Below are 461373 nucleotides of genomic sequence, written 5' to 3'. Positions count from 1 at the left end.
GGACGTTCGGCGGCGGCGAGCGCGCCGCGCAGTCGATCTTCGAGTACGCGGTGCCGGCGAGCATCTTCCCGATCGAGGCGCACTACGTCGCCCTGGGCCACCTGCACCGCCGCCAGCGGATGGAGGCGCCGTGCCCCGTCCACTACTCCGGCGCGCCGCTCGCCGTCGACTTCGGGGAGCAGCAGAACCAGCCCGTCGTCTGCCTGGTCGAGGCCACCCCGTCGACGCCCGCGCGGATCACCGACATCCCGGTCACGTCGGGGCGCCGGCTGCGGACCGTGCGCGGCACCGTCGCGGAACTGTCGGTGCTGTCTGGCACGGTCGGGGACGACTGGTTGCGCGTGTGGGTCACCGAGCCCGCCCGCGCCGGGCTGCGGGAGGAGGTGACGGCGGTGCTGCCGAACGCGCTCGAGGTGCGCATCGACCCCGAGTTCGCCGCCGTGCCGGAGGCGTCGCGGCCGTCCGGGGGCGGGGCCGAGCGCAGCCCGTCGGAGCTGTTCACCGAGTACCTGGGCACGAAGGGCGTGGCCGACCCGCGCGTGGAGACGCTGTTCCGCACGCTGCACGACAAGGTGTCCGGGCACGACACCGTGTCCGGGCACGACCGGGGGTCCGGATGAAGCCCGTCCGCCTGGTCCTCGACGGCTTCGCGTCCTTCCGCGAGCGCACGGTCGTCGACTTCACCGGCGCCGAGTACTTCGCTCTCGTCGGGCCCACCGGCTCGGGCAAGTCCACGGTGATCGACGCGATCACGTTCGCCCTCTACGGGTCGGTGCCGCGGTGGGACAACCAGCGGACGGTGTCGCTGGCGCTCGCCCCGACGGCCGGGCGGGGCACCGTCACGCTCGTGTTCGACGTCGGCGGCGCGCGCTACGTCGCCGCGCGGGAGCTGCGGCGGGCGGCGTCGGGCGCGGTGTCGGTGCGGTCGGCACGGCTGGAGCGGCTGCGCGACCCGTCGGCCGAGGGCGGCGTCGACGACGAGACCGAGCCGCTGGCCGACGGCGCGGGCGGCGTCACCACGGCCGTCGAGGAGCTGCTCGGCCTGCCCTTCGGCGACTTCACGACGTGCGTCGTGCTGCCCCAGGGCGACTTCGCGGAATTCCTGCACACCGAGCCGCGCAAGCGCCAGGAGAAGCTGGTCCGGATCCTCGGGCTCGGGCTCTACGACCAGATCGCGCGCGAGGCCAACAGCGAGGCCTCCGCGGCGCGCCAGCGCGCCGACGTGCTCGGCGAGCAGCTCGCGGGCTACGCCGACGCCACCGCGGAGGCCGAGGCGGCCGCGCAGGAGCGGGTGGAGGCGCTGGTGGCGCTGGCGGGGCGGGTCGACGCGCTCGTGCCGCAGGTGGAGGCGGCCGCCGCCGCGCAGGCCGCGGCCGAGGCCGACGCCACCCGGATCCGCGCCGAGGGCACCGTGCTCGCGGCGCTCGTCGCGCCCGACGACCTGGCGGGCCTCGACGCCCGGCGCGCCGCGGCCGCCGCCGCGCTCACCACCGCCGCCACCGCCCACGCCGACGCCGAGGAGGCCGACACCGCCGCCCGCGACGCGCTCGCCGCCGCCCCCGAGCGCGGCCCGTTGGAGCTGGTGCGCGCGCGGCACGCCGAGCTCGCGTCGCTCACCGCCGACCTCCCCGGCCTGCGCGACCGGCACGCCAAGTCCCTCGCCGCCTACGACACCGCCGCCCGCGACGCCGCCGACGCCCGCACCGCGCTCGACACCGCCCGCGCGGTCCGCGACGCCGCCGCCACCGCCGCGGCGACGGCGGGGGAGACCGTCCGCCGGCTCGTCGGGGAGCGCGACGGGCTGCGCGCGCTCGCCGTCCCCGCGGGCCTCGACGCGCTGGGCCGACGCCGCAGCGCCGCGGTCGCCGCGCTGGCCGTCGCCGACACCGCGCTGGCCGCGGCCGAGGCCGCCGACACGCGCGCCCGCGACGCGCTCGACGCCGCTCCGGCCCGCGCCCCGCTGGAGCAGGCGCGGCGCGAGCACGCCGAGCGCGCGACGCTCCTGCGGGAGCAGGAGTCGGCCGCCGGGTCGCTCGCCGCCGCCGAGCGGGCCGCCGCCGAGGCGACCGGTCGGGTGCGCACGGCGCGGCACGCGCTCGAGCACGCCGAGGGCCGGCGCGCGGAGGTCCAGCGCGCCGACGTCGCCGCGACGCTGCGCCCCGCGCTGGCCGTGGGGGAGCCGTGCCCGGTGTGCGCGCAGGCGGTCGCGACGCTGCCGCCGCCCGGGGCGCCCGCCGACCCGGGGGCGGAGCAGGCCGTCGCCGACGCGGCGGCCGCGCACGACACGGCCCGCGCGCACGAGGCGGCGGCCGCCGCCGCGCTGGCCCGCGCCGCCGCCGAGCACGAGCGGCTCGACGCCGCGCTGGCCCGGCTGCGCCCCGAGCCCGACGCCGCCACCGTCGAGCGGGAGCTCGCCCGGCTCGACGAGGCCGAGCGCGCGGCGCGCGAGGCCGACACCGCCGTCCGCGCGGCGCGCCGCGAGCGGGAGGCCGAGGCGCGCGAGGTCGAGGCCGTGCGGGCCGACGCGGCGGGGGCGGCGGCCGCGCTGCGCACCGCCCGCGACCCGCTCGTCCCGTTCGGGGCGCCCGCCGTCGCCGACGACGACGTGCTCGCCGGCTGGACCGCGCTCGTCGCGTGGGCGGCGGAGCAGGCCGAGGCCCGGGACGCGTCGCTGGCGTCGGCGCGGGCCGCGGTGGCCGCCGCCGACGGGGAGTCCGACGCGGCCGGGCGCGCGCTGCACGCGGCCGACCGCGCCGCCACCGAGCGGCGCGCCGAGGAGACGGCGGCCGCGCGTGCCGAGCAGGAGGCGCGCGGGGCCGTCGACGGGGTGCAGGCGCGGCTCGCCGAGCTGCGCACCGCGCTCGACGGCGCGCCGTCCGACGCCGACGCCGCCCGCGACCTGGCCCGCCGCAGCGTCCTGGAGGACGCCGCCCGCACCTCCGACGCCGCGCTGCGCTCCGCCCGCACCGCCCTGCGCGCGGCCGAGCGCGACGCCGCACAGGTGGCCGACGAGGTCGCCGCGGCCTGGGCGGCGCTGCGCACGGCCCGCGACCCGCTCGTCCCGCTCGGGGCCCCGGCCGTCACCGGCGACGACCTGGGCGCCGCCTGGGGCACGCTGGTGGGCTGGGCGTCCGACGCGGTCGCCGACCGCCGCACCCGCTGGACCGCGGCCGACGGCGCCGCCCGCGCCGCGCGCGAGGCCCGCGAGGCCGCGGTGGCCGCGCTGGTGGACGACCTGGCGGCCCACGACCTCGTCCTCCCGCGCGCCGAACCGGGTCCTGCGCGGGCCCGGGAGGCCGCGGGAGCCGGGAACGCGCGCGGCGACGACGCCGACCCGGCGGCCGCGCGCAGCGTGGTCGCCGCGGCCGTCGAGCGGGCGCGGGGCGCGCACGCGCGGCTGGCCGAGCGGAAGGCCACCGCGGAGCGGATCGCGGCCGACCGCGACGCCGCCGAGGAGGCCCAGCAGGTCGCGAAGATGCTGGGCGGGCTGCTGCGCTCCGACGGCTTCCCGCGCTGGCTGGTCGCCTCCGCGCTCGACGCGCTGGTGGCCGACGCGTCCACCAGCCTCGCCGAGCTGTCGGGCGGGCAGTTCGCGCTCACCCACGACCACGGCGAGTTCCTGGTGATCGACCACGCCGACGCCGACGCGCGGCGGCCGGTCAAGACGCTGTCGGGCGGGGAGACGTTCCAGGCCAGCCTCGCGCTCGCCCTGGCCCTGTCCGCGCAGATGTCCGGGCTCGCCGCCCGCGGCGCCGCGCGGCTGGAGTCGATCTTCCTGGACGAGGGTTTCGGCACGCTCGACGAGGCCAACCTCGAGGTCGTCGCGAGCACGCTGGAGAACCTGGCGGCCCGCGGCGACCGGATGGTCGGGGTCGTCACGCACGTGCCGGCGCTGGCCGAGCGGGTGCCGGTGCGGTTCCGGGTGGGGCGCGACCAGCGCACGTCGTCGGTCACGCGGGAGGACCTGTGAGGGTGGCGCCATGAGGTTCTCCGTCGACCCGTGGGACCCGTCCTACGGCACCAGCGTCGGCACCGACCTGGAGCCCTCGCGGGTCGAGGCCGTGGTCGGGCTGGAGCGGCCGGCCGAGGAGTGGGGGCCGGTCGACCCGACGCCCGGCGTGCTCCCGCCCTCGCGGGTGCTGTTCGTCGACGGCGTGCGCCGCACCGACGCGCAGGTCTGGGTCGACGAGAGCGACGGCACCGCCTCGCCGGCGCTGTGCGCCTCCTACGCCGCGGGCGTCGTGTGCTGCTGCACCGACGACGGCGCGCACCTGGTGCGGGCCGAGGTGCGGCGCGGCCTGGTCACGAGCTCGCCCGACGGCGTCGACGTCACCACCCCGGCGGGCACCTACGCCTGCACCCGCGTCGAACCCGGTCGGGCGGGGGAGGACCCGGGCAAGGCGCTGAGCGTCGCGGTGCAGACGCGGATGCAGGAGACCGAGCTCCTCGTCGCCGCGGGCGCCCGCGACGAGCACGGCGCCGAGGACGACCTGATCGTCGTCGACGGCGCGCTCGGGCGCCTGCACCTGCCCCGCGCGCTCGGGCTGGTCAAGACCCACGCCCGCACCTACCTCCCGCCCGCGCTCAACGCGGTCGTGGCGCAGCTGGGCCCGGCGCAGCGCACGCCGGTGTTCCGCCTCGAGCAGCCCGAGAGCGACCGCGCCCTGCACCGCCACACCTGGTACCTGCGGCTGCCGTGCCCGCCGGGCGCCCCGTGGGCCGGGGTGGTGCGGGTGGAGTGCGGCGGCGAGCTGGCGCCGGAGCTGGTCGTCGCGCTCGCCGACGTCAGCCAGGCGACGATCCCGCGCTTCGCCTCCTCCGCCTACAAGGACTCCCGCGCGCCGCAGAACCTCTACCCGATCGCCGGGCTGGAGCGCGCCCTGCGCCGCCGCCTCGGCGACCCCGCGCTGATGTACCGGGCGCTGCGGCGGGCGGCGTTCGCGGCGGCCTGACCGGCCCGTCCGGTTCTCCGAAAGCGCCACGGGGCGCAGGGTCGGCCTGCCACCCTCCGCCGATGAGGATGATCACGATCATGACCGCGGTGCTGGCGACGGCCGGACTGGTGCTGTCCGGAGCAGGGTGCGCCCGGGGAGCGGGCGGGCCGGACCTCGCCGCAGTGGCCCCGTGCGACCTGCTCACCCCCGCGCAGCTCGCCACGGCCGGGCTCGGCGCCGGGCGGGCCGCCGACACGGGGCCGGCGCGGTCCTGCACGTGGACGCGGCGGGACGCGGGCTTCGCCGTGCCGGTGGCGACGCTGTTGGTGTTTCCCGGCGAGGACCTCGACGGCATCCGGTCCGCGCCGACGCCCTTCTCCGGTGGGTACACCGACGCCGAGGTCGGGGGCCTCGCTGCGCTGCGCACGTCGGGTCCGGGCTGCACGACCGTCGTCGACGTCGGCAGCGGGCTGCTCTCGATGGTCGAGCCGACCGGCTGCGCCGACCGCGGCACCATGATCGAGCTCGCGGTGGCGAACCTCCTGGCCTGACGCGGGCGGCGGTGCTGGTCCGGAGCGGTCGGGAGCGCCGGTGGGGTGCAGCGGTCAGGAGTCGAGCCGGTGCCGCAGCCCACTCGCCCGGGCGACCGGCCGCTCCACCGCCGCCCGCACGGCGTCGGCGGTGCCCACCACCCGCACGAAGTCCTTGGCGCGGGTGACCGCGGTGTAGAGGAGCTCGCGGGTGAGCAGGGGCGACTCGGCGGGCGGCAGGACCACGGTGACGCGCGTGAACTGGCTGCCCTGCCCGCGGTGCACGGTCATCGCGTGCACGCCGGTGACCTCCGACAGCCGCGACGGGGCGAACAGGGTGGGCGGGCCGCCGCGGGCGAAGGCCACGCGCAGGCCGTCGGGGGTGGTGACGGCGACGCCGGTGTCGCCGTTGAACAGGCCGGCGTCGTAGTCGTTGGTGGTGACCAGCACCGCGCGGCCGGGCCACCAGGGCTCGCGAGCGGCGCCGCCGTGGCCGAGCCAGCGGTCGACGTCGAGGGTCCAGCGCGCCACCCCGTACGGGCCGCGGCGGTGCGCGCACAGCACGCGGTGGGCGTCGAGACCGGCGACCGCGGCGTCGACGTCACCGGCGCGCGCGGCGTCGGCGAGCGCACGGCCGGCTGCGACGACGTCGGCCCGCGCTCCCTCGACGGCCGCCGGGCCGTCGTCGTCGGTGAACGCGAGCGCCGGATCGCCGCGGCGCAGGACGGCCAGCGCGCGCTCGGCGTCGCCCGCCTGCACCGCGCGGGCGAGCTCGGCGATGGCGCCGTCGAAGCGCCAGACGTGGTCGAGGGTGACGACGCCGTGCACCACGCCGGTGGGGACGGCGAGCGCGGCGAGCGCGCTGTCGAGGGCGGGCTCGGGGCGGCCCGCGGCGCGCGCGAGGTCGCCCAGCACCGCACCGGCCTCGACCGAGGCGAGCTGGTCGGGGTCGCCGACCAGCACGAGGCGGGCTTCGGGGCGCACCGCGTCGAGCAGCCGCGCCATCATCGTCAGCGACACCATCGACGTCTCGTCGACGACGACCACGTCGTAGGGCAGCCGGAGCGTGCGGTCGTGCCGGAACGCCCCGGAGCCGCCGCCGGGCCGCCAGCCCAGCAGCCGGTGCAGCGTGGAGGCCTCGGCAACCCGCTCGCGGTGCGCGGGGGACAGGCGCTCGGCGACCGCCTCCTGCAGCCGGGCCGCGGCCTTGCCGGTGGGTGCGGCCAGCGCGATGCGCGGCGACGGGCCGGGCTGGTCGAGCAGCAGCGTCAGCAGCGCCGCGACGGTGGTGGTCTTGCCGGTGCCCGGGCCGCCGGCGAGCACGGTGACGCGCCGCAGCGACGCCACGGCGGCGGCCTGGCGCTGGCGCAGCGCGAGCGGGTCGGGGAACAGCGCGTCGAGGCCGGCGCGCAGCGCGGCGAGGTCGTGCGCGGGCGGCGCGGCGGCGGCCCGCTCGCGCAGGGAGAGCCGCACGAGCTCCTCCTCGCGCCAGTAGCGCTCCAGGTAGAGCTGCCCGGCGACCATCCGCAGCGGGCGCCCGGCCGGGGCGTCGGCGCCGTCGGCCACCAGCGGCCCGGCCAGGCAGGCGGCGTGCCACGCGCCGGGCTCGGGCCAGGGCAGGGCCGAGACGTCGAGGAGCTCGTCGCCCTCGCCCAGGACGGTGCGGTCGGCCGCGGCGAGGTCGACGCAGACCGACCCCAGCCGCACCGCCCGCACGGCCAGCGCGACGGCGAGCAGCACCGCCTCGTCGGACTCGCCGCCGAGCCGCCCGACCCGCTGCGCGGTGTGGACGTCGGCGGCGTCGAGGACGCCGGCGGCGTTGAACACCGCGAGCAGGCCCGACCCCCCGAGCACCAGGCGGGCGTCGTGCGGGTCGGCCTCGGCGGGCGTGAGGACCGGGGCGGGCACGGGGGCGGCGGCGACGGGGACAGGGGCGGCGGGGACCGTCACGGTGCACCCCTCTCCAGCAGCGCGGACAGCTCGGCGACCAGCGCGGGCGGCGGGGCCCAGCTGAACACCCCGCACGGCACGCCGTCGACGACCGGGGTGTCGGGCCCGCACATCCCGCGCACGAACAGGTAGAGCACACCGCCGAGGTGGCGGGCGGGGTCGTAGGCGGGCAGGCGCCAGCGCAGGTAGCGGTGCAGCGCCACCCCGTAGAGCAGGGCCTGCAGCGGGTAGTGGGCGCCGCGCATGGCCTCGGCCAGGCGCCCCGGCGTGTAGTGCGCGGCGACGAGCGGCTCGACGCCGCCGGGCGGGCCGAGCCAGTTGGTCTTGTAGTCGACGATCGCGAAGCCGCCCGAGGGCAGGCGCAGCACCGCGTCGATGCTGCCGGTGAGGTACCCCCGCAGCGGCGACGGCCCGAGCGCGGCGAGGTCGTCGGCGTAGGCGTGCAGCGGGTCGGCCGGCCCGAGGTGCGTGCGCAGCAGCGGCACCAGCGCGTCGAGCGTGAGCGGCGGGCCGGACGCGTCGTCGCCCCCGGCCAGCGGCAGCTCGAAGTCGAGCTCGGCGAGGCGGTCGCGCGGGGCGACGTCGGCCAGGCGCAGCCCGTCCGCGAGCGGCCCCAGCGGCGTGCGCACCGACGGCAGCAGCGCCGCGGCCAGCGTCGGGGCGTCGAGCCCGGCCACCGGACGGAACGCCAACTGCTCGGCCGCGTGCGCGGTGAGCTCGGCGGCGAGGTCGGGCGCGGTGAGGTCGGCCGACTCGAGCACCGCGTGCACGAGCGTGCCGAACGCCGCCCCGAGCGGCAGCGCGCCCATCGGCGACGGCACCGCGAGGGCGCCGGGCACGGCCGGGTCGGCGGGGGTGCCGGGGTCGGACGGGTCGGGTGCCGGCTCGTCGTCGACGCGCGGCTCGTCGGGCTCGGTGAGCGCGGTCGGGGCGTGGTGCCCGGCGGTGGCCGTGAGCGCGGTGTAGGACGTGCGCCGCCAGTCGGTGTCGAGCACCCGGTCGAACGACGCGACCGCCGGCGCGACGGCCGCGGGCTCGCGCGGGGTGAACACCGGCTCGGCGGGCGGACCGACCGGCTCCACCGCCGTGGTCGAGGACGCCAGCCCGCGCAGCACGTCGAGCGCCGCGGGATCGGCGGGCACCTTGTAGGACTCGGCGAGCGCGCCGCCCGAGCCGCGCCCGAACAGCACCCGGTGCAGCGGCGAGGACGCGACGGTGGTGGCCGGCACCCACCACGTGACGACCTGGCTGCGGGCGCGGGTGAGTGCGACGTAGAGCAGCCGCAGGTCCTCCCCGGCCTCCTCGGCGCGGTGGCGGTCGCAGTGCTCGGCCCACGACTCGCCGGTCGGGCCGCCGACGTCGAGCACCCGCTCGCCGCGCGCGTCGTGCAGCAGCGGGAAGGCGGGGTCGCCGACGAAGCGGTCCCAGGCGAACGGCACGTGCACGACCGGGAACTCGAGGCCCTTGCTGCGGTGCACCGTGATGATCTGCACCGCGGCGGCGTCGGACTCCAGTCGCCTGCTGCGCTCGCTGCCCACGTCGGTGGCGGCGTCGGCGATGCGGTGGCGCAGCCAGTCGACCAGCGCGGACGGGCCGAGGTGCTGCGTGGTGGCCGCGTGGTGCAGGGACTGGGCGACGTGGCGCAGGTCGGTGAGCGTGCGCTCGCCGTCGGCGGTGCGCAGGATCCGCTCGGGCAGCCCCGCGCCGTCGGACGAGGGGCCGGTGACGGCCTCCAGCAGCGCCGCCACCCCGCGCCCGTGCAGGACCGCGGCCCAGTCGCGCAGCGTGCCGCCGAGGTGGTCGAGCAGGGCGTCGGCATCGGCGGAGCACAGCTGCGCCGCGGTGACCCCGACGAAGCAGGTGAGCGCCGCCGCCCGCACCCGGAACGCCCGCGGCTGCTCCAGCGCCTCCAGCATCGTGAGCCACTCCCGCGCGACCGGCGTGCCGAACACGCTCGCCGTGCCCGACGACACCGCCGGCACCCCGACGGCCGACAGCGCGGCCCGCACCACCGAGGCCTGCTCGTTGGTGCGCACCAGGACGGCGACGTCGCCGGGCTGCACCGGGCGCCCGTCGAGCTGCGCCGGGCTCGCGAGCAGCGCCGCGACCTCCGCGGCGCAGTCGCGCGCGACCCGCGCCCGAGCCGGCGGAGCGAGCGCGAGCTTGCGCCCGGACTGCGGCAGCCCGTCGCGGCCGAGCACCCGGATCCGGACGGGTGTGTCGACGGGCGCCCCGGACAGGCGCGGCACGGGGTGCGCGGCGTCGACGCGGTGCACGCGGATGCGCTCGTCGCCCAGGGCGGCGCCGTCGAACAGGACGTCGAGGGCGTCGAGCAGCGGGGCGTCGCTGCGCCAGTTGCGGGCCAGCGTGGCGTGCCGGTCGGCCGTGGTGGTGGCGTCGAGGTAGCTGACGACGTCGGCGCCGCGGAACGCGTAGATCGCCTGCTTGGGGTCGCCGATCAGGACCAGCGTCGTGTGCCCGTGGAACGCGGTGCGCAGGATGTGCCACTGCACCGGGTCGGTGTCCTGGAACTCGTCGACGAGCACGACGCGGTAGCGCTCGCGCAGCCGCCGCGCCGCGGTGCCGTCGGGGTCCTGCAGCGCCGCGGACAGGCGCGTGAGCATGTCGTCGTAGGTGTAGAGCCGCCGCTCGCGCTTGCGCTTCGCGACCTCGCCGCGCACCGCGCTCGCGAACCGGTGCCGCACCTGCGCGGGGGAGCCGTCGGGCGCGTGCGCCGGCTCGAGCCGGGCCTGCCCGTCGAGCACCGCGGCACGCGCCAGCTTGCCCGCCTCGACCCGCCCGAACGCCGGCGTGCCCGCCCCGCGCGCCCCGTACTTGCGCACGTAGAAGTCGTCGACGACCTCGGAGATCAGGTCGTCGATCGACTCCACGAACTCCGCGCCGGGATCGGTGTCGCCCGCCACCCCGAGCCCGGCGAGCATCTGCTGGCAGAACTGGTGGGTGGTGGCGATCGTGGCGGCGTCGAAGCCGGCCAGCGCGCGGGTGAGCCGCTCGCGCCGGGCCGCGATCTCGGCGTCTGGCGCGTCGGCCAGCAGGGCGAGGACGTCGTCGGACCCGGCGCGGGCGGCGACCGGGTCGGCCAGCCCGTCGGCCGCCGTGACCAGCCGCTCCCGCACCCGCTCCCGCAGCTCCGTGGTGGCCTCGCGGCCGAAGGTGACCAGCATCAGCTCGGGCAGCGCGGCCCGGCCCTCGGCCACGTACCGCGCGGCGAGCGCGGCGATCGTGAACGTCTTGCCGGTGCCGGCGCTGGCCTCCAGGACGGTGGTGCCGGTGGGCAGGGCGGCGCAGACGTCGAACGCGGCAGGGGCCAGGACGGCGCTCATGTCGCCTCCGCGGAGAAGAGTGCGTCGGCGGTGCTCACGGGAAGTCCACCGCCTCCTGGGCCAGCAGCGGCAGCCACAGCCGCATCGCCAGCTCGCCGAACCGGGTGGGCTCGCCCCCGGGTGGCCCGGGCTCCGCGGCCAGCTCGGCCCCGGCGCCCCACACGCGGACGTGGGCGTCGTCGGCGCCCTCGCCGATGGCGCCGGTCCAGTCGCGCAGGGCGTCGGTGAGCGCGATGTCGGGCGACGCCCCGCCCAGGCGGCGGTTGGCGTAGCCCGCGCCCGTCTGCGTGGCCAGCGGCAGCGGCGCGCACAGCCCTTCCCGGCGCAGCGCGACGAGGTCGGCCAGCAGCTCCCGCGCCCGCTCCGGCGCGACCGGCGCCAGCGTCGCCCGCGCGATCCCGTGCCGCGCGGCCCGCCCGAGGCTCACCGCGCGCCAGCTCTCCCCGGTGCCGGCCACCAGTGCGAGCAGCCGCACCCAGGCCCGCACCCGCTGCCCGGCCTTGAGCCGCGAGTACTCGACGCGCAGCAGCGTGCCGTCGTGCAGGCCGTCGAGCGTGCCGACGACGCGGGTGCCGTCGGCGAGCTCCACGTCGACGTCGCGCGAACCCGGCTCGCCCGCCGCGAGCCGCGCCGCCGCCCCGGCCAGCGGCTCCACCCCGTCGACGACGCGCGCGAGCAGGGCCTCGCCCAGCGGCCCCGGCGGCAGGTCGCCGCGGCGCCACTCCGCCGCCCGGCAGTGCGCGAGGTCCAGCCCGGCCAGCCGGTCGGCCAGCATCCGCTTCCCGATCGCGTACTGGGCCAGCCCGTCGAGCTCCACGGGCAGCGCGTCGTCGGGGTCGTCGTCGCGGGTGAACAGCGACAGCCCGACCCGCTGCCGCAGGAACGCCCGCACCGGGTGCTCGCAGAACGCCACCAGGTCGTCGAGCGCGACCACCGGCTCGTCGCGCACCGGTAGCGGCTCCGCCAGGAACGGCGCGGGCGGCGCCTTCGTGCCGACCGCGGCGCGGGCGCCGTCGAGCTCGGCGCGGTCGAAGCTGAACGGGCGGGCGACGCCGAGCGCGCCCGCGGCGAAGTTGCGGGCGTCGAACGGCTGGAGCGGGTGGCGCACCACCACCGACCGCCCGACGACGTCGAGCAGCTCCCCGAGCGGCACCGCGGGTGGGCGGCGGGCGCCGGTGCGCTCGTCGGCCCCGGAGTGCACGACGACGAGGTGCTCGGTGGCCGCGCACACGGCGTCGAGCAGGAGCTGGCGGTCCTCGCTGCGGGCGTCGCGCTCGCCGGCCAGCGGGGCGCGGGCCAGCACGTCGTCGCCGTCGGGGACCCCGGCGCGCGGGAACACACCGTCGTCGAGCCCGAGCAGGCACACCACGCGGTGCGGCACCGAGCGCATGGGCACGAGCGTGGCGACCGTGAGCGTGCCCGTGCGGAAGTTCGCCCGGCTCGGGCGCCCGCGCAGCCGCTCGTCGAGCAGGCCGCGGACGTCGGCCGGGCCCAGCTCGGTGACCGCGCCGTGCGGGCCCGCCGTGCGCAGCGCCTCGGCCAGCTCCCCGCGGGCCTGCCCGGCCTGCCACTCGTCGGCCGCGGTGGTGGCGGTGAGCGCGTCGAGCCCGGCCGTGAGCGCGTCGACCCACTCCGCCAGCGGCTGCGGGCGCCGCAGCCGGCCCAGCACCGCGCTGAGCCGGTGCACGAACTCGGCGAGGCGCCCGACGCGCTCGACGTCGCCCGACTCCACGTCCAGCGGCAGCGCCGTGCCCAGCCAGTCGCCCGACATCGTGACGCCGAGCAGCAGCCGGTCGAGCCCGGCCGCCCACGTGTTCTGGCCGAACCCGTCGAGGTGGAACGGGGCGCGGTGCGCGGCGTCGAGCCCCCACCGCACCCCCGAGGCGACGACGAGCTCGCGGATCCGCACGACGTCGTCGTCGTCGAGCCGGAAGCGCATCCGCACCGGCTCGGAGGCCAGCAGGTCGAGCAGCTGCGACGCCGTGAGCCGGGCCGAGGCCAGCTCCAGCAGCGCGCCGACCGTGTCGAGCAGCGGGTTGACCTGCCGCAGCGCACGGTCGGCGAGCCGCACCCGCAGGTGCTGGCCCGGGTGCACCGCCGTGCCCAGCTCGCCCAGCCCGAAGGCGGCCGAGATCAGCGGGGCGAAGGTCTCGATGTCGGGGCACATGACGAGCACGTCGCGCGGCTCCAGCGTGGGGTCGGCCGCGAGCAGCCCGACGACGACCTCGCGCAGCACCTCCACCTGCCGGTGCCCGCCGTGGCAGGCGTGGACCTGCACCGACCCGTCGGCCGGCCCGACGTCGGCGGCGCGGTCGTCGCGCAGCGCGCGCTGCAGCCGCCCGAGCTGGGTGTCGGGGGGCTCGGGCGCGGGGTGGTGGTGGTCGGAGAACCCCGGCGCCGCGCCGGTGAGCCGGACCTGCAGCTCCCGGACGTCGCGCCCGAGCGAGGACAGCAGGGGGTGGGCGACGGCCGCGGCCGTGGGGTCGGCCGCGCGCTCGGGCACCTCCGCGGGCGCCCGCCGCGCGACGGCGGCCCACAGCGCGGGGGAGGGGTGCGGCAGCCACAGGTGCACGTCGCGGTGGGTCGCGAGCGCGTCGAGGAGGAGCAGGTGCTCGGTGCTGAGCCGGGTGGGGCCGAACAGCGACAGGCGCTCGGGGAGCTCGGCCAGCGACGGGTCGGCCCGCAGCGCGTCGGCCGCGGTGCGCAGCCGCTCGGCCGGGCCGGGTGCGCCGATCCGCTCCCGGACGCGGCGCCACAGCTCCGACTGCCACGACAGGTCGCCCGGCGCGTCGGCCCCGGCGCGCCACGCGTCGAGCATGCCGGGGCGGTGCGCGGAGTACGTGGCGAACAGCTCCGCGATCCGGCGGGCGGTGGCCCAGCGCGGGTGGGCCCTCAGGTCGGGGCACCACGGCTCGCCCGCGGCGGCGTCGAGCACCTCCAGCAACGGCCACACCACCCGTTCCGGGCGCCAGGGGTCGTCCGACGGGTCGACGCCCGACGCGGCGTGCACGGCCGCGCCCAGCACCCGCCCGGGCGACGGGAACGCGACGCCCGCGCACACCCCGCCGCCGGTGGCCGTGCCGAGCCGGTGGGAGAGCCGCTGGGCCAGCCAGCGCTCGATCCCCTTGGCCGGCACCGCGACGACCTCGGTGGCGAACGGGTCGGGCAGCGGCGACGCCAGGACGTCGGCCAGGGCCTCCGCGAGTGCGTCGGCGCGCTCGGCGCGGTGGACGTGCAACACGGTGGCCCCCCTCCGGTCGGTAGGGGCCACACGCTAGAGCGGCGGTCCGACACTTCTCGACGCGGCTCCGGTGCGACCACCGAGCGTGACCGTTCGCCAGGATCGACACGATCGAGCGATCCCGCCGCCGAGCGGATAACGGCAGAGTGTCCCCAACGCGATCTGGTGGACGACGCACCACGACTTCGAGGAGGGCCGAGATGCACGCCGACATCCCCGGACGGACCGCGATCCCCGCCCAGCGCGGCCCCCGCTCCGTTCCGAGCCCCCGTGACATCCCGGCCCAGCGCGCCCCGCTGACGCCCGTCCGGCACACCCCGGTGCCGTTCGCGATCGTCGAGCCGACCACCGCGCAGGGCATCCGCGACGCCGCGCGCAGCGAGGTCCTGCACCGCCACGCCCGCCTGACGAAGGCCGGCCGCCCGGTGTTCTGCACGCCGAGCCAGGCCGAGATCGCCGGCGTCGTCACGCTGCGCCAGGGCCGGGGCACCGACGGCAAGGTCATCTACTCGACCCGCGAGGACGCCGAGAACGCCGCCCGCGAGCTCGAGGCGCTCGGCGCCCGCTCGCTGCGCTCCTACCTGTGCGGACGCTCGCGCAGCGGCCACTTCCACCTGGCCACCGACACGAGCCGCGCCCTCACCCCGGCCGAGGTCCACGCCCGCATCCCGCGCCAGCAGGGCTCCCTCTCCGCCTGACGCGCACGCGCCGCACCCCCGCCCCGCCGCGCCCCACCCCGCTCCCGCACGCCCCGCCCCACCCCGCACGCCCGCCCTCGTGACAGTGAAGTGGCTTCACTTGCACCCAGTGGCAGTAAAGCCACTCCACTGTCACTGGGAACGGGTGCCGGGGGGACGGGTGCCGGGGGACGGGTTCCGCCGCCCGCCCGCATGCCCCCCGGCCCGCCCGCTCCCCGCTCTCGTGACAGTGGAGTGGCTCTACTGGCGCCCAGTGGCAGTAAAGCCACTCCACTGTCACGCGCGGGGGCGGGCGCGGGCGGCGGGAGCGGGGGGCGGGTGGGGAGGGCGGGTGGGGGCAGCGCTCCGGCCCCGGACACGGCAGGCTGGCCCCACACCCGCCGCCCACCCGAGGAGAGCCCCGATGTCGACCCACCCCCGCGCCGGCACCCCCGCCACGCCCGAGGACCTCGTCGACGTCCCCGCCCTCCTCGCCGCCTACGCCGACCGCCGCCCCGACCCCGACGACCCCGCCCAGCGCGTGGCGTTCGGGACGTCCGGCCACCGCGGGTCGTCGCTGCTCACCACGTTCAACGACGACCACATCGCGGCCACCAGCCAGGCCATCTGCGAGTACCGCGCGGGCCAGGGCATCGACGGGCCGCTGTTCATCGGGCGCGACACCCACGCGCTGTCCGAGCCGGCGTGGATCACCGCGATCGAGGTGTTCGCGGCCAACGGCGTCCACGTCCTCGCCGACGGCGACGACGCCTTCACCCCCACGCCGTCGGTGTCGCACGCGATCCTCACCCACAACCGCGGCAAGGTGAGCGGGCTGGCCGACGGCGTCGTCGTCACGCCCTCGCACAACCCGCCCGCGGACGGTGGCTTCAAGTACAACCCCCCGCACGGCGGCCCGGCCGACTCCGACGCCACGAAGTGGATCGCCGACCGCGCCAACGCGCTGCTCGCCGAGAAGCTCAAGGGGGTCCAGCGGTCGCCGCTGGACCGCGGCGCGATCGGGCGCTACGACTTCCTCGGCGCCTACGTCGAGGACCTCCCGCAGGTCCTCGACCTCGACGCGATCCGCTCCGCGGGCGTCCGCATCGGCGCCGACCCGCTGGGCGGCGCCAGCGTCGCCTACTGGGGTGCGATCGCCGAGCGCCACGGGCTGGACCTGACGGTGGTCAACCCCGACGTCGACCCGCAGTTCGGGTTCATGACGCTGGACTGGGACGGCAAGATCCGCATGGACTGCTCGTCGCCGTACGCGATGGCGTCGCTGGTGGCGCAGCGCGACCGGTTCCAGATCTCCACCGGCAACGACGCCGACGCCGACCGCCACGGCATCGTCACCGCCGACGGCCTCATGAACCCCAACCACTTCCTCGCCGTCGCCATCGGCTACCTCTACGCCAACCGCCCCGGCTGGCCCGCCGACGCCGGGATCGGGAAGACGGCCGTCAGCTCGTCGATGATCGACCGCGTGGCCGCCGACCTCGGCCGGAAGCTGGTCGAGACCCCCGTCGGCTTCAAGTGGTTCGTGCCCGGCCTGATCGACGCCTCGTTCGGCTTCGGCGGCGAGGAGAGCGCGGGCGCCTCGTTCCTGCGCCGCGACGGCGGGGCCTGGACCACCGACAAGGACGGGATCATCCTCGCCCTGCTGGCCTCGGAGATCCTCGCCGTCACCGGGCAGACGCCCAGCGAGCGCTACCGCGACCTCACCGACCGCTTCGGCGCCCCCGAGTACGCCCGCATCGACGTCGCCACCACGCCCGAGGCGAAGGCGAAGCTGGGCAAGCTGTCGGCGTCGGACGTCAGCGCCACCGAGCTCGCCGGCGAGCCGATCACCGCGCGGCTCACCGAGGCGCCCGGCAACGGGGCACCGCTGGGCGGGCTCAAGGTCGTCACCGAGGGCGGCTGGTTCGCCGCGCGCCCGTCGGGCACCGAGGACGTCTACAAGATCTACGCGGAGAGCTTCCGCGGCGCCGAGCACCTCGCGGCGATCCAGGGCGAGGCCCAGGACGTGGTGGCCGCCGCACTAGGGTGAGCCCGTGGCGCAGGAGATGTTCGGGCCGTACCGGCTCGACGGACTGCTGGGCGAGGGCGGGATGGGCCGCGTCTACCGCGCGTTCGACACCGACCAGGACCGCCCCGTCGCGCTGAAGGTCCTGCCCGCCGCGCTGTCGGCCGACCCCGGCTACCGGCAGCGCTTCCGGCGCGAGGCCAAGGTCGCCTCGCAGCTCACCGACCCGCACGTGGTCCCGATCCACCGCCACGGCGAGATCGACGGGCAGCTGTTCCTCGACATGCGCCTGGTCGACGGCGACGACCTGTCGAAGGTGCTGCGCCGCGACGGGCAGCTCGACCCGGAGTCGGCCGTCCGCGTCGTCGAGCAGGTGGCGAGCGCGCTCGACGCCGCGCACGAGGCCGGGCTGGTGCACCGCGACGTCAAGCCCGCCAACGTGTTCCTCACCCGCGGGCGGTCCGGCGGCGCCCGCTTCGCCTACCTCGGCGACTTCGGGATCGCCCGCGACTCCTCCTCCTCGACGCTCACCGCCACCGGCACGACGCTGGGCACGCTCGACTACATGGCCCCCGAGCGGTTCCTGGGCCGCGAGGTCGACGCCCGCGCCGACGTCTACGCGCTGGCCTGCCTGCTGCACGAGGCGCTGACCGCGCGCAAGCCCTTCCCCGGCGACGAGCTGCCGTCGCTGATGCACGCGCACCTCAACCTCGCGCCGCCGCGGCCCTCGGAGCTGCGCCCGCTGCCGCACGGGCTCGACGCCGTCGTGGCGCGGGGCATGGCCAAGGAGCCCGCGCACCGGTTCGCGACGGCCGGGGCGCTGGCGCAGGCCGCGCGGGCCGCGCTGGCCGGGACCGCGCCCACGGTGAGCACCCCGCCGCCGCCGGCGCGCCTCCACAAGGCCCCGCAGGGCGACGGCACCGAGCCGCTGCGCCTGGACGTGCCCGAGGGCGTCGGGCAGGTGGAGCGCTGGCTGGTCCCGCCAGGGCAGGCCCACGTGGCCGGCTCCGCACTGCTCGTGGTCCGCCTGCGCGACGGCCGCAGCGCCCCGGTCGTCGACCCCCGCGCCGGGCTGCTGGTCGGCGCCGCCGCCGCGCCCGGCACCGTGGTCCGCACCGGCGACGTCCTGGGCACCGTCTTCCGCGTCGACGAGGCGCCCGCCGGGCTGTCCCGCCCGCTGCCGCGCGCGCAGCCCGGAGCCCGCCGCCCGCCGTCGACGCCCGCGATCATCGGGATCGGGGTCGGCGCGCTGCTGCACCTGCTCGTGCTCGCCTTCGTCGAGCTCGACGGGATCCTCGTGCTGACCTGGCTCTCGGGCATCGTGTTCGGCACGCTCGGCGTCTGGAACCGGCGCCCGGCGGCGTGGGGGCAGGGCCAGCGGATCGCGCTCCTGGTGGTCACGGCGCCGGTCGTGACGGCGCTGGTGTTCCTCGCGCTCGTCCTCGCCGCCCTGCCGACGGGCTACTCCAGCGACACCCCCGACAACCCCGCCGCCGGCATCGCGTTCACGGTCGTGGCGCTGGTGGTGTACGGCCTGTGGGCGGCGTCGCTGTGGTGGCGCCGGGCGGGTACCGGCTGACGGGTCGCGCGCGAGCGGCACCGGGCCGACCTGCAGCGCCGCGGGTAGGGTCCCGACGGGGCACGGTTCAGGGATGGAGGCCGCGTGGCGCCGGAGATGTTCGGGCCCTACCGGCTCGACGGGCTGCTGGGCCAGGGCGGCATGGGCCGGGTCTTCCGCGCGTTCGACACCGATCTCGCCCGCCCCGTCGCGCTCAAGGTCCTCACCGCGGAGCTGTCGGCCGACCCGGAGTACCGGCAGCGGTTCCGCCGCGAGGCGATGGTCGCCGCGCAGCTGTCCGACCCGCACGTCGTGCCGATCCACAAGCACGGCGAGATCGGCGGGCAGCTGTTCCTCGACATGCGCTTCGTCGACGGCGAGGACCTCGCCGCCGTCCTGTCCGGCAGCGGCCCGCTCGACCCCGCGGACGCCGTCGCGGTGATCGAGCAGGTGGCGAGCGCGCTGGACGCCGCGCACGAGGCCGGGCTGGTGCACCGCGACGTCAAGCCCGCCAACGTGTTCCTCACCCGCGACCGCCCGGGCACGGCCCGCTTCGCCTACCTCGGCGACTTCGGCATCGCCCGCGCCACGTCGGGCGCCTCGCTCACCGCGAGCGGCATGACGGTCGGCACACTCGACTACATGGCGCCCGAGCGCTTCCGGGGCGTCGACGTCGACGGCCGCGCCGACGTCTACGCCCTGGGCTGCCTGCTGCACGAGTCGCTCACCGGCCGCAAGCCCTACACCGGCGAGCCGGCCGCGCTGATGAACGCCCACGTGCACGCCGACCCGCCCCGGCCCTCGGAGCACGGCGCCCCCGTCGCGCTCGACGCGGTCGTGGCGAAGGCGATGGCCAAGGACCCGGCCGACCGGTTCCCCACGGCGGGGGAGCTCGCCGCGGCGGCCCGCGCGGCGTTGGAGCCTCCCGAGACCACGGAGCCCGTCGCGGCCCCCGAGCCCGCCGCGACCGAACGGCTGCGGGTGCCCGGCGGCCCGGGACCGGCCCCGTCCGCCCCCGCCCCGTCCCGATCCGCCTCGTCCGCCGCCGCCCCGTCCCGGCCCGCCCCGTCCGCATCCGCTCCGGCCCCGGCCGCTCCGGCCCCGTCCGCCCCGCGCGCCGCGGCCCCGCGTCCGGCCCCGCGTCCGGCCCCGCCGGCCGACGGCACCGAGCGGCCGCTGCGCTGGGACGTCCCCGGCGGCTCGGCCCAGGTCGTCGAGTGGCTGGTGGCGCCGGGGGAGGGCTACGCCGCGGGCGCCGGCCTCGTCGCGCTCCGCCTGCCCGACGGCACGCCGTGGCGCCTCGCGGACGACGTCGCCGGCACCCTCGTCGCCGCCCACGTCCCGCCCGGCGCGACGATCGGCTCCGGCGACGTCCTCGGCACGGCCCGCCGGGGCGCCGACCCCGGCGCCCGCCCCGCGCCCGCGCGCACCCGGGCCGGCCTCGCGGCCGCGCTGGTGCTCGGGGCGGTCGCGCACCTGCTCGCCCTGCAGAACCTGGCGCTGGAGGCGGGCCTGCTGTACTGGACGCTCGCGGGCACCCTGTTCGGCACGCTCGCCGCCGGCTCCCTGCGCCCGCGCCGGTGGGGCTCGGGCCGCACCATGACGCTCGTCGTCGTCACGCTGCCCGTGGTGTTCCTGACGGTGCTGCTCGTGGCGCTCGGGCTGGGCCTCGCCGGGTCGGGTGCCGCGGTGGTCGTGGCCACGCTCGGCGTCTACGGCCTCTGGGCGCTCACGTTCTGGCGGCGCCGGACGCGGCGGACCGCGTAGGGCGACCGCTCAGCGCCCGCGCGCCCGCGCGTCGCACTCCACCCGCGGCTGCGCCCCGCTCGACACCGGCCGGTGCGCGCGCCTGCTCCGCTCCCGGGCCGGCCCGCCGGTGCGGGCCAGCGCCCGCAGCGCCAGCTCGCGGTGCCGCCCCTCCACCGGGTCGTGCGCCTCCAGGCGCTCCAGGAAGCGCATCAGCTCCTGCGCGGCGACGCGGCCGGGCCGGGCGGCCACCCAGGCGGCCAGCTCGGCGTCGGCCACCTCGGGCCGGACGCGGGCCATCCGCACGCACACGTACTCGACGTCCTCGTCGGCCAGCTCGCCGACCAGCGGCGCGTGCACCCCGTCGTCCACCAGCACCTCGTGCACCGCCCACAGCCCGATCGGCGTGAGCGCCACCCAGGTCGGGTCCGGGTCGTCGCGGCCCGCGAGCGCGGCCAGCTCCTCGTGGTCGTCGGTGTCGAGGCTCTCCGAGAGGTGCACGGCGCCCAGCAGCTCCAGGGCGTCGAGCAGCGCGGTGACGTCGCGGCGCCACAGCCGCTGCTCCACGTCGCCCGCGAGGTCGTCGACGACGCAGCCCATCCGCCGGTTGACGGTGTCGCGCACGGCGCGGTGGAAGCGCTCCAGCGGGATCGCGTCACCGCCGGCGGCGTAGAGCTGCTGCAGCAGGATCGCCCACGCCTCGTCCAGGCTCATCCCGAACAGCGACGGCGCGCCGAACACGTTGCTGCCGCCGAAGCCCTCCCCGATCCGGCCGACGGCCTCGAACGCGCGGCGCCACATCTCGATCGGGCGGCTCAGCAGCGGGGCCGCGCTCTTGACCTGCACCAGGCGCCCGTTGACGACCCGGACGAACCGGGCCTCGCGCGCCCAGGTCATCAGCAGCGCGACCTCGGGGAGGTCGTCGCCGGCGCGGGCGCGGCCGAGGGAGAAGTGGTCGAGGTCGAGGGCCTCGGCGACGGCGCGGGCGTCACCGAGCCCGAGTCGTCCCTCGCGGGTGACCGCGCGCCCGGCCCGGACCCAGCGGGTGAACGCGCGCAGGCGCGCCAGCGCGGGCGACGAGTCGGCCGCGGCCAGCAGCTGCGCCGCCCCGGGCAGCAGCACCGGCGGCAGCGGCGGCTCCACGGGCTCGGCGGGCACCTGCTGGCGGCTGGTGATCTCGGCCAGCGCGGCGCGGTCGACCTCGAGCTCCCCGCGCTCGACCTGCTCCAGGAACCGCAGGACGGCCAGCGGGTCGCCGGTCCGGACGCCGTGGCGCAGCATCTGCACGGCCCAGAACGTGCCGAGGTCGCGGTTGCGCTCGTCGTCCAGCGCGTCGTGCAGGGCGGGCGTGGAGCCGTCGACCTGGGCGTGCAGCTCGGCGGCGGGGGCCGACCGCGGGTCGAGCCAGTCGTGCTCGTCGAGGAACCCGATCAGGGCGTGCAGCGCGGCCGGGACGGCGTCGCGGTCCTCGTCGCGCAGCGCCACCGTGCGGGGGAACCAGACGGCCAGCGCGTCGGCGACGTGGGCGCGGGTCCAGTGCCCGAGCCGGCCGTCGACGCCGTGCTTGTGGTCCAGCGCGGCGGCCACGAGCGCGGGCTCCACGTCGACGCCCCGGCGCCGGGCCCAGGCGACGATGTGCAGCCGCAGTCGGTCGCGGGCAGCGGCGTAGACCTCCATGTCCTCCGGGCCGAATACGAGACGCACTCGGCCCACCCTGGCAGCCCCCGCCGGGCCCGCAGAACGGGGGGTGGGGTGCTCACGCCCGGCGCGGCGTGCCTGCCCGGTGGACCACGGCGGGCGGCAGGTTCCACCAGACGACCGGCGTCGTGGACACCTCGGCGAAGCGCTCGCGCAGCGCCGCGAGCTGGCGGCGGGCGGGCGGCGCCCAGCGCGTCGCGGAGTAGGCGAACTGGGTCAGCACGCCGGTGGGGGACAGGGCGTCGGCGACGACGGGAAGCAGCGTCCCGTCGGCCCACGCGACCCACGGCAGCCCGCTGACGACGGCGTCGACGCGGGTGATCCCGCGCTCGGCGAGCAGCGCCGGGAGGGTGCGGGCGTCGGCCACGGCGACGTCGACGTCCGGGTGCCGCTGCGCGAGCAGGGCCGCCCACCGGGGGTTGAGCTCGACGGCCAGGTGCCGCGCGGGGGAGCGCCCCCGCAGCGCGCGGGTGAACGCGCCGGTCCCGGGACCGAGCTCCACGACCACCGCGCCCGGCGCGACGGGCTCGACCATCGCCGCGGCCAGGGCGGCCGAGCTGGGCGCCACGGCGGCGGTGCGCAGCGGGTCGCGGGCGAACTCGCGCAGGAACAGGGCGGTGTCGGCGAACGGACCGGTGTCGGCGGCGGCGGGCACGTCCGCGGACGGTAGGGGCCTTCCGTGAACAGCCGGGGCGATCTAGCGTCTGCTGTGTCCACGATCACAGCAGGGGGAAGTCCGTGCACCCACACCGCCTCGAGCAGCTCGTCGCCTCGGTCCCGGCCGGCATCACCGACGACCAGCGCTCCCGCCTCGACGCCCACGTCGAGACCGCCGACGGCTGCCGCGCCCGCATCGAGCGGGTGCGCGGCGACCTGCGCCGCGCCCTCGACGGTCAGGGCGGCGACGCCCTCGACCTGGCCTGCGAGCTCGACGGCCTGGAGCGCGTCCAGCAGCGCGTCGACGGCTGGCTCACCGCGCTCGTCGACGAGCTGAGCCGTGCCCGCCACTCCGCCCACTACGGCGACGGCGTCCCCGTCTGACCCGGCGCGCGGCACGCGCCCGTCCCGCGGGGCAGGATGGCCCCACCCGAGGACGAGGAGGACGCGCGTGCGCGCAGTGCAGGTGGTGCGGCTGGAGGGCCCGGCGGCGGTCGAGGTGCGGGACGTGCCCGAGCCCGACCGCGGGGCCGACCAGGTCCTGGTCGACGTGCGGGCGGCGGGCGTCAACTTCCCCGACGTCCTGCAGAGCAAGGGCCAGTACCAGTACAAGCCCGACCTCCCGTTCACGCTCGGCTCCGAGATCGCCGGCGTGGTGCGCGAGGCGCCCGAGGGCGCCGCGGTGCGCGCGGGTGACCGGGTCGCCGCGTTCACCACGGTCGGCGGGTTCGCCGAGGTCGTGGCGGCGCCGGCCGGGTACGTGTTCCCGCTGCCCGACGAGGTGTCCTTCGCCGCGGGCGCCTGCCTGCCGATGAACTACCTCACCGCGCAGTTCGCGCTGCGCCGCCGCGGGCACCTGGAGGCCGGGCAGCGCGTGCTCGTGCAGGGCGCGGCGGGCGGGGTCGGCACGGCCTGCGTGCAGCTCGCCGCGGCGCTGGGCGCCGAGGTGGTCGCCGTCGTCTCCACCGAGGAGAAGGCCGAGGTCGCGCGCCGGGCCGGGGCGGCGCACGCCGTGCTGGTCGAGGGCTTCCGCGACGCGGTCAAGGAGCTCGGCGGCGTCGACCTCGTCGTCGACCCCGTGGGCGGCGACCGCTTCACCGACTCGCTGCGCTGCCTGCGCCCCGAGGGCCGGCTGCTGGTCATCGGCTTCACCGCGGGCGACATCCCGACGGTGAAGGTCAACCGCCTGCTGCTCAACAACATCGACGTCGTCGGCGTCGGGTGGGGCGCGTTCGCGATGCCCCGCGACGGGTTCGTCGCCGAGCAGTGGGCCGACCTGCTGCCGCACCTGCGCTCCGGCGCGCTCGACCCGGTCGTCGGCGCCACCTACCCGCTCGCGGACGCGGCCGCGGCGCTCGCCGAGATCGACGAGCGCCGCGTCACGGGCAAGGTCGTGCTCGAGCCCTAGCTGTCCTTCATCTTCTTCACCGACAGGTGGAAGTCGTCACCGTAGTTCCGGGTGCCGTACTCCACGGCCTGCACCACGGCCTCCTGCGAGCGCACGTCGCGCCGCATCAGGGGGTCGTGGCGCAGGTCCTTGGTCAGGGCCACGCAGAGCGCGACCATCACCAGCGCGAACGGCGCCGCCATGATGATCGTGATGTTCTGGATGCCGGTGAGCGCCTCGCTGCCCGGGCTGACCAGCAGCATGATGATCGCGATGGCGCCCATCACGACGCCCCAGAAGATCACCACCCAGCGCGAGGGCTCGATCGAGCCGCGCGAGGACAGCGTGCCCATGACGACCGACGCGGCGTCGGCACCGGACACGAAGAAGATCGCGATGAGGACCATCGCCAGCACGCTGAGGATCGCGCCGCCGGGCATCGAGCCGAGCAGCCCGAACAGCTGGCCCTCGGTCGACTGCGACGCGAGGCCGGTGGCGCCGGTCGGGTCGACCGCGCGCTGCTGGTCGATCGCCGCGCCGCCGAAGATCGCGAACCAGACCAGCGACACGGCGCTCGGGATGAGGATGACGCCGGTGACGAACTGGCGGATGGAGCGCCCGCGGCTGATCCGCGCGATGAACATGCCGACGAACGGCGTCCACGAGATCCACCAGGCCCAGTAGAAGACGGTCCAGCCGGCCAGCCACTCGGCGGTGGCGTCGCCGCCGTTGGCCGCGGTGCGCGAGGCCATCTCCGACAGGTTGCCGGCGTAGTCACCGATCGCGGTGGGCAGCAGGTTGAGGATGAGGATGGTCGGCCCGCCGATGAACACGACGACGGCGAGCACGCCCGCCAGCACCATGTTGATGTTCGACAGCCACTGGATGCCCTTGGCGACGCCGGTGACCGCGGAGCAGACGAACGCGACCGTGAGCACGCTGATGATCAGGACCAGCAGCAGCTTGCCCTCGACCGGGACCCCGTTGAGCGACAGGCCCGCGCCGATCTGCAGGGCGCCGAGCCCGAGCGAGGCCGCCGACCCGAACAGCGTCGCGAAGATCGCGAGGATGTCGATGGCCTTGCCCAGCGGGCCGTCGGTGCGCTTCTCGCCGAGCAGCGGCGCGAACGCCGAGCTGATCAGCTGGCGGCGCCCGCGGCGGAACGTCGAGTAGGCGATGGCCAGGCCGACCACGGCGTAGATGGCCCACGGGTGCAGCGTCCAGTGGAACAGCGTGGTGGCCATGGCGATGTCGAGCGCGGCCGGGTCGCCCGCCGCGACGGTGCCGGGCGGCGGCGAGGTGAAGTGCGACAGCGGCTCGGAGACGCCGTAGAACATGAGCCCGATGCCCATCCCGGCGCTGAACATCATCGCGATCCAGGAGACGGTCCGGAACTCCGGGGCCTCGTCGTCGCGGCCGAGCGGGATCTTGCCGAAGCGGCTGAACGCGAGGTAGAGCGCGAACACCACGAAGCCGCTCGCGGCGAGCACGAAGGCCCAGCCGCCGGCGTTCATGATGCCGTTCAGGACCGATGTCGCGACGGTGCTCAGCGTCGCCGTGGAGGAGGCGCCCCACACGATGAACGCGAGCATGAGCACGGCGGCGACGCCGAAGACCGTGCGGTCGACGGGGTGGTGCTGGTCGGCGGCGGCCCGGCGCGGGATCTCGGTGGCGGGACCGTCGGAGACGGGTTCCTCGCTCCGCGGGCTCTCCTGGATGGTCATGTCGGCGGCTCCCTGCGGAGCCTCCCCCCTCACGGTCGGTGCTGCGCCCGCCCGGCGTCACCCGGGCGGTGGTGCGGACACCTTCCGTCGGCACTGCGCCCCCGTCAACTCCGGGAACGCGATCGCCGCACGGTCGCAACACGGTGTGCACGCGGCTCACCCACCGTCGACGATCCGCTCCAGCAGCGGACCGACCCGGTGCTCGACGAGGCGGCGCATGACCAGCGAGGTCGTCGTCCGCACGACCCCGTCGGTGGCCAGGAGCTGCCCCGCGATGCGGTAGAGGTCGTCGGCGTCGCGGGCGACGACCTGGCACAGCAGGTCGGCGTCGCCCGACATCCCCAGCACCTCGACGACCTCGGGCACCAGCGCCAGCGCCGCCGACACCTCCGCGAGCCGGCGCTGCACGAGCTGCACCGAGACGAACGCGGTGAGCGGGTAGCCCAGCGCGGCCGGGTCGATCCGCCGCTCGAAGGTGCCCAGCGCCCCGCGCGCCTCCAGCCCGGCCAGGCGCGCCTGCACGGTGTTGCGGGAGATGCCGAGGCGCTCGGCGAGCGCGAGCACCGAGGCGCGCGGGCTCTCGGTGAGGGCCTGCAGCAGCCGGGCGTCGGTCGCGTCCACGACGGGCATCCTGCACGAGATCGGGCTGTTCCGCAGCAGTCTGCACGGTGCAACCGACTGCGGTTGTGCAGACGGACCCCCGGTGGTGCAGTGGGCGGGCGACCTGGGAGGTAGACACCGTGAACGACGACGTCCTGCGCACCATCGAGCAGCGGGTGCTGTGGCTGGCCACCGCGATCGTGCACCACGCCAACCGCGTGCGCCCCAACCCCGGTGGGCTCAAGGTGGGCGGGCACCAGGCGTCGAGCGCGTCGATGGTCACGATCATGACGGCGCTCTGGTTCGAGCACCTGCGCCGCGAGGACCGCGTCTCGGTCAAGCCGCACGCCTCGCCCGTCCTGCACGCGATCAACCACCTCCTGGGCGAGCTCGACGCGCGCTACCTCACGACGCTGCGCGAGTTCGGCGGCCTGCAGAGCTACCCGAGCCGCTCGAAGGACCCCGACCCCGTCGACTACTCCACGGGCTCGGTCGGCATCGGCGCCACCGCCCCGATCTGGGGCGCGCTCGCCCGCCGCTACGTCAAGGCGGGCGGCGCCGATGCGCGTTCCGCTGACGCTCCACGCTGGGGTCGCCAGTACTCCCTGGTCGGCGACGCGGAGCTCGACGAGGGCGCCTGCTGGGAGGCGGTCCTCGACCCGATGGTCTCCGAGCTGGGGGAGGTCGTCTGGATCGTCGACCTGAACCGGCAGAGCCTCGACCGCGTCGTCCCCAACATCGGCGCGACGCGCCTGCAGGGCATGTTCGACGCCGCGGGCTGGCAGGTCCTCACCGTCAAGTACGGCGCCCTGCTGGAGGAGCTGTTCACCCGCCCCGGCGGCGACGCGCTGCGCACGCGCATCGACGAGATGCCCAACCCGGAGTACCAGCGGCTGCTGCGCTGCACCCCCGACCAGCTGCGCGAGCGCGTCCCCGACGGCGACGAGAAGCTGGCCGCCCTGATCGCCGACCTCGACGACGCGACGCTGCACGCGGCCATCCGCAACCTCGGCGGGCACGACCTCTCCGCGCTGCGCACCGCGTTCGCCGCCATCGACGACACGCGCCCGACCGTGGTCTTCGCCTACACCGTCAAGGGGCACGGGCTCGCCAGCGAGGGGCACCCGCAGAACCACTCGTCGCTGCTCACCGCCGAGCAGTTCGCCGAGCTGGCCGAGGCCGTCGGCACCGACCCGGACGCCCCGTGGGAGCCGCTGCCCGCGGGCCCGGCCGCGCAGCTGTGCGCGGAGGTCGCCGAGCGGCTGCACCGCGAGCCGGTGGCGGTCGCGGCGGTGCCGGACCTGCCCGCCGACATCGGCCGCACGCCGTCGGGCACGGCCACCACGCAGGCCGCGCTGGGCCGCGCGCTGCTCGACCTCACCCGCGCCGCCCCGGCGGCGGCGAAGCGGGTCGTCACCCTGTGCCCGGACGTGTCGAGCTCCACGAACCTCGGCGGCTGGGTCAACAAGGTCGGCGTGTGGGCCGCGCGCGAGCAGGTCGACTGGTTCGCCGACGATCCCGAGACGATCCTGCACTGGCGCGAGCGGCCCGACGGCCAGCACCTGGAGCTGGGCATCGCCGAGACCAACCTGGTCGGGCTGCTCGGCGAGCTGGGCGCCACCTGGAGCCGGTGGGGCGAGCCGCTGCTGCCGATCGGGGTGCTCTACGACCCGTTCGTCGAGCGCGCGCTGGAGCCGTGGTCGTTCGGGATGTACGCGGGCGGGCAGTCGATCCTGGTCGGCACGCCGTCCGGCGTCGCGCTCGCGCCCGAGGGCGGCGCGCACCAGTCGATCACCACGCCGTCGGTCGGGCTGGAGCAGCCGGGCTGCACCAGCTACGAGCCCGCGTTCGCCATCGACGTCGAGTGGTCGCTGCTGGCGTCGCTGGCGCAGCTCGGGCGCCCCGGCGGGCGGTCGGCGTACCTGCGGCTGTCCACGCGCCCGGTCGACCAGTCGCTGGCCGCGGTCCCCGCCGACCCCGCGGCCCGGGAGCGCCGGCGCCGCCAGGTCGTCGCGGGGGCGTACCCGCTGCGCCGCGCGGCCGGCGCGCCCGCCGTCACGATCGCCGTCATGGGGGCCGTGGTGCCCGAGGCGCTCGCCGCGGCGGAGCGGCTGGAGGCGCAGGGGCACGCGTGCGACGTCGTCTGCGTGACGAGCGCCGGGCTGGTGTTCGACGCGGTGCAGGCGCGCGCGGGGCGGCCTCCCGAGGTCTCGGGGGCGGCCGCCGACACCTGGGTCCTCGACGCCGCGTTCCCGGCGCGCCGCGCGGCGCCGCTGGTCACCGTGCTCGACGGGCACCCCCACACGCTGGCGTTCCTGGCCGGGATCAACCGGGTCCCGGCCGCGCACCTGGGCGTGTCGCGGTTCGGGCAGTCCGGCGACCTGGAGTCGGTGTTCCGCCACCACGGCCTCGACGCCGACAGCATCGTCGGCGCCGCGCTCGACGTCGTGGAGTAGTCGGGAGTCAAGCTGCTCCATACGGCCGAGTGAACCGCGGCGAACGGTGCTAACAGGCCGTGGCGGGCGCCCGACTCCCGGGGACAGGTCACCCACGCCTCGTCACCAGGAGCAGCGCCATGAAGCCGTCCCTCACCCGCACCGGACTCGTCGCCGCGTCCGTGGCGGTGTCCGCCCTCGCCCTCGCCCTCGTCCCGGCCACCGCGTCCGCCGCCCAGCCCGGAGGCACGACGGTCGTCGTCACGCCCGAGGACCTGCAGGGCTGGGTGGTCTCGCCCGCGCCCAACAGCACGACGACGGAGTTCCGGGCGGGGCCCGCCACCCTCGGCACGGGGGCGGTGCGGTTCGGGCCGATCGCCGCCACGCCCGCGGCGAGCAAGTTCGTGATCGGCCGGGCGACGAGCCTGCCCGCGGCCACCGCCGGGGTGGCGGTCGACTACTACATCGACCCGGCGGCGGCGAACAAGGCGCCCGAGCAGTACTACGTCAACGTCTACGCCGACAGCGCCGCCGACGGCACCCCGCCGGCGAACTTCTACGAGTGCCGCTACGACTACGTGGCGACGGTCGGCGGCGACGGCTGGCACACCCTGGCCGTCACGGCGGCGACGACGGCCATCGCCGTGAGCCCGCGCGAGGGGCTGGCCTGCGGCGACTCGCTGAACGACCTCCCGGCGGGCAGCACGGCGTTCCTGGTGGCGCTCAACGCGGGCGACACGTCGTCGAACGACGCGGGCATCACCGGCGGCTTCGACAACGCCCGGTTGAGCACCGGCGCCACGACGACCACCTACGACTTCGAGCCGGTGACGCCGCCGGCGTGCGAGAGCGCGCCGCGCCCGGGCCGCACCGGCACCGCGCGGGCCGACGTCGTCCGCGGCACGGCGGCGGGCGACCGCGTCGACCTGCTTGCCGGTGACGACGTCGCCGACCTGCTCGGCGGCGACGACTGCGTGCTGGGCGGCGCGGGCCGCGACACGCTGCGCACCGGCGACGGGCCCGACCAGGTCGCCGGCGGCGCCGACGCCGACACGATCGACAGCGGCGCGGGCGCCGACCTCGTCGACCCGGGGGCCGGGCGGGACGTCGTCTCCGCCGGGGCGGGCGACGACGAGGTGTCGGCCGCCGACGGCGAGGTCGACGTCGTCGACTGCGGGGCGGGCACCGACACGGTGATCGCCGACCGCACCGACGTCCTGCGGAACTGCGAGACGCGCCTCTGAGGAGGGCCGGTCAGGCCATCGGGCCCAGGTGCAGCGCGGAGACGCGGTCCCCGTCGAACGTCGCGACCGCCCGCCCGTAGGTGACCGGCCGGTCGTCACCGGCGGGCAGCTGCACCGTCCACGTCACCTCGTCGCCGGCGATCTGCTTGCGGTTGCTGTCGATCGTGATGGGGCCGTCGAACCAGCGGGCGACGTACCCGCGCAGGTCCGTGCTGGACCGGGGGAACGGGTAGCTGCTCACGAGCTCGGCGTCGTCGGTGAACATCGAGCCGACGGCGCCGAGGTCCCCGTCGCGCCACGCCTGCTCGAACCGCAGTGCGGCGAGGAAGCGGTCGGCCCGCTCCTCGCCGTGCGCGATCAGGCGGTCCAGGAACCGCGGGCTGCGGTCGGTCTTGGACGCCGAGCCCAGCCACCGCGGCAGGACCGAGCGGGACAGCTCGATCACCCGCACCGTCACCTTCTTGTAGCCGGCGCCGGGCGAGAGCGCTCCGCTCTCCAGCAGCTGGTCGACGCGCTCGATCGAGTTGAGCTCCTGGTACAGGGAGATGTTGCCGGCGAGCTCGTTGCGGCGGTCGCTGATGTCGAGGAGGGAGCGCGGCTCCCGGCTCTCGCTCGGGTTGATCTGGATGACCCACAGCTCGTCCGGCGCGGCCTCGAGCAGGTCGGCGGTGGGCGGGTTCTGCGAGAACAGCCCGTCCCAGTACACGCCGTCGTCGATGCGCACGGCCTTGAACAGCTGGGGGATCGCGGCGGAGGCCAGCACCATGTCGGCGGTGATCCGCTCGCGGCGGTTGCAGAAGGCGCGGAACCGGCCGGAGACGACGTCGACCGCGCCGAGGGCGAGCATCGGCTCGACGCCGTCGCGGTCGACACCCAGCGCGTCGAAGTCGATGTGCCGGCGCAGCAGTCGCCGGAAGGCCCCGGTCCCGTCGATCCACCGCGGGATCAGGTACGGGCTGACCGTGGGCAGCAGGCCCAGACTCTGCCACAGCGCCGTCGACACCATCGTGGCGTTGAGCAGCCTGTCCAGCGGCCACCGGGCGGAGTTGTCGGCCCAGAACGCCTTCAGCCGGGCGCCGGCCTCGTGCCGCCTGCCGTCGCGCAGCGCGGCCCACGCCACCGTCGCGCAGATCGCCCCGCCCGACGTGCCGCTGATCCCGACGACCTCCCGCCCGGCCAGCTCGGGCGAGCCCAGCAGCCGCGACAGCACTCCCGCGGTGAACGCGGTGTGGCTCCCGCCGCCCTGGCAGGCGATGGCGACCCGGATCGGCGGAGGTGTCATCCGTCCGTCCTACCGCCCACCCGCCGCGGCCGTACCGCCGGTGAGGCGCAGCTCCCCGGTGAGATTCGGCTCAGCGGGACCGGACTCAGCCGGGCGTGATCGGCCCCGGGCCCTCGCCGCCCTTCTCGTCGTCGCGGTCGGCGAGGAACTTCTCCACCTCGGCCGCGAGCTCGTCGGCGCTGGGCAGCTCACCGGACAGGCCCAGCCCGCCGCGGTCGCCGCGCCCGGACGACACCGTGTCGTACTGGCGCTCCAGCGCCTGCACGACCTGGGCCACCTCCTCGGAGCCCGCCACCTGCTCGGCGATCTCGGCCTCGGCGCGCTCGGCGGCCTGCGACAGCGACTCGGTGGGCAGGTAGAGCCCGGCGGCCAGCCCGACGTGGTCGAGCAGCACGCGCGCGGCCTGCGGGTACTCCGAGCGGGCGAGGTAGTGCGGCACGTGGACCGCGAAGCCCATGGCGTCGTGGCCCGCCTCGCCGAGGCGGAACTCCATCAGCGCGATGGCGCTGCCGGGGACCTCGGCCGTGGCGAACCAGGCCTCGTGGCCCTCGGTCAGCTCCGGGCGCGTGCCGTGCACCGTGACCCCGATGGGGCGGGTGTGCGGCACGGCCATCGGGATGGCGGTGAGGTTGATCACCAGGCGGACGCCGAGGCGCTGCACGAGCTGCTCGACGGCCGCGGCGAACCGCTCCCACTGCGTGTCCGGCTCCGGGCCCGACAGCAGCAGGTACTGCGTGTCGCCGGTGTCGGACAGCGCGACGATGTCCAGCTCGGGGCCGTGGTAGGCCGCCCAGCGGTCGGACTCGAAGCGCAGCGGGGGCCGCCGCGAGCGGTAGTCGACGAGCTGGTCGACGTCGAAGCGCACGACCGTCCTCGACTCGCTCCCACTGGTCTCCAGCGCCTCCAGCGCCAGCCGCGAGGCGTTCCCGGCGTCGACGAAGCCGTCGAGCGCCACGATCATCACGGGCTCCTCGAGCGCCGGAGCGTCGTCCACGATCTCGTACAGCTCGGCCGGTTCCTGCACCGCGCACCTCTTCCCATTCGACGGTCGTCCCGTCCGCACAACGTGAACCTGCCCGCACAGCATCCCGTTCCGCACGGGGATCGCGCACCATGGGTGGGTCATGGATGCCGCAGCCCTCTCCCCGACGACGCCGTCGACCACCTCCACCCGCCGGATCTGGGCGGTCTGGGCGGTGGCGCTCGCGGCCTACCTCGTCGGCGTCATGCACCGCACCTCGTTCGGCGTCGCCGGTCTGGAGGCGGCCGACCGCTTCGGCGCCGCGCCCGCCGTGCTCTCCGGTTTCGTCGTCCTCCAGCTCCTGGTCTACGCGAGCCTGCAGATCCCGGTCGGCGTGCTGCTCGACCGGTTCGGGGCGCAGCGGCTCGTCGTCGCGGGCGCGCTGACGATGGCCGCCGGGCAGGTGGTCCTGGCGCTCGCCACGTCGCTGCCACTGGCCATCGCCGCGCGCCTGCTCGTGGGCACCGGCGACGCGCTGACGTTCATCAGCGTGCTCGCCGTCGTCAACGCCTGGTTCCCGGCGCGGCGCGTGCCGCTGCTGACGCAGCTGACCGGCCTGCTCGGGCAGCTCGGGCAGGTGCTCTCGGCCCTGCCGCTCGCGGCGCTGCTCTACGGGCCGGGGTGGACGCCCGCGTTCCTGTCCGCCGCGGGGCTCGGGGTGTTCGTCGCGATCGCCGTGCTCGTCGTCGTCCGCAACCGGCCGCCGGGGGCCCCGCCGCCGCCCGCAGCGCCGTCGCCGCGCGAGATCGTCGACGGGCTGAAGAAGTCGTGGCGCGAGCCCGGCACGCGGCTGGGCCTGTGGACGCACATGGGCACGCAGTTCTCCGGCACGGTGTTCGCGCTGCTGTGGGGCGTGCCCTACCTCGTCGCCGGGCAGGGGTTCAGCTCCGGGCAGGCGAGCGCGCTGCTCACGGTGTTCGTCGGCGTCGGGATCCTCGCGGGCCCGCTGTTCGGCGAGTTCACCGCGCGGCACCCGCTGCGCCGCTCGTGGCTGGTGCTCACCGTCATCGGGCTCACGGCGGGCGCGTGGACGGTGGTGCTGCTCGTCCCGCCGCCCGCGCCGGGCTGGCTGCTCGTCGTCCTCGTGGTGGTGCTGGCGCTGGGCGGGCCCGGGTCGATGATCGGCTTCGACTACGCGCGCACGTTCAACCCCGGCCACCGGCAGGGCACCGCGGTCGGCATCGTCAACATCGGCGGGTTCCTGGCGTCGCTGCTGGTGGCGCAGGCGGTCGGGGTGGTGCTGGGGCTGAGCTCGGGCGGCTACTCGCCCGAGGCGTTCCGGCTGGCGTGGACGGTGCAGTACGTCGTCTGGGCGTTCGCGACCGCGGGGATCCTGGTCGCCCGCCGCCGCGCCCGGCGCAAGCTCGCCGCCGACGGCGTCGTGGTGCCGCCGCTGCGCGAGGTGCTGGCGCGCCGCCGCCGCTGATCATCATCGCGGGGCCCGGGTCGTCACCCGATAGTGACAACGCTTATCGTTTGCGCTTCCACAGGCGGATGAGGGGAGTCCGGGTGCGCATCGCGTTCGTCGGCAAGGGCGGCAGCGGGAAGACGACGGCGGCGGCGGTGTTCAGCCGCCACCTGGCCGAGCGGGGGCACCCGGTGCTCGCCGTCGACGCCGACATCAACCAGCACCTGGGCCAGGCGCTGGGCCACGACGGGCCGCCGCCGCGCGCGCTCGGCTCCGACCTCACCTGGCTCAAGGACCACCTGCGCGGCACCAACCCGCGCATCGCCTCGGCCGAGACGATGATCAAGACGACGCCGCCGGGGCCGGGCTCGCGGATGCTCGACCTCGACCCCGCGGGCGAGCTGCTCGCGCGGTACTCGATCGACGTCGGCGGCGTGCGGCACCTCGTCACCGGCGAGTTCGAGGAAGCCGACATCGGCGTCTCCTGCTACCACTCCAAGACCGGTGCGGTGGAGCTGTACCTCAACCACCTCCTCGACGGCCCCGGCGAGTACGTCGTCGTCGACATGACGGCGGGCGCCGACGCCTTCGCCTCCGGGCTGTTCACCCGCTTCGACCTGACGGTGCTGGTCAGCGAGCCGACCCGGCGCGGGGTCGGGGTGTTCCGGCAGTACGCCGACCACGCCGCCGGGCACGGCGTCGCGCTCGGGGTGCTGGGCAACAAGGTCGCCGACGACGCCGACGCCGCGTACCTGCGCGAGCAGGTCGGCGACGCGCTGCTCGGGCGCTTCGGGCAGTCGGCGTGGGTGCGGGCCGCCGAGCGCGGCGACCCCCGGCCCGTCGCGGAGCTGGAGCCGGAGAACCTCGCCGCCCTGGACGCCGTCGCGGCGGCCCTGGACGCCCAGCAGCGCGACTGGGCCGCCTACCACCGCGGCACCGTCGAGTTCCACCTGCGCAACGCCCGCGCCTGGGGCGACCGCGCCGTCGGCGTCGACCTCGCCGCCCAGATCGACCCGGACTTCGTGCCCGGGGCCCCTGTTCCCACCCACTAGTTCCGTCCCAGGAGGAGAGCCATGTCCCTCGACGTCCCCACCCCCGTCCTCGACGCCGCCGCGCGCGGCGAGATGGACGACGCCCAGTTCCTCGCCGTGGTGCGCGACTCGCTGCCCTACGCCTGGGCGACGATCTCGTCCGCGGTCGACGACCGGGCCCCCGGCAGGCCGTTCGGCGAGCACGAGGTGCCGCCGCCGAGCGAGCGCGAGCGCGGCGAGCTGCTGCGCGCGCTGGCCAGCAACGCCATCCGCGGCGCGCTGGAGCGGCACTTCGGCGTGGTGCTGGCCTTCCAGAACTGCCACCGGGTGGCGGCCTTCGCGCCGGCCGACGTGGACTCGGCGGTGTACCGGGAGTTCACCAGCCCGCGCGGTCAGGTGCTGAACCAGAGCCCGGAGCTGCGGGACTGCTGAGCGCCGCCCACCCCCTCGCTTATTGCAGGAAGGCCACCTTGTGGACGCTTATCGTCCTCAAGGTGGCCTTCCTGCAACTCCGGCGGGCGGGCGCTACTCCGCCAGCAGCCGGTAGATCGTCTTGCGCGCCTCGGTCAGCGCCGCGGTCGCCGCGGTCACCTGCTCCGGCGTGCCCGCCGCCATGACCTGCTGGGCGGCCGCGTGCAGCTGGCCGAGCTGCTCCCACAGCTCACCGGCCTCGCTGTCGGCCTCGGCGTCGACCTGCTCCCAGACCGCGTCGAGCTCGGCGCGGTGCTCGGCGACCCAGGCCGTGCCGGCCTCGGTCAGCGAGACGACGCGACGCCCGTCGGTCTTCTCGACCAGGGCCAGGCCCTCGTCCTCGAGCTGGGAGATGGTCGGGTAGACCGAGCCGGGGCTGGGGCGCCACGCGCCACCGGAGCGCTCGGCGATCTCCTGGATGATCTCGTAGCCGTGCCGCGGCTGCTCGGCGAGCAGGGCGAGGACGGCGGCGCGGATGTCGCCGCGCGAGGTGCGCCGCCCGCGGCGACCGCGCGGGGCGCCGGGGAAGGGGCCGCCGCGCATGCCGCCGCGGGGGCCGCCCGGGCCGAAGCCCGGACCGAATCGTGGGCCGCCATGGCGCCGCCCGAAGCGGGGGCCGTCAGGGCCCTGGCCGGAGAAGGGGTGGGCGCCGAAGCGGGGGTGGGGTGTGTCGAAAGGCGGGTTCATCGTGTGTCTCCTGGACGTGGCGAGCCTCCTGCTCCGATAGCATCGAGTAGCTCGTGTGCCATCACGATATATCGGGATCGCTCGCACGACACTGTGCTCTGCGTCACATGATGGTCTACTCGTTCCAGCGCGGCGACGTCGTCCGCGGCGGGGTCAGCCGCGCGGGCACCCGCACCAGGTGCGGGGCGCCGGACGCGACCGCCGTCGCCAGTGCCGGGGCCAGCCCGTCGACCGAGGCGACGTCCGTCGCGGCCAGCCCGAAGGCGGCGGCCAGCGCGGTGAAGTCGGGCGTCACGAGGTCGACGCCGCGTTCGGGGTGCCCGGCGCGCTGCTGGTCGTAGCGCAGCATCCCGTAGCCGCCGTCGTCGACGACGAGCACGGTGACCGGCAGCCGCTCCTGCACGAGCGTCGCGAGCTCGCCCAGCGCCATCACCAGCCCGCCGTCCCCGCACACGGCGAGCACCGGCCGCCCGGCCGCCGCGGCGCCCAGCGCGGCGGGCAGCCCGAAGCCCAGCGTGCCCCAGCCGACGGGGTAGGCGAGCCGGCGCGGGGCGCGCACCGCCGCGTAGCCGCCGACCCAGTAACCCGCCACGGCCATGTCGCAGACCAGCACCACGTCCCCGGCCCCCTCGACGGCGTCCAGCAGGGTGAGCGCGTCGGCCGTGGCCGGGTCGGCGCGCAGCCGGTCGAGCACCGTGCCGCGCAGGCCGGTCGGCGCCCAGGCCGGGGCGGGCGGGAGCAGCGCGCGCAGCCCGTCGAGGACGGGGCCGAGCGGGCCGGTCGCGGTGGCGTCGGCGGTCCACTCCGGCGGGTCGGCGGGCACCGCCGCGTCGACGACGACGAGGCGCGGCGGGCGCGGCATCGTCCAGTTGCGGGTGTTCATGCCGTCGAGGTCACCCCCGACGGCGAGCAGCACGTCGGCCGACGCGACCAGCGCGGCCGCCTCCGGCTCGTGCGGCGGCAGCCCGAGCGCCGACGGGTGCCCGGTCGGCACGGCGCCGCGCCCCCGGAAGCTCGTGACGACGGGTGCGCCGAGGTGCCCGGCCAGCGCGGCGAGGGCGTCGGGTGCGTCGAGGGCGTCACCGCCCGCCCACACCACCACACGGCGCCCGGCGAGGACCGCGGCGGCCTCCTCCAGCCCGGGCGGGGTGTCGACGACGGGCGCGACGGCCGGGGGCAGGGGAGCGGCCGGCTGCCCCAGCACGTCCGCCGGGACGTCGACGTACACCGGCCCGCGCGGGTGGCGCAGCGCCGTCGCCACCGCGTCCTGCACGACGTCGGCGACCTCGGCGGGCGTGCGCGGCGTGAACACCGCCTTCGCGAGCGGGGCGAACAGCGCCGCCTGGTCGCGCGACTCGTGCAGCACGCCGCGCACCCGCCCCTCGCGCCGCAGGGCCTGAGGGATCTCCGAGGCGACCAGCAGCACGGGGGAGTGCGCCGCGGCGGCCTCGCCGAACGCGGCCACGGCGTTCGCCGCACCCGGCCCGGTCGTGACCACGGCGGCGCCGAGGCGCCCGGTCGTGCGGGCCCAGCCGTCGGCGGCGTACACGGCGGCCTGCTCGTGGCGGACCACCACCGGCGCCGCGCCGGCGTTCCAGAACGCGAGGTTGTGCACGCCGGGGAGCCCGAACACGGGCCCGGCGCCGCCGCGCCGGGCGACGTCGAGGATCTGACCGGCCACCGAGGAGTCGTCCACGGGGCCAGGGTGTCAGCCCGCGGCGCCCGCCACGCAGTTCCGGGCGACGTAGTCGCGCACGCGCTGGTTGGCCGCGGCGTTCTCGGTGGTGTTGACCTGCGCGGTGAACTCGGGGTCGCGCGCCAGCGCCGCGCCGTCGCCGCCGTTGGCCACGAGCGCGTCGAGCTGCAGGTCGACGACCCGCACGTAGCGCTCGACGTCGGCGCGGATCTCCTCGGGCGCGGTGGTGAGCAGCTGCGCGGTGCCCGCGCGGACGGCGTCGGCGGTGTTGGTCAGCTGCTCGGCCGGCACGGCCTGTGCGGTCGTGGAGCTGAGCGGGGCGAGCGCGGTGTTGGTGGCCTGCACCGCGGCGCAGAACGGGCTGGCCGGGGCGGGGCGCTCGCGCGCGGGATCGGGGCGGTCGCGGTCGGCCACCGACCCGCCGCAGCCGGCCACGGCGAGGAGCAGCAGGGCGGCGACGAAGCCCTCGGCTGGCAGCAGTCGTGCGCGCTTCATGATGCGCGCAGCGTAGAGCGCGCGCCGTCAGGGGAACGTGTGGGTGCCCCGCGGCGTTGTGTCCGATGTGCCCACTCTCGGACCACGCCGCGTCGCCGCGTTCCGCGCGCTCTGGAACGCCGTCTCGTCGAGCCGTCGCCCCGGCGCGCCCGGCCTCGGCGACCGCCTCCGCGCGCTGCCCCGCCTGGCCACCGCCGCCGCCTCCGGGCGGTTCCCCGAGGCCCGCGGGCGGCTCGTGCTGCTGCTGCTCGCGCTGGCCTACCTCGTCTCGCCGGTCGACCTCGTGCCCGAGGCGTTCCTCGGTCTGCTCGGTCTGACCGACGACGCCGTCGTCGCGCTGTGGATCGGCGGCACGTTCCTCGCCGAGACCGACCGGTTCCTCTCCTGGGAGCGCACGGCGGCCCCGGGGCGCAGCCGACCGACCGTGATCGACCAGCCACCGCCGAACTGAGCCGATTGCGCCGATCGCAGCGGCGTCGGGCCGTCCGTCCTGGTAGGAACCGGCCGTGGAGACGATGCGCGCGATCACCCAGCACACGTTCGGGGGTCCGGAGGTCCTCGTGCTCGGCACGGCGCCGGTGCCCGAGCCGCTGCCGACCGAGGTCCGGGTGCGGGTGGCGGCCGCCGGGGTCAACCCGGTCGACTGGAAGACCCGCGCCGGGTCCGGGGCGGCCGCCGTCCTGGGGGCGCCGCCGTTCACGGTGGGCTGGGACGTCGCGGGCACCGTCGACGCCGTCGGCCCCGGCGTCACCCGCTTCGCCGTCGGCGACACCGTCTTCGGGATGCCCTGGTTCCCGCGCCAGGCCGCCGCGTACGCCGACTTCGTGACGGCGCCCTCGCGGCACTTCGCGCACCGGCCCGCGGGGCTGGGCGAGGTCGCCGCCGCCGCGCTGCCGCTGGCCGGGCTCACCGCCTGGCAGGGCCTCGTCGACATCGCCGCGGTGCAGCCCGGGCAGCGGGTGCTGGTGCACGCCGCCGCGGGCGGGGTCGGGCACCTCGCGGTGCAGATCGCGAAGTCGCGCGGCGCGTACGTGCTGGGCACGGCGTCGTCGGGCAAGCACGACCTGCTGCACGACCTCGGCATCGACGAGGCGATCGACTACCGGCGCGAGGCGTTCGAGCAGGTCGTGGAGCCCGTCGACCTCGTGTTCGACCTCATCGGCGGCGAGGTCTCCCTGCGCTCGCTCGACGTCCTGCACCCCGACGGCCTGATGATCTGCCTGCCCTCCGCGGCCGCGGCCGACGCGCTCACCGCCGCCCGGGAGCGGGGGCTGCGCGCCACCGGGATGATGGTCGAGCCCGACGGCGACGGCCTCGACGACCTCGCCGCGCTCGTCGACCAGCGGCGCCTGCGGGTCATCGTGGCCGAGACCTTCCCGCTGGAGCGCGCCTCGCACGCCCACCGCGCAGGGGAGCTGGGCCGGACCAGCGGCAAGCTCGTCCTGACGACCTGACCCGGAAATCCCGCGAGTCGGGCTCTGGTTGCGAGCGAGTCGGGGTCCGGTTGCCCGCGAGTCGGGCTCTGAGTGCGCGCGTGTCGCCACCCCGACACGGTCGCCACGAGACCCCGACTCGCGGGTCCTAGCGCCCCGCCCCCGCCCGCACCCGCTCCACGACCTGGCGCACGCGGTCGCGGATGCCACGGAGCTCGGTGAGGTAGAACCAGTAGTCGGGGTGCACGCCGTCGAGGCGGTCGACGGCGTTCTGCAGGCGCACCGACTGGGCGTCGAGGACGGGCCCGAACTCCGCGACCAGACCCCGGTCGACCACGAGCCGCTGGGCGTCGCGGACGACGAAACGGGTGTCGGCGGCCTGGCGGGCGGGGTCGGCGCGCACGTCGCGCAGCTCGGTGAGCCGGTCGGTGACCGCGTCGGCCCGCTCCTCGGCCCGGCCCAGCTCGGCGCGAGCGGCGGCGATCCGGTCGGCGGCGTCGTCCCACTCGCCTGCGGCCGCCAGGCGCTCGGCGTCGGCCACCGCGGCGTCGGCGGCCGAGAGCGCGGAGCGGGCGCGCGACTCGGCGTCGTCGAGGTCGCGGGAGCACTTCTCGGAGAACTCGCGGCGCAGCGACGACAGCGCGGGCGGGATCCGCTCGGTGCGGGTCTGCGCGGCGGCGCGGCGGGTCGCCACGCTCGACAGCGCGGTCCGCACCTGCGCGGCCGTGCGCGGGGCGTCGGCGGCCAGCGCCTGCGCCTCGCGCGCGAGCTCCAGGGTGCGGGCGACGGCGTCGCGGCGCTCCCTCAGGCCGGGCGAGTCGAGCCGGGCGGCGGTGCGCTCGGCGTCGGCCAGGCGCTCCTCGGCCCGCCGTGAGCGAACGTGCCCGGCGTCAGCCGGACCCGCGACGGCCGCACGCGCGTCGACCAGCGCCACCCGCGCCTCGTGCACGGCCCGCGGCAGGCCCGTGACCAGGTGCGCCGCCTCGTCGAGCACCCGCGCGTGCGACGCCCGGAACCGCCGGATCGCCTCGCGCGCCCGTTCGATCTCGGCGGTCGCCCGCTCGTCGGCGGTGGCGGTGCCGCGCCCGGGCGGCGTGTCGGTGGTGGCGCCGAGGTAGGCCTCGGTGGCGTGGTCGCCCAGCTCGGCCACCCGGCGCCAGGCGTCGACGAGGCGCCGCCCCGCCGCCCGGTCGGCCGCCCCCAGCTCCTCGGCCGCGTCGACGGCCGTGGCCGCGGCGCGCTGCTCGTCGTCCAGGGCCAGGAATGCCTGCGTGGCGGCGTTGCGGGCGGCGAGGGCGCGGTCGTCCGGAGCGGCGCCCGGGGTGCCCCGGTCGGACCATCGGAACAACCGCGGCTCCCCTTCCGTGCTCAGGACCCCACGCTACCCGCCGGCCGTGTCCTACTGCTCGAAGACCGGGGTGATCGTCGCGCGGGCCAGCGTGTGCCCGAACAGGTTGAAACCGAGGAACGCGGGGCTCGCGTCGGCCGGGACCTCGAGGGTCTCGACGTCGAGCGCGTGCACCACCGTGTAGTAGCGGTGCGGCCCGTGGCCGGCGGGCGGAGCGGCGCCGATGTAGCCGGCGAAGCCGCCGTCGTTGCGCAGCTGCACCGCGCCCCCGGGCAGGCCCGCGCCGCCCTCGGCGCCCGCTCCGGCGTCCAGCGAGGTGACGGACGCGGGCAGGTTGAACACGGCCCAGTGCCAGAAGCCGCTCGCGGTGGGCGCGTCGGGGTCGTAGACGGTGACGGCGAAGCTCTTCGTCCCCTCGGGGAAGCCCGACCAGCTCAGCTGGGGGGAGCGGTCCTCGCCGCCGGGCACGCCGAAGGCGCCGGAGGTGTGCGGTGCGGGGAGCGTCTTCCCGTCCTCGACGTCGGTGCTGGTGACGGTGAACGCGGGGACCTCGGGCAGGAAGCTGTAGGGGTCGGGGGGCGTGGCCATCGGGTGCTCCTTCTCGTTCCGGAACGGACGCGCCCCAAGCTAGTTGTGCCCACAACGGGCCGCAGCCCGGCCGCCGTTCCGTCCACCGGAACGTGGCGGTTCCCTCCGGGCGCCGCGCCGGACACCCTCGACGTCATGAGCTCCGGACCAGTCCCCGCCGCGATCGTCGGGCCGGGCAACATCGGCACCGACCTGCTGGCCAAACTGCAGCGCAGCGACGTCATCGACGTCCGGTACGTGGTGGGGGTCGTCGAGTCCGACGGCCTCGCCCGGGCGCGCGAGCAGGGCATCGACGCGAGCGCCGAGGGGGTCGACTGGCTGCTGCGCCAGGACCCGCTCCCGGCGATCGTCTTCGAGGCCACCTCCGCCGCGGCCCACATCGCCAACGCCCCGCGCTACGCCGAGGCCGGCATCCAGGCCGTCGACCTCACGCCCGCGCACCTGGGCCCGATGGTCTGCCCGCCGGTGAACCTGCGCGACCACATCGCCGCCCCCAACGTCTCGATGATCACCTGTGGTGGGCAGGCGACCATCCCGATGGTGCACGCCGTCTCCCGCGTCACGCCCGTGCCCTACGCCGAGATCGTGGCGTCGGTGTCGTCGCGGTCGGCCGGCCCCGGCACCCGCGCCAACATCGACGAGTTCACGCACACGACCTCCGGCGCGGTCAGCGAGGTCGGCGGCGCCGAGCGCGGCAAGGCGATCATCATCCTCAACCCCGTCGAGCCGCCGATGATCATGCGCGACACCGTGTTCTGCATGATCGGCCCCGACGCCGACCACGCCGCGATCACGCGCTCGGTCCACGAGATGGTCGCCGAGGTGCAGGAGTACGTGCCCGGCTACACGCTGCGCGCCGAGCCGCAGTTCGACGACCCCCGGGAGAGCTGGCGGGGCAACGGCCGCGTCGCGGTCTTCCTCGAGGTCAAGGGCAACGGCGACTACCTGCCGGAGTACGCCGGCAACCTCGACATCATGACGGCCGCCGCGGCCCGCGTCGGCGAGCTCATGGCACGCGCGAAGCAGGGAGAGAACGCATGAGCCGCCCCGACCTCCGCCACGACGTCCGCCTCGTCGACACGACGCTGCGCGACGGCTCCCACGCCATGGCGCACCAGTTCACCGAGCAGCAGGTCCGCGACACCGTCCGCGCGCTCGACCGCGCCGGCGTCGAGGTCATCGAGGTGACCCACGGCGACGGCCTCGGCGGCTCCAGCTTCAACTACGGCTTCTCCCACACCGACGAGATGACGCTCATCGCGGCCGCCCGCGAGGAGGCGAAGCAGGCCAGGATCGCGGTGCTGCTGGTGCCCGGCATCGGCACCGTCGACGACCTCAAGCGCGCCCGCGACGCCGGCGCCGACATGGTCCGGGTGGCCACGCACTGCACCGAGGCCGACGTGTCGCCGCAGCACTTCGCGGCCGCGCGCGACCTCGGCATGGAGACCGCCGGGTTCCTCATGATGGCCCACCGCACGTCGCCGGAGGACCTGGCGAAGCAGGCGCGGATCATGGTCGACTCCGGCTGCCAGGCCCCGTACTGCACCGACTCGGCGGGCGCGCTGCTCATGCACGAGGCGCGGGCGCGGTTCGAGGCGCTGCTCGCCGAGGTCGGCGACGAGGCCTGGGTCGGCTACCACGGCCATCAGAACCTCAGCTTCGGCATCGCCAACTCGGTGATCGCGCAGGAGGTCGGCGTCCGCTACATCGACGGGTCGCTGTGCGCGCTGGGCGCGGGCTCGGGCAACAGCCCGACCGAGGTGCTCGCCGCGGTGTTCGACCGGCTCGGCGTCTCCACCGGCGTCGACGTGATGGGCCTGCTCGACGCGGCCGAGGACGTCGTGCGCCCGTACCTGGACCGCTGGCCCAAGATGGACCGCAACGCGATCGTGCAGGGCTGGGCCGGGGTGTACTCCTCGTTCCTGCTGCACGCCGAGGCCGCGGCCGAGCGCTACAAGGTGCCCGCGCACGCGATCCTGCGCCGCTGCGGCGAGATCGGCCTGGTCGGCGGCCAGGAGGACATGATCATCGACGTGGCGCTGCAGCTCGCGGCCGAGGGGGAGCAGGGCTGATGGAGGACTTCGGGCACGTCATCGACGGCGAGGAGCGCCCCTCGCTCGACGGCGCCACGTTCGACTCGGTCGACCCGTGGACGCAGGAGCCGTGGGCGCGGGTCGCGCTGGGCGGGGCGCCGGAAGCCGACCTGGCCGTCACCGCCGCGCGCCGCGCGTTCGACGAGGGGCCGTGGCCGCGGATGGGCTTCGCCGAGCGCGGCGCCCTGATCCACCGCCTGGCCGACCTCGTCGGCGAGCACGCCGAGGAGCTGGCGATGGCCGACTCCCGCGACATGGGCAAGCCGATCGCCGACGCCCGCGGCAAGGACGTGCCGCGCACCGCGCAGAACTTCCGGTTCTTCGCCGACCACGCCCGGCTGGCGATGGCCGAGGCCCTGCCGATGGACACCGGGCACCACGCCTACACCCGCTACGAGCCGGCCGGCGTCGTCGCCGCGGTGGCGCCGTGGAACTTCCCGCTGATGCTGGAGTCCTGGAAGGTCGCGCCCGCGCTGGCCTGGGGCAACACCGTGGTGCTCAAGCCCGCGGAGGACACCCCGGCCTCGGCGACGATCCTGGCCCGGCTCGCGCTGGAGGCCGGCATCCCGCCGGGCGTGCTCAACGTCCTGCACGGCTACGGCCCCGACTCGGCGGGCTCCGCGCTCACCGAGGACCCCCGCGTCGACCGGATCACGTTCACCGGCGAGTCGGGCACCGGCCGGATCATCACCGGCGCGGCGGCGCGCAACCTCACCCCGGTCAGCCTGGAGCTGGGCGGCAAGGGCGCCAACCTGGTCTTCGCCGACGCCGACCTGGACAACGCCGTCGACTGGTCGATCAAGGCGATCTTCACCAACGCCGGGCAGGTGTGCCTCGCCGGGTCGCGGCTCTACGTGGAGCGACCCGTCCTGGACGAGTTCCTCGCGCGGTTCGTCGCGGCCGCGGAGGCGCTGGTGATCGGCGACCCCCGCGACCCGGCCACGCAGATCGGCCCGCTGGCCTCGCGCACGCACTACGAGAAGGTGCGCGGCTACGTCGAGAACAGCGCGGGCAAGGTCCTCACCGGCGGCCTGGGCGAGGGCTGGGTCGTCAGGCCCACGGTCGTCGTCGACGCCCCGGCCGACTCGGCGATCATGTGCGAGGAGGTGTTCGGGCCGGTCGTCACCGTGACGCCGTTCGACACCGAGGCGGAGGCCGTCGGCGCCGCCAACGACTCGCCCTACGGCCTCAACGCCATGGTGTTCACGGAGAACCTCTCGCGCGCGCACCGCGTCTCGGCACAGCTGCGGGCGGGCACGATCTGGACCAACTGCTTCTTCGTCCGGGACCTGCGCGCCCCGTTCGGCGGGTTCGCCGACTCCGGCTGGGGCCGCGAGGGCGGCAACTTCAGCCGGGAGTTCTTCACGGAACCCAAAGCCGTGGTGATGGCGATCCGCCCGTAGCGCCGTCCGGCCCAGCGCGACTGCGGCGTGTGGCGGAACGACTGCGCCTGGTGTCATGATCGTCGCCATGGACGGGCGGCCCGGTCACCGTGACCCGCTCGCGCTGGACCGGGCCGTGTTCGTCGGCCGGGACCGCGAGCTGGCGGTGCTGGCCGGGCACCTCGCGCAGGCCTGCGCGGGGCGCTCGCAGGTCGTCGTCGTCGAGGGGGAGCCCGGGACCGGCAAGACCGCCCTGGTCCAGGCGTTCCTCGACGGGCTCGAGCCGGGTGCCGCCGTGCTGCGGGCGAGCGGGGAGCAGGCCGAGGAGACCGTCTCCTACGGCATCGTCGAGCAGCTGGCGCGGGCCGTCGAACGGGTGGGCGGCGGTCCGGGCACCGTGGTCCACGCGGCCGACGAGCCGCCCGTCGCCGGGGCTGCGCTCGTCGCGCTGCTCGACCGGCTGCGCGGGCACGACGGTCCGGTCGTGATCAGCGTGGACGACGGGCACTGGGCGGACGTGCCGTCCCTGCAGGCGCTCGTGTTCGCGCTGCGCAGGCTCGGGTCCGACCGGGTGCTGACCGTCGTGGCCGTCCGCCCGCACGACGGCGGCCGCTCCGACCGGCTGCGCGCGCTGGCCACCGGCGACCGCGGGCGGACGCTGCGGCTGGGCGGCCTCGGCGTCGACGACCTGGTGGCGCTGGGGCGGGCCCTCGGGTCGGGGGAGCTGCCGCCGCCGGCCGCCCGGCGCCTGCACGCCCACACCGGCGGCGTCCCGCTGCACGTGCGGGCGCTGTTCGAGGAGGTCGACCCCGCCGCGCTCCGGTCGGCCGAGGGGCCCCTGCCCTCACCGGTCTCCTACTCCGTGCTGGTGCTGGGCCGGCTGTCGCAGTGCCCTCCCGGGGCGCGGGCGGTGGTGGCGGCCGCCGCGGTGCTCGGCGAGCACTGCCGGCTCGCCGACGCCGTCGAGCTCGCGGGGGAGTCCGGCGCCGAGGTCGTCGCCCCGGCGGTCACGGCGAAGCTGCTGACGACGTCCGCCGCGCCCGGCGGTCCCGTGCTGCGCTTCCCGCACGCGCTGGTCCGGGCGGCGGTCTACCACGACATGGACCTCGGGGTCCGGATGCGGCTGCACGCGCGCGCCGCCGGGATCGTCGGCACGCCCGACGACGTGCTGCGGCACCGCGTCGCCGCGGCGGGGGGCAGCGACCCCGCGCTCGCCGGCGACCTGCGCGCCCTGGCCGCGGCGCAGGTCGACCGGGGCGAGCGGTCGCGTGCGGCCGCCACGCTGGTCTCGGCGGCCGGCCTGTTCCCGGACGCCGCCGAGCGCTCCCGGTGCCTGCTCGACGCGGTCGAGCTGCTGGTGCTGGCGGGCGAGCGGTCCCGGGCCGCGGAGCTCGCCCGGGCGGTCCCGGGCGGGGGATCGGCCCACGAGAGCTTCGTGCGCGCGCTGCTGGCGTTCACCGCCGGGCGGACGGCCGAGGCGGAGCGGCTCCTGCTCGCCGCCTGGGCGGCCGCGGCCGACGCCGAGCCAGGCTTCCGGGCCGGGATCTGCGACGCGCTGTGCCACCTGTACTACCTGCAGCTCCGCGCCGCGGAGTCGGTCGAGTGGGGCAATCGGGCGCTGGCGGTCGACCCGGACCAGTCGGTCTCGCTCGTCACCAGCCTCGCCCTCGCCGGGCGCTCGCTGGCCCCCGCCGCGCAGCTGTCGACCGCGGTGGCGCGCGGGGCCCGGCTGCTCTGGACCGAGGACCACGCCGGCGCGGTCACGGAGCTGTCGGCGGCGGTCACGGCGCTGCGCGCGGGCGGGATGTTCGTGGCGAGCCTGCACGCCCAGGGGTACCTCGCGCTGGCCCGGCACCGGATGGGCGCCTTCGACGCGGCCGTCGCCGACGCGGAGGAGGCGGTCGCCCTCGCCGAGGACTCCGAGCAGGACTGGATGCTGGCCCGCCTGCACTCCTACGCCGCGATGCCGCACGCGGCGCGCGGCGACCGGGAGCGGGCCGACGCCCACGTCGCGGCGGCGACCGCGGCGGCCGCCGCCACCGGCCTGCCGCTGGACCGCGTCGGCGCCACCGTGGCCGCGGCGCACGTCGCCGACGCCCGCGGGGCGCACGCCCGGGTCGTGGAGCTGCTGGTCCCGCTGGCCGAGGCCGCCTCGGGACGGGCCGCCGAGCCCGGCGTGTCGAGCTGGCCGTGCATGCTCGCCGACGCGCTGGTGCACCTCGGGCGCCCCGACGAGGCCGAGCGGGTGCTCGGCCCCTTCGAGCGCCGGGCCGAGGAGCTCGGCCGCGGCGTCGCGCTGGCCGCGGCGTCCCGGGTCCGCGGGCGGTTGCAGGCCGCCCGCGGTGACGCCGCGGGGGCCGAGCGCGCCCTGCGGCGGGCGGCGGAGCACGCTCGCTCCGGCACCGAGCTCGACGTCGCGCTCACCGACCTCGCCCACGGCGCCCTGCTGCGGCGGGCCGGCCGGCGACGCGCCGCGGCCGACGCGCTGGGGTCGGCCCGGGCGGTGCTCGCCCGGCTCGGCGCCGGTCCCGCGCTGGCGCGGTGCGACGAGGAGCTCGCGGCGTGCGGGCTGCACCCGGTCCGGGGCACGGACCGGGCGCCCGGCGCGCTCACGCCGCGGGAGCTGCGCGTGGCCCGGCTCGCGGCGTCTGGGATGAGCAACCCGGAGGTCGCGGCGGAGCTGATCGTCAGCCTCAACACCGTGGAGTTCCACCTGCGCAACGTCTACGCGAAGCTCGGGATCCGCTCGCGCGCCCGGCTCGCCGACCGGCTCGACGCCCCGCACCGTGGGGCGCTCCGGGGGGCGGACGGCGGCTGAGCCGCCGCGTCCCACGGACCACCGTGGCGCGCGGGCGCCCGGGGGTCGCCACGATCGGTCCCGGCCGGGTCGTCCGGCGACCGAGGGGGCGGAGCGTTGTGGCGATGAGCTGGGGCTCGGCCGGGTCGCCGGATCCCGGCCACCTGCCCGACGGCGGCGGGCGCCTGCGCCGCCGCCGCGGCGGGCTCGCCATGGCCACCGGCCGCGAACCCGACACCGCCGCGGAGTTCGAGACCCTCGCGACGGCCGAGCTGGCGCGGCTGGTCCGCGCCGAGCGCGCGATGCTGCGGATCCGCTGGGGCGGCTTCGTGTTCGGCCTCGCCCAGGTCCTCACCTACTACCTGCCCTACCCGCCGGGGATGTTCGAGCTCGCGGTCGGCCTGCTGGCACTGCTGGCCGTGGGCAACCTGGTGATCTGGCCGCTGATCCCGCGCATGACGACGGTGCGCCGGGCGCGCCGCGTCGGCGTCGCCGCGCTCGTCCTCAACGGGACGGTGTTCCTCGGGCTGGTCTTCGTCTTCACCTTCGACACCGAGACCGCGATCTGGGCCGTGCTCTACGTGCTGCCGATGGAGGCCGCGGTCCGGTTCCAGCTGCGCGGGGCGATGGTGGCCATCGGGCTCCTCACCGTGGCCTACACGCTGCGCGAGGTGTTCGGCACGCTCGTCTACGGCCACCCGTTCCTGGTCGTCTCGATCACGTTCCGGATGGGGATCGGCCTGATCATCGCCGCGGTGGCCGGCGTGATCGCGCAGAGCCTGACCCGCGACCGCGAGCAGCTCGCCGCGCTCAGCGCGATCACCCGCACGGTCGCGACGGCGGTGTCGCTGCAGGACGTCCTCGACGGGGCGGCGCGGCGGCTCGCGGCGCTGTTCCGGGTGCGATGGGTCGCCGTCGCGCTCGTCGACGACGCCGGACGGCTGGTCGTCCGCGCCGACCACGCCGTCGGCGGGGAGGGTGCGCCCGCGCCCGGCGCCGGCCGGGCCGGGACGGAGCTGTCGACGACCGACGGCAGCCCCGTCGAACGGGCCGTGGTCCTGCGCCGCGCGGTCGCCGTCGGCGACCTCGACGCCGTGACGCTCGCGCCCGCGGTCCGCGCACGGCTCGGCCAGCGCGGCGTGTGCGCCTTCATGGCCGCCCCGCTCGTCGGTCGCGGCGGACGCGTGATCGGGCTGGTGCTGGCGGAGTCCGCCGGGCGCCGCCGGGTGTTCTCCCCGGCCGAGCTGGCGCTCGCCGAGACCGTCGGCGGGCAGCTCGCCGGCGCGATCGAGAGCGTCCGGCTGCACGAGCAGGCGCAGGAGGCCCGGGCCGCCGCCGACGCCGCGAACGCGGCCAAGAGCGCGTTCCTGGCCAACATGAGCCACGAGATCCGCACCCCGATGAACGCCGTCATCGGGATGACCGAGCTGCTGCTCACCACCGACCTCGACGGGGAGCAGCGCGAGCTGGCGCGGGTCATCGAGCAGAGCGGCGACGGCCTGCTGACGATCATCGACGACATCCTCGACTTCTCCAAGATCGAGGCGGGCCGCCTGGAGCTGGAGGCGGTGCCGCTCGACGTCCGCGACTGCGTCGAGGGTGCGCTGGACCTGCTGGCCCCGCGGGCGGCGGAGAAGGGCATCGAGCTCGTCTGCGCCGTCGACCCGGCCGTGCCCGACGCCGTGCTCGGCGACCCGACGCGCCTGCGCCAGATCCTGGTCAACCTCGTCGGGAACGCGGTGAAGTTCACCGCGCGCGGCGAGGTGGTGGTCGCGGTGCACGCGGGGCCCGGAGAGCTGTCGGTCGAGGTCACCGACACCGGTCCGGGGATCCCGGCCGACCGGCTCGACCGGCTGTTCCGGTCGTTCAGCCAGGTCGACGTCTCCACGACCCGCCGCCACGGCGGCACCGGCCTGGGGCTCGCCATCTCGCGGCGGCTCGCCGAGCTGATGGGCGGGCGGGTGTGGGTGCGCAGCGAGGTCGGCACGGGGACGACGTTCGGGTTCGCCGTGGCGGCGCCGCCCGCCGCCGTCCCGGGGCCGGTGGCGCCGGTGGCCCTGGCCGGGCGCCGCGTGCTGGTCGTCGACGACAACGCCGCGAACCGGCGGGTCCTCGTGGCGCACTGCAACGCGTGGGGCATGGCCGTCGACGACACCGGCTCGCCGCTCGACGCGCTGGACCGGGTGGCGCGCGGCGGGGTCCACGACGTCGCCCTGCTCGACCACGTCATGCCGGAGATGGACGGCGCCACCCTCGCCGCGCGGCTGCGCGAGCTCGGCGGCCCGCCTGCCGCCTGCCTGTCGTCACTGGGCGGCACCCGCGAGGGCACCGCGGTGCGTGCCTGGCTGACGAAGCCCGTCAAGCGGGCCCGGCTCGCCGAGGTGCTGGCGGAGCTGCTCGGTGAGCCGGCGCACCGTCCCGCGCCCCTGCCGGGCACCGCGCCGGCTCCGGCTCCGGACCTGCGGCTGCTGCTCGCCGAGGACAACCCGGTCAACCGGATGCTCGCGCTGGCGATGCTCGCGAAGCTCGGGCACCGCGCCGACGTCGCCACCACCGGTCAGGAGGTGCTCGACGCCGTCGCGGCCCGCACCTACGACGCCGTGCTGCTCGACGTCCAGATGCCGGTGCTGGACGGCCTCGAGGTGGCCCGCCGGATCCGGGCGGGCGCGACGCGGGGGCCGTGGCTCGTCGCCGTCACCGCCAACGCGATGGACGGCGACCGCGAGATGTGCCTGGCCGCGGGCATGGACGACTACCTCGCCAAGCCGATCCGGCTCGACGGGCTCGCCGAGGCGCTGCGACGCGTCCCCGTCGGGGAGGGGCCGGCCGCGGGGCCGGAGGTCGACCCCGGCGTGCTCGCCGAGCTGGCCCGCTCGTTCGGCCCGGACGGGGACGCGGTCGTCGCCGAGCTCGTGGCCGCCGCGACCGCCCACCTGCCCGAGCTGGTGGACCGCCTGCGGTCCGCGCTGGACCTCGGCGACGCCGCCGGGCTGCGGATGGCCGCGCACACCCTGCGCTCCAACGCCGCGACGCTCGGCGCGGCCCGGCTCGCCGACGCCTGCCGGGCGCTGGAGCACGGCGGTCCGGACGGGGCCGCGGCGCTGGTCGAGGAGATCGGCACCCGGGTCCCCGCGGTGCTGGGCGAGCTGCCGGCCGCCGAGCCGGTCGTCTGAGGAGGCGGGGCAGCGGTGGACGTGGACGCGGTCGTGGACGCGGTGGGCGAGCGGTTCGTCGTCGAGATCCGGCCGACCCCGGACGGGCGCGTGGTCGGCACCGTCGAGCGGCCCGGCTCCGCGGACCGCGTGCCCTTCTCCGGCTGGATGGACCTGCTGCGGCTGCTCGAGCCCCGCACTCCCGAGGCGGTGACCCGATGAGCGCCGCCGGGGTGCTGCGCGGGCGGGTGCTCGTCGTCGACGACGACCCGGTGAACCGCCTGCTGCTGCGCCGCGCGCTGGAGCGGGAGGGCCTGGACGTGGAGCTCGCCGTCGACGGCGGGCAGGGCTGGGAGCTCGTCTCGGGCGGCGGGTTCGACCTGGTGCTGCTCGACATCGTCATGCCCGTCCTCGACGGGTACGCGGTGCTCGCGCGGATGCGGGCCGACCCGGTGACGGCGGCGCTGCCGGTCGTCGTCATCTCCGGGTCCGACGACCGCGACGGCGTGGTGCGCTGCATCGAGCTCGGGGCCGACGACTTCCTGCCCAAGCCGTTCGACCCGGCCGTGCTGCGCGCCCGGCTCGGGGCGGGCCTGGCCCGCAAGCGCCTGGCCGACCTGGAGCGGGAGTACCGCGAGCAGGTCGGGCACGTCGTCGACGCGGCGGCCGCCGTCGAGCGCGGGGAGTTCCACCCCGGCCGGCTCGACGCCGTGGCCGCCCGCGACGACGCCCTGGGCCTGCTCGCCCGGGTGTTCGGGCGGATGGCGCACGAGGTGGCGCAGCGCGAGCAGCGGCTGCGCGCCCAGGTCGGGGCGCTGCGCATCGAGATCGACGAGGCCCGCGCGGCGCGCACCGTCGCCGCCATCACCGAGACCGACTACTTCGCCGACCTGCAACGCCGAGCCGCGGACCTGCGCTCGGGGACGGGTCGGCAGGACAGGGGAGACCGATGACGTCCATCGTGTCCGTGCACTCGTTCCGGGGCGGCACCGGCAAGTCGAACACCACGGCGAACGTGGCCGCGGTGCTCGCCGGGCGCGGCCTGCGGGTGGGGGTGGTCGACCTCGACATCCTCTCGCCGGGCATCCACGTGCTGTTCGGCGTCGACCGGCCGGAGCACCACCTCGACGGGTTCCTGTGGGGCCGCTACCCGCTGCGCGAGGCCGCCCGCGAGGTGACGCCGCCGGGCACCGCGGGCCGGATCTGGCTCGTGCCGTCCAGCGTCGACCCGCACGACATCGCCCGGATCATGGCCGAGGGCTACGACGTCGGCCTGCTCGGCGAGGGGGTCCGCGCGCTGGCCGCCGAGCTGGAGCTCGACGTGCTGCTCCTGGACACCCACCCCGGGCTGAACGAGGAGACGCTGCTGTCGATCGCGATGTCCGACGCGCTGGCGATCGTGCTGCGCCCCGACCACCAGGACTACGAGGGCACCCACGTCACGGTGAGCGTGGCGCGCAAGCTCGCGGTGCCGCGCACGGTGCTGGTGGTCAACAAGTGCCCCGAGGCGTTCGAGCCCGCGGACGTCGCGCTGCGGGTGTCGGAGGCCTACGGCACCCCGGTCGCCGCCGTCGTCCCGCACTCCGAGGAGCTGATGGTGCTCTCCAGCGGAGGGATCTTCGTCCTGCACCACCCCGACCACCCCGTCGCCGCCCTCTACGGGCAGCTGGCCGACCAGCTCGTCGGCACCGGGGTCCGGGCGTGAGCAGCACCCAGGTCCCCGAGTTCTTCGACCGCGACCGGATCGCGGCCGGGTTGGGCTCCACCCGGCGCCGGCGCCCCCTGCTGCTGCTGGCGGAGAGCTGGTCGGGCACCGAACCGGGCAGCGAGGTGCTGGACTTCCTGGCCGGGACCGAGGTGTTCGGCGGGCTCGACCGCGCGGCGCTGCGGGAGCTGTTCGTCGCGCTCGACCCGGTGCACGTCACCGCCGGGGAGGTGGTGCTCGACGCCGACCGGGCACCGGACGCGCTGCACCTGGTCGCCTACGGCCGCCTCGCCGTGCGGTCCGGGGCAGGGTCGCGCGAGATCGGCCCGGGGCAGGTCGTCGGGGCCGCCGCGCTGCTCGGGATCGAGCCCGGGGACGGGGCCGGCACGCACGTGCACGCCGTGCGCGACTCGCTGGTGCTGCGCCTGGGCGTGGCCGGGTTCGAGCGGTTCGCCGCGGCGCACCCGGGGTCGCTGCTCGGGCTGTGCCGGGCGCTGGTGCGGACCGGGAGCGGCCCCGTCACGGGGGTGCCGGCGCCGACGGCTCCCGCCGTCACGGTCGCGCTGCTGCCGGCCGGGTCGGGACCGGTGCCCGACGAGCTGGCCACGGGGTTGGTCACCGCGCTGGGCGGGGCGCTGGAGGTCACGTCCGCGACGGTGGACGCGGCGCTGGGTGCCGGCGCGTCGGGCACCGAGCCCGCCGACCCGCGCAACGGGCGGCTGCTGGCGTGGCTGCAGCGCGTCGAGGCGGCGCACCGGTTCGTCGTCTACCGCGCCGACGACGGCGACACCGAGTGGACGCGCCGCTGCCTGCGCCAGGCCGACCGGGTGGTGCTCGTCGCCCGCGCCGGGGACGACCCGGCAGCGGGCCCGGCGGAGCGGGCGCTGGCGCGGGTGCCCGGCGAGCGGCGGCGGGACCTCGTGCTGCTGCACCCCGCGGGCACGGCGGCCCCGTCGGGCACAGCGGCGTGGCTGGCCGGGCGCGACGTCACCCGCCATCACCACGTGCGGGCCGGCGACACCGGCCACCTGGAGCGGGTGGCCCGGTTCCTGTCGGGCACGGCGCGCGGGCTGGTGCTGGCCGGCGGCGGGGTGCGCGGGTTCGCCCACCTCGGGGTGATGCGCGCCCTCGACGAGGCGGGCGTCCCGGTCGACGCCGTCGGCGGCGCCAGCATCGGGGCGCTCATGGCCGGCTTCTACGCCGACGGGCTCGACCACGAGCAGCGGGTGCGCCAGGCCCGGGCGGCGATGGTGGAGAAGGGGTCGATGGTCGGGTTCACGCCGCCGTTCGTGGCGCTGTCCTCGGCCCGCAAGGTGACGAGGCTGCTGCGCGAGGAACCCTCGTTCGCCGGGTTGATCGAGGACCTGTGGCTGCCCTACTTCGCCGTGTCGGCGTCGCTGAGCCAGGCCCGGGAGGTCGTGCACGAGACCGGCCCGACCTGGCGGGCGATCCGGGCCAGCATCGCGATCCCCGGCGTCTACCCACCGGTGCACGACGGCACCCAGCTCCTCGTCGACGGCGGGGTGATGAACAACCTGCCCGTCGACGTCATGGCGGGGGTGGTCGGCGACGGCCCGATCGTCGCCGTCAACCTGCAGCCCACCGGCAGCGGGCGGCGGACGCCGGCGGAGTTCGACCTCGCGGTGTCGGGTTGGCGGGTGCTGGCGTCGCGGCTCAACCCGTTCACCCCGCGGATGCGCGTGCCGCGGCTGGGCGACGTGCTGGTCCGCAGCATGTCGCTGTCCACCGCCCGGCTGCAGCGCGACCGGCTGGCGAGCCGGTCGATCGAGCTGCTGACCCCGCCGGTCGGCCGATCGGGGCTGCTGGACTTCCGGGCGGGGCCGGCGCTGGTGGAGCCCGCGTACCTCTACGCGGTCGAGGCGCTGGCGCAGAGCCGGGCCGCCGTCGGCCCCTGACCGGGTCTCCCTGGCGAACGCGCCCCTCGACGGGCGTCCCGTGGGTCCCTAGCGTGCGCGCCATGCCGATCCTCGAGGTGCACCTGGTCGAGGGGTGCCACACCGACGCCCAGCACGCGGAGCTGCTCGCGGCCCTGTCGCGGCGCTACGCCGAGGTGCTGGACTCGCCGCTCTCGCGGGTGCGGGCGTTCCTCACGCTGCACCCGCCCGCGCAGTGGGTGACGGCGGGGGAGCCGGGCGTCGAGGCGCCGTACTTCACGGCGCTGGCCCTGCGCGGGCGTCCGGTGGAGCAGCGGCACCGCCTGCTCGGCGCGTGCACGGACGTGATCGTGGACGTGCTCGGCGTCGACCGGCAGCTCGTCCGCGGCCGGATCGTGCAGGTCGACCCGGAGGACTGGGGCATCGCCGGGGTGCCGGCGAGCGCCGCGCGGCGGACGGAGATCGAGGCACGAGCAACCCCGTGAGTGGGAACCGTGGCCAGGGCCACGGTTCGCACTCACGACCACACCCCGCCCGGCGCCAACCCCTCCGCAGTGACAGTGGAGTGGCTTTACTGGCGCCCAGTGGCAGTAAAGCCACTCCACTGTCACCAGAGGGCGGGCGGGCGGGGGGCGCGAGGGCGGTTAGAAGATGCCGCGCCTCGCGCCCATGTCCAGGCCCAGGGTCGAGCCGTGCAGGGCGTCGGCCTCGGGCGCCAGCAGGGTCGCCACCGCCCACGCCACCTCCGACGGCGTGACGAGCCGGCCCAGCGGTGACTCCGCGGCCCGCTCGGCCAGCACCTGCTCCACCGGCACCCCCCGCCGCTGCGCCGCCTGCTCGGAGAGCCCGCGCAGGCGCGGGGTGTCGGCCGGACCGGGGGCGACCAGGTGCGCGGTGACCCCGCGCGGGCCGTAGGACACCGCGAGCTGGCGCACCAGGTTGGCCAGCGCCGCGTTCGTGACGCCCGCCGCGCACGCGTAGGGGGCGGGCTCGATGCCGTAGTGGCCCCCGAGCGCGACGATCCGCGAGCCGCGCTCCAGCCGGTCGTCGACGGCCCGGACCAGGCGCAGCAGCCCACCGCACTTGAGCGCGACCGCGTGCCCGAGCGCGTCGGGGGCGATCGTCTCCAGCGGCCCGGCCGCCGGCAGCCCGGCGGCCTGCACGACCATCCGCACCGGCCCGTCCAGCGCACCGACGGCGTCGGCGATGGCACTGACGGAGGAGTCGGAGCCGATGTCGGCCGCGCACGGCCCGCCCCGCGCCACGGCGACGACGTCGAGCCCCTCGCCGCGCAGCCGCTCCGCGATCGCGCCGCCCAGCGCCCCCGACGCCCCGACGACGACGGCGATCCCGCCGGCCGGGTCGGTCACGCCGCCGCCTCCGCACCCAGGCCGAGCTCCGCGCGCGCCACCGCGAAGGCGGCGTCCGGGTCGGTCAGGTCCAGCTCCACTGCGATCATCCCGGCCCGCCGCGCTCCCGCGATGTTCCACGGCATGTCGTCGACGAACACGATGTCGCCCGGCGCCGTGCCCAGCCGCTCGGCGGCCAGCGCGTAGGCGCGGGGGTCGGGCTTGAGGATGCCGGTGACCGAGGCGTCCACCAGCACGTCGACCTGCTCCAGCACGGGGTGCGAGGCCATCGCCGTCTCGCCGTGGAAGGCGCGCAGGTCGTTGGTGAGCACGCCGATCCGGTGGCCCGCGGCCCGGGCGTCGGCGACGAGCGCGGCGGCGGGCGGCCGGATGATGTCGTCGCCGGCCAGCGCGTAGAGGGTGTGCATGAACTCCTGGATCGGCCAGTCCCGCCCCAGCGCCGCGCCGATCTCCTCGCTGCGGATCCGCCAGTACTCCCGCTCGCTGATGTCCTGGCGGATCATCGCGTCCCACTCCGGGTCGGTCTCGGTGCCCAACGGCCCGCGCCGCGCGACGGCCGCCCGCACCCGCGGCTCGACGGCCCCGAACTCGCCCAGCAGTTCGCTGCCGGAGCGGAAGACCGTGCCGCCCAGGTCCAGCAGCAGTGCGCGCCTCGGTGGCTGCGTCATCAGTGTTCGGGTTCCGTTCCGACGAGCGCGGCGGCCAGCACCACCGTGCACATGAGCGAGCAGGACGGGCACCAGCACACCACGTGCCGGTCGCGCGCCACCCAGTACTCCTGGACGAACGCGGCGTCGCCGAGCGCGGTGCCGCAGCCCGGGCAGAACCTGATCACCGGGACCTCACCACGTCGGCACCGGGTCGCCGAACAGCTGCAGGACCTCCTCCTTGATGGGGGAGTAGCGCACCGAGCTCTCGCGCGTCCACAGCTGCCGGAACGCCATCGCCGAGCCGAACTTGTCCTTCTCCATCGGCAGGTCGATGACGTCGTGCGGCTCGCGGTAGGTGCACAGCGGGTCCTCCCCGCGCGCGACGGCGTCCATCTGCTCGGCGTAGAGCTTGCGCAGCAGGATCACGCCGAGGTCGGAGCGGCCCAGGTGCTCCTTCGTGCGGTCGGAGATCCGGCCCTGGGTGATCCACGCGACGATGTCCTGCCCGTCGACGTAGTCGCGCAGGTACTCGCCCCGCTCGTCGAACAGCGGCACCTCGTAGGTCGGGATCGTCTCCTGCGCCGGGGCGCCGCCCTCGGGCCGGTAGGTCTGGTACCAGACGTGCCAGGTGTTCTCGTCGTCGATCGGCACCCGGATCTGGAACGTCGCGAGCCCCGCCGCGCCGACGCGCAGCATGTGCGGGAACACCAGCGGGTGCCCCACCTTCCAGTCCTCGTCCTCCTCGGTGTGCCCCTCCAGCACGCGGCGCTTGAGGATGCCGTGCTCGAAGACCTCGAACGCGACCTTCACGTGCTTCTTGCTGACGACGGGCAGCGGCGCGGCCTTGCCGCCGATCTCCCGCAGGAAGTTGCCGTAGCGCCCGTGCAGCCACTCGACGTGGTACGGGTCGACGGAGTTCTCCATGATCTGCACGAAGTTGCAGGGCAGCTCGGCGTGACCGATGTCGCGCCAGGCGTCCTCCCACACGAACAGGTCGTAGCGGGGGAGCTCCGGCGCGGGCAGCGGGCCGAGGTAGGCGAACACGAGCCCGCCCAGCTCCTGCACGGGGTAGGCGGTGGCGCGGATGCGGTCCTTGAACGTGGAGTCGGCGGGCTCGCCGGGCTGCTCCAGGCAGCGGCCGTCGGCGTCGAAGCGCCAGCCGTGGTACCCGCAGCGCAGGCCCTCCTCCTCGGTGCAGCCCAGCCACAGCGCGGCGCGGCGGTGCGGGCACTGCTCGGCGAGCAGGCCCACGGTGCCGCTGCCGTCGCGGTAGAGGACGAGGTCCTCGCCGAGCAGGCGGCGCTTCACCGGGATGCGCGTCGCCATGTCGTGGGTGGCGACCGGCCACCAGTAGCGGCGCAGCAGCTCACCCATGGGAGTGCCCGGCCCGACCCGCGTCAGGCGCTCGTTCTTCTCGGCGCTCAGCATGGGGCGGACGGTAGGAAACGGCGCGACCTGCGGGAAGAGCGCTGTTCGCCGTCGCCGAACGGGCCCGTCAGGGCGGGGGTGTTCGGCAGGGGAGAACGGTCCGCTTGCCGGGGGCCTGTGACCACTGACACGGTCCGACGAACGTCGCACCGGACCTAGGAGTTCGCATGGCCACTGTCGTCCCTGTGGAGCCGTACACCGGCGAGTGGTACCCGGGCTTCAAGCCCGAGCACCTCGAGTCGCCCTACATCATCGACGGGACCGGCCCCTTCACGAAGGAGGACGAGGACAAGTTCTGGTTCCTCGACTTCCACTGGTCCCGGGGGCTGACCCCGCTCGCGGCCTTCGCCTGGGGCCAGGACGGGTACTGCTGGGGCACCCAGCACGCGGCCGAGGCGCTCCCGCTGCCCCCCGGCCGCGGCATCACCTCGCGCTTCGCCGGCACGCACCTCTACGGCTCGGCGATCCCCGAGTCCGACCCCCGCGAGATCGGCGCCCGCGCCAACCGCCTCGGCACGAACCTCCCGCGCTTCCTGCAGAACTACCGTTCGACGTGGGAGCAGGGCCGCGACGAGCTCGAGGCCACCTGGGACCACTTCCACAACCTGGACCTGACGGCGGTGCCGACGGGTGAGCTGCCGACCCTGCTCACCGCGGCGCGGCGCTACCACCAGCGCTCCATGGAGATCCACTTCAACGTGATGTACCCGCTGCTGGTGAACTTCCTGGGCTTCTACGGGGCCTGCGCCGAGATGGGCATCAACACCGCCGACATCGGCAAGTTCCTCCAGGGCGAGGACACCAAGATCATGGAGACCGACCGCGGGCTCGCCGAGCTCGCCCGGAAGGCCAAGGCGGCCGGTCTGCGCCAGGCGTTCGAGGAGAACTCCGGCACCGGCATCCGCACCGCGCTCTCCGCGCAGGGCGGCTCGGCGTCGCAGTGGCTCACCGACTTCGACGACTTCCTGCAGGTCTACGGCCACCGCCAGGAGGCCACCTGCGACGTCGGCGTCCCCAGCTGGATCGAGGACAACACGATCCCGCTCGACATGATCAAGAGCTTCGTCCTCAAGGACGAGGACCACGACTTCGAGGCCGCCGCGCGCAACGCGATGGCCGAGCGCGAGGGCGCGATCGAGACCGCGCGGTCGGGCCTGACGAAGGAGGAGCAGGCCGTGTTCGACGCCGGCCTGCAGTCCAACCTCGAGGCCAACTTCCCGTGGTGGCAGGACGACCACAACTACTACATCGACCTCAAGGTCATGATCCCGCTGCGCCGGGTCTGCCAGGAGCTGGCCGACCGCGTCGGGGCCGACCACAAGGACGACATGCTCTACCTGTTCTGGCCCGAGCTGCAGCAGGTGGCCGGCGGCTCCACCTACGACGGCGGGCTCAAGAGCCTGGTCAAGGACCGTCGCCAGTACTTCGACCACTGGGGCGCGCTGCGCGGCGAGATGCCGAAGGTGCTCGGCACGGTCCCCGAGACCGTCGAGGACCCGGTGCTCATCGAGATCTTCGGCCTCAACCCGACCTCGATCCGCGCGGTGCAGAACCCGAACGCGGCCGAGGAGACGGTGCTGCCCGGCGTCGCCGCGGCGAAGGGCGTCGCCAGGGGCATCGCGCGCGTCCTGCAGAGCAGCGACGACATGCACCGCCTCGAGCCCGGCTCGATCCTGGTGTGCGAGTCGACCTCGCCCAGCTGGACCGCGGCCTTCGGCAAGATCGCCGGTGCGGCGTGCGACGGCGGTGGCATGCTCAGCCACGCCGCGATCGTCGGGCGGGAGTACGGCGTGCCGACCGTGACCGCGATCGGCATCGCGACCGTCGCCATCAAGGACGGCGACGAGATCGAGGTGGACGGCACCAACGGCCGGGTCACCATCCTCAAGCGCGCGGCGGATCTGGCGGGCGCATGACATCGGGGGTTCTGATGGTCGACACCGCATCGGTGGTCTGGGTCGACGAGGTCGACCCGGCGGAGGCGGTGGCACTGGCCGGCTCCAAGATGGGGCGGCTCACCGAGCTGCACCGCGCCGGGGTGGAGGTGCCGCAGGGGTTCGCCGTCACGGTCGGGGCCTACCGGCGCCACTGCGCCGAGTCGGGCCTCGACGGGCGGATCGAGGAGGTCGTCGAGTGGCTGGGCACGGACCCGTCCGACGCCGCCGTCGAGGACGCGTCGGCGCGGATCCGGACGCTGTTCGAGCAGACCCCGATGTCCGACGCCCTGGCCGCCGAGATCACCGAGGCCTACGAGGAGCTGTGCCTGCGCGCCGTCGACGTCAACGTGCCGACGGCGGTGCGCAGCTCGGCCACCGGTGAGGACGCCGCCGACGCGTCCTTCGCCGGGATCTTCGACACCTACCTCGGCGTCTCGGGCCCGCAGCGCGTGATCGACGCGGTGCGGCAGTGCTGGGGCTCGCTGTTCACCGGGCGGGCGCTGGCCTACCGGCTGCGCAAGGGCATCTCCCACCACGCGATGCCGATCGCGGTGGGCGTGATCGAGCTGATCCACGCCCGCGCGTCCGGGGTGGCGTTCTCGGTGCACCCGGTCACCGGCAAGCCCGACCGGATCGTCATCGAGACGAGCTGGGGGTGGGGCGAGGCGATCGTGCAGGGCCTGGTCAACCCCGACCACATCGAGGTCGGGAAGGCCGACGGGCGGCTGCTCAAGTACGACGTCGCGCACAAGACGGTGGTGTCGGCGTTCGACTTCGCCGACGGGCGCGTCACCGAGATCGAGATGCCGGCCAAGCTGGCCGACCGCAAGGTCCTCGACGACGAGCAGATCGCCGCGATCGCCGCGGCCGTCACGTCGATCGAGGAGCACTACGGCTACCCCGTCGACGTGGAGTGGGTCATCTCCCGGCACCGGCGCGCGGGCGACCCGGTCTGCATCGTGCAGTCGCGGCCGGTCACCGTCACCGCCCCGGTGGCGGCCCCGGCCGCCTACGACCCGGTGGCGCTGGCGCAGAAGTTCGTGTTCAGCGGGAAGCCGATCCCGGGGCGGTAGCTCCCCGGTTCGTCACGCGAACGGCACTCTCACCCGAGCTCGTTGGGCGAGAGTGCCGTTCGCGCGTCAGGGCACGTGCCCCAGCCGCCTGCTGATCACCGCCGCCGCCTCCACGACGCCGGTCCGGATGCGGCGCAGCGCCGGGGCGGCGGCGCGGTCGGTCGGGGCGGCCACCGACAGCGCCGCGATCACCGCCCCGTCGGCCCCGCGCACCGGCGCCCCCACCGACACGACGCCCACGCGGCTCTCCTCCCGGTTCTCGGCCCACCCGCGCTCGGCGACCTCGCGCAGCCGCGTCCGCAGCGTCGCCTCGTCGACGATCGTGAACGGGGTGTGGCGGCGCGGCACCCAGTGCGCCAGGCGCAGGTCCAGCTCCTCGGGCTCCAGCGCGGCGAGCAGCGACTTGCCGGTGCTCGTCGTCGTCGCGGGGAGCCGGGTGCCGACGCGGGAGAAGATGCGGACGGTGTGCGGGCTCTCCAGGCGGTCGATGTAGACCGACTCCATGCCGTCGAGCACGGCGAGCTGCACGGTCTCGCCCGTGGTGTGCCGCAGCGTTGCCATGACGGGCATTGCGGCCTCGTGCAGGTCCAGGTGCGAGCCGACACTGGCGCCGAGCTCGAACAGCGCGATCCCGAGGCGGTAGCCGCCGGGCGCCCGCTCGACGAACCGCTCGGCGGCCAGCGTCGCCAGCATCCGGTGCACCGTCGACGTGGCCAGGCCCAGGCGCCGGGACAGCTCCGAGACGCCGAGCTCGCGGTCGGTCCGGGAGAACTCCTTGAGCAGGCGCGCGGCGTTGCGCACCGACCCGAGCTCCCACGACGGCCGGGCGTTTCCCTCCATGCGGGAAGGATCCCTTGTCGGGCCGCCGGGCGCTACCTACCGTCGGCGACAGGCTCCACCGCCGGCTGGCGGGGCTACCACCACGAGGGAGTGCGCATGCTGACCGCCGAGCAGAACGAGCAGCTGACCCAGGTCGAGGCCGGGACGCCGATGGGGGAGGTGCTGCGCCGCTACTGGTACCCGGTGGCGTTCACGCGCGAGCTCGAGGAGTTCCCCGTCAAGCGCGTCGAGCTGCTGGGGGAGTTCTTCGCGCTGTGGAAGAGCCCGTCGGGCCGCTACGGGATCGTGCCCGAGGCGTGCCCGCACCGGAAGGCGTCGCTGGCCTACGGCGTCGTCGAGGCCGACGGCATCCGCTGCCCGTACCACGGCTGGGTCTTCGACGCCGACGGCGCGTGCACCTCGCAGCCCGCCGAGCGCGAGAACACGCAGTTCCAGGACCGGGTGAAGGCGCAGGCCGGCAAGGTCGAGGAGATGGGCGGGCTGATCTGGGCCTACGTCGGCCCGCACTCCGCGGAGCAGCCCGCGCCCCTGCTGCCGCGCTTCGACACGTTCGTCATGGACGGCTTCCGCGACATCGGCTGGGTCGACCTGCCGTGCAACTACGTGCAGATCATGGAGAACGCGGTCGACCCGCACCACGTCGAGTTCCTGCACGGGCGCTACTTCGAGTTCGTCGGCCGCCACGAGGGCTTCACGGCGCCGGCGTCGTTCGGCAAGGAGCACGTGAAGATCGGCTTCACCGCGTTCGAGTGGGGCATCATCAAGCGCCGCGTGCTCAAGGGCGCCACCGAGGAGGACGACGACTGGAAGGTCGGCCACCCGCTGGTGTTCCCCTACAACATGCGCGTGGGCGGCGGCGGCATCCACCAGATGCAGATCCGGGTGCCGGTCAACCGGACCACCACCCGCTTCATGCTCTACACGGTGCACAGCCCCGACGGCTACGAGCACGTCGACCAGCCGCAGGTGCCCGACTACGAGCTGCCGCTGTTCGACGACAAGGGCCGCCACGTCACCAACTACGTCGAGGGCCAGGACATGATGGCCTGGGTGACGCAGGGCCCGATCACCGACCGCACCACCGAGCACCTGGGCCGCAGCGACATCGGCGTGGCGATGCTGCGCAAGATGTTCCGCGAGCAGATGGACGTCGTCGCGCGCGGCGAGGACCCGCTCGGCACGATCCGGGAGGAGCACGACCGCATCGACCTGCCGTGCGAGAAGGACAAGTTCCACGCGGGCGGCGGCGCGCAGTTCGCGCTCGACTTCTGCGACATGGGCTCCACCCGCTTCTCCCCGGTGCTCGACACCATCAAGAAGATCCACATCTCGGCCGCGGACTCGATCGCGGCCGCCAAGGCGGCGGCCGGGGAAGCGGCGCAGGCCGGATGACGACGCCGCTGGACCGGCGGTTCGTCGCCGACGCGGCGGCGCACCGCCGGGACGCCCCCCGCTTCTGCCCGGCCTGCGCGGCCGGGCTGGGGATCGCCACGGAGTTCTGGGAGGCCGACGAGCGGCGCTTCTACTGCTCCTGCACCGCCTGCGGCTGGACCGGGGAGATCACGCCGACCGGCGACGTCGCCTCGGGCCACGAGCCGGACCACTGAGGCTCGTCCGACCGGCGTCCCGGTAGGAACCGGTCCAGCGCGTACAGCCAGGGCAGGGTGAGCACCAGGCTGCCCAGCACGTCACTGAGGTGGTGGGCGCCGCGGTAGAGCCGGGCCGCGGCGACCAGCACGATGATCACCACCGCCGTCGCGAGGACCAGCCAGCGCCACCACTCGCGGGTCGCGCCCAGCACGAGCACCGCGATCCCGCCGTAGAGCGCCACGGCGGCCGCGGTGTGCCCGGACGGGAAGCTCGACGTCGGCGGCAGCTGCGCGTCCAGCGGCTGCACCGGCGGCCGGGTGCGGCCGGTGACGGACGCGACGACCATGAACATCAGGGTCTCGCCCGCCACCGCCGCGACGATCAGCACGGCCGGGCGCAGCCGGCGCATGACGGCCACGCCGAGCACCGCGGCGACGGCGGCCCCGACGACCACCACCAGCGTGTTGCCCATCTCCGCGGCGGGCACGGACAGGGCGTCGATCACCGGGACGCGCAGGGTCGCGACGGTCTGCACCAGGCCGACGTCGGCGGCCGCGACGGGCGTGCCGGCGGCGACCACCGTCAGCAGGTGCCCGATGCCCAGCAGCACCCCGACCAGCAGCACCGCGACGACGAGCAGCCGCGCGGCGACGGCCCACGGGTGCGCGGGCGGGTCGTGGGCCGGCGCGGGGCGCAGGTCGGGCGCGGCCGCGGGGTCGAGCCCGACCCCCGGTGCGGGCACGAGCGCGCTGCGGAACGCGACGGCGGTGACCCCGAGCCACGCCGCCCCGAGCGCCCACCCGGCGACGACGTCGGTCAGGTAGTGCACGCCGAGCCCGATCCGGGTGAGCCCGACGGCCACGACCACCGCGACCCCCACCCCCACGGCGGCCCGGCGGGCCCGGGGCGGGACGGCCGGGAGCAGGACGAGCAGGACGATGCCGACCCAGAACGTGACGGTCACCGTGTGGCCGCTGGGGAAGCTCGACCCGGGCGCCACCGCCACCGGCACGTCGACGACCGGGCGCAGCCGGCCGACCAGCCCCTTGACGGCGGGGGCGAGGGCCGCGCCGCCCGCTCCCGCGACGACGACGTAGAGCGCGAGCGCCCACTGCCGGCGCACGAGCAGGGCGGCGGTCAGCGTGGCGAGCACCAGCGCGGCGGTGAACCCGGTGCCCAGGCTCGTCACCGCCGTCAGGGTGGCCACGAACCAGGGGTGCGGCGCGACGAGGCCGTTGGCGCCGCGGGCCACCGCGTTGTCCAGCCCGACCAGCGGGCCGGACAGGAACCACAGCGCCGCGACCAGCCCCACTCCCGCCGCGACCAGCGCGAGCAGGCCCGCCGCGCTTCCTGCGGCGAAGCGCCCGGCTGCGCGGGCGTCGTCCTCGGTGACGGTCATCGGGGCACTATGGCGGGACCGGGTGACTCGCGCGAAACGTACTGACCCGAACGGCCCAGGGCTCGCACACAGCCTGCGGTGGTCGCACACATGTCCGGCCCTGTGTGCGGGCCCCGCGACCCGTGTGCGAGCCGGCTACTCGCCGCGGGCGTGCGCGCGGAGGCGCTCGGCCCACGACAGGGGTGCCGCCGGCTCGCCGACGTCGGCGAAGCGGGCGCCGTCGCGCTCCACCACCGGGTAGGTGGCGAGGTGGTGCTGGGGGGCGGTCTCGCACGCGCCGGTGTCGAGGTCGAAGCGGTACCAGTGCCACGGGCAGACGACCACGCGCCCGTCGCGCAGCCAGCCCTGGTCGAGCGGGCCCTTGTTGTGCGGGCACACGGCGTCGGTGACGCGGAGCCCGTCGTCGACGCGGAACACCGCGAAGGCGCGCCCGTCACCGGAGCGGACGGTCCACGCGTCGCGGCCGTCCGCCCCGTCGAGCGGGACCAGGCTCACCGCTGCCCGGACGCCCGCAGCGCCGTCAGCGACTCCCCGCCCACGAACCACAGGTCGGGCTCGCACTCGGTGACGACCACGCGCACGTTCCCCGTCGGCGCACCGATGGACTCGTGCACGGCGGCCGTCACGGCCTCGCCGAGGGCGGCGAGCTGCTCGGGGGTGCGGCCCTTGGCGAGGGTGATCTGGACGAGCGGCACGGTGGCCCTCCTTCGTCGGTCGTGAGTGGCAACCGTGGCTCTGGCCACGGTTGCCACTCACGGGTCATGAGCAGCCGAGCTCGAGCGTCCCGAGCCGGTCGATCGTGGCGACCACGACGTCGCCGGGCGCCACCGGCACCGCCGCCGTCAGCCCGCCGGACAGGACGACGTCGCCGGCCGAGAGGCCCTCGCCGTCGGCGGCCATCGTCCGCACCATCCATGCGACGGCCGCGGCCGGGTGCCCGAGCGACGCGGCGCCGGACGCCGTGGCCACCAGCTCACCGTTCTTCTCCAGCACGACGCCGACCAGCCGCAGGTCGATGCCCGCCGCCGGCACCGGCGTGCCGACCACGAACCGGCCGGCGGAGGTGTTGTCGGCGACGACGTCGGCCATCGTGAACTTGTAGTCCCGGTAGCGGGAGTCGAGCACCTCGATGCCCACCGCCACCCCCGACGACGCGGCGATCACGTCGGCCGCGGTGACGTGCGGGCCCGCGAGGTCGCGCCCGAGCACGAACACGATCTCGGGCTCGCAGCGCGGCTGGATGAGCTCGGAGGTCGCCAGCGGCTCGCCGATGTCGAGCGCGTTCGCGCCGGCGAGGAAGCCGAACACCGGGCTCGACACGCCCACCTGGGCCTGCTTCGCGCGGCTGGTGACGCCGAGCTTCCAGCCCACGAGCGGCCCGGCGGCGTCGCGCAGCTCGCGCTGCACGGCGTAGGCGGTGGGGAGGTCGGGGACGTCCAGGGCGTCGATGGCCGTGCGGTCGGCGACCGCCTTCTGCAGTGCAACGGCGTACTCGGTCATGCGCCCACCCTCACCGTGATCGGGCCGAGCCGGTCGAACTCGGCGCGGAAGACGTCGCCCGCGGCCATCGGGACCGCGGCGTGCAGCGCACCGGTCATGATCAGGTGCCCGGGCTCCAGCGCGACGCCGTTCTCCCCGAGCACGTTGGCGAGCCAGGCGACGACGGCCACCGGGTCGCCCAGCGCGGCCGCGCCGGCGCCGGTGTCGATGAGCTCGCCGTTGCGGGTGAGCGTCATGCCGATCAGACGGGAGTCGATCCCGTCGAGCGGGACGATCCGGCTCGAGGTGGCCATCGCGCCGTTGGAGGCGAGGTCGGCGACGGTGTCGGCCAGCTTGATCCGCCAGTCGGCGATCCGGGAGTCGACGATCTCCATCGCGGCGACGGCGCCCGCGATGGCCGCGTGCGCCTCCGTGACCGTGACGCCGGGCCCCTGCAGCCGCGAGCCGAGCACGAACACGATCTCGGCCTCGATCTTCGGGGCGATGAAGCGGTCGAGCGGGATCGTGTCGCCGTCGCGGTAGACGGTGGAGGCGAGGACGGGGCCGTAGTCGGGGGAGTCGACGCCGATCATCTTCTGCATCGGCTTGCTCGTCAGCCCGACCTTGTGGCCGATGATCCGGTCGCCGTCGGCCAGCAGCAGCGCGATCAGCTCGCGCTGCACCGCGTAGCCGTCGGCCATCCCCAGGGTCGGGTCCTCGTCGGTGAAGGGCGCGATGGGCACGCGGGTGCGCCGGGCGTCGTAGAGCGCCCGGGCCTTCGCCGGTGCGTCGGTCACGGGCATGGAGTACTCCCAGTCGTAGGTGCGCTGCAGAGGTGATCGTGTCGGGCCGCGGCGCCCGGGTCACGACCGACGTTCCGCTGGGCGGAACGCCTCACGCCTCCCGCCCCCGCGCCGCCAGCTCCGGGTTCCAGCCCAGGCGCCTGCCGACGGCCTCGCCCGCCTCCACCAGGTCGCGGGCGAACCGGCGGCGCGGGACGGTGCCGAAGCGGGCCGCCGGCGCCCCGATGCTGACGGCCGCTACGACGTCGCCGTGGATGTCGCGGATCGGCGCGGCGATGCTCGCGACCCCGATCTCGCGCTCGTCGACCGCCTCGGCCCAGCCGCGGGCCCGCACCGAGGCGAGCTCGGCGCGGAGCACCGCGGGGTCGACGACGGTGTGGGGGGTGAGCCGGGCCATGGGGCGGGCGAGGAAGGCCTCGCGCTCGGGCTCGGGGAGGTGCGCGAGCAGCACCTTGCCGCTGGAGGTGCAGTGCGCGGGGACCCGGCGCCCGGTCTCGGTGAACAGGCGCAGCGAGTGGGCGCTCTCCAGCCGGTCGACGTAGACGACCTCGTCGCCGTCGAGCACGCCGATCTGCGACGACTCGCCGGTCTGGTCGCGCAGGTGCGCGAGCACGGGACCGGCCGCGGCGTGCAGGTCCATGTGCACCTTGACGGCCTCGCCGAGCTCGAACACCACGATGCCGAGCCGGTAGCCGCCGGTGCGCGGGTCCTGCTCGACGAGGCCCTCGGCGGCCAGCGTCGTGAGCAGGCGGTGGACGCCGGACTTGCCGAGGTCGAGCCGGCGCGCCAGCTCCGACACCCCGATCGACTCCTCGCGCGTGAGGAACGCCTTGAGCAGCCGGGCGGCGTTGCGGACGGTGGACAGCGTCGCGTCGGTCATGCGGGCGGCACCTTCGGCGTCCAGTCGCGGCGCCCGCCGACCGACTCCAGCAGCGCGCGGCGCACGGCGTCGGGATCGGGGGCGGCGACGTCCGCCGCCGCGGCGACGCCGGCGTTGTGCGGCGCGATCGCCTTCGCCAGCAGCGCCTGCGCGCGGGGGAGTCCGGCCGCGGCGGCGCCCACGAGCTCGTCGACGAGGTGCTCGCGGCCGCGGACCCGCGCCCGGATCGCCTCGAAGTCGCGCGCCGCGTTCGAGTGCCCGCTGGCCAGGCCCGACCCGACGTGCCCGGCGTGGTGCGCGGTGAGCCCGGACCCGGGCTGCGCCACCACGTGGTAGACGACGGTCGTGAGCCCCAGCGCGTGCTTGACCTCGGCGTACGCCGGCTCCTCGCGCTCGTCGACCAGCCCGAGCGCGGGCGTGACGACCGGGTCGTAGAACCGCAGCGTCCACTCCAGGCCGGGCAGCTCGCCGGGCAGCGCCACCTCCTGGCCGCGCAGCGGGCCGAGCCCCTCGCGGGTGGCGAGCAGGTGGAGGTTGCGCGCCCCGACGGCGGCGACCGTCAGCGGGGCGCCCCCGGCCAGCAGCGGCATCCGCCCGCGCACGGCGGGCGGGAACGTGTCGGCCTGGGCGAGGTAGGCGCGGTGCAGCGCGGTGACGTAGCCGGCCACGGCGGTGCGCATGTCGAGCGGATCGGCCATGGCCCCGCCCCCGTTCTGATATCCGGAACGCCTTGTCTTCCTTCCGGAACGCTAAGCGGGTTAGCGTCGCCCCGTCAAGCAGGCCGCCAACCCCGGGAGCCGCAGCCGTGGGGATCCTCCGCCTCGCCCACATCGACGTCCGCACACCGGACCTCGATCTCGCCACCGCCTACTACACCGAGGTCATGGGCCTCCAGCAGGTCCAGCGCACGAACGACGCCGAGCTGGGCGACACCGTGTACTTCAAGTGCTGGGACGAGGAGGACCACCACTCGCTGCGCATGCGCTACAACCCGCGCACCGGGATGGACTCCTTCACCTTCCGCGTCGAGCACGAGGACGACCTGCACGTCTACGAGAAGAAGCTCGCCGACTACGGCGCCCAGGTCTCGCGCGTCTCGAAGGGCGAGGCGGTCGGGCAGGGCGAGTCGATCCGGTTCGAGGTGCCCTCGGGGCAGATCATGGAGCTGGTCTGGGACGTCGAGAAGACCGGCAACATCCTCGGCAAGTCCAACCCGTCGCCGGTGCCGCCGCCGGACCTGCCGGGCATCGCCCCGCCGCGGATGGACCACATGCTCGTCAACGCCGAGGAGGTGGGCGAGGCCGCGCGGTTCTTCCAGGACGTGCTGGGCCTGCGCCTCACCGAGCAGGTCCTCGACGGCAACGGCCACCAGCTCGGCGTCTGGCTCGCCGGCCGCACGAACTCCCCGCACGACATCGCGATCGTCAACGGTCCGAACGGCGCGCTGCACCACTGGGCGTACTGGCTCGACGACTGGGACCACATCCGCAAGGCCGCCGACACGCTCGCCTACAACGGCGTGCAGATCGACCAGGGCCCCACGCGCCACGGCGTCACGCGCGGCAACACCATCTACTTCTTCGACCCGCTGGGCATCCGCAACGAGGTGTTCACCGGCGGCTACTGGGTCGACCCCGACCAGGAGATCATCACCTGGACCGAGCAGGAGTTCGGCAAGGGGCTGTTCTACTACGAGAACATCGTCAGCCAGCGATTCCTGAGGATGCACACATGAGTGATCGGATCCTTCGCCTCCAGCACGTCGAGATCCGGGTCCCCGATCTCGAGCTGTGCACCGCCTACTACACCGAGGTCCTCGGCCTCATCGAGACCGCGCGCGACGTCAAGGACGGCGTCGACCGCGTGTTCCTCAAGTGCTGGGACGAGCACGAGCACCACTCGGTGGTCCTGCGCCAGGCCCCGACCTACGGGCTCGACCACATGGCGTTCAAGGTCGCCGAGCAGGGCGACCTCGACTACTTCACCGACAGGCTGCAGGCCGTGAGCGTGCCGGTGAAGCGCTACGCCGCCCGCGAGCTGGGCCCGGGCTGGGGCGAGGCGATCCGCTTCGAGTCGCCGTCGGGGCACCTCGTCGAGCTGGTGCACGGCATGGAGCGCCTGGGCAACATGCTGCCGATGACGAACCCGCCGCCCAAGCCGCAGGACCTCGTCGGCATCGCGCCGCCGCGGCTGGACCACGTGTTCGTGATGGCCGAGGACGTCGAGGCGTTCTCCGCGTTCTTCACCGACGTGCTGGAGTTCCGGCTCACCGAGCAGATCGTCGCCAACGACGGCCACCAGCTCGCCGCGTTCCTCGAGCGCAGCCACACCCCGCACGACATCGCCGTCATCACCGGCCCGAACGGCGCGCTGCACCACTTCGCGTTCTGGATGGACGACTGGAACGGCATCCGTGACGCCGCCGACACGCTGGCCTACCACGGCGTCACGATCGACGTGGCCCCCACGCGCCACGGCGTCACCCGCGGCTACACCACCTACTTCTTCGACCCCGTGGGCAACCGCAACGAGCTGTTCACCGGCGGCTACTGGGTCGACCCCGACTTCGAGCCGATCACGTGGACGGAGGAGGAGATGGGGCGCGCCATCTTCTACTACCACCGCCAGGTCAACGAGCGCTTCTTCACGGTGCACTCGTGAGCGCCCCCCACGACCCGCGCAAGCTCGACCGGTACGAGGCGCCCAACTACCTCGCGAAGTACCGGGAGCGCCAGGGCGCCGCTCCGGCCACGAACGGCAGCAACGGCCGCGGCGGCAACAGCAGCGGCACCGCCGTCAAGGCGGGGGCCGGCACCGCGACCGTCGACGACACCCCGCTCTACCTGCGCCGCTTCCGCGAGCGCGGGGCGAGCACGGCGCCCGCGGCGACCGTCGAGTTCGACGGCGCGACCTTCACCCCCGCGCTGGCCGAGGCCACCCGCGGCAAGGAGGTGGCGGCGCCGGTCGAGCGGCGGGCGAGCGAGAAGTTCGTCTGCGAGATCTCGATCATCCGCCACGGCATCACGCAGGGGTACTCCACCGACGCCGGCCTGACGCCGATGGGCGGCTGGCAGGCCCACCGCCGCGGCCACGAGCTGGCCCGGCGCTGGGACGCCGGCGACACCGTCCGCCTGGTCCACGCCGACACCAACCGCGCCCGCCAGACCGCCGTGCAGCTCTACAACGGCGCACAGGACGGCATGGCGATGTGGGGCAAGGACATCACGCTCACCGAGCCGGTGCCGATCCCCGAGCTGCGCAACTTCGGGGTCTGGACCCCCGACGGCCTGCGCGACGTCACGTCGGCGTTCCGGCAGTACCAGTCGACGATGGAGAAGCTGGAGCGGATGGCCGTCGGCGACCGCCCGCGCTGGCTCGTCGAGATCGACCGGTTCTACCGGGTGCAGCTGGGCGGGGGAGACCCGATCCAGACCTGGCTGACGATCCCGCTGATGTACTTCGAGCCGCCCGCGCTGTGCGTGCGCCGGTTCTGGCGGGGCTTCCACCGGCTGATCGCCGAGAACCCCGGTGACCAGCGCATCCTCGCGGCCACCCACTCCGGTCCGATGCGCGCGTTCGCCACCTGGGCGCACGGCTACGACCCCGGCGAACCGCTCAACACCGAGGAGATCCGGGTCAAGCTGCGCGAGGGCGGCCAGACGGCCTTCGTGTCCTACCGCAACCGCGTCACCGAGGTGAACGTGCCGCCGCCGGACGAGTTCCCGGCCTGGGAATCATGACCCCGCGGGAGAGCTGATGACGATCACGGATCTCGATGAGGCGATCCTGGACCCGGCGTCGCTGGCCCCGGACGTGCCGCTGCTGGTGCCCGACGCGACGGCGGAGCCCGAGCCCGACGGCACGGGCGACGGGCCGCTCCGGTCGGTCTCCATCGCGATGGCGGTGCTCGGCTGCTTCGAGCGGGAGCCCGAGCTCGGGGCCACCCGCGTCGCGGCGGAGCTGGGCGTCGCGAAGAGCACGGCCTGCCGGATGCTGGCCGCGCTGGCGGCCTCGGGGATGCTGGAGCGCTCGCGCAGCGGCCGCTACCGGCTGGGCCTGCGGCTGTTCGAGATCGGCCAGCTCGCCGTCGACCGCCTCATGCTGCGCGAGCTGTCGCTCCCGGTGCTCGGCGAGCTGCGCGAGGTGCTGCGGGAGACCGCGCAGCTCGCGGTGCCCGTCGGCGCCGACGTGCTCTACGTCGACCGCCTGGAGGGCAACGGCGCCGGCACGATGTTCCACACCGAGCTCTACCGGCGCGGCCCGGGCCACTCCTCGAGCGCGGCGAAGGTCATCGCGGCCTACAACCCGTCGATGGCGCGGGCGATCCTCGACCGCGGGTTCGTGCGGCGCACGCCGTTCACGATCGTCGACCCGCAGCGCTACGCGCAGGTGCTGCGCCAGGTCCACGTCGACGGCTACGCGGCCTCCCGCGAGGAGCACACGATGGGGATGTCGTCGGTGGCCGCGCCGATCCTGGTGCGCCGCGGCGAGCGCACGGTGGCCGTCGCCGCGATCTCGGTGGTCGGCGGGACCTCCCGCGTGCTGGGCGCGCGGAAGGTCGCGGTCGTGCAGAGTGTCCGCAGGGCGGCGAAGTCGGTGTCGGCCGCCCTGGAGCGGTCCCAGGAGTAGAAGAGGTTCGCGATGACCCTGCAGGATTCCCGGCCGGTCGACTTCGAGCTCGCCTCGCGCTACCGCGCGGGTGCCGGGCCCGTGCTGCTCACCGGGGTGCAGGCGATCGCGCGGCTGCTCGTGGAGCAGCACGCCGCCGACGCCGCGGCCGGGCTGCGCACGGCGTCGTTCGTGTCCGGGTACCAGGGCAGCCCGCTCGGCGGCCTCGACCAGACCCTCGCCAAGGCCTCCGAGCTGCAGGAGAACGCCGGGCTGCGCCTGGTGCCCGGCGTCAACGAGGAGCTGGCGGCGACCGCGGTCTGGGGCAGCCAGGTCGAGGTGCCCGGCCACGCCCGGACCGTCGACGGGGCCGTGGGCGTCTGGTACGGCAAGGCCCCCGGCGTCGACCGGGCGGGCGACCCGCTGCGCCACGGCAACATGTGCGGTGCCCACCCGCAGGGCGGCGTGCTGGTGCTCGCCGGCGACGACCCGAGCTGCAAGTCCTCCACCATCCCCTGCATCAGCGAGCGCACCCTCGCGGGCTTCGGCCTGCCGGTGCTCTACCCGGGCACCGCCGAGGAGGTCGTGCGGCTGGGCCGCTACGGCGTCGCGCTGTCGCGGGCGTCGGGCATGTGGGTGGGCATGAAGATCACCGCCGACGTCGCCGACGGCCTGTTCACCGTCGACGGCACGTGCGGCGACATCGACATCACCGTCCCGGAGATCGAGTGGGAGGGACGGCCGTGGGAGTACCGGCAGGTCCCGATGCTCGCCCCGCCCGCCTCGCTGGAGGCCGAGGCGCAGATGTACGGGCCGCGCTGGGCGATGCTGCGCGCGTTCCTGGCGGCGAACCCGATCAACGTCGTCGAGGTGGCGGCGCCGCAGGCACGCATCGGTGTCGTCGCGGGCGGCAAGGCGTTCACCGACGTCCGGCAGGCGCTCGCCGACCTCGGCCTCGACGACGACGGCTGCCGCCGTGCGGGCGTCTCGCTGCTGCGCCTGGGCATGGTCCACCCGCTGGAGCGGGGCCTGCTGCGCGACTTCGCGCGCGGCCTGGACACCGTGCTCGTGGTGGAGGAGAAGAGCTCGTTCGTCGAGGCCGCGGTCCGCGACGTCCTCTACGGCCTGTCCGACGCGCCCGCCGTGCTCGGCTCGACCGACGCCGAGGGCGCGCCGCTGGTGCCCGAGGCGGGGGAGCTGACGGCCGGTGCGCTGGTCGGGCCGCTGCGCCGGGTGCTGGCCGGGCGCGTCGAGCTCGCGCCCGAGCGGCGCGAGCCCCCGATGCTGGAGCTGCTGCCCGTCGCGCGCACCCCGTACTTCTGCTCGGGCTGCCCGCACAACCGCTCCACGGTGGTGCCCGAGGGCGCCGTCGCGGGCGGCGGCATCGGCTGCCACGCGATGGTGGCGCTCACCCACCGGCCCTCCAGCGAGGTCACCTCGATCACGCAGATGGGCGGCGAGGGCGCGCAGTGGATCGGCCAGGCGCCGTTCACCGAGGCCGGGCACATGTACCAGAACATGGGCGACGGCACGTTCGCGCACTCCGGGCAGCTCGCGGTCCAGGCGTGCGTGGCGGCCGGGGTGTCGATCACCTACAAGCTGCTCTACAACCGCGCCGTCGCGATGACCGGCGGGCAGGACGCCGAGGGCGGGCTGGAGGTCCCCGCGATGGCCGCGAAGCTGCTCGCCGAGGGCGTCTCGAAGATCATCGTCTGCGCCGACGAGCCGCAGCGCTACCGCGACCTGGCCCCGCTGCCCGCGGGCGTCGACCTGTGGCACCGCGACCGCGTCGACGAGGCCCAGCGCGCGCTCGCCGACGTCACCGGGGTGAGCGTGCTGGTCTACGACCAGCGCTGCGCCGCGGAGTCCCGGCGGCTGCGCAAGCGCGGCGAGCTGGCGGTCCGGCCGACGCGCGTCGTCATCAACGAGGCGGTGTGCGAGGGCTGCGGCGACTGCGGCGTGAAGAGCAACTGCCTGTCCGTGCAGCCCGTCGACACCGAGTTCGGGCGCAAGACCCGCATCGACCAGACCTCCTGCAACACCGACTACTCCTGCCTCGACGGCGACTGTCCCTCGTTCGTCACGGTCGAGCTGCCCGCCGGCAGCGCCGCCGCGCGTCCCGAGCGGCGGGAGCCCCCGGCCGCGCCGGACGTCACGGTCCCCGACCACGGCGACGTGTTCCTCGCGGGCATCGGCGGCACCGGCATCGTCACGGTCAACCAGGTGCTGGCCTCGGCCGCGGTCCGCGACGGGCGCGCCGTGCACGGCGTCGACCAGACGGGGCTGTCGCAGAAGGCCGGCCCGGTCACCTCGCACCTGCGCATCGCCGCCGACGCCGCCGCGCTGGGCCCGGCCAACCGCGTCGGCACGGGCACCGCGGCCTGCTACCTCGCCTTCGACGCCCTCGTCGGCGCCGACGCCCGCTACCTCGCCTACGCCTCGCCCGACCGCACGCTCGCGGTCGTCTCCACCAGCCCGGTGCCCACCGGCGCGATGGTGCGCGACGCCTCGGTCGCCGCGCCCGACATCGCCGCGCTGGTGGAGCGGATCTCGGGCACCGCCCGCGCCGTCGTGCCGTTCGACGCGCAGGCGGCCGCCAACGCGCTGTTCGGCGACGCCATGCCGGCCAACCTGCTCGTCGTCGGCGCGGCGTACCAGTCCGGCGCGCTGCCGGTCACGGCTGCGGCGATCGAGTGGGCGATCGAGCTCAACGGGGTCGCCGTCGCGGTCAACACGGCCGCGTTCCGCTGGGGCCGGGCCGCCGTCGCCGACCCGGTGGCCTTCGCCGCCGCCACCGGCACCACCGCGGTTCCCGCGCCCGCCACCTGGGACGACCTGGGCGAGCTCGAGGGGGAGACCCGCCGCCTCACCGGCATCCGGGCCGCCCAGCTCGTCGCCTACCAGGGGGAGCGCACCGCCCGGGCCTACGTCCGCGAGGTGCAGGCGGCGTGGCGGGCGGAGCGGGCACTGGGCGCGTCCGACACCAGCTTCAGCGAGGCGGTCTCGCGCGGGCTGCACAAGCTCACCGCCTACAAGGACGAGTACGAGGTGGCGCGGCTGCTCACCGACCCGGCCTTCGACGCGGTGCTCGCGGCCGAGGTGCCCGGGGCGACGGAGCGGCGCTACCGGCTGCACCCGCCGGTCCTCAAGGCGCTGGGACGGGACAAGAAGATCGCCTTCGGGCCGTGGATGCGCCCGGTGCTGAGCACGCTGGCCCGCGGGAAGGCGCTGCGCGGCACCCCGCTCGACCCCTTCGGCCGCACGGAGGTCCGGCGCCTGGAGCGCGCGCTGCGCGACGAGTACCGGGCCATGGTCCGCGGTCTCGCCGCCGGTCTCACCGCGGAGAACCACGCCACGGCGGTGGCCGCCGCGCAGGCCGCCGACCTGGTGCGCGGCTACGAGGACGTGAAGCTGGCGAACGTCGAGCGGTACCGCGCCAGGATTTCCGAACTCGGCCTGTAACCCCGGGGCGCCCGCGCGACTCCTTCCTGACAGCGGCGGCCGAAGGGGCCGCGCGGACCAGGGAGAGCACGCACCATGAGCGACGTCACCGCCTTCGACACCGACTTCGACGGCATCGTGGACAGCTACTCGATCGACGCGGACCACGACGGCTACGTCGAGGCCTACGCCTACGACACCGACCAGAACGGCTACGTGGACGTCTACACCGAGGACACCGACGGCGACGGCTGGCTCGACACCACCGTCTACGACTACAACGAGGACGGCGTGGCCGACGACATCGTCGTCGGCTGACGTCCCGGCACCTCCGCGGCGGCGGGCCCCATCCGGGGTCCGCCGCCGTCGTCGTGCGCGTGGTCACGGCGCCGGCCCTTGACGTCCGGGCCCGTGCGCGTCCCGATCCCGGCACCGCTCCCGCCCGGCGCCCCCTCCCGCGACGGGCGGCAGGGCGCTCTGGTCCGTTCGGCCCACAGGTCCGTCCCCCGCTCCGCGCCGGTCCCGGTCGGCGCCGGGGCACGGGCGGGGGACGGGTCGCGTCCCTGCGGTGAACGGACGACTGCTGACGCGGCGTGTCGCCCCGGACACGCCGTTCCTGCCGTTCGGCGCCCGCCACGGCCCGACGGCCTCAGCCGGGCTCCGGACAGGTTCCGGCGCGGACGGGTTCGGTTAGCGTCGCTCCCGGATCGATAACGGCCCGGTCACAGAACCGGACGACGGACCGCCCTCCCCAGCGGCCCGCCCGCCCCCCGACGGGAACGTCCCCGGGCCGCGTGATCCGGAAGGAAAAGGTTGTGTCACGGCACCGCTCCCCCCAGGGCCGGCGCACACGCCTCGCGCTCCCGCTGTCGGCGTCCCCGGCGGCAGCGGGAGCCGGCGTGGCCCGGTCGGCGTCCCGGTCGTTCGCGTCCCCGTCGTCCGCTTCACGGTCGTTCGCGTCCTCGGCGCTCTCGTCCGTCGGCTCCGCCACCCCGACCCGCCTCGTCGCGGTCGCCGTCGCGGGCAGCGCGCTCGCCGCGGCCGGTCAGCTCGCGCTCTCCCAGGCCCTGCCGGCCGCCGCGGAGGGTGCCAACGTCCTGCGCCTGGGCCTCGACGAGCTCCTGACGCCCGGCGTGCCGGTCGCGCAGGCCGTCGCCGCCCCGCTCGTCGCCGAGCCGCTGGCCGCGGTCGCCCCCGTCGCGCCCGAGCCGCAGGTGGTCGGCGCGGCCGACCTGGTCAAGGCCGCCGAGGTGCAGCGCGTCGCCGCCGAGCAGGCCGCCCGCGCCGCGGAGGAGGCCCGCCTCGCGGAGGAGGCGCGCGTCGCCGCCGAGGCCGTCGCCGCGCAGTCGGCCGCCCAGTCGGTCGTGGCGTCGGCCGCGGGCGGGGTGCAGATGCTGGTCGGCCGGATCACCTCCGGCTTCGGCGCCCGCTGGGGCAGCTCCCACCAGGGCCTCGACATCGCCGCCCCGATCGGCACCCCGATCCACGTCCCGCTCGCCGGCACCGTGATCAGCTCCGGCCCGGCCAGCGGCTTCGGCCAGTGGGTCCGCGTCGAGCACGCCGACGGCACGGTCACCGTCTACGGCCACATCAGCCGCTCGCACGTCCGCGTCGGGCAGAGCGTGGCGGCGGGCGACGTCATCGCCGACGTGGGCAACGAGGGCCAGTCCACCGGGCCGCACCTGCACTTCGAGGTCGTCACGCCGGGCGGCACCAAGGTCAACCCGCGCCCGTGGCTCGACGAGCACGGCATCGGCCTCACCTGAGTCAGCCGCCGAACGCCTCCAGCGCGCGGATCTTGTTGGTGACGTCGAGCGCCGCGACCTTGTAGGCCTCCGACAGCGTCGGGTAGTTGAGGACGGTGTCGACGAGGTAGTCGACGGTGCCGCCGCAGCCCATGATCGCCTGGCCGATGTGCACCAGGTCGGTGGCGTTGGTCCCGAAGACGTGCACGCCCAGGAGCTTCCCGTCCTCGGTGGAGACGAGCAGCTTGAGCATCCCGTAGGAGTCGCCGACGATGGCGCCGCGGGCGAGCTCGCGGTAGCGCGACATCCCCACCTCGTAGGGCACCGACGACGACGTCAGCTCGGCCTCGGTCTTCCCGCAGTAGGAGATCTCGGGCACCGTGTAGATGCCGATGGGCTGCAGCTCCTGCAGCTCGCGGGCCGGCTCGCCGAACGCGTGGTACGCCGCGAGGCGGCCCTGGTCCATGCTCGTGGCGGCCAGCGCGGGGAAGCCGATGACGTCGCCGACGGCGAAGATGTGCGGCACCGAGGTGCGGTACTGCCCGTCGACGCTGATCCGCCCGCGCTTGTCGGCCTCCAGGCCGGCGGCGGGGAGGTCGAGCTCGTCGGTGACGCCCTGGCGGCCCGCGGAGTACATCACCATGTCGGCGGCGATCCGCTTGCCGCTGGCCAAGCTCGTGACCGTGCCCTTCGCGGTGATCTCCACCTTCTCGACCTCCTCGCCGAAGCGGAAGGTGACGGCCTGGTCGCGCAGGTGGAACTTGAGCGACTCGACGACCTCGGGGTCGCAGAACTCCAGCATCTGCGGGCGCTTCTCGACGACCGTGACGCGGGTGCCGAGCGCGGCGAACATCGAGGCGTACTCGATGCCGATGACGCCGGCGCCGACGACCACCATCGACCCGGGGACGCGCTTCATGTTCAGCACGCCGTCGGAGTCCATGACGTGGTCGTCGTCGAACTCGACCTCCGGGGGCCGCGCCGGCCGCGTGCCGGTGGCGATCACGATGTTCTCGGCGGTGACCGTGTTGTGGTCGCCGCGGGCCTCGCCCTCGACGGTGACGGTGTGCGCGTCGACGAACCGGGCGGTGCCGCCGAGCAGGTCGATGTGGTTGCGCAGCAGTTGGTTGCGGATCACCTCGACCTCGCGCCCGACGACGTGCGCGGTGCGCGCGAGCAGGTCGGCGATCGTGATCTCGGACTTCACGCGGTAGCTCGCGCCGTACATGTCGCGCTGCGCGAACCCGGTCAGGTACAGGACGGCCTCGCGCAGCGTCTTGGACGGGATGGTGCCCGTGTTGACGCAGACACCGCCCATCATGTGCCGCCGCTCGGCGACGCACACCCGCTTGCCCAGCTTGGCGGCGGCGATCGCGGCCTTCTGACCACCCGGGCCGGAGCCGATCACCATCAGGTCGTAGTCGTACACGGGGGTCTCCTCGGTCACGCGCCCAGCGTCACGGGCGGGGGCCCTGCGGGCAAACCGGGGGAGGTTAACAGTGCACGACGACATTTCCCGCGGTCCCGTCCACAGGCGCCCCCGGAACGGCCCTCCGACGGCCCGCGGGACCCGTCCGTCCACAGGATGTCGATCATGTCCTGGTCGGGGGACCGTCCCCGCCGCACGCTGGCGCCATGACCTCCGTCGCGGACCCCGCACCCACCCTCCTGCGCCTGGGCCGACCGGCCGACCTCGTCGCCGCTGTGCCCGTCGTGCTCGGCTTCCGGCCACGCGAGTCGCTGGTGCTGGTGGCCACCGGCGGGCCGTCGGGCCGCCGCGTCGGGTTGACGCTGCGGGTCGACCTGCCCCCTCCGCCCCAGGTCCACGACGTCGTCGCGCACGCCGTCGACGCGCTCGGCTCCGACTCGCCCGTCGGCGCGGCGGTGATCGTCGTCGGGGCGCGGGCGCGGGAGCGCACCGACGTCGTCGACGCGGCGGTCGACGCGCTGCACGAGCGCGACGTCGCCGTGCACACGGCCGTGTGGGCCGAGCACACCGGCGGCGGGGCCCGCTGGGGCTGCTACGGGGCGTGCGCCTGCACCGGGGTGCTGCCCGAGCCGGGCGGCACCGAGCTGGCCGCGGCCGCCGTGCTGGCCGGGGCGGTCGTGCGGGCCGACCGCGAGGAGCTCGAACAGCTCGTGGAGCCGGTCGACCTCGTCCGGATCCGGCGGCGGGAGCGGCTGCTGATCGCCGCCGCCGACCCCGGCGGTACCGACCCCGGCTGTGTGGATTCCGGTTCGGCCGACCCCGGCTGTGCCGACCCCGGCTGTGCCGGCACCAGCTGTGCCGACCCCGCGTGGGCCGACACCGGCCTCCACGCCGGCACCGACGCGGCGCACCGGGCGGTGGTCGACGCGGCGCTCGCCGATGCGGCCGCGGGCCGCTGCGTGATCGACGACCGGCGCGCACTGGCGCTCGCGGCCGCCCTGGCCCGCCCGACGGTGCGCGACGCCGTGCTCGTGCGGTGCGCGGAGGCTTCCGGCCCGGCAGCGCGATCCGGCACGGGCCCCGGACCGCGGCCTCCGTCCGGTCGCCGTGCGGGCGGGGTGGCGGCAGGGGGCGGGGCCACGGCCGGGCGCGCGGGCGGGGGCCCGGGCCTGCCCGGCGCCGAGACGCTGTGGGCCGCCCTGTGCCGGGAGCTGCCCGACCCCGAGGCGGCCGAGCCCGCGGCGCTGCTGGCCGCCGTCGCGCTGCTGCGCGGCGACGGCGCCCTGGCCAACGTGGCGCTCGACCGCGCCGAGCGGAGCTGGCCCGGCCACCGGCTCACGCGGCTGCTGCGCTCGGCCGCGGCCGTGCCGCTGCGGCCGGCGCAGATCCGCGAGTGCCTGCTCGGCGGCGGGGCGGGGGAGCGGTGAGCGGGCTGTCGGGCGCGGGCCGGTCAGGCGGAGCCGTGCTCCTGGGCGAAGCGCCAGGCGTCGGCCACGATGGAGTGCACGCCGGTGTGCGCGCGCTGCCAGCCCGTGGCGGCGCTCATCGCCTCGCTGGAGGCCACGAGCACGGCCGGGTCGCCGCCTCGCCGCGGCGCGGTGACGGCCGGGATCGGGTGCCCGGTCACCTCGCGGCAGGCCTCGATCACCTCGCGCACCGAGAAGCCGGTGCCGCTGCCCAGGTTGTAGATCGCGTGGCTGCCCGGCTCCGCGTGGTCGAGCGCGAGCAGGTGGGCCGCGGCGAGGTCGTCGACGTGCACGTAGTCGCGGATGCAGGTGCCGTCCGGGGTGGGCCAGTCGTCGCCGAACACCTGCACCGACTCGCGCTGCCCGGCCGCCACCTGCAGCACGATCGGGATGAGGTGGGTCTCGGTGCCGTGCCGCTCGCCGAAGCGCCCGTGCGCGCCGCCCACGTTGAAGTACCGCAGGCTCACCGCGGCCAGCCCGTGGGCGTGGGCGTAGGAGGTGATGGCGTGGTCGATGGCCAGCTTGCTCGCGCCGTAGGGGTTGGTCGGGCGGGCCGGCGCGTCCTCGCGGATCGGCACCTGCTCCGGCTCGCCGTACGTGGCGGCCGTGGAGGAGAACACCAGGCGGGGCGTGCCGTGGGCCCGCACGGCCTCGAGCAGCCGCAGCGACGCCACGACGTTGCCCGACCAGTACCGCTCGGGCCGCTCGACGGACTCGCCGACGAGCGAGCGCGCCGCGAAGTGCAGGACCCCGTCGAAGCCCGTGGCGAGCACGTCGCCCGCGGCCTCGCCGACGTCACCCTCCACGAACGCGGCGCCGTCGGGCACGGCGTCGCGGTGCCCGGTCGACAGGTCGTCGAGCACGGTCACGTCGTGGCCGTGCTCGACCAGGTGCGCCGAGCACACGCTGCCGATGTATCCGGCGCCACCGGTGACGAGCAGCTTCACGGGACTCCTCCTGGAACGGCTGGGGGGCGGCCACACCGTCCCACGCCGCCCCCGGCGCCCGTGCACCAGATCCCGGTGCCCGCGCACCGGGCTCCGGCGCCCGTGCGGCAGGCTCCGGCGCCCGTGCGGCAGCTCCTAGCGGGCCCGCACCAGCACGGCGTGCGCGATGAGGGGCGCCACGGACGAGCCCTCGCCCTCCGACGTCACCGGCACGGCGTCGCCGAAGCGGGAGATGGAGTGCACCTCGACGTCGTGCCCGGGCACGATCCCCGAGCCCTTCAGCTCGGCCATCAGCGTGGCGTCCATCTGCACGTGCTCGGCGATCCGGCGCACCTCGACCGTGCCGCCCCCGCGCCGCGCGAACTCGTCGAGCCGCTGCAGCCCCACCTCGAGGGTGGGCGGCCCGCCCGGCGCCGACTGGTGCTGCGCCAGCTCGTCGAGCCCCGGGATCGGGTTGCCGTAGGGCGAGATCGTGGGGTTGTCGAGCAGCGCCACGAGCTTGCGCTCCACGGCGTCGCTCATCACGTGCTCCCAGCGGCAGGCCTCGGCGTGCACCAGCTCCCACTCCAGGCCGATCACGTCGGTGAGCAGGCGCTCGGCAAGGCGGTGCTTGCGCATCACGGCCACGGCCCGCGAACGGCCCGCGTCGGTGAGCTCCAGGTGGCGGTCACCCGCCACCACCACCAGCCCGTCGCGCTCCATGCGCGCCACGGTCTGGCTCACGGTCGGGCCGCTCTGGCCCAGCCGCTCGGCGATCCGCGCCCGCAGGGGCACGACGCCTTCCTCCTCCAGCTCGTAGATGGTGCGGAGGTACATCTCGGTGGTATCGATGAGCTCGTTCACGCACTCGGCCCCTTCGTCGTCCGCCATCCTATCCGGGCAACGCCTCCGTGGCCGTCCCGCATCCCGGACCGCCCGGCGGGCAGGATGGGCCCCGTGCCTGCAGCAACGAGCCCGCTGATCCGTCCCGCCGAGCTGGCCGCCCTCCTCGAGGATGCCACCGACGCCGCGCGACCGGTCGTGATCGACGTCCGGCGCCCGCCGGTGGCCGGTCCCGGCGGCCCGCCCGGGCGCGAGGAGTACGCCGCCTCGCACGTCCCCGGCTCGGTGTACCTCGACCTCGACACCGACCTGGCGTCCCCGCCGGGGCCGGAGGGGCGCCACCCGCTGCCCGAGCCCGGGCGCCTGCAGGACGTGCTGCGCGCGGCCGGCGTGCGCGGCTCCTCGCACGTCGTGGTCCTCGACCACGGCGACGCCACGATGGCCGGGCGCGCCTGGTGGCTGCTGCGCTGGGCCGGGCTGCCCGCGGAGCGGGTGCAGGTGCTCGACGGCGGCTGGGCGGCGTGGACCGCGGCCGGGCTGCCCGTCACCGGCGAGCCGACGCCGCCGGTCGCCGGGGACGTCGTCGTGGAGCCCGGGGCGGTCCCGGTGCTCGACGCCGACGGCGCCGCGGGCGTGGTCGACGCGGGCGGCGCCCTGCTCGACGCCCGGTCGGGGCCGCGCTTCCGCGGGGAGACCGAGCCGCTCGACCCGGTGGCGGGCCACGTCCCCGGCGCGGTCAACCTCCCCGCCGCCGAGCTGCTCGGGCCCGACGGGTCCTGGCCGGCGCCGGAGGTGCTCGCGGAGCGGCTGAGGGCCCTGGGCGTCCGCGACGGCGCCCCGGCCGCGGCGTACTGCGGCTCGGGCGTCACCGCGGCGGCGCTGGTGCTCGCGGCCGAGCACGCCGGGGTGCGGCCGGCCGACGACCCGCTCGCGCTCTACGTCGGGTCGTGGTCGAACTGGTGCGCGCTCGGGCGGCCCGTGGCGACGGGGGAGGCGTGAGGGTGCCGCAGACCACCCCCGATCGCCTACGGTCGCGGTCATGAGTCCCCGCACCTCGGTGGTCTGGACGCCGGAGTTCCTGAGCTACCAGCTCTCCGACGACCACCCGCTCAACCCCGTGCGCCTCGACCTCACGATGCGCCTGGCCGCCGGGCTGGGCGTGCTCGACGGCGTCGAGGTACTGGCCCCGGAGCAGGCGAGCGACGAGGACCTGCTGCGGGTCCACGTGCCGTCCTACCTCACGGCGGTCCGCAGCGCCCCGCACGAGCCCTTCGGCGTCGGCCACGGGCTCGGCACCGACGACAACCCGATCTTCCTCGACATGCACGAGGCGAGCGCGCTCATCGCGGGCGGCTCGCTGCTCGCGGCGCGCGAGATCGCCGAGGACCGCGCCGACCGCGCGGTCAACCTCGCGGGCGGGCTGCACCACGCGATGGCCGACCGCGCCGCGGGGTTCTGCGTCTACAACGACTGCTCGGTCGCGATCGCGTGGCTGCTGGAGCAGGGCTACGAGCGGATCGCCTACGTCGACGTCGACGTCCACCACGGCGACGGCGTGCAGGCCGCGTTCTACGACGACCCGCGCGTCATGACGGTCTCGATGCACCAGCACCCGCTCACGCTGTGGCCGGGCACCGGCTGGCCGGGGGAGTACGGCAAGGGCGACGGCGCGGGCTACGCGGTGAACGTGCCGCTGCCCCCCGGCACCGGCGACGCCGGGTGGCTGCGCGCCTTCCACGCCGTCGTGCCCTCGCTGCTGGAGTCGTTCCGGCCGCAGGTGCTGGTCACCGAGTGCGGCGCCGACACCCACTCCGACGACCCGCTGGCCAACCTGGAGCTCTCCATCGACGGGCAGCGGGCGATCTACCGCTCGCTGCGCGACCTGGCCGAGCGCACCGCGGGCGGCAAGTGGTTGGTGCTCGGGGGCGGGGGGTACTCGCTGTTCCGGGTGGTGCCCCGATCCTGGACGCACCTGCTGGCGACGGTGCTGGACCGGGACGTCGACCCGGCCCGGCCGCTGCCGGCCGACTGGGTCGCGCACACCGCGGGCCTGACCCGGGAGCCGCTTCCCACGTCGATGACCGACGGGAAGGACCCCTCGTTCGTCCCGTGGGGTGACGTCGCGGAGCGGGTGGACACCGCGATCCTGGAGACCCGCCGCGCGGTCTTCCCGCTGCACGGCCTCGACCCCGACGACCCCCGCGACTGAGACAGTCGCAGGGACGCCCCGTTCTCCCGCGACCGACCGGACAGGACCCGCGATGACCCGCTCCCCGGAAGCCGACCGCGGCAGGGCCGGAGACAGCACGGCCGGCGCGAACAGCCCGGCCGACGGGTCGGCCCCTGCGAACGGCGCGGCCGGGACGGCGGACGGCACCCCGCCCGCCCCTCCGCCGACCGACCCACCCGCCGCCGGCCCCGGCTACCCCCGCCGCTGGGAGGCCGACGTCGTGGCCTCCGACGGCGGCATCGTGCACCTGCGCCCGATCCTGCCCTCCGACGGCGAGGCGCTGCTGCGGTTCCACGAGAGCCTGTCCGAGCGCACCCGCTACCTGCGGTTCTTCGGCCCCTACCCGCGCATCCCCCCGCGCGACCTGGAGCGCTTCACCGTCGTCGACCACCGCTCCCGGGTGGCGTTCATCTGCCTGCTCGGCGACGAGATCATCGCCGTCGGCCGCTACGAGGGGCTGCCGGGCGACGGCGGCCCGGGCGGCACCGCGGGCACGGCGGCGATCGACTCGGCCGAGGTCGCCTTCGTCGCCCGCGACACCCACCAGGGCCGCGGACTCGGCTCGATCCTGCTCGAGCACCTCGCCGCGGCGGCGCGGGAGAACGGGCTGCGCCGGTTCGAGGCCGAGGTGCTCGTCGAGAACCACGCGATGGTGCGGGTGTTCCGGCAGGCGGGCTACCAGGTGAGCCGGGAGTTCGCCGACGGCGTGCTGCACCTGGAGTTCGACATCGACCCCACGGAGAAGTCGCTCGCGGTGCGCGACTCCCGCGAGCAGCGCGCCGAGGCCCGCAGCGTGCACAACGCGCTGCACCCGACGTCGGTCGCGGTGATCGGGGCGTCCACCGACCCGTCCAAGATCGGCCACGAGGTGTTCGCCAACCTGCTGCGCGGCAACTTCACCGGCCCGGTCTACCCGGTCAACTCCGAGGCGCGGTCGGTGCGCGGCGTGCGCGCCTACCCCTCGGTCACCGACATCCCCGACGACGTCGACCTCGCCGTCGTCGCCGTCCCCGCCGCGGGCGTCGACGAGGTCATGGACTCCTGCCTGGCCAAGGGCGTGAAGGCGCTCGTCGTCGTCAGCTCCGGGTTCGCCGACTCCGGCGCCGACGGGTCGGGGGCGCAGCGCCGCCTCGTCGAGGAGGCCCGCGCGCACGGCATGCGCGTGATCGGGCCCAACGCGCTCGGCGTCGCCAACACCGACCCCGAGGTCCGCCTCAACGCCACCCTGGCGCCGACGCTGCCCGGGCGCGGGCGGGTCGGGTTCTTCTCGCAGTCCGGGGCACTGGGCATCGCGATCCTCGCGGCGGCGCGGGGCCGCGGGCTGGGGCTGTCGACGTTCGTGTCGGCGGGCAACCGCGCCGACCTCTCGGGCAACGACCTGCTGCAGTACTGGCAGACCGACCCGGCCACCGACGTCGTGCTGCTGTACCTGGAGACGTTCGGCAACCCGCGCAAGTTCGGCCGGCTCGCGCGGCGCCTGGCCCGCACGAAGCCGATCGTGGCGGTCAAGAGCGGGCGGCACTCCGCGCCGATCCCGGCGCACGCCGAGGTGTCCACGCCGATCGACGACGCCAGCGTGAAGGTGCTGTTCGAGCAGGCGGGCGTGATCCGGGTCGAGACGCTCTCGGAGCTGTTCGACACCGCGCTGCTGCTGGCCTACCAGCCGCTGCCCGAGGGGCCGCGGACCGCGGTCGTCGGCAACTCCACGGCGCTGGGCCTGCTGGTCACCGACGGCCTGCTCGACTCCGGGCTCGACCCGGCCGGTCCGGCCGTCGACGTCGGCACGGCGGCGTCGCCCGAGCAGTTCGCCGCGGCGGTGTCGGCGGCGGTGCAGAGCGACGAGTGCGACGCGCTGGTCGCGGTGTTCGTCCCCCCGCTCGCCATCCCCGGCGCCGAGTACGCCCGCGCGCTGCGCGAGGCCGTGGCCGGGTCGGGCAAGCCGGTGGTCGCGGTGTTCCTCGCCGTCGAGGGCGTGCCCGCCGAGCTGGCGCTGCCCGGGCCCGACGGCTCGCCCGGGCCGGGCTCGGTGCCGAGCTTCCCCAGCCCGGAGCGGGCGGTGGCGGCGCTGGCCCGCGTCTCGCGCTACTCCCGCTGGCGCTCGCGCCCGGTGGGGGAGTTCGTCACCCCCGCGGGCATCGACCTCGACCGCGCACGTGCGCTGGTCGCGACGCTGCCCGAGGGCCAGCTCGACGACGAGTCCGCCGTGGCGCTGCTCGACTGCTTCGGCATCCCGATGACGGCCTTCCGCCGCGTCCGGGGTGCCGACGCCGCGGCGGCCGCGGCCGACGAGCTGGGCTACCCGGTGGCGATCAAGGCCGTCGGCGACCGCTGGCGCCACCGCACCGACCTCGTCGGCGTGCGCCTGGACATCGGCACCGCCCCCGGAGTCCGCCGGGCGGTCGAGGACCTCGTCGCGCTCACCGACGACGAGGAGGTCTACGTCCAGCGGATGGCACCCAAGGGCCTGTCGTGCGTGCTGGAGGTCGTCGAGGACCCGTCGTTCGGGTCGCTGCTGTCGTTCGGGCTGTCCGGCGTGGCCACCGAGCTGCTCGGCGACCGCGCGTTCCGGGTGGTGCCGGTCTCCGACCAGGACGCCGCCGCGCTGGTCCGCGGCCCGCGCGCGGCCCCGCTGCTCGCCGGCTACCGCGGCAGCGAGCCCACCGACCTCGACGCGCTGGAGCAGATCGTGCTGCGCGTCGGCAAGATCGCCGAGGAGCTGCCGGAGGTGCGCTCGCTCGCGCTCGACCCGGTGCTGGCCTCGGCGCAGGGCGTGTTCGTCACCGGCGCCCGGGTCGTGCTGGGCCCCGCCCCCACCCGCAACGACGGCGGCCCCCGCCGGCTGGGCTGAGCGGCTCCCGCCGGCTGGGGTGAGCGGGCCCCGCCGCCGGGGTGCGCGGGCCGCCGCCCGGGCTGAGCGGGGCGGGTCCGCTCAGGCCGGCGGCACCAGCACCGCGAGCAGGGCGTCCGCCATCTCCCGCCCCAGCTCCGCGGCGGTGCGGGGGCCGGTGGGGCGGTACCACTTGTAGGTCCAGTTCACCGCGCCCAGGCACATGTTGACGAACACCTTCGGCGCCATCGCCAGCCGCACCTCGGGGTGCTCGTCGAGGTGTCGCCGCAGCGCCGAGACGGCCACGTCCTCGAACAGGCGCCGGCGCACGATCAGCTCCTCGGAGAGGTCGGGCCGCAGCTCGTCCTCCTCCTCGAAGCAGATCTTGAGCAGCTCCCGGTTCTCGCAGGTGTGGACCACGCGCGAGACGAGCAGGTCGTGCAGCCCGTCGAACGGGGTGGCCGCGGCGTCGACGGTCTCCTGCGCCATCCGCAGGCTCTCGTCGAGCACGTCGGAGTAGATCCGGACGAGGAGCTCCTCCTTGTTGCGGAAGTAGTGGTAGAGCGTCGGCTTCGACAGCCCCACGCCCGCGGCGATCTCGTTCATCGAGGTGGCCCGGTACCCGCGCGTCCCGAAGATCTCGACGGACGCCGCGAGGACGCGGGCGCGCTGGGCGTCGGCGCGGGCGGAGGTGGGCGGCATCGCGGTGACGGTATCCCGGTGCTCGTCGTCGTGGAGCGGACGGACCCCCGGTTGACAGGGGTGGCGGAGCCCACTCTACTGGGTTCGACCGACCGGGCGGTCGAACATTCGAGTGGTCGAACAACGCCGGGTGGTCGGACAACAGAGAGGGACCGCATGAACTGGGAGCTCGACGCCGAGCACGACGCGTTCCGCGACACCTGCCGCACGTTCGTCGACCGGGAGGTGCGCCCGCTCGTCGGCGCCGCGGAGTCCGCGGGCACGTTCCCCGACGAGCTGTGGAAGCGCCTGGGCGCGGCCGGGCTGCTCGGGCTCGTGACGCCCGAGGAGCACGGCGGCGGGGGCGGCGACAGCGTCACCGTCGCGCTGCTCGCCGAGGAGCTCGCCCGGGCCAGCGGCGGCATCGCGGTGACGGCGCTGGTCAGCGCGTACATGGCGGCACCGCACGTGGTCCGGCACGGCACGGCGGCCCAGCAGGAGCGCTGGCTCGGCCCGCTGGCCTCGGGGGAGGCGGTCGCGTCGATCGCGGTCACCGAGCCGGGCACCGGGTCCGACGTCGCCGGCGTCACCAGCACCGCCCGCCGCACCGACGACGGGTGGGTGCTCAACGCCCGCAAGATGTACATCACCAACGCCGGGCTGGCCGACCTGCTGGTCGTCGCCGCCCGCACCGGCGACGCGGGCCGCGGCGGCGTCACCCTGTTCCTGGTCGGGGCGGACGCGCCGGGCGTGTCGACGGGCACGCCGCTGGTCAAGATGGGGTGGCACTCCTCGGACACCCGCGAGGTGGTGCTCGACGACGTCGTCGTCGCGGCCGACGCCGTGCTGGGGGAGGAGAACCGCGGCTTCTACCAGATCATGGAGGCCTTCCAGCTCGAGCGGATCGCGCTCGCCGGCATGGGTCTCGGGCACGCCGCGGAGTGCCTGGACCTGGCGCTGCAGTACACCCGCGAGCGCGAGGCGTTCGGCGCACCGCTGACGCACCTGCAGACGATCCGGCACAAGCTCGCGACGATGGAGATCGAGCTGGAGTCGGCGCGGCTGGTCACGTACCAGGCCGCCGCCCGCCTCGACGCCGGCCACCCGGAGGCGGGGAGGTCGGTGGCGCGGGCGAAGTACGTCGCCGCGATCGCGGCCAACCACATCGTCGACGACGCCGTGCAGCTCTTCGGCGGCGCCGGCTTCGTGGAGGAGTCGCCGGTCGCGCGGCACTACCGGGACGCCCGGATCCTGCGCATCGGCGGCGGCACCGACGAGATCCAGCTGGAGATCCTGACGCGCGGCATGGCGTCGTGACCCGCACCGTCGACGGTGCGGCGGCGGCCGAGGGGGTGCGCGCGGCCCCCGTGGAGCCCGCGGGCGAGATCGGTGCCGACGAGAGGGGCGTGGACGAGGTCGTCGACGCCACCGCCACCGCGCTCGCCGGTGGCGACCCCGCCCGCTGGCCCGACAAGCTGCCGGTCCGCGACCGGATCGCGGTGCTCGTCGACCCCGGCTCCTTCGTCGAGGACGGCCTGCTCGCCACCGCCGCCCGCGACGGGGCGCTCCCGGCCGACGGCGTCATCACCGGCGTCGGCCGCATCGAGGGCCGCCCGGTGGCGGTCATCGCGCACGACTTCACCGTCAAGGCCGGGTCGTGGGGCGAGCTGACCTGCGAGAAGCAGATCCGCATCCTGGAACGCGCCGACCGCGACCTGCTGCCGGTGGTCTACCTCGTCGACTCCGCCGGCGGGCGGCTCACCGACCAGATGGGCTTCTTCCCCGGCCGCCGCGGCGCGTCGGCGATCTTCCAGCTGCAGGTGAAGCTGTCCGGGCGGGTGCCGCAGCTGTGCTGCCTGCACGGCCCGAGCGCGGCCGGCGGGGCGTACATGCCCGCGTTCTGCGACTGGGTCGGGATGGTCGAGGGCAACGCCTCGATGTACCTGGCCAGCCCGCGGGTCGCGGAGAAGGTCACCGGCGAGCGCACGACGCTGGAGGAGATGGGCGGCGCGCTGATGCACGCCGAGGTCTCCGGCTGCGGCGACGAGGTGTTCGACGAGGACTGGCAGGCGATCGCCGCGGCGCGGCTGCTGCTGTCCTACCTGCCCGACGACTTCCGCTCCGCCCCGGCGCGCGCGACGTCCCGGGAGCCCGAGCGCGACGACTGGGACGGCCTGGTCCCCGTCGACCCGAACACCGCCTACGACGTGCGCGACGTCGTCGACCGCCTCGTCGACGCCGGCACGTTCTTCGAGATCAAGGCGCGCTGGGCGCAGGAGATGGTGACCGGCCTCGCCCGCCTCGACGGCCGGGTGGTCGGGATCGTGGCCAACCAGCCGATGGTCCGCAGCGGCGCGATCTTCGTCGACTCCGCCGACAAGGCGACGCGCTTCATGAGCCTGTGCGACGCGTTCAACGTGCCGCTGGTGTTCCTCCAGGACGTCCCCGGCTTCATGGTCGGCGTCGAGGTGGAGCGCGCGGGGATCATCCGCCACGGCGCGAAGATGATCACGGCGATGGCGAGCGCCGAGGTGCCCAAGTACTCGGTGGTGCTGCGCAAGGCCTACGCCGCCGGCTTCTACGCGATGTGCGCGCCGGGCTTCGAGCCCCGCGCGACCCTCGCGCTGCCCACGGCGACGATCGGCCCGATGGGCGCGCAGGCGTCGGTGAACGCCGTGTACGCCAACAAGATCGCCGCGATCGGGGACGACGACGAGCGCGCCGCGTTCGTCGCCGCCCGCACCGCCGAGCAGCAGGCCGACATCAACCTGCTCCGCATGGCGTCGGAACTGGTCGTCGACGCCGTCGTGGAGCCCGCGCGCCTGCGCGCCGAGCTCGTCGCGCGGATGGTCGACGCCGACCGCTGGACGCGCTCGACCGGCCGCCGCCACCACCCCATCAGCCCCGTGTGACCCGGAGGACGACGACGATGTCCCAGAACAGCGCAGACAGCACCGGCGCAGACAGCCTCACGCACCTGCTCGACTCCCCGATCGTCCCGCTCCGTGCGGAGTGGACGGTGCCCGAGCGGGTCGAGCAGCTCGCCGCCGCCCGCGCCCTGGACGGGCCGGACGCCTACTGGGAGTGGGTGGCGCGCCAGCAGCGCTGGTCGACGCCCTGGACCACGGTCCGCACCGGGGAGATCGACGACTTCCGCTACTTCGAGGGCGGGCGGCTCAACGTGGCCGACAACTGCGTCGACCGCTGGGCCGAGGACCCCGCGACGGCAGACCGCGCCGCCGTGGTCTGGGAGGGCGAGCCCGGCGACACCCGCACGGTCACCTACGCGGAGCTGGCCGGCGAGGTCACCCGGCTCGCGGCCGGGCTGCTGGGGCTGGGCGTGCGCAAGGGCGACGTCGTCGCGATCTACATGCCCAACCTGGTCGAGGCGTTCACGACGATCCACGCCTGCAACCGGATCGGCGCGATCTACACCGTGCTGTTCTCCGGGTTCGGGGAGGAGGCGGTCGCGTCGCGGCTGCAGGCGGCGCGGGCCACCGTCGTGGTCGTCGCCGACGCGATCTACCGGCGCACCAAGCCGGTGCCGCTGCTGGAGACGCTGCGCGCCGCCCGCACGCGGACGCCGTCGGTCCGGGCGACGGTCGTCGTCGACCGCACCGGCGAGGCCGTGCCGCTGGGCGAGGGTGAGCACGCCTACGCCGACGTGCTCGAGTCCGGCGCCGCGGGCACCCCGGCGGTCCCGCTCGACCCCAACGAGCCCTCGTTCCTGATCTTCACCTCGGGCACGGAGTCGAAGCCGAAGGGCGTGGTGCACAGCGTCGGCGGGTTCCTGCTCGGCACCTGGGCCAACGCGCACTGGCAGGTCGGGTACGAGCCGGGCGACGTCTACTGGGTGGCGGCCGACGTCGGCTGGCTGACGTTCCCGATCCAGGCCGTCGTCGGCGGGCTGGCCTGCGGCATGACGATCGCCTGCTTCGAGGGCGCGCTGGACACGCCGACCACGGCCCGGTTCTACGAGATCTGCGAGCGGCACGCCGTGACCAAGGTGCTGTGCGCGCCGACGCTGGTCCGGATGCTGCGCAAGTTCGGCGACGACCTCGCGGCCGCGCACCCGCTGCCCGGGCTCAAGCTCGTCACGGTGCAGGGCGAGCCGCTCGACGGCGACACCTTCGGCTGGGCCACCGACACGCTCGGCGTGCCCGTCGTCAACGCCTACGGGCAGACCGAGACCGGCTCGACCTGGACCTACCCGGTGTACGGCGCCGAGGACCTCAAGGCGGGCTCGGTGGGCACGCCCGTGCCGGGGCACGCGTTCGAGATCCTCGACGACGACGGCGCGCCGGTCGCGCCGGGCGTCAAGGGCAACCTGGTGCTGACCAGCCCGTTCCCGACCCTCGCCCGCACCGTCTGGGACGACCACGAGCGGTACCTGAGCACCTACTTCTCCCGGTTCCCCGGCAAGTACGCCACCAACGACGAGGCCGTCCTCGACCACGACGGGCACCTGTGGGTGCTCGGCCGCGCCGACGACGTCATCAACGTGGCCGCGCACCGCATCTCGACGATGGAGATCGAGGCGGTCGTGACGGCGCACCCCGACGTGGTGGAGGCCGCCGTCGTCGGCGTCCCGGACGACACGAAGGGCACGGTCCCGATCGCGTTCGTGACGCTGCGCGAGGGCGCGGGGGACGAGGCTCCCGAGCAGATCCGCGCGCGGGTCGTGGGGGAGATGGGCGGCTACGCGCGGCTCGACCGGATCTTCGTCACCCCGGCGATGCCCAAGACGCGCACGGGGAAGACGATGCGCAGGCTGCTGCGCGACGTGGTGGTGCACGGCGGGCCCACCGGCGACACGTCGGCGATGGACGACCCGGCCGCGCTGGAGGCGGTGGCCCGGGTGGTCGGTGCGACGGAGGTGCGCGCGTGAGCGGGATGTGGTTCGAGGACCTCACGGTCGGCACGGTGGTGGAGGCGGCCACGCGCCGCACGGTCACCGAGACCGACAACGTCCTGTTCACGACGATGACGATGAACCCGCAGCCGCTGCACCTCGACGCCGAGTTCGCGGCCGGCACGGAGTTCGGGCGCCCGCTGGTGAACTCGATGTTCACCGTCGCGCTCGTCGTCGGGCTGGCGGTGCCGGAGCTGACGCTGGGCACCACGATCGCCAACCTCGGCTTCTCCGCCATCGAGTTCCCGAAGCCGGTGTTCGCGGGCGACACGATCCGCGTGGTCACCGAGGTGCTCGAGGCGCGGAAGAGCTCGTCGCGGCCGGACGCGGGCATCGTGACGTTCCGCCACGACGCGTCCAACCAGCGCGGCGAGGTCGTCTGCCGGGCCACGCGGGCGGCGTTCATGCGGTGCAGGCCGGCATGAGGTCGCTGCTGTTCGTCCCGGGCGGGCGCGCCGACATGATCGCCAAGGTCGGCCGCTCCCGGCCCGACGGCGTGGTCCTCGACCTGGAGGACGCCGTCGCGGCCGGCGACAAGGACACCGCGCGGGCCACCGTCGTCGCGGCGCTGGCGGTGCTCGACGTCGACGCGGTGGTGCTCGTGCGCGTCAACCCGCCCGGCAGCCCCTGGTTCGCCGACGACGTCGAGGCGGTGGCGGGCACGGCGGCCGACGGGGTGGTGCTCCCGAAGCTCGAGCGCCCCGAGCAGCTCGACGACCTCCGCGCGCGGCTCGCGGTGCGCGGGCGGGGGGACGCGGTCGTCGTCGGCGGGCTGGAGACCGCGCTCGGCGTGGCCGACAGCCGCGTCCTGCTCGAGGGCAGTGGGCTGGCGGCGGCCTACTTCGGCGCCGAGGACTACGTCGCCGACCTCGGCGGCCGCCGCACCGCCGACGGCCACGAGGTGCTCTACGCCCGCAGCCGCGTCGCGCTGGCCGGACGCCTCTCGGGCGTGCCGGTGCTCGACCAGGTCGTGGTCGCCGTGCACGACGACGACGCGTTCCGCCGCGAGGCCGGCCACGCCCGCGACCTCGGCTACGCGGGTAAGCTCTGCATCCACCCGGCGCAGGTCCCGCTGGCGCACGAGGCCTTCACACCGTCGGAGGCCGAGGTGGCGCACGCCCGCGCCGTCGTCGAGGCGTCTGCGCAGGGCGTCGGCCTCGTCGACGGGCAGATGGTCGACGACGTGCACGTGCGCATGGCCCGCGCCGTGCTGGAGCGCGCCGGGCTGTGACCGCCGAACTCTGCGTGCGGCTCAGGACCGGCGGAAGCCGATCTGCAGCGTCGGCGCGCTGACCTCGGAGAAGAAGTCGTTGCCCTTGTCGTCGACCACGACGAACGCCGGGAAGTCCTCGACCTCGATCTTCCAGACCGCCTCCATGCCCAGCTCGGCGTACTCCAGCACGTCGACCTTGCGGATGCAGTCCTGCGCCAGCCGCGCGGCGGGGCCGCCGATCGAGCCGAGGTAGAACCCGCCGTTGGCGGCGCAGGAGTCGGTGACCTGCTGGCTGCGGTTGCCCTTGGCCAGCATCACCAGCGAGCCGCCCGCGGCCTGGAACTGGGCGACGTAGGAGTCCATGCGCCCCGCGGTGGTCGGCCCGAACGACCCGGAGGCGTAGCCCTCGGGGGTCTTGGCCGGGCCGGCGTAGTAGACGGGGTGGTCGCGCAGGTAGGCCGGCATCTCCTCGCCCGCGTCGAGCCGCTCGGCGATCTTGGCGTGGGCGATGTCACGGGCCACGACCAGCGGGCCGGTGAGCGAGAGGCGGGTCTTCACCGGCAGCGCGGAGAGCTGCGCGCGGATCTCGCTCATCGGGCGGTTGAGGTCGACGCGCACGACGTCGGTGGACAGCCCGTCGTCGGTGACCTCGGGCAGGAACCGGGCCGGGTCGCGCTCGAGCTGCTCCAGGAACACGCCCTCGGGCGTGATCTTCGCCTTGGCCTGGCGGTCGGCCGAGCAGGAGACCGCGATGCCGACGGGCAGCGAGGCGCCGTGACGGGGGAGCCGGACCACGCGCACGTCGTGGCAGAAGTACTTGCCGCCGAACTGCGCGCCGATGCCGAACTGCGCGGTGAGCTCCAGGACCTGCTTCTCCAGGTCGTGGTCGCGGAAGGCGTGGCCGAGCTCGGAGCCCGCGGCGGGCAGGTTGTCGAGGTAGCGCGCCGAGGCGAGCTTCGCGACCTTGAGCGTGTACTCCGCCGACATGCCGCCCACGACGATCGCGAGGTGGTAGGGCGGGCAGGCCGCGGTGCCCAGCGAGCGCAGCTTCTCGTCGAGGAACGACGCCAGCTTCTTCGGGTTGAGCAGCGCCTTCGTCTCCTGGTAGAGGAAGGTCTTGTTGGCGCTGCCGCCGCCCTTGGCCATCGTCAGGAACTCGTACTTCGGGGCCTGCCCGGGCACCGAGTACAGCTCCACCTGCGCGGGCAGGTTGGTGCCGGTGTTGCGCTCGTCCCAGAACGAGGTGGGCGCCATCTGCGAGTAGCGCAGGTTGAGCTGGTCGTAGGCCTCGAAGATGCCGCGCGAGACGGCCTCCTCGTCGGTGCCGCCGGTCAGCACCGTCTCCGTGCGCTTGCCGATGACGATCGCGGTGCCGGTGTCCTGGCACATCGGCAGCACGCCGCCCGCCGACACGCACGCGTTGCGCAGCAGGTCGGTGGCCACGAAGCGGTCGTTGGGCGAGGCCTCGGGGTCGTCGACGATCGACCGGAGCTGCGCGAGGTGCGAGGCGCGCAGGTAGTGCTGGATGTCGTGGACCGACTCCCGCACGAGCGCGGTCAGCGTGGAGGGGGCGATCTCGAGGAAGGTGCGCCCCGCGGCCTCCACCACCTCTCCGGCGGGGAGGTCCAGGCGCCGGTACTCGGTGGAGTCGGGGCCCAGGGGGAGCACGTCGGTGTGGCGGAACTCGGTCACGCGCCCACCTTACGTACGGGTCGGGAGGCCGGACCGGCCCCCGACCAGTCCGACCCCCCGGGGAACGCGCAGCGGGACCGTGAGGTCCCTCGACGCGGGGTCTCCGGGTGGAGACCCTCCCCGTTCGGGGAGGTTCCGTCAACCGCAAGCAACCGCTGACATGACCCGATAGCGTGGGGGTCATGGCTGGATCGATTCTCGGCACCTCCGTCCGCCGGGTCGAGGACCGCGACCTCGTCACGGGCGCGAGCACCTACGTCGGCAACCACTCCGTCGACGGCGTGCTGCACCTCGCCTTCGTCCGCTCGCCGCTGGCGCACGGCCGGGTCACGGGCATCGACACTGCGGCCGCGGCGGCCGCGCCGGGCGTCGTCGCCGTGTTCACCGCCGACGACCTCGACCTCCCCGCGCACCACGGGCTGATGGTGCTCAACCCCGCGCTGCCGCGCCCGCCGCTGGCCACCGGCACCGTGCGGTTCGTCGGCGAGGCCGTCGCCGTGGTCGTGGCCGGCTCGCCCGCGGAGGCCGTCGACGCCGCCGAGCTCGTGGAGGTCGACTACGACCCGCTGCCCGCCGTCGTCGACCCGGAGGCCGCGCTGGCGCCGGGCGCCGCACCGCAGTACGCCGGGCAGGACACCAACCTCGCGGGCGGCGTGCGCAGCGACGGTGACGCGAGCAGCGGGGACGTCCTCGACGACGCCGAGGTCGTCGTCCGGGCGCGGATGGTCAACCAGCGGCTCGCGGTGCTGCCGATGGAGGGCAACGCGATCCTCGTGGAGCCCGGCGACGCCGGCCTGACGATCCGGGTCTCGACGCAGATGCCGCACGGCTTCCGCGCGCAGGCCGCCGGGCTGTTCGGGCTGGAGCCCGAGCAGGTGCGGGTGATCACCCCGCACGTCGGTGGCGGCTTCGGCGGCAAGGCCGGGGTGCTCGCCGAGCACACGGTGGCGATCGGCGCGGCCCGCGCGCTGGGGCGCCCGGTCCGCTGGGTGGAGACCCGCTCGGAGAACCTCGTCTCGATGCCGCACGGGCGCGGCCAGATCGCCTACTACGAGCTGGGGCTCACCCGCGAGGGCCGGATCACCGGCCTGCGCGCGCGGGTGGTGGCCGACTCCGGCGCGTACGCGGGGTTCGGCGGGGCGCTCGCGCTCGGCCCGACCTACACCATGAGCCAGGGCGTCTACGCGATCCCGCGGCTGGGCTACGACGCCGCCGTCGCGCTGACGACGACCACCCCGATGGGCGCCTTCCGCGGCGCCGGGCGCCCCGAGGCCACCGCGCACCTCGAGCGGATCATGGACATGGCCGCCGACGAGCTGGGCCTGGACCCCGCCGAGCTGCGCCGCCGCAACTTCCTCGACCCCGCCGGCTTCCCGCACACCACGCTCCCCGGCGCCCGCTACGACGTCGGCGACTACGACCTGCCGCTGCGCGAGGCCCTGCGCCTGGCCGACGTCGACAAGCTGCGCGAGGAGCAGGCCGAGCGCCGCGAGAGCGGCGACCCGGTGCAGCTGGGCATCGGGATCTGCGTCTACGTCGAGATCACCGCCGGCGGCGGGGGCTCGGAGTTCGGCTCGGTCACCGTCCACGCCGACGGCAGCGCCACGATCTCGGCCGGCACGTCCGGCCACGGCCAGGGCCACCCGACGGCGTTCGCGATGCTCGCGAGCGACCGCCTCGGCATCCCGATGGACCGCTTCACCTTCGTCCAGTCCGACACCGCGCTGGTGCCGCGCGGCAGCGGCACCGGCGGATCCCGGTCGCTGCAGCTGGGCGGCAACGCCGTGCTCGTCGCCGCCGACGACGTGCTGGAGCAGGCGAAGCGGCAGGCCGCGGCGCTGCTGGAGGCGGCCGAGGACGACGTGGAGCTCACGGACGACGGGGAGTTCGGCGTCGCCGGCGTCCCGTCCGTGACGGTCACCTGGGCGCAGGTCGCGGCCGCCGCCGCGGCCGACTCGGGGGAGGAGCTGCACGCCGGGCTCGACTTCCGCCAGGAGGGCGCCACGTTCCCGTTCGGCGCGCACGTGTCGGTCGTGGAGGTCGACACCGAGACAGGCAAGGTCACGCCGCGCCGTCACGTCGCCGTCGACGACTGCGGCCGGATCCTCAACCCGCTGCTCGTCACCGGGCAGCAGCACGGCGGGCTCGCGCAGGGCATCGCGCAGGCGCTGTACGAGGAGGTCCTCTTCGACGACGAGGGCCAGCCGCTGACCGCCACGCTGGCCGACTACCGGATGCCGACCGCGGCCGACCTGTTCACGTTCGAGACCGCCAACACGGAGACCCCGACGCCGCTGAACCCGCTGGGGGCGAAGGGCATCGGGGAGTCCGCGACGGTCGGGGCGACGCCCGCCGTGCAGAACGCCGTGGTCGACGCGCTGCGCCCGTTCGGCGTGCGGCACGTCGACCTGCCGTGCACGCCCGAGCGGGTGTGGCGGGCCGTGCAGCAGGGCCGCGCGGGCACGCTGCCCGACCCGTGGCGCGAGCCGCCGGAGGTCTTCGCGACCCTGCCGGTGCGCGGCGCGGCCGCGGCGGCGCCCGAGGGCGGCGAGATCTGAGAGCGGGCGGGCCGCCGGACGCGTCGACGGGCATTGACGCTCGGCACGGGCAGGGCAAGGGTGTGACCCGTTCCACATGCCACACCGCCACACGCCCCACCGCCACACGCCCCACCGCCGAGGAGTGCGCCCCGTGAGCCCGTCCAGAGACAGTTCAGCCATCGACCAGGTGCTGCAGGCCGCCGTCGACGCCGGCGCCGTCCCGAGCGTGGCGGCCATCGCGGCCGACCGCAACGGCGTCATCTACGAGGGGGCCGCCGGGCCCCGCGCCGCCGGCTCGGACGACCCGCTGACCGTCGACACCCACTTCCGGATCATGTCGATGACGAAGATGGTGGCCACCACGGCCGCCCTGCAGCAGGTCGAGAAGGGCGCGATCGACCTCGACGCGCCGATCGCCGACTACTGCCCGGAGTTCGCCGACGTCCAGGTCCTCGACGGCTGGGACGGCGACACGCCGCGGCTGCGCGCGCCGAAGAGCCAGGCCACCGTCCGGCAGCTGGTCACGCACACCTCGGGCCTGGGGTACTGGTTCTGGAGCGAGGACCTCATGAAGTGGGAGGCCGCCACCAGCACGCCCAACGTGCTGTCGGGGGCCAACGTCATCTTCACCGCGCCGCTGCTCGCCGACCCCGGCACCGCCTACGTCTACGGCATCAACACCGACTGGCTGGGCAAGGTCGTCGAGGCCGCCGCCGGCACCACGCTCGACGTCGTGATCAAGGACGGCATCACCGGCCCGCTCGGGATGACCGAGACCGCGTTCCAGCTCAACGAGGGCTGGAAGGACTCGCTGACGCCGGTCCACGTCAAGGGCGAGGACGGCCGCTGGGTCGACTCCGGCATCGAGCTCAACCAGACCCCGGAGTACTTCGCGGGCGGCCACGGCCTGTACTCGACGCCGCGCGACTACATCAAGTTCCAGCAGGCCCTGCTGGGCGGCGGCGAGCTCGGCGGCGTGCGGATCCTGCAGCAGGCCACCGTCGACCAGGCGTTCACCAACCAGATCGGCGACCTGGACTTCCCGCCCGCGATCCCGACGGCCGACCCGACCGCGACCCACGAGTTCAACGCGGGCCCCGGCTACAAGTGGGGCCTGGGGCTGCTGCTCAACACGCAGGACGTCCCGGGCATGCGCCGCGCCTACAGCGGGGCCTGGGCCGGCCTGGCCAACACCCACTTCTGGGTGGACCCCACGACCGGGATCTGCGGGTCGATCTACTCCAACTTCCTTCCGTTCGTGCCGCCGGAGGCCCTGGAGCTGTACGCGAACTACGAGAGGGCCCTCTACGCCTCGCTCTGACCCGTCCGCGTCCGCCCCCGGGTGCGTCCCGGGGGCGGGCTGGGTGAGACTTCCCCCCGAACGGCCCCCACCGGGCCGACGACGGAGGAGACGCGATGAGGCTGGCCACGATCCGCACCGCCACGGGGCACCGTGCGGTGCGGGTGGACGACGCAGGAGCCGTGGAGACCGGCGACGCCGACGTCCGCGCGCTGCTGGAGCGCCCGGACTGGGCCGCGCACGCCGCGGCGGCGGCCGGGCCGTCCCACGAGGTCGCGGGTCTCGACTACGCCCCGCTCGTCCCGTCGCCGGAGAAGATCATCTGCGTCGGCCTGAACTACCGCGACCACGTGCTCGAGATGGGCAACCAGCTGCCCGAGTACCCCACGCTGTTCGCCAAGTTCGCCCCGTCGCTGGTCGGGGCGCACGACGACGTCGTGCTGCCGGCCGTCTCCGACAAGGTCGACTGGGAGGCCGAGCTGACCGTCGTCATCGGCGCCCCGGTGCGCCACGCCACCCGCGAGCAGGCCGCGGCCGCCATCGCCGGCTACACCGTGCTCAACGACGTCAGCGTGCGCGACTACCAGAACCGCACCAAGCAGTTCCTCCAGGGCAAGACGTTCGAGCACTCCACGCCGATCGGTCCCTGGCTGGTCACGCCCGACGAGCTGCCCGGCGGGGGCCCGGAGAGCGGCTGGGCCATCTCCACCGTCCTCGACGGCGAGACGGTGCAGAGCTCCACCACCGCCGAGCTCGTCTTCGGCGCGGTCGACCTGGTCGTCTACCTGTCGGAGATCGTCACCCTCAACCCCGGCGACGTCATCGCGACGGGCACGCCCGGCGGCGTCGGCCACGCCCGCAAGCCCCCGCGCTACCTCACCGACGGCGCCGTGCTCGTCACCTCCGTCGCCGGGGTCGGGGAGCTGCGCAACACCTGCCGCAAGGAGAAGCGGTGAGCGAGCCTGCGAGCGAACGACCGACGCAGCCGCCACGGACAGTGCCGACCGAGCGAAGCGAGGGAGCGCAGTGAGCCGTTCGCTGGCGGAGACCCTCGCCTGGGCCGGTGACGGGGCGGCGCACCTGCGCGGGCTCATGTCCCGCATGGGCGACGACGCGTTCCCGGCCCCGTCGGGTCTGCCGGGCTGGAGCCGCGCGCACGTCCTGACGCACATCGCGCGCAACGCCGACGGCATGATCAACCTCCTGATTTGGGCCCGCACCGGCGTCCCCACCCCCGCGTACGCCAGCGCGGAGGCGCGCGACGCCGACATCGAGGCCGGGGCCACGCGCGCCCCGGCCGCGATCCGCGACGACGTGATCGCCTCGTCGGACCGGCTCGCGGCGGCCGTGCGGGAGATGACCGAGCAGGCGTGGTCGGCGCACGTGAAGAACGTGCAGGGCGTCGAGATCCCGGCCACCGACATCCCGTGGATCCGGGCGCGCGAGATGTGGATCCACGCCGTCGACCTCGACGTCGGCGCGTCGCTCGCCGACCTGCCCGTCCCGATGCTGGTGGAGGTCGTCACCGACGTCGTGCGCGTCGTCGGCGCGAAGCCCGACTGCCCGCCGCTGCGCCTGGCCACCACCGACGTCGACCGCAGCTGGGTGCTCGGCGACGGCACCGGGCCCGAGGTGCGCGGCCCGGCGGCCTCGCTCGCGGGCTGGGCGCTGGGCCGCTCCCGGGGCAAGGACCTGCGCACGTCGGAGGGGAAGAAGCCACCGGTGCTGCCGCGCTGGCTCTGAGCGGCGCCGCGCGCGGCGGGCGTGGCAGGCTGCGATCGTGCCCGCTCCCGCGCGTCCCGACTTCGCCGCGATCCGCGCCGAGTTCGACCTCCCCGAGGGGTTCCCGCCCGAGGTGCTCGGCGAGGCGGCGCGCGCCGCGTCGCGCCCGCCGTCGCAGGGCCGGCTCGACGCCACCGACCTCGCGCTGGTGACGATCGACCCGCCCGGGTCGAAGGACCTCGACCAGGCCGTCGGGGTCGCCCGCGACGGCGACGGATTCCGCGTCCACTACGCCATCGCCGACCTCGGCGCCGTCGTGGAGCCCGGGGGCGCGCTCGACACCGAGGTCCGCCGGCGCGGCCAGACCTACTACCTGCCCGACGGCTCGGTGCCGCTGCACCCGCCGGTCCTGTCGGAGGACGCGGCCAGCCTGCTGCCCGACGGCCCGCGCGCCGCGGTGCTCTGGACGATCGGGCTCGACGCCGCGGGCGAGGTCACCGACGTCGACGTCCGGCGCGCGGTCGTCCGCTCGTCGGCGCGGCTGGACTACGCGGGCGTGCAGGCCGACGTCGACAGCGGCGGGCCGCTGCACCCCGCCATCGCCGCGCTGCCCGAGCTCGGACGGCTGCGGCGCGCGCTGGCCGTGGCGCGCGGCGCGATCGAGCTGGAGCTGCCCGAGCAGGAGGTGCTCCCCGACGGGGCCGGCGGCTGGACCGTGCGGGTGCGCGCCCGGCTCGACGTCGAGTCGTGGAACGCGGAGATCTCGCTGCTCACCGGCATGGCGGCCGGGGCCGTGATGCTGCGGGGCGGGGTCGGGCTGCTGCGAACGCTCCCCGCGCCCGACGCCGGGGCGCTGGCCTCCTTCGCCCGCACCGCGGCCGGGCTGGGCTTCCGCACCGAGCCGACGGTGCACGCCGTCGCGGCCCTGCTCGCCGGGCTCCCGCGCGACGACGCGCCGGCGCTCGCGCTGCGCCGCGCGGCCACGACCCTGCTGCGCGGGGCCGGCTACACGGCGTTCGACGTCGCCGGGGGCGTCGCGGCACCGGACGACCCGGGCCACGGCGGGATCGGGGCGCCCTACGCGCACGTCACCGCGCCGCTGCGGCGCCTCGTCGACCGGTTCGGCACCGAGGTGTGCCTCGCCCTGGCGGCGGGGGAGGAGCTGCCCGGGTGGCTGCGCACCGCCCTGCCGGTGCTGCCCGAGCTGATGGCCGCGTCGGACTCCACGGCCGCGAAGGTCGACCGCGCCTGCGTCGACCGCACCGAGGCCGCGCTGCTGGCCGGGCGGATCGGCGAGGAGTTCCGGGTGATCGTGCTGCGCCCGTCGGAGGCCGACGGGGCGGCCGGCGAGGTGTACCTGGCCGACCCGCCGGTGCTCGCGCGCTGCGACGGACCGCTGGAGGCGGGCGTCACGACCACCGTCCGGCTCGTGGAGGCCGATCCCGCCACCGGGCGCATCGCGTTCTCGGCGGCGGGTGCCTGAGCGGTCGCTGAGGGTAGCCTTCCCCGCGGCGCGCAGGCGGCGCGTCGCGAGCCCGGAGGTCTGCACGTTGTTCCGCTACGGCATCGAGCACGAGGTGGCGCTGGTGCGCACCGACGGCCGCTTCGCCGACTTCACCGACGTCGCCTTCGAGGAGCTCCAGGGCGTCGTCGACGCCCTGCCCGAGGACGCCGCCGACTACCCCGGCCTGCGCATCGGCGACCAGGGGATCAAGCGCAAGCGCTGGTACGTCGAGGGCTACGAGCGCTTCGACGACGACGGCGGGCTGGTCCGCTGCGACCCCAAGGGCCTGGAGATCCGCACCCGCATCCACGACTCGGTGGAGGAGGCGGTCGCGGCGCTGCGCGCGGACCAGGACCTGCTCGACGGCGCGCTGGCCGCCGGCGACCTGCGCACGTGCGTCGTCGCGTTCAACCCGGTGCGGTCGGACTACGCGATCGAGCCCCCGCTCAACGCGTGGGAGGAGGCCCACCGACAGGGCTCCCCGGAGGAGCGCACCGCGCACCTGCACATGCTCACCTACGGCCCGGACCTCAACCTCTCGGCCGCCGACCTCGCCGACCCCGTCGACGTCGCCCGCAAGCTCACCCACTACAGCCCCTGGCTGGTGCCGCTGTCGTTCTCCTCGCCGTTCCGCGACGGCGTCCCGTGGGGCGGGCTGTCGGCCCGCACGACCCTGCGCACGGGGGCCCGCCCGGCGGCGCTGGTGTTCCTCGCGACCGAGGAGGGGCACGTGCCCAGCGACCCGTCGCTGACGCAGGTGGCGCGCCTGCCGGCCGAGATCGGGCGCATCGAGTTCAAGGCGTTCGACGCCTGCCCCGACCCCGACCTGTACGGCGAGCTGCTCAGCCTGCTCACCGGGCTCGCGCTCGACGACACCCTGCCCGGGCGCGCCACCGTCCCCGACGCCGCCGCCCACCGCTACGTGGCGCAGGACGGCCTGGCCGAGGACGGCGTGCACCGCCGCACCGGTGACCTCATCGACGCGTCGGCCCGCGCGCTGGCGGGCCGCCCCGCCGACCTCGCCCGGATCGACGCCCTGCGCGGGCGGTGGGAGCGGCGCTGGTGCCCGGCGGTCGACCTGCTCGCCCGCTACGAGTCCGGGGAGGCGGTGGCGGGGCTGCGCCGGGTGGACGCGGGCCGGAGCTGAGGCGGGCCGGAGCTGAGGCGGGCCGGAGCCGGGTCGGACCGGGAGCCGGCGCCCGGCGCGTACCCCGGATCCGGTCGCGGTGAGGCAGGATCAGGGCCGTGACGCGCACCGGGACCTCGCTCGCGCGGCTCGGGCTCACCGAGCCCTGGGCCGAGGCCACGCTCACCGAGATCGGCTGGTGGGCGGGCGACCGGCCGGCGCCCGGCGCGGAGCCGGTGATGTGGTCGCTGGCCCGCAGCCCCGACCCGGACCTGGCCCTGCGCAGCGCCGAGCGCCTCGTCGCCGCGCTGCCCGACCGCCCCGCCTTCGACGCCGCGCTCCGCGCCGACGCCGGCCTGCGGGGGCGGCTGTTCGGCCTGCTCGGCAGCTCGACGGCGCTCGCCGACCACCTCGTCACCCACCCCGACCGCTGGCACCGCCTCGCCGGCGACTGCGCGCCCGACCCGGCGTCCTACCCGCGGACGCTGCTCGAGGCCGTCGGGGCCGACCCCGACGCCGCGCCCGCCGGCAGCCCGCAGGGCGGGCGGGCGACGCTCACCGGCGCCGCCGCGATCGAGGCGCTGCGCACCGCCTACCGCGACGAGCTGCTCGTCCTCGCCGCCGCCGACCTGGCCGCGGTGGGGGAGCCCGAGCTGGCCGTGCTGGAGGTCGACGAGGTCGCGGCGCACCTGGCCGATCTGGCCGCCGCCGCGCTGCAGGCCGCCATCGCCGTGGCCGCCGCGGAGGCGTTCCCGCAGCGCGCCGACGCCGGCGACGGGCGCCTCGCCGTCATCGCGATGGGCAAGTGCGGCGGGCACGAGCTGAACTACGTCAGCGACGTCGACGTCGTGTTCGTCGCCGAGCCCGCCGACCCGGCCGCCTCCAAGCTGGCCGCCCGGATGATGCGGGTGGCCGGGGAGGCGTGCTTCGAGGTCGACGCGAACCTGCGGCCGGAGGGCCGCCAGGGGGAGCTGGTCCGCACGCTCGACGGCCACGTGTCCTACTACCGGCGCTGGGCCAAGACGTGGGAGTTCCAGGCGCTGCTCAAGGCCCGCCCGATCGCGGGCGACCCCGAGCTGGGCGCCGCCTACCTCGACGCCGTCGCGCCGATGGTGTGGAGCGCCGCCGAGCGCGACGGGTTCGTCGCCGATGTGCAGGCCATGCGCCGGCGCGTCGAGGAGCACGTCAAGCCCGAGATCGCCGAGCGCGAGCTGAAGCTGGGCCGCGGCGGGCTGCGCGACGTCGAGTTCGCCGTGCAGCTGCTGCAGCTCGTGCACGGGCGCACCGACGAGGCGCTGCGCTCACCGACCACGCTGGAAGCCCTCGCGGCGCTGTCGGACGGCGGGTACGTCGCCCGTGACGACGGCGCCAACCTGGCCGCGTCCTACCGCTTCCTGCGCCTGCTCGAGCACCGCCTGCAGCTGCAGAAGCTGCGCCGCACCCACCTGCTGCCCGCCGCCGAGGACACCGCGGCGCTGCGCTGGCTGGCCCGCGCCGCCCGGCTGCGGCCCGACGGGCGCCACGACGTCGTCGGCGTGCTGCTCGCGGAGTGGACGCGCAACGCCCGCCGGGTGCGGCGGCTGCACGAGAAGCTGTTCTACCGGCCGCTGCTCAGCGCGGTCTCGCGGCTGCCCGCCGACACCGCGCGGCTGTCCGAGCCCGCTGCGGCCGCCCGGCTCGCGGCGCTGGGCTGGGCGTCGCCGGAGGGGGCGCTGGGGCACCTGCGCGCGCTCACGGCCGGCGTCTCGCGCGCCGCCGCGATCCAGCACACGCTGCTGCCGGTGCTGCTCGACGAGCTGTCGGCGAGCCCCGACCCCGACCGCGGCCTGCTCGCCTACCGCCGCGTCTCCGAGGCGCTGGCGTCGACGCCGTGGTACCTGCGCCTGCTGCGCGACGAGGGCCTCGTCGTGTCCCGGCTGATGCGGCTGCTGGGCACGTCCGCGCTGGTCCCGGACCTGCTCGTGCGGGCCCCGGAGGTGCTGCGGCTGCTCGCCGCGCCGTCGGGCGGGCGGCCCGACGAGCTGACCCGCGACCCGGCCGAGTTCGCGGCGTCGCTGCGCACCACCGTCGCCCGCCAGCACGACCCCGACACCGCCGCGGCGACGGCCCGCTCGATGCGCCGCCACGAGATGCTCCGCGTCGCGTGCGCCGACCTGCTGGGACAGCTCGACACCGAGCAGGTCTGCGCGGCGCTGTCGAGCGTGTGGGTCGCGGTGCTGGAGGCCACGCTGGCGTCGGTGCAGCGGGCGCTGGGCTCCGCGGAGCCGCCCGCCCGGATCGCCGTGATCGGGATGGGTCGCCTCGGCGGCGCGGAGCTGGGCTACAGCAGCGACGCCGACGTGCTGTTCGTCTGCGAGCCCGTCGACGGCGCGACCGACCAGGAGGCCGTCAAGTACGCGACGACGGTCGCCGAGACCGTGCGGCGCCGCCTGGGCAGCCCGAGCCCCGACCCGGCGCTCGTCGTCGACGCCGACCTGCGCCCCGAGGGCCGCTCCGGCCCGCTGGTGCGCACCCTGGAGTCCTACCGCAACTACTACGCGCGCTGGTCGGAGACGTGGGAGGCGCAGGCGCTGCTGCGGGCCCGGCCCGTGGCGGGCGACGCCGGGCTCGGGCGGCGGTTCGTCGCGCTGGTCGACCCCATCCGCTACCCGGCCGACGGCCTGCCCGACGCCGCCGTCACCGAGATCCGCCGGATCAAGGCCCGCGTCGACGCCGAGCGCCTGCCCCGCGGCGCCGACCGCAGCCTGCACACCAAGCTCGGGCTGGGCGGGTTGGCCGACGTCGAGTGGACGGTGCAGCTGCTCCAGCTCCAGCACGCGGGCGACCTGCCCGAGCTGCGCACCACGTCCACCCTCGACGGCCTGCGCGAGGCGGGGGAGGCGGGGCTGCTCGCCGCGGAGGACGTGGCCGAGCTGGCGGCGGGCTGGACGACGGCCACCCGCGCCCGCAACGCCGTGATGCTGGTGCGGGGCAAGCCCGGCGACCAGCTGCCGCGGTCGGGCCGGAAGCTGGCCGCCGTGGCTGCCGCGCTGGGGTACCCGGCCGACGGGGACTCCGGGGTCTTCCTCGACGACTACCGCCGCGTCACCCGCCGGTCCCGTGCGGTCGTGGAGCGGGTGTTCTACGGCTGGTGAGCCCGGGGCCCGCACGCCCCGCCCCGCCCGCCCGCCCGCCCGCCCGCCCGCCCGCCCGCCCGCCCGCCCGAGGTTCAGGAAAGCCACGTTCCTGCCACCTGGTTGCGGGAAAGTGGCTTTCCTGCAACCGGGGCGTGGGGTTGAGTCACCCGCATGCCCTCCGTCGAGACGCTCGTGACGTTCGCGCTGGCCGGGATCGTGCTCGTCGTCGTCCCCGGGCCCAGCGTGCTGTTCATCGTCGGCCGCGCACTGGCCCACGGCCGCCGCGCCGCCCTGACCAGCGTCGCCGGCAACACGACGGGCGCCGCGCTCGTCGTCGTGGTCGTGGCGCTGGGGTTCGGGGCGGTCGCCGCGCAGTCGGTGGCGGTGTTCACCGTGCTCAAGCTCGTCGGCGCCGCCTACCTCGTGTACCTCGGCGTGCAGACGATCCGCCACCGCGGCGACCTGGCCGTCGCGCTCGGCGCCGCGCCGGGCGTCCTGGACCGGCGGCTGTACTGGCAGGGCGTGGTCGTCGGCGCCACCAACCCCAAGGTGCTGATCTTCTTCGCCGCGGTGCTGCCGCAGTTCGTCGACACCGGCGCGGGCAGCGCGACCGGCCAGATGCTCGTCCTGGGCCTGCTGTTCGCGGTGATCGCCGCCGTGCTCGACTCGGCGTGGGGGCTGGCCGCGGGGTCCGCCCGCGACTGGTTCGCCACCTCCCCGGCGCGGCTGCGCCGGGTCGGCGGCCTCGGCGGGCTCACCATGATCGCGATGGGGGCCGGGCTGGCGGTCAGCGGGCGCCGCGACTGACCGGCCGGCCGCTACTCGGCGGCGTGCGCCCGCAGGGCCTCCGCGAACCACTCGAACGCCGGGACGGTCGGCGCGAACGGGTCCCAGCCGTTGAGGACCCCGAGCAGCGCCCAGTAGCGCTCGACCCGCCGGTCGGCGAACACCGTGATCGCCGCCGCCAGCTCCGCCCGGTCGACGCCGGGCGGCGCGATCCGCTCGACGACCTCCCGCGCCTGCGCCGACGCCGGGTCGACGCCGGCCGCCAGCGCCGGGCCGGCGTGCTCGGCGACCGCGGCGGGGTCGGCGGCGGGCGGGTGCTCGGCGGCCGACCCGGCCACCGCCATCTCGCGCACGCGGGCGCGGAACGCGGGGTCGGACACCAGCTCGGCCAGCTCCACCCAGGCCTCGACCTGCTCGGTGGTCGGGTCGTCGGGCAGGTCGGCGGGCAGCGAGCGCATGGAGGTGGCGATCCCGGCGCCGGGGGCGTCGGGGTCGGTGCCGGCGAACGCGGCGTCGACGAACTCGTCGATCATCTCCTGGCGGCGCGCGGCCGAGAGCCGGGCGAGGTCGTTCATGAGTGCGGCCTTCCTGGGGGAGTGGGGCCCGCGGGCGAGCAGCGTGCACACGGCGCGCTGGGTCCGCAGGGTGCGGATGCGATCGTCGATGGCGCGGACGTGGGACGCGGCCACCTCCTCGACGCTGCGCCGGCGCTCCAGCACCAGGCGCACGTCGTCGAGGCCCAGGCCCAGCTCGCGCAGGGTCCGGACCAGGTCGAGGCGGGCGGCGGCCGCGGCGTCGTAGCGCCGGTAGCCGCCCCGCGAGCGGTCGGTCTCGGGCAGCAGGCCCTCGTCGGACCAGAACCGGATCGTCCGGACCGGCACGCCGGTGCGGGCGGCGAGCTGCCCGATCGTCAGCATCATGGGCGCCATCCTGGAGTCTCCAGCCGCTGGAAGGTCAAAGCACTACTGCCAGACTGGCCCGGTGGGGGATCTCGGTGACGTGCTCGGCACGCTGGTCGACCAACGCCCCGTCGTCCTCCTCGCGCTGGGCCTGGCGCTGGTCGCGGTGCTGTGGTCGACGTCGTGGCGCTGGACCCGGACGGTCGTGACGATCGCCCACGAGGGCGGGCACGCGATCGTCGCCGTCCTGGCCGGGCGGGGGCTGACCGGCATCCGGCTGCACGCCGACACCTCCGGGCTCACCGTCTCGACCGGCGCCGCGGCCGGGCCGGGGTTGGTGCTCACGTTCCTCGGCGGCTACCCGGCGCCGTCGCTGCTCGGGCTCGGCGGCGCGGTGCTCGTGGCCGCCGACCACGCCGAGTGGGCGCTGTGGACCGCGCTGGTCCTGCTGGCGGCCACGCTCGTGCACGTCCGCAACCTCTTCGGGGTGATCGCGGTGGTGGCCACCGGGGCCCTCGTCGCGGCCGTCTCCTTCTACGGCTCCCCGCGGCTGCAGGACGGGTTCGCCGCCGCGCTGTGCTGGTTCCTGCTGCTCGGGGGCCTGCGGGCGGTGCGCGAGCTGCAGCGCGGGCGCCGCCGCGGCCACCACGGCAGCTCCGACGCCGACGTGCTCGCCCGGCTGACGGGCGTCGCGGGCGGAATGTGGGCCGCGCTGTTCTGGTTGATCGCGGGCGTGGCCGTGATCACGGCCGCGTGGGTCCTGCTGCTGCGAGGAGCGACATGAGCGGTACGAACGACTGGAACGCGAAGATCATCGAGGAGTTCCGGGCCAACGAGGGGCGGGTCGGCGGCCCGTTCGAGGGCGCGGACATGATCCTGGTGCACCACGTCGGGGCGAAGAGCGGCACCGAGCGCGTGACGCCGCTCGTGCACTTCCCGCAGGGCGAGGGCCGCACGGTCATCGTCGCCTCGAAGGCCGGCGCGCCGACCAACCCCGACTGGTACCACAACGTCAGGGCCAACCCGCGGTTCGCCGTGGAGGTGGGCGTCGAGACCTTCACCGTCGAGGCCACCGAGCTCGTCGGCGACGAGCGCGACGAGCTCTGGGAGAAGATCAAGGCCGCCAGCCCCGGCTTCGCCGAGTACGAGCGCAAGACCGACCGCACGATCCCCCTGATCGCGCTCACCCGCCTAGACTCCGCCGCGTGACGATCACCCTCGACCAGGCCCGCACCATCGTCGACGCCGCGCTCGCGCACGGCACCGAGCAGGGCTTCAACCCGCTGACGGTGGCCGTCCTCGACCCGGGCGGCGCGGTCGTCGCGCTCGCCCGCCAGGACGGCTCGGGCTTCCTGCGCCCCGAGCTGGCCACGGCCAAGGCCTCGGGCGTGCTCGCGCTGGGGATGACCAACCGCGCCATCGCCGCCCGCGCCGCCGACTCCCCGGAGTTCTTCACCTCCGTCGCGGCGCTGGCCGGCGGGAAGATCCTCTCGGTGCCCGGCGGGGTGTTCGTGCACGACGCGGGCGGGGCGCTGCTGGGCGCCGTCGGCGTCACCGGCGACGCCTCGCTCAACGACGAGGCGGCGGCGCTGGCCGGGATCGCGGCGGCCGGGCTCGTCGCGCGCACCGGGGCGGAGGACTGACCGAACCGGCCATCCCGGCGACCACCTCGCGGGCCGGCGCGGGCCTCGGGCTCGCGCTGGCCTCGGCGCTGTCGTTCGGGCTCTCCGGCCCGTTCGCCGGCGCCCTGACGAGCGCAGGCTGGTCGGCGTCGGGTGCCGTGCTGGTGCGCCTGGGCGGGGCGGCGGCGATCCTGCTGGTGCTGCTCGCCGTCACCCGTCCCGGGGTGCTCGCCGCGCTGCGCGCCGACGGGCCCGCGCTGCTGCTCTACGGCGTGCTGGCGATGGCGGGTGTGCAGCTCGCGTTCTTCAGCGCGCTGCAGTACCTGCCGGTCGCGATCGCGCTGCTGCTGGAGTACCTCGGGCCGATCCTGGTGATCGCCTGGGTGTGGGTGGTGCGCCGCTCGCCGCCCGGGCCGCGGACGGTGCTCGGGGCGGGGGTCGCGATCGTCGGGCTGGCGCTGGTCGTGGAGGTCTGGTCGGGGTCCGCGCTGCGCGTCGAGGGACTGGTGTGGGGGCTCGTCGCCGCCGTCTGCCAGGCCGCGTACTTCCTCATCGCCGACCGCGCGGGCAGCACCACCCCACCGCTCGTGCTCGCCGGCGTCGGCATGACCGTCGGCGCGGTGCTGATCGGGCTCCTCGGGCTGGTCGGGGTGCTGCCGGTCGTCGTCGACCCGTCGGTGACGGGCGTCGTCCTGGCCGGTGCCGACGTCGGGTGGCCGGTGGCCGCGGGGCTGCTCGTCGTCGTCTCGACGGTGGTCGCCTACCTCACCGGCGTGGCCGCGCTGCGCCGGATCGGGGCCACCCGCGGCTCGCTCGTGGCGCTGCTGGAGGTCGTCGTGTCGGCCGTGGCGTCGTGGCTGCTGCTGGGGCAGCTCCTCACGCCGGTGCAGGCGCTGGGCGGGGCGCTGATCCTCGCCGGGGTGGCGCTGACGAACACCGCGCGCCCGGCGGCGCTCCCGGACGCGGCGCTGCCCGGTCGGGCCTAGCGGCCGCGCCACCACCACCAGCGGCGGCGCCGCCGCGGAGCCGGGGCCGACGCCGGGGGCTCGGGCACGGGCGCCGCCGGCGGCGGGAGCTGCGCCTCCCGCCCCTGCCTCCACTGCGCCACGGCCCGCTCCGCGTCGACGAGCCGCACCGGGATCCGCGGCCCGCTCGGGTACCGGATGTGCTCGGCGATGCGCCGGTTGAGCTCGGAGACGGCGTCGCGGACGTCGGACTCGCGCTTCAGTGCCGCGAGCGTCTGCGGCAGCCGGTCGATCTCCTTGCGCAGCTGCACCGGCGTCGGCAGCAGCATCTCCGACGACACGCCCTCGCGGTCGAGCCAGCGGCGCACCCAGCCGAGCTCGTCCTCGTCGAGCTGGGGGAGGGGCTTGCCCTTGCCGGGGAGGTTGTCGAAGGCGCCGCGCTCGGCGGCCTCCCGGATCGCGCGGTCGACCGCCGACTCGTAGGGCGGAGGGAACTGCACCACGCCTCCCGACGGTAGTGCGCGGGCCGGTGCCCCGCAGGGCGTCCGGGTGGCAGGATCGCGACCATGGGCGACTCCGCGTTCTGGCACCCGTTCGCCGCGATGGGCGCCGTCCGCGGCGCCGAGTTCGTGCTCACCCGCGGGGAGGACGTCTGGGTCTTCGACGACGCCGGCTCCCGCTACCTCGACGCCACGGCCAGCCTGTGGTGCGTCAACGTCGGGCACGGCCGCCGCGAGATCGCCGACGCCGTGCACGCCCAGATGACGGCCCTGGCCAGCTACCAGACCTTCGGCGACGTCACGAACGAGCCGGCGCGCGAGCTGACCGACCGGCTGGCCGCGCTGGCCCCGGTGCCGGGCGCGAAGGTGTTCCTGGGCAGCGGCGGCGGCGACGGCATCGACACCGCCGCGAAGCTGGCCCGCGAGTACTGGGCGCGCACCGGTTCGCCGGAGCGGACCGTGCTGATCAGCCGCGAGCACGGCTACCACGGCACGCACGGGTTCGGCACGGCGCTGGCCGGCATGCCGGCCAACCGGCTCGCCGGGCCGTTCGTGCCCGACGTCGTGCAGGTCCCGCACGACGACGCCGCGGCGCTCGACGCCGAGATCACCCGGCTGGGCGCCGACCGCGTCGCCGCGTTCGTCGTGGAGCCGGTGATCGGCGCGGGCGGGGTGCTGCCTCCGCCGGAGGGGTACGTGCAGGCGGTGGCGCAGGTGTGCGCGCGGCACGGCGTGCTGCTCGTCGTCGACGCCGTCATCTGCGGTTTCGGCCGGCTCGGCTCGTGGTTCGGGATCGAGCGCTACGGCGTGGTGCCCGACCTCGTGGTGTTCGCGAAGGGCGTCACGAGCGGGTACGTGCCGCTGGGCGGGGTGGTCGTGCACGAGCGCGTCGCCGAGCCGTTCTGGGCCGACGGCGCCGCCCCGTTCCGCCACGGGGCGACCTACGGCGGGCACCCCACCGCCTGCGCCGCGGCGCTCGCGAACATCGAGATCCTCCAGCGCGAGGACCTGCTCGCCCGCGCCCTCGTGCTGGAGGGCGAGCTGGCCGCGGCGCTCGGCACGCTGGCCGACCACCCGCTGGTCACGGAGGTGCGTGGGGGCACCGGGGTGCTGGGCGCGCTCGAGCTCGACCCGTCCGTCGCCCCGGCCGTCGTGTCCCGCGCCGCCCGCGAGCGCGGCGTGCTGATCCGGCCGATGACCAGCGCGCTCGGCTTCTCCCCGCCGCTCACCGCGACCACCGAGCACCTCGACCTGCTCGTGGACAAGGTGCGAGGAGCCCTCGATTCGATCTCCCGCTGATCGGACTATTCCGGCAGAGCCCGCGTGCACTAGCGTTCTGGATCACACCGCGCCGACTCGTCCCCGAGGGAGCTCCACGTGACCACCACCACCGAGAAGTACGTCGGGCAGAGCATCCTGCGTCGCGAGGACGCCGCGCTGATCACCGGGCAGGGCACTTTCGTCGACGGCATCGCGATGCCCGGCGCCCTGCACCTCACCGTCCTGCGCAGCCCCCTGGCGCACGCCCGCATCACCTCGGTCGACCTCTCCGCGGCGCTGGCGCTGCCCGGCGTCGTCGCCGCGTTCACCGGCGCCGACCTGGCGTCGGAGTTCGCGATCGGGCTGCCCTGCGGGTGGCCGGTCACGGAGGACATCAAGATCCCGGAGCACCCGCCGCTGGCCGTCGACGAGGTCAACCACGTCGGTGACGGCGTCGCGGTGGTGCTGGCCGTCGACGCGGCCACCGCGGAGGACGCGCTCGGCCTGATCGAGGTCGAGTACGAGGCGCTGCCCGGCGTGTTCGACGTCGAGGCCGCGCTGGAGCCGGGCGCCCCGCTCGTGCACGAGGGCCTCGGCACCAACCACTGCTACACCTGGCCGCTGGCCACCGGCGACGTCGACGCGGCGTTCGCGGAGGCCGACGTCGTCGTGGAGGGCCGGTACCTGCAGCAGCGCGTGCTGCCCTCGCCGATGGAGCCGCGCGCGGTGCTCGTCAGCCCCGACCCGGTGGGCGGCGGCTTCACGATCTACTCCTCCACGCAGGTGCCGCACTTCCTGCGCGACATCGGCGCCATGGTCGTCGGCATGCCCGACTCGAAGCTGCGCGTGATCGCGCCTGACGTCGGCGGCGGGTTCGGCGCCAAGCTCAACGTCTACGCCGAGGAGGCGCTGGCGCTCGCGCTCGCCCGCCGGCTGAAGAAGCCGGTGCGCTGGAACGAGACCCGCTCGGACCACCACGTCGCCACCACCCACGGCCGCGGCCAGGTGCAGCGCATGGCCGTGGCCGCCACCCGCGAGGGCAAGATCCTCGGGATGAAGGTGGACCTGCTCGCCGACATGGGCGCCTACCTGCAGCTGCTCACCCCGGGCATCGCGGTGTTCGGCGCGTTCACCTACTGCGGGCTCTACGACTTCGGGTCCTACTCCTTCACCTGCCGCGGCGTGTTCACCAACCTCACCCCGACCGACGCCTACCGCGGCGCCGGGCGCTCGGAGGCCGCCTACGCCCACGAGCGGATCATGGACGACCTGGCGCGCGAGCTGGGGATGGACGCGGCGGAGGTGCGGCTGATCAACCTGCACCCGAAGTTCCTGGAGAACCGCACCGTCCCGTCGGGCGTCATGTACGACTCGGGCGACTACGAGCCCTGCATGCGCGAGGCGATGCGCCTGGTCGACTACGACGCCGTGCGCGCGGAGCAGAAGCAGCGCCGGGAGTCCGGCGACACCGTCCAGATCGGCATCGGGATCGGCAACTTCACCGAGAGCGGCGGGCTGTCGCCGTCGAAGGTCGCGGCGGGCGTGCGGCTGCAGAGCGGCGGCTGGGAGGCCGCGACGGTCCGGATGCTGGTCAGCGGCAAGGTCGAGGTCGTCACGGGCACCTCGCCGCACGGGCAGGGCCACGAGACGGCGTGGTCGCAGATCGCGGCCGACGCGCTGGGCGTGCACCCCGACGACGTCGAGGTGCTGCACGGCGACACCGCCGTCGCCCCGTTCGGCCGCGACACCTACGGCTCGCGCAGCCTCCCCGTCGGCGGGGTGTCGGTGCACATGGCCGCGCACAAGGTCGTCGACAAGGCCCGGACGATCGCCGCGCACCTGCTGGAGGCCTCCGAGGACGACCTGTCGTTCGAGGACGGCCGGTTCACCGTGGGCGGCACCGACGCGGGCATCACGATCCAGGAGGTGGCGATGGCCGCCTACCTGGCCGACAACCTGCCCGAGGGCATGGAGCCGCTGCTCACCGCGGAGAACGCGTTCGACCCGCCCAACTTCACCTGGCCCTTCGGCACCCACATCTGCGTCATGGAGGTCGACACCGAGACCGGGTTCAGCCGGATCCGCCGGTTCGTCGCGGTCGACGACTGCGGCCACGTCGTCAACCCCGAGATCGTCGCCGGGCAGCTGCACGGCGGGATCGCGCAGGGCATCGGCCAGGCGATGTTCGAGGAGGCCACGTTCGACGCCGACGGCAACCCGACCACGGGCACCCTCGCCGACTACCAGTTCGCCGCCGCCTCCGACCTGCCGCACATCGAGCTCGGCAGTACCGTCACCCCGTCGCCGACGAACCCGATGGGCGTCAAGGGCATCGGGGAGTCGGGGGCGATCGGGTCGTCGCCCGCGGTCGTGAACGCCGTGATCGACGCGGTGGCGCACCTGGGCGTGACGCACATCGACATGCCGGCCACTCCGCAGCGCGTGTGGCGGGCGATCCGGGAGGCCAGGGGGTAGCGATGGTCGACATCAACTGCGACATGGGCGAGGCGTTCTCGATCTACCGCTGCGGCGACGACGAGGGCCTCATGCCGCTCATCACGCTGGCCAACGTGGCCTGCGGCTTCCACGCGTCGGACCCGTCGGTGATGGCGTCCACGGTGAAGCTGGCCCAGGCCCACGGCGTGAAGGTCGGCGCGCACCCGTCGCTGCCCGACCGCGAGGGCTTCGGCCGCCGCGAGATGAAGATGGACCGCTCCGAGCTCACGGCCGCGGTGCTCTACCAGGTCGGGGCGCTCGTCGGGTTCCTGCGGGCCGAGGGCATGGAGCTGAACCACGTCAAGGCCCACGGCTCGCTCTACGGCATGGCCGCGCGCGACGAGGAGGTCGCCGGCGCCATCGCCGACGCCGCCGACGTGTTCGGCGTCCCGCTGATGGGCATGGCCGGCACCGTCCACGAGCAGGTGTGGGGGAAGCGCGACGCGGGGTTCATCTCCGAGTACTACGCCGACCTCGACTACCGCCCGGACGGCTCGCTGATCATCACGCGCAAGCACGACGCGTTCGACCCGGAGCGGTCGGCGGAGCGCGCGGTGCGGGCGGTCACCGACGGCGTCGCCACCGCCGTCGACGGGACGGAGATCCCGGTCCGCGCCGACTGCGTCTGCGTCCACTCCGACACCCCGAACGCCGTCGAGCTGGCCACCGCCGTCCGCTCCGCCCTCGCCCCCCACCTGTCCTAGGAGTTGCCCCGATGGCCCGTCACGAGGTCGTGTCCCCGATCCCCGGCGTGTTCTACCGCCGCCCCGACCCGGACAGCCCGCTGTTCACCGACGCCGGCGAGACCGTCGGCGCGGAGGACACGGTCTGCCTCGTCGAGGTCATGAAGTCCTTCCACGAGGTGCAGGCCGGCGCGGCGGGCACCGTCGTGGAGTTCCTGGTCGAGAACGAGGACGAGGTCGACGCCGGTCAGGTCGTCGCGGTGATCGAGGCCGGATGAGGCGGCTGCTCGTCGCCAACCGCGGGGAGATCGCGGTCCGGATCGTCCGCGCCGCGCGCGACCTCGGCATCGAGTCCGTCGCCGTCTACAGCGACGCCGACGCCGAGGCGCCGCACGTGCGGCTCGCCGACCACCGGGTCCACATCGGCCCGTCGTCGGCGGCGAAGAGCTACCTCGTCGTCGACGCGCTGGTGGCGGCGGCGAAGGACGCCGGCGCCGACGCCGTGCACCCCGGCTACGGGTTCCTGTCCGAGCGGGCGTCGTTCGCGGCGGCCGTCGCCGAGGCGGGGCTGACGTTCGTCGGGCCCGACGCCGCGACGATCGAGCGGATGGGCGACAAGGTGGCCGCGCGCGAGGTGGCGCGGGCCGCCGGCGTGCCGACGGTGCCCGGCACGCCCGGCGGCGTCGAGGACGTGGAGGAGGCCGTGCGCGCGGCCTCCGAGGTCGGTTACCCGGTGATGCTCAAGGCCGCGGCGGGCGGCGGCGGGCGCGGCATCCGGGTCGTCGACGACGAGGCGGCGCTGCGCAAGGGCTTCCCGCAGGCGTCGCGCGAGGCGGCCACCGCCTTCGGCGACGGCCGCATGTACCTGGAGCGGTTCGTCCGCCGGGCCCGGCACGTCGAGGTGCAGGTGCTGGGCGACGGCGGGTCGGCGGTGCACCTGTACGAGCGCGAGTGCTCGCTGCAGCGGCGGCGGCAGAAGGTCGTCGAGGAGGCCACCGCCCCCGGCATCGGCTCCGAGGTGCGGGCGGCGATGACGGAGTCCGCGGTGCGGCTGGCCACCGAGTGCGGCTACCGCAGTGCCGGCACCGTCGAGTTCCTCGTCGACGACGAGAGCGGCGAGTACTTCTTCATCGAGATGAACACCCGCATCCAGGTCGAGCACCCGACGACCGAGCTCGTCACGGGCGTCGACCTGGTGGCCGAGCAGCTGCGGATCGCCGCGGGCGAGCCGCTGCGCCTGGCCCAGGACGACATCGTGGTGCGCGGGCACGCCCTGGAGTTCCGGATCTGCGCGGAGGACCCGGACAAGGGTTTCCTGCCCCAGCCCGGCAAGGTCGGGCGGGTGCACCTGCCGGCCGGGCCGTGGGTGCGCAGCGACACCTGGCTGGAGTCCGACTCCGCCGTGTCGCCGTACTACGACTCGCTGCTCGCGAAGGTGGTCGTGTGGGGCGCCGACCGCGAGGAGGCGATCCGCCGCTCGCGCCGCGCGCTGGCCGAGCTGGAGGTCGAGGGCGTGACGACGACGACGTCGATGCACCGCGCACTGCTGGACGAGCCGTGGTTCGCCGCGGGGGAGTTCCACACCGGGACGCTGGAGGAGTGGTTATGACGGCGACGACCGAGACCGGGGCCCGCTACAGCTGGGGCGGCGACGAGTTCATCTTCGTCGAGCTCGCCGAGGAGATGAGCCTGCAGGCCAACTTCCGGGCGATGGCGATCACGGGCGCGCTGCGCGAGCAGCGGCCCGACGGGCTGGTCGACATCTGCCCGGCCAACGCGTCCTACCAGGTGCGCTACGACCCGGACGTGCTCAACCCGCACACGCTGATGAAGCAGCTCAAGGACCTCGAGCAGCAGGTGGGTGACGCGTCGGACGTCGCGCTGCCCACGCGCGTCCTGGAGATCCCGGTGCTCTACCGCGATCCGTGGACCACCGAGACGCTGATGCGCTTCCGCGACCGCCACCAGGACCCCGACGCCACCGACATCGCCTACGCCGCGCGGATCAACGGGTACGCCGACGAGGACGAGTTCATCGCCGCGCACTCCGGCTCGCCGTGGTTCACCTCGATGGTCGGGTTCGTCGCCGGCCTGCCGTTCAAGTACCAGATGGTGCCCCGGGACCGGCAGATCGTCGTACCGAAGTACCTGCGCCCGCGCACCGACACCCCGAAGCAGACGGTCGGCTACGGCGGCTGCTTCTCCTGCATCTACTCCGTGCGCGGCGCCGGCGGGTACCAGATGTTCGGGATCACGCCGGCCCCGATCTACGACCCGACGCAGTCGATGCCCGACTTCACCGACTTCATGGTGTTCTTCCGTCCCGGCGACATCGTGAAGTTCCGCCCCGTCGACCGCGACGAGTACGACAGCCTGCTCGCCTCGGTGGAGGCGAAGGAGTTCCGGATCAAGCAGGCCCCGGTGGACTTCGCGCTGGCCCCGTTCCTCGACGACCCCGACGGCTACAACGCGACGCTGCTGGAGGCCCTGCGATGAGCATCGAGGTGCGCAAGCCCGGACTCTCGACCACGGTGCAGGACGCCGGCCGCACCGGCTACTACGACCTCGGCATCCCGCCGTCGGGGGCGCTCGACCAGTACTCGCTGCGCGCGGCCAACCTGCTCGTCGGCAACGACGCGGGCGACGCGGTGCTCGAGGTCGTCTACATGGGGCCGGAGCTGGTGTTCTCCGAGGCGGCCGTCGTGGCGGTCACCGGGGCGGTCATGGCGCCGAAGGTCAACGGGGAGGAGCGCCCGCAGTGGGAGTCCTTCGCCGTCGACGCCGGTGACGTCCTCTCGTTCGGCTACCTCGCCGGTGGCGCGCGGGCCTACGTCGCGGTGTCGGGCGGCGTCGACGTGCCGGTGGTGCTGGGCAGCCGCTCGACCTACGGGCTCGGCGCGCTCGGCGGGTTCTCCGGACGGCCGCTGGCGGCGGGGGACGTGCTGCCGGTCGGTTCGGGGTCCGGCTCGGGCTCCGCGTCCGCCGGCCGTTCGGTGCCCGAGGACTTGCGTCCGACGTGGAGCAAGGACGTCGAGGTGCGGGTGATGATGGGCCTCTACGACCACCGCCTGTCCGCCGACGGCCGGGCCACGTTCCTCGACACCACGTGGAAGCTCACGCCGGTCGCCGACCGCATCGGCTTCCGCTACTCCGGCGCCGAGCTGGAGACCGTCGACCGCGAGCCGCCGTTCGGGGCCGGCCAGGACCCCTCGAACATCGTCGACGCCCCGTACCCGATCGGCTCGATCCAGGTGCCGGGCAGCGTCGAGCCGATCGTGCTGCACCGCGACGCGGTGTCGGGCGGGGGCTACATGATGGTGGCGACGGTGCTGTCGGGCGACCTCGACCTGGTCGCCCAGTCCGCCCCCGGCACCCGCACCCGCTTCGTCGAGGTCGACCTGGACGGTGCGCTGGCCCTGCGGGCGGAGCGGCGGGGTCGGGACGAGCGGCTGAGGGAGGCGTTGGGCGGGTAGCTGTTCCTTCGCGCCCGCCGCTCCTGGGTTCAGGAAGGCCACGTTCAGGCCCTCTCGGGGCAGGAACGTGGCTTTCCTGGTTCCGGGGATGCGTCGGGCGGACGCTCGCGGTTGCGCTGTAACCGACGTCATCCCCGGCTGGGGCTCAGGCCGCGCTCCCGTCCGTTGCCTGGTCACCGGCGCAACTGAGCAGGAGCGCACGCAGTGCCGCGCATCCCCGGTCAGAAGGGTGGGGGGTCGTGCGGGTCGCCGCGCGAGGTCCAGTCGAGATCGACTTGTCGGCGGGGGACCGGCGCCGGTCTGGCCTGTCGTGGCGGGCGGGGTGGGAGGTCGGGCTCGGGGCGGTAGTCGAAGGGGTCGCTGGTGTAGCGGTGGCCCGTCGGGGTGGTCCAGGTGAGTCGGCCGTCGGGCTGCTGGACCACGCTCCAGCCCGGCGAGTGCTTCTCGCGGTGGTGCAGCGGGCAGCCGTCGGTGAGGTTGTGCGCGGCGGTCGGGCCGAGTGGGAACGGGACGGTGTGGTCGAGCTCGGAGTCGAGCGCGCGGCGCCGGCACAACGGCGACCGGCAGTGCACGTCGCGGGCCCGCACGAAGTCGGTGAGTGCGGCCGGTGGGCGGTAGGTGGTGCGGCCGTGGTCGAGCAGCGCCCCGGACAGCGGATCGGTGACCAGGCGCTTCCACACCGCGTCGGCGGCGATCTGCCGGGCCAGGTCGGACGGGATCGGGCCGTAGCCGACCAGGTCGCACGGCTGTTCGTCGGCGCCGACCAGGGTCGAGTGCGGCACCACGACCTGCACCAGCGGCTTGCCCGGGTCGACCGGCCGCAGAGGCGCAGCAGCGGCGCTGCCGGTGTCGGCGTCGGTGGTTGCGTCGGCGTCGGTGGCGGCGGCGCGGCTCGTGACCCGGCCGGTGAGCAGGTCGACGAGGAGGTCGGCACGCCTGGCGTCTATGCCACGCGGATCCTCGGAACCGAGACCGCGGGCCAGGCGGGTGAGCCACTGGTGAGCCGCGAGCGCGTCGGGCGCGGCCAGCAGGGCCCACAACGAGGCCATGCCCTCGGTCTCCGCGCCGACGACCACGCGCCGGTCGAGGCGGGCCTTCGCGTGCCGGTCGTTCGCGCCGTCGGGGTCGACCGCGATCACGGCGCGGCGCAGGGCGGCCACCAGCTGGGCGCGGCTCTGCCGCTCGGCGGCGGGCAGCACCCGGTCCTGCACGCGGGCGGCCCGGTCGTCGGGGAGGTGCTGGGTGGCGTCGCAGATCGCGCGGACCTTGGTCGCGTCGATCCGCCCGGCCTCGTGGGCGTCGAGCGTGGCGGGCAGCGCCTCCGTGAGCCGGCGGGCCTGGGCCAGCCGCTGGCCCGCCGCGAGCCGGGAGACCGACAGCGCCAGGGCGATCTCGTCCGGCGCCCACCGGCTGACCGCCCCGGGCCCCTGCGCGGCGACGTCCCGCGGATCGGCCGGGCGGCGGCGGGCGAACTCGGCGAGCAGCCGGGACTGGCGGGCGGCGGCCCAGGAGGCGATGCGGTCGAGGTCGGCCACGGCGTCGACGAGCTCCGCGTCGTCGAGCTCGCCCGGATCGGCGGACGCCAGGTCGAGTTCGAGCGCGAGCCACCCCGACGGTGCGGGGCGTCCGGCGGCGACGAGGGCGTCGAACACCTCGTCGAGCGGGGGCCAGTCGGGGGCGTCCGCGAGCATCCGGGAGACCTCGTCGGTCTCCTCCAGCGCCGCAGTGTCGAACATGTGTTCGACGATAATCGCAGCATCGTCGCTGGTCAAGCGCGTAAGGGACATCGTGTGCTGCTGTGAACGACGGCCTATGGCCGGCGCAGTGGACTACGTGTGGCGTCGCCTCGAGCCGGCGAGGTGGGGTAGCGGGTGTGTCGTGACGTGGACCTGGCGTCGACTGCGAGCGCCCCGCGCCGTCCTGAGCGGCACACTCGCGGGCACGGCCCGGCCCCTCGTGTCCGCCACCCCGCTCCGGCATCGCGCTCCGGATGCTGTCGCGCCAACCGAGCCCGCAGAGGCTCGATCGTTGATCCGAACAGTCCATCCGACTGCCACGTGTAACGCATCCGACACGTCGTGCGAATCACTCCACGGCAACTCACTTCGCGCGTCGCTGGGGAGCGGACGCGCCACCCGCCACGACCCCGGGTCACCCTGTGACCCGGGGTCGTCGCACGTCCGGGTCCTCGCACCCGCCCCCGCCCCGCGGTACAACGGAGACAGGCACGTGATCACGTGCCGCGGTCACCACGGGGGAGTGCGGAGCACATGGGCGTCATCGGGACCATCATCGGCTGGGTCGTCTTCGGCCTCATCGCCGGCTTCATCGCGCGCGCCATCGTGCCAGGCAAGGACCACATCGGCATCGCCCGCACCATCGCGGTCGGCGTGGTCGGCTCGATCCTCGGCGGCCTGATCTTCGGCCTGCTGACGGGCGGGTTCCGCGGCTTCCAGCCCGCCGGCTGGATCGGCTCGATCATCGGCGCCGTGATCGTCCTGGTGGTCTACAACCGCGTCACCGGCCGCAAGCGGAACCGCCTCTAGTCACGGCGCGACCCGGGCGCCCGGTGCGACCACCTCCGCCAGCAGCGCGCGGAGCGGGGTGACCGGGCGCCCGAGCAGGTCGGCCAGTGCGGGGCCGGTGGCGGCGAAGCCGCCCTGGCGGGACGCGCGGAACATCCCGAGGAGCATCTCCGCCCGGTCCGCCGGCACGCCGCGGGCGACCAGTCCGGCCGCCCACTCGTCGTCGTCCACGACGACCCGCCGCACCTCGCGCCCTGTGAGCTCGCCGAGCAGGCGCGCGACGTCGGCGAGGTCGAGCGCGTCGGGCGCGGTCAGGGGCGGGGTGACGCCGTCGAGCCCAGTGCCGTCGAGCCCAGTGCCGTCCAGCGCAGTGCCGTCCAGCGCAGTGCCATCCAGCGCAGCACCGCCGGCCAGCACCACCGCCGCCGCCGCGGCGAGGTCGGCGTGCCCGGTCCACGACACCGGCCCGTCGGCGGGCGCCACCAGCTCGCCGGTCGTCAGCGCGCCGCCCAGCAGCAGCGGCACCGTGCTCGCGTAGAACCCGTTGCGCAGCGCCGTGAACGGCACGCCCGACGCCGCCAGGTGGCCCTCGGTGGCCGCGTGGTCGGGCATCGGCGCGAACGGCGAGCCGGCGCTCGCGCCCTGGTGGCTCGTGTAGAGGATCCGGGCGGCGCCCGCCGCGCGCGCCGCGTCGATCGCCGCCCTGTGCTGCGCGACGGCCTCCCCGCCGGTGGCGTTCGCCGACACGACGAGGACCTGCTCGGCGCCGGCGAAGGCGTCGGCGAGGGAGGCGGGGTCGGTGAAGTCGCCGCGGCGGACGCGCACGCCGCGGGCGGCGAGGTCGGCGGCCCGGGCGGGGTCGCGCACGCTGACGCCGACCCGCTCCGCCGGCACGCGGTCGAGCAGGTGGGCGACGATCTGCGAGCCGAGCGCGCCGGTGGCACCGGTGACGACGATCATGAGGACTCCCGAGGACGAGCGGCTGTTATCAGTGGAACGGCTTTGAACGTATCACCGATAACGGTAGGGTGGCGCCGTGGACGACACCGGTCGGCGGACGGCGCTCGTGGAGGTCGCGGCCCGGTTGCTGCACGAGCAGGGCGCGGCCGCGGTCACGACCCGCGGCGTCGCGCACGCCGCCGGCGTCCAGGCGCCCACGCTCTACCGGCTCTTCGGCGACAAGGACGGGCTGCTCGACGCGGTCGCCGAGCACGTGCTCGCCACCTACGTCGCCGGGAAGCGGGCGGAGGACGACGACGACCCCGTCGACGCCCTCCGCGCGGCCTGGCGCACCCACATCGGGTTCGGCCTGGCCCACCCCGCGGTCTTCCGCCTGCTCGCCGACCCCGGCCGGGGCGCGCGCTCACCGGCCGCCGCGGCGGGGCTGGAGGTGCTGCGGGCGCGGGTGCGCCGCGTCGCGGCCGCGGGCCGGCTCCGCGTGGGCGAGCGCCGTGCCGTCGCGATGATCCACGCCGCGGGCACCGGCGCCGTGCTGACGCTGCTCGCCGCGGACGACCGCGACGAGGGCCTGGCCGACGCCGTCCTCGACGCCGTGCTCGACGCCGTCCTGACCGACGCCCCCGACGCCCCCGACGCGCGGGGGGACGACGGCCCGGCGGCGGTCGCCGTCGCGTTCCGGACGGTCGTGCCCGACCTCCCGGGGCTGACCGCCGCCGAGCGCGCCCTGCTGGCCGAGTGGCTCGACCGGCAGACCTAGGAAGCCGTCCCGCCGTGCGTCCCCGCACTGCGGTAGTCGGTGTAGGTGTAGGGGTTGTCCAGCACCTTCGTCTCCGGCACGTCGGGGTTCATGCCCTGCTGCCACGCTTCCTCGCCCATGGTGGAGCGCAGGTGCTCGACCGTCGCGTCCACGGTGCGCCGCACCGCCGCCAGGTCGACGTCGACGAGCCGCCCGTCGCGCTTCACCACGCGGCCCCCGACGAGCACGGTGTGCACGTCGCCGCGCTGCGCCTGGAACGCGACGTGCCCGTGCGGGTTGAGCAGCGGGAACGAGACGGGGGAGTGGTCGTTGCGCAGCAGCACGACGTCGGCCTTCTTGCCGACCTCGATGCTGCCCAGCTCGGACTCCCGGCCCAGCGCCGCCGCGCCGCCGCGGGTGGCCCACTCGACGACCTGGTCGGCGCGCAGCGAGGCGTGCGTGACGGTGTCGCCCGAGGCGTGGGCCTCCATGTGCTCGCGCGAGCGGTCGGCGCCCAGCGTGGTGCGCATGGCGGAGAACAGGTCGCCGCTCCACCACACCGAGGTGTCCATCGACAGCGACACCGGGATGCCGTGGGAGCGCAGCGCCCACGTGGGCGGGTAGCCCTGGCCCGCGCTCTGCTCGCTCTCGGTCGACACCGAGACGGAGCCGCCGGTGGCCGCGATGCGGTGGTAGGAGTCGGCCGACAGCGTGGCCGCGTGGACGTAGACCGTCTCCGGGGTCATGAAGCCGTGGTCGTGCATGAGCTTGATGCCGTCGTCGTTGGTGGCGCCCCACACGCCGGCGTGCGTCGTGACCGGCACGCCCAGCTCGCGCGCGACCTCGAACGCGGGCTTCTCGGGGAACGCCGGGTCGCCGGTGACGTCGAACGCGAGCTGGAAGCCCAGCCTGTCGTTGCCGGTGACGCGGCGGGAGACGAAGTCGCGGAACTCGGGCGCGGCCGTCCAGTTGGCGGGGGCGTCCTGGATGTTGCCGTAGGCCAGGACGAACCGGCCGGGCACCGACTCCAGCGCGTCGGCGGCGGCGTCGGCGTGCGCGACGGTCTGCAGCCCGTGCGACCAGTCGACGGTGGTGGTGACGCCGGCGTCGAGCGCCTCCCAGGCGCCGAGCAGGTTGCCCGCGTGGACGTCCTCGGGGCGGAAGACCTTGCCCCACTCCAGGTAGTACCAGACGAAGTACTGGGTGAGCGTCCAGTCGGCGCCGTAGCCGCGCATCGCGGTCTGCCACATGTGCCGGTGGGTGTCGATCATCCCCGGCATGACGACGCCGCCGGTCGCGTCGATCTCCTCGGTGCCGTCGGGCACGTCGAGGGCGGGGCCGACCGCGGCGATCACGCCGTCGACGACCAGCACGTCGTGGTCGGGCAGCACGCTGCGCCCGGCGTCGACGGTCAGGACCGTGCCACCCCGCAGGACGACCGGACGCTCGCTCATCTGTGAACCCTCCGTTGCGTACACCCGTCCGCGTGACGGACACTCGCGGTCGGGCTGACTGTGACGCAGGTCGGCCCGGCTGTCAATCCGTCGGCTACCCTGCGCTGACGCCAGGGCGAGGGGGATCGAGCGATGCCACGTGAGGGAGCCGGTCCCGACTTCATCGAGGCGCTGGCGCGCGGCCTGGAGGTGATCGCGGCCTTCGGGCCCGAGCGCCCGGCGATGACGCTCGCCGAGGTCGCGGGCGCCACCGGCCTGGCGCGGCCCACCGCCCGCCGGATCCTGCTGACGCTCGAGGAGCTCGGCTACGTCCGCGCCGAGGGCCGCGGCTACTCGCTGACGCCGCGCGTGCTCGAGCTCGGCGTCGCCTACGTCCGGTCGCAGGGGCTGTGGGACGTCGCGCGCCCGCACATGGAGAAGCTGGGCGCCCGCACGAACGAGTCCGTGTCGATCGCGCAGCTCGACGGGTCCGACATCGTCTACGTCGCGCGCGTGTCCGTGCCCAAGATCGTCTCGCTCGCGGTGCAGATCGGCACGCGCTTCCCCGCCCTGCCGACGTCGCTGGGCAAGGTGCAGCTCGCCGCGCTCGACCCCGAGGAGCTGGAGGCGGTGCTCGCGCAGCCGACGCGCTCCGGCCTCGTCGCGCGCTGGTGCCCCGACCGCATCGAGCGCGACGCCGCGCTGCGCGAGGTGCGCGCCCGCGGCTGGGCCCTGACCGACGAGCAGCTCACGCTGGGCATCCGCTCGGTCGCCGCGCCCCTGCGCGACGGCTCCGGGAAGGTGATCGCCGGCCTCAACGTCAACTGCCACGCCGCCGAGACGACCGTGGAGCGCCTGCTGGAGCACCACCTGCCGCTGCTGCTGCAGGCCGCGGGCGACATCAGCGCCGACTTCGCGCGCGTGCAGGACGTGCCGCACGTCGCCGTCTCCTGAGGCGCCGTCTCCTGAGGCGCCGCCCGGCTTGACCGCGACGGCCCGGCGGCGCAGACTCCTCACGAGCGGACAAGTGTCCGTCAGTCGGACGAGGAGGGTGCATGCCGGGACCGCTGTCGGGGGTGCTGGTCGCCGACCTCTCCCGCGTCCTCGCCGGGCCGTACGCCACGATGCTGCTGGCCGACATGGGGGCCGAGGTCGTCAAGGTCGAGAGCCCGCAGGGCGACGAGACGCGCACCTGGACGCCCCCCGTGCGGGGTGAGACGTCCACCTACTACCTGGGCGTCAACCGGGGGAAGCGCTCGATCGCGCTCGACCTGCGCGACGAGGCGGACGCCGCCGTCGCCCGCGAGCTCGTGCGCCGCGCCGACGTGGTGGTCGAGAACTTCAAGCCCGGCGGCCTGGCCCGCTTCGGCCTCGACTACGACACCGTCCGCGCCGCCAACCCCCGCGCCGTCTACGCCTCGATCAGCGGCTTCGGCTCCGGCGCGGGCGCGCACGTCCCCGGCTACGACCTCATGGTGCAGGCGATCTCCGGGCTGATGAGCCTGACGGGCGACGCCGACGGGCCCCCGTACCGCGCCGGCATCTCCGTGTTCGACGTGATGGCCGGCAACCACGCGGTCATCGGCATCCTCGCCGCCCTGCGCCACCGCGACGCCACCGGCGAGGGCCAGCACGTCGAGGTCAACCTGCTGTCCTCCGCGCTGACGGGCCTGGTCAACAACAGCTCCGCCTACGTCGCGGGCGGCGTCGTGCCCACCCGCATGGGCAACGCCCACCCCAGCGTCTTCCCCTACGAGCCGCTGCCCACCGCCGACGACGACCTCATCGTCGCCGCCGCCAACGACGGCCAGTTCCGCCGGCTGTGCGACGTGCTCGGCATCCCCGAGGTGCCCGACGACCCGCGCTTCGCCCGCAACGCCGACCGCACCGCGCACCGCGAGGAGCTGCGCCCGATCCTCACCGAGCGGCTCGCCACCCGCGGCGCCGTCGAGTGGTTCGAGGAGCTGACGAAGGTCGGCGTGCCCTGCGGCCCCATCGGCACCATCGACGGCGGCTTCGCGATGGCCGAGCGGTTCGGGCTCGACCCGGTCGTCGAGGTGGGGGAGGGCGACCGCGCGGTGCCGACGACCCGCCACCCGATCCGCTTCTCCGCGACGCCCGCGGCCTACCGGCTGCCCCCGCCCGAGCTCGACGAGCACGGCGACGAGCTGCGGACGTGGCTGGAGGAGACCGGTGCCTGAGTACCGCACCGCCCTGGGCGCCTCCTCCCGCGACGCGATCACCCTGCTCGGCCACGACCTCGCCGAGGACGTGATGGGGAAGGTGGGGTTCGGCGAGCTCGCGTTCTGGCTCGCCACCCAGCGCCGCCCGAGCACCGGAGAGACCCGCGTGTTCGAGGCCGTCCTCGCCGCGCTGGCCGACCACGGCTTCACCCCGACCGCGATCGTCACCCGCCTCACCTACCTGTCGGCACCCGACTCCGTGCAGGGCGCGCTCGCGGCCGGCCTGCTCGGCGGCGGGTCGCGGTTCCTGGGCGTCACCGAGGACTGCGGCCGGTTCCTGCACGCGCACCTCCCCGACGAGCTCCCCGTCGACGACGCCGGCTGGGACGCCCTCGCCCTCGACGTCGTGCGGACGCAGCGGGAGGCGAAGCGGTTCGTCCCGGGCCTGGGCCACCACGTGCACAAGGACGGCGACCCGCGCACCCCGCGGCTGTTCGCCGTCGCCACCGAGGAGGGCCTCTACGGCCCGCACCTCTCGCTGTTCGCCGCCATCGGCCGGGTCCACCCGCAGGTGCTGGGGAAGACGCTGCCGCTCAACGGCGCCGGCGTCTGCGGCGCCGCGCTGGCCGACCTCGGCCTGCCGCTGGAGCTGCTGCGCGGGTTCGCGCTGCTCGCCCGCACCGCAGGGCTGATCGGGCAGCTCGCGGAGGAGTTGCGCCACCCCGTCGGCAACGACATCTTCCTGTCCGTGGACCTGAACAACCGGTCGGTCGAGCCCGACCCGTACCCGACCGAGGGGATCTGAGATGGACCCAGTCACCGCCGGCACCGTCACCGCCGGCACCGTCACCGCCGGCACCGTCACCGCCGACACCGTCACCGCCGACACCGTCACCGCCGACACCGTCACCGCCGACACCGTCACCGCCGACAGCATCACCGACGCCGCCACCGCCCGCTGGGGCACCGCCCACGACCCGCGCACCGGCGAGGTCCTCACGGCGCTGGTCCGCCACCTGCACGAGTTCGCGCGCGAGGTGCGGCTCACCGAGGCCGAGTGGATGGCGGCGATCCGCTGGCTGACCGCCACCGGGCAGATCAGCGACGAGAAGCGCGAGGAGTTCATCCTCGCCTCCGACGTGCTCGGCCTGTCGATGCTCGTCGTGCAGATGAACCACGAGCTCGACCCGTCGGCCACGCCGGCCACCGTGCTCGGCCCCTTCCACATCGACGGCTCGCCCGAGCTGGGCTTCGGCGAGGACATGAGCGAGGGCCTGCCCGGCGCGCCGCTCTACCTGGCGGGCACCGTCCGCGGGCTCGACGGCACGCCCGTCGGCGGGGCCGTGCTCGACGTGTGGCAGGCCGACGAGGACGGCGCCTACGAGGCCCAGCTCCCCGTCGAGGAGGCCCGGTTGCGCGCGAAGTACACCGCCCGCGCCGACGGCACCTACTGCGTGCGCACCATCGCGCCCAAGGGCTACTCGATCCCGATGGACGGCCCGGTCGGCGAGCTGGTCTCGCGCACCGACATCAGCCACTACCGCCCCGCGCACGTGCACGTCCTGCTCGACGTCCCCGGGTTCCACCCGCTGATCACCCACCTGTTCCAGGAGGGCGCGCAGTACCTCGACAGCGACGTCGTGTTCGGCACCAAGCCCGAGCTCGTCGTCGCGTTCGAGCCGCGGGAGCCGGGCCCCACCCCCGACGGCGGCACCTCGGACGTGCCGTGGCTCGAGGCGCGCTACGACTTCGTCCTGCAGGCCGCGGGCTGATGCGGGCCGCGGAGATCCGCACGGCCGGCCACCCGCCCGAGGTCGGGGAGCGGGCCGAGCCCGCGGGCACCCTGGTCGACGTCCTCGCCGCCCCGATCACGCCGCTCGACCTCCTCTGCGCCTCGGGCACCTCCTACTTCGGCGCGCCCGCCACGCCCTACGTCCCGGGCGTGCAGGGCGTCGGCACCCTCGCCGCGCCGCTCGGCGACCTCGACGCCGGCACCCCCGTCTGGTTCGCCACGAGCGCCGGCATGGCGCCCGGCGACGGCAGCATGGCCCAGCGGGCCGCCGTCACCGCCGACGACGTCGTCGCGCTGCCGCCGGGCGTCGACCCGGTGCTGGCCGGGGCGCTCGGGCTGTCCGCCGTCGCCGCGTGGATGTGCCTGACCTGGCGCGGCCGGCTCGCGCCGGGGGAGACCGTGGTCGTGCTCGGCGCGGGCGGGGCCGTCGGTGAGACGGCCGTGCAGCTCGCGCGCCTGGCCGGGGCCGGGCGGGTCGTCGCCTGCGCGCGGTCGGCGTTCGCGCTCGACCGGGCGCGCCGGCACGGGGCCGACGCGACCGTCCTGCTCCACGGGGACGACTGGACGGCACGGATAGCGGCGGCCACCGACGGCGGCTCCGATCTCGTCATCGACCCCCTGTCCGGCGCCCCCGCCGCCGCCGCGCTCGCCTCGCTGCGCACCGGCGGCCGGCTGGTGAACCTCGGCGGCTCGGCCGCCCCGGCCTGCACGGTCGACTCGGCGACGCTGCGCAGCCGCTCGCTCGACGTCCTGGGCTACACCAACAACGCCCTGGACCCCGCCCGCCGCCGCGACGCCGTGCAGGCCGTCGCCCGCTTCGCCGCGGCGGGCCAGCTGACCGTGCGCCACGAGCCCGTCCCGCTCGACGACGCCGCCGACGCCTGGACCCGCCAGCGCGATGGTGCCGCCCGCGGCCGCGTCGTCCTCGTCCCCTGACCGCCCCGGAGGCCCCGTTGTCCCCGTCCCAGTCCCTGCCGCTGCTGCCGACGTCGCTGGTGGGGTCCTACGCCCAGCCCGACTGGCTGATCGACCGCGCCAAGCTCGCCGGCCGGTTCCCGCCGCGGGTGCGCGCGAAGGAGCTGTGGCGGCCGGCGCCCGAGCACCTCGCGCAGGCCCAGGACGACGCCACGCTGCTCGCGATCCGCGCGCAGGAGGAGGCCGGGCTCGACATCCTCACCGACGGGGAGATCCGCCGGGAGTCCTACTCCAACCACTTCGCGACCGCGCTCGAGGGCGTCGACGTCGACAACCCGGGCACGGCGCTGGACCGCAGCGGCCACCCCAACCCGGTCCCGCGCATCACCGGCCCGATCCGCCGGACGCGGCCCGTCGAGGTCGACGACGTGCGGTTCCTGCGCGCCCACACCGAGCGCACGATCAAGATGACGGTGCCCGGGCCGTTCACGATGAGCCAGCAGGCGCAGAACGACCACTACCCCGACGCCGAGGCCGCCGCGATGGACTACGCGGTCGCCGTGAACGCCGAGATCCGCGACCTGCACGCCGCCGGCGCCGACATCGTGCAGATCGACGAGCCGTACATGCAGGCCCGCCCGGACGCCGCCCGCGCCTACGGCCTCGCCGCGCTCAACGCCGCGCTCGAGGGCGTCACCGGCACGACCGCGGTGCACATCTGCTTCGGCTACGCCGCGATCATCCACGAGCGGCCCGAGGGTTACTCGTTCCTGCCCGAGCTGGCCGGGTGCCCCGTCGACCAGGTGTCGATCGAGACCGCGCAGTCCGGGCTCGACCTCGGCGTGCTCGCGGACCTCTCGGGCAAGACGGTGCTGCTCGGGGTCGTCGACCTGTCCGACCCGGTCGTCGAGACGCCCGAGGTCGTGGCCGGCCGCGTGCGTCGCGCGTTCGCCCACACCGCTCCGGAGAACCTCGTCGTCAGCACCGACTGCGGCATGAAGTACCTGCCGCGCGAGAGCGCCGAGGGCAAGATGCGGACGATGGCCGGCGCGGCGGCGCTGCTGCGGGCGGAGCTGGCCTGACCGGCCCGCTCAGGCCCGTCCCGCCGCCACCTGCGACTGCGCGACGGCGAGGGTGTCGACGAGGTCGTTCATCTCGTCGCCGGAGTGGCCCTTGACCCAGCGGAACGAGACGTCGCCGCGCTCGGTGACCAGCGTGATCAGCGGCTCCCACAGGTCGCGGCTGACCACCGGCTTCTTCGCGCTGGTGACCCAGCCGCGGTCGATCCAGCCCTTCCACCAGCGGTCGCGGAAGCAGTTCACGACGTAGGTGGAGTCGCTGACGACGACGAGCGGCCCGTCGAGCGCCCGCACGGCCTCCAGCGCGGCCCGGATCTCCATGCGCTGGTTGGTGGTCGGCGACTCGCCCCCGCTGTCCTGACGCCCGTCGCGCGTGGCCCAGGCCCAGCCGCCGGGGCCGGGGTTGCCCGAGCAGGCGCCGTCGGTCCAGACCTCCAGGGCGCCGTCGGGGGCGGGCATGTCGGGGCGGGCGGGCTTGGCGGCGGCCTTGCGGGCAGGCGACTTCTTCGGGGCCGCGGCGGGGGCGGCGCCGGGCGCCGCGGCGCACGCCGTGTGCGCCCACCCGTTCCCGGAGCGGGCGATCTCCTCGCCGGGCGAGATGGCGGAGGCGCAGACGCCGCAGGTGGTGGCGTACTTGGCGGTCATCGGCACGCGACAACCGTAGTGCTCGCCCCTGTCGGTGCCGCGCCCTAGGCTGCCGTCCGTGCGGGACCGCGATGGCTGACGCCGACGACGTCCGCCGGCTGGCGCTCGGCCTCGACGGGGCCGTGGAGAACGAGTCCGACGGCTTCGACTTCCGGGTCGGGGGCCGCGGGTTCGTGTGGTCCTACCCCGAGCGGGAGCCCGGCCGCCGCCGCGTCCTGCGCACCGACATCGCGGTGCTCTACGTCGGCGACGAGGCCGAGAAGCAGGCCCTGGTGCTCGGCGAGCCCGACCTCTTCTTCACCGTGCCCGGCTACGACGGCCTGCCGCTGGTGATGGTGCGCCTCCCGCGCGTCACCGTCGACCGCCTCGCCGAGCTCGTCACCGACGCCTGGCGGATGCGCGTCGAGCAGCGGTGCCCCCCACCCCCCGGTGCCAGGATGGGGCCATGACCGCACCGACCCCCTCCTCGGACCCGACGTCCCCCGTCCGGATCGAGCGCGACGGCGACCTCGCGGTCGTCGTCCTCGACGCGCCCCCGCTGAACCTGTTCGACGAGGCGGTGTTCGCCGCGTGGGAGCAGGTCGTCGGCGAGCTCACCGCGCTCTGCGACCCGGCGCGCGAGGACCGCGCGCGGGCCGTGCTCGTGGAGGCGCGGGGCAAGGTCGTGTCCGGCGGCGTCGACGTCACGCTGTTCGCCGGCATCGCCGACGGCCCCGAGCCGGCCGCCCGCGGGGCCGAGCTGTGGGAGCGGCTGCTGCCGGTCGCGCAGGGGCTCGAGGACCTGCCGGTGCCCACCGTGTTCGCCGCGCACGGCCTCACCCTCACCGCCGCGTTCGAGCTGGCGCTCGCCTGCGATCTGCTGCTGGCGGCCGAGAGGGCCAGCTTCGGGCTGGTGGAGATCGTCGTCGGGCTGACGCCGTCGATGGGCGGGCCCCAGCGCCTGGCCGAGCGGGCGGGCCCGGCGCGGGCGAAGGAGCTGATCTACACCGGCGGGCGCTTCCCGGCTGCGGAGCTGGCGCAGTGGGGCGTGGTCAACCGGGTGCTGCCCGACGAGGGCTTCGCCGACGCCGCGCGCGAGTTCGCCCGGCGCCTCGCCGCCGGGCCGACGCTGGCCCACGCGGCGACGAAGAGCCTGGTCACCACGGCCGTGCGCGAGGGCGTCCGGGCCGCCGACGCCGCCGTGCCCGCCGTCTCGGGGGTGCTGTTCGACACCGACGACCTGCGTGGCGCGGTCGCGTCGTTCCTCAGCGAGGGGCCGGGCAAGGCGCAGTACCGGGGCCGCTGATCCGGACGCGCCGACGGCCCGGCCCCCTCGCGGGGACCGGGCCGTCGTCGTCGTGCGGGCCGGTGCTGGCCGGCGCGGCGTCGTCAGGCTCCGACGGTCGCGGGCAGCGGGGCCCGCGTCCAGTCGTTGGCGAACTCCAGGCCGCTGCGCTGGAACAGCTGGGTGACCGGGCAGCGGCGCGCGGTCTCGGAGACCAGCGTCGCGAACTGCTCCTCGTCGGCGTCGGTCTCCACGCTCGCCCGCACCTCGACGCGGTCGAAGTTGGCGTTCCCGTCGGCGCCGCCGACGAGCACGGCGGTGTCGAGGTCGCCCCGGACGTCGAAGGTCCAGGCGCCGAGGGTGATCCCGAGGTCCTTCGCGACGAGGCTCGCCGTGACCTGGTTGCACGAGGTCAGCGCGCCGAGCGCGTAGAACAGGGGGCTGGGGGCGGAGTCCTCGCCGCCGAACGCGGGGTAGGCGTCGGCGCGGAACACGTGACCGGCGTCGCCGGCCGCGGTGAGGGTCTGGAGGACGCCGGTGCCCTCGCCGTGGACGGCGAACGGGACGACGGTCTCCTTGGGGCGCACAGCCATGATGATCCTTCTGTCGGTACGGGACCGCGCGGCACCGCCGCGGCGCACGGGTGCGCGGGCGGGACCGGACGGGGGGAGGTGCGGCGGCGGGCTCAGCGACAGGCGCTGGAGGTGACCCGCAGCAGGTCCACGTGACGACGACGCGTCAGCACGGGGGTCCTGGGCACGGGACCACCGTCGATCACCGCGACCGGGGTGTCAACACGGGGCGCCGGCGGTCCCACAGTGCAGGAACGAGCGCGTCCGGGTCCGACGCGCATCACCCGTACGGGCCTACTGCCGTGTGATGTGGGCCATGGGATCCCGGTGTTTGGGAACACGTCGCCGCTGGTCGCTCCGGCAACTCAGGCCGGACTGATCATCGGTGAGGTCAGGCTGACTTCGGTGGCGGGCCCCTGTCCGGTTCCGCATCCTTCTCCCATGACCTCGACCCAGAACATGCCCCAGGTGCAGGACTGCTCCGTGACCTCCTGCTCCTACAACGAGAGCAGCAGCTGCCACGCGGGCGCCATCACCATCGGCGGCGACCATGCCCACTGCGGCACCTTCGTCGAGATCTCGTTCCGCGGCGGCAGCGCCGACAACGGCCTCGTCGGTGCCTGCCACCGCTCGGAGTGCCGCTACAACGAGAAGCTCGAGTGCACCGCCGCGTCGGTGAGCGTGGGCGCCGGCGCCGACAACGCCGACTGCCTCACCTACGAGCCCCGCTGAGCGGAGCGACGGCCCTACGAGGCCAGGTAGGCCAGCTGCTCGACCTGCACGTCGCCGGTCCGGTCGACGCGCAGCGCGCCGTCGGCCACGGCCATCCCGGCCACCGGGTCGGCGTCGTCGACGAGGACGGCCACCCCCGACGCCGCCACGGCGGGCAGCCGGGCCAGCACGGCCCGGCGCTCCGCGGCGGCGAGACCGTCGGTGAAGCGGTCGACCAGCAGGATCGCCACCCGCCCGGGCTCGACCGCGTCGAGCGCCGCGAGCCGGACGGCCAGCGGGTCGACCGGCCGGGCGCCGAGGCGGTGCACCCCGGCGTCGTGCCCGTCGGCGCAGCGGCCGGTGGCGTCGTCGAGCCGGTTCATCATCCGGCGGCGCGCCACGCTCGGGCCCAGCAGCACGGTCACCTCGCCCACGGGCAGTCGCAGCGACACGAGCCCCTCCTCCTCCGACTGAGGACAGGCTAACCAGTGCGGGGCGCGGACGGAAGACGTCTCGCGCGGCCGGTGCGCGGGAGGGCCCGCGGCAGGTGCCGCCTGCCCCACGTCCCCATCGCGGCCAGCACCGGGCCGAGCTCCTCGCCCGCGGCCGTCAGGTGGTACTCCTGGCGCCGCCGGGACCCGGGCTCGCGGTAGTCGACGCGCTCCACCGCCCCGACCGCGACCAGCTCGGCCAGGCGCCCGGCCAGCACGGTGCGCGAGATCCCGAGGTGCGCGACGAGGTCGTCGAAGCGGTGCAGGCCGTCGCCGAGGTCGCGCACGACGAGCACCGTCCACGAGTCGCGCAGCAGCGCCGACGTCCGGGCGATGGGGCAGCCGTCGTGCGCCACCCCGTCCGGACGACCCATCAGAGGTCCCGGATCTTCGGCAAGACGTCGTCGCCGATGCGCCGCATCGAGTCCAGGATCAGGCCGTGGTCGCCGACGATGTGCCGGACGAGCACGAAGTCGAACCCCAGCCCGTGGTACCAGCGCAGCCGGTCGACCACCGTCTCGGCGCTGCCCACCAGCGAGCTCTCCCGCTCCTGGCCGAAGCCGCGGTAGCCGGCGGCGAGCACCGGGCCGACGGCGGCCCACGCCTCCTCGTCCGTCGCGGCCACGAAGATGTCGCGCCGCAGGATCGCGTTCGGCGTGCGGCCGGACTCCGCGCAGGCCCGGCGGTACACCCCGAGCTGCTCGACCAGCAGCTCCGGTGACGTCCCGGGTGCGGTCTCCCACCCGTCGCCCAGGCGTCCGGCGCGCTCGATCGCGGCGCCCTTCTGCGCGGCGATCCAGATCGGCGTCGGCACCCGCGGGACCGGGTTGATCGAGGCGTTGTTCAGCGTCACGTACGGGCTGGAGTGCGTCACCGACTCGCCCGCGAGCAGCCGTCGGATGAGCTGGATCTGCTCCTCGGTGCGGCGGGCGCGGCTCGCCCGCGTGATGCCGAACGCCTCGAAGTGCGCCGACACGTCGCCGTTGCCCAGGACGAGCGTGAGCGGCTCCGGCGCGAACGCCGCGAGGGTGCCGACCTGCTCCGCCGCGATGACGGGGTGGTGGAACGGGGCCAGGTAGAGCAGGCCGACGGGCATGTCCCCGGTGACCGCGAGCATCCGCGCCAGCGTGGGCGTGGGCGCGAAGGCGTTGGAGAACGACGAGGTGTGGCTGTCGCCGACGAGCAGGAAGTCGAAGCCGGCCTCCGATGCGGTCCCGGCCAGCTCGAGCAGGTTCGCGGCCTGCTGCCGGACGTCCTGCGTGCCGAGCGGGATGTCGCTGAACTCGCCCCGCACCACGACGTGGTCGTGGTAGGCGCGCATCGAGTGGGGACCGGACGGATAGACGAAACGGAGCGAGGTTCCGAGCCGCATTGCAGGTCTCCTCGGAGTGGGGGAGTGCGTCAGGGGCGACGCAGGCGTCGGTGAGTTGTAACACGAACCTCTACTGGTCAAAAGCTTTCACACCTGTCTGGCGGAGTCAGTTGTAACAAGCTACTCGCGCTGTTAGTGTTCCGCGCCACAGCCGCTGACCGAGTCCGGACGCGGCGTCGAGAACCCCATCCGCGCGCCCCGTCCGGGGCCGCGCACGTCCACCGGGAGGTCCCATGTCCGGATCGTCAGCACCAGCGGCGGGAGCCGCTGCGAGCCCGTCGAGCGCCGAGCTCAGGCGGGTGCGCTTCACGACCCTGATGGCGCAGTCGACCGAGTGGTACGACTTCTTCCTCTACACGACCGCCGCGGCGATCGTGTTCCCCGCGGTCTTCTTCTCCGCGGACTTCAGCCCGCTGGCCGCCACCCTCTCCTCGTTCGCGACGGTCGCGGTCGGCTTCATCGTCCGGCCGCTGGGCGGGGCGCTGTTCGGGCACTTCGGCGACCGCCGGGGACGCAAGCCCGCGCTGGTCGTCGCGCTGCTGCTGATGGCGGTCGCGACGCTGCTCATCGCCGTGCTGCCCGGCTTCGCCACCCTCGGCCTCGCCGCGCCGGTCCTGCTCACGCTGCTGCGCGTGCTGCAGGGCCTGGCACTGGGCGGGCAGTGGGGCGGGGCGGTCCTGCTCGCCACCGAGTACGCGCCGCCGGGCAAGCGCGGGGCCTACGGCGCCTGGGCCCAGGTCGGCCTGCCGGTCGGGCTCGGCCTGTCCAGCGCCACGTTCCTCGTCGTGGTCAACCTGGTCGGCGGGCCGGCGTTCCTGGCCTACGGCTGGCGCATCCCGTTCGTCATCGGCGGCCTGCTCGTGCTCGTCGCGCTGGCCATGCAGCTGCGGCTGCACGAGACCCCGGCGTTCCGCGACATCGCGAACCGGACGACCTCGGTGCCCCGCTCTCCCGTCGTCGAGGTCATCCGCAAGCACCCCGGGCGCATCCTCGTCACCATCGGCGTGTTCCTCGTGGTCGGCGGCTCCTTCTACGTCTTCACCACCGGCACCCTGGCCTACGCCACCGGCACCCTCGGCATCCCGCGCGAGACCATGCTGGTCATCATCATCATCGGGGCGGCGGCCATGGCCGCGCTGGTCTTCCCGGCGTCGTCGTGGAGCGACCGGTACGGCCGGCGCCGCGTGTTCGGCACCGGCGTCGTCCTCACGCTGCTGTGGCTGCTGCCGTTCGCCGCGCTCGTCGCCAGCGGCGACCCCCTGCTGGTCGGCACGGGCGTCGTGGTCGCCATGGGGATCGGCGGCATCATGTACGGCCCGACGGCGGCCCTGTTCAGCGAGTCGTTCCCGGTGCACCTGCGCTACAGCGGGGCGTCACTGGGCTACCAGCTGTCCAACGTGGTCGGCGGCGGGTTCGCCCCGCTCATCATGACCTCGCTGCTCGCGTCGACGGGCTCGCTGCTGTCGGTCGTGGTCTACGTGACGGTCATGGGCGTGATCACGCTGGTGTCGCTGCGCCTGCTCGGCGCGCCCGACGAGGAGGGGACGACGGCGGCGCCCGGCGCGGTCCCGGCGGTGGCCACGTGAGCGAGCGCTACCCGCACCTGTTCACCCCGCTCGAGCTCGGTCCGTTCACGCTGCCCAACCGGATCGTCATGGGCTCGATGCACACCGGCCTGGAGGACGACCCCGCGGACGCGCCGCGGCTGGCCGCCTACTTCGCCGAGCGCGCCCGGGCCGGCGTCGCCCTGATGGTCACCGGCGGCTACGCGCCGCACGCGAACGGCGTGCTCGACGAGGGCGGCTCGCTCCTCGACGACCCGTCGCAGCTGCCGGCCCACCGGATCGTCACCGACGCGGTGCACGAGGCGGGCGGCCGGATCGCGCTGCAGGTGCTGCACGCGGGGCGCTACTCCAAGCAGCCCGGCCTGGTGGCGCCCTCGGCGATCCGCGCGCCGATCAACACGTACGTGCCCCGGCCGCTGGAGGAGCACGAGATCCGGGAGCTGGTCGACAGCTACGGGCGCTGCGCGGCGCTGGCCCGCGCGGGCGGCTACGACGGCATCGAGATCATGGGGTCCGAGGGCTACCTCATCAACACCTTCCTCGCCCCGCGCACCAACCACCGCGAGGACGAGTGGGGCGGCACGCCGGAGAACCGGCGCCGCTTCGCCGTCGAGGTGGTGGAGGCCTCCCGCGCCGCCGTGGGCGAGGACTTCCTCATCGTCTACCGCCTCTCCATGGCCGACCTGGTGGAGGGCGGCCAGAGCTGGGAGGAGGTCGTCGCGCTCGGCAAGGAGGTCGAGGCGGCGGGCGCCGACCTCATCAACACCGGGATCGGGTGGCACGAGGCGCGCGTCCCCACGATCGCGACCTCGGTGCCGCGCGCGGCGTTCACGTCGGTCACGGCGATGCTGCGCCCGGCCGTCGGCATCCCGGTGATCACGTCGAACCGGATCAACATGCCGGAGGTGGCGGAGGAGGTGCTGGCCCGCGGCGACGCCGACATGGTGTCGATGGCGCGGCCGTTCCTCGCCGACCCGGAGTGGATCAGCAAGGCCGCCGCCGACCGGGCCGACGAGATCAACACCTGCATCGGGTGCAACCAGGCCTGCCTGGACCACGTCTTCTCCGGGCGCCCGATGAGCTGCCTGGTCAACCCGCGGGCCGGGCGCGAGACCGAGCTCGTCCTGGGCCCGGCGCCGGCGCGGCGCCGCGTCGCCGTGGTGGGGGCGGGCCCGGCGGGGCTCGCCGCGGCGGTCACGGCGGCCGAGCGCGGGCACGCGGTCGAGCTGTTCGAGGCGAACGACGACATCGGCGGCCAGTTCGCCATCGCGCGGCGCATCCCGGGCAAGGAGGAGTTCGCCGAGACGATCCGCTACTACGCCCGCCGCCTGGAGCTCACCGGCGTCACCGTGCACCTGGGCGAGCGGGTCACGGCGCGGCGCATCCTCGACGGCGGCTTCGACGAGGTCGTGCTCGCGACGGGGGTGGAGCCGCGGATGCCCGACATCCCGGGCATCGACCACCCCATGGTCGTCAGCTACGCCGAGGCGGTGCTGGGCGCGCCGGTGGGGGAGCGGGTCGCGGTGATCGGCGCAGGCGGGATCGGCGTCGACGTCAGCGAGTTCCTCACCCACACGACCTCGCCGACGACCGACCTCGCGGCCTGGCGCCGCGAGTGGGGCGTCACGCAGCCGGACCTGGCCGCGGGGGCGCTCGTGGCGCCGGAGCCGGAAAGCTCGCCGCGGCAGGTCTACCTGCTGCAGCGCACGCCCGGGCGGATCGGGTCCCGGCTCGGGCTGACCACCGGGTGGGTGCACCGGGCCGCGCTCGCGGCCAAGGGCGTCGAGCAGATCGCCGGGGTCGGCTACGTCCGGATCGACGACGCCGGTCTGCACCTGACCGTCGACGGCGACGACGGGCCGGGCGCGCGGGTGCTGGCCGTCGACACGGTCGTGGTGTGCGCGGGGCAGGAGCCCGTGCGCGACCTGCTCGACGCGCTGCGGGACGCCGGGGCCTCGGTGCACGTCATCGGCGGGGCCGACGTGGCCGCCGAGCTCGACGCGAAACGGGCCATCGACCAGGGCACGCGCGTCGCGGCTGCGCTGTGACCTGCGACCGTGGACCGGGCTGAGCTGCTCAGTCTCGGATCTCTACCCGCTATCATCGCGCCATGAGGCGAACATCCTTCGCGAACTGGCCCTGCTCCATCGCCCGCGCGATGGACCTGCTGGGGGACTGGTGGACCCCGCTGGTCCTGCGCGAGGCGTTCTACGGCATCCAGCGGTTCGACGACTTCCACAAGGGTCTGAACATCGCGCGCAACACCCTCGCCGACCGGCTCAAGACGCTGGTCGCCGAGGGACTGATGGAGAAGCGGGCCTACCAGGCCGACCCGGTGCGCTACGACTACGTGCTCACCCGCAAGGGCCGGGAGTTCTTCCCCGTGCTGATGGCGCTGCAGAAGTGGGGCGACGAGTGGCTGTCGGAGGAGGCGGGTCCGCCGATCCTCCTGCGCCACGAGCGCTGCGGCCACGACGCCGTCGCCGAGGTGGTCTGCAGCAGCTGCCACGAGCCGATGACGTCGGGCGACACCACGCTGCACATCGGGCCGGGCTACCCCGAGCGGCTCACGCACCGCGAGGACGTCAAGCAGCGCTTCGGCCTCTGAGGCGGCAGCGGCACCGGCCGGGCGGGGGATCCTCCCCGTCCGGCCGGTCCTCTGCGTTGACAGGTCAGTTCAAATGAGCAACTCTATCGGCGAGCAGGCAGGCGAACACAGGAGGCGACGTCATGGAGTGGACCGGTGCGACCTACGCGGACATCCCCACGGTCGAGGTGGACACGTGGGTCGCCGCGGCCCCCGAGGTGGTGTGGGCGACCGTCGCGGACCCGACCCTGATGCCGTCGATGAGCGAGGAGCTGCAGTCCGTCGAGTGGCTCGACGGGCACGCCCGCCCCGCGGTCGGCGCGAAGTTCCGCGGCTCCAGCAAGCACCCCGCGCTCGGCGAGTGGTCGACGGTCTCGGAGATCGTCGAGTGCGCCGAGCCGAAGGTGTTCGCCTGGGCGGTCGAGGACGTCGAGCACCCGACCGCGGTGTGGCGCTACACCCTCGAGCCCGAGGGGGAGGGCACGCGCCTGCGGCAGTGGATGCAGATGGGGCCGGGCCGCTCGGGCCTGAGCCTCGCCATCGACGAGATGCCCGACAAGGAGCAGAAGATCGTCTTCGTGCGGATGCGCGAGTTCGAGAAGAACATGGCCACCTCGCTCGCCGGCATCAAGGCCCGCGTCGAGGCCGCTTCCACTCCCGCGACCGGAGCCTGAGGTGCGCACCGCGACCACCGTCGAGGCGTCCGGGCGGGCGACCTGGCAGGAGACGCTCGACTTCGTCGTCGAGGCCGAGAAGCTCGGTCTCGACATCTGCTGGGTCGCCGAGGCCTGGGGCTCCGACGCCCCGTCGACGCTGGGCTTCCTCGCCGGCCGCACGCAGAGCATGCTGCTGGGCTCGGGGATCATGCAGGTCGGCGTCCGCACCGCGGTCGCCGTCGCCCAGGCCGCGGCCACGCTCAACGAGATGTCCGACGGCCGCTTCCTGCTGGGGCTGGGCCCGTCGGGCCCGCAGGTCATCGAGGGCCTGCACGGCGTGCCGTTCGCCCGGCCGATGACGCGCACGCGCGAGACGATCGAGATCGTCCGGCAGGCCCTGCGCGGGGAGAAGGTCAGCTTCTCCGGGCGGACGATGGCGGTCCCCCTGCCCGACGGCGAGGGCCGGCCGATGCGGCTGTCGAGCGCCCCGCAGCCCGACCTCCCGATCTTCCTGGCCACGATGTCGCCGAAGATGCTGGAGCTCACCGGGGAGCTGGCCGACGGCTGGCTCGGCACGAGCTTCGTCCCCGAGGGCTCCGCCGCCTACTTCACCCACCTCGACGCCGGGCTCGCGAAGGCCGGGCGCACGCGCAAGGACCTCGACGTCTGCCAGGGCGCGGAGGTCGCGTTCGCCGCCGACGAGGACGCGCTGCGCGCGATGGTGGCCACGCGCAAGAAGGAGCTCGCCTTCAGCCTCGGGGGCATGGGCTCGGCCACCACGAACTACTACAACGACGCCTACAGCCGCCAGGGCTGGGCCGACGTCGCCGCGGCCGTGCGGGAGCGCTGGCAGGGCGGCGACCGCGACGGCGCCGCCGGGCTCGTCACCGACGAGATGGTGCTGGGCACCACGCTGATCGGCACCGAGGACATGGTCCGCACCCGGCTGGGCGTCTGGCGCGACGCGGGCGTCGACGTCGTCCGGCTCTACCCGGCGGGGGAGACCCTCGACGAGCGCCTGACCACGCTCGGCCGGGCCCTGGACCTGGTCCGGGAGGTGGGCTGAGCCATGGGCGAGTGGCACACGACGGCGTGCAGCCTCTGCTACGTGAACTGCGGGCTGGAGGTGCAGCTCGACGGGCGCGCGATCACGCGGGTCCGGGGCGACAAGGCGCACCCGCGCTCGCGCGGCTACCTGTGCCAGAAGGCGCAGCGGCTGACCTGGCTGGGGAACCACGGCGACCGGCTCGACTCCCCGCTGCGCCGCGGTCCCGACGGCACCTACGAGCGCGTCGACTGGCCCACCGCGCTGTCGGAGATCGCGGAGCGGCTCACGGCGGTGCGTGACGCCGACGCGGCCGCGGGCCGTCCCGGCTCGTTCGCCTACGTCGGCGGCGGCGGGCAGGGCAACCACTCCGGCGGGGCCTACGGCTCGGCGCTGATGAGGTGGATGCGCTCGGACCGCGTGTTCAACGCGCTGTCGCAGGAGAAGACCGGCGACTTCCACGTCAACGGCGAGATGTTCGGCTCGGAGAGCTGCCACACCGCCGAGGGCGTCGAGGACTGCGACCTGCTGCTGGTCATCGGCTGCAACCCGTGGATGGCGCACGGGTTCCCCAACGCCCGCACCGTGCTCAACACGCTGCGCAACGACCCCGACCGCCGCATGATCGTGATCGACCCGCGGCGCACCGAGACCGCCGACGCCGCCGACCTGCACCTGCCGGTGCGCCCCGGCACCGACGCCTACCTGCTCGCGGCGATGATCGCGATGATCCTGGAGCGCGACGGGCAGGACGACGCGTTCCTCGCCGAGCGCACCGACGGCTTCGCCGAGGTCGCCGCGGTGTTCGCACGCGTGCCCGTCGACGCGTTCGTGGCGCACACCGGGCTCGGGCGCGCCGACGTCGAGCGGGCCGTCGACATGGTCCTGGCCGCCCGCGCGATGACCGTGCGGGTCGAGCTGGGCGTCCAGCAGGGCCGCAACTCGACGCTGAACAGCTACCTGGAGAAGCTGCTGTTCCTGCTCACCGGCAACTTCGGCCGCCGGGGCACCAACAACCTGCACACCTGGCTCGCGCCGCTGTGGGGCAACAGCACCGGCGGGCGCCGGTCGGAGGTCACCGGCTACCGCTACATCGGCGGGCTGCTGCCGGCCAGCACGCTGGCCGAGGAGGTGCTGAGCGAGCACCCGCACCGCGCGCGGGTCGTGTGGGTCGAGTCGGCCAACCCGGCCAACACCTACGGAAACTCCGCGGAGGTGGAGGAGGCGCTGCGGGCGGCCGAGCTGTCGGTGGTGGTCGACGTGGCGTTCACCGAGTCGGCCGCGCAGGCCGACTACGTCCTGCCGGCCGCGGCGCAGCACGAGAAGTGGGAGTTCACGCTCTTCACGTTCGAGTGGCCGCACAACGTCTTCCACGTCCGCCGCCCGCTGCTCGACCCGCTGCCCGGCACGCTCGTCGAGGCCGAGATCTACGCGCGGCTGTTCGAGGAGCTGGGGGTGCTGCCCGGGCCGGAGGTGCTCGCCGAGCTGACGGAGGTCGCGCGCACCGACCGCGGGCGGCTGCTCGCCGCGGCCGGCGCGGTGATGGCCACCCACCCGGGCCTGTCCGAGATCGCGCCGGTGCTGCTCTACCGCACCCTCGGCGCGACCCTGCCCGACGGCGCCGCCGCGATGGCCCCGCTGTGGGCGGCGAGCCACCGGGCGGCGAGGACCATGCCGCGGGCGGTCCGCCGCGGCCTGGACGTCGACCTCGACGGGCCCGCGCTCGGCGAGGAGCTCTTCCGCCGCATCCTGACCGACCCCAGCGGCACCGTCTTCTCCGCGCACGAGTGGGACGAGGTGTGGGAGCTGGTGCGGCGCGAGCGCGTCCGGCTCGACCTCCCCGAGCTGCTGGACTGGCTCGGGCGGCTCGACCCCGCGGCCGACGCGCCCGACCCCGAGTACCCGTTCTCCCTGGTCAACGGGCAGCGCCGGACGCACAACGCCAACCAGATCCTGCGGGCGCCCGCCTGGCGGCGCAGCGACCCGGACGGCGCGCTGCGCGTGCGCGAGGAGGACCTCGCCGCCGTCGGCGCCGCCGCGGGGGACTGGGTGGCCGTCGTGACGGCGGCCGGCCGGATCGTCGTGCGGGCCGAGCCCGACGAGCGGATGCGCCCGATGCAGGTGTCGCTGCCGCACGGCTACGGCATGTCCTACCCGGACGGGCACGGGGGCCGGGTCGTCGACGGGCCGCGGATCAACTTGATCACGATCGCGGCCGACCGCGACCCGATCGCCGGCACCCCGCACCACAAGGACGTCAAGGTGCGCCTGGAGCCGGCCACCGCGGACGAGTGCGCCGCGGCGGAGAGCGCCCGGGCGCGCGTCCGGGAGGCGGTGGCGGCGGGGGCCTGACGCGGCGCCCGCTCCTCAGGGAGCGAGCACGTGCCCGGCCAGGGCGTCGAGCACCCGGGCCGGCGGACCGAACACCGTCCGCCGCGCCCGGGCCCGGCGCACCAGCACGTGCGAGGTCTGCTCCCAGGTGAAGCCGATGCCGCCGTGCACCTGCAGGCCGTCGCGGGCCGCGGCGTGGGCGCTCTCCATCGCGGCCACGAGCGCGGTGCGGGCGGCGGCGTCGGCACTCCGGTCGGACCTGCCGAGGTCGAGCAGCAGCGCTGCGTCGCGGACGAGCAGGCGCGCCGCGTCGAGGTCGACGAACCGGTCGGCCAGCAGGTGCTTGAGGGCCTGGAACGACCCGATCGGCCGTCCGAACTGGGTGCGCACCTGCGCGTGGGCGACGGCGTCGTCGAGCGCGCGGCGCGCCGTACCCACGAGCTCGGCGGCGGCGAGGACGAGCAGGCGGGCGACGGGCAGCCCGGCGTCCAGGCCCCCGTCGTCCAGCACGAGCTCCGGCGCGACCCCGTCCACCCGCACCGCCGCCACCGGCTCCCCGAGGTCCAGGGCCGGGACCGCCGTGCGGGTGACGCCGTCGGCGCGCAGGTCGAGCAGCACCGCGACCGGCGCGCCGTCGCGGCTGGCGCAGGCCAGGGCCAGGTCGCCGTCGGCCCCGAACGGCACGGCGGCGAGCTGACCCCGCACGGTGCCGTCGGCGAGCGCCAGCGCACCGGCCCGGGCCTGCGGCACGACCGCGGCGGGGAACGTCTCCCAGGCCGGGGTGACCACGAGCGTCCCGGCGACCACGGCGTCCAGCACGCCGCGCGCGTCGGGTGCGTGGGCCAGCACCGAGGTGACGACGGCCGTGCCCAGCGCGGGGACCGCGGCCACCGCGGCGCCGGCCTCCTCCAGCAGCACGCACAGGTCCTGCACCCCGCCGCCGGACCCGCCGGAGGCCTCGGGCACGCCGAGTCCGAGCAGGTCCATCCCGGCGAGCGCGGCCCACAGGTCGGCGTCGAGCGCGACGGGCAGCGCGTCGTGGCGCGGCGGCACCGGGCGGCGCGCGGTCGCGTCGGCGAAGGCCCGCCGGACGGCGTCGGCCAGCGCGGCCTGCTCCTCGGTGGGCGTCCCGTAGGGCGGGTGGTCGTGTGGTGCGAGGTCCTGCGTCACGGGCGCTCCCGGCGTGTGTCCGACGTCGCGATGGAGCATTGACCATTGAGTCCGAATACGCAACTCTAGTGCTCCAGGCAGTCAACCAGCGTCGGAGGCAGCGGTGACGGAACGACGGGACTTCCGCGACGAGGTCCGGGCGTTCGTCGCCGAGCTCGTCCCCGCGGGGTGGCGCGGGATCGGCGAGCTCGACGGCGCGGCGCACGCGGAGTTCCGCGACCGGGCCCGCAAGGAGCTCGCCCGCCGCGGCTGGGTGGCGCCCGCGTGGCCGCAGCGCTACGGCGGCGCCGGGCTCGGCCCGGCCGAGCTGGTGGTGCTCGTCGAGGAGCTCACCGGGGCCGGGGTCCCGTTCGGCTCGGACAACGACGCCTTCGGGATCAGCATGCTGGGCAACACGATGCTGCGCTGGTCGCCGCCCGCACTGCTCGAGCGGTTCCTGCCCCGGATCGTCTCCGGCGAGTACGTCTTCGCCCAGGGCTTCTCCGAGCCCGGCGCCGGCTCCGACCTCGCCGCCCTCGCCCTGCGCGCGGTGCGCGAGGGCGACCGGTGGGTGCTGCACGGGCAGAAGCTGTGGTCGTCGGGCGCGCACCGGGCCAACTGGATGTTCGTCCTCGCCCGCACCGACCCCGCCGCCCCGGCGCACCGGGGGATCAGCATGCTGCTGGTCCCGCTGGACCAGCCCGGCGTCGAGGTCCGCCCGATCCGCAACATCACCGGCGACAGCGACTTCAACGAGGTCTTCTTCGACGGCGCGACGACCGGGGCCGACCTGGTGGTCGGCGAGCTCAACCAGGGCTGGACGGTCGCGATGACGCTGCTCGGGTTCGAGCGCGGTGAGACCGCCCTGCACGCCCCGATCCGCTTCCGCAACGAGCTGCGCCGCCTCGTCGAGCTGGTTCGCGAGCGCGGCCTGGGCGCCGACCCGGACGTGCGCCTGCGGCTGGCCCGCTGCCACGTGCAGGTCGAGCAGCTGCGCTGCCACGGGCTGCGCACCGCGGCCCGCCTCGTCGCCGGGCAGGAGCCGGGGCCGGACGCGGCGGCGTTCAAGCTGCTGTGGAGCGAGTACCACCGGGTCGTCACCGAGCTCGCGGTCGACGTGCTCGGGCTCGACGCCCTCGTCCCGTCGGGTCGGCCCTCGCCGAACTGGTTCCACACCGACGACCCCGGCGCGCCGAACTCCAGCGCGTCCTGGACGAGCGTCTGGCTCAACGCCCGCGCGGGCACGATCTACGCCGGATCGTCGCAGGTCCAGCGCGGGATCGTCGGCGAGATGCTGCTCGGCCTGCCCAAGGAACCGCGCCCGGCACGGCGCTGACCACCCGTGCGCCGGAGCACCGACCCCGTCCACCCCGACCGCCGTCCACCCGGACAGGAGCACCGATGATCGTGCGCAGTGCCTACCCCGACCCCGTCGTCCCCGACGTGTCGCTGACCGAGTTCCTGTTCGGCGACCTCGACCCCGCCGACGCCGACCGGCCCGCGGTCCTCGACGCCGCGACCGGCCGCGGCTACACCTACGGGGAGCTGGTGGCGGTCATCGGGCGGGTCGCCGCCGGGCTGGCCGAGCGCGGCGTGGGCCCCGGCGACGTCGTCGGCCTCTACGCGCCGAACAGCCCGGAGTACCCGGTGGCGTTCTACGGCGTGCTGGCCGCGGGCGGGGTGGTCTCGCCCGCCAACGCGATGTACACCGCCCGCGAGCTCGCCCACCAGCTGCGCGACTCCGCCGCGACGGTGCTCGTCACCTCCGAGCAGGGCCTGCCGTGCGCGCGGGAGGCCGCCGCCGCGTCCGGGGTGCGGTTCCTGGTCGTGCTGGGCCGCGCAGAGGGCTCCACCGGTACGGACGGGTCCACCGGCCCGCTCCCCGAGGTCGCCCTCGACGAGCTGACGGCCACGACGGCCCCCGCGCCCGACCCCGGCACCGGGCCCGGCGACCTGGCCGTGCTGCCCTACTCGTCGGGCACGACCGGCCTGCCCAAGGGCGTCATGCTCACCCACCGCAACGTGGTGGCGAACCTGTTCCAGATGCGCCCGCTGGGCCGCGTCGGGCCGGACTCGGCGCTGCTGGCCGTGCTGCCGCTGTCGCACATCTACGCGATGACCGGGATCATGAACTCCGGCCTGTGGCTGCGCGCCCGGGTCGTCACGATGGGGCGCTTCGAGCTCGCCGGGTTCCTGTCGGCGATCGAGCGCCACCGCATCGACCACCTCTACATCGCCCCGCCGATCGCCGTCGCGCTGGCGAAGAGCCCGCTGGTCGACGAGCACGACCTCCGCAGCGTCGCGATCATCTGCTCCGCGGCGGCGCCGCTGGACGCCGACCTCGGCCGGGCCGTCGCCGCGCGGCTGGACGCCGCGATGCTGCAGGGCTACGGGCTCACCGAGTCCAGCCCCTGCACGCACGGCATCCCGCAGGACCGCCCCGACGTCGACGTGGGCTCGATCGGGGTGCTCATGGCCGGTGTGGAGGCGCGCGTCGTCGACCCGGGCACCGGCGAGGACGTCGCCCCGGGGGAGCGCGGGGAGCTGTGGTGCCGCGGCCCGAACATCATGCGGGGCTACCTCAACAACCCGGGCGCCACGGCCGCGGCCGTCGACGAGGACGGGTTCCTGCACACCGGCGACCTCGTCGAGCTGCGCGGCGACGTGTTCCACGTCGTCGACCGGCTCAAGGAGCTGATCAAGTACAAGGGCTACCAGATCGCGCCGGCGGAGCTGGAGGCCGTGCTGCTCGGGATCGACGCCGTGGCCGACGCCGCCGTGATCGGTGTCGTCGACGGCCTGGGCGACGAGGTGCCCAAGGCGTTCGTCGTGCGCCGGGACGGCCACGGCGACCTCGGCGCCGACGAGGTGATGGCGCTGGTCGCGCAGCGGGTCGCGCCCTACAAGAAGGTGCGGCGGGTGGAGTTCCTCGACGCGATCCCCAAGTCGCCGTCGGGGAAGATCCTGCGCAAGGCGCTGCGCGACCGGGAGCGGGAGCGCGACCGGGAGCGCGCCGCCGCGGTGGCGCCGGCATGACGGCCGCGGCCGGCCCGGCGGGCACCCGCCTGCTGAGCACCATGCAGGACTTCCCGCTCACGGTGTCGGCGATGCTGCGGCACGCGCGCGACGTGCACCCCGACGCGCCGGTGCTGACCTGCCGCGACGGCGTCGTCGTCGACCGGTCGACGCTCGGGGCGACGGTGGAGCGGGCCACCCGGCTCGCCGCGGGCCTCGCCGCCACCGGCGTCGCGCCGGGCGACCGCGTCGCGAGCCTGTGCTGGAACCACCGCACCCACCTCGAGGTCTTCTTCGCGGTGCCGGCGATGGGCGCGGCGCTGCACCTGGTGAACGCGCGGCTGTCCGACGACCAGCTGGTGTTCGTCGTCAACGACGCCGCCGACACGGTGCTGATCGCCGATCCCGACCTCCTGGAGCGGGTCCGCCCGCTGCTGCCGCGGATGCCCCTCCTGCGCACGGTCGTGGTGGTCGGCGAGGCGGTCGAGCCGGGGGAGCTGTCCTACGAGGAGCTGCTCGCACCGCCCGGGACGGAGGTCGACTGGCCCGAGCTCGGCGAGCGGGCGCCGGCCGGGATCAGCTACACGACCGGCACGACGGGCCTGCCCAAGGGCGTGGTCTACAGCCACCGCTCGATCTGGCTCAACGCGCTGACGATCAGCGGCGGGCCCGCGATGGCGCTGTCGGACCGCGACCTGGTCCTGCAGGTCACGCCGATGTTCCACGTCAACGGCTGGGGCCTGCCGCACGCCGCCGCGCTCACCGGCGCCGGGCTCGTCCTGCCCGGGCGCACGGTGAGCCCGCCCGCCCTGGCCGCCGCGGTGGCCGCGACCCGGCCGACCGTCGCGGTCGGGGTGCCGCTGATCTGGTCGCAGCTCGCGCGCGAGCCCGGCGTCGACCTCGCGTCGCTGCGCCTGGTCGTGTCGGCCGGGTCCTCGGTGCCGCCCGCGCTCATCGAGCGGTACGCCACGGAGTTCGGCGTGGAGCTGGTGCAGGGCTGGGGGATGACCGAGACGAGCCCGTGGGGCGGCGTCGCGCGGGCGCCCGGGGCCGAGCTCGACGACCCCTCGACGCCGTGGCGCCACTGGTCGGGCCGGCTGCTGCCCGGCGTGGAGATGCGGGCGGTGTCGCCCGAGGGCGAGGTCGTGGCGCGCGACGGCGTGGCCGTCGGGGAGCTGGAGGTCCGCGGCCCGTGGGTCACCGGCTCCTACCTCGGACTGCAGGGGGAGGACGCCGACCAGCGGTTCTCCCCGGACGGCTGGCTGCGCACCGGCGACGTCGGCGTCATCAACCGCACCGGCTTCTTCAAGATCACCGACCGGGCCAAGGACGTCATCAAGTCGGGCGGGGAGTGGATCGCCTCGGCCGCGCTGGAGGACCTGCTGGTGGCCCACCCCGACGTCGTCGAGGCGGCGGTGATCGGCGTGCCGGACCCGCGCTGGGACGAGCGCCCGCTCGCCGTCGTCGTCACCCGGACCGGGGCCGACGCGGCCGCCCTGCGCGACTTCCTGTTCGAGCGGGTGCCCCGCTGGTGGGTGCCCGAGCGCTGGGCGTTCGTCACCGAGCTGCCCCGCACCAGCGTGGGCAAGCTCGACAAGCGGACGCTGCGCCGCCGCCACGCCGACGGCGGCGCGCTCGAGGTGGTGGACCTGAGCGGCGCCTGACCGCCCTACGCGGCGGTCAGGGCGTCGGTCAGCAGCGCGACCAGCGCGGCGTGCTGCACGTCGGTCGACGAGCCGACCTCCTCCTCGGAACCGTCGAGGGCCTGGGCCGCGAGCCCGGCCTTGCTGTCGATCAGCTCGGCGATGCGGGCGTCGATCGTCTGCGCGGCGATGATCCGCCACGCGGTGACCGGCTCGGCCTGGCCGATCCGGTGGCTGCGGTCGATGGCCTGGGTCTGCTCGGCGGCGGTCCAGGACAGCTCCGCGAGGACGATGTTCGACGCCACCTGCAGGTTGATCCCGACGCCGGCCGCGGTGAGGGAGCAGACCGCGACGGCGACGCCCGGGTCCTCGACGAACGCGTCGATGTTGCGCTGGCGCACCGTCGGCGTCTGGTCGCCGCGGATCGAGGAGTACCGGATGCCGCGCTCGGCGAACAGCTCCTCGGCGGCGTCCATGACGTCGACGTGCTTGGCGAAGAAGACGACCTTGCCCGCGCTGTGCGCGAGCTGCGCGGCGTAGTCGGCGGCGAGCCCGGCCTTGGCCTGGCCGATCCGGCGCATCATGCCGAACACGTTGTCGCCCGACCCCGCCTCGGCGGCGTCCTTCTGCTCCCACCGGGCCACGCGGCGCACGAGCTCGTGGTCGATGCCCTCGACCACGGGGCCGGAGCGCCGGTTGGCGATGGCGTCGGAGTAGCGGGCCACCATGCGGCGGGCGAGGTCGCGCTCGGCCGCCCGGATCGAGCGGCCGGCGGCGCCGTCCAGCTCGACGGGGAGGTCGGCGACGCGGCGCGCCGGGATGTCGGCGGCCACGTCGACCTTGCGGCGCCGGACGATGCCGAGGTCGACCACGGACGTGCGGGCCGCGGTGTAGAAGCCCGGGTCGGCGGGGTTGAGGCCGGTGGCGGCGAGGGAGTCCATCAGCTCGGCGCGCGGCGTGGTGGCGTCGATCCAGCCGAGGAACTGCCAGATGGCGAGGAAGTCCTCGATGTCGTTGATCAGCGGGGTGCCGGTGAGCGCCATCAGCAGCGGGCGCGCGGTGAACGACCGGATGCGGTCCGACAGCTCCAGGACGTGCCTCGACCGCTGCGAGGTCTTGTTCTTGATGAAGTGCGCCTCGTCGACGACCATCCCGCGGAAGCCGAAGTCGCCGAGCCAGCCGACGTGGCGGTCGAGCACCTCGTAGTTGACGACGACGATGTCGGCGAAGCCGTCGACGGCGTCGCCGTTGCCGTGGATCGCGGTGGCCCGGCGGTGCGGCGTCCACAGCCCGGCCTCGCGCACCCAGTTGGTCTTGACGACGTTGGGCACGACGACGAGCAGCGGGTAGGCGTTCGCGGCCTCGGCGGCGAGCAGCGCCTGGGCCGTCTTGCCCAGCCCGGGCTCGTCGGCGAGCAGGAAGGTGCGGTGCCCCTGGGCGGCCGCGGAGACCAGCCGCGCCTGGTGGGGCATGAGCTCGCGCCCGCCCGGGATCGTGCGGCGCGACGGCTCGGGCAGCGTCATGGACGTGGACGCCGAGGGCGCGGCGCGCTCGAAGGACCGCAGCAGCGGGCCGAGCAGCTCCCAGCCGGCCAGCGGCGTCGCGCGGGGGGCGCTGGGCCGGGCGGCGGCGAAGTCGGGCGCGAGGAAGGGGTTGGCCAGCTGGCGCGAGACGACCGACTGCGGCACCACCCGCGGCTTGGCGGGGGCGGCCGGGGCCTCCTCCACGGGCGGGGCCTCGGCGGTGCCGGTCTCGAAGGCCGGCTCGATGCCCGCGGTCCGCAGGACGTCGCGCCGCAGCGAGCGGGCCTCGTCGGAGACGACGGCGTCCTCGGCGAGCAGGGCCAGCAGCCCCGGGTCGCGGACCGCGGCCATCGCGAGGCTCGTCGCGATCGCGTCGAGGCGCTTGAGCTGCTCGGCGCGCTGCGCGGCGGTGCCGGCGCCGTCGGACTGCACGCGGGTGCGCTCGTCGCGCAGCAGCAGCGCGACCGCCTGGAACTTGGTGCGCGTCGCGGACGTCGTGCGGCCCCCGCGCAGCGCGGCCTCGATCTCGCGCACGGCGCGCGCGAGTGCCGACATGACGTCGTCGCCGCCGTCGCGGGGCCGTCGTCGGTCGCGCGGGGCGCTGCGGCGAGCCCCGTTCCGGGGCTGGCCTCGTCGAGCCACGAACTCGTCCTCCTCGGTGCCGGCGGGGCCCGTCCGGGTCCCACCGCGCGCAGTGCCGCCGCGGGGAGTGCCGCCGGAGGAGCCGGATCGGCTCCTGCGCGACGGGACCCGGCCACGGATCGTCGGAGACCACCGCCGCGCAGGCCCGGCGCCGCCTGGGTGGAGAGGAGGGGCGGGCCACCGGCCGCGACACCCACCGGGGTGGGCCGGCCGTGCCGGACGAAACAGGGCCCCACGGGGGCGATCTCGTCGCCATCCTACCCGGCCACGGGCCCGGTGCGGCCCCCCGCCGCGCCGCGCCCGTGACGGACGGCACTCAGACCGGGTCGGGGAACATCCGCGTGGTGGTCTCCGCGTCCCCGCCGGGCACCCGGTCGACGCCCACCATCCGGTCGACGACCATGTTCTGGAAGCGGTGCAGCGGCTCCTCGAAGCGGTAGCACATGCGGCCGCCGCGGTAGGCGGGGTTCGCGATGCCCTCCTGGACGCGCTCGACGACCTCCAGGTCCTGCCGGTTCACCAGGTCCCAGAACTCCGCGAGCCGGTCGAGGTCCTGCTGGGCGCCGGGGGACTCCAGCGCCGCGGGGTGGGTGAGCAGGACCGCGGTCTCCACCGTGCGGTCCGCCGCGACCGGGCGGTTGAGCAGCACGAACGCGTGGTTGGGCAGCACCACCAGCGCGCAGCTGGGGAACAGCCAGACGAAGCGGCCGCTGGCGGCGTCGTCGGGGCCGAGGGTGTCGAGCGCGGCGAGGCCGTCCCAGCCGCCGTCCTCGGAGCGCGACACCGGCGTCGTGCACATCCCCGTGTACATGCCGGGCCCCTGCCAGCGGTAGTGGTCGGAGAACTTCGACACCCTGCTCAGCTCCGGGTGCACCCAGGGCAGGTGGTAGTACTCCATGAAGTTCTCGGCGATCAGCTTGTGGTTGGCGGCCACGTCGTAGGTGCGGCGGCGCTGCGGGGTCCACCGGTGCAGGCCGTGGTCGGCGAAGCGCTGCGGCAGGTCGCCCAGGTGCTCGGCCAGCGGCGCGGGGTCCCCGCCCAGGTGCACGAACAGCAGGAACCCCCAGGTGTCGACGGCGACGGGGAGCAGGCCGTGGTCGGCGCGGTCGAACGCGGTCGCGCCGGAGGTGTCGAAGACCGGCTGCTGCCCGTCGGGCACGCCGGAGTCCTCGAACAGCGGCGTGCCCAGGCACGAGCCGTCGGAGTCGTAGGTCCAGCTGTGGTACGGGCAGCGGATGCGCCCGCGCCTGCCGAGCTCGCGGGCGTCCGCGTCGAGCAGGCGGGCGGCGCGGTGGCGGCAGACGTTGTGGAACGCGCGCAGCCCGCCGCTGCGGTCGCGCGTCACGATCACCGAGCGGCCCGCCACGTCGACGACGACGCACGCCCCCGGCCGGTCGACGTCGGCGGCGATCCCGACCGGCACCCACCCGGCGGCGAACACCCGCTCCCGCTCGAGGGCGAAGAACTCCGGTGAGGTGTACGCGTCCGGGAGCAGCGTCGAGGCCCGGTCCACCGGCAGCCGGGTGTGGCGGTAGGTGGACTCCTCGGTGAACAGCGCCGCGGGGACCGGGCGGGCGGGGAGGTCGTCGTAGGCGGTCATCGGGTCGGTCCTCCGGGGATCAGGTGTGGAAGCTGCGCGGGAACGCCGGGTCGGTCAGCGCCGGGCGGTCGACCGCGAACGCCCCGATCGGCAGGTCCGGCGTGCGGTCCGACGCCAGGTCGGTGAGCAGCCGCCCGATCAGCGCGGCGAACTTGAACGCGTGCCCGGCCCCGATCGCGACCACGACCTGCGGGGCCCCGGGCAGGGTGTCGAGCACGAAGTCCTGGTCCGGGGGCACCGTGTAGAGGCAGGTCCTCGAGTACAGCTCGGGGCCGCGGAAGCGCGGGACGTGGCGGGCGAGGAACTCGTCGTATCGGGCGCGGCGGACGGGGTCGGGATCGAAGGAGCGGTCGTCGGCGGTGGTCTCGTCGCCGCCCATGTGCTGCCCGAGCTTCGTGGCGACCTCGCCGTAGACGGGGAAGCCGTAGAAGTTGTGGCGGCCGTGCCACATGAACACCGGGAACCGCGACGGCGAGAACTCCGCGAGGTGCGGTGTCGCGTAGTAGGTGACCTGCTCGCGCAGCACGGTCAGCGGCAACCGGACGCCGGTCGCGGCGAGGACCTGGTTGGTCCAGGCGTCGGCGGTGACGACGACCCGGTCGGCGCGCAGCACCTCCCCGTCGGTGACGACCGCGACGCCGTCGCCGTCGGGCCGGACCTCGCGCACCGGCGTGTGCGTGCGGACCTCCGCGCCGTGCGCGCGGGCCAGCGCGACGTGCACGGCGTTGGCGCGCGCGGCGTCGACGATGCCGGAGTCCTGCTGGTAGAGGGCCTGCTCGCCGCCGTCGACGCGGAACTGGGGCCAGCGGGCGACGAGCTCGTCGGCGTCCAGGAGCTCGTAGCCGACGCCGAAGCGGTCGAACAGCGCGGTGTAGCCCTCGATGTTGCGGGTGCCGGTCGCGGTGCCGCGCCGGGCCGCCCGGTCCTCGACGACCAGCCCGCCGGTGCGGGTCAGCAGCCGCTGGCCGGACTCCTCCTCGACCTCCGCCCACGCCGCGTAGGCCGGCGCGGCCAGCGCCGCGTACTGCTCCTGGTGCTGGGCGAGCCGGATGATCCGCGAGTGGTCCTGGGAGGCGCCGCGGTGGTGGCCGAGCTCGAACTGCTCGATGCCCAGGACGCCGGACCCCTGTTCGGTGGCGAGCCGGTGCAGCGCCGCCGACCCCAGGCCGCCGAGGCCGACGACGACGGTGCGGTAGGTCATGGGCGCCAGTGTCGGCAGCCGCGACGGTCCGCGTCCATCGAAGGATCCAGGCCGGAACCGTGTACGTTCCTCGGATGATCGACCGACGCCTCCGGGTGCTGCAGGCGATCGCGCGCCACGGGACGGTCACCGCGGCGGCGCAGGTCTGCCGGATGACGCCGTCCGCGGCGTCGCACCAGGTGCAGCAGCTCGCGCGGGAGCTCGGGGTCGTGCTGCTCGAACCCGACGGGCGCCGCGTCCGGCTGACCCCGGCCGCCCGGATCGTCCTGGCGCACGGGGAGGTCCTGACGGCGCAGTGGGAGCGGGCCCGCGCCGAGCTGGGCGCGCACCGGCCGGGGGGCGTCACCGGGACGCTGCGGTTCTGCGCCTTCTCCACCGCGGCCGCCGCGGTCGTGCCCCCGACCCTCGCCCTGCTCCGCCGCTCGCACCCCACCCTGCGGCTGCACCTGCGCGAGGCCGAGCCCGCCCGCGCGTTCGACCTGCTCGCCGCGGGCGACACCGACATCGTCGTGGTCGTCGCGACGGCGGCCATCCCTCCCGTCACCGATCCCGCGGTCGACCAGCGCGTCCTCTACGACGAGCCGCTCGACGTGCTCGTCGGGCCGGACCACCCGCTCGTCGGCCGCACCGACGTGGCGCTGGCCGACCTCGCCGCCGACCCCTGGATCTGCGGCAGCCCCGGCACGGCGTACCACCAGCTCGTGACGCTGGCCTGCTCCGGCGCGGGCTTCGCCCCCGACGTCGCCCACCACGCCGACGAGTGGGACACCGGCGCCGCCCTGGTCGCGCACGGCTTCGGCGTCGCGCTGGTGCCCCGCCTGGCCGACCTCCCCGCCCGCCACGACACCCGCCGCCTGCGGATCGCGGCCCCACCGGTGCGCCGGGCCGTCGCGGCGGTGCGCGCGGGGGCGCAGGACCAGCCGGTGCTGGGCGCCGGGCTGGAGGCGCTGCGGAGCGTGGCCGACGCGCTGGCGCCGCGGTTGGGGACGGTCTGACGCCGTCCGTGCCGGTGGAGCCGGGCGTCAGCGGCGCAGCCGGTGGAACTGCAGCACCATCTGCATCTCCAGCGCGCCGCGGGGCTCGCGCCAGCTGCGCCCGCCGAGCACCTGGTCGATCCGGTCGAGGCGCTGGTAGACGGTGTTGATGTGGACGCCGAGCTCGCGGGCGGTGTCCGGCGGGCTCTGGCCGGCGGCGAAGTAGCGGTCGAGCGTGGGGACCAGCGCGGTGCCGTGGCGGTCGTCGTAGGCCAGCAGCGGGCCGAGGGTGCGGTCGAGCAGGCGCTGCACCTGCGCGGGCGTGGTGTCCTCCAGCACCCTCCCGACCACCCCCAGCTCGGCGATGTCGGAGCCCTCGCCCTCGCGGCCGAGCGCGAGGAGCAGGCGGTGGCAGCGGGCGGCGCCGCGGTGCAGGGCGCGCACCCCGTCGACGGTGGAGGCGGAGCCCGCGGCACCCGCCGTGACCGGGCTGCCGGTGGCGCCGCGCACGTGGTCGACCGCGGCGCGGGCGAGCGCACCGGCGTCCGGGTCGGGCACCAGCGCCACCACCTGCCCGGCGTGCTCCCCGACCACGCCGCCCCGGGCCGTCGCGAACTCGACGGCGGCCGCGAGCAGGCGGCGGCGGGGGAGCGCCGCCGCGGTGAGGACGACGACCGAGTGCGGGTGGTCCAGGTCCAGCACGCCCAGGCGCCGCGCCCGGCGCCGGAACGCGGCGGGATCGGCGGCGCGGCCCGCGAGGAGGTCCTCGACCAGCTCGGCGTGCAGCTCCTGCGCGACGATCGAGCTCTGGCGCTCCATGAGCAGCAGCAGCGCCGCGGTCTGGGCCGAGCGCTCCAGGGCGCGCACGTCGGCGTCGGTGATCGGGGTGCTGCGGGCGAGCAGCAGCCGGCCGAACGCGTCCTTGCCCGCGCGCACCGGGACCACGCGGACCTGCGCCCCGGCCGGCCGCGCGCCCCCGACGGGGCCGGGGAACCGCGGCGCTCCGGGCGTCGCGCCGTGGGCGAGCACACCGCCCGCGGGGTCGAGCAGGACGACGGTGCCGTCGAGCAGCTCCGCCAGCGTGTCGACCAGGTGCGGCAGGTCGACGCGTGTCAGCGCCATGGGCATCAGCTGCTCGTGGACCCGCGCCGCCCGCTCCAGGACCTCGCGCTGGGCGTGCAGCCGGGCGTTCGCCTCGCGCAGCTCGGCCGACGCCTCCTGCGCGCGCTCGTAGAGCCGCGCGTTCTCGATCACGACGGACGCGTGGGCGGCCAGCGAGGACAGCAGCGCGATCTCGCTCTGCCCGAAGGCGCGCTCGTGCCGCTCGGCGGCGAACAGGGCCCCGAACACCCGGGGACCGAGCTTGATCGGGACGCCGGCGATGGCGACGAGGCCCTCCAGCGCCACGGCGGAGGCGACGGGCCGCTCCCGCCGCAGCCGGGGGTCCGCGCAGTAGTTGGAGGTGGCGATCGGCTGGCCGGTCTCGATCACGTAGCCGCCGACGCCCGACCCGGGCCGCTGGCGGATCGACCTGATCGCCGCCGTCCGGGTGCCGGCGGTGACCCGCATGAGGGCGTCGCCGCTGGTGGGCTCGACCAGTGCGAGGTAGCTGCAGGCGCAGCCCAGCAGCCGCCGGACGCGGTCGACGATCGCGCTGAGGACGTCGTCCGTGCCGCGCAGCGACGTGAGGTCGCGCGCGGTCTCGTAGAGCACCTGCATCTCCTGCTCGCGCCGGGCGCGCCGGTCCAGCAGCGCCCGCACCCGCTGCGCGTCCCGCAGCGCGGCGCGCCGCAGTGCCGAGGCCCCGTCCCCGGAGGCCCCGTCCCCGGTGGCCCCGTCCCCGGTGGCCCCGTCCCCGGTGGCCCCGTCCCCGGTGGCCCCGTCCCTGGAGGCGGCGTCCCGCACCGCTTCGGCGAGCGTGCTCTCGGGCACGTCGTCGGCGAGCAGGTGCAGGATGCGCGACAGCTCACCGCCGGCCCCGTCGAGCCGTCCCGGTGCGTCGGTGGACAGCGACACCGGTGCCCCCTCCTGTGCGCGCCCGGCCGCCGCCTGGTGGCGAACGGTCGTTAGCCGACTGTAAGGACGTGTCCGAGAAGGGGTCAAGACGCTGGAGGTCCCCGGCGAGCGGTCGCTAGCCGCTGGTGGTCGGCAGCAGCTCCTCGACCGGCACGTGGTCGAGCACCCTGCGCAGCTGCAGCGCCACGTGCATCGTCAGCGCGCCGTCGGGCTCCCGCCAGCGCCGGTGGCCCAGCACGCTGTCGATGCGGTCCAGCCGCTGGTAGACGGTGTTCGGGTGCACCTGCAGGAGGCGCGCGGCCGCCCGTGGGTTCTGGCCGGTGGCAAACCACCCCTCGAGCGTGGGCAGCAGCAGCGTGTGGTGCTCCTCGTCGTAGCGCTCCAGCGGCGCCACGGACTCGGCGAGCAGCGTCCGCAGCTGCTTGGGCGAGGTGCCGTCGAGCACGAGTCCGAGCACACCCAGGTCCTCGGTGCCGGCCCCCTCCCCGACGCGGCCCAGCGCGAGCAGCAGCCGCAGGCAGCGGTGGGCCTCGCGGTGGCGGTCACGGACCTCGCGCGCGGACCTCGCCACCCCGGCCACCCCCGCGGTCACCGGGACGCCGACGGCCCGGCCGAGCTCGGCGGGGAGCTGCCTCGCGGCGGCGGCCGGGTCGGTGTCGGGCAGCAGCAGCACGACGCGGGCCGCGTGCTCCGTGGCGAGGCCGCCGTGCCGGGCGGCGAGCTCGGCCGCCGCGTGCAGCAGCGCGCGCCGGCCGACGCCGTCGGCCGACACCACGGCCACGGTGTGCGGCGCGCGCAGGTCGATGCCCCCCGAGCGCCGGACGCGCCGCTCGAACGCGCGCCAGTCGGGCTCGCGGTCGGCCAGCAGGTCGTCGACCAGCTCGCCGCGCACCTGCTGCTCCGCCATCGACACCTGGCGGTCCATGAGCAGCAGCAGCGCGGCGGTCTGGGCCGCGCGCTCCAGGGTGCGGACGTCGGGACCGGCCAGCCGCGCCTCGGGGGGCTCCCCGGTGACCAGCACGAGGTGCCCGAACGACTCGGCGCCGGCCCGCACGGGGACCGTCCACGTGCCGGGCCGGGCCTCGTGCGCGCCGACCGCCCCGGGCTCGGGCGCGGGCAGGTCGTCGGGCAGCGGACCCTCGCCCGAGGAGGCGAGCACCCTCCCGTCGACCCCCACGGCCGCGACCACGGCCCCGAGCATCCCGGCGACGGCCTCGACCAGCTCGCCGACGTCGGCGCGCCGCAGGGCCAGCGGCATCAGCTGCTCGTGCGCCGCCCCGGCGCGCTCCAGCGCGCGCCCCTGGTGGGCGAGCACCTCGTTCGCCCCGCGCAGCCGCCGCGCCGTGGCCTCGGCGTGCTCGAACAGCCGGGAGTTCTCGATCACGACCGACGCGTGGTCGGCCAGCGAGGACAGCAGCGCCACCTCCGACCGGTCGAACGCCCGCTCGTACCGGTTGGCGACGAACAGCGCCCCCACCACCTGGTCGCCGATCCGCAGCGGGACGCCGACCATGCTCACGATGCCGTCCTCGACGACCGCGTCGGTGACGGCCCGGTCGCGCTGCAGCCGGGGGTCGTTGACGTAGTCCGCCGTCGCGAACGGCTCGCCCGTCGCGATGATCCGCCCGCCGACCCCGCTGCCCAGCGGCTGGCGCACCGACTCGATCGCGCGGGTCACCGTGCCGAGCGTGGTGCGCATGTACACCTCGCCCGCACCGGGATCGCGCAGCGCCAGGTACGTGGCGTCGGTGCCCAGGAGCTGGCGGGCCCGGCGGACGATCGCCTCGAGCACCTCGTCGACGTCGCGCAGCGACGCCAGGTCGCGCGCGGTCTCGAACAGCGCGTGGGTCTCCTTCTCGCGCCGCTTGCGGTGGTCGAGCAGCTCGCGCACCCGGCCCGCCCGGCCCACGGCGACGAGCAGCTCGTCGCGCTCGGCCGTGGGCGGCCCGCTCTCGACCGCCTCGGCCAACCGGTCGAACGCCTCGCCGGGCGCCTCCGTCGCGAGCAGGTGCAGCAGCCGGGCGATGACCTCCCCAGCCGACCCGTGGCTCCCGTCGCGCTCCGCCATGGCCCCGGTCCCGCCCCCGTCCGCCCCGCCCGTCCGTCCGCGCCGTGCCCGCCCGTCACGGTAGATCACGGATACCCGTTCCCGACACGGTCCGGCGACCCCGCGACGGGGGACCGGTGCACCGGTCCCGCCGCGGGCGCCGGCCCGCTCACCCGGTCAGGGCGCCGTTGCCGAACTTCGCCGCCACCCGCTCCTGGCTGACCTTCGGCGTCCAGCGGTCCTCCTCCTCGCCCCAGACGTCGCGCAGCTTCGGGATCACCTGGGTGCCGAAGAGCTTGTTGTTCTGCGCGGCCACCTCCTCGGGCAGGTCGCCCACGTGCATGCACGTGATGAGCTGGCCGATCCGCAGGTCGGTGGCGAGCTCCCGGACGCGCTGCTCCACCCGCTCCGGGGTGCCGGCGATGATGTAGCCCAGCTCGTCGTACTCCCAGAACGACAGCTCGCCGCGCGTGGCCTTGAGCCGCTCCTCGGCCGACTGCGTCTTCGCCCGCGTCAGGTTCGCCCGCACCGAGGCCGGGGTGTTGTAGCCCGGCGGCGTCGCGAACTCGATGCCCGTCGGGTTCTGCCGGTAGAAGTACTTCACCGCGTCGCCGTAGAGCCGCTCGGCCTCGGCGTCGGAGTCGGCCGTGCAGATGATCTGCGTGAACGCCATCCGGTTGGGGTTCATGTTCGCGCCCTGGCCCGCGGTGTACTCCCAGAACCCGTTGACGATGGGCGCCGCGCTCTGCTTGCCCGAGAACGACAGGTAGCCGTAGCAGTAGTCCAGCGCGTTGACGACGTCCCACGTCTCGGGGCTGCCGCTGCCGGGGATCCACACCGGGATCTCGTCCTGCACCGGGCGCGGCCAGGTGTTGACGTAGCGCAGCTTCGTGTACTGCCCGTTGAACGGGAACGGCTCCTCGGCCTTCCACGCCCGGGTGATGAGGTCGCGGGCCTCGTGGAAGCGGTCGCGCAGCTCGATCGGCGGCACCCCGTAGGCGAACGCGGTGTCCATCGGCGTGCCGAACACGATGCCCGCGATGATCCGGCCGCCCGACAGGCAGTCGAGCATCGCGATCTCCTCGGCCACCCGCACCGGCGGGTTGTAGAGCGCCAGGGAGTTGCCGCACAGCGCGATCGCGGCGTTCTCCGTGGTGGCGGCCAGGACCGAGGCGATGAGGTTGGGCGAGGGCGTCATCGCGAGCGAGGTCTGGTGGTGCTCGTTGAGCAGCAGCGAGTCCCAGCCGAGCCCGTCCGCCTGCTGCATCAGGCGGATGTAGGTGTGGTAGTCCTCGCCGACCTGCGTGGGGTCCGCGACCGAGGCGGGCGGCGTGACCCAGGAGCTGTGCACGGTGTCGCCGTAGTCGGCCGGGAGCTTGGTGTAGTACTGCTGGGCGAACCAGTGGAACTTCACGGGAGTCCTTCCGTTGCTGCGGGGCCGGTCAGGCGACGGTGCCGACGAGGTGGGTGGCGGGCGTGCCGCCGAGGTTCGCCACGTCAGCACCGAGCTCCTTGCCCTCGGGCGTGGCCAGCGCGGCCGCCATCGCGTCGGCGTCGGCGAAGTACAGCTCGGCCATGATGTGGAAGCGGGGCGCGGAGCCGTCCGGCCCGGGCAGGAAGCGGGTGACCTCGACCTCCTCGATGCCGGGCACCGCGTTCGCGAGCGGGACGTGGGTGCCGAGGTAGTGGGCGTCGAAGGCCTCGACGTCGGCGGGGGTGTCGTAGAGGACGGTGAGCTTGATCATCGGGTTCTCCTCGGGGGTCGGGCAGGGGTGTCAGCGGGAGCCGGCGGTCATCGCGCCGCCGTCGACGCGGTAGACCTCGCCGTTGACGAAGGCCGACTCGTCCGAGGCGAGGAACAGCACCATGTTGGCGATGTCGGTGGGCTCGCCGACCCGCGGCGAGGCGACGCCGGCCAGCGCCGCGGCCGGCAGGTCGGGCACGGCGTCGAGCAGCTGCTGGGTGCGGATCACGCCGGGGGCGATCGCGTTGCAGCGCACGCCCTGCTTGCCGTGCTGCGCGGCGACGAACCGGGTGAACCCGATGACGGCGGCCTTGGTCGTGCCGTAGGCGGTCAGCGCCGAGCTGCCGCGCATGCCGCCGACCGAGGCCATGTTGACGATCGAGCCGCCGCCGCCCTCGACCATGTGCGGCAGCGCGTTCTTGCAGATCAGGAAGATGCTGCGGACGTTGGTCGCGAACGCGCGGTCCCACATCTCGACCGTCGTGTCGATGACCGACCCGTCGGTGAACCAGGCGTCCGGCCCGACGAGGGCCGCGTTGTTGTGGATGACGTCGATCCGCCCGTGCTGCGCGACCACCCCCGCGACCAGGGCCTCGATCGAGGCCTGGTCGGTGGCGTCGAAGTGCACGGCCGTGGCCGCGTCCCCGATCGACTCGGCGGTCCGCTTCGCCCCGTCGATGTTGATGTCGGCGATCACGACCTGCGCACCCTCGCGCGCCAGGGTCTCCGCCGTGGCGGCGCCGATGCCGGCCGCACCGCCGGTGACCAGCGCGATCTTGCCCGCTACCCGTCCCATCGTGGTCTCCTCGTCTCCTCGTCAGCTGCTCAGGAAGGTGGTCACGGCGGACACGAACGCGTCCTCCTGCTCGACCATGGGGTAGTGCCCCGCCGCCTCGATCGGGGCGAGCGAGGCCTGCGGGATGAGCCGCACGAACTCCTCGGCGTAGGACAGCGGCAGCAGGCCGTCGGACGTCCCGTGCACGACGAGCGTCGGGGCGTCGATCAGCGGCAGGCGCCGCCGCAGACCGCGGTCGGCGATCGGCCACATGAACTTGGTGGCCGAGCCGAGGTTCTGCGCGGCGAACAGGATCGCGGCGTGCGGGTCGCCCTCGACGGGCACGAAGTTGGTCGGCTCCGCCTTCGGCGGGGTGCCGTGCCACTTGGCCGCCTTCACCTGGTCGGCCGCGCCGAACGGGTCGAGGGTGGGCTCGTCGTCGAGCCACAGCCCGTAGGCGTTGACCAGCACCAGCCGGTTCACCAGCTGCGGGGCGATCGCGGCCAGCTCGGCGGCGAACATCCCGCCCAGGGAGTGGCCGACGACGTCGATGCGGTCGATGCCCCACGACTCGACGAGCTCGCGGTAGAACAGGGCGACGTCGAGGACGTCGGTGAACGACTCGAACCCGGTCGAGCTGCCGTACCCGGGCTGCTCCGGGGCGAGCACGCGGCGGTCGGCGGCGAGGCGCTGCAGGAACCCGGCCCCGCCGGGGTGGCGCTCGTAGCCGTGCAGGTACAGCAGCGGGTCCCCGCTGCCCTGCTCCCACACCTGCACGTCGAACCGGCCGACGTGCGGGATCTCCAAGGTGGTCATGGGGTCGTCCTCTCTCTGGTGGTCGGTCAGAAGTCCGGGCCGAGGCCGCCGATGGGCGGCATCCCGGAGTGGGCCCACAGCCCGCCGTCGGCGACGACGTGGGTGCCGGTGACGAAGGCCGCCTCGTCGGAGGCGAGGAACAGCACGACGTTCGCGATCTCCTCCGCGCGGCCGTAGCGGCCCATCGGGATCGCGTCGCGGATGTCCTCCCAGACCGCGGGCGAGGCGTCGTGCAGCCGGTCGATGGGCGGTGTCCCGATGGGTCCGGGGCACACCGCGTTGCAGCGGATCCCCTTGCGGGCGTACTCGATGCCGGTGACGCGGGACAGGTTGACGACCCCGGCCTTGAGCACGTTGTAGGCGCCCAGCCCGTAGTCGCCCGCCAGCCCCGACACCGAGGCGGTGTTGACGATCGAGCCGCGTCCGGCCGCCAGCATCGGCACCAGCGCGAGCTTGATCGCGTACCAGTAGGAGACGAGCCCGACGTCGAGCGAGCGCCGGAAGCCGTTCAGCGTGAGGTCGCCGACCCGGCCGGCCTCGTAGGCGACGTGGTTGTTGTGCAGCACGTCGAGCGTGCCGTGGGTGTCGACCGCGAAGCCGATCACCCGCTCGATCTCCGCCGGGTCGGCGGCGTCGGCGTGCAGGAAGTCGACGACGCCGCCGTCCTCCCGCAGCTCGCCGGCGACGGCCGCGCCCGCCGCCTCGTCGATGTCGGCGAGCACCACGCGGGCGCCCTCCCGGACGAACGCGCGGGCCGTGGCGGCGCCGATGCCCGAGCCGCCTCCGGTGATCACGGCGACCTTGCCGTCCAGGCGCATGGCTGTCCTCTCGCAGGTGGGGATCGGGTGCTGGGATCAGGTGCTGCCGGGTGCGTGGTCCCGGCGGACCGGCGGTGCGTCACGCCCGGTCGGAGGGCTCGCCCTCTCCATCGAGTGTGGGGAGCGGCGCCCGCCGCGACAACGGACGGACGCCCACCCCTGCGCGCCGCATCGTGTGCAGCGCTCCACTCCTAGCCGGTGACGCCCACGCCGCGGAACGTCGGCGCGTACGCGGGCTGGTAGCCCTCCGGGAACACCGCCCGGTCGGTCCACGCGCTGGGCGGGACGTGCGCGTGCAGCGGGAACGACTTGAGGATGCGCTTCTCCTCCTCGACCATCCGGTGCATCGCGGGCAGGCGCTCCTCCCGCGTCGAGCCGGCGAGCGCCTCCAGCCACGCCTCCTGGAACTGCGGCGTCGAGGTGTTCCACGGGTTGGCGTACTGGCCGGGCAGGCTGGCCTGGTACACCGTGGTGGGGTCCTGGAACGGCGCCCCCATGCCGGGGAACGCGTCGCCCTCCTGCCGCCCGTAGAAGGTGACGGCGGTGGTCGGCGACTCCACGACGCGGGTCTTCGCGCGCAGGCCCGCCTCGGCGAGCATCGGCACGAGCGCCTCGGCCACGGCGCGGTGGTCGTCGAGCCCGGGCACGATCATCTCGAACTCGACGCCGTCCGGGTGCCCCGCCTCGGCCAGCAGCCGCCGGGCCAGCGCGGGGTCGTAGCCGTTCTCGCCCTCGGGCGTGACGGCCGGGTCGAACGCCCAGTAGTCCGGCGGCATGTACTGGGCCACGGGCTGCCCGATGCCGAAGAAGACGCCGTCGACGATCGCCTGCCGGTCCACGGCGTGCTGCATCGCCTGCCGCACCCGGATGTCGTCGAACGGCGGACGGCCGGTGTTCATGTACATCGACATGATCGACAGGCTCTTGGACGGCGCGGTGTTGAGCCCGGCCGCGGCGGCCTGGTCGGCCTGCGACGGGTCGAGGTAGGTCAGCTCCGCCTGCCCGGTCTGCAGCATGTTCATCCGCGTCGGCGCGGAGGTCTGCACGTAGATCTCGTAGTGCGCGGCCTTCGCGGCCTCCGGGTCCCAGTAGCCCGGGTTGCGGTCGTAGCGCGTGATCTGCCCGGGGATGTACTCGGCCAGCGTCGCCATCCCGGAGCCGACCGGGTTCTGGTCGAGGTCCGGGTTGGCGAACGCGGCCGGGCTGATCATCGAGCCGAGCGTGCCGCTGAACAGCGCGGGCAGGTTGCCGCCCGGCCCGCTCAGGTTGACGCGCGCGGTGAACTCGTCGACCACCTCGACGCCCGCCACCCGGGCGAGGGCGCCCTTCTGCGTGCTGCCCTCCATCGTCATGGCCCGTTCGATGTTGGCCTTCACCGCCTCCGCGTTGAACGGGGTGCCGTCGGTGAACGTGACGTCGTCGCGCAGGGTGAGCACGATCGCCGTGTCGTCGTCGACGAACTCCCACGCGGTGGCGAGCTGCGGGACGAGCTCGCCCGTCTCGTCCTCCATGATCAGCTGGTCGTAGACGAGGCGGAAGAAGATCATGTCCCACGGGTTGGCGGACTTGTGCGGGTCGAACGTGGACGGGTTCTGCACGAACACGTAGCGGAACGTGCCCTCGGGGTCGATCTCGCCCGTGCCCGCCGAGCGCGCCGTCCCGCCGCAGGCGGACAGGACCAGCGCGAGCACGGCGAGCAGGACGATCGACCATCGGGGGCGCCATCGCAGCGTCGTTGCTGAGCTCACTTCGATCTCCTGACAGGGGAGGGGGACGGGGTCAGCGGCTGATCGCCACGCCCCGGAACGTCGCCGCGTAGGCGGGGCGGTAGCCGTCCGGGAACAGGACGGCGTCGGTCCACACGCTGGGCGGCTGGGCGGCGAAGATGCCGAACTGCCGCAGCAGCCCCTTCTCCGCCTCGATCATGCGGTGCACGGCGGGCAGCCGGGCCTCGCGGGTGTCGCCGCGCAGGGAGTCGTCCCAGGCCTGCGTGAACTCCGGCGACGTGGTGTTCCACGGGTTGGTGAACTGCCCCGTCAGGTTCGACTCGTACTGGTTGGACGGGTCGGTGAACGGGGCCTGGGCCCCGATGTAGGCGTCGCCCTCCTGGCGGCCGAAGAACGTGGCCGGCGTGGTGGCGGGCTCGACCACCTGGGTGCGGGCCCGGATGCCGACCTCGGCCAGCATCGGGAGAACCGCCTCGGCCACCGTGCGGTGGTCGTCGAGGGCGGGGATGAGCATGTCGAAGTCGAGCCCGTTCGGGTACCCGGCCTCGGCGAGCAGGGCGCGGGCCCGGGCGGGGTCGTAGCCGTGCTCGGGGGAGTCCGCCGCCACCGCCGGGTCGTAGGCCCAGTGGCCGGGCGGGATCAGCTGCGCGACCGGTTCGCCGATGCCGAAGAAGACCCCGTCGACGATGGCCTGCCGGTCGACGGCGTGCTCCATCGCCTGCCGCACGCGGATGTCGTCGAACGGCGGGGACCCCGTGTTCATCGTCATCCGGAAGATCGTCGTGCTCTGCGAGGGCTCCACGTTGAGCCCGGCCGCCACCGCCTGGTCCTGTGTGGACGGATCCAGGTAGGTCATGTCGACCTGCCCGCTGAGCAGCATGTTGAGCCGTGTCGGCGACGAGGTCTGCACGAGGACGTCGACGCCGGCGACGCGCACCGCGTCGGGGTCCCAGTAGCCCTCGGCGCGGGTGTAGCGCGAGATCTGGCCCGGGATGTGCTCGACGAGGGTGAACATGCCGGAGCCGACGGGGTTCTGGTCGAGGTCGGGGTTGGCGAACGCCGCCGGGCTGATCATGGAGCCGTGCCGCTCGGTGAACAGGGCGGGCAGGTTGCCGCCGGGCGCGTTCAGCGTGATGCGCACGCTGGTCGGGTCCGGCGCCTCGACGCTCTCGATCGCCCGGAGCGCGCCGGCGAGCGTGCCGCCCTCCAGGGTGCGGGCACGGTCGAGGTTGGCCTTGACCGCCGCGGAGTCGAACGGCGTGCCGTCGTGGAAGACGACGTCGTCGCGCAGGGTCAGGGCCAGGACGCGGCCCTCCTCGAGGAACTCGTAGCCCGTGGCGAGCATCGGGACGATGTTCCCGTCGGGGTCCTCCCGCAGGAGCTGGTCGTAGACCAGCCGGAGGTTGACCATGTCCCAGGCGTTGCCGGAGCGGTGCGGGTCGAAGGTGGAGGTCGACTGCACGAACGCGTAGCGCAGGACGGCCTCGGGGTCGGGTTCGCCACCGGCGGCGCGCCCGGCGCCCGCGCCGCCGCAGGCGGTGAGCGCGAGCGCGAGGACGGCGACGAGGCCGGTGAGCAGGCGGCGGGGCGCGGACACCGGCTCAGCCCGTGAACTGTCCACCGGCCGGGAGCAGCAGCTGCCCGGTGGTGAACGAGGACTCGTCGGAGGCGAGGAACAGGCAGGTCGCCGCGATCTCCTCGGGGCGGCCCAGCCGGTTCATCGGCGTGATGCTCATGGCGAGGTCGTAGGCGGTGGTGTTGTCCTCGATGCCCGCGATCATCGGCGTGGCGGTGTAGCCCGGGCCGACGGCGTTGACGCGGATGCCGGTGGCCGCCAGCTCCAGCGCGAGGACCTTGGTGAGCATGTGCACGCCGGCCTTGGACACGCAGTAGGGCGCCGCCCCGGCCAGCGGGATCTTCGCCGCGCTGGAGGCGATCGTGACGATCGAGCCGCCGGTGCCCTGCTCGAGCATCTGCCGGGCCAGCGCCCGGCAGGTGAGCATCACGCCGGTGACGTTGATGTCGAGCACGCGGGTGAACGCCTCGGTGTCGAGGTTCACCAGGTGCGTGGAGCGCTCGCCCGCGGCGCGGGTCTGCACGTTGCTGGGGCCCGCGGCGGTCGCGATCCCCGCCGACGCGACGCCGACGTCGACCTTCCCGAACTCGGCGACGGCCGCGGCGACGAGCGCGTCGCACTGCTCCTCGCTCGTGGTGTCGGTGCGGACGTAGAGGGCGCGCCGGCCCGCCTTCTCGACCAGGCGGACCGTGTCGTCGGCGGGGGCGAGGTCGCCGACGACGACGTCGGCGCCCTCCTCGGCGAACCGGGCGGCGGTGGCCTGGCCGATGCCGCTGGCGCCGCCGGTGATCACGGCGACCTTGCCCTCGAGCGCTGCGCTCATGGGGGTCCTTCCCTTCGGTGGATGGCCTGCTTCGGGTGCTGTCGGGGGGTGTCAGAACGTGAGGACGAGCCGGCCGCGGACGCCGCCGGCCTCCAGGCGCTCGTGGGCCGACGCCGCCTCGGCGGCGGGGACCGTGCCGGCCAGGCGCAGCGTCAGTCGCCCCCGGACGACGAGGTCGGCGAGCCGGGCGATGCCCGCGCCGTCGTGCAGGTGGTCGCGCACCCGGACCGGGTGCACGCGGATGCCGCGCTCGGTCGGCCCGTCCCAGAAGCGGACGGTGGCCAGGGCGCCGCCGTCGCGCACGATGCCGAGCGCCCCCGCGTCGAGCACGGCGGCGTCGATCAGGCCGTCGACGCCGCCGGGCACCGCGGCCCGGAACGCCGCGACCTCCTCGCGCGGGTCGCGCGAGGAGCGCACGACGACGTCGGCGCCCAGCGAGGTGACCAGCTCCTCGTCGGCGGCGCTCGCGTCGGCGACGACGGTGAGCCCGGCCGCCCGGCCCAGCTCGATCGCGTAGCCGCCGACCGCGCCCGCCGCCCCGGTCACCCCGAGCACGGCACCGGGCGGCAGCGCCAGGTGCGCGAGCGCGGAGACGACGGTGAGGCCGTTCATCGGCAGCGTCGACGCCTCGGCGTCGCCGATGCCCTCGGGGACCGCGGCCGCCGCGTCGGCGGGGACCACGACCTGCTCGGCGTAGGCCCCGCCCTGCGGCCGCCGCGGCATGACGATCGCCATGACGCGGTCGCCGACGCTCCACGGGGTGCCGTGCCCGACGGCGTCGACGGTGCCGGCGAGCTCCATCCCCGGGATCCACGGCGGGTCCAGGCCCTCCTCGGGCGCGGGGCCGAGCTGCCGGTAGACGGTGTCGGTCGGGTTTACCGCGGCCGCGCGCACGCGGACCCGGATCTCCCCGGGACCGGGCTCGGGCACGGGCAGCTCGACGAGCTGCAGCGCGGAGGGGCCGCCGGGCTCGCGCACCCCTATGGCGCGCATGGTGGGGGCGTTCACCGGTCACGCACCACGACGACCTTGACCGAGCCGTCCACCGCGTGCTGCGTCGCGAACGCCTCCTCCACGCGGGAGAGGGGCACGCGGTGCGACACCAGCGGCGCGACCTGCACGGCGCCCGTCGCCAGCAGCCGCAGCGCCTCCGCGGCGTCGTCGGCGGTGTAGGCGAAGCTGCCCAGCAGGCGCAGCTCCTTCTGCACGACCGTGTTGAGGTCCACGGCGGGTGTGGAGCTGGTGAGCCCGGCGAGCGCGACGGTGCCGGCGGCCCGGGTCACGGCGGTGGCGAGCTCCAGCATCGGCAGGGCGCCCGAGCACTCGACGAACGCGGCGACGTTCCCGCTGCCCGCCTGGTACGGCGACGTCGACGTGCCCCACCGGTCGAGCACGTGCGCCCGGACGTCCTCGGTGCGGGCGTCGAGGACCGGGGCCCCGGTGAGCGCCGCGGCGGCCAGCCGCGGCGCCGACACGTCGATCCCCAGCACCTCGGTGCAGCCCAGGGCGCCCAGCACGCGCAGCACGCACTGCCCGATCGACCCGAGCCCGGAGACGACGACGGGCAGCGCCGGGTCGACGGCGGCGTGCCGCACGACCCGCACCGCCACCGAGAGCGGCTCGAGGAACGCGCCCTCCTCGAAGCTCAGCGCGTCGGGCAGCCGGTGCAGCTTGGCGTCGTCGGCGCGCGGGACGAGCACCTGGTCGGCCAGCCCGCCGCGGGCGCTGCTGCCCGGGGCCGCGCACAGGTTGGTGCGCCCGCCGCGGCACTGCGCGCAGGTCCCGCACGGGCCCATCGGGATCACGGCCACGCGGTCCCCGACCGTCCAGGACGCCACGGCGTCGCCGACGCGGCTCACCGTGCCGGCGAACTCGTGGCCCATGACGGCGCCCTCGCTGATCCAGGCGCCCTCGGCGAACGCGTGGACGTCGGAGCCGCAGATGCCGCACGCCTCGACGTCGAGCACCACGGCGTCGGGCCCGGGTTCGGGATCGGGCTCGTCGACGAGGGCGACCGCGCCGATGCCCTGCCAGCGCGTGGCCCTCATGCCGGCACCCCCGTGCGGCCGCGGCCCAGTGTCCGGACCGACGCGCCCGCCAGCCCGGGGCCGGACGTGTGCAGGTGGCACGACACCGAGCCGGAGCCCAGCGCCCGCACCGGCACCGGCACCTCGGTGCGGCAGACGTCCATGACGTAGGGGCAGCGGGTGTGGAACCGGCAGCCCGGCGGCACGCGCGACGGGTCGGGCGGGTCGCCCGCCAGCACGATCCGCTCCCGGTCGCGCTGCGCCCGCGGCGAGGGCACCGGCACGGCCGACAGCAGCGCCTCGGTGTAGGGGTGCGCCGGGGAGTCGAAGACGCGGGCGGCGTCGCCGTGCTCGACGATCTGCCCCAGGTACATCACCGCGACCCGGTCGGAGATGTGGCGGACGACCGACAGGTCGTGGGCGATGAACAGGTAGGTGAGCCCGATGGCCGCCGACAGCTCCTCCAGCAGCCCGATCACCTGGTTCTGCGTGGAGACGTCCAGGGCGCTGACGGCCTCGTCGAGCACCAGGATCCGCGGGTCGGCGGCGATGGCCCGCGCGATCGTCAGGCGCTGGCGCTGCCCGCCGGAGAACTCGTGCGGGTACCGCATCATGTACTCGGGCGGCAGCCCGACCCGGCGCAGCAGCTCGGCCACCCGCTCGGCCTTCTCCCGGCGCGACAGGTCGAGGTGCACGTCGAGCGGCTCGCCCACCGACTCCCGGACGAGCATCGACGGGTCCAGCGACGAGTACGGGTCCTGGAAGACCATCTGGATGTCGCGCCGGGCGGCGCGCAGCTGCCGCGGCGGCAGTCCGAGCAGCTCGCGCCCGTCCAGGCGCACGGATCCGGAGGTGGGTTCGACCAGGCGCATCACGCCGCGCGCGGTCGTCGACTTGCCGCACCCGCTCTCGCCGACGAGCCCGACGGTCTCGCCCGCGTGCAGCTGGAAGCTCACGCCGTCGACGGCCCGCACGGGCGGGGGCGCGGGCCGGAACAGCCTCCGGCGGGAGGGGAAGCCGACGACGAGGTCCTCGACGTCGAGCAGCGGAACGGTCGGCGACGCGGTCACGCGGTACCTCGCAGGGTGAGCTCGCGGTGCCGCAGGCACCGCACGGAGCGGTCGGGGTCGGTGCGCTCGAGGACCGGCGGGGCCCCGGTGCGGCACTCCGGCTGCGCGTACCGGCAGCGGGGGTGGAACCGGCAGCCCTCGGGCATCCCGCCGACGCGCGGCGGCGAGCCGGGGATGCTCTCCAGCGCCGCGGCGGGCTGGTCCATCCGCGGCATCGCGGCCAGCAGCCCCTCCATGTAGGGCTGGCGGGGGTCCTCGAACAGGTCGTCGACCGGGGCGCCCTCCACGATCTGCCCGGCGTACATGACGAGCACGCGGTCGCAGACGTCGGCGACGACGCCCAGGTCGTGGGTGATGACGATGACCGACATGCCGTGCTCGCGCTGGATCTCCCGCAGCAGCTCGAGGATCTGCGCCTGGACGGTGACGTCGAGCGCGGTCGTCGGCTCGTCGGCGATGATCACGTCGGGGTTGCAGGCGAGCGCGATCGCGATCATCACGCGCTGCCGCATCCCGCCGGAGAACTCGAAGGGGTACTGGCGGGCCCGCCGCCCGGGGTCGGGCACGCCCACCCGCTCGAGCAGCGCGACGGCCCGGGCCCACGACGCCCTCCGCGACAGGCCCTCGTGCCGGCGCAGCACCTCGGCGATCTGGTCGCCGACGGTGAACGCGGGGTTCAGGCTCGTCATCGGCTCCTGGAAGATCATCGCGATGTTCGGCCCGCGGACGTCGGACATCTGCTTCGGGGTGAGCCCGGTGAGGTCGTGGTCGAGCACCCGGAGCGTGGTGGCGCGGACGCGGGTCTGCCGGGGCGGCATCAGGCCGGCGATCGACAGGCAGGTCACGCTCTTGCCCGAGCCCGACTCGCCGACGATGCCGAGCGTCTCGCCGCGGGCGACGGCGAAGCTCACGCCGTCGACGACGGTGGCCCAGCCGTGCTCGGTGAGCACCTCGACGACGAGGTCCTCGACCTCCAGGGTGACCGGGGGGATGAGCGTCGTCGTCATGGGAGCCTCCTGGGCCGTCACGACTCGGTCCGTTCCTCGCGGCCCAGCGCGTCGCGCAGGCCGTCGCCGAGGGTCACGAAGGTGAACACGGTCAGTGCGATGAGCACCCCGGGGAAGATCCCGAGCCACGGCGAGCGGCCGTAGTAGAGGAAGCCCTCGCGGATCATGGAGCCCCAGCTCGCGTCGGGCGGCTGGACGCCGAGCCCGAGGAAACTCAGGCCGGCCTCCGAGAGCATCGCGTAGCCGGCGGTGACGGCGACCGCGACGGTCAGCGGGGACAGCGTGTTGGGCAGGATGTGCCGGACGATGATCATCCAGGTCGGCGTGCCGATGCTGCGGGAGGCCTCGACGTAGGTCTCCTCCTTCAGGCCGATCACGACCCCCCGCACCAGCCGCAGGAACCGCGGGGCCATCAGCAGGCCGACGGCGAGCATCGCGTTGCGCAGGCTCGGCCCGAGCACCGCGACCAGGGCGATCGCGAGCAGCAGCGGCGGGAAGCTCATCGCGGCGTCGTTGAGGCGCATGACCAGGCCGTCGAACCGGCCGCCGACGTAGCCGGTGACGAAGCCCAGGGGCACGCCGATGGCCATGGCCACGGCCAGCGCCAGGCAGATCGCCAGCAGCGAGACGCGGGTGCCGACGATCAGCCGCGAGAGGATGTCGCGGCCGAGCTGGTCGGTGCCCAGCAGGTGCCCCGGCGAGAACGGGTCCAGCAGCACGCCGCGCAGGTTCTGCGCGTTCGGGTCGGCGGGCGTGATCAGGGGGCCGAACACGGCGACGAGCGCGAGGAGCGCCAGCACGCCCAGGGCGGTCATCGCCGCGTGGTTGCGGCCGACGCGGCGGCGGAAGTCCGCCCAGACGCCGCCGCCGTGGGCGACCATCTCCGCGGTCGGGCCGGAGGTCGTGGGAGGGGTCCGGGGATCGGTCATCGGGGCCGCACCTTCGGGTTCAGGTAGCCGTACGCGAGGTCGACGAGCAGGTTGGAGACCACCGCCACCAGCACGGCGACGAGCACGATCCCCTGGATCACCGGGACGTCCCGGGTGGTCACGGCGTTGATCGCCACCTGGCCGAGGCCCGGCACGCCGAACACCTGCTCGACGAGCACGGCGCCGCCGAGCAGGGCGGTGATCTGCAGGCCGAGCACGGTCACCAGCGGCACGCTCGCGTTCTTCAGCACGTGCTTGCCGATGACCATCCGGCTGCGCAGGCCCTTGGCGCGGGCCGTGCGCACGTAGTCCTGCTGCAGCACCCCGATGATCGAGCCGCGCAGCTGGCGGGTGCTCTCGGCGGCGCCGGCGATGCCCAGCGTCAGCGCCGGCAGCAGGATGTGGGTCAGCCACAGCCCCGGGTCCTCCGAGATCGGCACGTACCCGGTGGCGGGCAGCCAGCCCAGCGCCAGGCTGAACACGAGCACGAACACCAGGCCGAGCCAGAACGACGGGAGCGCGATCCCCAGCGACGAGCCGGCGGTCGCCACCCGGTCGATCCACGTCCCGCGCCGCAGGGCCGAGAGGATGGCGACGGGCACCGCGATCGCCAGCGAGATCAGCAGCGCCGTCGACGCCAGCGCGACGGTGACGGGCAGCCCGTCGGCGATGGAGGTGGCCACCGGGCGGCTGGTGAACAGCGACGTGCCCAGGTCACCGGACAGGGCGCCGGTGACCCAGTCCCAGTACTGCACGATGGTCGGCCGGTCCAGGCCGAGGCGCTCGCGCACCGCGGCCACCTGCTCGACGGTGGCGTCCGGGCCCGCGATGGTCACCGCGGGGTCGCCCGGGATGAGCAGCACGAGCCCGAACACCACGAACGTGACCAGGACCAGCACCGGGACCGTGGTCAGCACGCGGAGAGCGAAGAACTTCAGCACCGTGGGTCAACCTCCTCGTCGGCGTCGACGGGCGTTTTCGACAGGCGACCGCAGACCGCGCGTGGCAGTCTGGGATTCGGTCGGGGAATGCGATTCGCCGGCTTCTGCGGCGGGGGGCGCGGTGGCGCCGGACCCGGACGCTAAGCCGAGAGTGGTCGGCGTCGCAATGGCCCGGGTGCGATTTTCCGGTAGGGGCGGCCCGGTGTGTGGAGACGTCCACACGGGCGGCCCGTGAACTGTGCGCCGTTCCGTTGTCGGGGCTCGACGGACCGGCTGACGATTGCTGCGTCGACGGTGTGGACGACGCCCGACACCGGGAGTCCACCGGTTCCGAGGATGGTGCAGCGATGAAGTTCCACTGGTTCGCGGAGGTCACCTACGACGGCCTGCCGGACGCGTTCCCGGCCCCGGGCCAGGGCGCGTGGGTGGACAGCCCGATCGGGCTGGCCGACCCGCGCCGCGTGGGGGAGAACTACCGCATGTTCGTGCGGCTGATGCAGCAGGCCGACCGCGACGGCTTCGACGGGCTCGCCGTCAACGAGCACCACCAGACGCCGTTCGCGATGACGCCGTCGCCGAACCTGCTGGCAGCGAGCGTGGCGGGCTCGACCGAGCACGCCGCGATCCTCGTGATCGGCGACTCGCTCGCCCTCTACAACCCGCCGACGCGCGTGGCCGAGGAGCTCGCCTACCTCGACTGCCTGTCCGACGGGCGGGTGATCGCGGGCTTCGTGTTCGGCACGCCGATGGACTCCGCCTTCGCCTACGCCCGGCCCCCGATCGAGCTGCGCGAGCGCTTCCACGAGGCCCGCGACCTGGTGCTGAGGGCGTGGCGGGAACCGGAGCCGTTCGCGTTCAACGGGAAGTACAACCAGCTCCGCTACGTCAACGTGTGGCCCCGCCCGGTCCAGGAGCGGCCGCCGATCTGGGTGCCCGGATCGGGGAGCGTGGAGACCTGGGAACTGGTCACCCGCGAGAACTACTGCTACGGGCACCTCTCGTTCTCGGGATTGCGGGCCGCGAAACCGCTCGTCGACCGCTACTGGGACTACGTCGCGGCGAATGGCGGCGACATGAATCCGCACCGGATGGCGTTCACGCAGCTGATCTGCGTCGCCGATTCCGACGCCGAGGCGGAACGGCGCTACGCCGATGCCGTGAAGTACTTCCAGCGCGTCAAGGACCCGTCGATGCGGTTCGCGACGCCGCCGGGCTACACCTCGCCCGCGTCGATGCGCGGGATGCTGGGGCGCACGGCGACGCCCGAGGCGCTGGAGGACAAGCGCCGGGCCGTGTCGGGCGAGATGAGCTTCTGGGAGTACGACGAGAAGGGCTACATCATCGCCGGCACGCCCGACCGGGTCGCCCAGCGCGTCCGCGAGCTCGCCACCGAGCTGCGCGTCGGCCAGCTGATCGCCTCGCTGCACATGGGCGACCTGCCCGAGGAGACGGCCGCGGAGAACACGCACCTGTTCGGCTCGCAGGTCATCCCGCAGCTGCGGGACCTGTGGGCCGACGAGCCCGACCACTGGACACCGGTCGCGAGCCAGCGGCGGCCCGCGGGCCCGACGACCACCCCGACGACCACCCCGACGACCGTGGGCGCCGCGGCGCTCGTGGGAGGCAACTGACGATGGCCACCGCAACCGTCAACGGCACGACGCTGCACTACGACGTCCGGGGCGAGGGCCCGCCGCTGCTGCTCGTCTCGGGCCTCGGCGCGAGCTCGTCGGCCTGGGCCGCGGTCGTGCCGCGGCTCGTCGCCGACCACACCGTGATCACCGTGGACAACCGGGGCACCGGCCGCAGTGCAGTGCCGCCCGGCCCGTACGCGATCGACGACCTCGCCGACGACACGGCCGCGCTGGTCGAGCACGTAGGCCTCGGCCCGGTCGCGGCCGTCGGCTGGTCCCTGGGCGGCTCGGTCCTGCAGTCGATGCTCATCCGCCACGGGCACCACCTCCGCCGCGCGGTCCTGCTCAACGCCTTCCCGTCCTACACGCCCGTGCAGGACGCCTGGCTCGACTGCGGCCTCGTGCTGCGCCGGGCCGGCGTCGACCCGGTGGCGATCGCCCTGACCGGCATGCCGTGGGGCTTCACCGGGCGGATGCTCGCCGACCACGACGCCGCGGCGGCGCAGGCCGAGCTCCTGCGCCAGGACCCGCACCCCACCACCCTGGCCGGGTTCGAGGCCCAGGCCGCGGGCCTGCGCGTGTACGACTCGCGGCCCGGGCTCCCGGGCGCCACCACGCCGACGCTGGTGCTCGCGGGCGCCGAGGACGTGCTCACCCCGGTGGCGCAGTCGGTCGAGATGGCCGCGCTGCTCCCGGACGCCGTGCTGCAGGTGCTGCCGCGCGGCGGGCACGGGATGGTCGTCGAGTACCCCGACGACACGCTCGCCGCGATCACCGCGTTCCTCGACCGGCCCGAGCACGCGGAGGCGGCCGGCCCGTTCGCCGCGGTGGCGGGAGCGGGGTCGTGAACCGCCCGCTGCACGTCGTCGGCATCGGCGGCACCGTGCGCACCGGCTCGTCGAGCGAGCAGGCCCTGCGGATCGCGCTGGCCCGCGCCGAGGCGGCGGGCGCGACCACGCGCCTGTTCGCCGGCGCCGAGCTGGCACGGCTGCCGATGTACGCCCCGGAGGCCGGCGACGGCGGGCCGGTGGCCGCGGACCTGGTGGAGCACCTGCGCCGGGCCGACGGCGTCATCGTCGCCTCGCCGGGCTACCACGGCTCCATCTCCGGGCTGGTCAAGAACGCGCTGGACTACACCGAGGACATGCGCGGGGACGGCCTGCCCTACCTGGCCGACCGGTCCGTCGGGCTGATCGTCACCGCCTACGGCTGGCAGGCGGCGGTCACCACGCTGACCGCGCTGCGGGCGATCGTGCACGCGCTGCGCGGGTGGGTCACACCCTACGGGGCCGCGGTGAACTCGCTGCAGACGCGGTTCGTCGACGGGGCGTGCGCCGAGCAGCAGGTGCTCGACCAGCTCCACACCGTCGCCGACGAGGTCGTCCGCTTCGCCGACCTGGTCACCGAGCGGCGCCGCGGCGTGCTGTCGGGCGCGCAGCCGGGGGAGGGGTCGTGAGCGCCGGGGCGCGCGCCGACGCCGCGGCGGCCGCGCTCGCCGCGGCCCGGCCGGTCGTCCTGGTCGACGACCTGGCGCCCGACCCTCCGGTGTCCGGGGCGCTCGTCGTGCCCGGCGCGGACGTCGACGCCGCCACGATGGCGCTGCTCGTCCGCGAGACCAGCGGCGTCGTCGTCGTCGCCGTCACCGCCGAGCGGCTCGACCTGCTGCGCATCCCGCCCCAGGCGGGCGGGCGGTCCGACCCCGGCCGCCCGGCGTTCGCGGTGTCGGTGGACCTGCGTGCCGGCGTCACCACGGGCATTTCGGCGCACGACCGCGCCGCCACCGTCCGGGCGCTCGCCGATCCGGCGACCCGCGCGCAGGACCTCACCCTGCCCGGCCACGTGCTGCCCGTGCGGGTGCGCGACGGCGGCGTGCTGTCCCGCCCGCGCGCCGAGGAGGCCGCGGTCGACCTGTGCCGGGCCGCCGGGCTGAGCCCGGTCGCCGCACTGGCCACGGTCGTCGACGACGACGGCGAGCCGAGGGGCCCGGAGGCGCTGGAGCGGTTCGCCGCCCGGCACGGCCTGGTGCTCGTGCGGGTGTCGGAGGTCCTCGCGCGGCGCCGCGCGGAGCTCGCGCACGTGCTGCACGACCTCGGCATGGGCCGGGCCGTCGTCGTCACCGACGCGCTGGCCGGCTGAGCGGTGCCCGCACGCGTCCCCGTTCCCGTCCCCGTCCCCGTGGATGTCACCGCCGATCCGGCCCCGCCCGCCGTCCGCGGCACGGGCCTGTTCCTCGCGCTGGTCTGCAGCACGCAGTTCGTGCTGCTGGTCGGCGGCACCGTCGTCACCGTCTCGCTCCCGGCGATCGGGGCCGAGCTCGCGCTCACCCCGGGGCAGGCGCAGGGGGTGCTGACGGCCTTCATGCTCACCTTCGGCTGCCTGCTGCTGCTCGGCGGCCGGGCCGCGGACGTGCTGGGCCGCAGGCGGCTGTTCCTCATCGGGCTCGCCGTGTTCGCGGTGGGTTCCCTGCTCTGCGCCGTGGCGACCTCGGCAGGGCCGCTCATCGCGGCGCGGGTGCTCGCGGGCACCGGCGCCGCGATGGCCTCACCCGCGGCGATGTCGCTGCTCACCACCGTGTTCGTGACGCCCCGTGAGCGCAGCCGCGCCCTCGGGATGTGGGCCGCGGTCGGCGCGATCGGGGCCACCCTGGGCAACGTCATCGGCGGCCTGCTGACCTCGGTGGGCGGCTGGCGGTGGATCTTCCTCGTCAACGTCCCGGTGTGCGTCCTGGCCTTCGTCGCCGCGTTCTCCCTGGTGCCCGCCGTACCGCGGGTGCCGGGGCAGCGCCTCGCCCTGCCCGACGGCCTGCTGGCGACGGGCGCGGTGGCCGCGCTGATCCTCGGGCTCACCCAGGTCCAGTCCGGGGCCGTCCTGCTCGGCGCCGGTCTGGTGGCGGTGGCCGTCGTGCTCGGCGGGCTGTTCGCGCTGCTCCAGGCGCGCTCGGCCGACCCGCTGCTCCCGCTGTCGCTGTTCCGCACCCGCACCGCGACCGCGTTCCTGTTCGTGCTCATCACCGCGGGGACGTCGATCGGGTCGTACTTCACGAGCTCGCTCTACATGCAGGACACGCTCGGCTGGTCGGCGCTGCAGGCCGGGCTCGCCTTCGTCCCGTGGGCCGCGCTCATCGCCGTGGTCGCGCAGGTCGTGTCCCGGAACCTCCACCGGGTGGGGCCGCGGCTGCTCGTGCCGCTCGCGCTGACCTCGGTCGCGGCCGGCGGGACGCTGCTCGCGCTGTCCCTGCGGCCCGGCGCCACGTACCTCACGGGCCTGCTGCCGGCGTTCCTGCTGCTCGGGCTGGGCACCGGCGCGGCCGGCGTCGCGTGCACCGTCACGGCGATGTCGGGCATCCCGCGGCGGCGCCACGGCGTCGGCGCGGGGGCGCTCACCAGCACCCAGGCCGTGGGCAGCGCGCTCGCGATCGCCCTGGTGGCGCTGCTGGCGCAGCTCGGCACCGCGTTCGGGCCCGCCGGTGACGCCGTCGCGGCGACGCTGGCGGGCCAGCGGTTCGCGCTGCTGGTCGCGTCCGGTGTCGCCCTGCTCGGCGCGGTGCTCGCCGCCGTCGTCCTGCCCCGCCGGGTCCCGCCGCCGGCCGGCCCCGGGGCCGACGTGGCGCTCTCGCCGCCGGCCGCCACCCCGCTCACCTGACCCGCCCGCTCCTAGGAGGACCACGTGGCACCGGAGTCGCTCTCCGCGCTCGACGCGCTGCACAGCACGCCCTCGCGGCGCTACCTCGCGCCCGACCCCATCCCCGACGACGTGCTGTGGGCCGTCCTCGACGCCGCCGTCCGCGGTCCGTCGGGCGGCAACCAGCAGGGCTGGGGCTGGGTCGTGGTCACCGACCCGGACGTCAAGCGGACCGTCGCGGGCTGGTACCGCGAGAACTGGGAGCGCGTCTACGGCAGCAGGCGCGCGCAGATCCTCGGTGCGGGGCCCGGCGCGGGGGGCCTCACCCCCGCCGGGTTCCGGGGCGCCGAGCACCTGGCCCACCACCTCGAGGACGCGCCGGTGTGGGTCTTCCCGGTGCTGCGCGACGCCGCCGGCTCGACGAACCCGCGGCTGGGCTCGTCGATCTACGGGGCCGTGCAGCACCTGTGCCTCGCCGCACGCGCGCACGGCATCGGCACCTCGCTCACCACGCTGTACGGCGGCCACGAGGACGAGCTGCGGGAGCTGCTCGGCCTGCCCGCCGACGCGCTGACGATGGCGCTCGTGCCGATGGGCTACCCGGCGCGGGGGCGGTGGGCGCAGCCGGCGCGGCTGCCTGTCGATCAGGTCGTTCACTTCGACCGGTGGGGCGCCACCCGGGCCCGCGTCACGGGTGCGCCGTGAGCAGCTCCGCGGCGTCGGTGGAGGGCAGGCCGTGGGCCTCGGCGACCGGGTGGTTCGTCAGCTTCCCGTCGAGCGTGCTCAGCCCCAGGCGCAGGGCCGGGTCGCCCGCCGCCGCCCCGACGACGCCGTGCCGCGCGACCTTCACCAGGTAGGGGAGGGTGGCGGAGGTCAGGGCGAGGGTCGAGGTGCGCGCGACCGCGCCGGGGATGTTGGCCACGCAGTAGTGCGTCACGCCCTCCTCGACGTAGGTCGGGTCGGAGTGCGTGGTGGGCCGGCTGGTCTCGAAGCAGCCGCCCTGGTCGATCGCGATGTCGACGACGACGCTCCCCGGGCGCATCGCCGCGATCATCTCGCGGGTGACGAGCGTGGGCGCCTTCGCGCCGGGCACGAGCACCGCGCCGATGACGACGTCGGCCTCCGCGACGTAGGCCGCGGTCCGGGCCCGGTTCGGGGTGATCAGGTCGAGGCGGCCGCCGAAGATGTCGGAGAGGTACGCGAGCCGGTTGGGGTTGGTGTCGAGGACCCGGACCATGGCCCGCATCCCCAGCGCGATCTTCGCCGCCTCGGTGCCCGACACCCCGCCGCCGATGATGAGGACCTTGCCCGCCGGGGTGCCCGGCACGCCGCCGAGCAGGATCCCCGACCCGCCGCTGGGGCTCTCCAGGTGGTGCGCCGCGGCCTGCACGGCCATCCGGCCGGCGACCTCGCTCATCGGGGTCAGGAGCGGGAGCTTGCCGTCCGCGGTCTGCACCGTCTCGTAGGCGATGGAGGAGATGCACCGCTCCAGCAGGAACTCGGTCAGCCCGCGGTCGGCGGCGAGGTGCAGGTAGGTGAACAGCTGCTGGCCCTCGCGGAAGCGGTGGTACTCCGCCGGCACCGGCTCCTTGACCTTGACGATGAGGTCGGCCGCGGCGAACACCCCGTCCGCGTCGGGCAGGAGCTCGGCGCCCGCGGCGGTGTACTCGTCGTCGGTGAACCGGGAGCCCTCGCCCGCGCCCGCCTGCACCACGACCCGGTGACCGGCGTGCACCAGCTCCACGACGCCGTCGGGGGTCATCGCGACGCGGTTCTCGTTGTCCTTGATCTCGCTCGGTACTCCGACGACGAGCGTGCTCATGCGGGTCTCCTCGGTGGCGTGGGACGCGTGCGGTCAGGTGCTGATCCTGGCCCTCCGCGCCCCGCACCGTCAGCCGGGCCGGTTAGCCTCGGGAGGTCCGCCCGCGGCCGAGCGGGCGGCGCACCGCGAAGGGGTCGAGCATGACGACGACGAGCCTCCCGGTCCTCGACATGGCCCTGCTCGACCGGGGCGAGGAGGGCGCCGAGGAGTTCCGCTCCGCCCTGCGCACGGCCACGCACGAGGTCGGGTTCTTCTCCCTCGTCGGCCACGGGATCGGCGACGACGTGATGGCGCGCGCGTTCGCCGAGGCCGCGCGGTTCTTCGCGCTCCCCGACGAGGACAAGCGCCGGGTCGAGATGCTGCGCAGCCCGCAGTTCCGGGGCTACACCCGCACCGGCGGCGAGCTCACCCAGGGCCGGGTCGACTGGCGCGAGCAGATCGACATCGGCGCCGAGCGCCCTGCCTGCGACGACCTCGACGCCCCCGCCTACATGCGGCTGGAGGGGCCCAACCTGTGGCCCGACGCGCAGCCGGGCCTGCGCGAGGTGTTCACCGACTGGGAGCGGCGCTGCACCGCGGTCGCGCGCCGGCTCGTGCGGAGCTGGGCCGTCGCCCTCGGCGGCGAGCCGGACCTGTTCGACAGCGCCTTCGGCGACCGCCCGTCCACGCTGATCAAGCTCGTGCGCTACCCCGGGCGCGAGGACCGCGGGCAGGGCGTCGGCGCGCACAAGGACCCCGGCGTGATGACGCTGCTGCTGGTCGAGCCGGGCAAGGGCGGCCTGCAGGTCGCCACGGACGACGGCTGGATCGAGGCGCCCGCGCTGCCGGGGGCGTTCGTCGTCAACATCGGGGAGCTGCTGGAGTTCGCCACCGACGGCTACCTCCGGGCCACCGTGCACCGGGTCGTGTCGCCGCCGCCGGGGGAGACCCGCCTGTCGATCCCGTTCTTCTTCAACCCCGCGCTCGACTCCTCGGTGCCGCGCGTGGAGCTGCCGCCGGAGCTGGCGGCGCAGGCCCGCGGGCTGACCCGCGACCCCGACAACGTCATCTCCGGCACGTTCGGGGAGAACCTGCTCAAGGCGCGCCTGCGCGCCCACCCCGACGTCGCCGCCGCGCACCACGCCGACCTGCTGGCGGCGCGCGCCGGCTCGTGACGGCGCGCGCCGCTCGGGCCGGGCCGGGCCGGGTCAGGCGAGGCAGGTCAGCGGCCGGCCGCCGTTGTAGGCGACCATGTCGCCCAGCGCCGCCATCACGTCGACGGGCGCGCCGCGGCCGAGCCCGTCGAGCTCGGCGTAGGCGCGGTGCAGGTTGCCGACGATCCGCTCCGCGTCGGGCCAGTCGGCGAAGGCGCCCAGGTCGGTGTCGCGGGCGGCCTGCAGCGGGGTGACCCCGGCCGCGCGGCCGCGCGCGGCCAGGTCCAGGACGAAGCGCAGGTAGTCCAGGGTGGCGTCGAGCGGGGCGCGGTCGTGGAACACCGGGCCGTGCCCGGGCACGGTCGTCGTCGCGCCCAGGGGCGCCACCACGTTCTCCAGCACGTCGACCGCCCCCGCCACCGAGCCCATGAGCAGGAACGGCGTGCCGCCGTGGAAGACCAGGTCGCCGCAGAACAGGGTGGACCGCTCGGGGAACCAGACCAGCGAGTCGTTGGTGGTGTGCGCGGCGGTGCCGACGTGGCGGACCTCGGCGCGCAGGTCGCCGACGTGCAGCGCGACGCCGTCGGTGAAGGTCAGGAACGGCGGGTCCAGGGGCAGCGAGCCCCAGTCCGGGTTCTCCCAGAACGGCAGCTCGCGCGGCGGGCCGAACGCGATCATCTCCTCGCGGGCGCGCTCGTGGGCGACGATCGTCGCGGTGCCGAACAGCGCGTTGCCGAAGGTGTGGTCGCCGTGGTGGTGGGTGTTCACCAGCGTCCGGACGGGGGCGGCCGTCACCGAGGTGATGGCGTCGACGAAGGCGCGGGTGCGGCGCTCGGTCGAGCAGGAGTCGACGGCGACCACCCCCTGCGGGCCCACGGCGAAGCCGGTGTTGTTGATCCACCAGGTCCCGTCCGGCTGGACGTAGGCGAAGATCCCGTCCGAGACCTCCTCGAGCCGGGGCGGTCCGGGCACGGTGATGTCGTGGGTGTGCGCGCTCACGCGAGCTCCTCCCGGAGCGGGCGCACGGCGGCCCCCGCGACGACCGGGGCGTCGACGGCACCCAGGCCGTCGACCTCGAGGCGGACGCGGTCGCCGGGCCGCAGCCACGGGTAGGCCTCGGCGCCGTGCACGCGGGACAGCTCCAGGATGCAGCCGGTCCCGACGGTCCCGCTGCCGATCAGGTCGCCGGGCACGACCCGCGTGCCGCGCGAGGCGTAGGCGACCATCTCCCCGAAGCTCCAGTGCAGCGCGTCGAGCCGGCCCGCGCTGTAGGGCCGCCCGTTGACCGACGCCGTCATCGCGGCGGCCGCGGGCAGCTCGTCGGGGGTGAGCATCCACGGCCCGCAGCTCGTCGCCGAGTCCTTGCCCTTCGCCGGGCCGAGGTTGAGCTTCATCTCCTCGGCCTGCAGGTCCCGGGCGCTCCAGTCGCAGAGGACGAGGTAGCCGGCGATGTGGTCCACCGCCTCCTCCGGGCCCAGGTCGGAGCCCTCGCGCCCGATCACGGCGGCCACCTCGAGCTCGTAGTCGAAGGCCGTGCTGCCGGGGGAGACCGCGACCGGCTCGTGCGGGCCCCGCAGGGCCGCGGGGTTGGTGAAGTAGAAGACCGGCTGCCGGTACCAGAGCGGGTCCACCGTGAGGCCGATCGCGGCGCTCGCGGTGACGACGTGCTCCTCGAACGCCATGAAGTCCCGGACCGACGGCGGGCGCGGCACCGGCGGCAGCAGCGTCACCGTCCCCGGGTCGACGGACGGGCCCGCGAGCGCGGCGTCGGCGGCGGCGCGCAGCCGCGTGCCGTCGTCGCCCAGCAGGTCGACCAGTCCGGTGCCCGCCGGCACCGGGTGCAGGCGGTCCTCCCGCCACACCGCCGCTCGGACGGTCCCGTCCGACTCGGCGTAGCTGCTCCAGCGCATCGCGTTCCCCTCGTCGTCGGCCGCCCCGGCCTGCCCCGCCTCCCCAGCCTGCCCCGGGCGGCGCCGCCGATCATGGTCCGGATCGGTTCCGGTCCGGCAGGTCGACCGCGGCGGCGGCGCGGGCCGCGGCCCGGAACACCGCGACGGCCTCGCGCCCGTCGCCCGGGCGGCTCGCGACCGACACCGTGGCGCCCGGGCCCTCCATCGGCACGTACCGGACGTCGGGGTGCGGGAAGAACCGGCGCGCGGGCTCCGCGTGCAGGCCCAGCCGGCCGCTGGTGGCCACCGCGGTCGGGACGCCGGACGGCGAGCGGACGTCGACGCTGTCGCGGCGACCGCTCCGGTCGCCCCACTCCGACAGACCCGGGGCGTCGCCGACCGGGCAGATCCACCGCCGCCCGTCGACGTCGGCCGCGGTGAGCCGCTCGGCCGCGGCGAGGTCGGACCGCACCGGCACGACGGCGTAGCGGTCCACCTCCAGCACCCGGTCCAGCACCAGGTCGTCGGCCCCTCCGACGTCGTGGGTGAGCGCGAGGTCGACCTCGCCGCTGCGCACGGCGTCGTACTGGCCCTCCCAGTCGAGCTCGACGGTGGTCACGACCAGCTCCGGCAGACGCGCCCCGACCAGCTCGCGCACGTGCGGCCACAGGTCGGCCAGTCCGAAGCCGAGCACGCCGATCCGCAGGACGCCCGGGTCGTCGCTGCGGCCCTCGGCCGGCGCCAGCAGGGCGTCGAGCTGCGCGAGGACCTGCCGGGCGCGGGGGAGGAAGCGCTCGCCGGCCGGGGTGAGCGCGACGCGGCGGCTGGTGCGGGCGAACAGCGGCGCCCCGACCTCGCGCTCCAGGGCCTGGATGCGGCGCCCGAAGGGCTGGGCCGCGATGTAGTGCACCTGCGCCGCGCGTCCGAAGTGGAGCGTGTCGGCGAGCGTCACCGCGTACCGGAGCGAACGGACGTCCATGTCCCACCACCTCGCGCGCGCCTGCCGGGCCCGGGCGATGCTACGTCCCCCGGGCCCCGGGATCGCAACCTCTTCGGCACATGCACCCCGGTGGCGGCGTCGCCACGCTGGCCCCATGACACGCACCCTCATCCGCGGCGGGCACGTCCTGACGATGGACCCGGCCCTCGGCGACCTCCCCACCGGTGACGTCCTCGTCGAGGACGGGGTGATCGCCGCCATCGCCCCGTCGCTGCCGGTCACGGACGCGGAGGTGATCGACGCGACCGGGCACCTCGTGCTGCCCGGGCTCGTCGACACCCACCGCCACACCTGGCAGTCCCTGGTCCGCGGCATCTGCGGCGACTGGACGCTGGGCGACTACTACTTCGGCATCCGGCTCGCGATCTCCCCGGCCTACACCGCCGACGACGTGCGCCTGGGCAACCGGCTCGGCGCCCTCGACGCGCTCAACGCCGGGGTGACGACGCTGCTCGACTTCTCCCACTGCAACAACACCCCCGACCACAGCGACGGCGCCGTCCTCGGCCTGCGCGACGCCGGCATCCGCGCGGCCTTCTGCTACGGGTTCTTCGAGAGCTCGCCCGAGGCCACCCGGTTCGGCGAGCACTCCGCGCGGCTCGCGGACTTCCACCGCGTCGCCGACACCCACTTCGCCTCCGACGGTCTGCTCACCCTCGGCGTCTCGCTCTCGGAGCTGTACGGGCTGCCGTGGGACCGCACCGTCGCGGAGCTGGCCGCGGCCCGCGAGCGCCGCGCGCTGATCGTCAACCACACCGGGTGCGTGTGGGGCAGCGTGCTGACCGGCGGCATCGGCGAGCTCGACGCCCACGGCCTGCTGGGGCCGGACCTGGTCCACGTGCACTGCAACACCCTCGACGACGCCGAGTGGGAGGCGGTCGCCCGCAGCGGCGGCAAGGTCTCGATCTCCGTGGAGACCGAGCTCAACATGGGCATGGGACGGCCGGCGTTCGCGCGCTGCCACCGGCACGGCATCGCCCCGACCCTGTCCGCCGACGTCATCTCGCTCAACTCCGGCGACCTCTGGCACGAGATGCGGTTCGGGCTCGGGCTCACGCGCTGGGAGGCCACCGAGGCGACGAACCTCGCGGGCGCGATGCCCGAGGCGGTCACGACGACCGCGAAGGAGGCGCTGGCCTGGACGACGGTCAACGGCGCGGACGCGCTCGGGCTGGGCGACCGGATCGGCTCGCTGACGCCGGGCAAGCGCGCCGACCTGCAGCTCGTCGGCGGGGGAGCGATCGAGCAGCACCCGCGGATCGACCCCTACGCCACGCTGGTCTTCCAGACCACCGCGGCCGACGTCCGCACCGTGCTGGTCGACGGCCGGGTCGTGAAGCGCGACGGCGTGCTCACCGGCGTCGACCTGCCCCGGCTCACCGCGGAGGCCGACACCGCCGCGGACGCGATCCTCGGCCGGGTCCGGGACGCGGGCCGCGCCCTCCCGGGCACGCCGCCGGGCGCCTTCGAGGCGCTGGAGCCGGTCGCCCGCGGCTTCCGCGACGAGGCGGTGCGGGCGGTGGGGGCAGGGCGGTAGGCGCGGAGCCTCCGCCGCCGGGTCTCACGGCGGCGGTGCGCACCCGGCGTCGGTCTCGCCGGCGGGCCGCCGCACCGCCACCACGGCCCCGGTGCCGAACCGCGCCGCCAGCGCGTGCCCGGCCCGCAGCGGCACCGCGGCGGTGAGCCCGCCGGTGATGACGAGCTCGCCCGCGCGCAGGCCCCGCCCGCGCGCGGCGAGCTCACCCGCCAGCCAGGCGACGCCGAGCAGGGGGTGCCCGCCGGCCGCTGCGGACGTGGCCGTCGCGAGGACGGTGCCGTCGCCGGTCAGCTCCACGGGGATCCCGTGGCACTCCGCGGGGTCGACGTCGAGGACCGGGCCGACCACGACGCCGGCGGCCGACGAGCCGTCGGCGGTGTTCTGCGCCGCGGTGAAGCGGTAGTCGAGCCAGATCGAGTCGACGACCTCCAGACAGGCCCGCACCTCCGCGACGGCCGCGGCGACGTCGGCGATCCCGAGGCCGGTGCCCGCCAGGTCGCGGGCGAGGACGATCCCGATCTCCGGCTCGACGCGGGGGTGGAGGTGCCCGGCGGCCTCGGCGCCACCACCCGCCACCGTGCCGTCGAGCACCATGTCGTCCAGCAGCGGGCCGTGGTTCGGCGCGTCCACGCCCATCTGCTCCCGCATCACCGCCGAGGTGTAGCCCAGCTTCCACCCGACCCGGCGGCGTCCCTCGCCGAGCCGCAGCGCCGTCAGCCGGTCCTGGACGGCGTAGGCCTCGTCGAGCGAGAGCCCCGTCGCCTCGCGGGCGCCGTCGAGCAGCGTGCGCCCGCTCCGCGCGCGGTGCAGGAGGGCGGCGAGGGCGTCGGCGGTCGGTTCCACGTCCCCGAGTCTCGGTCACGGGACCGCCGCGGGCGACCCCCGCGGCGCACTCCGATGATCTCCACGCGTGTAGCGCGCGACCGTTCGGGGTTACCCGGCCCCAGACGGTCCGATCGACGCCCTCCCGAGGACGCCGACGGGCGCACCCACCGAGACGACGAGGTCCGCCATGTTCCTGCACGTGCAACGCATGATCAACGAGATCGTCCCCGACGAGCCCGACCCCGCCGCGGCGAACGCGCTGCAGGAGGGCCTGGGCGGCCAGTTCGGCGAGATGCGCACGATGATGCAGTACCTGTTCCAGGCCTTCAACTTCCGCGGCGCCACGGGCAAGCCCTACCGCGACCTGCTCTACGGGGTGGGCACCGAGGAGATCGGGCACGTCGAGCTGATCGCCACCACCATCGCCCGGCTCACCGACGGCGCCCCCGGCTACGGCGGCGACCCGACCGAGCCCCTCGACGTCCCCGGCGCCGACGGCGCGACCCCGCTGGCGATGGCGCTCAGCGGCGGCAACATCCACCACTACCTGGTGGGGGCCCAGGGCGCCCTGCCCGTCGACGCCGCCGGGAACCCGTGGTCGGGCTCCTACGTCTACAACAGCGGCAACCTCGTGCTCGACCTGCTCTACAACCTGATGCTCGAGTCGACCGGGCGCCTGCAGAAGTGCCGGCTCTACGAGATGACCGACAACAAGACCGCCCGCGCCACGATCTCCTACCTGATCGTCCGCGACCAGGCCCACGAGAACGCCTACGCGAAGGCGCTGGAGTCCCTCGGGATCGACTGGGGGAAGACGCTGCCGATCCCGAAGACGAACGCCGAGCGGTTCCCGGAGGTCAAGACGCTGCTCGACCAGGGTCTGCACCTCAAGCAGTTCACGTTCAGCGCCGACGACCTGTCCGAGGCCGGGAAGATCTACCGCGGCGAGGCGCCGGCCAGCGTCGGCGGCGGGCGGCTGACGACCGAGGTCATGCCCGAGGGCTTCCCGATGGACATCGCGGCCGAGCGGCCCGAGGAGTTCGGGCCCGGCCTCGACCCCGACCTGCTCGCGCTCGTGCAGGCCACCGCCGAGCTCGAGCTGGCCGACGCCGAGGAGCCGGTGAAGCCCAAGAAGGCCGCGGCGAAGAAGAAGCCGAAGGTGAAGAAGTGATCGCCGCGGCCCGGTAGGGCTACTGGCGGAGCTTGAAGCCCACCTTCAGGTGCACCTGGAAGTGGGCCACCTCGCCGTTCTCGATGTGGCCGCGGGTCTGCGTGACCTCGAACCAGTCGAGCTCGTCGAGCGTCGACGCGGCGCGGGCGATGCCGTTCCGGATCGCCTCGCTGACGTCGTTCGCCGAGGTTCCGACGATCTCGATGACGCGGTAGGTGTTGTCCGACACGATCTGCTCCGATCGATCTCCGGGGACGCGGGGTTCCGCGGCGTCCAGTCGACCACGTCGGCGCGGGCGGCGCGGGGTGTGGCGGGGGGCCGCCCGCTCACGACGCGGTCGCCGCGGCGATCGCCCGCCCGGCCCCGCGCCCGGAGAACAGGCAGCCGCCGAGGAAGGTGCCCTCCAGCGAGCGGTAGCCGTGCACGCCGCCGCCGCCGAATCCGGCGACCTCCCCGGCCGCGTACAGGCCCGGGACCGGCGTGCCGTCCGCGGACAGCACCCGCCCGGACAGGTCGGTCTGCAGCCCGCCCAGGGTCTTGCGGGTGAGGATGTTCAGGCGCACCGCGATCAGCGGCCCGGCCTTCGGGTCGAGGATCTTGTGCGGCGCGGCGGTGCGGGCCAGGCGCTCGGTGAGCGAGCGCCTCGAGTTGTGGATGGCCATCACCTGCAGGTCCTTGGTGAACGCGTTGTCCATCTCGCGGTCGCGGGCCACGATCTGGCGCTCGAGGTCGGCGAGGTCGAGCAGCGGCTCGTCGGTCAGCGCGTTCATCCCCGCGACGAGCTCGGGGAGGGTGTCGGCCACGACGAAGTCGGCGCCGTGGCGCTTGAACGCCTCCACCGGCGCGGCCGCCCCGGGCCGCACGCGGCTCAGCGTCAGCTTGACGTCCTTGCCGGTCAGGTCGGGGTTCTGCTCCGACCCCGACAGCGCGAACTCCTTCTCGATGATCTTCTGGGTGAGCACGAACCAGGAGTGGTCGTAGCCGGTGGCGGTGATCGCGGCGAGCGTGCCGAGGGTGTCGAACCCGGGGAAGTTCGGGGCGCCGAAGCGGCGGCCGCGGGCGTCGAACCACAGCGACGACGGCCCGGGCAGGATCCGGATGCCGTGCCGGGCCCAGATCGGGTCCCAGTTCGCGATGCCCTCGGTGTAGTGCCACATCCGGTCGCGGTTGACGATCCGCCCGCCGGCCTGCTCGGTGATCGCCAGCATCCGGCCGTCGACGTGCTCGGGCACCCCGGAGATCATCCGCTCGGGCGCGGCCCCGAGCCGGGCGGGCCAGTTCGCGCGCACCAGGTCGTGGTCGGCGCCGATCCCGCCGGAGGTGACGAGCACCGCCGGGGCCCGCAGCTCGAACGTCCCGGCCTCCGTGCGCGAGCTGCGCTCCCCGCGCGCCACCGCCGTCGGATCCAGCACCGCCCCGCCGACGCCGTCGACCGCGCCGTCGGTGGTGAGCAGCGCGTCGACGCGGTGGCGGAACCGGAACTCGACCCGCCCGGCCGCCACCGCCTCGCGGACGCGGCGCTCGAACGGCGCCAGCACCCCCGGCCCGGTGCCCCACGTGGTGTGGAAGCGCGGCACGGAGTTGCCGTGGCCGTCGGCGAGGTGCCCGCCCCGCTCGGCCCAGCCGACCAGCGGGATCCAGCGCATCCCCTGCGCGTGCAGCCAGGACCGCTTCTCCCCGGCGGCGAACTCGACGTAGGCGCTCGCCCACCGGCGGCCCCAGTGGTCCTCGCCCGCCGGGTCGTCGACGCCGCGGTCGAACGCGGCGGTGCCGAGCCAGTCCTGCATCGCCAGCTCGACGGAGTCCGTGATGCCCAGCCGCCGCTGCTCCGGGGAGCCGACGAGGAACAGCCCGCCGAGCGACCAGAACGCCTGCCCGCCCAGGTTCTGCTCACCCTCCTGGTCCAGCAGCAGCACCCGCCGGCCCGCGTCGGCCAGCTCGGCGGCCGCCACCAGCCCGGCCAGCCCGGCCCCCACCACGATCACGTCCGCGTCCACGCTCACGACCTCCCCGGCTCCGGTGACGGGCACGAGCCTGGCACCGGCAGGTGTCGCCGTCGTCACGGCACCGGCCGCGGCTACCCGTTCGGGTGGGCGGGTGGCTCGACAGGGCTGACACTGTGGTCGGGGTCACGCGACCCGGCGCTCGCGGGCGTCCGTCGACGGGGAGGGGCACTCGATGACGACGACCGGTCCGCGGGTGCGGGAGACGTCCTCGACCGGCGGTGTCCCGCGCAGCGCGTCGACCCGGTTCCGCGCCCCGGCCCACGTCCGCAACGTGATCGAGCGCCGCCGGGTGCTGGACGCGCTGCGCGCTTCGGCCGGGGCGCAGCTGACGGTGATCCACGCCCCGGCGGGCTACGGCAAGACCACGGTGGCGGTCCAGTGGCTGCAGGTGCTGCGCGACGCCGGCGCGTCCGTCGCCTGGCTGGGGCTGCACCGCGACGACAACGCCCCGCACTGGTTCCTGTCGCACCTGCTCGAGGCGGTGCGGCGGGCGCTCCCGGGCGGGGTGGACGCGATCGACGACCTGGCCGGGCTGGTCGAGCAGAGCGCCGAGGACGTGCAGGGCTACACGCTGTCGGTCCTGCTCGAGCTCGTCGCCGCGCACGAGGGCGGGTTCGTGCTGGCGTTCGACGACTGGCACCTCGTCGAGGACGCCGCGGTGCGCCGGGCCCTGGTGCACGTGCTGGACTTCGCGCCGCCGAACCTGTCGGTCGTGCTGACCAGCCGCCGCCGCCCGCAGCTGCCCCTGAGCCGGCTGCGGGTGCGGGGCCAGCTCGTCGAGATCGACGCCGAGGCGCTGCGGTTCGACCTCGACGAGGCCCGGGAGTTCCTCGTCGAGCTCAACGGCCTGCGCCTGGACGGGGACGACGTCGCGCGGCTGTCGGAGAACACCGACGGGTGGGTCGCGGCCCTGCAGCTGGTGTCGCTGTCGCTGCGCGACAGCGACGACCCGGGTGCGCTGATCCGGGGCTTCTCGGGCCGGCACCACTCGGTGGGGGAGTACCTCGCGGAGAACGTGCTCGACGCCCTCGCGCCCGACGTCCTGGACTTCCTGCTGGCCACGTCGGTGTGCGACCGCCTGTGCGGGGAGCTCGCCGGCGCGCTCGCCGGTCGGGGCGACGGGCAGGCGATGCTCGAGGAGCTGGAGGAGCGCGACCTGTTCCTGCGCCCGCTGGACGGGGAGCGGGAGTGGTTCCGCTACCACCACCTGTTCGCCGACTACCTGCGGCGGCGGCTGGACCGGGACCACCCCGGCCGGGCGGCGGGGCTGCACGCCCGGGCGTCGGCGTGGTTCGCCGCGCACGACCTGGTGTCCGAGGCCGTCGACCACGCGCTGACCGGTGGCGACGTCGAACGGGCCACCGACCTCGTGGAGCAGCACGCGATGCTGCTGGTCGAGCACAGCCGGATGGTCAGCCTCCTGGGCCTGGTCAGCCGGTTGCCGGCGACGGCGGCCGACGACCGGCCGGCGCTGCTCATGGCGGTGTCGTGGGCCAACTGCCTGCTGCAGCGCGCCGAGGCGGCGCAGTCGTCGCTCGACGTGCTGCGCTCGGCGCTGCCGGCGCCGGGCGTCGACCCCGACGGCGCCGATCCCGACGGCGCCGATCCCGGCGGCGTCGATGCGCTCGGGGAGATGCGCAGCGAGGCCGATGTGGTCCAGGCCTGCATCGACATCTACGGCGACCGCACCGACCGGGCGGAGGGGCTGGTCCGCACGAGCCTGGACCGCTCGGGGAGCTACCGGCCGTGGGTCGTGTCGGTCGCGGCCAACATCCAGTCGTTCTGCGACATCCACGCGATGCGCTTCGCCCGGGCGCGGGAGCGGCAGCAGTGGGCCCGTCGCTTCCACGACCGCACCACCGGCCCGTTCTCCGGGGTCTACGGGCGCTGCTTCGCCGGTGTCGCGGCGCTGTCGCAGCTCGACACGACCGGGGCGGAGGTGCAGCTGCGGGGGGCGGTCGTGCTGGCCCGCGAGTCGGCCGGGCGGCGGTCGCACGCCGCGCAGCTCGCCGGCGCGCTGCTCGGCGAGCTGCACTACGTGCGCGGCCAGCTCGACGAGGCGGAGCGGCTGCTGACCGAGAGCGGGGAGCTCGGAGCGGAGAGCGGGGTCGTCGACTTCATGATCGCCAGCTTCGCGCTGCTGGCCCGGATCAAGGCCGGCCGCGGCGCCGCCGACGAGGCGGCCGAGCTGCTGCTGGAGGGCGCCCAGGTCGCCGACCGCCTCGGGCTGCACCGGCTGCGCACCGCGGTCGGGGCGGAGCGGATCACCCAGCTCCTGGCGCGCGGCCGGATCCGGGAGGCCCGGCGGGTGGCCGGTGACCTGCCGGAGGGGTCGTGCCGGCACGGGGGCATCGGGGCCCGGATCGACCAGCTGCGGACGTCGTCGCTGGCCGCGGTGCACTCGGCCGAGGGCGACCACGAGCGGGCGGTCGCACTGGTCCAGGACCTGATCGTCGAGGCCCGGCGGCGGGGGCAGGTGCGGACGGTGGTCGAGCTGTCGGTGCAGCTCGCCGGGATCCAGGAGCGGGCGACGCGGTTCATGGCGGCCGAGCGCACCCTCGCCGGGGTCCTGGACCGCGTCGTGGCGCGGGGGGCGCCCCAGCTCGTGCGCGAGGGGGGACCGGACGTGCGGGTGGTGCTCGAACGGGTCGCCGCCCGCGCGCTGCACGGGGCCTCGGCCGACGCGCTGCCGGCCGTCGAGCAGCTCGAGGTGGTGCTCGCCGCCCCGGGCGGGGCCGCCGCGCCGTCGCCGACGGACCTGACCGGGCGGGAGCGCGAGATCCTGCAGATGCTCGACCTCGGGCGCGGCAACCAGCAGATCGCCACGGCGACCGGGGTCACCGTGAACACGGTGAAGTGGTACCTCAAGAACATCTACGGGAAGCTCGGCGCCGGCAACCGCACCGAGGCCGTGTCGGTGGCGCGCCGCCACGGCCTGCTCGGGTGACGGCCTCCCGGGGTGACGGTGACCCGGGCCGGTCCTCCCGGCCCGGGCCACCCCGCCCTCACAGAGCGGCGTAGAGGGCCTGCTCGAACTCGCCGTACAGCGCGAACGCCTCCGGCGTCACGAACGGCAGCGAGTTCGTGTAGATCGACGCGCAGACCCCGCTGGTCCGGTCCACCCAGAAGTGCGTGTTGAACAGCCCGGCCCAGGCGCCGCTGCCCGCCCGGCGCCCGCCCGGGGCGTCGGCGGTGTTGAGCAGCAGGCCGTAGCCCCACTTCCAGCCCGGCCCGGCGTCGAACGGGCCGGTGATGGGCGGGTCGGCGGTCGGGATCGCGGCGGGGAAGTCGAGGTCGCCGATCTGGTTGGTGAAGGCCTCGTCGACCGTCGCCTCCGACAGGATCCGCACGCCGTCGAGCTCGCCGCCGCGCAGCAGGGCGCGCTCGAAGCGGATGTAGTCGCGCGGCGTCGAGTAGAGCCCGTGGCCTCCGGCCCACCACTCCGGCTCCTGCGGCAGCAGCTCACCGGCCGACGCCCAGCCGCCGCCCTCGGCGGGGACGTGCACGGACACCGCGTCGGCGGTGCGACCCTCGTCGAGCAGGAACATCGTGTCGTCCATGCCGAGCGGGCCGGTGATCTCCTCCTTCACCACCACGTCGAGGCCGGTGCCGGTGACGGCCTCGACGACCCGGCCGAGCCAGTCGGTGCCGATGCCGTAGGTGAACCGCTCGCCCGGGTCGTGCAGCAGCGGCGCGGCGAACGCGCCGGCCCCGCCGAGCACGTTCGGGGTGCCGGTGAGCTGCTCGTACCGGGCGAGGTCGGCGTCGAAGAACCAGTAGCCCAGGCCCGAGGTGTGGGTGAGCAGGTGCCGGACGGTCGCCCGGCTCCGCGGCGCGCGCAGCCGCGGGGTGTCGCCGTCGAACCCGTCGAGCACCTGCAGGTCGGCGAACTCGGGTCGGAACTCCGCGACCGGGGCGTCGAGGTCCAGCCGCCCGCGCTCGTGCAGCTGCAGCGCGGCCGTCGTCGCGACCATCTTGGTCATCGACATGATCCGGAACGGCGTGCGGGTGGTGACGGTGTCGGTCCCGCCGGCGACGCGGGGGCCCGCCCCGCCCTCGTAGAGGATGCCGTCGCGGTCGGCGGCGATGGCCGCGACGTGCGGCACCGCCCCGCCGGCGACGGCCTTGTCCAGCAGCGCGTCGAGGGCGCCGCTGTCGATGGTCCTGCTCATGCTCGACCTCCGGGGTCGGGTGAGGTGGTCGGGTGGGGTGGTCGGTGGAGTGATGCGGTCAGCGCCGGGTGAAGGTGGGGTAGCCGTTGGCCGCTTCCTCGTCGCACTTCTGCCGGTACGTGCCGACGCCGCCGATGTAGGACAGCAGGCGGCGCGGCTTGCCCGGCACGTTCGAGCCGAGGTACCAGGACGTCGTCTTCGGCACGAGGGTGGCGTTGACCAGCTCCTCGTGGTGGTCGACCCAGGCGTCCTCGCCCTCGGCGGTCGGCTCGATCACCGTCTTGCCCTCGGCCGCCAGGTCCCGGATCGCCCCGGAGATCCACTCGGTCTGCTGCTGCAGGCAGGTGGTCATGTTGCACAGCGCCGCGGAGGGCGCGAGCGGGACCGCGGTCGTGAGCAGGTTCGGGTAGCCGTGCTTGGCGAGGCCCATGGTGGTGCGGATGTCGCGGCCCCAGTCGTCGGCCAGCGAGCGCCCGTCGCGGCCGCGGACGTCGATCCGGGTGAGCGCGCCGGTGCCGGCGTCGAAGCCGGTGGCCAGGATGATCACGTCGAGCTCGACGACCGTGCCGTCGGAGAGCTCGACGCCCTCCGGCCGGATCTGCGCGATCGGGTTGTCCCGCACGTTGAGCAGGTCGACGTTCTCCCGGTGGTAGACCTCCAGGTAGCCGTTCTCCAGCGGTACCCGGTGCGTGCCGAACCCGTAGTCGGTCGGCACCAGGGTGTCGATGAGGTGCGGGTCGCGCAGGCGGTCGCGCATCTTGCCGCGGACGAACTCCGAGACGGCCTCGCTGACCTCCTCGGTGAAGAAGATCTCGCCGAACCCGGCCAGCCACAGCTTGAGCGACCCGTCCTGGTAGATGTCCTCCAGGATGTCCAGGCGCTGCTGCGGCGTGCAGTCCGCCCAGGCGTGCTCGAAGTCGTACTCGAACCCGGTGAACGTGTGCGGGATCGTCGCGCGCAGCTCCTCGAACCGGCTCTTGTACCGGTCCTGGTCCTCGGGCGTGTACGTCGGGTTCTTCATCGGCAGCACGTACTGCGGTCCGCGGGCGAAGACGGTCAGGTGCCCGACCTCGGGGGCGATGGTCTGGATGATCTGGATGCCGGTCGCGCCGACGCCGACCACGCCGACGCGCTTGCCCGCCAGGTCCAGCCCCGCCGCCGGGTAGGAGGAGCTGAACACCAGCTCACCGGCGAAGGAGTCGGTGCCCTCGATGTTCTTCAGCGGCGCCGAGAGCATGCCGGCGCAGGAGACGAAGAACTGCGTGTCGACGACGTCGCCGCGGTCGGTGTGCACGGTCCACCGACCGCGTTCCTCGTCGTAGTGGGCGGCGGTGATCCGCGTGCCGAACCGGATGTCGCGGCGGAGGTCGAGCCGGTCGGCGACGTAGTGCAGCCACTGCTCGATCTCGGGCTGCGCCGGGAACTTCTGGCTCCAGCTCCAGTCCTTGTAGAGCTCCTCGTCGAACAGGTACTGGTAGATGTAGCCCTCGGAGTCGAACCGGGCGCCCGGGTAGCGGTTCCACCACCACGTCCCGCCCACGTCGCCCGCGGCGTCGAACGCCTTCACGCGCAGGCCCTGCTGCCGCAGCTGGTGCAGCTGGTAGAGCCCGGCGACGCCGGCCCCCAGCACCACCGCGTCGAGCTCCTCGGTGACCGGGCCGCTCGCGCCCCGGCCGGTCGTGTCGGTGCCTGTTCCGGTGTCCGACGTCATCGTCCCGCTCCCCGTTCCCGGCGCCCGGACGCCGGCTCCTGCAGCCGGTCCGTCCGTGACGTCTGTGTCAGGGGTCACCGTGGGGGGAGTGCGGGCCGGGCGACCCACCCGCGCGGGTAGTGGGGGAGGGCGGTGGGGTGGGACGCCGCTCGACGCGGACGGGCAGGCTCCCCGTAATCTATGGTGATGATATGACGGAGAACCGGGCTGCGAGCGGCGTGGTGCCGGTCGTCGGCATGCACCACGTGGGGGTCCAGGTGGCCGACCTGGAGCGGTCGCTGGCGTTCTACCGCGACCTCCTCGGCTTCGAGGAGGTCCTGCGCACCACCCGCGACGACCCCTCCGTCGGCGCGATCACGGGCCACCCCGGCGCCGTGGTGGAGGTGGCGCACCTGCGGCCCCCGTCGTCCGCGGTGCTGCTCGAGCTCACCGAGTACCGCGGCGTCGAGCGGCGGGCGGTCGACACCGCCACCGCCAACCCCGGCACGGCCCACACCTGCTACGTCGTGGAGGACCTCGACGCCGTGCACGCCGCGCTCGTGGCGCGGGGGGTCCGGACGGTCTCGTCGCACGTGGTCGCCCCACCCGCCGGTCCGATGCGGGGCGGGCGCGTCGTGTACGTGCAGGACCCGGACGGGGTGCGGGTCGAGCTGGTCCAGCTCCCGCCCGCCGCGACGCCGGGCCCGACCGGTGATCACGCGCTTCGGCCTCGCGCCGCGCCGGGAGGGCTGGACGGTCGAGCGGTTCCAGCGGCACTGGAGGGAGCGCCACGGCCCGATCATCGGCGGGCTGCCCGGCCTGGTGCGGTACTGGCAGAACCACGCCCTCGCCGCGCCGCTGCCGTGGCCGGGCTTCGACGCCTGCTCCCAGCTGGACGCGCCCGACGTCGCGGCGTTCGACGCGGTCTTCGCCCACCCGACCTACCTGACCGACGGGCGCGCCGACGAGCGGCGCTTCGTCGACCGCTCCGTCGGCGGGCACCTGCTGACCGAGCGCGTCGTGGCCGACGGCCGGACGGACCCCGCCGGCGTGCGGCTGCTGGTGTTCCTGCGGGCGGCGCCCCGCTGCGGGCCCGCCGACGTGGCGGCCGTGCTGACCGCGCCCGGCCGGGGTGGCGACGCGGTCGGCCGCGAGGCGTTCGCCCGGGTCCCGGACGCGTCCGGCGACGCGTTCGACGCCGTGGAGTCGCTCTGGTTCGACGACGCCGGCGCGGCCGTCGCGCACCTGCGCTCGGCGGCCGCGGAGCGCGACCGCCGGGCGCTGGCCGGGGTGGTCCGCGGCACCGAGCACCTGGTCGCCGCGGTGCACGTCGTCCTCTGACGTGGCGGGGGTCAGCCGGCGGAGCCCCGCGTCGCCGCGTACGCCCGCCAGCTCGGCAGGGGCTCGGGCAGGTCGGCCGGGGCGGGCTCGGTGCCGGGCCACCGCTTGCGCAGGGTGGTCTGCAGGACGGCGGGCAGCTCGGCCAGCGGCGCGGCGTAGAGCTGCAGGGCCCGGCGCTCGTGGAACCTCCACCGCCCGTCCTCGCGGCGGTAGGAGTCCAGGTAGCGCAGCGCCACGACGAACGGGGTGTCGCCGATGGCCAGCTCGGCGTGCGCGGACACCACGCCGGTGGCGGTGTCGGGCCCGGTGAACTCGATGGTGTGGCTGTGCGGGTAGTGGTAGGTCATCCCGTAGCGGTCGAGCTGGCCCCGGTAGTAGTCGAGCACGGCGTCGCGGCCCGAGACCGGTCCGGCCGTGCTGTCGAACACCGCGTCGGCCGTGTAGATCGCCCCGATCCCCTCGACGTCGCGGTCGTCGATGAGCCGGCCGTACACGGCCACGAGCTCGTGGAGCTCGGCTCGGTCCTCCAGCAGTGCGATCCGCCGCGCCAGGTCGCCGTCGGTGGGGGGCATCGGGACTCCGTTCCTCGCAGGGGCGCCACAACAGACGGAGGCGCACTCGATCCATATATATAATAATCCTTGAAGGCGGGGAAGCAGACGGGCGCCGCACCAGGGATCCGGGGGAGTGGACGTGGACGACGCGCTGATCATCGATGCGGTCCGGTCACCGATGGGCCGGGGCCGGGCGGGCGGCGCCCTCTCCTCGGTGCACGCGGTCGAGCTGCTGGCGCAGACCGTGTCGGCGCTGCTGGAGCGCACCGGCGTGGACCCGGGCGCGGTCGACGACGTCATCACCGGCTGCGTGAGCCAGGCGGGGGAGCAGTCGGGCGGCGTCGGGCGGATGGCCTGGCTGGCCGCGGGTCTGCCCGAGCACGTGCCGGCCGTGACCGTCGAGCGCAAGTGCGGCTCGAGCCAGCAGGCCGTGCACTTCGGCGCCCAGGGGATCATGTCCGGCGCCTACGACCTGGTCGTCGTGTGCGGGGTCGAGTCGATGAGCCGCGTCCCGATGGGGTCGGCCCGCCTGGGTGCCGACCCCCACGGTCCCGGCGTCCGGCGGCGCTACGAGCCCGGCCTGGTGTCGCAGGGCGTGTCCGCCGAGCTGGTGGCCGCCCGGTGGAAGCTCACGCGCGAGCAGCAGGACGAGTACGCCGCGCGCTCCCACGCGCTCGCGGCCGAGGCCGCCGACACCGGCCGGTCCGCCGCGGAGATCGTGCCGGTCACCACGCCCGACGGCGCGGTCGTCGACGCGGACGAGACGATCCGGCGCGGCACCACCGTCGAACGGCTCGGCGGGCTCGCGCCCGCGTTCGCCGACGACGACGCGGCCCGCCGGTTCCCGCAGATCTCCTGGTCGGTCACCGCGGGCAACTCCTCGCAGATCACCGACGGCGCGGCGGCGCTCCTGCTGGCCGCCCCCGCCGCCGCCGAGCGGCTGGGCCTGCGCCCGCGCGCCCGGTTCGCCGGGTTCTCGGTGGTCGGCGACGACCCGCTGCTCATGCTCACCGCACCCATCCCGGCCACCCGCCGGGTGCTCGCGCGCAGCGGGCTGCGCCTCGACGAGATCGCCCACTACGAGGTCAACGAGGCGTTCGCCTCCGTCCCGCTCGCCTGGCAGGCCGAGCTCGACGCGGACCCCGCCCGGCTGAACCCGCGCGGCGGGGCGATCGCCCTCGGGCACCCGCTGGGGGCGTCCGGCGCCCGCCTGATGACGACGATGCTCGCCTCGCTCGAGAGCACGGGCGGGCGCTACGGGCTGCAGACCATGTGCGAGGCGGGCGGCATGGCGAACGCGACGATCGTCGAGCGGCTCTGACCCCTTCTCCGACACCTCGACGGCCGGCCGGAAGCGGAACGCCGTCGTTCCGCACCACGGGAGGAACCACGTGGACATCGCAGGGATCTCGGCCGTCGTCACCGGCGGCGCGTCCGGGCTGGGCCTGGCGACGGCGCACCGGCTGGCGAAGGGCGGCGCGCACGTCGTCCTGCTGGACCTGCCCGGGTCGCGGGGCGCCGAGGCGGCCGCGGAGCTCGGGGGCACGGCGTCCTTCGTCGCCGGGGACGTCACCACCGAGGACGGGGTGGTCCCGGCGCTCGACGCCGCGCAGGAGCGGGGCCCGCTGCGGGCCGTCGTCCACTGCGCGGGCCGCGGGCACGCGATGCGCGTGCTGCGCAAGGACGGCAGCCCCGGCTCGCTGGAGGACTACGCCGCGATCGTGCAGCTGAACCTCGTCGGGTCGTTCAACGTCCTGCGGCTGGCGGCCTCGCGCATCGCGACCACCGAGCCGGTCGACGGCGAGCGCGGGGCCGTCGTCCTCACCGCGTCGGTGGCGGCGTGGGAGGGCCAGGTCGGTCAGATCCCCTACGCCTCGTCGAAGGCCGGCGTCGTGGGCATGACCCTCGTGGCCGCGCGGGACCTCGCCACCCACCTCATCCGCGTGGCCACCATCGCGCCCGGGATCTTCGACACGCCGCTGCTGGGCCGGCTGCCCCAGGAGGTGCGCGACTCGCTCGGCGAGATGGTGCCGCACCCCAAGCGGCTCGGGGTGCCCGACGAGTTCGGTGCGCTGGCCGTGCACGTCCTGGAGAACCCCATGATCAACGGCGAGACCATCCGGCTCGACGGGGCCATCCGGATGGCCCCGCGATGACCAGCACCGCGGACCGGCGGACGGGGACGGAGGAGGGCCTGCGCGTCGAGCACCGGGACGGCGTCGCGGTGCTGACGATCGACCGCCCCGCCCGGCGGAACGCCATCGACCTCCCGACCGCGCGGGCCATCAGCGACGCCCTCGACGAGCTCGACTCCGACCCCGCCCTGCGGGTCGCGGTGCTGTGCGGGACCGGGAGCGTCTTCTCGGCCGGGATGGACCTCAAGGCGTTCGCCGAGACCGGGGAGCGGCCGGTGGTCGAGGGCCGCGGGGGCTTCGGGATCGTCGCCCGGCCGCCGTCGAAGCCGGTGATCGCGGCCGTCGAGGGGGCCGCGCTGGGCGGCGGGTTCGAGATCGTGCTCGCCTGCGACCTCGTGGTCGCCGCGGCGGGCGCCACCTTCGGCCTGCCCGAGGTCCGCCGCGGGCTCACGGCGTCGGGCGGCGGCCTCATCCGGCTGCCCCGGCGGCTCCCGCGCAACCTCGCGATGGAGGCCGCGCTCACCGGCGCGGCGCTGACCGCGGCCCGGTGCGCCGAGCTGGGCCTGGTCAACCGCGTGGTGCCGGACGGGACGGCCCGTGCCGCCGCGCTGGAGCTGGCCGCGGAGATCGCGCGGAACGCGCCGCTGGCGGTGCGGGTCTCCAAGGAGGTCGTCCACCGCAGCGCGCAGTGGTCCGAGGACGAGGCGTTCGCCCGGCAGGAGCCGCTGGTGGACCCGGTGCGGCGCTCCGCGGACGCCCGCGAGGGCGCGCGGGCGTTCGCCGAGAAGCGCGCCCCGCGCTGGGAGGGCCGCTGACCCGGCGGCGCGCAGGACCGACGTCCCGGGACCGAGGGCCCCGGGCGAGCCGAGAGGACGTGGTGGAGTGCAGGTCGACGAGGTCGTGACCCCGGGCGGTCGACGGGTGGCGGCGTGGCTGCCCGAGGGGTCCGGGCTGCCGGGCCTGGAGCGGCGCTCGGCCAAGTTCGTGGAGGGCCTCGCGCGGGTCGGGGACGTTCTCGACGCCGACGGGGCCCTGCCCCGGGCCACGAAGCTGCTGTTCGCCGCCGCGGTCTGCGCGGTGAAGCGGGACGCCGGCCTCGTCGGGCACCACGTCGCCGCGGCGGCCGCCGCCGGGCTGCCCCGCGAGCACGCCGAGGGTGCGGTCGTCGGGCTGCTGATCTCCCGCGGGGTCGAGCCGCACCGGCTGCTGGCCGAGGCCGTCGAGCGGACCTACGGTCCGCCGGAGGGGGAGCCGGGCGCGCCCGGTGACGCCGACGTGCCCGGCGCGTACGCCTACTTCGAGAGGTACTTCGGCTTCGTGCCGGACTACGTCGAGCTGCTCGGCGAGCGGGCGGGACCGGCGCTGGAGGGCTACTTCCTCATGCGGGAGGCGGCGCTCGCCGAGACGCCGCTGCCCCCGCGCGACATGGAGCTGCTGCTGTGCGCGGTCAACGCGGGGGAGTACCAGGCGCGGTTCGTGACGATCCACGCCCGGGGCGCCCGCAGCGCGGGGGCGACCGAGGAGCAGCTGGTGGAGGCCGCGCTCACCGCGATGCCGTTCGCCGGCGTCGCGTCCTGGCTGCCGGCGGCCCAGGGGATCCTGGAGTCCCGCGAGCCCGCCTGACGGGCTGCGCCGCCCGGTCCCTGCCGGGGCGGGCGGCGGCGCGGCCTCAGCGCCCGAGCGCGGTGAGGACCACGGGCATGCTCGAGTAGTTGTCGTGGGTGCTCGAGGGGTTCCGGACCGGCGGCCGGTCCGGGTCGAGCTCCACGCCGGCCCGCAGCAGCGCGCGCAGGATCCGCAGCATGGTGCCCTCCGTCGGCTGCTCGCCGTCGCGCTTGGCGAGGCCGGTCACCAGCGGGCGCCCGACGCACACGTGGGGTCCGCTGCCGAACGTCAGCCCCCACGGCCGGATCCCCGGCGGCGTCGCGCGGTACGGGTCGAACTCGTCCGCGTCGGACCCGAACAGCCCGGGGTCCCGGTTGGCCGGGGTGAACAGCAGGGCCACCCGCTCGCCCTCGGCGATCCGGCGCCCGGAGGCGAGGGTGACCGCGCTCGTCGCGTAGCGCAGCAGCGTCGGGGCCGGCTGGTGCAGCCGCAGCGACTCGTCGACCACCCGGCGCAGGAAGTCGGGCTCCGTCGCCCGGGCCCGGTCCCCGGGGTGGTCGCGCACCCAGTCCAGCAGGTGCAGCAGCGCGTGCGGCAGCGTGTGCGTCGTCGTCTGGGTGGCAGCGACGAGGAACAGCGTCGCCTCCCGCAGCGGGAGCTCGGCGTCCCAGGCGTCGTCCCGGTGCAGGTGCAGCAGCGTCAGCAGGTCGACCGGGAGCTCCTCACGGGTGACGCGCCCGGCGCGGAACCCCGCGACGAGGTCCTTGCGGCGCTCCTCCGAGGGCCCGAAGAACTCCTCGACGAACTCCGCGCGCAGACGCAGGCCCTCGGCGAGCACCTCGTCGTGGTCCTCGGTCGACCACTCGACGGTGGCCGCCGCACCCAGCCGGTCGACGAAGAAGCGGAAGCGCTCGGTCCGCTCGGGGGTGTCGACGCCGTCGATCCCGGTGGTGGCCGCGGAGATGCGGTGCAGCATGGTCCGCACCAGCGGGACCAGGTCGGCGTGCACGCGGCCGTCCCCGTCGGCCAGCGCGCGGCACTCCTCGACCACCTGGTCGATGACCGGACCCAGCGCCTCGTGGTCGTAGGACATCAGGGCGGCGCGGTCGAACAGCGGGTTCTCGAGGCGGCGCCGCTCCCGGTGCTCGGGGCCGTCGAGCAGGAGCAGCGATCCCCCGAACAGCGGACGGCTCTCGGTGTGCGACCCCTGGCGGAAGTCCTTCGACCGCAGGATCTCGTCGATCTCCCGGTAGTCCGCGACCTTGGTCATCGTCGCGATGTGCGGCGGTTCCGTCCACTCCCTCATCGGTTCTCCTCCGTCTGCGGCGCTAACCTGAGTACTATATCCATGGATCGACCGATCCACGAGGTGCTTCGAGGAGCGGAGGCGCGGTGCGCGTCGAGGTGGACCGGAAGGCCTGTGCCGGGCACGGGCAGTGCAGCGCGACCGCCCCGGCCGTCTACGAGCTCGACGACGACGGCTTCTGCCTGCCCGTCGTGGCCGTGCCGCCGGGCGCCGAGGACGACGCGGAGGCGGGCGCGGCGGCGTGCCCGGAGCAGGCCATCGAGGTGACCCCGTGAACGGACCGGCCGCGCCGCGGCCCGGCCGCCGGACGACCGACCAGGAGGAGTGCCCGTGGCCCGCATCCGGATGCTGAGCGCCGAGGAGTTCCCCGCGAGCCTGGCGGACCTCGTCGGAGCCGGGACGAAGACCCCGCTCGAGCTGGGGAACATCCGCTTCTACGCCCACCGCCCCGAGCTGGCCGAGGCGTACGTGCGCTTCATGGCCGAGCTGCGGCGTCCGGGGCTGCTGCCGCGACGCCTCGTGGAGCTGGTGCGGCTGCGGGTCGCGTTCCACAACCAGTGCCGCAGCTGCATGGCGGTCCGCTACGCCGACGGCGCGGCCGACGGGGTGGACGAGGGGCTGGTCTGCCAGCTCGCCACCCCGGACGAGTCCCCCGACCTGACCCCGGCCGAGCGCGCGGCGCTGCGCTTCGCCGACCGGCTGGCCACCGACCACCTCTCCATCGACGACGCCACCATCGACGACCTGCGGGAGCACTTCGACGAGGCCGGGATCGTGGAGCTGGGCATGAACGTCGCCGCCTTCGTCGGCTACGGCCGGCTGTCGATGGCGCTCGACATGGTCGAGGAGCTGCCCGACCGCTACCGGGCCCCCAGCGGCGCGCTGGTCACACCCTGGGACGACGGGGGTGCCGACGACGCCGTGCTGCTGGGCGGCCCGGTCGCGCAGGAGTGAGCGCGACCGGGCCTGCCGGGTGCGGCGGCAGGGTCGTCAGACCGACGCCAGGTCCGGCAGCCACAGCGTGATGATCGGGAACGCGAACAGGATCGCCGTCGTGATCATGTCCATGACCACGAACGGCACCACGCCGCGGAACGCGTCCTCCGCCCGGACGCCCGGCGAGGACCCCGCGACCACGTAGCAGTTGATCCCGACCGGCGGCGTGACCAGGCCGATCTCGATCAGCTTGACCACGAGGATGCCGAACCAGATCCCGTCGAAGCCGAGCTCGGTGACGACGGGGTAGGTGAGCGGCACGGTGATCAGCAGGATGGACATCCCGTCGAGGATCATCCCGAGCGGGATGAGCGCGAGCAGGATGACCACGACGACGAGGTAGGGGCTCACCGGCAGCTCGGTGATCCACTGCGCGAAGTCCCGGGCGTAGCCGCCCGCCACCATGAAGAACGTGAACACGCCGCCGCCGATGAGCAGCATGAAGATCATGGTGCTGACGGCGGTGGTCTCCTCGAAGGCCTGCTTGAGCAGGGGCCACAGGCGGACCTCCCGGCGCCGCACCGACGTCCACACCAGCATGAGCAGGGCGGCGAAGGCGGCGATCGCGCCGGACTCGGTGGCCGTGAACAGCCCGCTGTAGATGCCGACCACGACGATGAGGAACAGCGTGGCGACCTTGGCGAAGGCCGCCAGGCCCTTGCGCGTCGACACCTCGACGTCGACCGCGGTGCCGCCTCCCGAGCCGCCCCCGGTGCCGGCGGTGTCGCCGTGGTCCTCCGGGAGCACGACGTACTGCGGGCCGATCTCCTTGCGCGCCCGGATGAAGACCACCACGGAGTACATGACCGCGGTGAAGACGCCGGGGATGACGCCGGCCAGCAGCAGCTTCTCGATGGACTCGCCGGTGAGCGTGCCGTAGATGACCAGGATGAGGCTGGGCGGGATGAGGATGCCCAGCGTCCCGCTCGCCCCGACGATGCCGGCGGCGAACGAGGTGCGGTAGCCGTGCTGGCGCATCTCGCTGATCGAGATCCGGCCGATCGTGGCCACGGTGGCCGCGCTGGAGCCGGTCACCGCCGCGAAACCGGCGCAGGCCGCGACCGTGGCGATGCCGAGCCCGCCCGGCAGCCGCCGGAACGTCCGGGCGGCCACCGCGTAGACGTCCTGCGCGATGCCCGCCGCGACGACGAACATCCCCATGATCACGAACATGGGGACCAGCACGAGGCTGAACGCGGCGGTCGTGGCGAAGGGCTGGTTGGCCAGCGTGTTCGTGGCGTAGCCCGAGCTCTTCAGGAGGATCAGGCCGATCGTGCCCGCGGCCAGCAGCGAGAAGGCGACCGGCACCTCGGCCGCGATGAGCAGGACCAGCAGCGCGACCACCAGGCCGAGCAGGAGCTCAGGAGACATCGGCCGGCTCCTTCCCCGACGACGTGACGGTGCCCGGTCCGGCCGGTGGCGCGTCCCCGGTGCGGCGCTGCCACGCGTCGCGCGCGGTGAACAGGCACTGCAGCGCGAGCAGGGCGAGCCCGAACGGCAGCACGAGCCGCGCGGGCCAGACCGGCACCGAGGTGATGCCGAACCGGGCCTCGCCGGACTCGAAGGACTCCCAGCCCCGCTCGGCGCTCGCCCACGCCGTCCAGAACAGGAACCCGGCGGCGACCAGCATGCCGCTCACGCGGATCACCGCCGCCGTGAGCGGGGCGAACCGGGAGGTCACGAGGTCGGTGCTCACGTGCGCACCGGTCCGCTGCGCGTAGGCGGCGCCGAGGGCGACGATGAGCACGAGGAGCACCTCGCTCAGCTCGATCGTGCCGAGCAGCGACCGGCCGACGACCTCGCGCACGGCGACCTCGGCCACCAGCATCACCAGCAGGACGAGCGTGAGGGCTCCCGACACCCAGGAGCACCACCGCGACAGCAGGTCGAGCGCGGTGCGGAGCCCCGCGGCGCGCCCGGTCGTGGCTACCGGCTCGCGCATCGCTCGATGCCAGACCGGTAGTCGGCGTACTCGCCCGTCTCCGCCTCCTGGTAGATGCTGCGGAACTGCTCGTAGAGCGCGGCGGGGTCGGCGACGCCCGCGGTCGCCGCCTTGTCCATCCACGCCCGCATCGGCGCGTCGCCGATGGCGTCGCGCCAGATCTGGGTCTGCTCCGCGCTGAAGATCGTGGCGGACCCGCCGGACTCCAGGATCGTGGTGCAGGCCTCGTCCTCGGTGCGCTCCGCGGCGATCAGGAGCTGCTCGGGGAACTCGGCGTTGAGCTCCTCGATGATGGCCCGCAGCTCCGGGCTGAGCGACTCCCAGGAGTCCATCGACATGGTCCAGGTCGAGTTCGCGTAGTGCCCCAGGCCCGGGTCGTGGATCTGCCCGCCGACCTCGTGCAGGCTCAGGGGCGTGATGACGTCGAGGATCAGCCCGCCGTAGGCCTCGATCGTGCCGGTGCGCATGGCCTCGTAGGTCTCGGGCACCGGGATGGCGGCGGGGTTGCCCCCGACGGCCTCGAGGGCGCGGACGAAGAAGCCGCTGGCGCGGACGGTCCGGCCGCGGTACCAGTCGACCGTGGTGACCGGTTCCTTGGCGCCGGTCAGGGCCGGCGGGATGCCGATGAAGGACAGGACCTTGATGCCCTGCTTCTCCTCCCACTCCCCGCGGAAGGCCTGGTCGCTCTGGTACAGGGAGTTGAGGGCGCGGATCTGCGCCCCGATGTTGTCGCCGAGGAACGGCACCTCGACCATCGAGGTGATCGGGAAGTCGCTCGGGGTGTACGCGTAGGTCATGTTGCCGAGCTCGACGCGGCCGTCGCGGACGCCGTCGCGGACCTCCTCGGCCCCCAGCAGCGACGCGTCCCAGAAGGGCTCGACGGTGACCCGGCCGCCGGTGCGCTCCTCCAGCTGCTCCATCCACCAGGTGATGGCCTGACCCTGGGCGGTGGTCGGGCTGAGGAAGCTCGCCATCTGCAGCTCGAGCTCCTCGACGCCCCCCGCCTCCTGGGTGCCACCGGTCGCGCCACCACAGGCAGCGGCGCCGAGCGCGACGGCGGCGAGCGCCGCCGCGGCGCGGATCCTGGGGGCCCGTCGGCCGGTGCCGGCGGAACGCTCATCCATCGTGCGCATCGTCATCGACGCTCACCTCTCCGTGGGGATGATGTATATAGTTATCACGTTAGCAGGGTCACTTTCGCGCGGACAAGGTGCTACGCGGGCCGTGCGCGCTGCGTCGTCAGGAGACTAACCACGTAGTGTCACGACGAGGTCGCGATCCGGCCGCAAAGGCCGTTGACCGGCCAAATCCAGGGTGATAGTAATCAGTGACGGCGAGGAGGCCCGGATGAGTGACGTCGAGGTCGAGCAGCGCGGCGAGGTCGCCTGGATCCGCCTGAACCGACCGGACCGGATGAACGCCTACGACCGGGCGATGGGGGCGGAGCTGACCGGCGCGGTGCGCGACGCCTCGGCGGCCGGGGTCATCGTCATCACGGGGACGGGCCGGGCCTTCTGCGCCGGCGGCTACCTGGCCGAGCTCGCCGACCCGGACCCCGACGAGCTGCGCGGGATGTTCTTCGCGTCGCTGGACCTGTTCGACGCCATCCGCCTCTCGCCGCGCCCCGTGATCGCCGCGGTCAACGGCGCCGCGGCCGGCGGGGGCAACGAGCTGGTCGTCGCCTGCGACCTCGCGATCGCCGCCCGCAGCGCGAAGCTCGGGCAGACCGGCCCGCGCGTCGGCAGCGCCCCGGTGCTCGGCGGGACCAACCTCCTGGCCGTGTCGGTGGGGGAGAAGCGCGCGAAGGAGATCGCCATGATGTGCCGCCGCTACACCGCGGAGCAGGCGCTCGACCTGGGCTGGGTCAACGCCGTGGTCGACGACGACGAGCTCGAGGCCGAGGTCACGCGCTGGGCCGACGAGCTGCTGGCGCTGAGCCCCCGGTACCTGGAGATCTCCAAGACCTCGTCGAACATGTGGTGGAACGCCTGCCGCGACAACTTCGTCTCGGGCCTCGGGATGCTCGTGCAGGCCATCGGGTCGCCGGACATGCGCGAGGGCGCCGCGGCCTTCATGGAGAAGCGCCCGCCGCGGTTCCCGGGGCGGGCGCAGTGACGACGACCCCGGCGACGACGACCCCGGCGATGAGGTTCTACCGCGACCTCGTCCCCACCTTCGCCGACCGCTCCGCGTGGACGCTGCCCGCCGTGCTCCGGCACCGGGCCGTCACCCACGCCGACCGCGTCTTCCTCGACGTCCCCGGCCAGGACGTGCGCCTGACCCACGCCGAGGTGCTCGACGTGGCCGAGCGCATCGGGGGAGCCCTGCTCGACGGCGGCTGCGAGCCCGGCGACCGGGTGCTGCTGATGGCGGCCAACTCGGCCGAGTACATCACCGGCTGGTTCGGGGCGGCGGTCGCCGGGCTGGTCGAGGTGCCGATCAACACCGCCTACCGCGGGGCGTTCCTCGAGCACCAGGTGCGGACCGTCGACCCGCGGGCGGCGGTCGTGGACCCGGAGTTCGCCGCGCACCTGCTCGACGTCCCCGCCGCGGAGGCGATCCGCACGTTCTACGTGACCGGGCGCGGCACCGACTCCGGCGCGGCGCTGGCGCTGCTGCGGGCGGCGGGCCGGACGGCCGAGCCGTTCGACGTCCTCGCCTCGGCCCCGCGGCCCGCGGTGCTGCCCGAGGTCGGCGCGCGGGACCTCGCCGCCATCCTGTTCACCTCGGGCACCACGGGCCTGTCCAAGGGCGTGATGATGCCGCACGCCCACATGCACTTCTTCGCCGACGAGTGCGTCGCGCTCACCCGGCTCACCGACGACGACGTCTACATGTCGGTCGGGCCGCTGTTCCACGGCAACGCCCAGTTCCTCGCGGCCTACCCGGCGCTGATCGTGGGCGCCCGCTTCGTGCTCCAGCGCCGGTTCAGCGCGAGCCGGTGGATCGACCAGCTGCGCGCGTGCGGGGCGACCGTCACCAACTTCGTCGGCGTGATGATGGACTGGGTCCACAAGCAGCCGCGCCGCCCCGACGACGCCGACAACGCGCTGCGCTGCCTCTACGCGGTCCCGCTCGCCACCTCGGTCGCCGACGACTTCGCCGAGCGGTTCGGCATCGAGGCCTTCGTCGAGAACTTCGGGCTCACCGAGATCGCCATGCCGATCCTGACGCCCTACGGCGAGCCGCGCCCGCCCGGTGCGGCCGGGCTGCTCGTCGACGAGTACTTCGAGGTGCGCCTCGTCGACCCCGAGACCGACGAGGAGGTGCCCGTCGGCGAGGTCGGCGAGCTCGTCGTGCGGGCGGCCCTGCCGTGGACGATGTGCTCGGGCTACTACGGGATGCCCGAGCGCACCGCGGAGGCGCAGCGCAACCTGTGGTTCCACACCGGCGACGGCCTCCGGCGCGACGCCGAGGGCTGGTACTACTTCGTCGACCGGCTCAAGGACGCGCTGCGCCGGCGCGGGGAGAACATCAGCTCCTACGAGGTCGAGCAGCCGATCCTCGCCCACCCCGGGGTCGCGGAGTGCGCCGTGGTCGGGGTCCCGGCCGACGCGGAGGCGGGCGAGGACGAGCTGCTGCTCGTCGTCGTGCCCGAGCCCGGCGCCGGGCCCACCGCCGAGGAGCTCTGGCGGTGGTGCGAGGAGCGGCTGCCCGCCTTCGCCGTGCCGCGCTACGTGCGGTTCGCCGACGAGCTGCCGCTGGCGCCGTCGGGGAAGGTCCGCAAGGCGCCGCTGCGCGAGACCGGGGTCGACGCCGGCACCGCCGACCGCGAGCGGGCGCGCAGCCGGTCCTGAGAGGTCCCACCGATCGAGGAGTCGTCATGCGGGTGTGGTGCGGGGACGTCGGGGCGCCGGCGGACGTGGTCGTCGTGGGGTCGGGGGCCATCGGCCTCACGGCGGCGCTGGCCGCCGCCGACGGCGGCGCACGGGTCACGGTGCTGGAGAAGGCTCCCTACCTCGGGGGTACGGCGGCGGTGTCCGGCGGGATGCTGTGGGTGCCGCTGAACCGGCGGATGGCGGAGCTGGGCATCGAGGACGACCGGGACGCCGCGCTGCGCTACCTCGCCGCCGTCACCGCGGGGCGCACGGCCCCCGACGTCCTGGCGTCCCTGGTCGACCGCGGCCCGGAGATGCTCGAGTTCCTCGAGCGGCGCACCGGCCTGCGGATGGTGCCGATGGCCGCGTTCCCGGACTACCACCCGGAGTGGGACGGCGCGCACCCCGGCGGCCGCTCGCTGGACCCGGAGCTCTACGACGCCACGCACCTCGGCGGGCTCGCCGCGAGCCTGCGCCCCGACGCGCGCCTGCCGTTCACCATGCGCGAGTACGAGGAGTGGCGGATCTTCACCCGCTTCCCCGAGGAGGAGCTGCGGGCCCGGGCGGAGCGGGGCCTGGTCGCCCGGGGCCGCGCGCTGGTCGCCCCGCTCGTGAAGGCCTGCGCCGACGCCGGCGTGACGCTGGTGACCGACTGCCCGGCCGAGCGCCTGCTGGTGTCCGACGGAGCCGTCGTCGGCGTCACCGCGGCCGGGGGCGTGCGGTTCGAGGGGGCCGAGGTGGTGCTGGCCTGCGGCGGGTTCGAGTGGGCGCCGGACATGGTCGCCGACTTCCTGTCCGGCCCGGTGCACGGCAGCTGCAGCCCGCCGCACAACACCGGCGACGGCATCCGGATGGCGGCCAAGGCGGGCGCCGGGCTGGGGTCGATGCGCGAGGCCTGGTGGGGCCCGATGGTCCTGGTGCCCGGTGACGAGACCGACGGCGCGCCGACCGCGACGCTGCTGCGCTTCGAGCGCACCGGCCCGCACACCGTCATCGTCAACCGGGCGGGGCGCCGGTTCGTCAACGAGGCCCACAACTACAACGACATGACGAAGGCCTTCCACCTGTTCGACCCCCGCGCCTACGACTACGCGAACCTGCCGGCGTGGCTGGTGTTCGACCACCGCCACCTCGCCGAGTACGGCTTCCTCAGCCATCGGGCGGGCGCACCGACGCCGTCCTGGATCCGGACCGCCCCGACCGTCGCCGGGCTCGCCGACGCGACCGGCGTCGACGCCCGGGGCCTCGCCGAGACCCTCGAGCGGTTCAACGCCGGCGCCCGGGTGGGCGCCGACCCGGACTTCCACCGCGGGGAGAGCGCCTACGACCGCTACTGGGGCGACCAGCACGCGCCGCACCCCGCGCTGGGGCCGGTCGAGACGCCGCCCTTCTACGCCGTGCAGGTCGTGTCGGGCGTCATCGGCACCAAGGGCGGCGTGGTGACCGACGGCGACGGCCGCGCGCTCGACGCGTTCGGCGACCCGGTCCCCGGGCTCTACGCCGCCGGCAACACCACCGCCCACCCGATGGGCCCCGGCTACCCGGGCGCGGGCGCGACGCTGGGACCCGGTTCCACGATGGCCTACGCCGCGGGGCTCGCCGCCGCCGCCCGCCTGCGCGCCCCCGCCTGAGCCGTCCTCCTGAGCCGCACCCCACCACCACGAGGAGTCAGTCCATGCCGATCCCCACGCTCCTCGGGTCGCCGCTGGTCCGCGGACGGCTCGAGCTCAAGAACCGCACGGTCTTCCCGGGGCACCAGACGGTGATGTCGCGCGACGGCGTCGTCGGCGACCGGATGCACCGCTACTACCTGGAACGCGCGAAGGGCGGGGTCGGGGCCGTCGTGGTGGAGGGCGTCGCGGTGCACCCGACCGCGCCCAAGTTCCCCGAGTACCTGCTCGCCTACGACGAGGCCATCGTCCCGTCGCTGGACCGGCTCGCCGACGGGCTGCACGAGCACGGCTGCAAGGCGTGGGTGCAGCTCGCGCACAGCGGGTCGCGCATGGGCTCGCTCGACACCCAGCACGCGCTGTGGGCGCCCTCGGACGTGCGCAGCGCGATCTCCCCGGAGATCCCGCACGCCATGACCGAGGCGGAGATCGAGGAGCTGCTCGACGGCTACGAGGCGACGGCCGCCGTGGTCGCCCGCTCGCGCGTGGACGGCGTCGAGGTGCACTCGGCCCACGAGTACCTGCCGGCCCAGTTCCTGTCCCCGGTGAACAACCGCCGGACCGACCGCTGGGGCGGTTCCCCCGACAACCGCATCCGCTTCCTGCTCGAGGCGATCAGGCGGGTCCGCGCCGGGTTCGGCGACGAGCGGGTGGTCGGCGTCCGGCTCAACGGCAGCGACCTCCGCGAGGACGGCCTCACCTCCGACGACTACGTGGAGGTGGCGCGGCGCGTCGAGGCCACCGGGCTCGTCGACTACATCAGCGTCACGGCCGGCACCTCCGCGCACAACGAGATGATCGTGCCGCCGATGGACGTCGAGCACCGCGTCTTCGTCGACCTGGCGGCGGCGATCAAGAAGGTCGTGTCGACGCCGGTGATCGCCGTCGGCCGGATCACGCACGCCGCGTCCGCCGAGCGGGTCCTCGCCGACGGCTCGGCCGACGCGGTGGCGGTGGCGCGGGCGCAGATCGCCGACCCGCAGTGGGTGATCAAGAGCCTGACGGCTCCCGAGACGGTGCGGCCCTGCATCGGCTGCAACCAGGGCTGCTTCGGCAACCTCTACACGAACCGCGCCCTGACCTGCACCGTCAACCCCGCGGTCGGGCACGAGGCCGAGCTGGGGGAGGGCACCGAGCGGCCCGCCGCCGAGCCCCGCCGCGTGGCGGTCGTGGGGGGCGGGCCCGCGGGGATGGAGGCCGCCCTGACCGCGGCCCGCCGCGGCCACGAGGTGGTGCTGTTCGAGAGCGCCGGACGGCTCGGCGGGCAGGTCGTGACGGCGTCCGCCGTCGAGGCCCGCCGCGAGCTCGCCGGGATCGTCGAGTTCCAGGCCGCCGAGCTCGGCCGGCTGGGCGTGGAGGTGCGGCTGGGCACCGAGGCCACCGCCGACCTGCTCGGCGACGAGGGCTTCGGCACCGTCGTGGTCGCCACCGGCTCCGTGCCGCGGCCGCCGTCGATCCCGCACGCCGGAACCCCGGTCCTGACGCCGGAGGAGGCCGTCGCCGCCGACGGGGACTGGACCGGGAGGTCCGTGGTCGTCGTCGACGAGGTCGGGCACTTCCCGGCCTACCTCCCGGCCGAGGTCCTGGCCGACCGCGGTGCCCGGGTCGTCGTGGCGACGCCGCGGCTCTCCGCCGGGGCCAACCTCGACTCCTCGACCGTCGTCCGGATGCACCGGCGCCTGGCGCGCAAGGGGGTCGAGTTCCTCCCGCACGTGGCCGCCGTGGAGGTCACCGCGACGGGCGTCGCCCTGCGCGACACGCTCACCGACGTCGAGCTGGAGCGGCCCGCCGACGCCGTGGTGCTGGCCGCGGGCAACCGCGTCCGCGACCGGCTCACCGCCGAGCTCGCAGGGCGCGGGGTGCAGGTCGTCGCGGCGGGGGACTGCGTGGCGCCGCGCACGATCACCGAGGCCGTCCGCGAGGGGCAGCGGGCCGGTCGCGGGCTGTAGGGGTCAGCCGTGGTCGTGGGTGGGCTCGCGGTGGCGGGCCGGGTCGAGGGCGAGGTCGCCGTGGTCGCGCCTGCCCTGCACGAACGCGTCGAGGGGCAGGCCGAGCGCGGGCGGCAGCACCTGCGGCGTGCAGCTCCAGTCGTGCACGACGGTGCGCCGCGCGATCCGCCACCGGCCGTCGCGGCGCTCGAAGCGGTCGACGTAGCGGCCGGCGAAGAGGTCGAGGGACTCGCCGCCGCCGCCGCCGCCGTCGCCGTCGCCGTCACCGTCCGCCCGCCAGAGGTGGGCGAAGACGTAGGTCTCGACGTGCGCGGAGTCGCCGTCGAGCTCGATCAGCTCGTTCGCAACGGCGTGGGTGGTCCGGAGCGTGGCGCCGGTGAGCCGCTCGACGATGAAGTCGCCGAACTCCTCGCCGGGTCCCGTCCAGTAGCCGTGGTCGTCCCACGAGCCCTCGTGGTAGGCCGAGCGCACCAGGTCCGCGTCGCCGCGGTCGACGCCGCGGCAGTAGCGCATCAGGACGTCGTGGATCTCGGCGCGGTCCAGCAGGCGGCGCAGTCCGGCGTCGTCGACGGTCACGGGAACCTCCTCCTGCGAGGGTTGACACCTCGCTCTGCGCTGATAACGATATACAGGAATTGGCGGCGACGGAGCCGCCGGCGAGGAGGCGACGTGGACCGCATCGCACTGCCGGCCGGGGACGGTCGCGCCCCGCTGTGGGAGCTCGTCCCGGAGCTGGGCCCGGCGACCGACGGGTTCAGCCGGGCGGTGCAGGAGTGCGCCGTGCTCCCGGTCCGCGTGGCCGAGGCCGCTCGGATGCGCATCGCCGAGCTCAACGGCTGCGTCGTCTGCCGGGAGACCCGCGTGGACGACATGGCCGCGCACGGGATGGACGAGGACTTCTACGCCGGCGTCGGGGACCCCGCGCAGCGCCACCGCTACTCCGCCCCGGAGGTGCTCGCGATCGAGTTCGCCGAGCGGTTCGTCGCGGGTGCCGACGCCTTCGACGACGCCTTCTGGGCGCGGGTGCGGGCCGGGCTCAGCCCGCAGGAGGTCGTCGTGCTGACGGTGTCGGCGGCCAAGTGGCTCGCGCTGGGCCGGGTCAACGCGGTGCTCGACCTCTCGACGTCCTGCCCGGTGCGCCTCGCGCCGCCCACACCTGTCGCACCCTGAGCGGCACCCACCGAACACCTCACCGAGGAGCACGCATGGCGCAGCAGGACGCGAGCGGCACCCCCCTGGTCACGCTCGAGGGCCGGGTCGTCGTCGTCACCGGGGCGGGGCAGGGCCTCGGGGAGAGCACGGCGCACGTCCTCTCCGGGCTCGGCGCATCGGTCGTGGTGCTCGACGTCGACGCCGGGGCGGCGAAGCGCGTCGCGACGGAGGTCGCCGACGCGGGCGGGCGCGCACTGGCCGTCGAGGCCGACGTCGCCGAGGAGGGGTCGGTCGCGGCGGCGGCCGCGCAGACCGTGGAGCACTTCGGCACGGTCGACGGCCTGGTCAACAACGCCGGCGTGATCAGCTGGGCCCGCCTGGAGGACCTCGACGTCGCCGAGTGGGACCGGGTCATGGCGGTCAACGCCCGCGGGCTGTTCCTGTGCACCAAGCACTTCGGGGCGCCGATGCTCGCGCAGCGCAGCGGGAGCATCGTCACGATCTCCTCGGTGGCCGGGACGGTGCCCGAGGCGCGCGCCGGCTCCTACTCGCCGAGCAAGGCCGCGGCGATCATGTTCGCCCGGCAGATGGCGGTCGAGTGGGGTCCGCGGGGCATCCGCAGCAACGCGGTGAGTCCGGGCATCATGCGCACCCCGATGGCGGAGCGGTTCAACTCCGACCCCGACGCACTGCGGCGCAGGCTCGAGATGGTCGCCAGCAGGCGCATCGGGGACCCCGCCGAGGTGGCTGGCGTGATCGCCTTCCTGCTCAGCGACGCCGCGGGCTTCGTCAACGGCCAGAACCTCGAGGCGGACGGCGGCATGATGCAGATGATGATCGACATCCTGCCCCGGCCGGGCGTGCCGCGCGTCGCGGAGTGACCGGGCGCCCGGCGCCGGCGCGACGAGGTCCCCGGTGGGCGACGCAGGAGCCCGTGACGCTTGACACACGGCTCCCGGACCCGAGATTCTAGGTTCATCGTTATCAAGCATTCACCCCTCGGAAGGGGGAGCGATGAAGCCGGCACCTTTCGAGTACTGGGCCCCGACCTCGGTCGACGAAGCCGTGAAGATCCTCTCTGGGCTCGACGACCCCGGTGACGCCAAGGTCATGGCGGGTGGTCAGAGCCTGATGCCCCTGCTCAACCTGAGGCTGAGCCAGCCGTTGCACGTGGTGGACCTCAACGCGGTCGGCGGGATGTCCGACATCTCCCGCGACGGCAGCACGCTCACCATCGGCGCACTGTGCCGCCAGCGGACGGCCGAGCGGTCCGCCGACGTGGCCGCCGCGGTCCCGCTCGTCGTCGAGGCGCTGGGCCTCGTCGGGCACCCGGCCATCCGCAACCGCGGGACGATCGGCGGGAGCATCGCGCACGCCGACCCGGCGGCCGAGATGCCCGCCGTGGCGCTCTGCCTCGACGCCCGGATGGTGGCCCAGGGCCCGGGGGGCGAGCGGACCGTCGCCGCCTCGGACTTCTTCGACGGGTTCCTGTCCACCGCGCTGTCGGAGGACGAGGTGCTCACCGCGGTCCGGTTCCCGGTCGACGGGCCCGGGTGCGGAGCGGCGTTCGTCGAGGTCGCGCGGCGGCACGGCGACTTCGCGATGGCCGGTGTCGCCGCCCACGTGCGCCTCGAGGGCGACGTGATCGCCGAGGCGCGGATCGCGGTCTCCGGTGTCGGGCTCACGCCCGTGCGGGCGACCGGGGCCGAGGCCGGGCTGCGCGGGGCGGCGCCGGGCGACGACGCCTTCGCCGCGGCCGCCGCGGCCACGTCCGCAGCGCTCCACCCGGCGACGGACGTCCACGCGTCCGGCGCCTACCGCAAGCACGTCGCAGGCGTGCTCGTCCGGCGGGCCCTCGGGACCGCCACCGACCGAGCGAGGGGGAACCGGTGAGCCACCGGGAGATCACGGTGACCGTCAACGGGGCGGTCCGCACGGCCACGGTCGAGCCGCGGCGCACGCTGGCCGACTTCCTGCGCCAGGACCTGGGCCTGACGGCCACGCACCTCGGGTGCGAGCACGGCGTCTGCGGGGCGTGCACCGTCCTGCTCGACGGCGACACCGTCCGCTCGTGCCTGGCGCTGGCCGTGCACGCCGACGGCCACGAGGTCACCACGGTGGAGGGCATCGCCGAGCCGGGGGAGATGCACCCGGTCCAGTCGGCGCTGTGGGAGAGCGGCGCCTTCCAGTGCGGCTTCTGCACCCCCGGGTTCGTGATGACGATCTACGGCCTGGAGCAGGACGCGCGGGCCGGGCGGCCCTGCCCCCGCTCGCGGACCGAGATCCGCGAGGAGCTCTCGGGCAACATCTGCCGCTGCTCGGGCTACCAGGCGATCGTCGACGGGGCCGAGGCCGCGCTGACCGCCGCCACCGCGACCGCCACCACCACGACGGAGGGGGCACGATGAGCTCGAGCGTCATGGGCGGGTTCGTCGGGGCCCGGGTCAAGCGCCGCGAGGACGTCCGCATCCTGACCGGCACCGGGCGCTACATCGACGACGTGCAGGAGCGCGGCACGCTCACCTGCCACTTCGTCCGCAGCACCGTCGCGCACGCGCGCCTCGTCGGGATGGACGTGGCCGCGGCCCGCGAGGTGGAGGGCGTCGTCGCCGTCATCACCGGCGAGGAGATGGCGGCCCTGACCAACCCCCTCAACCTCGGCGCGCCGATCCCGAACCTGCTGAGCCCCACCTACACCGCGCTGGCCACCGGCAAGGTCCGCTACGTCGGGGAGCCGGTGGCGCTCGTCGTCGCGAGCGACCGGTACGTCGCCGAGGACGCCGCCGGCCTCATCGAGGTCGAGTACGAGACGCTCCCGCCGGTCGTGACGTCCGAGCAGGCGCTGGCCGAGGGCGCGCCGCTGCTGTTCGACGACGTGCCGGGCAACGTCATCCACACCGGCGAGATCGAGCACGGCGACATCGACGCGGCGTTCGCCGAGGCCGACCACGTGCTGACCGACCGGATCGACCAGCACCGGTGGGGCTGCGCCCCGATGGAGGGCCGCGGCGGGGTGGCGACCTTCGACCGCTCCACCGGGATGCTGACCTACGAGGCCTCCACGCAGACCACGCACCTGCTGCGGCTGCTGCTCTCGGGCTTCATCAACCAGCCGATCAACCTCATGCGGGTCGTCACCAGCGACATCGGCGGCAGCTTCGGCCTGAAGTTCTCGATCTACCGCGAGGACGTCGCCCTGTGCGCGGCGGCCAAGCACCTCGGCGCCTCGCTCAAGTGGGTCGAGGACCGCAACGAGAACCTCACCGCGGCGGGCGCCGCGCGCGACGAGTCGGTCACCATCGAGGCCGCCGTCAAGGCCGACGGGACCCTGCTCGGCTTCCGCGTGGGCATGGTGATGAACAACGGGGCCTACCCGATCATGCCGCCGGCCCCGGTCGTCACCAACATCGCCGGCTACATGCTCCCCGGTCCCTACCGGCTGCCGGCCTACCGCTTCTCCTCGACGGTGGCGTGCACCAACAAGGCCTCCTACATCTCGCTGCGCGGGCCGTGGGCGGTGGAGACGCTGATCCGCGAGCGGATGATGGACATGATCGCCCGGGAGGTCGGGATCTCGCCGGTCGAGGTCCGCAAGCGCAACCTCGTCCCGGTCACCGAGCAGCCCGTCACCAGCGGCGCCGGCTTCGTCATGGAGGGCGTCACCGCCTCCGAGACGTTCGACCGGCTCGTCGAGATGATCGACCTCGACGAGATCCGGGCCGAGCAGGAGCGGGCGCGCGCCGAGGGCCGGCTGCTCGGCTTCGGCATGGGCACCTTCTACGAGCCCGCTCCCGGCACCCCGGAGTTCTGGGGCTTGATCGGCTTCCCGTTCAGCCACGAGCCGGTGCGGCTGCGGATCGAGCCGGACGGCAAGGTCACGGCCTTCACCACCCAGGTGCCGCACGGCCAGGGCCACGAGACCACGCTGGCCCAGGTCATCGCCGACGAGATGGGCGTCGCCTACGACGACGTCCGGATCGTCTTCGGCGACACCGACGCCACGGTGTTCACCATGATCGGCACCGGCGGCAGCAAGGCCGGGATGATGGCCACCGGCGGCGCGATGGTCGCGGCGCGCGAGGTGCGGCGCCGGGTACTCGACATCGCCGCGCACATGCTCGAGGCCAACCCGGACGACCTGCAGATCCAGGACTCCGTGATCTCGGTCAAGGGCGCGCCCGCGTCGAAGGTGGCGCTCGCTGAGCTGGCCATGGGCTGCTACATGGCCCCCGGGATGATGCCGCAGGGCGTCGATCTCGACCTCGAGGCGACCGTGAAGTACGACGGGGAGAACGGCGGCTGGGGGCAGGGCAGCCACGCCTGCTGGATCGAGGTCGACCAGGAGACCGGCCGGATCGGGGTCACCCGCTACCTCGTCGTCGAGGACTGCGGGCGGATCATCAACCCGTCGGTCGTCGACGGCCAGGTGATCGGCGGCGTCGCGATGGGCCTGGGCGGGATGCTGCTGGAGCACTCCGCCTACGGCGACGACGGGCAGTACCTCGCCGGGACGTTCATGGACTACCTCATGCCGTCGGCGCCGGAGGTGCCCGAGATCGAGATCGTGCACCTCGAGTACGAGACCACGACGATGGTCGGGTCCCGGGGCGTCGGCGAGGGCGGCACCGTGCTCGCCCCGGCCGCGCTGCTCAACGCGCTCGACGACGCCTTCGCCCAGGTCGGCGGGAAGCGGATCACCGCGACCCCGCTGACCCCGACGAAGGTCCTCGGCGCGCTCGGGGTCATCGACGGCTGAGGCCCGCCCGCCCAGCAGCCGTCCAGTACACGCCCAGCACCCGTCCGGCCCCGCGCCGGGCGGGTGCTGCGCGTCCTGCCCCGCCGACCGCCGGCCGGGGCCACGAGATCGGAGCACGGAGATGCGCGACGACCCGCTGATGATCGAGGTCCGCTGCAACGAGTCGACGATGCGGGGCGCCAACCCGCACCTGCCGTACTCGTCCGAGGAGATCGTCCGGGAGGCCGTGCGCAGCCACGACGCCGGCGCCGCGATCATCCACTGGCACGGCCGCGACGCCGTGACGGGCGCACCGGACAACTCCGTGGAGCTCTACCGCGAGGCCGAGGAGGGCATCCGGGGGGCCACCGACCTCATCACCAAGCCGACACTGGGCTACATCAGCCAGAGCGGGGTGGAGGACCGGGTCAAGCACGTGCGCGCCCTGGCCGACGACCCGCGGCTGCGCTTCGACGCCGTGCCGGTCGACTTCGGCTCGATGAACATCGACAGCTGGGACGAGGAGGGGAAGCGGTTCGTCCCCGGTGACGGCGTCTACGTCAACAGCCGCCGCGACATCGCCTCGGTGCTGGGCGTGTTCGGCGACCTGTCGTCGTTCGTCACGACGGTGTGCTGGGACGTGGGCCAGATCCGCACCGCGCTCTGCTACCGCGAGATGGGGCTCGCCCCGTCCACCACGCTGTGGGAGTTCGTCTTCACCGGGGCGAGCAGGCCGTCGAGCGCGGGCACCAACGTGCACGCGCTCAACGCCATGATCGCGGAGATCCCGCCGGGCGAGCCGTGGCAGCTGATGTGCTACGGCGGTGACGTCCTGCCGCTCGCCGCGCTGGCGATCGTCCTGGGCGGGCACGTCTCGATCGGCCTGGGCGACCACGACTACGCCCGCTTCGGCACCCCGCACAACGGCGAGCTGGTGGCGAGGGTGGCGCAGCTGGCCGAGACGATCGGGCGCCCGGTCGCCGGGCCCGCCCGCGCCCGCGAGCTGCTGGGCATGGCGCCGCTGCCCCCGGCCTGAGGCGCGGGGCCGCGCTACCGGGGGCGCGTGAGCAGGACCGGGTAGCTGTCGTGGCGCACCTGGGCGCTGGCGGCCAGGACCGGCGGGCGGTCCGGGTCGGGCCGCACGCCCAGGGCGAGCAGCGCGCGCAGCACCTGCACGTGCACGCCGGGCGCGGCCGTGCTGCCCGTGACGACGGCGCGGCCCAGGCACAGGTGCGGCCCGCTGCCGAAGGCCAGGCCCCACGGCCGGACGCGGTCGGGCAGCGGGCGGCCCGGCCGGAACGCGTCGGCGTCGGGCCCGAACACCGCGGGGTCGCGGTTCGCCGCCACGAGGTCGACGGCCACGTGCTCGCCCTCCCGGATCAGCCGGCCGTCGCGCAGTCGCACGTCGCCCAGCGCGCGGCGCACCAGCGCGACCGTGGGGGGACGCAGCCGCAGGGTCTCGAACACGGCGTCGCGGAGCTCGTCGTCGGTCGGGTCGCCGGTGGTCGGGTCGCCGGTCGTCGGGTCGTCGACGAGGCCGCCCAGCGCGTGGGCGGTGTGCACCAGCAGCGCGGCGTTGTTCAGCGTCGAGGCCGCCAGGAACAGCACCACCTCCCGCACCGCGGCGTCGTCGTCCCACTCGGCGCCGTGCGCGGCGAGCAGAGAGAGCAGGTCGGTGGGTGCGTCGCCGCGCTCGACCAGCGCGGCCCGGCGCCGGGCGGCCGGGGTGTGGAAGCGGTCGACCAGCGCGTCCCGGGCGGCCTCGCCCTCGGCGATCACGGTGGCGTGGTCACGGGTGGACCACTCGACGGTGACGGCCTCCAGCAGCGGGCCGAGGTGGTGCAGGAGCTCGGCGGTCGCCGCGGGGTCGGTGACGTCGTCGAACCCGATGAGCGCGGCGGCGAACTGCAGGAACACCGCGCGCCCGAACGGGACGAGGTCCGCGGCCCAGCGGTCGCCCTCGGGGCGGACGGCCTCGGCGAGGCACCGGTCGAGCGTGCGGGCGACCACGTCGTGGTAGTCGGCCAGCGCGCCGCGCGTGACGAGCGGGCTGAGCAGTCGGCGCCGGTGCAGGTGCCCGGGCCCGTCGAGGACCAGGACCGTGCCGCCGATCAGCGGAGCGCTCTCGTGCTTGGACTCCTGGGCGAACCGGCGCGACCCCAGGATCTCGTCGGCCTCGGCGAAGCCCTCGACGCGGGCGAGCTCCTGGTCGTTCATCCGGCTCCGATCGACGGTCTTGACACTGCATACTATGTTACTAGTTATGCCCACGGCGAGGAGGCGGCCGGCGTGACGAGCACGAGCACGAGCACGGGCGCGCTGGCCGCGCTGGAGGCGCACGCGACCGGTGCGGCGCCGTGCGACCCCTACCCCGTCTACGCGCGCCTGCGCGCCGAGAGCCCGGTGGTCTGGAGCGCGGTGCTGCAGGCCTGGCTGGTGGCGCGGTCGGCCGACGTCGGGCGCTGCTTCAAGGACGCCGCGACCTTCGGCCCGCTGGCCTCCGGCACGGGCAGCAGCGCCATCTACGGCCGGACGATCCTGCACATGACCGGCGACGAGCACCGCCGCAAGGCGGCGATCGTCGCGCGGCGCATCCGCAACCGCCGTGTGCTGCGCGGCGACCTGGGGGAGCGGGTGCGCGACCTGGTCGCCGGCCTCGTCGCCGACCTGCCCCGGGCGCCGGACGTGGCCGACCTGCGCGCCGGGCTGACCACCCCGCTGCCGCTCACCGTCATCGCCGAGCTGATGGCGATGCACGAGGCCGCTCGGTTCCCGCAGTGGTACCACGACCTCGCCGCGGCCAGCGTCTCCAACGTCGGCCGCGACGCCTGCGTGCACGCGCGCGGGGTGCAGGCCAAGGAGGAGATCGACGCGTTCCTCACGCCCGCGATCGCCGACAAGCGGGCGCAGCCGACCGACGACCTGCTCTCCGACCTGTGCACCGTGGAGTACGAGGGCGAACGGCTCTCCGACGCCGAGGTGCGCAGCAACTCGGCGTTCTTCCTCTCCGCGGGCATCGAGACGACCGACCGGGCGATGGTGAACCTGCTCGGCGCGCTGGCCGCGGACCCGGACCAGTGGGAGCGGCTGCGGGCCGACCGCTCGCTGGTGCCGTCCGCGGTGGCCGAGATCCTGCGCCACCGCGCGCCCGTGCAGGGCTCCGTGCGGCAGGCACTCGTCGACGTCGAGCTGGGCGGGCAGCCCGTCCGGGCGGGCGACAAGCTGATCCTGCTGCTCGGGTCGGCCAACCACGACGAGGCGGTCTTCGCCGAGCCCGAGCGGTTCGACGTCGCGCGGTTCGCCGACGGCCCCGACCCCCAGTTCACCCCGGCGGCCTCGCTGCGCGCCTTCGGCGGCGGCGCCCACACCTGCACCGGCTCGCTGCTGGCCAAGCTCGAGATCGAGCAGGTGCTCACGCACCTGCTCGACACCGTCCGCGGGCTCCGCCACGCGGGGGAGCCGGCCCCCGACACGGGCTTCATGCTGCGGTCGGCCCCGGAGCTGCGGCTCCTCCTGACCTGAACGGCCCCGGACGCACGACGACGACGACGAACGACGAACGACGAACGACGAACGATGGAGCGGCATGCAACGGTTGGCCGGCAAGCGGACCCTGATCACCGGGGCCGGATCGGGACTCGGGCGCGCCTCGGCGCTGCGCTTCGCGCAGGAGGGCGCCGCCGTGCTCTGCGTGGACCGCGACGCGGCGAGCGCGGAGTCCGCGGCCGCCGCGGTCCGCGAGGCGGGCGGTGCCGGGGTCGCGTGCGCGGCGGACGTCGCCTCGGAGCCCGACGCCGAGCGCATGGTCGCCGAGGCCGTCGAGGCGTTCGGCGGGCTCGACGTGCTGTTCGCCAACGCGGGGATCGCGGGCGTCGGCACCGGGGCCGACTGCACCCTGGCCGACTGGGAGCGCGTCCTCTCCGTGAACCTGACCGGGGTCTTCCTGAGTGCCAAGCACGCCCTGCGCCGGATGATCGCCCAGGGCACCGGGGGCTCGATCGTCAACCAGGCGAGCGTCGGCGGGCTGGTCGGCGTCGCCGGGATCGCCCCGTACGCCGCGGCCAAGGCCGGCGTCATCGGGCTCACCCGCCAGCTCGCCGCGGAGTACGGGCCCGCCCGGATCCGGGTCAACGCGCTGTGCCCGGGCACCGTTCCGACGCCGCTGGTCCGTGAGACCTACCGCGAGCGCGGCGGCTACGGCACCGGCACGGGGGAGACCCCGGACGAGACGCTGGAGCTCCAGCGCCTGCGCCGCTTCCCGCTGGGCCGCCTGGGCGAGGAGGACGACATCGCCTACGCCGCGCTGTTCCTGGCCTCCGACGAGTCGTCGTGGGTGACGGGGCAGGCGTGGGCGGTCGACGGCGGCATGACCGCGGTCTGAGCGGAGGCGACGATGGAGCACAGCGCGGACCACGGCCCGGACCTGCAGACGGTCGTGCACACCGAGGAGCGCGGGCGCGTCGTCGCGATCGACTCGGCCTACCACGTCGACGGGCGCAACACCGGGCGCGACGTCGTCGTCAGCGCCTCCTACTCCGGGGTGCTGCCGGCCCGGTTCGTCGCCGAGCACAGGCCCCGCGCCGCCATCGGGCTGGACTGCGGCATCGGGCCCGACGGGGCCGGGATCGCCGGGCTGTGGTTCTACGAGGCGCTCGGCATCCCCGCCGCCACGGCCGACGTCGCCGGCGTGCTGCTCGGTGACGGCGTCGACGTCCACCGCCACGGCGTGGTCAGCCGGGTCAACGCGCCCGCGCAGCAGTGCGGGGTCGAGCCCGGCACCAGCGTCCGCGAGGCCGCGCTGCTGCTGCTGCGCGGCGACCCGCGGCCGCAGGCGCCGGGGGGGATCACGCACCGGACGGTCGTGGAGACGGCACCCGACGGCAGGCAGGTCGTGTGCGCCGACTCCATCGCCTTCGGCACGCCGGCCGACACCGGTCGCACGGTCCTCGTCACCGCCGGCCACACCGGCCGCAGCGCCGTGCCCTACCTGCGCGACGTCCGGCCGTGGGGGTTCATCTGCTCCGACGGCGGCCGCGGCCGCGACGACTCGGGGATGGCGGGCCTGCTGGTCGTCGAGGCCGACGGGCTGGCCGGGGCCACGGTCGACGCCCGCACCGCCCGGATGGGCGACGGCCTGTCCACCTACCACGACGGCGTCATCAGCGCGGCCAACGCCGCGGCGCGCGCCCGCGGTGTGGAGATCGGCATGGCCGCGGCGACCGCCGCGCACCTGCTCCTCGTCGGTGGACGGCCGGAGGACCCGGCGTGAGGGGCGCGGTCAGCGCACGCCGAGCGCACCCAGCAGGCCCAGCACCACGCGGTGCGCCGGGGCGGGGACGCCCTGGCGCACGGCCAGCCCGTGCACCGCGCCCGCCATCACCGCGAGCTCGGTGCGGCGCCCGGCCAGCACGTCGGAGCACAGCGACGTGAAGTGCTCGCCCGTGCCCTCGAAGACGCCGGCCGCGTGGGTCCAGGCCCGCTCCCGGTCGAGCACGACACCCTCCGCCGCGGCCACGGCGACGGTCTCGTCGAACATCTCCCGGACCAGCCCGCGGCCCTCGGGGCTCGCCCACACGGCGCCCACCGTCGCCCGCAGCACGGCGCTGACCGGGCTCATCACCGCGAGCGCGAGCTTCGACCACACCTGCTCGCCCACGTGGTCGTGCTGCACCGCGGGCAGGCCGGCGGCGGTCAGCGCGGCGGCGACGCCCGCCCCGCGCGATCCGCCGGCCGCCAGCCCCATCTCCCCGAAGTGGTTCTGCGCGCCGCCCGCGGCCGTGACCGGGGTGATCGTGACGCGCCCGGGCTCCTGGCGGGTCGCGCCGACGGTCGTCGTGCCGACCAGCGCCCGGTCCGCCCCGACCGCCTCGGCGAGCACCGCGTCGAGGCCCAGGCCGTTCTGCAGGCTCACCGCCACCCCGTCCGCGGCGAGGGCCGGGGCGGCGGCGCGCACGGCGTCGGCGGCGTCGAACGCCTTGGTGAGGACGACCAGGACGTCGAGCGAGGAGGGCTCCAGGTCGGCGGCGCGGGCGGCCACCGGGACCGCGACGCGCCACGGCTCGCCGTCCTGCGGGTGCACCAGCAGGCCCGCGCGCGCGACCGCGTCGACGTGCGGCCCGCCCCGCCCGACGAGCACGACGTCCTGTCCGGAGCGGGCGAGGAAGGCCGCGAAGGCGGACCCCATCCCGCCCGCGCCGAGCACCCCGATCCGCCGCTCCACGACCACCTCCACGACCGCTCGGAGGGCGAGCGTATCTAGGCCTCTAGCGCCGTGTCCACCGTCACGTTAGCCTCGATCGGGGCGGTGACGCCGGCGCGCGATCGGCGGCCGTCAGGAGGAGCCCGATGAGCGTCACGGAGATCAGGAACGCGCCCGCCCGCGTGGTCGACGAGAGCGATCCGCGGTTCCGGATCGCGGCCGCGCGGCGGATCCTGCACCGCGAGGGCCTCGACAGCCAGGTCGGCGGGCACGTCAGCCTGCGGGTGCCGGGGGAGGAGGCCTTCCTCGTCACGCCGTTCCAGTACTTCGACGAGACCCTGCCCCAGCACGTCAGCAAGGTCGGGTTCGACATGGACGTCCTCGAGCAGGGCACGCTGCCCGCGTCCGTCGGGATCACCTTCCACGCCTCGATCTACCGGGCCCGCCCCGACGTGCAGTGCGTCATCCACACCCACGCCCGCAACATGTCGGTGCTCAGCACGACCGACGTCCCGTTCGACGTCTACTACGACTACGCCGCGCTGCTGCTCGACGAGGTCGTGCCGTGGGTCGACGACCCGCAGCTCGTGCCCTCGGAGGAGGGCGAGCTGATGGTCGAGGTGCTCGGCGACCGCAAGGCGCTGCTCATGGGCCACCACGGCTCGCTGCACGTCGGCGACTCCCTCGAGCACGTCACGATGGAGGCGCTGATCATGGAGCTGTGCGCGGGCTACCAGCTCGCGGCGATGGCGGTGGGCGGCAAGCCCCTGGACCGCACCCGCGCGGAGAGCTACCGGACGGCCTACCTGAAGTACGGGTTCCGCGAGCAGATGTGGGCGGCGAACTACCGCCGGCTCCTGCGCAGCGACCCGGACCTGTTCGCCGTCCTGCGCGCGGGCTGACGCGCCGGTGCGCAGGGGAGCGGCGCGGGCGCGCACCATCGAGGACCTGCGCCGCGCGGCGCGGCGCCGGCTGCCGCGCATGGTCTTCGACTTCGTCGACGGCGGCGCCGAGGACGAGGTCACGCTCACCGAGAACCGCCGGGCCTTCTCCGACCTGGCGTTCCGGGCCCGGGTGCTGGTCGACGTCGCCGAGCGGCCGCAGGCCACCACGCTGCTCGGACGCCCGCTCGCGCTGCCCGTGGTCCTCGGGCCGGCCGGGCTCGTGCGGATGGCCGGACGGGCCGGGGAGGCCGCGGCGGCGGTGGCCGCGGAGCGCTGCGGCACGGTCTCGGTCGTCAGCTCCGGATCCAGCGTGTCGCTGGCCGACGTGGCGGCGGCGGTGGGCGAGCCGCAGTGGTTCCAGCTCTACCCGTGGGGCGACCGGCGCACGGTGCGGGCGCTGATGGGCAAGGCGCGCGACGCCGGCTACGAGGCGATGGTCGTGACGGTCGACGTGCCCGTGGTGGGCTTGCGCGAGCGCGACCTGCGCAACGGGCTGACCGTCCCGCCGCGCGTGAACCCCCGGACCGGGGCCGACGTCCTGAGCCGCCCGCGGTGGCTCGCCGAGCTGCTCACCGGGCCGGGGGTGACGTTCGCGAACTTCACCGACCTGGTGCCGCGCACCGGCACGAGCGGGCTGGCCGCGATGACCGCCGGGCTGCTCAACCCCGGCCACACCTGGGCCGACCTGGAGTGGATGGTCGCCGAGTGGGGCGGACCGGTGATGCTCAAGGGCGTCATGACCGGCGAGGACGCCCGCCGCGCGGCCGACCTCGGCTGCGCCGCCGTCGCGGTGTCCAACCACGGGGGGCGCCAGGCCGACGGCCTGCCCGGCGCGCTCGACGTGCTGGAGGAGGTCGTCGACGAGGTCGGCCGCGACGTCGAGGTCGTGCTCGACGGCGGCGTGCGCCGCGGCACCGACGTCGTGAAGGCGCTGGCGCTCGGGGCGCGGGCGTGCCTGATCGGGCGGCCGTGGGTGTTCGGGCTCGCGGCCGGCGGTGTCGAGGGCTCGGTCCGGGCCGTGGAGATCCTGCGCGAGGAGATCGACCGCACGCTCGCGCTGATCGGCCGTCCGGGCGTGGCGTCGCTCGACCGGTCGGCGCTGTCGGCGCGCCCGACGAGGGGCTGGCGGCCGCTCGCGGAGCCCGCCGGATGCGCCTGCCGGAGCACCGATCCGCATCGACGTAGTTAGAGCATTGACGACGCACTCGGCGGCCTCTAGATTCGGCGCCGGGTCGCCTGCGTCACACCCCGCGATCCTGCGGGTCGCCGGTGGGGGTCCGCCCCCGTGCACGTCCCAGATCGGTCGATCGAACACAGTCCGGGTCCAACGGAGGAACCGCATGACGACCAGGCGCCTGCTCCTCGCCACCGCGCTCTCCACGGCACTGCTCGTCTCCGGGTGCGGCAGCATCGCCGACGACGGGGGCGGCGCCGCCGCGGGCGAGGCACCGCCCGGGGTGACCGACACGGCCATCACGATCGGCGCGACGCTGCCGCTCACCGGCACGGCCGCCGTCGCGGGGCAGGGGCTCGAGGCGGGCCTGCGGATCGCCGCCGACGAGATCAACGCGGCGGGCGGGATCAACGGTCGCCAGGTCGAACTGGTGCTCCTCGACGACGCGTTCGCCCCCGACCGCGTGGTCACCAACGTCCGGCGCCTGGTGTCGCAGGAGGGCGTCTACGCCCTGGTCGCGCCGGCCGGTTCGCAGGGGCTGCCCGGCACGTGGTCGTTCATCGCCGAGAACGGCACGCCGGTGTGGGGCCCGGTGTCGCCCGGCGACCCCGACCTCGACGAGGTCTACCTGCTCAGCGCCACGCGCAAGAGCCAGATCCAGGTCGCGATCGACTACTACGCGGCGCAGGGCCTCACCGAGATCGGCGTGATCCGCCAGAACAACGACCTCGGCGTGTCGATGACCGCCGCGCTGACCGACCAGCTGCCCAAGCACCCGGAGATGCGGATCGTCGCCGAGCAGGAGACGCAGACCGGGTCGACCGACGTCAGCTCCGCGGTGAACAACATCATCGCCGCGAACCCGCAGGCCGTCCTGCTGGCCACGGACAACACCCAGGTCGGGCTCATCCTGCAGGGCCTGCGCAACCGCGGCGTCACGGTGCCGGTGTTCGCCGACCAGGGCGGGGCGGGCACGGGCGGGCCCAGCGCGATCGGGCCGGCCGGCGCGGCGGCCGAGGGCCTGATCGGCGGCATGCAGGTCGACACGGTGTCGACGGACAACCCCGACGTGGAGCACTGGCGCGGGCTGGCCCAGCAGTACTCGGGCGAGCAGGGCACGAGCGGCTTCTCGCTGCAGACCTACAGCTCGCTGCGCGCGTTCGCTGAGCTCGTGCAGCGCATGGGCGACGACATGGGCTACGCCAACTTCCAGGCCGTCGCCGAGGGCCTGCGCGAGGACCCCATCTCCCTCGGCGCGATCCCTGACATCGAGTGCGGGCCGCTCCCGGGCGGCCACACCTGCGTGAACCAGGCCGGCCTCGCGATCGTGCGCGGCGGCCAGTGGCAGATCCTGCAGGAGTTCCAGGCGCCCAGCTAGCCGGGGTGCCACCCACGACGACCGTGAACGGACCGGAGCGGAGAGCCCGATGGTGCAGACAGCGCTGAGCGGCCTGGAGGCGGGCAGCTGGTTCGCCCTCCTCGGGCTGGCCATCGTCGTCGTGATGAAGGCGGCCGACGTACCGAACTTCGCGATGGCCGAGATCGGGCTGGTGGCCACCTACGTCGGCACGGTGGTGAACGCCGGCGCCGCGAACTTCTGGGTGGCGGTGGTCGTGACCCTGCTCGGCGGGGCGGTGCTGGCCGTGGCGATCGACCTGCTGCTCATGCGCAGGCTCGCGAAGCACGGCCACTTCCCGCTCCTGCTCATGACGATCGGGCTCTCCCTGGCGCTCAACGCGCTGATCGGCCTGATCTGGGGCCACGACCCCCGCAGCTTCACCGCGCCGTGGTCGGGCAGCTACTTCACGGTCGCGGGCTTCGAGATCAGCTGGGCCCAGGTCGTCACGATCGCGGTGGGCGCCGCCGGTGCCATCGCGATCACCTGGTTCTTCCGCACGTCCACCGGGGCGCAGATGCGCGCGGTGGCCGAGAACCGCGCCACGGCCCGCCTGGTCGGGGTCAACGCCGGGCGGCTGTCGGCGATCGCCTGGGGCGTGGGCGGGCTGATCGCGGCGATGGCGGTGATGCTGCAGGCTCAGTCGACGCTGGTGTCCACGCACTCCGCGGCGTCACTGATCATCTACGGGTTCGTCGCCGCGACGATGGGCGGCTTCGTCTCGCTCATCGGCACGTTCGCGGGCGGCCTGGCGCTCGGGGTCATCCAGCAGACCGTGGGGGCCTACGTGTCCGGCACGGCGCAGTTCGCGGTGGCCCTGCTGGCCGTGGTGATCGTGCTGCTCGTCCGGCCGGACGGGTTCACGAAGGGCGTGAGGCTGCGCGATGTCTGAGTCCGGAGGAGCAGTGGTGACCACGGTCGGCGAACCCGCGCCGGCGGGCGCACCGGTGCCGCGCACGCGCGGCACGGCGGCCCCGGCCCGGGGTCGCGGCGCCCTGAAGGCGGTGGCGGCCGTCGTCGCCGTCGCCGTCCTGTTCGCCGCCCCGTTCGGGGTGAACACCTACATGCTGTTCGTGCTGAACCTGACGCTCGTCTACGTCATCAGCACGCTCGGGTTCAACCTGCTCGTCGGCTGGTCCGGGCAGATCGGCCTGGCCCACGCCGCGCTGTTCGCGATCGGCGCCTACGGCAGCGCCATCGCCGTCGACGGGGGCGTGCCCTTCCTCCTGACGATCCCGCTGGTCGCGCTGGCCGCCGCCACGCTCGCCGTGGTCATCGGCTTCCCCGCGATCCGCCTCACGGGCTTCTTCCTGGCCATCGCCACGCTCGCGCTGGGCATGGCGATCATCGAGGTGCTCACCGTGGCCGCCCCGATCACCGGCGGCGGCGGCGGGATGGACGTGGCGGTGTGGAAGATCCCGGGCATCACCGGGAGCGCGTCCACCTACTTCGTCACGCTGGTCGTGGCGGTGGTCGCCTACGTCCTGGTGCGCCGGGCGCTGGTCGGGCGCTTCGGGCGCACGCTGCAGACGGTGCGCCACCTCGGCACGCTCTCGGGCTCGCTGGGCGTGTCGGTGCTGCGGTACCGGCTCACCGCGTTCGCCCTCTCGGGCTTCCTCGCCGCGATCGCCGGTGCGCTCTACGCGCAGCTGCAGACGTTCATCTTCCCGGCCATGTTCGGGATGAACCTGCTGGTGCCGATGCTGGTGATGGTGTTCGTCGGCGGGGCCGGGTCGCTGTGGGGGCCGGTGGTGGGCGCGGCGTTCGCCGTCGTGCTCATCGAGTTCTTCCAGGACCTCGGCGACCTGCAGGCCATCGCGTACGGGATCGTGCTCATGCTCGCGATCGCGGTGCTGCCCGGCGGGCTGGTGTCGCTGGGCCGGACCGCCCGGGAGTCCCGGTGGGTCGGGCGCCTGACCTCGCGGGGCCGGGCGGCGACGGGGGAGGGGACCGGCCGTGCCGGCTGACCGCGCGCTCATCGAGCTGACCGACGTCCGCAAGGCGTTCGGCGGCAACCTGGTCCTGGACGGCGTCAGCTTCGCCGCCCGCCCGGGCTTCACCGGGCTGATCGGCCCCAACGGCGCCGGCAAGACCACCTGCCTCAACGTCATCTCCGGCTACCTGCAGCCCGACGCGGGCACGGTCCGCATCGGCGACCAGGAGGTCGTGGGGCTCGCCCCGCACGCCGTCGCGCGGATGGGGGTGTCGCGCACGTTCCAGACGCCGCGGCTCATCCCCGACCTCTCCGTGGTCGACAACGTGCTCGTCGGCGGCACCCGGCACCACCGGGCGGGCCACGTCGCCGAGCTGCTCGGCCTGCGCACCGCCCGCGAGGACGAGGCGCGCGTGCGCGAGCGGGCCGCGGCCCTGCTCGACGCGTTCGGTCTCGCCGACGTCGGCGGCCGGCAGGCGGGCCGGTTCCCGATCGGCACCCAGAAGATCATCGAGGTGGTCCGGGCGCTGCTCAACGAGCCGACGGTGCTGCTGCTCGACGAGCCCGCGGCCGGGCTGGGCGCCGAGGACGTCGACCGGCTGGTCGAGGGACTGCGCGCCTGGACGGGCGAGGCGGGCACGGCGATCGTCATCATCGAGCACGACCTCGAGCTCATCAGCCGGCTGTGCCCCGTCGCGGCCGTGCTGCACTTCGGACGGATCATCCAGTTCGGCGCACCGGAGGAGGTCCTGCGGGACCCGGTCGTCGTCGAGGCGTACCTGGGAGCTGGCTTTGCTGCTGGACGTTGAGCGGGTGCGCACCGGCTACGGGCGGCTGGAGGTCCTCCACGACATCAGCCTGCACGTGGAGCAGGGCGAGATCGTGACGGTGCTCGGCCCCAACGGCACCGGGAAGACGACGCTGATGCGGCTGCTCTCGGGCGTGCTGCCGGTGTGGGCGGGGCAGGTGTCCTTCGACGGCACCGACCTCGGCCGGACGACGCCGGAGAAGCGCGCGGCGCTGGGGCTGTGCCAGCTCCCGGAGGGCCGGGGCATCTTCCAGACCCTGACCGTCGGGGAGAACCTCGACCTCGGCGCGGTGAGCAGCAGGCGGTCCGGGGCGGAGCTGCGGGCCGACCGCGACCGCGTCCTCGGCGTCTTCCCGGAGCTGGCCGGGCGGCTGGCCGCGTCGGCGTCGTCGCTGTCGGGCGGGCAGCAGCAGATGCTGGCCCTGGCCCGCGCGCTGATGGGGCGCCCCCGGCTGCTGCTGATCGACGAGCTCTCGTTCGGCCTCGCCCCGCGGATCGTCGGCGACCTGTTCACGGTGGTGCGCGACCTGCGCGAGGACGGGGTCACCTTCCTCATCGTGGAGCAGCAGGCGTCGGCGCTGCGGGTGTCGGACCGCACCTACATCCTGCGCAACGGCCGCAACGAGCTCGACCGCCCGTCCGCCGAGCTGCTCGACTCCGACGAGCTCGTCGCGTCCTACCTCCGGTGAGCCCGTCGTGAGCGGGGACGAGCCGCACCTGGTGCCGCTGCCCGAGCAGCTGCGCCGCCTCGGCGCGTCCGAGGACGTGCTGGCGCTCGTGACCGCGGAGCACGGCACCTGGCGGGAGCTGCACGACCGCCTGATCGGGCTCATCGCGGCGCTGCTCGACCTCGCCTGCCGCGACCGCCCCGTCGCCGACGTCATCGACGACCTGATCGGCTCGGCGGCCGTGCCGCTCGACCGGCTCGTCGGGGCCGGCGTCGACGCGGGGGAGGTGGCCGCGCTGCTGCGCGCCCACGGCTCGGTCGGCACGGCGACCACCGACGCCGCCACCGGCGACGTCGAGTTCCGCCACGCCTGCGGCACCGGCCAGCGCTACTGGCGCGACGTGCCCGACGCGGCCACGGTCGCCGAGGGGGAGGTGCCGGGCGTGCCCGGCGGCCGCCCGCGCTACTGCGCCCGGTGCGTCCGGGCCATCGCGGCGCACGGCGGCGGCGCCTGGACGGTGTCCCCGCCCGCCGACACCGTCGAGCCCTGCGTGTGGCGGGTGCGCGGGTAGCTCACCGCCGGGCGCGCCAGCGCGCGGCGCGCACGAGCGGCAGCGTGCGGCGCGGGATGCGCTGGGTGAGCGCGATCTGCGAGCGCGTCCGCACGACCCCGTCCACCGCGATGAGCGTCTGGACCAGGCTCTCCAGCTCGGCGGTGTCGCGCGCGACCAGCTGGCAGAGCAGGTCGCCGTCCCCGGTGACCGTGTGCGCCTCCACGACCTCGGGCACCTCGGCCAGCCGCGCGACGACCGAGTCGAGCCGGCCCTGGGCCAGGTCCAGGTGCACGAAGGCGTGGATGGCGTAGCCGAACGCGCGCGGCGCGACCTGCGGGGCGAGGCTCGCGATCGCGCCGGACTCCTGCAGCCGCAGGAACCGGCTCGCAACCGTGCCGCGCGCGATCCCGAGGTTGCGGGCGTACTCGCGCAGCCCGGCCCGCGGCCGCTCCAGCAGGAGCACCAGCAGTGCCCGGTCGAGCTCGTCGAGGATCATGGTCCGGATGCCTCCTCCAAGCGTCGTTGTGGTGGTGACGACTATGCCACTGGCCCATGTCCGCTGCACAGGGCCTGGACGGTGGCCCGGCCCGTTCCTAGCGTCGTCATCCCATGGCCAACGGTGCTCGGAGGTACCCCTTGCTCACCGACGTCCGCCCCCTCCGGTCCTACGCCCTCACCGACCGCTACACCGCGGACTTCGGGCTGGTGCACCTCACCGGGCTGCAGGCGCTCGTGCGGGTGCTGCTCGACCAGCACCGGCACGACCGGGCCCGCGGGCTCGACACCCGCACCTTCGTCTCCGGCTACGAGGGGTCGCCGCTGGCCGGGCTCGACCTCGAGCTGGGCCGGCACCGCCGCCTGCTCGACGAGCACGGCGTCGTGTTCACCCCGGGCCTCAACGAGGAGGCCGCGGCGACGGCCGTGCAGGGCACCCAGCTGGCCGCCGTGACGGGCGGGATGCGCCACGACGGCGTGGTCGGCGTCTGGTACGGCAAGGCGCCCGGCCTGGACCGGGCGTCGGACGCGATCCGGCACGCCAACCTCATGGGCACCCACCGCACCGGCGGCGTGCTCGCGCTGGTCGGCGACGACCCGGGCGCGAAGTCGTCGAGCGTGCCGTGCGCCTCGGAGTTCGCCCTCGCCGACCTGGCGGTGCCGGTGCTGTACCCGGCCGACCCGCAGGACGTGGTCCGCCTCGGGCTGCACGGGATCGCGCTGTCCCGGGCCAGCGGCCTGTGGGCCGGGCTGAAGGTCGTCACGGCCGTCGCCGACGGGTCGGCGACCGTCCGCGCGGGGCTCGACGGCTTCGACCCGGTGCTCCCCGAGCTGGAGGCCGACGGGCGGCCCTACCGGCACACCGTCACCGGGCACCTGCTCCAGCCGGCGCTCGGCCCCCTGGAGCGCGACCTGCACCGGGCCCGCCTGGAGCTGGCCCGCCGCTACGCCGCGGCCAACGGGCTCGACCGGATCACCGTCCGCACCGGCGACGACCGGATCGGCCTGGTCGCGGCGGGCAAGACCTACCTCGACCTGCGCCAGGCGCTCGACGCCCTCGGCCTCGACGACGACGAGCTGCGCCGCCGCGGGGTGCGCCTGCTCAAGCTGGGGATGGTGCACCCCGTCGAGCCCGGGATCGTCCGGGAGTTCGCCGCGGGCCTGCGCGAGGTCGTCGTGGTGGAGGAGAAGCGGTCGTTCGTCGAGGCCGCGGTCAAGGACCTGCTCTACGGGCGTCCCGGGGCCCCCGCGGTGCTCGGCAAGGCCGGCCGCGGCGGCGCGCCGCTGTTCCCCCCGCACGGCGAGCTCGATCCCGATCTCGTCGCCACCGGGCTGGCCGGGCTGCTGGCCGACCTGCCGAGCGTCGCCGCGTGGCGCGAGCGCCGCCGCCCGGCGCGCGGTCGGGCGCGGCGGAGCCGGATCGACCTGCCGCTGCTCGGGCGCACCCCGTACTTCTGCTCGGGCTGCCCGCACAACACCTCGACCAAGCCCGGGGACGCCTCCCTCGTCGGTGCGGGCATCGGCTGCCACGCGATGGTGCTGCTGATGGACCCGCGGCAGGTCGGCGACGTCACCGGCCTGACGCAGATGGGCGGCGAGGGGACGCAGTGGATCGGGATGGCGCCGTTCGTCGAGGCCCGGCACTTCGTGCAGAACATCGGCGACGGCACGTTCCACCACTCGGGCTCGCTCGCCGTGCGCGCCGCGGTGGCGGCGGGCGTCGACATCACGTTCAAGCTGCTGCACAACGCGACCGTCGCCATGACCGGCGGGCAGGACGCCGTCGGCGCGCTGACCGTGCCCGCGCTGACCCGCCTGCTCGCGGCCGAGGGCGTGGCCCGCACGATCGTCACCGCCGAGGACCCGGGCCGCCACCGCGGGGCGGCGCTCGCCCCGGGCGTCGAGGTGTGGCCGCGCGAGCGGCTCGCCGAGGCCCAGAGCGTGCTCGCGGCCGTGCCCGGCGTGACCGTGCTGATCCACGACCAGGAGTGCGCCGCGGAGAAGCGGCGCAAGCGCAAGCGCGGCACGCTGCCGACGCCGGCCCAGCGGGTCATGATCGACGAGCGGGTGTGCGAGGGCTGCGGCGACTGCGGCCGCGCGTCGAACTGCCTGTCGGTGCAGCCGGTGGAGACCGAGTTCGGGCGGAAGACGCAGATCCACCAGTCGTCCTGCAACCTCGACTTCTCCTGCCTGGCCGGTGACTGCCCGTCCTTCCTCACCGTCGTGCCGGGCGCGGCGCCGGCGCGCGTCGCCGTCCCCGCGCTGGACGACGCCCTCCTGCCGCCGCCCCCGCCGGGGTCCGGTGCCGCGGAGTTCGCGCTGCGGATGGTCGGCGTCGGCGGCACCGGCGTCGTCACGGTGGCGCAGGTGCTGGCCACCGCGGCGCTGCTCGCGGGCCGCCGGGTGCGCGGGCTCGACCAGACGGGCCTGGCGCAGAAGGGCGGCGCCGTCGTCTCCGACCTGAAGATCACGGCCGGGCCGCGCGAGGCAGCCGGGCGGCTCGCCGCCCGCGAGGCCGACCTCTACCTGTGCGCCGACCTGCTCGCCGGGGCCGACGCCGGGAACCTCGCGGTGGCCGACCCCGCCCGCACGCTCGCGGTCGTCTCCACCGGCCGCGTGCCGACCGGGGCCATGGTCGTCGACCCGGACACCACCTTCCCCGACGTCGACGAGGTGACCGGCCGCATCACCGCCGCCGCCCGCAGCAGTGTGCTGCTCGACGCCCGGGACCTGGCCGAGCGGCTGTTCGGCGGCGACCAGTACGCGAACCTGCTGCTCGTCGGCGCCGCGTTCCAGGCCGGGGCGCTGCCGCTGCCGGCAGACGCGGTGGAGCGGGCGATCGCGCTCAACGGGGTCGCCGTCGAGGCCAACGTGCAGGCCTTCCGCCGGGGGCGCCAGGCCGTCGCCGACCCGGACGCGCTCGCCGCCGCGCTGGCCCCGCCGCCGGCCCCGCCCGCCCCCGCGGCACCGGCCGCGCCCGGGCCGGCCGTGCGGGTGCGCGCCGAGCCGGGGTCGGAGCTGGCCCGCCTGGTCGGCGTCCGCGTCCCCGAGCTCGTCGCCTACCAGGACGCCCGGTACGCCGCGCGCTACGCCGACGACGTCGAGCGGGTCCGGGCGGCGGAGGCCGCCGCCGTGCCCGGGTCGACGGCGCTGGCCGAGGCCGTGGCCCGGAACCTGCACGCGCTCATGGCCTACAAGGACGAGTACGAGGTGGCGCGGCTGTCGCTGGGCCCCGCGCTGGCCGCCGAGGTCGAGGCCCGCTTCGGCGTCGGCGCCCGGGCCACCCGCCGGCTCCACCCGCCCGCGCTCCGCGCGATCGGCCTGCGGCGCAAGATCGGGCTCGGCCCGGCGGAGACGCCGGTGTTCCGGGTGCTGCGGGCGATGCGCCGGCTGCGCGGCACTCCGTTCGACCCCTTCGGGCTCGCGCACGTGCGCCGGGTCGAGCGCGACCTCGTCGTCGAGTACCGGGCCGTGCTCGACGGCCTGCTCGACGCCCTCACGCCGGCGACGCACGCGCACGCCGTCGAGGTCGCGGGGCTGCCGGACCTCGTCCGCGGCTACGAGCAGGTCAAGCTGGAGTCGGTGGCGCGCTACCGGGAGCGGCTCGCGCGGGCGCTGGCGACGTGATCCGCCGGCACCGCCAGAACCCCGCGGCGCCCGCCACGACCAGCGCGGCGCAGGCCAGCCAGGCCGGGCCGTAGCCGCCCGTGCGGTCGACGAGGAGCCCGAACAGCGGCGGGCCGGCCAGGGCGCCGAGGTAGTAGCCGGCCATCGTCACGCCGGCCGCGCGGCCGACCGCGCCGGGGGCCGCGGCGATCACGGCCGCGTGCATGAGGCTGATGGCCGCCAGCTGGGCGACGGTGGCGACGAGCAGACCGGCGACCATGAGCGGCGGCCCGGTCGGTATCCCGGCGACGAGCAGCAGCTGGCCGACCGCGACGAGCAGGCACAGCACGACGATCGCGGGCAGCCTGCCGCCGGCCGCCGCCCGGTCCGAGCGGCGGGCGAGCACCACCATCCCGACGATCGCGGCGAGGGACCCCGTCGAGGTGAGCGCGCCGGCCGCCGCGAGCGACACCCCGCCGACCTCGTGCAGGAAGGGCACCATCCACGAGAACAGCGCCTGCGAGCCCGCGATCAGCGCGAACGCCGCGAGCGGGAACCACCCGAACCGGCGGGGGAGCGGGGCCGGGCCGGTCCGGCCGGCCGTCGCGGGTGCGAGGCCGGGCAGCACGGCGAGGGCGAGCGCGGCGACGAGCAGCAGCAGCGGCGCGTACCCGCCGAGCACCGCGCGCCAGCCGACGAGCTCCGCGGTCCCGGCCGCGACCACCGCGGAGATCGCGACGAGCAGCGGCACCCCCGCCGTGCGGACGGCGAGCGCGACGCCGTGCCGGTGCGGCGGCAGCGCCGCGGCGATCGCGATGCTCGTGCCGGCGTTGGTGAGGGCGTAGCCCGCGCCCGCGACGACCGCGGCGCCGAGCAGCACGGCGTAGTGCGGCAGGAGCGCCGCGGTGGCCAGGGCCAGCGCGACGACGAGCTGGTCGGCGACGACGGCGCGCCGCGGGCCGACGCGCTCGGCGATCCGGCCCCCGACGATCGAGCCCAGGCCGGTCGCGCCGAAGAACGCGCCGACGAGCAGCCCGACCTGCCACCGCTCCAGGTCGAGGTCGGCCTGCAGCGGCACGGCGAGGAAGCCGAGAACGAACCCGGGGGAGGCGCCGAACCCGACCGCGAGGGCGCTGACGCCGACGACGGTGGCGGGGCGGGGGCCCCGGGAGGGGCCGGTTGGAGTGCTCACGGGGGTCGTGGTCCGGCTACGACGCCGTCCACGCCCCGTCGACGGGCAGGACCGTCCCCGTGACGTAGGACGCGGCGTCGGAGACGAGGAAGCCGACCGCCGCGGCGATCTCCACGGGCTCGCCGGGCCGGCGGGCCGGCACCCGGTTCATCAGCCACGCGGTCTGCTCGGGGTCGCCGAGCCGGTCGGCGGTCATGGGCGTGCGGATGACGCCCGGGGCGATCGCGTTCACCCGGATCCCGTGGGGGGCCAGCTCGACCGCGGCCGCCCGCACCAGTCCGGCGACCCCGGCCTTCGCCGCGACGTAGTGCGGCTGCCCGGCGACGGCCTGGGTGTTGGTCACCGAGCTCATCGTCACGACCGACCCCGGGGTGCCGTCGGCGATCCAGCGCCGCGCGCACGCCTGGACGCCGAGGAACGTGCCGACGACGTGCACGCGCAGCATCCGCTCGAACTCGGCGACGTCGAGGTCGACCAGCGCGCCCCGGCTGCGGTGGCCGCCGCAGTTGACCAGGGCGTTGACGGGGCCGACGGCGTCGAGCACCGCCGCCCACGCCGCGGGGTCGGCGACGTCGAGCTCGTGGTGGCCGGGGCCGGGCCGCAGGTCCGCGACCTCGACGGCCCAGCCCTGCTCGGCGAGCAGGGCCGCGCACGCGGCCCCGATCCCCGACGCGCCCCCGGTGACGAGGACGGTGCGGGTCACCGGGCCGCGCCGGGGCCGACCTCGGCGCACAGGGTCGTGGCGATGCCGAGCTTGAGGACCTCGGACGCGCCCTCGTAGAGGCGCATCGGCCGGGCCTGGCGGTAGTAGCGCTCGATCGGGCTGTTCGCGACCAGGCCCCAGCGGCCCATGACCTGCACGCAGCGGTCCACGACCCGGCTGGCGGCCTCGGTCGCCGCGACCTTCGCCATCGAGGAGCGGTTCAGCGCTCCGCGCGCGTCCTCGCGGGCGGCGGACGCGGCCTGGTAGGTGAGCAGCCGGGCCATCTCGACGTCGTTCCAGGAGTCGGCGAGCAGCTGGGCGACGGGGCCGTGCTTGAGCAGCGGCCGGCCGAACTGCTCGCGGGTCCGGGCGTGCCGGGCGGCCTCCTCGAGGGCGCCGGTGGCCAGCCCGACCGCGGCGCCGGCGACGGACACGCGGAACACCGCGAGGGTGCTCAGCACGAGCGACATCGCCTTGCCGGGCACGCCCAGGCGCGCCTGCGGCGGGAGCACGACGCCGTCGAAGCTCACGTCGCCGAGCACGTGCGGCGCGATCAGCTCCGGGCTGGGCCGGGTGCTGACGCCGGGTGCGTCGGAGGGGACGAGCACCAGCGAGAGCGCGGGGCCGCCGTCGAGCTCCTCCTTGACGAGCGTGACGAGGAAGTCGGCCGCCCCGGCGTTGGAGATGAACGACTTCTCCCCGTGGACGACCAGCTCGCCGTCCTTCTCCGTGACCGTCGTCGACACGTTCTTGAGGTCGGAGCCGGCGTTGTCCTCGGTGAGGGCCAGCCCGGCCAGGGTCTCCATCGACGCGACCCGCGGCAGCCAGTGGCGGCGCTGCTCGTCGGTGCCGCCGACGGTGATCGCGTAGCTGCCGATGCCCTGCAGGGCGAACATCGAGTCGAGGTGCGAGGAGCCCTTCATGAGGACCTCGCGGACCAGGCAGACGGCCAGGGGGTCGACCTGCGCGCCGCGGCCGCCGAACTCGGCGGGCACCATCAGGGCGGCCAGGCCGCTGGCGCGCAGGGCCTCCCGCATCCCCGGGTGGATCTCGCTCATCGCGTCGGCCTCGGCCGCGATGTCCGCGACGGAGGCGGTGAGAGCGGCGGCCTCCTCCTGGAGCGCGCGCTCGGCGGCGCCCAGGCCGAACCACTTCTCTGTGAAGTCCATGAGTACTATGATACTGAATTGCGCCAGGCGAGTCGAGACCGCGGGGCGCCCGTGGCGGGGCCGCCGGGATGGCCTGCATCCCTGAGTACGATGATGACGATATCGGCACCGCCAGGGGAGTTCGCATGACCGCCGCACGCAGGGACGTCGCGCCACGATCCGTGCCGTCGGGGATGCCTCCCAAGCGGGCGACGGTGATCGCGCAGCGCATCGTCAAGGAGATCAAGGACCGCAACCTGCAGGCGGGCGCGCACCTGCCGCCCGAGCGGGACATGCTCGAGACCTACAACGTCGGGCGCAACACCCTGCGTGAGGCGCTGCGCGTGCTCGAGCTGCAGGGCGTGCTGACGATCCGGCCCGGGCCGGGCGGCGGGCCGGTCGTGACCTCGCCGGACTCCCGGCACCTGGCCAGCACGCTGGCGCTGCTGATGCAGTTCGCCGACACCCCGTTCCGGGCCGTGATCGAGACCCGGCAGCTGCTGGAGCCGATCACCGCGCGGCTCTGCGCGGAGCGGGGGGACGCGGGCCTGCTGGCCGACCTGCGCGGCTCGGTCGACGCGATGGGGGCGAGGCTCGACGACCGCGAGGCGTTCCTCGACGAGAACCGGCGGTTCCACGACCTCGTCGCCTGGGGCTCGGACAACGCCCTGTTCGGCTACTGCATCAACTCGCTGCACTGGATCACCGACGGCACGGTCCTCGGCGTCGACTACCCGCGCCGGTTCCGCAAGCTGGTGTGGCAGGCGCACGACGAGGTCTGCACGGGCATCGAGTCCGGCGAGGGCGCCCGCGCCGAGGCGGCCATGCGCAAGCACATGGACGACACGCTCGCCTACTTCGAACGGCACTACCAGCGGCAGATGGACGAGGTCCTGAGCTGGGAGATGTACGCGACCTGAGCCCGAACGACGTCTGAGGTGCGGAGGCCGTCCCCGGTGCCGGGGGCGGCCTTCCCGCGTTTTCGGGCCGCCGTGTCTGGTGATCACGGCCAGTTCCGTCTAGGATCGGATCAGCTGTTAATAGTATCCCTAGATTTGGTCGCCGCGACGTGCGGGCGAACCGGTGCCGACGACGTCAGGACCATCCGATGAGCAAGACGCTGCTGGAGCGGGAGCAGGACCACCCGCAGGAGATCGTGGTGGAGCGCGGCGGCCGGCGGGTCGTCACCATGGACTCCGCGCGCTACGTCGACGCCCGCAACACCGGCCGCGACGTCGTCGTGCCCGCGTCCTACATCGGGGTGCTGCCCGCGCGGATGGTGGCGGTCCACCGCCCGCGCGGCGTCATCGGGCACGACGCCTGCGTCGGCAAGGACGGCGCCGGCATCGCGGGCCTGTGGTACCTGGAGGCGCTCGGCATCCCCGCCGCGACCGCGGACGGCATGACCGCCGACATGGGCAACGGCGAGGACCTCTACCGCTCCGGCGTGGTGACGCACGTCAACTACGTGGCCGAAACCTGCGGGGTGAAGGCCGGCATGACCGTCGCCGAAGCGGCGGACGTGCTGCTGGACAACGACCCCACCGACACCGAGGTCGGCAACAAGGTGCGCCGCGAGGTCGTGGAGACCCACGAGAGCGGGCGGCGCGTGGTCGTCACCGACTCGATCGTCTGGGCCTACCCCGAGGACGAGGACACCTCGGTCCTCGTCACCGCCGGGCACACCGGCCGCAGCGGCGCGAAGTTCCTGCTCGAGGCGCGGCCGTGGGGCTTCATCTGCCACGACGGCGGGATGAGCAAGAACCGGTCCGGCATCGCCGGGCTGGTCACCGCCGACGAGGCCGGGCTCGCGGGCGCCTGCATCGACGGCACCACCGCGCCGATCGGCGACGCCTTCCTCGGCTACGAGATGGGCCTGATCAGCGCGCACAACGAGGCCGCGGCACGGCGCGGCGTCGCGGTGGGGATGACCGTCAAGGAGGCCGCGCACCTGCTCCTGGTGGGTGGCGGATGACCGTCGTCGACGGACCGGGCGCGCCCGCCCTGACCGCGCCGTTCTGGGCCGCGGCGGCCCGGCACGAGCTGGTCCGTCCCGTCTGCCGCGAGTGCGGGCGCAACTTCTTCACTCCGCAGATCGCCTGCCCGGCGTGCCTGTCGGAGGACTGGGCGTACGAGCCGAGCACGGGCCGCGGCCGCGTCTACAGCGCCACCGTCGTGCACAAGGCCCCCGGCCCCGGCTTCGCGGTGCCCTTCGGGCTCGGCATCGTCGACCTCGACGAGGGCTGGAGCATGCTCGCGACGCTGGTGGGCGAGCCGCTGCCCGGGATCGGCGCGGCCGTGGAGATCACCTGGGAGGAGCGCGGCGGCCGCACGCTCCCCGCGTTCCGGGAGGTCCGGTCGTGAGGCTCTCCGACGTGGCCGTCGTCGGCGTCGGGCTGACGCCGCAGGTGAAGCGCTCCGAACGGAACTCGCTGCAGGTGGCCCTGGACGCGGCGAAGCTCGCGCTGGCCGACGCCGGCCTGCGGCACACCGACGTCGACGGCATCGCCGCCCGCTGGCCCGGCCCCGGCGGCACCGAGCTGGCCCCCGGCTCCGCCGACTGGTCCACCCTGCTCGGCGTGCCGATCGGGTGGATCGGCGACTCCTACCCGCAGGGCGTCCCCGCACTCGTCGACGCCGCGGGGGCGATCCTCACCGGGCAGGCCACCACGGTCCTGATCACCGGCGGGCAGGCCGGGGTGCTCGGCGGCGGCCGCGTCGCCTCCTACACGCGGCCGGGCAACGAGTTCGTGGAGCCGTTCGGCGCGTTCACGGCCACGCACTTCGCGCTCGTCGCGCAGCGGCACCTGGCCCGCTTCCCGCACGCGCGCCGGGGGGCGGCCGAGATCGCGGCGACGATCCGCACCACCGGCTCGGCCAACCCGGACGCCGTGATGCACGGCCGCGGCCCCTACACCGCCGACGACGTCCTCGCCGCGCCCCCGGTGGTCGACCCGTTCACGCTGCTGGACCTGTGCCTGGCCTCGGAGGGCGGCGCCGCGATCGTCGTCACCACCCTGGAGCGGGCGCGCGACCTGCCGCACCCGCCGGTCGTGCTCCTGGGCGCGGGCATGGAGTGGGCACGGCAGCAGTACGTCGACCCGGCCCGCTACGACGAGGTCTGGTCGCTGGGCGCCGACGCCGGGCGCAAGGCGTTCGCCCTGGCCGGGCTCGGCCCGTCGGACGTCGACGTCGCCCAGCTCTACGACGTCAACTCCCTCGAGGTCGCCCGCCAGTTCGAGGCGCTCGGCTTCTGCGCCACCGGCGAGGGCACCGACTTCGCGATCGCCACGGGGATCGGCCCGGACGGGAAGCTGCCCACCTGCACCGACGGCGGGCTGCTGAGCTTCAGCCACATCGGCTGGGGCGCCCCCACGCTGAAGATCGTCGAGGCCGTCCGCCAGCTGCGCGGCACGGCCGGCGCCCGGCAGGTCGCCGGGGCCGAGGTCGCCCTCGCCGCCGGAGCCGGCTCGGGGGCCCAGTACTACAACGCGGCGCTGCTCGGACGCGCCCGCTGACCAGCGCCACCACCACCGGAGGAGATCGGCAGTGACGACGATCGACACGACGACCACCGACCCGACGACCACGTCCGGGGCGCCCCGCGGGGCCTCCGACCGGTCCGACCTGAAGCGCAACGGAGTGATCGACTCCGACGTGCACCCCAACTTCGTCAACGGCATCCGGGACCTGATGCCGTACATGACCGAGACCTGGCGGACCCGGCTGGGGATCAGCGGGGCCGACTGGGCGAAGGGGATGGCCGCGGCGCAGTTCACGCTGCCGCTGGACTACCTCTACATCAACCCGGCCGGTGCCTACCGCGAGGACGCCGCCCGGCCCGGGATGCCGCCGGCCACCGACCCGGAGTTCGTCGCGAAGCAGCTGCTGGACCCGCACCGGATCTACCGCTCCGTGCTGCTGTCGGGGCAGTGCCTGGGGATCGGGGCGATGCCCGACGGCATGGTCGCGGCCACGATCGCCTCGGCCTACAACGAGTGGATGTGCGAGCGCTGGCTGCAGGTCGACGAGCGCTTCCGCGGCGCGATCGTCGTCGCCCCGCAGGACCCGGAGGCCGCGGTCGCCGAGATCGACCGGATGGCGGATCGGGACGGGGTCGTCGCGGTGTTTCCGCTGGGCCAGATCCTCATGGGGGAGAAGCACTACTGGCCGATCTACGAGGCCTGCGCGCGGCACGAGCTGCCGATCGTCACCCACCCCTCGGGTACGGAGAACGTGTTCGCGAAGGCGCCGCAGATGGCCGGCACGCCGACGTTCTACCTGGAGTGGCACACCGCGCTCGGGCAGATCCACCAGTCCAACACGCTGAGCATGATCTGCCACGGGGTGTTCGAGAAGTTCCCGAACCTCACCCACGTGATCGCCGAGGGCGGCTTCCTGTGGGCCCTGGAGGTGATGTGGAAGCTCGACCGCGACTGGAAGGGCCTGCGCAACGAGGTGCCGTGGCTGACGAAGCCGCCGTCGGAGTACCTGCTGGGCAACGTCCGCTTCACGACGCAGCCCTTCATCGAGCCGCACGACCCGCGCCACCTGGCGCCGCTGATGGAGATGCTGCACGCCGACCGCGTGCTGATGTACAGCTCCGACTACCCCCACTGGGACTTCGACAACCCGGACCGCGCGCTGCAGGGCCTCTCGCCGGAGCTGCGCCGCGCCATCCAGGTCGACACACCGCGCGCCGTCTACGGAGACCGCCTTGACTGACGCGACCACCGGCACCGCCACCACCGCCGCGCCCGAGGGCACCCGGCACGTCGTCGCCACCCTCGCCGAGCTGCCCCCGGGCAGCCGCCGGATCGTCGAGATCGACGGCCGGTCGATCGGCGTGCTCAACGTCGACGGCCGCCTGCACGCGCTGATGAACCGCTGCCCGCACCACGGCGCGCCGCTCTGCGAGGGCGTGGTCAAGGGGACGATGCAGGACAGCGCGCCGCACGAGTACTCCTACGGCCGGCACAACGAGTTCGTGGTGTGCCCGTGGCACGGCTACGAGTTCCGGCTCGACACCGGACGCCCGCTGGTCGACATGGGCCGGCTGCGGGTCCGCGTCTACGAGGTCCGCGCCGAGGGCGACGACGTCGTCCTCTACGTCTGACCCGCCCGGCCCCCCTGAGAGGACGACATGGACATCGGTGTCGCGGTACTGGCGCACGCCCGGAGCACGCCGCGCGCGGTCGCGGCGTTCGACGGCGACCGGTCGCTGACCTACGCCGAGCTCGACGAGCGCACCAACCGGCTCGCCCACACGCTGCAGGGCCGGTTCGGGGTGCGCCCGGGGAACCGGGTCGCGGTCCTGCTGCGCAACCGGCTCGAGGTCGCCGAGGCGATCGCCGGCTGCGCGAAGGCGGGGGCCGTCTACTGCGGCCTCAACTTCCGGATGAGCCACGAGGAGTACCGGTCGATCTTCGGCAACGCCGGCGCCCGCGTGCTGGTCACCGAGGCGCCCTTCCGCGAGCTGGCCGCCGAGCTGGCCGCCGAGTTCGACCTCGCCGTCCTCGACGTCGACGACCCGTCCGACGCCGGCTACGGGTCGCTGCTCGCCGCCTCGTCCGCGCCGCCGCCCACGGTGCACGCCCGCCGCCCGGGCGACGAGTTCTGCATCGTCTACACCAGCGGCACGACCGGGGCCCCCAAGGGCATCCTCTTCGACGCCCGGGCCGTCGCGACGCACGCGATGGTCGCGGGGCTCGAGTACGGGATGTCGGCCTCCTCGCGCTGGCTCACCGCGATCCCGCACAACTCGAGCGTGCAGATCACCCTCGCGCCGACCTTCTTCCTGGGGGGCGCGGTGGGGTTCCTCGACGCCCGCGGGTTCGATCCCGGAGAGTTCGCCGCCGAGGCGACCAAGCGCGGGGCGACGCACAGCTACCTCGTGCCGACGATGCTGTACCGCCTGCTGGAGGCCGGGACCGCCCCGTCCGAGCTGGCCACGCTCACCTCGATCGGCTACGGCGCGGCGCCGATCGCGCCCGACCGCGTCACGGAGCTGGTGCAGCGCTACGGGCCGGTGTTCAGCCAGCTCTACGGGATGGCCGAGGTCGCCTCGATCGCGACCATGCTGCGCCAGGACGACCACCGGCTGATCGCGGCCGGGCGCACCGGGCTGACCGCGTCGGCCGGGCGGCCCTCGTTCCTCACCGACGTCCGGGTGGTCGACGACGAGGGTCGCGACTGCGCCACCGGCGAGCGGGGCGAGGTCCTGTTCCACACGCCGTACACGATGCTGGGCTACCACCGGAACCCGGAGAAGACGGCCGAGACGCTGGTCGACGGGTGGGTGCACTCGGGCGACATCGGGCAGTTCGACGACCAGGGCTACCTCTACATCGTCGACCGCAAGAAGGACCTCATCATCCGGGGCGGCTACAACATCACGCCGTCGGAGATCGAGAACGTGCTCTACTCCCACCCCGCGGTGCTGGAGGCCGCGGTCGTCGGCCTGCCCGACCGGGAGTGGGGCGAGTCGGTGCTGGCCGCCGTCGCCCTGCGGGGCGGGGCGTCGGTCGACGAGGCCGCGCTGCAGGAGCACTGCCGGGCGGCCGGGCTGCCGACGATCAAGGTCCCGGAGCGGGTGATCACGCTCGACTCGCTGCCCAAGAACGCGGTCGGCAAGATCGCCAAGCGGGCCGTCGTCGAGATCGCCACCACGTCGGGGGAGCGGTGATGGACCTCGGTCTGGAGGGCCGGACGGCCATCGTGACCGGCGCGAGCCGGGGCCTGGGGCGCGCCGCCGCCGCGGCGCTGGCCGCCGAGGGCGTCCGGGTGCTCGCCGTGGCCCGCTCCACGAGCGACCTGGAGGAGCTGCGGGCGACCGACCCGGACCGGATCGCGATCGCGACCGTCGACATGCGCTCCGCCGAGGAGGTGGCCGCGCTGGCCGACCTCGCCGTGGAGCGGTTCGGCCGGCTCGACGTCGTGGTCAACAACGCGGGCATCGCCCCGGCGGGACGGTTCGTCGACCAGCCGCAGGAGCAGTGGGACGAGGTGTTCGACGTCAACGTCCGCGCGCCCGCGGTGCTCTCCCGGGCCGCGGGCAGGCACTTCCTCGCCCAGCGCTCCGGCAAGATCATCAACATCGCGAGCACGTCGGGGATCAACGGCAAACCGGTGCTGGTGTCCTACTCCGCGTCCAAGGGCGCGGTCCTGCAGTTCACGAAGGCGCTCGCGGCGGAGTGGGGGCGGTTCGGGGTCCAGGTCACCGCGATCGCGCCGGGCGCCTTCGAGACCGACGCCCAGTCCGCGGTCCTCGACGACCCCGAGACGCTGACGCGGCGGCTGCGGAAGATCCCGGCGGGCCGGATGGGCCGGACCGAGGAGTTCGGGCCGCTGGTCTGCTACCTGGCGAGCCCGCTGTCGGACTTCATGACCGGCTCGGTGGTCGTCTTCGACGGCGGAGAGGTGAACAAGCTGTGATCATCGACGGGCACACGCACGTCTACCCGGACCGGGTCGCGCGCAAGGCCATCGCGGGGTCGCCCGCCGACCTGAAGAGGTTCGGCGACGGCACGGTCGGCAGCCTCACCGAGGTGATGGCCGCGTCCGGGGTGGACCGCTCGGTCTGCCTGGGCGTGGCGAACACCCCGGACCGCGTCGACAACGCCAACCGGTTCGCCGGCTCCCTGGACCCGTCGCGGTTCGTGGGCTTCGGGTCGGTGCACCCGGGACTGTCGCCGGAGGAGAACGTGGCGAGCCTGCGCGCCCACGGGCTCAAGGGCGCCAAGGTGCACCCGATGTTCCAGGACCTGCGCCTAGACGACCCGCGGCTGCTCGCCACCCTCGACGCGATGTCCGGGGAGTTCGCGGTGATCATCCACGTCGGCGCGGCGGGCACGGACCCCGGCGAGCGGTGCAGCCCCGCGATGCTGGCCGACATCGTGCGGCAGTTCCCGCGGCTCGACGTCGTCGCGTGCCACTTCGGCGGCTACAAGCGCTTCGAGGAGGCGGTCGAGACCGTCGTCGGGCTGCCGGTGCACCTCGACACGTCGTGGCCGCCCTCGCTGGCCACGCTCGCCCCGGGGCGGGTCCGGGCCGCGGTGGAGAAGCACGGGCCGGAGCGGATCGTGTTCGCCTCCGACTGGCCGATGGCCGACCCCGCCGCCGAGATCGAGGCGATCCGGGCGCTGGGCCTGTCCGACGACGACACCGACGCCGTCCTCGGCGGCAACCTCGCCCGCCTGCTGGGCATCACCTGACCCGCCGGGTCGGCTCGGCGCGGTCAGGGGGTGCGGCGCTCCACCCACACCCACTCGATCTCGGGCCGTCCCTCGATCACGGCGGCGTGCACCCGGCGCTCGGCGAGCAGCCACCCGTCGGCGGTGCGGACCACGACGTCGACGTAGCGCAGGTGCGCCCGCCACTGCCGCCCGTCCCACTCCTCGTGCGTGGCGGTGACGTAGGTGACGGCGTCGATGCGGTCGGGGTCGCCGGCGTGCGGGCGCAGCCGGCTCTGCCCGAGCTGGTGGTGGGTGCGGCGGAACTGCGCCTGGCCGGCGGCGATGCGGTCGCGCACGGCGTTGCGGCCGGTCACGCGCCCGCCCCGGCCCGGGCCGTAGTCGGTGACGCAGTCCGGGGTGAACAGCAGCGCGACGGCGTCGATGTCGTAGGCGTCGACGAGCTCGCAGTAGTCCGACATCAGGTCGGCGGTCGCGAGCCGGTCCTCGACGGGGAGCGGGTGGGTCATGCGAGGGCCTCCCGGGTGTCGTGCGCGCGCAGCGCCGGCAGGACCTGCTCGCCGAACGTCCGCACGCGCCGCAGCTGGGCGTCGAGGTCGGGGTCGGGGAACAGGAACCGCAGGACGAGGTGGACGTTCGCCCAGCCGGCGAGGTCGTCGAGCAGCCCGAGCAGCGTGGCGGTGACCTGGTCGGGGTCGCCCGAGGCCTGGATGTAGCGGTCGATGCCGCCGGCGGCCAGGCCGTCCCCCGTGCCCGCGGGATCGGTGCCGGCGGGGTCGGTGCCGGCGGGGTCGGGGACGAGCCCGGCGTAGACCTCGCGCCCGGCCTGCATGCGCTCGTAGACGCGCTGCTGCCGGGCGAACGCCCGGCGCGCGGCGTCCCCGGCGCCGTCGCCGGTGTCGAGGACGCAGGCGACGTTGACGGCGCGGGTGAAGCCGGGGTCGGCCGGGTCGCGCACCTGCGCGAGCTGCTCGGAGGCGGCGGTGACGATGTGGCGTTCGCCCTTGCCGACGAGGTGGCCGTCGGCGAGCAGGCCGGCGCGGCGGACCGCGTTCGGGGCGTAGCCGCCGATCCAGACGGGGAGGTGCCCGGTGGGGGTGGGGGTGACCCGGACGCCGGAGAGGCCGAGGGCGGGGGAGTCGAACGGCTCGCCGGTCCAGGCGTCGCGCAGGGCCGTGACGAGCGCGTCGAGGCGGGCGCCGCGGGTGGCGGGGTCGACGCCGAAGTTGCGGTACTCGTGCTCGGCGTAGCCGATGCCCAGGCCGAGCAGCAGCCGTCCGGAGCTGAGGCGGTCGACGACGGCGGCGTCCTCGGCGAGGCGCACGGGGTGGTGCAGGGGGGCGAGCAGCACCCCGGTGCCGAGCGCGATCCGGGAGGTGACCGAGGACAGGGCGGCGGCCAGGACGAGCGGGGAGGGGAGGTAGCCGTCGGGCAGGCCGTGGTGCTCGGTGACCCAGAAGGAGTCGAACCCGGCCTCCTCGGCGGCGACGGCGAGCGGGGCGGCGTCGGCGTAGTCGGCGCCGCCGTCCTTCTGACCGGTGTAGAGCCCGACGCCGAAGCGGCGGACGCGCAGGGTGGTCAGGTTCGCCGGGGCGGTCACGCGAACACCCCCGCGGTCCGGGTGCGCCACTCGCCGAGGTCGAGGTAGTCGCGGAACTCGGTGATCAGCCCGGTGCCCGGGTCGATCTCGACGACCGCGTTGCAGGCGACGGCGTGCTCGACGCCGTCGACGCGGAACCGGTCGACGCGCTCGAGCCAGGCCCGTCCCGGGGCGTAGGCGGCGGTGACGACCTCCCAGTGCACGGCCTCGGACCGCGCCAGGACCGGGCGCAGCAGGGCGGCGACGCCCTCCGGTCCGACCACCGGCTCGTGCGGCACGTTGCGGTACCGGGCGCCGGGGGCGAAGCACGCCCCGGCGGCGTCGGCGTCGCGGTCGTGCACGGCGGCCAGGAAGCGCTCGACCGCCCGCTCGGCGGGTGCGGTGGGTCCGTCGGGCATCTCGGCTCCCGTCCCTGGGTGCTGCGTTCCCTTGTGACGTTATACGTCTAACGACTAATGTCCACGCCCACTGCTGCGGGGGGAGTGACGGTGTCGGACGGGTACGACCTCGTGGTCGTCGGGCTCGGTGGGGCCGGCGCGGCGACCGCGATCGCGGCGCACGACGCCGGGGCGCGGGTCGTGGTCCTGGAGAAGCAGCCGGAGCACGCCCACACGCCGAGCACCCGCATGTCGGGCGGCCTGGTCATGCTGGCCGACGACGGGCCCGCGGCTGCGCGCTACCTCGACGCGTGCTCCGGGGGCATGATCCCGCCGTCGGTCAACGCCGCGTGGTCCGAGCGCGCCGTCGACCTGGCCGCGTGGCTGGCCGACACCGCGGGCGTCACGCTCTCGCCCATCGGCACGGCCGAGCACCCCGGGCTGCCGGGCGCGTCGACGATCTCGGTGGGGCAGCCGGGAGCGGCGGTGCGCCGCCTCGACCCCGGGGCGGGCAGCGGCGACACGCTGTTCGCCGCGCTCCTCGCGGCCGTGCACCGCCGCGGGGTGGAGATCCGCTGGTCGTCCCCGGCCACCCGGCTCCTGGTGGAGGACGGCCGGGTGCGCGGGGTGCGCACCGCGGCGGGCGACGTCACCGGGCGGCACGGCGTCGTCCTGTGCTCGGGGGGCTACGAGTTCGACGAGCGGGCCAAGCAGGACCACCTGCGCGCCTACCCGGTGCACTTCTACGGCAACCCGGGCAACACCGGCGACGGGCTGCGGATGGCCCAGGCCGTGGGCGCCGACCTCTGGCACATGAACCAGATGGTGGGCCGCGCGATCGGGCACTTCCCGCTCGACGACGGCTGGCTCAACGTCATCATCGACATCGACCCGCCCGGCTACCTGATCACCGACCGGCAGGGCCGGCGCTACGCCGACGAGACGATGCAGGCGAAGCTGCTCCACGGCTACTACTACGAGATGCTGCACTACGACTACGAGAGCGGCAGCTACCCCCGCATCCCCAGCTACTGGGTCTTCGACGAGCGGCGCCGGGCGACGGGCCCGCTGACCCTGACCCACATCGGGGCGTGCCGGGTCGGGCTCTACGACTGGAGCCCCGACAACGCGGCCGAGATCGAGCGCGGCTGGATCGGCACCGGCGCCACCCCGGGCGAGGCGGGTGCCGCGGTCGGCATGCCGGACCCGGCGTCCCTGGACCGCGCGGTCGCCGACTACAACACGGCGTGCGCCGCGGGCACCGACCCGCTCGGTCGCGGCCCGGAGACGCTCGTGCCGCTCACGCCGCCGTACTACTGCGTCCCGCTCTACCCCGGGGGGTCGAACACGTCCGGTGGTCCGCGCCGCGACGCCGCCGCGCGCGTCCTGGACCCCTACGGGGAGCCGGTCCCGGGCCTGTTCGCGGCGGGCGAGCTGGGCCAGCCGATCGGCATGCTCTACCCGGCCGACGGCGCCAACCTGTCGGAGGCGTTCTGCTTCGGACGGATCGCGGCGGCGACCGCGCTCGGGAGCCCCTGACGCCGACCCGCGGTACCGCCCGACGACCCTGGCCCGGCCCGGTGCGCACCCGGGGTCGGGGAGTCGGTGAGACTGCGCCGGTGATCATCGTGGTGTCGGTCCCCGGAGTGCGGGTGTGAGCGGCGGTGCGTGGGCCCGCTTCGACGACATGACCACCGGGACCGCGCAGGTGTTCGGCGCCGTCCGTGAGTGCCTGGTCGCGCACGAGCCCGACGAGGTCGTCGGGGTGCTGGCCGAGGTCGAGCGGCGGACGGCGGCGGGGGCGTGGGCGTTCGGGTTCGTGGCCTACGAGGCCGCCTCGGGGCTGGACCCGGCGCTGCGGACGCGTCCGCCCGCGCCGGGCCTGCCGCTGGTGTGGTTCGGGATCGCCGACGAGCCGGTGACCGCCCCGGCGGTCGGTCTGCCGACCGGGCAGGCCCGATGGGGCTGGGAGCCGCGCTGGGACGCCGCGCGGTACGAGGCGGCCGTGGACGCCGTGCGGGAGCGGATCGCCGCGGGTGAGGTGTACCAGTGCAACCTCACCGCGCGGGTCACCGCGCCGGTCGTCGAGGAGCCGCAGGAGCTGTACGCGCGCCTCGCCCACGCCCAGCGCGGGGCGCACCACGCCCTGCTCGACCTCGGCGGCACGGTGGTCGCCAGCGCGAGCCCGGAGCTGTTCTTCGAGCTGCGCGGCGACCGGATCCTGATGCGCCCGATGAAGGGGACCGCGCCGCGGGGCCGGACGGTGGCCGAGGACGCGGTGGCGGTGGCGGCGCTGCGGGCGAGCAGCAAGGAGCGGGCGGAGAACGTGATGATCGTCGACCTGGTCCGCAACGACCTGGCACGCGTCGCGGTCACCGGCAGTGTCGCGGTGACCGCGCTGTGCCGGGCGGAGCGGTTCGGGACGGTGCACCAGCTGACCTCGGACGTGCAGGCGCGGCTGCGGCCGGGTCAGGGTCTGGTCGAGGTGTTCCGGGCGCTGTTCCCCAGTGGGTCGGTGACCGGGGCGCCCAAGATCAGCGCGATGGACGTGGTCGCGGGTCTGGAGGACGAGCCGCGGGGGGTGTACTGCGGCGCGGTCGGCGTCGTCGGGCCGTCGACGGCGCCGGTGCGGGCCCGGTTCTCGGTCGCGATCCGCACCGTCGTCGTCGACCGAGCCCGCGGGGTGGCGACCTACGGCACCGGCGGCGGGGTGACGTGGGGCTCGGACCCGGCGGCCGAGCACGCCGAGTCCGTCACCAAGACCGCGGTCCTGCACTCGCGGCCCGAGGAGTTCCACCTGGTGGAGACGCTGCGGTTCGACGCGGTGCGCGGGCCGGTGCACCTGGACCGGCACCTGGCTCGGATGGCCGCTTCGGCGTCCTACTTCGGGTTCCGCTTCCGTCTCGACGCCGTGCGCGCGGCGCTGGAGGAGGCGCTGCGCCGCCGCCCGCCGTCGGGCGGGGACGCCCGGATCCGGCTCACCGCCCACCGCGACGGGGAGGTCGGCGTCGAGATCGGCGCGGTCCCGCCGACGGCGCCGGGGCCGGTGCGTCTGGCGCTGGACCGGGAGCCGGTGGACTCGGGGGAGTGCTGGCCGCACCACAAGACCAGCCGCCGCCACGTCTACGAGGTGCGTCGCGCCCGGCACGACGCCGACGACGTGCTGCTGGTCAACGAGCGGGGCGAGGTCACCGAGTCGTGCATCGCGAACCTGGCGGTGTGCCTGGACGGCCGCTGGTGGACCCCGCCGCTGGGCAGCGGCTGCCTGCCCGGCGTCGGTCGGGCGGTGCTGGTGGAGTCCGGGCGCCTCGCCGAGCGGACGGTGGTGCCGGAGGACCTGCTGCGCGCCGAGGGCCTGGCGCTGGTCAGCTCGCTGCGCGGGTGGCGCGAGGCGGTGCTGTAAAGCGGGACTACGGGCCGGCGGGCCGGTTGAGCCCGTCGAGGACGAGGTCGCCGAGCTCGGAGAAGGCGTCGCCCGCGGTGAGGCCGGTGCTGCGCAGGAGGGCGCCGGACTGGACCGCGTCGATGGCGAGGGCGACGACCTGTCCGGCGAAGGTGCCGTTGACGTCGCGCAGGGCGCCGGCGCGGACGCCGTCGTCGATCATCTCCCGGACGCGGCGGGCGGCGGCGTCGGAGTTCTTGCGGTAGATCCGGGCGGTGGGTTCGTAGTTGACCATGTCGTCGTAGAAGGCGGGGGACTGCACGCGCATCGCGGTGCCGACGCCGGTGAGGTAGGTGCGGATGCGCCGGCGGGGGTCGGGCTCCTCGGCGACGGCGCGCTCGATCTGCTCGGTCGCGGTCTGGAAAAACCGGCGGGTGATGGTCTGCACCAGTTGCTCCTTGGTGCCCGCCGCGCTGTAGAGGGTCGCCTTCGAGCAGCCCAGCCGCTGCGCGAGCTGGTCCATCGTGATCGTGGTGAAGCCCTCGGCCAGCACGATGTCGCCGGCCTGGGCGAGGAGCTGGGCGATGCGTGCGGTGTCGACGGTGCGTCGTCGGGGGCTCCGCCGGGGCGTCCCCCCGAGGGCGCCGGAGATCGCCGTCATGGGCCCGAGTCTCGCACGGGCGTCCGGCCCCTTGTGCAGCGGAACGGAGTTGGGTACTTTCAGATCGGCAAAAGTACCCACATGAGTTCCCAACGGAGGGCGTCCATGGCTCCGGAGCAGAGCACGGTCCACGAGCGGATCGACGCGATCGTCGAGGTGTTCTCGGCGCCCGACGCCGACCCGGCGTGGTTGCTGTGCGACCGGCACCCGGGCGACGCGGTCGCGTTCACCGTCGTCGAGCCGGACGGGTCGGCCGTCGACCTGACCTTCGCCGCGCTGCGCGACCGCTCGGAGCGCGTCGCCGGGCTCCTCGGTGGGCTCGGTGTCGGCCGGGGCGACCGCGTGGCGACCCTGATGGGCAAGAGCGCGGACCTGGTGGCGGTGCTGCTGGGCACCTGGCGCGTCGGCGCGGTGTACGTCCCGCTGTTCACCGCGTTCGCCGGCGACGCCGTGGCCTCCCGGCTCGCGGGGGCGCAGGCGGCGGTCGTGGTCGCGGACGCCGACCAGGCCGCGAAGGTCCCGGACGGCCCGTGGACGCTGCTGGTCGCGGGGTCCGACCTCACCGATCGCCTCGCCGCCGCCGTGCCGTTCACCGGGAGCACCGCCATCGGTGGCGACGGTGCGTTCGTGCACATGTTCACCTCCGGCACGACCGGCGCGCCGAAGGGGGTGGTGCACCCGCTGCGCTACGTCGCGGGCTGGCAGTCCTACCTGGAGTTCGCCCTCGGCGTGCGCGACGACTCGGTCTACTGGTGCGGCGCCGACCCCGGCTGGGCCTACGGGCTGTACTCCGCGGTCGTCGCGCCGATGGTCCTGGGGCTGCGCAGCGTCCTGCAGAGGGGCGGGTTCGACGCCGCCGCGACCTGGCGCGCCCTGGTCGATCTCGGGGTCACCGACTACGCCGCCGCCCCGACGGTGTTCCGGTCGCTGCGCACCGCCGACGCCCCGGTGCCCGCGGGTCTGCGCCTGCAGCGACTGTCGAGCGCGGGGGAGCCGCTGACCGCCGAGGTCAACGAGTGGGCGCAGGCCGCGCTCGGGCTGCAGGTCCACGACCACTACGGCCAGACCGAGGTCGGGATGACCGTCGGGTTCCCGCACCACCCCGACCTGGCGGTCCCGGTCGTCCCGCAGACGATGGGCGTGGCGCTGCCGGGCTGGTCGGTCACGGTGCTGGAGGAGGCCACGAGCAGCCCCGCCGGCACCGGGGAGCCCGGGCTGCTCGCCGTGGAGGTGGCCGCCAGCCCGTTCATGAGCTTCACCGGCTACGCGGGCGCGGCCACCGACCGCTTCACCGCCGACGGGCGCTTCTACCTCTCCGGCGACCTGGCCACCCGCAACGCCGACGGCACCCTGCGGTTCTCCTCCCGCGACGACGACGTGATCATCATGGCCGGCTACCGGATCGGCCCGTTCGACGTCGAGTCCGTCCTCGCCCAGCACCCGGCCGTCGCCGAGTGCGCGGTGGTCGCCGCGCCCGACCCGGTCCGCGGCGAGGTGATCGAGGCCTTCGTCGTGCTCCGCGGCGACGCCGTCCCCTCCGACGGGCTGGTCACCGAGCTGCAGACCCACGTGCGCACGCGCTACGCCGCGCACGCCTACCCGCGCCGGATCCACGTCGTGGCGGCCCTGCCCAAGACCGCCAGCGGCAAGATCCAGCGCGCGCAGCTGCGCCGGCAGCTGCGCGAGGCCGCCGCGGTGACGACGTGACCGAACTCGCCCCCACCGGGCACGCCCCCACCGTGCTGCGCATCCAGCGCCGCGGGCCGGTCCGCACGCTGGTGCTGCAGCGCCCCGCGCGGCGCAACGCCCTCGACGCACCGCTGGTCGACGCGCTCACCGCCGCGCTCACCGACGCCGAGCACGACCCGGCCACCCGCGCCGTGCTGGTCACCGGGGCCGGGCCGAGCTTCTGCGCGGGCGCGGACCTGCAGCACCTGCTCGCCCTGGCCGACGCGGGCGCGTCGCCCGTGCCCTTCCTGCGCACCGTCTCCGACCTCACCCGCCGCATCGAGCGCAGCCCGCTGCCCGTCGTCGCGGCGCTGCACGGGCACGCCGTCGCCGGGGGCCTGGAGATCGCGCTGGCCTGCGACGCCGTCGTCGCCGAGACCGGCACGCTGATCGGGGACGGCCACATCCGCAACCACCTCGTGCCCGGCGCCGGCTCCGCGGTCCGGATGCGCCGCAAGCTCGGCGACTCCCTCGGGCGCTGGCTCGGACTGTCCGGCGAGCTGCTGCCCGCCGAGCGGTTCCTGCCGACCGGGTGGCTGCACGCCGTCGTCGACACCGGGCGCGGCGCCGAGGAGGGGCTGCGCGTGGCCGAGGCCCTCGCGGCCGCGGCCGGCCCTGCGCAGGCCGCGTTCAAGGCGGTGCTCGCCGAGCTCGACGACGAGCCGTCGGTCGAGGCGGGCCTGCGGGTCGAGCTCGAGGAGTTCGCGCGGCACTGGGCCACCCACGACGTCCCCGCGGAGCTCCGCCGCTTCCTCACCCGCCGCGCCGCGGGCTGACCGGTACCAGCAGGAGGCAGACATGGACCGCTACACCGGACAGACCGTCCTGATCACCGGGGCCGGGCAGGGCCTGGGCCGCGCGATGGCCCACCGCTTCGCCTCCGAGGGCGCCGCGGTGATGATCGGCGAGATCAACGAGGCCGCCGGCGCCGAGCTCGCGACCGAGCTCGCCGACAAGCACGGGGTCGTCGCCGAGGCCCGCCCGCTCGACGTCACGCGCTCCGCCGACGTCGACGACTGGGTCCGCCAGGTGCACACCGACCACGGCCGGATCGACGTGCTGGTCAACAACGCGGGGATCATCCGCGACAACCGCGCCACCGACATCGACGACGACGACTGGCACGCCGTCCTCGACACCAGCCTCTCGGCCACGTTCTTCTGCATCCGCGCGGTGCTGCCGGTCATGCAGCAGCGGCGCTACGGCCGGATCCTGTCCTTCTCCTCGATGAGCTGGCGCGGCAACTACGGGCAGGCCAACTACGTGGCCGCCAAGGCCGGGATCGTCGGGCTCACCCGGACCATCGCGCTGGAGGGGGCGCGTCACGCGATCACCGCCAACGCCATCGCGCCCGGGCTGATCGAGACCCCGATGCTCGCCTCGATGAACGGCCCGGCCCGGGAGAAGCTCGTGTCCAAGGTGCCCCTGCGCCACACCGGCGACCCCACCGACATCGCCGAGGCCGCCGCCTACCTCTGCTCGCCCGCCGCCGGCTACGTCACGGGCGTCGTCCTCGACGTCGACGGCGGCCTCGGCATCGGGTCCTCCATCCGCTGACCCGGCACCGCTCCACCCCGCACTGCTGCCCTCCGCACGACGACGGTCCGCGCCCCGCCGACCGCCGGTGATCTCGACGAGGAGATGCCCGATGACCTTCATCTACGAGCGCGACGTCCCCATGAAGACCCGGGACGGGGTGACCCTGCGCGCCAACGTGTGGCGGCCCCTGGAAGGGACCGCGCCCACCCTGGTCGTCCGCCACCCCTACGACAAGGAGGCGGCGGGCCTCGCCGGCGGGCCGGCCAGCTCGATCCCGCCGCTGCTGTCGTTCGTCCACGCCGGCTACGCCGTGGTCGTGCAGGACGCGCGCGGGGCGTTCGAGTCCGACGGCGACTTCACCCCGAAGGTCAACGAGATCGCGGACGGCCAGGACGTGCTGGCGTGGCTGACCGAGCAGGACTGGTACGACGGCACCGTCGGCGCGTACGGCGCCTCCTACCTGGGCATGACCCAGTTCGCCCTGGCCCTGGGTGGCGGTCCGGGCCTGAAGGCCATCGCCCCCACGCAGACCTCGGCGAACTGGTACTCCGGGCTCTGGTACTCCCAGGGCGGCGCTCTGTCCCTCAGCCTGGTCACGTGGTGGAACGCCATGATGTTCGCCGCCGCCGAGCAGCGGTCGCTGCAGCGCGGCGACACCACCGACCCGTCGGCACTGATGCGGCTCGGCGGAGCACTGCTCGACCCGCTGCCCCTCAACGACGCCACTCCTGTCGCCTCGCGTCCGGTGCTGGGCACCGGGCGCTGGCTGGACGACTGGCTCGCGCACCCCGACTTCGACGAGTACTGGAAGGCGCAGGACTGGTCGGCGCGGATCGGCGAGGTCACGGTGCCGGTGCTGGAGATCGGCGGCTGGTACGACCTGAAGGTCCACGAGCAGGTCGCCGACTTCGTCCGCATCCGGAACCACGCGGGTTCCGAGGCGGCCCGGGAGCAGTCCCGGCTGGTCATCGGGCCGTGGGACCACATCAACCTCTCCGGGCAGTACCCCGACCGGTACTACGGGATGCTCGCGCCGGTCGACCTCAGCGAGCACCACCTCACCTTCTTCGACCAGCACCTGCGGGGCACGGCGCCCGAGACCCCCGCCCCGCGGGTGCGGATCTTCGTGATGGGCATCGACCAGTGGCGCGACGAGGCCGACTGGCCGCTGCCCGACACCCGCTACACCGACTACCACCTGACCAGCGGGGGATCGGCGAACACCCGTGACGGCGACGGCGCCCTCACCCTCGACGCCCCGACCGGCGACGGCAGCGACGGGTTCCGCTACGACCCGCGCGACCCGCTGCCCACCGCGGGCGGTGCCCTGCTGCCGTCGGTGCCCGGGCTCATCGGCCCGGTCGACCAGCGCGTGGTCGACGGCCGCGCCGACGTCCTCTGCTACACCGGCCCGGTCCTCACCGAGCCCGTCGAGGTCACCGGGTTCGTCGAGCTGAAGGTGTTCGTCTCGGCGTCCACGGTGGACACCGACATCACCGCCAAGCTCGTCGACGTCTTCCCCGACGGCCGGGCGATCAACCTGTGCGACGGCATCCTGCGGCTGCGCTACCGCAACAGCCTGTCCGAGCCCGAGCTGATGACCCCGGGCGAGGTCTACGAGGTCACCGTGCCGATGTCGGTCACCTCGAACGTGTTCCTGCCCGGGCACCGCATCCGCCTCGACGTCTCCGGCAGCAACTTCCCGCACTACGACCGCAACTCCAACACCGGCGGCGTCATCTCCTCCGAAGCCCTGGAGGACATGGTCGTCGCCGACACCACGGTCCACCACGGCGCCGCCCGGCCCAGCCGCCTCGTGCTCCCGGTCATCGACCGCTGACCAGCCCCACCCCCACGACCCTGCTGAACCGACGGAGAACCAGATGGAGCACGGGACCACCCGCGCCACACCGATGCGGCGCGTGGCCATCGCCAGCTGCGCCGGCACCACGATCGAGTTCTACGACTTCTTCATCTACGGCACCGCCGCCGCGCTGGTGTTCCCGACGGTGTTCTTCCCCGCGCTCGGCAGCGCGGCGGCGACGGTCGCCTCGTTCGCGACCTTCGCCGTCGCGTTCGTGGCCCGGCCGGTCGGCGCGATCCTGTTCGGCCACTACGGCGACCGGCTGGGACGCAAGAACACCCTGATCGCCACGCTGGTGCTGATGGGTGTCTCCACCGTGGTCATCGGGCTGCTGCCCGGAGCGGCCACCATCGGCGTCGCCGCCCCGATCATCCTGGTGGTCCTGCGGTTCCTGCAGGGCCTGGCCGTCGGCGGTGAGTGGGCGGGCGCCACGCTGCTCGCGGCCGAGTACGCCCCGCCGGGCAGGCGGGGGCTCTACGCGATCTTCCCGCAGATGGGTCCGGCCCTGGCCTTCGCCCTGTCCAGCGCCACGTTCCTCGCCGTGAACGTCGCCATGGGCGACACCAACCCCGCCTTCCTCGAGTGGGGCTGGCGCATCCCGTTCCTGCTGTCGATCGTGCTGGTCGGCGTCGGCCTCTGGGTCCGGCTGACCATCGACGAGACCCCGGCCTTCCGCAGGGCGCAGGCCGCCGGAACCCTCACCACCGCGCGGACGTCCCCGCCGATCCTCGAGGTCTTCCGCGTCCAGCCCCGCGAGATCCTGCTCTCCGGCGGCGTGCTCACCATCGTGTTCGCGCTGTTCTACATGGGCACCGCGTTCCTCACGAGCTACGGCACCAGCGCCACCGGCGCCGGGCTGGACCGGCGCACCGTGCTGATCCTCAACATCGTCGCCGCCGTGGTCTTCGGCGCCGTCACCGCGGTGTCCGGGATCGTCTCCGACCGGTTCGGCCGCCGCAACGTCATCCTCGCCTGCTGCGCCCTGTCGATCCCGTGGGCGCTCGTCCTGTTCCCGATCATGGGAACCGGCTCGGGCACCGGGTTCGCGATCGGCCTCATCGGGACCCTGGCGATCTTCGGCATCGCCTACGGCCCGGTCGGCGCCTACATGCCGGAGATGTTCGCGACGCGCTACCGCTACACCGGCGCCGGCATGGGCTACAACCTCGGCGGTGTCCTCGGCGGTGCGGTGTCGCCGCTGCTCGCCGCCCAGCTGTCCGGTACCTACGGCAGCTACGCCGTCGGCCTGATGCTCGCCGGGTTCGGGCTGCTCAGCCTGGTCTGCGTCCTCGCGCTCGGCGAGACCAGCCGGCGGGTCGTCGACGCCGAGACCGAGGACGCCCCGCGCCAGCCGGCCGACGGGATCTCCTCCGCCTGACCGACCCCGCCCGACGCGCCACCAGGGAGATCCGCTCATGGCCGCCCCGCTCCGCCACCACCGCGCCGCCCTCGGTGATGTCGACCTGCACTACGTCACCGCGGGCGAGGGCGACCCGGTCGTGCTCCTGCACGGCTGGCCCCAGACCTGGTACTGCTGGCGCCACCTGATCCCGCTGCTCGCGCCCCACCACCGGGTCATCGCCCCCGACCTGCGGGGCCTGGGCGAGTCGACCGGGCCCGCCCGGTACGACAAGCGCACCCTGGCCGGGGACGTGCTGCGGCTGGTGCGCGAGGAGCTCGGGATCGACCGGTTCCACCTCGTGGGCCACGACTGGGGCGGGGTCACCGCGTTCTCGCTCGCCGCGCACCACCCCGACGCCCTCGCCACCCTGACCGTCGTCGACGTCACCGTGCCCGGCGCGGGAGGCACCGACATCGCCCAGGGCGGCGCACGCTGGCACCACGGCCTGCACCGGACCCCGGACCTGCCCGAGGAGCTCGTCACCGGGCGCGAGGAGGTCTACCTCGGCTGGTTCTACCGCACCTTCGGGCACCGGCCGCTGCCCGAGGAGGACGTCCGGGAGTACCTGCGCACCTACACCCGCCCCGACAACCTGCGCGCGGGCTTCGGCCTCTACCGGGCGACGCCGCAGGACGTCGCCGACAACACCGCGGTGATCGCCCGCGGGCCGCTGCGGATGCCGGTGCTCGCCGTCGGCGGTGCCTCGGGCCGGGGGAGGGGCGAGGAGGTGGCCGACTCCCTGCGCCTCGTCGCGGAGTCGGTCCAGGGGGTGCTCGTCGAGGAGGCGGGCCACTGGGTGCCGGAAGAGCAGCCCGAGGTGCTGGCGCGGCACCTGCTCGAGTTCCTCCGGCATCCTGTACGGCCCCGGGCCGGTGCGTGAGTTCTGGGACGGCGTCGCCGCCGTGCTCGAACCCGGTGGCCGTGTGGTGTTCGTCGACGACGCAGCTGGGCTGGTCGGCGCAGATCCGGATCGTGGTCGACAACTTGCTCGTCGGGGTCGCCGAACCGACGGCCCGACCGGCGGGAGCTCCCTGACCGGCAGCGGTACAGGTGTGGCGCCCGTCAGGCTCCCGGGTCGGGCAGCACGTCGCGCCAGGAGTGCTGCGGCTCGTAGCCGAGCAGCCGGCGGGCCTTGTCGATGCAGTAGAACGTCTCGTCGCGGCCCATCGGACGGCGCACCTCCACCCCGTCGTAGAACCGGTCGATGATCTCGCTCGTGGTGGCGGCGACCGACATGTCGGCGTTCGCGACGTTGAACACCTCGTAGCCGAGCCCGTCGGTCTCCAGGCAGCGCAGCGTCAGCTGCCCCAGGTCGCGGGTGTCGATGTAGGCGAAGAGGTTGCGCCTGCGCAGGCCTGCGTCCTCGAGGAAGGCCGGGAAGAGCTCGGCGTACTCGTGGGGTTCGATGACGTTGTTGATGCGCAGGCCGTAGACGTCGGCGCCGGTGCGGGCGTGGAAGGACCGCGCGGTCACCTCGCCCGCGACCTTCGACATGGCGTAGGAGTCCTCGGGGACCACCGGGTGCTCCTCGTCGACCGGGACGTAGAGGGGCTTGCGCTCGCCGCGCCCGAAGCAGACGCCGTAGGTCGTCTCCGAGGAGGCGAACACGATCTTGCGGATGCCGAGGGCGGTGGCGGCCTCCAGGACGTTGTAGTGCGCGAGGACGTTGGCCGCGTAGGTGGCCCGGTCGGAGGTGAGCAGCGGGCGCGGGACCGCGGCGAAGTGCACGACCGCGTCGTAGGCCGACCCGCCGTACGGCTCGGGGCGGGGGTCGTCGAAGGCGTCCTGGGTCGGCACGCCGGCCAGCGCCGAGTAGACGTCGCCGGCGTCGGTGAGGTCCACCCGCAGGTCGGTGACGTCGCGGTGGCCGAGCGGGGTGAGGTCGGCGTTGGTGACCTGGTGGCCGCGGGAGGCGAGGTAGGGCGCGACGTGGTGCCCGGCCTTGCCGCTGCCGCCGGTGAAGAAGATCCGCATGGGGCCGAGTCAAGCACCACGGGCGGCCCGGAGCACGTCCGGCTGACGGGGGAGCCTCAGCGGTACTGCACCTCCAGCAGCGGCACGTCGACCTCGTCGGTCGCCGTGCTCGGGATCGCATCCGCGATCTCGATCTTCGGGCCGGATCCGCGGCCGTCGGGGCGACTGCGGGGCCCGGGAGCACCCGCCGGATCGGCGGTGCCGCACCGCGACCGGTCCGTCCCGGTCACCAGGTGAAGAGCACCTTCCCGGCGCCGCCCGGTTGAGAGGCGTGGAGCAGGGCGTCCTGGAACTCCTCCAGCGGATAGGTGGCCGCGACGGGCGCCCGCAGTGAGCCGTCGGCGACCAACGGGGCCAGCCGGGCGTACGCGGAGACGATGGCGTCGTGGGGAGTCGTGTCCAGCCAGTGCTTCAGCCAGAAGCCCCGGACGGTGAGATCGCGGAAGATGAGGTCGTTGGGGGAGACGGTGACCGGGGTACCGCTCATCCCGCCGTAGCTGACCAGGGTGCCCCCGTGGGCGAGCCAGGAGGCGAGTTCGGTGACCACCTCCCCGGCGATCGGATCGAGCAGCAGCGAGATCCGCTCGTCGCCGAGCACCTGCTTCAGCTGGGTACGCAGGTCCGGCCCGCTGACGACGACGGCGTCGGCGCCCGACTCGAGCAGCTCCGCCGCGACCTCGGGCCTGCGCACCACGCTGAGGGTGCGGTGACCGGCCTGCTTCGCCAGGGCGATGACGTAGCGGCCCACGGCGGAGTTCCCGCCGGTCTGTGCGACCCAGGCGCCCGGGGAGAGGTCGACGAAGCTCCGGAGCAGGAGGTCGGCGGTGATCGGGTTGATGCCCAGCATCGCCGACTGGAGGACGTCGGCCGCCGGATCGACAGCGATGGCGCCGCCGTCGTCGATCACGAGCTGGTCCTGCCAGGTGCCGTGGGCCACGGTGGGAACGATCACCCGCTCGCCGACGCGTCCGGGGTCGACACCGTGACCCGCGGCGACGACGCGACCGACGCCCTCGGTGCCGGGAACGGCTGGCAGGGCCGGGCGATGACCGTAGCGGCCCCGGATGAGGAGCAGGTCCGACGGGTTGATGGGCGAGGCCTCCATCGCCACGAGCAGCTGTCCGGGTCCGGGCTCGGGAGCCGGCGACTCGATCAGCTCCGTGGCCACGGTGGGCTTCCCGAACTCCTTCAGCTGCAACGCCTTCACGGTGACCTCCTGCTGGCCGTCCCGGCGAGTGCCGCCGACGGGGATGATCAGGGCCTGCTCAGGCCCTGAGTTCGATGGGGACGCCGACCAGGCACCCGTGCTCCGTCCAGTACGTCCGCACGACCCGTGTCGGAAGCCGTTCCTGGAGGAGGTGACGCGACCGTAACTCATTGAGCTGCGTCTAGGCAACATAGCTCATATGCTTTTGCCTACGTCGTCGCGGTCCGGTCGCGTGCGGGCCTCCGCACGGTCCGACCGACCTCCGGTGGTGACGAACACGGCGACCCTCGTCCACGGGACCCCTGACGCGATCCTGATCGCCCCCCCGTTGCGCGGACCTCCGCCGGCGCGCAGGCGGGGTGGTCGGCACCGGATCGACCACCAGGCCTGTGGGCCCGGCCCGAAGGACCGCGAGGTCGGTCGGGGAGACTGGGGGCCAGTGCCCGCCCTTCCGATCTGGAGCCTTCGATGCCGCAGGGGACCGTCCGTTGGTTCGACGCCGAACGGGGTTTCGGCTTCCTCGCGCCCGAGGACGGCTCGCCGGACGTGTTCGTGCACGCCTCCGAGATCGTCGGGGACGGCGGCGCGAACGTGCTCCGCGAGGGCCAGGCCGTCGTGTTCGAGGTCGGCGAGAACGACCGCGGGCCCCAGGCGCTGCGCGTTCGCGTCACCGCCGACGCGGCCGCCGGCAGCGCCGTGGGCCTGCTCGGCACCGTCACCTGGTACGAGCCGGGCAAGGGGTACGGCTTCGCGACGCCGGACGGCGGCGGCGCCGACATCTTCGTGCACAGCTCCGCCATCGTGACCGGTGGCGTGGTCACCGAGGGGCAGCGGGTGGCCTTCCTGGTCGTCGAGGGCGAGCGCGGCCCCCAGGCCGGGCACGTGATCCCGCTGGGAGCGGGGGCCGGCCTACCCGCTGCGGCCGGCACCACGGACGGCGCGGACGGCGCGGACGGCGCGGACGGCACGGTGGCCTGGTACGACGAGGACAAGGGCTTCGGCTTCATCAGCCGCGACTCCGGCGCCGGAGACGTCTTCGTCCACGCCCGGGCCCTGGCCGAGGGGCTGACGTGGCTCACGGAGGGCGACCGCGTCGCCTACGAGGTGGTCAGTGGGGACAAGGGCCCGCAGGCCCGCGACGTGCACCTGGTCCGGGGCGCCGAGCCCCCGACGGCGCCGCAGCCGTCACCACGTGCCGCGGCCGCAGGGCCGGCGTCGCAGGAGGTGCCCACACGAGGCGGCGAGGGCGTCGTCGCGCGCTACGACGGCGACCGCGGCTTCGGCTTCATCACCCCGGACGCAGGGGGCGACGACCTCTTCGTCCACGTGTCCGTGATCATGGGGTCGGGGCCGCTGCAGGTGGGTGACCGGGTCCGGTACGCGGTGCGTCAGAGCGACCGGGGCCCGCAGGCCGACCGTGTCGAACGCCTCTGAACCGCTGAGAGGAAGGTCCTGGTAGCGCTTCGTCCCGTGGCGCATCCGCGACACACGAGCACGAAGAACGGCGGTCGACGCCGGCAACCGTCATCGGACGTTGCCAGGTCGACCGCCGTTCCGGCCTGACGCGGAGGTCAGGAGGACGTCCGGATCAGACGTCGTAGTGGAGCAGGTCGTAGGCCTCTGACCTGCGCAGATGAAGATCAAATGGCCATTTGGGGCGCATTTGGGGCGCACGAGCATCGGGAGAGAGAGTGCTGGATCTACGGCTGCCAGGGCGACTCTGAACCTCGGAGCGCCCGCCGGAAGCGCGGTGGCAGACCACGTTCCCGAACCGCAACGTCTACGTACTGACCACGCGTCGACCACGTACCAGGCGAAGCACCGGCCGATCCCGTACACGTCCTACGAGGACGCGGCCGAAGCGCCGGCGAGGCAGCTGGACCTGGCCCAGGCCACATCGGCACCGCGCACCTGCACGCCGTGCCCGCCGCGGGCGACGTCGACAGGTGAGCCCGGTCCCCGGAGCATACGAACCGCCTGGTACATCGCGTGCCGCTGCCGTGAGGCGATCGACCTGCTGGTGAGCATCGGGGAGCGGGCAGTTCCGGCGAGGACAACCCGCTGCAGCGCATCTGGCGCGACCAGGCGACCGGGAGCCGCCACGCGATCGTCAACCCGTCGATCTGCTCGGAGATCTACGGCCGGGAGCTGCTCGGGCGGCCCGACCAGATCACCGTCCTGATCTGAGGGAGTGCGCGCCGGTGGCCGTCGGTCGGACGGCCACCGGTGACTCACACGGTCCCGGGACGGTGGCCGACCTCCGTCAGGTGGTGACGCGGACGTCGGCGGGGGAGTCCTGCGCTTCTCCTGCGCCGGTCCGCAGCGACGTGCCCCGGGTCTCGGAGAGCATCAGCACCGCGACGGTCGCCACCACGGCGTAGACCGCGAGCATCACGCTGATCGCGTAGCTGCCGTAGGCGGCCAGCAGGCTGGCGGCGAGCAGCGGCGGGATGGCGCCGGCGAGCACCGACCCGAGGTTGTAGGCGACGCCCACGCCGGTGGTGCGGTAGCGCGCGGCGAAGATCTCGGGCAGGAAGGACGCGGCGGGGCCGTTGGCGATCGCGACGATCAGCATGGTCACGACGACCGCGGTGCCGACGGCGAGGGGCGTGCCGATGTCGATGATCGGCATGAGGACCAGCGCCCACGAGATCGCCACGATGTTGCCGATCGCGATCATGCGCCGGCGCCCGACCCGGTCGGAGAGCATGGCCGGGACGATGACGGCGAGGGTGAAGACCAGCGAGGCCACGAGGTTGATCAGCAGCATCGTGGGACGCGGCAGGCCCAGGGTGGTGGTGCCGTAGCTAGTGAAGAACACCGCGCCGATGTAGTAGAACGACGACCACATGAGCATCGCGCCTGCGGCGAGCAGGACCTGGCGCGGCTGGCAGCGGAAGACCTCGACGAGCGGCACCTTGACCCGCTCCTGGCGGGCGAGGACCTCGGCGAAGATCGGCGTCTCGTCGATGCGCATCCGGACGTAGAGGCCGATGCCGACCAGCACGATGCTGAACAGGAACGGCAGGCGCCAGCCCCAGGACTCGAAGGCCTCGGGGCTCATCACGAGACCGGCGACCAGGAACGTGGCGACGGCCATCGTCGAGCCGATGCCGGAGCCGATCTGCGGTGCGGACCCGTACAGCCCGCGCTTGCGCGCCGGGGCGTACTCGGCGACCAGCAGGGCGGCGGCGGCGAACTCCCCGCCGACGGCGAGGCCCTGCAGGATGCGCAGCAGCACCAGCAGGATCGGTGCGGCGATGCCGATGGTCGCGGCGTCGGGGAGCAGGCCGATCGCGAACGTCGCCAGACCCATGATGAGCAGGGTGTAGGTGAGCGACTTCTTGCGCCCGATGCGGTCGCCGAGGTGTCCGAACAGGATCGAGCCGAGCGGCCGGGCCACGAAAGCGACGCTGAACGTGGCGAACGCCGCGATCGTCCCCGCCGCGGTGCCCAGTGCGGGGAAGAAGATCTTCCCGAACACGAGGGCCGCCGCCGTGCCGTAGATGAAGAAGTCGTAGAACTCGACGGCGGTGCCGACGAGGCTCGCGCCGGCCACCTTGCGCAGCTCGCGCGGGGTGGGGGCCGGCCGCTCCGGCTGGAGATCGGACACGGTTGCTCCTCGGTGTGAAGGACGTCACTGTCGCAAGGAAGGTACCCAATCATGCACACATGATTCAAGGGCCGATCGGCGCATTTGCTGTGACAGCGGCGGTACGCGCCGAAACCGGGCAGTCTGAAGCCGGAATCGTGCTAGCAGGTTGTGCGACGATCAGGGTCGGTCGTCGAGGCCCAGGAACTCCGCGGCATTGCGGCCGAGCTGCTCCGGCCCGACGCCGGGCGGCAGGGCGCCGGTGCGGCCGGCCTCCTCGACGGAGGCGATGGTGCGCGCCATCTGGTCGGGGAAGAAGGGGGCGTCGCTGCCCAGCAGCAGGCGCCCGGCTCCGAAGCGGTGCACGAGCAGGCGCAGGTGCTCGTCGTCGAAGACGAGGGTGTCGGCGTACAGCAGGCGGGTCAGGGCGTCCCAGCGCCTGGGGTCGCCCGGCGTCCCGCTCCGCTCGGCGGCGACGCGCAGGCGCGGGTAGGCCCAGGGGAAGGCGCCGCAGCCGTGGGCGAGCGCGATGCGCAGGCCGGGGAGGCGTTCGAGGACGCCGCCGAAGACCAGGGCCGAGGCGGCGAGGGCGGTGTCAGCGAGCATCCCGAGGCCCAGGTCGTAGGGCGGCCCGGCGCGGCGGACGACACCGCGGCCCTCGTCGACGGGGTGCACGAGCACGGCGGACCCGGTGGCGGCGCAGGCGTCCCAGATCGGGACGAGGGCGGGGTCGTCGAGGTCGAGGTCGCCCACGCGGGTGCCGATCTCGACGCCGAGCAGCCCGGCGCCCCGGATGCGGTCGAGCTCGGCGACGGCGGCGCGGGCGTCGTGCAGGGGCAGGCACCCGAGGCCGAGCAGTCGTCCGCTCGACGCCGCGCAGGCCGCCGCGATCGCGTCGTTCTGCGCCCGGGCGTAGGGCGCGTCGCCGACGGCGTGCTCCATCGTGACCGGCACCGGCGAGACCACCTGCCGGGTGACCCCGGCGCGGTCCATCTCGGCGACCCGGGTCGGGACGTCCCACAGCGACGACGTGACCCGCCGGAACAGGGCGTCGCCGCGCAGGATGCGGCCGCCGTCGGCGTCGTCGACGAGGAGGCGCGGCGCGTCCGGGTCCCGGGGCGGCGGGAGGTCGGGACCGAGGAAGTGGGCGTGGACGTCGACGGTCATCCCATGCTGCTCCCGCCGTTGACGCTCAGGACCTGCCCGGTGACGAACCCGGCCTCCGGGCGCAGCAGGTAGGCGACCGCGCCCGCGACCTCCTCGGGGGTGGCGGGACGTCCCTGGGGGATGAGCGCGACGGCGTCGTCGAGCACGGGCTGCAGGTGCTCGGGCACCGCGCCCGCCTCGATGGCGGCGGCGAGCTCGGGGGTGAGCGTGTAGGACGGGGCCACGGTGTTGACCGAGATCCCGGCGCCGGCGAACTCGCGGGCGAGCCCGACGGCCAGCGCGTGCACCCCGCCCTTCGCAGCGTTGTAGACCGCGTGGGAGGTGAGGCCGTTGCGGACCGACTCCGCCCCGATGTTGACGATCCGGCCCCCGCCGCGCGCCACCAGGTGCGGCAGCACCGCCAGCGTCGAGCGCAGCGTCGTCCACAGGTTGTTGTCGATCGTCGCCCGCAGCGTCTCCTCGGTGTGGTCGAGCGTCGGCCGGATGATACCGCCGCCGGCGTTGTTGACCAGCACGTCGACGTCGCCGAGCGCCTCGACCGCCGCCGCGAGCAGGGCGTCGGCGACGCCGGGCTGCGCGAGGTCGCCGACGTACCCGTGCGGCTCCGCCCCGTCGACGCGCAGCGCGTCCAGACCCGTCTTCAGCTCCTCCTCGCGGACCGCGGCCACCACGACCTGCGCGCCGTCGGCCAGCAGCCGCCGGGAGATCGCCAGACCGATCCCGGTGGCCCCGCCGGTGACGATCGCGCGCCGGCCCGCGAGCGGGGCGCTCACAGGATGATCGCGACGTCGTGGACCTGCCGCAGGCTGCCCATCGCCAGCGTCGCCCGCTTCGAGGCGATCCGCAGCCGCCCGTCGACCACCCGCAGGCGGTACTGGTACCGGCCCACGTAGGTGGTGGAGCGCTCGCCGCGGAAGCGCCACACCGTGAACTCGGCGACGACCGGCAGCTCCGCGCCGGGACCGGAGCCCTCCACCGGGCGCAGCCGCACGTTGGTGACCTGGTGGCTGGTGGTGGAGTGCGGGTACTCGCGGTGGGCCTTGCGGCTGCCGAGCCGCTCGATGCGCGAGCGCAGCCGCAGCGCGTTGTCGTCGATGAGGACGAGGTCGCGGGAGGGGTCGCCGTCGGGCGTGTCGTTGCAGGGCACGACGTAGTGGCAGTCGTCGGTGTAGAGCGTGATCCAGGTGTCGAGGTCCCAGGCGTCGAGCAGCTCGGCCTCGGCGTAGAGGAAGTCCTCGACCTGGGCGCGGGTGACCGCGGCCGGATCGCCGACCGCGGGGCCGACGACGACGGCGGCGGGCTCGTCGGTGACGGTCATCGCGCACCCCCGGTGATCTGCTCGTTCCACTGCCGCCAGAACGTGCGCATCTGCTCCTCGTCGTTGGCCAGGGGTTCGCGAGCCATGCCGCGGGAGATGTCGTTCCACTCCAGGCCGCCGCTGTGGAAGCCCTGCTGGCAGGACTCGAGCGCCTCGATGTCGTCGGGGGTGGCGAAGCCGCCGGGGCCGAGGAAGGTGAGGAAGCTGTCTAGGCGGCGCTGGCGCAGCTGCGGCAGCTCGTCGCGGGGCGCCATCTCCCAGGCGGTGACCTCCATGCGGTCGGCGGAGGTCGGCATGAAGGTGCGCACGGTGATCGCCATGATGTCGTTGATCACGAGGTTGGGGTAGATCAGCATGTTGCGGTTGGTGTCGCACATGCGCCGGGCCCGCTCCTCCCCGTGCTTGGCGACGAGGTCGGCGCGCAGCCGCCCGATCTCGTCGCGGGAGTCCTCGCCGAACAGCGGCTCCCACTTCGCGACCGGCCGGCCCCACGGCGCGGAGTACTCCAGGACCGCGTGGCCGTTGCCCAGGCTCTTCGCCGTGCCCGCGACCCCGCCGGACAGGTCGGTGCCCAGCGCCACGAGGTACTTGAAGTAGGTGTCGTGGGTCGGCACGGCGTGGTAGCCGTCGATGCTGTTCTCGGCGAGCAGCTTCCAGTTCGCCTCGATCGCGTACTCGTTGGTGCCGCGGATGATCTCGGCGTCGCCGGTGGCGTCGACGACGAGGTCGAGGTACTCCGTGGCCCCGGCCAGGTACTCGACGAGGTCGACGATGCCGGGGTCGTAGCTGAGGAAGACGAACCCGCGGTAGGACTCGGTGCGGGCCACCGGGCGCAGCCCGAGCGCGCCGAAGTCGAGCCCGTCGCCGTAGGCGTCGCGGTCGGGCACGCCCACCAGCCGGCCGTCCGTGTCGAACGACCACGCGTGGTAGAAGCACTGGAAGACCTTGGCGTTGCCCTGGTCCTTGCGGCACACCATCGCGCCGCGGTGGGTGCAGGTGTTGTGGAAGACGCGCACCTCGCCGCGCTTGTTGCGCACCATGAAGATCTGCTTGCCGCCAACCGGACGGCGGACGTAGTCGCCGGGGTCGCGGATCTCGGACTCGTGGCCCACGTAGAGCCAGCTGCGGGCGAACACCCGCTCCATCTCGAGGGCGTGGATCTCGGGCGAGGTCATCGTCGAGCGGTGGACCCGGAAGCGGTGGTGCTCGCGGTCCTCGTCGACGAGCGGCCCGGACGGGGCGAGCTGTCGGGTGGGATCGAACGTCGCGGTCATGAGGGCTCCAGCGGAGTGGTGGGCACCGGTCGGAGCGTCCGCGGCGAAACCACCGCTCGACACCGTTGTCCGGGGCTGATGCGGCCACGGTAGCGATCGTGCACACACGTTTCAAGGAATGATGCACTATCCTGGCTCCACGATCTTCGCCGTTCCGACCTCGGAGGACCCATGCCGCGCGAGGGCACCACCCCGTCACGCGCCCAGCAGGTGGCCGCGGCCATCGAGAACGAGCTGCTCGCGAACCGCACGCCGGTGGGCACGTCCCTGGGCAGGCGCACCGACCTGATGGAGCACCACCAGGTCAGCCCCATGATCATGAACGAGGTCCTGCGGATCCTGCGCGACCGCGGCCTGGTCGTCGTGCGCCCGGGTCCCGGCGGCGGGGTGTTCGTGGCCAGCCAGCCCCCGCAGGTCCGCCTCGGCGCCCTGGACCTGTGGTTCTCCGAGTCCGGGCCGGACCCGCTGGACCTGTTCGAGGCCCGCACCCACCTGGAGGACGTGCTGACCTCGGTGGCGGTCGACCGGGCCGGGCCCGCCGACGTCCGCGCCCTGGAGTGGGCGGTGGAGGAGATGCGCGGCGCCGCCGAACCGCGCAGCTTCCTGGAGGCCAACCTGCGCTTCCACCAGGCGATCGCGCGCGCGGCGCGGATCCCGGTGCTGGCCGGTATGTACGAGGCGATCGCCGCGATCGTCACCGGCAACCTCAAGCGCGCGGAGCTGCTGCCCGGCCACGAGGAGATGTACGCCCACAACATCGAGGTCCACGCAGGCATCGCCGCGGCCATCCGCGACCACGACCGCGAGGCGCTGGACAAGCTGATGTCGCTGCACCGCCACGACCTGGTCCGGGCCGTGGATCCCTCCCGCTCGCCGACGGGACACGACCAGAAACCTTGAATCCTGTGTGCAGGTTTGCGTACGGTGGAGTCCGATCCCGGCGCTGCCGCCGGAGGAGGAGAGGACGGTCATGGCGGAGTTCCTCGGGCTCGGGCTGACCCACTACCCGCTGCTGGCGGGCACCGACGAGCACATGGCGGGCCTGCTGCGCTGGACGCTCACCGACCCCGACATCCCCGACGAGCTGAAGGACCCGGCCACGTGGCCCGACCGGATGCGGCAGGAGTGGGGTGATGACGGCGGGCGCTCCGCCGCGACCCGGCACCGCGCCGAGCTCGTCGACCACCTCGCGCGCTGCCGCAAGGAGCTCGACGAGTTCCGCCCCGACTACGTCGTGGTCTGGGGCGACGACCAGTACGAGAACTTCCGCGAGGAGGTCGTGCCGCCGTTCTGCGTGCTGGCCTACGACGACCTCGAGGTGCCCGCGTTCGAGGTGATGAACGAGCGCGGCAGCCCCAACGCGTGGGGCCTGCCCGAGGACTTCTCGATCACGCTGCACGGCGACGCCGGACGGTCGCGGACGCTGGCCAATAAGCTGATCAACGACGGCTTCGACATGGCCTACTCCTACCGCAAGCGGGCCGGCGCGCACTTCCCGCACGCCATCCTCAACACCCAGCTGTTCCTCGACTACGACCACGCCGGCGCGCAGTTCCCCTACCCGCTCGTGCCGATCACGGTGAACTGCTACGGCCAGCACGCGATCGCCCGCCGCGGCGGTCTCGCCCGCTTCGCCGACATCCGCGACGAGCAGCTCGACCCCGTCGGTCCCAGTCCGCGCCGCTGCTTCGATCTGGGCGCCGCCGTCGCGCGTGCGGTGGCGGGCAGCGGCGACCGCGTCGCGTTCGTGGCGTCGTCGAGCTGGTCGCACGCGTTCCTCGTCGACAAGGACTGGCACCTGCGGCCCGACACCGCCGCCGACCGCCGCCTCTACGACGCCTTCGTCGCGGGCGACACCGAGACCTGGCGCGCGGTCACCGGCGCCGAGATCGTCGATTCCGGCCAGCACGAGATGCTCAACTGGTTCTGCCTGATGGGGGCGATGAGCGAGCTGGGCATGGCGCTGGACTGGTCGATGCTGGTCGAGACCGACGTCTTCAACTCCAACAAGTGCTTCGCCGTCTACCACCAGGAGACCCCGTGACCACCCTCGCCGACCTGTCCGCGGGCCACCGCGTCGACGTCGCCGGGATCGACACCTTCTACCTCGAGGCCGGTGCGGGCGATCCCGTGCTGCTGCTGCACGGCTCCGGGCCCGGCGTCTCGGCCTGGGCCAACTGGCAGCACACGATCCCGGGCCTGTCGCGCGAGTACCGCGTACTCGCCCCCGACGTCGTCGGCTACGGCGCGACCGCGCGGCCCGATGACGTGCGCTACTCGCTCGACACCTGGACCGACCACGTCGTGGGGTTCATGGACGCCCTCGGGCTCGAGCGCGTCTCGCTCGTCGGCAACTCCCTGGGCGGCCGGATCTCCCTCGCGCTGGCCGAGCGGCACCCCGACCGCGTGGCGCGGATGGTCCTCATGGGTTCGCCCGGCGTCGGCATGACGCTCACCGACGGCCTCAAGGCGCTGCGGGCGTACGAGCCGTCGCCGGAGAACATGCGGGCGCTGCTGCTCGACTACTTCGCGGTCGACAAGTCGATCATCACCGATGAGCTCGTCCGGATCCGGTACGAGGCCAGCGTCGAGACCTTCGACGCCTACCGCTCGATGTTCTTCGACCCCCGCCACGCCGGCAACGACCTCGGCATCACCGAGGAGCAGGTGCGCGCCATCGCCACCCCGACGCTGCTGGTGCACGGGCGCGAGGACAAGGTCGTGCCGCCGGAGGTGTCCTGGACGATGGTCAACCTCCTGCGCGACGCCGACCTCCACGTGTTCGCCCGCTGCGGGCACTGGACCCAGATCGAGCGGGCCGCGGAGTTCACCGACCTCGTCGCCGCGTTCCTCCGGCGGTGAGCGTGCGAGGCCACCACCAGCCCCGCGTGATCGTCGTCGGCGCCGGCCCGGTCGGGCTGACCCTGGCGATCGACCTCGGCCGCCGCGGCATCCCCGTGACCGTCGTCGAGCGCAAGGCGGCGCCCGCGGACCTGCCGAAGATGGAGCGCAGCAACGCCCGCACGATGGAGCTGTTCCGGCGCCTCGGCATCGCCGACCGGGTCCGCGCGGTCGGGTTGCCCGCCGACGTGCCGATGGACGTCTACGTCACCACCCGCGTCGTCGACGAGCCGATCCTGCACCTGGCCTACCCGTCGCCCGCGGAGGCGGCCGAGCTGGCCCGCGCCACGCACGACGGGAGCCTGCCGCTCGAGTCTCAGCAGCTCGTCTCGCAGTACGCGCTGGAGCCGCTGCTGCGCGACGTCGCGCAGGAGCAGCCGACGGTCGACCTGCGCTACGGCTGCGACGTCGCGTCCTTCGCGCAGGACGCCGACGGCGTGACCGCCCGGCTGACCCGCGCCGACGGCGGCACGGAGGAGCTGCGGGCGGAGTACCTGGTCGGCTGCGACGGCGGCGCCAGCACCGTCCGCAAGGCCCTCGGCATCGCTCTCTCTGGCAAGGGCGGCCTGGCGACGCTGCGGCAGGTGTTCTTCCGCTCGCCCGACCTCATCGAGCGGGTCCCGGTCGCGGGGCGGGCCCGGCACTTCTACTTCGCCGACGGCGACGCCAGGATGATCGGCACCGCGATGGTGGTGCAGGGCGACCAGCGGCACTTCACCTTCCACACCGGCCTGCCGGAGGACACCGACTTCGTGCCCGTGATCCGGGAGAAGATCGGCGCCCCCGTGGAGGTCGAGGTCCTGGCCGTCACCTCCTGGACGCTGCACCTGCTCGTCGCCGACCGCTACCGCGACGGCCGGGTCCTGCTCGCCGGCGACTCCGCGCACCTGGTGATCCCGCAGGGCGGGCTCGGCATGAACACCGGCATCGGCGACGCGACCGACCTCGCGTGGAAGCTCGCCGGTACCCTGCAGGGCTGGGGCGGGCCGGGGCTGCTCGACTCCTACGAGAACGACCGCCGCCAGGTCGCGCTGCGCAACGTGCAGGCGTCGGAGTACGCGGCCACCGGCACCGCGCAGTGGCGGGCGGCCTCCACAGACCAAGTCGCGCAGGACACGCCGGAGGGCGCCCGGGTCCGGGCGCAGGTCCGCGAGCTGGCGGACGTGCACCAGCGCAAGGGCCACGAGATGACCGGCATCGAGCTGGGCTACCGCTACCTCGGGTCCCCGGTGATCAGCTACCGGCCCACCGACCCGTCCGACGACGGCTTCGCCTACACCTACCGTCCCCGCAGCGAACCCGGGTTCCGGCTGCCGCACCTGTGTTGCGCCGACGGCCGCTCGGTCCACGACCTCCTGGGCGACGGCTACTCCCTGCTCCGGCTGGCCGGGACGACGGCCGACACGGAGAAGCTGGAGGCCGGGATCCGGGGGACCGGAGCGCGGTTGGACGTCCTCGACCTGCCCGAGCCGCACCTGCGCGAGGCCTACGGCGCCGACCTGCTGCTGCTCCGCCCGGACCTGCACGTCGCCTGGCGCAGCGACACCCCGCCCGCCGACCCGGCCGAGCTGGCGGCGCTCGTCACCGGCCGGTCGTAACCGGCCGGTGCAGTCCGACCTCGCCTACTGACGCGAAGTGATCGACCCCCGTCAGCCGGATACCTCGGTCTGTGACGTGATCTGCTGGTGCGCAGGGTGCGGCCGAAGTCGATCGAGGTGTACTGGACGCCGTGGTCGCCGGCGACCAGGCGTCGAGCGGCGTCACCTCGAGGAGGGGATGCGGTCCACGACGTAGGAGCCCGGCGCCGGCTCCAGCGGCGGATGATGGGCGTCGCCTCCCGAGGTGGGTGCCGGTCGTTCGTCGCCTGACCTTCCCACGACCCAGTCGGCCCACGCCTCCCACCACGTGCCCTGGCGCTTCTCCGCGGTGGCACGCCACTGCTCGGGACCGTCAGAAGAGTCTCCTCCGATGAAGTAGCTCGCCTTCGGGTTCCCAGGTGGGTTGACCAGGCTGGCGATGTGGCCGGCGTTGCTCAGGACGAACGTGCTCGGTCCGCCCACCAGCTCGGTGGTCCGGTAGCAGCCGGTCCAGGGAGTGAGGTGGTCGTTCAGCGCGCCCGTGACGAACACCGGGGCCGTGATCTCGCCGAGCTCGATCGGCGTGCCCAGTACCTCGAGCCGGTCCTCCGCGAGGGTGTTGGATCGGAAGATGTCGAGGAACTGGGAGTGCAGCGCCGCGGGCAGGTTCGTCCCGTCCGCGTTCCAGGCCAGGATGTCGAAGACCGGGGGACGCTCGCCCATCAGCCAGTTGTTGACGACGTAGTTGAAAATAAGGTCGTCGGGCCGCATCCAGCTGAACACGGTGGCCAGCGACTGCGCCGTGATGACCCCCTTGCGCCGCGAGTCCGCGCGGGCCATCTCCAGCGCCTGCGGGGCGGAGAAGGCCCCGATCGGGGCGCGTACGCCGAAGTCCAGCAGGGTGACGCCGTAGGACGCGGCGTGGATGCCGTGCTCGCCCTTCGCGGCGAGGTGGCCCAGGACGGCGGTCTGCAGAATGCCCCCGGCGCAGAACCCGAGGCTGTTGACGTCCTCGACGCCCGCCACGTCCTTGACGATGTCGACGGCGCTCAGGATCCGGCGGGCGTAGGTGTCGATGTCCCAGTCCGCCTGCTCTGCGGTGGGGTTGCGCCAGCTGAGCATGAACACGCGCAGCCCGCGGCTCACCGCGTACTCCACGAAGCTGCGTCCGGGCCGCAGGTCCAGGAAGTAGAAGCGGCCGATCGGCGGCGGGATGATCAGCAGGGGCCGCTCGTGGACGGTCGCGGTGCTCGGCCGGTACTCGATCAGCTCGGCCACCTCGTCGCGGTGGATGACGTCACCTGGGGTGACACCCAGATCCTCGCCCACGGTGAAGGCGGTGCGGTCGGTCTGTGTGGGGAGTCCGCCGTTGTGCCGGACGTCGTGGGCGAACTGGCGGGCCCCTCGCAGGACACTCGCCCCCGCGGTGTCGAAGGCCCGCTTCAACGCTGCGGGATTCGTCGGCAGCTGGTTCGTCGGCGACAACGCGCTGGTCAGCGCGGACACCGCGAACCGTGCCCGCTCGACGTCGTGCCAGTCCGCCGAGCCGTTCTCGTACTCGTCGACCAGACGGTTCAGTTCTGCGCCCAGAGCGAGGTAGCTCTGGGCGAGCCGACGGAAGATCGGGTTCGTCGACCAGGCCGGGTCGGCGAATCGCTTGTCCTTCGGGTGGGGTGTGTGGTCGTCGGTGCCGCGCCCGATCGAGACGAGGTCCCGCGCGAGCCGGGCGGCGCCTCGGGTGACGGGTCCGGGCTGCGCGAACGCCGAGGCGACCCCTTTCAGGACCCCGGCGACCGACGGGATGCCGACCGCCTCTCCACCCTCGACCACATCGAGGGCATCGGCTTCGTCGTCCGGAACGGGCTCCACCGACGACCGCGGTGCTGGGGTGGTCCGCTCCTCGCCGCTGCGGCCGAAGACCTCTGTGCTCATGCGGCTCCCATCCTCATGCGTGGACGATCGACTAGGACGCTGTGCGGGTGGCAGACCGGGCCGCGACGAAGTCGCGGATGACCGGGTAGATCTCGGACTCCCAGCGTGAGCCCGCGAACACCCGTAGTGCCCGACGCCCGGCTGCAAGTGCTGACGGTGGTCCCCGGCGGGGATCCCGGTGCACAGGTCGTGGGCTGCTGCGGTCTGCCCGGGCGAGCACATGTCGTCCTCGGCCCCCTCGACGGTGAGCAGCGCGGTTCTGCTGATGACGGAGAGGTCGACCGGTTGTCCGCGCCAGGTGAACGCGCCGCGCGGTAGGTCGTGCTCCATGAAGACGCGCTGCAGCGTCTCCAGGTAGAACTCGGCCGGGACGTCCATGACCGCCCCGTACTCGTCGTAGAAGTCGCGGATCCGCGCGGCGGTCGCCCCGTCGCCCGCGACCAGCGCTCGGTAGAGCTCCACGTGCGAGCCCAGGTGCCGCCGGATGTTCATCGACATGAACGCGGTCAACTGGGCCAGTCCCGGGTAGACGCGCCTCCCGGCCCCCGGGTACTGGCGGGGGACCCGCGAGACCAGGAACCGCTCGTAGAAGGACAGGGGACGGCGGTCCGCGAGCTCATTGATCTTGTTCGGGTTGACCCGGGTGTCGATCGGTCCCGCCATCAGCGTCACGCTGCGTGGCTGGGCGGGGTCGTCCGCGGACGCCAGTACGGCCACAGCGGCGAGGACCAGCGGCGCCGGCTGGCAGACCGCGAGGGCGTGGTGGTCCGGACCGAGGTGGCGCATGGCGGCCAGCACGTGGTCGATGTACTCGTCGAGCCCGAACCGGCCCTCGTCCGCCGGGATGTCCCGGGCGTTGTGCCAGTCCAGGACGTAGACGTCGTGGTCGGCCAGCAGGGTGCGGACCGTGGGGCGCAGCAGCGTGGCGAAGTGCCCCGAGATCGGGCCCACGAGCAGCATCGGCGTCCGCCCGCTGATCCCCGGTGTGGTGAAGTTCAGCAGGGTGGCGAACGGCGTCCGCAGCACCGGTCGGACGGAGACCTCGACCTCGTCGCCCGCGATCGAGACCGAGTCGATCCCCCAGTCCGGACGGACGTGGGTGGGCCGCGACTGCACGAGTATCTCACTGAGGGCCTTGAGCCGGCGGGTCCCGCGGAGCTCCGCGAGCGGCGCGGGCAGGCCGGACAGGGTGCGGTGGAGCAGCGCGGACGAGATCCGGGCCGGCTCGGTGAGTCGCCGATGCAGTTCGTAGGCGGGGTAGAGCATGGGCTCGAGCTCCGATCAGTTCGCGGCGTGCGTCACATTCAAACGGTAATCGACCTCGGCGCCGTCGACACGATGCAGTGACATCGCCTCGTTCGGCCGGTGTTCGGTGACGGTCGTGCGCATCGGTGCCGACGCCGAGTACTCCGACCCCTCGGCCGCCCGGGCGCAGCTCAGTGATTTCGCCGAGGACGGGGCCCTGCTCGTGCGGGCGGACAACCACATCGCCTGGCGGGTGACGACCGGAGCCGACGTCGCGAACCTGCAAGCCACGCTGTCGAGCGTTCTCGGGCGCTGATCGTCAGGCTCAGGAGCGCCCGGTCGATCGATCGGCGAGCGTGGTCAATTCGTGGCCGTTCCGTGGTCGGCACCGCTGTGGCGAAGTCGGGCGGTCGGCCCTGCTCAGCGGCCCATCAGACGGTCGCCGCCCTTCCAGCCGATGACGATGCCGATCACGGTGCAGAACACCAGGACGGTGCCGACGGCGAGGACGACCCTCGTGAGAGCGCGCATCCCCGGAGTCAGACCGTAGATCACCCGTCCGAACCGCGTCTCGCGCCAGACGACCGCGAGGACGACGAGCGCGGCGACTCCCAGGAGTGTCAGGCCGACACTCGCCTGTGCTCCGACCGCCAGGAGGATGACGGCGGCGAGGGTGGCCGTGATCAGCGAGATCCGGCTGTACCGGCCGGGCTGCTCGGCGACGAACAGGGTGGCCAGGTTCCCGTCGTCGTTGTGGCTCTCGGCCACGGGCTTGAGTCCCATGCGCCAACCGCAGTCCGGGCAGGTGCTGGTGTAGCCGTGTTCCATCTCGGTCCTGCAGTGGCGGCAGTCGCGGACGTAGACGGTCCGGGTGGGCGAGACGGTGTCTGTCATGGGGATCCTCAGGAGCAGGTCAGGTGGACGGTGACGGAGTCGCGCCGGTCTCCGCTGTCGACGATCCAGAACTCGATGTCGGACTCGCGCGACGGGGCCTGGGTGCAGGCGTGGTTGAACGGGTAGGAGATCTGCCCCGGGGAGGCGCGCCCGTAGGAGGGGGCGTCGAACGAATGGGTCTCCTGTCCCCAGCCTGACCCGTTGACTCCGCGGAATCCGAAGCCCACGGCATCACCGTCGTCGTCGCTGTAGGAAACGGAGAGGTAGACGAGATCGCCCTGGACCTCCGTCGACTGCCCCAGGATCCGGGGCGGCTGTGGTGGCGGAGGCGGAGGCGGTGGTGGTGGGGGTGGCGGGCGGTCCTCGGACCTGGAGGCCGTCGCAACGATCGTCGTCGGAACGACCACCCCGGCGTCGGGCGGTGGCGGCCCGACGGGTGGCCGTGTGCTCGCGGTGCCGGGTGCTGTTGCCGCGCCGCCGTCGCCCTGACCACCGGTCGGGGCATCCACCTGGCGGGTGGCGGGGCCTGCGCCGGGAGGACTCGTCGTCGCCCCAGAGTCCGTCGGTGCCGATCGCGGCGGAGCGGCTGAGGCATCGGTGGCCGGACCGGTGCGGATGGCGGTCGTGGCGAGGCCGAGGACAGCGAGGACGGCTGCCACTGCGAGAGGTACGGCCACCGAGGGGCGCACCCGCCGTCGCGGGGCGGCGGCGGTCGGGTTGGGGTGCGGCGCCGCGGGCCCCGGCAGATCGCCGCGGAGCGCGGCCCGGGCGTCGACGGCGAGGCCGCCGGCGGAGGTGTACCGCTGGTCGGGATCCTTGGCCAGGGCTCGAGCGACCACGTGGTCGAGCGCGACGGGAACGCCGACCACGTCGGACGGGCGCGGCGGTGGGGAGTTGAGGTGGGCGTGGATCATCGCCGGCAACCCCTCGCCGGCGAAAGGGGCTCGCCCGGTCAGCATCTCGTAGAGCAGACAGCCCGCGGAGTACACGTCGACGCGGTGGTCGCCGTGGCCGCTGGTGAACCGCTCTGGAGCCATGTAGGCCAATGACCCGACCACGGCGCCGGTCGATGTCTGGGACGTCGAACCGCCGCTCACCGCGCGGGCGATGCCGAAATCGGCCACGAAGGCTGCGCCGTCGGACCGTGCGACGAGCACGTTGCTCGGCTTGACGTCGCGGTGCACGAGTCCGAGTCGGTGGGCGGCGTCGAGCGCGGCGGCAACCTGTTCGACGACTGCAACGGCGCGCGCCGGTTGCAGGGGACCGTGCTCGGCGAGGACGGCTGCCAGGTCCTGCCCGTCGATCAGCATCATGTCCAGGTACAGACGGCCCTCGATCTCCCCGTAGCGGTGCACGGGAACCACGTGCGGATGAGTCAGGCTCGAGGCCAACGCGCACTCCGACCGGAAGCGGGCCACGAACTCCTCGTCGGCCGCCAAGCGTGCAGGAAGCCGCTTGAGCGCGACCATCCGCTCGGCCTCGGTGTCGAACGCCCGATGGACCTCGCCCATCCCGCCTCGCCCGAGCAGCGACTCCAACCGGTACCGCCCGAACATCTCGGTCACAGGACACTCCGGGGACGACGGGCGTGCGCGGTTGCCTGAGTGTCGTTCGGAACGCCGCAGCCGTTAGCGGCGGAGGCAGCATCAAGGGCAGAGCGAGATATGTCAGAAGGGACCCTTCTGACGTGGTCCGGCCGTGGTCGGTGCGGAACGGGGGCGTTCCGTAGCTCAGTCGACCGAGACCCCGGCTGCGGCGGCGAGGGCCGCGAGGTCGTGATCGACGACGGCCGCTGCCATCTGGAGGTGCCACTGGCCGTCGCTGCGCTGCAGGGCGGCGAGCTGGAGCAGGCCGGTGGGGCCGGTGGCAGGCAGGGCGAGGTGGCCGAGGGGTTGACCGGTGTCGAGGTCGATCACGTGCGCCGATCCGGGATCGCTGTGGTCGGCGGGGAGCTGAGCGACGACGAGGACCTCGGTGACGTCGGCGGGGATCTTGCGCGGGGTCAGATGCAGCGTGGTCGCGGCGCCGGTCTCGTCGGCGGCGAGGGTGACCGCGCCGCTGCCGTGGTCGGGCTGGCCGTAGAACACCATGTCGGCATCGGTGCGGACCTCGCCGGCATGGGTGAGCAGGAACGCGATCGGGTCGGCCTCGGTGTCGTCGTCGGTGCGCAGCACGAGCCGCAGGTGCGTCGCGGTCAGCGCGACCCGCTCGTCGGGGCGCAGGGCCGGGCCGTCGTGGTCCGCAGCGGGCGCGGGTGCTGCCGGGGGCTCGGGCGCGGTGGCCGGGGGGCGGTGGGGTGGGCGTCGGCGGGGCGGGTGCGGCGGTCGAGGTCGCGCCGCTTGCGCGCCACTCCAGGGCGTCGACGGTTTCCGTGTACTCGAGCAGGTGGCTGCCGGCGGCGCGGGTGAGGAGGTCACGGACCTCGGCGGGGGTGGTGCGGAAGAACTCGCGGTGCTGGTTGACCTTGTTCAGGCGGCGCTCGGCGAGGTCGGCGTGCAGGCGTCCTTCGAGGCCGACGGCGTCGTCGCTGAAGACGAGGGCGTGGACGTCGAAGCGGAACGGGACGGAGGCGTCGCCGAGCTCGCGGACGCGGTCCATGGGGTCCAGACGGCGGGTCATGCCGATCTTGACCACGTGGTCGCCGAACGAGCCGATGTTGCTGATGACGTAGACGTAGCCGGCCCGGGTGTTCGCCGCGCGGGCCTCGACGGCGGCGATGTCGGTGCCGAGCCGTTCGAGCTGGGCCCGCAGCTCGGTGACGGCGGCGGGGTCGGCCGAGGGCAGGGCGAGCAGGCGGTCGTAGGCGGTGCGGTAGTGGGCCTGCTCCTTGAGCAGCTTCTCGCGCTGCCGCTCGAACTCGCGGCGGGCGCGTTCCTCCTCGCGGGCGGCTTCCTTCTCGGCGCGGATGCGCTCGCGTTCGGCCTCGACCATGGCGAGGTGGTCGGCGGTCAGCTCGATCTCCATCGTCCGCAGCGCGTGGTAGCGCCTGCTGACGGCGATGGACATGGTGGCGCCGAGCTTGGCGATGGTGCGCTGGGTCTTGTCCAGGCGCTGGCAGACGCTGGCCAGGGTGTGCGGGCGGACGGTGCGCACGCAGTTGTCGGCCTCGGCGTTGTAGGCGCGCAGCATGAGCGTGGAGAAGTCCTTGACCATCTTCGCGCCCTGCTGGCGGGACCCGTTGACCTGCCAGTCGACGCTGCCGCTGACCGCGCGCCGGGCGGTGACCTCGGCCTTGATGTCGGCGCGCAGGCTCTGCAGCCGGTCCTTGTAGGCGACGGAGTTCTCCAGCGGGTGGGTGAACTCGTAGACCCCGGCGGACTGCAGCAGTTCCTGGTCGCGGGTCTCGAGCAGCAGCGAGCGGAGCTGCCCCAGCTCCAGCTCGGCGCCGGCGATACGACGGCGGGCGGCGTGCTCCTCGGCGAGGACCTGCGCGAGCTGCTGCTCGGCGGCCTGGCGGCGGGCGGCCCACTCGACGTGGTCGAGCGCCCCGAGCTCGGCCAGCATGGTGTGGGCCCGGGCGAGCTCCACCTCCAGGTCTGCGGCCCGTCGTCGTCCACCGAAGATCGCCATGCTGTCCGTCCCCCTCGTGCGACGGATCGTGGTCGTCCGTCCCCCTGCCATCGCGCTCCTCGATCGCGGTGTTTCACCCATCACGTCCGCATCGGGCACGTGGTCGGTGCGTGGTTCCCGCATCGATTCCTCTGCCCGAGCAGGGGTGAGGGTCAGCGCTGCGGCCCGAACTGACCGGGGGAGCGGCGCGCTCTCGTCGGCCCGGACAGGTGCCGCGGGGCGGCGCTGGTGCCGGGTGTCGGGGTGGTGCGCGGGGGGAGGGCGCGGAGGGCGGTGTCGATGATGTCGCGGGTGCGCGTCTCGCTCTGGGGGAGCAGGTGGGTGTAGGTGCGCAGGGTGAACCCGGGGTCGGCGTGGCCGAGGCGCTCGCTGACGGTCCTGATCGATTCGCCGCCGTCGAGCAGGACGCTGGCGTAGTAGTGGCGCAGGGCGTGGCAGCCGTTCTCGCGGGTGGGTGGGATGTCGGCGGCGGTGAGGGCGGGCTTCCAGATCTTGGCGTTGAAGTAGTGCCGGTTGACCGGCTTGCGCTCGCGGGTGGTGAGGATCAGGTCGGCGGTGGTGGGCTTGCCGTCGGTCCTGTCCCAGCCGAGGGTGACCGCGCGGGCGGGGAACCGGGCGAGGTGTTCGGTGAGTGCGTCGCGGACGGAGTCGGGCAGGGGGACGGTGCGGACCTTGCGGCCCTTGGGCAGGGCGAAGTAGGGCTGGTTGCCGGGGGTGAGCTTGATCTGGCGCTGGACCTGGATGCTGCGCCGTTCGAGGTCGACGTCAGAGGCGGAGAGGGCGAGGATCTCGCCCTGGCGCAGGCCGGTGCCGGCGGCGAGGAGCGCGAGGATGGCGTAGCGGTCGGGCAGGGCGCGGTGGACGTCGGTGACCTGCCGGGCGGTCCACGGCACGATCTGCTGGGGGTCGGCGACGGGCTTGCGCACCGTGCGGTTGACGCAGGGGTTCTTGGTGAGGATGTCGTCGGCGATCGCGGCGGTGAAGACCTGGGAGACGTTCGCGAACAGGGTGCGCTGGTAGCTGAGGGAGACGGTGAGGCCGCGCAGCCAGCTGCGGATGTGGGAGGGCGTGATGACCTGCATCGCGAGGTTCCCGAGTTTGGGGTAGACGTGCAGCCGCAGCCGGGCGCGGACCTGGTAGGCGGTGTTGGGGTCGGCGAACTGGCCCAGGCGCCACTGCTCGGCGTAGTCGCGGAACGCGATCTCCCCGGCGCGGGGGTCGATGTAGGTGCGGCGGGCGAGCTCGGTGTCGAGGCGGGCGGCGGCCTGCTCGGCGTCGGTCTTCTTGTCGAAGAACTGCTTGCGGTCCTCGCCGGCGTGGTCGCGCCAGCGCACGATCCACCGCTTGCCCAGCCCGTGCCGGGGCGTCTTCTGCCGGCGGGTGGTGCCGTCGGGCTGGCGTCGTTCGACGTACCAGGCGTCGTTGACGTGGGCCACGGTCAGGCGGCGCCGTCGGACTGCTCGGTGAACCAGCGCCGGACCTCGTCGGGGTCGTAGCGGACGTAGCGCCCTACCCGGCGCCCGGGCGGGCCGTAGCGGTGGTGGCGCCACTGGTAGAGCGTGGCGACGGGGATCTGGAGGTAGCGCGCCACCTCGGGGGTGCCCCAGAGCGGTTCGGGCTGGTCGTCCACGGCAGGCCTCCGATCGAGGGATCGCGATGCCTGTCAACGCTGCGGCGGGCGATCGGTCGAGGCGTGGCTGCGTCGTAGCTCGGTGTGGTCCGAGGTGTGGCGGGGACGTGGTCAGCTCGTGGTCGGGCCGTACCGGTTGTGGGGGATCGACAAACCGGTCGTGCACGCCCCAGATGGCCGTTCGAGACCCCGATCTGACGATTCGTTCGTCAAACCGGACATTTTGAAGATCATCGAGCTGTTTGGGGCGCACGGGGATGATCAGGGCCGGTTGACCCGTCCGGTTCATTGCCCTGAGCATGCAGGTCACAGCGCTGCAAGAGGTCGAGAGATGATCTTCGTTTGGGGCGCATTTGGGGCGCACGAGCACGAAAAACGGCGGTTGACACTGGCAAGCGTCGAGAGACGTTGTGCCTGGTCAACCGCCGTTTCGAGCCTGACCGCGAGGTCAGAAAAACGCCTGAATCAGACGTCGTAGTACAGCGCGAACTCGTACGGGTGCGGGCGCAGGCGCAGCGGGGTGATCTCGGTGTCCCGCTTGTAGCTGATCCACGTCTCGATCAGGTCGGGGGTGAAGACGCCACCCTCGAGCAGGTAGTCGTGGTCGACCTCCAGCCGGTCGAGCACCGCGTCGAGGCTCGTGGGCACCTGGGCGATGTCCTTGGCCTCCTCGGGCGGGAGCTCGTAGAGGTCCTTGTCGACGGGCGCGGCCGGCTCGATCTTGTTCTTGATGCCGTCCATGCCGGCCATCATCATCGCCGAGAACGCCAGGTACGGGTTGCCCGACGAGTCGGGGCAGCGGAACTCCAGGCGCTTGGCCTTGGGGTTGTTGCCCGTCAGTGGGATGCGGATGCAGGCGGAGCGGTTGCGCGCCGAGTAGACGAGGTTGACCGGGGCCTCGAAGCCGGGCACCAGGCGGTGGAACGAGTTCACCGTCGGGTTGGTGAAGGCCAGCAGGCTCGGCGCGTGGTGCAGCAGGCCGCCGATGTAGTAGCGGGCCATGTCGGACAGGCCGCCGTAGCCGGACTCGTCGTGGAACAGCGGCTGGCCGTCCTTCCACAGCGACTGGTGGGCGTGCATCCCCGAGCCGTTGTCACCGAAGATCGGCTTCGGCATGAAGGTGACGGTCTTGCCCGCGTGCCAGGCCGTGTTCTTGATGATGTACTTGAACAGCATCACGTCGTCGGCCGAGTGCAGCAGCGTGTTGAACTTGTAGTTGATCTCCGCCTGGCCCGCGGTGCCCACCTCGTGGTGACCGCGCTCGAGCACGAAGCCGGCGTTGATCAGGTTGGTGGCCATGTCGTCGCGCAGGTCGGCGTAGTGGTCGACCGGCGGGACGGGGAAGTAGCCGCCCTTGAAGGGGACCTTGTAGCCGAGGTTGCCGCCGACCTCGTCGCGGCCGGTGTTCCACCAGCCCTCGACCGAGTCGATGTGGTGGTACTGCTGGTGCGGGTCGGACCCGAACTTGACGGAGTCGAAGATGTAGAACTCCGCCTCGGCGCCGAAGAAGCAGGTGTCGGCGACGCCCGACGCGGCCAGGTACTCCTCGGCCTTGCGCGCCACGTTCCGCGGGTCGCGGCTGTAGGGCTCGCCCGTGATCGGGTCGTGCACGAAGAAGTTCATGTTGAGCGTCTTGTGCTTGCGGAACGGGTCGAGGCGCGCCGTCGCCGGGTCCGGGAACAGTGCCATGTCGGACTCGTTGATGGCCTGGAAGCCACGGACGGACGATCCGTCGAAGGCGATGCCGCCGTCGATGAAGTCCTGGTCGAAGGCGGTCGCGGGCACAGTGAGGTGCTGCATCACGCCGGGAAGGTCGCAGAAGCGGATGTCGACGTACTCGACCTTCTCGTCACTGATGAACTTCAGGACCTCTTCGGAGTTGCTGAACACCCTCATTGACTCCTTCGAACGGTTCTCGGGTTGCGGCGACGCTAGGGCGACGGTGTTGCCCGGCGGTCACTCGCCGGTTTCACAGAGGTTAACGGGATCGACCGTCGGCGGGGTCACACCATGACCCCCTACCCTGGTGACATGCCCCGATGGATCGACACGTGGATGCCCGGCTCCGGCCCCGAGGCCCCCGGCGGCGCCTACCCGGGCGAGCGGCTCGGGCTGCCGGCGCAGGGGGTCAGCGCGGTCGCCGGCTTCGGTCGTCGGCTCGCCGCGCTCACCGTCGACTGGCTCATCGGCTACGGCATCGCGGCGCTGTTCCTCGGCGCCGACGTGGGCACGTCGCCGTTCGCGGTGCTCGGGGTGTGGTTCCTGCTGACGGCCGTGCCGGTCGCGGTGTTCGGCTCCAGCGCCGGGATGACGGCGCTCGGGATCCGGGTCGCGTCGGTCGGGGCCGAGCCCGTCATCGGGGTGCCGCGGGCGCTGCTGCGGACCGCGCTGATCGCCCTGCTCGTGCCCCCGCTGGTGCGCGACGCCGACGGCCGGGGCTGGCACGACCGCGCGGCGCGCACGGTCGTGGTCCGTACGCGCGCTTGACCGAGCTTGCGAGGTCGACATCAGGCGCAGCACCCTGGGTCGAGTTCGCGACGAGCGCCGGCGAGGAGCGGGCTTGACCCTCCCCGTGCAGGAGCCATGACCGTGGCTCCCATGACGCACACGACCCTCGCCCCCGCCCTGTCCACGGTCCCCGCCCGCGCCCTGCTCGCCGTCGACGGGAGGGGGGCGCCGGAGGACGCACCGTTCACGAAGGCGGTCCGCGCCCTGTTCGCCGTCCGCGCCGCCCTCGGCGCCCGCGACGACGTACCGCTGGAGGGCACGTACGCGCAGGACGGCGACCCCCTGCGGTTCGACCTCGGCGCCCCGCACGGCTGGCACTGGACCCTCGCCGTGCCCGCCCCGGACGACCGCACCGCCGACGCCGTGACCACCGCGGCCGCCCGGTTCGGGGCCCCCGTCGTGCTGCGCGCGCACCCGGAGCAACCGGTGGCGCGGCTCGTGCACCGCGGCCCCTACGACGACGAGCAGCCCTCGCTCGACGCGCTCTACGCGTTCGTCGCGGAGCAGGGCCTGCGGCCGGCCGGCCCGCACACCGAGGTCTACCTGACCGACCCGGGCACGACGGCGCCCGGCGAGCTGCGCACGGTCCTGCGGGTGCCGGTGTGGACGGGCTGATGCCGATCGGCGCGTTCGCGCGCCTCGCCCGCCTGACGGTCAAGGCCGTGCGCCACTACGACGCCGAGGGGCTGCTCGTGCCCGCGCACGTCGACGCGCGGTCGGGCTACCGCTACTACCGCGCCGACCAGGTGCGCACGGCCACGACGATCGCGCTGCTGCGCGGTCTGGACGTGCCGCTGGCCGTCGTCCGGGAGGTGCTCGACGCCCCCGACGGCGACGCGGTGACGACCGTCCTGTCGCGCGAGCGCGCCCGGCTGCGCCACGAGCTCGCCCGCCGCGAGGAGGTGCTGCGCAGCCTCGACGGGCTGCTGCGGCGCCCCGAGCGCGTGCGCTACGCCGTCGCCGTCGCCGACCGGGCGCCGCAGGGGCTCGCCGGCGTCACCGGGCCGGTGCGGGCGGCGGCGCTGGACGAGGACACCGGCGCGCTGTGCCGCCGCGCGCTCGCGGCGACGACCGCGCGGGGGCCGCTCGTCGCCGTGTTCCCGCTCGACCTCGTCGACGAGTTCCCGGTGACCGCCGGTCTCCCGTCGGAGGCGCCCGACGTGGTGCTGCCCGGCGGGCCGTGGGCCACGACGCTGCACGTCGGGCCGTACCCGGAGCTGCCGCTGGCCTACTCCGCGCTGCTCGAGCACGTGCGCGAGCGGGGGCACGAGGCCGTCGGGCCGGTGAGCGAGACGTACCTGACCGACCCGTCGACGGCCGCTCCCGACGAGCTCGTCACGCGGATCGCGGTGGCCCTGCGGGAGTGATCAGGGCCCTGCGGGAGTGATCAGGGCCCTGCGGGAGTGATCAGGGCCCTGCGGGAGTGATCAGCGGCGCTTAACGGTGCGCTGCACGCTGCGCATCTTCGCGCCGGCGGGCATCGGGCCCTTGGGCAGCGCGGCGGCGCGGGAGCCGAGCGCGGCGAGGCGGGCCTCGATCGTCTCCATCTCCTTGACGGTGATGTTGCGCGGCAGCTTCATAAGGTGGCGCTGCAGGCCCTTGAGCGGGACCTGCCCGTCCTCGTTGCCGACGACGACGTCGTAGATCGGGGTCTGGCCCGCGACGCGCGCGATGCGCTTCTTCTCCTGGGCCAGCAGGCCCTTGACGCGGTGCGGGGCGCCCTCGGCGACGAGGATGACGCCCGGGCGGCCGATGACGCGGTGCACGGCGTCGAGGTGGGTGGTGCCGGCGACGCCCTGGGTGACGCGCCACTGGCCGCGCAGGTTGTCGAGCGCCCAGCCCGCGGCGCCCGGCTGCCCGTCGGCCTTGGTGTAGACGTTGCGCTGCACGCGGCGCCCGAAGATGCTGACGGCCGCGAGCAGGCCGAGCGCGATGCCGATGGGCAGCAGGATCAGCCAGATGCCGAAGATCGCGCCGATGCCGACGGCCAGCGCGACGGCGAGCAGGAAGGCGCCGAGCATCCACGGGATGAGCGCCTTGTCCTCCTTGCGCTGCATCTGGAACGCCTGCCAGATCTGCTGGCGACGCGCCTTCGAGGCGGCCCGCTTCTCCAGCCGAGCTGCCTTCTTCGCTGCCTTGTCGGGCTTCCCACCGGCCATGTCGTCCAGGATACGGGTCGGCCACACTGGCGTGATGAGCGAGCTTGCGAGCGAGTCATCGGCACAGCGCCCTGCGCGGAGCGCCGACCGAGCGCAGCGAGGGAGTGCGGGTCGCGCGCTGGAGACGATCATCCGCTACTACGACGGCTGCTCCACCGGCGACGTCGACGCCATGCTCGGCACGCTCGACCCCGACGTCGTCCACTGGTTCCTCGCGCCCAACACCGGGTCGGCGCCGGTGCGCGGCGGGGAGCACCTCGCGCGGTACTGGCGCAAGGTCGCGGGGATGATCGGGGCGCGGTGGGTCGTCGACCACGCGCTGCTCGGGTCGACCCCGGACGGGCGGGACGAGGCCGTCATCGAGTGGACGATGTTCTGGCACCCGACGCCCGGGGCCGAGCGGGTCGCCACCCGCGGCGCGGAGTGGTTCGTCCTCGCCGCCGACGGGCGCATCGCCGAGATCCGCTCGTACTACCAGCAGCGGCCGCAGACCACCGAGCTCGACGGCTTCCCCTACGCCGACCGCGGGTACTCGACGCCGGGCGCGGAGCGGAGCCGGCTGCACCACTGACGGCACACCCGGGGGCTCGCACACAGGCCCCGGGGCTCGCACACAGGGCCGGACCTGTGTGCCGGCCCCGCGCCCTGTGTGCCAGCGGTGGGGAATGCGTCCCGCGGGGGCCCGGTTGCCCCGGGAAGAGAATCCGGCGAGGGGAGACGCATGCGCACGGCACACCTGGCGGTGGAGGTGTCGGGCTTCGGCCGGCACCCGGAGGCGTGGCGGGTGGCGGGGGTGCCGCGGCAGGCTCTGCTCACCCCGGCGCACCACATCGGGACCGCGCAGCTCGCCGCGCAGGCGGGGGCCGACTTCCTCGCCCTGCCCGACTCCTTCGATCCCGACTCGCTGCTCGACGCCGTCGCGATCGCCGCGCGCGTGGCGCCCGTCGTCCCCGGGATCGGGCTGGTCCCGATGGCGACGACGACGCACACCGAGCCGTTCCACCTCTCCAAGGCCATCGCCACGCTCGACCTCGTCTCGTCGGGCCGCGCCGGGTGGGAGGCCGCCGTCTCGCGCACGCCGGAGGAGGCCGCGCAGTTCGGCCGCAAGCCCGCCGCGCCCGCCGCCGACCTGTGGCGCGAGGCCGCCGAGGCGATCGAGGTCGTCGTCGCGCTGTGGGACTCCTGGGAGGACGACGCCGTCATCCGCGACGTCCCCACCGGCCGCTACGTCGACCGCGACAAGCTGCACTACATCGACCACGTCGGCGAGTTCTTCTCCGTCAAGGGCCCGTCGATGACGCCGCGCAGCCCGCAGGCGCACCCGCTGGTCGTGGTGCGCGAGGAGCCGGAGTCGCTCGCCGTCGCCGCCCGGTGGGCCGACGTCGTGCGCATCGCCGCGCCCGACCTCGGGGCCGCGCACGCCGCCCGCGAGCGCATCCGCGCCGCCGTCGCCGACGCCGGACGCGACCCCGACGACGTCGCCGTGCTGCTCGACGTCGAGGTCCTGCTCGACGCCGACGAGACCGCCGCCCGCCGCGCCTACGACGACCTGGGCGAGCACCCCGCGCAGACGCTGCGCGTGGTCGGCGGGCCGGACGAGTTCGTGGCCGTGCTCGGGGAGCGCGCCGTCGACGGCGTCACGGCCGTCCCGCTGGCCCTGCCCGGCGGGCTGCGCGTGCTGGCCGACGAGGTGGCGCCCCGGCTGCTCGCCGCGGGCCTGCGCGTCCCCGCCGACCCGACCGCGACGCTGCGCGGCCGCTTCGGCCTGTCCCGTCCCGCCAACCGCTTCTCGGGGGTCTGACATGGCGAAGAAGCAGATCCACCTCGCCGCCCACTTCCCGGGCGTCAACAACACGACGGTGTGGAGCGACCCGGAGTCAGGCAGCCAGACGGACTTCGCGTCCTTCGTCGCGTTCGCGCAGAACGCCGAGCGCGGGCTGTTCGACTTCCTGTTCCTCGCCGAGGGCCTGCGCCTGCGCGAGCACCAGGGCCGGATCCACGACCTCGACGTCGTCGGGCGCCCCGACACGTTCACCGTCCTCAACGCGATCGCCGCCGTCACCACGCACCTCGGGCTCGGCGGCACGATCAACACGACGTTCAACGAGCCGTGGGAGCTGGCCAAGCAGTTCGCCTCGCTCGACCACCTCTCCGGCGGGCGCGCCGCCTGGAACCTCGTGACGAGCTCGGACGCGTTCACCGGTGAGAACTTCCGGCGCGGCGGGTTCCTGAGGCCCGAGCAGCGCTACGACCGCGCGCAGCAGATGCTCGACGCCGCCCGCGAGCTGTGGCTCTCCGACGGCGCGCCGATCGACCACCACAGCGACCAGTTCGACATGGTCGGGCGCTTCCCGATCCCGCCGACGCCGCAGGGCCACCCGGTGCTGATCCAGTCCGGCGACTCCGACGCGGGCCGCGAGTTCGGCGCGAAGACCGCCGACGCGATCTTCTCCCGGCACGGCTCGCTGGAGTCCGGGCAGGAGTTCTTCGCCGACCTCAAGGGCCGGATGGGAAAGTACGGCCGCCGCCCGGAGGAGATCACGATCCTGCCGGCCACGACGTTCGCGCTCGGCGACACCGAGGCCGAGGCGCAGGAGAACGGGCACCGGATCCGGGAGGCGCAGGTCAGCCCGCAGACGGCGATCGCGTTCCTGGAGCAGGTGTGGGGCCGCGACCTCTCGGCCCACGACCCCGACGGCCCGCTGCCCGACGTCGACCCCGACCCGGGCGCGGAGATCACCCGCGGCCGCGTGCGCCACGAGAAGGACCCGGTCGCCGTGGCGAACCGGTGGCGGGAGCTGGCCGAGGCGAAGGGCGGGCTGTCGATCCGGGAGCTGATCATCGAGACCACGGCCCGCCAGTCGTTCGTCGGCACGCCGAGGCAGGTGGCGCAGCAGATGGACGCCTACGTCCAGGCCGACGCCTCCGACGGGTTCATCCTCGTCCCGCACCTGACGCCCGGCGGGCTCGACGAGTTCGTCGAGAAGGTGGTGCCGGAGCTGCAGGACCTGGGCAGCTACCGCACGGAGTACACCGGTCCGACCCTGCGCGACCACCTGGGCCTGCAGAAGCCCTCGTGAGCGGCAACCGTGGCCCTGGCCACGGTTCGCACTCACAGGGGCTGGAGCCCGGGTGGCTCAGCCGCTCGACGCTCGCACGCGCCGGGCCGTCTCGACCAGTGCCTCGGCCGCCCGCCGGGCCCGCTTGCACTCGTCGGCGGAGGCGACGGTGTGGCTGTAGCCCGCCTTGGTCTTCATGGTCAGCAGTGTGCGCAGGTGCCGGGCCGAGCCGCTGTCGGCGCGGTCGAGCAGCGCGACCGCCGCACCGTGGTCCTCACCCTGCGCGTGCTCACCGAGCCGGGCGCAGCAGATGACGTCCGACGCCGCGATCCCGGCGTGCACGCACAGCGTCACGTAGGCGTCGCCGACCTCGCCGGGTGCGCGGTGAGGTCGTGCAGCAGCGCGGCGGCGTCCAGGAACTGCTCGGCCTTCCGCTGCCGGCCGCGGCGGACCTCCGGTGTGCACGAGCGGGTGCGCGCCACGTCAGCCCCGCACCTTCCGCTTCAACCAGTCACGGTCGCCCGCGACGGTGAGGCCGTGCTGCAGCACGTCGGCGAGCACCGGTTCGTCGTGGGCGCCTGCCAGGCGGCCGGCGGAGAACTCCAGCAGTTGCGCGTCGTTGCCCGTCCAGCGGGAGATGTCGGTGAGGAGGGCGTCGACCTGCTCGTCCCACACCTCGCGGCTGACGTCGTCGGGGTGGACGAGCAGCAGGTCGAGGTCGCTCTGCGGCGTCATGGTGCCTGTTGCGGCCGAGCCGAACACGGCGGCGTAGACCGGCGGGGACTCCCAGCGCGCCATCCGCTGCTCCAGACGGGCCAGGAAGGTGGAGGCGAGGTTCGCGAGCTCGACGACGGCCGAGGCGGCGAGGTGGTCGCGGTTGAGCCGGTAGAGGAAGGCCGGCCCGGCTCGCTGGGCGTCGACGATGCCCTGGCGGCTCAGCCGGTTGAGCACCTTGCGGATGCCCTCCTCGGAGTGGGCCCCCAGCACCCGGTGCAGCCCGCCCGTGGTGAAGGGCGCGTCGAGCCGCGCCAGCACCGCGAGGACGTCGGCGTCCAGCGTCGGGGTGACGACGGCGAGCGGCCGGTTGAGCTGCATCGCCGCACTATAGTACGGATACCCCCACTCGAGTACGGGCAGTGCCAGCCGCACCTCGTGAGCGGCAACCGTGGCCCTGGCCACGGTTCGCGCTCACGGGTCAGAGCCAGCCCCGGTCCCGCGCCACCCGCGCCGCCTCGATCCGGTTGCGCACCCCGAGCTTGGTGATGGCGGTCGACAGGTAGTTGCGGACGGTGCCCTCCGCCAGGAACAGCGTGGCGGCGATGTCGCTGTTGGGCAGGCCGTCGGCGGCCAGGCGCAGGACGTCGCGCTCGCGGTCGGTCATCGGGTCGGCCGCGTCCCACGCCGCCACGGCCAGCGCCGGGTCGACCACCCGCTCACCGGCGTGCACCCGCCGGATCGTGTCGACGAGCCGGTCGATCGGGGCGTCCTTGAGGACGTAGCCGGCGACACCGGCGTCCATCGCGCGCCGGAGGTAGCCCGAGCGGGCGAACGTCGTGACGATCACCAGCCGGGTGCGCCCGCCCTGCAGCGCCGCCGCGACCTCCAGCCCGGTGGCCCCGGGCATCTCCACGTCGGTGACCAGCACGTCCGGGTCGTGCGAGCGCACCGCGGCCAGCGCCGCCGGCCCGTCGACGGCGGTGGCGACGACCTCCAGGTCGTCCTCCAGCGACAGCAGCCGGGCGAACGCGCCGAGCACCATCGCCTGGTCCTCGGCCAGCACGAGCCGGATCACGCGGCCACCCGCTCCGGCAGTGCGACGACGAGCGCGGTGCCGCCCCGGGCGACGCGGCGCACGGTCCCGCCGAGCGCGGTGATCCGCTCGCGCATCCCGGACAGGCCGTTGCCGTCGGCGCCGCTCCCGCCCGACCCGTCGTCGACGACCTCCAGGCGCACCTCGCCGTCGACGCGGGCCAGCGTCACGACGCAGCGGCCGGCGCCGGCGTGGCGGACCACGTTCGTCACCGCCTCCCGCAGCGCCAGGGCCAGCGCCGACTCCGCCGACGGGGTCAGCACGAGGTCGCCGTCGCGGACCGCCTCCAGCTCGACGCCGGCAGCGGCCAGCGCGTCGCGCGCCACGACGAGCTCGTCGTCGAGCGAGACCTGCCGCCACCCGGACACGGTGGCGCGCACCTCGGTGAGCGCGTCGCGGGCCATCGTCTCGACGACGGCCATCTCGGCCGCGGCGTCGCCCGCCGGGAGCCGCTGCGCGAGCTGGGCGCGCACGACGATGCCGGTGAGGGTCTGGCCCAGCAGGTCGTGCAGGTCGCGGGAGATGCGCTCGCGCTCCGACAGCGTGGCGAGGTGCTCGATCCGGGCGTTCTCGACGCGCATCGCGGCGGCCTCGCGGCTGCGGTCGGCCTCGTCCATCGTCGCCAGCCCGACGATCCAGATCGACACCAGCGGCGGCGCGATGCTGAGGAACACGTAGGGCGGCGGTGCCGTCGACACCAGCGCCGAGGCCGCCGTGAGCGCCGTCAGCCCGCCGAGCCAGAGCGTGGCCGCGCGGCGGGGGAGCAGCGCGCCCGCGCTCCCGGCCGCGTAGACGAAGAACACCGTGCCGCCGGCGTTGACCGGGACGACGAGCACCCCGAGCAGGGCGATCAGTGCGGGCGACCAGTGCCCGGGCAGCGGGTGGGCGCCCGTGCGGGCCTGGAACGCCAGGAACAGCACGATCGACCCGATCGCGACGGTCCAGGAGAGCGGGCCCGCCGCCGGGTCGAAGGCCGGCTGCAGGAACAGGTAGCCGAGGAAGACCAGGTACCAGAGCGACGACCGGTCGCGCTTCACACGCGCAGGTTACGGTAGGCGAGCCTAGCGACCACGGCCCCGACGACGGTCGCGGCGAGCACCGCGAGCAGGTGCCCGCCCGCCGGTGCCCCGGTGAGCTGGGCCTGCGCGAGCTGCGCGAGGTGGTAGGTCGGCAGGAACGGCGCGACCGCCTGCAGGAACCCCGGCAGCAGCTCCAGCGGCACCCACAGCCCCGACGCCAGCACCATCGGGAACAGCACCGCGTTGAGGATCGCCGCCGCCGCGTTCGACGACGCCACGAACCCCACCGCGAGCCCGAACAGCGCGAACGGCAGCGACCCGACGACGAGCACGACGACGAGCCGCACCCACGTCCCGAGGTCCAGCACGGGCCCGGCGACCAGCAGCGACGCCGCCCCCATCGCCAGGACCACGCCCAGCGCGTAGGGCAGCGCGGCGAGCACGCGGGCCGCGAGCGTCACGCCCAGCGGCGTCGCGGACACCATCTTGACGCGCAGCCAGCCGCGCGTGCGGTCCTCCGCCACCCCGATCCCGGGGTTGAGCAGCATCACCGAGACGACGCCGAACGCGCCGTACCCGGCGATGGACGTGGCCGCGAAGGGCAGCCCGTCCGAGGTCTGCTGCCCCCCGAACACCGAGGTGAACAGCGCGTAGAACCCGACGGGCATGAGCACGGAGAACACCAGCGCCGTCGGCTCGCGCAGGATCGCGCGCAGCCCCTCGCCGATCTCGGAGCGCAGGACCGGCAGCACGGACACGGCGGGGACGGTGGAGGCGCTCACGCCGGCACCTCCTCGCCGGTCAGGGCGAGCAGCGCCTGCTCCAGCCCGGCGCCCTCGACGCGCAGCTCCGACAGCCCGCGGTCGCGGGCCAGCCACTCCCGCAGCAGGTCCTCCGGCTCGGCGGTGCCGAGGTGCACGCGGTCGCCGTCGCGGCGCAGCGTGCCGACGCCGGGCAGCGCGCGCAGCGCGACGTCGTCCAGCGCGGTGCGGGCGCTGACCGTCCGGTCCGGCAGGCGCGACGCCAGCGCGTCGGGCGTGCCGGTGGCGACGACCCGCCCGCGGTGCAGCACCACCACCCGGTCGGCGAAGGCCGCGGCCTCCTCGACGACGTGCGTGGTCAGCACCATCGCGACCCCGGCGTCACGGCGCGCGGCGAGCACCCGCCAGAACGCGCGGCGGGCGGTGACGTCGAGCCCGACGGTCGGTTCGTCGAGCAGCAGCAGCGCCGGGTCGCCGACCAGCGCCATCGCGAGCCCGACCCGCTGGCGCTGCCCGCCCGACAGCGCCGGGGCGCGGCGCGCGGCCAGGTCGGCGACGCCGATCTCGGCGAGCACCGGCCCCGCCGCCGACGCCGGACGCCCGGCCCGGACGGCGGCGCCGCGCACGAGCTCGCCCACGGTCTCGGTGGCCGGGAACCCCATGGTCTGCTGCACGACACCGAGGTGGCGGCGGACGGCCGCGCGGCGGGGGTCCCCGCCGCACACCGTCACGTGCCCGGCCTGACGGGAGACCAGCCCGGTGGCGAGCCCGATGAGCGTCGTCTTCCCCGCCCCGTTCGGGCCGAGGAGCGCGACGCACTCCCCGGCGCGGACGGTGAGGTCGACGCCGTCCAGCGCGACGTGCGCGCCGTAGCGGTGGTGCGCGCCGGCGATCTCCAGTGCGTCGGTCATGGACGTACTGTCCCGTGTCCGCGCGGGAGCGCGGCAGTGCCCGTGGTCAGTGCCGGGGACTGACGGATGTCACGGGCTCAGAGGTGGACGTCGGCCCGCGAGCGGGCCAGCGCGCGCAGCTCGTCGAGCTGGCGCTCGCGGTCGTGGTCGGCGGGGGCGGAGGAAGTGAGGGCGGGCCGGGCCGTGGAGAGCCACACGGCCAGGCCGACGAGGACGAGGACGAGGAGTGCGGTGGTCATGGCAGGAAGTGTGCGCTCATCCAGATGGCGCCAACAGTGGCAGAGAAGACGAGAGTCGGTAAGATCCTGCCATGCTCCGGTCCGTCGCGGCGCTCGTGCTGCCCGCCACCTCCCCGTTCGAGTTCGCGACGCTCTGCGAGGTGTTCGGCGTCGACCGGACGACCGAGGGCGTCCCCCCGATCGACCTGCGGGTCTGCGGTCCGGTGGCGGGGGAGCCGCTGCGCACCACCGTCGGCGCCTCGCTCGTCCCCGACCACGGCCTGGAGGGGCTGCGCGGCGTCGACCTGGTGGCCGTCTCGGCCACCCGCGACCGGGAGTTCGCCCCCGAGGTCCTCGACGCCCTGCGCGTAGCCGCGGCCGACGGCGCCACCCTGCTGTCGGTCTGCTCGGGCAGCTTCGTGCTCGGCGCGGCCGGCCTGCTCGACGGCCGCCGCTGCACCACGCACTGGATGAACGTCGACGAGCTCCGCGAGCGCCACCCGCTCGCGATCATCGACCCGGACGTCCTCTACGTCGACGACGGCGACATCATCACCAGCGCGGGCACCGCCGCCGGCATCGACGCCTGCCTGCACCTGGTGCGCCGCGAGCTGGGCAGCGCCGCGGTCAACACGATCGCGCGGCGGATGGTCGTCCCGCCCCAGCGCGACGGCGGGCAGCGCCAGTACGTCGAGCAGCCGATCCCGGTGTGCTCGGCCGACGGGCTCGCGCCGGTGCTCGACTGGGCCCTGGAGCACCTCGACGAGGAGCACACGGTGTCCGGCCTGGCCCGCCGCGCCCGGATGTCGGACCGCAGCTTCGCCCGCCGCTTCGTCGCCGAGACCGGCACCACCCCGCACCGCTGGCTCACCCTGCAGCGGGTCCTGCTCGCGCAGCGCCTGCTGGAGGACACCACCCTGGGCGTCGACGACGTGGCGGCCCGCAGCGGGTTCGGCACCGGGGCGCTGCTGCGCCACCACTTCCGCAAGGTCGTCGGGGTGTCGCCGGTCGACTACCGCCGCACGTTCCGCGGCGTCCCGGCCTGACCGCCTACGTCGGGAGCAGCAGGCTCACCCGCTGCCCGCCGGCCACCTGCGCGGCGAGCCGCTCGACCGGCAGCGGGTGCTCGCGGCTGACCGTGGCCGCCGCCACCGCGGGCAGCGCGACGAAGGGGTACTGCTGGTCGAGCGCGCTCACCCGCGCGCACACCCGGTCGCACAGCGCCAGCACGTCGCTCTCCGTCCACGACGGCAGCACCACGAGGAAGTCCTCCTCGCCCCGGCGCACCACCCGGTCGGCCGGCGTCAGCAGCTCCTGCACGCTCTGCGCGATGCCCTGCAGCGCGGCGACCTCGGCGCGCAGCCCGTACTTCGTGCGCAGGGACGCGACGCCCGGCACCCGCAGCAGCACCAGCCCGACCGGCAGCCCCGCGCCCAGCCCCGCGGTCCAGCGGGCCAGGAACCTCTCGGTGTGCAGGCCGGTGCGGGCGTCGCGCTCGCCGACGTCGTCGAGGTGCGCGACGGCCGTGTCGAGCCGGGCCTGCAGCTCACCGCGCTCCCGGCCGGCCGCGTCGACCCGCTCGGCCAGGAACCGCAGCGGCACGTTCCACCGGTCCTGCTGGCGCGGCTCGGGTGCGGCGAGCACGGCCTCCAGCACCTCGTCGATCGCCTCGGTCGTGTCGGCGGGCAGCCGCAGCCGCGCGCGCAGCCGCAGCGCCTCCCGGTAGGCGTCGGCGCGGACGAAGGACCAGCGGCCCCGGAAGCGGCGGCCCTCCTCGAGGGTGCGGGCGTGCGGGTCGACGCTCTCCTGGTCGACGGCCACGAGCGTCGCGCCGCCGTTGGGGCTGAGCACCGTGACGCTCCACTCCCGCGCCAGCTCCTCGTCCTCGCCGAGCAGGACGTGCCGGACGCCCGGGGGCAGCTGCGGGGGGACGTCCCCGACGAGCCCGACGAGCGTGACCGAGCTCCGCGCGGCGATCTCGGCGTAGACCGCGGCCTCCCGCTCCAGGTAGGACAGGCGCTGGAACAGGGCGATCACGAGCAGCGGCGCGCCGGGCTCCGCGGCCAGCGCGAAGCGCTCGATCGCGTGGGAGAGCTCGACGAGCACGCGCTTGCCGTAGGTCGTGCCGTCCGGGGGCGCCATGACGCCGGACAGTAGCGGCACCGTCACGGGTGCTCGTTCGGCCGAACGTGTTCCCGTGGGGACTAGGGTCAGGGCATGGAGCCAGTGCTGGCCGAGACCGACGACGCCGGGGTGCGCACGCTCACCTTCAACCGTCCGGATCGGCGCAACGGGTGGGGCGAGGACCTGGAGGAGGCCTACTACGGCCACCTCACGGCGGCCGCCGGTGATCCGCAGGTCCGGGCCGTCGTCGTCACCGGGGCGGGGACGACGTTCTGCCCGGGTGCCGACATGGGCCGGCTCGACGGCCTCGCCGTCGACGGGGCGAGCCTGCCGCACAAGGCCGTGGACGTGCCGCGCGAGTTCCCCAAGCCGCTGGTCGCGGCGATCAACGGGGCGTGCGCGGGCGTCGGGCTGGTGCAGGCCCTGTTCTGCCACGTGCGCTTCGCCGCCGACACCGCGAGGTTCGCCACCTCGTTCGCCCGTCGCGGCCTGATCGCCGAGTACGGCATCGCGTGGACGCTGACGCGGCTGGTCGGCACCGAGAACGCCCACGACCTGCTGCTCTCCGGCCGCACGGTCGGGGCGGCGGAGGCGCTGCGGCTGGGGCTGGTCAGCCGGGTCGTGCCGCGCGAGGAGGTGCTGGGCGCCGCGCAGGACTACGCGCGCGATCTCGCGCTGCACACCGCCCCGCGCGCCGTCGCCGTCATCGCGGCCCAGCTGCGCGCCGCCGCCGACTCCACCTACGGCGAGGCGCTGGACCGCTCCTACCTCGAGGTCGACCGCTTCATCGGCGGCCCCGACCTGCGCGAGGGGATAGCGTCGTTCCGGGAGAAGCGGGCCCCGCGCTTCCTGCCCCTGGAGGACTCGTGAACTTCCGCGTCGCCGTCATCGGCGCCGGGCCGTCGGGGCTCTACGCCGCGGCCGCACTGCTGTCGTCGGGGGAGCCGGTGAGCGTCGAGGTGCTCGACCGGCTGCCCGCGCCCTACGGCCTCGTCCGCTACGGCGTCGCACCCGACCACGTGAAGATGAAGTCGGTCATCCGGGTGCTGCAGAAGCCGTTCGACCCGGCCGACGTCGAGTTCCTGGGCGGGGTCCGGATCGGCGGCGACGGCATCCCGCTCGACGAGCTGCGCACCCACTTCCACGCGGTCGTGCACGCCACCGGCTCGTCGGTCGACCGCGCCCTCGGCGTGCCGGGGGAGGAGCTCGCGGGGTCGCTCGGGTCCGGCGCGTTCGTCTCCTGGTACTGCGGGCACCCCGACTTCACCGAGCTCGCACCGCCGCTCGACCACCCGGGCGTCGCCGTCGTCGGGGCGGGCAACGTCGCGCTCGACGTCGCGCGCGTGCTGGCCAAGACCGCCGACGAGATGGCGGCCACCGACGTCCCGGGGCCGGTGCTCGACGCGCTGCGCTCCAGCGCCGTCCGCGACGTCCACGTGCTGATCCGCCGCGGGCCGCAGCACGTCCGGTTCACCCCGGCGGAGCTGCGCCAGATCGGCGACCTCGCGCACGCGCAGGTCGTGGTGCACGACGACGGGCTGCTGGCCGCGGGCGTCGAGGAGCCCGACGACCGGCGGCAGCGGCAGAACCTGGCGATGCTCGGCGAGTGGGTCGACCGCGCCGACGACGGCTCCCCGCGTCGCATCCACCTGCGCTTCCTGCGCTCCCCGGTGCGCCTGCTGGGGGAGGGGCGCGTCTCCGGGATCGTCGTGGAGCGCACCGCGGTCGACCCCTCCGGTCGCGTGGTGGGCACCGGCGAGGAGGAGACCCTCGACGTCGGGCTCGTCGTCCGCGCCATCGGCTACGCGGGCGAGCCGATCCCCGGACTGCCCTTCGACGAGGCCACCGGCACCGTCCCGAACGAGGGCGGGCGGGTCGTGCGCGACGGCGTCCCGGTCCCCGGTTCCTACGTGACGGGCTGGATCAAGCGCGGACCCACGGGCGTCATCGGGACGAACAAGGGAGACGCGCAGGAGACGGTCGCCGCCGTGCTGGAGGACCTGCCGTCCCTGCCCGCCCCCGCGCACCCGGAGCCGGAGGCCCTGCGCGAGGCGCTGGCCGCCCACGGCATCCGCCCGGTCGACTGGACGGCCTGGCTGCGCCTGGACGCCGAGGAGGTCCGCCGCGGCGGGCTGCGCGGCGCGGAGCGGGTGAAGGTGGCCGAGCTCGCCGAGATGCTCGACGCGGCGCACGGGGCCGACGCGCGGTAGGCGCGCGCCGGCCCGGCCCCGGCTAGCTCCCGTTGCCGACGTTGCGCTGGTGGACGGGGCCGTGGCCGGCCTTGCCCTTGCCGTTGTCGTGCCCGTTCCCGGGGTGCCCGTTCCCGGGGTGGCCGTTCCCGGGGTGGCCGTTGCCCGGGTGACCGCCGCCGTGGCCGTGGCCGCCGCCCGGGTGTCCGCCGCCGGGGACCGGGGGCTCGGGGACCACGATGATCGGCCCCCGCACCTCGAAGTCGTAGGTGGTGCCGGGGGTGGTGAGCAGGTCGACGGCGCTGGTCAGGCCGGGGTTGCCCGAGCCCTGGTTGACGCCGAACGACGTGACGACCGCGTCGGGCAGCAGGTCGGCGATCTGGGCCAGCGGCAGCACGCCGCCGTTGGAGCACTGGTTCTGCCCGTCGCCGAACACTCCGGGGATCACCCGCGTGGAGCACCAACCCTGCGAGCCCGCCGCGTAGCGGTTCCACTGCCCGGCCGTGAGGCTCGCGCCGGCGTCGGTGTTGTAGACCGGCTCGTAGGTGAGGGTCGAGAAGCCGCCCTCGGCGGGGCCGTTGAAGTCGATGACGAGCTGCAGCGACGGGAACTGGACCTCGCTGGCCGTCGAGTCCGGCGAGCGGAAGGCGGAGTACGCCGCGACGTCGACCCAGTCGGCCAGCGGGCTCACGGCCGCGCGGAACAGCGTCGCCTTGGCGCTCGACGACGGGGTGTCCAACCGCAGCGAGCCCGTGCCGCCGCCGGCCGGGGCGACGAAGTCCTCGTTCACCTCGACGTCGCCGTCGGGGCGGGTGTCCGTCTCGGCGAACGGGGCGAAGTCCTCGTTCACCTCGGTGGTGCCGGCCGGCTGGAGCAGGTCGAGCCCGGGGAGCGCCGGCAGCGGCGCCGCGTTGGCGACGCCCAGCCCGGTGACCGTGACGACGCCTGCGGTGGCGGCCCCGGTCAGGGCGAGCGCGAGCCGGCGACCCCGGCGCGTGCGGCGGATCGGGTGCGAGTGCGTCCCCATGTGCGGTGGTCCCTCCGTCGTCGGCGCGCCCGTCGCGCCGTACCGAGGTGAACGAGGTCGCCACGGGCCGGGTGCGGGGCGTGACGACACGGGGCGCTTTCCGGACAGGGTCACCCGGTCGGGGTCCCTCCCGCCGCGGGTCCGGCGGGGTTAGCCTCGGGACGTGCGCTCTCTGCTGCTGTCCCGCCGCGACCTCGACTTCCTCCTCCACGAGTGGCTCGACGTCGGCGCGCTGACCGCGCGCGAGCGGTTCGCCGAGCACTCCCGCGAGACGTTCGACGCCGTGCTGGAGCTCTCCGAGCGCGTCGCCACCGAGCAGTTCGCCCCGCACAACCGCACCGCCGACCTGCACGAGCCCGAGTTCGACGGCGAGCGCGTGCACATGATCCCCGAGGTGGCGAAGGCGCTGGAGGCGTTCGCGGCCACCGGGATCACCGCGGCCGGGATGGACGAGTCGGTCGGCGGGATGCAGCTGCCGCAGACCGTCGCGCAGGCCTGCTTCCTGTGGTTCCAGGCGGCCAACGTCGGCACGTCGGCGTACCCGTTCCTCACGATCGCCAACGCCAACCTGCTGCTCGCGCACGGCACGCCGGAGCAGGTCGAGACGTGGGTCGAGCCGATGCTGGAGGGCCGCTACTTCGGGACGATGTGCCTGTCGGAGCCGCAGGCCGGCTCGTCGCTGGCCGACATCACCACCCGCGCCGAGCCCCGCGACGACGGCACGTACCGGCTGTCGGGCAACAAGATGTGGATCTCCGGTGGCGACCACGACCTGTCCGAGAACATCGTGCACCTGGTGCTGGCCAAGGTCCCGGGCGGTCCGGCGGGGGTCAAGGGCATCTCGCTGTTCATCGTGCCGAAGTTCCTGGCCGACGGGCAGCGCAACGACGTCTCGCTCGCGGGCGTCAACCACAAGATGGGCTTCCGCGGCACCGTCAACACGCTGCTCAACTTCGGCGAGGGCCGCCACACCCCCGGCGGGGAGGCCGGCGCGGTCGGCTACCTGGTGGGGGAGGAGGGCCGCGGGCTCGCGCTGATGTTCCACATGATGAACGAGGCGCGCGTCGGCGTCGGCGGCAACGCGGCGGCGCTGGGCTACACCGGCTACCTGCACGCGCTCGACTACGCCCGCACCCGGACGCAGGGCCGCCCGCCGACGGCCAAGAGCGGCCCGCCCGTCGCGATCATCGAGCACCCGGACGTCGCGCGGATGCTGCTCGCCCAGAAGTCCTACGCCGAGGGTGCCGTCGCGCTGATCCTGTACTGCGCGCGCCTGCTCGACGACGAGCGGACCGGGGCCACGGAGGTCGACCGGGCGCGCGCGCACCTGCTGCTCGACACGCTCACCCCGATCGCGAAGAGCTGGCCCTCGCAGTGGTGCCTCGCGGCCAACGACCTGGCGATCCAGGTGCACGGCGGCTACGGCTACACCCGCGAGTACGCCGTCGAGCAGTTCTGGCGCGACAACCGCCTCAACATGATCCACGAGGGCACGCACGGCATCCAGGGCCTCGACCTGCTCGGCCGCAAGGTCGTGCTGCACGACGGCGCGGGCCTGCGGCTGCTGCTGGACACGATCACCGGCACCGTCGACGCGGCCCGCGCCGCGGGGCTGGACGACCACGCCGACGCCCTCGCCGCGGCCGTGGCGCGCACCGGGGAGGTCACCGCCGCGCTGTGGGCCGCCGGCGACCCCGCCGTCACCCTGGCCAACTCCTCGACCTACCTGGAGGCGGTCGGGCACGTCGTCGTCGCGTGGATGTGGCTGGAGCAGCTCGTGGCCGCCGCGGGGCGGGAGGGCGACTTCTACGACGGCAAGCGCGCCGCGGGCGGGTACTTCTTCCGCCACGAGCTGCCGCGCACCGGCCCGCAGTTCGCGCTGCTGGAGAGCCTGGACCGCTCCACGCTCGACGTGCGGCCGGAGTGGTTCTGACCCGCTCCGCCCCGATCGACGGACTGCGCGTGGTGGCCGTGCCGGTGCCGCAGCAGCACTGACGCCCGCGGGACGCGCGTCAGCAGGGCTCGACGGAGACGACCGCGGGCAGCGTGCCCATGAGGTCGGCGAACGCGGCCTCCTCGCTGCGGGTGAGCGAGACGGTGCAGGTGACGGAGCTGTAGGGGACGCCGTCGCGGACGTCGGCGTTGAAGTCGCGGACCGGGAAGCCGCCGGCGCGCAGCGCGTCACCGACGCGCAGGACGCCCTCGATGCCGCCGGTCGTGACGATCTCGTGGCGGCGCGGGATGCGGGGGGTCCAGGTGGTGCGGGGGGAGTCGTCGAGAACGGTCACGGGAAGCTCCAGGGTCCGGAGGGAACGGGGACCCGAGCCAGGCCTCGGTGAAGGGGGAGGAGCGGCGCGCCGGCGGCCTGGCTCAGCCGACGCGCGGCCGTACGGCCGCGTCGAGGGCGAGAGGTGCGATGCGCATGGCGACGACGATAGCGCGTCCCGTGTGGTGGCGGCCACCCGCCCTCACCCTACGGTGGGGATCATGAACGCCCGGGCGGCCGTCGCCGTCGTCACGGTCGCGCTGCTCGGCCACGCCGTCGTGCTGGCGGTCTGGCCGGCGGCGCACACCCTGCTCATCGACCTGCAGGTGTACCGCGCGGGCGGGCAGCACGTCGTCGACGGGATCCCGCTGTACGCCGGCGGGGTGCTGCTCGACCTGCCGTTCGTCTACCCGCCGTTCGCGGCCCTGGTGTTCGCGCCGCTGGCGTGGCTGCCGTTCCCGGTACTGGCCACGGCCTGGACGCTGCTGGGCGTGGGGCTGCTCGCCGTCGTCGTGCACCGGTGCGGGGCGTCGGGGCCGCTGCTCGTCGCCCTGGTGGCGCTGGCGACCTGGCTCGACCCCGTGCGCACCACGCTCTACCTCGGGCAGGTCAACATCGTGCTGCTGGCGCTCGTCGCCGCCGACCTGTTCGGGCGCCCGCACCGCCTGCGCGGCGTCGGGATCGGGCTGGCGGCCGCGGTGAAGCTCACCCCGCTGCTGTTCGTGGCGTACCTGCTGGTCACGCGGCGGATCCGGGCCGCGGCCACCGCGCTGGGCGTGTTCGTCGTCGCCGGGGCGGTCGGGTTCCTCGTGGCGCCCGCCGACTCCGTGCAGTTCTGGCTGCGCGGCACGTTCGCCTCGGCCGGGCGCATCTCCGACGTCGCCGGGCCCAGCAACACCGCGCTGGCCGGCCTCCTGGCGCGCGCGGGGCTGCCGGAGGTGGTGCCGTCGGCGCTGCTGGCCCTCGCCGTGCTCGCCGTGGCGGCCGCGCTCCACCGCCGGGGCGACGACCTCGCGGCCGGCACGCTCGTCGGGCTCGGGTCGGCCGCGGCCGCGCCGTTCGCGTGGTCGCACCACTGGGTGTGGGTGGTGCCGCTGGTGGTGCTGCTGGCCCGCCGCGCGGTGGCGGGGGAGCGGGCGGCCGCCGCCGGGCTGGGCGGGGTCCTGCTCGTCACGCTCGCGTTCGTGACGCGGCTGCCCGGTCCCGCCGTGGGGCCGATCCCGGCCACCGGGGCGGTCTCGCTGGCCCCGGACGCCTACCTCGCGCTGTTCCTGGTCGTGCTGGGGGTCGCCGCCCGGTCGCTGCGGCGGCCCGCGCACGTCTGAGACCCGGGACACGCGGAAGGCCCCGCCGGGATCCGGCGGGGCCTTCCGTCCGTGCGGACTGCGGTGGAGCGGGTCAGTCGTCGGTGTCCTGCGGACGACCCTCGGAGCTGGCCGCGAGCTCGCGGCTCTGGGCGGTGCGGGCGGCGCGCTGGTCGTCGCCGTCGTGACCGCCGTGGCGGGCCGCCTCGGCCGCGGCCTCCTCGGCCTTCGCCCTCTCCAGCGCGAGGGTCTCCTCGCGCGGGTCGGGCGTGAGCAGCGAGCCGGGGACCGGGGCACCGCCCAGGCCGAGCTGGTTCATCCGCTTGGGCACCGGGGCGCCCTGGTAGGCGAGCGGGATCGCGTGCCCGTGGGCGTCGACCCCGGCGAGGGGCTGGTGCACCTCGATGAACTCGCCGTGCGGCAGGCGCTTGATGATGCCGGTCTCGATGCCGTGCTCGAGGACCGCGCGGTCGCCCTTCTGCAGGCCGATGCAGATCCGGTAGGTCGCCCAGTAGGCGACGGGCGGCAGGACCAGCAGGCCGATGCGGCCCATCCACGTCGTGGCGTTGAGCGACACGTCGAAGAAGTAGGCGAACCAGTCGTTGGCCGAGCTGATCAGCAGGACCATGTAGAACATGATCGCCATCGCGCCGAGCGCGGTGCGGACCGGCACGTCGCGGGGGCGCTGCAGCAGGTTGTGCAGGGCCCTGTCCTTGGTGAACCGCGCCTCGAGCCACGGGTACGCGCCGGCGACCACGAAGATCAGCGGCAGGAACGCGGCCGTCGGCCAGAACACCGCCGGGATCGTGTAGTCGCCCAGGTAGATCTCCCACGCGGGCCACAGCCGGGCCATGCCGTCGGACCAGCCCATGTAGAAGTCGGGCTGGGAACCCGCCGAGATCTGCGCCGGGTTGTACGGCCCGAGGTTCCAGATCGGGTTGATCTGGAGCAGGCCGCCCATGAGGCCGTTGACGCCGACGAACACCGCGAAGAACGCGCCGCCCTTGGCCGCGAAGGCCGGGAGGATGCGGACGCCGACCACGTTGTGCTCGGTGCGGCCGGGGCCGGGGAACTGGGTGTGCTTCTGATACCAGACCAGGCCGACGTGCAGGCCGATCAGCGCCAGCAGGATGCCCGGGAACAGCAGCACGTGGATGATGTAGAGCCGCGGGATGATCTCCGTGCCGGGGAACTCCCCGCCGAAGAGTGCCCACTGGATCCAGGTACCGGCCACGGGGACCGAGAGCGTGATGCCCGACGCGATGCGGAGGCCGGTGCCCGAGAGCAGGTCGTCGGGGAGCGAGTAGCCGGTGAAGCCCTCGAACGTGCCGACGAGGGTCAGCACGATGCCGATGACCCAGTTGGCCTCACGCGGCTTGCGGAACGCGCCGGTGAAGTAGGTGCGGAACATGTGCGCGACCATCGCGGCCATGAACAGCAGCGCCGCCCAGTGGTGCACCTGGCGGACGAACAGGCCGCCGCGCACCTCGAACGAGATGTCGAGCGTCGACTCGTAGGCCCGGGTCATGTGGACCCCGCGCAGGTTGTCGAAGACCCCGTCGTAGGTGACCTCGGCCATCGAGGGGTCGTAGAACAGAGCCAGGTACGTGCCCGAGAGCAGCAGCACGATGAAGCTGTAGAGGGCGACCTCACCGAGCATGAACGACCAGTGCGTCGGGAAGACCTTGTTGAACTGCTTCCGCATGCCCGCGGCGGGGTGGTAGCGCTGGTCGGCCCCGTCCAGGGCACCGGCGACGAGCCTGTTGCCACCGCCCCCGGACGTCGTCGGCGTGGTGATCGAACTCATGATCTCCGCTCCCAGAAGGCGGGTCCGACTGCCTCGCGGAAGTCGGCTGTGGCCACGAGGTAACCCTCGTCGTTCACTGTAATCGGAAGTTGCGGAAGCGACCTGGTGGCCGGACCGAAGACCGGCTTGGCGTACTCCGTGGCCAGGAACTGGCTCTGGTGGCACGGGCACAGGATCCGCTGGCTCTGCGTCTCGTAGAGCGACGTCGGGCAGCCGAGGTGCGTGCAGAGCTTGGAGTAGGCGTAGAAGTCGCCGTAGTGGTAGTCCTCCTGGCCGCTGCGCTGGGTCACCTGGGTGCCCGGGCGCAGGCGGATCAGCATGACCGGGTTGTCGGAGCGGCGCAGCGCGTGCAGCAGCGCCTCCTCGTCACCCCGCTCGGACTCGCGGAACGGGAACACCGTCTCCATCGAGCCCGGCTCCTGGTCCTCGGGACGGACCAGCGAGATCTCGTCCGGGATGCCGGTGTCGCGGCGCAGGTAGACGGTCTCGCCGTCGACGGGGCGCCAGCCGGTGGTCCACAGGGCGGCGAGCTCGCGGCCCTCCCACGGGTCGCGCACCAGCGGTGCGATCGCCGCGATGCCCAGCCCGAGGCCGAACACGCCGGCCGCGCCGCCCGCCGCGCGGGTGATCAGCTTGCGGCGCGCGATGCCGGTGTCCTGGCCCGCCTTCTGCAGCTGCGCGATGACCGTGCGGCGGTCGACCTCGTCGGAGGCACCGTCGTGGCGCTGCTGCACCGACACCTCGTCGGGGAAGAACTTCTTGACGTAGGAGATGACGCCGATGCCCAGCGCGAGCACGGCCAGGCCGAACGTGCCGCCGATGATCGGGGTGTACAGCGAGTACACGAGGTAGCCCGGCTCGAACGGCGAGACGTACTCGTAGGGCCAGAACAGGAACGCCACGAGGAAGGCCAGCCCGGACAGCGCCGAGATGATGAACCACAGGGCGACGGCCCGCTCGGCGCGCTTCTCCGCGCGGGTTCCCGGGACCGGGAACTTCCGCGCGTTGTGCACGACCTCGACGTCGTCGAGGTTCGCCGCCAGCGTGGCGAGCTGGTCCTGCGTCATGTCGTCGAGCTCGGCCGGCGTGGGACGGCGGGCGGGGCCGGAGGAGTGGTCCCGTTCGGAGAGGGTCATGACTTGGCTCCCAACCACAGCGCGACGCCGATCAGACCGGCCAGGCCGACGATGAAGGCGACGAGGCCCTCCGACACCGGCCCGATGCCGCCGAGCGCGTTGCCGCCCGGGTTGTTGTTGTTGTCGCCGACGGACTTGATGTAGGCGATGATGTCGGCCTTCTCCTCCGGCGTGAGCTGCCGGTCGGAGAACTTCGGCATGTTCTGCGGGCCCGAGAGCATCGCCGTGTAGATGACGGTCTCGGTGGCCGGGTCCAGCGTCGGCGCGAACTTGCCCGAGGACAGCGCGCCGCCGCGGCCGGTGAAGTTGTGGCAGGAGGCGCAGTTGAGGCGGAACAGCTCGCCGCCGCGCGCCGGGTTCTCCCCGCGCAGCTCCTCGCCGGTCTGCTGCGGCCGCGCCGGGCCGCCGCCGTTGGCCTGGATGAACGCGCCGAGGGCGTCGAGGTTGGCCTGGCCCTCCTCGGTCTCCGGGTCGAAGGCCGGGCGCGGGGGCTTGCGCTGCGCCTGGGCCTCCTGGCGGGCCAGCGGCATGCGGCCGGTGGAGACCTGGAAGTACGCGGCCGCGTCACCGACGCCGATCAGGCTGGGCCCGCGGTCGTTGACGCCCTGCAGGTTCGCGCCGTGGCAGGTGATGCACGCGTTCTCGTTGTAGAGCTGCTCGCCCCGGGCGACCAGGGCCGCGTCGGCCTCCTGGGCCACGGCGACCTGCGCCTGCGGTGTGGCGACGGTGTACAGCGCTCCGGCCGACAGCAGGCCGATGCCCAGCGCCATCGCGCCCGCGAGGCGGCGCCGGAACCGGCTGCGCGCCCCGCGCGTGTTCGGTGTGGTGGTCATCGATGCGCCCTCGGGTAGTTCCGGCATGTCTGTGTCTGCCATCAGCGGATGAAGTAGATGACGGCGAAGAGGCCGACCCAGACCACGTCGACGAAGTGCCAGTAGTACGACACGACGATGGCCGCGGTGGCCTGCTGCGGCGTGAACTTGCTCAGCTTCGTGCGCACGAGCAGGTACACGAACGCGACCAGGCCGCCGATGACGTGCAGGGCGTGGAAGCCCGTCGCCATGTAGAAGACCGTGCCGTAGGCGCTCGAGGCCAGCGTGGTGCCGTGCTCGGTCACCAGCGTGTAGTACTCGTACGCCTGGCCGAGCACGAAGAACGTGCCCATGCCCAGCGTGAGCAGGTACCAGCGGCGCAGGCCGAAGACGTCACCCCGCTCCGCCGCGAACACCCCGAACTGGCAGGTGAACGACGACGCCACGAGGACGATCGTCACCCCCAGCGCGTAGGGCACGTTGAGCTCGGTGGGGGCCGGGGGCCATTCGCCCTCGTTCTGGGCGCGCGCGGTGAAGTAGATCGCGAAGAGTCCGGCGAAGAACATCAGCTCGCTGGACAGCCAGACGATCGTGCCGACGCTGACCAGGTTGGGCCGGTTCAGCGAGTGGATCCGCGCGCTGATGTTGGGAGCCGCTGTCGTCACGAGGGCATTATGACCCCAGACCAACTTCTACAGCCTGTCGGGGACCCAACGGGTTCCTCATCGCAACGTCACGGCGCGGTCTAGAGTTCCGCGCGTGAACAGCCCCGTCGCCCCGGAGCCCCTGACCGTGCTGGTGCTCAGCCACCGGCCCGAGGTCCGCGAGGCCATCGTCAACGCCATCGGTCGGCGGCCGGCGCCCGATCTCGGGCGCGTCACGTTCCTGGAGGCGGGCGGGATCGCCGAGGTGCTCGCCGCCGCCGACGCCGGCTCGGTCGATCTCGCCGTGCTCGACGGCGAGGCCCAGCCGACCGGCGGCATGGGCGTGTCGCGGCAGCTGAAGAACGAGATCACGAACTGCCCGCCGATCATCGTCACCGTCCGGCGGCGCGACGACCGGTGGCTCGCGACCTGGTCGCAGGCCGACGCCGTGCTCGTGCACCCGCTCGACCCGATCACCGCGGCCGAGACCGTCGCCGACGTGCTGCGCCGCTCGATCGCCGGTGAGCTGCCCGTCGCGCACCGTGGCTGAGCAGGGCCCCGCGGCCCGGACCTGGCCCGCGCTGCTGGGCAGGCTGATCCGCGGCGAGGACCTCGACTCCGGCGACACCGCCTGGGTGATGGACCGCGTCCTGTCCGCCGAGGCCACGCCCGCGCAGCTCGCCGGGTTCCTGGTCGCGCTGCGCGCCAAGGGCGAGACGGCCGTCGAGATCGGCGGGCTGGCCGAGACGATGCTGCGCCACGCGAACCGGTTCTCCGTGCCCGGGCGCGCCGTCGACGTCGTCGGCACCGGGGGCGACCAGGCCCAGACCGTCAACATCTCCTCGATGTCGGCCGTCGTCGTCGCGGCCACCGGGGCACCGGTCGTCAAGCACGGGGGGCGCGCGGCGTCGTCGGCCAGCGGCACCGCCGACGTGCTGGAGGCCCTCGGCGTCGCCATCGACCTGCCCGCCGCCGGGGTGGCGGCCTGCGTCGCCGAGGTCGGGATCGGGTTCTGCTTCGCGCCGGTGTTCCACCCGGCGATGCGCCACGCCGCCGGCACCCGCCGCGAGCTGGGCGTGCCCACCGCGATGAACGTGCTCGGCCCGCTCACCAACCCCGCGCAGCCCGCGGCGGCGCTGATCGGCTGCGCCTTCCCGGCCCTGCTGCCCGTGATCGCCGACGTCCTGGCGGCGCGCGGCACGTCGGCGCTCGTCGTGCGCGGCGACGACGGCCTCGACGAGATCACCACGGCCGGCACGACCACGGTGCACGTGGTGTCCGGGTCGCAGGTGCGGGTCGAGACCCTCGACCCCGCCGCCCTCGACATCCCCCCGGCCACCCGCGAGGACCTGCGCGGCGGCGACGCCGGCGTCAACGCGGGGGTGTTCCGCGCCCTGCTGGCCGGCGAGCACGGGCCGGTGCGGGACGCGGTGCTGCTGAACTCCGCCGCCGCGCTGGTGGCCTTCGACGGCCCCGGCCCGTCCCTGGTCGACGACCTGCGCCGGGCCCTGCCGCGGGCGGCGGACGCGATCGACTCGGGGGCGGCGGAGGGCCTGCTGGCCCGCTGGGCCGAGGTGTCGACGAGCCTGCGCTGAGGCGCGCGCCCGCCCCGCCCGCGCGCCGCCCCCGCCCGCGCGCCGCCCCGCCCGCGCGCCGCCCCGCCCGCCGCCCCCGCCCGCACGCCGCCGCGCCCGCACGCCGCCGCGCCCGCACGCCGCCGCGCCCGCACCCCCCCGCCCCTCGCCTCCCCGCCCGCGCCCCTCGCCTCCCCCCCACTCCGGTGACAGTGGAGTGGCTTTACTGCCACTGGGCACCAGTAAAGCCACTCCACTGTCACGAGAAGGGAGGGCGGGGGGGTTGCGGGGGGGCGGGGCGGCGGGGTGGCGGGTGTGGGCGCGGGTGGGTACGGGGCGAGGGCGGGGCGGGTCTCAGGTGGGGCGGGGGCGGTCGTTCCAGTAGCCCTGCGCGCTCACCCGGCCCGCGGCGACGCCGGCCTCCACCAGCAGCGCCCGGACCCGGGCGACGCGGGTGCTCTCGGCCGCGACCCACGCGTAGAACCGCGGACCGTGCGCTGCGGCGGCCGCGCCGTGCGCCCGCGTCCACGCCTCGGCGGCGGGGAGCAGGCCGCCGCGCGGGAGCCGGGTCACCGCGACGCCGGGCGGGGCGGTGAGGCCGTCGGCGTCGGCCGGGTCGTCCACCTCGACGAGCGCCGTGCCGCCGACCCCGGGACCGAGCGCGGCGAGGATGCCGCGCAGGGCGGGCAGGGCGGCCTCGTCGGCGACGATCAGCACCGAGTCGGCGTCGCCCGGCTGCCACTGGACGCCGTGGCCCGGCCGGCCGCGGCGCACGTCCGGGCCGGAGAGCAGCAGGCGCTCGCCGACCCGGGCCGCGGCCGCCCACCGGCTCGCCGGGCCCGGGCGGGCGTGCACGAAGACGTCGACGTCGACCTCGCGCTCCGGCGCCCGCACCGCGCTCGGCGTGTAGCTGCGCAGGACGGGGCGGCCGTCGTCGGGCAGGTCCCGCCAGGTCGCGCGCCACTCCCGCTCGGGCACCGGCTCGGCGCGCGGGGCGAAGGCGGCGGGGTAGCCGTCCTGCGGCACGAGGAGCTTGATCCGCTGGTCCGGCCCGTGCGCGACGAAGTGCGCCAGCTGGGGCCCGTGCAGCGTGAGGCGCACGAACCCCCGCGAGACCCGGCCGACCGCGGCCACCCGGGTCTCGAACAGGGCGTTCGGCGACGCGTCGAAGGCTCCCGTCACGCGGCCGCGCCGGAGAGGATGCGCTCGAGGTCGTCGAGCACCGCGAGGCCCCCGCGCGGCCCGACGCCGGTGATCCAGAAGGACTGGTCGACGACGTGCAGGTCGGGGAAGGACTCGGCGCGCACCGCCGCGACGGCGGGCGGGACCACCGACTCGTCGCCCGCGGTGGTGCCGGTGACGAGCACGAGGTCGGCCCGGGCGTCCAGGACGAACTCCGGGGACAGGTCGACCGAGATCGAGCCCTCCCAGTCGCGCGGCGGGGTGGTGAAGCCGGCGCACTCGAGCGTGCTGCCGGCGAACGAGGTGGGGCCGTAGAGGGTGAGCTGGCCGTCGCGCGGGCGGATGAGCTGCGCGGTCCGGCCGGCGGTGCCGTACGCGGCGGCGACCTCGTCGCAGCGCTGGTCGTAGCGGTCGAGCAGGCCCTGGGCCTCGGTGTCGGCGGCGAGAGCCCGCCCGACGAACCGGACGTTGTCCTGCCACGGGTCGGCCTGGCTGGCCATGAAGACGGTCGGGGCGATCGCCGACAGCCCGTCGTAGAGCGCGCTGTGGCGCGACTCGGTGCCCAGGATGAGGTCGGGAGCCAGTGCGGCGATCGCCTCGAGCGACGGCTCGGCGACCGTGCCGACCGGCGTGACGGACCGCGCCTCGTCGCCGAGGTAGGCCGGGACGCCCGCCGTGGGGCTCAGCACGGCCGCCCCGACCGGGACGCGTCCCAGCGCGACGGTGGTGTCGAGCTGCACGGGCTCCAGCACGACGATCCGCTGCGGGTCGGCCGGCACCTGCGTCTCGCCGTGGGCGTGGGCGACGGTGCGCGGCGCGGGGGCCGGCTCCTCCGTGCCGGTGCTGCCGCCGCACGCCGACAGCACGAGCGCCGCGGCGACCGCGGCGACGGCCGCGAGCGGGCGACGGGGGTGGGTGGTGGGCATGGGGGAGCCGTCCTCTCGTCGGGAGCAGAGGTGAGGCTATCCTGACCACCAGGTGGGACGGCCCCCGCGCTCAGTCCAGGCCGACGGAGAAGGTGGCCTCGGTGTCGGCGCGGGAGTACGAGCGGAAGGCGATGTGGGTGTCGGTGCGCGTCACCCCGTCGATCTTGGACAGCCGCCCGGCGATGACGTCGGCGAGCTGGTCGTGCTGGGCCACCTTGACGACCGCGATCAGGTCGACGTCGCCCGCGCAGGAGTAGACCTCGCTGATGCCCTCGAGGTCGGCGATGGCCTGCGCCGTCTCCGGGATGCGGTCGGCGGCGGTGTGCACCATGACGATCGCGGTGATCACGGCGGGCTCCCTGTACGTCGGCGGGCCGGGGCGGGCGCGGCCCGGCGTGCCGACCGTAGCCCGTGGCGGGGCGTCAGTCGCCCGGCACCTCCAGGGGGCGGGCGCGCTCGGCCCACGCCGTCCAGGACGGGGCGCCGCGGGCGGGTTCGGCCCACTGCGGCTCGCTGTGCACCAGGCGCGTACCGCCGGTCGCCAGCCAGCGGTGCAGCAGCCGGACCTCCTCGTGCGGCGCTCCCCGCAGCGGACCCGGCCCCGTGAGGATCGTCTGCGCGCCCAGGCGCAGCGCGTCGATCACCGGCATCGGCGCCACCCCGCGCGGGGCCACCCCCGCCGCGGCCAGCCGCCCGTGCCGCAGCACCGCGACCTCCCAGCCGCCGCGCCCGTCGGGCCGGGCCCCGACCAGCTCGTCGACCTGCGCCAGCGCGGCGAGCCGCTGCGTGCGCGCCAGCGCGAGGATCAGCGCGGCCAGGCGGTCGCGCCGGACCGCCGCGTCCTCGAACCGCTCGCGCTCGGCCAGCGCGTCGACGGCGTCGGCGAGGCGGCGCAGCGGGGAGTCGTCGCGGCCGTCGACGAGGTCGGCCAGCGCGTCGACGGCCGGGGTGTACTCCGCCACCGTCTGCAGCCCGGCGCACGGCGCGGCGCAGCGGCCCATGTCGTGCAGCGCGCAGGGCGTGCCCGCGGGGCGCAGCGGGATGCGGGGCGTGCAGGAGCGCAGCGGCACGGCGTCGAGCAGCGTCTCCACCGCCGTGCCCGCCGCCCGCCGCGACGCGAACGGCCCCAGCGCACCCTCCCGCGGCGTGGTGACGACCGACAGCCGAGGGAACGGCTCGACGGTGGCGGCGACCCACCACCCGCGCTGCGGGTTGCGCGAGCGCCGGTTGTAGCGGGGCCGGTGCGCGGCGATCAGCCGCAGCTCGCGCACCGAGGCCTCCAGGGAGTGCGCGCAGACGACGGTGTCGACGCGCTCGGCCAGCGCCACCATGTCGCGCACGCGCCGCCGGCGCTCCCCGGCGGTGAAGTAGCTGCGGACGCGGCGGGCCAGGTCGCCGCTCGTGCCGACGTAGAGCACCTCGTCGCGCGGGCCCCGGAACAGGTACACCCCCGGCGCCGACGGGACGCCGCGCGCGAGCGTCCGCTTGCGCCGCTGCCCCGTGGTGGGCCTGTGCGGCGCGGAGTCCTTCGCGAGGGCGAGCAGCTCCTCCAGGCTCTGCACGCCGAGGTTGCCGATGCGCTCGAGCAGGTGGTGCAGCACCTCGACCGTGGCGGCGGCGTCGGCGGGGGCCCGGTGGTTGGGCGTGGTGGCGGTGCCGAACAGCGCGGCCAGCGCCCCCAGCCGCACGCTGGGGGCCTCCTCGCGGGGCAGCACGGCCCGGGCCAGGCGCGCGGTGCACAGCACGGGCGGCCGGGGCCAGGCGTGCCCGTGGCGCTCGCAGGCGGCGCGCAGGAAGCCGGTGTCGAACGGGGCGTTGTGCGCCACCAGCACCGCCCCGCGCAGGAACTCCAGCAGCGCCGGCAGCACGGCGGGGACCGGCGGCGCCGCCCGCACCATCGCCGTGGTGATCCCGGTGAGCGCGACGATCCCCGGCGGGATGCCGACGCCCGGGTCGACCAGCGTCGACAGCTCGCCGATCCGCTCCCCGCCGCGCACCTTGACCGCGCCGATCTCGGTGATCGAGTCCTTCTTCGCGGAGCCGCCGGTGGTCTCCAGGTCGAGCACGACGAACGTGACCTCGCGCAGGGGCGTGCCGAGCTCGTCGAACGACAGCTGCACCTCGCGGGGCGGGCGGTGCACCTCGGGGGGCGGGCGGGTCTCGCGCGAGGCCGGGGGAGCGGTCACGGGCCGCACGCTAGCGAGGCCCCCCGACAGAACCGGTCGAACATCGGTTCGCACCGTCGGACCGGCCGGGCGAACGGCACTCTCGCCCGGCGAGGTTGGGTGAGAGTGCCGTTCGCGCACGGGGGCGTCGGTCCCGATCCGGGGACCGCCCGCCGCGCCGCCGGTGGGACCCCGCGACCACGACTACCCTGGTGCGATGCATGCGACGTCCGCGTCCGACGGGGGGAGCCCCGTGGAGTGGTCGCGCCTGCCCGACGCCGTGCGCGCCCGGCTCGCCGACGTCGCGGCCACCGCCCTCGGCGGGATGCCCGCCACCGAGGTGCCGGTGCCGCTGCGCCGCCTCGCCCGCTTCACCCCCGCCAAGCGCGCGAAGCTCGGCGGCCCGGCGCTGCTGGCGGAGCTGACCGGCTCCACCGCGTTCCGCGCGGCCGTCGTCGCCTGGTGGGACGAGAACCGGCCCGGCGAGCTGGTCACCGGGGCCGACGACCCGCTGACGGCCGCGGCCGCCGCCGTGCTGGCCGGCGACGAGGCCGCGGCGCAGGCCGTGGCCGCCGCGGCGCACCGCGGGGACGTGGTGGAGCTGCGCGCCGAGCGCGACGCCGCGCTCTCGCGGGTCGACAAGCTGTCGGTCGAGCTCGAGCGCCTGCGCGGCGAGCTGGGCGAGGCCCGCGAGCAGGCCCGCTCGGCGGGCGACCAGCGCGACGCGGAGTACCAGCAGCTGCGCCGGCGCGTGTCCGAGCAGGGCGCGAAGCTGCGCGCCGCGCTGGACGGCCGTGCTGCCGCCGACCGGGTCGTCGAGGAGCTGCGGGCGTCGTCCGCGGCCGAGCTGGCGGCGGCGCGGGCCGAGGTCGAGCGCGAGCGCGGGCGGGCGGAGCAGGAGCGGCGGCGGGCCGACCGGGCCGCCGCGGAGGTCGCGGCGGCGCGGCAGGCGGCCCGCGAGGCCCGGCAGGCCGACGAGGTGCGCCTGGGACTGCTCGTCGACACCCTGGGCGGGGCGGTCGCCGGCCTGCGGCGCGAGCTGGCGCTGGGCGGGGGCGGCCCCCGGCCCGGCGACCTCGTCACCGGGGCCGGCGCGGCGGCGGGCGGCGGCGCGGTCGACGGCCTCGCGGCGCTGGACGCCCTGCTCGCGGTGCCCACCGTGCACCTGGTCGTCGACGGCTACAACGTCAGCAAGACCGGCTACCCCGAGCTCACCCTGGCCGACCAGCGCACGCGGCTGGTCGGGCAGCTCGCGGCGCTGGCCGCGCGCACCGGGGTCGAGGTCACCGTCGTGTTCGACGGGGCGGGTGTCGTCGCGGCACCGGTCCGGGGCTCGCGCGGGGTGCGAGTGTTGTTCAGCGACCCCGGCGTGATCGCCGACGACGTCATCCGCTCGCTGGTGGCCGCCGAGCCGCACGGACGCCCCGTCCTGGTGGCCACGTCCGACGCCGCCGTCGTCCGGTCGGTGCAGCGGCGCGGGGCCTACACCGTGCCCTCCACGGCGATCCTCACGCGGCTCGTGCGCGGCTGACCCCCGGAAACTGTCAGGGGTCGCTCCTAGCGTCCCCCTCCGACGGCACCGAGCCGACCGGAGGGAGCGACATGATCGTCGACTGTGACAGCTGCGAGGTCCGCGGGAACGCCTGCGGCGACTGCGTGATCGGCGTGCTGCTCGGGGTGCCCGGGGTCCCGGCCCGGCGGCCCGACGACGTCGCGGCGGCCGAGGAGGGACCGTCCGGCGCGTCCACGGTGCAGCTCGACGCACCGGAGCAACGCGCGCTCGCCGTGCTCGCCGATCAAGGCCTGGTGCCGAGATTGCGGCTGGTGGCCGCCCCGCGTCGGCGGATGTCCGGTGGTCACGACGATGGGGGAGCGGCTCGTGACACCGGGTGACATCACGGCGTTACCGAACCGTTCCCGCAGGTCGTTGCCTCCGTTCGGGGGCGGGTCCGGCGCGGCGCGCCGGTGGCACCCCGTGGTGGACGCCCCCTGGTCGTCTCCGTAATCTCCCCGGAGCCGTGCGGCCCGTCAGCCATTCGAACGCGAAAGGCGACGCACGGTCACCATCGTTACTCCGTTCGGCGAGCGCCGTTGCTCCGGTAGAGCAGAACGTCGGTCACGATGGTGGGAACGAAGGAGACGCGTCCGAGTGGTGTCACCCGGCAGGACCCGCCCCGGCGCACCGGCTCTGCTGGCGATGCTCCTGGCCGGCGCTCTGGCCCTGGTGCTGGGGGTCGCCCCCGCCGCGGCGCAGCCCGCGCCGCCCGACAACGCCACCGACGCCGCCGCCGCGCTCGAGCAGGTGCAGCGGGAGGCCGAGGCGCTCACCGAGGAGTGGCACGCCGCCACCGACGAGCTCACGGCCCGCAAGGAGGAGCTCGCGCGGATGACCGCCGCCGTCGAGCCCGCCCGCCAGGCCGCCGACGCCGCCCGCGCCGCGGAGGAGGAGTACCGCCGGCAGGTCGACGCGCTGGCGATGTCCACCTTCGAGAGCGGCAACCTCGACCAGTTCAACGCACTGCTCGCCAGCGGCTCGCCCGAGGACTTCCTCGACCAGATGTCGGTGCTGGAGATGCTCGCGGCCGACCAGCGGATCGCGCTCGAGCAGCTGGTCGCCGTCGTCGAGGACACCGAGGACGCACAGGCCGAGGCCGACGCCGCCACCGCCCGCGCGCAGTCGGCCGCCGACGCGGCCGCGGCCGCGGAGCAGGAGGTCGCCGCCCGCAAGCGCGACGCCGAGATGCGCATCGAGGAGGCCGAGGCCCTGCTGGAGCGGCTGAGCCCGCAGCAGCGCGCCGACCGCCTCGGCCCGGGCGTCGACGGTCCGAGCGGCCCGATCAGCGGGAGCGGCGCCGGCGTCGTCGCGCTGCGCGCCGCGATCACGCAGCTGGGCAAGCCCTACCAGTGGGGCGCCGAGGGCCCGGGCAGCTTCGACTGCTCCGGCCTCACCTCGTGGGCGTTCTCCGAGGCGGGCGTCACGCTGCCGCGCTCGTCGTCGGCGCAGTCCGGGGTGGGGCGCGCCGTGGGCTGGGACGACATGCAGCCCGGCGACCTCGTCTTCTACTACAGCCCCGTCAGCCACGTCGGGATCTACGCCGGCGACGGCAAGATGGTCAACGCTCCGCAGACCGGCGACGTCGTCAAGTACGCCACCGTGTCCAGCAGCGCGTTCAGCGGCGCCCGCCGCCTCTAGACCTCGTCCGCTCCCCGGGTACGGGCGGCGGCCGGAACCACCGGCCGCCGCCCGGGCTCACCCGCCGACCTAGGCTCCCGGCCGTGCCCACCCTGCTGGTGACGAACGACTTCCCGCCGCGCACCGGGGGCATCCAGACCTACCTGCACGAGCTGGCCCGGCGGCTGCCGCCGGGGGAGCTCGTCGTGTACGCGCCCGCATGGCCGGGCGCCGCGGAGTTCGACGCCGCCTTCGCCCATCCGGTGCACCGCCACCCCACGTCGCTGATGCTCCCCGGACCCGCGGTGGCGCCCCGTGCCGCGGGCCTGGCCCGGCGGTACGGGGCGCGCACGGTCTGGTTCGGCGCCGCCGCCCCGCTGGCCCTGCTCGGGCCCTGGCTGCGCCGCCGGGCCGGCGTGGCGCGGGTGGTGGCGAGCACGCACGGGCACGAGGTGGGGTGGTCGATGCTGCCCGGCGCGCGGCAGGCGCTGCGGCGCATCGGCGAGGACGCGGACGCGGTCACGACGATCTCCCGGCACACCCGCGGCCGGGTCGCCGCCGCGTTCGGGCCGCGGGCCGCGCTGGAGCACCTGCCCTCGGGCATCGACACCGCGCGGTTCCGCCCCGACCCGGCCGCCCGCGCCGTCCTGCGCGCCCGCTACGGCCTCGGGGACGCCCCGGTGGCGGTGTGCGTGTCGCGGCTGGTGGCGCGCAAGGGCCAGGACGTCCTGGTGGCCGCGTGGCCCGCGGTCCGCGCGCGCGTGCCGGACGCGCGGCTGCTGCTCGTCGGCGACGGGCCGGACGCCGACCGCCTGCGCCGGCTCGCCGCCGCGGCGCCGGGCGTCGTCCTCACCGGGGCGGTGCCCGAGCACGAGCTGGCCGCGCACCAGGCCGTCGGCGACGTCTTCGCCCTGCCGTGCCGCACCCGCGGCGGTGGGCTGGACATCGAGGGGCTGGGGATCGTCGCGCTGGAGGCGGCGGCGTGCGGGCTGCCGGTGGTCGTCGGGCGGTCGGGGGGCGCGCCGGAGACGGTGCACGACGGCGTCACCGGCCACGTCGTCGACGGCCGGGACGTGCACGCGGTGGCCGCGGCGGTCGGGGGCCTGCTCGCCGACCCGGCCCGGGCGGCCGCGATGGGTGCGGCCGGGCGGGAGCGGATGGTGGCCGACTGGACCTGGGACGCCCGCGTGGCCCGCCTGCGCGAGCTGCTCGCCGTCTGAGCGCGAGCGACCCCCACGAAGAGTTGCAGCAAGGCCACCTTGATGACGGAAAGCGTCCACAAGGTGGCCTTGCTGCAACCTGGAGGGGGAGTGGGGGCCTAGCTGTAGATCGCCGCGATGTCGTCCGCGAACGTCTTCGCCACCACCTGCCGCTTCACCTTCATCGTCGGGGTCATCTCCCCGCCGGCCTCGGTGAAGTCGACCGGCAGGATCCGGAACTTGCGGATCTGCTCGGCCCGCGACACCGCCTTGTTGGCCTCGTCGACCGCCGCGTTCACCTCGGCCAGCAGGTCGGCGTCGTCGACCAGGTCGGCGGCGCTGTCGCCGGCCGGCTTGCCGTGGCGCTCGCGCCAGCCGGGCAGGGCCTCGCTGTCGATGGTGACCAGCGCGCCGATGAACGGCTGCGCGTCGCCGACGACCATGCACTGGCTGATCAGCGGGTGGGCGCGCAGGCGGTCCTCGAGCACGGCGGGGGCGACGTTCTTGCCGCCCGCCGTCACGATGATCTCCTTCTTGCGGCCGGTGATCGTGAGGAAGCCGCCCTCGTCGAGCTCGCCGATGTCGCCGCTGTGGAACCAGCCGTCCTCGATCGCCTCGGCCGTGGCGGTCTCGTTCTTCCAGTAGCCCCGGAAGACGATCGGCCCCTTGAGCAGGATCTCGCCGTCCTCGCCGATCCGCACGGCGTGCCCGGGCACGGGACGCCCGACGCTGCCGATGCGCTGGGCGGCGAGGGTGTTGAGCGTGATGCCCGCCGAGGTCTCGGTGAGGCCGTAGCCCTCGAGGACCGGCAGGCCGACGCCGCGGAAGAAGTGGCCCAGGCGCGCGCCCAGCGGCGCCGACCCGGAGACGGCGGCGACGACCTCGCCGCCGACGGCCATCCGCAGCTTGCCGTAGACGAGCCGGTCGAACAGGGCGTGCTTGGCGCGCAGCGCGATGCGGGGGCCGCCGGTGTCCTGCGCCTTCGACCAGGAGATCGCGGTGTCGGCGGCGGCGTCGAAGATCTTGCCCCGGCCGTCGTTGTGGGCGCGCTGGCGGGCGCCGTTGTAGACCTTCTCGAACACGCGCGGCACGGCGAGCAGGAACGTCGGCTTGAACGCCGCCAGGTCGGGCAGCAGCTGGGCGACGTCCGGGGTGTGCCCGACGATCGTGCGGGTGCACATCGCGCCGAGCTGGATGGCCTTGCCGAACACGTGCGCGAGCGGCAGGAACAGCAGCACCGAGCCGCCCGCCGTGAACAGCTCGGGGAACACCTGCGTGACGCCGCGGACCTCGGTGAGCAGGTTGCGGTGCGTCAGCTCGCAGCCCTTGGGCCGGCCGGTGGTGCCCGAGGTGTAGATCAGCGTGGCCAGGTCGTCGGCGCGGACGCCCGAGCGCCGGGCCTGCACCTCCTCCGCGGGGACGTCGACGCCGGCGGACGTCAGCGACTCCACGGCGCCCCCGTCGATCTGCCACACCGTCACCGACGGGGCGGCGACGCCGGCCACGAGGTCCTTGTGCTTGGGCGACTCCACGACGATCCCGACGGCGCCGGAGTCCTCGAGGATCCAGTTGACCTGCTCGGCCGACGACGTCTCGTAGATCGGCACGGTGACGCCGCCGACGGCGAGGATCGCGTAGTCGAGCAGCGTCCACTCGTAGCGGGTGCGCGACAGGAGCGCGACCCGGTCGCCCGCGGCGACCCCGGACGCGATCAGCCCCCGCGCGACGGCGGTGACCTGCTCGGCGAACTCGGCGGCGGTGACGTCGGTCCACGCGTCGCCGGTGCCCCGGCGGCGGTAGACGACGTCGGCGCCGTGGGCGGACGCGTTGTCGTAGACCGCGTCGACGAGGTTCTCCTCGTCACCCACGGTGATGGTGGCGGGAACGCTGTACTCGCGCACTGGACCAGTCCTCCTCGGCTGCGGCTGGGCGCAACCTACCGTGCCGTAACCCGTGTGGGGGAGGGCCGGAACCTGTCCGGTTCGCCCGGTCCGGCAGTCTGGCGCCGTGCCCTCGGTCGACGTGGTGGACGAGACGTTCCTGGCGGTGCCCCCGGAGGTGGTCGCGGCGGAGTTCGCGGTGCCCGACCGGTGGCTCCGGTGGTGGCCCGACCTGCGGCTCGCCGTCGACACCGACCGCGGCGTGCAGGGCTTCCGCTGGACGGTGACGGGCGCGCTCGTCGGCAGCATGGAGGTCTGGCTGGAGCCGGTGCTCGACGGCACGGTGCTGCACTACTTCCTGCGCGCCGACCCGCCCGGCCCCGACGGCCGCCCCGCCCCCGCCCCGCCGCGTCGCGGGGCCGCGGAGGCCCGGCGCCGCCAGCGCGCGGCGAAGGCGGTGGCGTTCGCCTGCAAGGACCGGCTGGAGGCGGGCCGGGCACCGGGGGAGCCCCCGACCTAGGATCGGATCATGCGCGTGCACGTGGTCTCCGACGTCCACGGCAACGCCGAGGCCCTCGCCCGAGCCGGCGACGGCGCCGACGCCCTGTTCGTGCTGGGCGACCTGGTCGACTTCGTCGACTACCAGAACCCGCACCGCGGCATCCTCGGCCGCGTGCTCGGTCCCGAGGTGAGCAGCCGCTTCGGCGAGATCCGCACCAACGGCGCCCCCGGCGAGCTCATGGAGTTCGCGCGCCGGGCGTGGGAGCGGGTGCCCGACCCGCCCGCCGTCGTCGCCGACGCCGTGCGCGAGCAGTACGCCGAGCTGTTCGGCGCGATGACGGCCCCGACCTGGGCGATCCCCGGCAACGTCGACCAGCCCGACCTGTGGCCCGAGTTCGCCCGCGACGGCGTGGTCGACGCCGACGGGCGGGTCGTGGAGGTGGGCGGGCTGCGGGTCGGGTTCGTCGGCGGGGCCCCGCTGCCGCCCGGGGTCGAGCCGCGCCGGGGCGGGCCGTGGAAGCCCAACATGCTGCGGTTCGCCGAGTTCGAGGCCCGCGCGGCCGCGCTCGGCACCGTCGACGTCCTGTGCAGCCACGTGCCGCCGGCCGTCCCGGACCTGGCCTACGACGTGGTGTCGCGCCGGGCCGAGTCGTCCTCGCCCGGGCTGCTCGACGTGGTCGTCCGCGACCGCCCCCGGGCCTCCCTGTACGGCCACGTGCACCAGCCCCTGGCGCCGCGGGCGCGCGTCGGGCGCACCGAGTGCGTGAACGTCGGCCACTTCCGGCGCACCGGCACGCCCTACGTCCTGCGCTGGTGACGCCCCCGCCCCGCGCTGGTGACGCCCCCGCCCCGCGCTGGTGACGCGCAGCCGGAAACCGGCCGGTAACCTGCCCGCATGGCCAACGCGACCACATCGTCGATCGACATCGCCGCCCCCGCGGAGCAGGTGATGGCGGTCATCGCCGACTTCGAGGCGTACCCCGAGTGGGCGGAGCAGGTCAAGAGCGTCGAGGTCCTCGAGCCCGGCTCCGACGGCCGCCCCGCCCGCGTGAAGTTCACGATGGACGCCGGCCCGATCAAGGACTCCTACACGCTCGACTACTCGTGGGCGCCCGACGACCGCTCGGTGAGCTGGACCCTGGTCAAGGGCCAGATGCAGAAGGCGCAGGACGGCTCCTACGAGCTCACCGAGGCGAAGGGCTCCACCACCGTCACCTACTCGCTCGCCGTCGACCTCAACATCCCGATGATCGGCATGCTCCGCCGCAAGGCCGAGAAGGTGATCATCGACACGGCGCTCAAGGGTCTGAAGCGGCGGGTCGAGAGCGCGGGCTGAGGGCCGGATACCCTCCGGCCCGTGCGCGTCGTCCTGTTCACCGGCAAGGGTGGCGTCGGCAAGACCACCCTCGCCGCGGCGACGGCCACGCACCTCGCACGCTCCGGCCGCCCCGCGCTGGTCGTCTCCACCGACCCCGCCCACTCGCTCGGCGACGCCCTCGAGGCCGACCTCGACGGCCGGCCCGTGGAGCTCGAACCGGGCCTGCACGCTGCGCACATCGACACCCACGCGCTGCTCGACCGCTCCTGGGCGCAGCTCCAGGGCCACCTGCGCACGATCCTGGCCGGGGCGGGCGTCGACGAGCTCGTCGCCGACGAGCTGACGGTGCTGCCCGGCGTCGAGGACCTGCTCGCGCTCGGCGAGGTGCGCCGCTACGCCGAGGGCGGGCCGTGGGAGGTCGTCGTCGTCGACTGCGGCCCGACGGCGGAGACGCTGCGGCTGCTCGGGCTGCCCGAGGCGCTGTCGGGCTACGTCGAGCGGCTGTTCCCCGCGCACCGCCGGGCCGTCCGGGGGATGCTCGCGGGCATGGCGGCGGGGGGCAGGGAGACGGCGACGGCGTGGGACGCGACGATCGACGCCCTCGACGCGCTCGCCGACGACCTCGGCGGGCTGCGCGAGCTGCTCGGCGACCACACCCGCACCTCGATCCGGCTGGTGCTCACGCCGGAGCGGGTCGTCGCCGCGGAGACCCGCCGCACGCTCACCGCGCTCGCCCTGCACGGCCTGCGCGTCGACGACTGCGTGGTCAACCGGATCGTCCCCGGCCCGCCGGCGTCGCTGCGCGGCCCCGCCGCCCGGTGGCTGCGCGAGCGGTTCACCGAGCAGCGGGCCGTGCTGGTCGACCTCGCCGGGCTCGGGGTGCCGCTGCGCACGGCCGACCACACCGCGGCCGAGCCCACCGGCACCGACGCGCTGCGCGAGATCGCCCGCGGCCTCTACGGCGACGACGACCCCGCGGCCCCGGGCGCGCAGGCGCCGCCGCTGCTGGAGGTGCGGCGCACCGCGGGCACCGGGACGTCGAAGGACTCGGAGTTCGAGCTGGTCCTGGCCCTGCCCGGCGCCGCCGACGGCCCGCTGGACCTCGCCCGCGTCGGCGACGACCTGGCCGTCAGCGCGGGTGGTACGCGGCGGATGGTGGCGCTGCCGTCGGTGCTGCGGCGCTGCGAGGTGGTCGGCGCCCGGCTCGTCGGCGACGACCTGTGCGTGGTGTTCCGCCCCGATCCCGCGTTGTGGGTCCGGTGACGGCCCCCGGCTGCGGCCCCCACGCGGGCCTGGGCGCCGAGCTGCGCGCCGTCGCCGTCCTCCTGCTGGACCGGCTCGGCCCCGCGCTCGACGGGCTGGCCCGCGACGCCGGGGCGTCGGGGGAGGCGCCGGCGAACGGACCCTCGACCTGCTCCGTGTGCCCGGTCTGCGCCGTCGTCGCACTGCTGCGGGGCGAGCGCCCGGAGCTGGCGGTCCGCCTCGCCGACCACGCCGCCGGGTTGCTCGACGTCCTGCGGACCGCGCTGCACGAGGGCGCGGGGGCGCCCCCGCCGGCGGCGCGGCCCTCGCCCTCGCCGTCTCCCGAGCAGCCCGCCCGCCGCGTGCAGCGCATCCCCGTGGTCCGCGAGCCCGCCCGCGCCGGGGGCGGGCGGTGCTGAAGCGCACGGCCCTGACGGTCGGGGTCGACGTCGGCGGCACCAGCGTGCGCGCCGGCGTCGTCGACGGCGAGGGCGCCGTCCTGGACACCGCCCGCGCCCCGACGCCGCGCGGCGAGGCGGCGCTGGAGGCCACGGTCGCGCGGGTGATCGGCGAGCTGGCCGGGCGGCACCGCGTGGCCGCGGCCGGCCTGGCGCTGGCCGGCTTCATCACCCCCGACCTGCGCGGGGTCCGGTTCGCCCCGCACCTGTCCTGGCGCGACGCCCCCGTGGCCGACCGCATCGCGGCGCGCACCGGGCTGCCCGTGGTCGTCGAGCACGACGCCAACGCCGCCGCGCTCGCCGAGCGCCACTTCGGCGCCGCCGCCGGGGCGTCGACGGTGGTCTTCGTGGCGCTGGGCACCGGGATCGGCGCGGCCCTGCTCGTCGAGGGGAAGCTGTTCCGCGGCGCGCACGGCGTGGCACCCGAGCTGGGGCACCTGCGGGTCGTGCCCGGCGGGCGCCCGTGCGCGTGCGGGAAGTCGGGGTGCTGGGAGCGCTACTGCAGCGGCACCGCGCTGGCCACGACCGCCGTGGAGATGATCGCCCGTGACCCCGGGCTCTCACCGGCGCTGCGCCGGCTCGTCGTCGACGACCCCGGGCGCGTCACCGGGCGCCGCGTGGCCGCGGCGGCGAGGGAGGGCGACCCGCTGGCCTGCGCGGCCGTCGCCGACCTCGCGCGCTGGCTGGGGGAGGGGCTCGCGCTGGTCGCGGACGTGTTCGACCCGGAGCTCGTCGTCATCGGGGGCGGGGTGTCGGCGTCGGCGCCGCTGTTCCTCGACGACGCCCGCGAGCACTACGCCTCGCGCCTGACCGGCGCCGGGCGGCGCCCGCTGGCCCGGATCCGCACCGCGCAGCTCGGCGAGGACGCCGCCGTGGTGGGCGCGGCGCGGCTGGCGCGCGAGGCCGGCTGAGCGGGTCTCAGGGCAGGGGCGCCAGCAGGGCGCGGGGCCCGGTCAGCGCCCGGGTCACCGCGTCGGCCCCGGGCGGCGGCGGTTCCCACCCCGGCCCCGGCGTCGTCACCGTCTCCGTGACCGGCACGGGGTGGCGGCACCGCGCGCAGGCGCCCCCGGAGTCGACGGCGCCGCCGCACCCGGCGTGGGTGGAGACGCGGCGCGGCCCGGCCGGGGAGTAGTGCGCGTCGCCCCACGCGGCCATCGCGCGCAGCACGGGCCAGAGCTCGACGCCCTTGGGCGTGAGCGCGTACTCCGAGCGCCGCCCCGGCCCCGGGACGCGCTCCAGCACGCCCTCCTCCACCAGGCGGTCGAGGCGCTCGGTGAGCACGGCGCGCGGGATGCCGAGGTGGCGGGCGAAGTCGCTGAAGCGGCGCACCCCGAAGAACGCGTCGCGGACGACAAGCAGCGACCAGCGCTCGCCGACGACCTCCAGCGTCCGCGCGATCGAGCACCGCTGACCCTGGTAGTCCCGTGGCAGCACCATGTGCCCATCATCGCACATCGGTTCGGTGACCGAACCGCGCGTGCTACGGTCCGGGCCACCACGAACCCCGGGGGAGACGCGCATGGACCGCACGGTCAGCACCACGACCGGCACCCCGCCCGGGCCGCCCGCCGGCCTGCGCCCCGGCGGCACGCTCGCCATCACCGCAGGCGGCACCCTGCTCTCGATGACGGCGTTCACCGCACCGTTCTCGATCATCCCGACGGTCGCGCGCGACCTCGGCGCCGGTCCGGTCGGCACCTCCTGGGTGCTGAGCTCGATGAGCCTCGGGCTGGCCGTCGCGCTGCTCACCTCCGGCGCCATCGGCGACGAGGTCGGGCGGCGGCGCGTGTTCGTCGCCGGGGCAGCACTGCTCGCGGCCGGCTCGGCCGCCTGCGCCCTCGCCCCCGACGCCTGGACGTTCGTCGTCGGCCGGGTGCTGGAGGGGATCGGTTCCGCCGCGGTGATCGCCTGCGGGCTGGCGCTGATCAGCCACACGTTCCCCGGCCCCGACCGCGCCCGCGCCACGGGAATCTGGGGCGCGTGCATGGGTGCGGGCCCCGCCGTCGGGCCGCCGCTCGGCGCGGTGCTGGCCGCGGTGGCGGACTGGCGCTTCGCGTTCGTCGTCGTCGCGGTGGTGTCGGTGCTGCTGGCCGTCGCCGGGCAGCGCCTGCTCACCGAGTCGCGCTCCGGGCGCGGCCGGCGGGTCGACGTCACCGGGGCGCTGCTGCTGGCCGTCGGCACCGGCGCCCTGCTCGCCGGGCTCACCGAGGGCCGCCGCGGCTGGACCGGCCCGCTCGCGCTCGGCCTCGTCGCCGGTGCGGTGGTCGTCCTCGCGGTGTTCCTGGTGCACCAGCGGCGGGCGCGGGAGCCAATGCTGGAGCTCGCCCTGTTCCGCCGGCCCGCGCTGGTCTCCGCCACGTTCGCCGCGTTCGTCACCGGCGCCGCGATCATCGCGCTGATGTCGTTCGTGGCCGTGGTGCTGGAGAGCGGTCTGGCCTACACGTCGGTGCAGGCGTCGGTGATCGGCATCGGCTGGTCGGGGTTCAGCGTCGTGTTCGCGCTGCTCGCCCGCCGGATCCCGCTGCGGGTCCCCGGCGCGGCCCGCCTCGCCGCCGGCCTGCTGACGATCGCGCTGGGCCTGCTGCCGCTGGCGCTGCTCGACACCGGCGCCCCGCTGGCGCAGGTGCTCGTGGGGCTGGTCGTGGCGGGCGTCGGCAGCGGGGTGGTCAACGCGACGCTGGCCCGTGAGGCCGTGGCGAGCGTCCCGGCCGCCAGCGCGGGCGCGGGCAGCGGCCTCAACAACTCCAGCCGCTACATCGGCGCGGCCTTCGGCGTCACGGTCGTGACGGCGCTGGCCGTGCACCCCGACGGCACCCCCGCGAGCCTCGTGGCCGGGTGGAACACGGCCGTGCTCGTCGGGATCGTGCTGAGCGTGGTGGGCGCGGTCGTCGTCCTGCTGCTGCAGCGGGCCGAGACCCGCTACCTGGCAGCGGCCGCCGCCGTCTGAGACGGCTACAGGATCGCCCCGTCGTCGTCCTGCCCCGGGCCGGGCGGGGAGGGCCACAGGCGCAGCACCAGCCAGCCGAGGCCGGCCGCGAGGGTGAGCAGCCCGAGCGGCAGGCCGTAGGTGTCGGGCACCCCGACCCAGCCGGGCGCGGTGACCAGGACGATCCCGAGCACCAGCAGCACCAGGCCGACGGCCGCGGGCGGCCCGATGCGGGGGATCGGCGGCGGCTCCGGGGGCACGAAGTGGTCGTCCTCGGGGGCCGTGCGCGGCCCCGGCCGGACGACGATCGGCGGCGGCTCGGGGGCGGTGGGCGGCGGCAGGTCCGACGACGGTCCGTCGGGCGACCCCGGCTCCCGCACGGCGGCGGGCGGCTCCTCGTCGGGCCACTCGGGGACCGCGCCCTCGCGCCGCCAGCCCGCGACGATGGCGTCGAAGTCGTCGACCCAGCCGTCGGGGTGCGGACGCTCGTCCGGATCGCCGCCCACGTGATCTCCTCGCCACCGCGCGGACCGCCGTGCGACGGCCCGCCTCCATCCTGACACGCTCGCAGCGGTGCGGGAACCGATGCGGGCCACCGCCGTTGTCGCCGCGCCCCGCCCGTCCGTAGGCTGACGCCCGTCGCGGTGAAGGGGGCACGCCCAGGTGCTGTACTGGTGGTCCAAGTTCGTGTTCCTCGGTCCGCTGCTGCGGCTGTTCTGCCGCCCCACGATCGAGGGGCTCGAGCACATCCCGGCCCGCGGCGGGGCCATCCTCGCGAGCAACCACCTCGCGGTCGTCGACTCGTTCGTCCTGCCCCTGGTGGTGCCGCGGCGGATCACGTTCCCGGCGAAGTCGGAGTACTTCACCAAGCCGGGGCTGGTCGGCCGCATGCAGAAGGCGTTCTTCACCGGCGTGGGCCAGATCCCGATCGACCGCTCCGGCGGGTCGGCCGCCCGCGACGCCATGGACACCGCGGTGCGGGTGCTGCGCGAGGGCCGGCTGCTGGGGATCTACCCGGAGGGCACCCGCTCGCCCGACGGACGCCTCTACAAGGGCAAGACCGGTGTCGCCCGGATGGCGCTGGAGGCGGGCGTGCCCGTCATCCCGGTGGCCATGATCGGCACCGACAAGGTCAACCCGATCGGGTCGCGCATGTGGCGGCCGCGCAAGGTGCACATCCGCGTGGGCGAGCCCCTCGACTTCAGCCGCTACGCCGGCATGGAGGGCGACCGGTTCATCGAGCGCTCGATGACCGACGAGATCATGTACGCGCTCATGGAGCTGTCCGGGCAGACCTACGTCGACATGTACGCGGCCTCGGTGAAGGAGCGCGCGGCGAAGGCGCTGGCCGAGAAGGCGGAGCCGGCCGCGGCCGACGGCGTCGGCGACGTCCCGCGCCCCGCCCCGCCGACGGTGCCCGACACCCGCGCCTCCTGACGGCGGCGCCCCGGGCGGTGGCCTCAGGCCTGCCCGGAGACGTCGTCGAGCTCCTGGTGGCGGCCCTTGCCGAGCAGCTTGGCCTGGTACATCGCGCGGTCGGCGTCGCGCAGGGCCTGCTCGGGCTCGGCTCCGGCCACGGCGAACGTGATGCCGATGCTCACCGTGATCGCGTGCGGCACCCCGTCGACGACGAACGGCTCGGCCAGCGCCACGACGATCCGCCGCGCCACCGACCGGGCCTGGCGGCGCACCTCGGCGCGGGCGTCGACCGGGTCGACGGCCCGCAGCGCCGGGTCGAGCACGGCCACGAACTCGTCGCCGCCGACGCGCGCGACGGTGTCCTGCGGCCGCAGGACCTTCTTGAGGCGGGCGGCGGTGGCCTGCAGCAGGGCGTCGCCGACGGCGTGGCCCGCGGTGTCGTTGACGACCTTGAAGCCGTCGAGGTCGCAGAACAGCACCGGCACCTCGCTGCCGGTGCGCGACGCCCGGTGCAGGGCGGTCTCCAGCCGGTCGGCGAGCAGGCGGCGGTTGGGCAGCCCGGTGAGCGGGTCGTGCAGGGCCGCCGCGGCGAGGCGCTCCTCGAGCTCGACGTTCTCGGTGATGTCGCGGGCGACGCCCAGCAGCGCCGTGACCTCACCCGCCTCGTCGCGGTCGAACGGCGTGACGCGCCGGGACACCCAGCGGTAGCGGCCCTGCCAGTCGCGGATGCGCAGGCGCAGCTTGAGCACGGCCCCGTCGGCGAGGCCGCGCGCGGCCTCGTCGGCGGCGACCAGGCGGGCGACGTCCGCGGGGTGCACCCGCTGCTGGCACGGCTCGCCGCCGAGCGCGACGAGGTCCGTGGGGGAGTCCTCCGGCGACCCGGTGCCCGACGGGGACAGCCACAGCGTCTCGCGGCTGCGCGGGTCGAACAGGAACAGCGTGTCCGGGCTGACGGCCAGCACGGCCTCGCGGAACGCCAGGCTCTCCCGCAGCCGGGCCTGCACGGCGCGCTCCGCGGTGACGTCGGCGAACGCGACGACGGCGCCGAGCAGCGAACCGTCGTGGTCGTGGATCGGCCCGGCCATCGCGACGACGTCGGAGGCCGGCCCGGACGCGGGCTCGATCCGCAGCGACTCGTCGGTGAGCACCTCCCCGGCCAGCGCCCGCTGCATCGGGGTGCGCGAGGGCGGCAGCGCGACCCCGTCCTGCGTGACCCGGATGCCGGTGGCGAGCACGTGCCCGTCGGCGTCGTCGACGGTCCGGTCTACGCCCGTGGCGCGCCGGTGCACGCGGTTGCGCACCAGGACGTTGCCGTCGGCGTCGCAGGCGAGCACCCCGGCGTTGACGACCTCGAGGACGGCCAGGTCGAACCGGCGCAGCCGGGCGAGCTGCACCAGCGCGGCCTCCCGCTGGGCCACCGAGATCGCCAGCGCCAGCACGACGACCGCGCACGACCCGAGGTAGAGCTGCTCCAGGGTGCCGGTGACGGCCGGCCCGTGCGCCCGCCCCGCGGCGGCGAACGGGCCGCCGCCCAGCGCGCTGAGCACCCCGACGACCACGCCGACGGCCACCAGCTGGGCCGACGCGGCCCGCACGCCCAGGCGCAGCCCGGTGCCGGCGAGCGCGGCGACGACGAGGAACCCGAGCGGCATCGTCTGCCCGGGCAGGAACACCACCACGGTCCCGGCGACGACCAGCGCCCACAGCGCCGCGACCTCCCACCGGCGCGGGGGAGCGGCGCGATCGGGCAGGTGCATCACCGCCGGCACCAGCACGACGATCGCGGCGCCGTGCGCGGCCGCGGCCGCCGACCCCGCCGCCCAGGGGTCCCCGGCGGCCAGCAGCGCCACGCCCGCGGCGCTGAGGGTCCCGGCGACCAGCGCTCCGGCGCCCGCGGCGCCGAGCAGGCGCGCCAGCTGCGGCAGCGTGCGCAGCTCCGGGTGGCCGTCGGCGGACAGCAGGCGCGCGGCCAGGGCCGCCTCGGCCACGTTGGCGGCGGTGAAGGCCACGGCGAGGGCGACCGGCCGGCCCCCGAGGAGGTTGGCCGCGAGGATCCCGGCGCCCACGGCGATCAGCACCGCCCCGCGCCGGCGGCCGGTCGTGCAGGCCGCCGCCGCGACGGCGACGCCCGCCGCGGGCCACCACGCCGCCACCCCGGAGCCCTCGGGGCGCAGCACCACGGCGCCCAGGGCGAGCACCAGCACGGCGACGCCCACGACGAGGGGGGAGCGGGTCCACGCGGCGGCCGGCCAGGCGGCACGCGGCGGCGACGGTCCGGTCATGGGTCCCCCGAGGTCCCTACGGCACCGCCCGGCCGAGGCCTTCCGGGAACGTGCGGGCACGGTGCTCCACCAGTGGTATCGGAGCCTGCCCGATCCCGTTAGCGACGCGTCGCCCGGGGTGGCGGGGACCGGCCGCCCGGGCGGCCCGCCGGACCCGGCGGCTAACCTCGTGACGTGCGCTTCTTCTACGACTGCGAGTTCATCGAGGACGGCACCACGATCGACCTGGTGTCCATCGGGGTGGTCGGGGAGGACGGACGCGAGTTCTACGCGGTCTCCACCGAGTTCGACCCGTCGCGCGCGGGGGCGTGGGTGCGGGCCAACGTGCTGCCCAAGCTGCCCTCGCCCGCCGACCCCGCGTGGCGGTCCCGGTCGCGCCTGCGCGCCGACCTGCTCGACTTCGTCACCGAGCCCGGCGGGGACGTGGAGATGTGGGCGTGGATCGCGGCGTACGACCACGTGGCGCTGTGCCAGCTGTGGGGGGCGATGCCCGCCCTCCCGCGGGCGCTGCCGCGGTTCACCCGCGAGCTGCGCCAGCGCTGGGAGGACGCGGGCCGCCCGGCCCTGCCCCCGCCCACCGCCGACGCGCACGACGCCCTGGCCGACGCGCGGTTGAACCTGCGTCGGTGGGAGGCGATCGAGTCGGCGGTGGCCGCCCGGTCCTGACCGGGAGGGGTCACGGGGTCAGGGCGTGAGCGGTCAGGTGAAGATGCTGACGCCGCCGGGGCCGACGAGCAGCCCGACGACGATCAGCACGATGCCCCACACGAGCTGCTTGCGGATGATCGCCAGGACGCCGGCGACGACGAGGACGACTGCCAGGATCCAGAGGATGGTTGCCATGAGGTCAGGTATCCGGATCGTCCTCAGTGGAATCGGGCCGTTCGGGTGACGTACCGGGCACCGGCCCCCGCCCGGGACCTTCTAGGCTGAGGTCGTGAACTGGACCGTCGACGCCCCGGTCGAAGTGCTTCCCGAGCTGCCCCCGCTGCCCGCCGACCTGCGCAGCAGGCTCGACGACGCCCTCTCCCGCCCCGCCGCGCAGCAGCCCGACTGGCCCGACGCGGCCGAGGTGGCGCACGTCCGCACGGTGCTGGAGAGCGTGCCGCCGGTGACGCTGCCGCCCGAGGTCGACCGCCTGCAGTCCCGGCTGGCCGACGTCGCGAACGGGAAGGCGTTCCTGCTGCAGGGCGGCGACTGCGCCGAGACCTTCGTCGACAACACCGAGCCGCACATCCGCGCCACCATCCGCACGCTGCTGCAGATGGCGATCGTCCTCACCTACGGCGCCTCGACGCCCGTCGTCAAGGTCGGCCGGATCGCCGGGCAGTACGCGAAGCCGCGCAGCTCGCCCGTCGACGCCCTGGGCCTGCCCTCCTACCGCGGCGACATCGTGCACTCGATCGTCGCCGACCCCGAGGCGCGCCGCGCCGACCCCTCCCGCATGGTCCGCGCCTACGCCAACGCGAGCGCCGCCATGAACCTGGTGCGCGCGCTCACCGCCACCGGCATGGCCGACCTGACGACGGTCCACGACTGGAACAAGGACTTCGTCCGCACGTCCGCCGCGGGCGAGCGGTACGAGGCCGTCGCCGCCGAGATCGAGCGGGCCGTCAGGTTCATGGACGCGTGCGGGGTCGACGACCACAACCTGCACAGCGTCGAGTTCTACGCCTCGCACGAGGCGCTGCTGCTCGACTACGAGCGCGCGATGCTGCGGATGGACACCACCCGCGAGGAGGCCCGGCTCTACGACCTGTCGGCGCACTTCCTGTGGATCGGCGAGCGCACCCGCCAGCTCGACGGCGCCCACATCGCCGTCGCGGAGCTGCTGTCCAACCCGATCGGGCTCAAGATCGGCCCGACGACCACGCCCGAGCTGGCCGTCGAGTACGTCGAGCGGCTCGACCCGAAGGGCGCCCCCGGCCGGCTCACGCTGATCAGCCGGATGGGCAACGGCAAGGTCCGCGACGTGCTGCCCGCGATCGTCGAGAAGGTCGAGGCGTCCGGGCACAAGGTCATCTGGCAGTGCGACCCGATGCACGGCAACACCGTCGAGTCCACGTCGGGCTACAAGACGCGCCACTTCGACCGCATCGTCGACGAGGTGCAGGGCTTCTTCGAGGTCCACCGCGGCCTGGGCACGCACCCGGGCGGCATCCACGTCGAGGTCACCGGCGAGGACGTCACGGAGTGCCTGGGCGGCGCCCAGGAGATCTCCGACGCCGACCTCGGCGGCCGCTACGAGACCGCGTGCGACCCGCGGCTCAACACCCAGCAGTCGCTCGAGCTGGCGTTCCTCGTGGCGGAGATGCTGCGCGGCTGACGGTCCGCGGGGTCTAGAGGGTGTCCAGGACGACCTGGGTGCCCTCCTCGACCACCGTCCCCGCCGCGGGGCTCTGGCCGATCACGGTCGGGTCCTCGTTGAGCGCGAACGGCAGCGTCGACTGCACCACGGTGCTCAGGCCCAGCTCGTCGAGCAGGGCCTGGGCGGCCGAGGCCGTCTGCCCCACGACCATCGGAACCGACACGCGCGCGGGCGCGGGCGGCGGCTCGACCCCGCGGCTGACGACCAGCGTCACCGCCCCGCCGATGTCGACGGCCTGACCCGCCGGGGGCTCGGTGCGGATCACCGCGCCCTCGGGCACGGAGTCGCTGAACTCGGCGTCGGAGCTGTCCCGGGTGGGCGTCAGCCCGGCGTCGCGGACGAGCTGCTCGGCGCCGGCGACGTCGGTGCCGGCCTCCACGGGCGGCACGACGGGGCGCCCGGTGGACACCGTCAGCGTGACGATCTCCCCACGCAGCAGCTGCGCGCCGACCGGCGGGTCGACGGCCAGCACGGCGCCGGCGGGTGCGGCGTTGTCGAACGTGGTCGTGGCCGGCCCGGTGACGAGGCCGTAGTCGTCGAGGAGCTCCGCGGCCGCGGTCTGCTGCACCCCCACGAGCGCGGGCACCTGCGTCCAGCGCCCGCTGCCCATCCACCAGGCCACCGCGCCCACCACGAGCGCGAGGACGAGCACCAGCGCGATGCCGACGGCGAAGGCGCGGCGGCTGCGGCGCCGGGCGCGGCGGTGGTCGGGGAACGGGTCGCCCGCCCCGCCGTGCAGGGTGCCGCCGGCCGGTGGCCCGGCCAGGTCGGTGCTGGTGGCGCCGCGCGGCGGGCCCGCGGGCAGCGCCTGCGTGCCGCGCGGCCCGGGCATCACGACCGGCCCGGGGTGCGTCACGGGCTCGGTCGCGTGCTGCGCGGGCCGCGGCGGGGCCGGCACGGGCACCCGCGGCACCTCGAGGCGGTGCGCGACGCGGCGCAGCTCGCCCAGCAGGGCCCCGGCGTCGGCGGGGCGGGCGGCGGGGTCGCGGTCGGTGGCCCGCAGCACCAGGGCGTCGAGCTCGGGCGGGACGTCGCCCGCGATCAGCGATGGCGGCGGCACGCGGTCGTTGACGTGCCGGAAGGCCACCGAGATCGCCGTGTCGCCGGTGAACGGCGGCGTGCCGGTGAGGAGCTCGTAGAGCAGGATCCCGGCGGCGTAGACGTCGCTGCGGGCGTCGGCGGAGCCGGTGGCGACCTGCTCGGGGGACAGGTACGCGACCGTCCCCATGATCGTGCCGACGTGGCTGGCCCCGGCCTGCGCCGCCGCGACGACGAGCCCGAAGTCGGCGACCTTGACCTCGCCGGTGTGGCTGATGAGCACGTTCTCCGGCTTGACGTCGCGGTGCACCAGCCCGAGCCGGTGGGCCTCGGCGAGCCCGGCGAGCACGCGGTCGAGCACGGCCACCGCGCCCGGCACGCCCAGCTGCCCGCGCATCCGCAGGACGTCGCGCAGGGTGGCGCCCTCCACGAGCTCCATCACGAGGAACAGCACGGGCTCCGGGCCGTGGCCGCCGCTGTCGTCGACGTGGCGGCCCTGGTCGTAGACGTCGACGACGGCCGGGTGGTCGATCCGGGCCGCGGAGCGCGCCTCCCGCTCGAAGCGGGTGCGGAACGCCGGGTCGGCCGCGAGCCGCGGCTCCATCACCTTGATCGCGACGGGCCGGTCGAGGCGGGTGTCGGTGCCCCGGTAGACGATGGACATGCCCCCGCGGGCGATCACCGGACCGAGCCGGTAGCGCGCGTCGAGCAGCGCGGCGGGCGGGGCGTTCACGAGCCTGACGGTACCGCCCGGCCACCGGCGGCCCGGAGCAGGCGCGGGGACGGCACCGGATGTGGCATCCTGTCGCCTCGTGAGTGAGGTGTCCGTTCTGGCCGACGACGTGGAGACGCTGCCCGTCGCCGAGGTCGCAACCCTGTTGAACCAGCCCGTGTCCCGGGTCCACCAGCTCGTGCGCGACGGGCAGATCCTGTCCCTGCGCCGCGACGGCGAGGTGGTGGTGCCCGCTGCGTTCTTCTCGCCCGGCGAGGAGCGCGCGGAGGTCGTGAAGGGCCTGCCGGGCACGATCACCGTGCTGCGCGACGGCGGCTACAGCGACGAGGACATCCTGCGCTGGCTGTTCTCCGTCGACGACTCGCTGCCCGGCTCCCCGATGTCGTTCCTCACCGAGGGGCGCCACCGGGAGATCAAGCGCCGCGCGCAGGCGATGGCGTTCTAGCGGGGCGCTCTCCCGGCCTCCTCGCCGCCACCGCGCGGGCCAGGCCCGGGAGCGCCACGCCGAGGCGCCTGCGGTTCGGCACCGCCACCCGGCGGTGCAGCACGGCGTAGCCCGCGGCCTCGATCTCGTCGAGGATGCCCTGGTAGAGGGCGAAGGCGCAGCCGACGCAGGCCCGGGAGACCGGCTCCAGCATGGCGATGCCGGGCGCCGCGCGGCGGTAGGTGCCGCGGGTGCGGGCGACGAGGTGCGCGAGCGCGCGCCGCACCCGCGGGTCGGCACGGCGGTGCGCGCGGCACCAGGCCAGCAGCTCGCGGTCGACGCCGAACGCGGCGAGCTCGTCGGCGGGCAGGTACACGCGGCCGCGGTCGAGGTCCTCGCCGACGTCGCGCAGGAAGTTGGTGAGCTGGAACGCCACCCCGAGCGCCGTGGCGGGCGGCGTCGCCTCCTCCAGGGGCACCGTCGTGCCGAGCACCGGCAGCATCTGCAGCCCGATCACGGCGGCCGAGCCGTGGACGTAGACGGCGAGGTCGGCGTCGGTGGCGTAGGACGTGACGTGGGTGTCCATCCGCATCGACGTCATGAAGTCGGTGAAGTGGGCCCGGTCGATGCCGTAGCGGCGGGCGGTGTCGCCCAGCGCCGCGAGGACCGGTACGTCGGTGGGCGCGCCGTCCAAGGCGGCGTGGAGGCCCGCGGTGAGGGCGTCGAGCTCCGCGGCCTTCTCGGCGACGGGCCGGTCGTCGCCCAGGTCGTCGACGATCTCGTCGGCATAGCGCGCGAAGCCGTAGAGGGCGTGCACGGCCGGGCGGCGGTCGGGCGGGAGCAGGCGGGTGGCGAGGAAGTACGTGCGCCCGTGGGCCGCGTTGAGCCGGCGGCAGGTGGCGTAGGCGGCGCGCAGGGCCGGGTCGGTGATGCCCGCGGCGTCGAGCTCGGCGCTACCGGACAACCGGGTCGGCTCCCACCGGGCGCCGGGCGAGCCCGAGCGGGTCGGGCCGCAGCAGCGACACCGCGGCCAGCGCCGACAGCGCGGCGCCGATGCCCAGGACCGCCAGGTCGTAGAGCGCGGCCTCGCCGTCGGGGTAGTAGACGATCATCAGCCAGAGCGAGAAGAAGACCAGCACCTGCAGCGCGCGCGGCGTCCAGTCGACCATCGCGAGCAGCGCCATGCCCCAGCTGACGTACCAGGGCAGCGTGGTGGGGGAGAGCAGCGCGACGGCCAGCAGCACGATGCCGGCGCGGCGCATCGCGTCGGGGCCGCCGTCGCGCGAGGCCCACCACTGGTGCACGGCGATCACCAGCAGGATCAGCGCGCCGACGGCACGGCCCGCGTTGACGAACGGCTGCATCGACACGGGTCCGAAGATGCTGACGACCGAGTGCACGAGCTGGCCCGCGCCGGTGGGCAGGGACATCCAGTTGACGATCATCGACGGCGCGCTGAGCGCGGGCAGCCAGCCCAGTCCGACGCCGGCCGCGACCGTGCACAGCGCGAACACCGGCACGAAGACCGCGATCCCGTACGCGGTGGCGCGCAGCGTGCGCGCGAGCACCGAGCCGGCCATCGTGCCCGCCCAGACCAGTACCAGGAACGGCAGCGCGACGCCCGCGCTGGCCTTGACCGCCATCGCGAGCGTGGCGAGCACGATGCCCCAGGCGTGCTGCCCGCGCAGCGCCGACAGCGCGGCCGTGGCCAGCAGGCCCATGACCAGCAGGTCGTTGTGGCCGCCGCCGACCATGTGGATGACCATGACGGGGTTGGCGACGACGATCCAGAGCGCGAGCGCCGGCCGCCCGCCCATCCGCCGCGACAGCTCGGGCAGGGCCCGGACCAGCAGCACCAGCCCCACGGCGAGCGCGAGGCGCATGAGCACGACGCCGAGGATGATCTGGTCGCCCGCGAGCCACGCGACCGACTTGGCGTAGAGGATGAACAACGGGCCGTAGGGCGCCGGGGTGTCCTGCCAGAAGTAGTGGACGTTGTCGGTGAAGATCCCGGGCAGCGCGTCGGGCCCGACGGCGTACGGGTCGAACCCGTGCAGCGGCAGCGCGCCCTGGGCGAGGTAGCTGAACACGTCGCGGGTGAACAGCGGGGGCGCCACCAGCATCGGCAGCAGCCACGCCGTGGCGGTGGTGAGCACCGCGCGGCCGCCGACGCGCCGCGCCAGCACCTCGCGGCCCAGCCGGACCCAGGCCCAGGCCAGCAGCCCGACGCCGAGGTAGATCAGCGAGTTGGCGATCTCCCGGCCGTGGCCGTAGCGCCAGAAGCCCAGCGGCGAGTTCGTCAGCAGCGGGTCGTCGACGAGGACGCCGCCCGCGCCGAACCCGCCCAGCACCATGAGCAGCGACGCGACCACGCCGAGCACCAGCGGACCCCGGGGAGGCGACCCCAGGCGGGCACGCCACGCGGACGCCCGGGGCGTGCTGCCGGCGGGCGCCGTCACGGCCCGATCGGGTGACTCCGACCGGTCGACGGGGGAGGAGGGCTGCGCGGTCATGGCGCGGACCATGCTGCCATGGCCGCCCTCAGCCGCCTGTCGGGACCCTGCGACCCCGCCCGGTCGTCGGAGCGGGCCCGGTGATGCGCGCGGCGGCCAGGCGGCCCGACAGCAGCACCGGCGGGATGCCGACCCCGGGCGTCGTGCCGCAGCCCGCGAGGACCACGTTCTCGAACCCGCGGACCAGGTTGCGCGGCCGGAACGGGCCGGTCTGCGCGAACGTGTGCGCCGCCGAGAACGGGGTGCCCGCGGCCATCCCCTGCGCGGCCCAGTCGGCCGGGGTGACCAGGTCCGACACCTCGATGTCGCCCTCGATGCCGTCGAGCCCCGGGTGCTGGCGGGCCTCCAGCACGCCGAGGAGCTCGTCGCGGTAGGCCGGTCCGACGCGCTCCCAGTCGATCGGGCCCGCCTCGAGGTTGGGGCACGGGGCGAGCACGAACAGCAGGTCGCGGCCGTCGGGGGCGAGCGAGGGGTCGGTGGCCGTCGGGCGCGTGATCAGCAGTGACGGATCACTCATCAGGCGGCCGTCGTCGATGATCTCGCGGAACGTCTCCCGCCAGGCCGACCCGAAGGAGATGGTGTGGTGCGCCGCCTCCGGTCGGGAGGTGCGCAGCCCGGCGTGCAGGACGACGGCGCTGGGGGAGTAGCGCAGAGGCACGACGCGCCGCGGCGCGCGGCCCAGCAGGTCGTGCACGACGGGCAGGTCCGGCGTCAGCACGAACGAGTCGGCCGCGAGCCGGTCGGACGCGCCGAGCGGGTCGTCGGTGGCCCGGTGGCGCACGGCGGTGACGCGGCCCGCGCCGCGCTCCAGGCCGGTGACGGTCCGCCCGTAGAGGATCTCCGCGCCGGCGGCCACGGCCGCGTCGGCCAGGGCCTGCCCGACCGAGCGCATGCCGCCCTTGGGGAAGTGGACGCCGGCGATGGTGTCCATGTAGGCGATCACGCCGTACGCGCCGAGCGCCGTCTGCGGCGGCACGCCCGCGTAGAGCGCCTGGAACGAGAAGATCCGTTGGAGCCGCTCGTCGGGCAGGAAGCCCTCGACCCGCGGACCCAGGCGCCCGAACCCGCCGAGCGCGGCCAGGCGCACCAGGTCGGGGCCGAGCAGGTTCAGCGGCGAGTCGAAGTTGGCGCCGATGAACGTGTCGATCTCGGCGCGGTAGAGCTTGCCGAGCCACTCGCGCATGCGGACGTAGCCCGCCGCCGCGTCGGGTCCGCAGACCGCGCGGACCTCGGCCTCCATCGCCCCGGCGTCGGTGTGGACGTCGATCGTCGAGCCGTCGGCGAAGTGGGTGCGGTAGGCCGGGTCGAGCTCGACGAGGTCGAGCCGCTCCGACACCTTCTCCCCGACGGCGCCGAACGCCTCGTCGAGCAGGTCGGGCATGGTCAGGACGGTGGGGCCGGTGTCGACCTGGTAGGTGCCCGAGGCGGTCTGCAGGTCGAGGCGCCCGGCGCGCCCGCCGGGGTGCTCGCCCCGCTCGACGACCGTGACGCGGCGGCCCGCGCCCAGCAGGTGCAGGGCGGTGGTGAGGCCGGCGAACCCCGCCCCGACCACGACGACGTGGTCGGTGGGACCGGTGACGGTGCGCAGCCTCATCGCCGCCGCCGGGTGGCCGCGACGGCGAGGTCGGAGAGCCGCGAGGCCGCGGGCTCCTCGATGTCGGCGGTGCTCAGGGCGTCGAGCGCGGAGCCGGTCATCGCCGCGATGCGCTGCTCCACAGCCTGCTCGGCGCCGAGGTCGACGAGCAGCCCGCGGACGCGGTCGACCCCGTCGGCGTCGAGGTCGGGGTCGCCGAGCGCGGCCTCGATCGCCGCCGCCGACGCCCGGGAGCCCTGCTCGGCGGCGCGCTCCAGCGCCAGCGCGAGCAGCAGCGTCCGCTTGCCCTCGCGCAGGTCGTCGCCCGCAGGCTTGCCGGTGACGGCCGGGTCGCCGAAGACGCCGAGCAGGTCGTCGCGCAGCTGGAAGGCGATGCCGATGTCGGCGCCGAAGCGGCGGTAGCAGGCGACCAGCTCGGGGGACGCGTCGGCGATCGCGGCGCCCAGGTGCAGCGGGCGCTCGACGGTGTACGCGGCGGTCTTGTAGCGGTCGACCTGCAGCGCGGCCCGCGGGCTCGTGTCGCCGGTGGACTGGTGCAGCACGTCGAGGTACTGCCCGCCGAGGACCTCGGTGCGCATGGCCTCCCACGGCGCCGCGGCGCGGCGGAGCGCCTCGACCGGCAGCGCGGAGGAGCGGAACAGGTCGTCGGCCCAGACGAGGGCCAGGTCACCGAGCAGGATCGCAGCGGCCGCGCCGAAGCGCGCCGGGCGGCCCTGCCAGCCGGCCTCGGCGTGGCGCCGGGCGAAGTCGACGTGCACGGTGGGGCGGCCGCGGCGGGTGGCCGAGGCGTCCATCAGGTCGTCGTGCACGAGCGCGCACGCCTGGATCAGCTCCAGGGCGCTGATCGCCTCCAGCACGCCGACGGCGTGCGCGTCGTCGGGGGAGCCCCCCGCGCCGCGCCACCCCCACCAGGCGAACGTCGGCCGCAGCCGCTTGCCCCCGCTCAGCACGAACTCCGTCAGCGCCGCGGTGGCGGCCCCGAACGCGGGGTCGATGGCGGCCGTGTCGGCGCCCCGGCGCTCCAGGTAGGCCGCCAGCACCTCCTCCACGGCGTCGGACAGCTCGTCGTCGGCGGCCCGGACGCGCTCCGGGGCGGTGCGGGTCACGAGGACGCCAGGCGGCGTGACGATCGGGGAGGCACCTGACGAGGGTAGCGGCGGTGCCGGACGTCGGCGCGGTGGCGGCGGGGCCCACTAGGCTCCTCCCGCACGGACCACATCCGAGGAGACCATCCGATGAAGATCACGGACCGGATCGGCGGCGACCAGCCGGTGTTCTCGGTGGAGTTCATGCCGCCCAAGGACGACGCGGGCGAGGCCGAGCTCTGGAACGCCATCCGCAGGCTGGAGCCGCTCGACCCGGCGTTCGCCTCGGTCACCTACGGCGCGGGCGGGTCCAGCCGCGACCGGACCGTGCGCACCACCGGCCGCATCGCGTCGGAGACCACGCTCGTCGCCATGGCGCACCTCACCGCCGTCTCGCACTCGGTGGCCGAGCTGCGCCACGTCATCGGCGAGTACGCGGCGGCGGGCATCCGCAACGTCCTCGCGGTGCGCGGCGACCCCCCCGGCGACCCGCTGGGCGAGTGGGTCGCCCACCCCGAGGGCCTCATGTACGCCGACGAGCTCGTCTCGCTGGTGCGCAGCCTGGGCGACTTCTGCGTCGGCGTGGCCGCCTTCCCCTACGGCCACCCGCGCTCGGCCGACGAGGACTCCGACCTGCAGCGGCTCGTCGCCAAGGTCCGGGCGGGCGCCGACTTCGCGATCACCCAGCTGTTCCTGGAGCCCGAGGGATTCCTACGGCTGCGCGACCGGCTCTCCGCCGCCGGCTGCGAGGTCCCGCTGCTGCCCGGGATCATGCCGCTGACGACGCTGCGCACGCTGCACCGCGGCCCGGAGCTGTCCGGCGCGCCGCTGCCGCCCGGGCTCGCCGAGCGGCTGGAGCGCTACGCCGGCGACCCGGCCGCGTTCCGCCGGGCGGGCATGGACCTCACGACCGAGCTGTGCGCGCGGCTGCTCGCCGAGGGCGTCGGCGGGCTGCACTTCTACACGTTCAACCGCTCCACGGCCACGACCGAGCTCGTGCAGCGGCTGGGCCTGGGGGCGCGGCGGGGAGTGGCGGTGGCCTGAGAGGCCGACCCGGCCCCGGCGGACCGGCTCAGCCCTGCCGGACCGGCTCGGCCCTGCCGGACCGACTCAGCCCTGCCGGACCGACTCAGCCCTGCCGGACCGACTCAGCCCTGCCGGACCGGCGGGTTGCGGGTGCGGTGCGCCGCCAGCACCACCGCGGCCGCGGCCAGCGCCACCACCAGGAACAGGCCGAGGCTCCAGTTGAACGGCGAGGGCGCGTCCGGGTCGTCGAAGGCCACGACGGCCTCGATGTCGCCGACCTCGCCCGCCTCGAACACCCAGCTGACCTCGCCGGAGTCGGCGTCGCCGTTGGCGTCGAGGACCTGGCCGGGGAAGGCGATCTTGAGCTGGAAGTCGGAGCGGTCGACGTCGACGGTGGTGAGGTCGACCGACCCGTTGACGACCACGCGGTTGCCCGCCCGGCGCAGCTCGAGGCGCACCTTCTCCCCGGGCGGCCCCGCGGCCGTGATCAGCTCGCTGACCTGCTCGAAGGTGAGGTCGGAGAACCGCACGAGCGAGCCGGCGTAGCCCTCCTGGCGGTACTCGCTGACGTCCACCGACGCCGCGAGGTCGGGCGGGAGCGTCAGCACCGGTCCCGGGTCCTCGGGGCCCGTCTCGGGCGTGGCGACGACGATCTGGCCGCGCACCGTGTCGTCGGGCTGCACCGCCAGTGCGGCCTGCACGCGCGCGCAGCCGGACAGGGCCAGCAGCGCGAGGACCAGGACGAGCAGCAGCGCGGGCCGGCGGCGCGGGGACGGCATCACGCCATCGTGCCATCCGCGGCCGGGCGTCACCTCGGGGGCGCGGGCGGCAGCGGGAGGTCGCGGCCCAGCACGGCGAACGGCCGGGCGTCGCCGGTGAAGCGGTGGTGGCGCAGGACGTCGGCGAAGCCCAGGCGGCGGTAGAGCAGCCACGCCCGGTTGGTGGGGCCGTCGCCGTTCTCCGGCGTCGAGAGCAGCACCCGCCGGGCGGTCGCGCCCGCGAGCAGCGTGCGGAGCAGCCCCTCGCCGAGCCCGCCGCCCTGGGTGTCGGGGTGCACGTGGAGCTCGGTGAGCTCGAAGTAGTCCTCGAGCCAGAACCGCTCCTGCGGGCGGGGGCGCAGGCCCCGGGAGACCTCCTCGAACCACCACTGCCCGGGCGCCCCCGTGTAGCCGTAGGCGACGCCGAGCAGTCGGCCCGCGTCGTCGACGCAGCCGACGGCGCGCCAGCCCGGGCGGCGGACGTGGTCGAGCCACAGCGTGCGGCGGTGCCGCGCGGTGCTCGGCGGGTAGCCCATCGCGGCGACGTACACGGCCAGCGCGTCGTCGACGCGCGCGGCGAGGTCGGACGGGCCCCACTCCACGATGTGCCGGGCCGGTGCGGTGGTCACCGCGCCATCACACCACGTCGGCGGCGTCCCGTCCTGCCGCGCCTGCGCGACTTGACGCGGGGGCGGCGGGAGGTTGTACTGGAGGGGATCGAACATGCGTTCGATCATCGGTGGGTCCGGCGGCGGGGTGGGGGAAGCACCCGGCCGCCGGGCCGACCGGACCGGCCGGAACCCAGACCGGCCGGGCACGGTGCCGGTCGGAACAGGCCGGTCGGGAGGAGTGCAGCGTGAGTGCCTTCAGCCGGGTGTTCCGTTCCCGGGAGCCCACACCCGTCCAGGTGCGCTGGCTGGACGGGGAGCCCGTCGAGTTCCAGCGCAGGCCCGCGCGGCGGGGGCCGCGCTACCTGATCGTCGACGTCCGCGAGCGGTGGATCGAGCAGTCGCCGTGGCCGTTCCCCTCACCCATGCCCGTCGGGGGCGACCGCCTGCGGTGCTGGCGGGTCGAGGCCCGCTCGGCCGACGAGCCCGACGTCCCCGGCCGCGAGTTCGTGCTGCGGATGCGCGCGGGCCCCGGTGTCTGGGATCTCGTCCGGGTCCCGGAATGACCGCAGGTCGGCGCGGGTTGTCCGAACAGGTGTTCGTGCAGGAACAGGGAGGTGTCCGATGACGATCACGACGGACCGACCGGTGCCCGCGCCGCGCCCGGCCCCGGTCTCCCGTTCGGCGCTGGCGCTGCTGCGGCAGGCCGCCGACGGGCTCGCCGAGGCCCACCGCGAGCACGACCCGCTCCGGCGCTACCCGGCCGCCTACCTGGCCGCGCTGCGCGCCGGGGCGGCGGTCCTGGCCGTTCGCGCCGCCCCTCAGCCCCGCCGCGGCGCGCCCCGCGCGGTGTGGGACATCCTCGCCACCGTGGCGCCCGAGCTGGGGGAGTGGGCGGCGTTCTTCGCCTCCTGCTCCGCCACCCGGGCCGCGGCCGAGGCGGGCATCGCCCGCCTGGTCGACCAGCGCGGGGCCGACGACCTGCTGAGGCAGGCCGAGCAGTTCGTGGGGATGGTGACGGAGTCGGTGCGGTTGCGGTGAGGCGCCTGCCCCAGTCCGGGCGACGTCGTCGCTGCTCGTGGCCGGGGCGGTGGCGGTGCGGGGTTGGCGGTGATCGTCGGGAGTGTGGCGTCACGGTCGTCGTGGGGGCGGTGGTGGTGCGGTTCCGGCGATCTTGAGCGAGTGATCGTCGGGATGGTCTCGTCACGGTCGTTGCGGGGGCGCTGGTGGTGCGGTCTCGGCGATCAAGGGCAGATGGCGAGGCCGCGCCCGCCGGGAGGCGTGCGGTCGGGTGATCGTGGGAGCGTGACGCTGCGGTCCTCGCGGCGACGCTGGTGGAGCACGGCGGCGATGTCTCATCGTGCGCGAGGGGGGTCACGGCCCCCGCTCCCGCGCGCCGAGACGGCTCCCGCGCGCTGAACATGCTCCCGCGCGGCCCCGGGGGCGCGCGGGAGCGGGAAATCCGCGCGGCAGCCGGGAAAGCGCGCGGGAGGGTGGCCACGGTGGCCACGGTGGCCGCCGCCGCCCGGACGTTCCGCGGGTGTGTCGCCGTGGGGCGTCGGCCTGGCGTCCTCGCGATCAGCGGCCGGAGCGGGATCGTGATCGTCGGGAGTGCGACGCCACGGTCGTTGTGGGGACGCTGGTGGTGCGGACGCGGCGATCAAGGGCTGGTGGTGAGGCCGCGCCCGCCGGGAGGCGTGCGCCCGGGTGATCGTCGGGAGTGCGACGCCACGGTCGTTGCGGGGACGCTGGCGGTGCGGTCCCGGCGATCAAGGGCTGGTGGTGAGGCCGCGCCCGCCGGGAGGCGTGCGCCCGGATGATCGTCGGGAGTGCGACGCCACGGTCGTCGCAGGGACCGTGGTCGTGCGGTCCAGACGGTCCCGAGCCGGTGATCGTCGGGAGTGTGACGCTGCGGTCCTTGCAACGACGCCGGCGGTGCGGTCTCGGCGATCAAGGGCTGATGGCGAGGCGGCGCCCGGCGGGAGGCATGCGGGCGGGTGATCGTCGGGAGTGCGACGGCACGGTCGTCGCGGCGACGCTGGTGGTGCGGTTCCGGCGATCGCCGAACCGTGATCGTCAGGAGTGTGACGCTGCGGTCCTCGCGACGACCCTGCCGGTGCTGTCGCGGTGATCAAGGTCGTACGGCGGGGGCGCGGAGCCGTCAGCGAGTGGGAGGCGGAGCCGTCGCCGCCCGCGGCCGCCGCTCGCTCCGCAGCACCCGGCCCAGCAGGGTGGTGAAGACCGCGGAGACCTCGCGGGCGCCGGGGGTGTCCCAGCTCTGGATCGGGACGCAGGCGCCCTGGGCCTGCTGCACGGCCGACCGGTCGGGCAGGACGCCGCTGAACACCAGGGGTCCGAACAGCTCGCGCAGCTCCGCCACCCGGAACTCGTGCTCGGCGTTGCGGGGGCGGACGCGGTTGATGAGGACGCCGAGGGGCTGCAGGTCGGGGTTGCCGCGCTGGCGCTCGGTCTGCACGGCGTCGAAGGCGCGCTGGACGCCGGACACGGCGAACATCGTGGGGTCGGTCACCAGCACCGCGCGGTGGGCGGCGGCCAGGGCGCTGCGGGTGAGCTGGCCCAGCGACGGCGGGCAGTCGATCACGACGAGCCGGTACGGCCCGAGGTCGTGCTCCTCGGCGCCACCGTCCCGGGCGTCCTCCTCGTCGGCGTCGACGAGCCGGCCCAGGGCGCGGGTGAGGCGGCTGAGCTGCTTCGCGCCCGGGTCGGGGTGGTTGTGGCGCTCGGTCTGCTCGGCGCCGACCATCACGTCGAGGCCCTCGCCCCAGCCGCTGGGGGCGATGGCGCGGCGGAGCACGGAGCGGCGCGGGTCGTCGAGGACGTCGGCGACGGTGGCGGAGGTGTCGCCCACGTCGAGGGCGATGGTGGCGTTGGCCTGGGGGTCGAGGTCGACCAGCAGGGTGCGGACACCGTGCTGCTGGGCCGCCCCGGCCAGCCCGAGGGCGACCGTGGTCTTGCCCACTCCACCCTTGAGGCTCAACGTGGCGACGACCTGCACGGCGATCAACCTACCCGTCCGGGGCGCCCACTACGCTGCTGCCGTGAGGCTGTCGTCGTGAACGCACCTGCCGGGAGCAACGCGGGACCCGACCCGACGGGCACGGTGCCGCCCGGTCCCGTGCACCGCGCGCTGGAGGCGGAGGTCGCGCGGGCCGCCGAACGGGCCCGGTCGCGCGGCGCCGAACCGCGCGTGCTCGACGTCGGCGGGGGCAGCGGGGCGTGGGCGGTGGCGCTGGCGCGGCTGGGCTGCGTCGTCACCGTCGTCGACAACAGCCCCAACGCGCTCGCCGCGCTGCACCGCCGCGCCCGGGACGCCGGGGTGCACGGGCGGGTCACGCCCGTCCAGTGCGACGTCGACGCCCTCGCCGACGTCGCGCCCGCCGGTGGCGCCGACCTGGTGCTCGGACACGGCCTGCTGGAGGTCGTCGACGACGCGCCGCACGCGCTGGGCGCCCTCGCCGACGCGACCGCCCCCGGCGGCGCGGTCTCGGTGCTCGTGGCCGGGCGCCACGCCGCGGTGCTGGGCCGCACGCTGGCCGGGCGCCTCGCCGAGGCGCGGGCCCTGCTCACCGACCCCCACGGCCGCTCCGGGCCCGACGACCCGCTGCGCCGGCGCCTCGACGCCACCGAGCTGCGCGCGCTGCTCGACGCGGCCGGTCTGCTGCCCGAACTGGTGCAGGGTGACGGCGTCCTCGACGGCTGGGTGCCCGGCTCGGTGCGCGACAGCGGCCCGGCGGCCACCCGGGCCGTCGCCGAGCTCGAGGTGCTGGCCGCGGCGCGTCCGGCCCTGCTGGAGCTCGCGGCGCGGCTGCACGTCCTGGCGCGGCGGCCGCTCCCGGCCGGGTGATCCCGCGCACCCCCGACCGGGGTGGCGGACGGTCACCGGCGTGGTGGCAGGTCGTCCTCGGCGGCCCGCCGCCCAGGTCGGTGGGGGTGCAGTGGGCTGCGCCAGGTGGTCGAACGGTTGCGCAGCGTGTCGGCCGTCCCTCGAACGGGGTCGCCCGGACGTGCCGCCGGTGAACCGGAACCACCCGCTCGACGAGTGCGGGTGGTCGACCGGCCCGCGGCCTCGTATCCTCTGTTCCAGGAGGCCCAGCCCGGGCGTTCGTCGCGTCGTTCCGGCACCATGGAAGATGACCGACAACAGCACAAGCAGTGCCGGAGGCGATGTAATGCCCCTCTCCGAGCACGAGCAGCGGTTGCTCGAACAGATCGAGCGCGCTCTCTACGCCGAGGACCCCAAGTTCGCTTCGACCGTGCGCGGCGGTCGGTTGCGCAAACCGACCCGTCGCCGGCGCATGCAGGGCGTCGCCCTGTTCCTGCTCGGTCTCGTCATGCTCGTCGTCGGCGTCGTGATCCAGTCCTTGTCCGGCGGCGGCGGCGGCATGATCGCCCTCATCGTGCTCAGCGTGCTCGGGTTCGTCGTGATGCTCGGCGGCTCGGTGCTCGCGGTCACCTCGTCCGGCAAGGCGCCCGCGGGCTCCGGCACGCCGGCTGAGGCCGAGAAGGAGAAGAACGGCTTCACCGGCCGGATGGAAGAGCGCTTCCGCCGCCGGTTCGAGCAGGACTAGCCGCTCTCGCCGACAGCCGCAGCGCCCGGACCGACCCTCGGTCCGGGCGCTGCGTCGTGTCTGGGGGAAGACCGGGCGGGGCTCAGACCGACGTCGTGACCGGCGCCTCGGGCGCCGACCGCACCGGCCGGACCAGCACCGAGCGCGGCAGCAACCGCCCGCGCAGCGACACCGGGCTGCCCGCGGCGATCCCGTCGCGCACGACCCGGACCGGGCCGGCGAGCTCGCCCGGCTCGGGGTGCCGGTCGCCGAACCAGCTCGCCTCGACCGCGCCGACCACGGCCCGCACCGCGTCCTGGGCCGCCGCGTCGAGCCGGTGCTCCCGCACCAGCCGCCGGGCCGCCGCGCGGACGGTGTCGGTGGCCGGCACGGGCACCCGCCGGTCGACCGACGTCGCCACGATCTCGTCCCAGGCCGCCCCCGCGGCCCCGGTGCCGCCCGCCGCCGCGGCCGCGAGGCGGGACCGCCCGCGCAGCGCCCGCACCGCGGCGGGCACCAGCCCGACGAGCACCAGGCCCAGCACGACGAACAGCGGCCACAGCGGGAGGCCGGGATCGGCGGCGACGGGCGCGGGTGCGGCCGCGTCGAGGGGCTGCTCGCCCGGGGCCGTGGTGGGTGCGGTGGTCGGCGCGGCCCCGGTCGGCGCGGCCGGGACGGCCCCGGCGCCGGTGCCCCCGCCCGCGGCCTCGGCGCGCGCGGCCTCGACGTAGGGAGGGGTGATCGTGCGGCCGTCGGTGAGCGGCGTCGGGTCGAACGTCGTCCAGCCGATGCCGGGGAACCACGCCTCGACCCAGGCGTGCGCGTCGGCCGTGCTCACGGCGCGGTAGTCGCTGATCGGGGAGCCCGCGGTGAAGCCGACCGCCACCCGCGCCGGCACGCCGACGCTGCGCAGCATGACCGCCATCGCCGAGGCGAACTGCTCGCAGTAGCCGACGCGGCCGACGGTGAGGAACTCGACGAGCGCGTCGTCGCCCGCGGGCGGGGCCGTCGCCAGGTCGTAGGTGAACGCGGTGTCGGGCCCGGTGAAGTACTCCTGCAGGGCCATCGCGCGGTCGAAGTCGCTGGCCGCACCCGCCGTGACCTGCTGCGCGATCTCGGTGACCCGCGGGTCGACGCCCAGGATGTTCGCGTAGATCGCGGCGGGTCGCTCGCCCTGCGCGGCGCGCAGCAGGTCGGTGGTGGGCGCGGGCAGGAACGCCCGCTCGGTCCACGTCTCCTGCTGCTGGGGGCGGGCGGTGTAGGCGATGCCGCTGGGCTCGTCGTAGACGAACAGGTCGGGCGCGAGGCCGCCGATGCCCAGCGGGGCGCCGTAGACGGGGAGCCAGTAGTCGCGGAAGCCGACGTTGCCGACCGTGACGTCGACGACGTCGCCGGGCACGCCGGGCTGCGTGAACGGCCCCTCCGGCGCGACGCCCGGCCCGGGCCGGGTGGCCTGCCAGCCGATCCCGGCCTGGTAGTCGCTCAGGGTCAGGGCGCGCAGGTACTGCGGCTGCGCCAGGCCGCGGACCTCGAACAGGGGAGTGGGCTCGCTCTGGTCGAGCTGGCCGCGCAGCGCCGTGAACGGGCTGAGCCCGATCGCGCCGCGGCCGGTGCCGTCCTCGCCGCCGTCGAACCGGCCCGCCGTGCCGACGAAGGCCGTGGCCGTGCCGAGCAGGAGGGCGACCACCGCCGCCCCCGCGACGAGCACCGCGCCGCCGGGGATCTGGCGCCGGTTGCCGTCGGGCGCGAGGAGCAGGACCCCGAAGCCGAGCGCGGCGACCGCGAGCGTCCACCACGGCAGCAGGTCGTCGGCCAGCGCGGCGGGCACGGCGAACGCGGCGAGCAGCGGCACCCCGGCCGCAGCCGGCGCCCCCGCCCCGACGACGGCCAGGTGCACCGCCACGGCGAGCAGCCCGAGCGCGGCCGTGACCAGGAACAGGATCTCCGGGGTGGCCGCGACGGGTGCGGTGCCGACGTCGATCTGGGCGCCCGCGCCCGCGAGCAGCGCGCCCATGTCGCCGAGCGCGGCGGGCCCGGGCAGCACGCGCGCCACGCCGTCGTCGGTGAACAGGGCGGTGAGCAGGCCGAGCACGGCCGCCACCTGCACCAGCGCGACGGCGACGGCGGGCACCCGCGGCACCAGCGCCCCGACCACGCCGACGACCGCGACGAGCGCCACGGCGCCGCCCGCGTAGCCGAGCCAGGTCCAGCCCTGCACGACCGACGAGACCGGCGCGGCGGCGAGCAGCACCGCCACCGCGCACAGCAGGGGGGCGAGCGGCCGCACGACCGGCCCGGGGGCGGGCGGCGCGGGCGGGGGAGGCGGGGCGGCGCGCAGGGGGCGGGGCGCGGTGAGGGTCATGCTGCGGTCCTGGTCATGCGGTGCTCCCGATGCTCTGCGCGACCAGGTCGTCCCACGCGCGGTCCGGCCCGACGCCGGCACGGGCGACGGCCACCCGCCAGCCGGCGGAGCGCAGGGCGGCCGCGGTGGCGGCGGCGTCCGGGCCGCGGCCGGAGGGGTCCCAGCCGGCGACGTCGAGCAGCACGGCGTGCCCGCCCGCGGGCTGCCGGGCGACCAGGGCCTCCAGCTGCCCCGACTCCATCCCGCCGAGCACGGCCAGCACGTCGCCGGAGAGCTCGGGCCCGGCGAGGTCGGTGCGGGCGGCGGGGCGCAGGGCGGCGAGGGCGTCGAGCAGCGGGTCGACGTCACCGGACGCGGAGCCCAGCGCGGCGCCGTCCTCGGTGACCAGCGTGATCACCTCGCCCCGGCCGCCGAGGTGGGTGCAGATGCTCGCCGCGAGGCTGATCGCGACCTCCAGGCTGGCGTCGGGGCCGTGCCCGCGGTGGGCGGCGTCGCGGCGGTCGAGCAGCACGGTGGTGCCGGTGCGCCACGGGCGCTCCTCGAGCCGCACCATCAGCTCGTCGTGGCGGGCGGTGCTGCGCCAGTGGACCCGGCGCAGCTCGTCGCCCTGGCGGTACTGGCGGACGAGGACGTCGGACCGGCCCTGCCCCTGGTGGGCGAGCGCGGCGCCCGGGGTGCCCTCGCCCGAGCCCATCGCCTGCGGCATCCCGCGCAGCCCGACGACGCGGGGCAGCGACACCAGCCGCGACGCCGGCGCGAGCTCCCGCTCGAACTCCGCCAGCCCGAGCGGGTCGGTGGCGCTGCCGGTGAGCGGGCCGATGCGGTGCACCCCGCGCTGCGTCGGGACGAGCGGGTAGGACAGCTGCGCGCCGGCACGGGGGGAGAGGCGGTGCACGGTGAAGCGGGGCGGCGCCGCGGGCTGCGGGCCCGCCGCATCGGGCACGGCGTCGACCAGGCGCAGTGCGCCGACCAGCGGGCCGCCGCGCAGCGCGATCGCGACCTCGACCTCGCCGCCCGCGGGCACCCGCTCCGGCCCGACCTCGCGGGTGCCGCGCACCGACCGCCGCGTGCGCGCCGAGACGAGCAGTGCGAGCAGGGGCAGCAGCGCGACGAACGCGCCGACGCGGAGCAGGTCGCGCTCGTCGAGCACGAACGCCGAGACCGCGGTGGCGACGCCCGCGGCGAGCAGGCAGCGCCCGCGGGTCGTCAGCCCGGAGAAGCGCATCGGCGGTCCGTCAGCCGCCGGACCGCGACGGCACCGGGTGGCGGCCGAGCAGCCCGCGGACGAGGTCGACGGCCGAGCGCCGCGACGCCTGCGCGTCCGGGGTGAGCAGCAGGCGGTGGGCCAGCACCGGCACCGCGACGGCCTGCACGTCGTCGGGCACGACGAACCCGCGCCCGGCCAGCGCGGCCTGCGCCTTGGCCGCGCGGACCAGCTGCAGGGTGGCGCGCGGGGAGGCGCCGAGGCGGACCTCGGGCAGGCGCCGGGTGATCCCGACGAGGTCGACGCAGTACTGCCGCACCTCCGGCCCGAGGCGCACGTGCCGCACGGCGTCGATCACGGCGTGCAGGCGGCGGGCGTCGGTGACCGGGCCCAGGGAGTCGAGGGGGTCGACCGTGGCGTGCTCGTCGACCATCGCGAGCTCGGCCGAGGGGTCGGGGTAGCCGACGGACACGCGCGCGGTGAAGCGGTCGCGCTGGGCCTCGGGCAGCGGGTACGTGCCGTCCATCTCGATCGGGTTCTGCGTGGCGATGACCATGAACGGGCTGGCCAGGGCGTACGTGGCGCCGTCGATGGTGACCTGGTTCTCGGCCATGCACTCCAGCAGCGCCGACTGCGTCTTGGGCGACGCGCGGTTGATCTCGTCGGCGATGACGATGTTGGCGAACACGGGACCGGGCCGGAACTCGAACTCCGCGGTCTGCCGGTTGTAGATCGACATGCCGGTGATGTCGCCGGGCAGCAGGTCGGGCGTGAACTGCACGCGGCTCACCGAGCAGTCGATGGAGCGGGCCAGCGCCTTGGCGAGCGAGGTCTTGCCGACGCCCGGCACGTCCTCGACGAGCAGGTGCCCCTCGGCGAGCAGCGTGACGAGCGCGACGCGCACGACGTCGGGCTTGCCCACGATCACCCGCTGGATGTTGGCCGCGACCCGCGCGCTCAGTTCGGCCACCTCGGCCAGGCCGAGAGCGGGGCCCGCGTCCCTCCCGGACCGGCTGCTCGTCGTCGTCACCCGACCTCCTCCTCGCCGTCGGCTCCGCCCCGGCGGGGGTGGTCCTGGCCCCAGTCTGTCAAACGGCCCGTGAACTCGGACCCGGACGGGTGACGTCGGGCCTCCCCACTCCGCCCCACCCCCGGACCCACCCCGCTCCCCGGACCGCCCCACCACGCCCCACCGGTCCGTTCTGCGGGTGCGGATCGGCCGATTTCGTCACGCACCGTGATCGTTTGGCGCTCTGTGGGCTACGAGCGCCGTCGCGCGGCCGTGTGGTCCCCCACGAGCCCCCACTCCGCCGCACAGGCCCTGACCAGGGGATTCAGCTCGCGACCAGCGCGAAGACGGGTCCGTCCCGAGTTGACGGTGGAGGGAAGTGGGGTAGTGTGGAGATCGCTGGGGCGCGCTGGGTGGCCCTGGCCCGGCCGCGGTGGAGGTGGCGCCGATGTTCCTCGGCACCTACACCCCGAAGCTGGACGACAAGGGGCGGCTCACGCTGCCCGCGAAGTTCCGGGACGAGCTGCGAGGCGGTCTGATGATCACGAAAGGGCAGGACCACTGCCTCTACGTGTTCACCAGGGAAGCCTTCGCCGAGATGGCCGCCAAGGTCTCCTCGGCGCCGCTCACCAGCGAGTCGGCCCGGGTCTTCCAACGCAACCTCTTCTCCGGCACCGACGACCAGAACCCCGACTCGCAGGGCCGCATCGCCATCAACGCGGAGCTGCGGCGCTACGCGGGGCTCAGCAAGGACTGCGTGGTGATCGGCGCGTTCACGCGTGCCGAGATCTGGGACGCGCAGGCCTGGCAGCAGTACCAGGAACAGCACGAGGACGAGTACGCGAAAGCGCAGGAGGAGGTCCTTCCCGGGCTCATCTGAGCCCGGTCGGGAACACGTTCGGTGTCCCCACCCGGGCGCCGCGTTCCTTCCCCGACGCATCCGGCCCTGGCGCACCTTCCCCGGTGCCAGGTCCGGCGGCGACGTGGAGGTGGGCGCGGCGTCCGGGTGGGGACACCGCCGACCCCAACCAGGCTGGGGAGCAGGGTGGGGTCCGCGGACACCGGCGGCGGGGCACGACCGATCGGCGGCGGCAGGCGTGGGAGGTGAACGGTGCAGGATCACGAGGACGGGCCGGCTGGGGCCAGGCACGTCCCGGTGCTCCTGCCCCGCGTCGCCGAGCTGCTCGCCCCCGCGCTGAGCCGGCCCGGCCCCCCTCCGGTGCTGGTCGACGCCACGCTGGGCCTCGGCGGCCATGCGGCGGCGTTGCTGGCGGCGCACCCGCGCCTCGTCCTCGTCGGGCTGGACCGCGACCCGGACGCCCTGGCGATGGCCGGGCGCCGGCTCGTCGCGTACGCCGACCGCACGCACCTCGTGCACGCGGTCTACGACCGGATCGCCGACGTGCTCGCCGACCTCGGGCTGGGGCCCGTCGACGGCGTGCTGTTCGACCTCGGCGTCTCCTCCCTGCAGCTCGACGCGGACGAGCGCGGCTTCTCGTACTCCCGCGACGCCGACCTCGACATGCGGATGGACCCCACCACCGGTCCGACCGCCGCCGACGTCCTCAACACCTACCCGGTGCCGCAGCTCGCCCGCGTGCTGCGCGAGTACGGCGAGGAGCGGTTCGCGCTGCGCATCGCGCAGGCGGTGGGCAGGCGACGCGCCACGGCCCCGCTGACGCGCAGCTCCGAGCTGGTCGAGCTGCTGTACGCGGCGGTCCCCGCGGCGTCGCGCCGCACCGGGGGCCACCCCGCGAAACGGACGTTCCAGGCGCTGCGGATCGAGGTGAACGCCGAGCTGGAGGCCCTGCGCGGCGCACTGCCCGCCGCGCTCGACTCGCTCGCCGTCGGCGGGCGCCTCGTCGTCCTGTCCTACCACTCGCTGGAGGACCGGATGGTCAAACGGGCACTGGCGGCGCGATCGGGATCGCGCACGCCGGTGGACCTCCCCGTCGAACTGCCCGGGCACGGGCCCGAGCTGCGGCTGCTCACGCGCGGCTCGGAACAGGCGGGCGAGGACGAGATCGCCGACAACCCGCGGGCGGCGTCGGTGCGCCTGCGGGCGGTGGAACGGATCGGGGGAACTGCAGCATGAGCACGAGGGTGGGGACAGCATGAGCGAGCCTGCGAGCGAATCGTCGGCACGGCGCCTGCGCGCAGCGCCGACCGAGCGCAGCGAGGTCGTGCGATGAGTGCGCCGGTGACCGAGCGATCGCGGGTGCGCACCGCGCCGAGGCCGGCGCGCGCGCCCCAACCCGCGGTCATCCCCGCGCAGCGGGGTGCCCCGGCGGCGCAGCGGGCGTACGCGAAGCGCGACGAGCGGCTGCGGCGCCTCGTGGGCGGCGGGCGTCCCGCGCGCAGCGGGCCGTCGACGCGCCGGGCGCAGTTCGTGCTGCTCGTGATGGTGCTGCTGGGCGTCGGCCTGGTCCTGACGCTGTGGCTGTCCACGGCCGCGGCGGCCGACTCCTACCGGCTGCAGGCCGCGCGGGACGAGGCCGGTTCGCTCTCGGAGCAGGTCGAGCGCCTGCGCCGGGAGGTGGCGGTGGCGGCGTCGGCTCCCGAGCTGGCCCGCCGCGCGTCGGAGATGGGCATGGTGCCGGTGCAGGACCCGGCCCGGCTCGTCGTGGGGGAGGACGGCGGCGTGACGGTCGTCGGCGACCCGATGGCCGCCCGTGCGCCCGCCCCGCCCGCGCCGCCGGCCCCGGCCGTCGTCGCGCCGGCGCCGGTGGACCCGAACGCGCCGGTCGACCCGAACGCGCCCGTCGACCCGGCCGCCGTCGGCGACCCGGCCGCCGTCGCCGACCCGGCCGCCGCCACCGACCCGGCCGCCGCCACCGACCCGGCCGCCGCGGCGGACCCGGGCGCAAACGCCATCGATCCCGAGCTCGCCGCCGGGGCCGCCCCGGCCGCGGCCGAGCCCTCGGTGCCGCCGGCCGCCGATCCCGCCGCCACCGCACCCGTCGACCCCGCCGCGGCCACGGGCTGATGCCCGCCGCCCCGCCCCGGACCCGGCCGGGCGGAGCGGCACGCACGTCGCCGGTCGCCCGCAAGGCACCGCCGCGCCGTCCGCCGCCCCGCACCCGCGACCACAACGCGCGGTTCAAGATCGGCCGCATCGTGCTCGTGGTCGCGCTCGGGCTGGCCACGCTCAAGCTCGTCACCGTGCAGACGGTGCAGGCCTCCGAGCTCAAGGCGGCCGCCGAGCGGCAGCGCACCGTCGAGCTCGAGGTGCCGGCCGCCCGCGGCTCGATCCTGGACCGCGCGGGCACGCCGTTGGCGTTCAGCGTCGAGGCCCGGGCCCTGGTCGCGAACCCGCGCACGATCGCCCGCACCCTGGGCGACGCCACCGCCGCGACGGTCCAAGAGATGGCCACCGCCGTCGCCGCGTCGACGGGGCAGGACCGCCAGGAGCTCGTCGACAAGCTCAGCGCCGACCGCGGCTACGTCGTGCTCGCCGAGTACGTCGACCCGGACGTGGCCCGTGACCTGCGCGAGCGCTTCCCGCTGATCGCCGAGGAGTACCGCGAGAAGCGCGAGTACCCGGGCGGGTCGCTGGCGTCGAGCATCGTCGGGTTCTCCCGCTGGGACGCGGGCGAGGAGCGGATCACCGGCCGCGAGGGGCTGGAGAACTCCCAGGACAACCTACTGGCCGGGTCGCCCGGGCTGCGGGTCGTCGGGCAGGCGGAGGAGAGCGCCGCGGAGATCCCGGGCAGCACGCAGTTCGAGCGCCCGGTCGTCCCGGGGTCGGACCTGCAGCTCACCCTCGACTCGGACCTGCAGTTCACGGTGCAGCGCGCGCTCGCCGACGAGGTGGCGCGCACCGGGGCGGGGGAGTCGTCCTCGGCCGTCGTCCTGGACGTCGCCACCGGGCAGGTGCTCGCGCTGGCCAACGGCGGCGACGCCGACCGCTCCACCGGCAGCGGCGGCGGCAACCCGGCCGTGACCAGCCCGTTCGAGCCCGGGTCGGTCAACAAGGTCGTGACGATGGCCGCCGCGCTGGAGTACGGCCTCGCCACCCCCGACGAGGTGCTCGCCGTCCCCGGCAGCATCCAGGTGGCCGACCGCACGATCAGCGACGCCTGGGTGCACGGCGTCGAGAACTACACGCTGACCGGCGTGCTCGCGAAATCGTCGAACGTCGGCACGATCATGACCGCGCAGCGGGTCGGCGAGGACCGCTTCGCGGCGATGCTGGCGGCCTTCGGCATCGGGTCGCGCACCGAGGTCGGGCTGCCCGGCGAGAGCGCCGGCTCGGTGCCCGCGCGCGAAGCGTGGTCGGGCTCGACCTTCGGCAACCTGCCCATCGGCCAGGGCCTGTCGATGACGGTCCTGCAGATGGCCGGGATGTACCAGGCCATCGCCAACGACGGCGTGCGGATCCCGCCGCGGATCGTGTCCGGCACGATCGGGCCCGACGGCCTGCGCACCCCGACGCCCGCACCCGAACCGGTGCGGGTGGTCTCCCCGGAGACCGCGGCGCAGATGCGGACCATGCTCACGGCCGTCACGCAGGACGCCCGCGGGCAGCGCGGCACCGGCCCGCAGGCCGCCGTGCCGGGCTACCAGGTGGCGGGGAAGACCGGCACCGCGCAGCAGGTCGACCCGGACTGCGCCTGCTACTCGCGCTCGTCGTACTGGATCACCTTCGCCGGCATGATCCCGGCGCAGGACCCCCGGTACGTCATCGCGATCATGCTCGACGCCCCGGCGGGCGGCTCCAGCGCCGCCCCGCTGTTCCACGACATCGCCAGCTACCTCGCCCAGCGCGAGGGCCTGCCGGTGAGCGCGGACCCGGCGCCGGTGCAGACCCTCGTGGCCCCCTGACCCGTTCCCGCGCGCGTTTCCGGCTCCTGCGCGCTCCCGGGGCCGCGCGGGAGCTGGAAACGCGCGCGGCAACCGGGTGTGCGCGCGGGAGCGGACGCGTCGCCGCCCGCCCGATCTGCGCACCTCCCAGCCTCCTGCGCGCGTTCCGTGCTCCTGCGCGCTCCCGGGGACGTGCGGGAGCTGGAAACGCGCGCGGCAACCGGGTGCGTGCGCGGGAGCGGCGGCGTCGCCGGGACGGGTGGGGCATCGGCGGGGCACCGGGGCCGCGTGACGCCGGGGATGGGACGTCCTGCTGCGCGCAGGTGCTGCCCCCGGAGCATCGAGCCGGGTGCGCACCTCCCAGCCTCCCGCGCGCGTTCCGTGCTCCTGCGCGCTCCCGGGGCCGCGCGGGAGCCGGGAACGCGCGCGGCAACCGGGTGTGCGCGCGGGAGCGGCGGCGTCGCCGGTTCGAGCGGGGCGTCGGCGGGGCACCGGGGCCGCGTGAGGCCGGGGAGGGGGCGTCCTGCGCGCGCAGGTGCTGCCCCCGGCGCATCGAGCCGGGTGCGCACCTCCCAGCCTCCCGCGCGCGTTCCCTGCTCCTGCGCGCTCCCGGGGCCGCGCGGGAGCTGGAAACGCGCGCGGCAACCGGGTGTGCGCGCGGGAGCGGCGGCGTCGCCGGGACGCGTGGGGCATCGGCGGTCGGCAAGCGCACCGGGGTCGTATGGCCGCTGGGCAGAAGTGGTCGGTCCGCCGAGCTGCGGCGGCCTGAGCTGGACCACGCGCCCCTGGGCCTCCCGCGCGCGTTCCCTGCTCCCGCGCGGCCCCGGGACGCCGCGGGAGCCGGAAGCGCGCGCGGCAACCGGGAACGCGCGCGGGAGGAGGCGCTGGCGCCCCCAGGGCGTGCACGAGCAGGAGAGGTGCCGGTAGGAGGCCCCGCACGTCCCGGGGCGTCGCGGACGGCGGCCCCGGGACGCAGCAGGAGCCGGAAAGCGCGCGGCAACCGGGAACGCGCGCGGGAGGCGGCGGCGTGCGCGGGAGGCGGCGGCGTGCGGAGAGGCGGCGGCGTGCGGGAGGCGGCGTGCGGGGGAGGGCGGTGGGTTCGGGAGGCGGGCGGGAACGCGCGGGGACGACACGGGCATCGGCGGTCGGCGGGGCGGGGGGCGGTGACCGGGCCGGGTGGGCGGGTCCACCCCTCGCCGCCCCCGCCCTCACCCGATCGGCCGCCGCGGGTCGGCCGGGCGGGGGCCGTCGTCGATCACCGGTCGACCGGCGGCCCACGCAGCGAGAGTGTCCGCCACGCCCACGACCACCGGTGGGGCTGCTGCGGTGGGCGGCCCGGGCCCGCGCCGACGCGCCCCGGTGCGCGGGCGGGCGCGATCACGCCCGCCGGTAGCCTCCCCGACGTGTCGTACCCGAGCGCGTCCCCCGAGGCGCCGACCCGACCACGGGCTCTGCCGCCGGTGGACCTGCGCGCGGTCGCGGCGCGGATCGGGGTGGCGCCGCCCGGTCCCGGGACCGCCGTCACCGGCGCGACGCTGCGGGCCTCGGACGTCCGCCCGGGCGACCTGTTCGCCGCCCTGCCCGGCTCCCGCGCCCACGGCGCCGACTTCGCCGGCGCGGCGCTCACCGCCGGTGCCGTCGCCGTCCTCACCGACCCCGAGGGCGCCACCCGGCCCGCGCTGGCCGGCGTGCCGCTGCTCGTCCACCCCCGCCCCCGCGACGTCCTGGGCTCCGCGTCCTCGCTCGTCTACGGCGACCCGACGGCGGCGCTGTCGGTCCTGGGCGTCACCGGCACCAGCGGCAAGACCACCGTGACCCACCTCGTCGAGACGGGGCTGGCCGCCGCCGGCCGCCCGACCGGCCTGATCGGCACGATCGGCACCCGGATCGGCGCGCAGCGCCTCCCCAGCTCGTTCACCACGCCCGAGGCGCCCGACCTGCAGGCGCTGTTCGCGCAGATGGTGCAGGCCGGCGTCACCGACGTGGCGATGGAGGTGTCGAGCCACGCCCTCGCGCTGGGGCGGGTCGGCGGCACCCGGTTCACCGTCGGCGCCTTCACCAACCTCTCCCAGGACCACCTCGACTTCCACCGCGACATGGAGGAGTACTTCGAGGCCAAGGCCACGCTGTTCGACCACTGGGCCCAGCACGCCGTCGTGTGCGTCGACGACGGCTGGGGGCGGCGGCTCGCCGCCCGCACGCCGGGCGTGGTCACCGTGAGCAGCACCGGGGAGCCCGCCGACTGGCGCGCGGTCGACGCCGTGACCGGCCAGGACGGCTCGCAGACGTTCACGGTCCTCACCCCGCACGGGCGCGCGGTGCCCGCGAAGCTGCTGCTGCCCGGGGCGTTCAACGTGGCCAACGCGCTGGTCGCGCTGGCCGTCCTGGACGCCGCCGGGGTGCCCGTCGAGGTCGCGGCCGCCGGGCTGGCCGGGGTGGCGGTGCCGGGCCGGATGCAGCGCGTCGACGCCGGGCAGCCGTTCCTCGCCGTCGTCGACTACGCCCACAAGCCCGCCGCCGTCGCCGCCCTCCTCGACGCCCTGCGCGACGAGGTGCACGGCCGGATCATCACCGTCCTGGGCTGCGGGGGCGACCGCGACCGCGGCAAGCGCCCGCTGATGGGCGCGGCCGCCGCGGCCCGCTCCGCGCTGCTCGTCGTCACCGACGACAACCCGCGCACCGAGGACCCGGCGGAGATCCGCGCCGCGATGCTGGCCGGGGCGCTCGCCGAGCCCGGCCGGGGGGACGTCGTCGAGATCGGCGACCGCCGCGCCGCCATCGCCGCCGCCGTGGCCGCCGCGCAGCCCGGCGACGCCGTGGTCGTCGCGGGCAAGGGGCACGAGACCGGCCAGGAGATCCACGGGGTCAAGCACCCCTTCGACGACGCCGCGGAGCTCGCCTCCGCGCTGTCCGCGGCCGGGGTGCGCTGATGCTGCCGATCACGCTGGCCGAGGTCGCCGCGGTCACGGGCGGGCGCCTGCACCGCGCCACCGGCGACGAGGTCGTCACCGCCGTGGAGTTCGACACCCGGGCGCTGGCCGCCGGCGGGCTGTTCGTGGCGCTGCCGGGCGAGCGGGTCGACGGGCACGACTACGCGGGCGCGGCGCTGGCCGCGGGCGCCGTCGGCGTGCTCGCCGGGCGCGAGGTCGACGCCCCCGCGGTGATCGCGCCGCCGGTGCCCGACCGCGCGACCGGCAGCTACCTGGCCGCCACCGACCCCGACGGCCACGGCGCCGCCGTCCTGGCCGCGCTGGCCCGACTCGCCGGCGCCTCGGTGGCGCGGCTGCCGGGCTGCACGGTCGTCGGCGTCACCGGCAGCTCCGGCAAGACGTCGACGAAGGACCTCCTCGCCGCCGTGCTGGCGCCGCTGGGGGAGACCGTCGCCCCGCCCGGGTCGTTCAACAACGAGCTCGGCCTGCCCTGGACCGCCCTGCGCGCCGGCGCCGGCACCCGCCACCTGGTGCTGGAGTTCTCCGCCCGCGGCGCCGGCCACATCGCCGCGCTGGCCGCGGCCGTGCCGCCCCGGATCGGCGTGGTGCTCAACGTGGGCAGCGCGCACCTGGGCGAGTTCGGCTCGCCCGCGGCGATCGCGCAGGCCAAGGGCGAGCTGGTCGAGGCCCTGCCCGAGGACGGGGTGGCCGTGCTCAACGCCGACGACCCCGCCGTCGCCGCGATGGGCATCCGCACCGCCGCCCGCGTCGTGCTCACCGGGCGCCACCCCAACGCGCACGTGCGGGCCGAGGACGTCCACGTCGACGCCGGGCGGGCGCGGTTCACCCTCGTCGCGCCGGGCGGGTCGGCCGCGGTGGCGCTGCGCCTGGTCGGCGAGCACCACGTCGCCAACGCGCTGTCGGCCGCGGCCGTCGCGCTGGAGCTGGGGGGCACCCCCGACGGCGTCGCGCGGGCGCTGAGCACGGCCGAGCCCGCGTCGCGCTGGCGGATGGAGCTCACCGAGCGCCCCGACGGCGTCACCGTCGTCAACGACGCCTACAACGCCAACCCGGAGTCGATGCGCGCCGCGCTCTCGGCGCTGGCCTCGATCGGCACCGGCCGCCGGACGTGGGCGGTGCTCGGGCGGATCGGCGAGCTGGGCGAGGGGTCCGACGCCGCGCACGCGCAGGTCGCGGCCGTGGCGCGCGAGCTCGGCATCGACCAGGTCGTGGCCGTGGGCGCCCCGGAGTACGGGGCGGGGCGCGAGGTGCCCGACGTCGACGCCGCACTGGCCCTGCTCGACGCCGAGCTGCGCCCCGGCGACGTGGTGCTGGTCAAGGCCTCCCGGGCGGCGGGCCTGGAACGCCTCGCCGCCGCGCTGACCGACCCGTCGCGGATGGAGGGAGCACGGTGAGAGGCGTCTTCATCGCCGCGGGCGTGGCGCTCGCGGTGTCGATCCTGCTCACGCCCTACCTGATCCGCTTCTTCGCGCGGCAGGGGTTCGGGCAGGAGATCCGGGCCGAGGGGCCGTCGAGCCACCAGGCCAAGCGCGGCACGCCGACCATGGGCGGCGTCGCGATCCTCATCGCGATCTGGCTGGGCTACCTGCTCTCGCACCTGTTCACGAGCGAGCCGATCACGCTCTCGGCGCTGCTCGTGCTGTTCCTCACCACCGCGCTGGGCGCCGTCGGCTTCCTCGACGACTTCCTCAAGCTGCGCCGCAAGCGCAACCTCGGGCTGAACAAGACCTCCAAGCTCGTCGGCCAGTTCCTCACGGCCGTCGTGTTCGGGGTCCTGGCGGTCCGCTTCGCCAACGGCGACGGCCTGACGCCCGCGTCGACCAGCCTGTCATTCGTCCGCGACATCACCGTGCTCAGCTTCGGCGCGATCGGCTTCGTGCTGTTCGGCTACCTGGTGATCGCGGCCTGGTCGAACGCGGTGAACCTCACCGACGGCCTCGACGGGCTCGCCGCCGGCACGTCGGCGATGGTGCTCGCCACGTACGTGATCATCGCGTTCTGGCAGTTCCGCAACGCGTGCGCGATCGACGCCGCCGCCGGCTGCTACCAGGTGCGCGACCCCCTCGACGTCGGCCTCGTCGCCGCCGCCGCGATGGGCGCCTGCATCGGGTTCCTGTGGTGGAACGCCGCTCCCGCCCGCATCTTCATGGGCGACACGGGCTCGCTGGCGCTGGGCGGGCTGATCGCCGGGCTGTCGATGGTGACGCGCACGGAGCTGCTGCTCGTCGTCATCGGCGGGGTGTTCGTGGTCGAGGCGCTGTCGGTGGCCCTGCAGATCGTGATCTTCCGGACGACCCGGCGGCGGCTGTTCCGGATGGCGCCGTTCCACCACCACTTCGAGCTCGCCGGCTGGGCGGAGACCACGGTCATCATCCGTTTCTGGCTGCTCGCGGCGATGTGCGCGGCGCTCGGGCTGGGCCTGTTCTACAGCGAGTGGCTGACGGCGAGCGCGGGGGCCTGATGGAGCTCGACGACCTGCGCGGCGCGCCCGTCGTCGTCGCGGGGGCCGGGATCTCCGGGCTGGCCGCCGCCCGCGCGCTGCTGGAGCTGGGCGCGCGCGTCACCGTCACCGACGCCGTGCCCGAGCGGCTCACCGACCTGCCCGACGGCGCCGTCGCGGGGTCGGAGGACGCGCTGCCCGACGGCACCGTGCTGGTCGTCACCGGTCCGGGGCGGCGTCCCGACCACCCGATCACGGGCCTCGGCGTGCCCGTCGTGGGGGAGACCGAGCTGGCCTGGTGGCTCGGCGCGGCCCGCGCGGAGCCGCCCGCCTGGCTCGTCGTCACCGGCACCAACGGCAAGACCACGACCACCGGCATGCTGGAGGCGGTCCTGCAGGGCGCCGGCCTCGACGCCGTGGCCTGCGGCAACATCGGCTACCCGGCCGTCGACGCCGTCCGCGCCGGGCACCGCGTGCTCGCCGTGGAGCTGTCGAGCTTCCAGCTGCACTGGTCGCCCTCGATCGTCCCGGCCGCCGGCTGCGTGCTCAACGTCGCCGAGGACCACCTCGACTGGCACGGCTCCATGGACGCCTACGCCGCCGCGAAGGCGCGGGCGCTGCTGGGCGCCGTCGCGGTCGCCGGGGTCGACGACGTCCGCGCCGCCGGGCTGCTGGCCGCCGCGCCCGCCCCGGTGCGGGTCGGCGTGACGCTGGGGGAGCCGGCTCCCGGGCAGCTCGGCGTCGTCGACGGGACGCTGGTGGACCGGGCCTTCGGCGACGAGGTGGCCCTGCTCCCGGCGTCGGACGTCGAGCCCGGCGGCCCCCCCGGCGTCACCGACGCCCTCGCCGCCGCCGCGCTGGCCCGCGCCCACGGAGTCGGGCCCGGGGCCGTGCGCGCGGGGCTCGCCGGGTTCCGCCCGGGGCGCCACCGGGCCGAGCGCGTCGGGGTCGTCGACGGCGTCACCTACGTCGACGACTCCAAGGCCACCAACCCGCACGCGGCGTCGGCCTCGCTGGCCGCGGTCACCGCCGGGCGGGTCGTCTGGATCGCCGGCGGGCTGCTCAAGGGGGCGTCGGTCGACGACCTCGTGGCCCGCCACGCGGGCCGCCTGCGCGGCGCCGTGGTGATCGGCGCCGACCGCTCGGAGATCCTCGCGGCGCTCGCGCGACACGCGCCCGAGGTCCCCGTGAGCGAGGTGGTCGCGGGCGACGATGGGCCCATGCCGTCCGCCGTGCGCCGTGCCGCCGCTCTCGCCGAGCCCGGGGACGTCGTCCTGCTGGCGCCCGCGGCCGCGTCGATGGACCAGTTCCGCGACTACGCGGCCCGGGGGCAGGCCTTCGCCGACGCCGTCTCGGCGCTGGCCGACCCGGCCCGCTCCGGAGGGGTCCGCGCGTGAGCACCCGCACCCCCCGCACGCCGGCCGCACGGCCGGGCGCGGTCCGCCAGGCCGTCGGCCGGACCGGCACCGCGCTGGGCCAGTGGCTCGCGCGCCCGCTGACCTCGCTGCACCTCGTGCTCGGCGTCTTCGGCCTGCTCACGCTGTTCGGGCTGGTCATGGTGCTGTCGGCGTCGTCGGTGGAGTCGCTGGTCAGCGACGGGTCGTCCTACGACGTCTTCTACCGCCAGCTGCTGTTCTGCGTCCCGGGCGTCGCGCTGTTCTGGCTGGGCCTGCGGATCTCCCCACGCCGGCTGCGCGCGCTGGCGCCCGCGGCCCTCGTGATCGGGGTCGTCGCGCTCGTCGCGGTGCTGCTGTTCGGCACCGAGCGCAGCGGCTCGAAGGCGTGGATCGCGGTCGGCAGCTCCTTCACGATCCAGCCGTCGGAGGCCGTCAAGGTGGCGCTGACGCTGTGGGGGGCGCACGTCCTCGTCGCCCGCCGCGCCGTCATGCACCGCTGGAAGTACGCGCTCTCGCCGGTCGTGCCGGTGGCGCTGCTGCTGTGCCTGCTGCTCGTGCTGCAGCCCGACCTCGGCATGACGATCACGCTCGGCGTCGTGCTCGTCTCCCTGCTGTTCTTCGCGGGCGCCCCGCTGCGCCTGATGGGGGCGCTGCTCGCCGGCGCCGCGGGCGGCGCGCTCGTCCTGGGCATCGCCGCGCCCTACCGGCTGGCCCGGATCACCTCGTTCCTCGACAGCAGCGACACCCAGGCCGCGGGCTTCCAGGCCCGGCAGGCCCTGTACTCGCTCGCCGACGGCGGGCTGTTCGGCGTCGGGCTGGGCCAGGGGCGCGCCAAGTGGAGCTACCTGCCCAACGCCCACAACGACTTCATCTTCGCGATCATCGGCGAGGAGCTGGGGTTCGTCGGGGCGTTCTCGGTGCTCGCGCTGTTCGCCACGTTGGCCTACACCGGGTTCCGGATCGCCTCGCGCACCACCGACCCGTGGCTGCGCATCGTCGTCGCGACGTCGACGACCTGGCTGGTCGCCCAGGCCGCCATCAACATCGGTTACGTCGTGGGGCTGCTGCCGGTGACCGGGCTGCAGCTCCCGCTGATCTCGTCCGGAGGCACCTCGCTCGTGGTCACCATGTTCGTGTTCGGCGTCCTCGCCAACGCCGCCCGGCACGAGCCGGAGGCGGTCGCCGTCCTCCGCCGCTCGGGCCAGGGCCGCGTGGCCCGCATGCTGCTGCTCCCGCCGCCGGAGCCCTACCGGGCGCCGGTCACCCGCGCGTCGGCCAGGGTCCGATGAGAGCGCTGTCGGTCGTCGTCGCGGGCGGGGGGAGCGCCGGGCACATCGAGCCCGCCCTCGCCCTCGCCGACGCCGTGCGACGGCTGCACCCCGACGCGCGGGTCACGGCACTGGGCACCGAGCGGGGCCTGGACACCACGCTCGTGCCGGCCCGCGGCTACCCGCTGGAGCTGATCCCGCCGGTCCCGCTCCCGCGCAGGCCCAGTGCCGACCTGCTCAAGCTGCCCGGCCGCGTCCGGGGTGCGGTGAAGCGGGTGCGGCAGGTGCTGGCCGAGGTCGACGCCGATGTCGTGGTCGGCTTCGGCGGCTACGTCGCCCTGCCCGCCTACCTCGGCGCCCGCGGGCGCGTCCCGATCGTCGTGCACGAGGCGAACGCCCGCGCCGGGCTGGCCAACAAGGTCGGCGCGCGGTTCGCGGCGCGGGTGGTCGCGGCCGTCCCGGGGTCGGGGCTGCCCGGCGCGCAGGTGCTCGGGATCCCGCTGCGCCGCGCCGTCACCCAGCTCGACCGCGCGGGCCTGCGCGCCGAGGCCCGCCGGAAGTACGGCCTGCCCGCCGACGGCCCGGTGCTGCTCGTCTTCGGCGGCAGCCAGGGCGCGCGGACGCTCAACACGGCCGTCGCCGCGGCCCTGCCCGGCCTGCTCGACGCCCGGGTGTCGGTCCTGCACGCCCACGGCCGCGGCGGCACCGCGGCCCCGCCCGCACCCGGGTACGTCCCGCTGCCCTACATCGACGACATGCACCTGGCCTACGCCGCCGCCGACGCCGTCCTCGGGCGCGCCGGGGCGATGACCGTGGCCGAGGTGTCGGCCGTCGGCCTGCCGGCGGTCTACGTGCCGCTCCCGCACGGCAACGGCGAGCAGGCGCTCAACGCCGGCCCGGTCGTCGCGGCCGGGGGCGGGATCCTCGTGCCCGACGACGAGCTCACCGGCGACCGCGTCCTCACCGAGCTGCTGCCGCTGCTCACCGACCCCGCCCGGCTGGCCGCGATGGGGGCGGCGGCGCGCGCGTCCGGCCACGCCGACGCCGACGAGCGGCTCGCCCGGGTCGTCCTGGAGGTGGCGCGGGCATGACACCCACCGAGCCCGTGGTCCTGCGCGACCGCGTCCACCTGATCGGCATCGGCGGCGCCGGGATGAGCGGCATCGCCCGCATCCTGCTGGCCCGCGGCGCCGAGGTCTCCGGGTCCGACGCCAAGGACTCGCGGATCGTGCTGGCCCTGCGGGCACTGGGCGCGCGGGTCGAGGTCGGGCACGACCCCGCGCACCTGCCGCAGGCCCCGGCCACCGTCGTCGTGTCGTCGGCGATCCGGGAGTCCAACCCCGAGCTCGCCGCGGCCCGCGAGCGCGGCCTGGAGGTCGCGCACCGCGCCCAGGCCCTCGCCGCGCTGACCACCGGGCGCCTGCTCGCCTGCGTCACCGGCACCGCGGGCAAGACCTCCACCACCTCGATGCTCACCGTCGCGCTGCAGCACGCCGGGCTCGACCCGTCGTTCGCGATCGGCGGCGACCTCGCGTCGTCGGGGTCGGGGGCGCACGAGGGCACCGGCGACGTGTTCGTCGCCGAGGCCGACGAGAGCGACGCCTCGTTCCTGGCGTTCAGCCCGACCGTCGCGGTCGTCACGAACGTCGAGGCCGACCACCTCGACCACTACGGCACCCCGCAGGCCTACGTCGACGCGTTCGGCGAGTTCCTCGGCCGCATCACCCCCGGCGGCACGCTGGTGGCCTGCGCCGACGACCCCGGCGCGGCCGACCTGGCCCGGCTCGCGGAGTCGCGCGGGATCCGGGTGCGCCGCTACGGCCACGGCCCCGTCGACGCCGAGCTGGTCGACTTCCGGCCCGACGGCGCCGGCGCCCGCGTCGTGCTGCGCCTGGCCGGCACCGAGCACCGGCTGCGCCTGGGCGTGCCCGGCGAGCACATGGCGCTCAACGCGCTGGGCGCGCTGCTCGCGGGCATCGAGCTGGGGGCGCCGGCCGAGGTCCTGCTCGCGGGCCTCGCGGCGTTCGACGGCGTCCGCCGCCGCTTCGAGTTCAAGGGCCGCGCCGACGGCGTCGCCGTGTACGACGACTACGCCCACCACCCGAGCAAGGTGGCGGCGCAGCTGCGGGCGGCCCGGGACGTCGTGGGCGGCTCCGGGCGGGTGGTCGTCGCGTTCCAGCCGCACCTGTACTCCCGCACCCGCGAGTTCGCCGCCGACTTCGGCCGCGCGCTGGCCCTGGCCGACGAGGTCGTCGTGCTCGACGTGTTCGGCGCCCGCGAGGACCCCGAGCCCGGCGTCACCGGTGCGCTCGTCGCCGACGCCGTGCCGCTGCCGGCCGAGCACGTGCGGTTCGTGCCGGGCTGGTCGGACGTGCCGGGCGTCGTCGCCGGGATCGCCCGCCCCGGCGACCTGGTGATCACGATGGGCGCGGGTGACGTCACCGTCCTCGGGCCGGAGGTCCTGCTCGAGCTCGAGCGCCGTCCGTGAGCCCCGGCCGCACCCCGTCCGAGGGCCCGGCGCGGCGGCGGGAGACCGTCGGCGAGGCCGTGGCCCGGCGCGGTGCGGCGGGCGGGGGAGCGCGGCCGACCGGCCGGGCGCGGGCCGCCTCGGCCGCTGCCGAGCCCGGTGGCCGGGAGCAGCGGCCCCGGCGGACGGACCGCCCGGCCCGTCCCGCCGCCGACGGCACCCGCCCCCGGGCCAGGTCCACCCGGACCAGGCCCGCCCCCGACGCGCCGCGCGCGCCCCGGCCCGAGCCGTCGCCGGTGCACCGCCGGCGCCGGCGGGTCGCCCTGGTCGTCGCCCTGCTCGTCCTGCTGGCGGGGCTGGCCGTCGGCGTCCGCGTCCTGGTCTACGACCTGGGCCTGCTCGACGTCGAGGGCGTCGAGGTCACCGGCGCGGTCGCCGTGCCGCAGGACGAGGTGCTCGCCGCCGCCGCGGTCGTGGTGGGGCAGCCGCTGGCGGGCGTCGACACGGCCGGGATCGCCGAGCGCGTCGCGCAGCTGCCCGGGATCGGGTCCGTCGAGGTCGGGCGGAGCTGGCCGCACACCGTCACCGTCGCGATCACCGAGCGGACCGCCGTCGCCGTGGCGCGGACGCCGCAGGGCCCGCGCCCCGTCGACGCCGCCGGTGTCGTCTACCCCGCGCCGGTGGCGCCCGGTCTGCCGCAGCTCACGTTCGGCGCCGTCGGGCCCGACGACCCCTCCACCCGCGCCGCCCTCGACGTGCTCGCCGCGCTGCCCGAGGACGTCCGTGCGCAGGTCCTCACCGTCGACGTCTCCGTCGGCGGGGGCGTGCCGCAGGTCACCCTGGGCCTCACCGACGACCGCCAGGTGCGCTGGGGACCGGTCGAGGAGTCGGCCCGCAAGGCCGGCGTGCTGGTCCCGCTGCTCACGCAACCGGGCCGCGTGTACGACGTCGCCAGTCCGGAACTACCCACCGTGCGCTCCTGACCACGGAGAGATGGACCCGGTCGGGGGGTTGCCGTCGTGCGGCGCGCCTGCTGGACCGGGCGGGGGTATCCGACCTAGCGTTCGACCCGTCGGATCAGGATCCTCCCCCGGCCCCACTTGTAGGAAGGGACCGCGCATGACGCCCCCGCACAACTACCTGGCCGTGATCAAGGTCGTCGGCATCGGTGGCGGCGGGGTCAACGCCGTCAACCGCATGATCGAGGTCGGCCTCAAGGGCGTCGAGTTCATCGCGGTGAACACCGACGCGCAGGCCCTGCTCATGTCCGACGCCGACGTCAAGCTCGACATCGGCCGCGAGCTGACCCGCGGCCTCGGCGCCGGCGCCAACCCCGAGGTCGGCCGCAAGGCCGCCGAGGACCACCGCGAGGAGATCGAGGAGGTCCTCAAGGGGGCCGACATGGTCTTCGTGACCGCGGGGGAGGGCGGCGGCACCGGCACCGGTGGCGCACCCGTCGTCGCCTCGATCGCGCGCAAGCTCGGCGCGCTGACGATCGGCGTCGTCACCCGCCCCTTCACCTTCGAGGGCCGCCGACGCGCGGGCCAGGCGGAGGAGGGGATCCAGTCGATGCGCAACGAGTGCGACACGCTCATCGTCATCCCCAACGACCGCCTGCTGCAGCTCGGCGACGTGGGCGTCTCCCTGATGGACGCGTTCCGCTCGGCCGACGAGGTGCTCCTCTCCGGTGTCCAGGGCATCACGAACCTGATCACCACCCCCGGCCTGATCAACCTCGACTTCGCCGACGTCAAGTCGGTCATGTCCGGCGCCGGCAGCGCGCTGATGGGCATCGGGTCCTCGCGCGGGGAGGGCCGCGCCGTCGCGGCGGCCGGCAAGGCGATCAACTCGCCGCTGCTGGAGGCCTCCATGGACGGGGCCCAGGGCGTCCTGCTGTCCATCGCGGGCGGCTCGGACCTCGGCCTGTTCGAGATCAACGAGGCCGCCTCGCTGGTGCAGGAGGCCGCGCACCCCGAGGCCAACATCATCTTCGGCACGGTGATCGACGACTCGCTCGGCGACGAGGTCCGCGTCACGGTCATCGCCGCCGGGTTCGAGGCGGGCGGTCCGACGCACAAGAAGCTCGACCCGGCCGCCTACGGCACGGGCAGCCGCAGCACGAACGTCATCGCCCCGGGCGTCAGCGGGACCACGGCGCCGTCGGCGTCCGGGTCCTCCGCCCCCTCCGGCAACGGCAGCACCCCGCCGCCGCCGGTCGCGCCGCCGAGCAACGCGAGCTCCGGATCGAGCGTCGGCGGCGGCAACGGCCACGGGTTCGCGAACGCGCACCAGTCCGGCACGCTGCCCCCCGCCCCGGCGCCGTCCGGGTTCCCGGAGCCGCGGCGCCCGGAGTCGGCCCGGCCGGTCACCGAGCCCCTGCCCGAGCCGCCGGTGTACACGCCGCCGCCCGCCCCGCAGCACACCCCGCCGCCCGCCCCGCCCGTGGTGGAGCACCGGCCGGTGTCGTCGTTCGGGCCGCCGCCCTCCGACGACCTCGACGACGACGTGGACGTGCCGCCCTTCATGAAGCGCTGACGGTGCCCGGAACGGCATCCCCGGCACACACCTCCGCGGGCTCGCACACAGGTCCGGACCTGTGTGCGGGCCCCGCGGCCTGTGTGCGGCCCGGAGGCACCGCGTGAGCCTCCGCGTGCGGCGGGTCGTCACCACCCGCGCCGGCGGCCGGTCGACCGGCCGGTTCGCCCGCTTCAACCTCTCCACCGGCGTCGCCGACGACCCGGCCGCCGTCGCGGCCAACCGGGCGCGGGTCTCCCGCGAGCTCGGCGTGCCGGTCGTCTACCTGCAGCAGGTGCACGGCACGCGGGTCGAGACCGTCGACGCCGTGCCGGTCGCCGGCGCGCCCGACGTGCCCGGTACGGACGCCGCCGTCACCGCGCTGCCCGGCGTCGGGATCGCCGTGCTGGCCGCCGACTGCGTCCCCGTGCTGCTCGCCGACCCCCGCGCCGGCGTCGTCGGCGCCGCCCACGCCGGGCGCGTCGGGGCCGCCGCGGGCGTGCTGCCGGCCGTCGTCGAGGCGATGGTGGCGCTCGGCGCCCGCACCGGCGACGTCGAGGTGCTGCTCGGGCCCGCCGTCTGCGGCGGCTGCTACGAGGTGCCCGCGGCGATGGCGGCCGAGGTCGACGCCGCGCTGCCGGGCAGCGCCGTGCGCACCCGCAAGGGCACCCCCGGCCTGGACCTGCGCGCCGGGCTCTACCACCAGCTCACCGCCCTCGGCGTCGCCCGGATCGGCGGCGACCCGCGCTGCACCATGGAGACCCGCGACCTCTACAGCCACCGCCGCAACGCCCCCACCGGGCGGCAGGCGGCGATCACCTGGCTGGACGGGTCCCGGTGAGCGCGCCCACGAGCCGGCGCGAGGAGCTCGCCGCCCGCCTCGCCGCCGTCCGCGCGCGGATCGACGCCGCGTGCGCCGCGGCCGGCCGGCCGCCCGACGAGGTGACCCTGCTCGCCGTCACCAAGACCGTGCCGGCGTCGGACGTGACGGTCCTGATGGACCTCGGCCTCACCTCCTTCGGCGAGAACCGGGTGCAGGAGGCGGGTGCGAAGGTCGCGGAGGTCGCCGCCACGCACCCGGGCGCGCGCTGGCACCTCGTCGGCGGGTTGCAGCGGAATAAGGCGCGTGCGGCGGTCCGCTGGGCCGACCGCGTGGAGTCGCTGGACTCGGTCCGGCTCGCCGACGCGCTCGACGCCGCCGTCCGGCGCGCGCAGGACGCCGGTGACCGTTCTGCTCCTCTGCCGGTACTGCTCCAGTTCAGCGTCGACGGGGACCCGGACCGCGGGGGAGTGGCCCTCGACGGCCTCGGGCCGCTCGCCGAACACGTCGCCGGGTGCGCCGGGCTGCGGTTGGAGGGTCTGATGGCCGTCGCTCCGCTCGGGATGGACACGGAGCGTGCTTTTTCCGAGGTCGCTGCGGCGGCGGAGCGGCTGAGATCGGCGTTTCCGCAGGCCAGGACGCTGTCCGCCGGCATGAGCGGAGACCTCGAGGTCGCCATCGGTCACGGTTCGGACGTGGTGCGTGTCGGAACGGCCCTTGTGGGGGAACGGCGGATAACCTCGCCGTGATCGCCGCCGTTGCGACCAACGGTCGGTGTGTCGGGGGCAGTGGCAACGAGGGGAGCGCCGATGAGCGCGATGTACCGGCTCAAGGCCTACTTCGGGATGGTTCCCGCGGAGGAACTGGCCGACTACGCCGACGAGCCGACGGAGCGCTACGCCGCCCCCCGCCGGGGGCGTGAGTACGGCGACGAGCGGTGGGACGACCGCTTCTCCTACGAGGAGGACGAGCCCCCCGCGCGCCCGGAACCGGTCCGCGCCGAGCGCGAGTGGGACCGCCGCCCCGTGCGGTCGGTGGCCCCCGAGCGCGAGCCCGTGCGGGGCGTCTCCGGGCTCGGGGCGGGGGCCGTGCGCGGTGCCCTGGCCGTCGACCCGGACTCGGTCCTGCGGGAGCCCGTGCGGCTGTCCGTGCCGCCGTCTCCGCAGGTCGTGCCCGAGCAGCGGGACCGCGGGGCGGCCGTGCTGTCGCGCATCACGACGCTGCAGCCGCGCAGCTACAAGGAGGCGCGCACGATCGGCGAGCACTACCGCGACGGCCAGCCGGTGATCATCAACCTGACCGAGCTGGACGCCGCCGACGCCAAGCGGCTCGTCGACTTCGCGGCCGGTCTGGCGTTCGCCCTGCGCGGGTCGATCGACAAGGTCACGAACCGGGTGTTCCTGCTCACCCCCGCCGACGTCGAGGTCTCCGCCGACGACGCCCGGAAGCTCGCAGAACGCGGCGTCTTCCGTCAGGATTGAGCTGTGCCCCTCGCGATCCAGTTCGTCCTCTACTACGTGCTGTTCTTCTTCTGGCTGCTGCTCATCGGCCGCATCGTGGCCGAGCTCGTGCGCAGCTTCGCGCGCCAGTGGGTGCCCGTCGGGCCCAGTGCCGTCGCGCTGGAGCTGATCTTCACGGCGACCGATCCCCCCGTGAAGTTGTTGCGGAGAGTGATTCCCGTCGTCCGGATCGGCGGCGTAGGACTGGACCTGTCGATTATGGTTCTGCTGCTGGCCGTGTTCATACTGATGAGCGTTGCCCAGCCGTAGCCGGAGTGAGCCCCAGTCACCCGGTTTCGCCGCCGAGGACTGCATGAGGTGATCCGATGCCGCTGACACCCGCCGACGTTCACAACGTCGCGTTCAGCAAACCCCCTATCGGGAAGAGGGGGTACAACGAGGACGAGGTCGACGCGTTCCTCGACCTCGTCGAGGCCGAGTTGGCCCGACTGATCGAGGAGAACGAGGACCTGCGCGAACAGGTCTCGGAGCTCGAGCAACGACTCGGGAACGCGCAGGCCGACCTGGAGGAGGCGCGGTCGCGCCCGCCTGCCGCGATGGCTGCGCCGGTGTCGCCACCGACGCAGCAGATCCAGCGCCAGGTGGAGCCGCCGCCGATGCGTCCGCCCATGGAGCCCCAGCGCTCCATGTCGGCGCCGCCTCCGCAGATGGCCGAGCCGTCGCACGACACGACCGGTGACCACCACGTGCAGGTCGCGAAGGTGCTCTCCATGGCCCAGGAGATGGCGGAGCGGCTCACCGCCGAGGCCAAGTCCGAGGCCGACTCCATGCTCAGCGACGCCCGGACCAAGTCCGAGCAGCTGCTCTCGGAGGCCCGCACCAAGTCCGACGGCCTCGTCAACGACGCCCGTGCGCGGGCCGAGACGATGCTGAACGACGCCCGGACCAGGGCGGAGACCCTTGAGCGCCAGTCGCGCGACAAGGCCGCCTCGCTGGTCGGCGACGCCGAGCGCAAGCAGAACGAGATCATCGGCAGCATCACCCGCGAGAAGACGGTGCTCGAGAAGAAGATCGACGAGCTCCGCACCTTCGAGCGCGAGTACCGCACCCGCCTCAAGACCTACCTGGAGTCCCAGCTCAGGGACCTGGAGGGTCGTGGCTCCGCTGCGCCGACCGACGGTCGGAACACGCGGGACGGTGGCTACGCGGCCACCGGGTACGGTCAGCGCGCCGACGCGGGTAGCTGACCCAGACACGCACCCGTACACCTACACGGCGGCGCGGCGGACCGACCGCGCCGCCGCATCCGGAGTGAAGAGTGCTGCTGCTGGTTCTGATCCTCGTCCTGATCGCGTTCGGCCTGCTGCTGGTCGGGTTCCTGTCGAGCAGCGTGATGTGGGCCTGGGTGTCGGTCGCCGTGAGCGTGGCCGCCGCCCTGGTCCTGCTGTACGACACGCTGCAGCGCAGGTCGGCCGTGAAGGCCGGGGACGAGCCGGCCACCGGTGCGGGCTCCGGAGACCACGAGGACGTCACCACGTCCTCCCCGGTGCGCCCGCTCGCGGCCTCCGGGCCCCGGGGTGACATCGAGCCCGTCACCGAGGTGATCCCGGTGATCCGGCCGTCCGGGGCACCCCTCGACGCGCCCACCCGGGCCGTCGACCCCCGCTTCGATCCCGAGGCGGACGCCCAGCAGACGGTCCTGATCCCCGCCGTCCAGCCGTCCGGCTCTCCGGACGGACCGTCCGGCGCTACCTCGGTGATCACACCATCGAGCGATTCTGCGTCACCCACCGTAACCGTGGCGGCCGCTGATCGTTCTTCCCCGGACTCGGGCGCCGACGCGTCGGCGTCCGACGGGGACACCGTCTCCACCCCTCCTGCTGCCGACCCCGCCCGCGATGGCGAGGAGCCGGATGCCGAGCGCGTGTCGCTAGGCAAGAAGTCGTCCTCCTCCTCCTCCGCTGCCGAGGAGACGGTGGCCGCCGCTGCCCCCGCGGTCGGGTCCGAGGCCCCGGGCACGGGTGTCGCGTCCGGCACGACCGGTCCCGCGGCCGCCGCCACGGGCACCGACCCCGACTCGCTGTTCTCCAGCCCGTCGGAGGAGCGCGCCGTGCGGGAGTCCGGCCGTCCCGCCGACGGGGGCTTCGGGTCCGGCGCCACGTCGTCGGGGTCCGGGCGTCCGGTCGGCGCCGGCACGCCGTCGACGCCGGCGGGGTCGACCGCCGGCGGTAGCTCGGTCGCCGAGGCCACCGCGGTGTTCGACGTCGGTGCGGCGGCGGGTGGGTCGACTGCCGGTGGGTCTTCTGCCGGTGGGGCGACTGCGGGCGGTTCCACTGCCGGCGGGTCGACCGCCGGCGGGTCTTCTGCCGGTGGGTCGAGTGCCGGCGGGTCGACTGATGGCGGGTCGAGCGCTGCTGGCTCCACCGCGGGCGGGTCCACCGCCGCCGGGTCGTCCGCCGACGCCGACGACGCCCCGCCGCCCTCCGCCGACGGCGACCTCCCCGAGGAGCAGCCCGACGCCGCCGTCGCGGCGCTCGTCGCCGGCCTCGAGGACGAGGTCATCGTCATCGACGAGCAGCCGCGCTACCACGTCGCAGGCTGCCGCAGCCTCGTCGCCGCGGCGCTGATCCCGCTGCCGGCCCGCGAGGCCGTCGAGCTGGGTTTCACCCCCTGCGGCTGGTGCTCGCCGAGCCGCACCCTGGCCGGGCGGCACCCGGCGACGGCCCGCTAGCACCGGCCGGGCCCCGCCCCGGGAATACCGCCTGGCGCCCCGGCGCTACCCTGGTCCTACAGGCACCGATCCGGCCATCACCGGGGAGCCTCCGGAAGAAACGTGCTGCCCCGGCCGCGCGGAGTAGAACCGGACGGGACGGCCCGTCACAGCCGACCACGAGTGGTCGCGCCGCGTGCGCGGCAAGCGGGGTGGTACCGCGGCGTTCGCGTCGTCCCCGTGCAGGCAGCAGTCGTGCCGCACGGCGACACAGCGTCGGCGACACCCGTCAGCGACCACACGTCAGGGAGCACCACCCATGACCGGGTACCCCACCGTCCCCGCCCACCCGTCGTTCCCCGAGATGGAGCGCGAGGTCCTCGACTTCTGGTCGCAGGACGGCACGTTCGTGGCGTCCGTGGAGGCGCGCGACGCCGGGGAGAACGGGGCCAACGAGTTCGTCTTCTACGACGGCCCGCCCTTCGCCAACGGCCTGCCGCACTACGGCCACCTGCTGACCGGCTACGTCAAGGACGTCGTCCCGCGCTACCAGACGATGCGCGGCAGGCACGTGGAGCGCCGCTTCGGCTGGGACACCCACGGCCTGCCCGCCGAGGTCGAGGCCGAGAAGCAGCTCGGGATCAAGGACAAGACCGAGATCGACGAGATGGGCGTCGCCGCCTTCAACGAGGCGTGCCGCGAGTCCGTCCTGCGCTACACCGACGAGTGGCAGGACTACGTCACCCGCCAGGCCCGCTGGGTCGACTTCGACAACGACTACAAGACGCTCGACCTGGACTACATGGAGAGCGTCATGTGGGCCTTCAAGACCCTGTGGGACAAGGGTCTGGTCTACTCCGGCTTCCGCGTCCTCTGGTACTGCTGGCACGACGGCACGCCGCTCTCGGCCACCGAGACCAAGATGGACGACGTCTACCGCGACCGGCAGGACCCCGCCGTCACGGTCGGCCTGCGCCTCACCGCGCCGGGGTCCGACCTGGACGGCGCGCTCGCCCTCATCTGGACGACCACCCCGTGGACGCTGCCGTCCAACCTGGCCATGGCGGTCAACACCGACGTCGAGTACGTGCTGCTGGCGGCCAACGGCGAGCGCTGGGTGATGGCCGCGGCCCGCGTCGGCGCCTACGCCCGCGAGCTGGGGGAGGACCCGGAGGTCCTGCGGACGTTCCGCGGCTCCGAGCTGCTCGGGCTGTCCTACACGCCGCCGTTCGACTTCTTCGCCGGCCACGAGAACGCCCACCGCATCCTCGCCGCCGACTACGTCACCGTCGAGGACGGCACCGGCATCGTCCACATCGCGCCGGCCTTCGGCGAGGAGGACAAGATCGTCACCGACGCGGCGGGGATCGAGGCGGTCGTGCCCGTCGACACCGCCGGGAAGTTCGACTCGCGCGTGCCGCCGTACGAGGGCATGCAGGTCTTCGACGCCAACATCCACATCATCACCGACCTGCGCGACGGCGCCCCGCACGCCCACGGCGTGCTGCTGCGCCGCGAGACCTACGACCACCCCTACCCGCACTGCTGGCGCTGCGGCAACCCGCTGATCCAGCGGGCCGTCGACTCCTGGTTCGTGCAGGTCACGGCGTTCCGCGACCGGATGGTGGAGCTGAACCAGCAGATCACCTGGGTGCCCGAGCACGTCAAGGACGGGCAGTTCGGCAAGTGGCTGGAGGGGGCGCGCGACTGGTCGATCTCCCGCAACCGCTACTGGGGCTCGCCGATCCCGGTGTGGGAGTCCGACGACCCCGCCTACCCGCGCACCGACGTCTACGGCTCGCTCGACGAGATCGAGCGCGACTTCGGCGTCCGCCCGACCGACCTGCACCGCCCCTACGTCGACGAGCTGACGCGTCCCAACCCGGACGACCCCACGGGCCGCTCGACCATGCGCCGCGTCCCCGAGGTGCTCGATTGCTGGTTCGAGTCGGGCTCGATGCCGTTCGCGCAGGTGCACTACCCCTTCGAGAACCGCGACTGGTTCGAGCACCACTACCCGGGCGACTTCATCGTCGAGTACAACGGCCAGACCCGCGGCTGGTTCTACACGCTGCACGTGCTGGCCACCGCGCTGTTCGACCGGCCCTCGTTCCGGTCGTGCGTGGCGCACGGGATCGTGCTGGGCGACGACGGCCTGAAGATGTCGAAGTCGCTGAAGAACTACCCCGACGTCAACGAGGTGTTCGACCGCGACGGCTCCGACGCCATGCGCTGGTTCCTCATGGCGTCGCCGATCCTGCGCGGCGGCAACCTCGTCGTCACCGAGCAGGGCATCCGCGAGGGCGTCCGGCAGGCGATCCTGCCGCTGTGGAACACCTGGTACTTCCTCTCGCTCTACGCGGGCTCGCACACGGGGAGCACGCGCACCGACTCGTCGCACGTCCTGGACCGGTACGTGCTGGCCAAGACGGCGTCGCTCGTCGACCGGGTCACCGCCGCGCTGGACGTCTACGACATCGCCGGCGCGTGCGAGCACGTGCGCGACCACGCCGAGGTGCTGACGAACTGGTACGTGCGCCGCTCGCGCGAGCGGTTCTGGGACGGCGACGCCGACGCGCTCGACACGCTGCACACCGTGCTTGAGGTGACCGCGCGCGTCGCGGCGCCGCTGCTGCCGCTCACGACCGAGCGGATCTGGCAGGGGCTGACCGGCGGGCGCTCGGTGCACCTCGCCGACTGGCCGGCGTCGGGCGACCTCCCCCACGACGACGCCCTGGTCACGGCCATGGACCGCGTCCGCCAGGTGGCGTCCTCGGCGCTGTCGCTGCGCAAGGCCCGCGGGCTGCGCGTGCGGCTGCCGCTGGCGACGCTCACGGTGGCCGCGCCCGACGCGGCGTCGATGGAGCCGTTCTCCGACATCCTGCGCGACGAGGTCAACGTCAAGGACGTCGTGCTCACCACCGACGTCGCCGCGCACGGCCGGTTCGAGATCGCGGTCAACGCCCGCGCCTGCGGGCCGCGCCTGGGCGGCGACACGCAGAAGGTGATCCGCGCGGTGAAGGCGGGGGAGTGGGAGCAGGCGGCCGACGGCACGGTCACCGCGGGCGGCATCACGCTGCTGCCCGGCGAGTTCACGGAGAAGCTGGTGGCCGCCGACGCGGGGGAGACCGCGGCGCTGCCCGGCTCGACCGGGCTCGTCGTGCTCGACACCGCCGTCACCCCGGAGCTGGCGGCCGAGGGCACCGCGCGCGACGTCGTCCGCGTGGTGCAGCAGGCCCGTCGCGACGCCGGCCTCGAGGTGTCCGACCGGATCGACCTGGTCCTGGACGCCCCGGAGCCGGTCCTCGACGCGGTCCGCACGCACCAGGCGTTCGTGGTGGGCGAGGTGCTGGCCACCTCGGTCGCGTACGGGGCGGTGGTGGAGCCGACGCTGACGGGTGCGGTCACGGCCCCCGACGGCAAGTCGGTGCAGCTGGCGGTGCAGGTGGCGCGGCACGCCTGACCCCCGCGAGTCGGGCTCTGACTGCGAGCGAGTCGGGCTCTCCCTGTGCGCGAGTCGGGGTGTCACTGCGAGCGAGTCGGGCTGCCACTGCGCGCGAGTCGGGGTGCCACTGCGAGCGAGTCGGGGTGTGACTGCGCGCGAGTCGGGGTCTGGTGGCGAACGAGTCGGGGTCTGGGTGCGACGGACACCGCCCCGGCGAGTTTGCCGACCACGCCCCGCGAGTTTGCTGACCACGCGCTGCGAGTTCGCCGCCTCGATTCGCTGAGTCGGCCGGAGAGGCGCGGCGGGTGGGGGTCGGGACACGGGGGCGCGGGTGAAGGTGGCGGTGCGGGTCCGACCCGGGGCGCGAGCGGACACCGTCGGCGGGGCCTGGGACGGGCCGCGCGGCCGGGCGCTGCTGGTGTCCGTGCGGGCCCGGGCCGTCGACGGGGCGGCGAACGCGGCCGTCGTCGTGGCACTGGCCCAGGCGTTCGGGGTGCGGCGGGGCGACGTCGAGATCGTCAGCGGCTCCCGGGGGCGGGACAAGGTCGTCGAGATCAGGGGTGACGACGCGGTCGTGCGGGCGGCGGTGGACGAGCTGCTCGACCAGGCCTGACGGCGATCGGTGTCGCGCCTGGAGTGCCGGTAGCCGCAGGCCGAGATAGTCGGGTCGCAGAGGCGGACCCGGGCTGACCGCCGGTCTGCCGGGCGTGGTCGGCGAACGCCGAGCCTGAGCGGCGAACTCGCCGGGCCGGAGCGCGAACTCGCCAGGCCACGGCGGCGAACTCGCCGAGCTTGAGCGGGCAACTCGCCGGGCTGAAGCGGCAAACTCGCCGGGGTGAGCGACCAACTCGCCGAGCCTGAGCGGCCAACTCGCCGGCATGGAGGGCAAATTCGCCGGGCCTGAGCGGCGAACTCGCGCGGGGGCGCCCCGACTCGCGCAGTCACGCCCCGACTCGCGCGCAACGACACCCCGACTCGCGCGCAACCACACCCCGACTCGCGCGCAGCCACACCCCGACTAGCGGGGTCGTGGTGTTGGGTGGGGTCGTGGGCGGGGAGGCGGCGGCGGGGCGGTGGGCGCGACGGCAGGAGGGGCGGGGGATCCCGCCGGAGATCCTGGCGCGGGCGCCCGCATCGCCCTGGCTGCACGACCCGTCGTACTTCGTCGCGCCCGAGGTGCCCGTCGACACGCCCTCCCGCCGCGCCGCGCTGGAGCTGCTCGGCGCGGGCGGCACCGTCCTCGACGTCGGGGCGGGCGGCGGGGTCGCCTCCCTGGCGCTGGCCGGGGCCGTCACCCACCTCACCGCGATCGACCAGCAGGCCGACATGCTGGAGGTCCTCGCCGTTGGAGCCGCGGCTCGCGGCATCCCGGTCCGGACCGTCCACGGCCGCTGGCCCGACGCTGCGCCCGACGCCGGAACCGCGGACGTCGTGGTGAGCCACCACGTGCTGCACAACGTCGTCGACCTGCCCCCGTTCCTGCGCGCCCTCGCCACGGCCGCGCGCCGCGGCGTCGTCGTGGAGATGCTCGCCGAGCACCCGATGGCCTGGCTCGACCCGCTCTGGGTGCGGTTCCACGACCTGCACCGCCCGCCGCCCGCGACCACCGACGACGCCGTCGCCGTGCTGCCCGAGCTCGGCGTCGACCCGCGGGTCCTGCGGTGGGAGCGGGCCTCGCCCCCGAAGCAGGACCCGGCGTGGGTGACCGCACGGCTGTGCCTTCCACCGGACCGGGAGCCGGCGGTGACCGAGGCGCTGGCCGCCCTGCCGCGGCGCCCCCGTCACGCCGCGACGCTCGTCTGGGAGCCCCGAGCTCCACCGCGCACTCCATGATCACCGTCTCGGCAGGTACCCCTACGCGATACGGCCCGGAACCTGCCGAGACGGTGATCTTGGTGCCCCCGGGCTGCGGCGCCGCCGTTCGCGGTCGCCGACGCGATCCCGCCCCGACTCACGCGCAACGAGACCCCGACTCACGCGCAATGAGACCCCGACTCACGCGCAACGAGACCCCGACTCGCGCGCAGTGAGAGCCCGACTCGCGCGCAACGAGAGCCCGACTCGCGCGCTGTGGAGGCCCGGCTCGCAGGGGTCGTTAGAGTCGCCTCCAGCGGAGGTGACATGCCCGATCTGGAGATCCTTCTCGGCGTCGCGGCCGCTGTGGTGCTCATCGGCGTGCTCGCCGTGCGGGTCTCGGTCCGCGTGGGCCTACCGTCGCTGCTGCTCTACCTCGGCATCGGGGTGCTCCTGGGCGAGGCCGTCCTCGGCATCGAGTTCTCCGACGCCCTGCTGACGGAGTCGATCGGCCTCGCCGCGCTCGTGCTGATCCTCGTCGAGGGAGGTCTGACCACGCGCTGGGACGCCGTGCGGCCCTCGCTCGGCGTCGGCATCGCCCTGTCGACGGTGGCGGTGGTCGTCAGCATCGGCGTGGTCGGGGTGTCGCTGCACGTGCTGCTCGACCTGGAGTGGCGCACCGCGTTCCTGTGGGGCGCGGTGCTGTCGTCGACGGACGCGGCCGCGGTGTTCAGCGTGCTGCGCGGCGTCGGGGTCTCGCGACGCCTGGCCGGGGCGCTGGAGCTCGAGTCCGGCATGAACGACGCCCCGGTCGTGCTCGCCGTCCTGCTGCTCGCCACCGACGACCCGATCACCTGGCTGACGCCCGTCCTCGTCGTCTACGAGCTCGCCGCCGGCGCCGCGATCGGGGTGCTGCTCGGCCTCGGCGGGGCGTGGGCGCTGCGCCGGGCCGCGCTGCCCTCCACCGGCCTCTACCCGCTCGCCGCCATCGCGGTCTGCGTGCTCGCCTACTCCGCCGGCCAGTTCGCGCACGCGTCCGGCCTGCTCGCCACCTACGTCTGCGCGCTCGTGCTGGGCAACTCCGAGCTGCCCCACCGCGGCGGCGTCCAGTCGTTCGCGGAGGGCACCGGCTGGCTCGCGCAGATCGGGCTGTTCGTGCTGCTGGGCCTCTACGCCTCGCCCGAGCGTCTGGTCGACGCGCTCGGGCCGGCGCTGATCGCGGGCCTCGTCCTGCTGCTGGCGGCGCGCCCGCTGTCGGTGATCGCGGCCGCCACACCGTTCCGGGTGCCCTGGCGCGAGCAGGCGTTCCTGTCGTGGTCGGGGCTGCGCGGCGCGGTGCCCATCGTGCTCGCCCTCATCGCGGTGACGGAGGGCGCGCCCAGCGCGGCGCGGCTCGTCGACGTCGTGTTCGTGCTGGTCGTCGCGCTGACGCTGCTGCAGGGCACGACGCTGCCGGTGGTCGCGCGGATGCTGGGGGTGGCGCAGGGGGTCGGGACGCAGCGGATCGAGGTCGACGCCGCGCCCCTGGACGAGCTGGGCGCCGACCTCATCCAGGTGCGCATCCCGGACGGCTCGCACCTGCGCGGGGTCTACGTGCGCGAGCTGCGGCTGCCGGGCGGGGCCACCGTCAGCCTCGTCGTCCGCGACGACCACGCCTTCACCCCCGACGGCGGGACGCGGCTGCGCGAGCGCGACCAGCTGCTCGTCGTGGCGGCCTCGGGCGTCCGCAACGCGGTGGAGGAGCGCATCCGCGCCGTCGACGCCTCCGGGCGGCTGGCCCGCTGGCGCGACGGGAAGTCGCAGTAGGGGAGACTGGAGGCGTGAGTGCCCCCTCCACCGCCCCCCGCGTCCGGCTGCTCGCCCTCATCGCGGTCCTGATCCTGGCCGCCGACATCGCCACCAAGGTCGTCGGCGTGGCGCTGCTGGAGGGCCGGGAGCCGGTCGAGCTGCTCGGCGGGCTGATCAACCTGCAGCTCGTGCGCAACCCGGGCGCGGCGTTCTCCCTGGCCACGGGCTACACGTGGGTGCTGTCGCTGATCGCGCTCGGCGTCGTCGTCGTGATCATCCGGGTGTCGCGGAAGCTGCGCTCCACCGGCTGGGCGGTCGCGCTGGGGCTCATCCTCGGCGGCGCGCTGGGCAACCTCACCGACCGGATCTTCCGCGCCCCCGGGCCGCTGCAGGGCCACGTCGTCGACCTCGTGTCGCCGTTCGCGCCCGACGGCCGCGTCTTCCCGGTGTTCAACCTGGCCGACTCCTCGATCGTCTGCGGCGGTGGGCTGCTCGTCGTCCTGGCGCTGCTCGGCCGGGAGCTCGACGGGACGCGCACGCCGTCGAAGAAGGAATCGCAGAAGGAGTCGAAGGAGGGCGGCGCCGGTGAGTGACCTCCGCAGCCTCCCCGTCCCCGACGGTCTCGACGGGATGCGCGTCGACGCCGGCCTCGCGCGTCTGCTCGGTCTCTCCCGCACGGTCGTCGCGTCGCTGGCCGAGGACGGGCGGGTCGAGGTCGACGGCCGGGCCGCCGGCAAGTCCGACCGGCTCGTCGCCGGGGCCTGGCTGGAGGTCAGCCTCCCCGAGCCCGAGGCGCCGACGACGATCGCCGCGCCCGCCGAGGTCGTGAACGGCCTCACCGTGCTGCACGCCGACGACGACATCGTCGTGGTGGACAAGCCGGTGGGCGTCGCCGCGCACCCGAGCCCCGGCTGGACCGGGCCCACGGTCGTCGGCGGGCTCGCCGCGCTGGGCTACCGCGTCTCGACCTCCGGCGCCGAGGAGCGCCAGGGCATCGTGCACCGGCTCGACGTCGGCACCACCGGCGTGATGGTCGTCGCCACCTCCGAGCACGCGTACACGGTGCTCAAGCGGGCGTTCAAGGAGCGCACGGTCAGCAAGCGCTACCACGCCGTCGCGCAGGGCCACCCCGACCCGAGCAGCGGCACGATCGACGCCCCGATCGACCGCCACCCCAAGCACGACTACCGCTTCGCGGTGGTCGCCGGGGGCAAGCCGAGCGTCACGCACTACGACACGATCGAGGCGTTCCGCGCCGCGTCGCTGCTCGACGTGCGGCTGGAGACCGGCCGCACCCACCAGATCCGCGTGCACCTCTCGGCGCTGCGCCACCCGTGCGTCGGCGACCTCGCCTACGGCGCCGACCCGACGCTCGCCAAGCGGCTCAAGCTCGAGCGGCAGTGGCTGCACGCGCACGAGCTCGGCTTCGAGCACCCCGGTGACGGGCGGTGGGTGTCCTACGTCAGCCCCTACCCGGCCGACCTCGCGCGCGCCCTGGACCTGCTGCGCGAGTGAGGCGCCGGGTCGTCGTCCTCGCGGTCTGCGCGGTGGTCGTGCTGCTCACGGCCTGGTACGCGGGCTCGCGCTTCGCGCCTGTCGAGCCCGGTCCGGCGCCGGGCAGCGTGCGGCTGGGGCCCGACGCCGGTGAGGCCGTCGACGCCTACCTCGCGCGCCTGCCCGCCGAGCTGCCCGCGCCGGGGGAGCAGGCCTACGCGCTGGTGCAGTTCGGGCGCGGCCTGACCGGGCCGCAGGCGCTGGCCGCCGTCGACGGGACGCAGCCGGTCACCGCCGTGCTCCGCGTGCCGCTCGACCGGGTGCAGACGGCCCTGCGGTTCGAGCCGCTGGGCGGGACCGTCGACCTGGCCCGCGAACGGGCCCGCGCCGACGCCGAGGCCGCGGCCGGGCGGCTGACCGGACGGCCGGGCGCGGTCGCCGCCGCGGAGGCCGCGGCGCTGGCCGACCCCGCATGCCCGTGCGTCGCCGCGCTCGTCGTGCGCGGCGACCGGGCGGCGCTGGAGGCCCTGGACGGGCGCGACGGCGTGCGCGCGGTGCAGGCGGCCCCCTCCGACGCCCGGCCGGTCGAGCTGGCACTGGCCCCCCTGCTGCCCGAGCAGACCGACGCGGCCGACCCGCTGCCCGACGACGGCGAGGTGCCCTAGGAGGGTGCTGAAGAACTCCGGCCGTAGCGAGCGGCGTCCAGGTGGTGTCATCGCCAGGCGGGCGGATGCGGCGATACCGCTGTTGTATCGACGCATCCGCCCAACGCCGCGAGGGCGCCGCCTGGGCGTCGCGCAGTAGGCCCGAGTTGTTCAGCGGGCTCCTAGCCGCGGGCCTTCGCCGTGCGTTCCAGCAGGTCGAGCAGGGTGCGGGCGCTCGCGGCCCAGCTGTAGTGCGCGGCCCGGGTGCGGGCGGCGGCCGAGCGGCGGGCGTGCTCGCCCGCGTCGTCGAGGGCGCGGACCGCGGCCACGAAGCCGTCGACGTCGTCCGGGTCGACGTAGGCCCCCGCGTCGGCGCCGACCTCCCGGAACACCGGGATGTCGCTCACCACCACCGGCGTGCCGACGCCCATCGCCTCCACGAGCGGGATGCCGAAGCCCTCGTCGCGCGAGGCGGACACGAGCGCCGTGGCCCCGCGCAGCGCCGCGGCGTACTCCTCGTCGGACGCGCCGTCGTGGAACACCAGCCGCGCCCCCGGCGCCAGCGCCTGCAGCCGCGCGCGCTCGGCGGGCGTGACCCGGCTCATCAGGTGCAGCTCGTGGTCGGGCAGCGCCGCGGCCGCCCTGACCAGCACGTCGACGTTCTTGTAGGGCATGAACGAGCCCATGTAGACCAGCCGGCGCCCGGGCGTCGAGGGGGCGTCCGGGAGGGGGTCGGCCGCGTTCGGCACCACCGTCACCGGGCGCTCCGTGAGCCGGTGCGCCGCGATCAGACCGGCCGTCGTGTCGGAGACCGTGACGACCGCGTCCGCGCGGTTCAGCAGCACCCGCTGCGGCCACCACGCCAGGTGGTAGAGCCGCCAGAGCACCCGGATCGGCGCGGGCAGGTCGCGCGGGGGAGTGGTGTGCCGGTAGTAGATGAGGTCGTGCAGCGTCAGCACGAGGCCGTAGCGGCGGCCCCAGGTGCCCATCGTCTGCATCGGGCTGAACACGACGTCCGGGGCGAGGCGGTTGACCTGGCGCGCCACCAGCGGCTCGCGCACGCTCGTCGGCGCGCTCACCCGGAACGAGGGCAGGTCGGGGAGCATCCCCAGCTGGCGGGGGTCGGAGATGATCATGGTGACGGGGTGCAGCTCGGCGAGCTCGGCCACCAGCGCCGCGGTGTAGCGGCTGATGCCGTCGTGCCGGTCGGTGCGCACGTAGCGGCAGTCGACGGCGATCCTCACGCCAGGAACTCCCTGATCAGCGCGGCCACCGCGGCGGGCTTCTCGTAGTGGACCAGGTGCCCGGTGCCGTCGATCATCTCCAGCCGCGCGTCCGGGAACACCGCGGCGAGGCGCTCCTGCTCGGCGGGGGTCGTGATGTCGTCGAGCGCGGTGCCGATGAGCAGCGTCGGCACCGTGATCCGGGCGGCCGACTCGTCGACCCCGTGCGACACCGACGCCCCGAACGCCTCCAGCAGCACGCGCCGGTCGGCGAACCCGCCGAAGTACCGGTCGTGCTCGGCGTGGATCCAGCGGCGCAGGGCCCGGTCGGGCGTCTTCACCATGGCGACGCTCGCGACGCGGGTGAACAGGCGGCTGCGCAGCACCGCGGTGCCGACGCGCTCGGGCAGCGCGGCGCACAGCCGGTGCACGAGCACGGTGGCGCGGGTCATCACCTGGCGCGGCCCGGCCAGTGCCGACCCGGCGATCGGGGTGACGAGGACGAGCGCGCGCACCGGCAGCCCCTCGGCGACCGCGGCGGAGGCGACGATCGAGCCGAACGAGTGCCCGAGCAGCGCCGCGCCGGGTGCGACCGCACGGAGGAAAGCACTGGTCCAATCGGCGTATCCGCGCAGGTCGTGGCGCCCGGACGAGAGCGGAGGCGCCTCACCGAATCCGGGGAGGTCGGGCACCACGAGGTGGAGCCCGGACAGGTGCGAGACGATCGGTTCGAGGCCGTGGTGGTCGCCGCGGAGACCGTGCAGCAGGACCACCGCGGGGGCGGTGACGTCGCCGTACGTCCTGTACGGGACCATTCCCGTCGGGAGGTCCACCTCGTGACGACGGCCCGGCAGACGCTCCGAGCGCGAAGCGGAGGGGAGGCTGGCCACCGCGCGGAGTGTAGGTGGCCACCTGGTTCCGCGGGCAGCCGGCCGTGAATGCTACGGCCGGATCACGGTCAGGCGTCGGCGGGGCCACGAGTCGGAGAACACTGCCGCGGCTCGTGGTTTCGGGGTAACCCCCGAGGCCACTCGGTAGTGATCCTGATGCCTGTCTCAGCTCCGGGATGCCACGGTGGGATCATGACGACGATCGGTAGGTCCGCGGTCACGGCCGCACCGGCGGGGGGCCGCTGCGCCCTCGGCGCGCCGGTCGTCGCCCGGGTGTCGCGCGTCCGGGGCCGGGGTGCGGCGTGACCCCCACCCTCCTGGCGTCCTCGCCCGCCATCGCGCTCGCGGTCGTCGCGGCCGCGTGCTTCGCGGTGGCCGCCACCCTGCAGCACGACGCCGTCGACGGCGTCTCCACCGACGGCAGCCGCCTCGGGCTGTCGGCGTTCCGGGCGCTGGTCAGCCGCCCGGGCTGGCTGCTCGGGCTCGCCGCGGCGGGAGCGGGCTCCGGCCTGCACGCCGTCGCGCTCGTCCTGAGCCCGCTGTCGGTCGTCCAGCCCATCGGCGTCCTCGCCGTGCCGATCGCGGTGCTGCTCACCGCCCGGCGCACGCGGGAACGGCCGGGGCAGGGGGTGCTGCTCGGGGTGGCGCTGAGCGTCGCGGGCGTCGCGGCGTTCGTCTCGATCGCGGCGAACTCCACGAGCTCCACCCGCGTGCCCGACTTCGCCACGCTCATCGCGGGCGGGATCAGCCTCGCGCTGGTGCTCGTGCTCGTGCTGGTCGCCGCGTTCACCCGCGGCTGGCGGCGCTGCGTCGCCTACGTCACCGCGGGCGCCGTCGCGTTCGGGCTGGTGTCCGCGCTGGTGCGGGCGCTGTCGCTGCAGATCACCACCGGGCTCGTCGCCTGGACCGACCCCCGCCTGCTCGGCACCGCCGCCGGCATCGGGCTCGCCCTGCTCGTGGGCGGCTGGCTCATCCAGCAGGGGTTCGCGTCCGGGCCGCCGGAGGTGGTCATCGCCTGCCTCACCGTCGTCGACCCCATCGTCGCGGTGCTGCTGGGCATCCTCCTGCTCGGCGAGGGGCCCGCGACGTCGGGCGCCGCCGCCGTGGTCCTGCTCGGCTGCGCCGCCGCGGCCGCGGCCGGGGTCGTCTCCCTGGCCCGCTACCACCCCGACGCCCGCCGCGCCCGGGCCCAGGCCCGCGCCGCCGCGATCGCCGCCCGGTCCGACACCGCTCTCTCCGACGACCACGCCGCGGTGCCGCGGCCCGCCCCCCGCCCCTGAAGACGCGTCGGCTCCCCCGACCGCACCCGAGAGGATCCCTCCCCGTGAAGCCGCTGCGCATCCTGATCGGTGCCGACACCTACGCCCCCGACGTCAACGGCCTGTCGCGCTTCTCCTCGCGCCTCGCCGCCGGGCTCGTCGAGCGGGGCCACGAGGTGCACGTCGTCGCCCCGTCGCACGACGGCCCGGGCGCGGTCCGCGAGGAGGACGGCGTGGTCGTGCACACGGTCAAGTCGCACCGCTGGTTCAGCCACCCCACGTTCCGCGTGGCCTGGCCGTGGACCACGCGCCCGCGCACCGCGCGGCTGTTCGCCGAGATCGCCCCGGACGTCCTGCACGTGCAGGGCCACTTCCCGGTCGGGCGCGGCCTGGTGCACGCCGCCCGCGCCGCCGGCACGCCGATCGTCGCGACCAACCACTTCATGCCCGAGAACCTGGTCGGGCACGCCCGCGTGCCGAAGGTCCTGCAGAAGCCGGTCACGAAGATCGGCTGGTGGGACATGCACCTGATCTACCGGCACGCCGACGTCGTCACCGCGCCGACGCCGCGCGCGGTCGAGCTGATGGAGAAGGCCACCGGCATGACGGGCTCGCTGGCCGTGTCCTGCGGCATCGACGCCGCCAAGTACCGGGGCGGCGAGCCCGACCCGGCCGCGCCGACCACCGTGCTGTTCGTCGGCCGGATGGACCAGGAGAAGCGGGTCGACGAACTGCTGCGCGCCTTCGCCGCGCTGCCCGCGGGCACCCGCGCCGAGCTGGAGGTCATCGGCGAGGGCGTCATGCGCGAGGAGTGGACGGGCCTGGCCGCCGAGCTCGGCATCGGCACCCGCACGCGCTTCCGTGGCTTCGTCTCCGAGGAGGAGCTCGTCGCCGCCTACCGCCGCGCCTCGGTGTTCTGCATGCCCGGCATCGCCGAGCTGCAGAGCCTGGTCACCCTCGAGGCGATGGCCGCGGGCACCCCGGTGATCGCGGCGAACGCGATGGCGCTGCCGCACCTGGTCCGCCCGGGCCGCAACGGCTGGCTCTTCACCCCCGGTGACGTCCCGGAGCTCACCACGCGCCTCGCCGCGCTGGTCGGCGACGCCGACATGCGTCGCCGGATGGGGGCGGCCAGCCGTGAGATGGTGGCCGCGCACGAGCTGAGCGGCACGCTGAGCACGTTCGAGGGCATCTACGAGCGGCTGCTGGGCCGTCGCGAGGCCGGGGCGGTGCGCGCCGCCTGACGTCCCACCGGCCCCCCTCAGGGCCTCCTGGCGGGCCGACACGCCGCCCGCCGGGAGTGAGCAGCGCGTTCGGCGCTCACCCCCGAGGGTGGGCCGGAACTGTCGGTGGGCGGGGTTAACCTGAGCCGATCCCCGGGCCGCCGCGAGCGGGCGGCGCGGGGGTCGAGTCCAGTGCACGAGCGCGGTCCCGCGGGCCGCGCCAGGAGGGAGCTCCCCACTCCGATGTCCGGTTCCGGCGACAGCTTCGTCCACCTCCACACCCACACCGAGTTCTCGATGCTCGACGGGGCCGCGCGGCTGGACGACCTGTTCAAGGAAGCCGCGCGGATGGAGATGCCCGCGCTGGCGATGACCGACCACGGCAACGTGTTCGGCGCCTACGAGTTCTGGCGCAAGGCCAAGGCCGCGGGCGTCAAGCCGATCATCGGCATGGAGGGCTACCTCGCCCCGGGCAGCCGCCACGAGCGCAAGCGCGCCGTGCTGGCCAGGGGCGCGTCGGGGGCGGACGACACCGACAACCCCGGCGAGATGTACACCCACATGACGCTGCTGGCCGAGAACAACGAGGGGATGCACAACCTCTTCCGGCTCTCGTCGCTGGCCTCGCTCGAGGGCTACTACTACAAGCCCCGCATGGACCGCGAGCTGCTGGAGACCTACGGCAAGGGGATCATCGCCACCACCGGCTGCCCCTCCGGCGAGGTCCAGCGGCTGCTGCAGCAGGACAAGTACGACGCCGCCGTCCAGGCCGCGAGCGACTACCGCGACATCTTCGGCAAGGACAACTTCTTCTGCGAGCTGATGGACCACGGCATCGAGATCGAGCGCCGCGTCCGCGACGACCTGCACCGGCTCAAGAAGCAGCTCGAGCTGCCGGGCCTCGCCACGAACGACCTGCACTACACCTACGCCGAGGACGCGAAGCCGCACGAGGTGCTGCTGTGCGTGCAGACCGGCAAGACCCTCGCCGACCCCAACCGGTTCAAGTTCGACGCCCAGGACTTCTACCTCAAGAGCCCGGCCGAGATGCGGGCCCAGTGGGACGACGCCTTCCCGGAGGCGTGCGACAACACCCTCGCGATCGCCGAGCGGGTCGACGTCCACTTCACCGAGGGGCAGGACCTCATGCCCCGGGCGCCCGTGCCCGAGGGCGAGTCGGAGGAGAGCTGGCTGGTCAAAGAGGTCGAGCGGGGGATGCACAACCGCTTCCCGAACGGCATCACCGACCAGTACCGCACGCAGGTCGACTACGAGGTCGGCGTCATCATCCAGATGGGCTTCCCGGGCTACTTCCTGGTCACGGCCGACCTGATCCAGCACGCGAAGAAGGTCGGCATCCGCTGCGGCCCCGGCCGCGGGTCCGCCGCCGGCTCGCTCGTCGCGTACGCCCTGGGCATCACCGACCTCGACCCGATCCACCACAAGCTGCTCTTCGAGCGGTTCCTCAACCCCGAGCGCATCTCGATGCCCGACATCGACATGGACTTCGACGAGCGCCGGCGTGGCGAGATGATCCGCTACACCACGGAGAAGTACGGCGAGGACCGGATCGCGCAGATCATCACCTACTCCACGATCAAGGCGAAGGCCGCGATCAAGGACTCGGCGCGCGTGCTGTTCGGGCAGCCCGGCTACGCCGTCGCCGACCGGATCACCAAGGCGATGCCGCCCGCGATCATGGGCAAGGACATCCCGCTCTCGGGCGTGTTCGACCCCACGCACAAGCGCTACTCCGAGGCCACCGAGGTCCGCGCGCTCTACGACGTCGACCCGCAGGTCAAGGAGATCATCGACACCGCCCGGGGCCTGGAGGGCCTCAAGCGGCAGTGGGGCGTGCACGCGGCGGGCGTGATCATGTCGAGCAAGCCGCTGATCGACGTCATCCCGATCCAGCGCCGCGAGGCCGACGGCGCCATCATCACGCAGTTCGACATGGGCGCCTGCGAGACGCTCGGGCTGCTCAAGATGGACTTCCTGGGCCTGCGCAACCTCACGATCATCGACGACGCGCTGGAGAACATCGAGCTCAACGGCAAGCCGAAGCTCGTCATCGAGGACGTCGGGCTCGACGACCCGAAGACCTACGAGCTGCTGTCCAAGGGCGAGACGCTCGGGGTGTTCCAGCTCGACGGCGGCCCGATGCGCGACCTGCTGCGCCGCATGGCGCCCACCGAGTTCGACGACATCTCCGCGGTCGGCGCGCTGTACCGCCCCGGCCCGATGGGCGCCAACGCGCACAACGACTACGCCGACCGCAAGAACGGGCGGCAGCCGGTCACGCCGATCCACCCCGAGCTGGAGGAGCCGCTCAAGGAGGTGCTCGGCGAGACCTACGGCCTGATCGTCTACCAGGAACAGGTCATGGCGATCGCGCAGGTCCTGGCCGGCTACACGCTCGGCAAGGCCGACCTGCTGCGCCGCGCGATGGGCAAGAAGAAGAAGGAGATCCTCGACAAGGAGTACGCCGGCTTCGCGCAGGGCATGAAGGACAACGGCTACTCCGCGGCCGCGGTCAAGACGCTCTGGGACATCCTGCTCCCGTTCTCCGACTACGCCTTCAACCGCGCGCACTCCGCCGCCTACGGCGTCGTCTCCTACTGGACGGCGTACCTCAAGGCCAACTACCCGGCCGAGTACATGTCCGGCGTGCTCACGTCGGTGCGCGACGACAAGGACAAGGCCGCGGTCTACCTGGCCGAGTGCCGCCGCATGGGCATCACGGTGCTCGCGCCCGACGTCAACGAGTCGGTCCGCAACTTCGCGCCCGTCGGCACCGACATCCGGTTCGGCCTGGGCGGCATCCGCAACGTCGGCGTCAACGTCGTCGACGCGATCGTCAAGGCCCGCAAGGAGAAGGGCGACTTCACCGACTTCTCCGACTTCCTGCGCAAGGTCGACGCCGTCGTCTGCAACAAGAAGGTCATCGAGTCGCTGATCAAGGCGGGCGCGTTCGACTCGCTCGGGCACACCCGCAAGGGCCTGCTGCTCGTGCACGCCGACGCGATCGACGCCGTGATGAGCACCAAGAAGGCCGCGTCGATGGGCCAGTTCGACCTGTTCGGGTCGATGGACGGGTCGGGCCCCTCCGAGCTCGACTCGGTGTTCGACGTCAAGGTCTCCGACGACGAGTGGGACACCAAGCACAAGCTCGCCGTCGAGCGCGAGATGCTCGGCCTCTACGTGTCCGGGCACCCGCTGCACGGCGTCGAGTCGGTGCTGACGGCGAAGACCGACACCCCGATCTCGGCGATCGTCGAGGGCACGGTGCCCGACGGCCACCAGGTCACCGTCGGCGGCATCCTCGCCGGGGTCAACCGGCGGGTGAACAAGAACGGCGAGCCGTGGGCGTCGGCGCAGCTGGAGGACCTCGCGGGCGGGATCGAGGTCCTGTTCTTCCCGCGCTGCTACCAGGTGGTCGGCGTCGACGTCGCGGAGGACGCGATCGTGCTGCTCAAGTGCCGGGTCAACCGGCGCGACGACCGCGTGTCCCTGATCGTCAACGACCTCGCGGTGCCCGACCTCACCGTCGCCAACGGCGGTCCGGCGGCCCCGGTGAAGGTGAGCATGCGCACCGAGCTCGTCACCCCGCAGCGGGTGTCGCGGCTCAAGGAGGTGCTCTCGCACCACCCCGGCAGCTCCGAGGTGCACCTCGCGCTGGTCGGGGGCAGCGGCACGAAGGTCTGGAAGCTCGACGACGGGCTGAAGGTCACCCAGTCCTCGGCGCTGATGGGCGACCTGAAGGCCCTGCTCGGGCCGGGCTGCCTGGGCTGAGCAGGGTCGGGCTCAGCCCGGCACGGCGGCGCTCGTGAACGGCTCCACCGCGACCTGGCCGACCACCGCGCCGTCGGCGGTGCGGAACACCACGACCTGCGGGTCGGGCGTGCCGTTCACCGCGGCCAGGGTGGTGGTCCCGTCCCGCTCGAAGGCGAGCCCCATCGGCGGGTCGGCGTGGACGTCGTCGCGCACCCGTCCGAGGGTGCGCAGGGTGCCGGTCCAGACCTGCAGCCAGGTCCGGCTGTTGCCGGCCTCGACCTCGCCGAGCCCGGCTCCGGCCGCGGACGGGTCTCCCAGCGCGCGCTCCATGACGAACAGGTCCGGCCACAGCCGCGGCAGGCCCCCGCCCGCCGCGGTCGCCTCGTCCGCCCGGGCGGTGGCCGCGGGACCGGCGCGGTAGAGCGACCCGAAGGTGAAGGGCAGGAGCTGGATGCCGATCACCGCCTCGGCCCGGCCGTCGAAGAAGGTGGCGAAGTCGATCTTCCCGCCCCACACGATCCCGGCGGTGGTGTGGGCGTAGCCGGGTGGCCGCACGAGCCCCTGGCCGAGCCAGTAGGTGTTCGCCGCAGCCGCCTCGACGGCGTAGCGGGCCAGGGCCGGACCGGCGACCTCCGGACGGCCGGTCGCCCAGCCCCACGCCGCGATCGCCTCCCAGGCCTGCACGGCCTCGCTCGAGGACTCCTGGTTGTTGCCGTCGGCGAAGGCGGCGAAGCCCGATGCCGCCGAGTGGCCCTGGTAGGCGTTCCACACCCGGAACGGCGGCAGGTGCCCCGTGCTGCCCATCACGTCCTCGACGAGCAGGTCGATCCCGGCGAGCCGCGCGGGGCCGGCCGGGCGTCCCAGCCGCTGCAGGGTGGCCGCCGCCCGGACCAGGTAGCCGTAGTGGAAGTGGTGGTCGTTGTAGTCGTTGCTGCCGAACTCGGACGGGTGGCCGACGATCCCGCGCCAGACGTCGTCGTAGGCCAGCCACCGCGCGTCACCGGGACCGGTGTGGGTGAACCAGTCGTCCACCCCGGCCTCGAGCAGGTCGAGCGCCGCGCCGAGGTCGGGTGACGCGGTCGCGGCGGCGGTCTCGGCCAGCAGGGCGAGCCGGCCCAGCGCCTTCGGGTGGCCGTAGCTGCCGCCCTCGAGCCGCGTCGCGGCGAGGTCCGCGGCGAGGTCCGCGGCGAGCGGGACGGACGGTGCGGTCGGGCCGCCGGCCGGGGGCGGCCCGACCAGCAGCCCCCGCATCGGGAACCGCAGCACCACCTCGCTGGCCTCGACGACGACCAGCGGGCCGCGGGCGGTCTCGTACCGGCCGAGGACGTCCGGCGGGGCGGGCAGGGCGGCGACCTGGTGGGGGAGGAGCGCCACGAGGCCGCCGTCGCCGTCCCCGTCGCGCGACCAGACCAGCCGCTGCTCCACGACGCCGGCGCGGGCGTCGACCGTCATCGGCGCCGAGGTGGAGGTGACCGGGTCGGCGGCCGCGGCGGCGAACGCCCCGGCCCACCGCGCACCGGCGCCGTCCGGACGCGGGGCCACGGCGAGCACCGTGGGCGCGGCGAGCTCGGTGGTCAGCTCGGAGCCGGTCCGCAGCCACCGGGTGGCCGCGGTCGTGCGCACGTCCCACGTGCGGTCGGCGGCCACGACCTCCACCGCGTCGGTGTCGGTCGCGGTGCCCTCCTCGAAGGTCCGCCCACCGCCCTGCGCCCGGGTGCCCGCGTCGATCCGCAGGGGACCGGCCGGCACCCAGAGGTGCACGACGGGACTGCCCTGGGCGAGCAGGGCGACGACGGGCGCGGCGCCCTCGCGCCGCAGCTCCAGGGTCACAGAGAACTCGCCGTACCCGACGACGGCCACTCCGGTGAGCGGGCCGCCGAGCCACCACGCCGGTGCGGGCGGCGCGGTGACCGCGTCGGCCGTGGCGGTCACCGTGGTGGGCGCGCCGAGGCCCAGCCCGCGCGGCCCGGCTTGCGCCACGACCGGGAACGCCCACATCGACTGCGTCCACGGGCCCGTCAGCGCCGAGGTCCACCACTGGCTCGTCGGGACCGGCCGCCCGGCCAGCGGCGCGCCGACCTGGGCGGGGGAGGCGGCCGGCCGCAGGTCCGCGACGACCGGCCCGAGCCCGGCGGGCGGTACCGGTGACGCACCGGTGCCCGCGGGAGGCCCGAAGACCGCGGCCGGAGGCGTGCCCGGGGCGGGCTCCGCCGCGGGTGCGGCGGTGCACCCGGCCGCCACCGCGAGGCAGGCGAGGGCGACGGTCACTCGCCGGAGGATCGCGGCACCGAGCCCTTCTGCAGCCATCCGGTGAAGGTGAGCCCGGGCAGGAGGGAGCGCACGGCCTCGGGGTCCGTGCCGACGAGCGTGACGAGGGCGCGGGGCGGGTCGTCGGGCGAGAAGCGCAGGGCGGGTTCGACGCTGACGACCGTGACCGCCAGGTCGTCGGTGGAGGGCGAGGTGAGCTCGCCGGTCATGCCGGAGGTGATGAAGCTGGCCTGCTCGACGTCCATGTCGGTCTCGAACCGGAGCCGGTCGGGCTGGTAGAGCTGCACCGCGATCTCGCCCGGCCCGAGCGCCGCGCCGGCGTTGGTCGGGATGGTGGCGACGACCCCGGCCACCGGGGCGACGAGCTGCTCCCGCTCGACGCGCTCCCCGCCGTCGGCGGCGGGCCGGTAGACGTCGACGGTGGCGAGGACGTCGTCCGCCTGCACCTCGTCGCCCGGCTGGACCAGGATGTCGACGACCCGGCCCGAGCTGCGGCTCACCACGTCGATGGGCTCGGCGGCGAGCTCGACGCCCTCGAGGCCGATGCGGTCCGCGCGCTCCAGGCGCAGGGCGATCTGCTGCGCCGAGACGGCCCCCACCGCGAGCAGGGCGACCAGCAGGACGAAGCGCGCCCGCCAGCGTCGGAACCGCCCGCGGCGCACGTCCCGCCGGGTGGGCGGGACCACCGGCTCCGCCGCCGGAGCGGAGTCGATCGGCAGCGCCGCGGAGCGGACCGGGGGCCGGCCCTGCGGCACCATCGCGGGCCCCGGCTGGACGGGCAGCGCCTCGGTGGGGAGATCGGTCTCTCGTCCGGTGACGGTCATGTCGGGACGCCTTCCTGGGTGGTCGTGGGGCTGCGGTCCGGCCCGTGGTCGGTCGGGGACGCGTCGCGGCGGCGGTCGGCGACCGCCTGGGCGATGACGCGGCTGAGGACGAGGACGTGGACGATGCTGAGCGCCACGCAGATCGCGGTGCCCGTGACGTTCTCGATCGTGCTGAGCCCGACGACGATCCCGGCGAGGTTGATCGCCAGGAGGACGACCTGCGGGAGCGTCACCTCCAGGACGGTCGGCGCCGACCCCTTCGCGCCCGTCGAGCGCCAGACGGCCCGGCGCCGGAAGAGCACGGCGAAGAACGCGGCGACGTGGACCGGCGCGCTGGCGACGGACAGGACGACCGGTCGTATCCGGAAGCCGCCGGACTGCATCCACAGCACCGCCTGGGTCAGGACCCAGAACGGCAGGTAGATCGTCAGCCAGGTGGCGGAGTCGGTCTCCAGCGGGGTGATGCCGAACAGCAGGAACAGCGGCGGGAGGAGCAGGAACCAGAGGTTGGAGAAGCCCTGGAGGAAGTGCAGCGGCGGAGTCAGGTACTGGACCCGCTGGTCGAACGTGAGCCCCTTCGCCGCGAACGGGTTGGCCCGCAGCAGGATCTCGAAGCTTCCCGATGCCCAGCGGAACTGTTGGCGGAAGTGGCTGTCGAGGGTGTCGGGGGAGAGTCCTCTGGCGAGGATGTGGGGGAGGTAGACGCTGGTCCAGCCGCGTTGGTGGAGGCGGATGCTGGTCCAGATGTCTTCGCTGTGGGTGTCTTCGTAGAAGCCGTTGACGTCGTCGAGTGCGGTGCGTCGGAAGACGGCGTTGGTGCCGACGTGGAAGGCGGCGTTGAAGCGGTTCTTGCCGGGGCAGATGACTTCGTAGAAGACCTGTTGGGATTGGGCGGCGGCGATCTCGATGAAGTTGCCGTTGTCGGTGCGGTAGGCCTGGGAGCACTGGACGAAGGCGACTTCGGGTCGGGCGAGGTGGGGGAGGGCGACGACGAGGAAGTCGGGGTGTGCGGCGTGGTCGGCGTCGAAGATGGCGACGTAGTCGCCGTGGGTGCGGGCCAGGGCGCGGTTGGCGTTGCCGGCTTTGACTCCGCGGCGGTCGTCGCGGCGGAGGTAGCCGACGCCGAGGTGGGTGCAGAGGTCGCGGATGGCGTCGGAGCGTCCGTCGTCGCAGACGTAGACGTTGTGGGCCAGGCGCATGTCGCGGGCGGCGCGGACGGTGCGGGTGATGACGTCGAGGGGTTCGCCGTAGACGGTGATGATGACGTCGACGGTCGGTGTGCTGACCCCGCTGAGCAGCGCCTGCCGGAACGCGTGCACCTCGGGCCGGTCGTGGGCGCGGGTGTCGACCGAGAGGCCGGTCCACCACATCGCGACCGCGTTGCCGAGCAGGATGGTCTCGGCGAGGACCAGCGCGACGTAGGGGATCCAGTCGCCGTGGCGCCACGGCGCGAGGACGAAGCTGCCGTACACGATCGCGGCCACGAGCAGCAGGCCCATCACGCCGCGGGTGCTGGAGCGGACCCGCGGGATCTCGACCGGCTCGGACAGGTAGGGCAGCGCGAGCGGGGCCCTCATGCGGCCACCCCCGCCGGACGCGGCGCGGCTGCCGGGGCGGGGCGGCGGCGGGCCCGCCACCGGTCGGCGACCGCCTGGGCGATCACGCGGCTGAGGATCAGGACGTGGATCAGGCTGAGCGCCACGCAGATCGCGGTGCCCGTGACGTTCTCGATGGTGCTGACGCCGACGACGATCCCGGCGACGTTGATCGCCAGGAGCACGATCTGCGGCAGCGTGACCTCGACGACGCTGGGGATCGCGCCGGCGGCGCGCGTCGAGCGCCAGACGGGCTTGCGCCGGAAGAGCACGGCGAAGAACGCGCGGACGTGCACGGGTGCGCTCGCGACCGAGAGCACGACCGGGCGCAGCCTCAGGCCGCCGGACTGCATCCACAGCACCGCCTGGGTCAGGATCCAGAACGGGAGGAACAGCGTCAGCCACGTCGAGGAGTCGGTCTCCAGCGGGGTGATGCCGAACAGCAGGAACAGCGGCGGCAGCAGGAGGAACCACAGGTTCGAGAAGCCCTGCAGGAAGTGCAGCGGCGGGGTGAAGTACTGCAGCCGCTGCCCCGGGGACAGGCCCGCGGCTTGCAGGGGGTTGGAGCGGAGCAGGATCTCGAAGCTTCCCGATGCCCAGCGGAACTGTTGGCGGAAGTGGCTGTCGAGGGTGTCGGGGGAGAGTCCTCTGGCGAGGATGTGGGGGAGGTAGACGCTGGTCCAGCCGCGTTGGTGGAGGCGGATGCTGGTCCAGATGTCTTCGCTGTGGGTGTCTTCGTAGAAGCCGTTGACGTCGTCGAGTGCGGTGCGTCGGAAGACGGCGTTGGTGCCGACGTGGAAGGCGGCGTTGAAGCGGTTCTTGCCGGGGCAGATGACTTCGTAGAAGACCTGTTGGGATTGGGCGGCGGCGATCTCGATGAAGTTGCCGTTGTCGGTGCGGTAGGCCTGGGAGCACTGGACGAAGGCGACTTCGGGTCGGGCGAGGTGGGGGAGGGCGACGACGAGGAAGTCGGGGTGTGCGGCGTGGTCGGCGTCGAAGATGGCGACGTAGTCGCCGTGGGTGCGGGCCAGGGCGCGGTTGGCGTTGCCGGCTTTGACTCCGCGGCGGTCGTCGCGGCGGAGGTAGCCGACGCCGAGGTGGGTGCAGAGGTCGCGGATGGCGTCGGAGCGTCCGTCGTCGCAGACGTAGACGTTGTGGGCCAGGCGCATGTCGCGGGCGGCGCGGACGGTGCGGGTGATGACGTCGAGGGGTTCGCCGTAGACGGTGATGATGACGTCGACGGTCGGTGTGCTGACCCCGCTGATGAGGTCGTGCCGGAAGGCGTGGACCTCCGGGGACTCCCACAGCTCGTCGTCGCCGAACAGGCCCGTCCACCACATGGCCACGGCGTTGCCGAGCAGGATCGCCTCGGCGACGACCAGCGCGACGTAGGGCACCCAGTCCCCGTGGCGCCACGGCGCGAGGACGAAGCCGCCGTACACGATCGCCGCGACGAGCAGCAGGCCCATGACCGCCCGGGTGCTGCGCTGGACCTTCGGCACGACGACGGGCTCGCTGAGGTAGCGCTCGTCCTCCGGGCGCGGCCGCCCGTGCCACAGCCCGTCGTCGGTCGCCGGGGCATGGCCCAGCGACACTCCGGCCCAGTCGTCCAACCCTCGTCCTCCGTGATCGTCGGGCAGTGCCGCGACGTCGCACACCGAGGGGCGCACCGTGCTGCCGGCCGTACTGGCGGGTGGTGCGGTCGAGCGCCGCACACGCCCGGACAATCGCCGGTGCGCCCAGCAGCGTTACCGCGGTCGGTCTACTCCCCGATCCGCCGTGGCGGCGTCTGCACTGGTCAGCGCCGCAGCCGCTCGTCCGGCGCCCGACGACCGTCACCGGCCCGGCCGGTTCCGGGAGGACCTCAGGGCCGCCCGACGAGCTGCTGCCAGTACCGCTGGGCCGGGTCCTGCCACCGGGCGTGCAGGCGGGTGAACAGGTCGGCGGCCCGGGCGCCGGCCCAGTGGTCGGGCAGCAGCTCGGCGGGCAGGCGCGGGTCGAGGAACGGGAACCGCCGCCAGGCGTGGACCAGGTGGATCTGGTGGGCGAGGACCTCGGCGGGGCCGGTGGGCGCCGCGTCGGCGAAGGCGTCGAGGAACTCCTCGTAGGCCTCCTCGACCTCGGCCAGGTCCCACGCCTGCGCGACGACCTCGCCCTCGGCGCCGATCGCCCCGAACGGGCCGACGAAGGAGCTGCTGACGGCGGTGAGCTCCAGGTCGGCGACGACGTCGGCCACCTCGGTCTGCTTGGCCGGGTCGGGGGAGACCCAGACGCCGGGCGCGGGCGAGCCGAGGCCGGCCCAGGCCAGGCGGGTGCGCAGGCGGTGCCGCAGCTGGCGGCGCGCCTCCGGGACGCTGACCAGCAGCACCAGCCACCGCCCGTCCCACGGCCGGTCGGCCTGGCCGAAGCCGTAGATGCGCTCGGCGCCGTCGGTGAGCAGGCGCCGCCCGGACGGGGTGAGCGACCAGCGGACGCGGCGCCCGGCGCGGTCGGACTCGAGCAGGCCCTCGGCGGCGGTGCGGGCCAGCGCCTGCCGCGCCGACTTCGGCTCGACCCCGAGCGCACCGAGGACGTCGAGCAGGACCTGCGTCCACACCGGCTCGCCGCGGGGGAGCACGAACTCGCCGAGGACGGTGAGCAGCAGGGAGCGGGCGCTCGTCGCGCCCAGCTCGCGGCGCCGCGACAGCGCCGGGTGCTCGGGGAGGCTCTCGGCGGCGGACATGACCGGCCCACTCTAGTGTGTCGAGCCGTGGAGATCACGGAGCTGGTGAGCACGGACCGTCAGCACGTGTGGCACCCCTACGCCCCGATGCCCGCGATCACGCCGCCGCTGCCCGTCGCCTCCGCCTCCGGGGTGCGCCTCACGCTCGCCGACGGCCGCGAGCTGGTCGACGGGATGTCGTCCTGGTGGGCGGCGATCCACGGCTACGCCCACCCCGTCCTCGACGCTGCGGTGCGCGACCAGCTCGGCTCCATGAGCCACGTGATGTTCGGCGGGCTGACGCACTCGCCCGCCGTCGAGCTGGCGAGGCTGCTCGTCGACGTCACCCCGGCCGGGCTGGAGCACGTGTTCCTGGCCGACTCCGGGTCGGTGTCGGTCGAGGTCGCGATCAAGATGTGCCTGCAGTACCAGCGCTCGCGCGGGCGCCCGGGCAAGCACCGGCTGATGACCTGGCGCGGCGGCTACCACGGCGACACGTTCGGTGCGATGAGCGTCTGCGACCCCGACGGCGGCATGCACTCCCTCTGGAGCGACGTCCTGCCGCGGCAGGTGTTCGCGTCCGCGCCGCCGCGGGGGTTCGAGACGGCCTACGTGGCGCAGCTGGCCGACCTGGTGGAGCGCCACGCCGACGAGCTCGCCGCCGTCATCGTCGAGCCGGTCGTGCAGGGCGCGGGCGGCATGCGCTTCCACGACCCGCGCTACCTGCACGTCCTGCGCGAGCTGTGCCTCACCCACGACGTCCTGCTGGTGTTCGACGAGATCGCCACCGGGTTCGGGCGCACCGGCGAGATGTTCGCCGCCGACCACGCCGGGATCGCGCCGGACGTGATGTGCGTCGGCAAGGCCCTGACCGGCGGGTACCTGACGATGGCGGCCGCGCTGTGCACGTCCGAGGTCGCCCGCGGGATCTCCGACGGCGCCGCGGGCGTGCTCATGCACGGGCCGACGTTCATGGGCAACCCGCTGGCCGCCGCCGTCGCCGGGGCGTCGGTGCGGCTGCTGCGCGAGCGCGACTGGCGCGGTGAGGTCGCCGGGATCGCGGCCGCCCTGACCGAGGGGCTGGCTCCGGCGCGCGCGCTGCCCGGCGTCGCCGACGTCCGGGTGCTGGGAGCGATCGGAGTGGTCCAGCTCGACCACGAGGTCGACATGGCCGCCGCGTCCGCGGCCGCCGTCGACGCCGGGGTGTGGCTGCGCCCGTTCCGCGACCTCGTCTACACGATGCCGCCCTACGTCTGCACGCCCGACGACCTCGCCGCCGTCACCGCGGCCGTGTGCGCGGCGGCCGCCGCCGGCTGACACGGCGGACATTAGGGTCGGGGGCGTGCCGACCCACCCCCTCGCCTGGCTCGCCGCCCACGCCGACGCCCGCCGCGCCGCCGGGCTGCGGCGCGAGCTGGTGCCCCGGGCGGCCGGGGCCCCGGGCATCGACCTCGCCGGCAACGACTACCTCGGCCTGTCCACCGACCCGCGCGTGGTCGCGGGCGGGGTCGACGCCCTGCGCACCTGGGGCGCGGGATCGACCGGGTCGCGGCTGGTCACGGGCACGACGGCGCTGCACGCGGAGCTGGAGGACGAGCTGGCCGCGTTCTGCGGCGCCGAGGCCGCGCTCGTGTTCAGCTCGGGCTACGCGGCCAACCTCGGCGTGCTCACCGCGCTCTCCGGGGCGGGCGCGCTGATCGTGTCCGACGTCGCCAACCACGCCTCGCTCGTCGACGCGTGCCGGCTGTCGCGGGCGCGGATCGTCGTCGCGGACGGGCCCGCCGCCGTCGACGCCGCGCTGGCCGCGCGCACCGAGGAGCGGGCGCTCGTCGTCACCGACAGCGTCAACAGCGTCGACGGCGGGCTGGCCCCGCTGCGCGCGCTGCACGCCGTCAGCCGGGAACGGGGCGCGCTGCTCGTCGTCGACGAGGCCCACGGGCTCGGCGTGTGCGGGCCGGGCGGGCGCGGGCTGCTCGCCGCCGAGGGGCTCGCCGGGGCCGACGACGTCGTGGCGACGGTGACGCTGTCGAAGGCGCTGGGCAGCCAGGGCGGGGCGGTCGTCGGGCCCGCGCCGGTGGTCGCGCACCTCGTCGACTCCGCGCGGTCGTTCATCTTCGACACCGGGCTCGCCCCGGCCTGCGTGGGCTCGGCGCTCGCCGCGCTGCGGGTGCTGCGCGACTCCCCGGAGCTGCCCGGCGAGGTGCTGCGGGTCGCGGCGGAGCTGGCCGACGCGGCGGGCGTGCCGGTGCCGGCGTCGTCGGTGGTGTCGGTGGTGCTGGGGGAGCCCGAGCGCGCGTTCGCGGCCGCGCGGCGCTGCGCCGAGCTGGGCGTGCGGGTCGGCTGCTTCCGGCCGCCGTCGGTGCCGGCCGGCACGAGCCGCCTGCGCCTCACGGCCCGGGCGACGGTCACGGCGGCGGAGCTGGAGCGGGTGCGGGAGGTGCTGGCCGAGGTGCTGGCGCCCGCGGTGGCGCGGTGAGCAGGATCCTGGTCGTCACCGGGACGGGCACGGGCGTCGGCAAGACCGTCGTCACCGCGGCGGTGGCGGCGCTCGCGCCCGGCCGGGTCGCGGTGCTCAAGCCCGCGCAGACCGGCGTGGGGCCCGACGAGCCGGGCGACCTCGCCGACGTCGCCCGCCTGGTCCCCGGCGTCACGGTCCGGGAGCTGGCCCGCTACCCCGACCCGCTCGCCCCGGCCACCGCCGCCCGCCGCGCCGGGCGACCGCCCGTCACGCCCGCGCAGGCGGCCGCCGCCGCGCGGGAGCTCGCCGCCGACCACGACCTCGTGCTCGTCGAGGGGGCGGGCGGGCTGCTCGTGCGCTTCGACGACGACGGGACGCTCGCCGACGTCGCCGCGGAGCTCGGCGCCCCGGTGCTCGTCGTCACCGCGCCCGGGCTGGGCACGCTCAACCACACCGAGCTGACCACGGCCGCACTGCGCGCCCGGGGCCTCGCGTGCGCCGGGGTCGTCGTCGGGGCGTGGCCGCGCGAACCCGATCTCGCGGCCCGCTGCAACCTCGCCGACCTGCCCGCCGTCACCGGGTTCCCGCTGGTGGGCGCGGTGCCGGAGGGGTCGGGGACGCTGGAGCCGGACGCGTTCGCGGCCGTCGCTCGTCACAGTCTTTCGTGCGAACTCGGCGGCGGATGGCAGACTCCCGAGGCGTGACGACCACCGAAGCCGCCGCCATCCTCGCCACTGCCCGCTCCCAGGTGCTGGAGGACGGAGTCGGTCTCGACGAGGCGCAGGTCCTCGAGGTCCTGCGCCTTCCCGACGAGGCCCTCGACGACCTGCTGCAGCTCGCCCACGACGTGCGGATGCGCTGGTGCGGCCCGGAGGTCGAGGTCGAGGGGATCATCTCGCTCAAGACCGGCGGGTGCCCGGAGGACTGCCACTTCTGCTCGCAGTCGGGCCTGTTCGCGTCGCCGGTGCGCTCGGCGTGGCTGGACGTGCCGATGCTGGTGGAGGCGGCCAAGCAGACCGCGAAGACCGGGGCCACGGAGTTCTGCATCGTCGCCGCCGTGCGCGGGCCGGACGCGCGGCTGATGACGCAGGTCGCGGCGGGCATCGCGGCGATCAAGGACGAGATCGACATCAACATCGCGTGCTCGCTGGGGATGCTGACCCCCGAGCAGGTCGACGAGCTCGCCGCGATGGGCGTGCACCGCTACAACCACAACCTCGAGACCGCCCGCTCGCACTTCCCGAACGTGGTCACCACGCACACGTGGGAGGAGCGGTGGGAGACGCTGCGCCTGGTGCGCGAGGCCGGCATGGAGGTCTGCTGCGGCGGGATCCTCGGGATGGGGGAGACGCTGGAGCAGCGGGCCGAGTTCGCCGCGCAGCTCGCGTCGCTCACCCCGGACGAGGTGCCGCTGAACTTCCTCAACCCGCGCCCGGGCACCCCGTTCGGTGACCAGGAGCCGATGGAGGGTGCCGACGCGCTGCGCGCCGTCGCCGCGTTCCGGCTCGCCCTGCCGCGCACGGTGCTGCGCTTCGCCGGCGGCCGGGAGATCACGCTGGGCGACCTGGGTGCGCGCAAGGGCCTGCTGGGCGGGATCAACGCCGTGATCGTCGGCAACTACCTGACCACCCTCGGGCGTCCGGCCGAGTCCGACATCGACCTGCTCGGCGAGCTGCAGATGCCGATCAAGGCCCTGAACGACACGCTGTGAGCGAGCCGGCCTTCTGCGACCGCTGCGGGCAGCCCGCGGCGGGCGAGCACGCGCGGTGCGCGGCCAGCCGCGACCTGGAACCGCCGCGGTACTGCGCCGACTGCGCGCGGCGGATGGTCGTCCAGGTCACCCCGACGGGCTGGACGGCCCGCTGCAGCCGCCACGGGGAGCGCACCAGCGCGTACTGACATGCTGTGCGCATGGCGAACTGGGGGAGCCTGCTGCGGCAGGCGGCCAAGATCGGGCTGGACCTGCTGTCGAAGTCGTCGTCGTCCTCGTCGGGGGGCGCGGCACCGGCTCCTCCTGTCGCCCCGTCGCGCGGCGGGGCCCGGAGCGCGCCCACCGGCGACGCCGCCCGCGCCGTCGTCTACTCCCCGGACCTCGACGGCTCCGCCGACCCGGGCGAGATCGTCTGGGCGTGGGTGCCGTTCGAGGAGGACGACGGGCGCGGCAAGGACCGCCCGCTGCTCGTCGTCGGACGCCGGGGCGGGGACCTCGTCGGGCTGATGCTGTCGAGCCAGCACGACCGCGCGGGCGACCGCGACTGGGTGTCGATCGGGTCCGGCGCCTGGGACCGCGAGGGGCGCGAGTCGTTCGTCCGCCTCGACCGGGTCCTGGAGGTCGGTGAGCACGACATCCGCCGCGAGGGTGCCGTGCTCGACCGCGGCCGCTTCGACCGCGTCGCCGGTGAGCTGCGCGGGCGGTTCGGCTGGAGCTGACGGCCCGACCCGGCGCCGTCACACCCCGACTCGGGCGCAACGAGAGCCCGACTCGCGGGCTCTCCGGCGCTCGTCACCTCGGGGCGGGCTAGTTGGCGCTGTGCTCCACCGCGTACGTGGTGATCGGGGCGGGGACCGCGCGGAGCTGGGTGAGCAGGCCGGTCTCGCGGGCCAGCAGCAGCCGCACCACCCGCAACCGCTCGGTGGGGGAGACCTGCTCCAGCAGGCGCTGGCGGTCGGACAGCGGCAGCAGGCAGTCGGCGGCCAGGACGCCCGGGAGCTCGGCCGGTGGGATCTCGGCGTCGGGCTCGGCCCAGTCGTCGTTCTTCCACGCCGTGGCGCAGTAGCGGCGGTGGGCGTCGCGGGCGGCGGCGGTGAGCATCGAGGTGAGGTCGTCGCCGCCCTCGAACTCGCCGTCGGGCAGGAACTCCACCGACCCCATGAGGTAGGGCTTGGACTCGGTGTCGAGATCGAGCAGGCGGAAGCGCCGTGCACCGCGCGTGACGATGTCGAAGCGCCCGTCGGGCAGCCGCCGCACGTCGCGCAGGGACGCCGTGCAGCCGACGGGATGCAGGCCGCGGGCGCCGTCGTCGTCGGGCGTCCAGCCCTCCCGGACCGCGACGACGCCGAACTCCTTGTCGGGCACCGCGCCCGTGACCAGGTCGATCGTGAGCTGGCGGTACCGGGGTTCGAAGATGTGCAACGGCAGCATCGCCCCCGGCATGAGCACGGTTCCCAGGGGGAACACGGGGACGGTCTCGGCCACGCGTCTACGTTACGGCGCCGCGCCCGTGCTCGCCCGGCGGCTTGAGCACGGCGAACGCGTCCGTGACGCGCAGTGCGCGGTCTGTGAAGCGGAACACAGCGGCGGGGCGGCCGCCGGAGGGTCCGGGGGGCGCGACCGAGCCGGTGGGTTCGAGCAGCGCGCGGCGCGTCAGGACCCGCTGCAGGTTGGTGGCCGAGACGGAGTGGCCGAGCGCGGCGACGTAGAGGTCGCGCAGCGCGGAGATGGTGAACTCGCGCGGGGCCAGCGCGAAGCCGAGGTTGGTGTAGGAGAGCTTGGCGCGCAGGCGGTCGCGGGCGGCGCTGACGATCGTGTCGTGGTCGAAGGCGGCGCCGGCGATCGCGGGCCCCTCGCCCGGGGCGATCGGGCGCCAGGCGGTGTCGTCGGGGATCGCGGGGTCGGCGTCGGAGGGGACGAGCCCGAGGAACGCGGTCGCGATCAGCCGGACGCCCGGCACGCGGCACGGGTCGCTGAACACCCCGAGCTGCTCGACGTGCGCGACCTCCCGCACGTCGACCTTCTCCGCGAGCTGGCGCAGCACCGAGCGCTCGACGTCCTCGTCGTCGCGCAGCCGCCCGCCCGGCAGCGCCCATCGCCCCAGGTCAGGCTCCTGCGCGCGCTGCCAGGCGAGCACCTGCGGCTGGCCGTCGGAGATCCGGAGGACGGCGGCGAGCACCTCGTGTCCCGTCTCGCGCGCCCCCATGCCGGGATCGTAGGCCCGCCGCGCGCGGGCCGCGGCCGGTGTGAACGGCAGGTGTCCAGCGGGTGAGTTCCGGATCACGTGCCCGGTACGGCGTGCGGATTGCCCTGCTAGGCTCGCCGCAGTTTACGACTACTAGTCGAAAACATGAGGAGGGGTCATGACGACGACCGAAGCTCCGCGGGTCGACGCCGGGTGGGCCGACGAGGTCCGCGCACTGGCGGCCGCCCAGGACGCCGTGGTGCTGGCGCACAACTACCAGCTGCCCGAGATCCAGGACGTCGCGCACTTCACCGGCGACTCGCTGGCCCTGTCCCGGATCGCCGCCGAGAGCCCGGCCTCGACGATCGTGTTCTGCGGCGTGCACTTCATGGCCGAGACCGCGAAGATCCTCAGCCCGGAGAAGACGGTGCTGATCCCGGACGCGAAGGCGGGGTGCTCGCTCGCCGACTCCATCACCGCCGACCAGCTGCGCGAGTGGAAGGCCGAGCACCCGGACGCGGTGGTCGTCAGCTACGTCAACACGACGGCGGCGGTGAAGGCGGAGACCGACGTCTGCTGCACGTCGTCGAACGCGGTGGAGGTCGTGCGGTCGATCCCGGCCGACCGCGAGGTGCTTTTCCTGCCCGACCAGTTCCTCGGCGCGCACGTCCGGCGCATCACCGGACGGCAGAACATGCACGTGTGGGCGGGGGAGTGCCACGTCCACGCCGGGATCAGCGGCCCCGCGCTCACGGCGCAGAGCCAGGCGCACCCCGACGCCGACCTCTACGTGCACCCCGAGTGCGGCTGCGCCACCTCGGCGCTCTACCTCGCGGGCGCCGGCGCGGTGCCGGCCGAGCACGTCAAGATCCTCTCGACGGGCGGCATGCTCGACGCCGCGCGGGAGGCGCAGCCCGGGCGGACGGTGCTGGTCGCCACGGAGGTCGGGATGCTGCACCAGCTGCGGCGGGCGGCGCCGGAGGTCGACTTCCGGGCCGTGAACGACCGCGCCTCGTGCCACTACATGAAGATGATCACCCCGGAGAAGCTGCTGCGGGCGCTGCGCGAGGGCCGCGACGAGGTGCACGTCGACCCGGAGCTCGCCGAGCGCGGCCGGGCCGCGGTGCAGCGCATGATCGCGATCGGGCAGCCGGGGGGTGGGGAATGAGCTGGGAGGCGGAGGCGGACCTCGTCGTCGTCGGATCGGGTGTCGCCGGACTGACGGCCGCGCTCGACGCCGCCGCGGCGGGCCTGCGGGTCGTCGTCGTCACCAAGGACGCGGTCGACGCCGGGTCCACGCGCTGGGCGCAGGGCGGCGTCGCCGTCGTCGTCGGTGACGTCCCCGGCGACAGCGTCGAGGCCCACGTGGCCGACACGCTCGATGCCGGTGGCGGGCTGTGCGACCCGGCGGCGGTGGCGTCGATCATCGCCGACGGTCCCGCGGCCGTGGCGCGGCTGCGGGAGCGCGGCGCGGTCTTCGACCCGGCCCCGGACGGACGGCTGGCGCGCACCCGGGAGGGCGGGCACTCCGCGTTCCGCGTGGTGCACGCGGGCGGCGACGCCACGGGCGCCGAGGTCGAGCGGGCGCTGGTCTCCGCGGCGGGCGGGCTGCCGCTGCTCACCGGGCACGTCGCCGTCGACGCCCTGCGCACGCCCGACGGGCGCGTCACCGGACTCGCCCTGCTCGACGACGACGGGCGCCCCGGCGTCCTGCGCGCCCCGGCCGTGCTGCTCGCGACCGGCGGCTACGGCCAGCTCTACTCCTCGACGACCAACCCGGAGACGGCCACCGGCGACGGCGTCGCGCTCGCGCTGCGGGCCGGGGCGTCGGCGGCCGACCTGGAGTTCGTGCAGTTCCACCCGACCGTCCTCTACACCGGGCCGGCCGTGGGGCGGCGCCCGCTGGTCACCGAGGCCGTGCGCGGCGAGGGCGCGGTGCTCCTAGACCGCGCCGGGCGCCGGTTCATGACCGGTGTGCACCCGCTGGCCGACCTCGCGCCCCGCGACGTCGTGGCCGCGGCCATCACCCGGCGCCTGGCCGAGACCGGCACGGCGTGCGTCTACCTCGACGCCCGCCCGCTCGACGGCTTCGCCACCCGCTTCCCGACGGTGTACGCGGCCTGCCGCGCGGCGGGGATCGACCCGGTGCGCGAGCCCATCCCGGTCACCCCGGCGGCGCACTACGCGTGCGGCGGGATCGTCACCGACGGGCACGGCCGCACCGCGGTCCCCGGCCTGTGGGCGGCCGGGGAGGTGGCGCGGACCGGGCTGCACGGGGCGAACCGGCTGGCGTCGAACAGCCTGCTCGAGGGGTTGGTGATGGGGGCGCGGGCGGCGGCTTCCGTCGTGCAGGAAAGCCACGTTCCTGCCACCACGTTGCGGGAAAGTGGCTTTCCTGCAACTCCGGCCCCCGCCGTCCCCCTCGCCGACCGCACCACCGTGCAGCGCGCCATGACCTCCGCCGCCGGCGTCGGCCGCGACGGCGCCGGCCTCGCCGCCGCCTCGGACGCCGTGGAGGCCGCCACCGCGCTCGCCGTCCCGATCGACCGCGCCGGCGTCGAGGACGCCGCGCTCACCCTGCTCGCCCAGGCCGTCCTGGCCGCCGCGGGCACCCGCACCGAGAGCCGGGGCTGCCACGTGCGCACGGACTTCCCCACCCGCGACGACGTGTGGCAGCGCGCGAGCCTCGAGGTCGCGCTCGACGAGGCCGGGCGACCGGTCGTGCGCACCGGGAAGGCGGTGGCGGCATGAGCAGCACCACCACCGCGGGGCCCGACCTCGACGACCTCCGCCGCGTCGTCGCCACCGCGCTGGAGGAGGACCTCCGCTACGGCCCCGACGCCACCACCGAGGCCACGGTCCCGGCCGGCGCGGTCGCGATCGGCGCGTTCGCCGCCCGCCGACCGGGCGTGCTCGCCGGCATCCCGGCCGTGCTCACCGTGCTCGACGCCGTCGTCGGCGACTACGAGGTGCTCTCCACGGCCGCCGACGGCGACCGGGTCGGGCCCGGGGACGCCGTGCTCACCGTGCGCGCCCCCGTCCGCACCTTCCTCACCGCCGAGCGCACCGCGCTCAACCTGCTGTGCCACCTCTCGGGCGTGGCCACGGCCACCGCGGCCTGGGTCGACGCCGTCGCGGGCACCGGCGCGCGCATCCGCGACACCCGCAAGACGCTGCCCGGGCTGCGGCTGCTGGAGAAGTACGCCGTGCGCTGCGGCGGGGGCGTCAACCATCGCCTCGGGCTCGGCGACGCCGTGCTCATCAAGGACAACCACGTGGCCGCGGCCGGGTCGGTCGGCGCGGCGCTGCGGGCGGCGCGGGAGCGGGCGCCGCAGCTGCCGTGCGAGGTGGAGGTCGACTCGCTCGAGCAGCTCGACGAGGTGCTCGCCCTGGGCGCGGAGCTGGTGCTGCTCGACAACTTCACCGTCGAGCAGACCGCGGAGGCCGTCCGGCGGCGGGGGAGCCTGCCCACCGGGCTGGAGTCCTCGGGCGGGCTGGCGCTGGAGAACGCCGCCGCCTACGCGCGCACCGGCGTCGACTTCCTCGCCGTCGGCGCCCTCACCCACTCCGTCACCGCCCTCGACCTGGGGCTGGACCTGCTCCCGGCGTGATCCCGCGCCGCGGGGCCACGGCGTGACACTGCCCACGAGTGGGCCCGGACATGCCGGGAATCCCCTGTCCACGAGAGACACTCGGGACAGGGCCGCGTCGGCGTCGACCACCCTCCCCTGACCATCCCCGGCTGCGGCCGGGCCGCCGGGCCGGAGACGACATGATCATGATCTGCGAACGCTGCTTCTCCCCGATCGGGGAGGGTGAGTCGATGGTGCGCCTCGCGCACATCGACCAGGCCCACAACGACGGCAGCGTCGACTGGACCTACGCCTACGTGCACCTCACCGCGTGCGTCACGCCCCGCCCGGCCGCGCACGAGCGCCCCGACACCGGCGCCTGGGACCAGGCCCGCGGCATCGGCGGCCTGCGCCACTGAGGTCCGCACCACCGGGGGCGGCGCCGGGCGACGCCGTCGGAGGCGCGCCGTAGGCTGGCGGCATGCTCCGCCGGACCGACCTGCGCGCCCACCCGCTGCCCTCCACCACCGTGCTGCGGGGGCTGCTGCCCCGCACCGAGACCGACGTCGACGCCGTGCTGCACCAGGTGCGGCCCATCGTCGATGCGGTCCGCGAGCGCGGGGTCGACGCCGCGCTGGAGTACGCCGAGCGCTTCGACAAGGTCCGCCCGTCCGGGATCCGGGTCCCCGCGGCCACGCTGCGCGGCGCCCTGTCCGCCCTCGACGACGGCGTGCGCGCCGCGCTCGAGACGTCGATCGAGCGGGCCCGCAAGGTGCACGCCGACCAGCGCCGCACCGACATCGTCACCACCGTGGTCCCCGGCGGCACGGTCACCGAGCGGTTCGTGCCGGTCCGCCGCGTGGGGCTCTACGTCCCCGGCGGGCGTGCGGTCTACCCGTCGAGCGTCGTGATGAACGTCGTCCCCGCGCAGGAGGCGGGCGTCGAGTCGCTCGTCGTCGCCTCCCCGCCGCAGGCCGAGCACGGCGGGCTCCCGCACCCCACGATCCTCGCGGCGTGCGCGCTGCTCGGCGTCGAGGAGGTGTGGGCGGCCGGCGGGGCGCAGGGCATCGCGCTGCTCGCCCACGGCGGCACCGACACCGACGGCACCGAGCTCGAGGTCGTCGACGTCGTCACCGGCCCGGGCAACGTCTACGTCACCGCGGCCAAGCGCCTGCTGCGCGGGCTCATCGGGATCGACGCCGAGGCGGGCACCACCGAGATCGCCGTGCTGGCCGACGACTCGGCCGACGCCGTGCACGTCGCCGCCGACCTCATCTCGCAGGCCGAGCACGACCCGGCGGCCGCATCGGTGCTGGTCACGACGTCCGACGCGCTGGCCGACGCGGTCGACGCCGAGCTGGCCCGGCAGGTGCCCGAGACCAAGCACAGCGAGCGGATCCGCACCGCGCTGACCGGCCCGCAGTCGGGCACGGTGCTGGTGTCCGACCTCGACGACGGGGTCGCCGTGGTCGACGCCTACGCCGCGGAGCACCTGGAGATCCAGACCGTCGACGCGCGGGCGGTGGCGCGGCGCGTCCGCAACGCCGGGGCGGTCTTCGTCGGGCCGTGGTCGCCGGTCAGCCTGGGCGACTACTGCGCCGGCTCCAACCACGTGCTGCCCACCGGCGGGTGCGCGCGGCACTCGGCCGGGCTGTCGGTGCAGACGTTCCTGCGCGGCGTGCACGTCGTCGACTACTCGGAGGAGGCGCTGCGCGACGTCGCCGAGGCGGTCGTGGTGCTCTCCGGCGCCGAGGACCTGCCGGCGCACGGGCAGGCCGTGACGGCGAGGTTCCGGTCGTGAACGTCACCCTGGACCAGCTCCCGCTGCGCGACGACCTGCGCGGCAAGACGCCCTACGGCGCCCCCCAGCTCGACGTGCCGGTGCGGCTCAACACCAACGAGAACCCGTACCCGCCGCCGCCCGAGCTGGTCGCCGACGTCACCGCGGCCGCGCATGAGGCCGCCGCCGACCTGCACCGGTACCCCGACCGCGACGCGCTCGCGCTGCGCACCGACCTGGCCGCCTACCTGTCCGGCGCCACCGACGTGGAGCTGACCTGCGCGAACGTGTGGGCGGCGAACGGGTCCAACGAGGTGCTGCAGCAGATCATGCAGTGCTTCGGCGGGCCCGGGCGCACGGCCGTGGGCTTCGAGCCGAGCTACTCGATGCACCCGATCATCGCCGCGGGCACCCGCACCGAGTGGCTGCCGGCACCCCGGCGGCCCGACTTCTCCGTCGACGTCGCCGCCGCGGCGGCCGTGCTCAAGGAGCGCGCGCCCGACCTGGTGTTCCTGACCAGCCCGAACAACCCCACCGGGCAGTCGCTCGACCCGTCGGAGCTGGCCGTGCTGGTCGACGCCGCGCCGGGGATCGTCGTCGTCGACGAGGCGTACGCGGAGTTCTCCGACCGCCCCAGCGCCGTCGGCCTGCTCGCCACCCACGGCCACAAGCTTGTCGTCAGCCGCACGATGAGCAAGGCGTTCGCCTTCGCCGGGGGGCGGCTGGGCTACCTGGCCGCCGCGCCCGCCGTCGTCGACGCGCTGCAGCTCGTCCGGCTGCCCTACCACCTCTCGGCGCTCACCCAGGCCGCCGCGCGGGCCTCGCTGCGCCACGCCGACGCCACGCTCGGCTCGGTGGCGCTGCTGCGCGGGGAGCGCGACCGCGTCGTCGACGAGCTCGCGAGCGCCGGCTACGACGTCGTGCCCAGCGACGCCAACTTCGTGCTGTTCGGCCGCTTCACCGACGCCCCCCGCGCCTGGCGGGCGTTCCTGGACCGCGGCGTCCTGATCCGTGACGTCGGCATCCCGCACCGGCTGCGCGTCACGGTCGGCACGCCCGAGGAGAACGACGCGTTCCTGCAGGTCGCGGTGGACGTCGTCACAGAGGAGCTGTCGTGAGCAGGATCGGCCGCGTCGAGCGGATCACCAAGGAGTCCACCGTCCTGGTCGAGATCGACCTCGACGGCACTGGCAACACCGAGATCGGCACCGGCGTGCCGTTCTTCGACCACATGCTCGACGCCTTCGGCAAGCACGGCGCGTTCAACCTCACGGTGCGCGCCACCGGCGACGTCGACCTCGACGCCCACCACACCGTCGAGGACACCGCGATCGTGCTGGGGCAGGCGATCCGCCAGGCGCTGGGCGACAAGTCCGGCATCCGCCGCTTCGGGGACGCCTGGATCCCGATGGACGAGGCGCTGGCGCAGGCCGTCGTCGACGTCTCCGGCCGCCCCTACACCGTGCACACCGGCGAGCCCGAGGTCATGCAGGGGTTCGTGGTCGGCGGGCACTACCCGACGGTGCTCAACCGGCACGTGTTCGAGTCGCTGGCCTTCCACGGCCACCTCGCCCTGCACGTCCGCGTGCTCGACGGCCGCGACCCCCACCACATCACCGAGGCCGAGTTCAAGGCCGTGGCCCGGGCCCTGCGGGCGGCGGTGGAGCCGGACGCGCGGATCACCGGGATCGCGTCGACGAAGGGCACGCTCTAGCGGCCACGGGGCCCGGAGCGGGCGGCGGTTACCCTGGAGCCATGGCGCGGATCGTCGTACTGGACTACGGATCGGGGAACCTCCGCAGCGCGGAGCGCGCGCTGCGGCGGGTCGGGGCGGACGTCACCGTCACCGCCGACGCCGACGCCGCGCTGGAGGCCGACGGGCTGGTCGTGCCCGGGGTCGGGGCGTTCGCGGCGTGCATGAGCGGGCTGCAGGAGATCGGCGGGCCGCGGATCATCGAGCGGCGACTCGCCGGCGGGCGGCCGGTGCTCGGCATCTGCGTCGGCATGCAGGTGCTGTTCGACCTGGGCGTCGAGTGGGACGAGCGCACCGAGGGGTGCGGGCAGTGGCCCGGCACCGTCGAGCGGCTCAAGGCCGACGTCCTGCCGCACATGGGGTGGAACACCGTGCAGGCACCGGTCGGATCGGCGCTGTTCCACGGCCTCGACGCCGACACCCGCTTCTACTTCGTCCACTCCTTCGGCGTGCGCCGCTGGGAGATGGCCGAGTCCGAGGTGCTGCGCCCGCCGCTGGTCACCTGGGCCCACCACGGCGAGGACTTCGTGGCGGCCGTGGAGAACGGTGCGCTGGCGGCCACGCAGTTCCACCCGGAGAAGTCCGGCGACGCCGGGGCGGCCGTGCTGCAGAACTGGCTGCGCGACGTCGTCGGGTAGCTAGCGGCCGGTGAACGCCCGCTCGCGCAGGTCGTAGCGCAGCTCGCGGCGCCCGTCGCGGATGCCGTCGACGACGAGCGCCACCAGCTCGTCGACGGTGGCGCCCGCCGTCATCGACGGGGCGGTGCCCTCGACCGCGCGGTCGGCGAGGCCGGTCTCGATGTGCGGGGGCCGGACGTCGAACACGGTGACGCCGGCGCGCCGCTGCTCCTGGCGCAGCGCGGTGAGCCAGGCCGACAGCCCGGCCTTGCTCGCGGTGTAGGCGGCCATTCCGCCGGTGGGGTGGTCGGCGAGTATCGCGCTCAGCACGGCGACCGTCCCGTCGCCCTCCAGCCGCGGCACCGCCGCACGGACCATCGCCATCGGCGCCATCGTGTTGACGGTCAGCAGCTGCTCGGTGACGAGGTCGCCCGCCTGCTCGGCCGGCCCGAAGGCGGCGATCCCGAACGCGACGACGAGCACGTCGAGGCCCCCGAGCAGGTCGGCCGCCTCGTCGACGACGGCGGCGCAGCGCTCGAGGTCGAGGGCGTCGAAGACCAGCGCGGGGGCGTCGAGACCGACGGCGTCGAGGCGACTCGCGTCGCGCCCGGCGAGCACCAGTCGGGCGCCGCGACCCTGCAGCGCCTGCGCGATCGCCGCGCCCAGCACACCGCTCGCCCCGGCCACGAGCACGCGGGCCCCGTCGAGTTCCATACTCCTCACGCTAGGACCGAAACCTTCCGGGCGCGCGGCGACTCCTCCCCGGTGGAGTGACGAGGGAGTGGTGGGCATGGAGCAGTTCGGGCCGTACCGGCTGGAGGAGCTGGTCGGGCGCGGCGGGATGGGCGAGGTGTACCGGGCGTACGACACGCGCCGCGACCGCATCGTCGCCCTCAAGCGCCTCCCCGCCCACCTCGCCGCCGACCCGGACTTCCGCGCGCGCTTCCGCAAGGAGGCCGCCATCGCGTCCCGGCTGACCGAGCCGCACATCGTGCCGATCCACGACTTCGGCGAGATCGACGGCCGGCTGTTCCTCGACATGCGCCTGGTCACCGGCCGCGACCTGTCCGCCGTGCTCGCCGAGGAGGGCCCGCTGGCCCCGTCGCGGGCGGTGGCGCTGGTCGCACAGGTGGCGAGCGCGCTCGACGCCGCGCACGCCAGCGGGCTGCTGCACCGCGACGTGAAGCCGGCGAACGTGCTGGTCACGGGCGACTTCGCCTACCTCGCCGACTTCGGCGTCGCCCGCGCGGTCGACGGCTCCCGCGACTCCGCGCTCACCGCCACGGGCGCCACCGTCGGCACGCTCGGCTACATGGCGCCCGAGCGGTTCCTCGGCGACCGCGTCGATCACCGCTCCGACGTCTACGCCCTGGCCTGCGTGCTGGTCGAGCTGATCACGGGGCGCGGGCCGTTCGCGCACGTCAGCGGCCCGGCGCTGATGCACGCGCACCTGTCCACCGAGCCGCCCGCGCCGAGCCGGACGGTGCCCGGCGTCCCGCCGGCGCTGGACGCCGTCGTCGCGCGGGGCATGGCGAAGGACCCCGAGCAGCGCTACGCCACCGCGGGCGAGTTCGCGGCGGCCGCGACGGCGGCCGTGACCGGCGCGCCCCCCGCGGCGCCGGGCACGCAGGTGCACCCGGGCGGCGCGTCCGCGGCCCCGGCCTGGCCCGGGCAGCCCCAGCCCGCGGCCCCGACCGGCTGGGGGAACCAGTACTCCCCGCCCCAGCACACCCCGCCCCCCGGCCGGACGCGGGTCGGGCCGCCCGCGGGCACCGGCTACGGCCCGCCGGCCGGGGCCCCCGCGCCGACCTACGCGCCGTCGGCGCACGCGCAGCAGGGCTACGGACCACCCCAGGGCCACGGCGGCCAGCAGGGCCACGGCGGACAGCAGGGCTACGGCGGACAGCAGGGCTACGGCGGACAGCAGGGCCACGGCGGACAGCAGGGCCACGGCGGCCAGCAGGGCTACGGCTCGCAGCCGCCGTACGGCGGCTCGTCGAGCGGAACCCCGTCCCCGGCCCGCCGCAACCGCCTGCCCGTGATCCTCGGCGCCGCCGCGCTCGTCGTCGCGCTGGTCGTCGCCGGGATCGTGTTCTGGCCCCGCGGCAGCACCCCGACCGGCACCGACCCGGTCGTCTCCGACACCTCCGACGCCGGCGGCGACCCCGGCGTCACCCCGGCCGACCCGTCGAGCCCGCTGCTCGCGCGGCTGGAGCCGGAGGGCTTCTACGCCGAGACCTGCACCGACATCCCGATCACCGACGAGGCCACCGAGCAGATCCGCTGCACCTCCAACGACGCCACGGCCGTGCCGATCCTGGTGTTCCAGCAGTTCGGCGACGTCGGGACCTACGCCGCCTCGCTCACCACCGTGGACACCAACACCACCGGCGAGGACGAGGACTGCGCCATCGGCGGCGACGCCTCGGTCGAGTACGCGGGCTACGACCTCGTCTGCGGCACGACGACGTTCGAGGACGGCAGCACCGGCTACGTCGTCGCCTGGGGCACGCGGACGTCCATGATCCAGGGGTTCGCCGCGGGCCCGGACCCGGCCGACGTCTACATGTGGTGGCTGTCGAACACCCCCTTCTGACCGGGTCGGTAGGCTCCGCACCGTGACTTTCGTGTTGCTGCCCGCGGTCGACGTCGCCGATGGCCAGGCCGTGCGCCTGGTGCAGGGCGAGGCCGGCACCGAGACCGGCTACGGCGAGCCCCGCGAGGCCGCCCTGCAGTGGCAGCAGGACGGCGCGGAGTGGATCCACCTCGTCGACCTCGACGCCGCGTTCGGTCGCGGCTCCAACGCGGAGCTGCTCGCGTCGGTAGTCGGCGAGCTGGACGTGCAGGTGGAGCTGTCGGGCGGCATCCGCGACGACGAGTCGCTGGAACGCGCCCTGTCCACCGGCTGCGCGCGCGTCAACCTGGGCACCGCGGCGCTGGAGCACCCGGAGTGGTGCGCGGCGGCGATCGCGAAGCACGGGGAGCGGATCGCCGTCGGCCTCGACGTCCGCGTCACCGAGCAGGGACACCGGCTCGCCGCGCGCGGCTGGACCACCGACGGCGGCGACCTGTGGGAGACCCTCGCCCGCCTCGACCGCGACGGCTGCGCGCGCTACGTCGTCACCGACGTCAGCAAGGACGGGATGCTCAAGGGCCCCAACACCGAGCTCATGCGCGACGTCGCCGCCGCCACGCCCGCGCCGGTGATCGTCTCCGGTGGCATCTCGGAGATCTCCGACCTGGAGGCACTGGCCGGGGTGGCGGCCGAGGGCGTCAACCTGGAGGGCTCGATCGTCGGGAAGGCGCTGTACGCGGGCCGCTTCACGCTGCCCGAGGCCCTGGCCGCGATGCGCGCCGTCGCCGACCGCGGCGCCCGACAGGCGGGCTGACCCCCTTTGCTCTGAGCACCTCTGCGCACCACGGTGCGTATGGGTGCTCAGAGCAAAGGACGCGGCTCAGTAGTGTTGTGCCCGTGAGCGTGGCCGTGCGTGTGATCCCGTGCCTGGACGTGTCCTCCGACGAGCAGGGGCGCGGACGGGTCGTCAAGGGCGTCAACTTCGTCGACCTGCGCGACGCGGGCGACCCCGTCGAGATGGCGCGCGTCTACGACGCCGAGGGGGCCGACGAGCTGACGTTCCTCGACGTCACGGCCTCGTCCGGCGAGCGCGCCACCATGCTCGACGTCGTCCGCCGCACCGCCGAGCAGGTGTTCATCCCGCTGACGGTCGGCGGCGGCATCCGCGCCACCGACGACATTGACGTGCTGCTGCGCAACGGTGCCGACAAGGTCTCGATCAACACCGCCGCGATCGCCCGCCCGGAGCTGCTGCACGAGGCGAGCCGCCGGTTCGGGTCGCAGTGCATCGTCCTGTCCGTCGACGCCCGCACCGTGCCCGCCGGCGAGCCGCCGACGCCCTCGGGCTGGGAGGTCACCACCCATGGCGGGCGGCGCGGCACCGGCATCGACGCCGTCGAGTGGGCGGCGCGCGGCCAGGAGCTGGGCGTCGGGGAGATCCTGCTCAACTCCATGGACGCCGACGGCACCCGCGCGGGCTTCGACCTGCGCATGATCGAGGCCGTCCGCGCCCGCGTCGACGTCCCGGTGATCGCCAGCGGGGGAGCGGGCGAGGTCGGGCACTTCGTCCCGGCCGTCCGCGCCGGCGCCGACGCCGTGCTCGCCGCCACCGTGTTCCACTTCGGCCACTTCCGCATCGGCGACGTGAAGCAGGCGCTCAAGGAGGCCGAGGTGGAGGTGCGATGACCCGCGTCCTGGACTCCGCGCTCGACCCCGCGATCGCCGCCCGCCTCAAGCGCGACGCCGACGGCCTGGTCTGCGCCGTCGCCCAGCAGCACGGCACCGGCGAGGTGCTGATGGTCGCCTGGATGGACGACGAGGCGCTGCACCGCACCCTCACCACCCGCCGCGCGACCTACTGGTCGCGCTCGCGCGGCGCGTACTGGGTGAAGGGCGAGACGTCGGGCCACGCGCAGGCCGTGCACGAGGTGCGCCTGGACTGCGACGGCGACGCGATCGTCGTGGTCGTCGACCAGACCGGCCCGGCCTGCCACACCGGCACCCGCACCTGCTTCGACGACGACGTGCTGCTCGCGCCGGCCTGAGCGGTCGGACCGCGACTCGGTCGCACGGAGAGCCCGACTCGCGGGGGTGGGGGCGGGCGCGCCGGTCAGGACGGGTCGATCGGGCCGGTCAGGTAGCGCTGCACGGTCGGCGCCACCGCGGCGACGACGGTGGCCCGGTCGGCCGAGGCCAGGGGCTCCAGCTTGACGACGTAGCGCACCAGCCCCATGCCGATCAGCTGCGAGCCGACCAGCGCCGCCCGCAGCTCGGGCCGGTCGGGCGCGACGACCCCCACGATCCGGGCGAGGATCACGCGCGTCACGAACTCGCGCAGCATCCGCGCGGCGGCCTCGTGCGAGGCGACCGACCGGATGACCGAGGCGAGCGGCGCGCCGCCGGTGGCGTCCCAGGTCGTCAGGAACCGGTGCACGAGCCGCTCGCCGAGCTGCTCGTGGTCGCCGGCCAGCACCTCCGGCATGACTACGGCGGGGTCGAACGGGATATGCAGCGACGCCGTGAACAGCGCCTCCTTGCCGCCGAACCAGTGGTTCACCATCGCCGCGTCGACGCCCGCCCGCTCGGCGATGTGCCGCACGGTCGCGCCGTCGTAGCCGCGCTCGGCGAAGGCGGCGCGGGCGGCGTCGAGCAGGGCCGAGCGGGTGTCGTCGCCGCCGCTGCGGCGCCCGCGGCGGCGGACGCGGGGCGGATCGTGAGGGGCGGCCACGCACCCAGTCTGCCTCCTCGCCCGCCCGCGGGGACCCCGCCTGCGAGGATGGACCCCATGACCGCCATCTCCACCGCCCGCTCGCTGGGCGCGGTCACCCCCAGCCGCGAGGAGTTCCGCGAGCTGGCGGCCGGGCACCGGGTCATCCCGGTCTCGCGCCGCCTGCTCGCCGACGACGAGACCCCCGTCGGGGTCTTCCGCAAGCTGGCCGGTGACCGCCCGGGCACGTTCCTGTTCGAGTCCGCGGAGAACGGGCGCTCCTGGTCGCGGTGGTCGTTCGTCGGCGCCCGGTCGGCGGCGGCGCTCACCGTCGTCGACGGGCAGTTGACCTGGACCGGCGACGTCCCCGCCGGGCTCCCCGTCGACGGCGACCCGCTCGCCGCGCTGCGCACGGTGGTCGAGGAGCTGCACAGCGAGCCGCTGCCCGGGCTGCCCCCGCTCACCGGCGGGATGGTCGGCTACCTCGGCTACGACGTCGTCCGCCGCCTGGAGCGGCTGCCGTCGCTGGCCGAGGACGACCTGCAGATCCCCGAGCTCGTGATGCTGCTGGCCACCGACCTGGCCGCCGTCGACCACCACGAGGGCACGATCACGCTGATCGCCAACGCGATCAACTGGGACGCCAGCGACGAGCGCGTCGACGAGGCCTACGACGACGCCGTGGCCCGGCTCGACCGGATGACCGCGGAGCTGGCGGCGCCCGCCCCGTCGACGGTGGCCGTCTACGGGCCCGCCGAGCCCGAGTTCACCCGCCGCCGCACGCCCGCCCAGCACCACGCGGCCGTCGAGGTCGCGAAGGAGCAGATCCGGGCGGGCGAGGCGTTCCAGGTGGTGGTGTCGCAGCGGTTCGAGACGGCGTGCGACGCCGACCCGCTCGACGTCTACCGCGTCCTGCGCGCCACCAACCCCAGCCCGTACATGTACCTGCTCGACCTGCAGGCCGCCGACGGCAGCCGCTTCCACATCGTCGGGTCCTCGCCCGAGGCGCTGGTCACCGTCGTCGACGGGGTGGCGACCACGCACCCCATCGCCGGCACGCGCTGGCGCGGCGCCACCGAGGAGGAGGACCTCCTGCTCGAGAAGGACCTGCGCACCGACGAGAAGGAGCGCGCCGAGCACGTCATGCTCGTCGACCTCGGGCGCAACGACCTCGGGCGCGTCTGCGAGCCGGGCACCGTCAAGGTCCACTCGTTCTTCTCCGTGGAGCGCTACAGCCACGTCATGCACCTGGTGTCGACGGTGACCGGGCGGCTGCGCGCCGGCCGCAACGCCTACGACGCCGTCACGGCCTGCTTCCCGGCCGGCACCCTGTCCGGGGCACCCAAGCCGCGCGCGATGGCGATCATCGAGGAGCTGGAACCGACCCGGCGCGGCCTCTACGGCGGGATCGTCGGCTACCTCGACTTCGCCGGCAACGCCGACACCGCGATCGCCATCCGCACGGCGCTGATCCGCGACGGCGTGGCGTACGTGCAGGCCGGCGGGGGGATCGTCGCCGACTCCGACCCGGTCGCGGAGGACACCGAGTGCCTGAACAAGGCGCGCGCGGTGCTCTCCGCGGTGGCGACGGCGGCCACGCTGCGGCCCGCGCACGGCCGCCCCTCGCCGTGACCGGCGGGGGCGTGACGGGCGGGCGCCTGCTCGGGCTGGTCTGCGCCGGTCTCGCGGCCGCGGCGGCCGCGCTCTGGGGCGGGTCGCAGGCCGTCTGGTACCGCGTCACGGCCGCGGTGGCCGGGGGCGGGCAGCAGGTCGTCGACGTCACCGGGGCGCAGGCGCGGCCCGCGCTCGGCGGGGTGGCGCTGCTCGCACTGGCCGCCGTCGCGGGCGTCGTGGCCACCGGGGGAGTGCTGCGCCGCGTCGTCGGCGGTCTGCTGGTGCTCGCGGGCGGGGCGGTCGCGGTCACGGCGGTGCTGTCGCTGCTGGTCACGCCGTTCGCGACGGACGGGTCGCTGCCCGCGGTGGCGGGCACCGACCGCGACGCCCTGCGCTACGCCCCGACCGCCACGACGCCCGCGCCGCTGCTGGCCGTGCTCGGTGCGGTGCTGCTGCTGGCCGCGGGGGTGGTCGTGCTGCTGCGCGAGCGGCGGCTGCCCCGTCTGGGCGCCCGCTACGCCGCACCCGGCGCACGCCCCGCCCCGACCGACCCGGACCGCGCCGCCTGGCAGGACCTCGACGCCGGTCGGGACCCGACCGTGGGGCCTGGTTAGCATGACCGGCGCGTGAACATCCGGCCCGACGGGCTGTGGAAGGGGGCGTAACCGCATGGACCACGGCACCGAGGGCGTCCGCACCGGCAGTGTGCTCGACTCCATCGTGGACGGCGTCCGCGCCGACCTGGCGGTGCGCGAGAGCGCCGTCGACTTCGCCGAGATCAAGCGCCGCGCGGCCGCCGCGCCGCCCGCCCGCGACGTCATGGCCGCGCTGCGCGCGCCGGGCATCGGGGTGATCGCGGAGGTGAAGCGGCGCAGCCCGTCGAAGGGCGACCTGGCCACGATCACCGACCCCGCCGAGCTCGCGGCGTCCTACGCCGAGGGCGGCGCGCGGGTCATCAGCGTGCTCACCGAGGAGCGCCGCTTCGGCGGGTCGCTCGCCGACCTCACGGCCGTGCGGGCCCAGGTCGACGTGCCGGTGCTGCGCAAGGACTTCATCGTCAGCCCGTACCAGGTGCACGAGGCGCGCGCCTACGGCGCCGACCTGGTGCTGCTGATCGTCGCCGCGCTGGAGCAGAACGCGCTCGACTCGCTGCTCGACCGCGTCGAGTCGCTCGGGATGACCGCGCTCGTCGAGGTCCACACCGAGGAGGAGGCCGACCGCGCGCTGGAGGCCGGCGCCAAGGTCATCGGCGTCAACGCGCGCGACCTGCACACCCTCAGCGTCGACCGCACGGTGTTCGGCCGGATCGCCCCCGGCCTGCCCCAGGACGTCATGCGCATCGCCGAGTCCGGCGTCCGCGGTCCGGGCGACCTGCTCACCTACGCCGGGTGGGGCGCCGACGCGGTCCTCGTCGGCGAGGGCCTGGTCACCAGCGGCGACCCGCAGGCCGCGGTCCGCGGCCTGGTGGCCGCCGGATTCCATCCCTCGTGCTCGCGCGTGGTCCGTTGACCTAGGCTCGCGGGGTGAGCACCTCCGTACAGGCCTCCGACGGCATCTCCACGCCGTCGGGACACGAACCCGACGCGCGCGGGCACTTCGGCCGCTACGGCGGGCGCTTCGTCCCCGAGGCGCTGGTCGCGGCGCTCGACGAGCTCGCCACCGCCTACGAGAAGGCCCGCAGCGACCGCGAGTTCCTCGACGAGCTCGACCGCCTGCACCGCGACTACAGCGGCCGCCCGTCGCCCCTGACCGACGCCACGCGGCTCTCCGAGCACGCCGGCGGCGCCCGGATCCTGCTCAAGCGCGAGGACCTCAACCACACCGGTTCGCACAAGATCAACAACGTGCTGGGCCAGGCGCTGCTGACCAAGCGGATGGGCAAGAAGCGGGTCATCGCCGAGACCGGCGCGGGCCAGCACGGCGTCGCCACGGCCACCGCCTGCGCGCTGCTGGGCCTGGAGTGCGTCGTCTACATGGGCGAGGTCGACACCGAGCGCCAGGCGCTCAACGTCGCCCGGATGCGGCTGCTCGGCGCCACCGTCATCCCGGTCAAGACCGGCTCGCGCACGCTCAAGGACGCGATCAACGAGGCCCTGCGCGACTGGGTCACGAACGTCGACGAGACGCACTACCTGCTCGGCACGGTCGCCGGGCCGCACCCGTTCCCGATGATGGTGCGCGACTTCCACCGCGTCATCGGGCTGGAGGCGCGCGAGCAGGTGCTCGAGCGCACCGGGCGGCTGCCGGACGCGATCGCCGCGTGCGTCGGCGGCGGGTCGAACGCCATCGGGATCTTCCACGCCTTCCTCGACGACGCCGACGTGCGGCTGGTCGGCTTCGAGCCGGGCGGTGACGGCGTGGAGACCGGCCGCCACGGCGCCACCCTCACCGAGGGCTCGCCCGGCGCGCTGCACGGCGCGATGAGCTACCTGCTGCAGGACGCCGACGGGCAGACCGCCGAGTCCTACTCAATCTCCGCCGGGCTCGACTACCCCGGCGTCGGCCCCGAGCACGCGCTGCTCAAGGACATCGGCCGCGCCACCTACGAGCCCGTCACCGACGCCGAGGCGATGGAGGCGTTCGCGCTGCTGTGCCGCACCGAGGGCATCATCCCGGCGATCGAGTCGGCGCACGCGATCGCGGGCGCGCTGCGCCTGGGCCGCGAGCTCGGGCCCGACGCCGTCGTGCTGGTCAACCTGTCCGGGCGCGGCGACAAGGACGTCGACACGGCCGCGAAGTGGTACGGGATGATCGCCGAGGGCGAGGCCGCCGCTGACGCGAGCGGCACGGCGATCGCGGAGGGCGCGGTGGCCCCGCCCGCCGACACGCTCGCCGCGCAGCCCTCGCCCGCCGGGTCCGACACGGGCGCGGTGCAGTCGTGAGCGGCGCCGGGGACGTCTTCGCCGCCTGCCGCGAGCAGGGCCGCGGTGCGCTGGTGGGCTACCTGCCCGCGGGCTACCCGACCGTCGACGCGTCGGTCGACCTGCTGAACGCGATGGTCGAGGGCGGGTGCGACCTGCTGGAGGTCGGCGTCCCGTACTCCGACCCCGTGATGGACGGCCCCACGATCCAGGCCGCCGCCGAGACCGCGCTGCGCGCCGGGTTCCGGCTGCGCGACGTGCTGACCGTCGTCGAGCGCGTCTCCGCCGCGGGCGGCCGCGCGGTCGTCATGACCTACTTCAACCCGGTGCTGCGCTACGGCGTCGACGCGTTCGCGCGCGACCTCGCATCGGCGGGCGGGCTCGGCGTCATCACCCCCGACCTCATCCCCGACGAGGCCGACGAGTGGCTCGCCGCGTCCGACGAGCACGGCCTCGACCGGGTCTTCCTGGTCGCGCCCTCGTCCACGGAGGAGCGGATCGCCTCCACCGCGGCCGCCTCCCGCGGGTTCCTCTACGCCACCTCGGTCATGGGCGTCACCGGTGCCCGCGACGCCGTCGGGGGCGCGGCCCCGGAGATCGTCGCCCGCTGCCGCCCGCACACCGCGCTGCCGATCGGCGTCGGTCTGGGGGTGCGGTCGGGGGCGCAGGCGGCCGAGGTCGCCGGGTTCGCCGACGGCGTCATCGTCGGGTCGGCGTTCGTCACGGCGGCGGAGTCGGGCGGCACCGACGCGGTCCGCGCGCTGGCCGCGGAGCTCGCGGCCGGCGTCGCGAGCGCACCCGCGCGGGTCTGACCGGCGACCGCCCGCACCGGCGGTGCGGGGGCGGGCGCTAGCGTGGAGCCGTGAGTCCCCTCGTCACCACCGTGCTGGCCGCCATCCCGAGCCCCGATCGCGGGGTGTGGATGCTCGGCCCGATCCCGATCCGGGCGTACGCGCTGTGCATCATCGCCGGGATCGTCGTGGCGGTCATGTGGAGCGAGCGGCGGTTCGTCGCGCGCGGGGGCGAGGCCGGCGTCGTCACCGACGTGGCCGTGTTCGCGGTGCCGTTCGGCCTGGTCGGCGGCCGGCTCTACCACGTCGCCACCGACTGGCACCTCTACTTCGGCCCCGGCCGCAACCCGGTCGAGGCGCTCTACATCTGGCAGGGCGGCCTGGGGATCTGGGGCGCGGTGGCGCTCGGCGCGGTCGGCGCCTGGATCGGCTGCCGCCGCCGGGGCGTCCCGCTGCCGTTCTTCGCCGACGTCGTCGCGCCCGGGATCGTGGTAGCGCAGGCGATCGGGCGGCTGGGCAACTGGTTCAACCAGGAGCTCTACGGCGCCCCGACCACGCTGCCGTGGGGCCTGGAGATCTACCAGCGCGTCGACCCGGCCACCGGGGCCCCCGACGACCTGGGCGGCGTCGCGCTGGACATGACGCCGCTCGGCACCTACCACCCGACGTTCCTGTACGAGCTGCTGTGGAACCTCGGCGTCGCCGCGCTCGTCGTCTGGGCCGACCGCCGCTTCCGGCTGGGTCACGGCCGGGCGTTCGCGCTCTACGTCGGCGCGTACTGCGTCGGCCGGTTCTGGATCGAGCTCATGCGCACCGACCCGGCCACCGAGGTGTTCGGCGGGGTCCGGATCAACAACGTCGTCTCCGTGGTGGTGCTGCTGGGCGCCGTCGCCTACTTCGTGCTGGCCCCGAAGGGCCGGGAGGACCCGCCCGCCGCGGCGACGGCGTCGGACGAGGCGGGGGAGAAGGAGCTCGAACCCGCGGAACCGGACGACTCGGCGTCCGGGCGCACGTCCTGACCATGGCGTTCCAGGGCTTCGGCGAGGACGCCGTCGAGTTCTACGACGGGCTGGTCGCCGACAACTCCAAGGCCTACTGGACCGACCGCCGAGCGGTCTACGAGCGCGACGTCCGCGCCCCGATGCTGGAGCTCCTCGCCGCGTGCGAGCCCGAGTTCGGCCCGGGCAAGATCTTCCGGCCCTACCGCGACGTGCGGTTCTCCGCCGACAAGACGCCGTACAAGACGCACTGCGGGGCCACCGCGGGCGGCTTCTACGTGCAGGTCGGCAGCGACGGCCTGATGGCCGCGGGCGGGTACTACCAGATGGCGTCGGACCAGGTGGCGCGCTTCCGCGCGGCCGTCGACGACGAGCGCCGCGGCACCGACCTGCAGGCCCGGCTCGCCGCGCTGGCGGAGCGGGGCTGCGCGACGGCGGGGGAGCAGCTCAAGACGCGGCCGCGGGGCGTCGACCCCGACCACCCGCGCCTGGACCTGCTGCGCCACAAGTCGCTCTACGGCTGGCGCGAGTGGCCGCCCGACGACGTGCTGCACGGTCCCGGCGCGCTGGACCGCGTCGTCGAGACGTGGCGCGCGCTGACGCCGCTGTACGAGTGGCTGACCGACCACGTCGGGCCGAGCGACCAGCCGCGGCGGTAGCACCGAACGTTCACCCACCGCCCTTCCTGATCGTTCCAGAGAGCGGTCTAGACTCAGCTCCTGTGACCCGTCGCACCAAAATCGTCTGCACCATCGGCCCGGCCACCGCGACCCCGGACCGCATTCGGGAGCTCGTCCAGGCGGGGATGGACGTCGCCCGGCTGAACTTCAGCCACGGCAACCGCGACGACCACAAGCGCGTCTACGAGATGGTCCGCGAGGCCGCCGACGCCGAGGGCCGGGCGGTCGGCATCCTCGCCGACCTGCAGGGGCCGAAGATCCGGCTCGGCCGCTTCGCCGCGGGCCCCACGGAGTGGCGCACCGGCGAGGAGGTGCGGATCACCGTCGAGGACGTCGCCGGCACCCACGACCGCGTCTCGACCACCTACAAGGGCCTCGCCGCCGACGCCCGCCCGGACGACCGCCTGCTCGTCGACGACGGCAAGGTCGGCCTGCGGGTCACCGCCGTCGACGGCCTCGACGTCGTCTGCCGCGTCACCGAGGGCGGCCCGGTCAGCGACAACAAGGGCATCTCGCTGCCCGGCATGAACGTCTCCGTGCCGGCGATGAGCGAGAAGGACATCGCCGACCTGGAGTTCGCGCTCGACCTGCGCGTCGACGTCATCGCGCTGTCGTTCGTGCGCAGCCCGGCCGACATCGACCTCGTCCACAAGATCATGGACGCGAAGGGCGCCCGGCTGCCGGTCGTCGCGAAGCTGGAGAAGCCCGAGGCCGTCGACAACCTCGAGGCCATCGTCCTGGCCTTCGACGCCGTGATGGTCGCCCGCGGCGACCTCGGCGTCGAGCTGCCGCTGGAGCACGTGCCGCTGGTGCAGAAGCGCGCGATCCAGATCGCGCGGGAGAACGCGAAGCCGGTGATCGTGGCGACCCAGATGCTGGAGTCGATGATCACCAACTCGCGCCCCACCCGCGCCGAGGCCTCCGACGTCGCCAACGCCGTGCTCGACGGTGCCGACGCCGTGATGCTGTCCGGCGAGACCGGCGTCGGCCGCTACCCGATCAAGACCGTGCGCACGATGGCGCAGATCATCGAGGCCGTCGAGGACGGGCCGGTGAACGTCCCGCCGCTCAACCACGTGCCCCGCACCAAGCGCGGCGTGCTGTCCTACGCCGCCCGCGACATCGGCGAGCGGCTCTCCGCCCGCGCGATCGTCGCGTTCACGCAGTCCGGCGACACCGTCCGCCGGCTCTCGCGGCTGCACACCCGGCTCCCGCTGCTCGCGTTCACCCCGACGCCCGAGGTGCGCAGCCAGCTCGCGATGAGCTGGGGCGTGGAGACGTTCCTCGTCGACTTCGTCGAGTCGACCGACGCGATGGTGCGCCAGGTCGACCACGCGATGCTGTCCATCGAGCGCTTCCAGCCCGGCGACCTCGTCGTCATCGTCGCCGGGTCGCCGCCCGGCACCGCCGGCTCCACCAACCTCATCCGGGTGCACCGCCTGGGTGAGGAGGACATGGGCTGAGGCTGGGCTCAGCCGGCCAGCGGGGAGCCCGTCTCCAGCAGCGACTTGAGGTCGCTGAGCACCCAGGCGTGCCCGCCGCCGCCCTCGCCGCCCACCGTGCCGGTGACGACGGCCGCGAGCTGCGGCGAGCCCTCCAGCTCGTGGGTGAGGGTGAGTGCGCAGAAGCCGCCGAGGTCGACGATCTCGTGCGTGATCCGGGAGGGCGGCTCGCTCGCGGTGCCCGGGTCCATGAGCATCCGGAACGTCGTGACCAGGCGGTTCGGCGGGTCCGCCTCGATCACCTCGCCCTCGACGACGACGTCCGGGCACGGGAAGCCCTGCGCGGACGCCGCGGCCTTGAACTCGTCGTTGGCCCGCACCTCGTAGGCGCCGCCCGGGCGCAGGTCGTAGTGCGCGTAGCCGGTGTAGCCGTAGCGGTTGGTCCACTCCGGCTTCGTGATGGCGTCCCAGATCGCCTGCGGGGTGGCCTTGATGTAGACGCGGTGGACCTGGGTGGTGGTCAGGGTCGAGGTCATGACGGGTTCTCCAGTTCGTTCTTGAGGTCGAGGAGCGCCGACACCCGGCGCTCGGTGAACTTGTCGATCCAGCGGTCGTGGACCATCCGGATCGGCACGGGGTTGAGGAAGTGCCGCTTCTCGCGCCCGGACTTCACGCTGACGACGAGCCCGGCCTCCTCCAGCACCTTGAGGTGCTTCATGACGCCGAACCGCGTCATCTCCAGCTCCGACTCCAGCTCGGTGAGCGTGCGGCCGTCGCGGGCGAAGAGGCGGTCGAGCAGGTGGCGGCGCGTCGGGTCGGCGAGTGCCTTGAAGACCCGGTCGTCGTCGTCCATGGGCCAAATATAGGTGACTAAAAGGTCACATGTCAACGGTGGGTCGACGACCTGAGAGGATGCCGGGCGTGAGCACCTCCACCGAGCCCGAGCTCGCCGCCGACGGGATGCCGCGCGGCCAGGCCGTCCTCGACGCGCTCGTCGACCTGCTGGACCTCGAGCAGTTGGAGGTCAACCTGTTCCGCGGGGTCAGCCCGCCGCAGAGCCCCACCCGGGTGTTCGGCGGGCAGGTCGCCGCGCAGGCGCTGGTGGCGGCCGGGCGGACGGTGCCCGACGACCGCGAGGTGCACTCGCTGCACGCCTACTTCATCCGGCCCGGCGATCCGCGGGTGCCGATCGTCTACGAGGCCGAGCGCGTCCGCGACGGCCGGTCGTTCACCACCCGCCGGGTCCTCGCGATCCAGCACGGCGAGGCGATCTTCTCGCTGTCGGCGTCGTTCCAGCTGCCCCAGGACGGGCTCGAGCACAGCACGCCTGCCCCGGCCGACGTGCCCGGCCCGCTGACGCTGCCCGACCTCGGCCAGCGCGTCGCCGACGGCCGCGGCGCCGGCTGGATGAGCCGGATCCCGCGGCCGCTGGACATGCGGTTCGTCGACGAGCCGGTGTGGTCCGACGACCGCGTCGGCGCGTCGGAGGAGCCGAACCGGGTGTGGATGCGCGCCGATGGCCGCCTGCCCGACGACCGCCTCCTGCACGTCTGCCTGCTCACCTACGCGAGCGACCTCACGCTCCTGGGCTCGGTCCTCGCCCGCCACGACCGCTCCGAGCAGCCGGTGCAGATGGCGAGCCTGGACCACGCGATGTGGTTCCACCGGCCCTTCCGCGCCGACGACTGGCTGCTCTACACCACCTTCTCGCCCGCGGCCTCCGGGTCGAGGGGGTTGGCGACCGGCCGGTTCACCACGGAGGACGGCACGCTGATCGCCACCACGGTGCAGGAGGGGTTGGTGCGGGTCCCGCGGAACTGAGGCCCCGGTTCCGGGTCGGGCAGGGGCGTAGCTCGTCTGGGGGGCGGACGCCGGCCCGAGGAGCGCACACCGGTTGCGGCCGGGGTGCGGGGGACGGAACTGGTGTGCGGGCAGCCGGGGATCGGCTTGTGCGGCCTTCGGTCCCGGGGCGCGCGGTCCTGTGTCTCGGAGTGCGGTGACCGATAGAGCCAGCCGCCGCCTGCGGCCGGTCGCGGCTCGGACGCGCGGTCTCCCGGGCTTCCCGCGCGCTGACCGTGCTCCCGCGCACCGTTCATGCTCGCGCGCGCTCCCGGGGGCGCGCGGGACCCCGGAACGCGCGCGGCAGACGGGAACGCGGGCGGGACGGCCGCCCTCGCACTGGTTGATCGGCGCTGGGGAGCCGGATCGGCACGCGAGCGGGCTGTGGGGCCGGGTCAGCGGCGCCGGGGCGGTCCCGCGATGCCTCGGGGCTCGACGCACCGATCCTGTGCCCGGCACACCGGCTGCAACCGGTGTGCGAAGAGCGGAACCGGTGTGCGAGGGCCTCGACTGCGTGTGCGTACGGCTGGTCGTCGGTCGAATCGCCGTGGTTCACGGATCACCGCGCTACGGTTCCGCGGTGCGGCGGGTGGTGTCGGTGCTGGTGGGGGTGCTGCTGTGCGTGCCCCTGGCCGGTTGTGTGCGGGAGACGGCCGGTGCCGCGGCGGCGCCCGAGACCCCGTCCACCGAGGTGCCGCTGCCTCCGCGGCCGCGGGACATCGACATCCGCAACGTCGACCCCTGCTCACTGCTGACCGCATCACAGCGAGCGGACCTGGGGCTCGAGGGGGAACCGAACTACGACGTCGCCCGCTCGCCGTTGTTCGAGGGGCCGGAGCCTGCGTGCACGACCCGGGGTTACGAGCCACTGACTGTGGCGGTCGGGGTAGCCCTGCCCTACGACGGGCTGGGCATCGATGCGTTCGCCGCGTATCGCGTGCGGTCGGAGGTCTCGGTCATCGACGTGCAGGGTTTCCCTGCGGTCCAGGCCGTGCAGCCGGGACCGATGACGTCATGCACAGTGGTGGTCGACCTTGCGCCGGGACAGGCGCTGAACGTGCAGTACCGGGATGGGGGCGCCCAACCCCCGGTTCCCGTCGACGCGCTCTGCCCTGGGGCTAGGGACGTTGCCGACGGGGCGATGCTCACCCTCCTGTCTCGCAACTGAGGTCGTTCACGACTGCACACCTCTTACCTGAACCGCCTCACGCTTCGGCTCTCCGGCCTAGCCTGCGCCAGTTCGCTGGACGAGCCCCCGGGAGGCCGCGATGACCGACTACCCGCCTGCGACGATGCGAGTCAGCCCACGAGCACTGCCGGCCATGCGCGCTGCGTACGACAGGGCCCTCGACGATCTCGGTGCCGAGCTGCGCGCGTTGCGCGATGTCGGCCATCTGGCTGGTCCATGGCTGGGTGACCCGGTAAGTCAGGAGACGTTTGAGTTCTACAACCGCCGGGTGATGGATGCACCTGACGGGCCGTATCACGCGTTGCTGGCCTACGAAGCGGAGCTTGTCCGCGTTCGTGATCAGCTCGCGACGATGGAGGCCGACTACCGCCGCACCGAGGGCGAGAACGTGGAGCTGTGGGGCCGCCGGCTGTGATCCTCGACTGCGCTGGGTCGCGCTACCGTTCCGCCGTGCGGCGGATGGTGTCGGTGCTGGTCGGGGTGCTGCTGTGCGTGTCCCTGGCCGGTTGTGTGCGGGAGACGGCGGGTGCCGCGGCGGCGCCCGAGACCCCGTCCACCGAGGTGCCGCTGCCTCCGCGGCCCCGCGACATCGACATCCGCAACGTGGACCCCTGCTCGCTGCTCACCGCGTCCCAGCGGGCTGAGCTCGGGTTGGACGCCGAGCCGGCGTACGACGTACAGGTGTCGCCGTTGTTCGAAGGCCCGGAACCAGCCTGCACGATCGGCGGCTCCGATCCTCGCGAGGTAGCGGCCGGAGTGGCACTGCCCTACGACGGGCTGGGAGTGAATGCGTTCGCTGCTTCGCGGGTGCGGGCCGACGTGACTGTGATCGAGGTCCAGGGCATGCCAGCAGTGCTGGCCAGGCCGTCCGAGCAGTTGAGGCTGTGCTCGGTGGTGGTCGACGTTGCGCCGGGTCAGGCGGTGAACGTGCAGTACCGCGACGGCGGAGGACAGCCGACCGTTCCTCAGGACGACCTGTGCGCGGGTGCGCTCGCGGTAGCCGAGGCGGCGATGAGCACGCTGCTGTCGCGCGTCTGAGTTCGTTCGCAGGCGCACACTCCTGGCCGGATCTGCACCGTCGGGCTGCGTGCCCCGCCTACTCTGCGCCGACCCGAGCCAGTTGAGGGAGGCCGCGATGACCGACTACCCGCCCGCGACCCTGCGGGTCGGTCCGCAGGCGCTACCCCGGATGAAGGCGGCGTACGAGGACTCACTCGTCGAGCTGCGTGTGCAACTGCGGAGGCTGGGTGAGATCGGGTACCTCGCTGGCCCCTGGCTCGGCGACCCGGTGAGCCAGCAGACGTTCGAGTTCTACAACCGCCGCGTGATGGACGCACCGGACGGGCCGTACCACGCCCTCCTCGCCTACGAGGCCGAGCTCGTACGGGTACGCGACCAGCTCGCCGCCATGGAAGCCGACTACCGCCGCACCGAGGACGAGAACACCGCGCTGGTGGGCCGGCTGTGACCGCCCCCGTCGTCTGGCAGGGCCTCGACCACGCCGCCCTGCACGAGGCCGTCGTGAACGGGGGGCTCGGGCCGGCGGTGTCGATGGACGCCGAGCAGCAGTGGCGCCGCATGGGCAAGCTCATCACCGACATCGAGGGACGGCTCACCGCGGCGATGCGGGAGAGCGAGTCGGAGTGGGCGGGCGACGCGGCCGACGCCGCCCGCACCGGGATCAGCCCGCTGGGCCGGTGGGCGATCGACGCGGCGCAGGACGCCGCCACCACGGCCGAGGCCGTCACCGCCCACGCCTACGGGGCGGCGACGCTGCGCAGCCAGCTGCGCGACAACCCGCCGGTCCCGTCGGAGACGATCATGGAGGCGCTCGACCGCAACGCCACCTACGGGCCGCGGGGCGCCACCCCGGCGGAGCTGGCCATCGTGCAGGCCGAGCAGGCGCGCCGCGACGAGGCGGCGGCGAAGGCGGCGGAGGACGCCCGCGTCTACGAGAACATCGGCTTCGAGTCCCGGCGCACGCTGGACTTCTGGACCGTCCCCCCGACGGTGACCGTCGAGCCCGCGTCGGCGGTCGCCCCGAGCGGGTCGGCGGGCGGATTCGCCGGCGGCGGGTGGGCCGTGCCGGCCGGCCCGGGTGGGTGGACGGCCGTGGCACCCGCGGCGTCGGTCGAGCTCCCGAGTGGCGCGGGACCGGGCGCCGCGGGACCGAGCGCCGCGGCACAGAACGCCGCGACACCGACCACCGCCGGCCCGGCCGGCGGAGCCGTGCCCGGGGGAGTGGTGCCCCTGCCGGGTGGCGGTGCAGGGCCGGGTGGACGGGGCCCGGGCACCGCAATCGAGCCCGCCGGACGCGGCACGCCCAGCGGAGGCCAGGGCGGAGGCCAGGGTGGAGGCCAGGGCGGGAGCCAGGCCGGCGGCGGGAGCAGCGGCCCGCCCGGCCGCACCCCGCCGACGCCCGGCCCCTACAGCCCCGGCAGCCCGACCCCGATCGGCCGTCCGGCCCCCTCCTCGGGCGGCCGCGGCACCGGCCCGGGCCCCTGGACCCGCGCCGCCACCGACCCGCGGAGCCCGTCCGGCCCGCGCCCCGTCGTCCCGGCCGCGCCCCCGCGCAGCCCGTCGCCGGGCTGGCGCAGCGTCGTCCTCCCGGCCGAGCCGCCGTCCCGGGCGCCCGCCGAGCCGGCATTGCGATCGGGCACGGGGGCGGGCGGAACCGCTGGTCAGGCCGCCGGGGCCCGCACGTCGTCGACGCACGGCATGTACCCGCCGATGGCCGGCGCCGGCGGCGCCGGGCAGGGCACCGAGCGCCGCCGGCCCGCCTACCTGATCGACGACTCGGGCGTGTTCACCGACCGGCGCTGGGTCCAGCCGGCCGTCATCACACCCGCAGACCTGATCCCCGACGAGCACGGGCGGCTGCCAGGGCAAGATGGGAGGCATGAGTGATCGGAGCTGGGGATTCCGCACGCGCGCCGTGCACGCCGGGCACGTCCCCGACAGCACGACCGGGGCGAGGGCGGTGCCGATCTACCAGTCCACGAGCTTCGTGTTCGAGAACACCGCCGAGGCCGCGAGCCTGTTCGCGCTGCAGAAGTACGGGCTGATCTACAGCCGGATCGCCAACCCCACCGTCGCGGTGCTCGAGGAGCGGCTGGCGAGCCTGGAGGGCGGGATCGGGGCGGTCGCGACGGCGTCGGGGCAGTCCGCGGAGTTCCTCACCTTCGCCGCGCTCGCCGGGGCGGGCGACCACATCGTCGCCGCGGCCGGGCTCTACGGCGGCACGATCACCCAGCTCGACGTGACGCTGCGCCGCTTCGGCGTCGACACCACGTTCGTCGCGGGCGGTGACCCGGCCTCGTTCGCCGCGGCGATCCGGCCGGAGACCAAGCTGGTGTTCGCCGAGGTCGTCTCCAACCCGGGCGGGGAGGTGGCCGACCTCGCGGGGCTCGCCGACGTCGCGCACGCGGCGGGGTTGCCGCTCGTCGTCGACGCGACCATGGCCACGCCCTACCTCTGCCGCCCGATCGAGCACGGCGCCGACATCGTGATCCACAGCGCCACCAAGTTCATCGGCGGCCACGGCACCACGCTGGGCGGTGTGATCGTCGAGTCCGGCCGGTTCGACTGGGGCAACGGCAACTTCCCGATGATGACCGAGCCGATCCCGTCCTACGGCGGGCTCAACTGGTGGGGCAACTTCCAGGAGTTCGGGTTCCTCACCAAGCTCCGCGCCGAGCAGCTGCGCGACGTCGGCGCCACGCTCGCCCCGCACAGCGCGTTCCTGCTGCTGCAGGGCGTGGAGACGCTGCCGCAGCGCATGGAGGCGCACGTCGCGAACGCCCGCGCGGTGGCCGAGTGGCTGCACGCCGACCCGCGCGTGTCCTACGTCAGGTGGGCGGGCCTGCCCGACCACCCGCACCACGACCGGGCCGCCCGGTACCTCCCGCTCGGGCCGGGCGCGGTGTTCTCCTTCGGCGTGGCGGGCGGGCGCGAGGCGGGGCAGCGGTTCATCGAGTCGGTGCAGCTGTGCAGCCACCTCGCCAACATCGGCGACGCCCGCACGCTCGTGATCCACCCCGGCTCCACCACCCACCAGCAGCTGACCGACGACCAGCTCCGCGACGCCGGGGTGCCGCCGGACCTGGTGCGGATCAGCGTCGGGCTGGAGGACGCCGACGACATCCTGTGGGACCTCGACCAGGCGCTCGCCGCGGCGTCGAAGGGAGCATCGGCATGAGCTGGGAGAACCCGAGCGCCACGCGCCGCCAGCAGATCCTGCGGGAGACCCGGTCCGTGGCGGTCGTCGGGGCGTCGCCCAATCCGGCGCGCGCCAGCAACTTCGTGGCCACCTACCTGCTCACGAGCTCCGACTACGACGTCCACTTCGTCAACCCGCACGCCGACGAGATCCTCGGGCGGCCGGTGCACAAGAGCCTCGCCGACCTGCCCGTCGTGCCCGACCTCGTCGACGTGTTCCGCCGCCCGGCCGACCTCCCCGGGGTCCTCGACGAGGTGCTGGCGCTGGGCGAGGGCGTCCGGACGTTCTGGCTCCAGTTCGGCCTGTTCGACGAGGAGCTGGCGCGGCGCGCGGAGGCGGGCGGCCTGGAGGTCGTCATGGACCGCTGCCTCAAGATCGAGCACGCGCGCTTCCACGGCGGCCTGCACATCGCCGGCTTCGACACCGGCGTGATCAGCTCGCGACGCCGCCCGCCGCGCTGAGCAGGCGCAGGACCACGAAGAACGGCAGGGCGACGAGCAGCACGACCCAGAACGCCCGTGCCCGCCTGCGCAGCACAAGCCACACGCCGACGGCGGCCAGGACCGCGGCCAGCAGGAGCGCCCCGACCACGCGGCCCAGGGCCTCCGGCGAGGGCGCGGGACCGGCGACGACCAGCACCACCACGAGGTTCGCCACCGCCCACACCGCGGTGGCGGCGAGCGCGCGGAGGTAGCCGGTGCGGCCGCGGTCGCCGACCGGGGGCGGCGGGTGCTCGATGTGCGGCGGGTAGGGCGGTGCGCCCGGCATCGGCGCGTGCGGCATGAGGTTCGGCGGCGTCGGCACGTAGCCGGGGGCGCCCATCCACGACGGCGGCGCGTCCCGGTCGGTCCCGTCGTCGGGTCGCGGCTGGCTCACGCCGGGGACGCTACCGGCGCCCGGCCCCGTACGTCAGGCGCCGCAGCAGCGTCTCGGCCGGCCCGCGGACGCCGGCCCGCTCCGACACCACCGCGACGCCCAGCACGACCAGCCACGTCAGGACGGCGATCACCAGCGCCTGCGTGACGCTCGCCCGCTCGCCGAGGGCGAGGGTCCACGCCGGCATGAGCACCACGAACGCCACCGACTGCGCGAGGTAGCACGACAGCGACCGCCGCCCGCCCGCGACGAGCGCGCCCGCCACCGGCCCCGGGGCCCGGAGCGCGAGCAGCCCGAACAGCGCCGCGTACCCGGCCCCGCCGCCGAACCCGCCGACGGCGTGCAGCCCGGCGCCGAGCACCAGCGCCCCGACCCCCTGCGGCACGAGCCCGGCCGCGGCGAGCCCGAACGGCAGGCCCAGCACGACCGCGGCCACGAGCCCGCCGACGGCCACCCGCACCAGCAGCGCGCGGTGCGCGGCCGGCTCGTCGAGCATCCGCCGGCGCGCGGCCCACGCCCCGAGCGCGACCATCCCGAACACCGCGACGGCCTGCAGCACGAACCCGCTCGACAGCCACTCGACGGCCCGCAGCACGAGCGCGAACGCCGGGTCGGGCTGCGCGACCGAGCGCAGCGCGAGCGCCTCCTCGGGCAGCGGCAGCCCGCTGAGCAGCGAGATCAGGGTCGACACCACCAGGCCGACGACCGCGAGCACGAGCAGCGTCCGGTCCGACCCCGCGACCAGCACCCCGGCCAGCACGACGGCGACCAGCCCGTACGCGCCGACGATGTCCCCGGAGAACAGCAGCACGCCGTGCAGGAACCCGATGCCGACCAGGACGAGCCCGCGCCGGCGCACCAGCGCCGTGACGACGTCGGCGGGCAGCCCCACCTGCGCCCGCCGCCACGCGAGCTGGGTGATGCCGTAGCCGAACAGCAGGGCGAACAGCGGGTAGGCGCGGCCGTCGACGAGCAGCATCTGCGCGAGCACGACGGCGCGGTCGAGGGCGTCGAAGCCACCGGGGTAGGACCGCAGGCCCGCGCCCGGCGCGTAGAGCCAGGTGTGGACGTTGGCCAGCGCGATGAGCAGCAGCATCCCGCCGCGGGCGAGGTCGGGGGCGAGGGCGCGCGCCGAGGTCGGGGTGGCGCCGGGATCGGCCGCGGTCGTCATGCCCGACAGCCTCCCAGCCGGGCCGCCCGGGCAGGTCCGGCGGTGTGTCGCTGCGCACTCCGGGGGCCGGGTGTGCCGCCCGTCGCGGCGGCCGGGGGCGTCGAGGGCTAGATTCCCTGCCGTGTCTGCGCCTACCGCCCCCGTCAACGTCGTCGTCACCGGAGCCGCCGGACAGATCGGCTACGCGCTGCTCTTCCGCATCGCGTCCGGCCAGCTGCTCGGACCGGACACCCCGGTCCGGCTGCGCCTCCTGGAGATCCCGCAGGCGGTGAAGGCCGCCGAGGGCGTCGCGCTCGAGCTCGAGGACTGCGCCTTCCCGCTGCTGTCGGGCATCGACATCACCGACGACGCCACCGCCGCCTTCGACGGCGCCAACGTCGGCCTGCTCGTCGGCGCGCGCCCCCGCACCAAGGGCATGGAGCGCGGTGACCTCCTCGAGGCCAACGGCGGCATCTTCGCCCCGCAGGGCCGCGCGATCAACGCCGGTGCCGCCGACGACATCCGCGTCCTCGTGGTCGGCAATCCGGCCAACACCAACGCCCTCATCGCCTCGGCCGCCGCGCCCGACGTGCCCGCCGAGCGCTTCACGGCCATGACCCGCCTCGACCACAACCGCGCGCTCGCGCAGCTGTCGTCGAAGCTCGGCGTGCCGCTGACCGACATCAAGAAGCTCACGATCTGGGGCAACCACTCCGCCACCCAGTACCCCGACCTCTACCACGCCGAGGTCGGCGGCAAGATCGCCGCGGAGCAGGTCGAGGAGTCCTGGCTGCGCGACGAGTTCATCCCGCGCGTCGCCAAGCGCGGCGCCGAGATCATCGAGGTGCGCGGCGCGTCGTCGGCCGCGTCGGCCGCCAACGCCGCCATCGACCACGTCCACGACTGGGTCAACGGCACCCCCGAGGGTGACTGGACCTCCGCCGCCATCCCGTCCGACGGCTCCTACGGCGTCGCCGAGGGCATCATCTCCTCGTTCCCGGTCACCTCGGTGAACGGCGAGTGGAAGATCGTCCAGGGCCTGGAGATCAACGACTTCTCCCGCGAGCGGATCGACGCCAGCGTCGCCGAGCTCGTGGAGGAGCGCGAGGCCGTGAAGGGTCTCGGCCTGCTCTGACCCCGGCTCCCGACGGCCCCGCTCCGGTTGGAGCGGGGCCGTCGTGCGTCCGGCACACCATCGCTGTCGTGGACGCTCCGCAGAACCGTGGTGTGCCGAACGCGGGTCCCGCGGAACACCCACGGGCGGCACGTCGGAGGTGCACCCTGCCGTGCGTGGGCGTGACGGGCTGGCCGGAGGTGTTCCGGGGGTCGGAGGCAGTGGCCGCCGGGCTGGTGACGTGGGGCCGGCTGCGCGGACCGCGGTTCGTCCGGCTGTTCCCCGACGTCTACGCGCCCGTGGGCGAGCATCCGCCCGACCTGGCGCTGCGGGCGCGCGCTGCGGGCCTGCTCGTCGGGGAGCGCGGCGCGGTCTCGGGGTGGGCGGCGGCCGAGCTGCTCGGCGCCTCCTGCGGCCCGCGCGACGCGCCCGTCGAGGTGACCACGACCGGCCTGCGTGTGCGGGAGCACCCGGGTCTGGTGGTGCGCCGGGAGCGGATCGCGCCGGGAGAGCTGACGAGCGTGGGCGGCGTCCGCGTCACCGGCGCACTGCGCACGGCGTACGGACTCGCGCGGCGGCTCGACCTCGTCGAGGGCGTCGTGGCCGTGGACCGGCTGGCCAACCGGCACAGGTTCCCGCCGGACCTGCTGCTCAACTTCCTCACGCACTACCCGCGGGCGATCGGCAACCCTCGCGTGATCGACGTCCTGGCGCACGCGAACCCGTACTCCGGCTCGCCGATGGAGTCGCGGCTGCGGATGCTGCTGGAGCTCGCCGGGCTGCCCCGGCCCCGGGTGCAGTGGGTGGTGCAGGACCCGGCGGCGCGCACGGCGGTCTGGCTCGACCTCGCGTACCCGCACGCGAAGGTCGCGATCGAGTACGAGGGTGGGGAGCACACCACCCCTGAGGGCGTGCTCCGCGACGCCGCCCGCTACACGCGGCTCGTCAGCCGCGGTTGGCGCATCTTGCGGTACACGAGGTTCGACGTCCGGGACGGGGCACAGCGGATCGTCGAGGAGGTCGGCCGCGCGATCGGTGCACCACTGCTGCCGGAACGGCACTGAACAGCCGTGGCGCACCGAACGCGGCGCGTCAGCCCACCTGCACGACCGCGAACGACTCCGGCCGCAGCGTCAGCGCCTCGTCGTCCCCCTCGGTCGGCTCGCTGGCCAGCAGGATCCGGCGCACGGGGGCGTTGAGGGCGAGCGTGACGGGGTCGGGGCCCAGGTTGCACGCCACCCGCAGGCGGCCGCGGTGCAGGACGACGGTGCGGGCGTCCTCGTCGATGTCCACCTCCACCTCGTCGAGCCACGGGTCCGACAGCTCGGCGTGCTCGCGGCGCAGCGCGATCAGCTGACGGTGCACCTGCAGGAGGGTGGCGTGCGGCTCCTGGAGCTGCTCGTCCCAGTCGAGCTTCGAGTCGGTGAACGTCGACTCGGCGTTGGGGTCGGGCACCTCCACGTCGCCCCAGCCGTGCTCGGCGAACTCCGCGGTGCGGCCCTTCCGGACGGCCTCGCGCAGCGCCGGGTCGGGGAAGTGGGAGAAGAACTGCCACGGCGTCCGCGCGCCCCACTCCTCGCCCATGAACAGCATCGGCGTGAACGGCGAGCCGAACAGCAGCGCGGCGCCGCAGGCCAGCAGGCCGGGGGAGAGGGTCTGGGTGAGGCGGTCGCCGGTGGCGCGGTTGCCGATCTGGTCGTGGTTCTGCAGGTAGGCGAGGAAGCGGTGGCCGGGGACGCGGCGGGTGTCGACGGGCGCGCCGTGCAGCCGCTGGCGGAAGCTCGACCACGTGCCCTCGTGCAGGAACGCGCGGGTGAACACGTGCGCGAGCCCGGTGAGGCCGGCGGTGGCGAAGTCGGCGTAGTAGCCCTGTCCCTCGCCGGTGAGCGTGGAGTGCAGCGAGTGGTGGATGTCGTCGCACCACTGGGCGTGCAGGCCGTAGCCGCCGCCCTCGCGGGCCGTGACCAGCCGCGCGTCGTTGAGGTCGGACTCGGCGATCAGCGACAGCGGGCGCCCCACGTGCGTCGCCAGCGCCTCCACCTCGATCGCGAGCTGTTCGAGCACGTGCGTGGCGCGCTCGTCGTGCAGCGCGTGGACGGCGTCGAGGCGCAGCCCGTCGACGTGGAAGTCGCGCAGCCACATCAGCGCGTTCTCGATGACGTAGCGGCGCACGGGCTCGGAGTGGGCCTTGTCGAGGTTGACCGACGGGCCCCAGATGTTGCTGCCCGAGAAGTACGGCGCGAACTTGTCGAGGTAGGCGCCGGACGGCCCGAGGTGGTTGTAGACGACGTCGAGCACGACGCCCATCCCGCGCAGGTGGCAGGCGTCGACGAAGCGCTTGAACGCGTCGGGGCCGCCGTAGTTCTCGGTGACGGCGTACCAGCCGACGCCGTCGTAGCCCCAGTTGCGCGGGCCGTCGACGGCGTTGACGGGCAGCACCTCCACCATGTCGACGCCGAGCGCGGCGAGGTGGTCGAGCTTGCCGATCGCGGAGTCGAAGGTGCCCTCGCCGGTGAACGTGCCGATGTGCAGCTCGTAGAGGACGGCGCCGGGCAGCGCGCGACCGGTCCACATGCGGTCCTGCCAGCGGTGCGCGCCCTCGTCGTAGAGCCGCGAGGCGCCGTGCACGCCGGTCGGCTGCCACCGCGAGCGCGGGTCGGGCAGCGGGGTCTCGTCGTCGTCGAGCAGGAAGGCGTAGGCCGTGCCGGGTTCGGCGCCGTCGACGTCGGCCCGCCACCAGCCGGCGCCGTCGCGGGTCATGGGGTGGGTCGTGCCGTCGACGAGCACGCGTACCTGGTTGCGGTGCGGGGCCCACACCTCGAAATCCGTCACGCGCGAATCCTGCCGGTTGGACGCCCCGGCCGCTGGGCGCGCCGGGTGTGGGTCTGCTGACAGGATGCCGGGGTGATCCCGGACCTCGAGGAGCGGTTCACCGGAGGCTCGCTCGACGAGAGCGTGTGGACCCCCGCCTACCTGCCCGCCTGGAGCTCGCGCGAGGCCGCGGCCGCCGCCTACCGGCTGGACCCCGACGGCCTGCACCTGACGATCCCCGACGACCACCCGCTGTGGTGCCCGGACCTGCACGACGGGCCGCTGCGGGTGTCGGCGGTGCAGACGGGCAACCGGTCGGGGCCGGTGGGGAGCACGCAGGGCCAGCAGCCCTTCCGCGAGGGCCTGGTCGTCGCGCAGGAGCAGCCCGCGCCGGGGCGCGACCCGTGGGGCTTCACCCCGCACCACGGCCGGGTCGCGGTCAGGTGCCGGGCCGAGCTCGGCCCGCGGTCGATGTTCTCGGCCTGGATGGTCGGCATCGAGGACCGGCCCGAGCGCAGCGGCGAGATCTGCCTCGTCGAGGTGTTCGGCGACGCGCTCGGTGAGGGCACCGCCCGGGTCGGCAGCGGCATCCACCCGTTCCGCGACCCGGCGCTGCACGAGGAGTTCTCCGCGGACCCGATGGACGTCGACGTGGCCGTGCTCCACGAGTACGCGGTCGAGTGGCGGCCCGACGGCGTCGACTTCCTCGTCGACGGCCGGGTGGTCCGCTCCAGCCGCCAGTCCCCGGACTACCCGATGTTGTTGATCATCGGACTGTTCGACTTCCCCGACCGGGCGGTGCCCGAGCGCGTCGAACCGCCACCGGAACTGGTCGTCCGGTCGGTTACCGGACATACCCCTTTCGGACGAGCGCCGGCCTGAGAGAACGGGCGGTGGTCACCCGGGAGTCGGCCGCGCGACGCCTCGTGTTCACCCATACGATGCCGTCCCAGGCACTGCACGGGGAGGGCGCATGGCGGGACACCGACGCGGTCAGGACGACACGACCTGGCGCGCCCCCGCGCCGAGCCTGCCCCGGGCGCTGGCCGTCACCGCGTTCGTGCTCGGACTGCTCAGCATCGGTCTGCCCAACATCGCCCCGGACGTCGACGTCCTGTCCGCACCCGGCTCACCGGTGCGGCTGTTCTTCGGCGTCTCCGAGGAGATGAACCTCCCGACGTTCTTCAGCGTCATGACGTTCCTCGCCCCGGCCTGCGTCCTCGCGCTGGCCGGCGTGCTGGCCGGGGGCCGGATACGCGCGCCGTTCCTGGTGGTGGCGCTCCTGCTCGCGCTGCTCGGGTTCGACGACTTCGCCGCGCTGCACGAGCACCTCAAGGCGCTGGGCGACCTCATGGCCGAGGGCGACCTCGGGGCGTTCGAGTACGCCTGGGTGCTGCCGGGCGCCGTCATCGGGGCCGGGGTGGTGTGGGCGTTCTGGCGCCTGGCGACGCGGCTGCGCGGCGCTCCCCGGCGCGACCTGCTGCTCGGCATCGCGGTGTTCTTCGTCGCGTCGCTGGGGTTCGAGACCGTCAACGGGTTCCTCGACCGCCCCGGCCTCGACGGCGTCCCGCTGCAGGTCGGCACGCACGTCGAGGAGGTCACCGAGGACCTCGGCATGATCATCGTGCTGCGGGGTGCGCTCGGCCTGGTCCAGGTCCGCCGCGCGCGCGGCTCGGTCGCACTGCGGGTGGCCGACCCCTCGCTCGTCGAGGGCGGCCCGACCGGGGACGACGAGCCGGCCGCGCCGGCCGCGCCCGCGGCTCCCGCCGCCGTCGACGCGGCCGAGACCGACCGGATCCCGGTGGTCTCGGCCCGGTCGTGAGCTACTCCGGGCGCACCAGCAGCGCCACCGGGTAACGGGCGAGCAGCGTGCCCAGCGCGGGTGCCGAGCCGTCGACGGCGGTGCCGCTGACGACGTCGTGCCAGTCGGTGGCCGCGTCGGGCAGCGGGAGGACGGTGTCGCCCCAGCCGCCGCGCTCGGCGAGCCCGACCGGCAGCCGCGTCGCCACGGCCACCAGCGACGACGAGCGCGAGAACGCGACCGCGTGCCCGGCGGCGGGACCCTGCGCGGGCACGGTGCGGTAGCCGTCGAACAGCCCGGGGCGACGGCGCCGCAGCCGCAGCGCGGCGATCGTCACGAGCAGCTTCGCCGCCCCCTCGGCGTCGACGTCGGGCAGCCAGCCCCCGTCGAGCCGGGCCAGCAGGTCCCGGCGCACGTCCCAGTCGATCGGGCGGCGGTTGTCGGGGTCGACGAGCGAGTACTCGAACAGCTCCGTGCCCTGGTACACGTCCGGCACGCCGGGCGCGGCGATCTGCAGCAGCTTCTGCCCCAGCGAGTTGACCCGGCCCGGCCCGGAGATCCGCCCGACGAACTCCTCGATCTCGGCGACGAGCGCGGCGTCGCCCATCACGGCCGCGGGCCACGCGGCGACCGCCTCGTCGACCTCGGCGACGGCCTCGACGTGGCTGGTGACGAGCTTGGCCTCCTTCGACGCCTTGCCCAGGTAGGCCGCCATCCGCTCGACCGAGATGGGCCAGGCGCCGACCAGGTTCTGCCAGGCCAGCAGGTCCAGCGAGCGGTCGGGCAGCGGGTGGGCCGCGGACCAGCGGCGGAACCTGTCGGCCCACTCGCCGGGGATCTCGGCGAGCACGGCCAGGCGCGCGCGGACGTCCTCGGAGCGCTTGGCGTCGTGCGTCGACAGGGTGGTCATCGTGGCGGGCCAGGAGGCCTCGCGGACGGCGAGCGCGGTGTGGAACTCGCGGGGGGAGACCCCGAAGCGGGCCGGGTCGCCGCCGACCTCGTTGAGCGCGACGAACCGGTTCCAGCGGTAGAACGCGGTGTCCTCGACGCCCTTGGCCATGACCATGCCGGAGGTCTGCTGGACGCGGGTGGCGAGCTCGGCGCCCGGCTCGGCGAGCATCGTGGTGCGGATCGCCTCCAGGACCTCGGCCAGGTCGGGGCGGTGCGTGCGGGCCACCGAGACGGCGGTGTCGAGCGCGTCGCGGCCCTCGGGCAGGTAGGAGCGGTAGACCGGGAACCCGCAGAGCAGCTCGGCGACGGCGTCTTCGACGCTCGTGAGCGCAAAACGTGGCTCTGGCCCGGTTTGCCACGCACGGGCGGCGGTCGCCGCGATCCGGCGCACCTCGGCGGCCAGGATCGTGCCGGCCACCTCGCGGCGGGCGTCGTGCTCGGCGGCGTGCAGGCTCTGCTTCCCGCCGGTGTGCTCGGCGGCGAGCTGGGTGAGCAGGCCGGCGCCGTCGGGGTCGACGAACAGCCCCTGCACCTCGCGCAGCGCCTCGTAGCCGGAGGTGCCGTCGACCGGCCAGGACGCCGGCAGGTCCTCGCCGACGCCGAGGATCTTCTCGACCAGCAGCCACCGGTCGGGCCCGATGGCCGCGCGCAGGAGCCGCATGTAGGTGCCGGGTTCGGCCAGGCCGTCGGGGTGGTCGACGCGGATGCCGTCGACGTCGCCCGCCTCGACCCAGCGCAGCACCTCGCGGTGGGTCTTCTCGAAGATCTCCGGGACCTCGACGCGCACGGCGGCGAGCGTGGAGACGTCGAAGAAGCGGCGGTAGGTGAGCTCGGCGGCGCCGCGCTTCCAGTGCACGAGCCGGTAGTGCTGGCGCTCGTGCACCTCCTGCGGGGTGCCCTCGCCCGTGCCGGGGGCGATCGGGAAGGCGTGCTCGTAGTAGCGCAGCTCGCCGTCGACGTCGGTGAGGTCGTCGACCGAGTCGTCGCCCAGGATCGGGAGCAGGATCGGGCCCGCGTCCCAGTCGATGTCGAACGTTCCGGCGTGCTCGGACTCCCGGCCCAGCCGCAGCACGTCCCACCACCACGGGTTGGCCTTCGCGTTCTCCACTCCCACGTGGTTGGGCACGATGTCCAGGACGAACCCGAGGCCGGCCGCGCGCACGGCGTCGACGAGCCGTCGCCTGCCCTCCTCGCCGCCGCGCTCGGCCGAGACGCGGGTCGGGTCGACGACGTCGTAGCCGTGGTTCGAGCCCGCGCCGGACTCCAGCAGCGGGGAGGCGTAGAGGGCTCCGACGCCGAGGGCGTCGAGGTAGGGGACCAGGCCGACGGCATCGTCGAAGGTGGTGTCCTTCGAGAACTGCAGCCGGTAGGTGGACGACGGGGCCACGGTTCTCCGAGCATCTGGCACGCGCGAGAACCTATCCGACGACCCCGTTCCCGGCCGGGCGAGCGGGCCCTACCCTCGGTCCGCGTGAGCCCCGCCACGCGCTCGGTGCTGGGCCGGGGCCTGGCCGTCCTCGGCACGTTCGCCCCGGACCGCCCCGAGCAGACCCTCGCCGCGATCGCGCAGGCGTCCGGGCTGCCCTCGGCCACCGCGTACCGGCTGGTGGCGGAGCTCGTCGGGTGGGGCGCGCTGGAGAAGGTGGGCCGCGGGCGCTACCGGGTCGGGATGCGGCTGTGGGAGGTCGGGTCGCTCGCGCCCGTCGCGCGGGGGCTGCGCGACGCCGCGCTGCCCGTGCTGCAGGAGCTGTGCGCCGTCACCGGGCACCCGGTGCACCTGGTCGTCCTCGACGGCGAGCACGCCCTGTTCCTGGAGCGGCTGGCCGGGCACGCGCCGCTCGCGCTGCGCTCGCAGGTGGGCAAGCGCCTGCCGCTGCACGCCAGCGGACCGGGGAAGGTCCTGCTCGCCCACGCCCCCGCGGAGGTGCTGGACGCGGTGCTGGCCACCGGGCTCCCGCGCGTCGCGTCGGGCACGATCACCGACCCGGCGCGCCTGGCCGCCGCGCTGGCCGAGATCCGGCGCACCGGCTCCTGCCTCTCGCGCGAGGAGATGACGGACGGGGCGGCGTCGGTGGCCGCGCCGGTCGTCGGGCCGTCGGGGGAGGTGCTGGCCGGCATCTCGGTCGTGGTGCCCAGCGACACCGAGAACCTCACGCTGCTCGTGCCCGCGGTGCGGATGGCGGCCGGCGCGATCTCGCGCGCTCTCCACTGAGTGGGAACTGCCCCTGACCGGCAAGAGCGGGCGGAGTCAGACTCCCCGGCCATGACAACGGAGTCGGTAGCGCGGTCGCAGGTCGGAGCGGGGTGGGTGCGCCCCCTCTGCTGGGCGGCGGTCGCCCTCGAGGGGTACGACATCGTCGTCCTCGGGGCGGTGCTGCCGGCCCTGCTGAAGAGCGACTGGGGGCTCGACCCCAACTCCGGCGCGCTGATCTCGGTCGTCGGCCTGCTGGGGATCATGGTGGGGGCGCTGGCGATCGGGCCGGTCGCCGACGTCATCGGGCGGCGGCGCACGATGCTGCTCACCGTCGTCGGGTTCTCGGTGCTGACGCTGGCCTGCGCGTTCGCGCCGGGCCCGGAGGTGTTCGGGCTGCTGCGCTTCCTCGCCGGCCTCGGTCTCGGCGGGGTGCTGCCGGTGGCGCTGGCGATGGTCACCGAGTACGCACCGCCCGGCGGTTCGGGCAGCGCGACGACGGTCCTCATGACCGGCTACCACGTGGGCGCGGTCGCCACGGCGCTGCTCGGGATCGCCGTGATCCCGACGCTGGGCTGGCCCGCGATGTTCGTGATCGGCGCGCTACCGGCGCTCGTGCTCGTGCCGCTGCTGTGGCGGTTCCTGCCCGAGTCGGTCGACTTCCTGCGGGCCCGCGAGCCCGGGCGGGCCGCCCCGGATGCCCCGGCCCCGGCCGACCCCGTCCGGGCGCTGTTCCGCGACGGCTACCTGCGCGCCACGCTCGCCTTCTGGGTCACCTCGGTCATGGGCCTGCTGCTCGTCTACGGGCTCAACACCTGGCTGCCGCAGATCATGATCTCCGCGGGCTACGAGCTCAACGCCTCGCTCGCCCTGCTGCTCACGCTCAACGCGGGTGCGGTGATCGGCCTGCTCGTCGCCGGCCGCGTGGCCGACCGCATCGGCACCCGCCTCGCCACGATCACCTGGTTCGCGCTCGGCGCGCTGTTCCTGGCCCTGCTGAGCATCCGGCTGCCCGGGATCGGGGTCTACGTCAGCGTGCTGCTGGCCGGCATCTTCGTGTTCAGCGCGCAGGTGCTCTGCTACGCCTTCGTCGGCCAGCACTACCCGGCCGCGGTGCGCGGCACGGCGCTGGGCAGCGTCAGCGGGGTGGGCCGGATCGGCGCGATCGCGGGCCCGCTGATCGGCGGCGCGCTGCTGACGGCCGGGGTCGCCTACCCGTGGGGCTTCTACATCTTCGCCGGCGTGGCCGCGGTGGGCGCCCTCGCGGTCGCGGTGGTCGTCGGCGGCGGGCGGAGGGCGCAGGCGTGACGCGCACCGTCCGCGACGCGACCTTCGACGCCCTGCGCCGCCACGACCTCACCACCGTCTTCGCCAACCCCGGGTCGACGGAGATCGCGCTGCTCACCGGCCTGCCGCCGGACCTGGAGTTCGTGCTCGCCCTGCACGAGGGCTCGGTGGTCGGCATGGCCACCGGCTACGCCACCGCGCGCGACCGGCCCGCGCTCGCCGTCCTGCACACCACGGCCGGGCTGGGCAACGCGGTCGGCGCGCTCGCGACGGCCCGGGTCAACCGGGTGCCGCTGGTCGTGCTCGTCGGCCAGCAGGACCGCCGCCACCTCGCGTACCGGCCGTTCCTCGCCGGCGACCTCGACGGACTGGCCGGCAGCTACCCGGTGTGGGTCGGGCGCCCCGAGCGCCCCCAGGACGTCCCCGGGATGGTCGTGCGGGCCCGGCACGAGGCGGTGACCGGCCGCGGCCCGGCGCTGGTGGTGGTGCCGAGCGACGACTGGTCCGCCCCCGCCGACGACGACGAGCGCCCCGCTCCCGCGGTCCTGCGACACGCCGCGGCCGCCGACCCGGCCGCGGTGGCCGAGCTGGCCGCGCTGGTCGACGCGGCGGCCGCGCCCGCGCTGGTGGTGGGCTCCGACGCCGACCACCCCGACACCTGGGCGGCGCTGGTCGCTCTGGTCGACTGCCTGGGCTGCCCGGTGTGGCAGGAGCCGTTCGCCGCGCGGGCGGGCTTCCCGCAGGACCACCCGCGGTTCGCCGGGCACCTCCCCGCGGGGCGCGCCCGGCTGCGCGCCGCCCTGGCCGGGCACGACCTGGTGCTCGCCGTGGGGGCGCCGGTGTTCCGCCAGTACCCCTACGAGCCGGGCCCGCTGGTGGAGCCGGGCACCCGGGTCGCCCTGGTCACCGACGACGCCGAGGACGCCCACCACAGCGCCGCCGACCTCGCCCTGCTCGCCCCGCCCGCCGCGGTGTGCCGGGCCCTGGCCGACGCCGTGGCGGCGCGTCCGGGCACGGCGGTCACGACCCCGGACCGCACGGGCCCGGCGGCCCCGGGGCCGGGGGAGCCGCTGCGCGCGGCCCACGTGCTCGCCGCGCTCGCCGCCCGCCTGCCCGCGGAGTCGGTGGTGGTGGAGGAGACGCCGTCGAGCCGCCCCGACCTGCACCGGCTGCTGCCCGCCCGGCGCCCGCTGGGGTTCCTCAGCGCCGCGATGGGCGGGCTCGGGTTCGCGCTGCCCGCGGCGGTCGGCGTGCGGATGGGGCGGCCGGGAACGCCCGTCGTCGCCGTGGTGGGGGACGGGTCCTCGCTCTACGGGATCCAGGCCCTGTGGAGCGCCGCGCACTACGGCGTCGGTGTGCTCGTCGTCGTGCTCGCCAACGGCCGGTACGCGGTGATGGACCGCCTCGCCGAGCAGCACGGCGGCGGCCGGGCCCCGTGGCCGGCGTTCGACGAGGTCAGCGTCTCCGGTCTGGCGGAGTCGCTGGGCTGCCCGGCCCGGCGGGTCGAGGACCACGACGACCTGCTCGCGGTCCTCGACGCCGAGGTGCCCGGTCTCGCCGCCCGGCGCACCCCCCTCGTCCTGGACGTGGTGGTGGCGCCGGACGCCGGGTTCGCGCCCTAGTGCCGGAGACCGGTCACGGCCCCTCGGTGCGCTGGAAGACGACGAGCGAGCGGGCCGTGACGGTGAACGTGTCGCCCGCGCCGACCGTGTCGGGCTCGGCCGCCGCCATGCCCGGCGCGGTGGCCAGCGTGGTGACGATCCCGGTCGTGGTGTCGACGACGACCGCCCAGCGCGACCCGTACCGGGAACCGGGCAGCACGACGTCGATGTCCTCGTAGTGGGCGTTGAGGGCGATCACGAACGAGTCGTCGACGACCCGCTCGCCGCGCGCGTCGACGTCGAAGATGCCCTCGCCGTTGAGGAAGACCGTGACGCACTTGCCGAACCCGGAGTCCCAGTCCTGCTCGGTCATCTCCTCGCCGGTGGGGGTGAACCAGGCGATGTCGGGCAGGGCGGCCGCGGCGTCGGCGCGGCGGCGCGGGCCGATCGGGCGCCCGGCGAAGAAGCGGCGGCGCCGGAACACCGGGTGCGCGTGGCGCAGCGCCACCATGCCGGCGGTGAAGCCGATCAGCGGCGCGTTCTTGCCCGCCAGCGACCAGTCGACCCAGGCGATCTCGCTGTCCTGGCAGTAGACGTTGTTGTTGCCGTTCTGCGTGCGGCCGAGCTCGTCGCCGTGCAGCAGCATCGGCACGCCCTGGCTGATGAGCATCGTGGCGATGATGTTGCGCTGCTGGCGGGCGCGGAGCTCGAGGACGGCCTCGTCGTCGGTGGGGCCCTCGACGCCGCAGTTCCAGGAGCGGTTGTGGCTCTCGCCGTCGTTGTTGTCCTCGCCGTTGGCCTCGTTGTGCTTCTCGTTGTAGGACACGAGGTCGTTGAGGGTGAAGCCGTCGTGCGCGGTGACGAAGTTGATCGAGGCGAACGGGCGCCGGCCGTCGTTCTGGTAGAGGTCGGAGCTGCCGGTGAGGCGCTGGGCGAACTCGCCGAGCGTGCCGGGCTCGCCGCGCCAGAAGTCACGGACCGTGTCGCGGTACTTGCCGTTCCACTCCGTCCACAGCGGCGGGAAGTTGCCGACCTGGTAGCCGCCGGGGCCGACGTCCCACGGCTCGGCGATGAGCTTGGCCTGGCTGATCACCGGGTCCTGCTGCACGAGGTCGAAGAAGACCGACAGCCGGTCGACGTCGTAGAACTCGCGGGCCAGGGTGGACGCGAGGTCGAACCGGAAGCCGTCGACGTGCATCTCGGTGACCCAGTACCGCAGCGAGTCCATGATCAGCTGCAGGGTGTGCGGGTTGCGGACGTTGAGCGAGTTGCCGGTGCCCGTGTAGTCCATGTAGTAGCGCTGGTCGTCCTCGACCACGCGGTAGTACGCGTGGTTGTCGATGCCGCGCATGGACAGCGTCGGGCCCATGTCGTTGCCCTCGGCGGTGTGGTTGTAGACCACGTCGAGGATCACCTCGATGCCCGCGTCGTGCAGGTCGCGGACCATCGCCTTGAACTCCTGCACCTGGTTGCCGGGGCGGTTGTTGCCCATGGCGTAGGCGTGGTGCGGCGCGAGGAACGCGACGGTGTTGTAGCCCCAGTAGTTGGAGAGGCCCTTCTCCTGCAGGTGGTGGTCGTTGAGGAACTCGTGCACCGGCATGAGCTCGACGGCCGTGACGCCCAGGTTCTTCAGGTGCTCGATCATCGCCGGGTGCGCGAGGCCCGTGTAGGTGCCGCGCAGGGGCTCGGGGATGTCGGGGTGGGCGATCGTGAGGCCGCGGACGTGCGCCTCGTAGATGACCGACTCGTTGTACGGGATCTTCGGCGGGCGGTCGGAGCCCCAGTCGAAGAACGGGTTGACGACGACGGACTTGGGCACGAACGGCGCCGAATCGGCGTCGTTGCGGGTGTCGGGGTCGGAGAACTGGTAGCCGAACACGGCCTCGTCCCACTTGACCGGGCCGTCGAGGGCCTTGGCGTAGGGGTCGATGAGCAGCTTGTGCGGGTTGCACCGCAGGCCCTGGCCCGGGTCGTGCGGGCCGTGCACGCGGAAGCCGTAGCGCTGCCCCGGCTCGACGGTGGGGAGGTACCCGTGCCAGACGAAGCCGTCGACCTCGGTGAGCGGGACGCGCTTCTCGTCGCCGTCCTCGTCGAACAGGCAGAGCTCGACCTTCTCCGCGACCTCGGAGAAGAGGGCGAAGTTCGTGCCGGCGCCGTCGTAGGTGGCACCCAGGGGATAGGCGTGACCCGGCCACGGCCGCATGCTGTTCTCGCAATCGCTCGGTTCGGACAACGGCGAGAGGCTACCGGGGCGGTCCGACGGTCCGCGTCACGCGAGCCGCGCGGGGAACCCTCCGGTCGCGATCGGGCTCCACCGCGTGGGGGTGATCCGGATGAGCGCCTTGCCCTGGTCGGTCATCGCGCGCCGGTACTCGTCCCAGTCGGGGTGCTCGCCCGAGATCGACCGGAAGTACTCCACGAGCGGCTCCACGGCGTCGGGCAGTTCGAGCAGCTCGGCGTCCCCGTCCACCTGCACCCACGCCCCGTCGAAGTCCTCGGACAGCACCACCACCGACGCCCTCCCGTGCCGGGCGACGTTGCGCGACTTGGCGCGCTCCGGGTAGGTCGCGATCACGATCCGGCCCTCGGCGTCGACGCCCGAGGTGACGGGGGAGCCCTGCCAGCCGCCGTCGGAGCGCGGTGTCAGCAGGATCACGTGGTGGCGGGGTCGCAGGAACTCCAGCAGCTCCCCGCGGTCGACGGTCGTGTTCGTCGCGACGGTTCTGGCCATGGCCGGGACCCTAACCGCGGCGCGGCTAGGGTGTCGGGTCTATGACCACCGTGTTCACGAAGATCATCGACGGCGACCTGCCCGGCCGGTTCGTCTGGGCCGACGACCTCGCCGTCGGCTTCCTCTCGATCAACCCGCTCGCCCCCGGGCACGTGCTGGTCGTGCCGCGGGCCGAGGTCGACCACTGGGTCGACGCCGACGCCGCCCTGCTCGCGCACCTCACGACCGTGGCGCACGCGATCGGCGAGGCCGTGCGGACCGTGTACGACCCGCCGCGCGTCGGGCTGCTCGTCGCCGGGTTCGAGGTGCCCCACCTGCACCTGCACGTGTTCCCCGCCGCCGACATGGCCGCCTTCGACTTCGCGAACGCCGCCTCCTCGGTCGACGCGGCCGAGCAGGACGGGCACCGCGACGCGCTGCGCGCCGCCCTGCGCGACGCGGGCCACGGCGCGCACGTGCCCGCCGACGACCCCGCAGCCTGACGGTGCAGCTCGTCCTGGTCCGGCACGCCCTGCCCGAGCGCGTCGACGGTGCCGCGGGCGCCGGAACGGCCGACCCGCCGCTCACGGCCCACGGCGAGGCGCAGGCCCGCCGCGTCGTCGACGCGGTGTCCGGCGACGCCGTGGAGGCGCTCTATGTCAGCCCGATGGCCCGCGCGCGCGCCACGGCGGCGCCGCTGGCCGCCGCGCTGGGCGTCGACCCGGTGGTGGTCCACGACCTGCGCGAGTACGACGCCGACTCCCCGCACTACGTCCCGGTGCACGAGATGCCGGTCGCCGACCCCGCGGGCTGGGCGCGGATCGTGGCCGGGCTGCTGCCCGAGGGCGTCGACGTCCCGGCGTTCACCGGGCGCGTCACCGACGCGCTGGAGCGGATCGTCGCCGACCACCCGGGGCGCGGCACAGTCGTGGTCGTCGCGCACGCGGGCGTCGTCAACTGCTTCCTGGCGCACCTGCTCGGCATCGACCGGCCGCTCGCCTTCCCGCTCGACTACACCGGGATCAGCCGCGTCGTGGCCACCCGCGACGGGCGCAGGCTGGTGCGGACGGTCAACGAGATCGCGCACGTCGCCGACCTGCTGACCCCCACGGCGGGCACCACCTGACCCGTTCGGCGTGACGCGGAGCGCACACGTGCCTACTCTCGGTCGGGGCGGGGGGAACCGGATGGCGGACAGGGCACTCGGGCAGGTCTTCGCGGTGCGGGAGTACCGCACCGTGTGGATCGCGGACCTGCTCTCGGTGGGCGGCGACCAGCTCGCGCGGGTGGCGCTCGCCGTCCTCGTCTACGGGCGCACCGGGTCGGCGGCGTGGGCCGCGGCCACCTACGCGCTGACGTTCCTGCCGGCGATCGTCGGCGGCGTCCTGCTCTCCGGGCTCGCCGACCGCTTCCCGCGCCGCGAGGTCCTCGTCGTCACCGACGTCGTGCGGGCCGGGCTCGTCGCGGTGATGGCGATCCCGCAGATCCCGCTCGCGGTGCTGTGCGCGCTGCTCGTCGTCGTGGTGCTGCTGGGGGCGCCGCACACCGCGGCGCGCGGCGCCCTGCTGCCCGAGCTCCTGCCCGGCGACCTCTACGAGCGCGGCCTCGCCGTCTCCCAGATCACCGGCCAGACCGCCCAGGTCGTCGGGTTCGCGGCCGGGGGGCTGCTGGTGGCGGCGGTCAGCCCGTCGTCGGCGCTGCTGCTGGACGCGGTCACGTTCCTGGTGGCCGGGCTCCTGTTCCGCCTCGGGCTGGTCCGGCGGCCCCGCGCCGACGCCGCACCGCGCTCGCCCGGGCGCGACCTGCTCGCCGGCGTCGTCGACGTCGCCACCGACCGGCGGCGCCGCGCCCTGGTGCTGCTCGTGTGGATGGTCGGCCTGTACGTCGTGCCCGAGGCGCTGGCCGCGCCGTACGCCGACCAGATCGGCGCCGGTCCGGCCGTCGTCGGGCTGCTGATGGCCGCCGACCCGCTCGGCAGCGTGCTCGGGGCCTGGCTGTTCGTGCGGTTCGTGCCGCCGGACCGGCGCGCGCGCCTGATCGGCGTGCTCGCCGTCGCCGCCGGGCTGCCCCTGCTGTTCACGGCGCTGGTCCCGCCCGTCCCGGTCGCGCTGCTGCTCTGGGGCGTGTCCGGGATGGCGTCGACCGCGTACGTCATGCAGGCCCAGGCGTCGTTCGTCCGGGCCACCCCGGCCGCGATCCGCGGACGCGCCATCGGCGTCGCTGCGTCCGGCATCGTCGCGGGCCAGGGTGTGGCGGTGCTGGCCGGCGGGGTGCTCGCCGACCTCACGACCCCGTCCACGGCCGTCGCCCTGTGCGCGGCCGCGGGTGTGGTCGTGGCGCTCGGCGGGGCGCTGGCGTGGCGGTCCGCCTCGGCGGACGACCAAGCCATGCGACCCCTGCCGGTCACGACCTGACGCCTCAGTTCCCGTCCTTGCTCACGGCGTTCCTCTCGTCGGGGTGCTTGCGGTCAGTTCCAGTCCTTGCTCACGACGTGCTCCTCTCGTGGGTGCGGGCGGGGGTCGGGGTGATCAGTTCCAGTCCTTGCTCACTGGCTCGTCCTTCCTCTGGTCGGGGCGGGGTGCGGGTCGTCAGTTCCAGTCCTTGCTCACTGGCTGCTCCTCTCGTGGGTGCGGGCGGCGGTCGGGGTGATCAGTTCCAGTCCTTGCTCACGTAGCGCTCCTTCCTCTGGTGCGGGCGGGTGGTGGGGACGGTCAGTTCCAGTCCTTGCTCACCGGTGGCTCCCTCCGGGGCGTGGGGGCGGGGCGGGCGGTTCTCAGTTCCAGTCCTTGCTCACGGCGTGCTCCTCTCGTCGTCGCGTCCGGGGGTCGCCGTTCAGTTCCAGTCCTTGCTCATTCCGTCCCTCCTTCCTGGATCAGTCGAATAGTCCGTTTCGCGATCGCGGAACGCCATTTCCGCAGTTCACGCGCAGGGGTGTGCGGGCCGCCGTGCGTGCCCGGCCCGGTGTCCCGCGGCCGGCACCGGCGATGACGCGCGCCTCCCCTCCCCGTGTGCGACGATCGACCCGGTGATCCCTGCGCACGGGATCAGCGTCGCCGACGGCGTGCCGTGAGCGGTCAGGATGGACCGCAAGGACTGCAGACGACCGATGTTCTTAGGCTGTTCGGCCTAACAAGGATCGCGTCTTGCTACGGCGAACGGAACGGTTCGGAACCAGCTCGTGACCGGGGATGACGCGGTGCCTGCGTCTCGGCTAGCGTCGGGGGGCACGCACGGGTGATCAAGGAGACCGATGAGTCCTGGCCGGAGCACGGCGGGTGCCGGGCCGGGCTCGGGCCTACCGGGATTCGTCGCGGGCTGGGCCATCTGGAACCTGCCCGCGCGATTGATGGCCGCCGTTCTCACGGTCGAGATCACCGCCGTCGCGCTCGTGCTCGTGCTCGCCGTCGGAGAGCCCGGGCCGGATTCCCGCACGATCCGCGACGTGGTCCTGCTCGTCGTCTTCGGGCTCCTGCACACCGAGATCGCGCACGGGGTCGAGCGGGTGCGCCGGCGCGTCAACGGCGAGGTCCACGTCAACCTGAGCTCGGTGTGGTTCTTCGCCGCCACCGTGCTGCTGCCACCGGTCTGGGCGGCGCTGGTCGCGGTCGTCGTGCACCTGCACCTGTGGCTGCGGTCGGCGCGGCCCCGCAACCCGCTGTTCAAGCACGTCTTCAGCTCGGCGACCGTGGTCCTGTCCTGCATGTCCGCGTCCGGGGTCATGTCGGCGGTCGCCGCCGACGGCACGGGCGACCGCGGTGACGTCTACGTCCTGGCGCTCGGCGTGCTGGTGTTCCTCACCGTCAACACGGCGCTGGTGGCCGGCGTCATCGCCGTCAACTCCCCGCAGACCGACGTCGCGTCGATCGTGGGGGAGTGGGACGAGAACCTGCTCGAGATCGCCACGCTCTGCCTGGGCGCGCTCGCGGCCGCCGCGATCGCGATCAACCCGTGGCTCGTGGCGTTCATCTTCCCGCCGCTGCTCGTGCTGCACCGGGCCGTGCTCGTGCGGCAGCTCGAGGTCGCGGCCAACACCGACGGCAAGACCGGCCTGCTCAACGCCGCCGCCTGGCACACCCAGGCCGAGCGCGAGCTGCGCCGGGCCGAGCGGCGCTCCGGGCCGCGCGCGGTGCTGGTGATCGACCTCGACCACTTCAAGGCCGTCAACGACACCCACGGCCACCTCGCGGGCGACCGCGTGCTGGCCGCCGTCGCCGACGCGCTCAACGCCGAGGTCCGCGACCGCGACCTCGTCGGGCGCTTCGGCGGCGAGGAGTTCGTCGTGCTGCTCGGCGCGCTGGGGGAGCCCGGCACGGGCGGCGGTGAGCTGCAGACCGTCGCCGAGCGGATCCGCAGCCGGATCGCCGCGCTGCGCGTCGAGATGCCCACCGCCGACGGCCCGCTCACCGTGGCCGGGCTCAGCGCGTCGGTCGGCTGCGCGCTCTACCCCGACGACGGGCGGGAGCTGCGCGACCTGCTGCAGGTGGCCGACACCGCGCTCTACGCCGCGAAGCGCGCCGGGCGCAACGTCGTGCGGATGGGCATCCAGCCGCCCGCCCCGCAGCCCCTCCTGGCGGAGGACTCCCCGCAGGGGCGTCGCTACGGACAGTGATTAGCCGCACGTCCGGTTCCACCCCGTCGTGCGACGACCTCCACCCTGACACGTCGGCCGCCGCTCACTAGCCTTCGGTGCGTGGACGAGCCGTCACCCGCTCCGGGATCCCGCACCCTGTGGGGTCTGGGCCCGGGACCGCTCGGCCTGGCGCTGGTCGTCGAGCTCACCGCGGTGGCCGTCGCCGTCGCCGGGCTGGTCGCGCTCCCCGCCGCCGGGCAGCCGCTCCTGCTGGCGCTGGGCCTCACGGCCCTGAGCGTCGTGCACACCGAGCTGGCCACGGGCATCGAGCGGGTCCGGCGCCGGGCGTCGGAGAACTCCTACTTCGACCTCAGCTCGGTCTGGACCTTCGCCGCCGCGCTGCTGCTGCCCCCGGGCCTCGCCGCGGTGGTCATCGTGCTGGTCTACGTGCACCTGTGGCACCGGGTGTGGGCGCCCGCGGGCATCCCGCTCTACCGCCACGTCTTCACGACGGCGACGGTCCTGCTGGCCGCCCGCGCGGCCCACGAGGTCGTCGCGCTGGCCGGCGGGCTGCCGGCCGACCCCACGCAGCCCGGCGTCGTCCTCGCGGTCGGGCTCGCCGTCGGCTCCTACGTGCTGGTCAACACGCTGCTGGTCGGGGCGGTGATCGCGCTGAGCGGGCCGCGCCCGGTGCTGCGCGACCTGTTCGGGCGGTGGGACGACAACGCGCTGGAGGTCGCCACCCTGTGCATGGGCGCCCTGGCCGCGGTGGCGCTGGCCTCGACGCCCGCGCTGGTCGCGCTGGTCCTCCCGCCGATCCTCGTGCTGCACCGCGCGGTCCTGGTCCGCCAGCTCGAGCAGGAGGCCAGCACCGACGCCAAGACCGGCCTGCTCAACGCGGCGGCGTGGCAGACGCAGGCGCTGCGGGTCGTCGACCGGGCCCGCCGGACGGGCTCGGGCGCGGGCGTCCTGATGCTCGACCTCGACCACTTCAAGATCGTCAACGACACCCACGGCCACCTGGCGGGCGACGACGTGCTCGCCGCGGTCGCCGCGGAGCTGCGCGCGGAGGTGCGCAGCCACGACGTCGTCGGGCGCTTCGGCGGCGAGGAGTTCGTGGTCCTGCTGCCGGACCTGCCGGCGGGCGGCACCGGCCGCACCGAGCTGTGGCGGGTGGCCGAGCGACTGCGCGACCGGGTCTCCCGGCTCGACGTGGGGGTGGCCACATCGGGCGGTCTGCGGACGGTCACCGGGCTCTCGGTGTCGATCGGCGGCGCCACCGTCCCGACCGACGGCACCACCCTCGACCAGGTGCTCACCGCTGCCGACGCCTCGCTCTACGAGGCTAAGGCGGGCGGTCGCAACCTGGTCCGGATCGCCGCCGACGCCCACGTCCCCTCGCCCCGGCGCCCCACGGCGTGAGGGCGGGGCCGGCGCTCCGTCCGTAGACTGGACCGGTGACCGTGCTCCGATCGATCAGTGGTCCCGCCGACCTCCGACGCCTCGGGCCGGACCGGCTCCCCGAGCTCGCCGCCGAGATCCGCCGCTTCCTCGTCGAGTGCGTGTCGCGCACCGGCGGGCACCTCGGCCCCAACCTCGGCGTCGTCGAGCTGACGATCGCGCTGCACCGCGTGTTCGACTCCCCGACCGACACGGTCGTCTGGGACACCGGCCACCAGGCCTACGTCCACAAGCTCCTCACCGGCCGCCACGACGGCTGGGACCGGCTGAAGAAGACCGGCGGGCTCTCGGGCTACCCGAGCCGCGCCGAGAGCGAGCACGACGTCGTCGAGTCCAGCCACGCGTCGTCGTCGCTGTCGTGGGCCGACGGCATCGCCCGCGCCTACGCGCTGACCGGGCAGCAGCGCCACGTCGTCGCCGTGATCGGCGACGGCGCGCTCACCGGCGGGATGGCCTGGGAGGCGCTCAACAACATCGCGACCGGCGACCGCAACGTCGTCATCGTCGTCAACGACAACGGCCGCTCCTACTCCCCGACGATCGGCGGCCTGGCCGACCGGCTCGCCTCGCTGCGCCTGCAGCCCGCCTACGAGCGCGTGCTCGACGCGGGCAAGGCGGCGCTCTCGCGCACCCCGGTCGTCGGCGGCACCCTCTACG

The 461373-nt window shown here is 74.9% G+C and carries 415 protein-coding genes and 3 pseudogenes (2 of these 418 running past the window's edge); 260 read left to right on the top strand and 158 right to left on the bottom strand.

The features are described from left to right. From HOP40_RS32000 to HOP40_RS31985, 4 genes are all read left to right on the top strand, one after another. Positions 1-620, top strand: partial view of an exonuclease SbcCD subunit D gene (locus tag HOP40_RS32000; RefSeq protein ID WP_172166575.1) — the 3' portion only. Its footprint begins 571 nt before the window's first position; only the last 620 of its 1191 coding nucleotides appear in the window; its start codon lies off the left edge, out of view; the stop codon is at positions 618-620. Beyond that, complete coding sequence (locus tag HOP40_RS31995) at positions 617-3970, top strand: AAA family ATPase (protein WP_172166573.1); 3354 nt, start codon at positions 617-619, stop codon at positions 3968-3970. The genes HOP40_RS32000 and HOP40_RS31995 overlap by 4 nt, the downstream gene beginning before the upstream one ends. Positions 3971-3980: 10 nt before the next feature. After that, the gene (locus HOP40_RS31990; protein WP_172166571.1) at positions 3981-4952 is read left to right on the top strand and encodes a hypothetical protein; all 972 of its coding nucleotides are present in this window, start codon (positions 3981-3983) and stop codon (positions 4950-4952) included. A gap of 62 nt (positions 4953-5014) precedes the next feature. Next, entirely contained in the window at positions 5015-5485 is a 471-nt protein-coding gene (locus HOP40_RS31985) for a DUF3558 family protein (RefSeq protein ID WP_172166569.1), read from the top strand. Between the two features lie 54 nt (positions 5486-5539). On the opposite strand, the gene recD is transcribed toward HOP40_RS31985, so the two are convergent. Genes recD through recC form a run of 3 tightly spaced genes read right to left on the bottom strand, consistent with a single transcriptional unit; the run spans position 5540 to position 13999 of the window. Continuing rightward, a complete protein-coding gene (gene recD, locus HOP40_RS31980; RefSeq protein ID WP_205346990.1) occupies positions 5540-7414 on the bottom strand; it encodes an exodeoxyribonuclease V subunit alpha in 1875 nt (624 codons plus the stop codon). Beyond that, the gene (locus HOP40_RS31975) at positions 7411-10758 is read right to left on the bottom strand and encodes a UvrD-helicase domain-containing protein (protein WP_172166567.1); all 3348 of its coding nucleotides are present in this window, start codon (positions 10756-10758) and stop codon (positions 7411-7413) included. Before HOP40_RS31975 ends, recD begins: the two co-directional genes overlap by 4 nt. Before the next feature lie 34 nt (positions 10759-10792). Next, positions 10793-13999, bottom strand: a complete 3207-nt coding sequence (gene recC, locus HOP40_RS31970; RefSeq protein ID WP_172166565.1) for an exodeoxyribonuclease V subunit gamma — start codon at positions 13997-13999, stop codon at positions 10793-10795. A 200-nt stretch (positions 14000-14199) separates the two neighbouring features. Here recC and HOP40_RS31965 point away from each other — a divergent pair, with 200 nt between their 5' ends. The 4 genes from HOP40_RS31965 (at position 14200) to HOP40_RS35660 (ending at position 20027) form a co-directional block, all read left to right on the top strand. Further along, positions 14200-14697, top strand: coding sequence for a hypothetical protein (locus HOP40_RS31965; protein ID WP_172166559.1), 498 nt, complete (start codon positions 14200-14202; stop codon positions 14695-14697). A 403-nt stretch (positions 14698-15100) separates the two neighbouring features. Next, entirely contained in the window at positions 15101-16726 is a 1626-nt protein-coding gene (pgm, locus tag HOP40_RS31960) for a phosphoglucomutase (alpha-D-glucose-1,6-bisphosphate-dependent) (protein ID WP_172166556.1), read from the top strand. Positions 16727-16730: 4 nt separating this feature from the next. After that, positions 16731-18281, top strand: coding sequence for a serine/threonine-protein kinase (locus HOP40_RS35665; protein WP_205346989.1), 1551 nt, complete (start codon positions 16731-16733; stop codon positions 18279-18281). 84 nt (positions 18282-18365) lie between these two features. Next, positions 18366-20027, top strand: a complete 1662-nt coding sequence (locus HOP40_RS35660; RefSeq protein ID WP_205346988.1) for a serine/threonine-protein kinase — start codon at positions 18366-18368, stop codon at positions 20025-20027. Positions 20028-20036: 9 nt separating this feature from the next. Here the strand turns inward: HOP40_RS35660 and HOP40_RS31945 are convergent, their stop codons facing one another. Both HOP40_RS31945 and HOP40_RS31940 read right to left on the bottom strand, forming a co-directional pair. Further along, positions 20037-21710 carry a hypothetical protein gene (locus HOP40_RS31945; RefSeq protein WP_172166553.1) on the bottom strand — a complete coding sequence of 558 codons (1674 nt, stop codon included), beginning with the start codon at positions 21708-21710 and terminating at the stop codon, positions 20037-20039. A gap of 52 nt (positions 21711-21762) precedes the next feature. Then, on the bottom strand, positions 21763-22359 hold the full coding sequence (locus HOP40_RS31940) for a class I SAM-dependent methyltransferase (RefSeq protein WP_172166550.1): 597 nt from the start codon (positions 22357-22359) through the stop codon (positions 21763-21765). 83 nt (positions 22360-22442) lie between these two features. Here HOP40_RS31940 and HOP40_RS31935 point away from each other — a divergent pair, with 83 nt between their 5' ends. Together HOP40_RS31935 and HOP40_RS31930 are read left to right on the top strand one after the other, a co-directional pair. Continuing rightward, positions 22443-22745, top strand: coding sequence for a hypothetical protein (locus HOP40_RS31935; protein ID WP_172166547.1), 303 nt, complete (start codon positions 22443-22445; stop codon positions 22743-22745). Positions 22746-22812: 67 nt separating this feature from the next. After that, complete coding sequence (locus HOP40_RS31930) at positions 22813-23769, top strand: NADPH:quinone oxidoreductase family protein (protein WP_172166544.1); 957 nt, start codon at positions 22813-22815, stop codon at positions 23767-23769. Here HOP40_RS31930 and HOP40_RS31925 read toward each other — a convergent pair. Further along, positions 23766-25472, bottom strand: a complete 1707-nt coding sequence (locus HOP40_RS31925; protein WP_172166541.1) for a BCCT family transporter — start codon at positions 25470-25472, stop codon at positions 23766-23768. The two genes, HOP40_RS31930 and HOP40_RS31925, sit on opposite strands and share 4 nt — an antisense overlap. A gap of 156 nt (positions 25473-25628) precedes the next feature. Next, positions 25629-26102, bottom strand: coding sequence for an Lrp/AsnC family transcriptional regulator (locus HOP40_RS31920; RefSeq protein WP_172166537.1), 474 nt, complete (start codon positions 26100-26102; stop codon positions 25629-25631). A 110-nt stretch (positions 26103-26212) separates the two neighbouring features. Here HOP40_RS31920 and HOP40_RS31915 point away from each other — a divergent pair, with 110 nt between their 5' ends. Further along, positions 26213-28528, top strand: coding sequence for a transketolase-like TK C-terminal-containing protein (locus HOP40_RS31915; RefSeq protein WP_172166532.1), 2316 nt, complete (start codon positions 26213-26215; stop codon positions 28526-28528). A 119-nt stretch (positions 28529-28647) separates the two neighbouring features. Beyond that, on the top strand, positions 28648-29751 hold the full coding sequence (locus tag HOP40_RS35655) for a calcium-binding protein (protein ID WP_205346987.1): 1104 nt from the start codon (positions 28648-28650) through the stop codon (positions 29749-29751). A gap of 10 nt (positions 29752-29761) precedes the next feature. On the opposite strand, the gene HOP40_RS31905 is transcribed toward HOP40_RS35655, so the two are convergent. Both HOP40_RS31905 and HOP40_RS31900 read right to left on the bottom strand, forming a co-directional pair. Further along, positions 29762-31033 (bottom strand): patatin-like phospholipase family protein, encoded by a 1272-nt coding sequence (locus HOP40_RS31905; RefSeq protein WP_172166528.1) that lies wholly within the window; start codon positions 31031-31033, stop codon positions 29762-29764. 85 nt (positions 31034-31118) lie between these two features. Beyond that, a complete protein-coding gene (locus HOP40_RS31900) occupies positions 31119-32057 on the bottom strand; it encodes a proteasome assembly chaperone family protein (protein ID WP_172166523.1) in 939 nt (312 codons plus the stop codon). 100 nt (positions 32058-32157) lie between these two features. On the opposite strand from HOP40_RS31900, the gene HOP40_RS31895 reads away from it, so the two are divergent. The 3 genes from HOP40_RS31895 to HOP40_RS31885 all read left to right on the top strand — a co-directional run bounded on the left by HOP40_RS31895 (position 32158) and on the right by HOP40_RS31885 (position 34925). Next, entirely contained in the window at positions 32158-33480 is a 1323-nt protein-coding gene (locus HOP40_RS31895; RefSeq protein WP_172166519.1) for an MFS transporter, read from the top strand. A gap of 83 nt (positions 33481-33563) precedes the next feature. Continuing rightward, on the top strand, positions 33564-34514 hold the full coding sequence (locus tag HOP40_RS31890) for an ATP-binding protein (protein ID WP_172166515.1): 951 nt from the start codon (positions 33564-33566) through the stop codon (positions 34512-34514). 21 nt (positions 34515-34535) lie between these two features. Further along, positions 34536-34925 carry an SCO5389 family protein gene (locus HOP40_RS31885; RefSeq protein WP_172166512.1) on the top strand — a complete coding sequence of 130 codons (390 nt, stop codon included), beginning with the start codon at positions 34536-34538 and terminating at the stop codon, positions 34923-34925. A gap of 93 nt (positions 34926-35018) precedes the next feature. On the opposite strand, the gene HOP40_RS31880 is transcribed toward HOP40_RS31885, so the two are convergent. The 3 genes from HOP40_RS31880 to HOP40_RS31870 form a co-directional block, all read right to left on the bottom strand. Next, a complete protein-coding gene (locus HOP40_RS31880) occupies positions 35019-35651 on the bottom strand; it encodes a PadR family transcriptional regulator (protein WP_172166508.1) in 633 nt (210 codons plus the stop codon). A gap of 115 nt (positions 35652-35766) precedes the next feature. Next, positions 35767-37347, bottom strand: coding sequence for a thiamine pyrophosphate-binding protein (locus HOP40_RS31875; protein ID WP_240157390.1), 1581 nt, complete (start codon positions 37345-37347; stop codon positions 35767-35769). Between the two features lie 12 nt (positions 37348-37359). Then, positions 37360-37842, bottom strand: a complete 483-nt coding sequence (locus tag HOP40_RS31870) for a hypothetical protein (RefSeq protein WP_172166505.1) — start codon at positions 37840-37842, stop codon at positions 37360-37362. A gap of 67 nt (positions 37843-37909) precedes the next feature. On the opposite strand from HOP40_RS31870, the gene HOP40_RS31865 reads away from it, so the two are divergent. Together HOP40_RS31865 and HOP40_RS31860 are read left to right on the top strand one after the other, a co-directional pair. Beyond that, entirely contained in the window at positions 37910-38293 is a 384-nt protein-coding gene (locus HOP40_RS31865; RefSeq protein ID WP_172166501.1) for a DUF1232 domain-containing protein, read from the top strand. A gap of 64 nt (positions 38294-38357) precedes the next feature. Further along, positions 38358-39296 carry an NADP-dependent oxidoreductase gene (locus HOP40_RS31860; protein ID WP_172169597.1) on the top strand — a complete coding sequence of 313 codons (939 nt, stop codon included), beginning with the start codon at positions 38358-38360 and terminating at the stop codon, positions 39294-39296. Between the two features lie 127 nt (positions 39297-39423). Here HOP40_RS31860 and HOP40_RS31855 read toward each other — a convergent pair whose 3' ends face one another. After that, on the bottom strand, positions 39424-40623 hold the full coding sequence (locus tag HOP40_RS31855) for a hypothetical protein (protein WP_172166498.1): 1200 nt from the start codon (positions 40621-40623) through the stop codon (positions 39424-39426). Between the two features lie 51 nt (positions 40624-40674). Further along, positions 40675-41211, bottom strand: coding sequence for a YbhB/YbcL family Raf kinase inhibitor-like protein (locus HOP40_RS31850; protein ID WP_172166495.1), 537 nt, complete (start codon positions 41209-41211; stop codon positions 40675-40677). 135 nt (positions 41212-41346) lie between these two features. Here HOP40_RS31850 and HOP40_RS31845 point away from each other — a divergent pair, with 135 nt between their 5' ends. The 10 genes from HOP40_RS31845 to HOP40_RS31800 all read left to right on the top strand — a co-directional run bounded on the left by HOP40_RS31845 (position 41347) and on the right by HOP40_RS31800 (position 54720). Then, positions 41347-42252: an acetaldehyde dehydrogenase (acetylating) gene (locus HOP40_RS31845; protein WP_172166492.1), complete on the top strand. Its 906-nt coding sequence runs from the start codon at positions 41347-41349 to the stop codon at positions 42250-42252. Then, positions 42249-43283 (top strand): 4-hydroxy-2-oxovalerate aldolase, encoded by a 1035-nt coding sequence (gene dmpG, locus HOP40_RS31840; protein ID WP_172166490.1) that lies wholly within the window; start codon positions 42249-42251, stop codon positions 43281-43283. The genes HOP40_RS31845 and dmpG overlap by 4 nt, the downstream gene beginning before the upstream one ends. After that, entirely contained in the window at positions 43283-44707 is a 1425-nt protein-coding gene (locus HOP40_RS31835) for an aldehyde dehydrogenase (protein ID WP_172166488.1), read from the top strand. Before dmpG ends, HOP40_RS31835 begins: the two co-directional genes overlap by 1 nt. A gap of 55 nt (positions 44708-44762) precedes the next feature. Next, positions 44763-47504: an ATP-binding protein gene (locus tag HOP40_RS31830; protein ID WP_172166486.1), complete on the top strand. Its 2742-nt coding sequence runs from the start codon at positions 44763-44765 to the stop codon at positions 47502-47504. Between the two features lie 104 nt (positions 47505-47608). After that, the gene (locus HOP40_RS31825) at positions 47609-50656 is read left to right on the top strand and encodes a hybrid sensor histidine kinase/response regulator (RefSeq protein WP_172166485.1); all 3048 of its coding nucleotides are present in this window, start codon (positions 47609-47611) and stop codon (positions 50654-50656) included. A 15-nt stretch (positions 50657-50671) separates the two neighbouring features. Continuing rightward, positions 50672-50857: a hypothetical protein gene (locus HOP40_RS31820; RefSeq protein ID WP_172166483.1), complete on the top strand. Its 186-nt coding sequence runs from the start codon at positions 50672-50674 to the stop codon at positions 50855-50857. Next, on the top strand, positions 50854-51588 hold the full coding sequence (locus tag HOP40_RS31815; RefSeq protein ID WP_172166481.1) for a response regulator: 735 nt from the start codon (positions 50854-50856) through the stop codon (positions 51586-51588). The genes HOP40_RS31820 and HOP40_RS31815 overlap by 4 nt, the downstream gene beginning before the upstream one ends. After that, entirely contained in the window at positions 51585-52340 is a 756-nt protein-coding gene (locus HOP40_RS31810) for a MinD/ParA family ATP-binding protein (RefSeq protein ID WP_172166479.1), read from the top strand. Before HOP40_RS31815 ends, HOP40_RS31810 begins: the two co-directional genes overlap by 4 nt. Continuing rightward, the gene (locus HOP40_RS31805; RefSeq protein WP_172166477.1) at positions 52337-54256 is read left to right on the top strand and encodes a cyclic nucleotide-binding and patatin-like phospholipase domain-containing protein; all 1920 of its coding nucleotides are present in this window, start codon (positions 52337-52339) and stop codon (positions 54254-54256) included. The genes HOP40_RS31810 and HOP40_RS31805 overlap by 4 nt, the downstream gene beginning before the upstream one ends. 62 nt (positions 54257-54318) lie before the next feature. Next, positions 54319-54720: a tautomerase family protein gene (locus tag HOP40_RS31800; RefSeq protein ID WP_172166475.1), complete on the top strand. Its 402-nt coding sequence runs from the start codon at positions 54319-54321 to the stop codon at positions 54718-54720. A gap of 159 nt (positions 54721-54879) precedes the next feature. Here HOP40_RS31800 and HOP40_RS31795 read toward each other — a convergent pair whose 3' ends face one another. From HOP40_RS31795 to HOP40_RS31780, 4 genes are read right to left on the bottom strand one after another with little or no spacing between them, the layout of a single operon-like run. After that, complete coding sequence (locus HOP40_RS31795) at positions 54880-55605, bottom strand: SDR family oxidoreductase (RefSeq protein ID WP_172166472.1); 726 nt, start codon at positions 55603-55605, stop codon at positions 54880-54882. After that, positions 55602-56273: an HAD family hydrolase gene (locus tag HOP40_RS36230; RefSeq protein WP_172166469.1), complete on the bottom strand. Its 672-nt coding sequence runs from the start codon at positions 56271-56273 to the stop codon at positions 55602-55604. The genes HOP40_RS31795 and HOP40_RS36230 overlap by 4 nt, the downstream gene beginning before the upstream one ends. After that, positions 56273-56440 carry a hypothetical protein gene (locus HOP40_RS31785; protein WP_172166466.1) on the bottom strand — a complete coding sequence of 56 codons (168 nt, stop codon included), beginning with the start codon at positions 56438-56440 and terminating at the stop codon, positions 56273-56275. The genes HOP40_RS36230 and HOP40_RS31785 overlap by 1 nt, the downstream gene beginning before the upstream one ends. A gap of 7 nt (positions 56441-56447) precedes the next feature. Then, positions 56448-57683 (bottom strand): Rieske 2Fe-2S domain-containing protein, encoded by a 1236-nt coding sequence (locus HOP40_RS31780; RefSeq protein WP_172166463.1) that lies wholly within the window; start codon positions 57681-57683, stop codon positions 56448-56450. A gap of 167 nt (positions 57684-57850) precedes the next feature. Here HOP40_RS31780 and HOP40_RS31775 point away from each other — a divergent pair, with 167 nt between their 5' ends. Together HOP40_RS31775 and HOP40_RS31770 are read left to right on the top strand one after the other, a co-directional pair. Further along, complete coding sequence (locus HOP40_RS31775; protein WP_172166442.1) at positions 57851-59599, top strand: PEP-utilizing enzyme; 1749 nt, start codon at positions 57851-57853, stop codon at positions 59597-59599. A gap of 14 nt (positions 59600-59613) precedes the next feature. Beyond that, the gene (locus HOP40_RS31770; RefSeq protein WP_225920673.1) at positions 59614-60693 is read left to right on the top strand and encodes a PEP/pyruvate-binding domain-containing protein; all 1080 of its coding nucleotides are present in this window, start codon (positions 59614-59616) and stop codon (positions 60691-60693) included. Positions 60694-60759: 66 nt separating this feature from the next. Here HOP40_RS31770 and HOP40_RS31765 read toward each other — a convergent pair whose 3' ends face one another. Then, positions 60760-61533: an IclR family transcriptional regulator gene (locus tag HOP40_RS31765; protein WP_172166436.1), complete on the bottom strand. Its 774-nt coding sequence runs from the start codon at positions 61531-61533 to the stop codon at positions 60760-60762. 96 nt (positions 61534-61629) lie between these two features. Between HOP40_RS31765 and HOP40_RS31760 the strand changes: the two genes are divergently transcribed. Next, the gene (locus HOP40_RS31760; RefSeq protein WP_172166433.1) at positions 61630-62925 is read left to right on the top strand and encodes a Rieske 2Fe-2S domain-containing protein; all 1296 of its coding nucleotides are present in this window, start codon (positions 61630-61632) and stop codon (positions 62923-62925) included. Further along, entirely contained in the window at positions 62922-63140 is a 219-nt protein-coding gene (locus HOP40_RS31755; RefSeq protein ID WP_172166415.1) for a hypothetical protein, read from the top strand. Before HOP40_RS31760 ends, HOP40_RS31755 begins: the two co-directional genes overlap by 4 nt. On the opposite strand, the gene HOP40_RS31750 is transcribed toward HOP40_RS31755, so the two are convergent. The 7 genes from HOP40_RS31750 to HOP40_RS31720 all read right to left on the bottom strand — a co-directional run bounded on the left by HOP40_RS31750 (position 63056) and on the right by HOP40_RS31720 (position 68382). Next, the gene (locus tag HOP40_RS31750; RefSeq protein ID WP_172166412.1) at positions 63056-64522 is read right to left on the bottom strand and encodes a phosphatase PAP2 family protein; all 1467 of its coding nucleotides are present in this window, start codon (positions 64520-64522) and stop codon (positions 63056-63058) included. The two genes, HOP40_RS31755 and HOP40_RS31750, sit on opposite strands and share 85 nt — an antisense overlap. Before the next feature lie 135 nt (positions 64523-64657). Further along, positions 64658-65017 (bottom strand): Rieske (2Fe-2S) protein, encoded by a 360-nt coding sequence (locus HOP40_RS31745; RefSeq protein ID WP_172166409.1) that lies wholly within the window; start codon positions 65015-65017, stop codon positions 64658-64660. Next, on the bottom strand, positions 65014-65265 hold the full coding sequence (locus tag HOP40_RS31740) for a 2-hydroxymuconate tautomerase (RefSeq protein WP_172166406.1): 252 nt from the start codon (positions 65263-65265) through the stop codon (positions 65014-65016). The genes HOP40_RS31745 and HOP40_RS31740 overlap by 4 nt, the downstream gene beginning before the upstream one ends. A 16-nt stretch (positions 65266-65281) precedes the next feature. Further along, positions 65282-66022, bottom strand: a complete 741-nt coding sequence (locus tag HOP40_RS31735; RefSeq protein WP_172166403.1) for a 2-keto-4-pentenoate hydratase — start codon at positions 66020-66022, stop codon at positions 65282-65284. Beyond that, entirely contained in the window at positions 66019-66804 is a 786-nt protein-coding gene (locus HOP40_RS31730; RefSeq protein WP_172166386.1) for a 2-keto-4-pentenoate hydratase, read from the bottom strand. The genes HOP40_RS31735 and HOP40_RS31730 overlap by 4 nt, the downstream gene beginning before the upstream one ends. 91 nt (positions 66805-66895) lie before the next feature. Beyond that, complete coding sequence (locus HOP40_RS31725) at positions 66896-67684, bottom strand: IclR family transcriptional regulator (protein WP_172166369.1); 789 nt, start codon at positions 67682-67684, stop codon at positions 66896-66898. Beyond that, positions 67681-68382 (bottom strand): hypothetical protein, encoded by a 702-nt coding sequence (locus tag HOP40_RS31720; protein ID WP_172166366.1) that lies wholly within the window; start codon positions 68380-68382, stop codon positions 67681-67683. The genes HOP40_RS31725 and HOP40_RS31720 overlap by 4 nt, the downstream gene beginning before the upstream one ends. 107 nt (positions 68383-68489) lie before the next feature. Here HOP40_RS31720 and HOP40_RS31715 point away from each other — a divergent pair, with 107 nt between their 5' ends. The 7 genes from HOP40_RS31715 to HOP40_RS31685 all read left to right on the top strand — a co-directional run bounded on the left by HOP40_RS31715 (position 68490) and on the right by HOP40_RS31685 (position 77499). Beyond that, the gene (locus HOP40_RS31715) at positions 68490-69419 is read left to right on the top strand and encodes a catechol 2,3-dioxygenase (RefSeq protein ID WP_172166363.1); all 930 of its coding nucleotides are present in this window, start codon (positions 68490-68492) and stop codon (positions 69417-69419) included. Beyond that, positions 69416-70345: a catechol 2,3-dioxygenase gene (locus HOP40_RS31710; RefSeq protein ID WP_172166360.1), complete on the top strand. Its 930-nt coding sequence runs from the start codon at positions 69416-69418 to the stop codon at positions 70343-70345. Before HOP40_RS31715 ends, HOP40_RS31710 begins: the two co-directional genes overlap by 4 nt. Then, a complete protein-coding gene (locus HOP40_RS31705) occupies positions 70342-71424 on the top strand; it encodes a histidine phosphatase family protein (protein WP_172166357.1) in 1083 nt (360 codons plus the stop codon). The genes HOP40_RS31710 and HOP40_RS31705 overlap by 4 nt, the downstream gene beginning before the upstream one ends. Before the next feature lie 16 nt (positions 71425-71440). After that, positions 71441-72313, top strand: coding sequence for an IclR family transcriptional regulator (locus HOP40_RS31700; protein WP_172166354.1), 873 nt, complete (start codon positions 71441-71443; stop codon positions 72311-72313). Between the two features lie 12 nt (positions 72314-72325). Continuing rightward, complete coding sequence (locus tag HOP40_RS31695; protein ID WP_172166351.1) at positions 72326-75754, top strand: indolepyruvate ferredoxin oxidoreductase family protein; 3429 nt, start codon at positions 72326-72328, stop codon at positions 75752-75754. A gap of 75 nt (positions 75755-75829) precedes the next feature. After that, positions 75830-76051: a hypothetical protein gene (locus tag HOP40_RS31690; RefSeq protein ID WP_172166348.1), complete on the top strand. Its 222-nt coding sequence runs from the start codon at positions 75830-75832 to the stop codon at positions 76049-76051. A 581-nt stretch (positions 76052-76632) separates the two neighbouring features. Beyond that, positions 76633-77499 carry a M23 family metallopeptidase gene (locus HOP40_RS31685; RefSeq protein WP_240157388.1) on the top strand — a complete coding sequence of 289 codons (867 nt, stop codon included), beginning with the start codon at positions 76633-76635 and terminating at the stop codon, positions 77497-77499. Position 77500: 1 nt separating this feature from the next. Here the strand turns inward: HOP40_RS31685 and sthA are convergent, their stop codons facing one another. Next, positions 77501-78925, bottom strand: a complete 1425-nt coding sequence (gene sthA / locus HOP40_RS31680; RefSeq protein ID WP_275691320.1) for a Si-specific NAD(P)(+) transhydrogenase — start codon at positions 78923-78925, stop codon at positions 77501-77503. Between the two features lie 188 nt (positions 78926-79113). Here sthA and HOP40_RS31675 point away from each other — a divergent pair, with 188 nt between their 5' ends. Further along, positions 79114-80334, top strand: a complete 1221-nt coding sequence (locus HOP40_RS31675) for a DUF4192 domain-containing protein (RefSeq protein WP_172166342.1) — start codon at positions 79114-79116, stop codon at positions 80332-80334. A gap of 23 nt (positions 80335-80357) precedes the next feature. On the opposite strand, the gene galE is transcribed toward HOP40_RS31675, so the two are convergent. Both galE and HOP40_RS31665 read right to left on the bottom strand, forming a co-directional pair. Further along, entirely contained in the window at positions 80358-81320 is a 963-nt protein-coding gene (galE, locus tag HOP40_RS31670) for a UDP-glucose 4-epimerase GalE (RefSeq protein WP_172166339.1), read from the bottom strand. A gap of 135 nt (positions 81321-81455) precedes the next feature. Then, complete coding sequence (locus HOP40_RS31665) at positions 81456-82163, bottom strand: iron-dependent transcriptional repressor DtxR (RefSeq protein WP_172166336.1); 708 nt, start codon at positions 82161-82163, stop codon at positions 81456-81458. 84 nt (positions 82164-82247) lie between these two features. Here HOP40_RS31665 and HOP40_RS31660 point away from each other — a divergent pair, with 84 nt between their 5' ends. The 3 genes from HOP40_RS31660 to HOP40_RS31650 are packed head-to-tail and all read left to right on the top strand — an operon-like array spanning position 82248 to position 87220. Then, positions 82248-83141: a sulfurtransferase gene (locus HOP40_RS31660; protein WP_172166331.1), complete on the top strand. Its 894-nt coding sequence runs from the start codon at positions 82248-82250 to the stop codon at positions 83139-83141. 40 nt (positions 83142-83181) lie between these two features. After that, on the top strand, positions 83182-84351 hold the full coding sequence (locus HOP40_RS31655; protein WP_172166328.1) for an acetoin utilization protein AcuC: 1170 nt from the start codon (positions 83182-83184) through the stop codon (positions 84349-84351). A 52-nt stretch (positions 84352-84403) separates the two neighbouring features. Further along, the gene (locus HOP40_RS31650) at positions 84404-87220 is read left to right on the top strand and encodes a bifunctional acetate--CoA ligase family protein/GNAT family N-acetyltransferase (protein WP_172166325.1); all 2817 of its coding nucleotides are present in this window, start codon (positions 84404-84406) and stop codon (positions 87218-87220) included. A gap of 81 nt (positions 87221-87301) precedes the next feature. Here HOP40_RS31650 and HOP40_RS31645 read toward each other — a convergent pair whose 3' ends face one another. Then, positions 87302-87901, bottom strand: a complete 600-nt coding sequence (locus tag HOP40_RS31645; RefSeq protein WP_172166322.1) for a TetR/AcrR family transcriptional regulator — start codon at positions 87899-87901, stop codon at positions 87302-87304. A 156-nt stretch (positions 87902-88057) separates the two neighbouring features. Between HOP40_RS31645 and HOP40_RS31640 the strand changes: the two genes are divergently transcribed. From HOP40_RS31640 to HOP40_RS31620, 5 genes are read left to right on the top strand one after another with little or no spacing between them, the layout of a single operon-like run. Next, the gene (locus tag HOP40_RS31640) at positions 88058-89197 is read left to right on the top strand and encodes an acyl-CoA dehydrogenase family protein (protein ID WP_172166319.1); all 1140 of its coding nucleotides are present in this window, start codon (positions 88058-88060) and stop codon (positions 89195-89197) included. Then, positions 89194-90792: an acyl-CoA carboxylase subunit beta gene (locus HOP40_RS31635; RefSeq protein WP_240157387.1), complete on the top strand. Its 1599-nt coding sequence runs from the start codon at positions 89194-89196 to the stop codon at positions 90790-90792. Before HOP40_RS31640 ends, HOP40_RS31635 begins: the two co-directional genes overlap by 4 nt. 17 nt (positions 90793-90809) lie before the next feature. Then, positions 90810-92768, top strand: coding sequence for an AMP-binding protein (locus HOP40_RS31630; RefSeq protein WP_172166316.1), 1959 nt, complete (start codon positions 90810-90812; stop codon positions 92766-92768). Between the two features lie 5 nt (positions 92769-92773). Further along, positions 92774-93217, top strand: coding sequence for a MaoC family dehydratase (locus HOP40_RS31625; RefSeq protein ID WP_240157856.1), 444 nt, complete (start codon positions 92774-92776; stop codon positions 93215-93217). After that, positions 93214-94023 (top strand): HpcH/HpaI aldolase/citrate lyase family protein, encoded by an 810-nt coding sequence (locus HOP40_RS31620; RefSeq protein WP_172166310.1) that lies wholly within the window; start codon positions 93214-93216, stop codon positions 94021-94023. Before HOP40_RS31625 ends, HOP40_RS31620 begins: the two co-directional genes overlap by 4 nt. A gap of 21 nt (positions 94024-94044) precedes the next feature. Here HOP40_RS31620 and HOP40_RS31615 read toward each other — a convergent pair whose 3' ends face one another. Beyond that, complete coding sequence (locus HOP40_RS31615) at positions 94045-95697, bottom strand: fumarate hydratase (protein WP_172166307.1); 1653 nt, start codon at positions 95695-95697, stop codon at positions 94045-94047. Between the two features lie 182 nt (positions 95698-95879). Between HOP40_RS31615 and HOP40_RS31610 the strand changes: the two genes are divergently transcribed. The 8 genes from HOP40_RS31610 to HOP40_RS31575 all read left to right on the top strand — a co-directional run bounded on the left by HOP40_RS31610 (position 95880) and on the right by HOP40_RS31575 (position 107812). Further along, positions 95880-98255 carry a xanthine dehydrogenase family protein molybdopterin-binding subunit gene (locus HOP40_RS31610; RefSeq protein ID WP_172166304.1) on the top strand — a complete coding sequence of 792 codons (2376 nt, stop codon included), beginning with the start codon at positions 95880-95882 and terminating at the stop codon, positions 98253-98255. A 133-nt stretch (positions 98256-98388) separates the two neighbouring features. Continuing rightward, positions 98389-99558: a serine hydrolase domain-containing protein gene (locus HOP40_RS31605; protein WP_172166301.1), complete on the top strand. Its 1170-nt coding sequence runs from the start codon at positions 98389-98391 to the stop codon at positions 99556-99558. 95 nt (positions 99559-99653) lie between these two features. Beyond that, on the top strand, positions 99654-100493 hold the full coding sequence (locus tag HOP40_RS31600) for a fumarylacetoacetate hydrolase family protein (protein ID WP_172166298.1): 840 nt from the start codon (positions 99654-99656) through the stop codon (positions 100491-100493). A 70-nt stretch (positions 100494-100563) separates the two neighbouring features. Further along, complete coding sequence (locus tag HOP40_RS31595) at positions 100564-101280, top strand: maleylpyruvate isomerase family mycothiol-dependent enzyme (RefSeq protein WP_240157386.1); 717 nt, start codon at positions 100564-100566, stop codon at positions 101278-101280. A gap of 37 nt (positions 101281-101317) precedes the next feature. Then, positions 101318-102742, top strand: a complete 1425-nt coding sequence (locus tag HOP40_RS31590; RefSeq protein WP_240157385.1) for an RNB domain-containing ribonuclease — start codon at positions 101318-101320, stop codon at positions 102740-102742. A 67-nt stretch (positions 102743-102809) separates the two neighbouring features. Next, on the top strand, positions 102810-103910 hold the full coding sequence (locus HOP40_RS31585) for a glutamate-cysteine ligase family protein (protein WP_240157384.1): 1101 nt from the start codon (positions 102810-102812) through the stop codon (positions 103908-103910). Positions 103911-104008: 98 nt separating this feature from the next. Continuing rightward, a complete protein-coding gene (locus HOP40_RS31580) occupies positions 104009-107023 on the top strand; it encodes a bifunctional [glutamine synthetase] adenylyltransferase/[glutamine synthetase]-adenylyl-L-tyrosine phosphorylase (protein ID WP_240157383.1) in 3015 nt (1004 codons plus the stop codon). Between the two features lie 153 nt (positions 107024-107176). Beyond that, positions 107177-107812, top strand: a complete 636-nt coding sequence (locus HOP40_RS31575) for a LysE family translocator (RefSeq protein WP_172166295.1) — start codon at positions 107177-107179, stop codon at positions 107810-107812. An 11-nt stretch (positions 107813-107823) separates the two neighbouring features. Here the strand turns inward: HOP40_RS31575 and HOP40_RS31570 are convergent, their stop codons facing one another. Next, the gene (locus HOP40_RS31570) at positions 107824-108711 is read right to left on the bottom strand and encodes a helix-turn-helix domain-containing protein (RefSeq protein WP_240157382.1); all 888 of its coding nucleotides are present in this window, start codon (positions 108709-108711) and stop codon (positions 107824-107826) included. A 61-nt stretch (positions 108712-108772) separates the two neighbouring features. On the opposite strand from HOP40_RS31570, the gene HOP40_RS31565 reads away from it, so the two are divergent. Genes HOP40_RS31565 through HOP40_RS31550 form a run of 4 tightly spaced genes read left to right on the top strand, consistent with a single transcriptional unit; the run spans position 108773 to position 111298 of the window. Further along, complete coding sequence (locus tag HOP40_RS31565) at positions 108773-109474, top strand: M50 family metallopeptidase (protein WP_240157381.1); 702 nt, start codon at positions 108773-108775, stop codon at positions 109472-109474. Then, positions 109471-109899 carry a nitroreductase family deazaflavin-dependent oxidoreductase gene (locus HOP40_RS31560; RefSeq protein ID WP_172166286.1) on the top strand — a complete coding sequence of 143 codons (429 nt, stop codon included), beginning with the start codon at positions 109471-109473 and terminating at the stop codon, positions 109897-109899. Before HOP40_RS31565 ends, HOP40_RS31560 begins: the two co-directional genes overlap by 4 nt. Next, positions 109896-110333 carry a GlcG/HbpS family heme-binding protein gene (locus HOP40_RS31555; protein ID WP_172166283.1) on the top strand — a complete coding sequence of 146 codons (438 nt, stop codon included), beginning with the start codon at positions 109896-109898 and terminating at the stop codon, positions 110331-110333. The genes HOP40_RS31560 and HOP40_RS31555 overlap by 4 nt, the downstream gene beginning before the upstream one ends. After that, positions 110330-111298, top strand: a complete 969-nt coding sequence (locus HOP40_RS31550; RefSeq protein ID WP_338053080.1) for an EamA family transporter — start codon at positions 110330-110332, stop codon at positions 111296-111298. The genes HOP40_RS31555 and HOP40_RS31550 overlap by 4 nt, the downstream gene beginning before the upstream one ends. Here HOP40_RS31550 and HOP40_RS31545 read toward each other — a convergent pair. Continuing rightward, positions 111295-111780 carry a DnaJ family domain-containing protein gene (locus HOP40_RS31545; protein WP_172166280.1) on the bottom strand — a complete coding sequence of 162 codons (486 nt, stop codon included), beginning with the start codon at positions 111778-111780 and terminating at the stop codon, positions 111295-111297. The genes HOP40_RS31550 and HOP40_RS31545 overlap by 4 nt on opposite strands. 63 nt (positions 111781-111843) lie before the next feature. Between HOP40_RS31545 and HOP40_RS31540 the strand changes: the two genes are divergently transcribed. The 7 genes from HOP40_RS31540 to HOP40_RS31510 all read left to right on the top strand — a co-directional run bounded on the left by HOP40_RS31540 (position 111844) and on the right by HOP40_RS31510 (position 119689). Continuing rightward, positions 111844-113076: an aminotransferase family protein gene (locus HOP40_RS31540; RefSeq protein WP_240157380.1), complete on the top strand. Its 1233-nt coding sequence runs from the start codon at positions 111844-111846 to the stop codon at positions 113074-113076. 78 nt (positions 113077-113154) lie between these two features. Beyond that, entirely contained in the window at positions 113155-115512 is a 2358-nt protein-coding gene (locus tag HOP40_RS31535) for a xanthine dehydrogenase family protein molybdopterin-binding subunit (protein WP_172166278.1), read from the top strand. Between the two features lie 2 nt (positions 115513-115514). After that, positions 115515-116237 carry a LamB/YcsF family protein gene (locus HOP40_RS31530; RefSeq protein ID WP_172166276.1) on the top strand — a complete coding sequence of 241 codons (723 nt, stop codon included), beginning with the start codon at positions 115515-115517 and terminating at the stop codon, positions 116235-116237. Between the two features lie 11 nt (positions 116238-116248). Further along, a complete protein-coding gene (locus tag HOP40_RS31525) occupies positions 116249-116494 on the top strand; it encodes an acetyl-CoA carboxylase (RefSeq protein ID WP_172166274.1) in 246 nt (81 codons plus the stop codon). Continuing rightward, positions 116491-117825: an acetyl-CoA carboxylase biotin carboxylase subunit gene (locus HOP40_RS31520; protein WP_172166272.1), complete on the top strand. Its 1335-nt coding sequence runs from the start codon at positions 116491-116493 to the stop codon at positions 117823-117825. Before HOP40_RS31525 ends, HOP40_RS31520 begins: the two co-directional genes overlap by 4 nt. Next, a complete protein-coding gene (locus HOP40_RS31515) occupies positions 117822-118712 on the top strand; it encodes a 5-oxoprolinase subunit B family protein (protein ID WP_172166270.1) in 891 nt (296 codons plus the stop codon). Before HOP40_RS31520 ends, HOP40_RS31515 begins: the two co-directional genes overlap by 4 nt. After that, positions 118709-119689, top strand: coding sequence for a 5-oxoprolinase subunit C family protein (locus HOP40_RS31510; RefSeq protein WP_172166268.1), 981 nt, complete (start codon positions 118709-118711; stop codon positions 119687-119689). Before HOP40_RS31515 ends, HOP40_RS31510 begins: the two co-directional genes overlap by 4 nt. 221 nt (positions 119690-119910) lie before the next feature. Here the strand turns inward: HOP40_RS31510 and HOP40_RS31505 are convergent, their stop codons facing one another. After that, positions 119911-121425: an HNH endonuclease signature motif containing protein gene (locus HOP40_RS31505; protein ID WP_172166266.1), complete on the bottom strand. Its 1515-nt coding sequence runs from the start codon at positions 121423-121425 to the stop codon at positions 119911-119913. Between the two features lie 534 nt (positions 121426-121959). Here HOP40_RS31505 and HOP40_RS31500 point away from each other — a divergent pair. Beyond that, positions 121960-122235 (top strand): GlsB/YeaQ/YmgE family stress response membrane protein, encoded by a 276-nt coding sequence (locus HOP40_RS31500; protein ID WP_172166264.1) that lies wholly within the window; start codon positions 121960-121962, stop codon positions 122233-122235. Here HOP40_RS31500 and HOP40_RS31495 read toward each other — a convergent pair whose 3' ends face one another. Next, positions 122236-123174, bottom strand: coding sequence for an NAD(P)H-binding protein (locus tag HOP40_RS31495; protein ID WP_172166261.1), 939 nt, complete (start codon positions 123172-123174; stop codon positions 122236-122238). 76 nt (positions 123175-123250) lie between these two features. On the opposite strand from HOP40_RS31495, the gene HOP40_RS31490 reads away from it, so the two are divergent. After that, a complete protein-coding gene (locus HOP40_RS31490; protein WP_172166258.1) occupies positions 123251-123931 on the top strand; it encodes a TetR/AcrR family transcriptional regulator in 681 nt (226 codons plus the stop codon). Here HOP40_RS31490 and HOP40_RS31485 read toward each other — a convergent pair. Beyond that, the gene (locus HOP40_RS31485) at positions 123928-125364 is read right to left on the bottom strand and encodes an amidohydrolase family protein (RefSeq protein ID WP_172166255.1); all 1437 of its coding nucleotides are present in this window, start codon (positions 125362-125364) and stop codon (positions 123928-123930) included. The two genes, HOP40_RS31490 and HOP40_RS31485, sit on opposite strands and share 4 nt — an antisense overlap. Before the next feature lie 132 nt (positions 125365-125496). On the opposite strand from HOP40_RS31485, the gene HOP40_RS31480 reads away from it, so the two are divergent. The 6 genes from HOP40_RS31480 to HOP40_RS31455 all read left to right on the top strand — a co-directional run bounded on the left by HOP40_RS31480 (position 125497) and on the right by HOP40_RS31455 (position 131315). Further along, positions 125497-126297 (top strand): IclR family transcriptional regulator domain-containing protein, encoded by an 801-nt coding sequence (locus tag HOP40_RS31480; protein ID WP_172166238.1) that lies wholly within the window; start codon positions 125497-125499, stop codon positions 126295-126297. A 101-nt stretch (positions 126298-126398) separates the two neighbouring features. Then, a complete protein-coding gene (locus tag HOP40_RS31475) occupies positions 126399-127544 on the top strand; it encodes a CaiB/BaiF CoA transferase family protein (RefSeq protein ID WP_172166235.1) in 1146 nt (381 codons plus the stop codon). After that, complete coding sequence (locus HOP40_RS31470; RefSeq protein WP_172166232.1) at positions 127537-128331, top strand: citryl-CoA lyase; 795 nt, start codon at positions 127537-127539, stop codon at positions 128329-128331. The genes HOP40_RS31475 and HOP40_RS31470 overlap by 8 nt, the downstream gene beginning before the upstream one ends. Position 128332: 1 nt before the next feature. Beyond that, positions 128333-129298 (top strand): dioxygenase family protein, encoded by a 966-nt coding sequence (locus tag HOP40_RS31465; protein ID WP_172166229.1) that lies wholly within the window; start codon positions 128333-128335, stop codon positions 129296-129298. Next, entirely contained in the window at positions 129298-130254 is a 957-nt protein-coding gene (locus tag HOP40_RS31460; protein ID WP_172166226.1) for a quinone oxidoreductase family protein, read from the top strand. Before HOP40_RS31465 ends, HOP40_RS31460 begins: the two co-directional genes overlap by 1 nt. Before the next feature lie 17 nt (positions 130255-130271). Further along, positions 130272-131315 carry a uroporphyrinogen decarboxylase family protein gene (locus tag HOP40_RS31455; protein ID WP_205346985.1) on the top strand — a complete coding sequence of 348 codons (1044 nt, stop codon included), beginning with the start codon at positions 130272-130274 and terminating at the stop codon, positions 131313-131315. 9 nt (positions 131316-131324) lie between these two features. Here HOP40_RS31455 and HOP40_RS31450 read toward each other — a convergent pair whose 3' ends face one another. Continuing rightward, positions 131325-131957, bottom strand: coding sequence for a ribonuclease H family protein (locus HOP40_RS31450; RefSeq protein WP_172169567.1), 633 nt, complete (start codon positions 131955-131957; stop codon positions 131325-131327). 71 nt (positions 131958-132028) lie between these two features. Here HOP40_RS31450 and HOP40_RS31445 point away from each other — a divergent pair, with 71 nt between their 5' ends. Together HOP40_RS31445 and HOP40_RS31440 are read left to right on the top strand one after the other, a co-directional pair. Next, positions 132029-132406, top strand: a complete 378-nt coding sequence (locus tag HOP40_RS31445) for an MmcQ/YjbR family DNA-binding protein (protein ID WP_172166223.1) — start codon at positions 132029-132031, stop codon at positions 132404-132406. Further along, positions 132403-133242: an enoyl-CoA hydratase/isomerase family protein gene (locus HOP40_RS31440; protein WP_172166220.1), complete on the top strand. Its 840-nt coding sequence runs from the start codon at positions 132403-132405 to the stop codon at positions 133240-133242. The genes HOP40_RS31445 and HOP40_RS31440 overlap by 4 nt, the downstream gene beginning before the upstream one ends. A gap of 83 nt (positions 133243-133325) precedes the next feature. Here the strand turns inward: HOP40_RS31440 and HOP40_RS31435 are convergent, their stop codons facing one another. Together HOP40_RS31435 and HOP40_RS36910 are read right to left on the bottom strand one after the other, a co-directional pair. Continuing rightward, the gene (locus tag HOP40_RS31435) at positions 133326-133814 is read right to left on the bottom strand and encodes an OsmC family protein (RefSeq protein WP_172166217.1); all 489 of its coding nucleotides are present in this window, start codon (positions 133812-133814) and stop codon (positions 133326-133328) included. 92 nt (positions 133815-133906) lie between these two features. After that, on the bottom strand, positions 133907-134074 hold the full coding sequence (locus HOP40_RS36910; protein WP_420821832.1) for a putative leader peptide: 168 nt from the start codon (positions 134072-134074) through the stop codon (positions 133907-133909). A gap of 160 nt (positions 134075-134234) precedes the next feature. Here HOP40_RS36910 and HOP40_RS31430 point away from each other — a divergent pair, with 160 nt between their 5' ends. Further along, positions 134235-134525 (top strand): DUF1540 domain-containing protein, encoded by a 291-nt coding sequence (locus HOP40_RS31430; protein ID WP_172166214.1) that lies wholly within the window; start codon positions 134235-134237, stop codon positions 134523-134525. 14 nt (positions 134526-134539) lie between these two features. On the opposite strand, the gene HOP40_RS31425 is transcribed toward HOP40_RS31430, so the two are convergent. From HOP40_RS31425 to HOP40_RS31415, 3 genes are read right to left on the bottom strand one after another with little or no spacing between them, the layout of a single operon-like run. Next, a complete protein-coding gene (locus tag HOP40_RS31425) occupies positions 134540-134956 on the bottom strand; it encodes a hypothetical protein (RefSeq protein WP_172166212.1) in 417 nt (138 codons plus the stop codon). Positions 134957-134985: 29 nt separating this feature from the next. Continuing rightward, entirely contained in the window at positions 134986-135369 is a 384-nt protein-coding gene (locus HOP40_RS31420) for a winged helix-turn-helix transcriptional regulator (protein WP_172166209.1), read from the bottom strand. Next, entirely contained in the window at positions 135369-136316 is a 948-nt protein-coding gene (locus tag HOP40_RS31415) for an LLM class flavin-dependent oxidoreductase (RefSeq protein ID WP_172166206.1), read from the bottom strand. The genes HOP40_RS31420 and HOP40_RS31415 overlap by 1 nt, the downstream gene beginning before the upstream one ends. Before the next feature lie 350 nt (positions 136317-136666). Here HOP40_RS31415 and HOP40_RS31410 point away from each other — a divergent pair, with 350 nt between their 5' ends. From HOP40_RS31410 to HOP40_RS31385, 6 genes are all read left to right on the top strand, one after another. After that, positions 136667-137953, top strand: coding sequence for an MFS transporter (locus HOP40_RS31410; RefSeq protein ID WP_240157379.1), 1287 nt, complete (start codon positions 136667-136669; stop codon positions 137951-137953). Then, complete coding sequence (locus HOP40_RS31405; RefSeq protein ID WP_172166200.1) at positions 137950-139980, top strand: NADPH-dependent 2,4-dienoyl-CoA reductase; 2031 nt, start codon at positions 137950-137952, stop codon at positions 139978-139980. The genes HOP40_RS31410 and HOP40_RS31405 overlap by 4 nt, the downstream gene beginning before the upstream one ends. Positions 139981-140042: 62 nt before the next feature. Beyond that, positions 140043-140540, top strand: coding sequence for a winged helix-turn-helix transcriptional regulator (locus tag HOP40_RS31400; protein ID WP_172166197.1), 498 nt, complete (start codon positions 140043-140045; stop codon positions 140538-140540). Between the two features lie 122 nt (positions 140541-140662). Further along, positions 140663-141193, top strand: a complete 531-nt coding sequence (locus HOP40_RS31395) for an SRPBCC family protein (protein ID WP_172166194.1) — start codon at positions 140663-140665, stop codon at positions 141191-141193. 1 nt (position 141194) lies between these two features. Beyond that, positions 141195-142241 (top strand): LLM class flavin-dependent oxidoreductase, encoded by a 1047-nt coding sequence (locus tag HOP40_RS31390; protein ID WP_172166191.1) that lies wholly within the window; start codon positions 141195-141197, stop codon positions 142239-142241. Between the two features lie 3 nt (positions 142242-142244). Beyond that, on the top strand, positions 142245-144572 hold the full coding sequence (locus HOP40_RS31385) for a molybdopterin-dependent oxidoreductase (protein ID WP_172166188.1): 2328 nt from the start codon (positions 142245-142247) through the stop codon (positions 144570-144572). A gap of 15 nt (positions 144573-144587) precedes the next feature. On the opposite strand, the gene HOP40_RS31380 is transcribed toward HOP40_RS31385, so the two are convergent. Next, positions 144588-145721, bottom strand: a complete 1134-nt coding sequence (locus tag HOP40_RS31380; RefSeq protein WP_172166185.1) for an acyl-CoA dehydrogenase family protein — start codon at positions 145719-145721, stop codon at positions 144588-144590. Positions 145722-145824: 103 nt separating this feature from the next. On the opposite strand from HOP40_RS31380, the gene HOP40_RS31375 reads away from it, so the two are divergent. The 3 genes from HOP40_RS31375 (at position 145825) to HOP40_RS31365 (ending at position 150379) form a co-directional block, all read left to right on the top strand. Beyond that, positions 145825-147036: an acyl-CoA dehydrogenase family protein gene (locus tag HOP40_RS31375; protein ID WP_172166182.1), complete on the top strand. Its 1212-nt coding sequence runs from the start codon at positions 145825-145827 to the stop codon at positions 147034-147036. Positions 147037-147101: 65 nt separating this feature from the next. Further along, on the top strand, positions 147102-148736 hold the full coding sequence (locus HOP40_RS31370) for an AMP-binding protein (protein ID WP_172166179.1): 1635 nt from the start codon (positions 147102-147104) through the stop codon (positions 148734-148736). Next, positions 148733-150379 carry a long-chain-fatty-acid--CoA ligase gene (locus tag HOP40_RS31365; protein ID WP_240157378.1) on the top strand — a complete coding sequence of 549 codons (1647 nt, stop codon included), beginning with the start codon at positions 148733-148735 and terminating at the stop codon, positions 150377-150379. The genes HOP40_RS31370 and HOP40_RS31365 overlap by 4 nt, the downstream gene beginning before the upstream one ends. Before the next feature lie 5 nt (positions 150380-150384). Here the strand turns inward: HOP40_RS31365 and HOP40_RS31360 are convergent, their stop codons facing one another. The 3 genes from HOP40_RS31360 to solA all read right to left on the bottom strand — a co-directional run bounded on the left by HOP40_RS31360 (position 150385) and on the right by solA (position 155324). Next, entirely contained in the window at positions 150385-152436 is a 2052-nt protein-coding gene (locus HOP40_RS31360; protein ID WP_205346984.1) for a DEAD/DEAH box helicase, read from the bottom strand. 403 nt (positions 152437-152839) lie between these two features. Beyond that, complete coding sequence (locus HOP40_RS31355; protein WP_172166173.1) at positions 152840-154123, bottom strand: aromatic ring-hydroxylating oxygenase subunit alpha; 1284 nt, start codon at positions 154121-154123, stop codon at positions 152840-152842. A gap of 19 nt (positions 154124-154142) precedes the next feature. Next, positions 154143-155324 carry an N-methyl-L-tryptophan oxidase gene (solA, locus tag HOP40_RS31350; RefSeq protein WP_172166170.1) on the bottom strand — a complete coding sequence of 394 codons (1182 nt, stop codon included), beginning with the start codon at positions 155322-155324 and terminating at the stop codon, positions 154143-154145. Between the two features lie 74 nt (positions 155325-155398). Between solA and HOP40_RS31345 the strand changes: the two genes are divergently transcribed. Then, a complete protein-coding gene (locus HOP40_RS31345) occupies positions 155399-156319 on the top strand; it encodes a LysR family transcriptional regulator (RefSeq protein WP_172166167.1) in 921 nt (306 codons plus the stop codon). A gap of 27 nt (positions 156320-156346) precedes the next feature. Here HOP40_RS31345 and HOP40_RS31340 read toward each other — a convergent pair whose 3' ends face one another. From HOP40_RS31340 to HOP40_RS31265, 16 genes are all read right to left on the bottom strand, one after another. Next, complete coding sequence (locus HOP40_RS31340; protein WP_172166165.1) at positions 156347-158314, bottom strand: helix-turn-helix domain-containing protein; 1968 nt, start codon at positions 158312-158314, stop codon at positions 156347-156349. Positions 158315-158429: 115 nt separating this feature from the next. Continuing rightward, a complete protein-coding gene (locus HOP40_RS31335; RefSeq protein ID WP_172166163.1) occupies positions 158430-160382 on the bottom strand; it encodes a helix-turn-helix domain-containing protein in 1953 nt (650 codons plus the stop codon). Between the two features lie 148 nt (positions 160383-160530). Further along, positions 160531-161775, bottom strand: a complete 1245-nt coding sequence (locus tag HOP40_RS31330; RefSeq protein ID WP_172166161.1) for an LLM class flavin-dependent oxidoreductase — start codon at positions 161773-161775, stop codon at positions 160531-160533. A 28-nt stretch (positions 161776-161803) separates the two neighbouring features. After that, positions 161804-162106: an EthD family reductase gene (locus HOP40_RS31325; RefSeq protein WP_172166159.1), complete on the bottom strand. Its 303-nt coding sequence runs from the start codon at positions 162104-162106 to the stop codon at positions 161804-161806. Positions 162107-162136: 30 nt separating this feature from the next. Continuing rightward, the gene (locus tag HOP40_RS31320; protein WP_172166157.1) at positions 162137-162901 is read right to left on the bottom strand and encodes an SDR family NAD(P)-dependent oxidoreductase; all 765 of its coding nucleotides are present in this window, start codon (positions 162899-162901) and stop codon (positions 162137-162139) included. 21 nt (positions 162902-162922) lie between these two features. Next, positions 162923-163696 (bottom strand): alpha/beta fold hydrolase, encoded by a 774-nt coding sequence (locus HOP40_RS31315; RefSeq protein WP_172166155.1) that lies wholly within the window; start codon positions 163694-163696, stop codon positions 162923-162925. Between the two features lie 26 nt (positions 163697-163722). After that, positions 163723-164514 carry an SDR family NAD(P)-dependent oxidoreductase gene (locus HOP40_RS31310; RefSeq protein ID WP_172166153.1) on the bottom strand — a complete coding sequence of 264 codons (792 nt, stop codon included), beginning with the start codon at positions 164512-164514 and terminating at the stop codon, positions 163723-163725. A 191-nt stretch (positions 164515-164705) separates the two neighbouring features. Further along, on the bottom strand, positions 164706-166262 hold the full coding sequence (locus HOP40_RS31305; protein WP_172166150.1) for an ABC transporter substrate-binding protein: 1557 nt from the start codon (positions 166260-166262) through the stop codon (positions 164706-164708). Positions 166263-166293: 31 nt separating this feature from the next. Continuing rightward, positions 166294-167838: an ABC transporter substrate-binding protein gene (locus tag HOP40_RS31300; protein WP_172166147.1), complete on the bottom strand. Its 1545-nt coding sequence runs from the start codon at positions 167836-167838 to the stop codon at positions 166294-166296. 4 nt (positions 167839-167842) lie between these two features. Continuing rightward, positions 167843-168640, bottom strand: coding sequence for an SDR family NAD(P)-dependent oxidoreductase (locus tag HOP40_RS31295; protein WP_172166144.1), 798 nt, complete (start codon positions 168638-168640; stop codon positions 167843-167845). A gap of 51 nt (positions 168641-168691) precedes the next feature. Then, on the bottom strand, positions 168692-169648 hold the full coding sequence (locus HOP40_RS31290) for an NADP-dependent oxidoreductase (protein WP_240157377.1): 957 nt from the start codon (positions 169646-169648) through the stop codon (positions 168692-168694). After that, a complete protein-coding gene (locus HOP40_RS31285) occupies positions 169645-170688 on the bottom strand; it encodes a zinc-dependent alcohol dehydrogenase (RefSeq protein WP_172166141.1) in 1044 nt (347 codons plus the stop codon). The genes HOP40_RS31290 and HOP40_RS31285 overlap by 4 nt, the downstream gene beginning before the upstream one ends. Next, positions 170685-171737, bottom strand: a complete 1053-nt coding sequence (locus tag HOP40_RS31280) for an ABC transporter ATP-binding protein (RefSeq protein ID WP_172166138.1) — start codon at positions 171735-171737, stop codon at positions 170685-170687. The genes HOP40_RS31285 and HOP40_RS31280 overlap by 4 nt, the downstream gene beginning before the upstream one ends. Continuing rightward, entirely contained in the window at positions 171734-172744 is a 1011-nt protein-coding gene (locus tag HOP40_RS31275; RefSeq protein WP_172166117.1) for an ABC transporter ATP-binding protein, read from the bottom strand. The genes HOP40_RS31280 and HOP40_RS31275 overlap by 4 nt, the downstream gene beginning before the upstream one ends. Before the next feature lie 17 nt (positions 172745-172761). Beyond that, positions 172762-173673, bottom strand: coding sequence for an ABC transporter permease (locus HOP40_RS31270; protein ID WP_172166114.1), 912 nt, complete (start codon positions 173671-173673; stop codon positions 172762-172764). After that, positions 173670-174614 (bottom strand): ABC transporter permease, encoded by a 945-nt coding sequence (locus tag HOP40_RS31265; RefSeq protein ID WP_172166111.1) that lies wholly within the window; start codon positions 174612-174614, stop codon positions 173670-173672. Before HOP40_RS31265 ends, HOP40_RS31270 begins: the two co-directional genes overlap by 4 nt. 347 nt (positions 174615-174961) lie before the next feature. Here HOP40_RS31265 and HOP40_RS31260 point away from each other — a divergent pair, with 347 nt between their 5' ends. From HOP40_RS31260 to HOP40_RS31235, 6 genes are read left to right on the top strand one after another with little or no spacing between them, the layout of a single operon-like run. Beyond that, positions 174962-176245, top strand: coding sequence for an LLM class flavin-dependent oxidoreductase (locus tag HOP40_RS31260; protein WP_172166108.1), 1284 nt, complete (start codon positions 174962-174964; stop codon positions 176243-176245). Positions 176246-176247: 2 nt separating this feature from the next. Next, on the top strand, positions 176248-177096 hold the full coding sequence (locus tag HOP40_RS31255; RefSeq protein WP_172166106.1) for an alpha/beta fold hydrolase: 849 nt from the start codon (positions 176248-176250) through the stop codon (positions 177094-177096). Further along, positions 177093-177704 carry an NADPH-dependent FMN reductase gene (locus tag HOP40_RS31250; RefSeq protein WP_172166104.1) on the top strand — a complete coding sequence of 204 codons (612 nt, stop codon included), beginning with the start codon at positions 177093-177095 and terminating at the stop codon, positions 177702-177704. The genes HOP40_RS31255 and HOP40_RS31250 overlap by 4 nt, the downstream gene beginning before the upstream one ends. Next, positions 177701-178384 (top strand): 3,4-dihydroxy-2-butanone-4-phosphate synthase, encoded by a 684-nt coding sequence (locus tag HOP40_RS31245; RefSeq protein ID WP_172166102.1) that lies wholly within the window; start codon positions 177701-177703, stop codon positions 178382-178384. Before HOP40_RS31250 ends, HOP40_RS31245 begins: the two co-directional genes overlap by 4 nt. Positions 178385-178423: 39 nt before the next feature. After that, positions 178424-179890, top strand: a complete 1467-nt coding sequence (locus HOP40_RS31240) for an MFS transporter (RefSeq protein ID WP_172166100.1) — start codon at positions 178424-178426, stop codon at positions 179888-179890. A gap of 24 nt (positions 179891-179914) precedes the next feature. Further along, complete coding sequence (locus HOP40_RS31235) at positions 179915-180574, top strand: nitroreductase family protein (RefSeq protein ID WP_172166098.1); 660 nt, start codon at positions 179915-179917, stop codon at positions 180572-180574. Here the strand turns inward: HOP40_RS31235 and ald are convergent. Next, positions 180558-181691: an alanine dehydrogenase gene (gene ald / locus HOP40_RS31230; RefSeq protein WP_172166096.1), complete on the bottom strand. Its 1134-nt coding sequence runs from the start codon at positions 181689-181691 to the stop codon at positions 180558-180560. The two genes, HOP40_RS31235 and ald, sit on opposite strands and share 17 nt — an antisense overlap. Positions 181692-181831: 140 nt before the next feature. On the opposite strand from ald, the gene HOP40_RS31225 reads away from it, so the two are divergent. After that, a complete protein-coding gene (locus tag HOP40_RS31225; protein WP_172166094.1) occupies positions 181832-182845 on the top strand; it encodes an isopenicillin N synthase family dioxygenase in 1014 nt (337 codons plus the stop codon). A gap of 33 nt (positions 182846-182878) precedes the next feature. On the opposite strand, the gene HOP40_RS31220 is transcribed toward HOP40_RS31225, so the two are convergent. From HOP40_RS31220 to HOP40_RS31210, 3 genes are all read right to left on the bottom strand, one after another. Beyond that, positions 182879-183823: an MBL fold metallo-hydrolase gene (locus HOP40_RS31220; protein ID WP_172166092.1), complete on the bottom strand. Its 945-nt coding sequence runs from the start codon at positions 183821-183823 to the stop codon at positions 182879-182881. Beyond that, positions 183820-184734, bottom strand: a complete 915-nt coding sequence (locus HOP40_RS31215; protein ID WP_172166090.1) for a fumarylacetoacetate hydrolase family protein — start codon at positions 184732-184734, stop codon at positions 183820-183822. Before HOP40_RS31215 ends, HOP40_RS31220 begins: the two co-directional genes overlap by 4 nt. A 70-nt stretch (positions 184735-184804) precedes the next feature. Continuing rightward, positions 184805-185692 carry a LysR family transcriptional regulator gene (locus tag HOP40_RS31210; RefSeq protein WP_172166088.1) on the bottom strand — a complete coding sequence of 296 codons (888 nt, stop codon included), beginning with the start codon at positions 185690-185692 and terminating at the stop codon, positions 184805-184807. Positions 185693-185807: 115 nt separating this feature from the next. Between HOP40_RS31210 and HOP40_RS31205 the strand changes: the two genes are divergently transcribed. Further along, on the top strand, positions 185808-187250 hold the full coding sequence (locus HOP40_RS31205; protein ID WP_172166086.1) for an amidohydrolase family protein: 1443 nt from the start codon (positions 185808-185810) through the stop codon (positions 187248-187250). A 24-nt stretch (positions 187251-187274) separates the two neighbouring features. Here HOP40_RS31205 and HOP40_RS31200 read toward each other — a convergent pair whose 3' ends face one another. Next, the gene (locus HOP40_RS31200; RefSeq protein ID WP_172166057.1) at positions 187275-188093 is read right to left on the bottom strand and encodes a 2-keto-4-pentenoate hydratase; all 819 of its coding nucleotides are present in this window, start codon (positions 188091-188093) and stop codon (positions 187275-187277) included. Positions 188094-188262: 169 nt separating this feature from the next. Between HOP40_RS31200 and HOP40_RS31195 the strand changes: the two genes are divergently transcribed. Continuing rightward, the gene (locus HOP40_RS31195; RefSeq protein ID WP_172166038.1) at positions 188263-189246 is read left to right on the top strand and encodes a manganese catalase family protein; all 984 of its coding nucleotides are present in this window, start codon (positions 188263-188265) and stop codon (positions 189244-189246) included. Positions 189247-189265: 19 nt separating this feature from the next. Here the strand turns inward: HOP40_RS31195 and HOP40_RS31190 are convergent, their stop codons facing one another. Then, positions 189266-189475: a dodecin gene (locus HOP40_RS31190; RefSeq protein ID WP_172166035.1), complete on the bottom strand. Its 210-nt coding sequence runs from the start codon at positions 189473-189475 to the stop codon at positions 189266-189268. A gap of 97 nt (positions 189476-189572) precedes the next feature. Further along, positions 189573-191249 carry an FAD-binding dehydrogenase gene (locus HOP40_RS31185; RefSeq protein ID WP_205346983.1) on the bottom strand — a complete coding sequence of 559 codons (1677 nt, stop codon included), beginning with the start codon at positions 191247-191249 and terminating at the stop codon, positions 189573-189575. A gap of 175 nt (positions 191250-191424) precedes the next feature. Here HOP40_RS31185 and HOP40_RS31180 point away from each other — a divergent pair, with 175 nt between their 5' ends. Next, positions 191425-194199, top strand: coding sequence for a winged helix-turn-helix domain-containing protein (locus HOP40_RS31180; protein ID WP_172166029.1), 2775 nt, complete (start codon positions 191425-191427; stop codon positions 194197-194199). 58 nt (positions 194200-194257) lie between these two features. On the opposite strand, the gene HOP40_RS31175 is transcribed toward HOP40_RS31180, so the two are convergent. Together HOP40_RS31175 and HOP40_RS31170 are read right to left on the bottom strand one after the other, a co-directional pair. Further along, positions 194258-195424, bottom strand: a complete 1167-nt coding sequence (locus HOP40_RS31175; protein WP_172166026.1) for a serine hydrolase domain-containing protein — start codon at positions 195422-195424, stop codon at positions 194258-194260. A 58-nt stretch (positions 195425-195482) separates the two neighbouring features. Continuing rightward, on the bottom strand, positions 195483-197135 hold the full coding sequence (locus HOP40_RS31170; protein WP_172166023.1) for a flavin-containing monooxygenase: 1653 nt from the start codon (positions 197133-197135) through the stop codon (positions 195483-195485). Positions 197136-197326: 191 nt separating this feature from the next. On the opposite strand from HOP40_RS31170, the pseudogene HOP40_RS36905 reads away from it, so the two are divergent. Both HOP40_RS36905 and HOP40_RS31160 read left to right on the top strand, forming a co-directional pair. Beyond that, positions 197327-197776 (top strand): annotated as a pseudogene (locus tag HOP40_RS36905) (VOC family protein); the annotation flags it as partial. A 49-nt stretch (positions 197777-197825) separates the two neighbouring features. Then, on the top strand, positions 197826-198455 hold the full coding sequence (locus HOP40_RS31160) for an EthD domain-containing protein (protein WP_172166020.1): 630 nt from the start codon (positions 197826-197828) through the stop codon (positions 198453-198455). A gap of 11 nt (positions 198456-198466) precedes the next feature. Here HOP40_RS31160 and HOP40_RS31155 read toward each other — a convergent pair whose 3' ends face one another. Further along, entirely contained in the window at positions 198467-199027 is a 561-nt protein-coding gene (locus HOP40_RS31155; protein ID WP_172166017.1) for a nuclear transport factor 2 family protein, read from the bottom strand. A gap of 121 nt (positions 199028-199148) precedes the next feature. Here HOP40_RS31155 and HOP40_RS31150 point away from each other — a divergent pair, with 121 nt between their 5' ends. From HOP40_RS31150 to HOP40_RS31135, 4 genes are all read left to right on the top strand, one after another. Further along, on the top strand, positions 199149-200330 hold the full coding sequence (locus HOP40_RS31150; RefSeq protein WP_172166014.1) for a thiolase family protein: 1182 nt from the start codon (positions 199149-199151) through the stop codon (positions 200328-200330). Between the two features lie 70 nt (positions 200331-200400). Continuing rightward, positions 200401-201165: an SDR family NAD(P)-dependent oxidoreductase gene (locus HOP40_RS31145; protein ID WP_172166011.1), complete on the top strand. Its 765-nt coding sequence runs from the start codon at positions 200401-200403 to the stop codon at positions 201163-201165. After that, positions 201162-201959 carry a crotonase/enoyl-CoA hydratase family protein gene (locus HOP40_RS31140; RefSeq protein WP_172166008.1) on the top strand — a complete coding sequence of 266 codons (798 nt, stop codon included), beginning with the start codon at positions 201162-201164 and terminating at the stop codon, positions 201957-201959. Before HOP40_RS31145 ends, HOP40_RS31140 begins: the two co-directional genes overlap by 4 nt. A gap of 67 nt (positions 201960-202026) precedes the next feature. Beyond that, positions 202027-202767 (top strand): carboxymuconolactone decarboxylase family protein, encoded by a 741-nt coding sequence (locus HOP40_RS31135; protein ID WP_172166005.1) that lies wholly within the window; start codon positions 202027-202029, stop codon positions 202765-202767. Positions 202768-202813: 46 nt separating this feature from the next. On the opposite strand, the gene HOP40_RS31130 is transcribed toward HOP40_RS31135, so the two are convergent. Next, positions 202814-204055 carry a cytochrome P450 gene (locus tag HOP40_RS31130; RefSeq protein WP_172166002.1) on the bottom strand — a complete coding sequence of 414 codons (1242 nt, stop codon included), beginning with the start codon at positions 204053-204055 and terminating at the stop codon, positions 202814-202816. Between the two features lie 86 nt (positions 204056-204141). Here HOP40_RS31130 and HOP40_RS31125 point away from each other — a divergent pair, with 86 nt between their 5' ends. Both HOP40_RS31125 and HOP40_RS31120 read left to right on the top strand, forming a co-directional pair. Next, a complete protein-coding gene (locus tag HOP40_RS31125) occupies positions 204142-204330 on the top strand; it encodes a ferredoxin (RefSeq protein ID WP_172165999.1) in 189 nt (62 codons plus the stop codon). Positions 204331-204385: 55 nt separating this feature from the next. Further along, positions 204386-205009, top strand: a complete 624-nt coding sequence (locus HOP40_RS31120) for a carboxymuconolactone decarboxylase family protein (RefSeq protein WP_172165996.1) — start codon at positions 204386-204388, stop codon at positions 205007-205009. A gap of 36 nt (positions 205010-205045) precedes the next feature. Here HOP40_RS31120 and HOP40_RS31115 read toward each other — a convergent pair whose 3' ends face one another. The 3 genes from HOP40_RS31115 to dctP are packed head-to-tail and all read right to left on the bottom strand — an operon-like array spanning position 205046 to position 208117. Beyond that, complete coding sequence (locus tag HOP40_RS31115; protein WP_172165993.1) at positions 205046-206422, bottom strand: TRAP transporter large permease; 1377 nt, start codon at positions 206420-206422, stop codon at positions 205046-205048. Continuing rightward, complete coding sequence (locus HOP40_RS31110; protein WP_172165990.1) at positions 206412-206993, bottom strand: TRAP transporter small permease subunit; 582 nt, start codon at positions 206991-206993, stop codon at positions 206412-206414. The genes HOP40_RS31115 and HOP40_RS31110 overlap by 11 nt, the downstream gene beginning before the upstream one ends. Next, on the bottom strand, positions 206978-208117 hold the full coding sequence (dctP, locus tag HOP40_RS31105) for a TRAP transporter substrate-binding protein DctP (protein WP_172165987.1): 1140 nt from the start codon (positions 208115-208117) through the stop codon (positions 206978-206980). Before dctP ends, HOP40_RS31110 begins: the two co-directional genes overlap by 16 nt. Before the next feature lie 223 nt (positions 208118-208340). On the opposite strand from dctP, the gene HOP40_RS31100 reads away from it, so the two are divergent. The 4 genes from HOP40_RS31100 to HOP40_RS31085 are packed head-to-tail and all read left to right on the top strand — an operon-like array spanning position 208341 to position 214430. After that, positions 208341-209108, top strand: a complete 768-nt coding sequence (locus tag HOP40_RS31100; protein ID WP_172165984.1) for an enoyl-CoA hydratase/isomerase family protein — start codon at positions 208341-208343, stop codon at positions 209106-209108. A gap of 29 nt (positions 209109-209137) precedes the next feature. Next, positions 209138-210790 (top strand): AMP-binding protein, encoded by a 1653-nt coding sequence (locus HOP40_RS31095; RefSeq protein ID WP_172165981.1) that lies wholly within the window; start codon positions 209138-209140, stop codon positions 210788-210790. Between the two features lie 26 nt (positions 210791-210816). After that, positions 210817-212442 (top strand): FAD-dependent oxidoreductase, encoded by a 1626-nt coding sequence (locus tag HOP40_RS31090; RefSeq protein WP_172165978.1) that lies wholly within the window; start codon positions 210817-210819, stop codon positions 212440-212442. Positions 212443-212486: 44 nt separating this feature from the next. Continuing rightward, complete coding sequence (locus HOP40_RS31085; protein WP_172165975.1) at positions 212487-214430, top strand: oxidoreductase; 1944 nt, start codon at positions 212487-212489, stop codon at positions 214428-214430. A 3-nt stretch (positions 214431-214433) separates the two neighbouring features. Here the strand turns inward: HOP40_RS31085 and HOP40_RS31080 are convergent, their stop codons facing one another. Continuing rightward, positions 214434-215006, bottom strand: a complete 573-nt coding sequence (locus HOP40_RS31080) for a nuclear transport factor 2 family protein (RefSeq protein ID WP_172165972.1) — start codon at positions 215004-215006, stop codon at positions 214434-214436. 93 nt (positions 215007-215099) lie between these two features. Between HOP40_RS31080 and HOP40_RS31075 the strand changes: the two genes are divergently transcribed. From HOP40_RS31075 to HOP40_RS31050, 6 genes are all read left to right on the top strand, one after another. Then, the gene (locus HOP40_RS31075; protein ID WP_172165969.1) at positions 215100-215600 is read left to right on the top strand and encodes a carboxymuconolactone decarboxylase family protein; all 501 of its coding nucleotides are present in this window, start codon (positions 215100-215102) and stop codon (positions 215598-215600) included. A gap of 35 nt (positions 215601-215635) precedes the next feature. Then, positions 215636-216463 carry an SDR family NAD(P)-dependent oxidoreductase gene (locus HOP40_RS31070; protein ID WP_172165965.1) on the top strand — a complete coding sequence of 276 codons (828 nt, stop codon included), beginning with the start codon at positions 215636-215638 and terminating at the stop codon, positions 216461-216463. A 133-nt stretch (positions 216464-216596) separates the two neighbouring features. Beyond that, on the top strand, positions 216597-217475 hold the full coding sequence (locus HOP40_RS31065) for an FAD binding domain-containing protein (protein WP_172165962.1): 879 nt from the start codon (positions 216597-216599) through the stop codon (positions 217473-217475). Continuing rightward, positions 217472-217990, top strand: coding sequence for a (2Fe-2S)-binding protein (locus HOP40_RS31060; protein WP_205346982.1), 519 nt, complete (start codon positions 217472-217474; stop codon positions 217988-217990). Before HOP40_RS31065 ends, HOP40_RS31060 begins: the two co-directional genes overlap by 4 nt. Then, complete coding sequence (locus HOP40_RS31055) at positions 217987-220338, top strand: xanthine dehydrogenase family protein molybdopterin-binding subunit (RefSeq protein WP_172165959.1); 2352 nt, start codon at positions 217987-217989, stop codon at positions 220336-220338. Before HOP40_RS31060 ends, HOP40_RS31055 begins: the two co-directional genes overlap by 4 nt. A gap of 121 nt (positions 220339-220459) precedes the next feature. Then, entirely contained in the window at positions 220460-221353 is an 894-nt protein-coding gene (locus HOP40_RS31050) for a beta-keto acid cleavage family enzyme (RefSeq protein WP_172165956.1), read from the top strand. A 14-nt stretch (positions 221354-221367) separates the two neighbouring features. On the opposite strand, the gene HOP40_RS31045 is transcribed toward HOP40_RS31050, so the two are convergent. After that, on the bottom strand, positions 221368-222534 hold the full coding sequence (locus HOP40_RS31045) for a cytochrome P450 (protein WP_172165953.1): 1167 nt from the start codon (positions 222532-222534) through the stop codon (positions 221368-221370). 72 nt (positions 222535-222606) lie between these two features. Between HOP40_RS31045 and HOP40_RS31040 the strand changes: the two genes are divergently transcribed. The 3 genes from HOP40_RS31040 (at position 222607) to HOP40_RS31030 (ending at position 225586) form a co-directional block, all read left to right on the top strand. Then, entirely contained in the window at positions 222607-223839 is a 1233-nt protein-coding gene (locus tag HOP40_RS31040; protein WP_172165950.1) for a cytochrome P450, read from the top strand. Between the two features lie 64 nt (positions 223840-223903). Next, complete coding sequence (locus HOP40_RS31035) at positions 223904-224698, top strand: SDR family NAD(P)-dependent oxidoreductase (RefSeq protein WP_172165947.1); 795 nt, start codon at positions 223904-223906, stop codon at positions 224696-224698. Positions 224699-224710: 12 nt separating this feature from the next. Beyond that, positions 224711-225586 (top strand): hypothetical protein, encoded by an 876-nt coding sequence (locus tag HOP40_RS31030; RefSeq protein ID WP_172165944.1) that lies wholly within the window; start codon positions 224711-224713, stop codon positions 225584-225586. A 9-nt stretch (positions 225587-225595) separates the two neighbouring features. Here HOP40_RS31030 and HOP40_RS31025 read toward each other — a convergent pair whose 3' ends face one another. Then, a complete protein-coding gene (locus HOP40_RS31025; RefSeq protein WP_172165941.1) occupies positions 225596-226537 on the bottom strand; it encodes a ketopantoate reductase family protein in 942 nt (313 codons plus the stop codon). 125 nt (positions 226538-226662) lie between these two features. Between HOP40_RS31025 and HOP40_RS31020 the strand changes: the two genes are divergently transcribed. The 8 genes from HOP40_RS31020 (at position 226663) to HOP40_RS30985 (ending at position 234010) form a co-directional block, all read left to right on the top strand. Then, the gene (locus HOP40_RS31020) at positions 226663-227418 is read left to right on the top strand and encodes a class II aldolase/adducin family protein (RefSeq protein ID WP_172165938.1); all 756 of its coding nucleotides are present in this window, start codon (positions 226663-226665) and stop codon (positions 227416-227418) included. A 7-nt stretch (positions 227419-227425) separates the two neighbouring features. Continuing rightward, positions 227426-228649, top strand: coding sequence for an alpha-hydroxy acid oxidase (locus HOP40_RS31015; RefSeq protein WP_240157376.1), 1224 nt, complete (start codon positions 227426-227428; stop codon positions 228647-228649). Positions 228650-228800: 151 nt separating this feature from the next. Beyond that, complete coding sequence (locus tag HOP40_RS31010) at positions 228801-230012, top strand: ABC transporter substrate-binding protein (protein WP_172165935.1); 1212 nt, start codon at positions 228801-228803, stop codon at positions 230010-230012. Positions 230013-230061: 49 nt separating this feature from the next. Continuing rightward, complete coding sequence (locus tag HOP40_RS31005; RefSeq protein ID WP_172165932.1) at positions 230062-230922, top strand: branched-chain amino acid ABC transporter permease; 861 nt, start codon at positions 230062-230064, stop codon at positions 230920-230922. A gap of 16 nt (positions 230923-230938) precedes the next feature. Continuing rightward, complete coding sequence (locus HOP40_RS31000) at positions 230939-231997, top strand: branched-chain amino acid ABC transporter permease (RefSeq protein ID WP_172165929.1); 1059 nt, start codon at positions 230939-230941, stop codon at positions 231995-231997. Continuing rightward, positions 231987-232772 carry an ABC transporter ATP-binding protein gene (locus HOP40_RS30995; protein ID WP_172165926.1) on the top strand — a complete coding sequence of 262 codons (786 nt, stop codon included), beginning with the start codon at positions 231987-231989 and terminating at the stop codon, positions 232770-232772. The genes HOP40_RS31000 and HOP40_RS30995 overlap by 11 nt, the downstream gene beginning before the upstream one ends. Continuing rightward, entirely contained in the window at positions 232756-233460 is a 705-nt protein-coding gene (locus tag HOP40_RS30990; RefSeq protein ID WP_172165923.1) for an ABC transporter ATP-binding protein, read from the top strand. The genes HOP40_RS30995 and HOP40_RS30990 overlap by 17 nt, the downstream gene beginning before the upstream one ends. Before the next feature lie 7 nt (positions 233461-233467). Next, complete coding sequence (locus tag HOP40_RS30985) at positions 233468-234010, top strand: hypothetical protein (protein ID WP_172165920.1); 543 nt, start codon at positions 233468-233470, stop codon at positions 234008-234010. Between the two features lies 1 nt (position 234011). Here the strand turns inward: HOP40_RS30985 and HOP40_RS30980 are convergent, their stop codons facing one another. Further along, entirely contained in the window at positions 234012-234488 is a 477-nt protein-coding gene (locus tag HOP40_RS30980; RefSeq protein WP_172165917.1) for an Lrp/AsnC family transcriptional regulator, read from the bottom strand. A 140-nt stretch (positions 234489-234628) separates the two neighbouring features. Here HOP40_RS30980 and HOP40_RS30975 point away from each other — a divergent pair, with 140 nt between their 5' ends. Continuing rightward, positions 234629-238114, top strand: a complete 3486-nt coding sequence (locus HOP40_RS30975) for an indolepyruvate ferredoxin oxidoreductase family protein (RefSeq protein ID WP_240157375.1) — start codon at positions 234629-234631, stop codon at positions 238112-238114. Here HOP40_RS30975 and HOP40_RS30970 read toward each other — a convergent pair. The 3 genes from HOP40_RS30970 to HOP40_RS30960 are packed head-to-tail and all read right to left on the bottom strand — an operon-like array spanning position 238056 to position 241157. Further along, a complete protein-coding gene (locus HOP40_RS30970; RefSeq protein ID WP_172165911.1) occupies positions 238056-239285 on the bottom strand; it encodes an MFS transporter in 1230 nt (409 codons plus the stop codon). The two genes, HOP40_RS30975 and HOP40_RS30970, sit on opposite strands and share 59 nt — an antisense overlap. A 16-nt stretch (positions 239286-239301) precedes the next feature. Continuing rightward, a complete protein-coding gene (locus HOP40_RS30965) occupies positions 239302-239988 on the bottom strand; it encodes an SDR family NAD(P)-dependent oxidoreductase (RefSeq protein ID WP_172165908.1) in 687 nt (228 codons plus the stop codon). Further along, entirely contained in the window at positions 239985-241157 is a 1173-nt protein-coding gene (locus tag HOP40_RS30960; RefSeq protein ID WP_172165905.1) for an acyl-CoA dehydrogenase family protein, read from the bottom strand. Before HOP40_RS30960 ends, HOP40_RS30965 begins: the two co-directional genes overlap by 4 nt. A 125-nt stretch (positions 241158-241282) precedes the next feature. Here HOP40_RS30960 and HOP40_RS30955 point away from each other — a divergent pair, with 125 nt between their 5' ends. The 9 genes from HOP40_RS30955 to HOP40_RS30915 all read left to right on the top strand — a co-directional run bounded on the left by HOP40_RS30955 (position 241283) and on the right by HOP40_RS30915 (position 249349). Next, complete coding sequence (locus tag HOP40_RS30955; RefSeq protein ID WP_172165902.1) at positions 241283-242056, top strand: FadR/GntR family transcriptional regulator; 774 nt, start codon at positions 241283-241285, stop codon at positions 242054-242056. 188 nt (positions 242057-242244) lie between these two features. Then, positions 242245-243111 carry a hypothetical protein gene (locus HOP40_RS30950; RefSeq protein ID WP_172165899.1) on the top strand — a complete coding sequence of 289 codons (867 nt, stop codon included), beginning with the start codon at positions 242245-242247 and terminating at the stop codon, positions 243109-243111. Beyond that, the gene (locus tag HOP40_RS30945; protein WP_172165896.1) at positions 243108-243500 is read left to right on the top strand and encodes a Zn-ribbon domain-containing OB-fold protein; all 393 of its coding nucleotides are present in this window, start codon (positions 243108-243110) and stop codon (positions 243498-243500) included. Before HOP40_RS30950 ends, HOP40_RS30945 begins: the two co-directional genes overlap by 4 nt. Beyond that, positions 243497-244654 (top strand): thiolase family protein, encoded by a 1158-nt coding sequence (locus tag HOP40_RS30940; RefSeq protein WP_172165878.1) that lies wholly within the window; start codon positions 243497-243499, stop codon positions 244652-244654. Before HOP40_RS30945 ends, HOP40_RS30940 begins: the two co-directional genes overlap by 4 nt. Before the next feature lie 31 nt (positions 244655-244685). Next, the gene (locus HOP40_RS30935; protein WP_172165875.1) at positions 244686-245861 is read left to right on the top strand and encodes an amidohydrolase family protein; all 1176 of its coding nucleotides are present in this window, start codon (positions 244686-244688) and stop codon (positions 245859-245861) included. Then, positions 245854-246252 carry a Rieske (2Fe-2S) protein gene (locus HOP40_RS30930; RefSeq protein WP_172165872.1) on the top strand — a complete coding sequence of 133 codons (399 nt, stop codon included), beginning with the start codon at positions 245854-245856 and terminating at the stop codon, positions 246250-246252. Before HOP40_RS30935 ends, HOP40_RS30930 begins: the two co-directional genes overlap by 8 nt. Positions 246253-246279: 27 nt before the next feature. Then, positions 246280-247821 carry a class I adenylate-forming enzyme family protein gene (locus HOP40_RS30925; protein ID WP_172165869.1) on the top strand — a complete coding sequence of 514 codons (1542 nt, stop codon included), beginning with the start codon at positions 246280-246282 and terminating at the stop codon, positions 247819-247821. Further along, the gene (locus HOP40_RS30920; protein WP_172165866.1) at positions 247821-248570 is read left to right on the top strand and encodes an SDR family NAD(P)-dependent oxidoreductase; all 750 of its coding nucleotides are present in this window, start codon (positions 247821-247823) and stop codon (positions 248568-248570) included. The genes HOP40_RS30925 and HOP40_RS30920 overlap by 1 nt, the downstream gene beginning before the upstream one ends. After that, the gene (locus HOP40_RS30915) at positions 248567-249349 is read left to right on the top strand and encodes an amidohydrolase family protein (RefSeq protein WP_172165863.1); all 783 of its coding nucleotides are present in this window, start codon (positions 248567-248569) and stop codon (positions 249347-249349) included. The genes HOP40_RS30920 and HOP40_RS30915 overlap by 4 nt, the downstream gene beginning before the upstream one ends. Before the next feature lie 23 nt (positions 249350-249372). Here the strand turns inward: HOP40_RS30915 and HOP40_RS30910 are convergent, their stop codons facing one another. From HOP40_RS30910 to HOP40_RS30900, 3 genes are read right to left on the bottom strand one after another with little or no spacing between them, the layout of a single operon-like run. Then, complete coding sequence (locus HOP40_RS30910) at positions 249373-249837, bottom strand: nuclear transport factor 2 family protein (RefSeq protein ID WP_172165860.1); 465 nt, start codon at positions 249835-249837, stop codon at positions 249373-249375. Next, entirely contained in the window at positions 249834-250928 is a 1095-nt protein-coding gene (locus tag HOP40_RS30905) for an LLM class flavin-dependent oxidoreductase (protein ID WP_172165857.1), read from the bottom strand. The genes HOP40_RS30910 and HOP40_RS30905 overlap by 4 nt, the downstream gene beginning before the upstream one ends. Then, positions 250925-251326 carry a nuclear transport factor 2 family protein gene (locus HOP40_RS30900; RefSeq protein WP_172165854.1) on the bottom strand — a complete coding sequence of 134 codons (402 nt, stop codon included), beginning with the start codon at positions 251324-251326 and terminating at the stop codon, positions 250925-250927. Before HOP40_RS30900 ends, HOP40_RS30905 begins: the two co-directional genes overlap by 4 nt. Before the next feature lie 90 nt (positions 251327-251416). On the opposite strand from HOP40_RS30900, the gene HOP40_RS30895 reads away from it, so the two are divergent. Beyond that, positions 251417-252844 carry an FAD-dependent oxidoreductase gene (locus HOP40_RS30895; RefSeq protein ID WP_172165851.1) on the top strand — a complete coding sequence of 476 codons (1428 nt, stop codon included), beginning with the start codon at positions 251417-251419 and terminating at the stop codon, positions 252842-252844. A gap of 115 nt (positions 252845-252959) precedes the next feature. Beyond that, positions 252960-254708 (top strand): chorismate-binding protein, encoded by a 1749-nt coding sequence (locus HOP40_RS30890; RefSeq protein ID WP_205346981.1) that lies wholly within the window; start codon positions 252960-252962, stop codon positions 254706-254708. Between the two features lie 7 nt (positions 254709-254715). On the opposite strand, the gene HOP40_RS36530 is transcribed toward HOP40_RS30890, so the two are convergent. Beyond that, entirely contained in the window at positions 254716-255348 is a 633-nt protein-coding gene (locus HOP40_RS36530; protein WP_172165848.1) for a TetR/AcrR family transcriptional regulator, read from the bottom strand. Positions 255349-255453: 105 nt separating this feature from the next. On the opposite strand from HOP40_RS36530, the gene HOP40_RS30880 reads away from it, so the two are divergent. The 6 genes from HOP40_RS30880 to HOP40_RS30855 all read left to right on the top strand — a co-directional run bounded on the left by HOP40_RS30880 (position 255454) and on the right by HOP40_RS30855 (position 262761). After that, positions 255454-257055 carry an AMP-binding protein gene (locus HOP40_RS30880; RefSeq protein WP_205346980.1) on the top strand — a complete coding sequence of 534 codons (1602 nt, stop codon included), beginning with the start codon at positions 255454-255456 and terminating at the stop codon, positions 257053-257055. Beyond that, positions 257052-257852, top strand: coding sequence for an enoyl-CoA hydratase/isomerase family protein (locus HOP40_RS30875; RefSeq protein ID WP_205346979.1), 801 nt, complete (start codon positions 257052-257054; stop codon positions 257850-257852). The genes HOP40_RS30880 and HOP40_RS30875 overlap by 4 nt, the downstream gene beginning before the upstream one ends. A gap of 22 nt (positions 257853-257874) precedes the next feature. Next, entirely contained in the window at positions 257875-258633 is a 759-nt protein-coding gene (locus tag HOP40_RS30870) for an SDR family NAD(P)-dependent oxidoreductase (RefSeq protein ID WP_172165844.1), read from the top strand. Positions 258634-258724: 91 nt separating this feature from the next. Continuing rightward, positions 258725-260455, top strand: a complete 1731-nt coding sequence (locus HOP40_RS30865; RefSeq protein ID WP_172165841.1) for a CocE/NonD family hydrolase — start codon at positions 258725-258727, stop codon at positions 260453-260455. A 43-nt stretch (positions 260456-260498) separates the two neighbouring features. Then, positions 260499-261857 carry an MFS transporter gene (locus HOP40_RS30860; protein ID WP_172165838.1) on the top strand — a complete coding sequence of 453 codons (1359 nt, stop codon included), beginning with the start codon at positions 260499-260501 and terminating at the stop codon, positions 261855-261857. Positions 261858-261894: 37 nt separating this feature from the next. After that, positions 261895-262761 carry an alpha/beta fold hydrolase gene (locus HOP40_RS30855; RefSeq protein ID WP_172165835.1) on the top strand — a complete coding sequence of 289 codons (867 nt, stop codon included), beginning with the start codon at positions 261895-261897 and terminating at the stop codon, positions 262759-262761. 182 nt (positions 262762-262943) lie between these two features. On the opposite strand, the gene HOP40_RS30850 is transcribed toward HOP40_RS30855, so the two are convergent. Genes HOP40_RS30850 through HOP40_RS30840 form a run of 3 tightly spaced genes read right to left on the bottom strand, consistent with a single transcriptional unit; the run spans position 262944 to position 265062 of the window. After that, a complete protein-coding gene (locus HOP40_RS30850) occupies positions 262944-263855 on the bottom strand; it encodes an NAD-dependent epimerase/dehydratase family protein (protein WP_172165832.1) in 912 nt (303 codons plus the stop codon). Between the two features lie 56 nt (positions 263856-263911). Beyond that, positions 263912-264085 (bottom strand): hypothetical protein, encoded by a 174-nt coding sequence (locus tag HOP40_RS30845; protein ID WP_172165829.1) that lies wholly within the window; start codon positions 264083-264085, stop codon positions 263912-263914. After that, positions 264082-265062, bottom strand: coding sequence for a zinc-dependent alcohol dehydrogenase family protein (locus HOP40_RS30840; protein ID WP_172165827.1), 981 nt, complete (start codon positions 265060-265062; stop codon positions 264082-264084). The genes HOP40_RS30845 and HOP40_RS30840 overlap by 4 nt, the downstream gene beginning before the upstream one ends. Positions 265063-265530: 468 nt before the next feature. On the opposite strand from HOP40_RS30840, the gene HOP40_RS36525 reads away from it, so the two are divergent. Beyond that, positions 265531-266496 carry a cold-shock protein gene (locus HOP40_RS36525; protein ID WP_172165825.1) on the top strand — a complete coding sequence of 322 codons (966 nt, stop codon included), beginning with the start codon at positions 265531-265533 and terminating at the stop codon, positions 266494-266496. Positions 266497-267102: 606 nt separating this feature from the next. Continuing rightward, positions 267103-267249: pseudogene (locus HOP40_RS36900) on the top strand (acyl-CoA dehydrogenase family protein); the annotation flags it as partial. A gap of 76 nt (positions 267250-267325) precedes the next feature. Here the strand turns inward: HOP40_RS36900 and HOP40_RS30825 are convergent. The 5 genes from HOP40_RS30825 to HOP40_RS30805 all read right to left on the bottom strand — a co-directional run bounded on the left by HOP40_RS30825 (position 267326) and on the right by HOP40_RS30805 (position 272413). Next, on the bottom strand, positions 267326-268675 hold the full coding sequence (locus HOP40_RS30825) for an MFS transporter (protein WP_172165814.1): 1350 nt from the start codon (positions 268673-268675) through the stop codon (positions 267326-267328). A gap of 159 nt (positions 268676-268834) precedes the next feature. After that, the gene (locus tag HOP40_RS30820) at positions 268835-269821 is read right to left on the bottom strand and encodes an amidohydrolase family protein (protein WP_172165811.1); all 987 of its coding nucleotides are present in this window, start codon (positions 269819-269821) and stop codon (positions 268835-268837) included. Next, a complete protein-coding gene (locus tag HOP40_RS30815; protein WP_172165808.1) occupies positions 269818-270594 on the bottom strand; it encodes an SDR family NAD(P)-dependent oxidoreductase in 777 nt (258 codons plus the stop codon). Before HOP40_RS30815 ends, HOP40_RS30820 begins: the two co-directional genes overlap by 4 nt. Further along, on the bottom strand, positions 270591-271139 hold the full coding sequence (locus HOP40_RS30810) for an aromatic-ring-hydroxylating dioxygenase subunit beta (protein WP_172165805.1): 549 nt from the start codon (positions 271137-271139) through the stop codon (positions 270591-270593). The genes HOP40_RS30815 and HOP40_RS30810 overlap by 4 nt, the downstream gene beginning before the upstream one ends. After that, entirely contained in the window at positions 271136-272413 is a 1278-nt protein-coding gene (locus HOP40_RS30805; RefSeq protein WP_172165802.1) for an aromatic ring-hydroxylating oxygenase subunit alpha, read from the bottom strand. The genes HOP40_RS30810 and HOP40_RS30805 overlap by 4 nt, the downstream gene beginning before the upstream one ends. A gap of 171 nt (positions 272414-272584) precedes the next feature. Between HOP40_RS30805 and HOP40_RS30800 the strand changes: the two genes are divergently transcribed. The 4 genes from HOP40_RS30800 (at position 272585) to HOP40_RS30785 (ending at position 276912) form a co-directional block, all read left to right on the top strand. Further along, positions 272585-273313 (top strand): FadR/GntR family transcriptional regulator, encoded by a 729-nt coding sequence (locus tag HOP40_RS30800; protein ID WP_172165784.1) that lies wholly within the window; start codon positions 272585-272587, stop codon positions 273311-273313. A gap of 70 nt (positions 273314-273383) precedes the next feature. Continuing rightward, complete coding sequence (locus HOP40_RS30795; RefSeq protein ID WP_172165781.1) at positions 273384-274457, top strand: DODA-type extradiol aromatic ring-opening family dioxygenase; 1074 nt, start codon at positions 273384-273386, stop codon at positions 274455-274457. Then, the gene (locus HOP40_RS30790) at positions 274454-275275 is read left to right on the top strand and encodes an alpha/beta fold hydrolase (protein WP_172165778.1); all 822 of its coding nucleotides are present in this window, start codon (positions 274454-274456) and stop codon (positions 275273-275275) included. The genes HOP40_RS30795 and HOP40_RS30790 overlap by 4 nt, the downstream gene beginning before the upstream one ends. Further along, complete coding sequence (locus tag HOP40_RS30785) at positions 275272-276912, top strand: FAD-dependent monooxygenase (protein ID WP_205346978.1); 1641 nt, start codon at positions 275272-275274, stop codon at positions 276910-276912. Before HOP40_RS30790 ends, HOP40_RS30785 begins: the two co-directional genes overlap by 4 nt. A 162-nt stretch (positions 276913-277074) precedes the next feature. Here HOP40_RS30785 and phaZ read toward each other — a convergent pair whose 3' ends face one another. Further along, complete coding sequence (gene phaZ / locus HOP40_RS35645) at positions 277075-280089, bottom strand: polyhydroxyalkanoate depolymerase (RefSeq protein WP_205346977.1); 3015 nt, start codon at positions 280087-280089, stop codon at positions 277075-277077. Between the two features lie 115 nt (positions 280090-280204). Between phaZ and HOP40_RS30770 the strand changes: the two genes are divergently transcribed. Then, positions 280205-280384 carry an aromatic-ring hydroxylase C-terminal domain-containing protein gene (locus tag HOP40_RS30770; RefSeq protein WP_172165757.1) on the top strand — a complete coding sequence of 60 codons (180 nt, stop codon included), beginning with the start codon at positions 280205-280207 and terminating at the stop codon, positions 280382-280384. A gap of 104 nt (positions 280385-280488) precedes the next feature. Here HOP40_RS30770 and HOP40_RS30765 read toward each other — a convergent pair whose 3' ends face one another. The 7 genes and pseudogenes from HOP40_RS30765 to glnA form a co-directional block, all read right to left on the bottom strand. Then, positions 280489-280962 carry a hypothetical protein gene (locus HOP40_RS30765; protein ID WP_172165755.1) on the bottom strand — a complete coding sequence of 158 codons (474 nt, stop codon included), beginning with the start codon at positions 280960-280962 and terminating at the stop codon, positions 280489-280491. Positions 280963-280970: 8 nt separating this feature from the next. Then, the gene (locus HOP40_RS30760) at positions 280971-282518 is read right to left on the bottom strand and encodes a serine/threonine-protein kinase (protein ID WP_275691377.1); all 1548 of its coding nucleotides are present in this window, start codon (positions 282516-282518) and stop codon (positions 280971-280973) included. A gap of 174 nt (positions 282519-282692) precedes the next feature. Next, a complete protein-coding gene (locus tag HOP40_RS30755) occupies positions 282693-283136 on the bottom strand; it encodes a TerD family protein (protein ID WP_172165751.1) in 444 nt (147 codons plus the stop codon). 286 nt (positions 283137-283422) lie between these two features. Next, positions 283423-284466 (bottom strand): annotated as a pseudogene (locus tag HOP40_RS36930) (SNIPE associated domain-containing protein); the annotation flags it as partial. A gap of 218 nt (positions 284467-284684) precedes the next feature. Beyond that, on the bottom strand, positions 284685-285968 hold the full coding sequence (locus HOP40_RS30745; protein WP_172165749.1) for a tyrosine-type recombinase/integrase: 1284 nt from the start codon (positions 285966-285968) through the stop codon (positions 284685-284687). Positions 285969-285970: 2 nt separating this feature from the next. Further along, entirely contained in the window at positions 285971-286162 is a 192-nt protein-coding gene (locus tag HOP40_RS30740) for a helix-turn-helix transcriptional regulator (protein WP_172165748.1), read from the bottom strand. 465 nt (positions 286163-286627) lie between these two features. Next, a complete protein-coding gene (gene glnA / locus HOP40_RS30735; protein WP_240157373.1) occupies positions 286628-288058 on the bottom strand; it encodes a type I glutamate--ammonia ligase in 1431 nt (476 codons plus the stop codon). Positions 288059-288193: 135 nt separating this feature from the next. On the opposite strand from glnA, the gene HOP40_RS30730 reads away from it, so the two are divergent. The 3 genes from HOP40_RS30730 (at position 288194) to HOP40_RS30720 (ending at position 290037) form a co-directional block, all read left to right on the top strand. Continuing rightward, positions 288194-288649 (top strand): RDD family protein, encoded by a 456-nt coding sequence (locus tag HOP40_RS30730; protein ID WP_172165744.1) that lies wholly within the window; start codon positions 288194-288196, stop codon positions 288647-288649. 111 nt (positions 288650-288760) lie between these two features. Further along, positions 288761-289285: a GyrI-like domain-containing protein gene (locus HOP40_RS30725; protein ID WP_172165742.1), complete on the top strand. Its 525-nt coding sequence runs from the start codon at positions 288761-288763 to the stop codon at positions 289283-289285. Next, on the top strand, positions 289273-290037 hold the full coding sequence (locus HOP40_RS30720) for a MerR family transcriptional regulator (RefSeq protein ID WP_172165721.1): 765 nt from the start codon (positions 289273-289275) through the stop codon (positions 290035-290037). The genes HOP40_RS30725 and HOP40_RS30720 overlap by 13 nt, the downstream gene beginning before the upstream one ends. A gap of 60 nt (positions 290038-290097) precedes the next feature. On the opposite strand, the gene HOP40_RS30715 is transcribed toward HOP40_RS30720, so the two are convergent. Continuing rightward, entirely contained in the window at positions 290098-290829 is a 732-nt protein-coding gene (locus HOP40_RS30715; RefSeq protein WP_172165718.1) for a DUF4191 domain-containing protein, read from the bottom strand. A 34-nt stretch (positions 290830-290863) separates the two neighbouring features. Here HOP40_RS30715 and HOP40_RS30710 point away from each other — a divergent pair, with 34 nt between their 5' ends. From HOP40_RS30710 to HOP40_RS30700, 3 genes are all read left to right on the top strand, one after another. Next, positions 290864-291400, top strand: a complete 537-nt coding sequence (locus HOP40_RS30710) for a nuclear transport factor 2 family protein (RefSeq protein WP_172165715.1) — start codon at positions 290864-290866, stop codon at positions 291398-291400. Positions 291401-291550: 150 nt separating this feature from the next. Next, positions 291551-292630, top strand: a complete 1080-nt coding sequence (locus tag HOP40_RS30705) for an LLM class flavin-dependent oxidoreductase (protein WP_172165712.1) — start codon at positions 291551-291553, stop codon at positions 292628-292630. A gap of 1 nt (position 292631) precedes the next feature. Then, positions 292632-293909, top strand: coding sequence for an NtaA/DmoA family FMN-dependent monooxygenase (locus tag HOP40_RS30700; RefSeq protein ID WP_172165709.1), 1278 nt, complete (start codon positions 292632-292634; stop codon positions 293907-293909). A gap of 57 nt (positions 293910-293966) precedes the next feature. Here the strand turns inward: HOP40_RS30700 and HOP40_RS30695 are convergent, their stop codons facing one another. From HOP40_RS30695 to HOP40_RS30665, 8 genes are all read right to left on the bottom strand, one after another. Then, positions 293967-294230 carry a hypothetical protein gene (locus HOP40_RS30695; RefSeq protein WP_205346976.1) on the bottom strand — a complete coding sequence of 88 codons (264 nt, stop codon included), beginning with the start codon at positions 294228-294230 and terminating at the stop codon, positions 293967-293969. An 8-nt stretch (positions 294231-294238) separates the two neighbouring features. Further along, positions 294239-294370, bottom strand: coding sequence for a hypothetical protein (locus HOP40_RS36520; RefSeq protein ID WP_275691319.1), 132 nt, complete (start codon positions 294368-294370; stop codon positions 294239-294241). Position 294371: 1 nt separating this feature from the next. Further along, complete coding sequence (locus tag HOP40_RS30690; RefSeq protein ID WP_172165696.1) at positions 294372-294983, bottom strand: nucleotidyltransferase domain-containing protein; 612 nt, start codon at positions 294981-294983, stop codon at positions 294372-294374. Positions 294984-295083: 100 nt separating this feature from the next. Continuing rightward, positions 295084-295680 carry a response regulator transcription factor gene (locus HOP40_RS30685; protein ID WP_172165694.1) on the bottom strand — a complete coding sequence of 199 codons (597 nt, stop codon included), beginning with the start codon at positions 295678-295680 and terminating at the stop codon, positions 295084-295086. Next, entirely contained in the window at positions 295677-296735 is a 1059-nt protein-coding gene (locus HOP40_RS30680) for a sensor histidine kinase (protein WP_172165692.1), read from the bottom strand. The genes HOP40_RS30685 and HOP40_RS30680 overlap by 4 nt, the downstream gene beginning before the upstream one ends. Next, on the bottom strand, positions 296732-297499 hold the full coding sequence (locus tag HOP40_RS30675) for an ABC transporter permease (RefSeq protein ID WP_240157372.1): 768 nt from the start codon (positions 297497-297499) through the stop codon (positions 296732-296734). Before HOP40_RS30675 ends, HOP40_RS30680 begins: the two co-directional genes overlap by 4 nt. Next, complete coding sequence (locus HOP40_RS30670) at positions 297496-298389, bottom strand: ABC transporter ATP-binding protein (RefSeq protein WP_172165689.1); 894 nt, start codon at positions 298387-298389, stop codon at positions 297496-297498. The genes HOP40_RS30675 and HOP40_RS30670 overlap by 4 nt, the downstream gene beginning before the upstream one ends. 77 nt (positions 298390-298466) lie before the next feature. Further along, a complete protein-coding gene (locus HOP40_RS30665) occupies positions 298467-298628 on the bottom strand; it encodes a hypothetical protein (RefSeq protein WP_172165686.1) in 162 nt (53 codons plus the stop codon). A gap of 71 nt (positions 298629-298699) precedes the next feature. Here HOP40_RS30665 and HOP40_RS30660 point away from each other — a divergent pair, with 71 nt between their 5' ends. After that, positions 298700-299653: a GlxA family transcriptional regulator gene (locus tag HOP40_RS30660; protein WP_172165683.1), complete on the top strand. Its 954-nt coding sequence runs from the start codon at positions 298700-298702 to the stop codon at positions 299651-299653. 4 nt (positions 299654-299657) lie between these two features. Here the strand turns inward: HOP40_RS30660 and HOP40_RS30655 are convergent, their stop codons facing one another. Further along, positions 299658-300776, bottom strand: coding sequence for a sensor domain-containing diguanylate cyclase (locus tag HOP40_RS30655; protein ID WP_172165680.1), 1119 nt, complete (start codon positions 300774-300776; stop codon positions 299658-299660). A gap of 48 nt (positions 300777-300824) precedes the next feature. Here HOP40_RS30655 and HOP40_RS30650 point away from each other — a divergent pair, with 48 nt between their 5' ends. Continuing rightward, a complete protein-coding gene (locus tag HOP40_RS30650; RefSeq protein WP_172165660.1) occupies positions 300825-301601 on the top strand; it encodes an enoyl-CoA hydratase-related protein in 777 nt (258 codons plus the stop codon). Then, positions 301598-302941 (top strand): FAD-dependent oxidoreductase, encoded by a 1344-nt coding sequence (locus HOP40_RS30645; RefSeq protein ID WP_172165657.1) that lies wholly within the window; start codon positions 301598-301600, stop codon positions 302939-302941. Before HOP40_RS30650 ends, HOP40_RS30645 begins: the two co-directional genes overlap by 4 nt. A gap of 22 nt (positions 302942-302963) precedes the next feature. Here the strand turns inward: HOP40_RS30645 and HOP40_RS30640 are convergent, their stop codons facing one another. Further along, the gene (locus HOP40_RS30640) at positions 302964-303947 is read right to left on the bottom strand and encodes a hypothetical protein (RefSeq protein ID WP_172153797.1); all 984 of its coding nucleotides are present in this window, start codon (positions 303945-303947) and stop codon (positions 302964-302966) included. A gap of 163 nt (positions 303948-304110) precedes the next feature. On the opposite strand from HOP40_RS30640, the gene HOP40_RS30635 reads away from it, so the two are divergent. Further along, a complete protein-coding gene (locus HOP40_RS30635) occupies positions 304111-305880 on the top strand; it encodes an acyl-CoA dehydrogenase (RefSeq protein ID WP_172165654.1) in 1770 nt (589 codons plus the stop codon). Positions 305881-305959: 79 nt separating this feature from the next. Here HOP40_RS30635 and HOP40_RS30630 read toward each other — a convergent pair whose 3' ends face one another. After that, positions 305960-306235, bottom strand: coding sequence for a hypothetical protein (locus tag HOP40_RS30630; RefSeq protein WP_172165651.1), 276 nt, complete (start codon positions 306233-306235; stop codon positions 305960-305962). Between the two features lie 199 nt (positions 306236-306434). On the opposite strand from HOP40_RS30630, the gene HOP40_RS30625 reads away from it, so the two are divergent. Further along, complete coding sequence (locus HOP40_RS30625) at positions 306435-307538, top strand: glycosyltransferase 87 family protein (protein ID WP_172165648.1); 1104 nt, start codon at positions 306435-306437, stop codon at positions 307536-307538. A gap of 73 nt (positions 307539-307611) precedes the next feature. On the opposite strand, the gene qcrB is transcribed toward HOP40_RS30625, so the two are convergent. From qcrB to ctaE, 4 genes are read right to left on the bottom strand one after another with little or no spacing between them, the layout of a single operon-like run. Next, on the bottom strand, positions 307612-309324 hold the full coding sequence (qcrB, locus tag HOP40_RS30620) for a cytochrome bc1 complex cytochrome b subunit (protein WP_172165645.1): 1713 nt from the start codon (positions 309322-309324) through the stop codon (positions 307612-307614). Continuing rightward, positions 309321-310460 carry a cytochrome bc1 complex Rieske iron-sulfur subunit gene (qcrA, locus tag HOP40_RS30615; RefSeq protein ID WP_172165642.1) on the bottom strand — a complete coding sequence of 380 codons (1140 nt, stop codon included), beginning with the start codon at positions 310458-310460 and terminating at the stop codon, positions 309321-309323. Before qcrA ends, qcrB begins: the two co-directional genes overlap by 4 nt. Beyond that, positions 310457-311293, bottom strand: coding sequence for a cytochrome bc1 complex diheme cytochrome c subunit (qcrC, locus tag HOP40_RS30610; protein ID WP_172165639.1), 837 nt, complete (start codon positions 311291-311293; stop codon positions 310457-310459). The genes qcrA and qcrC overlap by 4 nt, the downstream gene beginning before the upstream one ends. Before the next feature lie 41 nt (positions 311294-311334). After that, positions 311335-311937, bottom strand: coding sequence for an aa3-type cytochrome oxidase subunit III (gene ctaE, locus HOP40_RS30605; protein WP_172165636.1), 603 nt, complete (start codon positions 311935-311937; stop codon positions 311335-311337). 94 nt (positions 311938-312031) lie between these two features. Here ctaE and HOP40_RS30600 point away from each other — a divergent pair, with 94 nt between their 5' ends. After that, entirely contained in the window at positions 312032-312466 is a 435-nt protein-coding gene (locus HOP40_RS30600; RefSeq protein ID WP_240157371.1) for a response regulator, read from the top strand. Beyond that, entirely contained in the window at positions 312459-313511 is a 1053-nt protein-coding gene (gene trpD, locus HOP40_RS30595) for an anthranilate phosphoribosyltransferase (RefSeq protein ID WP_205346975.1), read from the top strand. The genes HOP40_RS30600 and trpD overlap by 8 nt, the downstream gene beginning before the upstream one ends. 333 nt (positions 313512-313844) lie before the next feature. Here trpD and HOP40_RS30590 read toward each other — a convergent pair whose 3' ends face one another. The 4 genes from HOP40_RS30590 to HOP40_RS30575 all read right to left on the bottom strand — a co-directional run bounded on the left by HOP40_RS30590 (position 313845) and on the right by HOP40_RS30575 (position 317718). Then, a complete protein-coding gene (locus HOP40_RS30590; RefSeq protein ID WP_172165630.1) occupies positions 313845-314672 on the bottom strand; it encodes a siderophore-interacting protein in 828 nt (275 codons plus the stop codon). Continuing rightward, positions 314669-315598 (bottom strand): ABC transporter substrate-binding protein, encoded by a 930-nt coding sequence (locus HOP40_RS30585; protein WP_172165627.1) that lies wholly within the window; start codon positions 315596-315598, stop codon positions 314669-314671. Before HOP40_RS30585 ends, HOP40_RS30590 begins: the two co-directional genes overlap by 4 nt. A gap of 70 nt (positions 315599-315668) precedes the next feature. Then, the gene (locus HOP40_RS30580; protein ID WP_172165624.1) at positions 315669-315947 is read right to left on the bottom strand and encodes an Lrp/AsnC family transcriptional regulator; all 279 of its coding nucleotides are present in this window, start codon (positions 315945-315947) and stop codon (positions 315669-315671) included. Between the two features lie 73 nt (positions 315948-316020). Beyond that, complete coding sequence (locus tag HOP40_RS30575) at positions 316021-317718, bottom strand: DEDD exonuclease domain-containing protein (protein WP_240157851.1); 1698 nt, start codon at positions 317716-317718, stop codon at positions 316021-316023. Positions 317719-317980: 262 nt separating this feature from the next. On the opposite strand from HOP40_RS30575, the gene HOP40_RS30570 reads away from it, so the two are divergent. The 4 genes from HOP40_RS30570 (at position 317981) to HOP40_RS30555 (ending at position 322155) form a co-directional block, all read left to right on the top strand. Further along, entirely contained in the window at positions 317981-319294 is a 1314-nt protein-coding gene (locus HOP40_RS30570) for an NYN domain-containing protein (RefSeq protein WP_172165621.1), read from the top strand. 71 nt (positions 319295-319365) lie between these two features. After that, on the top strand, positions 319366-319656 hold the full coding sequence (locus HOP40_RS30565; protein ID WP_172165618.1) for a hypothetical protein: 291 nt from the start codon (positions 319366-319368) through the stop codon (positions 319654-319656). A gap of 259 nt (positions 319657-319915) precedes the next feature. Continuing rightward, on the top strand, positions 319916-320956 hold the full coding sequence (locus HOP40_RS30560; protein ID WP_172165615.1) for an NlpC/P60 family protein: 1041 nt from the start codon (positions 319916-319918) through the stop codon (positions 320954-320956). Between the two features lie 83 nt (positions 320957-321039). After that, positions 321040-322155, top strand: coding sequence for a glycosyltransferase family 4 protein (locus tag HOP40_RS30555; RefSeq protein ID WP_172165612.1), 1116 nt, complete (start codon positions 321040-321042; stop codon positions 322153-322155). Between the two features lie 98 nt (positions 322156-322253). Here HOP40_RS30555 and HOP40_RS30550 read toward each other — a convergent pair whose 3' ends face one another. Next, the gene (locus tag HOP40_RS30550) at positions 322254-324035 is read right to left on the bottom strand and encodes an AMP-dependent synthetase/ligase (RefSeq protein ID WP_172165609.1); all 1782 of its coding nucleotides are present in this window, start codon (positions 324033-324035) and stop codon (positions 322254-322256) included. Positions 324036-324141: 106 nt separating this feature from the next. On the opposite strand from HOP40_RS30550, the gene HOP40_RS30545 reads away from it, so the two are divergent. The 6 genes from HOP40_RS30545 (at position 324142) to HOP40_RS30520 (ending at position 328444) form a co-directional block, all read left to right on the top strand. Then, complete coding sequence (locus HOP40_RS30545) at positions 324142-324534, top strand: polyketide cyclase / dehydrase and lipid transport (protein WP_205346974.1); 393 nt, start codon at positions 324142-324144, stop codon at positions 324532-324534. Positions 324535-324543: 9 nt separating this feature from the next. Then, on the top strand, positions 324544-325332 hold the full coding sequence (locus tag HOP40_RS30540) for a metallophosphoesterase family protein (RefSeq protein ID WP_172165603.1): 789 nt from the start codon (positions 324544-324546) through the stop codon (positions 325330-325332). 78 nt (positions 325333-325410) lie between these two features. Beyond that, positions 325411-325851 carry an SRPBCC family protein gene (locus HOP40_RS30535; RefSeq protein WP_172165600.1) on the top strand — a complete coding sequence of 147 codons (441 nt, stop codon included), beginning with the start codon at positions 325411-325413 and terminating at the stop codon, positions 325849-325851. A 21-nt stretch (positions 325852-325872) separates the two neighbouring features. Beyond that, complete coding sequence (locus HOP40_RS30530) at positions 325873-327096, top strand: ArsA family ATPase (protein ID WP_172165597.1); 1224 nt, start codon at positions 325873-325875, stop codon at positions 327094-327096. Beyond that, a complete protein-coding gene (locus tag HOP40_RS30525; protein WP_240157370.1) occupies positions 327093-327494 on the top strand; it encodes a hypothetical protein in 402 nt (133 codons plus the stop codon). Before HOP40_RS30530 ends, HOP40_RS30525 begins: the two co-directional genes overlap by 4 nt. Next, a complete protein-coding gene (locus HOP40_RS30520) occupies positions 327488-328444 on the top strand; it encodes an ROK family protein (RefSeq protein ID WP_240157369.1) in 957 nt (318 codons plus the stop codon). The genes HOP40_RS30525 and HOP40_RS30520 overlap by 7 nt, the downstream gene beginning before the upstream one ends. Before the next feature lie 7 nt (positions 328445-328451). Here HOP40_RS30520 and HOP40_RS30515 read toward each other — a convergent pair whose 3' ends face one another. Continuing rightward, a complete protein-coding gene (locus HOP40_RS30515; RefSeq protein WP_172165594.1) occupies positions 328452-328970 on the bottom strand; it encodes a winged helix-turn-helix transcriptional regulator in 519 nt (172 codons plus the stop codon). Between the two features lie 82 nt (positions 328971-329052). On the opposite strand from HOP40_RS30515, the gene HOP40_RS30510 reads away from it, so the two are divergent. After that, positions 329053-330480: an MFS transporter gene (locus tag HOP40_RS30510; protein ID WP_172165591.1), complete on the top strand. Its 1428-nt coding sequence runs from the start codon at positions 329053-329055 to the stop codon at positions 330478-330480. Positions 330481-330485: 5 nt separating this feature from the next. On the opposite strand, the gene HOP40_RS30505 is transcribed toward HOP40_RS30510, so the two are convergent. After that, positions 330486-330965 (bottom strand): hypothetical protein, encoded by a 480-nt coding sequence (locus HOP40_RS30505; RefSeq protein ID WP_172165588.1) that lies wholly within the window; start codon positions 330963-330965, stop codon positions 330486-330488. 157 nt (positions 330966-331122) lie between these two features. On the opposite strand from HOP40_RS30505, the gene HOP40_RS30500 reads away from it, so the two are divergent. Next, on the top strand, positions 331123-331896 hold the full coding sequence (locus HOP40_RS30500) for a lysophospholipid acyltransferase family protein (RefSeq protein WP_172165586.1): 774 nt from the start codon (positions 331123-331125) through the stop codon (positions 331894-331896). A 23-nt stretch (positions 331897-331919) separates the two neighbouring features. Here the strand turns inward: HOP40_RS30500 and HOP40_RS30495 are convergent, their stop codons facing one another. Next, the gene (locus HOP40_RS30495) at positions 331920-334160 is read right to left on the bottom strand and encodes a GGDEF domain-containing protein (RefSeq protein ID WP_172165583.1); all 2241 of its coding nucleotides are present in this window, start codon (positions 334158-334160) and stop codon (positions 331920-331922) included. 174 nt (positions 334161-334334) lie between these two features. Here HOP40_RS30495 and HOP40_RS30490 point away from each other — a divergent pair, with 174 nt between their 5' ends. Beyond that, positions 334335-334826 carry a polyadenylate-specific 3'-exoribonuclease AS gene (locus HOP40_RS30490; RefSeq protein ID WP_172165565.1) on the top strand — a complete coding sequence of 164 codons (492 nt, stop codon included), beginning with the start codon at positions 334335-334337 and terminating at the stop codon, positions 334824-334826. A gap of 33 nt (positions 334827-334859) precedes the next feature. Here HOP40_RS30490 and HOP40_RS30485 read toward each other — a convergent pair whose 3' ends face one another. Next, complete coding sequence (locus HOP40_RS30485; RefSeq protein WP_172165542.1) at positions 334860-335003, bottom strand: GPGG-motif small membrane protein; 144 nt, start codon at positions 335001-335003, stop codon at positions 334860-334862. A gap of 94 nt (positions 335004-335097) precedes the next feature. Here HOP40_RS30485 and HOP40_RS30480 point away from each other — a divergent pair, with 94 nt between their 5' ends. After that, on the top strand, positions 335098-336486 hold the full coding sequence (locus tag HOP40_RS30480) for a class II 3-deoxy-7-phosphoheptulonate synthase (RefSeq protein WP_172165539.1): 1389 nt from the start codon (positions 335098-335100) through the stop codon (positions 336484-336486). Between the two features lie 13 nt (positions 336487-336499). On the opposite strand, the gene pknB is transcribed toward HOP40_RS30480, so the two are convergent. Further along, positions 336500-338299, bottom strand: coding sequence for a Stk1 family PASTA domain-containing Ser/Thr kinase (gene pknB, locus HOP40_RS30475; protein WP_172165536.1), 1800 nt, complete (start codon positions 338297-338299; stop codon positions 336500-336502). 79 nt (positions 338300-338378) lie between these two features. Between pknB and HOP40_RS30470 the strand changes: the two genes are divergently transcribed. After that, positions 338379-338744 (top strand): Rv2175c family DNA-binding protein, encoded by a 366-nt coding sequence (locus HOP40_RS30470; RefSeq protein ID WP_240157368.1) that lies wholly within the window; start codon positions 338379-338381, stop codon positions 338742-338744. Here the strand turns inward: HOP40_RS30470 and HOP40_RS30465 are convergent. Genes HOP40_RS30465 through HOP40_RS30450 form a run of 4 tightly spaced genes read right to left on the bottom strand, consistent with a single transcriptional unit; the run spans position 338713 to position 343936 of the window. Continuing rightward, the gene (locus HOP40_RS30465) at positions 338713-339687 is read right to left on the bottom strand and encodes a phytoene/squalene synthase family protein (protein WP_172165533.1); all 975 of its coding nucleotides are present in this window, start codon (positions 339685-339687) and stop codon (positions 338713-338715) included. The two genes, HOP40_RS30470 and HOP40_RS30465, sit on opposite strands and share 32 nt — an antisense overlap. Then, positions 339677-341236 carry a polyprenol phosphomannose-dependent alpha 1,6 mannosyltransferase MptB gene (gene mptB, locus HOP40_RS30460; protein WP_240157367.1) on the bottom strand — a complete coding sequence of 520 codons (1560 nt, stop codon included), beginning with the start codon at positions 341234-341236 and terminating at the stop codon, positions 339677-339679. The genes HOP40_RS30465 and mptB overlap by 11 nt, the downstream gene beginning before the upstream one ends. Positions 341237-341264: 28 nt before the next feature. Further along, on the bottom strand, positions 341265-342824 hold the full coding sequence (gene crtI, locus HOP40_RS30455; protein ID WP_172169526.1) for a phytoene desaturase family protein: 1560 nt from the start codon (positions 342822-342824) through the stop codon (positions 341265-341267). A 2-nt stretch (positions 342825-342826) separates the two neighbouring features. Further along, complete coding sequence (locus HOP40_RS30450; RefSeq protein ID WP_240157366.1) at positions 342827-343936, bottom strand: polyprenyl synthetase family protein; 1110 nt, start codon at positions 343934-343936, stop codon at positions 342827-342829. Between the two features lie 129 nt (positions 343937-344065). Between HOP40_RS30450 and HOP40_RS30445 the strand changes: the two genes are divergently transcribed. Next, positions 344066-344959, top strand: a complete 894-nt coding sequence (locus tag HOP40_RS30445) for a methylenetetrahydrofolate reductase (protein ID WP_172165527.1) — start codon at positions 344066-344068, stop codon at positions 344957-344959. A gap of 104 nt (positions 344960-345063) precedes the next feature. Here HOP40_RS30445 and HOP40_RS30440 read toward each other — a convergent pair whose 3' ends face one another. Next, entirely contained in the window at positions 345064-345720 is a 657-nt protein-coding gene (locus HOP40_RS30440; protein ID WP_172165524.1) for an LppM family (lipo)protein, read from the bottom strand. 29 nt (positions 345721-345749) lie between these two features. Continuing rightward, positions 345750-346328 (bottom strand): GNAT family N-acetyltransferase, encoded by a 579-nt coding sequence (locus HOP40_RS30435; RefSeq protein WP_172165521.1) that lies wholly within the window; start codon positions 346326-346328, stop codon positions 345750-345752. Positions 346329-346555: 227 nt separating this feature from the next. On the opposite strand from HOP40_RS30435, the gene HOP40_RS30430 reads away from it, so the two are divergent. Both HOP40_RS30430 and HOP40_RS30425 read left to right on the top strand, forming a co-directional pair. Continuing rightward, positions 346556-346873: a hypothetical protein gene (locus tag HOP40_RS30430; RefSeq protein WP_172165518.1), complete on the top strand. Its 318-nt coding sequence runs from the start codon at positions 346556-346558 to the stop codon at positions 346871-346873. A 58-nt stretch (positions 346874-346931) separates the two neighbouring features. Beyond that, the gene (locus HOP40_RS30425; RefSeq protein ID WP_172165515.1) at positions 346932-347348 is read left to right on the top strand and encodes an SAV_6107 family HEPN domain-containing protein; all 417 of its coding nucleotides are present in this window, start codon (positions 346932-346934) and stop codon (positions 347346-347348) included. A 1120-nt stretch (positions 347349-348468) separates the two neighbouring features. Here the strand turns inward: HOP40_RS30425 and HOP40_RS30420 are convergent. Further along, positions 348469-349323 (bottom strand): ParA family protein, encoded by an 855-nt coding sequence (locus HOP40_RS30420; RefSeq protein ID WP_172165512.1) that lies wholly within the window; start codon positions 349321-349323, stop codon positions 348469-348471. Positions 349324-349428: 105 nt separating this feature from the next. On the opposite strand from HOP40_RS30420, the gene HOP40_RS30415 reads away from it, so the two are divergent. Both HOP40_RS30415 and HOP40_RS30410 read left to right on the top strand, forming a co-directional pair. Then, complete coding sequence (locus HOP40_RS30415) at positions 349429-350172, top strand: class I SAM-dependent methyltransferase (RefSeq protein ID WP_172169520.1); 744 nt, start codon at positions 349429-349431, stop codon at positions 350170-350172. Positions 350173-350497: 325 nt separating this feature from the next. Beyond that, positions 350498-350896: a DUF3040 domain-containing protein gene (locus tag HOP40_RS30410; protein ID WP_172165509.1), complete on the top strand. Its 399-nt coding sequence runs from the start codon at positions 350498-350500 to the stop codon at positions 350894-350896. 82 nt (positions 350897-350978) lie between these two features. Here HOP40_RS30410 and HOP40_RS30405 read toward each other — a convergent pair whose 3' ends face one another. The 3 genes from HOP40_RS30405 to HOP40_RS30395 are packed head-to-tail and all read right to left on the bottom strand — an operon-like array spanning position 350979 to position 355471. Continuing rightward, entirely contained in the window at positions 350979-353237 is a 2259-nt protein-coding gene (locus HOP40_RS30405) for a transglutaminase TgpA family protein (RefSeq protein WP_172165506.1), read from the bottom strand. 13 nt (positions 353238-353250) lie between these two features. Then, positions 353251-354462 carry a DUF58 domain-containing protein gene (locus tag HOP40_RS30400; protein WP_172165503.1) on the bottom strand — a complete coding sequence of 404 codons (1212 nt, stop codon included), beginning with the start codon at positions 354460-354462 and terminating at the stop codon, positions 353251-353253. Positions 354463-354472: 10 nt separating this feature from the next. After that, a complete protein-coding gene (locus HOP40_RS30395) occupies positions 354473-355471 on the bottom strand; it encodes an AAA family ATPase (protein ID WP_420821774.1) in 999 nt (332 codons plus the stop codon). Positions 355472-355898: 427 nt separating this feature from the next. Between HOP40_RS30395 and mraZ the strand changes: the two genes are divergently transcribed. The 26 genes from mraZ to HOP40_RS30265 all read left to right on the top strand — a co-directional run bounded on the left by mraZ (position 355899) and on the right by HOP40_RS30265 (position 387466). After that, positions 355899-356330: a division/cell wall cluster transcriptional repressor MraZ gene (gene mraZ, locus HOP40_RS30390; protein WP_172165500.1), complete on the top strand. Its 432-nt coding sequence runs from the start codon at positions 355899-355901 to the stop codon at positions 356328-356330. 231 nt (positions 356331-356561) lie between these two features. Beyond that, positions 356562-357545, top strand: coding sequence for a 16S rRNA (cytosine(1402)-N(4))-methyltransferase RsmH (rsmH, locus tag HOP40_RS30385; RefSeq protein ID WP_172165497.1), 984 nt, complete (start codon positions 356562-356564; stop codon positions 357543-357545). A gap of 105 nt (positions 357546-357650) precedes the next feature. Continuing rightward, positions 357651-358436, top strand: coding sequence for a cell division protein FtsL (gene ftsL / locus HOP40_RS30380; protein ID WP_172165494.1), 786 nt, complete (start codon positions 357651-357653; stop codon positions 358434-358436). After that, positions 358436-360274 carry a peptidoglycan D,D-transpeptidase FtsI family protein gene (locus tag HOP40_RS30375; RefSeq protein ID WP_172165491.1) on the top strand — a complete coding sequence of 613 codons (1839 nt, stop codon included), beginning with the start codon at positions 358436-358438 and terminating at the stop codon, positions 360272-360274. The genes ftsL and HOP40_RS30375 overlap by 1 nt, the downstream gene beginning before the upstream one ends. A gap of 1382 nt (positions 360275-361656) precedes the next feature. Next, positions 361657-363183 (top strand): UDP-N-acetylmuramoyl-L-alanyl-D-glutamate--2,6-diaminopimelate ligase, encoded by a 1527-nt coding sequence (locus HOP40_RS30370; protein ID WP_205346973.1) that lies wholly within the window; start codon positions 361657-361659, stop codon positions 363181-363183. Continuing rightward, positions 363183-364598 carry a UDP-N-acetylmuramoyl-tripeptide--D-alanyl-D-alanine ligase gene (locus HOP40_RS30365; RefSeq protein WP_172165488.1) on the top strand — a complete coding sequence of 472 codons (1416 nt, stop codon included), beginning with the start codon at positions 363183-363185 and terminating at the stop codon, positions 364596-364598. The genes HOP40_RS30370 and HOP40_RS30365 overlap by 1 nt, the downstream gene beginning before the upstream one ends. Beyond that, positions 364595-365665, top strand: coding sequence for a phospho-N-acetylmuramoyl-pentapeptide-transferase (gene mraY / locus HOP40_RS30360; RefSeq protein WP_172165485.1), 1071 nt, complete (start codon positions 364595-364597; stop codon positions 365663-365665). The genes HOP40_RS30365 and mraY overlap by 4 nt, the downstream gene beginning before the upstream one ends. Beyond that, positions 365665-367041 carry a UDP-N-acetylmuramoyl-L-alanine--D-glutamate ligase gene (murD, locus tag HOP40_RS30355; protein ID WP_172169511.1) on the top strand — a complete coding sequence of 459 codons (1377 nt, stop codon included), beginning with the start codon at positions 365665-365667 and terminating at the stop codon, positions 367039-367041. Before mraY ends, murD begins: the two co-directional genes overlap by 1 nt. Further along, positions 367038-368330, top strand: coding sequence for a putative lipid II flippase FtsW (gene ftsW, locus HOP40_RS30350; RefSeq protein WP_172165482.1), 1293 nt, complete (start codon positions 367038-367040; stop codon positions 368328-368330). The genes murD and ftsW overlap by 4 nt, the downstream gene beginning before the upstream one ends. Continuing rightward, positions 368327-369400, top strand: coding sequence for an undecaprenyldiphospho-muramoylpentapeptide beta-N-acetylglucosaminyltransferase (murG, locus tag HOP40_RS30345; RefSeq protein WP_172165478.1), 1074 nt, complete (start codon positions 368327-368329; stop codon positions 369398-369400). Before ftsW ends, murG begins: the two co-directional genes overlap by 4 nt. Then, positions 369397-370797, top strand: coding sequence for a UDP-N-acetylmuramate--L-alanine ligase (gene murC / locus HOP40_RS30340; protein ID WP_172165474.1), 1401 nt, complete (start codon positions 369397-369399; stop codon positions 370795-370797). The genes murG and murC overlap by 4 nt, the downstream gene beginning before the upstream one ends. Beyond that, entirely contained in the window at positions 370794-371759 is a 966-nt protein-coding gene (locus HOP40_RS30335; protein WP_172165471.1) for a cell division protein FtsQ/DivIB, read from the top strand. The genes murC and HOP40_RS30335 overlap by 4 nt, the downstream gene beginning before the upstream one ends. Positions 371760-371895: 136 nt before the next feature. Further along, positions 371896-373311 carry a cell division protein FtsZ gene (ftsZ, locus tag HOP40_RS30330; protein ID WP_172165468.1) on the top strand — a complete coding sequence of 472 codons (1416 nt, stop codon included), beginning with the start codon at positions 371896-371898 and terminating at the stop codon, positions 373309-373311. 103 nt (positions 373312-373414) lie between these two features. After that, positions 373415-374131, top strand: coding sequence for a peptidoglycan editing factor PgeF (pgeF, locus tag HOP40_RS30325; RefSeq protein ID WP_172165465.1), 717 nt, complete (start codon positions 373415-373417; stop codon positions 374129-374131). Beyond that, positions 374128-374859, top strand: coding sequence for a YggS family pyridoxal phosphate-dependent enzyme (locus HOP40_RS30320; RefSeq protein ID WP_172165462.1), 732 nt, complete (start codon positions 374128-374130; stop codon positions 374857-374859). Before pgeF ends, HOP40_RS30320 begins: the two co-directional genes overlap by 4 nt. A 60-nt stretch (positions 374860-374919) precedes the next feature. Continuing rightward, positions 374920-375591, top strand: a complete 672-nt coding sequence (locus tag HOP40_RS30315) for a cell division protein SepF (protein ID WP_172165459.1) — start codon at positions 374920-374922, stop codon at positions 375589-375591. Between the two features lie 3 nt (positions 375592-375594). Next, positions 375595-375879 (top strand): YggT family protein, encoded by a 285-nt coding sequence (locus HOP40_RS30310; RefSeq protein WP_172165456.1) that lies wholly within the window; start codon positions 375595-375597, stop codon positions 375877-375879. Between the two features lie 56 nt (positions 375880-375935). Beyond that, positions 375936-376817, top strand: coding sequence for a DivIVA-like cell division protein Wag31 (gene wag31 / locus HOP40_RS30305; RefSeq protein WP_172165453.1), 882 nt, complete (start codon positions 375936-375938; stop codon positions 376815-376817). Between the two features lie 71 nt (positions 376818-376888). Next, entirely contained in the window at positions 376889-378301 is a 1413-nt protein-coding gene (locus HOP40_RS30300; RefSeq protein ID WP_172165450.1) for a hypothetical protein, read from the top strand. A gap of 298 nt (positions 378302-378599) precedes the next feature. After that, positions 378600-381743, top strand: a complete 3144-nt coding sequence (ileS, locus tag HOP40_RS30295) for an isoleucine--tRNA ligase (RefSeq protein WP_172165447.1) — start codon at positions 378600-378602, stop codon at positions 381741-381743. A 325-nt stretch (positions 381744-382068) separates the two neighbouring features. Beyond that, positions 382069-382338: a DUF167 family protein gene (locus tag HOP40_RS30290; protein WP_420821773.1), complete on the top strand. Its 270-nt coding sequence runs from the start codon at positions 382069-382071 to the stop codon at positions 382336-382338. Positions 382339-382772: 434 nt separating this feature from the next. Continuing rightward, positions 382773-383558, top strand: a complete 786-nt coding sequence (locus tag HOP40_RS30285; RefSeq protein WP_172165441.1) for a class I SAM-dependent methyltransferase — start codon at positions 382773-382775, stop codon at positions 383556-383558. A 288-nt stretch (positions 383559-383846) separates the two neighbouring features. After that, positions 383847-385325, top strand: coding sequence for a potassium/proton antiporter (locus HOP40_RS30280; RefSeq protein ID WP_172165438.1), 1479 nt, complete (start codon positions 383847-383849; stop codon positions 385323-385325). 14 nt (positions 385326-385339) lie between these two features. Next, a complete protein-coding gene (lspA, locus tag HOP40_RS30275; protein ID WP_240157365.1) occupies positions 385340-385900 on the top strand; it encodes a signal peptidase II in 561 nt (186 codons plus the stop codon). A 37-nt stretch (positions 385901-385937) separates the two neighbouring features. Beyond that, positions 385938-386822, top strand: a complete 885-nt coding sequence (locus tag HOP40_RS30270; RefSeq protein ID WP_172169505.1) for an RluA family pseudouridine synthase — start codon at positions 385938-385940, stop codon at positions 386820-386822. Beyond that, positions 386819-387466 carry a hypothetical protein gene (locus tag HOP40_RS30265; protein WP_172165435.1) on the top strand — a complete coding sequence of 216 codons (648 nt, stop codon included), beginning with the start codon at positions 386819-386821 and terminating at the stop codon, positions 387464-387466. The genes HOP40_RS30270 and HOP40_RS30265 overlap by 4 nt, the downstream gene beginning before the upstream one ends. 161 nt (positions 387467-387627) lie before the next feature. Here HOP40_RS30265 and HOP40_RS30260 read toward each other — a convergent pair whose 3' ends face one another. Together HOP40_RS30260 and HOP40_RS30255 are read right to left on the bottom strand one after the other, a co-directional pair. Further along, positions 387628-388689 (bottom strand): glycosyltransferase family 4 protein, encoded by a 1062-nt coding sequence (locus HOP40_RS30260; RefSeq protein WP_172165432.1) that lies wholly within the window; start codon positions 388687-388689, stop codon positions 387628-387630. After that, positions 388686-389483, bottom strand: a complete 798-nt coding sequence (locus tag HOP40_RS30255) for an alpha/beta fold hydrolase (protein WP_172165429.1) — start codon at positions 389481-389483, stop codon at positions 388686-388688. The genes HOP40_RS30260 and HOP40_RS30255 overlap by 4 nt, the downstream gene beginning before the upstream one ends. A gap of 377 nt (positions 389484-389860) precedes the next feature. On the opposite strand from HOP40_RS30255, the gene HOP40_RS30250 reads away from it, so the two are divergent. The 3 genes from HOP40_RS30250 (at position 389861) to dnaE (ending at position 395832) form a co-directional block, all read left to right on the top strand. Further along, a complete protein-coding gene (locus tag HOP40_RS30250) occupies positions 389861-390838 on the top strand; it encodes a DMT family transporter (protein WP_172165426.1) in 978 nt (325 codons plus the stop codon). 44 nt (positions 390839-390882) lie between these two features. Continuing rightward, positions 390883-392061, top strand: a complete 1179-nt coding sequence (locus HOP40_RS30245; protein ID WP_172165423.1) for a glycosyltransferase — start codon at positions 390883-390885, stop codon at positions 392059-392061. A gap of 222 nt (positions 392062-392283) precedes the next feature. Further along, positions 392284-395832 (top strand): DNA polymerase III subunit alpha, encoded by a 3549-nt coding sequence (gene dnaE / locus HOP40_RS30240; RefSeq protein WP_172165420.1) that lies wholly within the window; start codon positions 392284-392286, stop codon positions 395830-395832. Positions 395833-395844: 12 nt separating this feature from the next. Here dnaE and HOP40_RS30235 read toward each other — a convergent pair whose 3' ends face one another. The 5 genes from HOP40_RS30235 to HOP40_RS30215 all read right to left on the bottom strand — a co-directional run bounded on the left by HOP40_RS30235 (position 395845) and on the right by HOP40_RS30215 (position 403223). Beyond that, positions 395845-398082: a glycosyl hydrolase gene (locus HOP40_RS30235; protein WP_172165417.1), complete on the bottom strand. Its 2238-nt coding sequence runs from the start codon at positions 398080-398082 to the stop codon at positions 395845-395847. After that, positions 398079-398906 carry an efflux RND transporter periplasmic adaptor subunit gene (locus tag HOP40_RS30230; protein WP_172165414.1) on the bottom strand — a complete coding sequence of 276 codons (828 nt, stop codon included), beginning with the start codon at positions 398904-398906 and terminating at the stop codon, positions 398079-398081. The genes HOP40_RS30235 and HOP40_RS30230 overlap by 4 nt, the downstream gene beginning before the upstream one ends. Further along, entirely contained in the window at positions 398903-400483 is a 1581-nt protein-coding gene (locus HOP40_RS30225) for a glycosyltransferase family 2 protein (RefSeq protein ID WP_172165411.1), read from the bottom strand. Before HOP40_RS30225 ends, HOP40_RS30230 begins: the two co-directional genes overlap by 4 nt. Further along, positions 400480-402114, bottom strand: coding sequence for a glycosyltransferase family 2 protein (locus tag HOP40_RS30220; protein WP_172165408.1), 1635 nt, complete (start codon positions 402112-402114; stop codon positions 400480-400482). Before HOP40_RS30220 ends, HOP40_RS30225 begins: the two co-directional genes overlap by 4 nt. A 251-nt stretch (positions 402115-402365) precedes the next feature. Beyond that, on the bottom strand, positions 402366-403223 hold the full coding sequence (locus HOP40_RS30215; protein ID WP_172165405.1) for a PaaX family transcriptional regulator: 858 nt from the start codon (positions 403221-403223) through the stop codon (positions 402366-402368). Between the two features lie 27 nt (positions 403224-403250). Between HOP40_RS30215 and HOP40_RS30210 the strand changes: the two genes are divergently transcribed. The 6 genes from HOP40_RS30210 to HOP40_RS30185 are packed head-to-tail and all read left to right on the top strand — an operon-like array spanning position 403251 to position 408090. Beyond that, entirely contained in the window at positions 403251-404519 is a 1269-nt protein-coding gene (locus tag HOP40_RS30210; RefSeq protein WP_172165402.1) for an adenosylmethionine--8-amino-7-oxononanoate transaminase, read from the top strand. A gap of 25 nt (positions 404520-404544) precedes the next feature. After that, entirely contained in the window at positions 404545-405678 is a 1134-nt protein-coding gene (locus HOP40_RS30205) for an 8-amino-7-oxononanoate synthase (protein ID WP_172165399.1), read from the top strand. A 5-nt stretch (positions 405679-405683) separates the two neighbouring features. Next, positions 405684-406364, top strand: a complete 681-nt coding sequence (bioD, locus tag HOP40_RS30200; protein ID WP_205347402.1) for a dethiobiotin synthase — start codon at positions 405684-405686, stop codon at positions 406362-406364. After that, positions 406343-407371, top strand: a complete 1029-nt coding sequence (gene bioB, locus HOP40_RS30195) for a biotin synthase BioB (RefSeq protein ID WP_172165392.1) — start codon at positions 406343-406345, stop codon at positions 407369-407371. Before bioD ends, bioB begins: the two co-directional genes overlap by 22 nt. Beyond that, positions 407368-407559, top strand: coding sequence for a biotin synthase auxiliary protein BsaP (bsaP, locus tag HOP40_RS30190; RefSeq protein ID WP_172165389.1), 192 nt, complete (start codon positions 407368-407370; stop codon positions 407557-407559). The genes bioB and bsaP overlap by 4 nt, the downstream gene beginning before the upstream one ends. Before the next feature lie 12 nt (positions 407560-407571). Beyond that, entirely contained in the window at positions 407572-408090 is a 519-nt protein-coding gene (locus HOP40_RS30185; RefSeq protein ID WP_172165386.1) for a type II toxin-antitoxin system PemK/MazF family toxin, read from the top strand. Positions 408091-408178: 88 nt separating this feature from the next. Here HOP40_RS30185 and HOP40_RS30180 read toward each other — a convergent pair whose 3' ends face one another. Continuing rightward, positions 408179-408856: an LON peptidase substrate-binding domain-containing protein gene (locus HOP40_RS30180; RefSeq protein ID WP_172165383.1), complete on the bottom strand. Its 678-nt coding sequence runs from the start codon at positions 408854-408856 to the stop codon at positions 408179-408181. A gap of 4 nt (positions 408857-408860) precedes the next feature. Beyond that, positions 408861-409577, bottom strand: coding sequence for an NUDIX hydrolase (locus tag HOP40_RS30175; RefSeq protein WP_172165380.1), 717 nt, complete (start codon positions 409575-409577; stop codon positions 408861-408863). A 157-nt stretch (positions 409578-409734) separates the two neighbouring features. Between HOP40_RS30175 and nadA the strand changes: the two genes are divergently transcribed. The 8 genes from nadA to hisH all read left to right on the top strand — a co-directional run bounded on the left by nadA (position 409735) and on the right by hisH (position 417299). Beyond that, positions 409735-410724 carry a quinolinate synthase NadA gene (nadA, locus tag HOP40_RS30170; RefSeq protein WP_172165378.1) on the top strand — a complete coding sequence of 330 codons (990 nt, stop codon included), beginning with the start codon at positions 409735-409737 and terminating at the stop codon, positions 410722-410724. Then, complete coding sequence (locus tag HOP40_RS30165; protein WP_172165376.1) at positions 410721-412307, top strand: L-aspartate oxidase; 1587 nt, start codon at positions 410721-410723, stop codon at positions 412305-412307. The genes nadA and HOP40_RS30165 overlap by 4 nt, the downstream gene beginning before the upstream one ends. Continuing rightward, positions 412304-413167, top strand: a complete 864-nt coding sequence (gene nadC / locus HOP40_RS30160; protein ID WP_172165374.1) for a carboxylating nicotinate-nucleotide diphosphorylase — start codon at positions 412304-412306, stop codon at positions 413165-413167. Before HOP40_RS30165 ends, nadC begins: the two co-directional genes overlap by 4 nt. A gap of 161 nt (positions 413168-413328) precedes the next feature. Next, positions 413329-413547 (top strand): hypothetical protein, encoded by a 219-nt coding sequence (locus HOP40_RS30155; RefSeq protein WP_172165372.1) that lies wholly within the window; start codon positions 413329-413331, stop codon positions 413545-413547. A 62-nt stretch (positions 413548-413609) separates the two neighbouring features. After that, positions 413610-414929: a histidinol dehydrogenase gene (gene hisD / locus HOP40_RS30150; RefSeq protein WP_172165370.1), complete on the top strand. Its 1320-nt coding sequence runs from the start codon at positions 413610-413612 to the stop codon at positions 414927-414929. After that, the gene (locus tag HOP40_RS30145) at positions 414926-416026 is read left to right on the top strand and encodes a histidinol-phosphate transaminase (RefSeq protein ID WP_172165368.1); all 1101 of its coding nucleotides are present in this window, start codon (positions 414926-414928) and stop codon (positions 416024-416026) included. Before hisD ends, HOP40_RS30145 begins: the two co-directional genes overlap by 4 nt. After that, positions 416023-416622, top strand: a complete 600-nt coding sequence (gene hisB / locus HOP40_RS30140) for an imidazoleglycerol-phosphate dehydratase HisB (RefSeq protein ID WP_172165366.1) — start codon at positions 416023-416025, stop codon at positions 416620-416622. Before HOP40_RS30145 ends, hisB begins: the two co-directional genes overlap by 4 nt. 41 nt (positions 416623-416663) lie before the next feature. Next, complete coding sequence (hisH, locus tag HOP40_RS30135) at positions 416664-417299, top strand: imidazole glycerol phosphate synthase subunit HisH (protein ID WP_172165364.1); 636 nt, start codon at positions 416664-416666, stop codon at positions 417297-417299. Here the strand turns inward: hisH and HOP40_RS30130 are convergent, their stop codons facing one another. Then, the gene (locus HOP40_RS30130; protein WP_172165362.1) at positions 417300-417992 is read right to left on the bottom strand and encodes an SDR family NAD(P)-dependent oxidoreductase; all 693 of its coding nucleotides are present in this window, start codon (positions 417990-417992) and stop codon (positions 417300-417302) included. A gap of 76 nt (positions 417993-418068) precedes the next feature. Between HOP40_RS30130 and HOP40_RS36515 the strand changes: the two genes are divergently transcribed. The 4 genes from HOP40_RS36515 to hisI all read left to right on the top strand — a co-directional run bounded on the left by HOP40_RS36515 (position 418069) and on the right by hisI (position 421898). Further along, entirely contained in the window at positions 418069-419874 is a 1806-nt protein-coding gene (locus tag HOP40_RS36515) for a serine/threonine-protein kinase (protein ID WP_172165360.1), read from the top strand. A 22-nt stretch (positions 419875-419896) separates the two neighbouring features. Next, a complete protein-coding gene (priA, locus tag HOP40_RS30120) occupies positions 419897-420667 on the top strand; it encodes a bifunctional 1-(5-phosphoribosyl)-5-((5-phosphoribosylamino)methylideneamino)imidazole-4-carboxamide isomerase/phosphoribosylanthranilate isomerase PriA (protein ID WP_172165357.1) in 771 nt (256 codons plus the stop codon). A gap of 83 nt (positions 420668-420750) precedes the next feature. Beyond that, complete coding sequence (gene hisF / locus HOP40_RS30115; protein WP_172165354.1) at positions 420751-421539, top strand: imidazole glycerol phosphate synthase subunit HisF; 789 nt, start codon at positions 420751-420753, stop codon at positions 421537-421539. An 8-nt stretch (positions 421540-421547) separates the two neighbouring features. After that, the gene (hisI, locus tag HOP40_RS30110) at positions 421548-421898 is read left to right on the top strand and encodes a phosphoribosyl-AMP cyclohydrolase (RefSeq protein ID WP_205347401.1); all 351 of its coding nucleotides are present in this window, start codon (positions 421548-421550) and stop codon (positions 421896-421898) included. 65 nt (positions 421899-421963) lie between these two features. On the opposite strand, the gene HOP40_RS30105 is transcribed toward hisI, so the two are convergent. Beyond that, positions 421964-422581 carry a TetR/AcrR family transcriptional regulator gene (locus tag HOP40_RS30105; protein WP_172165348.1) on the bottom strand — a complete coding sequence of 206 codons (618 nt, stop codon included), beginning with the start codon at positions 422579-422581 and terminating at the stop codon, positions 421964-421966. A 57-nt stretch (positions 422582-422638) separates the two neighbouring features. On the opposite strand from HOP40_RS30105, the gene HOP40_RS30100 reads away from it, so the two are divergent. From HOP40_RS30100 to pyk, 8 genes are all read left to right on the top strand, one after another. Beyond that, on the top strand, positions 422639-424192 hold the full coding sequence (locus tag HOP40_RS30100; RefSeq protein ID WP_240157364.1) for an anthranilate synthase component I: 1554 nt from the start codon (positions 422639-422641) through the stop codon (positions 424190-424192). A gap of 11 nt (positions 424193-424203) precedes the next feature. Then, positions 424204-424788 carry a Trp biosynthesis-associated membrane protein gene (locus HOP40_RS30095; RefSeq protein WP_172165342.1) on the top strand — a complete coding sequence of 195 codons (585 nt, stop codon included), beginning with the start codon at positions 424204-424206 and terminating at the stop codon, positions 424786-424788. A gap of 55 nt (positions 424789-424843) precedes the next feature. After that, a complete protein-coding gene (trpC, locus tag HOP40_RS30090) occupies positions 424844-425683 on the top strand; it encodes an indole-3-glycerol phosphate synthase TrpC (protein ID WP_172165339.1) in 840 nt (279 codons plus the stop codon). A gap of 14 nt (positions 425684-425697) precedes the next feature. Then, a complete protein-coding gene (gene trpB, locus HOP40_RS30085) occupies positions 425698-427056 on the top strand; it encodes a tryptophan synthase subunit beta (protein ID WP_205346972.1) in 1359 nt (452 codons plus the stop codon). After that, positions 427053-427847, top strand: a complete 795-nt coding sequence (gene trpA, locus HOP40_RS30080) for a tryptophan synthase subunit alpha (RefSeq protein ID WP_172165336.1) — start codon at positions 427053-427055, stop codon at positions 427845-427847. The genes trpB and trpA overlap by 4 nt, the downstream gene beginning before the upstream one ends. A gap of 110 nt (positions 427848-427957) precedes the next feature. Beyond that, on the top strand, positions 427958-428845 hold the full coding sequence (gene lgt, locus HOP40_RS30075) for a prolipoprotein diacylglyceryl transferase (RefSeq protein WP_172169500.1): 888 nt from the start codon (positions 427958-427960) through the stop codon (positions 428843-428845). A gap of 2 nt (positions 428846-428847) precedes the next feature. Next, positions 428848-429483 (top strand): DUF2461 domain-containing protein, encoded by a 636-nt coding sequence (locus HOP40_RS30070; RefSeq protein WP_172165333.1) that lies wholly within the window; start codon positions 428848-428850, stop codon positions 429481-429483. Positions 429484-429545: 62 nt separating this feature from the next. Continuing rightward, a complete protein-coding gene (pyk, locus tag HOP40_RS30065) occupies positions 429546-430967 on the top strand; it encodes a pyruvate kinase (RefSeq protein ID WP_172165330.1) in 1422 nt (473 codons plus the stop codon). An 8-nt stretch (positions 430968-430975) separates the two neighbouring features. On the opposite strand, the gene HOP40_RS30060 is transcribed toward pyk, so the two are convergent. Together HOP40_RS30060 and HOP40_RS30055 are read right to left on the bottom strand one after the other, a co-directional pair. Continuing rightward, on the bottom strand, positions 430976-431482 hold the full coding sequence (locus HOP40_RS30060; RefSeq protein WP_172165327.1) for an SRPBCC domain-containing protein: 507 nt from the start codon (positions 431480-431482) through the stop codon (positions 430976-430978). Next, a complete protein-coding gene (locus tag HOP40_RS30055; RefSeq protein ID WP_172165324.1) occupies positions 431479-431799 on the bottom strand; it encodes an ArsR/SmtB family transcription factor in 321 nt (106 codons plus the stop codon). The genes HOP40_RS30060 and HOP40_RS30055 overlap by 4 nt, the downstream gene beginning before the upstream one ends. 59 nt (positions 431800-431858) lie before the next feature. Here HOP40_RS30055 and HOP40_RS30050 point away from each other — a divergent pair, with 59 nt between their 5' ends. The 8 genes from HOP40_RS30050 (at position 431859) to HOP40_RS30015 (ending at position 438654) form a co-directional block, all read left to right on the top strand. After that, a complete protein-coding gene (locus HOP40_RS30050) occupies positions 431859-432767 on the top strand; it encodes an acyl-CoA thioesterase (protein ID WP_172165321.1) in 909 nt (302 codons plus the stop codon). 598 nt (positions 432768-433365) lie between these two features. Continuing rightward, the gene (locus tag HOP40_RS30045) at positions 433366-433953 is read left to right on the top strand and encodes a DUF3558 domain-containing protein (protein ID WP_172165318.1); all 588 of its coding nucleotides are present in this window, start codon (positions 433366-433368) and stop codon (positions 433951-433953) included. A gap of 100 nt (positions 433954-434053) precedes the next feature. Next, positions 434054-434389, top strand: a complete 336-nt coding sequence (locus HOP40_RS30040) for a hypothetical protein (protein ID WP_172165315.1) — start codon at positions 434054-434056, stop codon at positions 434387-434389. Between the two features lie 44 nt (positions 434390-434433). Next, positions 434434-435012 carry a DUF3558 domain-containing protein gene (locus HOP40_RS30035; RefSeq protein WP_240157846.1) on the top strand — a complete coding sequence of 193 codons (579 nt, stop codon included), beginning with the start codon at positions 434434-434436 and terminating at the stop codon, positions 435010-435012. A gap of 97 nt (positions 435013-435109) precedes the next feature. Next, positions 435110-435442, top strand: coding sequence for a hypothetical protein (locus HOP40_RS30030; RefSeq protein ID WP_172165309.1), 333 nt, complete (start codon positions 435110-435112; stop codon positions 435440-435442). Continuing rightward, positions 435439-436881, top strand: coding sequence for a PPE domain-containing protein (locus tag HOP40_RS30025; protein ID WP_172165306.1), 1443 nt, complete (start codon positions 435439-435441; stop codon positions 436879-436881). Before HOP40_RS30030 ends, HOP40_RS30025 begins: the two co-directional genes overlap by 4 nt. After that, positions 436874-438172: an O-acetylhomoserine aminocarboxypropyltransferase/cysteine synthase family protein gene (locus HOP40_RS30020; protein ID WP_172165287.1), complete on the top strand. Its 1299-nt coding sequence runs from the start codon at positions 436874-436876 to the stop codon at positions 438170-438172. The genes HOP40_RS30025 and HOP40_RS30020 overlap by 8 nt, the downstream gene beginning before the upstream one ends. Next, entirely contained in the window at positions 438169-438654 is a 486-nt protein-coding gene (locus tag HOP40_RS30015; RefSeq protein ID WP_172165284.1) for a CoA-binding protein, read from the top strand. The genes HOP40_RS30020 and HOP40_RS30015 overlap by 4 nt, the downstream gene beginning before the upstream one ends. Here HOP40_RS30015 and HOP40_RS30010 read toward each other — a convergent pair. Continuing rightward, a complete protein-coding gene (locus tag HOP40_RS30010) occupies positions 438626-439069 on the bottom strand; it encodes a hypothetical protein (RefSeq protein WP_172165281.1) in 444 nt (147 codons plus the stop codon). The two genes, HOP40_RS30015 and HOP40_RS30010, sit on opposite strands and share 29 nt — an antisense overlap. Positions 439070-439079: 10 nt before the next feature. Then, complete coding sequence (locus tag HOP40_RS30005; protein ID WP_172165278.1) at positions 439080-440240, bottom strand: DUF418 domain-containing protein; 1161 nt, start codon at positions 440238-440240, stop codon at positions 439080-439082. Between the two features lie 121 nt (positions 440241-440361). Here HOP40_RS30005 and HOP40_RS30000 point away from each other — a divergent pair, with 121 nt between their 5' ends. Together HOP40_RS30000 and HOP40_RS29995 are read left to right on the top strand one after the other, a co-directional pair. Further along, positions 440362-441354 carry a malate dehydrogenase gene (locus HOP40_RS30000; RefSeq protein WP_240157363.1) on the top strand — a complete coding sequence of 331 codons (993 nt, stop codon included), beginning with the start codon at positions 440362-440364 and terminating at the stop codon, positions 441352-441354. A 155-nt stretch (positions 441355-441509) separates the two neighbouring features. Then, entirely contained in the window at positions 441510-442397 is an 888-nt protein-coding gene (locus HOP40_RS29995; RefSeq protein ID WP_172165272.1) for an endonuclease domain-containing protein, read from the top strand. Between the two features lie 28 nt (positions 442398-442425). Here HOP40_RS29995 and treZ read toward each other — a convergent pair whose 3' ends face one another. Further along, positions 442426-444165, bottom strand: coding sequence for a malto-oligosyltrehalose trehalohydrolase (gene treZ, locus HOP40_RS29990; RefSeq protein WP_240157362.1), 1740 nt, complete (start codon positions 444163-444165; stop codon positions 442426-442428). A 72-nt stretch (positions 444166-444237) separates the two neighbouring features. On the opposite strand from treZ, the gene HOP40_RS29985 reads away from it, so the two are divergent. Continuing rightward, complete coding sequence (locus HOP40_RS29985; protein WP_172165269.1) at positions 444238-445026, top strand: glycoside hydrolase family 16 protein; 789 nt, start codon at positions 444238-444240, stop codon at positions 445024-445026. Between the two features lie 91 nt (positions 445027-445117). Further along, complete coding sequence (locus tag HOP40_RS29980) at positions 445118-445966, top strand: hypothetical protein (protein WP_172165266.1); 849 nt, start codon at positions 445118-445120, stop codon at positions 445964-445966. A 1-nt stretch (position 445967) separates the two neighbouring features. Here HOP40_RS29980 and treY read toward each other — a convergent pair whose 3' ends face one another. Then, positions 445968-448283 carry a malto-oligosyltrehalose synthase gene (gene treY / locus HOP40_RS29975; protein ID WP_172165263.1) on the bottom strand — a complete coding sequence of 772 codons (2316 nt, stop codon included), beginning with the start codon at positions 448281-448283 and terminating at the stop codon, positions 445968-445970. 84 nt (positions 448284-448367) lie between these two features. Here treY and HOP40_RS29970 point away from each other — a divergent pair, with 84 nt between their 5' ends. The 3 genes from HOP40_RS29970 to HOP40_RS29960 are packed head-to-tail and all read left to right on the top strand — an operon-like array spanning position 448368 to position 451996. Then, positions 448368-449108, top strand: a complete 741-nt coding sequence (locus tag HOP40_RS29970) for an IclR family transcriptional regulator (RefSeq protein WP_205346970.1) — start codon at positions 448368-448370, stop codon at positions 449106-449108. A gap of 51 nt (positions 449109-449159) precedes the next feature. Continuing rightward, positions 449160-450395 carry an MFS transporter gene (locus tag HOP40_RS29965; RefSeq protein ID WP_172165260.1) on the top strand — a complete coding sequence of 412 codons (1236 nt, stop codon included), beginning with the start codon at positions 449160-449162 and terminating at the stop codon, positions 450393-450395. After that, positions 450392-451996, top strand: coding sequence for a thiamine pyrophosphate-dependent enzyme (locus tag HOP40_RS29960; protein WP_172165257.1), 1605 nt, complete (start codon positions 450392-450394; stop codon positions 451994-451996). Before HOP40_RS29965 ends, HOP40_RS29960 begins: the two co-directional genes overlap by 4 nt. A 13-nt stretch (positions 451997-452009) precedes the next feature. On the opposite strand, the gene glgX is transcribed toward HOP40_RS29960, so the two are convergent. Next, a complete protein-coding gene (glgX, locus tag HOP40_RS29955) occupies positions 452010-454178 on the bottom strand; it encodes a glycogen debranching protein GlgX (protein ID WP_172169491.1) in 2169 nt (722 codons plus the stop codon). A gap of 66 nt (positions 454179-454244) precedes the next feature. Beyond that, a complete protein-coding gene (locus tag HOP40_RS29950; protein WP_172165254.1) occupies positions 454245-454706 on the bottom strand; it encodes a PPOX class F420-dependent oxidoreductase in 462 nt (153 codons plus the stop codon). A gap of 41 nt (positions 454707-454747) precedes the next feature. Between HOP40_RS29950 and HOP40_RS29945 the strand changes: the two genes are divergently transcribed. The 6 genes from HOP40_RS29945 to dxs form a co-directional block, all read left to right on the top strand. Further along, positions 454748-455188, top strand: a complete 441-nt coding sequence (locus tag HOP40_RS29945; RefSeq protein ID WP_172165251.1) for an HIT family protein — start codon at positions 454748-454750, stop codon at positions 455186-455188. Between the two features lie 2 nt (positions 455189-455190). Then, positions 455191-455811 carry a histidine phosphatase family protein gene (locus HOP40_RS29940; protein ID WP_172165248.1) on the top strand — a complete coding sequence of 207 codons (621 nt, stop codon included), beginning with the start codon at positions 455191-455193 and terminating at the stop codon, positions 455809-455811. 61 nt (positions 455812-455872) lie between these two features. Continuing rightward, positions 455873-457099, top strand: a complete 1227-nt coding sequence (locus HOP40_RS29935) for an MFS transporter (RefSeq protein WP_172165245.1) — start codon at positions 455873-455875, stop codon at positions 457097-457099. A gap of 836 nt (positions 457100-457935) precedes the next feature. After that, on the top strand, positions 457936-459294 hold the full coding sequence (locus tag HOP40_RS29930) for a sensor domain-containing diguanylate cyclase (protein WP_172165242.1): 1359 nt from the start codon (positions 457936-457938) through the stop codon (positions 459292-459294). Between the two features lie 81 nt (positions 459295-459375). Continuing rightward, positions 459376-460677, top strand: coding sequence for a GGDEF domain-containing protein (locus HOP40_RS29925; protein ID WP_172165239.1), 1302 nt, complete (start codon positions 459376-459378; stop codon positions 460675-460677). A gap of 35 nt (positions 460678-460712) precedes the next feature. Beyond that, positions 460713-461373: the start of a 1-deoxy-D-xylulose-5-phosphate synthase gene (dxs, locus tag HOP40_RS29920; protein ID WP_172165236.1), read on the top strand. The gene runs 1259 nt beyond the window's last position; only the first 661 of its 1920 coding nucleotides appear in the window; the start codon lies at positions 460713-460715; the stop codon falls past the right edge of the window.

Source organism: Pseudonocardia broussonetiae (genome assembly GCF_013155125.1).
GTDB lineage: Bacteria > Actinomycetota > Actinomycetes > Mycobacteriales > Pseudonocardiaceae > Pseudonocardia > Pseudonocardia broussonetiae.
Note: the sequence above shows the minus strand (reverse complement) of the source record. Positions and strands in the feature narration are given on the sequence as shown.

Excerpts from the sequence above, each read along its gene's own strand:
- HOP40_RS31995 (WP_172166573.1), top strand. The coding sequence starts at position 617 with ATGAAGCCCGTCCGCCTGGTCCTCGACGGCTTCGCGTCCTTCCGCGAG.
- HOP40_RS31990 (WP_172166571.1), top strand. The coding sequence starts at position 3,981 with ATGAGGTTCTCCGTCGACCCGTGGGACCCGTCCTACGGCACCAGCGTC.
- HOP40_RS31985 (WP_172166569.1), top strand. The coding sequence starts at position 5,015 with ATGAGGATGATCACGATCATGACCGCGGTGCTGGCGACGGCCGGACTG.
- HOP40_RS31975 (WP_172166567.1), bottom strand. The coding sequence starts at position 10,758 with ATGAGCGCCGTCCTGGCCCCTGCCGCGTTCGACGTCTGCGCCGCCCTG.
- HOP40_RS31965 (WP_172166559.1), top strand. The coding sequence starts at position 14,200 with ATGCACGCCGACATCCCCGGACGGACCGCGATCCCCGCCCAGCGCGGC.
- pgm (WP_172166556.1), top strand. The coding sequence starts at position 15,101 with ATGTCGACCCACCCCCGCGCCGGCACCCCCGCCACGCCCGAGGACCTC.
- HOP40_RS31925 (WP_172166541.1), bottom strand. The coding sequence starts at position 25,472 with ATGACCATCCAGGAGAGCCCGCGGAGCGAGGAACCCGTCTCCGACGGT.
- HOP40_RS31920 (WP_172166537.1), bottom strand. The coding sequence starts at position 26,102 with ATGCCCGTCGTGGACGCGACCGACGCCCGGCTGCTGCAGGCCCTCACC.
- HOP40_RS35655 (WP_205346987.1), top strand. The coding sequence starts at position 28,648 with ATGAAGCCGTCCCTCACCCGCACCGGACTCGTCGCCGCGTCCGTGGCG.
- HOP40_RS31905 (WP_172166528.1), bottom strand. The coding sequence starts at position 31,033 with ATGACACCTCCGCCGATCCGGGTCGCCATCGCCTGCCAGGGCGGCGGG.
- HOP40_RS31895 (WP_172166519.1), top strand. The coding sequence starts at position 32,158 with ATGGATGCCGCAGCCCTCTCCCCGACGACGCCGTCGACCACCTCCACC.
- HOP40_RS31885 (WP_172166512.1), top strand. The coding sequence starts at position 34,536 with ATGTCCCTCGACGTCCCCACCCCCGTCCTCGACGCCGCCGCGCGCGGC.
- HOP40_RS31880 (WP_172166508.1), bottom strand. The coding sequence starts at position 35,651 with ATGAACCCGCCTTTCGACACACCCCACCCCCGCTTCGGCGCCCACCCC.
- HOP40_RS31870 (WP_172166505.1), bottom strand. The coding sequence starts at position 37,842 with ATGAAGCGCGCACGACTGCTGCCAGCCGAGGGCTTCGTCGCCGCCCTG.
- HOP40_RS31860 (WP_172169597.1), top strand. The coding sequence starts at position 38,358 with ATGCGCGCGATCACCCAGCACACGTTCGGGGGTCCGGAGGTCCTCGTG.
- HOP40_RS31850 (WP_172166495.1), bottom strand. The coding sequence starts at position 41,211 with ATGGCCACGCCCCCCGACCCCTACAGCTTCCTGCCCGAGGTCCCCGCG.
- HOP40_RS31845 (WP_172166492.1), top strand. The coding sequence starts at position 41,347 with ATGAGCTCCGGACCAGTCCCCGCCGCGATCGTCGGGCCGGGCAACATC.
- dmpG (WP_172166490.1), top strand. The coding sequence starts at position 42,249 with ATGAGCCGCCCCGACCTCCGCCACGACGTCCGCCTCGTCGACACGACG.
- HOP40_RS31835 (WP_172166488.1), top strand. The coding sequence starts at position 43,283 with ATGGAGGACTTCGGGCACGTCATCGACGGCGAGGAGCGCCCCTCGCTC.
- HOP40_RS31830 (WP_172166486.1), top strand. The coding sequence starts at position 44,763 with ATGATCGTCGCCATGGACGGGCGGCCCGGTCACCGTGACCCGCTCGCG.
- HOP40_RS31825 (WP_172166485.1), top strand. The coding sequence starts at position 47,609 with ATGAGCTGGGGCTCGGCCGGGTCGCCGGATCCCGGCCACCTGCCCGAC.
- HOP40_RS31815 (WP_172166481.1), top strand. The coding sequence starts at position 50,854 with ATGAGCGCCGCCGGGGTGCTGCGCGGGCGGGTGCTCGTCGTCGACGAC.
- HOP40_RS31810 (WP_172166479.1), top strand. The coding sequence starts at position 51,585 with ATGACGTCCATCGTGTCCGTGCACTCGTTCCGGGGCGGCACCGGCAAG.
- HOP40_RS31800 (WP_172166475.1), top strand. The coding sequence starts at position 54,319 with ATGCCGATCCTCGAGGTGCACCTGGTCGAGGGGTGCCACACCGACGCC.
- HOP40_RS36230 (WP_172166469.1), bottom strand. The coding sequence starts at position 56,273 with ATGACGCAGCCACCGAGGCGCGCACTGCTGCTGGACCTGGGCGGCACG.
- HOP40_RS31780 (WP_172166463.1), bottom strand. The coding sequence starts at position 57,683 with ATGCTGAGCGCCGAGAAGAACGAGCGCCTGACGCGGGTCGGGCCGGGC.
- HOP40_RS31775 (WP_172166442.1), top strand. The coding sequence starts at position 57,851 with ATGGCCACTGTCGTCCCTGTGGAGCCGTACACCGGCGAGTGGTACCCG.
- HOP40_RS31770 (WP_225920673.1), top strand. The coding sequence starts at position 59,614 with ATGGTCGACACCGCATCGGTGGTCTGGGTCGACGAGGTCGACCCGGCG.
- HOP40_RS31765 (WP_172166436.1), bottom strand. The coding sequence starts at position 61,533 with ATGGAGGGAAACGCCCGGCCGTCGTGGGAGCTCGGGTCGGTGCGCAAC.
- HOP40_RS31760 (WP_172166433.1), top strand. The coding sequence starts at position 61,630 with ATGCTGACCGCCGAGCAGAACGAGCAGCTGACCCAGGTCGAGGCCGGG.
- HOP40_RS31755 (WP_172166415.1), top strand. The coding sequence starts at position 62,922 with ATGACGACGCCGCTGGACCGGCGGTTCGTCGCCGACGCGGCGGCGCAC.
- HOP40_RS31750 (WP_172166412.1), bottom strand. The coding sequence starts at position 64,522 with ATGACCGTCACCGAGGACGACGCCCGCGCAGCCGGGCGCTTCGCCGCA.
- HOP40_RS31735 (WP_172166403.1), bottom strand. The coding sequence starts at position 66,022 with ATGACCGAGTACGCCGTTGCACTGCAGAAGGCGGTCGCCGACCGCACG.
- HOP40_RS31730 (WP_172166386.1), bottom strand. The coding sequence starts at position 66,804 with ATGCCCGTGACCGACGCACCGGCGAAGGCCCGGGCGCTCTACGACGCC.
- HOP40_RS31725 (WP_172166369.1), bottom strand. The coding sequence starts at position 67,684 with ATGACCGACGCGACGCTGTCCACCGTCCGCAACGCCGCCCGGCTGCTC.
- HOP40_RS31720 (WP_172166366.1), bottom strand. The coding sequence starts at position 68,382 with ATGGCCGATCCGCTCGACATGCGCACCGCCGTGGCCGGCTACGTCACC.
- HOP40_RS31710 (WP_172166360.1), top strand. The coding sequence starts at position 69,416 with ATGAGTGATCGGATCCTTCGCCTCCAGCACGTCGAGATCCGGGTCCCC.
- HOP40_RS31700 (WP_172166354.1), top strand. The coding sequence starts at position 71,441 with ATGACGATCACGGATCTCGATGAGGCGATCCTGGACCCGGCGTCGCTG.
- HOP40_RS31695 (WP_172166351.1), top strand. The coding sequence starts at position 72,326 with ATGACCCTGCAGGATTCCCGGCCGGTCGACTTCGAGCTCGCCTCGCGC.
- HOP40_RS31690 (WP_172166348.1), top strand. The coding sequence starts at position 75,830 with ATGAGCGACGTCACCGCCTTCGACACCGACTTCGACGGCATCGTGGAC.
- HOP40_RS31675 (WP_172166342.1), top strand. The coding sequence starts at position 79,114 with ATGACCTCCGTCGCGGACCCCGCACCCACCCTCCTGCGCCTGGGCCGA.
- HOP40_RS31660 (WP_172166331.1), top strand. The coding sequence starts at position 82,248 with ATGGGCCCCGTGCCTGCAGCAACGAGCCCGCTGATCCGTCCCGCCGAG.
- HOP40_RS31655 (WP_172166328.1), top strand. The coding sequence starts at position 83,182 with ATGAGTCCCCGCACCTCGGTGGTCTGGACGCCGGAGTTCCTGAGCTAC.
- HOP40_RS31650 (WP_172166325.1), top strand. The coding sequence starts at position 84,404 with ATGACCCGCTCCCCGGAAGCCGACCGCGGCAGGGCCGGAGACAGCACG.
- HOP40_RS31645 (WP_172166322.1), bottom strand. The coding sequence starts at position 87,901 with ATGCCGCCCACCTCCGCCCGCGCCGACGCCCAGCGCGCCCGCGTCCTC.
- HOP40_RS31640 (WP_172166319.1), top strand. The coding sequence starts at position 88,058 with ATGAACTGGGAGCTCGACGCCGAGCACGACGCGTTCCGCGACACCTGC.
- HOP40_RS31630 (WP_172166316.1), top strand. The coding sequence starts at position 90,810 with ATGTCCCAGAACAGCGCAGACAGCACCGGCGCAGACAGCCTCACGCAC.
- HOP40_RS31625 (WP_240157856.1), top strand. The coding sequence starts at position 92,774 with ATGTGGTTCGAGGACCTCACGGTCGGCACGGTGGTGGAGGCGGCCACG.
- HOP40_RS31620 (WP_172166310.1), top strand. The coding sequence starts at position 93,214 with ATGAGGTCGCTGCTGTTCGTCCCGGGCGGGCGCGCCGACATGATCGCC.
- HOP40_RS31610 (WP_172166304.1), top strand. The coding sequence starts at position 95,880 with ATGGCTGGATCGATTCTCGGCACCTCCGTCCGCCGGGTCGAGGACCGC.
- HOP40_RS31600 (WP_172166298.1), top strand. The coding sequence starts at position 99,654 with ATGAGGCTGGCCACGATCCGCACCGCCACGGGGCACCGTGCGGTGCGG.
- HOP40_RS31575 (WP_172166295.1), top strand. The coding sequence starts at position 107,177 with ATGCCCTCCGTCGAGACGCTCGTGACGTTCGCGCTGGCCGGGATCGTG.
- HOP40_RS31570 (WP_240157382.1), bottom strand. The coding sequence starts at position 108,711 with ATGATGCTGACGATCGGGCAGCTCGCCGCCCGCACCGGCGTGCCGGTC.
- HOP40_RS31560 (WP_172166286.1), top strand. The coding sequence starts at position 109,471 with ATGAGCGGTACGAACGACTGGAACGCGAAGATCATCGAGGAGTTCCGG.
- HOP40_RS31540 (WP_240157380.1), top strand. The coding sequence starts at position 111,844 with ATGGGCGACTCCGCGTTCTGGCACCCGTTCGCCGCGATGGGCGCCGTC.
- HOP40_RS31530 (WP_172166276.1), top strand. The coding sequence starts at position 115,515 with ATGGTCGACATCAACTGCGACATGGGCGAGGCGTTCTCGATCTACCGC.
- HOP40_RS31525 (WP_172166274.1), top strand. The coding sequence starts at position 116,249 with ATGGCCCGTCACGAGGTCGTGTCCCCGATCCCCGGCGTGTTCTACCGC.
- HOP40_RS31520 (WP_172166272.1), top strand. The coding sequence starts at position 116,491 with ATGAGGCGGCTGCTCGTCGCCAACCGCGGGGAGATCGCGGTCCGGATC.
- HOP40_RS31515 (WP_172166270.1), top strand. The coding sequence starts at position 117,822 with ATGACGGCGACGACCGAGACCGGGGCCCGCTACAGCTGGGGCGGCGAC.
- HOP40_RS31510 (WP_172166268.1), top strand. The coding sequence starts at position 118,709 with ATGAGCATCGAGGTGCGCAAGCCCGGACTCTCGACCACGGTGCAGGAC.
- HOP40_RS31505 (WP_172166266.1), bottom strand. The coding sequence starts at position 121,425 with ATGTTCGACACTGCGGCGCTGGAGGAGACCGACGAGGTCTCCCGGATG.
- HOP40_RS31500 (WP_172166264.1), top strand. The coding sequence starts at position 121,960 with ATGGGCGTCATCGGGACCATCATCGGCTGGGTCGTCTTCGGCCTCATC.
- HOP40_RS31495 (WP_172166261.1), bottom strand. The coding sequence starts at position 123,174 with ATGATCGTCGTCACCGGTGCCACCGGCGCGCTCGGCTCGCAGATCGTC.
- HOP40_RS31485 (WP_172166255.1), bottom strand. The coding sequence starts at position 125,364 with ATGAGCGAGCGTCCGGTCGTCCTGCGGGGTGGCACGGTCCTGACCGTC.
- HOP40_RS31480 (WP_172166238.1), top strand. The coding sequence starts at position 125,497 with ATGCCACGTGAGGGAGCCGGTCCCGACTTCATCGAGGCGCTGGCGCGC.
- HOP40_RS31475 (WP_172166235.1), top strand. The coding sequence starts at position 126,399 with ATGCCGGGACCGCTGTCGGGGGTGCTGGTCGCCGACCTCTCCCGCGTC.
- HOP40_RS31465 (WP_172166229.1), top strand. The coding sequence starts at position 128,333 with ATGGACCCAGTCACCGCCGGCACCGTCACCGCCGGCACCGTCACCGCC.
- HOP40_RS31460 (WP_172166226.1), top strand. The coding sequence starts at position 129,298 with ATGCGGGCCGCGGAGATCCGCACGGCCGGCCACCCGCCCGAGGTCGGG.
- HOP40_RS31450 (WP_172169567.1), bottom strand. The coding sequence starts at position 131,957 with ATGACCGCCAAGTACGCCACCACCTGCGGCGTCTGCGCCTCCGCCATC.
- HOP40_RS31445 (WP_172166223.1), top strand. The coding sequence starts at position 132,029 with ATGGCTGACGCCGACGACGTCCGCCGGCTGGCGCTCGGCCTCGACGGG.
- HOP40_RS31440 (WP_172166220.1), top strand. The coding sequence starts at position 132,403 with ATGACCGCACCGACCCCCTCCTCGGACCCGACGTCCCCCGTCCGGATC.
- HOP40_RS31435 (WP_172166217.1), bottom strand. The coding sequence starts at position 133,814 with ATGGCTGTGCGCCCCAAGGAGACCGTCGTCCCGTTCGCCGTCCACGGC.
- HOP40_RS36910 (WP_420821832.1), bottom strand. The coding sequence starts at position 134,074 with ATGCGCGTCGGACCCGGACGCGCTCGTTCCTGCACTGTGGGACCGCCG.
- HOP40_RS31430 (WP_172166214.1), top strand. The coding sequence starts at position 134,235 with ATGACCTCGACCCAGAACATGCCCCAGGTGCAGGACTGCTCCGTGACC.
- HOP40_RS31420 (WP_172166209.1), bottom strand. The coding sequence starts at position 135,369 with ATGGGTCGTCCGGACGGGGTGGCGCACGACGGCTGCCCCATCGCCCGG.
- HOP40_RS31415 (WP_172166206.1), bottom strand. The coding sequence starts at position 136,316 with ATGCGCGCCTACCACGACCACGTCGTGGTGCGGGGCGAGTTCAGCGAC.
- HOP40_RS31400 (WP_172166197.1), top strand. The coding sequence starts at position 140,043 with ATGAGGCGAACATCCTTCGCGAACTGGCCCTGCTCCATCGCCCGCGCG.
- HOP40_RS31395 (WP_172166194.1), top strand. The coding sequence starts at position 140,663 with ATGGAGTGGACCGGTGCGACCTACGCGGACATCCCCACGGTCGAGGTG.
- HOP40_RS31385 (WP_172166188.1), top strand. The coding sequence starts at position 142,245 with ATGGGCGAGTGGCACACGACGGCGTGCAGCCTCTGCTACGTGAACTGC.
- HOP40_RS31370 (WP_172166179.1), top strand. The coding sequence starts at position 147,102 with ATGATCGTGCGCAGTGCCTACCCCGACCCCGTCGTCCCCGACGTGTCG.
- HOP40_RS31365 (WP_240157378.1), top strand. The coding sequence starts at position 148,733 with ATGACGGCCGCGGCCGGCCCGGCGGGCACCCGCCTGCTGAGCACCATG.
- HOP40_RS31360 (WP_205346984.1), bottom strand. The coding sequence starts at position 152,436 with ATGTCGGCACTCGCGCGCGCCGTGCGCGAGATCGAGGCCGCGCTGCGC.
- HOP40_RS31355 (WP_172166173.1), bottom strand. The coding sequence starts at position 154,123 with ATGACCGCCTACGACGACCTCCCCGCCCGCCCGGTCCCCGCGGCGCTG.
- solA (WP_172166170.1), bottom strand. The coding sequence starts at position 155,324 with ATGACCTACCGCACCGTCGTCGTCGGCCTCGGCGGCCTGGGGTCGGCG.
- HOP40_RS31345 (WP_172166167.1), top strand. The coding sequence starts at position 155,399 with ATGATCGACCGACGCCTCCGGGTGCTGCAGGCGATCGCGCGCCACGGG.
- HOP40_RS31335 (WP_172166163.1), bottom strand. The coding sequence starts at position 160,382 with ATGGCGGAGCGCGACGGGAGCCACGGGTCGGCTGGGGAGGTCATCGCC.
- HOP40_RS31325 (WP_172166159.1), bottom strand. The coding sequence starts at position 162,106 with ATGATCAAGCTCACCGTCCTCTACGACACCCCCGCCGACGTCGAGGCC.
- HOP40_RS31320 (WP_172166157.1), bottom strand. The coding sequence starts at position 162,901 with ATGGGACGGGTAGCGGGCAAGATCGCGCTGGTCACCGGCGGTGCGGCC.
- HOP40_RS31315 (WP_172166155.1), bottom strand. The coding sequence starts at position 163,696 with ATGACCACCTTGGAGATCCCGCACGTCGGCCGGTTCGACGTGCAGGTG.
- HOP40_RS31310 (WP_172166153.1), bottom strand. The coding sequence starts at position 164,514 with ATGCGCCTGGACGGCAAGGTCGCCGTGATCACCGGAGGCGGCTCGGGC.
- HOP40_RS31295 (WP_172166144.1), bottom strand. The coding sequence starts at position 168,640 with ATGAGCGCAGCGCTCGAGGGCAAGGTCGCCGTGATCACCGGCGGCGCC.
- HOP40_RS31285 (WP_172166141.1), bottom strand. The coding sequence starts at position 170,688 with ATGAGGGCCACGCGCTGGCAGGGCATCGGCGCGGTCGCCCTCGTCGAC.
- HOP40_RS31275 (WP_172166117.1), bottom strand. The coding sequence starts at position 172,744 with ATGACGACGACGCTCATCCCCCCGGTCACCCTGGAGGTCGAGGACCTC.
- HOP40_RS31270 (WP_172166114.1), bottom strand. The coding sequence starts at position 173,673 with ATGACCGATCCCCGGACCCCTCCCACGACCTCCGGCCCGACCGCGGAG.
- HOP40_RS31260 (WP_172166108.1), top strand. The coding sequence starts at position 174,962 with ATGAAGTTCCACTGGTTCGCGGAGGTCACCTACGACGGCCTGCCGGAC.
- HOP40_RS31255 (WP_172166106.1), top strand. The coding sequence starts at position 176,248 with ATGGCCACCGCAACCGTCAACGGCACGACGCTGCACTACGACGTCCGG.
- ald (WP_172166096.1), bottom strand. The coding sequence starts at position 181,691 with ATGAGCACGCTCGTCGTCGGAGTACCGAGCGAGATCAAGGACAACGAG.
- HOP40_RS31225 (WP_172166094.1), top strand. The coding sequence starts at position 181,832 with ATGACGACGACGAGCCTCCCGGTCCTCGACATGGCCCTGCTCGACCGG.
- HOP40_RS31215 (WP_172166090.1), bottom strand. The coding sequence starts at position 184,734 with ATGCGCTGGAGCAGCTACGCCGAGTCGGACGGGACCGTCCGAGCGGCG.
- HOP40_RS31210 (WP_172166088.1), bottom strand. The coding sequence starts at position 185,692 with ATGGACGTCCGTTCGCTCCGGTACGCGGTGACGCTCGCCGACACGCTC.
- HOP40_RS31205 (WP_172166086.1), top strand. The coding sequence starts at position 185,808 with ATGACACGCACCCTCATCCGCGGCGGGCACGTCCTGACGATGGACCCG.
- HOP40_RS31195 (WP_172166038.1), top strand. The coding sequence starts at position 188,263 with ATGTTCCTGCACGTGCAACGCATGATCAACGAGATCGTCCCCGACGAG.
- HOP40_RS31180 (WP_172166029.1), top strand. The coding sequence starts at position 191,425 with ATGACGACGACCGGTCCGCGGGTGCGGGAGACGTCCTCGACCGGCGGT.
- HOP40_RS31175 (WP_172166026.1), bottom strand. The coding sequence starts at position 195,424 with ATGAGCAGGACCATCGACAGCGGCGCCCTCGACGCGCTGCTGGACAAG.
- HOP40_RS31170 (WP_172166023.1), bottom strand. The coding sequence starts at position 197,135 with ATGACGTCGGACACCGGAACAGGCACCGACACGACCGGCCGGGGCGCG.
- HOP40_RS31155 (WP_172166017.1), bottom strand. The coding sequence starts at position 199,027 with ATGCCCCCCACCGACGGCGACCTGGCGCGGCGGATCGCACTGCTGGAG.
- HOP40_RS31140 (WP_172166008.1), top strand. The coding sequence starts at position 201,162 with ATGACCAGCACCGCGGACCGGCGGACGGGGACGGAGGAGGGCCTGCGC.
- HOP40_RS31130 (WP_172166002.1), bottom strand. The coding sequence starts at position 204,055 with ATGAGGGAGTGGACGGAACCGCCGCACATCGCGACGATGACCAAGGTC.
- HOP40_RS31115 (WP_172165993.1), bottom strand. The coding sequence starts at position 206,422 with ATGTCTCCTGAGCTCCTGCTCGGCCTGGTGGTCGCGCTGCTGGTCCTG.
- HOP40_RS31110 (WP_172165990.1), bottom strand. The coding sequence starts at position 206,993 with ATGCGCGAGCCGGTAGCCACGACCGGGCGCGCCGCGGGGCTCCGCACC.
- dctP (WP_172165987.1), bottom strand. The coding sequence starts at position 208,117 with ATGGATGAGCGTTCCGCCGGCACCGGCCGACGGGCCCCCAGGATCCGC.
- HOP40_RS31100 (WP_172165984.1), top strand. The coding sequence starts at position 208,341 with ATGAGTGACGTCGAGGTCGAGCAGCGCGGCGAGGTCGCCTGGATCCGC.
- HOP40_RS31095 (WP_172165981.1), top strand. The coding sequence starts at position 209,138 with ATGAGGTTCTACCGCGACCTCGTCCCCACCTTCGCCGACCGCTCCGCG.
- HOP40_RS31090 (WP_172165978.1), top strand. The coding sequence starts at position 210,817 with ATGCGGGTGTGGTGCGGGGACGTCGGGGCGCCGGCGGACGTGGTCGTC.
- HOP40_RS31085 (WP_172165975.1), top strand. The coding sequence starts at position 212,487 with ATGCCGATCCCCACGCTCCTCGGGTCGCCGCTGGTCCGCGGACGGCTC.
- HOP40_RS31070 (WP_172165965.1), top strand. The coding sequence starts at position 215,636 with ATGGCGCAGCAGGACGCGAGCGGCACCCCCCTGGTCACGCTCGAGGGC.
- HOP40_RS31065 (WP_172165962.1), top strand. The coding sequence starts at position 216,597 with ATGAAGCCGGCACCTTTCGAGTACTGGGCCCCGACCTCGGTCGACGAA.
- HOP40_RS31055 (WP_172165959.1), top strand. The coding sequence starts at position 217,987 with ATGAGCTCGAGCGTCATGGGCGGGTTCGTCGGGGCCCGGGTCAAGCGC.
- HOP40_RS31050 (WP_172165956.1), top strand. The coding sequence starts at position 220,460 with ATGCGCGACGACCCGCTGATGATCGAGGTCCGCTGCAACGAGTCGACG.
- HOP40_RS31045 (WP_172165953.1), bottom strand. The coding sequence starts at position 222,534 with ATGAACGACCAGGAGCTCGCCCGCGTCGAGGGCTTCGCCGAGGCCGAC.
- HOP40_RS31035 (WP_172165947.1), top strand. The coding sequence starts at position 223,904 with ATGCAACGGTTGGCCGGCAAGCGGACCCTGATCACCGGGGCCGGATCG.
- HOP40_RS31030 (WP_172165944.1), top strand. The coding sequence starts at position 224,711 with ATGGAGCACAGCGCGGACCACGGCCCGGACCTGCAGACGGTCGTGCAC.
- HOP40_RS31020 (WP_172165938.1), top strand. The coding sequence starts at position 226,663 with ATGAGCGTCACGGAGATCAGGAACGCGCCCGCCCGCGTGGTCGACGAG.
- HOP40_RS31010 (WP_172165935.1), top strand. The coding sequence starts at position 228,801 with ATGACGACCAGGCGCCTGCTCCTCGCCACCGCGCTCTCCACGGCACTG.
- HOP40_RS31005 (WP_172165932.1), top strand. The coding sequence starts at position 230,062 with ATGGTGCAGACAGCGCTGAGCGGCCTGGAGGCGGGCAGCTGGTTCGCC.
- HOP40_RS30980 (WP_172165917.1), bottom strand. The coding sequence starts at position 234,488 with ATGATCCTCGACGAGCTCGACCGGGCACTGCTGGTGCTCCTGCTGGAG.
- HOP40_RS30960 (WP_172165905.1), bottom strand. The coding sequence starts at position 241,157 with ATGGACTTCACAGAGAAGTGGTTCGGCCTGGGCGCCGCCGAGCGCGCG.
- HOP40_RS30955 (WP_172165902.1), top strand. The coding sequence starts at position 241,283 with ATGACCGCCGCACGCAGGGACGTCGCGCCACGATCCGTGCCGTCGGGG.
- HOP40_RS30950 (WP_172165899.1), top strand. The coding sequence starts at position 242,245 with ATGAGCAAGACGCTGCTGGAGCGGGAGCAGGACCACCCGCAGGAGATC.
- HOP40_RS30945 (WP_172165896.1), top strand. The coding sequence starts at position 243,108 with ATGACCGTCGTCGACGGACCGGGCGCGCCCGCCCTGACCGCGCCGTTC.
- HOP40_RS30925 (WP_172165869.1), top strand. The coding sequence starts at position 246,280 with ATGGACATCGGTGTCGCGGTACTGGCGCACGCCCGGAGCACGCCGCGC.
- HOP40_RS30920 (WP_172165866.1), top strand. The coding sequence starts at position 247,821 with ATGGACCTCGGTCTGGAGGGCCGGACGGCCATCGTGACCGGCGCGAGC.
- HOP40_RS30910 (WP_172165860.1), bottom strand. The coding sequence starts at position 249,837 with ATGACCCACCCGCTCCCCGTCGAGGACCGGCTCGCGACCGCCGACCTG.
- HOP40_RS30900 (WP_172165854.1), bottom strand. The coding sequence starts at position 251,326 with ATGCCCGACGGACCCACCGCACCCGCCGAGCGGGCGGTCGAGCGCTTC.
- HOP40_RS36530 (WP_172165848.1), bottom strand. The coding sequence starts at position 255,348 with ATGACGGCGATCTCCGGCGCCCTCGGGGGGACGCCCCGGCGGAGCCCC.
- HOP40_RS30880 (WP_205346980.1), top strand. The coding sequence starts at position 255,454 with ATGGCTCCGGAGCAGAGCACGGTCCACGAGCGGATCGACGCGATCGTC.
- HOP40_RS30870 (WP_172165844.1), top strand. The coding sequence starts at position 257,875 with ATGGACCGCTACACCGGACAGACCGTCCTGATCACCGGGGCCGGGCAG.
- HOP40_RS30865 (WP_172165841.1), top strand. The coding sequence starts at position 258,725 with ATGACCTTCATCTACGAGCGCGACGTCCCCATGAAGACCCGGGACGGG.
- HOP40_RS30860 (WP_172165838.1), top strand. The coding sequence starts at position 260,499 with ATGGAGCACGGGACCACCCGCGCCACACCGATGCGGCGCGTGGCCATC.
- HOP40_RS30855 (WP_172165835.1), top strand. The coding sequence starts at position 261,895 with ATGGCCGCCCCGCTCCGCCACCACCGCGCCGCCCTCGGTGATGTCGAC.
- HOP40_RS30850 (WP_172165832.1), bottom strand. The coding sequence starts at position 263,855 with ATGCGGATCTTCTTCACCGGCGGCAGCGGCAAGGCCGGGCACCACGTC.
- HOP40_RS36525 (WP_172165825.1), top strand. The coding sequence starts at position 265,531 with ATGCCGCAGGGGACCGTCCGTTGGTTCGACGCCGAACGGGGTTTCGGC.
- HOP40_RS30820 (WP_172165811.1), bottom strand. The coding sequence starts at position 269,821 with ATGACCGTCGACGTCCACGCCCACTTCCTCGGTCCCGACCTCCCGCCG.
- HOP40_RS30810 (WP_172165805.1), bottom strand. The coding sequence starts at position 271,139 with ATGACCGTCACCGACGAGCCCGCCGCCGTCGTCGTCGGCCCCGCGGTC.
- HOP40_RS30805 (WP_172165802.1), bottom strand. The coding sequence starts at position 272,413 with ATGACCGCGACGTTCGATCCCACCCGACAGCTCGCCCCGTCCGGGCCG.
- HOP40_RS30800 (WP_172165784.1), top strand. The coding sequence starts at position 272,585 with ATGCCGCGCGAGGGCACCACCCCGTCACGCGCCCAGCAGGTGGCCGCG.
- HOP40_RS30795 (WP_172165781.1), top strand. The coding sequence starts at position 273,384 with ATGGCGGAGTTCCTCGGGCTCGGGCTGACCCACTACCCGCTGCTGGCG.
- phaZ (WP_205346977.1), bottom strand. The coding sequence starts at position 280,089 with ATGCTCTACCCCGCCTACGAACTGCATCGGCGACTCACCGAGCCGGCC.
- HOP40_RS30765 (WP_172165755.1), bottom strand. The coding sequence starts at position 280,962 with ATGACAGACACCGTCTCGCCCACCCGGACCGTCTACGTCCGCGACTGC.
- HOP40_RS30760 (WP_275691377.1), bottom strand. The coding sequence starts at position 282,518 with ATGTTCGGGCGGTACCGGTTGGAGTCGCTGCTCGGGCGAGGCGGGATG.
- glnA (WP_240157373.1), bottom strand. The coding sequence starts at position 288,058 with ATGAGGGTGTTCAGCAACTCCGAAGAGGTCCTGAAGTTCATCAGTGAC.
- HOP40_RS30730 (WP_172165744.1), top strand. The coding sequence starts at position 288,194 with ATGCCCCGATGGATCGACACGTGGATGCCCGGCTCCGGCCCCGAGGCC.
- HOP40_RS30725 (WP_172165742.1), top strand. The coding sequence starts at position 288,761 with ATGACGCACACGACCCTCGCCCCCGCCCTGTCCACGGTCCCCGCCCGC.
- HOP40_RS30715 (WP_172165718.1), bottom strand. The coding sequence starts at position 290,829 with ATGGCCGGTGGGAAGCCCGACAAGGCAGCGAAGAAGGCAGCTCGGCTG.
- HOP40_RS30710 (WP_172165715.1), top strand. The coding sequence starts at position 290,864 with ATGAGCGAGCTTGCGAGCGAGTCATCGGCACAGCGCCCTGCGCGGAGC.
- HOP40_RS30705 (WP_172165712.1), top strand. The coding sequence starts at position 291,551 with ATGCGCACGGCACACCTGGCGGTGGAGGTGTCGGGCTTCGGCCGGCAC.
- HOP40_RS30700 (WP_172165709.1), top strand. The coding sequence starts at position 292,632 with ATGGCGAAGAAGCAGATCCACCTCGCCGCCCACTTCCCGGGCGTCAAC.
- HOP40_RS30690 (WP_172165696.1), bottom strand. The coding sequence starts at position 294,983 with ATGCAGCTCAACCGGCCGCTCGCCGTCGTCACCCCGACGCTGGACGCC.
- HOP40_RS30670 (WP_172165689.1), bottom strand. The coding sequence starts at position 298,389 with ATGACCGACGCACTGGAGATCGCCGGCGCGCACCACCGCTACGGCGCG.
- HOP40_RS30665 (WP_172165686.1), bottom strand. The coding sequence starts at position 298,628 with ATGACCACCGCACTCCTCGTCCTCGTCCTCGTCGGCCTGGCCGTGTGG.
- HOP40_RS30660 (WP_172165683.1), top strand. The coding sequence starts at position 298,700 with ATGCTCCGGTCCGTCGCGGCGCTCGTGCTGCCCGCCACCTCCCCGTTC.
- HOP40_RS30650 (WP_172165660.1), top strand. The coding sequence starts at position 300,825 with ATGGAGCCAGTGCTGGCCGAGACCGACGACGCCGGGGTGCGCACGCTC.
- HOP40_RS30640 (WP_172153797.1), bottom strand. The coding sequence starts at position 303,947 with ATGGGGACGCACTCGCACCCGATCCGCCGCACGCGCCGGGGTCGCCGG.
- HOP40_RS30625 (WP_172165648.1), top strand. The coding sequence starts at position 306,435 with ATGAACGCCCGGGCGGCCGTCGCCGTCGTCACGGTCGCGCTGCTCGGC.
- qcrB (WP_172165645.1), bottom strand. The coding sequence starts at position 309,324 with ATGAGTTCGATCACCACGCCGACGACGTCCGGGGGCGGTGGCAACAGG.
- qcrA (WP_172165642.1), bottom strand. The coding sequence starts at position 310,460 with ATGACCCTCTCCGAACGGGACCACTCCTCCGGCCCCGCCCGCCGTCCC.
- qcrC (WP_172165639.1), bottom strand. The coding sequence starts at position 311,293 with ATGACCACCACACCGAACACGCGCGGGGCGCGCAGCCGGTTCCGGCGC.
- HOP40_RS30585 (WP_172165627.1), bottom strand. The coding sequence starts at position 315,598 with ATGCCCACCACCCACCCCCGTCGCCCGCTCGCGGCCGTCGCCGCGGTC.
- HOP40_RS30570 (WP_172165621.1), top strand. The coding sequence starts at position 317,981 with ATGCATGCGACGTCCGCGTCCGACGGGGGGAGCCCCGTGGAGTGGTCG.
- HOP40_RS30565 (WP_172165618.1), top strand. The coding sequence starts at position 319,366 with ATGATCGTCGACTGTGACAGCTGCGAGGTCCGCGGGAACGCCTGCGGC.
- HOP40_RS30540 (WP_172165603.1), top strand. The coding sequence starts at position 324,544 with ATGCGCGTGCACGTGGTCTCCGACGTCCACGGCAACGCCGAGGCCCTC.
- HOP40_RS30535 (WP_172165600.1), top strand. The coding sequence starts at position 325,411 with ATGGCCAACGCGACCACATCGTCGATCGACATCGCCGCCCCCGCGGAG.
- HOP40_RS30515 (WP_172165594.1), bottom strand. The coding sequence starts at position 328,970 with ATGGTGCTGCCACGGGACTACCAGGGTCAGCGGTGCTCGATCGCGCGG.
- HOP40_RS30510 (WP_172165591.1), top strand. The coding sequence starts at position 329,053 with ATGGACCGCACGGTCAGCACCACGACCGGCACCCCGCCCGGGCCGCCC.
- HOP40_RS30495 (WP_172165583.1), bottom strand. The coding sequence starts at position 334,160 with ATGACCGGACCGTCGCCGCCGCGTGCCGCCTGGCCGGCCGCCGCGTGG.
- HOP40_RS30485 (WP_172165542.1), bottom strand. The coding sequence starts at position 335,003 with ATGGCAACCATCCTCTGGATCCTGGCAGTCGTCCTCGTCGTCGCCGGC.
- mptB (WP_240157367.1), bottom strand. The coding sequence starts at position 341,236 with ATGACCGCGCAGCCCTCCTCCCCCGTCGACCGGTCGGAGTCACCCGAT.
- HOP40_RS30445 (WP_172165527.1), top strand. The coding sequence starts at position 344,066 with ATGAAGATCACGGACCGGATCGGCGGCGACCAGCCGGTGTTCTCGGTG.
- HOP40_RS30440 (WP_172165524.1), bottom strand. The coding sequence starts at position 345,720 with ATGCCGTCCCCGCGCCGCCGGCCCGCGCTGCTGCTCGTCCTGGTCCTC.
- HOP40_RS30425 (WP_172165515.1), top strand. The coding sequence starts at position 346,932 with ATGACGATCACGACGGACCGACCGGTGCCCGCGCCGCGCCCGGCCCCG.
- HOP40_RS30410 (WP_172165509.1), top strand. The coding sequence starts at position 350,498 with ATGCCCCTCTCCGAGCACGAGCAGCGGTTGCTCGAACAGATCGAGCGC.
- HOP40_RS30405 (WP_172165506.1), bottom strand. The coding sequence starts at position 353,237 with ATGACCCTCACCGCGCCCCGCCCCCTGCGCGCCGCCCCGCCTCCCCCG.
- HOP40_RS30400 (WP_172165503.1), bottom strand. The coding sequence starts at position 354,462 with ATGCGCTTCTCCGGGCTGACGACCCGCGGGCGCTGCCTGCTCGCCGCG.
- mraZ (WP_172165500.1), top strand. The coding sequence starts at position 355,899 with ATGTTCCTCGGCACCTACACCCCGAAGCTGGACGACAAGGGGCGGCTC.
- HOP40_RS30375 (WP_172165491.1), top strand. The coding sequence starts at position 358,436 with ATGCCCGCCGCCCCGCCCCGGACCCGGCCGGGCGGAGCGGCACGCACG.
- HOP40_RS30365 (WP_172165488.1), top strand. The coding sequence starts at position 363,183 with ATGCTGCCGATCACGCTGGCCGAGGTCGCCGCGGTCACGGGCGGGCGC.
- murD (WP_172169511.1), top strand. The coding sequence starts at position 365,665 with ATGGAGCTCGACGACCTGCGCGGCGCGCCCGTCGTCGTCGCGGGGGCC.
- murG (WP_172165478.1), top strand. The coding sequence starts at position 368,327 with ATGAGAGCGCTGTCGGTCGTCGTCGCGGGCGGGGGGAGCGCCGGGCAC.
- murC (WP_172165474.1), top strand. The coding sequence starts at position 369,397 with ATGACACCCACCGAGCCCGTGGTCCTGCGCGACCGCGTCCACCTGATC.
- ftsZ (WP_172165468.1), top strand. The coding sequence starts at position 371,896 with ATGACGCCCCCGCACAACTACCTGGCCGTGATCAAGGTCGTCGGCATC.
- HOP40_RS30315 (WP_172165459.1), top strand. The coding sequence starts at position 374,920 with ATGAGCGCGATGTACCGGCTCAAGGCCTACTTCGGGATGGTTCCCGCG.
- wag31 (WP_172165453.1), top strand. The coding sequence starts at position 375,936 with ATGCCGCTGACACCCGCCGACGTTCACAACGTCGCGTTCAGCAAACCC.
- ileS (WP_172165447.1), top strand. The coding sequence starts at position 378,600 with ATGACCGGGTACCCCACCGTCCCCGCCCACCCGTCGTTCCCCGAGATG.
- HOP40_RS30280 (WP_172165438.1), top strand. The coding sequence starts at position 383,847 with ATGCCCGATCTGGAGATCCTTCTCGGCGTCGCGGCCGCTGTGGTGCTC.
- HOP40_RS30270 (WP_172169505.1), top strand. The coding sequence starts at position 385,938 with ATGCGCGTCGACGCCGGCCTCGCGCGTCTGCTCGGTCTCTCCCGCACG.
- HOP40_RS30255 (WP_172165429.1), bottom strand. The coding sequence starts at position 389,483 with ATGGTCCCGTACAGGACGTACGGCGACGTCACCGCCCCCGCGGTGGTC.
- dnaE (WP_172165420.1), top strand. The coding sequence starts at position 392,284 with ATGTCCGGTTCCGGCGACAGCTTCGTCCACCTCCACACCCACACCGAG.
- HOP40_RS30230 (WP_172165414.1), bottom strand. The coding sequence starts at position 398,906 with ATGACCGTCACCGGACGAGAGACCGATCTCCCCACCGAGGCGCTGCCC.
- HOP40_RS30225 (WP_172165411.1), bottom strand. The coding sequence starts at position 400,483 with ATGAGGGCCCCGCTCGCGCTGCCCTACCTGTCCGAGCCGGTCGAGATC.
- HOP40_RS30215 (WP_172165405.1), bottom strand. The coding sequence starts at position 403,223 with ATGTCCGCCGCCGAGAGCCTCCCCGAGCACCCGGCGCTGTCGCGGCGC.
- bioB (WP_172165392.1), top strand. The coding sequence starts at position 406,343 with ATGGCAGACTCCCGAGGCGTGACGACCACCGAAGCCGCCGCCATCCTC.
- HOP40_RS30185 (WP_172165386.1), top strand. The coding sequence starts at position 407,572 with ATGGCGAACTGGGGGAGCCTGCTGCGGCAGGCGGCCAAGATCGGGCTG.
- HOP40_RS30175 (WP_172165380.1), bottom strand. The coding sequence starts at position 409,577 with ATGGGGGCGCGCGAGACGGGACACGAGGTGCTCGCCGCCGTCCTCCGG.
- nadA (WP_172165378.1), top strand. The coding sequence starts at position 409,735 with ATGACGACGACCGAAGCTCCGCGGGTCGACGCCGGGTGGGCCGACGAG.
- HOP40_RS30165 (WP_172165376.1), top strand. The coding sequence starts at position 410,721 with ATGAGCTGGGAGGCGGAGGCGGACCTCGTCGTCGTCGGATCGGGTGTC.
- nadC (WP_172165374.1), top strand. The coding sequence starts at position 412,304 with ATGAGCAGCACCACCACCGCGGGGCCCGACCTCGACGACCTCCGCCGC.
- HOP40_RS30155 (WP_172165372.1), top strand. The coding sequence starts at position 413,329 with ATGATCATGATCTGCGAACGCTGCTTCTCCCCGATCGGGGAGGGTGAG.
- hisD (WP_172165370.1), top strand. The coding sequence starts at position 413,610 with ATGCTCCGCCGGACCGACCTGCGCGCCCACCCGCTGCCCTCCACCACC.
- hisH (WP_172165364.1), top strand. The coding sequence starts at position 416,664 with ATGGCGCGGATCGTCGTACTGGACTACGGATCGGGGAACCTCCGCAGC.
- HOP40_RS30130 (WP_172165362.1), bottom strand. The coding sequence starts at position 417,992 with ATGGAACTCGACGGGGCCCGCGTGCTCGTGGCCGGGGCGAGCGGTGTG.
- HOP40_RS36515 (WP_172165360.1), top strand. The coding sequence starts at position 418,069 with ATGGAGCAGTTCGGGCCGTACCGGCTGGAGGAGCTGGTCGGGCGCGGC.
- HOP40_RS30100 (WP_240157364.1), top strand. The coding sequence starts at position 422,639 with ATGACCGCCATCTCCACCGCCCGCTCGCTGGGCGCGGTCACCCCCAGC.
- trpC (WP_172165339.1), top strand. The coding sequence starts at position 424,844 with ATGGACCACGGCACCGAGGGCGTCCGCACCGGCAGTGTGCTCGACTCC.
- lgt (WP_172169500.1), top strand. The coding sequence starts at position 427,958 with ATGCTCGGCCCGATCCCGATCCGGGCGTACGCGCTGTGCATCATCGCC.
- HOP40_RS30070 (WP_172165333.1), top strand. The coding sequence starts at position 428,848 with ATGGCGTTCCAGGGCTTCGGCGAGGACGCCGTCGAGTTCTACGACGGG.
- HOP40_RS30060 (WP_172165327.1), bottom strand. The coding sequence starts at position 431,482 with ATGACCTCGACCCTGACCACCACCCAGGTCCACCGCGTCTACATCAAG.
- HOP40_RS30055 (WP_172165324.1), bottom strand. The coding sequence starts at position 431,799 with ATGGACGACGACGACCGGGTCTTCAAGGCACTCGCCGACCCGACGCGC.
- HOP40_RS30050 (WP_172165321.1), top strand. The coding sequence starts at position 431,859 with ATGCCGGGCGTGAGCACCTCCACCGAGCCCGAGCTCGCCGCCGACGGG.
- HOP40_RS30040 (WP_172165315.1), top strand. The coding sequence starts at position 434,054 with ATGACCGACTACCCGCCTGCGACGATGCGAGTCAGCCCACGAGCACTG.
- HOP40_RS30035 (WP_240157846.1), top strand. The coding sequence starts at position 434,434 with ATGGTGTCGGTGCTGGTCGGGGTGCTGCTGTGCGTGTCCCTGGCCGGT.
- HOP40_RS30030 (WP_172165309.1), top strand. The coding sequence starts at position 435,110 with ATGACCGACTACCCGCCCGCGACCCTGCGGGTCGGTCCGCAGGCGCTA.
- HOP40_RS30020 (WP_172165287.1), top strand. The coding sequence starts at position 436,874 with ATGAGTGATCGGAGCTGGGGATTCCGCACGCGCGCCGTGCACGCCGGG.
- HOP40_RS30015 (WP_172165284.1), top strand. The coding sequence starts at position 438,169 with ATGAGCTGGGAGAACCCGAGCGCCACGCGCCGCCAGCAGATCCTGCGG.
- HOP40_RS30005 (WP_172165278.1), bottom strand. The coding sequence starts at position 440,240 with ATGACGACCGCGGCCGATCCCGGCGCCACCCCGACCTCGGCGCGCGCC.
- HOP40_RS29980 (WP_172165266.1), top strand. The coding sequence starts at position 445,118 with ATGGCGGGACACCGACGCGGTCAGGACGACACGACCTGGCGCGCCCCC.
- HOP40_RS29965 (WP_172165260.1), top strand. The coding sequence starts at position 449,160 with ATGACAACGGAGTCGGTAGCGCGGTCGCAGGTCGGAGCGGGGTGGGTG.
- glgX (WP_172169491.1), bottom strand. The coding sequence starts at position 454,178 with ATGCGGCCGTGGCCGGGTCACGCCTATCCCCTGGGTGCCACCTACGAC.
- HOP40_RS29950 (WP_172165254.1), bottom strand. The coding sequence starts at position 454,706 with ATGGCCAGAACCGTCGCGACGAACACGACCGTCGACCGCGGGGAGCTG.
- HOP40_RS29945 (WP_172165251.1), top strand. The coding sequence starts at position 454,748 with ATGACCACCGTGTTCACGAAGATCATCGACGGCGACCTGCCCGGCCGG.
- HOP40_RS29935 (WP_172165245.1), top strand. The coding sequence starts at position 455,873 with ATGGCGGACAGGGCACTCGGGCAGGTCTTCGCGGTGCGGGAGTACCGC.
- HOP40_RS29930 (WP_172165242.1), top strand. The coding sequence starts at position 457,936 with ATGAGTCCTGGCCGGAGCACGGCGGGTGCCGGGCCGGGCTCGGGCCTA.